The following is a 461373-nucleotide window of genomic DNA, read 5'->3' as shown; positions in this document are numbered from 1 at the left end:
CAAAGCCCATGAAGTGGCCAGCGCGCAGGAGACAGGGTTGAGAATGGCCGGAATGCGGGTGAACACGGGCAGCCTGCCCGGCAGCACGGCGGCCAGGGATATCCTGGGGAAGGTGGTCATGGACGGAGTGGCGATCAAGCCCGTGCCGGAGGTGACGGCTTCCGCGCTGGAGGTGGGAGCGGAAGGCGGTGAAGTAACGCTGACGGTATCCTCCACGCTGGCGGAGGCTGTGTACGCCATTAACGACACGATGTGCGGGCATGACCCCGCCGCCGTATGGTGCAGCCAATCCGCGGAGCAGATACCAGCCGGCGGCGGCCAAATCACCCTGACGCTTGCCCCCAACACGACCGGGCAACCCCGGCAAGTGTGGGTTTTTGTCGGCCACCACTATGCCCAGACCGCTGTCGTGGAAATCAACCAGTTACCCTGAATATATGAATAAAAAAGAGTTGCACTTATTTTTCCTGCCAAGGAAGTAAAAAATCCTTATAATGCCCCATAGGGAACGCTTACTTTTTCCTCTTCCAGAGCAGCCGCGTCCCCGCTATTGCCAGTCCACGATGTACCATGCCACGCATGCCTTTCGTACAGCAATACATTAAAAGAATCGTTATGACGCCATAGGAAACAACCATCAGGAAGGCGCAGGCAAACCAGTTCAGGAAAGACCCGGAGGGTTGCAAGGGGGAATATTTCCAAATCCAGTTCATCAGCACCATAGGTATCAGAATCAGCGCCAGCTGGTAACCGAATTGGAGCCAGTAATTCATCACGTTCTTTCTGAATCCCCAAGTGTACAGCATGAAGGGTTTCCAAATGCCAACAATAAGCACCAGGCTGGAAATACCCCCCAGAAGAATGCCGGGCAATCCCCATAGGTAACCTCCGATAATTGCTACGGAAATGTTGATCACGCTTTCTACAATGGGCGCCCAGACATCCCAGAACAGGCCGTAGCCGTATAAAAATTGATCCACTGCACCCCGCGTGACAGTGATGAACAGGTTGATGATGATCAGGATCATGATTTCCCGGGGGAGGATGTAGCCCGCTCCCAGCCAAAGCGTGATGAATGGCTCCAGAAGCTGGTAAAGGGTAAAGCAGATTGTCCCGGCTATCAGCATGCGCAGGGAAAATAATTCATTGAACACCTTGCGGATTTTTTCCGCATTCCCCTCCGCGATCAGATTTCCCACGCTGGCTTCCGTGCTGCCCAGCAGGTTGTTGACCAGGAGGAACAGTTTATCCATGATGGTGGAATAGTTGCCATAGTAGGCGACCATCTGCAGGGAAACAAATGCATAAACCAGAAACGGCGTGACCTGGAACTGGAAAAAATAACCCAGCCGATGTACAAAGAGCTGCCTGGTATATTTAATAACCTCAGGGTATTTCCTGAACAGTTCCTTTCCCAGAGCCACATTGCTTTTCAACCAGGGATATACCTGATTAATTTTCCAGTTAAGGATGAAGGAATAAATAATGCCGAACAGCAGTTCTATCATTATCCATAGATAATAGCTGCCCGTATACCACGCAGATAATATCTGGCATAAAATTTTGATTATGGAGGCCGTCTGGAAATAGAAGGCCACCACGTAATTCCTCTGGTCCGCCCCCAGGAGAGTCTGCCTGTAGTTGGCGAAGTACCCAATCAGGGAAGAGGCGAGAAAAGAATAATAAGCAAAATAGATGATTCCATAGGAAAATCCCGTTGAAGGGAAGATCAGCGGCAGAAAACAGGAAAGCAGCAATCCGGCGGCAATAATGATGCGCCCTATCCACCGGTACATGTAACCCAGAACAGAAATAATTTCATTAATTCTGGCCTCATCATGTTCAAAAATAGGTTTATAAAGCACATATCCGATAGCCGTGCTTATGCCAAGCTCCGCCAAATTAAGAAAATTCAGCAGATTCATTAAAGTTCCCGTCAAACCGACGAAATCAGCGCCCAGGCAATTCAGGAAAACTTTTCTTGAAAAAAATGAAATGATGAGAATCAGAACATAAAAAATGAGGTTCACCCGGGCATTCAACAGGCTTTTTTTTACGCGAGACTCCTTCATACCATTTATTCCATGGACTTATCCTCTCTTCACGAGAAAACAAAAAATACAGAAATCATTCATACCCGGTTTCATTTATCCGGCTGGTAAAATACAAACAGGATATTCTGCCAGTCATACGGCCATGAAAAGCGGCATTAATCTAGCACAACATTCCACTGCATCAACATCTTTTTATCCATAAGCCACAACCTGCTCCATACCAGTTATCCAACATTGTTCCATAAAGCATTCTTGTTTTATTTCCCTCTTCCATCTATATTACCGCCCGTGAGCAAAGGAAGGATTCTGATTGCCGCCTATGCCTTCCCTCCCGGGGAAGGAGGCGTGAGTATGGCGGCCTATGAAATGGCGCACAGCCTGGGCTCCAGAGGCTGGGACATTCACGTTCTCACCCGCCAGCAGGATTTGCCGGAGGATCCTTCCCGCACAAGATGCTGCCCCATCACGGCCCTGCCGGATTCCCTGACGGACGACACCAACCGCTTGAAGGAGTACCTGGACGCTTTTTTAAAAGATATCCAGCCGGATTTTATCGTTTACCATTCCTGGTCGGGCTGGTGCCGGAAGGAATTGCTGGCATGCGCACGGGAAAAGCGCCTTCCCTTTTTTCTGCGTTCCCACGGCATGCCCACCAACCTCCGTTCCTATTTCCGCGTGGACTACCCTCCTTTTTTCGGCATGAAAAAATGGCTCTGCTCCTTTTTCCAAATACGCAGGGGCATTCTGAACGTACACCGGGAATCCCCGTTAAACCGCCTTGTTTTCCTTGACTCCTATGGAACGCCCTTCAAAGGGTTCGATTATTACTACTGCTCCAAACTGAATCTTTCCCGTTACGTCTGCATTCCCAACACGTTTCCGGCGCTGAAACAAGCCGTTCCTTTCTTCCGGGAAAAATACGGATTGTCCCACGCTCCCGTTTTCACGTGCCCCGCCAGCGCCTGCAACACGAAGCGGCAGCTTCTGTTTATTCGCCATGTAAAGCAAACCAAGCTGGACAACATCGTTTTCCTTTTCCTTGTTCCGCAACGCAATTCCTACGCTGAGCAAATGGAGCAGGCTATTGGGGACGATCCCAGATTCAGGATTCTTTACAATCTTCCCCGTCCGGAGGTGGAAGCCGCCATTATGGAGAGCGCCGCCGTTTTCCTTTACTCCTATCAGGAGCAGCAGCCGCTTTGCATTCTGGAGGCCATGTCGTGCGGCATCCCATGGTTTGCTCCCGATGTGGGAGCCGTTTCCACCCTGAAGGGAGGCATCATCCTGAAAAAAACATCCTCCGCCACATTGGAAAAAACCGTGGGGGCTCTGACGGACGAAAAATTCCGGGAGCGCCGGGGGCAGGAGGGGCTGCGGCAATGGCAGGAACAGTATGACCCATCAGTCGTATATCAACAATGGGAAGACCTGCTCAGCTCCATTGCCTCCTCCCGTACCCCAAAGCAGAAGGATTGAATTGATTCCATGGGATGAATTCGGCCCCGGCTATTTTCCTCACGAACGTTATCCCACGGTAAAACGCCTTCTCACCATTTTCATCATTGCATTTTCCGGACCAGCCAAGTTTCTCAGTTATGAGAATTTTCGCGTTAAAATTTTTCAATAGGAGATTGCGGAGACCAAGTCTCCCGTTTTAAAGAAAGACCATTATTGTATCAGTTTAAAAAAGGGATTCCAGATAGAAAACAGACACAATCTTTTTTTCATCTTGCTCGCAGCCAAGGCGCTCATCATCATACTTGCGCATTTTCTGGACTTTTCAATTCGTCCGCGTTATTAATAGTCCTTGCTGTTTTTATATGGAAAATCGGTCATCTCTTCCTGTTATCGCCATTTTGGCAAACATGCCTTTGGGACGCTTGCTTCCTGAAGAGTTTCAAGATCAAGACCACACCTTGATTCCATGGATTTATGCTTTTTTCTGCGATCTGGCTCATCAAAAACGCTATGAAATTCATTGGATTACTCTCAAAAAATATGTAAAGGCCCATACCGTCCGGCAACTGAAAGGCCAGACCATTCACATTCTGCCTGATCCAAGTTTGGCTCTGGGACTTTTAAGCGGGCATTTTCTTGCCTCTAAAAGAATACGCCTTCTTCTCCATTCCCTGAAACCAGCCCTGGTCCATGCATGGGGCATTGAATTTCCATATGCCAAGGCATGCATGAACCAGCCGTATTCCCGATTATTATCATACCAGGGGGCCCTGCATGCCTATTGCCGGGAAAGTAAAATGCCCTTTCTGGCGCACCTTCAAGCATTCTGGGAAAAACGAACAACTCCGGCATACCAGCATATTACATGTGAATCACCATGGGCTGCGGAATGTGTCCGGAAACTCAACCCGGCAGCCTCCATCCATCTTATCGACTACGGCATTGAGTCCGAGTTCCAGGAAAAGAAACGCGCTCCCAGTACACGGCCATCCTGCCTGTTCGCAGGATCACTGAACGAACGTAAAGGTCTTCCCTTTCTGATTGAAGCCTTTAAAGATCCCTCCCTGGCGCATGTAGACCTTTATATTGCAGGAAACGGGAAACTACGCACCAAGCTAAATTCCGAATGCCCTCCCAATATCCATTGGCTTGGGGAACTATCCAGGATGCAACTCAGGCAGCAGATGGAAACGGCCTGGTGCCTGTTACTTCCAACTCTGGCCGATACAGGACCCACCATTGTCAAGGAAGCCCGCTGTATGGAATTACCGGTTATCACTACGGTCAATGCCGGGAGCAAACAATACGTCGAAGACGGCAAATCCGGATACATCCTCCCAGTCAAAGACAGCGAAGCCATTCGCCAAGCCGTCCTTGCCGTGACGGAATCCCTGGATAAATCCATTGCCATGGGAAAATACGGAATAGAGGAAATAAAAAGGAAGCTCAGTATTCAAACTACTTCCCAAGACTTTATGGACGTCTATGGCTCGCTGCTGGACATGAAAGAGGAAAATAACACGGATTCCTGACAGGCAGGTTTTTCTTCTACCTCCGGAGCTTCCAAAGAAAACTTGTTTTCGCCTTTCTTCCCATGATAAAAAAGCTCATTATTCGGTTCCTTTCAAAGATAGGCTGCCTGCTGCTCAAGCTCCGGGGAGTGCGTACCGGAACGGGCGTCATCCTGTCCGGCCTGCCCCGGATTAAAAAATTCCCGGGAGCTTGCATCACCATCGGCAACGGCGTCACCATCCACTCCATGGCGCGGATGAATCCGGTGCTTTCCCACCATGCCTGCCTGGCGGCCCTTTCCAATGAAGCCCGCATCACCGTGGAGGACGGCTGCGGCATCAGCGGAGCCACCCTGGTTTGCGTCAACGGCATCCACATCGGGCGCCATACGCTGATAGGCGCAGACACGCTGATTCTGGACAACGACATGCACTATCCCCGGAGCGGCGCCAGCTGGGGCAGCACGTGGGGAAATCCCGGGCACGGCAAGCCCATTCACATCGGAGAAGGCTGCTTCATCGGAACCAGGGCCATCATTTTGAAAGGCGTCACCATCGGTTCCGGAGCCGTGGTAGCCGCCGGAGCCGTCGTCACCAGGGATGTGCCTTCCGGCTGTCTCGCGATCGGCAATCCCGCAGAAAACAAGCCGCTGCCCGAACGCCTCAGGCATCCGGAAAAATCCTGACTGCGCCATGCCCGGCATTTCTACTACAGGCCTTCCCGCTACGCTGTTCCTTGCCGGACCCACCGGGTCGGGAAAATCCGCCGTGGCCGTGGAACTGGCGGAAATGCTGGGTGCGGAAATCGTCGGTTCGGACGCCTACCAGGTGTACCGTGAGCTTCCCATTCTAACGGCGGCTCCCTCCCCGGAAGACCGGGCACGCGTTCCCCACCACATGGTATCCATCATTCCGGCCCGGATGCCCTGGGACGCCACGGAACACTACCACCGCGCCATGCGGTGCGTGGAGGATATCCATGCCCGCGGAAAAACGGCCATCGTCACGGGCGGCTCCGGACTGTACTTCAAATTCCTCTCCCACGGCATGTCGGAAGCGCCGCCGGGGGACGCTGCCCTCCGCGCCGCTTTTGCGGACTGTTCCACGGAAGAATTGCACGCCAGGCTGGCTTCCCTGGACCCGGAAGGCGCAGCCCTGACCAATTCTTCCAACCGGCGGTATGTGGAACGCAACCTGGAAATCGTCCTTGCCGGAGGAAAACCCCTTTCCTTCTGGAAGCGGAACTGGCTGAAGCCGCCCCTGGGGCCCGGCTGGGTCATCACCAGGGAAGTTCCGGAACTGGACGGGAGAATCGCCCTCCGCGCCGCACGCATGATGCAGGAGGGGGCCGTGGAGGAAGCAGCTGCCCTGGGCCCCTGCTCCGCCACGGCGGAACGCACGCTTGGCCTAGCGCTGATACGCAGCCTGCTGCGCGGGGAAATCACCCGTGAAACCTGTCAGGCGAAACTGGCGCTCGCCACCCGGCAATACGCCAAACGCCAGCGTACCTGGTTGAAACGGGAGCAATGGCTCCGGGAACTTCCGGCTGCCCCCTCCGCCTCCCCCCGGGAGCTGGCGAAATGCATCATACGGGAGCTGGAGCATTAGCCCCCTCCTAGGACGGTAAACATCCGGAAAACCGCCCGTTTCTTCCCCCGGCAAACTGTATCTAACATATTTTTGGATGCATTGACATTAAAAGGGGCGGAAGACTATCATGAGCATAACTCTCCTCAGCTCGCACCCTGGCATGAACTTTCCCTCTTTCCGCCTTTCCTCTACCGGCATTTTTCTGCATGCCCTGGCAACCTTTGTTCATGCAGAAGACATTCCCACCACGGATGACCGCTCCCTGTACATCGAATCGGAAACCAAGGTTGTCTCTCCCCAATGCCTCCTCGACCAAGGAGACCAGGACGAGGACAGGAAACGCACCAAAGTCGGTATTGGAGAAGTGGTCACCTTGGCCCTGAACGGCAAGAGAGTTAGGGACGTAGACCCGGATTCCCTTGAATGGTCCCTGGAGCCGGAGAAGGCGGCCAGCATTGAGAAATCAAATGACGATATTAATCAAGCTACGCTGACCATCAGCAGAAACCTTACCGAGGATACTAACCTGAAGGTTCGAGTTAAAACCAGCCTTGATGAAGAACTGCCGAAAAGAGAACCCTCCGTTTTCAGCATTCTCGTTCCCTCTGACATTAAAGCGGAACATTCCGGGAAACGGGTGGAAAAACATCCCCGGGACAAGGAGAAAGACAGACCGGGAGCTTCCTCCAAGCTTGTCGTGACTTTTCTTCCCTTGGCGGTCAGTTTCAGCAATGTTCCCATCATGGAACGGGCAGAAGACCCGGAAGGATTCAAACCGGTGCATACCCCGGGAAAACAGCTGATGTGGCCCAATGCCCTGAATGCCCACCATCATGACAACATCGGCTGGAGATGGGACAAGGAGAAGGATATTCGCTTGCAGCACTTGCAGGACATGAAACTTCCCGATTCCTTTTCATGGACCTGCGGGTGGTACGTACACGCCGACGGCAAGGACTGCTGCAAGGTTGGCAATGACACGTATTCCCAGGATTTCAGTTTTGAGTACGAAGATGAAAGGGAAACCAATAAAGACTCCCCCACCAGGGGCTTGAAAAATATCAAGGTAAGCATCACCAAATTCGGATGCACCGTCACGCGCAGCACAGCAGACGACGCCCTGCATGCCGACTCTACCGCCAATCCATAACCTCCTGTTTTTAGCATCATGAATAAATCTTATCCCTTCCTTCTGTTATTCGTCCTTTACTCGCTGTCTTTTCCCTGTTCAGCCTCTCCGGAGCAGGACCAGCTCCCCCTTCCTTCCGCCATCAGGAATCTGAACAAGCAAAACCCGGAACTCCTGCGGCTTAAGAAACTGCTGGACAGTGGCCAGATCATTCCGTTCTACCAGGGGGCGGATAAAATATTGAAAGAAGCCAACCGCTACCGGAAAAAGGACGTCACCCCTCAGGAGCTGACGGAGGGGCTTTTCCTGTGCTATCTGATTGCCAAGGCCCCGTTCATTGACCTCAACGATTACGAAAATGTCGAATGGCTTGCTACCTACACTAGCGTAGATCACCACGCAAAAGAGTTTTTCACGAACAGCATCCCTTTCCTTGCGCTAACGGACAAGAATAGCAGCCTCCCAGGCAGGGAAGAGGCCCTTCGATTTTATTTATCCGCAAAAGCTCTGATCATCAAACAATTCCACAGCCAGGTAGATTATGCTTTTGAAGCTACGGAAATCTTCGCCCACATGCTCATCGACCATGCCTCCGGAATGCCAGAAGGAAACGATACCAAGCTGTTCAACAAGACAAGCGCGCTGAGTTCGAGAAGCAACAACGCTCAATTCGCCATCAAAAGCAAAGAACGCGGATTTATCAGGGAACTGATGACCTGCTTCCCGACCAAGGCCCAGGAGGTTAAAAAATACCTGCGTCTGGCCGGATACAGGGACAAGGACATTCCGGCCCTGCTGGACAGAACCGTCGGCCGGGTGCCGAAAGCGGCCTACCTTTACAAAGGATTGCCCAAACAGAAAAATTAAAGAGGCATCCAAATCCGGACAACAAAAGCGTCACTAGTGCAAACCCTTTCCTGCATAAAAAGACTGTAAGGCATCTTCTTGTTTTCCCAGGTTACGCCCCGGATATTCGTCTTCCACGCTTTTTGTCTTGGCTTGCGGGGGCATCTTTGGTTTACAGAGGCAGGCGGGAAAGGCTTTCCAAAAGCAGGCCGCTTCATTATATTCATCTCTTTTTCAGCATCGTGGCACGCATTCTTGTAGGCTTATCAGGCGGGGTGGACAGCTCCGTGGCAGCAGCCCTGCTCGTGGAGCAGGGCCATGACGTGGTGGGGGCCTACATGAAAAACTGGGTGAATGACGAGGGCATTCCCGGCGAATGCCCGTGGGAGCAGGATATTCAGGACGCGCTGTCCGTCGCCAAAAAAATCGGCATTGAATTCCGGGTCATCGACCTGGTGGACGAATACCGCGCCCGCATCGTGAATTACCTGATTGAAGGCTACCGCGCCGGATACACGCCCAATCCGGACGTGCTGTGCAACCGGGAAATGAAGTTCGGCGTCTTTCTGGATTACGCCCTGGAGCAGGGGTTTGACTCCGTAGCCACCGGCCACTACGCCCGCAGGCTGGATACGCCGCAGGGCTCCTTCATCCTGCGCGGGCGGGACCCGAACAAGGACCAGTCCTACTTCCTGTCCCTGATGCGCCCGGACCAGACAGCCCGCGCCGTGTTCCCCCTGGGGGACCTGCTGAAGCCGGAGGTCCGCGTGCTGGCGGACAAATACGGCCTTCCCACGGCGCGCAAGAAGGACAGCCAGGGCATCTGCTTTATCGGCCAGGTGAAGATGAGCGACTTCCTGCGCCACTACCTGCCGGATAAACCCGGCAAAATCGTGGATACGGAGGGGAAGACGCTCGGCTCCCACAACGGCCTGCACCTGTTCACCATGGGCCAGAGGAAAGGCCACGGCGTCGCCTCACCGCGGGAGGGAATCGCCTACGTGGTGGTGGGGAAGGACGTCAAACGCAACCGCCTGATCCTGGGGTATGAAGACGCATCCACGCAGGGACTGTATGCGGCCCATGCGGTGGTCGGCGGCATTTCCAATACGCTGGCGCCCCTGCCCTCCCGCGTGATGGCGCAGCCCCGCTACCGCGCCAAGGCGGAATGGGCCTCCTGCGAATATCTGGAAGAAGGAAAGGTGCGCCTGAGCTTTGACACGCCCCTCCGGGCGCTGGCCGTGGGACAGGTCTGCGCTTTTTACGACGGAGGCAAGTTGCTCGGGGGCGGTTTTTTTGAATCCATAGAACCATGATTGACCCGGAACGCACCATAGCCGCGCAGGCCACCGCCGCAGGACAGGGAGCCATTGCCGTCATCCGCATGAGCGGTCCCAGCTGCATGGCCATCCTGAAACAATGCACCCCCGCGGCCTTCACGGAACGCCTCCAGCCGCGCCGGGCAACGCTGGCCCGCATTCTGGACGCGGAGGGAACCGCCATTGACCAGGCGCTCATCACCTGGTTCCCGGCCCCGGCCAGTTATACGGGGGAAGATACCGTGGAAATCTCCTGCCACGGCGGCATGCTGGTGACAGACCGCCTGCTGAAACGCCTGTACCGGTGCGGAGCTTCCCCGGCGGAACCGGGCGAGTTCACGAAGAGGGCCTTCCTGAACGGACGCATGGACCTGACCCAGGCTGAGGCCGTGATGGACGTGATTTCCGCCGGGAGCGACCTAGCCCTGAAAGCCGCGCAAACCCAGCTGGACGGGGGCATCGGCTCCCAGGTGGACGAACTGAAGGACAGCCTGGTTCACGTCCTGGCCCATATTGAGGCCTACATTGATTTTCCGGATGAAGATATTTCCCCGGACACCGCTTCCGGTTTGCTGGCGCGGCTCCGGAGCATGGAGGAAAAGCTTTCCGGGCTGCTGCGGACCGCCGAGGGCGGCCGTCTTCTGCGTGAAGGCATCCGCACGGCGATCGCCGGACCGCCCAACGTCGGAAAATCCAGCCTGCTGAATACCCTGCTGGGGTATGACCGGGCCATTGTCAGCAATATCGCCGGAACCACGCGGGACACGGTGGAGGAATCCATCCAGCTCGCCGGGCTGGCTCTGCGGCTGATTGACACGGCAGGCGTCCGGGAATCTTCCGATGTGATTGAACAGGCCGGCATCACTCGTACCAACAGGGCGCTGGAAACCGCCGACCTGGTTCTGGAAGTGGCGGACGCCTCCGCGCCCCGGACAGAGGCTTTCCCCACGGCCGCCCGTACCGCGCCCCGGCTGCTGATTCTGAACAAGTGCGACCTGGGAATCCACCCGGACTGGGAGGCCGTTCCCGGCATCCGTTTTTCCTGCGCCACCGGAGCAGGCAGAAAGGAATTGGAAGAAGCCATCGTCCGGGCCTTCGCTTCCTCCCTGCCCGGTGAAACGGGCAGCTCCCTGGTAGCCATCAACGCCCGGCACCAGCATGAACTGGGCCTGTGCCTGGAGCATGTCCGGCTGGCTTCTGAATCCATCTCCCGGCAGGAGAGCCCGGAATTCACGGCTCTGGAACTGAGGGAAGCCCTGACGCATCTGGGGGAAATCACCGGAGCCGTGGATACGGAGGACGTGCTGGGCGCCATTTTTTCCTCCTTCTGCCTGGGCAAGTAAAGCTCCGGAAAATCCGGACAGCATCATTCAACAAGCAGCTTTTATATCCTCATCATGCCTCCTCCCGCCGTCAAATCCGTCCGCCAAATCATTTATTACCAATATGCCAAAATCATTGCCTCTTCTTCCGGCTTCGGAAAGGCCAATTACGGCATGATTATGAGCAAGTGGAAGGAGCTTTGCGCAGGGACCATACATTGGTCTTCCTCCGTTCGCGAATGGGTCAGGGAAATGGAACATCCCGGAGAATGCATTTATTGCGGCGAAAAAAAGAATTTGACCACGGAGCATATCCTGCCCCGCGACTGCGGGGGAGAAGATATCATGGATAACGTTGTCAGGGTATGCAAGTCCTGCAATTCCTCCAAGGGCGGGAAACGCCTGTACGAATGGAAGGGGCTGAAGGAAAAGGACAGCCACCACCGCATCGCGGAGGGGAAATACCTGAAGTACCTTTATTCCCTTCACGAAAAACGGGGAACCCTGGACGTAGCAAATGTGCGGGAACTGTGCCCGCACTGCAACATGCGCTCCTGCTGCGAGCGGGACGGTACGGTGGAGAAGCTTTCCGTCTATTGCATGGAAGGGTGCTTCCACAAGTAGCGCGGATTACCGTCCGCCGGGTTTCCCGGAAAGAATCTCCTTTTCCTCTTCCTCCATGGCTTCCGGTTCCGCCTCCGGGGAGAACAGGGGAATGTAGGAAGGCAGGTTCCAGTTCCAGCGGATGGCCGCCAGGCGCACGGAGAGCGTGACCACGAAGCCCGTCACGAAGCAGGTGGAGGAGTCGATCCCGAAGTAGTAAAGCACCGCGTACGCCACGCCTCCCAGGAGGGCCGCGGTGGCGTACAGTTCCCCGGGGCGGAACACGTAGGGAACGTTTCCGGTGAGCACGTCGCGCAGCAGGCCGCCCGCCACGCCGGTGCAGATGCCCATCATCACGGAAACGGTGGGCGTATAGCCGTGGAGGTAGGATTTTTCCGTGCCGATCATGCCGAAGAGGGCCAGAACGATGGCGTCCGCCACGCGGATGGTGCCCATGGGCGGCGGGTATTTCTGGGCCACGTAAAAGGTTCCCAGGCTGGTGACGACGGCGGCCAGGACAAAGATTTCCCCGGAGGGCAGCGTCCAGTACACCGGAATGTCCAGCAGAAGGTCGCGCACGGTCCCTCCGCCCAGGGCCGCCAGGGTGCCGCAGACAATCACGCCGAACAGGTCCATTTTCACGCGCGAAGAAGCAATGGATCCCGCCAGGGCTCCAATGATCGTGCTCATGATTTCACAGATGGAGAGGAACATGGCGGCAGGAGGAAGGAAAGAGGCGGATTCAGCAGACCCGTATCCACGGCAGGCAGGAGTCCTGGCTGGCGCAGAACAGGGAGGTGGAAGCCAGTCCCATGTCATGCAGGGTAGCACGCATCAGGCTTTCTGCCAATTCCGGAGAATTGCTTTCTGCGCTCAGGTGGGCCAGCACTACGTTTTTCAGGGCGTCATGGGCGATGCGCCTCAGCAGGTCGCAGGCCTGTTCATTGGAAAGGTGCCCGTGCGTGGAGGCGATGCGCTGCTTCAACGGCCAGGGCCGCTTGGGGGTGGCCGCCAGCATGTCCGGATCATAGTTTGATTCCACCACCAGGCTGTCCACCATGGAGAGGTGTTCCGCCACGCAGCCGGGGGCCTGCCCCGTATCGGAAATGAAGCCCAGGCTGGACCGTTCCGTTTCAAACTTGAATCCCACCGGGTCCACGGCGTCATGGTAGGTGGCAAAGGGGGTGATGACGATATCCCCTATTTTAAAGGACTGCCCTTTTTCAAAGTAGGCCCAGGGGGCTTCCGGCGCCTTTTCCTGAACGCACATGGCCGTATGGCGGGTGGCATAGACGCGCACGGTGTATTTCCTGGTGAACTGATGCACGCCCTTCATGTGGTCCGTGTGTTCATGGGTGAGCAGAATGGCGTCCAGCTCCTCCGGTTCCACGCCGGCGGATTTCATTTTATCCCGCAGCCTGGCGGCGCTGAACCCGGCATCCACCAGCAGGACGGTTTCCCCCGCCTTGACGATGGTGGCATTTCCTCCGCTGCCGCTGCCCAACACGCAAAACTGCATCATGCGCGGAATATAATACCGGTCCCGGAGCGGCGCAAGAGCGGATCAATGCTTTTTTTCACGACATGAACACAAGAAAAAATACTTTTTTCCAGTACGGGGTTGACATTTCAGGTGCATTAAAGTGTATTGAAGTCACTACGTAGTGTACTTGCATGCGATGAGCAGTGTATCAGACAACCTTTTTGGTGCATACACGCACAAGCTGGACCCCAAAAACCGGATTGCGATTCCGGCTGAATGGAGGCCTACCGAAGGCTGCGCCCTGCTCCTGCTATCCGGCCGGCGCCTTGAATTGCCGACCGTTAAAGCCTATACGCGGGAAAAATTCCAGCAACTCATTGACAAGATAGAAGCCACGCCCGGCTACACGGAAGCGCAGATCGACCTGTTCATCGGCAGATTATATGCCAACTGCGTGGAGGCCATCATCAACGCCCAGGGCAAACTACTGATACCCAAACAAATGTGCGAACACGCACAGCTCAGTTCCTCCGTCCGGCTCGCCGCGCGGAGAGGATATTTCGAATTATGGGAACCTTCTCTCTATGAAGAAGTCTCCCGGCGTGAAAACGCCAATATTTCCGATATCAACCAATCCTACGGCATTCTCTGATCTCCCTTCATGCCCCCAGACCCTACCATTCCGCCCACGCATCAGGCCCATCCCTACGCAACGCTTGCGCTGCGCCCGGGCTGGCTTGTTTCCGGCCTGGGCGTCGGCGCCAGAACCGGGCTGAATGCGGAGGTTACGGCTTATTCCATTGTTTTCTGGGGGCACGACGCCCTTCCGGCGCAGGACATGATCGCCTGGCAGCAGGAGAAGGCACGCATCACCGCGGAAATGTCCCTGGCGGGACAGAAGGGCGCTTATGGCAAATTGGGCGCATTGTCCTCCAGCCTGAACCGGGCTTTTGATGGCCATGTTGAGCTTTCTTTACGCGCGGGCGCGGGTACGCATGTCCGCACGGAGGAGGCGCAGGCCCTGGCAAATGCCCTTGCGGCGGAAACGTCCTGCCGCGTGCTGGCATGGAGCATCTGCCGCAACCATGTGCACGTGATTGCGGAGTTGACGGAGGAGAAGGGGGTGGACGAGCTGGTCTGTTCCTGGAAGGCGCTTGCCCCCTCCATGAACTGGGAAGGCGTGTACCACACGGAAGCCCTGAAAGCTCCGGAAGCCGAAGCCAAAGTGGACGCCCTGGTTTCCGAACTGGGGGATGACGCCGTTTCCGCCTCCGCTGACGCGGAAACGGACGGAGCCGTTTCCGGCAACGGTTTTAACCATGTTACGGTTCTGCTGCATGAGACGGTGGACATGCTGGCGGCAGGCCCCGGCAAACTGATCGTGGACTGTACGCTCGGCGGCGGCGGCCATACGGAATTTCTTCTGGAACAGGGCGCTACCGTCTGGGGCATTGACCGCGACCCGGACGCCCGCCGCGCCGCCGCGCTGAAGCTGGCCCGCTTCGGCTCCCGTTTCAAGGTGCTCGCCGGCAATTTCCAGGATGTGGAAAGCATCCTCGCCCAGCAGGGCGTTTCCCAGGTGGACGGCCTGCTGGCGGACCTCGGCGTTTCCTCCCACCAGCTTGATACCGCCTCCCGCGGCTTTTCCTTCCGGGAAGACGGCCCGCTGGACATGCGCATGGACACCCGCGCCGCCTTTTCCGCCCGCAACCTGGTGAACGAGGCCCCGGAAGAAGAGATCGCGGACATCCTCTGGCAGTTCGGAGAGGAACGGGCTTCCCGCGCCATTGCCCGCGCCATCGTAAAGGCGCGTTCCCTGGCTCCCATCACCACCACCGCCCAGCTCGCCCGCGTGGTGGAATCCGTCCTTCCGCGCAAGGGGCGGCAGCATCCCGGCACCCGTACGTTCCAGGCTTTGAGAATCGCCGTCAACGGGGAGCTGGACGCGCTGGACGCGCTGCTGGATTCCTCCGTGCGCCTGCTGGGCAAGGGGGGCCGCATGGCCGTTATTACCTTCCACAGCCTGGAAGACCGCAGGGTCAAGCAGTTCTTCGACCTCCGGAGCCGTCCGGAAATCGACCGTCCGGAATGGCCGGCTCCGCGCCCCAACCCGGATTACTGCTTCCGCCTGCTTTCCCGCAAGCCCGTCACTGCGGGAGAAGAAGAACTTTCAACCAACCCCCGTTCCCGCAGCGCCAAGTTGCGCGGCGTGGAAAAAATCATCTGACCCATCTCTCCTTCGCCACCGCCATGAAAAGATTCAAACAGCGTTTCACCGGCCACCAGATCAGCGTGAGCATGATCATGTGGCTCATTGCCTTCGCCTCCCTCACCTGCGGGGCGGGCATCACTTATGCCGTGCTGAAAAACGACCAGATCCAGGTCGCGCGCGACATCAAGCAAATGAACGAGGAGATCGCTTCCTGCGAACTCACGAAGGAATATTACCGTTCCAAGACTTCCTCCCTGACCAGCCGCTGGGCCATCCGCGACAGGCTGGCCCAGGACAAGTCCAACCTTCAGCCTATCGAGCCCTCAGCCGTAGAATACATTTCTTCCGAAAACGCCTCCCGCATTGCCGCGGCAGGCAATTAAATGCGCCGAGCCGTTCATGACCACGATCACGAAGTCCAGATTTGCCAGAAGAAGCCTCGTCCTGTGCGGCGTGGCGGGCGCTGCGGTCATCTGGCTGATGCTGACGCTGGTCAACCTCCAACTGGTTTCCCCCCGGAAAACGGGCGGAGTCCCCAGCGGCGGCATTATTGAACGGGAGGTTCTCCTGCCCCAGCGCGGTCGCATCATGGACGCCAATGAGGAGATCCTCACCAACAACATGCAGAGTTCCGAGCTGATTGCGGACGGCTACCACCTGAACGATCCCAAGACCATCAGCTGGGCTCTTGCCTATTCCAAGGCCGTCCACTCCGCCTTCTGGGGAGAAGCCGCCACGGACAAGGAGAAAGAGAAGCTCGTTTCCGGTTTCCGCAGCAAAATCCTGGGACAGGCGGCCAGCAAGAAGGACGGCAGCAAGGAGCACAATCTGGCGAAAATCCTGCTGGAAGAGCCTGAGGACGGCCCGGAAGGGGTAGACATGGCCAGGAAGAAGCTGGAAGAGCTTTATGAGCCGGAGATGGTGAGAAAATACGTGCAGGCCCATCTGGAATACGCCGCCAGCGTGATCGCCCCCTTCCTGCCGGACATGAGCGTGCAGGACATCATCAACACGGTGGAAAAGGACGGGGAGATTCCCAAGAAGCGCATCGTCATCGCCAAGAACCTGTCCGAGGAAAAAGCGGAACTGCTGCGCCAGGCCATCCAGAACGCCCGCGTCCAAGGGTTCCGGTTTGAGACTTCTTCCAAGCGCGTTTATTCCGTGCCGGAATGCATGGTGCACATTCTGGGCTACATCGCCCAGACGAAGGACAGCGGTCCGCGGCCCGTGGCCCTTTCCGGCCTTGAAAAACAGCTGGACGACCAGCTTCTGGGCCACAACGGCATCAGGGAGTACCGGAAGGACAGCCGGGGCCGCATCATCCCCTCCGCGGATTCCCGTTTCAAGGACGCCGTGGACGGCCTGAACGTTCGCCTGACCGTGAACATGGAGTACCAGACGATCGTGGAGGAGGAATTGGACGCCGCCATTTCCTTTTACACGGACCAGACCCACAAGCCCCGCGGCTGCATTATCGTCGTGGAGCCCAAGACCGGCAGCATTCTGGCGATGGCCAGCCGTCCCCACTATAATTTAAATACGCGCGAGGGCCTGCAGGAAGGCGCCTACCACTTCGCCGTGCAGTCCCTGTACGAACCGGGTTCCACCTTCAAGATCGTTTCCGTCACGTCCGCCGTGGACAGCGGAAAGGCCACATTCGATACCATGATCAACTGCACGCCCTACATGGTGCCCGGCTCCCGCCCCGTCACGGACGCCCCCCGTTTCTACAGCGGCCTGACCGTGGCGGGCGTGCTGAAAAAGTCCAGCAACCCGGGCGCCTTCCGCATTGCGCTGAAATCGGGCTGGCCCACGTATAAAAAGTATTTTGACCTATACGGTTTTTCCTCCAAGACGGGCATCGACCTGCCGGGGGAAACCAACAGCCAGTGCCAGGACGGCAGCAACTTCGTCAACTTCTCCCGCATCAGCTTCGGCTATTCCCTGATGGTCTCCCCCTTGCAGGTCGCCATGGCCTACGCCGCCATCGCGAATGACGGCGTGCGCATGCGCCCCCGGCTGGTGGACGGCATTTACGTGGACGACAAGAATTTCCAGCCCTCCCCCCCCGTGGAAGTATGCCGGGTCATGAGCGTTAAAACAGCCCGGAACCTCCGGAACGCCCTGTTCCACGTCACGGACCTGGACGGAACCGCCAAAAGGGCGCGGATTGAAGGCTACAACGTGGGGGGCAAGACCGGCACCGCCCACAAGGTGAAGCCCACGGGCGGCTATTTTGACAACCGCTATACCGTCTCCTTTGTAGGGATGCTTCCGGTGGAGGACCCGGCCTTCGTCTGCCTCATCGTCATTGACGATCCCACCTCCAAGCACTGCCACCCCGGCGGCGGCACCGTATGCGCTCCGGTCTTCCAGAAACTGGCCACCCGCCTGGCGGCGGCCATGAACATTCCCAAGAATACCCCTTCCGCGGAGGCAGACAAAAAAGCCTCCCGTGCCCAAGCCTCTTCCTCCCCGTCCAAACTGCCGCGCAGATAATCCTATCATGAAGCTACTTACCTTGCTCAAAGACCTTCCCGCCCATACGCTCACCGGCTCCCCCCAGGTGAAAATCTCCCATCTGGAATGCGACAGCCGCCGCGTTCTGCCCGGCTCCTGCTATATTGCCCTGAAGGGAACCCAGGCGGACGGCCACGAGTTCATTCCGGAAGCCATCCGCCGCGGAGCCTGCGCCGTCGTCGCGGAAATGCCCTGCACGAAGGAAGCCAGGGACGCCGGAGTCAGCTGGGTGGAGGTGAACGATTCCCGCCTGGCCGTCAGCCTGATGGGCGCGGCCTGGAACGGCCATCCCTCCCGCCACATGACCATGATAGGCGTGACGGGGACGAACGGAAAAACTACGACGGCCTACATCGCCCATTCCCTGCTGAAGCAGTCCTGGCTGCGCGCCGGGCTGATCGGCACCATCGCCTATGACAACGGGGAGGAAATCACCCCCTCCACCCACACCACGCCCGGCCCGCTGGAGCTGGAACACCTGCTGAAGGAGATGTTTGAAAACGGCTGCCGCGGCGTTTCCATGGAGGTATCCTCCCATGCGCTGGACCAGGAACGCGTGGCCGGCATTAATTTTAACGTGGGCATTTTCACCAACCTGACCCAGGACCACCTGGATTACCACCACACCATGGAGAATTATTTCCAGGCCAAGGCGAAGTTGTTCGAGCAGATGGCGCAGGACACCAGGGCCCGCCGCAAGCCCGTGGCCGTCATCAACATTGACGACGCCTACGGCCGCCGCCTGGCAGAAATGTTCTCCGGCCGCATGGCCGTCAAGACCTACGGTTCCGCCCTGGGCGCGGATTTCCGCATGCTGGTGCACCACGCCACGGCCAAGGGCAGCGAATACGAACTGGAATACAAGGGAAAAAGCTACCTGGTGCGCGTGCCCCTGATCGGCAAATTCAATATGTACAACAGCCTGGCCGCGCTGGCGGCCGTCATCTGCGCCGGCATCCCGGTACGGGACGCCATCGCGAACCTCCAGAACATTCCGCAGGTTCCCGGCAGACTGCAATTGTTCACCCACCCCGGAGGCGCCCAGATCTTCATTGATTACGCCCACACGCCGGACGCCCTGGAAAACGTCTGCAGGACGCTCAAGGAAATCTGCTCCCGCCGCCTGATTACCGTGTTCGGCTGCGGCGGTGACCGGGACAAGGGCAAGCGCCCGCTGATGGGCGCCGTGGCCGCGCGCCTGTCTGACGCCTGCATCGTCACTTCCGACAACCCCAGGAGCGAGGAGCCCCTCTCCATCATCAGCCAGATTACGGCGGGCATGCCGGAAGGCAGGTACGCCATCATTCCGGACCGCGCCCGGGCCATCGCCACGGCCATCGAACAGGCCCGGCTGGGGGACGTCGTCCTGATTGCGGGCAAGGGCCATGAAAACTACCAGGAGCTTTCCACCGGACGCATCGATTTCAGCGACGCCAAGGAAGTGCGGCGCAACATGTTCATCAAGGAGAGGGAAGAGTTCCCGCAGGCATAACACATCATTTCATCTTTCATGACCTCCCTCACGGCACACGGCATCTGCAACGCCATCGGCGGAAAACTGGTCAGCGGCCCCTTTGACAGGGTCGCTTCCGGAGGCGTGTGCACAGACAGCCGCGCCCTGCCGCCCCATGCCGTTTTCTTCGCGCTGGGAGGAGAAAAGTTTGACGGCAACCTGTTTGCCCCGGAGGCTTCCCGCACCGCGGCGGCAGTCGTCGTCAGCCGCGTGGAGGAAGGGATGGACCCCTCCTGCGCCGTCATCCTGGTGGAGGATACGCTGAAAGCCCTCCAGCAGCTGGCCTCCTGGTGGCGTGCCGGGCTGACCCTCACCGCCATCGGCCTGACCGGCTCCAACGGGAAGACCTCCACCAAGGACCTGACCGCCTCCGTTCTTTCCCAGGGACTCCGGACCATCGCCACGCAGGGAAACCTGAACAACCACATCGGCGTTCCCCTCAGCATCCTCCGGGCTTCCCCGGCGGACGAGGCCGCCGTGTGGGAAATGGGCATGAACCATCCGGGAGAACTGGCCCCCCTGTGTGAAATGACACGCCCGAAGATCGGCATCATCACCAGCATCGGCACTTCCCATATTGAATACCTGGGCTCCCGGGAAAACATTGCCCGGGAAAAATGCACGGTAGCCCGCTGCCTGCCGGAAGACGGCTTCATGATTTTCCCGGCGGACTGCGATTATGCGGACATGATCCGCCGGTCCACCCGCGCCGCGTGCATTGAGTGCGGCATTGACTCCGGAACCGTCCGCGCGGAAAACCCGGTCTCCACGGAGAATGGGACGCGTTTCACCCTTTCCATTCCTGATTTCTGCCGGGAGGTGGTGGAACTGCCCGTCCACGGCCGCCACATGGTGGCCAATGCGCTTCTGGCCGCCGCCGCCGGCTGGGTGGCAGGTCTTGCGAAGGAGCAGATCGTCTCCGGCCTCAACCGGGCGCAGCTCACGGGCGGCAGGCTCCACTGCACCCGGTCCAACGGCATTCTGGTAGTGGACGATACGTATAACGCCAATCCGGATTCCATGCAGGCCGCCCTGCACACCGCAGCGGAGCTTTCCTGCACCGGCAGGCGCTTTGCGGTGCTGGGCAGAATGGGGGAACTGGGAACGTTTTCCGAAGAAGGGCACGCGCTGGTGGGACGCACGGCGGAAAAGCTCCGCTTTGACTGCGTGGTCAGCGTGGGAACGGATGCCGCCCGGATTACGGACGCCATTTCTCCGAACTCATCCACCAAAGGACTGAACTTCGGCTCCGCAGAGGAAGCCGCCGAATGGCTCCGCAGCCACACGGCGCCGGGAGACATCGTCCTTTTCAAGGGCAGCCGCCTTGCCCGGATGGAGCAAGTCATGAACCTCACCTTTCCGCCCCAGTAAATTTTATGCATTCCTTCATTGAACAGCTCAGCCCCGCGGGGGCGCTTGCAGAACCGGCAGGGAGAGCCCTGCTGGCCTGCCTCATCTCTTTTGTCCTGACGATGATGTTCGCCCCGCGGGTAATCCGCGCGCTGATTTCCCTGAAAATCGGCCAGCCCATCAGGACCGCGGAGGAAGTGCACAAGCTGGCGGAACTCCACGGAGCCAAGGCGGGAACTCCCACCATGGGCGGCGTGCTGATCGTAGGCTCCATGACGGCGGCTACCCTGCTGTGCGCCAGAATGAACAATCCCTTCATCATCTCCTGCCTGTTCGTCACCCTGGCGCTGGGACTGCTGGGCTTCCGGGACGACTACCTGAAGGTGGCCAAGAAAACCTCGGACGGCATTTCCGCGCGTAAAAAACTCTTCATCCAGTTCCTGGCCGGGCTGGCGGGCGTCACGTTCCTGTACCTGTACCCGGAAGGCAGCCCCCGCGTGGAACTGCATGACTACGTCTCCTCCCTGTTCATTCCGTTCTACGGCCAGGTGAACCTGCCGTGGTACGTTTACATTCCCTTCGGCGTCGTGGTGGTCATGTCCGCCTCCAATGCGGTGAACCTGACGGACGGACTGGACGGCCTCGCCTCCGGCTGCTCCGTCACCACGGGCATCTCCTACGCCATCATTGCCGCCATTTGCGGGAACTGGCTGATGGCGGATTCCCTGGACATCCCCTTCCACCCCGGCGCAGGGGAAATCAGCGTTTTCATGATGGCCCTGGTGGGCGCCTGCCTGGGTTTCCTGTGGCACAACTGCTACCCGGCCAGGGTCTTCATGGGGGATACCGGCTCCCTGGCCCTGGGCGGAGCATTCGGCATGGCCGCCGTCTGCACGGCGCAGGAGCTTCTTTTCATCGTCATCGGTGGCGTTTTCGTCATGGAGGCCACATCCGTCGTTCTCCAGGTAGGCAGCTTCAAGCTGCGCCACGGTAAACGCATCTTCGCCATGGCTCCCATCCACCACCATTTTGAACTCAAGGGATGGAAGGAAACCCAGGTGATTGCCCGCTTCTGGATGATCAGCCTCCTGCTGGCGTTCCTGGGCCTTTTCCTGATCACCACCGCCTGACAACCACGAACATGCAGCTCAACAATCTCAACATCGCCGTCCTGGGAGCGGGAAGAAGCGGACGCGCCGCGGCGCGCCTCGCCATGAAGCATGGCGCCCGGGTGCGCGTGTTTGACGCCTCCCCCTCCATCGGCAACTGGCCGGAAGACATTCCGCTGCACGCCGCCGCCACGGAGGAAGACGGGAGGGCCTTCCGCGCGGACCTGGTGGTCATCTCCCCCGGCATTGAGACGGACAGCCCCTTTGTCAGGGCCTTCGGGCGGGAAGGCGTGGAAACCATCGGTGAAATGGAGCTGGCCTGCCGCTTCTACCATGGCCGCATCATCGCCATCACCGGCACCAACGGAAAAACCACCACCACGTCCCTGGTGGAAAAAATCCTGCTTCGCGCCGGAAAGGCGGCCATCGCCTGCGGCAATTACGGCGTCCCGATGGCGGAAATCCTGCTCCGGGATTCCGTGCCGGACGTGCTGGCGCTGGAGGTCAGCTCCTTCCAATTGGAAACTATCCGCGATTTCCACCCGGACGTGGCCGTATGGCTCAATTTTGCGCCGGACCACATGGACCGCTACAAGTCCGTGGAGGATTACTACCACGCCAAGCTGCACATCTTCGACAACCAGACGGAAGAAGACCTGGCCGTCGTGCGCGCCGGGGAAAGGCTCCCGCACCTGAAAGCCCCCGTCCGCACCTTCAGTTCGGAAGATCCGGCGGCGGACCTTTATTACCGGGAACCGCAGGTCATGGAGGGAGACAAGCCCCTGCTGAACCTGGCGGATACCACCCTGAACCAGCGCCACAACGCGGAAAACGCCATGGCCGCCGTGCTGGCCTGCCGCCACCTGGGCATTCCCGCGGAAACGGCTGCGGAAGTATTGAAGGAGTTCACTCCCCCCGGCCACCGCTGCGAGACCGTCCGCACGCTGGACGGCGTGCTGTGGCTGAACGATTCCAAGGCCACGAACCTGCACGCGCTGGAAGCAGCGCTGAAATCCCAGAATTCCCCGGTCATCCTGATTGCCGGAGGCAAGGACAAGGGACTGGATTACCTGCCCCTGCGGCCCATGCTGAAGGAAAAGGTGCGCGCGTGCGTCGTCTTCGGCCAGATTGCGGACCAGCTCCAGGACGCCTTTTCCCCCGTGGTTCCCACGGAAAAAGCAGCGGACGTGGCGGACTGCGTGGCCAAGGCCCGCGCCTGCGCCAGGACGGGAGACACCGTCCTGTTCTCCCCCGGCACCTCCTCCTTTGACATGTTCACCGGCTACGTCCAGCGCGGCCAGGCCTTCCGGGACGCGGTGAACGCCCTCTCCCCCCTTTCCTGACAACCCACCAGAAACCCACCATCATGAAAACGACCAAGACCCCCGATCACAATCCGACCGGACGCACCCGTCCGAAACGCAAAATGGGCACCGTGCTCCGTGCCAAGCTCAGCAGATACCGCGCACGCGTCTCCGAATTTGAAGATGACGCTCCCAGCAGCACCGTCGTGCGCTGGCTCGTCGTCCTCCTTCTTCTCCATCTTCTTGTTATCGGCGGCGTCTATGTCCGCAGCACCTGGTTCAGGAATACGACGGAGACCGTGGAAATGGCAACCGCCCTTCCCGCGCCGCCCACCGTTTCCCAGACGCCCGTTCCTGCGGCTCCCCCGGCGGTTCTGCCCCAGGCTCCCCAGGCCGCTCCCGCGGCTCCGGTCACCATCACGCAGCCGGAACAGGTGGTGGACGCGCGCCCGAACAGGCAGCCGGTTCCCGCCGTGCAGGAACACATTCCGGATGCCGCTCCGGTGGCAGGTCCTGCGCGCCACATCGTGCGCACGGGGGATACGTGGGAACGGATCGCCCGTGACAACCAGGTGGCCGTCAATGACCTGAAAGCCGTCAATCCCAGGGTGCAGCGCCTTGTCAGCGGAAGCACGCTCGTCATTCCGGCACGCCCCGGCGACAAGATGGCGCCGGAAAAAACCGCCGCCGCGGAAACGGAACCGGACGGCGTGGCGCATATCGTGAAGAAGGGTGAGACCCTCTCCGTAATCGCCCGCAAGTACAAGATGAACTGGCGCTCCCTCCAGAAATTCAACAAGATGAACGACCGGGACGTAGCACGCCTCAAGATCGGTCAAAAGATCATGATTCCCAAGAAGTAAGTTCTTTCTCTTCCCGCCCCTGCCGCCATGTCTTCCAAAGTCTGCATGATTCTGGTCTGGTTTTTCGTCATCTGCCTTCTGGTCGTGGGCCTGGTGATGGTATCCAGCACGGCGGCCTGGGCGGAAGAAACCAAGCACCCGTACGAGCCCCTGTTCAAGCAGACCGCCTTTGCCTGCGCGGGGCTGGTGGGGGCCATGATCCTCTCCCGGATAGATTACCGGATATGGAGGAAGTATATCTGGTGGATTCTGGGGTTCGCCTGCTTCCTGCTGGTGCTGTGCTACGTGCCGGGCATCGGGAAGGAGATCAACGGGGAACGCCGCTGGATCACCATCGGCATGCAGTTCCAGCCCAGTGAATGCGCCAAGCTCTGCATGATGATGGCGCTGGCCAACTGGCTGGCCCTGTACCGGGACCGCACTACCTCCTTCTGGTGGGGGTTCGTGATGCCCGGCGTCATCTTCGGCATTCCGCTGGCGCTGATTCTTTTTGAAAAGGACATGGGCACCTCCGTAGCGCTGGCCCTGGCCGCGTTCTGCGTGATGTTCGTGGCCGGCACGCGCAAGATTTACCTGGGCGGCGCCCTAGCGCTCGCCGGAGCGGCCCTGTACGTTCTGGTGCAGAGCAACGCCAACCGCCTGGAACGCTTCCTGGCCTGGAAGGACCTGGACGCCCACCGCCTGGGCGCGGGGCTCCAGCAGTACCGCGCCTCCATCGCCCTGTCCCGCGGCGGCCTGGACGGGGTGGGCCTGGGCAACAGCGCGGAAAAGCACGGCACGCTTCCCTTCGCCCATACGGACTTCATCTTCGCCCCGCTTGGGGAGGAGTTCGGCTTTTACGGAACCATGTTCGTCCTGCTCTGCTATTTCCTGATGACCTATGCGGGCATCGGCGTAGCCATGCAGTGCCGGGACGCCTACGGCCGGTTCCTGGCCGTGGGGATCGTCGCCATCATCTTCTGCCCCGCCATCCTGAACATTGCCGTGGTGACCAACGCCGTGCCCAACTCCGGGCTGCCGCTGCCCTTCATCAGCTTCGGGGGCACCAACCTGGTCTTCACGCTGGCCGCCCTGGGCATGCTCACCAGCATTCAGAGATTTTCCACCGGTGCACAGCCCAACTGTGAAATCACCCGCAAAGACGAACGCTCCATTGACGTAAGATTATGACTGAACCCTCTCCCTCGCGTCCCACCCTGAACATCGTGATTGCCTGCGGCGGCACGGGGGGGCACCTTTTCCCCGGCATAGCCGTAGCCCAGGAACTTAAAAAGCGCGGCCACAACGTCACCCTCCTCATTTCCCAGAAGAAGGTGGATGCGCAGGCCAGCAAGAATTACGGCGATCTCAATTTCCGCACCATTGAGGCCATCGCTATGCCCAAAATCCCGTCCATGTCCCTGCTGGGCTTCGGGCTCAGGCTGTACAAGGCCATCCGTTTCAGCCGCAGCCTTCTGGACGAGGTGAATGCGGACGTCGTCATCGGCATGGGCGGCTTTACTTCCTTCCCCCCCGTTTACGCCGCCCACCGCAAGGGCATCCGCACCTACGTGCACGATTCCAACGCCCTGCCCGGCAAGGCCAACCGCATGACCGCCAAATGCTGCACGAACGTGTTGCTGGGCATTGAGGAGGCCAGGCACTATTTCAACCCCGCCAAGTGCATCGTCACCGGCACCCCGGTGCGCCAGGAGATGGAGGAACGCAGGGATAAGGATGAATCCCGGGCGGAGCTCAACCTGCCGAAGGACCGCCGCGTGGCCCTGGTGATGGGCGGCTCCCAGGGGGCCAGGAACCTGAATTCCCTGGTCATTGAAGCGGCCCGGCAGTGCGCGGACCTGTGCGACTTCCTCATCATCACCGGCTCCGCGGATTTTGCGCGCGTGAGCCAGCTGACGGCGGACATGCCCCATGTGCACGTCATTGAGTTCTGTTCCGCCATGGCGACCGCGTACGCCGCGGCGGACGTGGTCATTTCCCGTTCCGGGGCGTCCAGCCTGACGGAGCTGGCCCACATGGGGAAGGCGGCCCTGCTGGTTCCCTACCCCTTTGCCGCGGATGACCACCAGGCGCACAACGCGCGCGTCTTCGCGGCCCACGGGGCGGCGCGCATGATGCGTGAAAACACCCTCACGCCGGACGATATTGCGGCTTTTCTGAACGAAGTCTTCAAGGATTCCTCCCTGCTGGCCTCCATGAATGAATGTGCTTTACGTCTGGATACGCCTGATGCAGTATCCCGCATCGCCAATGTCATTGAAAACACGGACCATGCAGCCATCCATGATTGAGACTTTACGCAAACGCCTGATGGACAGGGAACATCCGGCACGTCTCCACCTCATCGGGGTGGCCGGGTCCGGCATGTCCGGCCTGGCGCTCATGCTGATGGAAATGGGGCACCGGGTGAGCGGCTGCGACCGGGTGACCAGCACGGAAACCGAACGGCTCCAGAGCCTGGGACTTTCTTTTTCCTGCCCGCATTCAGCGGACGCCGTCTCCGACGCGGAAATCGTCATTTATTCCAGCGCCATCCGGGAGGATAATCCGGCCCTTTCCGCCGCGCGCAAACTGAACATTCCCTGCATGCGCCGCGCGGAATGCCTGGCGGCCATCCTGAACGGGAAGAAGGGCGTCGTGGTCTCCGGCACGCACGGCAAAACCACCACCTCGGCCCTCTGCGCTCACCTGATGCGGGAAGGCCGCATGCGCCCGTGCCACTATGTAGGGGCGGAAATCCCCGTGCTGGGCACCAACGCCCACTGGAACGAGGACAGCGAATACCTGGTGGCGGAAGGGGACGAGAGCGACGGCACGCTGGTGAACTACATCCCGGAGCACAGCATCGTCCTCAACATTGAGCCGGAACACCTGGACCATTACAAGGACCTGGATGAAATCAAGGCCGTGTTTGACCAGCTGTGCTCCCAGACGCGGGGCAAGATCATTTACTGCCGCGCCCATCCCGGCGCAGCGGACGTATGCGCCGGCTATCCCAATTCCGTTTCCTACGGCTGGTCTGGTGCGGATTACACCGCCACGGACATCCTGGAACGCCGCGGCCGCACCCTGTTCACCGTCCTGAAAGGGGAAGAGGAACTGGGCCGCGTGGAGCTGGGCATTCCCGGACGCCACAACGTGCTGAATTCCCTGGCTGCCATTGCGCTGGCAACGGAACTGGGCGTGGACTTCCCGGCGATAACGCGCGGCCTGGCTTCCTTCGCCGGGGCCAAGCGCCGCTTTGAGACCAAATACCTTTCCCCCACCATCCGGATTGTGGACGATTACGGCCACCATCCCACGGAGATAGCCGCCACGCTCCAGACCGCCCGCTCCCTCCAGCCGAACCGCCTGGTGGTTTACTTCCAGCCGCACCGCTACACGCGCACCCAGATGCTGGCGGACGACTTCGGCAAGGTGCTCCAGGCGGCGGACCTCGTCTTTGTGGCGGACGTTTACCCCGCCAGCGAACTGCCCATTGAAGGAGTGAGCGGCCAGACCATCATCGACGCCATGCACAGGCACGGCCCGGTGGAAACCCATTATCTTCCCGACCTGGGCACGGCCCACCACGCCATCGGCAACGCGCTGAAACCCGGAGACCTGTTCCTGACGCTGGGGGCCGGAAACGTCCACGAATGCGGCATGCGCATCGCGCGCGACCTGGCTCTGCTGGAGGATCTGGAACGCACCGCGGGCGAATCCCTGGAAGGCAAGCTGTACGAACCCATGTCACGCCACACCACCATGAGGGTGGGAGGCTGCGCCCAGTACTGGCTGGAGCCCTCCACCTTCTCCGGCATGCAGACAGCCGTCAATTATTGCCGGGACAGGAACATTCCCGTGCACGTCATTGGCCGCGGCTCCAACATCATCGTCAGGGACGGCGGCCTGCGCGGCGCCGTCATCCACCCCTCCGGAGGCGAATTCGACGTCCTGGAAATTCAGGGGAACCGCCTTTCCGCCGGCGCGGGAGTGCGGCTGAAAAAGCTGGTTTCCACCGCCGTCCAGAACGGCCTGGGCGGCCTGGAATGGATGGACGGCATTCCAGGCAATGTGGGAGGAAGCCTCCGCATGAACGCCGGGGCCATGGGCATGGACATGATTAAAAACCTCGTCTCCGTCGTCTGCCTGGATGAAGACGGGGAAATCCGCAGTCACACAAAGGAGGAACTGAACGCCCAGTACCGCTCCATCCCGGACCTGGCCCATAATTTTGTGCTTCAGGCCGTGTTTGAAGCGCAGCCCGCCCCGGCGGAGGAAATGGAACGGCTCCTGGCGGCGGCCAGGGCCAAGCGCAAGCTTTCCCAGCCCGTAGGAGCCAGCGCAGGCTGCATCTTCAAGAACCCGGAGGAAATCCCGGCGGGCAGGCTCATTGACGAGCTGGGCCTGAAAAACGCCTGCGTGGGGGATGCCTGCGTGTCAGACGTGCACGCCAATTTCATCATCAACCGCGGCCATGCCAGGGCGCGGGACATCACCATCCTGATTGACATGATCCGGAAGGAAGCCATGGAAAACCGCGGCATTGACCTGAAATCGGAAGCCCAGGTCATCGGAGACCGGGAACCCCAGTTTTAACCCATTCATTATTTTATTTCAACATGAGCACTCTCAAGCGCGACCTCAAGATTGCCCTTCTCCTTGGCGGCCCCGGAGCGGAACGGGAAGTATCCCTCGTCTCCGGAAAGTCCGTTTACGGCGCCCTGCGCCAGGCCGGGTTTACCGACGTAACGGAGGTGGACGTACATGGTCCGGACTTCCGGCTGCCGGAAGGCACGGAACTGGCCTACAACATCATTCACGGCACCTTCGGCGAGGACGGGGCCCTTCAAGCCATTCTGGAGGAACGCGGCGTTCCGTATACGGGAGCCGGTTCCCGTTCCAGCGCCTTGTGCTTTGACAAGTCCGAATCCAAGAAGGTATTTCTGGAAGCCGGGGTTCCCACCCCCCGCGCGGAAATCCTGGACTGCTCCGGCGGCATCGTGATGCCGTCCCTTCCCCTTCCCTTCGTCATCAAGCCTCCCTGCGAGGGCTCCAGCGTGGGCGTCCACATCATCCACAAGCAGGAAGACGTGCTCCCCGCCATGGAGGAAGCCGTTACCCACGGCACCACCGTGCTGGTGGAGGAATTCATTCAAGGCCGTGAACTTACGGTGGGCGTTCTGGACGGGGAAGCCCTCCCGGTCATCCACATCTGCCCCCGCTCCGGCTTCTATGACCTGAGCAACAAGTACCCGTGGATGAACATGGGCGGAGGCACGGATTACATCTGCCCGGCGGACCTTCCGGAAGAAATCGCCGCCAAGGTGCAGGAGGCCGCCCTGAAGGCCTACCGCGCCGCCGGCGTGGAGGTGTACGGCCGCGTGGACGTGCTGCTGCGCGAGGTAGACGACTCCCCCTTCGTGCTGGAAATTAACACCATTCCCGGCATGACCCCCTCCAGCCTGCTCCCCAAGGCGGCTGCTGCCGCCGGCTGGTCCTACGAGGCCCTTTGCGAAAAAATAGCGGAATTATCGCTAGCCACCCCCCGGAAATAGCGTAATATTTGACAGAGGGCGGGGAGTCGCCCATCCCACACCCCCCGATGTCGCACAAAGCCACAACGCCAGTCCCCCGTTCCGCCAAAAGGCCGGAAATGCTCCTGCTGGAACGGGAGGCCAGAAAAGAAACCATTGAGCGCAAGGGCAGGAACTACCGTTTCTGGCTCTTCCGGCGCAAGCTGTACCACATCGTCACCGTTTACACGCTCATCTTCGGCCTTATCGGGGCCATCGTCTTCCTCTGGACGGATTACATCCTCAAGTACGACTGGCTCTCCATCGACACCGTCACGTTGAAAAGCAACGGCATTTTCAACTCCGAGCAGGCTTTCGCCGTCATGGGGATAGGCCCGAAGGACAACATCTTTTCCATGGATGCCCCGGAACTGGAACAGCGGCTGGAAAAATGCCCGGCCATCCGCCGGGCGGCCGTCAAGCGCCAGATATCCTCCAATCCCACGCTGCTGGTGGACATTGACGCGCGCATCCCCGTGGCATGGATTGACTGCCCGGAACTGGGCGTCCACCCGGGAGACGCCAAATACGGCGTTCTGGCGGACAAGGAGGGCGTCATTTTCCCCTGTATGGAGCAGGTCCACATGCCCTACATCCAGGGCAGGCACATGCCCTCCGTCACGCTCAGGCCGCCCAGCTCCGGCCAGCTCAGCTACGGAGTCGGCATCCGGGAGCTGGAAGCGCCCATGAAGCTGATTGAGCTGCTCTCCGGCACGGTGACGGAATACCTGCCCAGCATCGTCTCCATCACCACGCCCAACGACTGGTCCTTCTGCGTGCGCTTCTCCAACGACTGCCAGGCCACCTTCAGCCATTACGGCCTGGAGCACCAGGTGGAAAAACTGTCCCGCGCTCTCCGGCACGCACGCCAGACGCACCGGAAAATCAGCGCCATCAACCTGATTCCGGAGCACAATATCCCCGTCATTTTCGACGATTCCTACGAGGACATCCCCCTTGCGGAACCGATTGAGGAATGACGCCGTGCCGGCGTCCCCTCCCGGAAGCGGTTTTTCCCCGTTCCCGGCCTTCTCCCGGGAACGTTCTCCCATATTTTCCTCAATTCCTCCCGAGCGAAACACCTGGTTTTCACAGGTTTTCCCCCATGTCAGAATTCTATTCTTTCTCAACGGGAAATGAGATCGTGAAGACCTATTGAACACTTGCCAATAACGCCGCGCAAGCTATACTTTCCACGATATTATGAGCAACGAAACACCTTTATCACCCGAAGCGGAAAAACTGGCAGCGGCCCGCAAGCGCAACCTTGACCTGGCCCTCTCCCAAATCCAGAAAGACTTCGGAGAAAACGCCATCATGCGCCTTGGAGACAACGTCAAGATGGAAGTGGACGTCATCCCCACCGGCAATCTTCTCATTGACCGCGCGCTGGGCGTGGGCGGCTTCGCCCGCGGCCGCATCGTGGAAATCTACGGACCGGAATCCTCCGGTAAAACCACCCTGACCCTGACGGCCATCGCCCAGGCCCAGAAAGCCGGCGGCCTGGCCGCGTTCATTGACGTGGAACACGCCCTGGACCCGCAGTACGCCGCCCGCCTGGGCGTCAACCTGGACGACCTGCTGGTCTCCCAGCCGAGCTCCGGGGAAGAAGCCCTGCAAATCTGCGAAGCCCTGGTGCGTTCCAATTCCATTGACGTCATCGTGGTGGACTCCGTGGCCGCGCTGGTCACCAAGCAGGAGCTGGAAGGCGAAATAGGAGACTCCACGGTGGGCGCCCAGGCGCGCCTGATGTCCGCCGCCCTCCGCAAGCTCACCAGCTTCATCTCCAAGGCCCGCACCGTCTGCGTCTTCACCAACCAGATCCGTGAAAAAATCGGCGTCATGTTCGGCAACCCGGAAACCACTCCCGGCGGACGCGCCCTGAAATTCTACGCTTCCGTGCGCGTGGACATCCGCCGCATCGGCCAGATCAAGGCCAGCGACGGCTCCGTAGCCGGAAACCGCACCAAGATCAAGGTGGTCAAGAACAAGGTGGCGCCCCCCTTCACGGAATGCGAGTTCGACATCATGTACAATGAAGGCATCTCCTCCGTGGGAAGCCTGCTGGACCTGGCGATGGAGTATGACATCATCCAGAAGCGCGGCTCCTGGATCAGCTATAACGGCAGCCAGATCGCCCAGGGCAGGGACGCCGCGAAGGAAGCCCTCAAGTCCAACCCTGACCTGTACAAGGAAATCGAAGAACTGGTCAAGGCCAAGATGGACGAGAAGGCGGCCAAATAATCCGGCTCCTTCCCTGTTCCCACTCATTCAAGGCGGCTCCCCCTTCCGGGAGCCGCCTTTTCCCTTTCCGGAGGCAGGCGCAAAAGAATCTTTCACGGAAACTTTTCTCTTGTGCGTCATGAAAAATCCGTTAGTCTGGACGCGATATCGTCCTATGTATCCGACCTCTCGCACATCATTTGCAGCCGTGCTCGGCGTTTTGGGCATGTTTCTGCTGACGCTGTCCACGGCCTTCGGATGGAACCCGGAAACCATCAACGGCGTGCAGTACATTCCGATGTCCGAGGTGCGCACCCATTACAAACTGACACGGGAACGCACGGAAGGACGGCAGAAAGTTTACGAAGTGCCGGAAAAGATCCAGATACGCATGCAGGCGCACAGCCAGGACATGTTCATGAACAACATGAAGTTCGTGCTTTCCTATCCCGTGGCGGACCATCCGTCCAAGGGGCTGATGGTCTCCAACATGGACCTGCACAAAATCATTGACCCGGTCCTGCGCCCCACTTACATCGCCAACCGCCGCAGCTTCAATACGGTAGTCATTGACCCCGGCCACGGCGGCCATGACAGCGGCACGCGCAACCGCATCAGCAGGGAGGCGGACATCAACCTCTCCGTCGCCAAAAAACTGCGGGACCGTCTCAAGGGCATGGGCTACCAGGTGGTGATGACCCGTGACACGGACAACTTCATTACCCTCCAGGACCGCGTCCGCATCGCCAACAGGCACAGCAACGCCATCTTCATCAGCATCCACTTCAATGACGGCGGCCCCTCCGCCCGCGGGGTGGAAACCTTCACGCTGGCCCCTGCGGGCACTTCCTCCTCCATGTCCCGCAACATCCGCCAGGACGCCCTCCAGGGCAACTCCCAGGACAGCATGAACATCGCCCTGGCTACAGCCGTGCAGGGGCACATGCTGAAAGGGCCGCTCGCCATCAAGGAAGGCATCTCCATGGTTGACCGGGGCATCAAGCGCGCCCGCTATTCCGTGCTGTGCACCATCAAGCACCCAGCCATTCTGGTGGAAGGCGGATTCATGTCCAACCCGCAGGAAGCTCTGCTCATCTCCACGGAGCGCTACCAGAACTTCATGGCCTCCTCCCTGGCCGCCGCCGTGCGCCAGTACCGCACCGCTCTGGGCCAGCAGGTGCGCAGAACGCGTTAAGCCCCGCACTTACCGGGGGTTGCCCCTCCGCAGCATGAACATCATCCGCATTCCCGGCCTGGCAGACTATCAGGAAACCCTGGAACTTCAGGAACAACTGGTCCGGGCCCATCAGGAAGACCCGGAACGGGAAGATGACCTGCTTCTGCTGGAACATGCCGGGGTTTATACCATCGGGCGCACGCGCGACCACGCCAGCCTGCACCCCGGTTCCGCGCTCCCCTTCCCCGTTCATGAAATCAACCGTGGCGGGCAGGCCACCTACCACGGCCCCGGCCAGCTCGTAGGGTACCCCATCACGGATTTGAACCGCTGCGGCAGGGACCTGCACAACTACGTCACCGCCCTGGAAAACGCCTTGATTGAAGCTTGCGCCAAATTCGGCGTACAGGCCCGCATCCGGGAAGGTTTGGTGGGCGTATGGGTGGAGGACCGCAAAATAGCCTCCATCGGCGTAGGGGTGAAAAAATGGATCGCCATGCACGGCTTCGCCTTCAACGTGACCCGCGAATCCCTGCCCCCCTTCCAGGCAATCACTCCGTGCGGCATCCAGGGCGTGCAGATGACCTGCCTGGAACAGGAAATGCCGGAATCCGGGCAGAAGGACGACCTGCTGGACCGGTTCGGAAACGCTTTTGCAACACTGTGGAAGGAAAAATTCCACCGGAATTCAAAAGGTGCAGAGTGTGCCGGGGAGCATGAAAAATCCTTCTTCCCTTGAAGACGGAAATGCGCCAAAGGCTGGGAAGCGGCCATTTCAGACCATGAATGCAGGGGAAATGTTCAAAAAAACACTTCCTGTAAGACACAGACCGTGTCAGCAATACGTCCTTGCATCTTGACGCGGTTCCCGAACGGACGGATGCTTATACCAGTTATGGGGAAAACACTTTTCCAAAAAATCTGGGACGCTCATTCCGTCGGCATCCTGCCGGACGGAAGAACGCAAATGTTCATCGCTACACATCTGCTGCATGAAGTCACCTCTCCGCAGGCTTTCGGAATGGTCCGGGACCTGGGCCTAACCGTGCGTCACCCGGAACGCACCTTTGCCACCGTGGACCACATCATCCCCACGGACAACCAGGCGGAACCGTTCGCGGACGCTACGGCTGACGCCATGATCAAGGAACTGCGCCGGAACTGCGCGGAAAACGGCATCCGCTTTTTCGACCTCCCCACCGGCCTCCAGGGCATCGTGCACATGGTAGGCCCGGAACTCGGCATCACCCAGCCGGGCATGACCATCGTGTGCGGGGACTCCCACACGGCTACGCACGGCGCGTTCGGCTCCATTGCCATGGGCATCGGCACCACGCAGGTGCGCGACGTGCTGGCTACGCAGACCATGGCCCTCAGCCCGCTCAAGGTGCGCCGCATCAACGTGAACGGGAAACTGGCCCCCGGCGTGCGCGCCAAGGATGTGGCCCTGCACATCATCGGCCTTCTGGGCGCCAAGGGCGGCCTGGGCTTCGCCTATGAATACGGCGGCAACGTAATAGACGCCATGAGCATGGACGAACGCATGACCCTCTGCAACATGTCCATTGAAGGCGCGGCCCGCTGCGGCTACGTGAACCCCGACCAGACCACGGTGGAATACATCAAGGGCCGTCTGTTCGCCCCCACCGACGCGGACTGGGACAAGGCCGTGGAACGCTGGTTGAGCTTCGCTTCCGATGCGGACGCAGAGTACGACGAGATCGTGGAGATTGACGGAGCCGCCATTGAACCGACGCTGACATGGGGCATTTCCCCGGACCAGAACACGGGCATCAGCGGCAGCACGCCCAACCCCTCCTCCGCCAGGAACGACGACGAACGGAAGATGATCAATGAGGCGCTGGAATACATGAAATTCCCCGCGGACATGCCCCTCAAGGGACTGCCGGTGCAGGTGTGCTTCGTAGGCTCCTGCACCAATGGCCGCATCTCGGATTTCCGGGAAGTAGCCGCCCTTATCAAGGGGCGCCATGTGGCTCCCGGCATCCGGGCCCTGGCCGTTCCCGGCTCCCAGATGACTGCCAGGCAGTGTGAAGAGGAAGGCATCGCGGACATTTTCCGTGAAGCCGGCTTTGAATGGCGCCTGGCGGGCTGCTCCATGTGCCTGGCCATGAATCCGGACAAGCTCCAGGGGGACCAGCTCTGCGCCAGTTCCTCCAACCGGAACTTCAAGGGCCGCCAGGGAAGCCCCACCGGGCGCACCCTGCTGATGAGCCCCGCCATGGTGGCCGCCGCCGCCCTGACCGGGAAGGTCTCCGACGCGCGCGACGTGTTTTCCCTGAATTAACTTTCCAACTTTTTCCTTTATGTCTCTGACCAAATTCACCTCCATCACCGGCACCTGCGTTCCCGTTCCCGGACCGGACATGGACACGGACCGCATCATCCCCTCCCGCTTCCTCAAATGCATCACGTTTGACGAGCTGGCGGGAGTCATGTTCTGGGACGAACGCTTTGACGAAAACGGACAGTCCAAATCCCATCCGGTGGACGATCCCCGCTTCAAGGGGGCTTCCATCATCCTGGGCGGCTCCAACTTCGGCTGCGGTTCCTCCCGCGAACACGCTCCGCAAACCATCAAACGCTCCGGCATCAAAGCCGTCATCGCGGAATCCTTTGCGGAAATCTTCTTCGGCAACAGCACCGGCATCGGCCTCCCTTGCGTGTGCGCGTCCGCGGATGACATTGCCGCACTGACCCGGTACATTTCCGATCATCCGGAAACGGAAGTGACGATCGACCTCCTGAACATGACAGCCTCCTGGAAGGAAGGTTCCTTCCCCATCCGGATGCCGGCGGAAGCCCGTGAAGCCCTGAGCCGGGGCCGCTGGGATTCCATTGCAGAACTGCTTGTCAACATGGATGCCGTGGAAAAGAAAAATGCGGAACTGCCCCAGGTAACAGCCTCCTGCTGATTCAACATTGACCTCTCCCTACCCCCCTCTATCCCCCACCTCCCCATATGATTTTCAGAATTACAGACTACGTCCACTACGGCACGCTGGACAACCGTGAACGCGGAACCGTCAAGCTTGCGCTGCAGCTTATGGGGATGCCCCATCCGGTGAATATCACCCTGCAGGGGGACTGCCTCCAGGATCTGGCCGGATGCCTGGTCGATTTCAGGAACCCCTCCCCCCGGATGCTCCCTGCGGAACTTACCCAGCTCCCGGAAAACATCCGGGGCGTGGCGGGGGACATGACGGCCAGCCGCCGCATGCCCGTCAAGGGGAAGAAAACCATGGAAAACTCCCTGTACCTGGAATGGTTCACCAGCCACCACGACATGGTGCTGCTGGAAAGCACGGCCTTTTCCATCAAGGTCTCCCTCCCCGAATGGATCATGGATTCCTGCGAGGAACAGGTTCAGATCATGGCGAACCAGCAGATGCTGCGCACCCAGGTGAAGGAATGGTCCAAAACCTATGCCAATACCCAGGAAGACGGCAACCTGCCCGACCACCACTGGGACAAGCGCCTGCGGGAGGCGGAAGCCATCGCCATCGCCTACCAGGAAGTGTTCCAGAAATACAGGCTGAACCCCACCGGAGACATCCGCCTGGCCTTTGTGATGGGCTGGGACGACGTGCTTGACAACATCGCCCAGTCGGAGGAAACGGGCACTCCGTGTTCCTGCAAAAGCACCGGCATGCTCAGCCTCTTTGACATCCTCAACGAACAGGAGGCCCAGGAGGTGCAGTCCTGCATGTTCCACCCCCTCTTCCAGCAGGTCATGGAGCTGACGGACCTGTGCCAGCGCCAGTTCAGCCGGGAGATCAACAAATCCCAGAGGAACCGGACGGAACCGCCGGAACCCCTGAACCAGATTTTTTACTGCATCCGCTACATCACCCCGCGCATTCTCTCCTGCCTGCTCCAGGAGAAGGAAAACGATGCGGACTACTGCACCATGGCCGCCCGCATGGCCCTGTGCGTGGAACAGACGCGCCAGACGGTAGCCGCGCTGGACATCCGCCGCAGCCAGGTAGACGACGAGGTGACGGAACGTTTTTCTTCCTTGCTGGAGGAAGTCAACTCCTTCCAGGAAAGCCTGGCAACCCAAAGCCGGAAAAGCAATCTATAACCAACTTACTTTCACAACATTACCTCTTCACTACAGACCACCATGCACTTCCATACCTGCCTCCAAGGACTGTGTGCAGTCCTGGCCGCCGCCGCTTTTTCCTACGCGGATGAACCGGCCGTTTCCATTTCAGACTTCGGGGTGGACAAGGTCATGTCCGGCCCCGTCGTTTCCATCAATGACCAATACAAGGGAGTCGTGAAGATCGAAGTGGATTCCCTGACGCCGGACTACGCCACTCCATGGGATACGGGCCGCTACCAGGGCGGCATCGGCACCGGCTTCCTGATCGGGGAAAACGCCTTCATGACGAACGCCCATGTGGTCAGCAACGCGGAACGCATTTACATCTCCATGTACGGGGATTCCCGCAAAATTCCCGCCAGGGTCAAATTCATCGCCCATGATGCGGACCTGGCCCTGCTGGAAGCGGACGACCCCAAGCCCTTCAAGGGCATCCGGCCTTTTGAATTCAGCAAGAACCTGCCCCACCTGGAAGACGAGGTGAGGGTGATCGGCTACCCCATCGGCGGCAACAGGCTTTCCGTCACGCGCGGCGTAGTCTCCCGCATCGACTTCACCACATATGCCCACCCCCGCAACACGGAACACCTGACCATCCAGGTGGACGCCGCCATCAATCCGGGCAACAGCGGGGGCCCCGCCCTGATGGGGGACAAAGTCATCGGCGTAGCCTTCCAGGGCCTGAACAACGCCAACAACACGGGCTACGTGATTCCCACGCCCGTCATCCGCCACTTTCTGGAGGACATCAAGGACGGCGTCTATGACGGCTACGTGGACATGGGCATCCAGGCCGCGCCCATCCTGAATCCCGCCATGCGCAAGGCGTTCGGCCTGCCGGACGACGAGAAGGGCGTCCTGATCGGCAAAGTGCTCAAGGGCTCCTCCGCCGATGGAGTGCTCCGCAACGGGGACCTGCTGATGAAGGTGGACGGCTACGACGTGGACAGCTCCGCCATGATTGAGCTGGACGGCCAGAAAATCAGCATGAAAGAGCTCATTGAACGCTGCTTCAAGGATGACCGGCTCCCGCTGGATATCATCCGCGACGGCAAGCCCATGAAGGTGGAGATGGTGATGAAGCCCTCTCTCTCCAAGGATCTGCTGATGGCGGAATACGACAAGATGCCCCGCTATATCGTCTTCGGCGGCCTGGTGTTCCAGCCCATCCAGCGCAATGTGCTTGCGGCGGCGGACATCTCCATGCTGGACGTCGCCCTGGATATCCGGGATTACCAGGAAGACGGCGGCTGCGTGGACCATGAAGACATGGTAATCATCACCAAGGTGCTGGACGATGAAGTGAACGCGCGCCTGTCCGGCTCCATCTCCAACGCCATCGTGGAAAAAATCAACGGCGTGAAGGTCAAGGGCCTCACCCACGCCTACGAACTCCTTTATCCGAAGAATATGCCGGAATACGTGATTATTGAACTGAAAAACGGGGAACGCCCCCTGATCTTTGAAGGCAAGGCCATGGAGGCGGCCAACAAGCGCATCTCCAAAACCTACAACATCCCGAAAAACGCCCGTCTGGACAGCGCCATTCCCGGCCGCCAGCCTGACCGGAACACCAACCCCGCCCGTTAACCGCCATGAAAATTCTTTCCCTTTTCGCCCTCGGTTCCCTGATTCTGCTCGGCGGCTGCCAGCCGCGCGAAGCCGGACGAACCGCTCCCGAACCCCAGCCCGGGCAGCAGCCGGAAACACCGCCTGAACAGGTGGAGGAAACGGCCGCTCCGGCGCAGCTCCCTTCTCCCACCAACTCCATGGTAGGCATTAACGCCACCAACCAGGGCTATGCCATGGTCCAGCCGTGGAGCAAGGAAAACCCGGCGTACAGCCAGGGCTTCGGCATTTACCTGGGGGACGGCAATATTCTGACGGCGGCCAACATCGTTTATTCCGCCAGCTTCGTGGAAGTGACCTCCGCGGACGGCTCCCAAACGGTTCCCGTGACCGTGACCGCCTTTGACCCGGAAGCCAATCTTGCCCTGCTGCGCCTGAAAAACGAGGCAGACGCCGCCTTCCTGGACAAGCTGGTGCCCGTCACGCTGGGGAACGCCCCGCGCCTGGGCGACAAGGTGACCTTCTGGCAGTTCAATGACGACGGCCTCCCCATCACTACGTCCGGAACCCTTCTGGCAACGGAAAGCTCCAGCCCTTTCACCAACAGCGAACCTTTTGTCCTGTACAATGTCAAATCCTCCGTCACGCCTCTGAAAGGCGGCGCAGGCAACCCCATCATGAGGGATAATAAACTGGTGGCTCTCAGCGCCAGCTGCGATCCTTCCGCCCAGAAGGCGCTGGCCGTGACCCATACCATGATTTCCCGGTTCCTCCAACAGGCCCGGTCCGGCAATTACACCGGCTTCCCGGCGGACGGCACCCAGGTCACGGAGCTGACGGACCCCGTTTTCCGCAAGTTCCTGGGCCTTCCGGAAACCGGCGGCGGCTTTTACGTGGTGAAACTGCCTGTCTACGGTTCCTTTTACAAGGCAGGCGTGCGTCCCGGAGACGTGGTGGAAAGCGTCAACGGCATTCCGCTGGACAGCAAAGGCCTGATCAGGGACCCCGCGCTGGGCCCCGTTTCCGCCAACGTCCTGTTCCGTGACTCCGCCATGCCGGGGGACACCATCACGCTGGGCATCCGCCGCAAGGATAAGGACGGCGTCAGCCAGCCCATGACGCTGGATGTCAAGCTTGACCGGAGCGCGCTGGAGGGGGATCTGATCAATCCGGCCCCCTTTATTTCCAATCCCCCCTACCGCATTTACGGAGGTCTGGTGTTCGTCCCCCTGACGGGAGCCCTGATGAGGGAAATCAATAAGCTCAGCAAGAACCGCCCCCCTCTCAACCTGCTGGAAGCTATTCAGAAAAAGGAAGACATCCGGAAAAAAGGCGTGGATGAAATCGTGGTCTTCCTGATGGCGCTGCCCACCCAGGCCACGCTGGGCTATGCCCAGATGAACTCCTCCATTGTGGAAAAAGTGAACGGCGTCCAGGTAAAGAGCCTCAAGCACCTCAACCAGCTTCTGGACCTGCCCGCTCCCGGCGGCACGCACCGCATTGAGGTGGCCCAGCAGCCGTACACCATGTACATGTCCCAGAAAGAGGCCGCCAAGGCGGACCGCTTCATCCAGATGAGGGCTGTTCCCGTGCTCCGCAGGGATTAGGAAAGCCGCGAGCCATTCCATTGCATTCCTTCTGAAATGTCCCTTCATACGCTGAATATCCGGCTGGATTTTCCCTATAGAACGGGCTTTACCCACGGAGCCTTCCGTCCGGAAAACGATGCGCTGGCCAGCCTGATGGAGCAGAGGCCCGGAGGCCGCGTCCTCGTCCTCATGGAGGAAGGGCTGGAACGGTTTTATCCGCAGCTCCCGGCGGACATCGACCGTTATTTTGAAAAGAACGCCGGAGAACTGGCCTATGCCGGCTGCCGTTCCGTTCCGGGCGGGGAAGCGGCCAAAACCGGCTTTGCCGCGTGGGAAAAGGCCCTCCGCCACATTGTGGAAGCGGGCATCGACCGCCATTCCTACATCATTGCCGTGGGAGGCGGGGCGTTTCTGGACGTAGCGGGCTTTGCCGCCGCCACCGCCCACCGCGGCATCCGGCTGCTGCGCGTGCCCACCACCACCCTTTCCCAGGCGGATTCCGGCGTAGGCGTCAAAAACGGAATTAACTTCATGGGGCAGAAGAACTACCTGGGCACCTTCGCCGTAGCCTGGGCCACGCTTAACGACTTCCTGTTCCTTCATTCCCAGCCCCTCTCCCTTAAAAGGGCCGGCCTGGCGGAAGTGGTGAAGGTGGCCGTGGTAAAAGACGCCTCCTTCTTTGACTGGCTGGAAACGAACGCCGACGCGCTGGCCGCCTGCGAGCGGGACGCGCTGGAATATGCCGTGGAGCGTTCCGCGCTGCTGCACGCCGCTCACATCGCCGGAGGTGGAGACGCCTTTGAATTGGGTTCCAGCCGCCCCCTGGACTTCGGACACTGGGCCGCCCATTACATGGAAACCATGTCCGGCTACACGCTGGGCCATGCGGAAGCCGTTTCCGTGGGCATGTGCCTGGATATCCTTTATTCCGTCAGGAAGGGATGGCTGCCTGCTGCGGAGGCGGAAAGAATCGTCTCCGTACTGAAAGCCCTGGGACTGCCCGTGTTCCACCCTCTGCTCTCCCGCAGGACGGAGGATGGCGCATGCGAAGTGCTGAAGGGCCTGGAAGCCTTCCGTGAGCACCTTGGCGGCCATTTGACGGTATTGATGCTTACCGGGATAGGCCGGGGAAAGGACGTCCATGAAATAGACGCCGCGCTAATGGAGGAATGCATCCGGGAAATGCAGGAGGCCGCCCGCTGCTCCGGCCAGGAATAGGGGCCTTTCCCTTGTTGCCTTCCTCCTTTTATTTGGAGTTCAGGTAATCCAGGATCATCCGGACCTCCGCCTTGATTCCGTTGAGAATCGCTCCGTCGTCCGCCTTGAATCCGGGATTGTGATTCGCAGGGCCGTCCCCGGAACCGATGGTCATGAAATAAGTGGGCGCTACCTGCGCATAATAGGAGAAATCCTCACTGGCCGGTATTCTGGGAGAATCAAAAACGTTCTTCTCACCCACGGCTTCAACGGCCGCCTTCTTCGCCAGTTCCCGCAGGGCAGCATTATTCTGGATGGACGGATAGCCCAGAACGTAATCCAGCTTGTACTGCGCTCCATTGGCCTTGCATACATGGTCGATGACGGACCGGGTGCGTTCTTCCAGCAGTTTGCGGGTTTCCGGCGTTACGGAACGGATGGAGGCTCCCAGCTCCGCTTTGTCCGGAATGACGTTGGGAGCGTTGCCGGACTGGAATTTTCCCACGGTGATCACGGCCATGTCCCCGGGCGTCGCATTGCGGGAGACGACCGTTTGCAGTGCCATCACGATTTCAGAGCCCGTGACGATGGGGTCCACGCCCAGCTGCGGCATGGAGCCATGGGAACCCTTCCCCTGAATGGTAAGGAAAAAACCGTCCGACGAGGAAGAGGCGGCCCCCGCCGGCAGAATGCCGATGGACCCGGCAGGTTCATTGGGCATCACATGCGCACCGAAGATGGCGTCTACGCCTTTGAGAACTCCGCTCTTGATGATCGGAAGGGCGCCCCCGGGCGATTTTTCCTCCCCGGGCTGGAAAATGAAATACACCGTGCCGGGCAATTCCTTCTGCATGGAGGCAAGAACCTTGGCTGTTCCCAGCAGCATGGCCGTGTGCATGTCATGCCCGCAGGCATGGCTTACGCCCGGTGTTTTGCTGGCAAAGGAAAATCCTGTCTCCTCCTGCACGGGAAGCGCGTCCATGTCCGCCCGGAAGCCGACGGTTTTCCCGGGCTTTCCGCCGCGCAGAATGCCGACCACGGAGGTCTTCGTAGGCCGCAGAATTTCAATGTGGCCGAACGAGGCAAGCAGGTCCGCCACATAATTGCTCGTCTTGTATTCTTCAAAAGACAATTCCGGATTCTCATGGATATGGTGCCGCCACTCCACGGCGTCCCTGGCGGCGCTCTGCACCTCCGGTTGCTGCGCCATGGCCGAAAAAGTCTGGAGAAGAAGGACCAGCAAGGTCAACAATGATATTTGCATGTTTTTAAAACGGGAAGGACTGTTTTTAGTCAGACAACGCGCAACGACTTTCATTCCATAAAACTGTGCCATCATTTCAGAATTTTCAAAGATTAAACATAAACCCTGCCAATAACCTCCGTAAAATCGAACCAATCACTCCTTGCAGGTTCTCCACCTTTGAGCTTTCATGAAATTAAATATAAATTATTGAATTTATTTATATGATGATTTCAAAAGAGATAAGAAAAAGTATGGGAGAGTTGAAAATAAAAAACTTTGTCTTCCTGACCTCAGTAACAAGAAATAACTACAAATCCATATTATTCGAATTCTAGAGTGTACTTTTAACAACAAAAAATCGGCAAAAGAAACCATCACCGTTTTCGTCCAATCTAACAATACCTCAAAAGTTGAAATCATGTTCACTCTAAACACGGATTCCATCTATACCCTATTCAAGATTTCTGGAAATTAATCAGAAGCAGTGTGACCAACCATAAATAGACGAAAGGGTGGAACCTTAAATATCCGGAAGGGTCAGGAGGTGGGAAAGGAAAGGGTAAAGTGTCCCAAATGGGACACTATTTTTTTTCAGGCTCGCGGGTGATGAAACGCATGAGTTCCGCGTCAAAGTGAAGCGGAACGTCCCCGGTGGGGCCGTTGCGGTTTTTGGCGAGGTGAAGGCTGGCCTGTCCGGCGAGTTGTTGCCGCTGGTCCTCGTCCTCGGCGTAGTAGTCGGAACGGTAAAGCAAGCCTATCATGTCCGCGTCCTGCTCAATGGAACCGGACTCGCGCAGGTCGGACATACGGGGGACGCCCACGCTATTTCCCGCGCGCGTCTCCGGTCCACGGTTAAGCTGGGCCAGGACGATGACCGGAACCTTTAATTCCTTTGCCAGGGCTTTCAGGCCCGCGGATATTTCCGCGACTTCGCGTTCCCGGCTGTTGGCGGCCTGCCTGGACGTGGGTCCCATGACGACGACGGAAAGCACGGAGTATGACAATTTGGGAAGAACGATTGCCACGACGGATGTTCTTGGACGCGTGACTCGGACTGAATACAGCGAAGACGGCCTTACCACCACGGTTACCACTCCAGCAGGGGCCACTCTGGTTACCAAAACCTATTACGACGGCACTGTCATTCTGGAGGGAGGAACCGGCCAGCGCGAAATGGAGACCAGGCTGGAATTGACTTCGGAAGGCATCCTGACCACGACCTTGTCCAAGGGAATTGTGCTGTTGCGGTCTCTGGAAAACGGCTTCGGTCAAACCGTCCGGCAGGAACAGCCCAATACGAAGGGAGGGTTCATCGTCACCAGTAATACATACAATGCCAAGGGGCAACCGGTTCGTTCCCAGACGGAAGACATGGCCTCTACAGTCACCGTCTACAATGAACTGGGACACGCCGTGAGGCGGACCGTCCAGCTGGACGACCTCCATCCGGATGATCCCTCTAGAAACAGAGTCTCGGAAAACTCCTCCTGTTACCGGCTCCGGGAAGACGGCGTCTACCAGGTGCAGACTTCCACCACCTGCAACGCCGACGGATTCCCCCTCACCCAGACCACGGAAAACATGGTTTCCAGACTCAGCGCTGTACTGGAAAACAAATCCATCACCACGGACGTCTACGGACAGCAGAGCGTACAATGGACGGAGTACACTGTTCCAACCAAGCGCACCCGGTTCAGCCGCATTCCCACTTCAAACATGGTAGCCGAGTCTCTTGTCGTAGACGGGTTTGGGACCAATCAGACCGACCACTCCGGAATCTGTTCCATCCAGCGGCGTTCCTGCACCTCTACAGGGGTGATTCTGGAAAAAACCGATGGCCGCGGCAACACCACTATGGAGGAAACGGATCTTGCAGGACGCCCGGTTAAGACTACTGGTCCTGCGGGCCATGTCACCACCACCAGCTACTCGTCCTGCTGTGACCATCCTGCCTGCATCACCGACGCTTTGGGAGGAACAACCTGTTATTCCTACGACATACGCGGCAGAAAGACGGCCGAATATGGCACCGCCATTCAGCCGGCCTGCTTCGCCTACGACGAAGCCGACCGCATGGTGGCCCTGACTACCTTCCGTGCAAACGAAGGCGACATCACTTCCGATCCTTCCGGCCGAACCGACGGAGACACCACCACCTGGCTCTATGACGAGGCCACGGGGCTGGAATTGAAAAAGACTTATGCCGACGGTTCCTGTGTTTCCAGAACCTATGACGAGCTCAACCGTCAGGAGACACTTGTCAAAGCCAGGGGGCTTGTCATAACGTATAAGTATGCTCCCTTTACAGGAGAACTCATCTCGGTTTCCTACAGCGATGGAACTTCTCCCTGGATCTTTTCATCCAACCATCTGGGGCAGATAATCTCCGTCTATGACGCTTCGGGTCTCAGGGAATTTTCCTATGACAGCTACGGAAGGATGATTCAGGACACTTCCTTTGGACAGGTGGAAAGTTCTCTTCAAGAAGAATACGATGCCCAGGGGCGTTCCAACGGATACCGCTTGATGCTCGGCACACGCACCGTGCAGCACTCCCATCTTGACTACGATTCCAAAGGCGGCATGATTGGGATGAATCTGGAAGGACTGAAGTCTTCTTTTACCTGGCGGTACGATCAAACCACCGGCTTCCTCCACCATCTCACCTACCCCAACGGCATGGTCCGCTGCAATACCTACCATCCCACACTCAACCTCGTAACCGCTATCGGTTACAGGAAGGGAGCGGATGGCGAATTGGCGGCCGGCCACGAATACGACTACGACGCGCTGATGCGTCCTACTCAACGACGGGACTTATGGGATGCTGCCACTCCCGCGACGATAAGAGATTTTACCTACAACAGCCGCAGTGAACTGCTGGAAGACCGCATCAGCCGGGGAGGAAGCTTTGCGTACTGCTATGACAACATCGGCAACCGCAAGACCGCCCGTGAACTGGAGAAGGAAGTAGCCTACGAATCCAACCCGCTCAACCAGTACACGGAGATTGCCGGGGAAGGAGAAGATTTTACCCCCGTCTACGATGCCGACGGCAACCAGACCCGCATCAGGACCTCAACGGGCATCTGGGAAATCTCCTACGACGCCAATGACCGCCCCGTCGTCTTCACCAGCCAGGATGGCAGAACGTCCATTACCTGCGGCTACGACTACCGGGGAAGGCGCTTCGAGAAGAAGGTCACCGTCAATGGGGCAGTATCCAGCCACTCCCGGTTCCTGTACCGGGATTATCTGCAGGTAGCCGAACTGGATTTGATGCAGCCTGAGCCTATGCTTATAAAGAGCTACCTGTTGGATCCAACGGAACCGACGGCAACGCGCATCCTGATGATGACATGCTGGCAGGAAAACGGAATGAAAGTAAAAGAGCATCTCTACTTCATGCACGATGCCTTGAAGAACGTTACTTCCATTTTTGACGGACAACAGACGAGAAGAGCTCGTTACGAGTATGCTCCTTTTGGTAGCCTTCTCACCGCTAAGGAAGACATGGCTCAAGAGAACAAGTTCAGGTTTTCCTGCGAGTATGCAGATGACGAATTGGGGCTTGTCTACTACAATTACCGCCACCTCAATCCCGCAGACGGCAGGTGGATCAACCGCGATCCCATTCAGGAACAAGGAGGTTGGAATTTGTACTCATTTATTAATAATAGTATTAATATAGAGGCGGATTTATTAGGATTGAGCTCCATTGAATTGGAATTAGGAGATGTTAAAGAAATTGTGACAAAGAAATATAATCTTTCTTTTAGTGATCCTGGTCATGACGAAATCATAGATAATTTTATTATTAATGGACTCGGTCCTAATGGAAGAGCTGTATTTGCAGCAGTTATGGGATTTGTTAGTTTAAGATATTGGAATATTGATATAATGAAAATTTATACTCATTTTTTGGCAGGAAGAGGAACTGATTATACATATGATCCTAATAAAATACCCAAAAAACCAGAGATGTATGCTGTTAGAAAAGCCATTGCTTTTGTGAAGGAAGATCCTAAAAATAGATGCAATAAGAATATTAGAATGAAAAATTGGTCTCTGGCCCATTCCAAAGAAAATGATATGCTATATATTTTAGGAGATTATAGTTATATTGTTGGAGGTATTGTTGATAATAAATTTAATTTTAAATATTCATTGTACATATATGATATATATGATATATATGATTTTGATTTTCGATCTTTAGAAGGAACATGGAAAGAAAAAATGGCTAAGTGTTTTAGAAATGTAGCTTGTTTTGTTTCCGGTAAAATACCTGAATTTCAATTCAATTCTAAGAATTTTATTATCAAAGGTGTAAAACAAGATGAATATAATCTATCATCAAATAAATGAATACAAAAAATGTTATAACCTGGTTCGTTCCTATTATTTTATTTATAATTAATATATGTGTCACATATATTCTGCCACAATTTTATAATAAAAATAATGATAGGCAATTAGGTTATTTGATTTTCTATTTAATTTTAGTTATTTTAATTTTTCTATTTTGCTGGATATATTCTCTCTTCTCAAATAGAAAAAATCTACTGATATTTTTTGTTGTTTCTATTTTTTACTTCTTTTTTATATGTATAATGTTTTTATTAATTTTTCCGTTTCTTTAAAATTATATTGATATTTTAATAATATTATCAATTCGAGATTTAATGTCTTTAAAACGTTCGAAAAGATACAACTTTCCGAAGGTTTTTTGTAAATTTGTATTAGAAGAATACTGGTCAGACATACTGGTTACAGACAAAAATATCAACGAAATCAACAAACGACTTTCAGACATGAGTCAAATATGCGGATATGAAATTAAAATAACTTTAGAATTCCATGTCGAATTTACGGACCGCATCATCTATCCTGAACAATTTTACGGCGACCATTATTACAGGCCTAAATACAATAAAATCCTCCATTCCATTCTAAAAATAATTGGCATCAGCATACCTTTGGAACCCATGCAACATTCCCGTTTTTTCCAAAACAATAACGCTGGACCGGACATATCATTATAGTAGTGGAAATATGACCCAATCCCCACTTAACCATTTTAACCTTTAATTGTCATGATATTCTGGTTAAAAAAGAATATGCCTTATTACCTAATGACGAATGGAAATGAGAGTAATGTAAAATTCTCAAATTACTGACCAGGATTTTATGACTACACCGAACTTTCTTTATCTGCCATTTGGTGATGCAGGACAGTCTGAGCACTTCCCTTTTGCTGATCGTTGGAAAGGAGATAGATGGAACGAGCATATTCATTGACAGGAATCCCTCCCCCCCTTCTTTTTTCTTCCATTCACCTACAGCCGCGGCACTGCGGCAAGCAACGCCTGGGTGTACTCGTGGGAGGGGGAGGAAAAAACTTCGTCCGCCTCCCCGTATTCCACGATGCGGCCCTTGCGCATCACGGCAATACGGTCCGCAATGTAATGAACCACGGACAAATCATGGGAAATGAAGATCATGGTCAGGTTCAAGTCGCGGGCCAGAGCGATGAGAAGGTTCAAAATCTGGGACTGGATGGAGACGTCCAGCGCAGAAACGGGTTCATCCGCAATGACCAGCCGGGGTTCCGGAGCCAAGGCACGCGCGATGGCTACGCGCTGGCGCTGGCCTCCGGAAAATTCATGGGGATACTTGCGCATCAGGGAGGGATTCAGGCCCACCCTTTCCATCAGTTCCGCCACCTCGTCCCTCATCTGTGAGAAAGATCTTTTGCGGCTGCGGCATTCCAACGCCTCCTTCAACGTCGCATACACCGTGAAACGGGGATTCAGGGAAGCGTAGGGGTCCTGGAAAATCATTTGAAAATCCGGACGGCGCTTCCTGACCTCGGAGGCGGAAAGAGCCGTCAGTTCCTCTCCTTCCAGAAAAATGCGTCCCTCCGTAGGCTTCTGGAGCAGCATCACCGTGCGGGACAGAGTGGACTTGCCACAGCCGGACTCCCCTACCAGCCCAAGGATTTCTCCTTTCTCCACGGACAGGGACACCCCGTCCACCGCCACCACAGACGCCGGTTTGCGGGAGGAGAGCAGCCCCTGCACCGCAGGAAAGACAACGCTCACATGATCCAGTTCCAGAAAAGCCATACCATCACTCTAACAAGCCTCCTGAGGCAAAACAAGACCCCAACCGTGCCAGCTCCGCCAATATCAAGACATCCACGCGCATCTCCCATTCATGCCTTCCCCAAAAAACACTGGGGCCGGCCTGAAAAATACGCAGGAAAAATCTAGTCTGTTTTTACTACCGCCGCGTCCTGTACCAATAGATGCCCTTCTACCGAAAACAACTTTACTTCTCCTTCTCATCTTTGCCGCAGGATGAACGGACAAGGAAGGAAAGAAGAGCTGCCCCGGCATCTCCAAGGAGAGCCGCTATTCCGGAAAAAACCGGACCAAAAATGAAAATCAGCCCCGACTGGGCATCGCGCATATCTTCCGGAGTCACCCGGGACCAAAAGAGTTCATAGTAACACACGAGGCCGATAACAACAAAAGAAGTTGTTTCCCATTTCCACCGTCTATTGGTCTTTTTGAAGAACCACAACACCGCAAGGAAATACCAAGGCCCCCACACAAGGCCAAAGACATTCCTCAACACAAGAGCGCTCCAGAAACCAGCTACCACGGTGGAGGCAATAATCAGCAGCAGGACCGGATCTTTTCTTCCCCGCACATTTTGATGACCCATATCCGGACTCCCGGTTTCTCCATGCATATGGTTTATGAATAAATCTTTAATGGATCCATCTCAAGCAAAAAAGAGCCGTTCCCCGCGAAGGGAACGGCTCCTGAGATTGATGCTGCCGCGGAGCTTACGCGCCGAGCTGGTAGCGGACGAAGGAGACGACGGAGACGTCATCGCCGAGTTCCTTGCCGACCTGCTTGAGCAGGGCGTCCACCGTGACGTTGGGATCCTTAACAAATCCCTGGTTCAGCAGGCAGGACTGGGCGTACAGGGCCTTCAGCTTGCCGGGAAGAATCTTTTCCAGCAGGTGTTCGGGCTTGCCTTCCTGGATGAGCTGCTGCTTGGCGATTTCCTGTTCCTCAGCCACGAAGGCGGGGTCCAGGCTGTCGGAGCTGACGCTCTTGGGAGCGGCGGCGGCAATGTGCAGGGTCAGGTCCTTGGCAAGAGCCTTGAACGCGTCAGACTTGACGGTTTCTTCCTTGCCGGCCTTGATAGACAGCAGAACGCCAACCTTGCCGCCCATGTGGATGTAGGAGACCACAGCGCCGGAGCCGTCCACCGTGAGGCGGGCGAACTTGCGCAGAGCCATGTTTTCACCGATGGAGCTGCACATGGCCTTGATGTATTCTTCCGTAGTGCCTTCGGGCATGGCAACCTGGAGGGCTTCCTCCAGCGTGGAGGCCTTGGAATCCATGAGAGCCTTGGCAACATCGTTCACCAGGCCCTGGAACTTGTCGCCCTTGGCGCAGAAGTCCGTTTCACAGTTGAGTTCAAGGATGATGCCGGAGCAGCCGCAGGGAGCCACGGCGGCGCGGATCACGCCTTCCTTGGCATCGCGGTCAGCCTTGGCGGCAGCCTTGGCAATGCCCTTTTCGCGAAGATACTTCACAGCGGCTTCCATGTCGCCGTTGCATTCGTTGAGGGCTTTCTTGCAATCCATCATGCCGGCGTCCGTTTTGTCGCGGAGGGCCTTGACGAGAGCTGCAGTAATTTCTGCCATAGTGTTTCTGTTCTTTCTAAATGGGTTGGTTTAGGCTTCGGCGGGAGCGCCCTTGCCTTCGTTGATGGCCTTGACAATGCAGTCAAGGACCAGACGGATGGAACGGACGGCGTCGTCGTTGCCGGGAATCGGGAAATCGATTTCCTTCGGGTCGGCGTTGGTGTCAACCAGAACGCAGACGGGAATGTTCAGACGGTGGGCTTCGCGGATGGCGATGTCTTCATGATCGGCGCCGATGGCTACCATGGCGTCCGGAGCGCCGCCCATGTTGCGGATGCCCTGAAGGTTGCGTTCCAGCTTCTGGCGTTCGCGGTCCAGAGCGGCCAGTTCCTTCTTGGACATGCTCTTGAATTCCGGGGTCTTTTCAATCCCTTCAAGGTAGGAAAGGCGTTCGATGCTCTTGCGGATCGTGCTCATGTTGGTGAGCATGCCGCCCAGCCAGCGATGGTTGACGTAGTACTGACCAGTGGCTTCCGCGGCTTCGCGGACGGCTTCCTGGGCCTGGCGCTTGCAGCCGACGAAGAGGATCTTCTTGTTGCGGCGTGCCAGATCGGCCAGGAAGGAGCAAGCCTTGTCCAGGCATTTTTCCGTTTCTTCAAGGTTGATGATATGGATACCGGCCTTGTCCTTGAGAAGGTACTTCTTCATGCTGGGGTGCCATTTGCGGGTCTGGTGGCCCAAATGAACACCGGCTTCAACCATCTGGTTAATCAGATCATTAATCATATATGTATGTAGGTGGCTTTCCTTGCGGCAGGAAAAGCGGTTTTTAGGGACTTCGACGCTTTCTACCCCTCCGATCCCCATTGTTCAGGTTGCGCCGAATCACGCGAGGGACAAATAATATACTTCACGATGCCCTTCTTGTCAAAGCATAAATCATTGATTTACGCAACCATTCCGCCATCCGCGGCATCCCGCCGGAGGAGCGCCTCCGCAGCGGCTTTCATCCCCTGCCTGATACTTATCGTATAAAAAACAGGAACATGCCGCAAAACAGTCTTGGAAAAAACATGGAAGAGGCGTTCCATGCGGGCGTTCCGGATGACCAAGACCCTGACAAGCGGCAATCCCGCCAAATTGATTTTCCTGTTTACCATTCCCCTGCTGATCGGCAACCTGTTCCAGCAGTTTTACAACATGGCGGACACCCTGATCGTGGGCCGCACGCTGGGCGTGGAAGCCCTGGCCGCCGTGGGCTGCACAGGCGGCCTGATGTTTTTCATCCTCGGCTTCGTCATCGGATTCACGGCGGGGCTGGCTATCATCACGGCCCAGCGCTTTGGAGCGGGCCGCAGGCGGGCGGTGCGGCGCAGCTTTGCCGTCTGCATCGTCCTGAGTTCCATCATGACCGTCCTGCTGACCGCCGTCAGCGTCGCCTTCGCTCGTCCCGTTCTGGAACTGCTGCAAACTCCTCCGGAAATCCTGGAGGCGGCCCACGCCTACATCATCGTCATTTCCTGGGGCATCGGCGCAGCCATGCTGTTCAACCTCCTCTCCAACGTTCTCCGCGCCCTCGGGGACAGCCGGACGCCCCTCTATTTCCTGGTTCTGGCCTGCGTACTGAACATTGCGCTGGACCTGGCGCTGATCCTGCGGTTCGGCATGGGACCCGCGGGGGCTGCCGTCGCCACCGTAGCCTCCCAACTGGTTGCGGGCCTCTGCTGCACCGCCTACGTTTTTAAAAGGTTTCCCATTCTCCGGCTGACCAGGGCGGACTGGAACATGAGCCGCCGCTACCTCTGGGCGCATATCCGCGTGGCCCTTCCCATGGGGTTCCAGGCATCCATCATCGCCATTGGCGCCATTCTGGTGCAGTTTGCCCTCAACCGGCTGGGAGCGCAGTCAGTAGCGGCTTTCAGCGCGGCCCAGAAAATCGACATGGTGGCGACGCTGCCCATGATGTCCTTCGGCATCACGATGGCTACGTACGTGGCCCAGAATTACGGAGCCAGGAATCTGGAGCGCATCCGCCGGGGCGTTCTCCAGTGCAACCTGATGTCCGTGGGGTTCAGCATCGCCGTAGCCGCCGCCAATATTGCCTGGGGACCGGAACTGATCCGGCTGTTCGTGGGAGACGGGGAGAAGGAAGTCGTCAGCCTGGCCCAGACCTACCTGAACATCAATGCCTCCATGTACTGGGTGCTGGCGCTCCTCTTTGTCTTCCGCTACACGCTGCAAGGGCTGGGCCAGAGCATCGTGCCCACCTTCGCGGGCGTCATGGAGCTGTGCATGCGCGCCCTGGCCGCCATCGTGCTGGCCCGCTGCCTGGGCTTCACCGGAGCCAGCATGGCGAGCCCCGCCGCCTGGATCGGCTCCTGCGTGCCTCTCGCCATCGCCTATTACTTCACCAGCAGAAAGCTGGCGCGGTCCATGAAGCAGGGCTTCCCTCCCTGCCGTGAGGAAGAGCCGGGAGCCGTCCGGCAGGCCGCGTGATTGCGGCTGGCATTCGCCCCGCACCGGAACCGGTATCTCACCCCGGAGGAAAGGGAAACCGTCATGGAGCGCCCCAGGGGTCAATCACGGGTCTTCGCGGAAATCCCGGAACGTTCCCTTCCCCAGTATTCCCGCGCCTTCTGCAAATAAAACGCGCCCAGGGGAGGCAATATTTCCAGTTCCTTGCCCCACTTCTCCGCCAATTCCGGAGAAGGCATGTCCTCCCTCATGTGCTTTCCCTCCCCGATCAGGAACGGAAGCACTACCACCCTGTTTCCCTTCAAACGTGGAAATACTTCCTCCACGGAGGGGGAAGCGCCGAAATAGGCCAGGGCCATATCCGTTTCCTGCGGCCATAAAAAGGTCCGCAGTTTCTGTAAAAAGGCGAACGGCTCCGGAGGAAGGTCCTTTCCCACTACTCCATGGGCCACCACCAGCAGGGACGTTCCCGGCCCCAGCTCTTTCCCGAGGGCGTCGCGGACGGTCAGGAAGGGCATCACGTCTTCCCCAGCTCCCCACACCGGCTTGAATTCGAATTCCGGAGACACGCCGCGTTCCGCATACATGGCGCTCAATTGTTCCGGCAGCGCTTCCGTCACCGTCCAGCCGCTCTGCATGAAGACTGGATAAATCTGAACCACCCCGTCGCCCGGAGGCAGGTCGTCCGCCTGCATGTCCCGGAAGGAAGCCTGCCAGACGGGAGCGCCGTCCATGCCCAGCAGCTTGATGCGATCCGCCAGATGCTGCCGGAGTTCGGCCCCCGCCTCATCATAGGAGACGCATAGCTTGTAAATTTTTTTGGGCATGTGAAGTGAGACCCCAGAGGGAAGGCGGCGTTCAGCATCTTCCCCACTTGCAGACGCAGGGACGGTGCATGCCTGCCGTTTGTAACAGAAACGCCGGATTCCGGCAATACCATAACCGCCTTTTCCCTCCATGGCCTCCCATTCTCCGCAATACGGCAGGAAAAATTCTTTTATTCCGCTGATTTTCATTTTCTTATGAACTTTCTAAAGAAAGGGTCCGGAGAAAATGGTCCCCTCTTGCCGAATCTCCCGGCGGAGGCAGGATAGCGGCTTGACCGGAGGGCTTGAAACCGTCATGATATAAGGACATACAGGTTTTGTTTTATGTCGTTTTACATTCAATCCGTTGAAATCGGCGGCCCGCGGCCGTTCTACCTCCTGGGCCCCTGCTCTCTGGAATGCGAATCCTTCGTCTGGGAGATGGCCCGCTCCATCAAGTCCATTGCGGAAAACCTGGACATCCCGCTGATTTTCAAGGCCTCCTACGACAAGGCGAACAGAACTTCCATCACGTCCTTCCGCGGACCCGGCGTACGGGAAGGCTGCCGCATCCTGTCGGAAATCGGCAAAGAGCTGGAACTGCCCGTCGTTACGGACGTGCATACGGCCCGGGAAGCGGAGATTGCCGCTGAATACGTGGACCTGCTCCAGATTCCCGCCTTCCTGTGCCGCCAGACAGATCTTCTGGAAGCCTGCGCCAAGAGCGGCCGTCCCGTGAACATCAAGAAGGGCCAGTTCCTGGCTCCGTGGGATACTGTGAACATCGGGGAAAAGATGCGCGCCTTCGGCTGTGACGAGTTCATGATGTGCGAGCGCGGCACCTCCTTCGGCTACAATAACCTGGTGGTGGACATGCGCTCCCTGTACTGGATGAAACAGGAAGGCTTCCCCGTCGTGTTTGACGCCACCCACGCAGTCCAGAGGCCCGGAGGCCTGGGCGGAACCACGGGCGGAGACAGCGAACTGGCTCCCGTGCTGGCGTCCGCCGCCATGGCGACCGGCAGCATTGACGGCGTGTTCATGGAGGTGCACAAGGATCCGTCCAAGGCTCTTTCCGACGGGCCCAACCAAATCCCCCTCCACCTGCTTGAAGGCGTGCTGAAACGCCTTCAGTCCATCCATCAGGCGGTTCAGTCATGATGAAGTTACCGTTCACATGCTTTCTGGTAATTGCCATGCATGGCATGGCGGCGCAGGCGGATACCACCCTGCCCGCAGCCACGCCCTTCGCCGGCGTAGACAAGAAATTGCCCATGCTGGAGCTTCTGCCCGTAGGCCAGGTGCTCCCCAAAGTCAGCCTGTCACGGTATGAAGGGCCGCGCCTTTCCATGCTGCTGACCGCTTCAAGCGTGACCGTAGCCGCCCCGCAGGAAATTGCCGCCAGCATCCTGAACGTGTACCTGTACGGGAAGAACAACCAGACCTCCCATCTTTTCACGAAGGCTGCCTCCTACTTTCTGGACAAAAAACTGGTCGTCTCCCATACGGAGACCACCCTCAAGGAAGAGAACTTTTCCGCCAGGGGCACCGGCCTTTACATGGATACCAATATCAAGAGGGGCATCATCCTTGGCCCCGTTCAAACCACCATCCGCATGGATCAACGCAACAAGTAACCATTCCTTTTATGAAAAAACTTTCCTCCCTGCTGCTGCTCGCCCTGACCGGAGGTCTTGCCTGCGGCGCCACTGACGGCGTTCCCGCCCATATCGTACAGCCTTTGCCCAAGGAACTGGATCCACGCCTGGAGCCGCCCCTGGCTCCCCCCTCCGGCATCGTGCGTCCCCTGACGGCGGAGGAAACCGCCCGGAGGGAACGGGAACTGGCCCCCGTTCCGACCGCGGGCCTGAAGGAAGACGGTGAGAAGGCGATTGAAGCGTACAACGTGAAGGAAAAGACCGTTGACGGGCAGATTCAGGAATTCCGCCAGCAGCACCAGGTCACCGGCAATGCCGCCGCCCCGGCTGCGGACACCGCTCCCGCTGCGCCCAATCCGGAAGAGAACTTCATGCGCGCCAATTCCTCAAACAACCTGTACTCCGTAGATTGTGACGGGGACCTGTACTTCGACATGGAAGAAGGCGTGCTGGTGTTCATGAAAAACGTCCGGGTGCGCAACCCCAATCTTTCCATGGACTGTGCGGACCACCTGAAAATTTATGCGGAGTTCGTGCCGAAGAAGCCGGGCGACAAGAAGCCCTCCGAACGCAAGCAGGAAAAAGAGAAGGAAAAGGAAAAAGAAGGGGAGAAGCCCCAGGTGGCCCTCCCCAACGGCGGCAATTTTGACTATAACTCCATTAAAACGGTCGCAGCCTCCGGCAACGTGAAAGCCAGCTATACCAACAAGGAGGGGGAAACCAGCAACGCCCAGGCGGACAAGATCACCTATAACGCCAAAACCGGGGAAATCATCCTGACAGGCTCCCCGGTGATTATTACGCCGGACGCCATCATCAAGAATCCGAACAAGGACGCCTTCATCCGCGTGTACTCGAACGGGAATATGTACAGCAGCCGCGGCACCAAGACCACGTTCCGCCACGTAGACAAGAAGCTTTCCGACCGGGACAAACAGAAAACCAACCGCAAGCCGTGAGCTCCCCCCTATCCACCCATCTGCTGAGAGCCGAAGGCATCTGCAAAACCTATAAAACGCGGACCGTCGTGGACCAGGTCAGCCTGACGGTGGGCCATGGCGAGATCGTAGGCCTGCTGGGGCCGAACGGCGCGGGAAAAACCACCTCCTTCTACATGGTGGCGGGGCTCGTGCGCCCGGACGAAGGCCGCGTGATTTTTGCGGGCGAGAATATCACGGAACTGCCGATGAACCTGCGCGCCAGGCGCGGCATGGGCTACCTGCCGCAGGAGGAGTCCATCTTCCGCAAGCTTTCCGTGGAGGACAACCTCCTGGCCATTCTCCAGACCCGCAAGGACATGACCTCCCGCCAGCAGAAGGACCGCGCCGTGGAGCTGATGGACCGCTTCGGCATCACCAAGCTGCGCCGCTCCATGGCCATCCAGCTTTCCGGCGGGGAAAAGAGGCGGCTGACCATCGCCCGCGCCCTCGCCACCAGCCCCAAACTGCTGATGCTGGACGAACCGTTCAGCGGCGTGGACCCCATCGCCGTTTCAGACATCCAGAAGATCGTCATGGAGCTGCGCGATACGGACGGCCTTTCCATCCTGATTACGGACCACAACGTGCGGGAAACCCTGCACATCGTGGACCGCGCCTACATCCTGTTTGAAGGGAAGGTCATCAAGCACGGCACTTCCGAGGAAATCGCCAACGACCCCATCGCCCGCAAGCAGTATCTGGGCGACCAGTTCCGCATGTAACGCCACTTTCCGCCCCTCCCATGTCCTCTCCGCAGAATACGATCGCCCTGGTGTTCGACTATGACCAGACCCTGAGCCCCTTCTACATGCAGGATCAGGCCATTTTTCCGGAATTCGGCATCTCCCCGCAGGAGTTCTGGACCAGGTGCAACGCCACCGGGGAACGGGAAGGCTGGGACGGGGAACTGATTTACATGAAAAGCTTGCTGGACGCCCTCTCCCTGGACCGCGTCAGCAATGCCCGGCTCACCCAGCTTGGGGAACGCCTCACCTTTTACCCCGGCCTGCCGGATTTCTTTGACGCCTTCCCGTCCATGACCCTGTCCTCCCTTCATACGGACCTGGGCATCAACATTGAATACTACATCATTTCCTCCGGCCTGAAAGCCCTGATTGACGGCTCTGCCCTGCGCCCCTATTTCAAGGCCGTGTTCGGGTGCGAGTTCAGCGAGGAGAACGGCTACATCAACTTTCCCAAGAGGGTCATTTCCCACACCACGAAGACCCAGTACCTCTTCCGCATCAACAAGGGCATGCTGGATTACGACCAGGACGTGAACGACCACATGCCGGAGGACATGCGCCCGATTCCCTTCGCCAACATGATCTACATCGGCGACGGCCCCACGGACGTGCCCTGCTTCACCGTCATGCGCAGGAACGGCGGCCACGCCGTGGCCGTGTACAATCCGGAGGACGAAACGGGCCGCAGCTTCCGCAAGTGCTATAACCTGGCCTCCAATTCCGACCGCGTGAACTTCATCGCCCCGGCGGATTACACGCCCGGCAGCCACCTTACCCGCCTGCTGTCCGGCATGGTGACGGACATCGCCAACGGCATCGTGCGCCGCCGTGACCGCGCCCTGGCGGATTCCTGCATTGCGGCCCCCACCTTTTCCAAATAAAAACCTGCTCCATTCCTCTCCCCCCGTCATGAACAGCCATTTTCATTTCCTCGGCATCTGCGGAACCGCCATGGGCGCGGTAGCCGCCGCCATGGCCCGCCGCGGCTTTACCGTCACCGGCTCAGACGCCAACGTTTACCCCCCCATGTCCACCTTCCTGGAGGAGGAGGGCATCACCCTGTTTGAAGGCTACAAGGCCTCCAACATCCCCGCGGACGCGGACGTCATCGTCATCGGCAACGCCATGAGCCGCGGCAATGAGGAGGTGGAAGCCGTGCTCCAGCGGCGCCTGCGCTACCTCTCCCTGCCGGAGACGATGAAGGAATACTTCCTGCGCGGCAAGCGCAACTACGTGGTGACCGGCACCCACGGCAAAACCACCACCACGTCCATGCTGGCGTGGCTGATGGAGGACTCCGGGCTGAACCCCAGCTTCATGATCGGCGGCATCGCCCGCAATCTGGGCCGCGGCGGCCGTTTTACGGATTCCGATTTCTCCGTGCTGGAGGGGGACGAATACGACACGGCGTTTTTCGACAAACGCTCCAAATTCCTGCATTACCTGCCGGAACTGGTGGTCATCAACAACATTGAGTTCGACCACGCGGACATTTACAATTCCCTGGAGGAAATCAAGCTGAGCTTCCGCCGCCTGACCCAGATCATTCCCCGCAACGGCCTGGCGCTGGTGAACGCGGACGATCCCAACTGCCTGGACGTGGTGAAGGGGGCCCCCTGCCCCGTCAAGACGCTGGGCTTTTCCGACTCTTCCAACATTCGCATCCTGGACGTGGAAACCTCCACGGACGGCAGCCATTTCACGCTGGAAGGCACCCGCTACTATGTGCCGATGATCGGGGAATTCAACATCCGCAACGCCGCCATGGCGATTGCCGCCGCACAATTTGCGGGGCTGAACGTCAAGCAGCTGGCGGACTCCATGGGCCGCTTTGAAGGCGTGGCCCGCCGCCAGGAAGTAAAGGGCGTGGTCAACGGCATTTCCGTGGTGGACGACTTCGCCCACCACCCCACGGCCATCAAGCAGGCCATCCTGGGCCTGCGCCAGCGCTACCCGGGATCACGCATCTGGGCCATTTTTGAGCCGCGCTCCAACACCACGCGCAGAAACATCTTCCAGAATGAACTGGCGTTATCCCTCGCTACGGCGGATTTCCCCGTGGTGGCCGCCGTGGACCATCCGGACAAGGTGGCCCTGGAGGAACGCCTGGACCTCACCAAACTCTCCAATGATCTCTCCGCGCTGGGCAAGGACGCCCTGATCGGCGGACAGGCGCAGGAAATCGTCTCCGCCGTCTGCAAGAAAGCCCAGCCGGGAGACGTTATTCTGGTAATGAGCAACGGCGGTTTTGACGGCATTCACGCCAAATTGCTGGAAGCCTTGAACGCCTGACCCTTTTTCATACATTCACCTCCAATGAAAAACGCATCCACCATCACCGCCTTCATCATCAGCTTCCTGGTCGTGGGCAGCCTGGCTCTGGTCTTCCTGTTCCTGGGAAACCGGGAGGAGGAGCCCGCCCCCGCTGAACCCGCGGCGCAAACGGAAGTTCCTCCGCGCCAGACGGTGACGCCCCAGCCCACCGTGGACCCGCTCACCAAGGAAGACATCAGCCGGCAGACGGCCACGCCGTCCTCCCTGGTCAACCTCAGCTCCCCCCAGACGCTGGCGCAGGCGATTGCCAAGGTTATTCAGGACCGGGACGCGGACACCCTGAAATCCCTGCAAATCCAGCAGGCCGTCACGGAGGCCCAGGGCCGCATCATCCGGGAACTCATGGAAGCGCGCCATGTGCGCCTTTCCACCCCCGGCATCACCAGCATCGGCGCAAATAACCAGGGGGCCAACCCCACGGCCAGATACACGCTCAACTTCAGCAGCGGCGCGCGCGGCTACCTGGACATGAAGCGCAATGACAAGCAGCAGTGGACACTGGACACCCTTACGCTGCCCAGCAAGCAGGACCTGGCCAAGGACAAGGCCGCCCCCATGGCCATGAACGATCCCATGGGCATCGTCAGCTCCTTCATGGACGCCGTTGCCAAGGCGGACTTCCGCACGGCACGGAAATTCGTGGACGGAACCAAGGTGCAGGACGCCACCGTGGCCGGGCTGTGCATCCTGTTTGAAGAAGGCGCCTTCCGCCTCCGGGAGGACGCTCCCATCAAAACCGCCTATGAAGCGCCCACCAATGCGGGCTTTTTCGTCCACCTGCAGGACGCCCAGGGCAGGAAAGCCGGCAACGTGGGCCTGACCGTAGCCAAGAAGGATGAACAATGGCTGATTGCGGAAGCCTCCCTGGACAACATGCTGGAAGCCTACACGAAACGGCAGGGGGCCGGAGACGACATTTTCATCCCCATCGTGAAGAATCCGCAGGGGGGCGATTCCCTGGCCCTGTTCTTCGGTTTCAATGAAGATTCTCTGTCCAAGCGTTCCGAACGCCAGCTCCAGATTGTGGCGGAGGCCATCAAGACGGATAGCGGCAAGAAGCTGGAAATCAGCGGCCACACGGACGATGTGGGGAGTGAACGCTACAACCAGGGCCTCTCCGAACGCCGGGCGGCGGCCGTGAAGGCCCAGCTCGTCCAGTTCGGCGTTCCTGCGGAAAGAATCGTCACGAAGGGATTCGGCAAATCACAACCGCGCCGCACCTACTCCCCCACGGCGGACGAAGGAACGCGTGATGAAGCCCGCAAGGAAAACCGCCGCGCGGAAATGTACCTGGACTTTTAAAGAGTGATTAGAGTGGAGAGTGGAGAGAAAAGTTTTTCAACCAATCCCATTAACTATTCTCTATTAACTATTAACTGAAACGCATGGCCCGCCGTTACGTCATCAAGCAGGATGCCGCGCCAGCCGCGCCCATCTCCGGAATCGACTACCGCACGGCCCTTAATGAAGAACAGTATGCAGCCGTTTCTTCGGAACCGGGGCCGGCGCTCGTCATTGCAGGGGCCGGTTCGGGAAAAACGCGCACGCTGACCTACCGCGTGGCGTGGCTCCTGGACCACGGCACGGACCCGTGGAACATCCTGCTGCTGACCTTCACCAACAAGGCGGCGCGTGAAATGACGGAACGGGTTCGCTCCCTGATTCCCCTGGACCTGTCCCGCCTGTGGAGCGGCACGTTTCATTCCATTGCCAACCGCATCCTGCGCCAGCACGCGGAATACCTGGGCTATACTCCGGCTTTCACGATCATGGATTCCGACGACCGCAAATCCATGATTAAAAGCGTGGTCAAGTCCCTCAAACTGGATGAGAAATCCACCCGCTTCCCCAAACCGGAAGTCCTTTCCTCCCTGTTCAGCCTGGCGGACAATGAGGGCGCCAATATCCAGGAAACGCTGGAAAACGCCTATCCGTACCTCTCCAACCACCTGGACGCCATCCTGGACGTGCATGAACAATACGTGGCCCGCAAGCAGGAAACCAATAGCATGGACTTTGACGACCTGCTGCTCAACGTCGTGAGGCTTTTCCAGGAACAGGAGCATCTGCGCGCCCTGTACGGCTCCCGCTTCCAGCACATCCTAGTGGACGAATACCAGGACACCAACTACCTCCAGAGCCGCTTCATCGACCTGCTGTCCCGGGAACACGGCCAGCTCATGGTAGTGGGGGACGACGCCCAGAGCATTTATTCCTGGCGGGGGGCGGACATGGAGAACATCCTCAGCTTCACTACCCGCTACCCGGCGGCAAAGACCTTCAAGATAGAGACCAACTACCGCAGCGTGCCGGAAATTCTGGAGCTCTCCAACGCGGCCATCGCCGCCAACGAGGTGCAGATTGAAAAAAGGCTCCGCTCCGTGCGGCCTACCGGGGAAATGCCCCCGGCCCTCGTTCCGCTCAACGACGACAGGATGCAGGCCAAATTTGTCGCCCAGCGCATCCGGGACCTCATTGAAGAAGGCACGGACCCCAATGAAATAGCCGTGCTCTACCGCGCACACTTCCACAGCATGGAATTGCAGATGGAACTGACCCGCGGGGAAATCCCCTTCCGCATCACCAGCGGCATCAGGTTTTTTGAACAGGCCCATATCAAGGACGTGGTGGCGTTCATGCGCTTTGTGGTCAATCCCAGGGATGAACTCTCCTTCCGCCGCATGGTGATGCTGCTGCCCGGCATCGGTCCCGGCATGGCCCAGAAGCTCTGGATACGCTGGGCCGCCTGCCCGGAAAGCCGGCTGGAAACGCCGCCGGAATCCTTCTCCGCCCTGATGCTGGATTTTCCGGTCCCGGCCAAGTCCAAAACGGCCTGGACGCAGCTCTGCTACACGCTGGATGAACTGGCCCCAGCCGGAAAAATCGCCGGGCCGGCCTCCATGCTCATTTCCATCAATGAAGCCGTGTATGACGAGTACATGCAGGCCGCCTTTGAGAATTACGACCAGCGCAGGCAGGACCTCCTGCACCTGGCCGGATTCTCCGAACGCTTTGAATCCACGGAGGATTTCCTCTCCCAGCTTTCCCTGCTGGGCAATACGGATGATGAAAGCGCGGCGGCAGACCTCTCCGGAGGCGCCGTCACCCTGTCCACCATCCACCAGGCCAAGGGGCTGGAATGGTCCGTCGTCTTCCTGATCGGCCTGTGCGACGGCATGTTCCCGCACCAGCGGGTGATTGACGACGGAGACCTGGCGGGTCTTGAGGAGGAACGCCGCCTCTTCTACGTGGGCATCACCCGCGCCAAAGACCAGCTTTACCTGACCTACCCCCGCTGGAACTGCCGCGCGCAGGGAGGAACCTTCATGCAGATGCCCTCCCGCTTTCTGGATGAATTCCCGGCCAGCCTGGTGGAGGAGTGGGCGGTAGAATAAGAAGCCTGTCCCCCTTCCTGCGGTAAATGCGGGGCGCACTGGGTCTTTAATCCTTTTCCGCCGGGGAGGGAAGACGCTGCGCGGAGGTCTGGGGTGACACCTCCTCCATCCATTTGAGGACTTCCACCAAATTCTCGTCCGGCGGCATTTCATGCTTTCCCGGAAAGGGAAATTCCTTGATGGCGCACTGCCTTCTTTTGAGAACCTTGACGTCATGGCTGACGGCACTGTTGGCTCCTCCGTCCTTGTCTCCATTGATAATAGCCACCGCCATGCGCGTGGGGCACGTGAGGCGGTCCTTCCCTCCCAGCCAGCCGCCCATGGATACAATCCCCTTCCACGGGCGGACGGGCGGAATCCTGCGCTCACTATATGTAAAGGCACGGGACGCTCCGCCTGAAATGCCGCCCATGTACATGCGGTCCGCATCAAAAAAGGCCATTCTCTCCAAACTCCCGTTCGTGGAAGTCCACAGCTTGCCCAGTCCGGCTTCATGTTCCTTGGACTCCGAATTTTTAAACGTCGTCAATCCCAGGGCCACCCATCCGTTGGCCTCGCAGGCCTTCCGGAATTTCTGGACCATGTGCTGTCCATTGCCTACGGAATTAAACAGAATGATGACGGGAGGCGGAGTTTCCGCCTTCAGCGTGGATGGATAATAGACAAAGGCTTCCGGATAGGAATCCGTAGCGGGGATTTTAGTGATCTTCCCCAGCCTTCCTTCCGTATGCCGCTGCATGCGCTCCTGGTTGCTCATGGCTTCCGGAACATGCTCCTTGATCCAGTCCACGTCGTTCCCGGACAAGCTTGCCAGAGGCAGTTCCACCTGTCGGCCTTTCTCCAATTTAAGGGAAACTTTCCTGCCGGCGGCGTTGAAGCGGACAAAAGCCGCCGTGATGGTTTTGCCGGCGGTATTGGTCCACACGCGCGGCTGGTGCGGCACATCGGCCTCCTGCGCCGGGGCAAGCGGCAGCAACACGGCCGCGAGGACCGTAAACAATCGGGTAGTCATTCCCCGGTAATAGGCTGCCGACCGTTGGCAGTCAATAAAATTCGCCTGATTGCACAGCTTTGGGCACATCCCTGTTCGGAAAGCTCCATTCTTGCAGAGGCGGAACGGAGCATCCAAACTGCCACCACAGCCGGAAACAAATTTTCTTATTTATATTTGAACCATTTTCACGGCCATTATTCCGGGAAGGAAACAGCAAAATAAAAGAGGACCCAGAAAACATCATACATCCCTCACCATCAATGAGATATTTTTTCTTCTCAGGAAAATGAATTTACTGGAAGCTTTCTGGAATTCCTTTCCGGCTCCAGGTTTAAAAACCCTGTCATGACAAAGACCGCCAGACAATAGCCGCAACCATCTTATCCTGAATCATTTTCATTCCCATCTCCATCAAACCTTCCCATGTCATCCCACTGAACAGCCCGGAACGAGAATCATCTAAAACCTCGGGCGCCGTGATTGTCACGAACGCATAACCACCTAATCATTAAACAAATAAAAAAGCATGAAATTAAGACTCCCACATATGCTGCTGGCAGCAGTTATCGCTTGCCTTGGCAGTTTCTCCGTTGCTACGGCAGCTAACTATGCGGCCAACAGCGCCGATTCATTCGTGACGGCCTGGAACCAGGCTGCCGCCTCGAATGAAGCGTCAACCATCACTATCACCGTGCCGGCAGGCTCCGATAACATCACACTGACCCAGGAACAACGGGCCCAGTTGAACGCCATCTCCGGAACGGGCAACGTTACCGTCCAAATGGCGGACCCCAGCGGCAAACTGGTTAATTTCAATTATGATCTGGTTAATGGACAGGTCAGCTTCAACGACATCACACTGAGCGAACCCCTGGGAAGCGACAATGACATCGTAGTCACGAACGCCACGGACACCACCACCATTGACGGCAGGAACATTGCCATCGAAGGAACGAATGACGCCGCCAATCCCAAGACGGTAGGCGCCACCGTCACTTCCACGAACGGACAGGTAGGCATCGGCGACAACGTTTCCATGGAAAAAGCCGTCACCGTTACCGGCCAGGCGGCTCACACGGTGGACCCCTCCACGCCCCCGGCAGGTGAGGCCTATACCAGGACGACCTACGACACCTACAGCAATTCCAACGAGCAGGCCGTGGTCCTGGGCAACAACGTCACCATGCAGGATACCGTGACGGCTACCGGCCAGATCGTCAGTGATCCGGCGGCCAAAGTTACGCTGAACGGAGACGTGACCTCCACGGCCGGGATCGGCACCGTGACCACGGAACAGTTTGACGCGGCCAACAACCAGAACAGCAAAACCGTCATCGATTCCATGGATGACAGCATTTCCGGCGGCATCGTCCTTGGTGAAACCACGGCCGGATCCATCACCATCAAGACTGTAGGCGGCAATGTTTCCCTGGGAGACAACACCGTTCTGAACGGCACCACCGTTTCCGCGGAATCCGTCGACCTGAACAAGACGGTTTACAGCAATGACGACGGCAACTGGAATACGGTTGTGGGCACGGAAAAGCTGGACACCATCGAAGGCAGCGTCACCCTGGGCAACAACACCACCGTCAAGGGGAATTCCACCCTGACGGCGGATGACAATATTGCCATCGGCACCAACAGCGTGATCACCGGCAATACCGCCGCTGACGGCATCATCACTGCGGGAGGCCAGATCTCCATCGGAGACGGCACCCAGGTCGTGGGCAACACCGCCACCAACGCCGGCAAGGCCGCCATCAACCTGGCCGACGGCCAGACCCTGTACATCGGTTCCGGCGCAGTTCTTTCCGGCAACACGTCCAACGGCGTCCTCGGTTCCGTGCATGCGGGCCAGAACACCCAGATCAACGTTTATACGGACGGCACCGCCTACACCTTCATCAATGACGGCATTGACACCGCGGCTCCCGCGGCCCCCACGGCTGACGCCGCCCCTCTGGCCGCTGACCAGACCGTCATGACGAAGACCGGCACGGGCACCCTCGTCTACGGCGGCGGCGGAGCCACCGACACGTTCGGAGGCACCTACCAGCAGCTTGAAGGCAACCTGATCATTGGCCACGCCACCTTTGGAACCGTGGACGCCGCTACCGGAAAAGTCGGCCCCCTCCAGTCCATCGGCGCCGCCGTAATGGGCACGGACGATACGGTTTACGACATCCGGACGGGCCAGGTGACCCTGGCGCAGAATTCCACCATGAAGGGGGCTTCCGCCTCCTTCGGAGGCGATTCCACCCTGCTCCTGAGCGACGGCTCCGTGCTTGACTTCGGCACCCCGGCCACCTTCACGGATAATTCCCGCGTGGGCATCCAGGTATCCGACGCCACCGGCAATCCCGTCCCAATCGCCCAGCTGAAGAAGGGCACGGAAAGCGTGAACGTCACGCTGAACGGCACGGACATTTCCGGACGCCTGCTGAACAACCTGTTCCTGACCACCACCATGGCTCCGGGAACGACGGAAGGCACCACCACCATCACCCAGAACATGAGGGGCATTGACGGTCCCATGTCCGGCTACAACGGCAACGTTTACACCGTAGCGGCCGCTCTGGAAAGCAACCGCCTGAACGTGGCCGCCGGTTCTCCCGCCGCCCAGTTCTATGAAACCCTGCTGCGCGTGACGGACCCGAACGAAGCTGCCAACATGATTCAGTCCGTCAGCGGTGAAAACGTGATGAACTTCGCGTGGGCCGCCAGCCGGACGCTGAGGAGCTTTGCCGACCTGGGACGCATCCAGTCCGCCGCCTCCATGGCCCGCCAGACGGAAGACACCATTGAAGTGGTGGACGCCAAGGGCTCCCCGATCGCCCGCAAGACGATCGCCAAGGGCAACGGCAACATCTGGGTAGGCGGCATGGGCAACTGGGATGACCAGGACGCCCGCGGAGGCATCTCCGGCTACAAGTACAATGCAGGCGGCTATGCCGTGGGTATTGACTACAAGGCTGCCCAGGGTTCCCTGATCGGCATTGCAGTGGGCCAGAGCTTCGGCGACATCAAGGACAAGAGCGGATTCGGCTCCGACTACGACGTGGATTCCTTCATGGCCATGATCTACGGCCGCATGCATCCCTTCAGGGAAAGCAAGTTCACGCTGGACGGCTACGGCGCCTACGGACGCTCCAAGTTCAAGGGCAATTCCTACATCATGGGAACCGCCGCCAACGGCAATGAAAATGCGGACTCCTTCAGCGGCGGCCTGTACGCCACCTGGACGGAACACTTCGCACTCGGCAAGGCCTTCGTAACGCCTTACACGGGTATCGAATTCATGACCACCGAACTCAAGGGCTTCTCGGAAAGCGGACCTTACGGCCGCTCCTTTGACCACGCCCGCGCCCAGAACTGGACCATTCCGTTGGGCGTGACCATCGCCCGCGCCTACCAGACGGACGGCGGCACCACCATCACCCCGGCCTTGACGGTGGCCGCGGCGCAGGATGTGAGCCGCATGAATCCCAAGTCCAACGTCAGCGGACCCCTGGGAGCCTGGAACGTGCGCGGCGTCAACGTCGGTCGCACCGCATTCCGCCTGAATGCCGGCATTGACGTGCTCTTCTCCAGCAATTGGGGAGCACGGGTCTGCTATCAGTTCGAGACCCGCAACAAGCTGACCTCCCATGGAATCAACGGAGCCATCAGCTATACGTTCTAAGTAGGACGGCGCTTCAGCGCATGCTTTTACTTGGTTATGGTAGGCCCTTTCCCGCCCTGTGCGGGAAAGGGTTTTCCGTATGTTTCAGCCACTGTCTCCTGCCGCACATTAAATCTTTTCTTTTAAAAACGGCATCTCCGAATAAAGGAATGACGTCTGCACGGATTTCCAATCCGATTCCCGGTTTATTAAAAAATAAATATTTTACAATAAATGAATTATGAATTAATTAAATGCTCGTGCCCTCTTTTCCGTTTAAGTTGTAGTAAAGATATGTTTGCCTGATGTGTTCCTCCTTCAAACATTTGCATTGACGCCGGATTGGAAATCCGTTATCCGTGTCTCTGTTAAAGTATCTGTTGAGCATGAGATTATCTACATTCTGCATTTTATGCTGCCTATCCGCCGGGATTTCCCAGGCTGCCACCTATGTCTGGAGCGGAGCGGCAGGAAACGGGATCTATGGAGATTCCAACAACTGGACGGTGGACGGCGCGCCGAACGGCTACTTCCCGCAGCACAGCACCAATGACAACGCCATCATCGGGGAAAACGCCGGAACTGTTACCTGGTCCACCGCGCAATCCTTCTTCGGCGCCACCAATACGGTCCAGGTAGGGTCCGGAAGCACCCTGGTCTGCACGACTACGATAGGGGATCTCAACGTCAATTCCTTTACCCTGGAAGGCAATTCCCATCTGGTATTTGAATCCAGCAACGCCTTTGGACTGGGCCGTGACTTTACGCTGGATTTCGGCACCTTTACGGCGGCGGAACACGGTTCCTGGACCGCTACGGACCTCACCAACTTCTGGACCAACGGAAAAACCGTCACCTTCACCGGCACGCTGGATATGAACAGCCTTTCCGGAAGCGGAACGATTGAACTGGCTTCCATCAAATCCGCCCAGCAGGGAGGCAACCTCAATCTGGACCTGAGCGGCCTGAACATCGCCAGCAACTCCCAGGTACAGGCGACCGTGACGCAGGTCACGGAAAACGGCGTCACCAAGGTACTGATCAACTATGAAACCGTTCCGGAACCCGCAACGGCCACGCTGAGCCTGCTGGGACTGGGCTCCCTGCTGTTAAGAAGAAAGAGACAGTAGTCTCCGCCCCAGCACCGATTTTACCCCGGCTTGCTCCCCAAAGGGAAAGCCGGGGTTTTCTTTTGCCGGCGGGGTCAATTTTCACAAGCATTTCCCCATTCGCCAACGCGGCCGCTCCGGGGCCGCGCAACGCCGCCCCGAACGGAAAAACGGAAGCTTCCCCGCGCAGGTCAGAACTCGCAGTTGCGCGGCGTGCGGGCAAAGGGCAGTACGTCGCGTATGTTCGTCACTCCGGTCACGAACATCAGCAGGCGTTCAAACCCGGCTCCGAATCCGGCGTGCGGAACCGTGCCGTAGCGGCGCAGATCCGCATACCAGCGGTAGGCTTCCTCATTCATGCCCATGCGGCGCATGTTTTCCTCCAGAATGTCCAGCCGTTCCTCACGCTGGCTTCCCCCTACGATTTCCCCGATGCCGGGCACCAGCACGTCCATGGCGGTAACGGTCCTGCCGTCTTCGTTCAGACGCATGTAGAAAGGCTTGATCTCCTTCGGGTAATTGTAAACGATGACCGGGCATTTGAAATGCTCTTCCGTCAGGAAGCGTTCGTGCTCGCTCTGGAGGTTGATGCCCCAGGAAACGGGGTAATCAAACGTTTTCCCGCTCTTGAGCAGAATATCCACGGCTTCCGTATAGGAACAGCGCACAAACGGCGTTTCCTTCACATGCTCCAGGCGTTCCCGCAGTCCCTTGTCCACAAAGCGGGTCAGGAATTCCACCTCTTCCGCGCTGTTCTCCAGGGCGTCGCCGACCAGGAAGCGGACGAACGCTTCCGCCATGTCCATGTCTCCGTACAGGTCGCAGAAGGCCATTTCAGGCTCCACCATCCAGAATTCCGCCGCATGGCGCGTGGTATTGGAGTTCTCCGCCCGGAAAGTGGGGCCGAAGGTATAAATATTGCTCAGTGCGCATGCGAACGCCTCCCCTTCAAGCTGTCCGCTCACGGTGAGGTAGGCCGCCTTGCCGAAGAAATCCAGGGCTGCGTCACGGGAGGCGGCGTCGCCCACGTCCAGCGTCGTCACACGGAACATTTCACCGGCGCCCTCGCAGTCGCTGGCGGTAATAATGGGCGTGCTGACCCAGGAAAAGTCCCTCTCCTGGAAAAACCGGTGGATGGCATAGGCCAGCCTGCTACGCATGCGGAACACGGCGCCAAACAGGTTGGTGCGGGGGCGCAGATGGGCGATGGAACGCAGGAATTCCGGCGTATGCCCCTTTTTCTGCAAAGGGTAGGAATCCGGAGCGGTCCCCACCAGCTCCAGGGAGGCAGCGCGCAGTTCCCATCGCTGCCTGCCCTGTCCGGCAACCAGAGCCCCGCGAACGCTCACGGCGGAGCCCGTGGTCATTTCCCCAATCCGTTCATAACCGGGAATGCCTGCATCCGCCACCACCTGGAGGGAAGCCACGGAAGAACCGTCATTTACTTCCAGAAAGGAAAAAGCCTTGGAATCACGGCGCGTACGCACCCAGCCCTGAATCAGTACGTCCGGCATTTCCGCCTCACTGTTCAAAGCATATTTCACCAATGTTCTGCTGATCATGGCGCAAGTATAATACAGCGCCTTTCCCATGCCAGCAGAATTACTTTTCTCCGGAGAGAATATTCAGGCGCTTCCGGCAGCGGAAGGAGGGCGTGCAGCACGGCTCTATTTGGAGGGCTGCATAACCTGCCGCCCCGTCGTAATGGCGATGGCGTCCGCCAGCGGCATTTCCTTTTCCGTGTGGGCCGCACCCCAGGAATCCGAGAAGATGAGCGTCTTCTTTTCCTCGTCAAAGCCGATGATGAGCCTCAAATGGCCACCGCGCGTCTGGGACAGGCGCAGCGGCTCAGGAACGATGCCCAGTTGAACGGACCACAGCACGGGAATGCCCGCCGTGATGTAGGGCCTGATGGCGTTGAGCCATTTGTCCATCTGGGACGGAGATCCGGCGCGCGCCAGCTTCAGCACCTCCCCGTCCGCATTGTCCCAGAAGCCGGACCAGTCATATTCATTCTCCACCTTCTCCTTTTTTAATTTGGAGGCGGCGCGGTTGTAGGCTTTCAGCAGATTCCGGAAATCACGGGTGTCCGTCAGGGAATCCAGCACCTTGATCCGGATCTGGAAGCGCGCCCCTATCTTTTTCAGGTTCTCCGCCATTGCCGCCGTGCTGGTTCCTCCTTCCGCGGAGGAATTGGCCAGGGAAGCAAGTTCGTGCTGGTCCACGTAATCCATTCCGTAATAGGCAAAAATCCGGGCGGCGGTCGCCACCACGCAATAACCCTTCTGCCCCTGGTCTACCATGGGAATGTCCTGGATGACCACCCGTTTTCCTTCTTTCCTGACGTGCTGCTTGATGTCCGCCTTTCTGGCGCGGGAAGAAGCGTCGCCCCTCGCGATGGAAGCCTCCGTGGGGCCGGCCTTCAACCGGATGAATTCCGCTTCAAATTCCCTGCCCTCCCGCGACGTATTGGTTTCCAGGGTAATCGCCCCCTTGTCCCAAATCCAGGACCAGCCATTGACCTTGACCACCGCCTCCTTCCGGGTGGCCCGGTACTCCCTGGGCTGCACTCCGGTGAGAGCGGTCAGCCCTTCCCTGACGCGGTCCAGGCGTTTTTCAAACTCATCCTTGTCAATGGCCCCGTTGTCCCCCTTGTTGTACATCATGACGGTCATGGACTGGGGAACGCCTTCCTTCCAGTGCACCAGCATTTCCCCCAGGGACATTTCCCCTATTTTGATTGCAGGCTTCGCAATCCGGAGCTGGGTCTTGTCCCTGTCCACCCAGCCTCCGGATTCCCCGTTGAAATATTTCCCAAACAAATCCGGTTGCGGGAGGGTCCAGAACGCGCCGGATTTTAAATCCGGCGCCATGTCGCCAGCCCCCCATGCGGCGGGAAGAAGGCAGCAGGCGGAAAAGACAGAGAGGAATGAAGAGATAAATCGCATAACGGCAAAGGAGTAGAGGAACGGTCCCGCTGCTCGGGGCCCATGCTGACAATGTATTCTTCCATGGCGGTCCTGCCAAGAAAAAATGAATCTTACCCCGGCGGACGGTCCGTTATTAGCCTTCCCTTCACCGGATTCATTCAGACAGGCCCCAGGAACAAAAAAACCGGCCTGCCGCGGTACATTCCGCAGCAGGCCGGCTTGAATGAATAAACCAGTCCGGTTACATGAACGGACGCAAACGCTGCATGATGGCGTCCTTGGAAGAGGCTCCCACCATCGTATCCATGATTTCCCCGTCCTTGATAACCAGAAGGGTGGGAATGGTACGCACGCCATAGGTAGCGGCAAGGCCGTTGTTGGCGTCCACATCCACTTTGCCCACCTTGATCTTGCCGGCCAGTTCCGTGGAAAGCTGGTCAATGATCGGGGCGATCATGCGGCAGGGGCCGCACCATGTAGCCCAGAAGTCGACAAGCACAGGAATGTCGGACTTCAGGACTTCATCCTCAAAATTTGCTTCAGAAAATACGTTTGCCATAGTACCGCTTAGAGTATTTCAACAGTCATTATGTTCACTTATTCTTCTGCATCGGCGCCATCATCGGAAGACTCTTCTGCAGGGGCATCGGAGGAGGCGTCATCGGAAGAAGATTCGGCGGCCGCGTCATCGGTCGCTTCTTCACCGGCGGAGGTGGGAGCCGCGGCAGCGGGCTTGGAGTCGCTCCCCAGCCAGCCCGTCATGCTACGGGCTTCCAGGGTATCCGTGGCGTATTGATAACCAACGAAAATAAGCGCAAAGGCAAGAGCCACGAAGGAAAGAATATTGAGCAGCGTATTGGGAGACGCTTCCGTATCTTCTTCAAACTTCTTGGCCGTAAAGGAGGCGGAAGAAACCGGAGCGGCCGCAGGAGCGGTATTCAGCCCGATGGTGGCCTGCGGAAGCTGGGCGGTCGCCATGCCTGCCCCGGGAGGGGTCAGGGGAACGGTGGGCGCAGCGGCTGCGGGTGCCGCACCGGCGGGAGGAGCCACGGGCGTCGTGGCGGAGCCGAGAGCAACCGTCTTCAACCCGCCGCCAAGCTTGATGCCTCCGCCGAGCCCGGCGGGACGAAGGGGAATGGTGGGCGCAGCAGCAGCGGGCGGCGCGGCGGGTGCGGCGGGAGCCGCAGGAGCGCCGGAGGCGGGAGGGACAGAGGGAGCCGCCGGTGCCTTGGGCACGGAGGGAGCGGCCGGCGGAGTCGGAATGCTGGGCGGAGGCGGAGTACCGCCCGGAATGGAGGGGGGAGGTGGATTACTCATATCGGAAAAAATAGCTGTGCTGAACGATAGCTCTCGCTTATTTCCGACCGTAAATCAAGAAAAAGAATGCGCAAAGCCCAAATTCCGTGCAATTTTTTTTAATTTGGAGCGTATTCCATCCTAAACACGCTGTCCGGACTTGCCCTGAAAAGCGTTCTTTCCTACGCTGTGTATCCGGCATTATTTCATATGAAACCCATTACCAAATTAGCTTCCACCACCTTGCCCGACGGTTCCATTCTCGACCTCTGGGAACGGGACGGCTTCCATTTTCTTCTTCGTGACGGCGTGCAGCTCGCGTCCAGTTTTTCCCATGGGAGCAATGAAGCGGCAGCGGCCATGGCGGCAGCCCCGGTTAAAAGGGCCAACCAGCCCGCTTTTCTCCTGGACGGCCTAAGCCTGGGGTTCACCCTGTTTGCCCTGATGGACCTGGTCCAGAGGGAAAAGGCCCGCTTCATCGTAGCGGAGCCCTGCAAGCCGCTCGTTGACTGGCACCAGGAGCTGATGGACGGGGAACGCCCCGGCTTCCTGCACGATCCCCGCGTCAGCGTGGAATTCACTCCGGCGCTCCAGATCGCCCGCAAAAACCCGAAAAGCTTCCACGCCATCCTGTGCCGTTCCACGCATGAACGCATGAACCTGAGCGTGGCGGAGGCTTCCGACTATTTTGCCGCGCTCAAGCAGGGCGGCCTGCTGGTCATCACCGTGGCCCGGCCGGACGTCCGGCTTGCCCGCACACTCCAAAAAGCGGGTTTTGAAGTGAGCACGGAGGCCGTGCCTGCCTCACATAAAGGAAAGAAAACCACTTTTCACACCGTTATTCTTGGAAAGAAGGGGCGCTTCGTCCCCTTTTCCGCGCATCAATCCTGATTCCATCCTGCCACCATGAACCGCACAACTCTTACAACGGCCGGACTTCTGGCCGCCCTGCTCATCGGAATTCCCGCCCTGGCGGATTCCATTGCCCCGGGCATCCTGCTTCCCAAGAAAAACACCAAGTCCATTTCCTTCTCCCCCAAGGGGAGCTCGGACATTTTCCTGCTCGGCATCATGCCGCAGGGCAGCTCCGTCAAGAAGGGGGAATCCGTGGCGCAGGCGGACTTCCGCATCCTGGACAAGAGCATTGAAGACTACGAACGCACCATCAAGAGCAAAAACCTGGAAGTGCTGAAACTCCGGTACGCCCTGGACCAGCAGAAGGAACGCTCCGCGCTGGCTCTGCAAAAATACCAGACGGCCCTGACCCGGACGGAGGAGGACCAGAAAGACTTCCTGGAAAAGCGGAAGGCCCGCATGCTGGCGGAAGAAGAGGAACGCGTCAACAAGGCCCTGCGCCACATGTCCTACAAGCAGGAGGAGCTGAACCAGCTTACCAAGATGTACAAGGATGACCAGGTGGCGGAGGAAACGGAAGAAATCATCCTCAAGCGCCTGAAAAACGAACTGGGGGAAAGCGAATTTGCCGTCCAGGGAGCCAAGCTAGTCGCGGAGCTGGCCAAGCTGCGCAACATCCACCGCCTGGGGGAAGACTACGCCACGGCGGTCAAGGAAAAGCAGATGGATTTGGAACAGGCCCGGAAGCAGGCTGATTTTGACCTGGAACAGAAAAAGATAGCCCTGACGGAGGCGGAGGTGTCCCTGCGCCGCCTTCAGGACAAATACAACGAACTGAAAGCGGACCGGGAAATGGCCGCCTTCAAGGCCCCTGAAAACGGCATCCTGCTGTACGGCGGCTATGTGGCGGACAAATGGGTAGCCATTCCGGTGGCGGAAAAGCTCAAGCCCGGCGGCAAGCTGGAAGCCTTTGACAAAATCGCCACCATCGTCCCGCCGAACTCGGAACTGATCGTGCAGGCCACGCTGCCGGACTCCACCGCCACGCCCAAGGTGGGGGAAGCCGTCGTCATCAAGGTAACGAACATGCAGATTCCCGGCGTCATTACGGAAGCCAGCCCCATTCCGGGGGCGGACGGCAAGCGCCGCATCATCATCACGCCCAAGGTTCCCGCCAGCCAGATCTTCGCTCCCGGCCTCCCCGTCCAGGTCACCATCAAGGACCAGCAGGCCTGATCCCCCTACGGACCTCCATGAATAAAGCCGTCTTTTTTCTCGCCGCCCTGGGGGCCAGCACGGCGCTCTGCGCCTCCATTCCGGCGGAAAACGCGGAAAAAAGGGATACCATTCCCATTGCCAGGGTGCCGGACGTTCCGCCGCCCTCCCGGGAAACCCTGGACGCCTCCATCCGGAAGGCGGCGGACTTCCTGCTGAAGGAACAGAACAGGGACGGCTCCTGGGGAAGCCATACGCGCACCAAGGGGCTGAACGTCATCTGCCCCTACCCGGAAGGGCCCAGGTCGTTCAGAACGGCCTCCACCTCCCTGTGCGTAATCGGCCTGCTCACCAGCCCCCTGAAGGAGGACCCCGCCGTCAAGGCCGCGCTGGACAAGGCCGTGCAATACCTGCTAACCACGCTGCCCACCCTGAAACGGGGAGACACGCGCACCGTGCTCGGCGTCTGGGGCCATGCCTACGGCCTCTCCGCCCTGAGCCGGGCGGCCCGCAATCTTCCTGCGGATTCCCCCCTGTATGCGGAACTAAAAAAAGTGGCCGGCCTTCAGGTCAAGGCGCTGGACCAGATGGCGGACGTCCAGGGCGGCTGGGGCTATTATACGTTTGAAACCTTTTCCAAACGTCCCATCGGAGAGCCCACCTCCTTCCTGACGGCTACGGTCCTGCTCGCCTACAAGGACTCGGAACAGGCCTTCGGCCTCAAGCCGGATGCCCGAGTCGTCAAACGCGCCGTCGCCTGCCTGGAAAAACTGCGGACCCCTGCCGGCAGCTACGTCTATTCCCTTTCCCACTCTTTCTATCCCGGCCGGCCCATCAACCGCCACACCGGCAGTCTGGCCCGCACCCCCGCCGGAGACCTGGCCCTGATGCGGTATGACCCGGCTTTCATCTCCAGGCGGCAGTTGGAAGACGGCCTGGAACGCATCTGGAGCCGCGGCGGCTGGCTTTCCCTGGCCGTGAAAAAGCCCATTCCCCATGAAAGCTTTGCCCAGAACGCGGGCTACTTCTTCTACTACGGGTATTATTACGCCGCCCGCTGCCTGGAGGAAGTGGCCCCGGAACATCTGGCGCGCCATGCCTCCCATCTGGCAAGCGACCTCCTGCCCATGCAGGAAAAAGACGGCTCCTGGTGGGACTATCCCCTGTACAACTACCATAAATTCTACGGTACCGGCTATGCCCTGTACGCCGTCTCCCGCGTCAGGGAATCCCTGTACCCTTCCAATGCCGCAACGGCCTCCTGACCCATGTTCCGCCTGCTGACGACCAGCCTTCTCGCGATTCTGTGCCTGCATCTTCCCGCAGCGCACGGGAAACCCGCGCAGGCGGAAAAGGCGGATGCCATCCAGATCGCCAAAATTCCGGACATCCCGCCCGCGAAATCCGAACAATTTGACCAGGCGTTCCGCCGCGGCGTAGACTTCCTGCTGAAAACGCAGAACAGGGACGGCTCCTGGGGCGACCACCGGGTGATCGGCACCTGGAACATCCTCTGCCCCTATCCGGACGGCCCGCTCACCTTCAAGACGGCAAGCACCGCCCTGTGCATTGCGGGGCTTAACGCCAGCCCCCTGCACAACGAACCCGCCGTGCAGCAGGCCATGACCCGCGCGGAAAACTACCTGATCCGTACGATGCCCCATTTGAAGCGCGGCGACTCCCTTTGCGTGTACAACACCTGGGCGCATACCTACGTGCTGGACGCCATGAGCATGCGGGCCGCAAGACTGGACCGGAACAGCCCGCGCTACCGGGAGCTGAAAAGCTGCGCCGGCTCCCAGGTGAAAAAGCTCAATGAGCTGGCTTCCGCCATGGGGGGCTGGGGCTACCTCACCTATTCCGGCTTCAGCAAACGGCCCGCGGCGCAGCCTACCTCCTTCCTGACGGGAACCGTCCTCATCTCCGCCTGGATGGCCGGAAAATCATTCGGCCTGTCGCTGGACAACAAAATATTCAGCCGCGCGTTGAAATTCCTCAAATCCCAGAGGACGCCGGCGGGAACCTACGTCTATTCTCTGGGGCATGCCTTCTATCCCGGCCGGCCCATCAACCGCCACACCGGCAGCCTGGCACGCACCCCCGCCTGTGACTACGCCATCAGGCTCTGGGAGCCGGAGGACATCTCCCTGCGCCAGCTCGTGGACGGACTGGACCGCCTGTGGAGCCGCCGGGGATGGCTGACGATGGCCCTGCACAAGCCCACTCCCCATGAAAGTTTCGCTCAGAATTCCGGCTACTTTTTCTACTACGGATACTATTATTCAGGAATGTGTCTGGACATGCTGGCCCCAAATCAGGTAAAACGCCATGCGTCTCTATTGGCGGACGACATCCTCACCCGTCAGGGAACAGACGGTTCCTGGTGGGATTACCCCCTGTACAATTATCACAAATTCTACGGCACCGGCTACGCCCTTTACGCCCTTTCCCGCGCGTGGGACAAGCTGTACGGACAGCCGGAACCGCCTTCATCCCTTACTTCCACACCATTCCGGCCATGACAAACACCATGAAATCCCTTCTGGCGCTCTGCCTGTTCTGCGGCGCGGGCGCCGTCTCCACCGCGGAAACGCCGGTCCGGCACACGTCCTTCAAGCCCGGTGAAATCTGGACGGACAACAACGGCGTGCACATCAACGCCCACGGCGGCGGCATCCTGTACGACAAGGGCACCTACTACTGGTACGGAGAACACAAGGTGGAGGGGGACGCCGGAAACCGCGCCCAGGTGGGCGTGCACTGCTATTCCTCCAGGGACCTGTACAACTGGAAGGACGAGGGAATCGCCCTGAAAGTGGTGGAAGGGGACAACTCCCACCCCATCGCCAAAGGCTGCATCCTGGAACGCCCCAAGGTGGTCTACAACAAGAAGACCAAAAAGTACGTGATGTGGTTCCATCTGGAGCTCAAGGGAAAAGGCTATGGCGCGGCCTATGCGGGCGTGGCTACGGCCACAAAGCCCACCGGCCCGTTCACGTTCCTGAAAGCCGGGCGCGTCAATCCGGGCAAATGGCCCATGAACATGGACAAGAAGGACCAGACCATGAAAACGTTCAAGGGAGTGCCCGGCCTGACCTCCAGCGCCCTGCCGGAAGGCGTGCGTTCCGAGGACATGTTCAAGAAGGACTTTGAAAAAGGACAGATGAGCCGGGACATGACCATCTTTGTGGATGATGACGGCAAGGCCTACCACATCTATTCCTCCGAGGAAAACAGCACTACCCACATCGCGGAACTGACGCCGGACTACACGGAGCACACCGGAAAATTCGTCCGCGTCTTCCCCGGCCGCTTCATGGAAGCTCCCGCCATCTTCAAGCACAAGGGCAAATACTACTTCATCGCCTCCGGATGCACAGGCTGGGCGCCGAACGCCGCCCGCAGCGCCGTGGCTCCCCGCATTGCCGGACCGTGGACGGAGCTCAAAAACCCCTGCGTGGGTCCCAAGGCCGGGAGCACCTTCGGCGGACAGAGCACCTACATCCTGCCCGTACAGGGCAAACCCGGCAAATTCATCTTCATGGCGGACATCTGGCGGCCCCAGAACGCCATTGACGGCCGCTATATGTGGCTTCCCATCCAGTTTGACGGAGACCAGATCAAACTGGAATGGAAAGACGAATGGAAACTGGAAGACATGTAACCCGATTCACCGCCAACACGCATGAAAACACTGCTGCTCACCTTTTTTGCCGGACTGGCCTGCTGCCTCTCCTCCGTTGCCACGGCTGACGCCCCCGTCAAACACACGTCCTTCAAGCCCGGTGAAATCTGGACGGACAACAACGGCGTGCACATCAATGCCCACGGCGGCGGCATCCTGTACGACAAGGGCACCTACTACTGGTACGGGGAGCACAAGGTGGAGGGGGACGCCGGAAACCGCGCCCAGGTGGGCGTGCACTGCTATTCCTCCAGGGACCTTTACAACTGGAAGGACGAAGGAATCGCCCTGAAAGTGGTGGAAGGGGACAACTCCCACCCCATCGCCAAGGGCTGCATCCTGGAACGCCCCAAGGTAGTCTACAACAAGAAGACCAAAAAGTACGTGATGTGGTTCCACCTGGAACTCAGGGGGAAGGGCTACGGTTCCGCGTACGCGGGCGTGGCTACGGCCACAAAGCCCACCGGACCGTTCACGTTCCTGAAAGCCGGGCGCGTCAATCCGGGCAAATGGCCCCTGAATCTGGACAAAAAGGACCAGACGACCGAGTTCACCAAGGAGATGCCTGACTATGTCCGCATCATCCGCAGGGACTTCCCCGGCGGCCAGATGAGCCGTGACATGACCATCTTTGTGGACGACAACGGCAAGGCCTACCATATTTACTCCTCCGAAGGGAACATCACCCTGCACATCGCGGAACTGACGCCGGACTACACCGGGCATAACGGAAAATACGTCCGCGTCTTCGTCAACCGCTACATGGAAGCTCCCGCCATCTGCAAGCACAACGGGAAATACTACATGATCGCCTCCGGCTGCTCCGGCTGGGCACCCAACGCGGCTCGCAGCGCCGTGGCCCCCCGCATGGCCGGACCGTGGACGGAGCTCAAAAATCCCTGCGTGGGGCCCAAGGCCAATATCACCTTCGGCGGACAAAGCACCTACATCCTGCCCGTACAGGGCAAGCCCGGCAAATTCATCTTCATGGCGGACATCTGGCGGCCTAAAAACGCCATTGACGGCCGCCACATGTGGCTTCCCATGAAATGGGACGGCGACCAGATCATTCTGGAATGGAAGGATGAATGGACCCTGAAGGATCTGTAACCGTTTCCTTCCCCCCTTTCATGCAGGATACGATCTACTGCTTCCACCTCCTGGCCACGAGGCAGAAGCGCACCCTGCTATATGCCCTGTGCTCCATTCCCGTCGTCACGGCAATCTGGCTGCTGAATCCGGAATGGCCTTTCTGGGCCGGTTACATTGCCTGGGCGCTCGTCTGCACGGCAGTTCTGATGATTCAATATGCCGCCCCTCTCCCCATCCGCTGCCCACACTGCGGGCATGCCGGGCTTCGCCCCGCCTCGCAGACGCCGGAGGAACAGGGAAGGCCGGACACAGGCATCATGCTGGAATGCCGGGGCTGCGGCTCCTCCTTTTATACGGACGCCTATCTCCCATGGCCGGGGAAAAGCGTTCGCCGCCGTCCCGTTTCCGCGGATGAATGGGAAGAAAAACCTGCCTGTAAACAAGCCGGGCCTGCTTCCTCCGGAGAGGAAAGCAGGCCGGACAGGTTTTCGTGAATTTAACGGAGGAAAAGATTAACGGGCTTTCTTGGAAGCCATCACATAATTCCTCATGCGCTGGTCAGCGGGAGTGGTGGGGCGCACGCTGGTGACCCAGTTGCCATCCTTGTCCTTCTTCTTGATTTCCGTTCTGTCCCGGTACAGCTTCGCGGAGAAATCGTTGGAATCAAGGATCACCGGGCCGGGGCCCTTGGTGACGATGGGAGTGGGCGGTACTTCCGCCACCACCGTCATGGGGGTAGTAAGGGAATCATACCAGTACACCAGTTCCTGCTGGCCGATGGGGTTGTCCGGATAAGGCGCATAGGCTCCGTTATTGGTGGAAACCTTCACATAGGCCGGTTCCGGGAACGTGGTCTGATAGGAAGAAGGGGAACAGGCCCCCAACAGCAAAAGGCCGGCTCCGCCGACAATGATCATGGAATGCAGTTTCATATAGGCATTTGATTCCCTCCCGTCTCGTTCCGTTCAGACGATGCACGGTTCCGGGAACTTCCACTATGCCGTGAAAACTTTCCAAATTCACTTATTTTCAAACAGAAACGTTTATGAATGACAGAACTTCCGCCCGTTTGTCTTATCTCCGTCTTGAACGCGTTGCTGCACGCCGGAAACCATCGGGACCTCTTCCAGCCCTTGCACCCTCCGGAATATTCCGGACAACCATGCTCCGGGCAGGTAAGGCGGCATTAACAAAAACCATTCCCCTTCCAACAAAAAAACCTGCCGGGAATGACCTCCCGCACCAGCTCTGAAAAACGTTCCCGGCTCCGGCTCAGTCATACGCAGGCGGAGAGGAAGGGGAGGAATGTTCTCTCTCCTTTTTCCGTTCTTCTCCGGTGATGCCTCCGTGACGCCGCAGCAACGCGGCCATCTCCCCATCCCCGCGCTCCAGCGCCATGTCCAACGCCGTACGGCCCCTGGCATCCACCGCATTGAGCAGCTCCCGGCACGAAACCAGAATATCCGCCAGGGGAGCGGATCGGGAGGCAACGGCCTTCATCAGGGGAGTCGTCGTACCGCCCGGAAGCATATCCTCCCCGGACAGGCGAAGCCGGGACATCAGAAAACGAAGCATGCTCTCATCCCCCGTTTCCACGGCCAAAAAAACGGCTGGCCAGGGAGAAACCGAACTGAATAAATCCGTGCGCAGCCTTTCCAGGTTTTCAGACAATTTTCGGTAAGCCGCAGCGGACGATCCTCCGGCCGCTGCCATGCGCTCCACGATCAGACGCGCTTCCCCAAAGCCGGCAAAATTCCGGGCCGGGCTGGTGAAGCCCTCTGATCTTCTCTCCGGTACCAGCCCCGCGACGGCCAGCAAATCCCGGCACCTCTGGCGGTACAGCCACGACTCATGCGCCGTCATGTAAATGCCTATCCCGGAACTCCAGAAATAAATGCCGGGCTGAATTTCATACTCCACGGAAAAAACCACATCACGCCGCCACGCCCGGTCCGCCTCCCGGAGCCTGTCCTCCCATCCGGTACGCATGAAACTGCAGCCATTCTACGGCAAGAAAGCCGTCCGGATACCGGACAACCGGGCCTTCCAGTAATTCCGGTAGGAGCCCAGCAGGAACTTGACGAAGGGATATTCAGAAGAACAAACGGCCTGTTCCACCTTTTGCAGCACGGGGTCATTCTCCTGCCAGCCGGGATCAACGGGCGCAATGTCCACCAGAGGGTAGGCATTCGTCGCGCAGGCCGTATCCGCAATAGCCATCATCCGTTCCATCTTCTTGAAGGCCCGGCGCACATGGACTTCCGCCTCCTCCAGCTCTCCCAATGACCCGGCATCGGGTACGCCCTCCCCCTTCATGGCAGAGCGCCGGTTTTGGTCGGCCAGCATCCACGCCCTGTAAAACCTCTCATCCGCTCTTAAAAATGCCTCCCAAGCCACCTGCGCCTGCACCCAGGATTCCATCACTATTTCATCCTGCAATTCCTGAAGAGGCATTTCCTTAAACCACTTTGATTGATGTTCAATCAATTCCGACTTTACAAACCACCGTGAAGCCAACCAGGCGGCTACGGGAGCATAAAGAGCATCCAGCCGGGACTGCCAATAGGCGTCCAGTGCGGCGGCTTCCTTCAGCGCACGAGCATCCTTCGCCGCCCGGGTGGCGTCTATCGCTTGTTCCAGACGGACAGGCTCCGTCCCCTCCGGACCAGGAACCGCACCTTTTCCATAGGCTGGTATATATTCGGCGAACGCCTTCAACGTTCCGGAAGGCAGTAAAAACTCCCTGGAAGGATCGGACGGCACATCCCCGGAAGCCCACCCGGCCACGCAAAATGCCGCCGCGGCCATAATCCGCCATCTCATGCCCATGCTGCTCCTGTTCTCTTCCTTCCGGCTTCCCCGCACGAGCCGCCATCATGTCATCATCCGGATTTCACGGCCTTTTCTTTTCAACGGGCAACCGCATGAAGGAAAGGAGCTTGCCGGGAACGCGGAGGCGTGGTTGAATGCATGCCTTCTCCATGATTACGGATTTCCGGCTGAAAGTGTTTGAGACCGTCGCGCGGCGCCTGAACTTCACGCGCGCGGCGGAGGAGCTGTTCATCACGCAGCCGGCCGTCACCCGGCATATCAAGGAGCTGGAACGCCTGCTGGACGCCCGCCTGTTCAAAAGGGAAGGCCGCGGCATCGCCCTGACGGCGGAAGGCGTGCGCCTGCTGGTCCATTCCCGCCGCATCCTCAAGGAATATGAAACGCTGGCGGAAGACATGTCTTCCGGCCGGAATACGCCCGTTTCCGGTGAATTGAGCCTGGGAGCCAGCTCCACCATGTCCCAGTACGTCCTGCCTCCGCTGCTGGCCCTGTTCAACCGCCATTATCCGGAAATACGCATACGGCTGAAAAGCGGCAATACGGAGGAAATCGAACAGGCCGTGCAGGATGAAGCCGTGCAGCTCGGCATCGTGGAAGGCACCGCAAGGCGTACGGACCTGCATTACCTGCCCTTCATGGAGGATGAAATCATTCTGGCGGGCGGTTCTCATGCCGCCGCCCCGCGGGAAGGCCTCTCCCTCCCGCAGCTCTCCCATGTTCCCCTGATCATGCGGGAACCGGGGTCCGGCACGCGCCGGGTGGTAGAGGAAGTCCTGAAGAAACACGGAATCGCCGCTTCCGGCCTCCACGTCCTGATGACGCTGGGCAATACGGAAAGCATCAAGATGTATCTGGCGCATTCTCCGGCATGCTCTTTTCTCTCCTCCCTCGCCGTGCGGGAAGAGCTCAAACGCGGGGATTTGAAAAAAATCCATCTCCGCCATCTGGAAATCCGCCGTTCCTTCCACTTTGCCAACGGGCACGGAGACTACAGCAGAATCAATGAATTATTCATCAAATTCTGCCGGAATTATTATAACAAAATCTAATCGCCTATAACAATTTCTGATTAGATTTTATGATGATTGTGGAGTATATCTCCCACGCAGCCGTTCCGGCACGTTCCCCCTCCGGACAAGACGGGCGGCCGCAGCCATCATTCTACAGCCCATGTCCCCCAAACATCTCGCCAATCCGCTCCACGGCATCCTGCTCATCGTCCTGTTCTCCTTTTCCGCCTTCTACATTGCGGACTTTGAATGGGTGAAACACCTCTCCTTCAGTCCGCTGATCGTCGGCATCGTGCTGGGGATGCTTTACGCCAACAGCCTGCGCAACCACCTTCCGGAAGCGTGGGTGCCCGGCATCCAGTTCTGCACCAAGCAGGTGCTGAGAACAGGCATCGTCCTGTACGGGTTCAAGCTGACTTTCCAGAGCGTGATCGACATCGGGGGCGCGGCTCTTCTGATCGACCTCATTGTGGTCTCCCTCACCATTCTGCTGGGCGCGGGACTGGGGCGGCTGCTGAAAATGGACCGGGACACGGCCCTTCTGACCTCCATCGGCAGTTCCATCTGCGGGGCGGCGGCCGTCCTGGGCGCGGAACCCGTCGTGAAAAGCAAGCCTTACAAGGCGGCCGTGGCCGTTTCCACCGTCGTCATCTTCGGCACGCTATCCATGTTCCTGTATCCGGCCCTGTACCGGGCCGGAATGCTGAACCTGACGACGGAACAGATGGGCCTCTTTACCGGAGCCACCCTTCATGAAGTGGCCCACGTGGTGGGCGCCGGCAACGCCATGGGGCAGGCCATCTCCGACCCGGCCATCATCGTCAAGATGATCCGCGTGATGATGCTGGCCCCGGTGCTGGTCATCCTGAGCATCATCCTGGCGCGGCGGGACTCCGCCGCCGGAGGAAACAGCGAAAAACGTAAAATCACCATCCCCTGGTTCGCGTTCCTGTTCCTCGCCGTCATCGGCTTCAATTCCCTGCACCTGCTGCCTGCCGAACTGGTGGACGCCATCAACACCCTGGACACGTTCCTGCTGACCATGGCGATGACGGCTCTGGGCGCAGAATCCAGCTTTGAGAAGTTCAAGAAAGCCGGAGCGCGCCCCTTCCTGCTTGCGGGCCTCCTGTACGTCTGGCTCTTCTTCGGCGGCTACTGGCTGGTCAAGCTCATCAGCTTCTAAACTTTAAAGACCTTTCGCCTGCGGGGGGGAGCATGCATCCGCGTCTCCTCCCCGTACGGAAGCAAAAAGGCCGTTTCATCCGCAACGGAACGGTTTCCAACAGAGAAACGGCTACTCAACATGAGTTCCTTGAGATAAAAAGCAGCCCCTGATTCCGGATTTATCATTCGTTTCCCGGCGGATCCGGGCAGTAAACCGCTCCTATTCCCGCTGCTGCGGCAGGTTTTCCCAGCCTGCCCCAACAAAAATTCATAGCCAAACCGTTTGGAGACGCTATAGTACACGTACCCAGTTTTTAAAACAAATGGCAACCAAATTATTCATTCCCGGACCCACTGAAGTAGCACCTGAAGTACTTGCCGCCATGAGCGGCCCGATGATGGGGCACCGATCCAAGGCGGCTTCCGCCCTGCAGCGCCGCATTTCCAACAATCTGCGCCGCATTCTGCTGACGGAACAGGAAATCCTGCTCTCCACTTCCTCCGGTACGGGCTTGATGGAAGGCGCCGTGCGTTCCTGCACCGCCAAGCGAGCCGCCATTTTTTCCGTGGGCGCCTTCGGCGACAAATGGTACAAGATTGCCACGGGCAACGGCGTTCCCTCCGACATTTTCAAGAGCGAACTCGGCCAGCCCACCACCCCGGAAATGGTGGACGCCGCCCTCTCCACCGGCAAGTACGACACTATCTGCATCACCCATAATGAAACGTCCACCGGCGTCCAGAACCCGGTGGAGGAAATTGCGGAAGTACTCAAAAAATACCCGGACGTCGTATGGTGCATGGACGCGGTAAGTTCCGCCGCCGGCTCCCGGATTGAAACGGACAGGCTGGGCGTGGACGTGCTGGTGACCTCCACCCAGAAGGCGCTGGCGCTCCCCCCCGGCATGGCTGTCTGCACGCTGTCCCAAAAGGCTTATGAACGCACCGCCTCCGTCCCCAACCGCGGTTGCTACTTTGACCTGCGCTCCATTTACGACACTATCCAGAAAAAGGACTACCAGTACACGAACACCCCCTGCGTCTCCATCATGTACGCCATGGACCTCCAGCTCCAGCGCATCATGCAGGAAGGCGTGGAAAACCGCTTTGCGCGCCATGAAGCCATGGCGGAATTCGTGCGCTCCTGGGCGGATGAATATTTCAGCGTCTTCGCCAACCGGGACCATCTTTCCCGCACCCTGACGGTCATCAGCAACACGAGGGACATTGACATCGCCGCCCTGAACAACGTGCTGATCGAACGCGGCATGCAGCTCGGCAACGGTTACGGGGATTTGAAGAACAAGACCTTCCGCATCGCCCACATGGGTGAGCTGACGATGGACGACATGCGCTCCATCACGTCCAACATCGTGGACATCCTGAAACTCAAGTAAGCGTTTTCCCTTCCCTCTTTTCCGGCCCCGCCCGGGAAAGAGGGAAGAACGCCTCCTCCGGAGAATGAACGGAACAGCCGCCATGAACAAGGTTCTTCACACGGCGCTCCAGGCTCTGTTCATCATCGCCTCCGCCTGCGTCCTGACGGCCCTCATCATCGCCGGAGCCTTGAATGAAGCCATGCGCCCCTGGTCCGGAGCCTTCTTTCTAATGCTTGTTCCGTACTACCTGATCCTGGTGAAAAAACGCCTGGACCGGGAACAGGCGGGGGAAATGGCGCGCTCCTGCACATGGAGCATGGCCGCCGCGGCAAGCCTGTTCCTGCTGCTCATCGGGATGCTCCTGCTGTTGAACAGCATTCCGGGAGGCGGAGAGTTTGTCCGGCTTCTCCTGTTCAAGCCCCTGGATTTTCTCAAAGCGGCAGGAGCGCCCATGCGGTACCTGCTGCTGTTCATTGCGGCATGTATTTTGGCGGGGCTTGTCTCCGGCATCCGTGCGCTATATCATTGCTCCCTCCGTCATTAACCTTCTGTACTCTCTCATTTTTCCATGTCCACACTCCATCCCTTCCCCGCCCTCCGTCCGCCCCGGGAACTGGCCGCGCGGGTTTCCTCCCTCCCCTATGACGTCATGAACCACCGGGAGGCCAGGGAAATGGCCGCCGGAAACGACGCCTCCTTCCTCCACATCTGCCGCTCCGACATCGACACGAGCGAAACCGCCATCCACGCCCCGGAAACCTATGCCAAGGCGCGGGAAAACCTGGAAGCATTCGTCCGCAAGGGCTACCTCGTCCGGGATGAAAAACCTTCCTTCTACATTTACCGCCAGATCATGTGGGGCCGCGTGCAGACGGGCATCGTCGGCTGCGCCTCCGTGGATGAATACGCCAGCGACGTCATCAAAAAGCATGAACTGACCCGCAGGGAAAAGGAGCTGGACCGCATTGAGCACTTTGACGCCTGTTCCGCCCAGACGGAACCGGTATTCCTGGCCTACCGCAAGCACGAGGGCCTTTCCGGCATCATCCGGGAATGGATCAAATTCCACAAACCGGAGTACGATTTCACCACGGACGACGGCGTTACCCACATCCTGTGGCCCGTCTCCGATCCCGGCACGGTGGAAGCCATCCGCAAAGGCTTTGAAGAAGTGGATGCTCTTTACATAGCGGACGGCCATCACCGTACGGCGTCCAGCGCCGCCGTTTCCGCCAGGCGGCGCAAGGAGCACCCGGACTACACGGGACAGGAGGAATTCAATTACCTGATGGCCGTCGTCTTCTGTGATGAAGACCTCTTCATCATGGACTACAACCGCGTCGTGCGCGACCTGAACGGCCTGTCCAGGGAAGAATTCCTAGAAAAGCTCCGCGCCTCCTTTGACGTGGCGCCTGCGGACGCCGTTCCCGGAGAAGGCTACGCCCCCCGCGCCAAGCACGAATTCGGCATGTATCTGGACGGCCGGTGGTATTCCCTCACCGCCAAACCGGGAACCTTCCCGGCGGACCATCCCATCGAAAGCCTGGACTGCGCCATTCTCCAGGCGAATGTGCTGGCCCCCATCCTGGGCATTGACGATCCGCGCACAAGCGACCGCATCGACTTCGTAGGCGGCATCCGCGGCCTGGGAGAACTGGAACGCCGCTGCTCCGGAGAAATGGCGCTGGCCTTCTCCCTGTACCCCGTCACCATGGACGACCTCTTCCGCGTGGCGGATGCCGGGGAAATCATGCCCCCCAAGTCCACGTGGTTTGAGCCCAAGCTGCGCAGCGGACTTTTTGTCCATACCATTGAACAATGACATTTTCCACCATACCAACATGAACAAGGTTCTTATTCCCACCAAACTCTCCGACGTAGCGGCCAATACGCTTAAAACGGCCGGCTATGAAGTCGTCCAGGACGCCGACACGCCTCTGGAAGAACAGGCCGCCGCCCATCCGGACACCGTGGCCCTGATCGTCCGCAGTGAAAAAGTCACTCCGGCAATCATGGACGCCCTCCCCTCCCTGAAGCTGGTCATCCGCGCCGGAGCCGGCTACGACAACATTGACATCGTGTACGCCCGCAAGAAGAATGTGGACGTCATGAACACCCCCGGCGCCAACTCCAACGCCGTGGCGGAGGAAGTCATGGCCATGATTCTGGCGTATTACCGCCACATCGTCCAGGCGGACGCCACCACCCGGGAAGGCCTGTGGGAAAAGAAAAAATACATGGGCAGCGAGCTGACCAAAAAAACCGTGGGCATCATCGGCCTGGGCAACATCGGCCGCAACCTCGTCAAGCGCCTCCAGGGATTTGAACCCACCCTGCTGGGCTACGACCACTTTCTGGCCCGCCAGCGCGCCCTGAACATCGGCGTCACCCCCACCAGCATTGAAGACATCTTCTCCCAGTGCGACATCATCACCCTGCACGTTCCGGGCGGTCCCTCCACCCACCACATGGTGAACGCGGAACTTATCGACAGCATGAAGGACGGCGCGGTGCTCATCAATTGCTCCCGCTACGGCGTGGTGGATGAAGAAGCGCTGGCCGCCGCCAAGGCCGCGGGCAAAAACATCGGCTACCTGACGGACGTCCACCCCAAGGACGCGCCAGGAGAAAAACCTTCCGCCGCCATGGCGGACCTCATCCTTCCCCACCTGGGCGCCAACACCCGGGAGGCCAACACGAAGGCGGCCAAGCGCGCCGCGGAACAGATGGTGGCCTATTTTTCTGACGGAGACACCTCCTGCGTGGTGAACGGGGAATCCCCCAACGGTCTCAATCCGGCCCATCTCCAACTGGCTTTCCTGCTCGCTGCCCTGGCCCGCAAAGCCGGAGGCAACAAGCCTATCCGCCGGGTGGAATGCACCTTCTACGGCAACTTGCGCGTCTTCCGCAAATGGTTCACTGCCCCCATTCTGGAAGGGCTGCTGCCGCACGCGGAAAAGGGCCTCATGCCCGCCGCCGCGGAAGAATCCCTGCGGGAGCACGGCATCGTCTTCAAGGCGCGGGAGCCCAAGGACGACAAGCCCTATGAAGATTCCATCACGCTGGACGTGGTGATGGAAGATGAGGGGGAATATTTCAACACCAGCGTGCGCGGCGTGGTGACGGAAGGCATTCCCATGGTCTCCCGCCTGAACAACTTCAACGGGCTGTATGCGGACCTGCGCGGCACAACGCTGTTCCTGCATTACAAGGACCGTCCCGGCATCATCGCCACCATCGGTTCCGCCCTGTACTCCAACGGCATCAACATTGACAACATCGCCGCTCCGGCCGATCACGCCACGCGGGAAGCCCTGGCCGTCCTCAAGACCAACAAACCCGTTTCCGATGAACTGCTGAACAAGATTGCGGAAGAGATAGACGCCATCTCCGCCTTCTCCCTGAATCTTTAACAGGAATTAGACTCATTTCCGGACTCTGCCGGAACCCGCCTTCCAGGCAGCCCGCTTCCTCTCCATTCCCGGAGGGAGGCGGGTTGCCTTTATTTCTGCCATGTTGACAAGGCACACTCCTTTTTGTACTTTTACCCGAATCGTTGGAACACTCTCATGCGCTATGTACTGCTTCTCCTGACCATTTTAACCGCCGGATTCTCCGTCTGGTACTATCAACACCATATCTCCCCGGAAGGAAAGGAACTGGCCGCCCGGAAAACAGCCATGGAACAGGAGGCCGTAGTATTGGAGAAAACCGTCAGCCAGACCCGGAAGAAACTGGATGAAGCCCAGGACGCCACCCGGACGGCGGAAGAGGCCATGGAAAAATTCCAGGAAACCTATCTTGAGCAGAAAAGACAGCAGCAGCAGGAAGCCCAGGTTGCCGCCTACCAAAAAAGCATGGCGGACCAGCAGGAGGAAGTGAAGGAACACGACCAGAGGATTGACCAGTTGCGCCGCCGCATGAGCAGGCAGAGGGAAAACTCCAAGTCCGCCAGGGAAGAACTGCTTCAAAAGAGGGAGGGAATGAAAACCCTGCTTGCGAAGTTGGCCGACAAGCAGAGAAGTATTCAGGCGGAACTGGGGCAGGCCGAACGGGAACTGGCCAAGAACCGGGAGGATGCCAAAGCCAAAAAGAAATTTTCAGGAGCCGCTCCCCAGAAGGAGAACATCTCGGAACTTCAATCGCAAATAGCCTTCATTCGCCTGAAAACCTCCGCCACAAAGAAAAAAATGCAGGCTCTGGACGCCGCCCTGGAAGCCCTGGAAGAAAAAACCGGCAAGCAGCAGCTACTGATGCAGAAAGCGGAGGAAAAACTCACCGAACAAAAAAACAAGGCCTTAACCGACGATGACCGGGAAGAAACCGCCGCCCCGGACCCGGGAGATGACGATTTGCTGGCTACAGCCGGATACAGGGAGCAGTCCAAAGCCGTCCGGAACGCTCTGGAACAAGCCCGGAAAGAAGAGGAACAGGCGTCCCGGACCTATGACGAGGCCCGAGCTGAAATGCGCAAGTCTTCCAGAGAAGAAGTGAAAAAGCTGGAGAAGGAGGAAAAAGACCATGCCTCCTTCCAGAAGCTGTTCACGGGCGCTGCCTCCGTTGTGGGATTCATCCTCCTCCTGTTCACGGTGGGGGCCTTCCGCCGCAGCAACGGCTGAGCGTGTTCCTGAAAACTTGAGGGCACGGAATGAAGAAAAGCTCCTGCGTCCCGTTTGCCGCTCTTCCGGCGCCCTCCGCAGGGAGGCGTTGACGGGCGGCAGGGATATGGTAGTCTCAGGCCTGCCTGATCATGCTCACACTGGCCCAGCTTCACGGACAACCGGAAATTTTCCATTCCATCCAGGGGGAAGGCGTCTCCCAGGGGACTCCCTGCGTCTTTCTGCGCCTGGCAGGCTGCAACCTGGCCTGTTCCTGGTGTGACACGGCGTACTCCTGGAACGGGACAGTTCCCGGAGTGCGGCTCACGCCTGAAAAGGCGGCGGAACTGGCGCTCCGTTATCCATGCCGCCGCCTGGTACTGACCGGGGGAGAACCGCTCATTCAGCAAAAAGCCCTTCCCGCCCTGCTGCGCCTGCTGCCGGACCATGCCGTGGAGCTGGAAACCAACGGCACCATTATGCCGGATGCGGAACTGCTGGAACGCATCACGCAATTCAACGTGTCTCCCAAACTCCCCCACTCCGGCAATGAAACCGCCAGAACATGGAAACCGGACATCCTGCGCCGTCTGGCTTTCACGGAAAAAGCGTGGTTCAAATTCGTAGTGGCGTGCGAGGAAGATGTAAAAACCGCCCTGCGGCAGGCTTCCGGGGCAGACATTCCCGCAGAACGCATCCTGCTCATGCCACTGGCCTCCACACGGGCAGAGCTGGACGCCATGCGCGCGCAGACGGTGGAATGGTGCCTCCGTTATGGCCTCCGCTTTTCAGACCGTCTGCACATCGCCATTTGGGACAGCAAAAAGGGCGTTTGAAAACGCCCTTGTATAGTCAAAGGAAAATATTCCCTGGCAGGCATCCTGCGTGGAGCTCTTCGCCCCATCATTCCGGCAGCTTATGCCTTCTGCTTCAGGTCCAGCAGCATCTGGGCGTTGCTTGGGTACTTGTTCAGGAAAAACAGGAAGCGTTCCATGGCCTCTACAGGCTTGTGCCCCGCCAGCGCGCGGCGGATCAGGTTCATCTTGTACAGCCACGCTTCCGGCATGATGAGTTCTTCCCGGCGCGTTCCCGATTTCAGGATATCCACGGCCGGGAAGATATACTGCTCCGCAATGCGGCGGTTCAGGACAAGCTCCATGTTGCCCGTACCCTTGAACTCCTGGAAAATCAGGTCATCCATACGGCTGTTGGTTTCCACGAGTGCAGTGGCGATGATGGTCAGGGAACCGGCCTGGCGCGTATTGCGGGCGGCGGCAAAAAGACGGCGGGGCATTTCCAGTGCACGGGCATCAATGCCGCCGGACATGGTGCGGCCGCTTCCCTTGTCCGCGTTATTATAGGCACGGGCAAGGCGCGTGATGGAATCCATCAGCAGGAAGACATGCTGGCCGGCTTCCACAAGCCGCTTGGCGCGCTCAATGCAAAGCTCCGCCATGCGGCAGTGGTCACGCACCCTGCCGTCATTGGAAGAAGCGTATACCTCGGCTCCGGGAAGGGAACGCTTGAACTCCGTCACTTCTTCCGGGCGCTCGTCCACCAGCAGCACCATCAGGTGGATGGAATCCTTGTAATTCTCCAGAATGGCTTCCGCCATGTGCTGCAGCAGCGTCGTCTTCCCCGCGCGGGGCGGAGAAACGATCAGGCCACGCTGGCCGCGCCCGATAGGCGCAATCAGGTCCAGCGTGCGCGTGGTATAGCGCTCCGGACGGGTTTCAAAGGAAATGCGCTTATTCGGATTGACCGCCTTGAGCTCTTCAAAATGCGGGCTCTTGCGGGCCTTCTCCGGAGCATCTCCGTTGACGGCGGATATCTCCGTCAGAAGAATGCCGCGGTCATGGCGGCAGGCTTGTCCATGCACCCAAACGGCGGGACGCAGGCCGAACTTGCGGATCATGTCCTGCGGAACGTACACGGCTTCCGCAAAAGCGTCAAAATCATTATCCGGCTTCCTTAAAAAGCCGAATCCCTTATTCGTGATTTCCAGCAGGCCGTCCACCGGTTCCGGAGGCGCCAGCTCACGGGGAGCATTATTCTGGGGAGCATTCCCCTCCTGGTGATTATTGTTCCAGCGGTTTTTAACCCGGTCATTGCCGTTCCTGCCATTGCGGCCGTCCTGCCGGTTGTTCCGGTTCTTATTGAAACGGTCGTTGTTATTGCGGCGGTTCTGTCTCTCAAAACGCTGCCTTTGCGGTTCATTCGTCCGATGGGATTCCCGCGCGGCATCTCCGGAGAAATCCGTAGCGCCTTCCTGTACCACCTTGATGGACGGAGCGGCAGAATCCGCATCCGGCCCTGTCTCCTGTACCCGCGGTTTTCTCACAAACCTCTGGCGGATCACCTTCGGCCTGCCTCCTTCGGACTGTTCCGGAGCAGAATCCGCAGGACTGGCGGCCGGTTCGGCAGGCGCCATGGAAACGGCAGCGTCCGTTTTGGCGCCCTCTGCGGCATCGTCTTCAGGCGCAATGGTCTTGGCGGAACGCCTGCGCACCGGCTTGACGGGAGCTTCCGTTACGGGAACATCAGGGGAACCGGCAGTTTCCGGAACTTCCTCCACGGGCTTCTTGCGGGGACGTCCGCGCCGGGGCTTGGCAGGAGCTTCCTCCGTCCCTTCCGCCGCCGGAATTTCAGCGCTGCTTTTGCGGGCGCTCTTCTTCTGCGGCGCATCCGTGCTCTCCATCCCTTCACCCGCCAATTCCGGAACCTTCTTCCTTGCCGTCCGCTTGCGGGGGGCCGGGGAAGAACCCTGTTCCGTCCCGGAAACTTCCGCAGCGGCGTGGGACTCTGCCGGAGCTTCCGCCGCAGACTTGGCTCTGCGGACAATACGTTTTTTGGGCGATGGCTCCGGAGAAACCTGTTCCGGAGTCAAATCTGGGGGGGTATCAGACATGGAAAAGAAAATTGGACTGCAACAACAGGCGTCTCCTGAAAGACAACGGCGTTAGTCAAGCTGTTCGAGGATTTCTTCCGCCACGTCGAAATTGGAGAAGACGTTCAGCGCGTCATCGTAATCGTCCAGCGCTTCATACAAGCGCAGGGCGGCCTTCGCCGTCTCCAGATCGTTAATCACGGAAACGTTCTGCGCCACGGAAATCAGCTTCATGGAAATCACCGTATGCCCGGCCTCGCGCAGGGCGGCGCACACATTGTTCAATTCCGTCGGGTCCGTAACAAACACCCATTCATTGTCGGAATCACCCTGCTCCACATCGTCCGCGCCGCATTCCAGCGCCAGGTCCATCGCGGAATCCTCCGTAAGGCCTTCCGCCATGATGCGGGCTTCTCCCTTGCGTTCAAACTGGTAGGCCACGGAACCGGGAGTGCCGATGCTGCCCCCGTTCTTGGTAAACAGAGTGCGCAGCTCGGAAGCGGAACGGTTCGTGTTGTCCGTCGCCACTTCAATCAGGAAAGCCGTGCCCGCCGGGCCGTAGCCTTCATAAGTAATCTCCTGGATGGTGGCGCCGCCCAGTTCCCCGGTGCCTTTCTTGATGGCGCGTTCAATATTCTCCTTGGGGGTGGACACGGCCTTGGCCCCGTCAATGGCGGCCCTCAGGCGAGGGTTCAGATCAGGATCTCCGCCGCCGCTCTTGGCGGCCAGCATGATTTCATGGGCAAAGCGGGCAAACACCTTGCCCTTCTTGGCATCTTCCTTAGCCTTAACGTACTTGATCTTAGACCATTTATTATGTCCTGACATAGAATTGGGAATAATAGTAAGTGTATGTGAAAAGAGACAAACTAACAAGTGGAACTGTTCTTCAACCCGGGCGAACACATTGTCTTTCGCAAATACCACGCAGGAAGGGAATCAGGGTGCGGCCATCCGTAAATAGGTTACAGGGACCGGATACTCTGCCGGGGAACACGCCGCACTCCCTTAAGGGGCTCCGGCTACCGCTTGGCAGTCACTCTCAACACACGCAAAATAACGTATTCCCCAGCATTGGCAATACTTTTTTAGGTCACGGAAGCATGGAAGCAAACCCCAGGGAACCGGATAAACAATTCCTCCCACAGTCTGGAGTAATCATTCTACGGAAAGACTGCCCGTCTTATTTAATTTGATGAAAGCGCGAGCATCTCCAGGAAAAGATGGACGGCCGCTTTATCCTCTCTCCGCTAGTCCGCCTCACGCTCTATTATTTCCCCTTCATCCCGGTTGTCGGGCTCATAGCAGGTAACATCTTCGTTTAACATGGAATAGTAACTATATGGCTCTTCCTTTTCCAAAGGCCCTTCCCTTGCTTTTTGAAAATGCTTCAATTCCCTGCCATGCTCATCAAAATAGCTGATTTGCTGGAATCCATGTTCCGGATAGGAAAAACGGATAATAGCACACTTCATTAAATGATCGGAACTTAACTCTCCGTTTTCGTCGTAATAGCGGATTTCCTTCACGGCGCGGCCTCCTCCCAAATCACTCCCAGGTTCATAATGGTCTGCACAACGCCGGGCCCACCCCTGGAGGCCACGAGTCAACCGGCCAAACTTGTCCGTATATTCCGCTTCAGCTACATCATAAGGGTCCAGATAATACTTTGCTTGAAGCAAATCTTCAGGAAGAAGTAACCGCAATTGATCGATATCGTTCCAATCACCAAATCTTTCTTTTAAATAAAAGGTTTTTCTTGTGGAAGCCGTCAATTCCGCTTCCCATCCTTGATGAACTTCCAGGCAGGCAACGCCCGCCTCCACGGCAGGCGTTGCCTTGTACTGATGGTAACGGATCATTCGTCCTTTCGGAAAAATAGCCGGACGTTCCACATCCACAGGCTCCTGGCTTACGACATTTCTTGAATCATCTCCTTTTCCAAAAAAGGATTCCCTGAAAATGAAAGGACCATTGAGAATCCCTGCCCCTTCCTGGCAAATAACCTCTCCCCGGTGATAACCATTTGCACAAAGGGCATCTTCTCCCCGTACACCATAAAAAGTGACGCACCTGCGTCCCCTATTCTCTTCCACCACACGCATGTGATAGCCCTGATCGTCAAGGTCACAGATTTTCCCATCCGCGGTGAAATAGGTGTAAATGCACAACGCATATTCCTGAATGTCCGTCCATTCCCGGTCGTTCGTTTCATCATAATCCTTTTTGGGGTAGAATCCGGACAGGAGATTCAAAACCCCTCCCTGCTTCCGGTTTGTTCCGCGGGGCGCGTCGATCCATTCTTCACAATTAAGAATCAGTTTCCATTGCAGATATTGATGATCATTGAATTCGATCAACTTTTGTTCAATCCATCTTCCATTGACGGGAGGATACTTCCGGTCGGAATAGCCGGGGTTGAGGGGCTCCCATAAATCCATCACAGGATGCCCAACCGGGTCAATCATTCGCCTCGCCCCTTCCGAAAAAGTTATCCCGCCTGAAACTGCTATTAAAAAAATGTATAAAGAACACCTCATAACATGATCCATATCATTACCCTGAATGATGTATCCTAATATGATGTGAAGGATATATCAATTATTTCAATAAACCGAACCCTCTTTATTTGATCTTTTAGAACCATTTTCGGAAAATGTCACGACCATCCGGACGTGGAGCATAACCACTTTTGCCGGCCCCTTCTCCGCCTTTTCCTGACACAGTCCATCAGAGGGAGGACAGGATGGCATTTCCACTTGTTGAAAGAACCCCCGTAATCATTTTTACACGGGAAAAAAGGATTCCGCCACACGCCCGGCATGTTCCGGCTTGATTAGAAATCCATTCAAAAAATATTCAAGATAATAATAAACATTAAAAGTATCCGCGATATTCTGTCCCGCATTTTCCCGGGAAAACCTCTATTCCGTCATGGAACGGGACCGAAGTTCAACGCCGTCTGTGTTATCATTGACTAAGAAAGGGAGGCGGGCTTAGATATGCTCCTCTTCCTTTTCTCTGTCTTATGGAACAAGCAGCGCACCAAGAAAAATCACATGCGGCCTTTTCCTCCGTCCTGTGGTCCGCCTTTTTGACGGGCATCAAGCTCTGGGCCGGTATCGTGACGGGCAGCTTGGGCATCATTTCCGAGGCCCTGCACAGCGGCCTGGACCTGATGGCTGCGGCCATGACTTTTTACGCCGTGAAGGTGGCCGCCCGTCCTGCCGACGAGAGCCACCCCTACGGGCATGAGAAGGTGGAGAATCTTTCCGCGCTTGCGGAAACTGCCCTGCTCCTGATTACCTGCGCATGGATTGTATGGGAGGCTGTGGACCGGCTGTTTTACAATGAGGCGGAGATCACCCTCACCTGGTGGGCCTTCGCCGTGGTGGCCGTTTCCCTGCTGGTGGACGTGAACCGCTCCGCCATGCTCCGCCGGGTGGCCAAGAAGCACAAGAGCCAGGCGCTGGAAGCGGACGCCCTTCATTTTACCACGGATATCTGGTCTTCCGCCGTCGTGCTGCTGGGCCTTTTCTGCGTATGGCTGGCGCACCTGGTTCCCGCAGATTCCGTCTGGCACGGCTTGCTGGAGAAGGCGGACGCCATCGCAGCCCTGTTTGTGGCGGCCCTGGTTTGTTCCGTGGCCTTCGGCCTTGCCAAACGTTCCATTCACGCCCTGATGGACGGCGGTTCTTCCGCCCTGACGCAGCAGGTTCTAACCGCCATGAAGAAGAACGCCCCGGATTACCCGGTCAAGCGCATCCGTCTGCGCGACGGCGGCGCCCGCATTTTTGTGGAGCTGGACGTGGAAGCGCCCGCGGAGTTGCACGTGGACGACGCCCATGATGTGGCGGAGTCCATCGAAGGCATTGTCAAGTACGAGCTGCCGGAAGCGGACGTGATCGTCCATATCGAACCGGCCCGTGAGAATTTTTCCAACATGGAGCCGGACACGGTCGTCCACCGGCTGGCCCTGCGCCACCATGTCCGCATCCACGGGTTCTATGCAGGCAGCGGCAAACATGCTCCCTGTTATTTCATGGATGTGGAGATTCCCGCGGACTGGCCTCTGGAGCGCGGCTACCATGTGGTGAAGGCGTTCCGGGATTCCGTCCAGCATGCGCTCAAGCCGGAGAAGGTGATCTGCCGCATTGAGCCGGACTGCCGCGATATGAAGGCGAACGCCATTCCGGAGCACGTTCCGCCGGAGGAAGTCCGCCTGAAGGTGAACCTTATCCTCCAGCAGCACAGGAATATCTGCAAGGTTCTCAAGCTGGACCTGGCACGGGAGGACAATTTCCCCACCCTGACTTGCGTATGCTCCGCGGATGCATCCCTGACCATCCGGGAATGCCACCAGATCGCCTCCCAACTGGAAGACCAGATAGAAAATGCCCTGCACCACCTGGGCCGCGTTACCGTCATTCTGAAACCGGCCAAATAAAACAGCATTTTATTTCCACGCAACGTTCATTTCCTCCCCATCATGAAACAAAACAAGTACGACGATAACGTCTTTTTTCAGAAATACAGTCAAATGGACCGTTCCGTAAAGGGGCTGGAAGGGGCCGGAGAATGGAAAACACTGGAACGGCTGCTGCCGGATTTCCATGACAAGCACGTTCTGGACCTGGGATGCGGATTCGGCTGGCACTGCCGGTATGCGGCAGAGCACGGGGCGGCCTCCGTGCTGGGCGTGGACATTTCCGCAAAGATGATCGCCAAAGCCAGGTCCATGGGAAACGAAGGCATTATCGAGTACCGCTGCATGCCCATGGAGGATATCCTGCTTCCCGAGGCTTCCTTCGACATTGTCCTCAGCTCCCTGGCCTTCCATTACACGCCGGATTTCCAGGCAGTCTGCCGGAATGTCTCCCGCTGGCTCAAGCCGGAAGGCGCCTTTATTTTCTCCGTGGAGCATCCCGTTTTCACCGCCCAGGGAACGCAGGACTGGCATTACGATGAATCCGGCCAGATCATGCACTGGCCCGTGGACGGCTATTTCATGGAAGGACCGCGGCAGGCCGTTTTCCTGGGGGAGGAAGTGACCAAGTATCACAGGACGCTTACTTCCTATCTCGGCGCTCTGGCCGCCGGCGGATTTGAGGTTACCGCCATGGAGGAACCGAAGCCGTCCCGTGAACTTCTGGATTCCGTCCCCGGCATGCAGGAAGAGCTGCGCCGCCCCATGATGCTGATTATCTCCGCCCGCAAGAAGTAGCGCCCCCGGTCATCAGTGCCCCGCGGCGGAAGCTCCGGGCACTTCCCTGTCCAGTTCCGCACGGATGCGCTGGCGTTCGGAAACGATCTGTTCGTCGTCCGCGCCGCCTTCCCGCAGGAAGTATTCCGCCATGGACAGAGCCACTTCCGATTCCGAGGAGAAGACCTGGGAGGCGCCGGCTTCCTTAAGCACGTCCACGTCCCTCATGTACTTGGTGTGGATCATCACGTCAATGTGGGGGTTGAGCTCCAGAGCCACCCCCACGATTTCCTTGGCATCCGGAATGGAGGCGGAGAGAATCAGGCTTTCCGCATATTCAATGCCCGCATGGCGCAGGATTTCACGCTGGCTGGCATCCCCGTAAACGATGTCTCCGCCCTGTTCACGTATGGCGGTGACCGTGTCTATGTTCATCTCCACGATGATGACTTCCACCCCGTTGTCATTCAATATTCTTTTAAGAATGCGCCCCGTAGGGCCAAACCCCACCAGCACCACGCGCCGCGCGTCCGGCGACGGGAGCGCCAGGCTGTTCACTCCGCCCAGATCCGTAAGGCCGATGCCGCGCTTTTGCAGCCACTTGACCACAGGGCCAATCTGGCGGTACAGGATGGGATTCAGGGAAATGGAGACGACGGCCGCCAGAATGATGGCCTGGTTGGCGTCCGGCGGCAGAATGTTGTACATGAGCCCCATCCCGGCTAGGATGAAGGAGAATTCACCCACCTGCGCCAGGGCTACGGATACGCTCAGCGCCAGCGGCAGCGGACGCCGCAGGCACCGCACCACCGCATAGGCCGCCAGCGGCTTGCCGATCATTACCACCCCCAGCGTCGCCAGGGCCAGCGGCCAGCAATCCCCCACGGACATCGGGTCAAACATCATCCCCACGGAAACAAAGAAGAGCACGGCAAAGGCATCCCGCATCAGCATGGCCTCCGCCGCCGCGCGAGCGCAAAAGTCCGACTGCCCCACAACCATCCCCGCCAGGAACGCTCCCAGCACCATGGAAGCGCCGAAGAATTTCGCGGAGCACACCGCTACGCCCAGAGCAATGACCAGCACCGCCAGCGTAAACAGGTCCCGCGCTCCCGTCCGCGCCACGTAGCGCAGCACCAGCGGAATGATTTTTTTTCCGGCAAACAGCGTCAGGGCCACCAGCAGGGACAGCTTGACGAACATCCAGCCCAGTTCGTAGAGAATGCCGCTCCAGTCCCCGGCACCGCTCTGGCGCGCCTCCATCACGGCGGGGATGAGCACCAGCAGCAGAATGGTGAACAGGTCCTCCACCACCAGCCACCCCAGGGCCACATGGCCGCTCGGCGTATGGAGGTTCTGGTTGTCTTCCAGGACTCGTGTAAGCACTACGGTGCTCGCCACGGAGATCGCCATGCCGAACACCAGCCCGGAAATCGTGGACCATCCGAACATCCAGCCCACCAGTACCCCCAGCACCGTAGCCACGGATATCTGCACCACGGCTCCCGGCACCGCGACCCTCTGCACGGCAATCAAATCCTTCAAATGAAAATGGAGCCCCACGCCGAACATCAGCAGAATAACGCCCAGCTCCGCGAACTGCTCCACCGTGTGGGAATCCGCCACAAATCCCGGCGAATACGGCCCTACCACTACCCCGGCCAGCAGGTACCCGACCAGCGGAGACAAATGCAGTTTTCTGGCAATAAGGCCGAAAAGGAGAGCGGCGGTCAATCCGCCGACAAAAGTGAAGATGAGGCTGAAATCGTGATCCATACGCGCGTGACAAGTCTAAGAGGGTATCTTTGACCACCAGGTCGTTCCTACGCTATCGCGTTTGATTTCCCCTCACAAGAACGCATTGCGCCGCACTGGAATGCAGTCGCATTTTTCTTGCCGGGGGGAATCTGCGGCAGGAAAAACGGGGCCTGGCAGGATTCTATCATATTTTTATTTTTATTAAAAACTCCGTTTTTATTGTATTTTCAATCGTTTCTAATTGACTTTACGCATACGGGATTCCTATAAAGCGTGTTGATGAAACTCACCCTATCTATCCTATCCTGTCTGACGGGCCTCTCTACCCTGGCCCCCATGGGCTGGGCAGCCACCCATGAAATCACTACCAAGAACTTCCACATCACGCTCCTCGGCAACGGGGACGGTCCGGCGGACTGGATGGGGACCCGTGACTGGAGTGACGACCAGATAGCCGCCGTCACCACCACCCTCAATATCTGGGACGATACCTTCCGCAACACCGCTTCCCGGAAGATTGAAGCGACCATTTCCTGGGGGGCCCTTGAAGAAGGCGTCCTGGCAGGTTCTTTCTCCAATTACGTCGAATACGACGGGGAAAACTACAATGCGGCCACTTCCACGGAAGTCATCTGGAAAGAAGGGGAAGACGTCGTGATGGAGGAAGGGGAAATGGATTTCAGGCTCCAATTCAATCCCGTCTACGGTTTCAGCACAGGCAATACCACGCCCCAGAACGCCACAGACTTCATCAGCGTCCTTCTGCATGAAATCGGGCATAACGTCGGCTTCAACTCGCTGAATGATACAGGAACATACGGAGAATACTACACGATCTGGGATTCCCTGATCACGGATGCCCAGGGCAACCATCCGGGAGATGCGGGCTTCAATTACCAGACCGGCGTTTCCTACACGATTGGTTCCGGAGGCCTCACTGTTTACAATCCCTTTGTTTTCGCTCCCGGTTCCAGCATGTCCCACGTGGACGCTGCAAGCGACCCGAACGCCCTGATGCAATATTCCATCGGGGAGGGCATCCAGAGGAGAAACCCCAGCGACCAGGAAAAAGCCCTCCTTGCGGAGATGGGCTGGGTGCTCAAGGATGACCCCACCTATTATGCGTCCGTGGACGGCGCTTCCATCACGGACCAGATTGACCTGAATTTCTTCACTTCCGTTCTCGTCAACCGGAACATGACCATTGATCCGGGTGAAGGCGCTACTATCGTCCTGCCCTCCCTCAGAGGAGACAAGGCGGAATACAACGTCACCATCACTGCGGGGAAAGCGCTGACCGTCAATCTCTCCAACACCGCCATGGACTCCATCTGCGCCGGAGAGGTCATCGGCAATGACGCCAATTTCATCAAGACGGGGGCTAAAAACCTGGTGCTGGGCGGCGGCTTTTCCACCAGCGGAGCTCTGGACGTACAGCAGGGGGACTGGTGCTTTCCGGCGCTTCCAACACCATCGGGGAGCTGAAGATGAACGGAGGAACCTTCGGCGTGTCCCAGCTTGCCAGGGAGGAAGCCACAGCCAAGGTCGGAAAGCTGACCGGCACCCGGGGCTCCATCAATCTTCTCCATTCCACCCTTACTCTGACCGGAACGGACAATACCATTTCCAGCGGCCTCAAACTGGTAGGCTCCGGCACCGTCGCCCTGGCGGAAGGAAAGTCGCTTGCCTTTGACGGCAGCAACACCATTGGAGACGCCATCTACATTGACGGTACCCGGAACGGTACCCTGCACATCACCCAGGGAACGCTGGCCTTCACCAACCAGGCCCGGATGGAAATAGCTACGCTGGCCCTGGATTCCGCCGCTTCCACCCTGAACGCGGGAGCCACCCGGAACATTGTCATTCATTCCATCACGGGAGACGGTGTTCTGGCCGCCCAGGGCGGCCAAATCACCCTGGATACGGCCAATCCCCTCACGTGGAACGGAACTCTCCAGGGCACGGGCACGCTCAGCAAGAAAGGAGCCGGCGCCCTGACGCTGGGAAGCGCCGGAAACGCGGGGTTCCATCTGGATTCCACCAGCGGAGCCATCATCCTCGCTTCCGAATCCTCCGCCTACGGAGCCATGATGCTGAACGGAGGCGGCATTTCCATCTTCCATGCGTCCTCCACCACCCGTTTCTCCGGGCAGGAAGGCGCTCTAACACTGAATGACGCCACCCTGGAGATGAGCGGAACGGCCAATGTCCTGACGGAAAACGCCTCCATCACCGGCACCGGCATCCTGCGGCTGAACGCGGATTCCATGCTGGCCATCCGCAACGGCAACAAGCTGGACACGGACATCACTATTGCCGGCTCCGGCCTGCTGGCCGTCCAGGAAGGAACCTTCACCCTGTCCGGAAATGCCAGGTTTGACGGAGCGGCGGTCGCCGTGGGTCCGGAATCCGCTGCCGCCGCGCTGGACCTGGGCTCCACACGCAATTCCATGGTGGGCGGCCTGCTGGGGAAAGGCTCCGTGATCTTCAACAACGGGGAACTCGCCCTCCATGCGGAAAAATCCTCCGTTTTTTCCGGCTCCTTCCAGGGGAACGGCACAATCAACAAGGCGGGGAAAGCGGCATGGACCTACACCGGCGCGGGGTCAGACACCCTGAACCTCAACATTACGGAAGGGGAAGTGGCCCTGATCCGTGATTCAGCCAATCCCATTCTGCTCCATTCCCTGACGGTTGATGCCACCGGGACGCTTACGCTCGCCATGGCCTCCGCCGGAGCCGCCCATAATACCACGCTTCTCCTTAACGGAACAAGCCAGTTCATGAACGGTTCCACCATCACGCTCGTGATTAATCCCCTGCTGGCGCAGACCAATACTCCCTTCATTTCCACGGAAGACGGAGCCACGCTGACCATTCAGGGAGACCGCAACGGGACCACCCTCAATATTGAATCCAACGTCGCCGCGCCGGAAAGGATGCTGGAACTGGTTCTCTTTGAAGGGAACATGGTGGGCAGCTACCTCAATATCAACGCTTACGGCGCGCTGGGCACCTATTATTCCGAGCTGCATGCGGAAAACCGGGACGGCCAAATCGTGCTGACAGGAACCCGCAAGGCGGACAACGCCCTGCTCGCCACGGCTGATACCTCCAATTCCGCCGCCGGGGCCGTCCTGCTCTGGAACTGCGGGGAGATCAAGGACGGAACGGAGCTGAGCTCCCTGAACCGCGCCGTTTCCAACGCCTGGAACGACGGAGATTACGCGAGGGCCAACCGCCTTCTGAGCGCCTCCGCCGGAACGGCCATTCCCGGCATCCTGGCCGCGCAAAGGTCCGGCCTGCGGAGGGAAATGACCTTCATCCGCAACCGCGCGGAAACCATGGGCCTCAATCCCGACTACATTCAGGGAGACCTTCCCCAGGTGAACGGCTGGATTGAAGCCAACGGGGGCAGGGATTCCCTGGACGGTTCCAATGAAGGCAACGGTTTCACCCTTAACTCCTGGGGAGGCACCGCCGGGCTGGACGTCAACTGCTCGGAGAATTTCACTTTGGGCGCGGCCTTCTCCGCCAACTATGGGGATTACTCCTCTGACGGGGCTGATTCCGCCTCCGGCGACCTGGACACCTACTACGTGAGCCTCTTCGGCCACTACCGCCACAGGAAATGGGGCCACTCCCTCATTCTCTCCGGAGGCTGGTCAGATGCGGATATTACCCGCAGCGTACGCCATGAACTGGGAAGCTACCAGGCCAGCTTCAGCACCACCGGCATGAGTTTCGGAGCCATGTATGAGCTCACTTATGACCTGGTTCTCAACAAACGCCGGACGGCCATCCTTCAGCCGGTCGCCAATGTCAGCGTCATGCACTCCTCCGTGGACGGCTTCAATGAAGCCGGCGCAGGCGGAGCGGGACTCCGCGTGGATGACATGGATATTACCACCGGAAGCGTGGCCGCCGGTCTGCGCCTGAAAGGCGTTCTGGGTTCCAACCTGACCGGGCGTGATATCACGGGAGAATTCCGCGTTCTGGTTTCTCAGGACTTCGGGGAGGACAAGGCACAGGCCAACGTGGCCTACCTGGCCAATCCGGGCCTTGTCCAGACCATCAGGGGAGCCAAGCTCGGCCGCACCGGCGTCCAGCTGGGCGCAGGCCTCAGCATTCCCTGCTCCGACTACGGCGCCGTTTATGTGGACGGCAATGCGGATCTCCGCTCCGGAGACACCTCCATCGGCGGAGCCCTCGGCTACCGTTACAACTTCTGATCCGGCTCAGGCCTGATTTGACAAGCGCCATGCCTGCATGTCCGGGCATGGCGTTTTCATTATCCGCGGCATCCACATCTCAAGCCGTCGTGCACGGGCTTACCACCTCCCAGGCTGTTTTTCCGGACGCAGGTGTTTCTCGTACGCCTTTGCGCCAGGCGGTTACCGTGTTACCGCCCCATCCGCAGGAATTCCTCTCTTTTTCCCCGGATTATTTTGATAAACATTGATAATGATTGTTATTTTATTTGAATTTCATGGTAACATAATTTATATTTATTAAAAATAACCTCTTCCCAAATTCATGGCTGAAAATTCAACATTCGAGGAACAGTGGACCCTTCTCAGGAAGGAAACGGGAATGGAAGACGCTCCCCTCCGGCAAAAGCTGGAACACTTCATTTTCCGGCAATATGGCCGGGTGGTTTTGGTGCATTACGTAAAAGCCTTGTCGGCCCTGGAACTCAGCCATCATTTCTACCTGCGGTTCCGCAGGCGGAGCCGTTCCGTGGCGGAACCTATTCTTTACTGGACCGTCCTTGCGGAAACAACCATCAACATGACGCTTGAAGGAGTAAAGGATGTCCAGCCGTCCATCACTCCTCCTGCACGTGCCGGTGTTGTCTCCCAGCTCGACATGTTAAAAGACTGCTACCTCCTTTATTTGAGGGACCGGCAGCATCCCTGCTGGCCTCCGGCATCCCGCAGAAGCCGCATCATTCGGGACAAATGGAATGCGCCGGAGCTGGAAGCCTCCTATTTTCCCCGGCTGTGCCTGAAAAACACGGACTGCCACTATGCCAACGTCATGAACATACTGCTGGGGGAAACGCTGCACTTCCTGACTGCCCTCCAGCAAATCAGGGACCACGGAAAAACCCTGCTGGAGCTTAAAAAAGAGCAGCACCCGGACGCTTCCCCGGACGGCGCTCCGTCTTCATCCCCTCGCAGCCCGGAACAACTTCCGTGCGGCAAGCGTTGAAGGCAGCCTGCGCTTCTTCCGCCAGAGGGAAGGAAAGGCCGCCGGAACCCTACAGAATCAGCATGCAATCCCCGTAGGAAAAAAACCTGTACCGTTCCCGGATGGCTTCCAGGTAGGCTTTCATGACCAGCTCCTTGCCGGCAAAGGCGCTGACAAGCATGAGCAGCGTGCTCTGGGGCAGGTGGAAATTCGTGATCAGGGCATCCACCACCTTGTACTTGTAGGGTGGATAAATAAAAATGTTCGTTGACCCGGAGCACTCCCTTAACGGCAGTCCTTCCGCGGTAGCCACATGCTCCAGCACGCGAACGCTGGTGGTGCCCACGGCAATCACCCTCCCGGCCTCATTAATCGCCCTCGCGGTGGCTTCAGGCAGGAAAAAATGTTCCGTGTGCATCTGGTGGTCTTCAATCCTGTCCGCCTTCACGGGACGAAACGTTCCCACGCCCACGTGCAGCGTCAGAAAATCATGGGGAACGGCCGCCAGCAGCTCCGGCGTAAAATGCAGCCCGGCCGTGGGAGCGGCAATCGCCCCTTCATGCCTGGCGTAAACAGTCTGGTAGCGCTCCTTGTCGGACGGGTCGCTCTCCCGGTTCATGTAATGGGGAAGCGCCAGGCGGCCGTACTTTTCCTCATCCACCTCCCGGTCAAACCGGATGAGGCGGTAGCCTTCCCCGTCAATGCCTTCCACGGTGCCCACCGCATCACCGATGGAGACCGTACGCCCCAGCTTCATCTTGCGCCCGGGGCGCACCATGCACTTCCACAGCAGGGGGTTGAGCACCTCTGCACGCACCACTTCAATGGCGCCGTCATTGGAAAAATACCTTGCGGGAACCACCCTGGTATCATTCAGGATGAAATGGTCCCCTTCCCGCACATATTCCGGCAGGTCGCAAAAATGCCTGTGCTCAATCAGGCCGGTATCCCGGTGGATGACCATCATCCGGGAGGCGGCGCGGTCCGGGAGGGGGCGGTCCGCTATCAACTCTTCCGGCAGCGGATAATCAAAATCAATGGTGCGCACGGCCAAGTGCATTGCCACGAATCCGCCGAAAGGTCAATACCTTTAAACCATAGGTAACACAATTATATCTTTACCCTGCTTCGGTTAATATGGTATGGAAGGATACATGAACAATTTGCTGTTAGCAAACATCTCCAACGCCACCGCCTGGGGGACCATCCTGGTGATCGTCCTCGTCATCTTCCTGGTCATCTTCTTCGCCATCATCGCCAAATTCTTCAAGACATGGTTGCGCGCGCGCCTCGCGAAAGCCCCTGTCTCCATGAGCAACATGCTGGGAATGTGGCTCCGCAAAGTGCCCTACCCCCTGGTAGTGGACACCCGCATCACGGCGGCCAAGGCCGGACTGGACATCAGCACGGATGAACTGGAAGCCCACTTCCTGGCCGGCGGCGACATCGTGGACTGCGTCCTCGCCCTGATTGCTGCGGAAAAAGCCGGCATCCCGCTGAGCTATGACCGTGCCTGCGCCATTGACCTGGCCGTGAAAGGCACGTCCAAGACCGTGCTGGAAGCCGTGCGAACCTCCATCAACCCCCGCGTCATCGACTGCCCGAACCCCAGCTCCGGCCAGACGCGCCTGACGGCGGTGGCCCGTGACGGCATTGCCGTGGCAGTGCGTGCCCGCGTGACGGTGCGCACCAACCTGGACCTTTTCGTAGGCGGCGCCACGGAAGAAACGGTGGTCGCCCGCGTCGGGGAAGGCATCGTCTCCGCCGTAGGCTCCGCGCCCTCCTACAAGGATGTTCTGGAAAAACCGGAGGTAATCTCCCGCACCGTGAGCGACAAGGGCGTGGACGCCGCCACGGCGTTTGAAGTGCTTTCCATTGACATTGCAGACGTGGACGTGGCCGGCAACGTGGGCGCGCGCCTCCAGGCCGAACAGGCGGAAGCGGACAAGCAGATTGCCCAGGCCAAGGCGGAAGTCCGCCGCGCCGCCGCCGTAGCCACGGAACAGGAAATGGCCGCCAAAACGCAGGAAATGCGCGCCAAGGTGGTGGAAGCGGAAGCCCAGATTCCCATGGCCATGGCGGAAGCCTTCCGCAACGGCAACCTGGGAGTGCTGGATTATGCCCGCTACCAGAACGTAGTGGCCGATACCAAGATGAGGGATTCCATTGCCAAGCCGGATGCTTCCCCCTCTTCCATTAAATAAATTCTCAGGCCACCGGAGAGACCGGATTTTCTCTCCGGTGGCCCTTCCTCCTTTATGGATTCACTGGCATACATGCTCGCCTCCGGCGGCGATGACGACAGCCTGAAGCTCTGGTTCTGGCTGATCGTGGGGGCGATCTTTCTCATCAAGAAAGTAATTGAGTTTTTGAAACCAAAAGAAAAAGATGAGGAAACGCCCGTCCTGGACACGGAAGACCATCATGAAAAACGCGTGAAGGAAGTCATTGCGGAAATGCGCCGGACCAATCCGCAGCCGCGGCAGCCACAGCCGGCACGGCCACAGGCTCCGGCGCGCGCTCCGCGCCCCTCCGCCCCACCCGTGGAGCTTCCCACTCCCGCCGTGGCCCGCAAGCGCCGTCCTGAACCGGAACCCAAGCCGGAGTGGACGGCGGAAACCGCCCAGCAAACCGCCCAGAACGTGCTGGAACGCTACGTAAAGGCCACGGAAGAAGCCCGGCAGTCCATGCGTTCCCTGTCTGACGCGGAACAGGCCGCCCTGCATCGTTTGCAGGAAAGGGAAATGAAGGAAAGCCGGCCTGAACCGCTTCCCACGGTCGCCGCGTCCGAACCTCTTTCCCTGAAAAACTCCCTGCGCCGTTCCCAATCCTTGAAAACGGCCATTCTTTATCAGGAAATCCTGGGCAAGCCCAGAGCGCTCCGGGGCATTTCCTTCAGCGGGGAATAATAGAGGGGAGGAGGGGGTTTCTCCCTCCGTCCATTCAAAAACCGGTTTTTCCTGGATTTGAAGGAAAGTTTTCAGAATATTTTTTATCGGGAAGGTTGTATGAAGGCCGGGAAACCGGACAAGTCCGGCTGGATGGAAAGCTCATCTTGAAGCCCGCAGGGCGGGTAAATCTGGAAGATGGATGAATCAACCTTTCATTCCCAGTCGGAGGCGCTCGTCCATGCCGCGGCAACTCCTGCCTTTTTCTTCATTCCCCCTTGCCTGGAAAGGAAAGGGGAGGTACCCTTCACCCGCAATGACAGATTCACCTTTGCAGATAGCCGGACGCCAATTCACCTCCCGCCTGATGGTGGGAACGGGAAAGTTTTCTTCCAATGAGAGCATGAAAGAAGCTCTGGAAGCTTCCGGCTCCCAAATTGTGACGGTGGCTCTGCGCCGGGCGGACCTGACGGGCTCCCATGACCCCGCCGCCAATATTCTGGATTTCATCAACCCTGAAAAATACCTTATTCTCCCGAACACCAGCGGAGCGACAACGGCGGAAGAAGCCGTGCGACTGGCGCGACTGGCGGCGGCAGCCGGACTCCCCAACTGGATCAAGCTGGAAATCCATCCGGACGCCCAGTATTTGATGCCGGACCCCATTGAAACGCTGAAAGCGGCGGAAATCCTGGTCAGGGAAGGCTTCACGGTGCTTCCCTACATCAATGCGGACCCCGTGCTGGCCAAACGCCTCCAGGAAGCCGGAGCGGCAGCCGTCATGCCTCTGGGCGCTCCCATAGGCACCAACAAGGGCGTGCTGACCAGGGAGCTGATCAACATCATCATTGAACAGGCCGTCGTGCCCGTAGTGGTGGACGCCGGGCTGGGAGCCCCCAGCCATGCGGCGGAAGCCCTGGAGATGGGGGCGGACGCCGTGCTCGTCAATACGGCCATCGCCGCCGCCGGAGACCCCGCCTCCATGGCGGAAGCGTTCGCGCTGGCCTGCCGCGCCGGGCGCATGGCCCATCTGGCCGGCCTTCCCGCCGTTTCCGTCCGGGCTGCCGCCACCAGCCCCCTCACTTCCTTCCTGCATTAAAAGTGCAACGGGAGGGAAAGCGTTTCTTTCCTAACCCCCACAGCCTAGGAAGCCTTGGAAGCCCCCTTCGCCAGCTTTTTGCGAATGAAAAATTCCAGAATGAAACAGGCGGCCACAAACAGGAGGATCAGCGGAATCAGATAAGGCTGGCTGAAGAACATCTGGTAGAAAAAGGCTCCCAGAATAAACAGCATCAGCAGGAACCCGAGGATGATCAGCAGCGCGTTCCCCTGCGTCTCTTTCCGGAGCCGCCAATGGGCAACGAACACCGCCAGGTAGCTGATCAGGAAACAGGCCCCCGCCAGATTGGCGATGGCTACCAGGTTAAAGGCATTCGTCATCACCAGAATGCCCAGCAGAAGATAGAAAAAGCCTTCCGTGCCGCTGCCCCAGAAAGGCTGCTTGAAGATGGCTCCCAGCTGGCCGTTGCGCGCCAGTGCCCGGGAAATGTCCAGCATGCTGAACATGGTGGCGTTAATGGCTGACGCCGTGGCAATGAGCGCCGCCACGGATACGGCCATGAAGCCCCACACGCCCAGCACGGGATAGGCGGCCTGCGCCACGGCGGTTTCCGTGTGGCTTTCCAGGGAAGTGGCGGGAACGTTGGTCAGCACTACGTAGGAAAGCACCAGGTACAGAACCAGCACGATGCCGATAGCCAGGAAAATGGCCTTGGGCAATGTTTTGGAAGGATTTTTCAGATTGCCCGCCGTATTGGCCATCATGCCGTAGCCGGCAAACGCGAAAAACGTCAGTCCCACGCTCCCCAGCAGCCCGTCCAGTCCTTTCACCGGAATGGGGTCCGCGCCCACTGGCACGGAAGAACCGAAGCTGGCAAGCATCAGAACCGTCAGAATAAGCAGCTTGAACGCCACCATCACCACCTCCGACTTCCCTACGGCCTTGGCTCCTCCCATGTTCAATGCTCCCAGCAGCAGAATGGCCACGCTGGCGAAAAGGGCGGTGGAATAGATGTTGGTTAATTCGTCCGGCAAAAACAGGCGGGACGCATAGGCCCCGAAGGACTTGGCGACCAGGGCCACGGTAATGACCAGCGTTCCCAGGTAAATCAGCGTCAGCGCGCCGGAGAGGGTCTTATGGGAAAAAGCCTCGTTGAAATAATCCATGATTCCTCCGGAACCGGGATAACGGGAACCCAGCTTGGCGTAGGTATAACCGGAAAGCAGGGCCGCGACGCCTCCCAGCAGGAAGGACCAGTACACGTTTTTGCCCGCCATCAGGGTCGCCTGACCCATGAGGGCGAAAATTCCCGCTCCTACCATGGAACCTATTCCCAATGCAATCACGCTCCACAGGGATAAATATTCTTTTGGAGCCTTCCCGTGCATAAGGGAATTAGAGAGCTTACAGGGACGGAACGTTGACCTTTCCATACGAGATGACACGTCCTGCCGGTCCGGAACGCCCCGCAGCGTCATCATGACTATTCAGGCACGGCTTTCCCCTTGAACCGTCCGCAGGCGGCATGTAGGGTACGGCTGATGATCAAAACCGCCATTTTTGATTTTGACGGAACGCTTGCGGATACCATACCCCTGTGCCGGGAAGCCTTCCGCCGCGCCGTCCGGGAACTGGACGGCAGAACGTTGACGGATGAGGAAATCGAACGCCAGTTCGGGCCGGACGACCTGGGCGTCATCCAAAGACTGCTTCCCGGAAAGCCGGAACTGCACGAAAAAGGCAGGGAACTGTTCCTCCGCTATTACCATGAGCTGCATCCGGAACTGGCGCCCACTCCCTTCCCCGGGGCGGCCGGACTGCTGCACGCCCTGCGCAGCCGCGGCATCCGTCTGGCCATGGTCACCGGCAAACGCCTGGAAAGCGCGGAGATTTCCCTTCAATTTTTCCATCTGGCCGAGTTCTTCCCCATTCTGGAAACAGGCTCCCCTGAGGGCGGCGTGAAGCCGGACCGCATCAGGCGGGCGCTGGACCGCCTGGACTCTTCCGCCGGGGAAGCCATCTACATCGGGGATTCCCCCACGGACGTGGACGCATGCCGCGCCGTTCCCATCCGCATTCTTGCCGCAGGATGGGCCGCGGAGGCGGATGTAAAGGGGCTCGAAGAACGGAAGCCTGACTACCTCCTGACCCGCTTTGAAGACCTGGACCGCTTTTTCCGGGAACATGATGGGAATGAGGGCCTTTAATATTGCAATCCCGCAGGAAATCGGACACCATTACTCACCCCGTTAACACCAATCCTTCCATGACTCCCCAGAAAGAATCCGGAAAAGAGGGCCTGAAAATCCTGCTCATGCTCGCCAGCGTCATCGTCATCACGGCCGGGCTGCAGGCGGGGAAGCCGGTGCTGCTCCCCATCGTCCTGTCCGGCTTTCTGGCGATCGTCAGTTACCCGCTGACCACTTTTTTCAAGGGCCGTCTTCGTTTTCCGCACTGGCTGGCGGTAACCTTCACGGTGATCATGGACTTCGGCATTCTTGTGGGCCTGGCCTATCTGGCCCAGTACCTGGGGCAGGACCTGGCCCGGACGGTCACGGTCAAATACCAGCCCCTGATGATGGAGAAAATCCACGAACTCCGCGCCTTCCTCATTGAACGTGACTGGAACAATCTGGCGGACCAGATGCTTCAGGAACTCCCGGACCTGCTCAACGGGCAGCGCATCGTGGCGTTCTCCACGGGGGTGATGGGGCAGCTCGCCTCCATGCTGACCTTCACCACCCTGATTCTGATCCTGATGACCTTCTTCCTGGGGGAAGCCCCCCGCTTCCGGATGAACATCAACAAACTGGGCAACAACAGCGACACGGGAATCCGCAAATTTTCCAAAGCTCTGGCCGGAGTACAGAAATACCTGATTATCAAGACCTTCATTAGCGCAGCCACCGGACTGCTGGCCTTCCTGCTTTGCTACTACATGAAGGTGGACTTCCCGCTGCTGTGGGGCATCGTGGCCTTCGCGCTCAACTTCATCCCCACCTTCGGCTCCATCATCGCGGCCATTCCCCCCACCTTGCTCGCCATGCTCCTGATCAGCCCCACCGCGGGCATCATCGTAGCCGGCGGCTACCTGGTGATCAACACGGTCCTGGGGAGTTGCCTGGAACCCATGCTGCTGGGCCGCCAATTCGGCATCGTGACAAGCATGGTCCTGCTTTCCGTCATCTTCTGGGGCTGGGTATGGGGCCCCATCGGCATGCTGCTGGCCGTCCCCATCACCATGCTGATCAAGCTCGGGCTGGAAAGCTCCAAGGATCTCGCCTGGATCGCCCAGCTCATCGACAACCCCCCTACGCCCAGATTCCCGCTCCCTCCTCTCCATTCCGGGAAAACCAACGAAAGCACAACCAAGGAATAATCCATGCATTCATTCGCATATAAAAACGGCACGCTCTACTGTGAAAACGTCAACCTCCAGGAACTGGCGGACAAGGAAGGCACCCCCCTGTACGTCTACAGCAAGCAGACCATTCTGAACCATTTCCACCGCCTCAGGGAAGCCCTGGCGCCCCTTAACGCGGAAGTGGCCTACGCCGTCAAGGCCAGCTCCAACATCGCCATCCTGAACCTCATGGCCCGCAATGGCGCGGGGTTCGACATCGTTTCCGGCGGAGAACTCTTTCGCGTCCTCAAGGCCGGGGGGGACCCTTCCAAATGCACCTATGCCGGCGTGGGAAAAACAGAGGCGGAAATCCGCTACGCCCTGGAACAGGGCATTTACTGCTTCAATGTGGAATCGGAGACGGAACTGCGCGCCATTGACGCCATCGCCGCGTCCATGGGAGTAAAGGCTCCGGTAGCCGTGCGCGTCAATCCCAATGTGGAGGCGGGAACGCACAAATACATCACCACCGGGAAGGCTGAAAACAAATTCGGCGTGGACTTTGAACTCATTGAACCTCTTTACGAGATGGCGGCCCGCGAACTTCCGAACCTCCAACTCAAGGGCCTGCAGATGCACATCGGCTCCCAGCTCACCCAGGCGAAACCCTTCCTGGAAGCCGTCAGGAAAGTGGCTCCGCTGGCCGCCGCGCTGAAAGAAAAGCACGGCATCGAATTCTTCTCCATCGGCGGCGGCATCGGCATCGTTTACCAGGATACGCTGGATTCCGGCGTCAAGGAATGGTGGAATGAAGACTGCGCCCAGCTCACGCTGAGCACTTACGCCCAGGCCGTCGTTCCCACCCTCCAGCCTCTGGGCCTGCATATCATCGTGGAACCGGGACGCCTCATCGTGGGAAATGCGGGCGCGCTCATCACTCGCTGCCTGTATGAAAAGACTGGAAAGGCCAAAACCTTTAAAATCGTGGATGCGGGCATGAACGACCTCATCCGCCCCGCCCTCTACCAGGGGTATCATGAAATCATCCCGGTCAGGGAACACCTCTCCGAATCCTGCATTACCACGGACGTCGTCGGCCCCATCTGCGAATCCGGGGACTTCCTGGCCCAGAACAGGGACATGACGGACGTGCGCCAGGGAGAACTCCTGGCCGTGCTGTCCGCCGGCGCCTACGGTTTTTCCATGTCCTCCAACTACAATTCCCGCCCCATGGCGGAAGAAGTGCTGGTGGACGGAAACCAGTGGAACGTCATCCGCAGCCGCCAGACCTGGGAAGACCTCATCCGGGGGGAATCCATTCCGGAATAACCTCCCGCGCTTCATCTTTCCCCACTTTCAAAGGGGCGTCTCACGAAGATAAAAACCGGAGGAGGGACGTCCCTTTTCCTATTATTCCATGTTGACGGAAAAAATCATTTTCCCTTTCCTCCACGCTGTCGCTTCACTTTCATCCTTCCGGCGGCAGCGCCGCCTTCAGTAATACTAATTCGGTTCCATGCCATCATTGGCCTGCCAGGGGAACATGACGGCATGGAAAATCCTTCCACCCGGTACGGGACGAGAAAAAAGATATTTTCTCGCCTCCCTGGCCGTATACTGGAAATGAAATACTACCTGCGGACAGCATGCGGCATCATCCTGGGAACAATGGCCTGTGTGCAAGGCCTGGGAGCGACGGCCCATCATGACAGCTGCATTCAGGAAGGCTGGAAAGAAGAAATTCCCCAGCCGGTTTACCCTGACAAAGACCTCGTGGATCTTTACCATAAAACATGGGAAATCACGGCCGGACGGGTAAGAAAAGGCCCTGAGGGCCTCCCCGGGTCGCCCTACATGGATGAAAACTGTTACGAAGACCAAATCTGGATTTGGGATACCTGTTTCATGGTGCTCTTTGCCAAGTATGCGCCGAACTCATTCCCCGGAGAGGGAAGCATGGACAATCTGTACAAACCCATTTGGGATAAGGAAAAAACTCCGCTTCGCATTCACCTCGTGGACAATCCTCCGTTGTTCGCATGGGTTGAAAAGGAATACTACGACTTTACCGGAAACAAAAACCGCATCCATGAAATCCTGAATCGGAAACAGTACCTTCAAAAACATTTTGACTGGTTTGCCAATGCCAAAGCGGGAGAACGTTTCGAATGCTCTCCCCAAAACATCCACCTGAACGCCATTGGTGAAGATGGTTTTACATGGACGGGGGGCGCCAGCGGAATGGACAACACGCCCAGAGGCCGGGACGCAGGCGGCTACAATAAGATTCTATGGATTGACGCCATTTCCCAGCAAGCCCTGAGCGCACGCTGCATGGCCCAATTGGAACAATCACTGGGCAATGCAGGCGCAGCCGGGAAATGGGAGGCCGTCTACCGCAAGCTGAAAGACAAAATAAACGAACTGTACTGGGATGAGCAGGACGGGTTCTACTATGATGTGGCGATAGAAAGCAGGCAGCCCTGCCGCATCAGGACAATGGCCTCCTACTGGCCGCTTTTAGCCGGAGTTGCTTCGCCGGCCCAGGCGGAAAAAATGGTAAAATACCTTCGGGACCCGCAGGAATTCGGTGGAAACTACCCGACGCCCACCCTTTCCCGCAGGGATAGGGATTACCATGACCAAACCGGGGATTACTGGCGCGGCGGCATCTGGCTGCCCACCACGTACATGACTGTCAAGGCGCTTGAAGAATACGGCTACCATGAGGAAGCCGACATGATCGCTGAAAAAATCATCCGCCAGCAGCTTGCCGCTTACCACGGCATCAAACCGCACACGATATGGGAATGTTACAGCCCCAGTGCCAACGAGCCGTCTACCGAACATGGCCGCAGGGCCCGTCCGGAATTTTGCGGCTGGTCGGCGCTGGGCCCCATTTCCCTCTTTATTGAAAACGTTCTGGGATTCCATAAGGTTTCTGCACTCCGGAATGAAATCCAGTGGAGATTGAAAAGGGAGAAAGGCAGGCACGGATTAAAAAATCTTCATTTCGGGACGACTACCACCGACATCGTTTTTGACGGCAAAAACACCGTTGACGTCACAAGCAACAACCCTTATTCCCTGGTGATTAACGGTAAAAAATACGCCATCAAGCCCGGAACCGCCTCCATCACCCTGAAATAACACACCCGGCCGGACATTCCCGGATCTCCAAAAAAATCCGTGCCACGGCCTCAGCCCTGCAGCTTTCCGGTCCACCCCGGCACCGGAGACAGGACTTCTTTATTCCCTCCAGGGCAAATCCCGTAAAGCCGCCTTGTAAACACCCGCGGAATATACTATTTACGTTAAAAATTTTCCCTCCCTTTTTTCCTCATGTTTTCCAAAAGCCTCTTTCTAGCCGCAGGCCTCCTGTCCGCGTCCGCCGCCTTCTCCCTGCCCTCCAAACCCGTACCGGGCGACCCGGCCATCATCCCCCTCCCATCCGCGCTGGACGTGGAAAAAAACAAGCCGGGATTTCTGGTCAGCAACACGCTGCCTGTTTCCAAAACGGGAGACAAAAGCTGCATTGCCTCCTTCGTGACGGGGTTCTCCAACAACCTCCGGCAAATCAAGGTAAGCCCGGCTCCTTCCGCGGCCAATGCCGTACAGATCATCCTGAAAAAAGACGCTTCCCTGTCTCCGGAATGGTACTCCATCAAGGTCTCCACGCAGGGCATCACCGTCTCATGCACGTCTCCCGCCGGAGCTTTCTATGCGGCGCAAACCCTCAAGCAGTCTCTGGAAAAGGATGCCGCCGGCCACTGGGCCCTTCCCTGCATGACCATCACGGACAGTCCGCGCTTCACGTGGCGCGGCATCATGATTGACAGCGGCCGCAATCCCCGTTCCATCGCGGAGCTGAAAACCATCATCGACCTGCTCGCCTGCTACAAGGTAAACACCATCCACTGGCACCTGACGGAAGACCAGGGCTGGCGGCTGGAAATCAAAAAATATCCCAGGCTCACCTCCATCGGCGCCACCCGCCCGGAAAGCCCCATTCCCGGCAACCGCAACAAGGGAGACGGCAAACCCTTCACCTTCTTCTACACCCAGAAGGAAGTAAAGGAGCTGGTGGACTACGCCAAACGCAGGCACGTCACCATCGTGCCGGAAATAGAAACGCCCGGCCACGCCGCGGCCGCCATCACGGCTTATCCCGAATTCGGCAACAAGGACATCCCCGGCTACAAGCCCCGGGTGGCGACGCGCTGGGGGATCCTCCCTTTCACGTTCAGCCCCACGGAACCCACCTTCAAATTCATTGACGGCATCCTAGAAGAAGTCTGCCAGCTCTTCCCGGATTCCCCCTACATCCACATAGGCGGAGACGAAGCCCCCAAACAGCAGTGGAAAAACTCCCCCCAGGCCCAGGAAGTGATGAAGAAAAACGGCCTGAAAAACGAACAAGAGCTCCAGAGCTACTTCATCCACCGCGTGGAAAAGCTGGTCAACGCGCGCGGCAAGCAAATCATCGGCTGGGATGAAATCCGGGAAGGCGGCCTTTCCAAGACGGCCACCCTGATGGTCTGGCATGATCCCGGCATTGCCCGGGAAGCCATCAAGCACGGAAACAAGGTGATCATGACTCCCTTTGAAAGCACGTACCTGATCCGGCAGGAAGGGCCGCATCCGGAAGGCCCCGAATATGAAATGGCGACTTTCTCCACCATTCCCCTGCAAAAAGTCTATAACATGAATCCCGTTCCGAAGGGGCTCACCCCGGAACAGGAAAAAAACATCCTGGGCGTGCAGGGAAGCTGCTGGAGCGAATACATGACCACACTGGCCAAATGGCAGTACATGGTATTTCCGCGCATGTTCGCCATCGCGGAGCTGGGCTGGACGCAGCCTGGCCGCAAGGACTTCACAGACTTCAAGGAACGCCTGGACAGGCACAAGCCCTTCCTGGACGCGCAGCGCGTCAACTACCGGACGGACTCCGGAGAACCGGCGCAGCCGGAGGCGAAAATGATCCGCGAATGACCATGTCCCGCAAGAGCTCTGCAACCCCTGCGCGCGCCTGAGTTCAGCCTTGCCCTCCCGAAAAAAAACACCTATCATGTCCCCGTTATGCCAATAGCCACACCAGAACAATACATTACCATGCTTGAAACGGCCAAGAAGGAAGGCTATGCCTATCCGGCCGTCAACGTGACCACGATCGAAGTGATCAACGGCGCCCTCCGCGCCTTCTCCGAAGCCAAGAGCGACGGCATCATCCAGGTTTCCATCGGCGGCGGCAAATTCGCCTCCGGCACCTCCATCGGCAGTTCCGCCCTTGGCGCCATTGTTCTGGCGGAAGCCACGCGCCGCCTGGCTGAAAAGCACAACGTGCTTGTAGCCCTGCACACGGACCACTGCCAGCCCGAACACGTGGACACCTTCCTGCGTCCCCTGATCGCCGAATCCCGCCGCCGCGTGGAACGCGGTGAAGCCCCCCTCTTCAACTCCCACATGCTGGACGCCTCCACGCTGCCCATGGCTGAAAACCTCAAGCTTTCCCGTGAACTGCTGAAGGAATGCGCCGAACTGGGCATCGTCCTTGAAATTGAAATCGGCGTCGTGGGCGGCGAAGAAGACGGCGTGGACAACTCCGGCCACCCCGCTGACAAGCTCTACACCTCTCCGGAAGACATGCTGATGACGTATGAAGCCCTGGCCCCCCTCGGCAAATTCATGCTGGCCGCCACCTTCGGCAACGTGCACGGCGTGTACAAGCCCGGCCACGTCAAGCTGAAGCCCAGCATCCTGCGCGACGGCCAGGAAGCCGTGGTCGCCAAGCACGGCGAAGCGGCCCGCATGCCCCTCGTTTTCCACGGCGGTTCCGGTTCCGAACTCTCCGACATCCGCGAAGCCGTTTCCTACGGCGTAGTCAAGATGAACATCGACACCGATACGCAATACGCCTTCACCCGCCCGATCGTCTCCCACATGTGCGAACACATCAACGGAGTGCTCAAGATTGACGGTGAAGTGGGCAACAAGAAGGACTACGATCCCCGTTCCTACCTCGCCAAGGGTGAAAAGGGAGTCGCCGCCCGTCTCCAGGAAGCCGCAGACAACCTCATGTCCGCCGGCAAGACCCTCTTCGGCAAGATATAAACAGCCCTTCAACGGCTTTGATGCAATGCCCGGTTTCCCCAAAGGAACCGGGCATTTTTTTCGCTCTTCGGACTGCGGATAAGAAATCCGCCAACTGGACGACAGCGGAACATTTTCTTTGAACCATCCATTTAATGGGAGGTTTGGAAGAAAAAAAAGCAGGGGCGTTCTTTTCCCATCGCTCTGCAATCCTCCTTTCTCCTGCTGCTACCCTTTCTGCCTCAAAAAAACATGTTGTCTGCGGATTTCTTATTCGTTAATGTTCGTTCGACTTTAAGACTGACTCCTTTTCGACATGAGCAACGAACTCCGCATTTTTCCCCCCGAGGTCCACTCTCCACACAAAACAACGCTGAAAGCGGTCCTCTCCACAGCTGCAGGCCGGGAATTCCATCAATACATGGATATTGAATCCACCGGAAACGTGGACATTGACAAAGACGACTTGGCGGACGCCTGGTGCATCTTCTTCATCCATAAAATGATGGAAACGGGCGGCGAATTCTCCGTTACAGGGCCGGGGCGCCTGTCCCGTTCCCTGCTGGTCAATCTGGACCGCTACGCGGAAGCCTGGAACCGCTGGATGCCCAACGTCTTTCACCGCGTCACCATCCATGCCGCCGAGCGAGACGACTCCGCTGTTCCCCAACGGGACGAAGCCATTTCCTGCTTTTCCGGCGGTCTGGACGCCTGCTTCACCGCCTACCGCCACCGGAAAGGCTTGGCAGGCCCCCAGACCCTTAATCTGACGGCCTGCGTGATGTTCCAGGGAGCGGACATTGCGGAAAACAACCAGGAACACTTTGACAAGGCTTTCTCCAAGGCCAGAGAATTGCTGGAAGACATCGGCATCTGCCAATTCTACCGCATCCGGACCAATTTCCGGAACATGGGGATGGATTACGAAATGACCTACCATACCATGCTGATGGGAGGAATGCGCGTTTTCACCTCCCGCTTCGGTTACTTCATGGCGGGCAGCGAAGGGTCCTATGACTCCTTCTCCTACCCCTGGGCCTCCAATCCCATCACGGACCACTATCTAGGCTCCCACAGCAAGGAAGCCGTCACGGACGGCATGGGGCATGATCGTACGGAAAAAGCCGGACTCATCGCGCAGTGGGATAAGGCCATGGCCCTGCTGAGATGTTGCTGGGAAGGTAAAGACGCGTCCGGCAACTGCGGCGTATGCACCAAATGCCGCCTGACCATCATGAACTTCATGGCCATGGGAGTGCCCAGGGACAAAATAACGTGCATGCCGCGCAACGCCATGAATGAAGATATCTCCCAAATTCAGTTTAACCGCCCTTTCCGCGTCCTCTATGCCCAGGAAATACTCAAGCATGCCAAGGCCAACGGACTGGGGCAGGAGCCCTGGGCGGTCACCTTGGAACGGCGGCTGGCGGAAAGGGATCTTCCGCCAACCGGCATGAGACATAAAATCCGCCAACTCTTCCAACACTCATGATCACGATTAACCATCCATCCGTACAGACAGAGGGAAATGCGGTTACCATCTCCTATCCCATTCTTCAGGACGGCCACGCGCCGCGCACGCTTTCGTTTACGGTAGACTCCCGTTTCCGTGACTTTTTGAATCCCGGCAGGGCGGATGGAGCCCTTGTGGCCCTGCTTCCATGGATTTCCCAGCAGGGCGGTCAGGTTCGCGTTCTTCCCGCCATCTCCGCGCACCTGTACCACTTCGGCATACGGCTCCTCTCCCATATCCTGACAGGAATAGGGCCTTTCCTGAAACCCGTTGAACTGGCGGGAGAAGTTCACGCGGAAGTTCTTTCCCCCATTCCCGGCTGCCGCATTGGTACGGGCGGGTCCCTGGGGGTGGATTCCCTGTGCACTATCGCGGAGCTGGAAAAGGCGGGGACGCCTGTCACCCACCTGTTCCACAATAACTGCGGCTCCCATTGGGGAAACCGGGAACTGCTTGAAGGCAGACGAAAGCTCAGCCGGAATTTTGCTGAAAAAAACGGTATGGAATTCGTCTGGATGGATTCATCCCTGTACGATTTTTATGGCAACGAGGGATATTTGAACTGGTTTCCCTTTTTGGATTCCGGCAGTGTGCTTGTCCTGAATGGATTAATGAATTCATACTGGACTTCCGCCACCTATCATATCAATCATCCGGATTTCACCACCAGGGACCGGAGGGATTACTGTGAATTCCATCTTCAATCCCACATTCTATCCGCGGCGGAAACGGAACAGGTACGTTTCCACCTGCATGGCCTGGATTTGGCAAGGTATGAAAAAACAGCCATCCTTGCCAATTATCCTCCTGCCTGCGACTTCCTCAATGTTTGCCTGGAACGCGCTTTCAACTGCGGCACATGCTTGAAATGCCGCCGTACGATTTCCCAGCTTTATCTGCTTGGTCATTTGCAGGAATTTTCCAAGGTTTTCAACTTGAGGGCTTTTCAAGACAAGCCGCTGCGCTTCCTCGCAAAAACGATTGTTCATTCAGGCCACTTCCAGCAGGAAATGCTTTATCTCTTGAAGCATTCCACAGTCCTTTCCCCATCTGAAAAACGGCAGGTATAGTTCCACTGCATCAGAAAGCAGCCTTCCCTGTTGTCCCGAAGTTCCCAGTAACCCAACCTCCTTCCGATTCCGGTTTCCCATGGCTACTTCCCAGCTCATTCCACAACAACAGGTCGATATTCAACCCAATGGGACTTCCCGCCTGTATTGCGATTTTATTTCTCCCGGTTATAACTGCCGGGTATGGGTAGACCTCGCACCCTTCGACCAGGCCCCCACAGTGGAAAACAATTTTGCAGACGCATGGATCAGGATGCTCATTTTTGAAATGATGCATGTCGGAGGCCGTTTTGAAGTGAAAGGGGCCGTCAGTCTTACTCTGCTTCGGAATTTGGAGCATTTCATGGAAGCCTGGTCGCAAATGCATCCTGAGTATCTTAACGTGGTAGATATCAAGCCGGACCGGATTATAGACGACAGAAACGCGCCGGTGGACGATTCTGCGGTTGCCCTCTTTTCCCAGGGGCTGGATGCGACCTTCGCCTTGTACAGGCATGCATCCCCACATCGGAAACCGCGGTATGATTCCCTGGATGTGAAAGCCTGCCTGCTGGTACAGGGCGGAGACCGGGGACTTTACGAAGAACCCCTGTTCCTGCGCTGTTATGAAAAAGCTCTCTCTACGATTGAGGAACTGGGCATCACGCGCCTTCTGCGCTGCGGAAGCAATTATCCTGAAATTTTCCCTCTGGATACATTCTGGAACAACCAGCTTAACTGGGGATTTCACTGGCAACTGGTTCATCTGGCGGCTTTGACAGGCATGGCATCCTTTTGGCAAAGGGATTATGGCAATGTACTGGTGGGGAGCACCTATCCCTATTCATCCGGCGTAGTGGATTTTGGCTCCAACTTTGTGACGGCCCCCCTCCTTTCTTCCCGGCGATTCCGTGTGTATGAAGAAGGCTGGGGATTCACCCGGAGCCAGAAGGCAAAATTGGTCAGCCAATGGGAAAGAGGACTGCGCAACCTGAGAGTATGCTGGCACTCCAATCCGGATCAGGACAATTGCGGAGTATGCGAAAAATGCTTCCGGACCATCCTGAATTTCAAGGCCTCCGGAGCTTTTTATTTACGCGATATATCTTTGGATGAAATTCGCGACAAGGAGATATGGAATGAACACATCTTTTACGAATACCAGACCATTCTGGAAGATGCCGAAAAATGGGGAACTTCTCAGGAACCGTGGGCTCAGGCATTAAAGGAAAGGCTGTCCCTGGGTGTGTACCCGGCGCCCAAGCCATTGACTTTCCCTCAACGGATGGGAAAGAGAATCAAACACTTCCTGTACTATAAAAAAGAAGATGCGGCCAGCGTCCGCATCAAGATTCTTGGCCTTCGGATCTATAAACGTAAAAAAGAGGGTCCCCTGCATCAAAGCCGCGAATGATAAAGCCTGTCGCCATGCAAGCGCGCGGCGGCCATAAATATCCTCAAACCACCCGCTTCTTGCAAATCCGCAAGCCGCAGACCTTGACACGGAGCACTCCGTTCTCCTCCTTGCGGTAATAAAGGTACTTGGACAAAGCGGCGGCTTTCCCTATCTGCCGCGCATGCTTCGCCTTCCTTTCCCGGCAGCGGTCGAGGTCCGGTACAGTCAAAACCTTCTCCAGCCAGGGAAATTCACTCAACTCATTCAACAGATGTACGCGGGGAAAACGCTCCCGCAGGGACAACTCATAAATTCCGGAAATTTTGCCGTAAACATTGTCCATCAGAAAAACCTCCTTGCCCAGAAGAGCTCCGGAAATGCCCAGATGGAGCCTGTCCGTCAAGATGGCGTCAGGCTGGTCCAGCGCCTTCAAAAGCCAGCGGGTATAGGCAAAAGCGTGTTCCACCTCATCAATCACGCGTACGGAATACACGGAAAGGTCCGTATTCAAAGGGAGTTCCTTCAACGCTTGAGCGTGGCCGGTACTTTCCGGATCATCTCGCAGGCAAACGGCAAGCTTTCCGGCGCCGGGCAACGCTACCAAGGAAGTCTTGACATCCCTTTTCATGCGCTTGCCCCACGCCCGTTCCTCCATCTCCAGAAAAGGCAGCCTGACGGGCCGCTTCTTCAGCATCTCGGGCTCCGCGGCCACGGCCATGTCATCCGCCAGCAGGAATCGCGCCTTCCCATTCCTTGACAGGCAGTAGTCATAACTAGCCCGTTCCCGGCAAAACACGGTAAAACGTTCATCCAGCACATCCACCAGTTCATCACAATCCCTGAAGCTCTGGGGCAGGATCACGCACTTCCGGAGGCGCGGATCCGAAAAAAGGCGTACATAATGAGGCAGCATGCCAAAATAGGGGACAAAACCTCCCCCGCCGCCGTAAACCAGCGTTATTTCCTCCTTTCCTGCAGGGAGTTCCGGGCCGCATGAACTGAAATTCAGCTCTTCCCTTTCAAACAGGGCGACCGTGGAAGCGGCAATCAGGGCATCCCCCACATTCCCCTGGTTCATCATGTAATGGAACGGCCCCAGCTCACGCAGAAGCTCCATCATCGCGTGAACAGGGACAGGGGAACAGGAAATCCGGCTACAATCCATCGCCCTGATTCTACCTTACCGGCCATCAGGACGCAACTACATAGGACGGGGTCGCCTCTCCGGCGTTCCGGCACCTCTAGTTGCCAGCTTTGCGGGACTCCCTCACGCGGTCATTGGCGTTCAGGATGCGCTTGCGCAGGCGGATGAAATGGGGGGTGGCTTCCACCAGTTCATCAGGCTCAATGTACTCAATGGCGCGTTCCAGGGAAAAGGCGACGGGAGGGGAAAGCTGGATGCCGTCCCCCTTCGTGGCGGACCGGATGTTGTTCAGGTGCTTTTCCTTGCACGGATTGACCGGCATATCCATCTGGCGCGGGTTTTCACCAACGATCTGGCCTTCGTAAATATCTTCCTGCGGCCCTACGAACAGACGTCCGCGTTCTTCCAGCGCCACCAGCGCGAACGGCGTGGAAACGCCCGTTTCCATGGAAACCAGGGTGCCGGTGGTACGCGTGGTGATATCCCCGGCGTAGGGGCCGTAATCCCGGAACAGGTGGGAGAAAATGCCGTGGCCGGACGTCAGGTTGACCAGCTCAAACTCAAATCCGATGATGCCGCGGGTGGGAATATAGGCCTGGATGAAGGTGTGGCCCGTGCCCTCCTTGGAAATCATGTCTTCCATCTGTCCCTTGCGGGCGTGCAGAAGCTTCATGACGCCGTTGGCGTGCTCATCCGGAACTTCCACGTAAATCGTTTCATACGGCTCCGTAAGACGGTCACCTTCATCCCTCTTCATGATCACGGTGGGACGGGAAACGCACAGTTCGTAATTCTCGCGGCGCATGGTTTCCACCAGCACGGCAATCTGCATGGCCCCGCGGGCGGAAACGGAGAAAACGCCGGCCTTGTCCGTATCCTCCACCTGGATGGAAATATTCGTCCGCATCTCTCTCATCAGGCGATCGCGAATCACGCGGGAAGTTACATTCTTGCCGTCGCGTCCGCCGAAAGGCCCGTTGTTGATGGAAAACTCCATGGAAATGGTGGGCGGGTCAATCGCCACAAACGGGAGGGGCTCCGTATCCGCGGAACCGCCCAGGGTCTCACCGATGTTCACGTTTTCAAACCCCGCCACGCCTACGATGTTGCCCGCCACGCCGATGGCCGAATCCGTGGTGCCCAGGCCGGAATATTCAAACATGCGGGTCACCTTGCCGGAAATGCAGGTGCCGTCGCTCTGGTGAAGCCATACGGTATCCCCCTTCTTCACGGTGCCGGAGGTGATGCGGCCAATGGCCACGCGGCCCACGTAGTCGTCCCAGTCAATATTGGAAACGAGCATCTTGAACTCCCCTTCCGGATCGGCATCCTTAGGAGCGGGGATGTGCTCCACAATCTTGAACAGAAGAGGCGTGCAGTCCACAGGAGGTTCCCCCTCCATGGAATTCATGAAATAGCCGTCGCGGGCGGACCCGTACACAAAGGGAGCTTCAAATTGTTCGTCCGTGGCGCCCAGTTCCAGGAAAAGCTCCAGCACCTGGTCATGCACGGCGGCAGGGTCGGCATGGGGGCGGTCGATCTTGTTAATGACCACAATGGGCATCAGCCCTTCCTGAAGGGCCTTGCGGAGCACGAAACGCGTCTGGGCCTGCGGACCTTCAAAAGCGTCCACCACCAGCAGCACGCCGTCCACCATCTTCATCACGCGCTCCACTTCCCCGCCGAAGTCCGCGTGGCCGGGGGTATCCACAATGTTGATCGTGTAGCCGTTCCAGAGGATGGAAGTATTCTTGGCCTTGATTGTGATGCCCTTTTCACGTTCCAGGTCCATGGAATCCATGGCGCGTTCCTGCACGGCCTGGTTGGCCCGGTAGGCTCCCCCCGCCTGCAAAAGTTGGTCGACCAGGGTCGTTTTCCCATGGTCAACGTGAGCGATAATGGCGAGGTTGCGGAACTTGGAAGGGTCTGACATTGCGCGCGAGAGCTAAAAGCACTGGAAAATAAATGTCAAGCCTGCTCCATGAATACCTCCATATATTTTTAACGCGCGCGTGCCTCTCCCGTTGCAGGTGACGGAACTTTTGTTCTCTCCGGTGAATTTATAGCTTCCCCCCCTCTTCAAATGGGGCTATCCTGCTCTGGCATAAATAATTTCTAAATTCTAGACAACGATGAAGATTTGGTTAGATGGAAAGCTGGTGGAACAGGAGGAGGCCAAGACCTCCGTTTTTGACCATGGTACGCTCTATGGAGACGGCATTTTTGAAGGTATCCGGTTTTACAACAAGCGCGTCTTCCGCCTGGAAGACCACATGGACCGCCTGTACAACTGCGCCCATTATCTGCTGCTGGACATTCCCTATACCCGGGAGGAACTCTCCAACGCGGTATGCGAAACGGCGGCGGCTTCCGGCCTGAGCGACGGCTACATCCGCCTGGTAGTTACCCGCGGCATTGGCAACCTGGGGCTCAATCCCTTCAACTGCAAACGCCCCAGCGTCTTCATCATTGCGGATAAAATCTCCCTGTACGATCCCGCCGTGTATGAAAACGGGCTGCCCCTGATCACCAGCTCCGTGCGCCGCAACCGTCCGGACGCCCTCTGCCCCCAGGTCAAATCCCTCAACTATCTCAACAACATCCTGGCCAAGATGGAAGCTGTGCGCCAGGGCGTAGCGGAAGCCCTGATGCTGAACGATCTGGGCAACGTGGCCGAATGCACGGGAGACAACATCTTCATCGTAAAAGACGGAGCCGTCTTCACGCCGCCCGTCACGGACGGCTGCCTGGACGGCATCACGCGCCGCGTGGTGCTGGAAATCTGCCGGGAACTGCAAATCCTGGCAGAAGAAAAAACCATGAACCGCTTTACCATCACCTGCGCGGATGAATGCTTCCTGACCGGCACGGCAGCGGAATGCGTCCCCGTCACCAAACTGGACGCCTACCAGCTGGGTTCCGGCAAAATCGGTCCGGTGACCGCCCGCATCCTGGCCCGCTTCCAGGAACTGACCCAGACCACGGGAACAGCCTTCTAAAGCCTGGCATTTCCTTTTTGATAGCAAAAACGGCCCCTCCTGTCCGACGGGGCCGTTTTTTTGCGCCACTGCATCAAAACCCGAAAGCGGCGCAACGCCATTCCATGAAATGTTCAGCTTGAAATCCACAGGAGGAGTGAAGCCGGAACATGAACGGATCAAACGCCTGTTTTTACAGTACGGACCATCAGGAAACACGGTAAAAGAACACATCACCCCGGCATAAACGGAATGCGCTCACCCGGGAATGAATGCCTCCCGGCCTTTAGGGCATACTCCACTCCAGAGCGAAGCGAAAGGATTCTTTAAAAAGCCGTCTCCGCCTTATCTCCCACGCACAAGGACAAAACCGGACACGTTCCGCTTCTGCCCCCATACCGGAACCGTTCCAGCCAGGAAAAAGGCGGGATTACTTCTTCTTCGGCAATCCGGTTTCCGGATCAAACTGCTTGGCCTGCTGGGCGTGCTCCTTCGTCTGGTAGAAACGGACGTAATCAATCAGGAACTTCACGGGATAACCCTGGCCATCCTTCGGAGCCTTTTCACACCAGTTGCCGCCCACGGCGGAATTGAGAATGAGGTAAAACGGCGTACGGAACGGATTGCCCGCCTCATTGGCATAATTAGTGGTATTCAGATCAATGGATTTCACCAGCTTGCCATCCACCATCAGCTTGATGGAATCCTTGTCCCACTCCATGACATACGTATGAAAATCATCGGAGAGGTTATCAATCTTCACCGTGCCTCCGCGGGAAGCATCCTTCTTGGACACGCCGTCCGGGCTCAAATGGAAGGTGGAATAAACCACATCCGGCTGCTGGGAAATATTCTCCAGCATATCAATCTCTCCATTGACGGGCCAGCCCCACTTGTTCTTGCCAAGCAGCCAGATGGCAGGCCAGATGCCCTTGGTTCTGGGAACCTTGGCCCGAACTTCCAGTCTGCCGAACATGAAATTCTTCGTCTTGATCGTCGTCACGGAACCGGACGTGTAGGGCATGAATTTGGTATTCTTAATCCAGTCCGACGGACTCTTCTTGTAATTGATATTGGCGAACTTCTCAAAGTGGGTCTCCAGGACCAGGCAGCCGTCTTCCAGCCTCATGTTCTTGGGCCGTGCTGTATAGGTCTGCTGGGACCCCTGATTGCGTATCACGCCCAGCTCCGGCTTCCACTTCTTGGCGTCTATCTTGGACCCGTTGAACTCGTCACCCCAAACATAAACCCATCCGCCGGGAAGGGTCTTCGGAGGCTTGGCGTCTTCTCCCTTTACGGACATGCACAGGCATGCGGCCAACAACACGGCAAACAGGCTCTTCTTCATACGGACCAATACTGTACTTGGAACCGCAGCCTTTCAAACAAAATACGTCCGGACGGGCGCCTTTTCCCTCCCTTCCCTTGCAGGATGGCGGAAATACCCTGTAAAATGGATAGAAACTCTCTTCCGCCGCATGCTATGATTACGGTATGAAGACCACTCCTTCACCCCGTGGCCGGGCCCTTCTTCATCAAACCCCCGTGGGGGCCATCGTCATCGTGGAAAACGGAACGGCCGTCACGCACGTTTTCTTTAGCCGCTTGGTGCAACCGGAGCATGTGGAATGGGAGGAAACGCCCCTGCTGCGCCAAACAGCCAGCCAACTGGACGAATACTTTCAAGGTGCCCGCCGCATGTTTGACGTGCCCCTTTCTCCGCAGGGAACGGAATTTGAGCAAACGGTCTGGAAGGCCCTTCAAACCATCCCCCATGGGGAAACCAGAAGCTACGGCGATATCGCCCGGCAAATTGGACAGCCATCAGCCGGCCGGGCCGTGGGGCATGCCAACAACCAGAACCCCATCAGCATCATCATTCCCTGCCACCGGGTCATTGGAGCCAATGGAAAACTGACCGGTTATGCGGGCGGCCTGACTATCAAGCAATATCTGCTGGAACTGGAACAGGGTGCCGTGGCTCCCTTCATGCTGTTCCCGGATGCGGAACGCGCCCGATGGAATACCCCTGCCAGCTCGTGAAAACGGCGGAAAAGCTTGAATTGGCCTACTGCTGCGCGGCGTCCGCCGCCTGCGGAGGCGTCATGGACTTCAAGGCAGCCTTGGGAGACTCAATGCCGAGCCACTGAAGGGGCAGCAATTCTCCCGTCACCTTGTAATGCTTGTAAGTCAACCCGGCAAAAACGGCCAGGAAAAACATCAGGACGGCATACAGGGCCATCCACAAATAATTCTTCCGCGCCGTACGGGTGGCCTCGTCCGCCAATTGCTGCAAATTCCGCATGGCGGCGGAAGGAGCTGCCTCTTCCTCCCCCGCTTCGGTCGGCTCGGGAATGAGTCCCGGAGAAGGCTCTTCGGCAAACCGGAGCCTGGCATCTCCCAGGGCAATTTCGTCGCCATCGTAAAGAGAGGCGGCGCCCATGGGCGTGAGCCCGTTGATCTTGATTCCATTAGTTGAACCCAGGTCTTCCAGAACATACGCGCCCTCCTTGAACTGAAGCAGGGCGTGTTCTCCGGACACGGACTGAAAAGGCAGCACTATTTCACAATGTTCGTCGCGTCCGATGCGGGCGAAATATTCGCCGTTCTTCGGAAGAACGATGGTTTTCTCGGAACCGTCGGGCAATTGGATGGAAAGGCGGGGCATGATTCACGGGCATCATGCCATGCCGACGCTGATTTTCAATCCAAAAGACCGTTTGCCCGGCATGCCCGGGAAAAAAGCGGTTGCATGCGCCTCTCCTTCAGAAGGCGGATTCCATGAAGTTCCATCATGCGGCTCCATTTTTCCAGACTTCTGACCAGCAGGAGTTTCCCAAAAGATATTCTTAATAGATAATTCACACACTTTAAATCCCCTATATAAAACGTCCCTCCGGATAGGGAATTGACATCCCGGACCCGCGGCGGCTAACATCAGGCATGAACGCCACGCAAGCATCAGCTTTCAAGGGATACAATCTGCTGACGGCCGCCAAATCGGTAATTTCCAAATACGCTGTATTTTCCGGGAGGGCTACCCGTTCGGAATATTGGTACTGGGTATTGGGGCAGACTGCCGTCCTGCTCCTGTTGGACATGGCCTTCACCATCTTCATGATCATCCTGTTTGCCTGCCATCATCCGCAGCAAATGTCATCAACTGAAACTTTTACCTATGGCATGGCAGGTGCCGTTCCCCTTCTGCTATGGAGTCTATTTACCGTGATTCCTTCGCTGGCCGTCACATGCAGGCGCCTGCATGACACCAACAAAGGCGGAATTATGCTGCTGCTTTATCTGGTTCCGCTGATAGGGAGCATTATTCTTCTCATTTACTGCTGTGAAGACAGCCAGCGGGGAACGAACCAATACGGACCGTCGGAAAAATACCCGGGGTTGCCGTAATTTTCCGGAATTTCCTTTTGCCAAACAGCTTTCCGGTTCACTGGAAAAGTTAGCGGCACATGCCATGGAAAAGCCGTACAGTCCTGCACTTGTCTTGCGTTTTGGGGGGAAATGCTTCATATTCAGAACATGTTTGTTGACAACATCCGCATATTTGCCAGGGCAGGAAAGGGAGGAAACGGGCTGGTCAGCTTCCGCAGGGCCAAATTCGTGCCCAAGGGCGGTCCGGACGGAGGAGATGGCGGCGATGGCGGAAGCGTCATTCTGGAAGTGGACCCGCACACGAATGATCTGCGCTCCTTTTTCTACGACCCCAAATTGATCGCCACGGATGGAGTAGGCGGACAAAGCGCCAAAAAGCATGGCAAAAACGGCAAATCCGTCATCGGGAAAGTTCCTCCCGGCACCATCATCTACCGCAGCAATGCCTCCTCCATGGCGGAGGCGACCTGGCTGGAACGGGAAGGCGAAGGCATCGAGCTGGAAAAAATTGCGGACCTGACGGAAATCGGCACCCGGTTCACGCTGTGCCAGGGCGGCATCGGCGGCAAGGGCAACTGGCATTTCCGCTCTGCAACCAACCAGGCGCCTACGGAAGCCGAGATGGGAACGGAAGGGGAGGAAGGCGTCTTCTTCATGGAACTGCGCCGCATTGCGGATGCCGGACTGGTGGGCTACCCCAACGCGGGCAAAAGCACCCTGCTGGGAGACATCTCGGAAGCCAAGCCCAAAGTCGCCAACTATCCCTTCACCACGCTCCAGCCCATCATCGGCGTAGTGGAATTCGACAGCTTCCGCCGCTGCGTTGTGGCGGACATTCCCGGCATCATTGAAGGCGCGCACAACAACCGCGGCCTGGGGCATGAATTCCTGCGCCACATCACGCGCTGCAAGGTGCTCGTCTTCGTTCTGGACATGGCCGGCAGCGAAGGCCGCGACCCCATTGAAGACCTTCAAAACCTCCGCACGGAAATCAAGCTGTACAGTGAAGACCTGGCCAAACAGCCCTGGTTCGTCGTCGCCAACAAAATGGACCTGGAAGGGGCGGAAGAAAACCTGGCCAACTTCCGCATGCGTTTTCCTAAGGTGGACGTCATCCCCCTTTCCGCGCTCAACGGAGAAGGCATTTCCCGGCTCAAGAGCAAGCTTGACGAACTTGTAGGCTATAAATTCGTTCGTTAAAACCATCCGTTCAACCCTCTCTCCCTTCCACATGACCGCTCCGCTTGCCGCAACGACAGACCCCGACCAGCTCTTGTGCCGTATCGCCGGAATTGGAGACCTCTTCGCCATTGAAGGGGAATTCGTCACCGGCAAGGAAATCCCCAGCGGCCACATCAACACCACTTACAAGGCCACCTACCGCAAAAGCGACGGGACGGAAGACTCCTACATCCTCCAGCGCATCAACGACTATGTCTTCAAGGACCCCAGAGCCGTCATGCGCAATGTGGAGAAAGTCACGCGGCACATCAACTGGAAAGTCCTGCGCCGCCTGAAGGACTCCGCCGGGCAGACCCTCAACCTCTATCCGGCACGCGGCGGCCGCAACTACATCGACATTCCCGGCGACGGCATCTGGCGCTGCTACAATTACCTGGCAGGCACGCATACCTACGACGTGGTGGAAAACACCCGCCAGGCGTACCAGGCCGGATTTGCATTCGGATCCTTCCAGGACTTGATCAGCGACATGAATCCGGACGACATCGTGGAAACCATTCCCGGATTCCACCACACCCGGAACCGCTTCAACCGCCTGATGGAAGTGGCGGCGCAGGATCCGCAGGAACGCCTTTCCACCTGCCTTCCGGAACTGGACTTCATCAAGGCGCGCGAGCAGGACGTGGACCGTCTGCTGGACCTCCAGGCCGGCGGCGTGCTTCCCACCCGCATCACCCATAACGACACCAAAATCAACAACGTCATGCTGGACGAAGATACGGACCACGCCGTCTGCGTCATTGACCTGGATACGGTCATGCCCGGCCTTGTGCTGTACGACTTCGGCGACATGGTGCGCACCGTTACCCCGCCTACGGAAGAAGATGAAGAAGACCTGGACAAGGTGCGCATGCGCATGCCGATGTTCCAATCCATTGTGGAAGGGTATCTGGCCGCCGCCCACGGCTTCCTGACCCAGGCGGAAATAGACCAGCTTGCTTTCTCCGGAAAACTCATCACGCTGGAAATCGGCATCCGGTTCCTGACGGACTACCTGGAAGGAGACCAATACTTCAAGGTTTCCCGCCCGGACCACAACCTCATCCGCTGCCGCACACAGCTCAAGCTGGTGGAATGCATTGAACAGGAACTTCCGTCCATGGAGCAATATGTCAAGCGCGTGGCCAAGGGGATGTCCAGAAAATAGAGTGGGAGCTCTCCCTCCTTCTTTTCCATTCTCTCCGGGACGGCTATGCCGTCCCTTATTATTTATATTATTTGAACACTGCGGCGATTTCCATAATCCAAGAAACATTCCACGCAATCGCCACAGACCATGTTTGAAATACCGGATATTCAACTCAATCAATATGGCAAGCCGGCAAGGATCATGTATCTGGCCCCGTATGCCCCCGACGCTCCCGATTTCTCCAAAAAACCCTACACGGGCAACGGAGGCTATCCCCAGTACCACTACAACATTTACAAGGCCATTCAGGACATCGGCTATGACGTCGTCTCCTCCTCCAAGCCCTATTCCGTGCAATTCGCCAAAGGAAACGTGGACTATGTATTCTCCCTGATGAACAGGTTCGGCATGTCCAAGCCTGAAATATTCATCTCCTCGTACTGCGAATTCATCCAGATCCCCTATTTGGGCGCCCCGCCCAACATCCGCGCCATTGCGGAAGACAAGCTCCTGACCAAGCTGGTATTCCGCTCCCTGGGCCTGAACATGCCGGAGGGCATCGGGCTTTCCGGGGAAAAAGGCATTCCGGACAAAGCGCCCTTTCCCGGCCCCTACTTCGTCAAAAAACGGTTTGGAGCCGCTTCCGGCGGTATCCGGGAAGACAGCATCTGCGGCTCCTGGGAGGCGGTAGCCGCGTGCGCCCGGCGCCTGATGGAGGAAGGGCATGAAGTGCTCGTGGAACAATACTGCGAAGGCATTGACGTCACGGTTCCCGTGCTGGGGGGTGAAAAACCCGTCATCCTGGGATACGTGCAGCCGAAATCCGACAAACCGGGCAGCATCATCACGGAAGACCTGAAACTGCATGACCACCTGGGCTACCAGATAGTCTCCGTGCACGACCTGGAACAGGACATCGCCAACGACGTGCAGAAAGTCTGGGACGCCCTGGGGCCGATGGACTATTTCCGCATCGACTACCGGATTGACTTTGAAAAAGGCGAACGGCGCATCCTGGAAATGAACATCTGCTGCCACCTGGGCAAAAGCGGCTCCATCTGCCTGGCGGCCGCAGAACACGGCTACTCCCAGGCGGACCTCCTCAAATACATCATCGGCTACAGCATGAACAGGCAGAAAAACCTCTGCCAATACGGCACGTGGCTCATCTGACCCGTATGGAGGCAGCAAGCCACGCTCCAATCATGGCAGAAATGGAAGGGATTCATCCGGTATCCGGCTGATTGCTTCAAACACTCCCTGCCAGCTTTCCCTGGACGCTTCCAGCCCTCCCAGAGCCATGCCGCGTTCCCGGGCAGCGGAGGCCATATCCTCCCGGTAATGCGGTTCCCACGCCATCTTGGTGGCGTATGTGATGAAATCCCCCGGGCTTTCGCACAGCCATCCGGTCTTCCCGTGTTCCACCATCTGTTCCCAGCCTCCGCGCTTGTCCACAATAAGCACGCTTCCGCTCGCCATGGCCTCAAAGCCCACGCGCGGCCAATTCTCCGTCGTATCCGTGGGTTGCAGAACGATGTGGCATCTTTGGTAAAACTCCTGCTGGGATAGAGACCTCTGGTCATGGAACGTCTCCACCCAGTCGGGCGGCCTTCCGGTCTTCGCCTCACTCCGCTGATCAAAGCCAAGAAAAGTTCCTCTCTTCCGGACGGGTGAAGCAAAATGCTCGTAAATGTGCCACGTGTCCTTGCTGAATTTGTCCTCATCCTGGCGGGAAATGTGCCCCGCGCCAAACCAGTCCGTGGATCGCTGGACAATGAAGGGAAAATCAGTCGTGTCAAAATACGGCTTGAACGTCATGAACCGGATGGACGGATCGGCATTCAAGGCTCTCAGGCGCGGCATCACGCTCTCCCTCACCTGGTCATTCTGATAAAGAAACAGGGAAATATCACCCCTCTTCATGGCTTCCTTTTCCCGTCCGAAAAGCCAGGTCATGCAATTGACAAACACTGTCTTTCTTGTCCGTTTCCGTATCTCCGGCAGCGCAGCCAGGAACTCTTCATTGCAAAAACTGATAACGGGCGCGCCTTCCGGAATAGCTGACCAGTCGTACCCCTCATGTACCGTGACGCCCTGCCCAACCATTTCCGGATAGAGCTCGGCACGGTGCACGTTTTTTTGGGTGGGAATGAGATGAATATCCACACACATGTGCCTCCAAACCTTAATCTGGTGGTAAAGCTCGGCTCCCGCCCCTCCATAGAGGGACGGAAACCCGATGATGTAGAGAGAGTCCATAGTTAGTTATTCCATTGTAGAGGACATATCCCTAAGAATTAACATATGAATTGTTACTTATTGCCATGTCTAATATTTTTAAGGCATTATCACATCCATCAGTAAAATAATTATCCTTATTTTGAAATAATATCCATTTCCTAACGATGCTGAGTTGATCTTTTGTATAGGAATGATATATATAATCTACTTCTTTTTGTACGTAGTCCCGTATTCTTTCTGAAAAACAAATTATAATAAGTTTATTCATCATCCATTCCTCAGTGTCTATCATATAATTATTTGCTCCTGATATTTCCTCCATTAGGAATTCCTGATAATAGAAGGGAAAAAATATGAAAGGGCACAGGTCGATGAAAAATTGATAAACTCTGCATTGTGATACCATTGAATGGCAGGAACATCAATCCAACGTTTATTTAAAAATGGTTTGACACATTCTGTTGCTTCATCATCAGGATAATCCGGATTTCCAATGAGCTCCCGAATGTTGGTTGTCGGAAAAAAAGAATTTCCAAGAGGAAACTCTTTTTCCACTTCCTGAATCATATTATTCAGACTCTCATGGGAATAATAAGCCATATTTATATTAATTTTTTTGCTGCCCTATCTACCAAGTCAAGAGCATGAGTACAACCGGATTCATCGTTGTGCTTTCTATTTTCGAATAAAATCCAATTTCTGACTAAGTCAAGTTGTTTTTTTGTATACGAATGATAGATATCATTTGTAGTTTTTATCCGCCAATGCACTTCTTCTCCCCAAAAATTAATTCCAGTTAGTACATTCATCATCCATTCCCTCGTGTCACTCATGTACCTTTTTTCATTTGCTATTTCCTCAAGATAAGAAAGCCTTATGATTGACGGGAGAAAATAGGCAAGAGCACTACTTGCAGCAAAACTCACAAACTCGGCGTTATAGTACCATTGTATAGCAGGAACATCAATCCAGCGTTGGTTCAAAAACGGTTCGCCGCATTCTCGCCCTTCATCATCCGGATGGTCGGGGTTTTCAATGAGATCGCGAATACTACTTGTTGGAAAAACAGGAGTTTCCAACGGAAATGCTTTTTCCACTTCGTGGATCATATTATTGAGAATCTCGGAAGGATAAATCATAGCCATGTTAATTTACGCTTTTTCTTTATTCTCATGCAATAATAACTCTCCGATTCATGCTAGGGCCAGTTTCCTGCCCACAGTGCAGACTTCCTGCCTAACTATTGGATCCATATTTTGCAGGCAAATGTACTTAATATCATCATATCTCTGCCTAGGGGAAAATAAAAGAACAGGTCTAGCATTGATTGAATTAAACTTTAATCAAACATGTAACAAGCTTATGAACTGTATTCTATAAAGGCTGCTTCCATTCTACTTTAAAGGATAGAAGATAGAAATTATATTTATGTTTAGTACTTAAAACATAATACTTGTTACAGACCTCGAACCAAATCCTGCTTTTTCCGATCCACTTTTTCAAAATGCCATCGATATTCATCAAACCGAAAGCACTGTTCTTCATCAAACGATGTGACTGGTGGGCGATACGGTTGGAAAAACAAATACCATATCCATTCATATTTTCCGTCTTCCCTTTCCTCTGGCCACAGAACAGGATAATACAGATAATCTTTATTATTCCATATGTTCAAACCGATCTGCTTTCCCAGCAAATGAAATAAAAATTTCACGCATAATAATTCTGGTCGAGAGAGTTTTCCTACGCCTTCTTCTTCAAAAGATTCTTTCGATTCAAATCCAAGGATACCTAAATCCGATTCACCGATAGAACGCGACCAGAAAAATCCGGCCCCATCTGTCACGCCATCTGCAACAAACACCTGTTTAGCCTCTTCTTCCGTGACAATACTTATCACTTTGCGTACATTCACACCCTCATTATTCCACACTATATCGCCTGTTCTAACTGGCAAGCCTTCGGGATAATAAATAGTTTTTTGCATAGAATTATTTTTGTTCTATATTATAAAGGGCCTCCGCCACCAGCGGGATTAGGAGGGGGAGGGCCATCCGGGGCACTTCCTTCTGGTGGAGTTTGTGTGTTTTCCAAAGTAACAGGACCATTCCAATTGCATATGCATGATGGAAATGGAGCCTGATTCATCGTCCATACTTTAACGTGACCTACAGTATCACACTTGTGAGCTCCTCTTTCTCTGGATCCTGGTTTGGCAATGTCATGCCGTTTCGATCCAGCCGGGGGCTTACAGGGTTTACAGCCTTTCCGGGTAGCGATGACAACAGCCGCAGCCGCAGCCGCAACTCTTGCAGCTCTTCGAGATATATTAGATGATGATGTAATGCCTCGAGTCGCTCTTGCTATATCCGCGAGATAAGAAGGAGAGTTGGTCATCGCAGCATCCGGTGTTTTCACTGGGATACTCCCAGTATAATCGATAAACGTGAAAAGATTATTATAAACCATTCTATATAAATTGAAATTACCATCCTCTCCAATGGGCTCCCTATTCAACCATCTACCGTTTAAAATATTATAATATCTGTAATTATAATATACCAGACCTAATTCATCATCCGCATATTCACTGGAGAAACGGAAGGGATTATCCTTCGCCATATTGCCTTCCATCCTGAGAACATTGCCGTATGGACCATATTCATACAGGGCGCGGCATTCTCCCTGGGTATCGAATAGGCCTGTAGTATTTTTCAGCAGGTCATGCGTATAAAAAAGGTTTTCTACATAGGTTCCCGTTTCGTCGAATGTGGTCATTGCCAGGATTCGTGTTGCCGTGGACTCCATAGGATCCCATAGATAGGTTTTCCGAAGAACGGGTTGCACCGTTTCCGTTGCATTGGCTGCATCCAGTTCCGCAAGTTGGAGAAAACCACAGTAAATAAACCGTTTCCGGGACACCAGCATTTCTCCTTCATAGACTGTTTTTTCCACTCTCCTGTTCAGGTAGTCGTAACGGCATTCCACCCGCTTGGTATCCTGCGTGAATCTGACCGCCTGGTTCAGGGCGTTATACTTTACCTCCCACTCGCCTGTAGAGGTTTTTACCTTAATCTGGTTGCCGTCTTCGTCGTACTCCCGTATCAAAGGCCTTTCTTCTCCATCCGTAATGGAAGTGTACTGGTTGAGGCTATTCGTCTCATAGACGATTGTAATTTCTCCCGTTTCTTCCTGTGAGGGTTCCCGATCACCGGAAATGTACTGGTTGAGATTATTTGACAAATAAACGGTGGGAGCCGCTTCCGCTCCTTCCTGTGAGGTCAACCGGTTACCGATATTGTCATAGGAGTAGCTGTACGTTCCGCCCCGGTTCATCACGTCGGCAACCAGTTCGTCCCGGTCATTATACGTGTAAACATGAGTAAGATCGGGATTGGGAGTATTAAAGTAATCCTTCTTTTCCAGGGGGCGCCCCAGTGCATCATAAGTATAGTCGACTTTAGCTAAATAGTCGGCGCTCCCGGGACGCTGGTAGGCTATTTTAGTCAGCAAGTCACGCTTTTCCTCCCGGGTATACCATCTCTTGAGGGCGTTGGGATAGGTGAGCGTTTCCAACAGTCCATGAACTGCATGATAGCCGTAGGTAAACCGGTCGCCTGCATGCCTGAGGGAAACAGTGCCAAGGCGTTTGTACATATCATAATTCCAAATGGTTTGAAAAACAACATCACCTTTGTATTGCAAACTATAGCCAGGAAATCGACCCAGACTGTCCCTTTGATAGTCAAGCCGACTGGCCACCAAACCTGCCGTATTTTCCTGTACCGCTTCATTGTATTGGTTATAGGAAAACGTGCGCGTACCGGAATCATCCGTTACCTGCGTAAGGAGATTGAGATGGTTATACGTGTAACCTATGGCCGGCGTGGCATCATTGTGGGTGACAGAGAGCAAATTCCCCGTCAACTCATCATAGCCGTAAGTCGTCATAAGATGAGTTCCCTGCTCATCAACCGTCCGGGCTTGTGATTTGGTCACCAGCCTGTTCCACCCGTCATAGGAATAGGTTTCCCCATGCCCGTCAGCATAGGTTTTTGCCGTCATGAGGCCGGAGACTTCATCATAGCTCCACACGGTGGTATCGCCATCCGTCCGTTCACGCGGATCACCTGCAATGGTTTCTTCCGGAGCCCGGAAAGTTTTGAGTTCTATCAGCCTGTCTGCATCGTCGTAAGCAAAAACAGAGGGCTGCGCTGCCGTACCATATTCAGCAGTCTTGCGTCCGCGCAAATCGTAAGCATAGCAAGCCGTTTTCCCCAGTGCGTCCGTGATGCAGGAGGGCAATGCCGTCGCCGGATCATAGGCAGTCGTAACCGTATTGCCGGCAGCGTCTGTTCTCCCGGTTTCGCGTCCGGCAAGATCAAACATGATCGTGGTTTCATTGCCGCGTGTGTCCGTCAGGATTTCCTTTTTCCCCGTGGCCGTGTAGGAACGCGCCGCGGTCGTAGTCATGTTTGCGAAATCCTTTTTGGAGACTTCATACCCGTCAATGACAAGTGCTTCTGCAATGACTATGGAATCAGGAACCTGTTTCCTGATTGTACGTTTGCCGGGAGCCGTATATTCCATCCATTCCGGAATCTCATTGCCTCTCGTATCCGAAGAGATGATCTTTTCAGCAACGACTGGGGACAGGAAAGAGACCAGCGTAGACGTGCTTTTCGAGTAAGGCAGCCCGTAACTATTGTAGTTAATTACGGTCTTCACACGGTATATGCCGTCTTCCCTCCGTTCACAGGCATAGGAGTATTCTGTTATACGGGAGTTAGCCGGGGCAGGTTCTTCCGCCAACTTCCATGTCTCTTTCACTACGTTGCCGAAGGAGTCATAGTCGTAAAGCATCGGGGCCATGCCGTCCGTCCCTTTCCGCAACAGCCTGTTCTTTGTATCAAAACTGTACCGTTCATGGATGAGGCCGCCGCTGGCACTGGCCCGGGAAAGACGGACCACGTTGCCCCAGCCATCCGTTACAGATTGTTCCATGAGGACCGGTTCCCCGCCTTCCTGCGGTATAAGGGTGGAATGGAGAATCCCTTCTTCCATGCATTCCGTTTGATAAAGCAAATGCCTCTGTCCCGTTCCGCTTTGTTCCAAAATGGTTCCATCCGCATGGCGGCGGGTGACAAGCGTAGCTCCTGCCGGCGTGGTAGCGGTTTTCGTCAATCCATTCTCACTATAGGCATAAGTATGGTCTCTCCCAAGCACGTCCGTTTCACGAACAAGCTGCCCCAGCAGGTTGTATTCCCGCCCTTCACTGGCGGCCATGGGACCAACGTCCCGCCGTATCGCCAGGGTTCTGCCAAAAGCGTCCCGCGTGTAGCTGACAATGGTTTCCGGAGTAGTTTCCGTAGCCGAACGAATGGTTTCCACAAGCTGGCGGGCCGTGTTATAGGCATACGTAGTCATCACTCCGTCTTCATCCTTTTCCCACAAGGGGCCGCAACACATCATTTCACGTTCCGTCACGCGTCCGTTGCCGCGCGTGCGCTTGATCCATCGCCTCTCCTTGTCATATTCGTAGTCCGCCGTATCTGTCAATGCCCAGGTTCCATCCATCAGAAAAGCGTATTTTTCTATCCGGGTGTTGGTGCCCTGTGCGGACACGTAAGTCAATTTGCGCTTGCTCTGCCCCGGCACAGCTTCTCCCCCAACCCGGGTTTCCGCCGTAATCCTGTACAGGGCGCCGTATTGACTGTCTGCTTCATACTCGTAAGAGGTCTGTACCCCATTGACGGCCTGCCGCATCTTCAACCGGCCCCTTGCATGGACATTGGAAGCTGAGGGCATCCATGTTTCCGTTATTTCCACTTGCTCTCCTTCCGCACCCAGGGCAGCCGTCCGCTTGGTCACACGGCGCACATCATTGGCTTCCTCATAGGTGTAGTGCGTGTCCCTTAACCGTACAGCTTTGATGGTAAGAACGACATATTGGTGGATGATATCCGGATCCGGACGGTCCGAGTACCGGTAATAGGTGTAGGTGCCTTTTCTTTCCCCTCCGGACCAGGGTTCCATGCGAACTGTTTCACGACCAAAAGCGTCGTAGGCCCACGTCTTGACACTCCCGTCGGGAGCAGTTTCCCGTGACAGTTTTCCTATGCTGTTATAATCGTAAGTGGTTTCCCGGGCATAATCAGTGCCGTAGGCTTCAATTCGGCTGGTGCAAAGGTTCCCCTTGGAGGTCTGTTCATAAGTTTCACACACGCGAGAAATGGGTGTTCCTGTTTCTCCGCGCTGAACGGTAGTGATCAATTTCCATGTGGTGGAAGTGACAGTCTGTTTTTCCCGCAGGGTGTAAATGGCGTCTTCTTCTTCACCCTGGGACATGCACCAGGCGCCTCCCGTTCCCTGCCAATAACGGGTGACATAGGGGGAACGGCCTTCAGCCTGTTCCGTGACCGTGAGTTTGCTGGTTGCCGTATCTCCGGAAATGGAGAAAGTCTTAAACGGAATACCCGTGACGGGATAAACGCCATTCGCTTTTTCCCCCGCCTGCTCCGGCAGATAAAAGGCAATCACATAGCCGTCAGCCGTCACATTTTCTATACTGGCAAGGCCATCCCACAGGTTCCATATCTGGCGGATGTTTCCGTCACTCCCCCGCACGATGTCCAGATATTGGGAAAAATCCTGCGCCGTATAGGAAGAACCAAGCTTGGAAACATACCCGGTAGCGTTCTTTAGGGAAGAGAGTGAAGCCCCTCCGTACAGAACGGAATTTCCCCTGTTATTGCTCACGCGCATTTCCGTAGAAAAAAGAGAAGCTGCATTGGCAGTACGGCTGCTCTCTTGGGCGTAAGTCATGGAAACGGAGCCACCCCGTTTCTTGGACCCGCCACTGGCCGCGCCAGCATAGCAGTAATAATTGACATTGGTACCCCCATTCCTGATCTGAAAAGCCGTGTCCGCTCTCAAGCTGCCTCCGGGAGGCGGCTGGATACTGCTTGCCATCGGGTGCAGGTATTGAAGAGCGGCGGGCGTCCATAATTTGGAAGAAAAGTTGTAAGCTACAATTTCCAGCATGCCATAAGGCATTCCTTCCATCCCCCGGAAAGCTCCGAAATTGGTGCGCCACACCATGCTGGTTTTCCTGGTCTGAGTGGTTACGCGCTTACCGGCGGAAGAAATGCTGCCGTACAGGGAGGCGGAAGAAAACCTGTTGCGAGCTGTGGGAGGGGGTTCCGCTCCTCCCGTGTTATCCATGCATCCGTCTGAAGAGGAAGGATTGCCCACCGGCTCATCACCGTCTTCATCTCCCCCATTGTTGCCGTCCGGACATGGATTGCTGGAGCTGCTGTTGGGAGAACTGCTGCTCCCTCCGCTGCTGGAACCGCATGGATCGTCTTCGCCTTCGTCGTCATTGTCCACCGGTTCCGTTTGCGTATCCGGAGGGACATAGGAAGAGGAAGAACCAGTCTGATGGTCAGTGACGACCACGTTCATATCAAAGGTAAGCTTGGCAACATTCTTCTTATGGTCTTTGAGGGTAATGTTTTGATATTCCAAATGAGCCTCATGCTTCCCTCCCTCGATGTCAAATGAGGTTTCCTTCGGATCATAGGTACCGCCTCCTTCCGGCCCGCGCGGACCGAGGTTCATGATCTCCTTTTGATCCACCGTCAGCGTCGCCAAATCATCGGCGCCCATGGTGACAAAGCATTTGGCCGTTTCAGAAGGCCCCAGCGGGCGCACCTCAAATTCCCAATTCCAATTCCGGTCAAAAGCATCCGGAGCGCTTTCATCGATGGGCGTCGGTTTTCCTCCGCTGTCGGAACTGCGCGCCCCTGTAGGGAATTGATATCGTCGTTAAATTGTTCTTTCATGGTTGAAATAGATTAATCATTGATTATCAATCATTGATTGATTCCAACACGGGAATGCCAGCAATAACTTTATCAATTCATTACCTATGCCAACTAATTTTTACTCTTCAACACGCCCAAAACGGAATAGACGCTATCCAGGGGCCATAAGAATATCTGCCATTTCATTCACTCTGGCAGCCAAACTACTTCTTTCCCATGAGAAAGAGGGGATTTTCCCCACTACTGAGGAAGCTTCATTGAATACCGGCTGACTTCCCATCGCCCGGAATAATGACCAATCCTCATTCCGGGCATAAACCGGTCCTTTCCCAGCAGAACACAGCACGGGAATCGCTTGAGACGAAAGGGAAGAATAACCTTCCCTCGATACATTTTTATCATTCAGGAGAGCTGCTCCTTCAAGTTCTCTAAAAGGTTGGCGCAGCCGTCCTGGAGTAATTCCACCACATGGTCAAAGCCTTCCTGCCCTCCATAGTAGGGATCCGGCACTTCCTCATCCAGAAAACGGGTGGTGAAAAAGCACATGGGAACAATCTTTCCTTCCCATTGCCCTCTTTTGTCCAGCCGTTTCAAATCCCGCAGATTCTCCCGGTCCATTCCCACAACCAGGTCGAACTGTTCCAGATCATCCTTCCGCACGGGGCGTGATTTGACTCCCGGATTCTGATAACCGTATTTTTCCAGGGCCTGGACCATCCTGGCATCCGGAGGACAGCCGCGATGATAGCCGATCATGCCGGCGGAATCGCTTTCAATCAGGCTTTCCAAACCTTGTTCCTTCACCATCTTCTTAAAAATGATTTCCGCCGCAGGAGAACGGCAGATGTTGCCCAGGCAGACAAACAGGACTCGGTAGGGTTCGGAAGCATTCATGAGGGACAATTCTTTTTTTCAGGATAGGCAAGACGTTTCCCCGGATCAAGAGGGAAGAGTTTCCTGTACGGAAAACAGACACACGCCGGGACAACGCAGGGAGCAAAGCGCAGAACGCCGCCGTGCCGTCCCAAAATAAGATTCCCCTGTGTTTCGGCTTGCGTCAGAGGGTGTCTGGCTGTAGATTATCGCATGGCAGATCTCCCTCTTGGATTAAGTTTTGATGACGTGCTCCTGCTGCCCCGCCTGAGCGCGATTCTTCCCGGTGATGCGGACATCAGTTCCCAGCTTGTTCCCGGTTTTGACATGAAAATTCCCGTGCTGTCCGCAGCCATGGATACCGTTTCCGAATCAGAACTGGCGATTGCCCTGGCACGGGAAGGCGGCCTGGCCGTCATTCACCGCAATAATCCCATCGACATCCAGGCGGCCATGGTTTCCCGCGTGAAGCGTTTTGAAAACGCGGTCATCCCGAACCCCGTCACGGTGAACAAGGACATGACGCTGGAAGAAGTCCATCAGATCATGATGGACCAGGGTTACTCCGGCTTCCCCGTGGTGGACGCCAGCCGCAGGCTGGAAGGCATCGTCACCGGACGCGACATGCGCGGCGTGGACGATTACCAGAACATCCGGGTCAAGGACGTGATGACCCCCCTTTCCCGCCTGATTACGGCGGCTCCCACCACCACCATTGAGGAAGCGCGCCACATTCTTTACACCCACCGCATTGAAAAGCTTCCCCTGGTGGATGAAAACGGCGTGCTGGCCGGCCTCATCACGGAAACGGACATCCAGAAGCGCGCCATGTTTGCAGACGCTTCCAAGGACGAGCACGGCCACCTGCGCTGCGGCGCCGCCGTGGGCGTGGGCCCTGATTACCTGGACCGCGCCAAGGCGCTGGTTTCCGCCGGAGCGGACGCCCTGTTCATTGACGCCGCCACCGGCCACACCACCCGCGTCATGGACGTGGTTTCCAACCTCCGCAAGCTGACGGACCGCCCCATCGTGGCCGGCAACGTGGTGACGGCGGAAGGAGCCTCCGACCTCATCAAGGCGGGCGTGCAGGCCATCAAGGTGGGCGTGGGCCCCGGCTCCATCTGCACCACCCGCGTTATTTCCGGCGTGGGGATGCCCCAGTTCACCGCCATTCAGGAGGTAGCCTCCGTAGCGCGTCCCGCGGGCGTCACCGTCATTGCAGACGGCGGCATCCGCTATTCCGGGGACATCGTGAAAGCCCTGGCCGCCGGCGCTGACCTGGTGATGCTGGGCGGCCTGCTGGCCGGCACGGAAGAAAGCCCCGGCAAGGTGGTCCACTATCAGGGCCGCCACTTCAAGCAATACCGCGGCATGGGCTCCCTGGGCGCCATGCGCCGCGGCTCCGGCGACCGCTACGGGCAGAACAGTTCCGGCAAGCTCGTTGCGGAAGGCGTGGAAGCGCGCGTTCCATACAAGGGCATGCTGGCGGACGTGGTTTTCCAGCTCATGGGCGGCCTGCGTTCCGGCATGGGCTACCTGGGCGCACACAGCCTGACGGAACTCCGGGACAAGGCCCGGTTCGTCCAAATCACCTCCGGCGGCCTGAAGGAAAGCCATCCCCACGACATCACCATCACGGAAGAACCCATCAACTATTCCTGTTAAACCCTCTCTCCCATGGACGACAAGCACCTCGTAGCCGTCATTGACTTCGGCTCCCAATACACCCAGCTCATTGTGCGCCGCGTGCGCGAACTGGGCTACATGGCCAAACTGTACGCGCTGGAAGACCTGGACCAGATTCACGAACCCGGCGCCGTCATCCTTTCCGGAGGCCCCAAAAGCACCACGGACGCAGACGCTCCGGACATTGACTTTGAATGGCTCAAGAGCCTGAACGTCCCCGTCCTGGGCGTGTGCTACGGCATGCAGCTGCTGAACATCAAGCACGGCGGTTCCGTGAAGGCCAGCAACAAGCGGGAATACGGCCCCGCCGCCCTGCTTCCGGAAGCCTGCACAGGCCTGTACCGGGACATGTCCCCCTCCTCCCAGGTATGGATGAGCCATTCGGATACGGTGGACCACCTGGCGGAAGGCTGCCAGGTGATCGCCCGCAACGCGGAAGGCGTCCCCGTCTCCCTCCAGTGGGGAGAAGCAACTTTCGGCATCCAGTTCCATCCGGAAGTGACCCATTCCCATGAAGGGCGCACCATCCTGCGCAACTTCCTCTCCTGCGCCGCCAACCTCAAGAAATTCGATATCGGCGACTTCAAGAGGCAGCTCATCCGGGAAATCCGGGAACGCGTGGGCAGCAAGCAGGTGGTCTGCGGCGTCTCCGGCGGCGTGGACAGCACCGTGCTGGCCGTCCTGCTGCATGAGGCAGGCGTGAACATGCGCGCCATTTTCGTGGACAACGGTCTGCTTCGCAAGAATGAGGCCGATGAGGTACGCGCCAATTTCGCCCGCATGAACGTGGAAATTGAAACGGTGGACGCTTCCGAACGCTTCCTGACGGCCCTGGCCGGGGAAGGCGACCCGGAAAAGAAGCGCCGCATCATCGGCGGCCTGTTCATCGACGTATTCTGGGACGCTGTGGGAGACGCGGAAATGCTCGCCCAGGGCACCCTTTATCCGGACGTGATTGAAAGCGCCTCCAACGCCAAGTCCAAGGCCTCCGTCATCAAGACACACCACAACCGCGTGGAGCGCGTGCTGGAACTCCAGGCGCAGGGGAAGGTGCTGGAACCCCTGGCGGAATTGTTCAAGGACGAGGTGCGCGAACTGGGCGCCTCCATGGGCATCCCTCACGACATCCTGTGGCGCCACCCCTTCCCCGGCCCCGGCCTGGCCGTGCGCTGCCCCGGCGTAGTCACCAGGGACCGCCTGGACATCATCCGGGAGTGTGACGCCATCTTCATCGGCAACCTGAAGAAATACGGCTGGTATGAAAAGGTCTGGCAGGCCTACGCCGGCCTCATCCCGGTGAAAACGGTGGGCGTGAAGGGAGATGAACGTTCCTATGAATGGGCCACCAACCTGCGCGCCATCGTGTCGGAAGACGCCATGACGGCGGACTGGGTAGAACTGCCTCCGGCCCTGCTGCGTGAAACCAGCAACCGCATCCTCAATGAAGTGAAGGGCATCAACCGCGTCCTTTACGATATTTCCACCAAGCCCCCGGCCTCCATTGAGTGGGAGTAATACTATACCGCCCCTAAAAGGGAGGCTGTAAAGTCCCATGAATACAGGTCTTTCGATCTCTATTGCATGGCGAGAGGATAAACCCAGCGAGGTTAAAGTTTAGTTTATCCTTAACCTTTTGTTTGCCACAAAGCGCAGGCACCGTTCCTTGCCAATGGCAAGGGGCGGTGCACCGCTGCTCCCTGCTGGTAATTTGCAGAATAGCATCGTATATCACTTCCTGCGATGGAGGAGTAAAAAAGGTATTTATAATAACAAGAAGGCAATATTGCATGATTGAAATTGAATCTAACAAGCAGGCTTGGGGTAAAATATCAGAAGAGCATTATCATCACTTTAAAGCTTTACTAAGTGATGATAATCTTCACTTGAACTATTATATACAGGAAGAACTGGGTGACATATCAGGCAAGGAAATAATCCATTTACAGTGTAATACCGGTGCAGATACATTGATACTTGCCAAAACAGCTAAAAGCGTGGTCGGGGTAGATTTAGTTCCTGACAACATATTTTTTGCAAATAAACTTGCCGGCGATCTTAATTTTAAAAACGTAAAATTCATTGAAGCCGACATCATGACTTTATCAAAAGTTCATGGTGAAAAATACGATATTGTCTTTACCTCGGAGGGAGTATTGGGATGGCTTCCCGATTTGAATGTATGGGCGAATACCATTCGCAGTCTTTTAAAGGATAACGGCTATTTGTATGTATTTGATTCACACCCATTTTTTCTTTCCTTTGATGAGAGCAAACTGGACAAGGAAGTTTTCGAGATTAAATATCCCTATTTCAGTAAAATTCCCTCTGTGGATAGTTCCATCGGCGGATACGCCTGTGAACCGAAAGATGGCGTAAAATCCTATTTCTGGATGCATACGGTTTCGGATATTATTAATTCATTGACGAGGGCCGGTCTGCACATTGAATATTTTAATGAACATGCTGAAAACTTTTATGATTCTGGAAATATGCAGGCTTCTTCTTCAAAGAAAGGGCTATATGCGTATAGCTGCAACAGGGACAAGTATCCCATGTCATTTAGCTTGAAAGCATCTGCATACCCTGCAAAATGAGCATTCATTCACGATCGCTCGGCAGAATGGCTGCCACAGTCCATAATCAACAACAAAGGGAAAAAGACAATGACTGAACTGGAAAAATGCATGGCGGGCGAATGGTATGACTGCCATGACCCGGTATTTCTGGAATTCAAGAGCAAGACCCACCGGCTCCTGATGAAGTACAATTCCCTGCCTTACGACCATAAGGAGGAAAAGCGCCAGGTGTTGAAGGAAATGCTGGGCAGCATCGGCGCCAAAGTATCCATCGGTCATTCCTTCACCTGCGACTACGGGCGCAACATCCACATCGGGAACAACGTCACCGTCAATACGGGCTGCACGTTCGTGGACTGCAACAGGATCACCATCGGCAGCAATGTGCTCATCGCTCCCAATGTGCAGATTTACACCGCTACGCACCCCATTGAGCTGAATGAGCGCCTCACTCCCGTGGAAACGGCGGAGGGCATGGAATACATTCGCCATACCTTCGCCCTTCCGGTGACGATAGAAGACGGCTGCTGGATTGGCGGCGGCGTCATCATCCTGCCGGGAATCACGATCGGAAAAGGCAGCGTCATCGGCGCCGGAAGCGTGGTCACCAAAAACATTCCCCCCGACAGCCTGGCGGCGGGAAACCCCTGCAGGGTTATCCGTAAAATCAACGGGAATCGCGAACAATGATTAAACTGATCGCTTTTGACCTGGACGGGACGATAGGGGAGACGGTCCCCATGTGCATCCGGGCGTTTGAAAAAGCAGTTTCCCCCTACGCGGGCCGTACACTGAGCGAACGGGAAATTACGCAGACCTTCGGCCTGAATGAAGTAGGAATGATTAAAATGGTCGCCGGGGAAAAATGGCAGGAAGCCCTTCATGATTTTTACCCGGTTTATGAAAAGATGCATGAGGAATGCCCGGAACCGTATGAAGGCATTCGCGAATTGATCAACACCTTGAAAAAGGAGGGAATATTGATTGCCCTGATTACCGGAAAAGGAGAAAAGAGCTGCCGCATTACGCTTGAACAATTCGGCATGCAGGATCTGTTCTGCTCTGTCAAGACCGGCGCGGAAGACAGGCCGAACAAGGCGGAAGCCATTGGGGAACTGCTGCATGACTGCCACCTGGCAAAGGATGAATTTTATTACGTCGGGGATGCGGTATCGGATGTAACCGCCTGCAGGAAAGCGGGCGTGACCTGCCTGTCCGCCGCCTGGGGAACTACCGCGGACATCCGCGGCCTGGAAGAAGCCAACCCTTCAAAAGTATTTTTCAGCATCAGGGACCTGTCGCATTTCCTGCTCCGGACGCGGGAAAACACATAACCTGTTCCGTTTTTTTATTTGCCTTAATCAATCGCGCCCTGCAATCCTGCCGCCATGGACACCGGTTCCATCATCCTCACTTCCTTCCTCTCCACCATTCCCGTTTATCTTTTCTTCGCCACGGGTTTCTATCTGCGCCACAAGCAGGTCATCCAGGCGGACCATGACGCGCCCATCATGCGCATCGCGATGGATGTGGCCTATCCCTGCCTCGTCTTCCACAGCATCATGAAGTACATGGTGCTCTCCGGGAATGAAACGCTCAGCAGCGTTTCCTTTTCCCTCCAGGCTATTGCAGCCGGAGCGCTGGAACTTCTGCTGGGCATCGCGTCCGCATGGCTGGTCGCCAAAATGCTGCGCATGCGCATCGGCACGGGCCTGCGCACCTTCACCCTGACGGCGGGGGTGCAGAACTACGCCTTTTTCGTCATTCCCATTATCCAGATGCTGTTCACGGCCAGCAATGACCCCACGCTGGGCGTCCTTTTCGTCCACAACGTGGGGTGTGAACTGGTCGTATGGAGCATCGGCGTCATCATCATCGCAGGCGGTCCGGGCAACCTGAACATGGGCGTCTTCTTCCGCGGCCCCCTGCTGGCGGTCATCGTGGGCCTGGCACTCGCCTGGTCCGGCCTGGGAACCTATGTAGCCCAGCCGCCTCTCATGAAAACCTTTGAAATGATCGGCAACTGCGCCACGCCCCTGTGCCTGATCCTGTTCGGCTGTTCCATGAGAGACCTGTGGCACAACATGAAGTGGGAGCCCAAACCCATCATCTGCGGTCTGCTGACGCGCCTGGGACTGGCTCCGGCGCTGCTGCTCCTGATGGCCTATTTCCTGCCGGTGGACGACTATATCAAGCGCGTCATCATCATCCAGGCGGCGATTCCCTCCGCCGTCATCCCGGTCATTCTGGCCAAACGCTTCGGCGGCCATCCCGACCTGGGCACCCAAATCCTGCTGACCACTACCGTGGCTTCCTTCCTTACGCTGCCCTGCTGGCTGGCTCTGGGTTCCTCACTGGTCGTACCGTTGTATTAAAGGCGGCGCGGCAGCGTCATCGCCCGGCTGGGACACGGGCCAGCTCCGTGCTTCCGGAACCTTTCCCGTTCATGGATGCGGTTCCCTTGTTGGATACTCCATCAGCAGAACCATTCCAGTCCTGGAACGCCTTTATTCTTTCTGGGCCCCACCACATTTCCATGCTGAAGCTTTCCCACCTTTGTGTTGACTCCCCCGGCGGATGTGTATTGAATGGGCTCCATGAAGTTTCCTGCTCCCCTTTGCACTGCCGCCGTACTGCCGGTCCTGTTTTCCTGTGCGGAGCAAGTTTCCCGGATTGAACATGTGCGGGAGGTTCCCTTGAAAACCACGGTGGTTCCTGCAGAAGATGTAGGCATGCACCGCTCCCAGGCTACTTACCTGCTGCACGGCGCCGTCTCCCAGCAACAACGCCTCCAGCGTCTGGGCCAATACTACTTCGTCACCTGGAATGATGCGAACCCGGAACAGGCGGCCACCCTGGTCATGATGTACCGACAGGGAAAAACAGGTTCAGCCGTCCTGACAAAATCCATTTCCTACCCTGCCGGGAGAAAGGGAGGCACGCAAAATTCCGTTTTTGAATTCATCGGGGATGAAGCCAAAACAAAAGGGGAGATTCTCGCATGGAAGCTCGTCCTGAAGGACAACCACGGCAAAACAATCTCCGAACGCCATTCCTACCTGTGGGGAGACGACCATTGACCCTCCGGCAAAAACGCCGAAGGGCCAATGAAAAGTAACCGGATATAAAGGATTGGAACTACGGCTTCCGGGTACAATCACCCAAGGCGTACCCCCTGGTCCTTAATCCCTAGGAATGTCTTCCGCCAACACCGGAAGACTTACGCTTCCTGCCGTTTGGCACGGCGCTTGCGGACGGCGGCGGCAAGGTTTTCCAGCACTTCCACCGTACTGTCCCAGCCGATGCACTGGTCCGTGATGCTCTTGCCGTACACCAGGTCGGAGCTCAGCGGCTGGGCCCCTTCCACGATGTTGCTCTCAATCATCACAGCCACCACCTGGTCGGAACCGTCGGAAATCTGTTCCGCGATGCTGGCGGCCACCGCCGGCTGTTTGCGGTAATCCTTGCAGCTGTTGCCGTGGGAGCAGTCCACCATAATGCGGTTGTTGATGCCGGCCTTCTGCAAGGCTTCCGCTGCTTCCTTCACATGTTCGTCATCGAAATTCGGGCCCAGGGAGGAACCGCGCAGAATCAGGTGGCAGGATTTGTTGCCCGTGGTGGAAACGATGGCGGAAACGCCCTGCTTGGTCACGGAAAGGAAGCAGTGCGGGCAGGAGGAGGAAATGATGGCGTCCACGGCAATCTGGAGACTGCCGCTGGTGCCGTTCTTGAATCCCACGGGCATGGAAAGCCCGGAGGCCAGTTCACGGTGCACCTGGCTTTCCGTGGTGCGCGCGCCAATGGCTCCCCACGTAATCAGGTCCGCGATATATTGCGGGGTGATGGTGTCCAGGAACTCCGTGGCGGCGGGAATCCCCATGTCACCCAGGCGCAGCAACAGCCCGCGGGCCATGTGGAGGCCGCGGTTGATGTCAAAGGTATGGTTCATGAACGGGTCATTGATGAGGCCCTTCCAGCCCACCGTGGTGCGGGGTTTTTCAAAATACACGCGCATGATGATCACCAGATCCTTTTCAAAGCGCGCCATCTGCTCCTTCAGGCGGGAGGCATAGTCCACTGCGGCCTGGGGATCATGGATGGAGCACGGCCCCACCACCACCAGCAGGCGGTCGTCGTGGCCGGAAATGATGTTCTCCGCATTCTTGCGGGTCGTAGCCACCATTTTGGCGATTTCCGTGGTCGCCGGATAATCCTTGATCAGGATGGCGGGGGAAATCAGGGGCTCGATGTCTTGAATGCGTACGTCGTCTGTTTTGAACCAGTTCATGTCTGGGACTTATTGAGGGGTTTTTGAGAGTGGTTGAAAAGAAAAAAATACGGTTTGGAGGCAATATGCCTGAATATATCGCGGGGCCTCGCGGCCATAAGCCGGAAGCCCCGCAAAATAAATCGGTCCCGCCTCTCAACAGGCGGTTCCGGAATGCGTTACCAGGAAGTCACGTTGTCTTCCGTCATTTCCGGATTGTTGATGTGGCCATCCTCCGTGCTGCCCTGCTTGTCCTTGCCGACGCTGTAAACGGCCACGTTCTTGGTCACCATGCGGGAACCGACCTGGACGCGGGGGGTGCGGTCGTCGGGATTGGCATTCAAAATGATGTGGTAGGGGGATTCCCACGGGTCCATCAGGCCCACGCGGCCACGGCTTTCAAAGAACAGGCCGGGAGAACCTTCCACATCCGTGGTCGTGGTGTTGAAATAGGCCGTTTTCTTGGGATTCAGCTTCCTGTCTTCATCCCCGCGGTCCATGTAGTTGGTCAGGATGCTCATGATGCGGCTGTCGTCGTCCACGGCGGTCGTCATGTAATACTGTCCGTCCTTGCGGGCCTGCTTGGCCATTTCCCGTCCGCTCCAGGCTACGGGAACGCGGCCGTTGTCCAGCATGTAGTTCTCAACGGCTGTCTGCAAACCGTTGCAATCGCTCCGCGCCGTGGTAACCCGTGATTTTTCCATCACGCCGTTCACCACCGTCATGGCAATGCCGGCCAGCGTCAGGATAATGGCGATCACCACAAGCAATTCAATCAACGTGAATCCCTTGGATTTACGGTTCAAAAAAGGTGCCTTCATACTTTGCCAAGAGTAGCGCAATTACGGTTCAGGGCAAGCGGAAAACAACCGGAACCGCCAATTTCAAAGCGCGTTTCCGGAGCGGCAAACATGCGGCGCATGGCCCCGGCATGCAAACGCCCCGGCTGTCGGAGGACGGCCGGGGCGTTTAAAAAGAACATTCTTTTAATTAGCGGGAGCGGGAGCTTCCGGAGAGACAGGAGCGGGAGCTTCCGGCACAGCGGGAGCCGGAGCCTGTGAAGAAGCGGCTTCCGCCTCAGCGGCGCGCCTGCGCAGCTCCTCCTGCTGGAGTTCTTCCGGCGTCTTGGCGGGAACGGAGGCTTCCTGCTTGGCGGCGGCCTTCATCATTTCCGGGCTCAGCAGGCTTTCCGAGCTCTTGACGTGCTGGCGGTTGATCAGCATGCCCAGCACCAGGCAAAGAATCATGAAGGCGGAGCCGAAGTACACCGTAGCTTTTTTCAGCACATCCGTAGTCCGCGCGCCGAAGGCCTGGTCCGTGATGGCGGCGCCGAAAGCGGCTCCCAGCCCTTCCTGCTTGGGTCTCTGCATAAGCACCACGCCCAGGAGGAGAAGTGACACAATCACCAGAACGGCAAAGAGTAACTGAATGCTGATATTAAGTGAATTTGCTAAAAAAAGGTTCATGAACGCGGGGAGTATGTGTGAATTCAGATGGTTTGTAAAGTCTAGGAAATGATTTCGTTATGCTCGTTGCAAACGATTTTCTTGGGAACGATGGGCTTGTCCGACAGGGCAAAGCTCATGATAACCACCCGTTCGCCCGTCTTGATCAAATGGGCCGCGCCGCCGTTCATGATGATGTTCCCCGTACCGGCAGGCCCCTGCAGGGCATACGTTTCCAGACGGTTTCCGGACGTGACGGACGCCACGAGGACCTTTTCTCCGGGCCACAGGTCCACAGCGGCCATCAAATCGGCAGGAATTTCAATACTGCCTTCATATTGAACATCGCCACGGGTAATCATGGCGCGATGGATTTTTGATTTTAACTGCTCAACCAACATGACGTCCGAACAACAAACCCCCGATCGCTCTTTCGGTCAAGCCGTCATCCTCCATTTTACGGTTTTCTGTGTCTTACTTATCCCGTCTCAACACCTCAGCGGCCTGGGCGGCGTCCAGCGCAAGCTGGCTTTTCAGTTCTTCCAGGGAGGGGAATTTGGTTTCCGCCCTCAGGAACCGGACCGGCACCACTTCCATTTCCTGCCCGTAAATGTCCCCCGGCTGGCCGAACAAATGCGTTTCCAGCAACAGTTCCCCCCCCTCCCCTTCCACCGTGGGACGCACCCCCAGGTTGGCGACGCCCCCATATTCCGCGCCGTTCACCCGGGCGCGTACGGCGTAAACGCCATGAGGAGGCTGCAACCCGCAGCCGGGCTTCATATTGGCCGTGGGGTAGTCCAGCAGGCGTCCCAATTGGCGTCCATGAATCACCGGGCCCCTCCAGCGGTAGGGACGGCCCAGCATGCCGGCCGCCTGTAAAAAATCCGCCGCACGCACGGCTTCGCGAATCCGGGTGCTGCTCACGCGCTCCCCGTCCCGCAGGATGGGCGGAACGGCCGTCACCCGGAACCCGTAGCGGCCGGACAAAAGGCGCAGGGTTTCCACATCGCCCGCGCGGCCTCGGCCAAAGTGCCAGTCTTCCCCCACGGCAATCTCCGCCACGCGGCAGGAGGCGCAGAGCTCCCTGATGAATTCCTCCGGGCTCATGGAAGCCAGCCGGGAGGAAAATTCCAGCGTCAGCACCATCTTCACCCCCAGCTCTTCCATCAGGGCGAACTTTTCCGCATCCACCGCCATAATGGCAGGCGGCACGCTTTCCGGGCGGACACGGGCCAGCGGATGAGTGCGGAACGTCAGCACGGCGGCAATGCCTCCGTCACGGGCCGCGCCTTCCACCGCTGCGGCAATCACTCCGGCATGCCCCAGGTGCAGCCCGTCAAACATCCCCATGGCCCAGTGCACGGGGGAAGAAACACCCTTCAGTTCCTTAAACTCCCGGTAAATGACCATGCTGCTACCTGGCAATCAGAATGTCCGCCAGCTCCTCCAGGGAAAGCATGGCCCGGAACAGCTCTTCCCTGGGGGCGGTTTTCAGGGTATCCACCGTAACGGCGCGCTCCAGCGTAAAAGAACCGGACCTGATGCGCCGGAGGGCGCTCAAATGCGCTCCGCAGCCCAGCGCCTTCCCGATGTCATACGCATAGGAACGCACGTAAAAACCCTTGGAGCATTGAACGGTAAAGTCCACTTCCGGAACGGCCACGCGGGAAATTTGATGGCCGAACACCTCCACGGGCCGCGGCTCCCGCACAACTTCCTGCCCCTTGCGGGCCAGCTTGTACAGCGGGACGCCGTCCTTTTTAATGGCGGAAACCATCGGGGGAATCTGCTCAAAAGCGCCGTCAAACCGGTCAAACGCCTCGCGCACGGCCTGTTCCGTCACGCCGTCCACGGAATACTCCGCCACCACTTCCCCCATGGCGTCCTGGGAAGAGGTCTCCACTCCCAGCGTCAGGGTTCCGGCGTATTCCTTGTGTTCGCACATCAGCTTGTCCTGAAGCTTGGTCGCCTTTCCCACCACCAGCATCAGCAGCCCCGTAGCCATGGGGTCCAGCGTGCCGCAGTGGCCGATCTTCTTAATCCCCAGGGAGCGGCGCGCAATCGCCACCACGTCGTGGGAGGTCATGTCCTGCGCCTTGTCAATCAACAGGACGCCCGAGGGAGCTTGCATGGAATCTGAAGCGTTCATGAAATCTGCTGTTGGAGCACGCGTTCCACTTCCTCCTGCATGGCCTTCAGGATGGTGAGGCGCACTTCTTCAATGGGTCCCCTGATGCGCACTCCGGCGGCCATGGCATGTCCGCCGCCTCCAAAACGGGAGGCAAGCTCCGCCACGGATATTTCAGGGGTCTTGGACCTCAGGGAAATGCGGATACGGGGATCGTCCTCCGCCTCCTCCAGATAAGCGGCCAGCCAGACTCCCTGCACGGAACGCAAAAGGTCGATCAGGCCTTCCGTGTCCTCCGGACGGCTGCCGATCCGTGCCTTCGCCTCATTCGTCAGGCAGAACGTGCAAATCCTGCCGTCCGGCGTCAGCCTCATGCCGTTCAGAGCCTCGCGCATCAGCTGCATCTTCACCCAGGGCTTTTCCTGGTAAAGCTGGCGGTTGATGTCCTGGACGTCAACGCCCATCCGGATCAAATCCGCGGCCAGCTCCATCACGGCCGCCGTCGTCATCTGGTACTGGAAGGAACCCGTATCCGTGCTGACGGCCACGTATAGGGCGTCACGCATTATCGGGGTAACGGGAACGCCCAGATACTTGAAAAAATAATACAGCACCGCACCCGTGGCGCACTCGTCCGGCAGAACGCATTGCACGTCCCCGAACAATTCATTAGTCTGGTGGTGGTCGATGTTCGCCCACACCTTCACTCCCGCCAGGGCCTTCAGACTGCGTTCGCCCAGCCTCTTGAACGCGCCGTTGTCCACGGAAACGGCCACTTCCACGTCCACCGGCTCATCGGGCGTGGGGATGATATTTTCCACGCCCGGCATAAAGGCCAGATTGGAAGGCACGCCGTCCTCGTTCATCATCACCACCTTCTTGCCCATCTGCTTCAGGGCTTCCCCCAGCGCCAGCGTGGAACCGATGGCGTCACCGTCCGGATGCACGTGCGCAATTACCGCAAAGCTGTCATGTCTGCGGAACAGGTCCGCCAAAGGCGCAAATTCGGGACAATGTTTCCAATCTTCCATATGTTCTGCCGCATTTTTATAGAAAAAGCCGCACTTGGACAATCACCAAGTGCGGCTTGAAAAGTCGTACCTAATCCCGGAAGAGGATTACTTCTTGGACTTCATGACCACCGGAGCCACATCCACGGCGGGCTGGTTCAGGTCATTGAACTTGGGAAGGGGGGTCAGGGGGGGAGCACCCTGATCCTGACAGCAGCAGGAAGCCATGATGCTCGCCGCAAAAGCGGCAAGAGCCATAACGGTAATCTTCTTCATATGCGTGGTTAAATGATGGGTGATAAAGGATATGGAAATATCTTGGAGCATAAAAGCATACCATGCGGGCGCCCGTCAATCAAATTTGCTAAAATCTCCCAAGGGGGCGCCTTTCCGCCTGCTTCTCCCCGCAATCGGGCCTTTCTCAAATGGCAAGACGCATAAATCGCTCGCCTGCGGTCCTCAGGAATTATAGTCTCTGCCAAGCCGCTTCCCTTCCATGCCCTTCTCCGTCAGAATACTCCGGCTTTTCGGCACCCTGCTGCTGGGCGTCTGCGCGCTCGGCGTAGCCGGCATTACCTGGGCGTACCTGATAGAACCCAATCTTCTGTTCGTCCGGAAGGTGGACTACCGCGTCCCCCAGTGGAACGGCCGCGGAAAACCCGTTAAAGTCGTCATTGCCGGAGACCTTCACCTGATGCCCACGGCCTTTGATGAAGTGAGGGCGCTGCGCTACGTCCGGAGAATCATGCAGCTTCAGCCGGACTTGATCCTGCTGGTAGGGGATTATGCCCGCGGCGCCAGCAGAAACGCCAGCATGAGCCCCGCCGCGGCCGCCCGGCTGCTGCGGGGGCTGGCAGCGCCCTGCGGCGTCTTCGCCATCCAGGGGAACCATGACTTCACCTTCGGCTGGGACAACTGGCGCAAGGAACTGACCCGGGCCGGCATCACGGTGCTGGAAGACCAAAGCGCGCTTGTCACGTTCAAGGACGGCAGGCAGCTCCAGCTATCCGGAATGCTGGACACCTCGCGCAATTCCAAAAAACGGCTCCCCAAGCGCCAGTCCCCGGATATACCCCATTTCCTGCTTTCCCACCGTCCGGAAGCGGATCACATGCTTTCCCATGGGGACGCGGACATCGTCATCAGCGGCCATACCCACGGCGGCCAGATACGCCTTCCCTTCAATCTCCTGTGGTTTGAAGCCAGCCCGGAACACGCCCAGCCCTACACCTACCCCTGGCATATTTCCGGCGGCAACACCTATCTGATTACCAAGGGGCTGGGAACCAGCACGCTCCCCCTCCGCTTCAACTGCCCTCCGGAGATCTATCTGCTGGAACTGCACTGACGCCGGCAGCCCTTTTCATGCCGGACTAGACGGCGGCGGGAAAAGGATTTTTCTTTGTTTCTTGATTTTTCGCGGCCATGGACCAGCATGGAGAATGGTTCCGCTGTTTTCCATGATGACTACTTCCACCAATACCAAATCCACCCTCAGAAAGAACGCCGTCCTGTTTGGCAACGGTTTGATCCGCACACTGGGAAGCCCAAGCAGCATTGACCTGCTCAAGGAAACCGTCTGCCCTCCCTGCAACGGCGGTGAAGGCTGCAAGCAAGACATCTATTGCCCGTTCAGAGACCAGGGGGACTATCTGCCTTTTCCCCTGATTTACGAGTATTTGATCCTGAAAAAACAAAAACGGCATCCGGAAGCCGACATGGGCAAAGTATCCTCCGATGTGCGTGACCGGCTCAAGAAGAAACTGGAAGAGTTCACCCCGCAGAAATATCCCGGCTCCGTTTTACACCAGCTTGCCGCCCTTCCAATAGACGACTATCTGACCACCAATTACGACACGTTCCTGGTGCAGATCCTGGAATCACAGCATTACAAGACAAGCCAGCGCCGGAATTCGGAAACCAAATACAGCATCCGCCGCCATGTCTGCATGGAGAAGGAACGCCGCTCCCTCCGCATCTGGAACATTCACGGCACCTATAATGAAAAACCCTCCTCCTTCACGATTCAATACGGGTATGAGCACTATTGCGGCTGCATCGGTAAAATTGACAGCTATTTAAAGGGAACCTACACTTACTGGGTCCAAAAACAGAAAAAAGAAATAGCGGGCATCCCGGAAAAGCTGCGCAAGCCGCAGCTTCAACTGGAGGAATCATGGATTGACCTGTTTTTCTTTTCCAACGTTTACATCATGGGGCTGAATCTTTCTTCGGAAGAAATAGACCTGCTGTACATCCTGAACCTCCGGTCACGATGGCTGCGCGATTCAAAAAAGGCGCGCTGCATCCAAAACCGCATCGTTTTCTACGGCCAGCCCGCCAAAGCCATGAAAGCCCTTCTGGAAGAATTTGATGTGGAGGTTTGCTCTTCTTCGCCCACGCCTCCCGGAAAAAACGCGAAAGGTACGGATTACGAGAAGTATTACCGGGCGGTTTTACGTGATATCCAGTACAGAATAAAACAGGCACATTAACCCGCATCCGGCTTCAGGAGCATGTGCCATCCTCCTTCTCAAACTGCTTTTGCAGCCTGAGAATTTTATTCCTGGTCATCCGGTAAACAGGCCGGTAAAGGTGCTTTTTCAGGATGGCCGGGAGGGTTCTTCCGGGCAGCGGGCCATGCAGCAGCCCGGCTTCACGCATGGCGCGTTCGTAACGTTCCCCTTCATAGCGCCAATTATACCGCCAGGGCTTGTGCACCCCCTGGTAATGCAGAATGCCCGGTTCCAGCGCCGCTTCCACCGCCTGGCGCGGCGTCACTCCTCGCCAGAACCGTTCCCTGGGGTCGTTCTTCAGGATGCGGCGCGTCAGGCCGTCATGCCAGTTCCAGCGCGGATGCAGCGGCACGGTCAGCTCGCACAGGGCGCCGTTCAGCGCGTCCTGGTCCGGACAGGTCAGCCTGTCCCGGTGACTGACGGCATAATCCAGCACGGCCCTGACCAGGTTCTTTTCCCGGAAAACGTCCACATTCATCAGCAGCACGCCGGAATTGAAATACCCCGTGCAGGTCAGCGGCATCTCCAGGCGCTCGTTGAAATGGGAGCCGGGCCTGGAAAAATTCTCAAACACCACTCCCACCGCGTTGCCGGACATATCCGTCCGGAACAGCTCCGTCAAATCCCGGCAAACCAGAACGTCAATGTCCAGATACAGGATGTTGCCCCGCTCCTCCTTCAATAACTCCGGGATGAACACGCGGCCCCAGGCGGGCACGGGCCACTGTTCCGTATGGGGAAAGTCGTGCTTTTCCAGAATGCCGGAAACGTCTATGAACTCCAACCGGCACTCAAACGGGGCCGCCAGGCGCTCAACGCTGTTCCGGTTCTCCCCGTCAATGCCGTCGGAAAGGATGTAAATCTTGTAAAAGGTTTCCGGAGCAGCGGTGCTCAGCAGGGAAAAGACGGTAACGCTCAAAGGCAGGATGCCCCGGTTGTCACTGGCCAGGACGACGGCAAATTCATTCTTCTTCATCGGTCGATCGTTCGGGTGGTGTCAGCGGCGCAGCAGCCGGGCGCCCGCTTTGCGCATTCTCTTCCAGTAATAGGAAAAGTCCAAGCCGGATTTTCCGGCCAGCCAGGTTTTCAGCAGTTTTTCTTCCCGGCGGGACAGGCGGGAATCCTCCTCTCCGGGACGGTACAGGTTTTCTTCACGGAGCATTCGGGACACTTTCCGGGTGACCTCTTTCTGGACGGCATGGGGGGCGTACTTGCGGATATTCCGCACGCCCATCACCAGCATTTTCAGAAAAGCCGCCCTGTATTCCTCCAGGATTCCGGCTCGTTTCCACTCTTCCAGCACCAGTTGCGCCACCGTCAGGTAATCCAGCGACTGAAGGGAACTGCCGGACGCAAAGCCGCTGGTGATGGACCCGGCGCGCTTGCGGTAAACGTACGCCGCCCTGCTGACCACACAGGCCCTTCTGCACCGCGGAAAGGCGGCATAGTGGAAATACAGGTCCTCGCAGGCAACGCCCTCGGGGAACCGGATGCCGTGCTCCTCCACAACGGAACGCCGTATCATCATGCCGCCCGCTCCATGGTGTATTTTACCGATGGTTTCCGGCGTACAGGGAATCCATCCCTTTCCGGGGGGCGCGATGTCCTCCGGCAGGAACCGGTCCTCCCTTCCGGGGTCGGACTCATAATAATACCGGAACCCGCACACCAGCTTGTCGGCGTCCAGCGCCTTCGCACGGCTGTACATCTCCTCCAGCAAATCCGTTTCCAGCCAGTCGTCTGAATCCACCAGCACCAGGTATTCTCCCTGCGCATGGCTCATCGCCAGGTTCCGGGTGCGGGAAAGGCCGCCGTTTTCCGGGGCCTGCACCACTTTCACCCGCTGGTCCCGCTCCGCAAACTCCCGCAGGATGGACAGGGACCCGTCCGTGGAAGCGTCGTCCACGCAAACCACTTCCAGCTCCCGGAGCGTCTGTGCGCAGATGCTTTCCAGGCACTGGGCCAGATACGGTTCCACATTGTAAACCGGAACCAGCACGGAAATGTTCACGGGAGCCATCATGACGCCTGCGGAGTGGCCGCCATTTTTGCAGGTTCAAGCTCTTCCTGCGGGGGCAGGAAGGGCTCCAGCGTGGACCACGCCTGGTCCACCGTAATTTCCTCAATGGAGCCGGGGGAAATCAGGTTGGAAATGCACCGGGCCGTAATGGCGGACTTGCGCGTCCGGTGGCAGAAAATAGCGGTCACCGGGACCCCGGCATAGGCGCACATGTGCGTAGGCCCAGTATCATTGCCCACACAGGCCAGAGAACGGAGCGCCATCTGGGGAATATCCATCAGGGTGGACTTGCCCAGAAAACTGACGGCCAGGGGGGAGCTGGCGGCAATGGCCTCCACCTCCGCGGCCTCCGCCCGGGTGCCGATCACGACGGAGGAAATGCCCCTTTCCGCCAAGCGCCGGGCCAGGGCGCAGAAATTCTCCACGGGCCAGCGCTTGTAGGGATGGCTGGGGGAACAGCCCGGAATCATCATCACGTAGCGTTCCGGAAGCTCGTCAAAATGCAGCCCTTCCCCGTGCATGAAAGAGAGGTCCGTCAGGACGCGTTCCAGGTGGAACGGTTCCTTCACCACCCTGCCAAACCGGAAGCCGCCTTTTTTCAGCAGCCTGCGCCGTTCCCCGGAATTGCAGGCCACCCAGTCCATGTCATGGTCCAGCAGGAAGCGCACGGCGGGATAATAACGCTTCCTGGTGCGGGAAGATTCCTGGAGGTCGTACACCACGTCAAAATTCCCTTTCACGATGGAACGGATGGCCCCCCACGTGGCGCCCAGCTTCCGGTAGGGCAGGCGGTTGTCCACAATGAAATCGTCAAACACCCCGAGCTGTTCCGCCATGGGAACAAACATCCCCATGGTCATCAGGGTGATATGCGCCTCCGGATGGAGCTCCCGGAGCCGCTTCATCGTCCCCATGGCAAGCACCACGTCGCCAAGGGCGCCGTGCTTGATCATCAGAATGCGCTGTGCGGGCATGGGCGGAAAAAGGAATGCGGGTTAAACGTAGCTGTCCTCCCTGTCCAGATACTTCTGCACGTACTGGCGCACGCCGTCCTCCAGGGAAGTCATGGGAGCTGCATAGCCGGCGGCGCGCAGCCTGGAAAGGTCCGCCTGCGTATAATACTGGTACTTGCCCTTGAGTTCTTCAGGCATCTCCCGGTAGGCGATCTTTTCCTGGAGCCCCAGCGCATTGAACGCCGCCTTCGCCAGATCGTAGAAGGAGCGCGCCTCCCCGGACCCCACATTGAACAATCCGCTCACCTCCGGATGGTCCAGCAGCCAGAGCACCACGTTCACGCAGTCACCCACCCACACGAAGTCCCGGAGCTGCCAGCCGTCCCGGTAGTCGGGATGGTAGGACTTGAACAGCTTCACCGTTTCATTCACCTTCACCTGGGGGAAAATGTGGGCCACCACGCTCTTCTGCCCCCCCTTGTGGTATTCATTGGGGCCGTACACGTTGAAAAACTTGAGCCCGGCGTACTGGGGAGGAACCGGCCGCCCTTCCTTCACCTCCCGGGCCACCTTGCGGTCAAACAGGGCCTTGCTCCAGCCATACGCGTTCAGGGGGCGCAGGGCATTGACGTGCTCCAGGGAGGAGTCATCGTCAAACCCCATGGAGCCGTCCCCGTACGTGGCCGCAGAAGAGGCGTAAATAAACTGCTTGCCGTACAGGGCGCAGAACTCCCACAGGCGCCAGCTCAGCGTGAAATTCGTCCGGATGATCAGATCAGCGTCCGTCTCCGTGGTGGCGGAAATGGCCCCCATGTGAATGACGGCCTCAATCTCCTCCGCATGCGCCTCCATGTAGTCAAGCATGTCCTCCGGAGGAATCACGGCGCACAGCTCTCTCTTGGCGATGTTTTTCCACTTGTCGGAAGAGCCCAGCTCATCCACCACCACAAGATCCTTTTTACCGGCCTTTTCCAGAGCGGCGACAATGTTTGAGCCGATGAAGCCGGCCCCACCCGTGACAATAATCATAAGAGAAGAATAAATGAAGAAGTTGTACGGCCTTTTGTACCACATCCACCCGGCCCTAGGCAACTGCCATTTGAGGCGTTCCCGAACTCCAAATTCTCAACGAATTTACAATCCGGATACTCCAACCCCTGGCCGGTCCACGCGGAAAACCGTTGGAACGCAATCCCTGCGCATCCCGCGGAATCCCCGGCCTTCATCCCCTCTTTTCATGCTGACAACGTTAAAAACCTTCGGTAATATTTATCTTGCAAAAATTATCATTGACCACGGATTGTAAATCCGTTACATACATTATAAGCTTATGCGTCCCGACGTTTCCATCATCGTTCCCTGCTACAATGTAGCCGCTTATGTGGACGACTGTCTGGACAGCCTGGTTCGGCAGACCCTCCGGAACATTGAAATCATCTGCATCAATGACGGCTCCATGGACGATACCTGGGCGCACCTGCTCCGCTGGAAGGAAAAGGACGGCAGAATCATCCTCCTGAACCAGCAGAACGCGGGCGTTTCCGCCGCAAGGAACGCGGGGCTGGATGCGGCGCGGGGCCTTTACGTCGGCTTTGCGGACCCGGACGACTACGTGGACCCGGAAATGTACTCCCGCCTTTTTTCCGCGGCCCTGGAACATGATGCGGACATCGTGGAGTGCGGCAACCATGTCTTCGAGGACTCGTCGGACCGGCTCATTGAGGCCAGAAGGAGGTCGCCCTCCTGGCATTTTGAAAAGGACGCCTCCCCGGCCAGCTTCTTCCGGGACTCCATCTGGGGTAAAATGGACATCTGCGTATGGAGCAAGCTGTTCCGGAAAAGCATGCTGGACGCCCACCGCCTCCGCTTCAATGTGAACCTGAAATCCGGCGCGGAGGATGAAACCTTCCGGCTGATGGCCGTCCCCCACGCCTCCCGCCTCCTGTTCATTCCGGACTGCCTGTATTACTACCGCCTCATGCGGAGCGGTTCCCTTTCCCGCCGCTGCAATGACCCCACCTACTTCAAATGCGTGCAGGAATTCCAGCGTCTGCTGTACATCGTGGACTACTGGAAGGAACACGGATGGCAGAATGAAGGCCTGTTCGCCTATGGCGTGCGGAAAATCAGGCCTTTCTTCGTTTCCAAGCATCCTCTTTTCCACCAGATGACCGCCGTTCAGCAACAGTCCCTGCTGGACTGGTGGCACCTGTTCTACCGGAACGCGGAAGGGGCTCGGTTCCTCTCCGTCCTGCCGGGCCGGGACAGGCAATTGGTGGACCTGCTGAACTCGGCGCAGCCGCCATCCAACGGCTGGGGCCGCATCCTGCTGGCGGCCTGTTCCCTGCTTCCCGGACAGAAGGGACGCTATTACTCCTGCAAAAGAATGCTCGCGGAACATTTTTCCCAAGCGCATTCCAACGGTTTCCAAGGGAAAAACGCCTCGCCGGAAGAGCCGTTTGACACATCGCCGCCTTCCCTGTAAATTGCCTTATCCCTACCTTCCGGACAATGAACCGCTTTCTCTCATTCGCAGACTCCCGCATGGCGGCCGCCCTGGAACGGCTGGGCAGGCAGGCGGAAGCGCTGGAATTTTTCGATGAGATCACGCTGTTCACGGAACATGACCTTTCCGCGGAATTCACCGGCCGCATGGGCAAATACCTGACGCCGTCCTGCCGGGGATTCGGGTACTGGTCCTGGAAACCCTGGGCCATCCACCACGTCCTGCAGGACATGCAGGAAGGCGACCGCCTCCTGTACCTGGATGCAGGCTGCCATATCAACATTAACGGAGCGAAGCGTTTCCGGGAATATGTGGACATGCTGGACCGGGACAGCCGCGGCATGCTGGTTTTCACCAACGGGCAGCCGGAATACAAATGGACCAAGGGGGACATCCTGCGCCACTTCGGCGTTTCCGGGGAAGATGTCCATGTCACGCACACCCAGCAAATTGCAGGGGGCCACGTCTTTCTGAAAAAGAACCCGGTCACGGAAAGCCTGATCCGGGACTGGCTCCATGTCTTTTACGACCATCTGCACCTGGCGGACAATTCTCCCTCCGCCTCTCCCAACCTGCCGGGCTTTGTGGAAAACCGGTATGACCAGAGCATCTTCTCCATCCTGTGCAAGCTGCAGGGCATCACCGCCCTGGACGGTACGGAAACCTATGCGGAGGACTGGGAACAGCTTTCCTCCTTTCCATTCCAGGACAGGCGCGACATGGGAATCCCGCGGACCGCAAAAAAAGGCTGGCTGCAAAAATGCAGGCAGCTTCTTCTTCCCGCCAAAAAGGGCGGATTAGGAATCCGGTAAGGATGCCACAGCTCGGAAAAGCTCTCCTTTTCCCCCCTCCGGGATGGTCCAATTGCCGCTCCATCAACATTCTCCCCATCTCCCTTTCATGGTCGCGTACCTCCCGGGAGCCACGGCCTCCCGGCCCTGATACCTATCGCCTCCGGAACGCAGCAACGGCTATTTAATATTATTTATACTATTATATACAATGAGTTATATCTATTATAGCCAGAAATCTTCCGCTCCCAGGCGCCGAAGCCGCAAAACACCGTCAATCAAAATATCCTTTCACAGCCGCGGCCCCTCCGTGAGCCAGCTTCCCCTGCTTCTTGTTGAAAGAAGAAGCCTCCCTGACATCAGGGCCAGCGTCTGCCGGTTCACGGAATAACGGCAAGCGAAATCTTCCCAAAACGTTTTTCTTTCAGATTTGCAGGCTTGACGCCGGATTCCTAATCCTCATACTCCCCTATGTGACTTCTCCTCAACGCAGGACAGTATTCCAAGTCTCCCACAGCGTATCGGCCAGCTCCGCTCCCTACCGGTTGAATGATGCCCTGAACCGGAATATTTCCGATATGGAATCCGTCCTTCTGCTCAGGAGGCGCAAGGGAATAGACGGCCTGGAAATCAGCAGATCCGCCGCCAGAAGAGCTACGGACGCGCTGCGCCGCCATCTGGCGCATGGATTTGACGCCCTGCTGCCGGAAAAAAGGAGGGACCTGCCCTTCTCCCTGAACGTGCTGGGCATGGGGTTCGACACCGCCCAGATGGAGAAAGCCGACCTGGTGCACCTGCACTGGATAGGCGGCCGAACGGTGGATTTCACGCGGCTGAGCCACATCCGCCGCCCGCTGGTCTATACGCTGCACGACATGTTTGCCTGCACCGCGGGGTGCCACTGCACCATGGACTGCGACCGATTCCGGGACGAATGCCGCGGCAGTTGCCCCCAGCTCGGCACTCCCCGCCTCTTCCGCGGCCTTCCGGCGTGGCTGTTCTCCCGCAAGCGCCGCTCCTTCGCCCGCATACCGTCCCTGACGCTGGTGACGCCCTCCCTCTGGCTGAAAAGGGAAGTGGAAAAAGGCTGCATGTTCCCCGGAAGAAGGATTGTCCAGATTTACAACCCCGTGGATACGGACCTCTTCCGCCCGGCGGAAGACCGGGAGGCCATCCGTGCGGCCCTGGGCATCCCGTCCGGAGCCTTTGTCATTGCCTGCGGCGCAACCGGCCTGTTCAATCCGGTCAAGGGAGGCCATTTCATCCCCCTGGTGCTGGAGGAACTGTACCGGCGCGGGCACAGGAACCTTCATCTGCTGCTCTTCGGCAACCAGGAAAAGAACGTGGAATTCCCCTTCCCCAGCACAAATGCCGGCTTCATTACGGACATGAACAAGCTGGCCGGGCTTTACAGCGCAGCGGACATCTTCCTGAATCCCACGCTTCAGGACGTCCTTTCCAACGTAGCTCTGGAATCCATGGCCTGCAAGACCCCCTCCGTCACCTTCCGGACGGGCGGAGTTCCGGAAGTGGTCCTGGACGGCAGGACGGGGCTGGTGGCTCCCCAGGGAGACCTGAATCAAATGGCAGGCCACTGCGAACGGCTCATCCGGGACGGAAAGCTCCTGCTGGCCCTGGCGGAGGAAGGCCGCCAACACGCCGAACAAACGTTTTCCTACCCCGTCATTGCCGCGCGGCACGCCGCCCTGTATGAAGAAACGCTCCGGGAATACCGTCGCGAAGGGTGAAAAAGGCTGATGTTTAACCGCCGGGCAACCTTCCCCCAACACGCCCGGCCGGCCCCTGCCTTTGTCATTGACAAGAAAGAGCCGCCCCATACACTCTCAACCACTCCGACCCGCCTTCTCCCATGAAAACGCTTAAAATCTCCTTTTTACAGTCCACTCCGGATTTCGGCAGGGAAGGCATTTACCAGCTCCTGAAAGACCGTTACCGCGTGGTGGAAGACGATTCCGACTTCGACTACCTGATCGCCACCCCCTGGTTTTACGTCAACCGGGAAGCGTTTTACGATTTTCTGGAACGGGCCCCCGGCCATATCACCGTCATGTACGGCTGCCATGAAGCCATCGCCCCGGACTTCATGCTGTTTGACTACTACATCGGGCTGGATGCGGTGCCCGGAAGCGACCGCACCGTCAAACTCCCCTTCCTGCGCCACCATTTGCAGGAAGTGCACGGCGGCAAGGCAGGCCTGGACGTCCGCGCCCTCCTGGCCTCCAAAACGGGCTTCTGCAACTTCATTTACGCCAACCGCAAATCCCATCCCAACCGGGACGCCATTTTTCACAAGCTCTCCTCCGTCCGGTTCGTCAACTCCCTGGGGCCCCACCTCAACAACACGCCGGGCGACGGCCACCGGTCGGAAGACTGGTACGCCTCCTCCATCCGGATGAAAAAGCCGTACAAATTCTCCATTGCCTTTGAAAACGCTTGGTACCCCGGCTACACCAGCGAGAAAATCGTCACCAGCATGCTTGCGGGCACCATCCCCATTTACTGGGGCAATCCGGACATCGGAAGGGAATTCAACTCCGCCGCGTTCATCAACTGCCACGACTTCCCCACCTTGGACGACGCCGCGGCCTACGTGAAGAAAGTGGACGAAGACGACGGCCTGTGGTGTGAAATCATGTCCCGCCCCTGGAAAACCCCGGAACAGGAAGCCCTCTTCCTGGAAGAAACGGAACGTGAAACAGCCAAACTCTACCGGATATTCGACCAGTCTCCGGAAGAAGCGCGCCGCAAGGGGGACGGCACATGGATTGCCTACTACCAGCGCTTTTTAAAACGCGGCCACAGGCTGCGCCTGGCATGGCGGCGGCTGAAGAACCGCCTGCGCCACTGATCCAGGCTCCCGGACAGTTCAACTCCATCCCGGCTTCTCTCGCTTCCTCTTCACTTTCTCCCCCATCCCTGTATTTTCCTCCTTTCCGCCTCATGAACAAATGCCTTTCTGAAAACTTTTGTTCACCTTCCCTCCATCAGGCCGGAAATGCCGCCCACGGAACCTACTTTCCGCACATCGACGGCCTGCGCACCTTTGCCGTGCTGGCCGTCGTCCTGTACCATTTGCAGGAATGGATCTGCCCGGGAGGGTACACGGGCGTGGACATCTTCTTCGTCATCTCCGGCTACCTGATCGGCAGCGGCCTTGTCCGCAGCCTGAAGGAAGGGAACTTCTCCCTGTCCTCCTTTTACTACCGGAGAATCAGGCGCATCATGCCCGCCTATTTCTGCCTGATTGCGGTCGTGCTGGCCTTCGGGTGCGTGGTGCTGGCCTGCGACGACCTGCGGACCCTGGGGCGCACCGTGAGGTCAAGCGCCCTCTTCATCACCAACATTTATTTCAGCAGGACCGCAGGAAACTATTTCAGCCCGGCCGCAGAAGAAAACCCGCTGCTGAACCTGTGGTCCCTGAGCGTGGAGGAGCAATTCTACCTGACGATTCCGCTCGCCCTGTGGCTGCTCTGGAAATTCAGGAAAAACGCCGTCAAGCCCGTTCTCTGCGGAGCCCTGGCGCTCTCCCTGTTCGCCGCCGTCTACCACATGGGGAATCTGGAGCATAACAAGGCCTTTTACCTGCTTCACTGCCGCGCCTGGGAACTCCTGGCAGGCTGTCTCCTGGCCCTGGCTCCCGTCGCTGCGGAACAGGGCCGGGGAATACGCTGGCTGCGGCTGGCGGGGTGGGCCGGCATTCTGCTCCCCTTTGCCTGTTATTCCTCCTCCACGCCCTTTCCGGGTTATACGGCCATTCCTTCCGTCGCGGGGGCGGCCCTTCTGATCCGCTACGGAAGCCACGGCTGGTCCGGGCGCATCCTCAGGCATCCGCTCAGCACGGGCATCGGCAAAATCTCCTACTCCCTGTACCTGTGGCACTGGCCCGTCATCGTGTACTGGACCTACTTCTGCTTCAATGAATGCGGTCCGCGGGACTATGCGGGCATGTTCCTTCTCTCCCTTCTTCTCGGTTTCCTTTCCTGGAAATTCGTGGAAACCCCCTTCAGGACAGCCGCCGCATGGCGGAAGCCCGCAAAAGCGTTCCTGCTCACGGCGGCAGGGTGCCTCACGCTGGATTTTGCCGGAGAATGGCTCAAATGGACGGACGGCGCACGGGACTACTGGCACGTGGCCGCCAACAACATATCATTCCCGGAATACTGGAAGGGGCCGGCCTTCCCGCCCTCCTTCGGCATCACGCCCCCTGACCGTGCGGTGGTGGAAAAGGGAAACGCCATCCAGCCCCATCATCCGGAGCTGGGAGACGTGACGGACTACCCCTTTGTACTGCTGGGTAAAACCGGGCAGCCCCCTTCCTTCCTGCTTATGGGAGACAGCCATGCCATGGCCAGCTCTCCGGGCTTTGACGACGCCGCCCGGCTCCTCAACCGGTCAGGCCTGTTCTACCGGGCGCGGCTATGCCCCCTGAGCGGCATTTCCGAGTCCGGAGACGCGGATTCCCTCACGCTGCTGCGCATGATGTACCCGCACTGGGAGCACAACATGGACCTGATTCTGGACTGGCTGGAAAACACTCCCCAGATACACACCGTATTCATCCACAACCGCTGGATTGAACTGGTCAACAGCCACCGGGACATGCGCCTGAAACAACTGGTTGCGGACGGCCTGCTCCACACCTGCGCACGCCTTCGCAAGGCCGGCAAGCAAATCGTGCTGCTGGGTCCCGTGCCTGAATGGACCTTCGGCCCGCGCAAACTCATGCGGCGCAATGCGCTGCTGAACGCCAACCGCGCGGACCGCCTGCTGGGCGGAGACTTCATCACGCGGCAACGCCCCGTATTCGCCCTGCTGGAGCACATGGAATCCACGGGCCTGTGCCGCTTTATCCCGCTGCACGGCGCCTTCCATAAAAACGGGCGGTGGCTGGAAGAAGACGAGGGGCACCTGATGTACTGTGACGACAACCACCTTTCCCCCTACGGTTCCAGGAAAATGGTTTCCGGCATCCTCGACCAGCTTTTTCCGGGGATGGAAAGCACGGTGTCCAACTGACGGAAGCTCCGCACGGAAAAACGCCCAATCCTTTGACATTGACAAGGAAGGAAGGCCCCCTACACTGACGTCATGCAGCGCCGCCGCCGCGATGCTTCCGGACGGGTTGCCCGACGTACGGCGGAAAGCCCGCGCGCCGCTTCAACGCCTCCATTCCCATGACGGATTCCTCCCGCCCCATACGCATCAAGGTCATCAGAAAATCCACCAAGGCCTCCCCGGATAAAACGGAATCCCTGCTGTGGGGCGACTGCCTGTTCTGCACGGACGCCGCCATGACGGACTATGACTGGGTACTAGTATACGATGAATTCCCCAGGAACTCCATAGGCACCATCAAGGATGAAACGGAACCCCTGCTCTGTCCCCCGGACCAGACCATCCTGATCACGGTGGAACCCCCTTCCATTAAAATCTACAGCCGGGCATACACCGGCCAGTTCGGCACCGTGCTGACTACCCACTCCGTCCGGGACCTCCCGCACCCCAACCATACCCTGGGCCGCGGATGCCTGGAATGGCTGTACATCAAGCCCATGCAGGAGATTCTGGACCAGACGGAATTTCCGAAAACCAAGATGCTTTCCACCATCTGTTCCGCCAAGCAGCACACGCATACCATGCATAAAATGCGTTATGACCTCACGCGCTACCTGGCGGACCGCCTGCCGGAGCTGGACTGGTTCGGGCATGGCATTCAGGAAATAGAAAACAAAACCGTCGCCATGGACGGCTACAAGTACCATCTGTGCGTGGAAAACCATCTGGAACCCCATCACTGGACGGAAAAACTGTCCGACGCCTTCGTCGCCATGACCCTTCCCTTTTACGCCGGGGACCCGCTGGCGACGGAATGCTTCCCGCAGGAAAGCTTCATCCCCATCCCCCTGGACGATCCGCAAAAAGCCTTTGAAATTATCCGCAAGGCCATGGACGGCGGGGAATACGAAAAGCGGCTTCCCGCCATTCGCGAGGCTAGACGCCTGGTGCTGGAAAAGTACAACATGTTCGCCCAGACAGCCGCCGTCATCCACAACCACCGGGGAACGGGAACCGTCCGGCCCGGCGCCACGCTGAAAGGGCGCCACGTCCTGCGGAAAAACCCGCTCAACGCCCTCCGGGAGCTGGCGGATACGCTGGCCTATAAAATCAGGTCACGCGGCAGGCGCGGGACCGGAGCCGGAGTGTAGCCCGGCTGCCGTCCCCAGGATAAGGGCCAAAACTCCCCCCCTACCAGTAAATGGAAGTGCTGGACGGCATTTTGCCGATGGCCTTGCGGCAGGCGGACCGGGCCGCCTCCATGCGGTGGAAGGATTCGGAAGGAACGCTTTCCCCCTGGTATTCAGCCAGCTTCCTGCCCGCCAGATTATGCACGGTCACGGTAACCTTCGTCCTGTAGCCGGGCCGCGTATTGGGACCGGGCAGCGTGGTGAAATAATTCCCGTTGCGAATCAGCACATGCTCCTGCGCCGTCTTGCTGACGGTCGCCACGGCTCCGTAGCCGTCTTCTCCGGGGTACATGACCCGGAAACCCTTGGACGAGAGGGAGGCGGCAGCCGTATCCGCCATCTCCCAGTCGGAGCACTGGACCCTGATCTTGCGGTATTTGACCCGGCGTTCGGCGGCGGCCCGCTGATTCTGCTCCATCTCCTTGTTAAACTGCGCCCATTCTTCCGCCGTACATGCAGCCAGGGAGGCAAACACGGCCGCAGCGGCCCATCTGGTCCAAATTCCGTATCTCATCGCTTTAACAGGCATACGTTCTCCCTTCAGCCTGAACCCGGTTCAAGCCGTCTGAAAAACAGATTGTCAACGAAGCCGTAAAACCTTAATCGGATTTGCGGGAGGCGTGCTTCCTGGCCCGTTCCTCCTCCTTCTGCTTCTTCAGGTCCTCCTTCATCTTGGTCTTCTCCTCGGAATCCAGCTTGCCGTCCTTATTGGTATCATACTTTTCAAGGAGGGCGGCCTTCTTTTCCGCGGAAGTCATTCTCTTGGGAGCGTCTTCCTCCGCCATGGAGGGCATGGCGAACGCGGCGGCCATAATAATAAGCAAGTACTTCATCATTAAATGGGGGTTCTTAAACAATCCTCTTCTACTCCCACGCGCTTCCCTTGTCTCTCTTTTTTTAGTAATGCATGTAAATTACACTGCCATGCGCCCTTTCCTCCTCGTGAACGGCTCTCCGGCCTAGGCTTTCACGAACGGGAAAAACAGAGGGATCACCACCACCATGACCAGCCCCATGATCACCTGGAGGGGAACCCCTACCTTCACGTAATCCATGAACGTGTACTTGCCCGCCGGCATGACCAGGGCATTGGGCGGCGTGGAAAAGGGAGAGGCAAAACACATGCTGGTGCCCACGGAAACCGCCAGCAGCAGCGGATAGGGGCTGATGCCCATGCTCACCGCGGATTGCAGGGCGATGGGAGCCAGCAGCACCGCCGTGGCCGTATTGCTGATGAACATGGTCAGCAGGGAGGCCGTGAAATAAACGCCCGCCATCAGGGCGAACGGCCCGAATCCCCCCAGGCCGGCCACCAGGCCGTGGGAGATGGCCTCCGAGGTGCCGGTCTTCTCCAGCGCCACGGACATCGGCAGCATGGCGGCAATCAGCACGATGCTCTCCCAGTTGATCGTCCGGTACGCCTCCTCCACGTTGCGCAGGCATCCGCACAGCACCATCAGGACGGCGGCGATCAGCACCGCGGCCACCGCGGGCACCCAGTTGAACACCATGGCCGCAATCATCAGCAGCATGATGCCAGCGGCCAGCGGAGCCTTGTGCGTCAGGGTCACCTTGGACGCCTCCGCCAGCGGCTGGCCCACCACGACCCATTCAAAGGTTTTCTCACTCAGGCGCGCAATATCCGCCCAGGTTCCCTGAATCAGCAGCGTATCCCCGTACTGGAGCTTCACATCCTTCAAATTGTGGAAAATGTAATGGTTGTCCCGCTGGATGGCCAGAATGTTGACCCCGTACTTGGCGCGGAGCCCGGAAGACTTCACGGGCATGTTGATGAGGTCCGAGTTGCGCATGAGCAGCATCTCCGCAATGCCTATCTCGTCAAACTTCAATTTGCTCTTCAGCAGGGAATCCGTATCTTCCGACGTCTTCCGGTTAATCATCACCGCCCCGTATTCCCGGGCGAAACGGTCCACGTCCTCAAACTCCCCCATCACGTAAATGACGTCTCCCCGCGCCACGCGGGTGTCCGAGCCCGCCATGGTCTGGCTGACCGTTTGCAGGAAGGAATGCCGGCTGGAATGCCTGCGGCGCACTTCCACGATGTTCACGTGGTAGCGGTCCGGTATCTGGAGGTCGTGCAGGGGGTTCTCCGTCAGGGCGGAATCCTCCAGCACCCGGAGACGGTAAAGATTGCTGATGATCTGGTACTCGTCTATCAACTGGCTGAGGGACTTGCCCTTGGCCTCGTGTTCCGTCTTGTCGTCATGACGGCCCAGGAACTTCCTGCTCAGGGGAATCAGCAGCAGGACGCCCGTCACGATGCAGATGAGGCCGATGGGGGTGAACGAGAAAAAGCCCAGCCCCTCCATTCCCGCCTCCTGAAGCTGGTTGTTGATGACCAGGTTGGGGGGCGTGCCGATCAGCGTCAGCATGCCGCCCATGCTGCTGGCAAACGCCATGGGCATAAGCAGGCGGCTCGTCTGGATGCCGCCGTCCGCGGCCAGGCTCACCAGAATGGGCAGCATCAGCGCCACCGTTCCCGTATTGCTGACAAACGCTCCGATTCCGGCCGTAACGAGCATGGTCAGCACCAGCAGGCGCAGCTCGCTCTTGCCGGCCAGCTTCATGATCCTGCCGCCCAGCATCTTGGCCAGTCCCGTCCGGAAAATGGCTCCCCCCACCACGAAAAGCCCCACCATCATGACTACGATGGAGTTGGAAAAGCCGGAAAGCGCCTGCTCCGGGCTTAAAATCCCGAACACGATCAGGCACAGCAGGGAACACAGCGCGACAATATCTGAACGGATTCTCCCCTGGACGAACAAAACGGCGGATACTCCCAGAATGAGCAGCGTGGTCAACATGTCAATAAACGGCAGAGATGAAAAATCGGCAAGAGAGAATATCTAACATGTCCTGCGCGCCTTGTCGATAGGCTGAACAAGTCATCCGCCTCCCCATCCTCCGCGCGCATGCTCGTTTCCTGCTTCTCCTACAGGGCGGCGATTCCCTTTTCCCGTTGAACATCACGAACCCGCAACCGCGGAAACAATAAAAAACGCGTTCTTCCGGAGAACGCGTTATGAAAGTAAAAGTGGTGGTAGAGAACCATTCCAAATATTGGTATTCAATAACTTTAGTTCTATATGTACACTTTTATGTACACTTGAGCGTCATTTTTCCATAATCTCGCTATCTGTGATGGCCTGTGATAGCCCATGAAACATATATTCTTATCTTTCCGATGTCCAGAAGATGAAAAACGCCCCCGCCTATTTGGTCGGGGGCGACACTCCATGAGGTTGAAGTTCCTTCAGAATATTAGTGCATTGCTACTCTTCGGATGCCCTGAATATTATATTCTACTTGTCTATTTATTCTTTTTTGAGTGCGTTCTAATTCATCAATTCTCTTGTTGGTCATGTCTTGCGCTCTTTGAATGTTTGCATTTATCGTTGTAGCTAAGTTGCTAAAGTTATTTACCACAGCAGCCATGAAGCGATCTGTTGATTCCCCTTGCCTGCGGAGGGTCTGCAACGCTTCATTGATGGCGGCGTTGATCTCGGAAGCATCAAGCGTGTTGTCGTCTCCGCCTATACCTTCCAGAAGCCGCTTTTTGCCGGCCTCCCATGCTTCTTGAACAGCTTCCACCCTTTTCTGCTGTTGGGGCGTTGGATGCTGGGGAATCCCTTCAAAGGGGGCGTTCTTGATCAGCTTCTCTTGCTGTTTGACTGCATCACGAGTTGCTTCTTTCATGGCGGCATCCCTGACTTTCTGTCGGGCCTCTTCTTTTTTCCGGGCATCCTGTATAGCTTTTTCTTCTTCCTGTCGTTGAGCGTTTTTCTGCTTTGCTTCTGTATTCCTTTGTTGTGCTGTATCTCTGGCACTTTGGGCTGCATTAAGCGCACGGCGTTCGGCCAATTCTTTTGTGGCCTGTTCAAGAGTATCTTCCGCTTTGTATTGTGCTTCTAAAGCTTTTGTCTGTTCTTCCCTGGCTTTCCTTAAAGCTTCATCATTGGCTTTATAGGCATTTTCCCTGGCCGTTTCTGTAGTAATATCATAACCAGCTTCTTTTAAAGCTTGATCGGAATTATCTCTTTGTTTTCTTGCCGCATACAATTTTTCCCAATCAGGGAATGTAATTTTTCCGCTTTCTATTTTAGAAATTTCTCCCTCAATTTGTTTCAATTCATCCAAAGAGAGAATAGGCGTATTTTCTAAGACTGCCAGACGGTCTTTTATTTGATTTAATGATTCAACGGCCTTGCTCAATTCCTTTCCCGCATTTGTAACGCTACCTTGCGCCGCTTCCTCTGCTTCCGTTCGATGTCTGGCATTTGCATCCATTCTTATTCCTTCTTGAACGCGGTCCAGCTTCCGTCTTGCTTCCGGGCTGTTAGGGTCTCCGTATTTTCCATTATAAAAATCAGTTTCAACATCTAGCAGGCGGGCGCGGTCTTGTTCATCAAGAATTTTTGATTGCAAGTCAATCAAACGCCTTTGTTCCCGTACGGCTTCCCGTAAAGCTTCAACTTCAATTTTCCTATTATCGGCAATTCTGGCCGTAAGATCATTTTCTTTTTGTAAAATAGATTCATTATTCAGTTTCGCCTTTAGCTCATTTGCTTCTTTAATGAGCTTATCCATATTTTTCTTTTTTTCCTCCGCTTGCCTTTCAAGTTCATCACTTTTCGACTTAAAATGATTCACCAAGGCAGTAATGCCGGCGGTAAGCCCCTGAAACAGCAGCAAGGCCCAGCCAAGCGGCCCCATAGCCGCCTTGATGGACGTTCCGAACAGACGAATGAACGGAATTGCCCCACGGAGGGAAGAGGACATTCCCAGGATGCGGGCGGCCGCTTCCGTCACTTGCGCGGATAAGCCCCGGACCTGGCGCCGGGTAAGTTCTCCGGCCTTTCCGGCAGCGGTGATACGTTTTTCCAAGTCCTGGATATTCTTCAGGGCGTCCGCCTGGGCTACGTTGTCGCCGGCCTTCCGGGCTTCTTCAAGCTTGGCAATATAGATTTCCAGTTCCGCCCGCAATTCCTCATAGGACGCGGCGGCGCGGCGGTTCCCGGCTTCCAGCCGTTCCACGGTTGCCGCTGCCTGCTGTTGCTTCCGGGCCTCCGCAGCAGCCGCTTTTTCCGCGGCCTTGTCGGCGGCGTCCATTTCCTTATTGTAGCCGTCGAGGATCTTTTGAAGGTTTTCATCAAGGTTTTCGCCCCACTTCGCCCCCAGGTCCAAATCTGACATTTTGTTATTGAGGACTTCCGCGACGTCATCAATCTGTTCAAATTTCTTCTTGAGTTCTTCCGCCGTCAATACGGCTCCGGTCGCGTCATCGATAAACGCTTCCAGTCCGGGGTTGTCCTGGAACGCCGCCCGCATGCGAGAGCCGGCATCTGTCATCTTATCGGCGAATTCCCCCAGCTTCTCATTGGCGTTTTCAAGGGCCTTGTCATAGGCGGAAAGGTCGCCTCCGGCCTCTATCCTGCCGAGTTCTTCAATCTGCTGCTTTGCCTCTTCGATGCCCTTGGCGTCAACGGAGTACTTAAGCCCTACTTCGATTTCTTTCTTGATTGTCCTGGTGCTTGATGGTCTTTAGGTGTTTCTTCTTTTCCCCTCCCCCCGTCCAGTTCCGGGCAGGGAGAGGGGGGCTTGGTTCTTTCAACGGTTAGAGGGAAGCTTCCTGTTTTTCGAGTTTCTGGCACTCCTGTACTTGCTGAAAAATATGGTCAGGAATTTCCCCTCTGGAGAGGGCGAGCTTGTTAAATTCGAGCCTCTCTTTTAACATCCGGTTTTTCCTCTTATGAAGCTTGTATGCTTTCTTTGAAAGTTGAGTCATTTTCTGATTATAGTAATATTGATTAATATCCGAGATGAAGCCAGCGAGAACAACAGGTTGACAAATCCCCGCCTGTTCTGATGTTTTCAGAATGTCGGGCAAAAGCTGATGGATCTCTTTCAACGCAAGTGGGCATTCATACCAGAACTCGCGCATGGATTCAAGGTAACGTACTTGAAGTTCCGCCAAGACGGATTCTGTATTCTCACTATTTATTTTATTTTCTTTATTATCGGGTTTGTTCTCAATCATATTATTGATATTGGGTTATTGTGTTATTTCTGCCGCCCCGAAAGGAGCAGGCAAAATCTTGAAGGGCCTCCATGCTTCCCGGTAGAAGTACCAGGCCCATTTTTCTATCAGGGCTGCCGCCCGCGCTTCTGATGGCTCCCACACGATAGGCAAGCGGTATCTTACCTCGAAAGTTCCCAGGCTCCCCAGAATGGCCTTGCTGGTCGTCTTCCTTCTGGACAGGTGAAAGGGCAGTTCGTCAGGATGCCCCACAATCAGCAGCCGGGCAAAGTCATATCCCCGGAGGCGGTGGCATTCCCGCTCGAACCTGTCACGCCCCGCCGTCAGGCTTCCGATCAGGTCAACAATGCTCTTCCTCTCCACCGTGAACCGGGTTTCAAATCTGTCCAGGGAATAATCCCCGCTTTGCAGCGTTCCGCGCCGGGAGGAGAAATGCTGAAAGGTGAGGGGCGTTTGCTCTCTGTTGTCGATGATGATAAGGGGCGTTTCCGGGGTCATTGTTGTCTCTCTCTCGCGCGTGTGTATAGGTGTGTTTTTTCGCAAAAATTGTAAACGGCGTAGTAACTTATTGATTTATCAATCTGAATTTGTGTACAAACGTTTGTAAACCAATCCAGAAGGATTTTCATTAAATCTTAATTATCAATACATTATTTGTGTAACAATTTGTAAACCGCAATTTGTAAACCTTTTCCCATTTGATAGTCAATGCGTTATAAAATCCAGCGGTATTTTTACGCCTCTCGCCGTGGTGTTTACCCTGCTGTTCGGCCGGAAAAGCTGCTCTTCCATTCCCTTCACGTTCAGGAGAACCTTTTTCACGTTCACCCCCTCCCATTCCGAACCCTTGAATATTTCCCCTATCTTCCGGTTCTTCCTGGTGGCGGCAAGGTAGACGTATTTCTTCCCGTCCGCCGCTTTTCGGACGTACAGGCCGTAGCGTTCAAGGACGGTGGAATCTTCCGATACTTCCGCGCTGGCCGCTTCCTTGATGAACTCCCGGAGGGTGCGGTTCCCCATCATGGGCGGGGAATACCCCAGGAGCCATTCCAGGCAGCGTTCCCCGTCGTCGTCCAGCACGCGGGCGTAATCACTCCCGGAGGCCATGGCGGCGCATTCCTGCATGTCCCGGGGCGTCAGGTCTTCCCCGCTGGTGACAAAGTGCGCGGCGGCGTACACGGTGGAGAACATTTCCGCGCGGCGCCCTTCTTCTCCCTGGTCGGAAAGGTATTGCCTCAGGGTTTCAATGTTGCGGCGGATGGCTGGCGCATGGTGCATGATTCGGGTCACGTATTTGCGCCCCAAGTCCCCGGACCGGATGACGGCGGCCAGTTCATCATGCCTTCGGAAAACGGGTGCGGCTTCGGAAGGTTCCTTCTTTTCCAGTTCCAGTTCAAAAATGCGTGATTGCTCGCTGGCTTTTTCAATCATGGAGCGCACGGAGAACAGAAGGAAGGCGTTTCTCATGAGGTAGGTGACGCTTTTGCCGTCCGCGCCTCCCTTGGTGATTCCAACATCCCCGTCCGTGGCGGTTCTCAATAGGGCAAGGATTCTGACCATGTTGGCCGTCTTGGCGGGGTTGTCGGAGTCCGCTTCATCAAAGATGACCGGGCAGGAATCGCTTTCAAGCTTTTGCCTTAATCCGGCGTCCGTAGTTTCCAGCCCTTTGAAGTACCGAGCAACGCCCCCAATGAGAAGTTCAATGCTTTTCCTCAAGGTGGTTTTGCCGGTTCCCGCCGGGGCGTTGATCCAGCCATGGGCGCGGAAGTGGAGATACCCGGAAAGAATGGCCTGCGTGACGAGGCCCAGGCAAAGGAAGGCGTCTTCCTCGCGTTTCCATGAGTGCGCCTCGATGAACTCGGCAACGACTTTTCCTTCTTCGTCCGTCAGAATGTCATCTGACGGGGCCAGAAGAGGCTTGCCGGGCAGGTAGAGGGGCTTTCCCGTCCGGGCATGGTCCACGGGCAGGAAGGGGAGTTTCTGTTCGTTTTCCGGGGAGAATAGATAGACGGCATTTCCCGCATGGTACACGGCGGCCCCGTCTTCGTCCCATACGCCGCATTTCCGGATGGAGTCAGGGTCAAATTTGCGGTTGCTGGTTGTTTCGATGCAGTAGTCGATGGCCCTGTCCATGACCTGGCGGGGCGTTAGCTTACCGTCCGGATCAAGCGTCTTCTGCCACCATTCCACAGGGGCCAGAAAGCGCATGTTCACCGGCGTATGTTCCTTGGTGTTCCAATGGAAGAGAATTTCCGAGCGGCGCGCGTAGTAAACGAATTGCGCCCCCTGTGTTCCCAGGGCCAGAAAGGGGGGCTTCATGGCCTCTTCCCGCTCTTTCTGCAGGGCGGCGGCTTCTTCGTCCATGGAGCGCGCGCCGGGGGTCAGGGGCGTCGGGGCTAAGGGCGTGTTCATCCTTGTGCGAGAGTGGGCACGTTAGAAGTTTTCATGGAACGCATGGATGAAAACAAGCTTTCATAAAGCGCATGTTCACCGGCGCATAGAAGCATGTTCCGCGCGTCTTTGTAGGGGGGAGTCCAGTCGCGGATGACGCAGCCGGCGGCGGTCAGCCGTTCCCGAAGTTTGGCGGCGGCCTCGCGTCCTGCCTTGTCCGGGTCCAGGGCAAGAATGATGTTTTTACCGGCAAGCGGGGTTTCCCATCCGGTTTTGAAGCCTGACGCCCCGGGAATGGCTATTACGGCGGGAATGGTGGCTTCCAGGCTTCCGCGCCCGTCTTCGTAGGGGCGGCCCGTGTAGGGGTCAACGTCCTGCTGGTAGGCTTCCCGGAAGCATTCAAGAGCCTGACCTACGGCTAAACAGTCGCTTTCACCTTCCGTGACGATGACGAACCGCTTGCCGTGAGTGGAATCAAGTCCCCAGGGGGCCGCTGCGTTCCCTATGGGCCACAAAAAGCGCAATCCGCGCGAGTTGCCTTTCGTGGGGTTCATGGTTCCACGGGGTTTCCATTGCCCGTTTTCAAGCTTCAAGCAGGGGTTGGCATGGTGGTCCCTCCGGCGCAATTTGGCTCCGGTGTAGCGGGTATTCCCTTCTTCATCTTCCGCCGTGTACAGGTATAAAAGCCGGTTGTCCGGCGTCACCCCCAAAAGGCCCCGGCCCAGTTCCCGCGCCGTATGGATCAGCATCATCAGGGGATGAATGCCCAGTTCGCAAGCCAGTTCTCCAGCAAGGCGTTCATCTTTTTGCAACCTTTCCCGGCAGGCGTCGAGTTCGGCTTCATCCGGTGCGGAGACGAAGCGGGAGGGCTCCGCCGGAGGGGCGGCGGCTATGGATAGAGACGGGCGCGGCCTCACGGGGCTTTTGCGAAACGGAAGGGGCGTTCCGTCATCGTTGGGCGGCCTCACTCCTAAAACGTCACAGACGCCCCGCAGGACGCCGGGAAAGTCTCTTTTCGTGTCCAAGCCGTTCATGCCGGCGTGAAGGTCGAAGATGTCGCCGCCCCGGTCACAGGACCAGCACTTGAAGCGGCCATCTCCCTGGTATTCCGTGACGTGCAGCTTGAAACGCGCATGCGTTCCAAACGGGCACGGATAGATCATGAGGCTTCCGCGCTGCTGGGGCTGGCCCAAGGTGCGCCGGCAGTATTCATTCAGGGCGTCCGGGGTTTTCAGGTCCGCGAGTTCAAACTTCATGTTTTCCCTCCTTTCCCTTCCCCGTCATAAAGGCGTCCATGTCCTCAACGTTGTATCTCGCATTCCCCGATTTCCCGCCCCGTTCTGGTTGTAAGATACGAACACAATGCGATTCTCTTGCCTCGGATAAATACCGCCCCATACTGGATATGCTCATATCATACCGGGCGGCAAGCGTCTTCTGGCTGGCCCATACGGCTTCTATGCTTGTGGGGGCGTCTGTTTCCCTCATGTCCGTTTTCAGGCGTTCAAGAAGCCATTCAGACCAAGCCAGAGCGGCGGTTACGGATATGGGCATCATTCCCATTCCATCCGCTTCCAGCTTCTTCAACGGATTTTCCGAGAGGGCATTCATTTTCGCCCTCCTTTCTTCAAAAATTCTTGAGACCTTTTCTCAAGCCACGCTGTTACGTCGTCAAGTTTGTAACGCGGGTGTGTTCCTTTTCCTCCCAGCCCGCCGGAAAAATAAACACGGGGACAACCTTCCTTATTAAGTCGAACTAGAGAACCCTTGCTAATGTTCAGGGTCTTGCGTAGTTCCTCGCTGGTGATGTATGGTGTATTCCTGGAGCAGTCCTCCTGGTTGAATTTTATATTTTTTCTTACTGCACTCTGCTTTTGAGTGCTACCGTTTTTAGAAATACATCCGTTTTTCATGAAATGTCAAATTATTTTTTAGTCTTTTTTGTAATCGCCTAACCGTCATCCATTAAGGTTCCATCATTTTTTTATACCTTCTGTTGATACTCTTGAGACAGTCCTTGAGCAATCGGGAAGCAAGCTCGGAGGGCACGGGTGCGGCTTCCGGTGTCGTCCTGTTGGTTGGAATCCGTTCGATGTCCGCAAGAAACAACATAGGGAACAATGAGGGGTTTACTTGGCAAATCACGCACAAGTCATCAGGCCCCGGCAATTCCCGTAAGCCGTCTTTCATCAGGGCCGCCGCTTCCTTGAGTTTGCGGACGGCCTCGGTGACAAGGGCGGCGGCCTCTTTCGCTTTTTTCTGCGTTTCGCTCACAGATGAACCCATGGCGGAAATGTGGATGTCTTTTTCAAGGCATTCGGCTATGGCCGCCATGCTCATTCCCTGCTTCATCCATTTTTCCAAAGTGTCCTGACTGGCAAACCCCATGCGCTGAAAAGGCCGCTGATAAGGAGTTTTTACTTTTTTGCCGGAGGGAAAAGTGATCAGCTTCCCTTTCTCCGCATATCCCTGAACGGCCTTGCTCCATTCGCCGGCGTCAGGTGTTCCCGATTCCGATTTTACTGTGTTCATGTCGAAGTTCGTTTGCGATTTGTTCGTAGTCTTCCGCCTCCAATTCAACATTGAATATTGCCTTATCTACCAATATATCAATAAGTTGAGGCACGTTTACATGGCATCTTTCCGCCAGCCTCCGCAGTTTGAAACTCCGTTCATGGGAAAGGAGGAGTGAATAGGTTTCCCGAATGCTCTCTTTCCGGGTCTCCGTATTGTTCCCCAGCGCAGCGGCATAGAGCCATATTTTCAAGGATGGTTCTTTCATTGGCGGTCCGCGTGTTTTTTGGCATCCAGGAACAGGAGAAATTTCTTCTTCTCCAATTCGTCTTTCATGATGCCGATAACAATCTTTTTAAGATACTCTTCACAGGATAAACCGAACTTCTTCGCCTCTTCCGTGAGCGCATGAAGAACAGGGGCGGGAAGAGGGATTTCCATTTGATCTGCGTTCATCGAACAATGCCCCCTTTCCATTTCGTCAGGGCCGCGCGATCTTGCACGTCCTGATTGTCCATTTCTACGGCCCGCCAGAACAGGCAGACGGCAAGCCATGCCATTCCGGCAAGGATGATGCCGCGGGCCAGGCTGCACAGAACCGCCCCTGCCAAGGGCAGAACCGTATCAAACAGCGTTTCAAGTCTCATGCCGCTTCTCCTTTCCCGGTTGGAGATTCCTTCAATGACGGGCACGCCCGCCTGTTAATAATGCCGAGTATGTAAGCATCCAGCGAGAGGCCCTTCTTAGCGGCCTCCTGTCTCAACGCCTCCATGGCCCCGGGGTCAAGCTCTACCATGATTTGATGTTGCTTCGTCTTCATGACAAGACAAATATACAACACACGTTGATTTATTACAAGCAACATGTGTTGTATGTTGTCATATTTCTTGCAACCTAAGTTGTAAGAATGTATTAAAAAGCCATGCAGAAAAAAGAGGTGAAAATATGGCTCAAAGCTATAGGGAAGAATCGTGATTGGTTAGCAGAACAATGCAAAACAGGAAAAAGAATCGTAGATTCTTGGCTTTCTACTTCAAGAGCTATCCCTTCACACGCTCAAGCAATGATTTCGCTTCTCATGGAGCAGTACCCCGCCGCGGGAAACGCCCCTGCAACGTATCCAAGCGCGGCAGAAAATGCAATCACCCTCACAGTAAATGATGCCACCTTTGACGCCTGGAACAAGGCCGCCACGGCGGAAGGCAAGCTTCTCCGTCAATGGTGCGTGGACGTGATCAATGAAAGCCTTGAATAAACCGGCCCCCATCCCACGCCCAAAAGAAAACGCCCCGTAACGTCTTGTACGTCCGGGGCGTTCCTGTGTCCAGGGGGGGAAGCGGTTATTGCTTATCGGAAAAAGAATCAAACTTCCTGGCCAGGGCGGAAAGCAAGTTGACCGCACGAGAAAGCAAGGTGATGACTTTAGCACACCAGAAGCAGCCAAGGCAGGAAAAGGCCCCAGAAAATAGTTCAAGAACGGCAAGGGACGGACTGCTTTGAAAAGTAAACAAGGCCAGTACTACACCCGCAATCAGGGCAATTATTCCGATACCCCGGAACATATCTTCAACCGTTATTTCCGTTAAAGGCTTTTGAGCAACATTGATCTCTTGGGCTTCGTCTTCAGAAGAACCCCAAGCGGGATCATATAATTTTTCCCTGACTTCTTCTATCTTTTTACGACTCGGAACCGTTTCTCCCTTCTGCGCCAAAACCGTTTTGAACTCCACCCATTCTTGGCCTCCTACTACACACACTAAAGTTTCTGGTGTTATCATTCCACAATTACATTGAACTTTAACTGATTCCAAGTAATACGGCCCCTTTGTCTTTCCTTCCGCCGTGGCAATGTAGTACTGTTCCATGCTCCCTATCATTCAAGCTAGGGGTGTTCGTTCAAGTCCAAAATGGAAAAGGGGTGCAATTCATCTCCCCTCCCACTCCTATTTTGTAAACGAGACGGCTATTTTGTAAACGAATGTAAACGGGTTTGTAAACCAACTAGCATTGATAAATGAATGTCTTATAAATACGGTTTACAAGTTACAAAAAAATATACCTATATATGCGCGCGTAGAGGGAAGACATGCTTTCAGAAAACGCTCTTATCTGCTCCAGAAGACGTTCTCCGCTTCCTGGATTTGCTCAAGCTGTTCCGGAGCAAGGGAGATTTTACTTTCGAGAGGCACCCCAGGGACGCCCGCTACATCCTGCCGAACTCGGTCGCCGAATTTCTCGGGGGCGAAGCGGGCGGCCACTTTCAGCCGCGTTTCAATGGCGAGCTTCTTGGCGGCGACGGAGGCGGATCCGCATTGCGGATCGAGGGCAAGCCGGGATGCTTCATCCGCCAGTTCAATACATTCTTCAATCATTATTGCCGCCCCTGCTACGCGCGCGCATAGAAAGATGTCTCTAAACTTTGGATATTCATTTATCCAACGATATATGGAGGCGCGCGCCGGCATAGCCGGATCTTCACAAATATTCCGCAGTGTTTCACCGCTGGCCAGACGGAGACATATTTTTTCAGCCAGGGCGGGCGAGTATAGGGACGGCCGGCCCGTTTTTTTCTTTCCTGTCAGCGTATTCCTCTGTTTCCTGCTGGATAAAATCTAAAGCGGATGGCGTAAAAGGGGAAGCTTCTTCTCTGAAATGCGCCTGATTTGGTCCGGCGTGCCCCGTGGCTGGGCGTTCCACCATGGAGACAGTACACAAAGGCGCGGAAAAGGAGGAAGCGGCCTAAAAACGGGCTTTCATTGTCTTAAAGCGAGAGGTGTTTCATTGCTTCCGCTATGGCTGCGGAATCAGGACGGAAATATACCCGTTCAATCTCTTCGGAATCGTGTCCGACAATGACCCGGCAAAGGTCGGAAGGAACGCCAGCCAACCTCAACGCAGTAACGGCAGTTGCCCTCAAGCTGTGAAAGCTCAAATCAGCCTGTCTTCTTCTGTCCCCGTGACGAGGGGCGTTATTCATGTTTTCAATGAAGCCATGTTCCTTCAATAGTTCATGGAACTCCAAAGATAGCTTGCCTGATGTATTGTCTGCCTGTGCATGTTTCATAGCTGCCAACGGGAAAACATAATCACTCACCCGCCCCTCATAACGACGCTTCAAAACGTCCTTCAAGGAAGAAATGATAGGTTTATTCATTCTTCTCTTTGTTTTCTCCGTTGTCATGGCAATTAGCCCTCCCTCAAGATTGATCTGTTCCCATTTCAATTTGGCAATGTCTCCCAATCGCTGGCCCCCCGTATAGAGACACACACGCACCATGTCCGGCCATTCACCCGGTAAAATTTCTGTCAGGCGTTTTGCCTCCTCCATGGTAAAAGCTCTTCGTTCATGCTTGTCCGTCTTATCCAGCTTTCCGGGTGTTACCCTGTGAAAGGGATTGCTCCCAATCAGTTTGCCGTCTATGGCCCTGTTAAAGGCCGCCCGTAAGCAATCAGTTAGATTCTTTACTGTTCCGGAAGAAACCCGTTCCAGCTCCTTTTCCATGAAACGGCGGGCATGTTCAGACGTTACCATGTCTAACGGCATGTTTTGTGAATCTCCAAGCAATGCGAGAAACCGCTTTACAGCTACCCGATCATTCTTCAGTGTCCCATTCTGGCGGCTCTTCATCCATTCTTCCAGGTATTCCTTAACACCCTGCATGTACTGCTTGCCTCGCAAAAGTTTTCTTCCCGCCCTTTCCCCGGCAATGGCTTTCACCTTCTCGGCATCCACCCGTTCCCCGTTGGCGGCTTTTTCCAGTTCTTCGGCTATCAAACGGGCTTTGGCTTCGTTCTCCCTCATCACAGCCATTTTGCTTTTTCCTGGAGGAATAACGGAAGGGGTAACGGCTATTTTCGTTGTTTTCCGGATCTGCTTTCCCGCAACGCTGAAAAGGGCAACCCATGAATTCTTTCTTTTGATCAATCCGGCCATGTCTAACAGTGTTTTTTAATGATGTACACTTGGAGAAGATGAAAACGTACACTTGAGTGTACACCTATTTCATGCGTACTCATGATAACTCATGCAAGCAAGAAATGAAAAAACCCTTGAAGAATCAAGGGCTGTGAACAAATATGAAAGTAATAAAGTGGTGGGTAGAGAAGGATTCGAACCTTCGAAAGCGAATGCTAACAGATTTACAGTCTGCCCCCTTTGACCGCTCGGGAATCTACCCACTTGAAGTGATGTGCGGCGAATGTATAGGGATTCCGGCGCCTTAGCAAGTTTTTTTTGTAAAAAGTAGGTATGCCCAAGGACCGGAAAATCTTATGCCGCAATCATGCCTCCGGGCGGCAAACCGGGAGACGGTTCCTCAAGCCGCCGCCGCGCCGGATGGCGTGCCCGGGAGGCGGGAAAAGGTCCGGCAGCCGGAAGCGCCGTTCCTACGGCTCTCCCACATACACCGGCGCGCGGCTGTCCGGGGAATCCGCGTCCAGCTGTTCCAGCTGGGGCAGGATGTTCTCCATGCTTTCCCAGACGGCGGGAACAATCTTGATTCCGGTCCCGAACTGGGCCGCAATCATCAGGGCGTCCGACGGGCGGGCGTCCAGCTCCACCAGCTTGTCCATGACCTCGTTGGCGGCCTCCACCGCCACGCGGGCGTAAAAAACTTCATCCTTGCGGCCATTGATGAGCACCAGCCTCACCCGGCACTCCATGGCGGATAAAAAATGGGACAGCAGGGAGGACGTGTCCGGCCGCACCGGGCGTTCCCCGTTCAGGCTGCGCTCCAGCGCCATGCCGTCCGCCAGCTCCATGAAGATAACGCCCGCCTTGCCGGTCAGCGGATCACGCAGGCACACCCCTGCCCCGGCCCGGGTATAGAGCAGGGCGTACGGTTCCAGGGTGATCAGCTTTTCATCCGGCATGGCGTGCGGAAATCAAATGTTAAAAACCGGGATTGATGACTCGCTCCGTATACCGGGTAGCGACCTTGACGTATTTCTCCGCCCACTTGCGGTTATTATCCGCGGATTCCGGGCCCAGGTCCTTCACCACCTTGGCGGGGGACCCCAGCACCAGGGAATTGGGCGGAATGACGGTGCCCTTGGTGATCAGCGCGCCCGCGCCCACCACGGATCCCTGGCCGATGACCGCGCCGTCCAGAATGATGGACCCCATGCCGATCAGGCAGTTGTCCTCCACCGTGCAGGCGTGCAGAATCACGCCGTGGCCCACGGTCACGTACTTGCCTACATGGCAGCCGAAGTCGTCCGCCAGATGGATGCAGCTATTATCCTGGATATTGGAGTAATCTCCAATGACGATCTTGTTGATGTCCGCGCGCAGCGTGGTGTGGTACCAGATGCTGGCGTGCTCTCCAATGGTGACATCTCCGATCAGGTCGGCGCTTTCCGCCACAAAAGCGGTATCCGCCACTTTGGGCCAGAAGTTCGCGTAAGGTTCTCTTGCCATATAGGTCATGTATTAGTTGAAGATAAGACAGCATTCCAGCCTAAAAACGTTCATTCCACGGGTATGCCGCAGCCGGAGGCGGCCAGGGCCGCGCGCCTGGGGAAATGATGGATGGGGCCGCAGGCGGCCTGCCGGGCTATCCCTCCTCCCGGATGCCCTTCTTGCTGTTCTTCTCCCGCTTCTCCGCGTCCTTGCGCAGGGAAGCGGCCTTCTTTTCATTGCCGCCCTTTTCATAGTACCCGGCTATCTTCCTCTGGATGGCAACCTCCTTCTTCACCTTGAAGTAGTCGTCCGACTTGGTCCGGATATAGCGGTTGTAGGAGGATTCCGCCTCCTTGGCGAGCTGAAGAACGGCCTCCGGCTCCTGGGAGACATACTGGTAATACTGCCCCATCAGCGCCTCGAACACTTCCGCGCGGCGCGCGTAATCCTTCATGGACTTGCGGTACAGGGAAGCCACGCCGGCCTTGTCCCCGTTCTCCATCAGGATGTCCGCCTGCCGCTTGATGGCGGCGGAAGTCAGGTCGCTGCGGCCCTCGTCCGTCTCCTTTTCCAGCTTTTTCAGGTCCCGGGCCACATTGCGCTTGTTGGTGGAGGCGTCCCGCATGGGGAAAATGTATTCATCCTCCACGCGGGCGGCCATGGCCAGGTAATCCGGCCGGGAGCGGAACTTGCGCTTGATCATGGTCACCAGCGCATCCCATTCCTCCAGCTTCGTGCCGCTTTCCGGACGGCTCATCAGCGCGATCAGGCGTTCCCAGCCCAGAGGGCTTCCGGGGGTGGCCTGCGTGGCGGCTTCCAGCATCACCCGGACGCAATCCGGCTTCTGCATCTCTTCAAACAGGTCCGCTAGGGAAAGGTAATCCAGGGAGGTGTCCAGCCGGGAGCCGTTCACCTTCTTGTCCATGCCCTGTAGAAGAGTGGATTCATGCTTTGACTTGCGGTTGTGCGGATGGGAAAAATGCCCCGTATTGTACCCATACCCGCCATAGGACTGCCAGGTTTCGTCCGTCGTCAGCAGATTGATCCAGGCGTGCGGGCCGCGGTTGCCGTCCCCGGTGACGTAGGCGGAGGGAATGCCGTTGCACTTGGCGGTATTCACGGCAAAATAGGCCTGGTCCATGCAGATGCCGCCTTCATCCAGAATCTCCTGGAAGGTGTAATTCGTGTAAGGGTCCTTGCCGAGGGCGGCGCGGTCCATCCGGTAGCGGATCATGGAATAGGCGCCGCCCCAGCCTTTCCGGGTAAGGCGCACCTTCTTGCGCGCCCAGTCCATCTCCGACCTCGGCAGGCGCACGTCCACCACGAACAGCAGCTCGGAAGGGCTTAATTTGGTAATATCCGTAAGAAGCTCGTGGGCTTCATCCATCTCCACGAAGTACTCGAACACCTGTTCCAGCGTCAGGGGAGTGGTGGAAATGTTGGTGGAAGAAGAGGCCCGCAGCCTGGACGGACTGGAGGCGATGCGGGGGTCCAGCATGGCGCAGGCCAGCGCCAGGGAGGAATACTTGCTCCGGGGCATGGCGGAGGTTTTCATCCAGAACTCCGCCCACTTCCGCAGGATGCCTCCCCATTCCTCCCTGGGAGTCTGTTCCCGCGCCATCGTGCGCAGGAAGAGCCGCAGGGGGTCGGAGGGGTCTGAAAAAAGCCATGGATAGAAATACCTGGGGGAACTCTCCTGGATCTGTTCCTGAATGGTTTCCGCCCCCACCTTGCTGATGAGCTGGTACAGCTCATTGGCGCGCATGAGATAGGGGCTTTGATCGTACATGGACACGTCGAATTTGCCGAATTTGATGACCTTAACGGCGTCACGTTCCAGATTGGACCGCAGGAAACCGGCGTACAAGTCATAGCGGCCCGTCTCCAGGGCCAGATTGAAGGCGTCCGTAAACAGCTTTCTATTGGCGGCGTTATTGGCCTTCAGGCTGACCAGCAAAACGGGCTTCTTAAAAATCTCCAGCCGCGGATCTTCCTCCTGGACCACGGGCTCTTCCTTCAGTTCCGCGGGAGCAGGCTTCACCGCTTCCGGTTCCTTCTTCTGCCGTTTTCTGGCGGCTTCCTCCGCGGCCAGGCGTTCCGCTTCCAGCCGTGCTTTTTCCGCCGCCTCCGCACGCGCCCGTTCCTCCGCAGCCTTGCGCGCCGCCTCCAGCTCCGCAGCCTTCCGTGCGCGCGCCGCTTTCGCTTCCGCCTCCCTTCTGGCCGCCAGCTCTGCGGCCCCCGCCTCCCGTTGAACGGAAATGCGGTGGTAAACCACTCCGCCGCCGGCAAGAGCCAGCACCAGGATAATGGTCATGACAATTCCCCCGGAGGAGGATTTTTTACGCTTGGGAGAACCGGGACGCAAGGGATTGACAGGATTCATGGGATAAGGCTTGAACGGGTTGGAGCAAATTGGGCAGGGAAGGAAAAAAGATTTCCATCCCTGTTCCGTTTGACATAAAAGCGCAATACCCTCCCAAGGTCAACTTGAAACAACGGTCTTTTCCGGAGAGTCCATCTTCCGGAACCCGTTAAGAATCAAACCAAGGGATTTTTCCTTGTGTTTTCATAGCCATTTTATAGGATGAGGTTCTCACGTGTTCCCAAAAACATGAGAAAAATACAAGTATCCTGCTGATTATTCCATCATCTTTATCCGTCTTTCGCCACCTATGAATATTTCTCATGCTCTCAGCCCGCTTCTGGCCGTCATTTCGGGAGGCCTCCTCTCCGGAACGGCCCTCAGTGACAACATCGTGCTGCCTCCGCCGGACAAAAAGGGCGGCAGGCCGCTCATGCAGGTTCTGAATGAACGGCATTCCACCAGATCCTTCGCAGACAAGCCCATTCCGATGGAAATCCTGTCTTCCCTGCTCTGGGCGGCTCAAGGCGTCAACCGGGACGATCCTGATTACCGTACGGCGCCGTCCTCCCAGAATTCCAACGAAATAGAAATCTATGCCGTCCTGCCGCAGGGCGCCTATCTTTACAAGCCGGAAACCCACCAGTTGGAGCGAGTGGTTCAGGGCGATATGCGTGCCGCCACGGGAACGCAGGAATTCGCGGCTACCGCGCCGCTGAACCTGGTCTATGTGGTGGACCAGTCCAAACAGCCCGGAGACTTTGACGCCAAAAGAAAACTGGTCACGGCCTGCACGGGCGTGGGGTTCATCGGAGAAAACGTCTATCTTTTCTGTACTTCCGCGGGCCTCGGCACCGTCTTCCGCGCCATGATTGACGCCGACTATATCCAGCGGCGCTTGAAACTCCCCGTCTTTAAAAAAGTCCTGTACGCCCAGAGCGTCGGTTACCCGTCCGATTCCTGAAAGAAACCATGAACCGGAACGCTGTGATACTCGCCGTTCTGGCGGCGCCTCTTCCCCTTGCCTGCGCAGAAATCTTGATGGACCCCCCCGCTCCCATCAAGGTAAAAGACGCCAGAAACTGCTACCGCCTCAGCCCGGAGCTGTACCGTTCCGGACAACCCGGCGGCGACGGGTTCAAGGCCCTGGAAAAGCTGGGGCTCAAATCCGTCCTGAACCTGCGGGAATACCACAGCGACGCCGATGAGGCGGAACATACCGGACTGCGCCTGTACCGCATTAAACTGGCGGCAGGGAAAGTGACCCGGGAAGAACTCATGGACTGCCTGCTGGTCATCAGCAGAGCGCCCAAGCCCGTTCTGGTGCACTGCTGGCACGGGTCCGACCGCACCGGCATTGTCTGCGCCGCCTACCGCATCGTCATGCAGGGCTGGAAGCCGGAAAAGGCGCTTGAAGAGCTGATGGACGAACGCTTCGGGCACCACCGGTCCTACTACTCCAACCTCGCGGAACTGGTCAGAGACACGGACTGGAAGGCGTTCAAAGAGGAATTCCGGAGAAAAAGGCAGGCTCAGGGCGTCTGACACGCAGGCTACGGCTCCCCCCATGGCGCGGGTTCATGGAAAAAAGCTTTTTCCGGTGACGCGGGCAGAAGGCCCGGCGGTTTTACCACTGGTTGTCCAGGTTTTTGGTATCTATCTTTCCAGGCTCCTTGTTGCGCTCCTTCATGCCGCGGATGGGCTTGGGCTCCTTCTCGTGAAGGTCCAGGACATCAATCACATTCTCCCCTTTTTTCAGGAAGGGGGCCGGAACATACAGCCTTAATTGAGGCCCCACATTCCAATACCGCCCCACATTCACGCCGTTCACCCACACGTATCCCTTGGCATAGCGGGACATGTCCAGGAACGTGTCCTGCGGCTCTTCAATGTTCACGACGGCCCGGAAATGCGCTCCTTCCCGTTTCCGGGAAGGGCCCTTTCCCTTGGGCGCCTGGACAATGGAGTCAGCCTTCAGGGGAAGGGCCCTCACCGTCCAGTTCTTCAACTCGCGCGTTCCCAGCTTCACAGGGCCGTGCAGCCCCTTGCGGTCGCTCTCCATGCTGATGTGGAAATTGATATGTCCCATGGCCTCCACCAGGATTTCCAGCGTTCCCGGCTTCTTGCGCTCCGGCAGCTCCACGCTCTTCTGTCCCAGGCGTCGGTCCAGCGTGCCGACCGGCTCCCCGTTCAGGTACACCTGGGCATAGTCATTGACGTTGGCGAATTCCAGCGTTTCAGACGGTCCGGCCGGAACGGTGGCGCTGTAAACGGCGATGCCCTGGTTCTGGTTCCACTGTTCGAAATAGGGCGGCTGCGGGAACTTGGACCGGAAGGGCTTGGGCAGGTTCTCCCAAAGGCCGGCATGGACCACGGGCGTGAACTCCGGAATCTCCATGGCCGGGATGTCCGCGGGAGGTTCCGGCACGGCGGCTTCCGGAGGCAGTTTTTCCAGGATGATTTCCCTCATCTGGGCGTAATATTCATTCATCCGGCCCTGTTCGTCCACGGGAGAGCCGTAATCGTAACTCGTCAGGTCCGGCTGGTATTTTCCCGGCCCCCCGTTGTTGGCGCCCGCCGTAAACCCGAAGTTGGTGCCACCGTGGAAAACGAACAGGCTGAAGGAGCGCCCCTTGTCCATAAACCAGCGGACGTGGTTGACAATGCCTGGGGTGGGGGCCCAGTTCCCCTCCCCCCAGTGCCGCAGCCAGCCCGGATACGTTTCCGAGGAAAAAACGGGAACGCCCGGATTGCACTTATTAGCCACCTCCCAGTGGCCGTCGTTCAGCCCCGGGTCCAGTCCCACGGCCACGCCGGGAAGCACCACCCCTTTCAGGAAATGTTCCCCCGCGCCGTCGGACGTGTAAAAGGGGCCGAAGCCCTTCCTGGTCCAGAACGCTTTCAGCCACTCCATGTACTTGCGGTCCTTCCTCTGGTAGCTCCCGTATTCGTTCTCAAGCTGGGTCATCAGGATAGGGCCTCCGTTTTTGACCAAAAACGGCTCCGCCACACGGGCCACGGCTTCCAGATACCGCGTCTGCGCCTTCATGAATTTGGCGTCTTCCGTAGTCCTCAATTTGGCCTTGGGATCCTTCAGCAGATAATGGGGCAACCCTCCCAGGTCCCATTCCCCGCACACATAGGGACCGGGGCGGAACAGAACCCACATGCCTTCCTCCTGGCATATCTTGAGAAACTCTCCCAGATCGCGGTTGCCCGTCTTGAAGTCAAAGCTGCCGTCCGGCTGTTCATGGTCGTTCCAGAACACGTAAAACGCAATGGTGTTCAAGCCCATGGCCCGGGCAGTCCTGATGCGGTGCCTCCAGTACTCCCTGGGGATGCGCTGGGGATGCATCTCCGCTCCGCGTATCTGGAACGGTTTTCCATTCAGCATGAACTCCTGGTTCCCTTCCCCGCCGAACTTGAACACGGCGGGGGCTCCACCGGAAGGAGCGGGCTTCTGCACATTCCGGACAGCCCCGGGACCGGCCCATGCCAATGCTCCCACTCCGGCGGCCATCAGGGCGGCAGCCCAACTGAAACCATATTGCTTCATCATGCTGAACTGTTAATCCATTTGAAGACGGTTGCCAATCACAATTTTACCCGCCGCCGCCGCACCTGTGAGGCGTCCTTCCCTTCCCCCGGCGGACTACCGGGGCCGGACGGCAGGAATTTCTCCTGCGGCGAGGAATATTATCACGTCATACGCCTCCATTCCTTTGCGCGAAAGCCGGAGGGCGCCTGTCTAAATTCAGCGATATGAAAACAATTGTTCTTCTGCGCCATGGAGAAAGCACGTGGAACCGTGAAAACAGGTTCACCGGATGGACGGATGTGGACCTGACGGAACTGGGGATAGAGGAAGCGAATCATGCGGGCGACCTGCTGAAAGACAAGGGCATGGCTTTTGACCAGGCTTACACCTCCTACCTCAAGCGCGCCGTGAAGACGCTTAACTGCGTGCTGGACCGTCTGGACCAGGACTGGCTGCCCGTCGCCAAAAGCTGGCGGCTGAATGAAAAGCACTACGGCATGCTCCAGGGGTTGAACAAAAGTGAAACGGCCCAAAAATACGGAGACGAGCAGGTGCTGATCTGGCGGCGCAGCTATGACGTGGCGCCCCCTCCCCTGGCGGAGGATGATCCCGCCAACCCCAAGTGGGACCCCCGCTACAAGGGGGTGCCGGATAACGAACTTCCGCGGACGGAATCCCTGAAGGAGGCCATTGACCGCATGATGCCCTACTGGGAGGGAACCATCCTCCCCTCCCTCCGGACGCTGGACAATATCCTGATCGTGGCCCACGGCAACACGCTGCGCGGCATGATCAAGTACCTGAAAAACATCCCCAACGACCAGCTTCTTTCCCTGAACCTTCCCACCGCCATTCCCTATGTGTTTGAATTTGACGATTCCCTGAACCTGGAGAAAGACTACTTTCTGGGAGATCCGGAAGAAATCCGCAAACGCATGGAAGCCGTCGCCAGCCAGGGAAGCGCGAAAAAAAAACCGCCGACCGCCTAACCCCCCTCCCTTCCACATGACCGACCATTCCTGCCGCATTGCGTTTTTTGACGCCAAGCCCTACGACCGGGACTCCTTCAATCCGATCAACGAGCGCGAATTCCATTACGACATCCGCTACTTCAAGGGGCACCTCACCCCGGACAGCGTGCCGCTGACCCGCGGCACGGACGTGGCGTGCATCTTCGTCAACGACACGGCAAACCGGGAAGTGATCCGGAGCCTGAAGGAAAACGGCGTCAAACTGCTGGCCCTGCGCTGCGCCGGATTCAACAACGTGGACCTGAAAGCGGCGGAAGAAGCGGACCTGCCCGTCGTCAGGGTCCCCCAATACTCCCCCTATGCGGTGGCGGAACACGCCGTAGCCCTGATGCTCTCCCTGAACCGCAAGATACACCGCGCGTACTGGCGCACCAGGGACGGCAACTTTTCCCTGCACGGGCTGATGGGCTTTGACATGAACGGGAAAACGGCCGGCATCATCGGAACGGGGAAAATCGCCAGAATCCTCATCCGCATCCTCAAGGGTTTCGGCATGAACATCCTGGCCTACGATCCGTACCCCGACCAGCGCTTTGCGGAAGAAGCCGGCATTACGTACACCACGCTGGACGACCTGTACGCCCGGTCCGACATCATTTCCCTGCACTGCCCCCTCACCCCGGAAACGGAATACCTGATTAATGCGGACTCCATCGGCAAAATGAAGGACGGCGTGATGATCATCAACACGGGACGCGGCAAGCTGATTAATACGGAAATGCTGATTGACGGCCTGAAATCAAAAAAAGTGGGGTCCGCCGGCCTGGACGTGTATGAAGAGGAAGGTGAATATTTTTACGAAGACAAGTCCGACCGAATCATTGACGACGACACCCTGGCGCGCCTGCTCTCCTTCAACAACGTCATCCTGACCTCCCACCAGGGCTTTTTCACGAAGGAAGCCCTGCACAACATTGCGGAAGTCACCCTGCACAACATCCGGGACTTCCTGGAAGGCAAGCCGCTGGCCAACCGCGTATCGCTCCAGTCACACTGAACGCACCCGGCACCTGCTTCCGTGAGAGGAATGCGCGCGGCTCCCATCCGTGTTTTCCCCGCAGGGCCGCCGTCCGGCATCCGTATGCCGGACGGCGCATGAAGTTCATGCGCCAGGGAATGCGCCCCGGCGGAGTGAGCGGAAAAGACGCCGCCGCTTTTCCGCGCCAGAGGACAGGCACGTCATAGGAAACAGTTTCACCCCCCTCTTTCTCCACTACCGGCCGCCTGACCGCGCGCATCACATTCCCTTCATAATCCCAGCTCTCCAGCGACCACTGCACGTTGTAAATGGGCGGAGCCCGGTACACGCATTCCACGGAAAGCTCCGGTATCCGGTACGGCGGGAAGGGAGCCGGAAAACAACAGCCTTGAACCAACTGGGAGAACGGGTTGCCGGGCATCCAGGAACAACTGCCTCCCCAGGGTAATGGAACAGCCGTTCAACTGGAAAAACAATTCGGCGGCAATCCAGTCCGTTCCCGCCTTTCCATTCAGGCCCGGCCATCTGTTTGCGGCCACCTCCACCACTTGCAGCAAGCACGGCACGGACGGCTTTTCCCGTTCCGCCGGCGGAAGGCTCTCCCATATAGGCCGCCACAGGCGACAGGCGCGTTTTTTCAGGCAGGATTACGGGCTGTTCAAAAGGTTCCTCGTCAAAGCCGTCCAGGACCTTTTCAGCCTTCAGCGCTCCCGTGTCCATTCCGGACAGGAGGAAAATCAGCAAATAACGTTTCATCATCAATCATCAGGGCAGCCAGGGGGTATTCCGGCCATCGTTGATTAAATGCTCTTGACGCATGGAGAACAAGCAGCTTTTCCTCTTTCTTCCTTCTCAACATACTACTGGAAATTTCCGGAAAATTATCCGGCCCAGCGTCAAGCTTCCCAGCTGTAAAAACTCCCTTGTTAAGTCCCTCCGGAGGCCGGAGAATCGCCGGCCCTCTCGCCATTCCGGAACCATATCCGGAGGGAAGGCACGAAAAATCCTGCCCACTTTTTTATTGACGGCAACAGCGTCTTGAAGGACAAGATGAAATAGATTAACATCTGTCTTTCAACTCCAACCATCCATATCCAACATGAAACTGCTCTTAATGCTGAATGCCTCCCTCCTGCTCTGCGCAGCCGTCCAGGCCAAATTCCCGGCGGACGGACTGATTAAAACGGCAGCCTCCGGCGCCATTCAGGGGAAGACCGTCCTGATGAAGGCTGAAAATGCGGAACTTTCCAAAAGCAAGCTGGCAAAAATACGGTCCGTCAAATTCATCGCCGGCATGGCGGAAAAAGACTCCGGCGCAAGCTGGGAAATCAACGTCGCCCAAGACGGGGAATACATCCTTGAAGCCTGGTACACGTTCCCCTGGACGGCTACCGCTTCCGCCCGCTATGAACTGAAATGCGGCGACAGCGCCCCCTTCCTGTGGAATGTGCCCACTTCCGGCGGCGGTGAGGCCGATGGGGGAATCTACCATCTGGGCCGCATGAACCTGGTTAAGGGAAAACAAACCTTTACGCTCAAGAAAAAAGGGAGGGACGGCATTTACATCCGCTATATCCGGCTCATTCCCGCCTCTATCTTCCCGGTAGTCCAGCCGGCGGCCAGCGGCAAAATCACGCTCTCGCCTGAAAACTGCCTCATCACGCATGCCCTGGCAAAAGATGCGGGAAAATTCAACATCCTGTCCCACTTCAGCTCCGTCAGCTGGGAAATCTTCACCAAAAACGGAGGAACCTATACGGTAACGACGGATTATGCCATTGCCGATCCCGCCTCCACCCTGTTCAAGCTGGGTTATTCCATCAATGACAAGCTGACGGAATTCACTTTTCCGGGAACCGGCGGATGGTCCCGGTTCGTAAAGCACTCCCCCGGCGTCCTTACCCTGCCGCCGGGAAAATGCACCCTGACCGTCAAGGGAATCACCAGCGGCGCGGAAACAAAGTCCATTGTACTTGCCCCCGCGCCGTAGGCGCCGGGCCTCTTTTCCTCCGGAATCCGGCTCTTTAAAGGAAAAAGGGAGAAGGAACAGCCTTCATCATTTTTCTTTACGTCTCACGCCGTCTGTGGAAGATAGGAAACGGCTTGCCTGTCCGCCGGGCAAGCCGTCTCAGTACCAGCCTGTACCGGGACTTTCCCTGCGGAAAAACCCGTTCCGGGGTTCCGCGGCCGCGCACGTAAAATACGCATCGCCCCTTTTTCTGTAAGCACAATCACTTTTCGCCGTACTTATACCATGAGCACTCCGGCCCCTCTCTCTCCCTCCGTTCTGGCTCCCAAACCGCATTATGCCGCCCTGGACGGCCTGCGCGGCGTAGCCGCCGTCATGGTGGTCCTGTTCCACATGTTTGAAGGAAGCGCCAGGGACTTCCAATTCCACACGGACCAGATCATCAACCACGGCTATCTGTCCGTGGACTTCTTCTTCATGCTGTCCGGCTTCGTCATCGGGTATGCCTATGACGACCGCTGGGGAAAGATGAGCCTGTGGAATTTCTGCAAGCGGCGGCTGGTGCGCCTTCAACCCATGGTGGTCATGGGGATGCTGCTGGGTGGAGCCCTCTTTTACTTCCAGGGGTCTGAAATCTTCCCGAACATCGCACAGACCCCTGTATGGAAAATGCTGCTGGTCATGACCGTGGGGTTCACGCTGCTGCCCGTCCCCGTTTCCCTGGATATTCGCGGATGGACGGAAATGCACCCGCTGAACGGTCCGGCCTGGTCCCTCTTCTTCGAATACATCGCCAACATCCTTTACGCCGTGCTCATCAGGAAATTCACCAGCCGGTGGCTGGCGGTCCTGGTCTTCCTGGCGGCCTGCGCCCTCATCCACCAGTGCTACACGCAGGGCAACAACATCGGCGGCTGGACGCTGGACGTGGAACAGTGCCGCGTGGGATTGACGCGGCTCATGTTCCCCTTCTTCGGCGGCCTGCTCCTGTTCCGCCTGTGCAAGCCCGGCCGGGTCAGGCACGGCTTCTGGTGGTGCAGCCTGCTTCTGGTGGGAGCGCTGGCCATGCCGCACGTGGGCGGGGCGGAAAACTTCCGCCTGAACGGCCTGTATGACGCCTTCTGCATCATCGTCATCTTCCCCGCGGTGGTCTTTCTGGGAGCCAGCGACATCCCAGGCGACATCTCCTCCCGGGCCAGCCGGTTCCTGGGAAACATCTCCTACCCCCTTTACATCACCCACTATCCCATCGTTTACCTGTACCTGGCCTGGGTGCACGATGCGGAAGTGCCCTTTTCCCGCGCTCTCCCCGTGGCGGTGGGCGTCCTGTTCATCTGCATTGCCGTGGCCTACGGGTGCCTGAAGCTTTATGACGAACCTGTGCGCGCATGGCTTTCCAAACGCGTGCTGGCGCGGCGCGCACCGGAACAGCCCAGGCCGTAAAACGGAGCCCAGGGCATAACAGCGGTTCGGGGCGCCAGGAAAACAACGGGAGCGCCGGGACAAACATCTGCCTTGCCCCCGGCGCGGCCCAGCCGGATACTGGCGGCGGTCTTCCATGGAAAAACTGCCGACATCCTCCAAAGCGCTGCGCTACCTGCCCTTTCTTGTGGCATCGGCATTCTTCATGCAGATGCTGGATGCCACCATCCTGAACACGGCCATCCCCACCATCGCCCGCAGCTTCAACAGCCACCCGCTGCAGCTTCACTCCCTGGTGACGGCCTACATGCTTACCGTCTGCGTCCTGATACCGGCCTCCGGATGGATATCCGACAAGCTGGGCTCGCGCCGCACTTTTCTCTTCGCCATCTCCGTTTTCTCCGCGGGGTCCCTGCTGTGCGCCCTCTCCACCTCCGTCGCCATGATGACGGCGTGCCGCGTCATCCAGGGAATCGGGGGGGCCTTCCTGATGCCCGTAGGGCGTCTGGTCGTCCTGCGCTCCTATCCGCGCTCCATGTTCGTCAACGTTCTGAACATCGTGACGATTCCGGCGCTGCTGGGGCCTCTCCTGGGGCCGGTGCTGGGCGGCATCATCGTCCAGTACGCCTCCTGGCACTGGATCTTCCTGATCAACATTCCGGTGGGCATCGCAGGCCTGTGGGCCACCTGGAAACTGATGCCGGACCTTAAAGCGGTCCGGGAACAGAAATTCGACTGGGCGGGCTTCTTCCTCTTCTCCTCCTCCGCCGTGCTGGTCACCATGGGCCTCTCCACCGCAGGAGGCGCAGCCGACAAGACGCGCATGGCCCTGCTCCTGTCCTCCGGAGGCGTGTTCCAGCTCCTGTACTGGGTGCTGGCGTTCCGTTCAAAGGCGCCCATCTTCAGCCCCTCCCTGTTCCGCATCAGGAACTTCGCCATCGGCATCGCCGGCAACATCGTCTGCCGCCTGGGGGGAAGCTGCCTGCCGTACCTGATTCCGCTCTTCTTCCAGGTGGTGCTGGGTTACTCCGCCCTCCAGTCCGGCATGTCCCTGATTCCCCTGGCGCTGAGCAACCTGCTGGCAAAAACGGTCGCGCCGCGCCTGCTCGGCAAATTCGGCTACCGGAACATCATGGTCGTCAATACCTTTACCATCGGGACGCTGCTGGCCGCCTTCTACTTCATCAGCCCCGGCACCCACGAACTCACCCTGCTGGGCATGCTCGCCCTGCTGGGCGCGGCCAACTCCATTCAATTCACCTGCATGAACACCCTGACGCTGATTGACCTCCCCAACGCGGACGCCAGCAGCGGCAACTCCCTGCTCTCCACCATCATGCAGCTCTCCATCGCCGTCAGCATTGCCGCGGCCTCCCTGCTGCTGGACAGCTTCGGCGGCCATTCAGCCACCTCCGGAAAGGCCGTGGAAGCCGCCTTCCACGCCACCTTCGTCACCATCGGCGCCATTGCCGCGGCCAGCTCCTTCATCTTTGCCCTGGTGGATAAAAACAAGGGCATCACCCGCAGACGGAAAAAAGCGGCCTGACGCGCGGGAACGCGGCCCCCGCCTCTGTTCAGGAACAGGAAACGCTGTCCCCCGTTTCAAGGGAGCAGCACTGCGCGAACTGGGCGCGGGACTCTTCCAGGGTAATCGGCTTCTTGTCCGCCCCCAGGGCCACGTAAACCAGCTCCGCCTCCGTAATCTTGGCAATATTATTGCAGAGCTTCGTCAGGCGTTCCGCGTACACCTCCACCTTTACGGTGACGGAGGTGCGCCCCACCTTGATAATCTCCGTATAAAAGGAAACCACATCGCCCACCAGCACGGGAGCTTCAAACGTCAGGCTGCTGACTGCACGCGTCACGATGTAGCGGCTCAACGCATAACGCATGGCCGTATTGGCTCCCGCCAGGTCCACCTGGCTCATCACCCAGCCGCCGAACACTTCCCCGCTCTGATTGGTGTCCGCAGGCATCGGTTCCACGCGCAGGGCGGGAATGCGTCCCTCCGGAAGCTGGGTATGGTGGTATGTATTTTCCATAAATAAGAACAATTATAAATTAACGGGCTCATGCTCATCTATCCCGGCCCTCTTGTAAAGAGCAAAACGCGGAAACGGAAGGCGGACAGCCCCGGAGGATTCCTCCAAGAAAGGGGAATACGTTTTCGCAGGACAATAAAGTATTGACGATAGATGTGTTATCAGTTTAAAAGGAACCATGCGGATTCCTCCTTCCCCGCCCATTGCCCTCGTCTCCCTTTCCCTGCTGGCCGTGCCGGTTTCCATGGCTGATACAACAGACTCCGGAACCTCCCCTTCCATTCAAAATGAGGGAAAAGAAAAAAAGGCGCCTCAATTCAAACTCACGCTGAGGGAATATACCCATCCCGGCGGAGAAGCTACCTGCGTGTTACGGGACAGTTCCTTCCCTTATCCCAAAGATTACATGCTGCAGGATTACCTGGCGGCCCTGGAGCAATTCCTGGAAGAACAGCAGGCCAGGGGAATGCCGCTGGAAAAAATCACTTGCTTTTCCACGCCTTCCCTGGGACGGGCAAAGGACGTCCAGGAAAAATTCAAGCAGCTGGCGAGGGAGGGGAAAAGCCGTGTCTCCAAAAAGGACGGCCATTACATGAGCGTCTGCGTGAGGCTGGTACGGGAGGAAAAACTGCTCGCCCCCTACAGGGAAACCTTCAAGCGCTTCGGATTGGAGGTGGACGACACCCTTTTTGGAGAATCCAAAATGGCAAGGGCTCCCTTGGACGTGCCGGGAAGAAAAACCCCCGTCTATTATTTTACGGGAGGGATGGTGAACCTGAAGCTGGCTCCCCTGAAACCGCTGGAACAAAAGGCTCCATAAAAAATAAAAATGCGCCGGGACAAGCCGCTTTTACACCGGACGGTTGAATTTGTGCGTCTTATCCCGGCCTTTTTTACAATGGCCCGCAAGGACGGTTGTCCATTCCTTATGGACCGCGACCATGAACCCAAAATGAAAAAAGTGGACGGGGAGGAACATCCCGCTTCCGACTTCGCCTATGTTCCCGACCCGGAAAAGCCCTCCACCTGGAAACTGCCGATTTTCAACATGCATCATGTAGGGGGCGCCCTGGCCGCCATGACCAGTGACTACCGCGGCAATCCCGTGGAAATCCCGGAAGGAGACCGCCACGCCGTCATGAAAAAAATCCTGGCCCGGAAAGCGGAGCTGGAACAGGAAAAAAGCTGACTCCGGCTTCTTGCATTCCTTTTTTCTTGCGCCTGGAAACAAGCCGGGAAAGATGGCTTTCTCCCCCGGCTCCCTTGATTCTTTGCCATCCGGCAGGGTAAAACCTGCCGGACTTTTTTTGTTCCGCCGCCTGCTGCGCGCCGCGGGAAGCTCCGCAATTGTCCCCCCCACTTATAAAAGAGGCAGACCTTCACCTCTTTTCTCCCCTTTATCCATGTAATGGCATGGCCTTCCACCGCCGCCTGTGATAGAATCCCTCCACCCCTTATTCCGGGAAAACGGGAACGGCGCGGCGTTCAGCCGCCTTTTCCCGGACAACGGCTGCCGAATTTCCCGCAAAGGCGGAATACCCGGAACGCCATTCCTTCCTCTTTAAACGCCATGACCGGAGAAAAAGTGAAAAAATGCCTTTGGCTCTTCTGGATCAACCTCTTTATCGGGGCATTCACGTTCGGGGGCGGCTACATTGTCGTGCCGATGATCAATAAATACTTTGTCTGGAAAAAACGGCTGTTTTCCAAAGAGGAGCTTCTCTCCATGGCCGCCATCGCGCAATCCACGCCCGGAGCCATTGCCGTCAACCTCTCCGCGCTGGCGGGGCACCGCACCGCAGGCATGGCCGGAGTCATTTGCAGCTGCCTGGGCGCCATCATCCCGCCGCTGGTCATTCTTTCCATCATCACCGTCTGGTATGACGCCTTCAGTTCCAATCCCGCCGTGGAAGCGGTCCTCCGGGGAATGCAGGCAGGCGTGGCGGCCCTCATTGTGGACATAGTCGTGGACATGTGGCAGATGATCCTGCGCAGAAAATCCGCCCTGCTGAACGCGCTGGTTCCGGGCGCGTTCCTCGCCAGCTTCGCCTTTCACGCCAACATCGCCGCCATTCTGGCCGTGTGCTGCCTCCTGAGCCTGTGGCACGTCCGGAAAACGCTGGGAAGGAGGGCCGGATGACTCAGGCATTATGGCAGCTTTTCAGCGTCTTTCTCCAGATCGGAGCGTTCAGCATCGGAGGCGGCTACGCCGTCATCCCGATGATCCGGGACCAGGTGGTCATTCACCAGGGCTGGATTACCCAGAAGGTTTTTACCGATATCATCACGATTTCCCAGATGACGCCAGGCCCTCTGGCCATCAACACCTCTACCTTCGTCGGGCTGCAAATCGCCGGCATTCCCGGCGCCGTGGCGGCCACCCTGGGCTGCATCATTCCCGGCGTGGCGGCGGCGCTGCTGCTGCACCTTTTCTTCCAAAGGCATAAAAAATCCGCTTATGTTTCCGGGGTGCTGGAAGGGCTGAAAGCGGCTTCCGTGGGCCTGATCATGTCCGCGGGCGGCACCATCCTGCTGCTGACCTTCTGCGGCACCTTTGACTGGCACGCCATCGCGGAAGTGGACTTCCCGAGCATTCTCCTGTTCGGCGCGGCCCTGTTCGTCCTGCGGAAATGGAAAATGAACCCCATCCTGCTGATGACCCTGACGGGAGTGGCCGGATACTTCATTTACGGACTGTCCTGAAATCCGGCGCGGACGCGCTGAAAAACGGAGGAAGGTTCCCGCCCTCCCTCGGCGCAAATAGGATGAAAGGATCAAATCATTTGATCATCAAGCGGGTTAATCAGCACAATATAGCGGCTTTTCCCGAAAACGGATTGGAGAAATTCAACAGGATTCAAGGAAGACCAGTGAATGAACGGCTCTATCAGGATCAATGGAAATAACATTCAGAATAATCCTATATAAGTGAATATCAATGACATGCTGAAATAAAAGCATGTCTTCCCTTGAACAGGCCATCCAAATCCCGGTCATCACGGATAGGAAATGCGGAACACCGGAGAAAGGGACGCAGCCAGCTATCTTACGCATGGCGGGCGGCGCCTTCCTTCTCCCGGCAGTTTCACGCCAAAACATGACTGATGAAAAAATGAGTACTAAAGACATTCACGAAATGCAGGACCCGCGCGACGAATTCCGCCAGGAAGGGTATGAAAAACAGCAGCAGAAAGCTCCCGGGCTCCAGTCCGAAATGGAACCCGTGCCGGACGCCGGAGAACAAAGCTATCATGGCTGCGGCAAGCTCCGTGGACGGAAGGCCCTGGTCACGGGGGGAGATTCAGGCATAGGCCGTGCGGCCGCCATTGCGTATGCACGCGAAGGAGCCGACGTAGCCCTGAACTACCTTCCCGAAGAACAGAGCGATGCCGAGGAAGTGGCGGAGCTCATCAGGAAGGAAGGGCGGAACGCCGTTCTGCTGCCGGGCGACCTCAGCGATGAAGCCTTCTGTCAAAAACTCGTCAGGGACGCTCTGGAAAAACTTGGCGGCCTGGACATTCTGGCCCTGGTGGCCGGCAAGCAGGTAGCGGTGGAGGACATTCAGGACATTACCACGGAGCAATTGACTAAGACATTTGAAGTGAATGTTTTCTCCCTGTTCTGGATTGCCAAGGAAGCCCTTCCGCACCTCAAGCCGGGAGCGAGCATCATCACGTGTTCTTCCATCCAGGCCTACCAGCCCGGCAAGAACCTGGTGGACTATGCCTCCACGAAAGCGGCCATCATCGCCTTCAGCCGCGCCCTGGCCAAGCAGGTAGCCTCCAAGGGCATCCGGGTGAACGTGGTAGCTCCCGGCCCCATCTGGACGGCTCTGCAAGTGACCGGAGGCCAGTTGCAGAAGGACCTGCCGGAATTCGGGCAGAAAACGCCCCTCAAGCGGGCCGGACAGCCCGTGGAGCTCTCCGGCCTGTACGTCTTCCTCGCCTCCCAGGAATCCAGCTTCATCACTGCGGAAGTCTTCGGCGTCACCGGCGGCATGCATCTGGCCTGATACGGAAATCCGCGGCCCGGGAAAAGGCTTCATGCTGCCTGCCCGGCAAACCCGGAACCATGGCCCGTTCCCTTTCCGGACTCCCGGAAAGGGAAACTTTTGCCGCCTTCATCCCTCCGCGGAAGCATGAACTCCATTCATCCGTCAGGCAAACCCCAGCAGGCGCGCCGTTCCCGCCACCAGAAGGCACATCACGACGCCGCAGGCCGTCGGAATGGCGAAGGCAAGAACAGCCCACTTCCATTTGCCCGTCTCCTTGCGGACGGTGAGAAGAGCCGTTGAACACGGCCAGTGCATCAGGGAAAACAGCATGGTGCACAACGCCGTCACCCAGGTCCAACCGTTATTGGTCAGGAGGGACTTCAGCTCGTTCATATCGTCCATGTCCATCATGTTGTCGGAAGCCAGGTAACCCATGATGATGAGGGGGAAAACGATTTCATTGGCCGGAATGCCGAGGATGAACGCCATCAGGATCACGCCGTCCAGACCCATCAGCCGCCCGGCGGGGTCCAGCCACTGCGTGCCGTGGACAAGCAGGCTGGAGTCTCCAACGCGGATATTCGCCATCAGCCAGATGACGATTCCCGCCGGAGCCGCCACCATTACCGCGCGCCACAGGACCGCCAGGGTTCTGTCCAGAAAGGAGCGGACGATCACGCGGCCGATCTGGGGCTTGCGGTAGGGGGGCAGTTCCAGGGTAAAGGAAGACGGAGTTCCCTTGAGAATCGTATGGGACAGGAGGGCCGTTATCGCAAACGTCATTCCCACGCCCAACCCGATCAGCAGCACCAGGCCCGCCACGGAAGCCAGCGGCTGCAACCCGGACGCCACCGTCCCCGCAAAAAACATGGTCATGAGGGCAATCAGCGTCGGGAACCTGCCGTTGCAGGGGACGAAATTATTCGTCAAAATGGCTACGAGCCGTTCCCGGGGGGAATCGATAATCCGGCATCCGGTGATGCCCGCGGCATTGCAGCCGAACCCCATGCACATGGTCAGCGCCTGCTTGCCGCAGCCGCAGCACTTCTGGAACACCTTGTCCATGTTGAACGCCACGCGGGGCAGATAACCGGAATCCTCCAGCAGCGTGAAGAGGGGGAAAAAGATGGCCATGGGCGGCAGCATGACGGACACGACCCACGCCACCACGCGGTAAACGCCCAGCACCAGCACGCCGTGCAGCCATTCCGGAGCATGCGCCAGGCGGAACAGGTCCGTCAGCGCCTCCTGGCCTTTTCCAAGCAGGTCGGCCAGCCATTGGGAAGGATAATTCGCCCCCACGATGGTGATCCAGAAAATCAGCACCATCAGGGCGAACATCAGGGGATAAGCCGTCCACCGCCCCATCAGCACCTTGTCGATGCGCCTGTCGCGCCCCAGCCCCCCTCCGTCCGGCAAAGCGACCACTCCCCTGCACAGGCGTTCCGCCTGTTCCACGAATACCGCCGCCACGCGGTCGCCAAAAGAACTGCCTGAAGAACCGGCCTCCGCGGCGGCGGCCTCACGGAGAATCTCCTGCACCTCCTTCTCCTCTCTCAAACCGGTTCCCGCGTACTGCTCCAGAAGCCGCAACGTTCCCTCGTCCCCTTCCAGCAGCTTGACGGCTGCCCAGCGGGGCGACAAACCGCGCCACGGAAGACGCCCGGCCAACATTTCCAAACGCGCCAGCCACGGTTCCACGTGCTCCCCATAGGGCAGCCGGAGGGGGGGCCGCCTCTCTCCGGACCACGCCATCCGCTGCACCGTATCAGCCAGAACGTCCAGGCCTTCACCTTTCGCCGCCGATGCCGGAACCACGGGAACTCCCAGGCGTTTTTCCAAAAGCGGGCAGTCGATGCGGATGCCCTTCCGCCGGGCCTCATCCATTAAATTGACGCAGACCACTACATTTCCCGTCGTTTCCATCACCTGGAGGGCCAGGTTCAAATCCCGTTCCAGATTGGTGGCGGAACAGACGACAATGACGGCATCCGCGTCACCGAAACAAATGAAATCCCGTGCCGCCTCTTCATCCGAAGAACAGGCCAGCAGGGAATACGTGCCCGGCGTATCCACCAAAAGGTACTCCCGGGGACCGCGCCCCACAATGCCTTCCGCGCGGACGACCGTCTTGCCGGGCCAGTTCCCGGTATGCTGCCTCAGCCCCGTCAGCGCATTGAACACCGTGCTCTTTCCCACGTTGGGAGCGCCCGCCAGGGCCACGATGGGCATGCGTTCTTCCGCCGCGCCGGAAGATCCGCCCTTCTCCGTTCCGCTGTCCAGCCTCACCCGTTCTCCTTCCATGGCTGATTTCACGCGGACTTAACGGTAATCATTTCCAGATCGGAAGACCTGAACGCCATGACCGTTCCGCGCACAAGAAAAGCGACGGGGTCTCCGAACGGCCCCCGTTCCAGGCATTCCACCCGGGTGCCGGGAATCATGCCTATATCCATCAACCGCCGTCTCAAACGGCCTTCCATCCCGAGAGACTCAATCCTGGCGGTCTCCCCTTCAGGCAACTGGTTCAATGTCATTGTTAGTTTTCTCCTTTCCATTAATTGTTCATGCAGAAACTTCCACGAGGATGGCGTCAGCGGCGGCGGCAGGCAATTCCAGCCGCTGTCCTTCTTCCGCCTTCACCAGAAACGCTCCGCTGTGCGCTTCCGCCTCCATCAGGGCTACCGTTTCATGAAGATGAATGCCCAGGGAGGTGAGAAGCTCCAGCAGCTCTTTCGATTCGGGAACGCGCCTGATTACGGCCGGAATCCCTGCCGGGATGTCGGACAGGCGGGAAAGCGGCCCTTCCGGCAGCGGCCCGTCCTCCCTCCCCGGAATCCTCCTTCCGTGGGGGCACATCTCCGGATAACCGAGAAAACGGTCCAGTTTTTCCATCAAGCGGGGGGAAGCCGCATGTTCCAGCTTCTCCGCCTCTTCATGAACGTCCCCCCACGAATACCCGAGATGTTCCACCAGGAAAACCTCCCACAGCCGGTGAATGCGCACCAGCTGCATGGCGGCTTCCTCTCCCTTCCGCGTCAGGCGGATGGAGCGTCTTTCCATGCTCTCCACCAGGCCTTCCTTCTCCATCTTCCGGATAATCTCGCTGACGGAAGCGGCAGAAACGCCCAGATAATCAGCAATATGCCTGTTGCCGACCCTCTCCCTGCTCCGCTGGAGCTCGGCGATCGCTTTCAAATAATCTTCACGGCTGCTGGTCATGGCTCTGATGATCTCCTTCGTTATAAGGTATACCTAACAAAATGATATTTCGCTCAAACAAAAAAGCCTCTCCCGTGTCAGCAGAGCCATTTTTTTCCATTACGCAAACGGCAGGGAACGGCTTTGAAAAGGAATTAGGCGCATTCCTTCATTTCCCGGTTGTCCCCGCAGAAAGTTCCTGCTTGAATAAGGCATGTCCTTCGGCGGCACTGCTCTGTCTTTTCTTCTTTTAACGGCCCTGCTCCTTCCCACGGCGCATGGCGGCCCGCTGGATGCTCCCGTCATCACCCTTGGAGAGAAAAAAAGCCTGTTCGGAGAAAAGGCGCAGGCTAATGAATACGTCAGCTATGCCCTCTACTACTGGCCTGACCCCGCCAATCCGGAAGGCCCCTACAAGCCCATTGACGGCAAAAAGAACCAACGGCTCCGCAGCATGGACGACAGCGGCAAGATGGCCGCTTTTATCGGTACGGTTTGCAGCCTGGGACGCCAGTACGAACTCAACAGGGACCCGCGAGCCGCTTCTCGTGCCGGGGAATGGCTGAGAGCCTGGTTCATTGCTCCGGCAACCCGCATGCAGCCCCACCTGAAATACGCCCAGATCCGCCCCGGACACCGGACGGAAGGCGACGGAGGCGGCATCATAGACCTTTACCGCATGCCCGATTTTCTGGATGCCCTGGCGGCGTTGAAACGCTCCGGGGCCTTGACAAAAGAGGAATGGAAGCGGGTGGACGCGTGGCTGAACCAGTACTACGCATGGCTGGCCACCAGCAGGCAGGGCAGGCATGCGCATACGCGCAGCAACAACCATTACCTGTTCTATGTGGCGCAATGCGCCCATCTGGCTCACTTTCTGGGCCGCGACAACGAAGCGCGCCAATGGCTGGCGGAAGCCTTCGCCAACATGGACCGCCACATTGCCCCCGACGGTTCCCAGCCGGAAGAACTCAAGCGGGCGGAACCATGGCAATACAGTGTTTACACCCTTCAGGCCTGGGGCTACCTCGTGCAAATTGCGGAACGCATGGGAGATAAAAACTACCGTTACCGGAAAACGGCCGCCGGGGCTTCCATCCAGAAAGCTGCGGACTATCTCCTGCCGTTCCGTACCCATCCGGAAGCGTGGCCCTGGAAAGGCTCCAGGGCAGGAACCCCGCTTCCCGCCATCTTTGAACCGTCCCGGCCGGATAAGGAAAAACAGGACCGCCCTTGAACAACGGCAGCTATTAAAATTGCCTTTGATTCATTGGAAAACCCCTTGTTCGGCAGCATCACGGCACCCGGAAAGAGACGTTTTCCCGGGAAACCTGTTCAGTAAGGAACATTCCGGCGGCATCTTCCCTTCTCTTCGCGGCTTTCCATTCCCACGGCGGGATGGGATTCGGCTCCGCCCAAAGGCCTTTTTTGGACTTCCTGGCCTCCGCTTCAAGGGAAGCGAGTTTCCGGCTGGCGGAAAAATTTTTATAGATCCACGCCCATCCATCCTTCACCAACTCCTCATTGACGAACACCTTTCCATACCAGACTTCCCCCAAAATACGGCCGTACCTGTCATGCTGGCTGTACTTGACTGTAACCGTCTCTCCCCAAATCAGCTTTTCCAGATACTCCTTGGCTCCTTCATACCCGTTTTGCCCCCTTTCCGGCGTATCAATTCCTTCAAGCCGTATCCGGTAGGTCCGCTTCTGTTCGGGCGTTTTTTCCAGGAGAGTAATGGTATCGCCGTCAATCACGTTAATCACAACTCCCCTGATACTTTCACCAAAAGCCATGCAAGAGCTCATCAGGAAAACCAGTAGCCATCTCATAAAAAAATGATATAATTCAAAAAATTGCAACAAGCAATCATTCTTTGGAGAAAGTCTTTCCCGCACCGGCCGGTCGGCCGCAAATGAAAACAAACATCCATGGCAGCACCGTTGGAACATGAGGTTCCAGAACGTTCATTGCGCTTCCCGGCACACCACACCGCAATCCCTGAACCTATTCCGAACCTGGCCGGAGCATTGATAGGCCAGACTGCATCACTGCTCCGCGCGGAAAAGCCTGCATTCCGCTGCCGGCTTAAGGATAACAGGAAGTTTCATGCAGTTACCCATGAAACCGCTTGCGAAAACCGCGCGTCCAGCATGGAACCGGATGCCCAGCGGCATTCAGCAGGATGAAACACGGAACCCTGTTCACTTCTTCAATTCCTCGGCAATTCTGCCGAGGTTCTTTTCCGTTGCCTTCCTCAACTTTTCCTGCTGTTTCCAGTTCCAGGCTGTTCTTTCGGATACTCCGGCCTGTTCCGCCAGCCAGCGCACGGCGCCGCTCGTGTCACAGCCCGTTTTCTTCTGGATGACTTCCAGCAGTTGAGTGACATATTTGTTCATGGTTTCCCGGGTTGACGTTATTTCGATTCCCACGCCCGGCTGAATTCGCCGTCCCGGAACAGGGCCGCAATGCCGCTGAGCTGCTTGAGGCGCAACAATTCCTCCGCATCCATGCCGAGGTTTTTGAGTATCCACGCATCCGACATGCCCGCTTCCGTCAGTTCCTGGATAATGCTGGTCATCAGTCCGATATTGTGAGACCCGCGGGCACGGTTGTGCCTGATGGTGGAGGCCATGCGGTTTCCAAGAGGCTTGTCGATAACGGCCACCGGCATCATGCCATCCTCCCGTTCGTAGATGTCGCGGTAAGTTTTCATGATCTGGCAGCGGTGGAAGCCGTCAACGATTTCATAGGTGCCGTCCTCCAGTTGATAGCAGACAATCGGCATCGTGTAGCCGTCCTCCTTGATGCTCTGGTAGAGCAGCTTCATTTCAGGCGGCGCCACACTGTTCGGGTTATAGGCATTGGAGCGGATTTGGTCCAGCGGAACACGCCGGATTTGATAAACGGGGGATTGATAGGGGGGGTTCATGAAATGTTGCGGTATTTGTTGACGGCGGCACGGCGCCGGGCAATCGCTCCCTTGGTTGGACTGAATCCGGCATATCTGCAGAAATAGTCATTTTTCATGATGCAGATGCACATGCGCTTGTAAGAGGGCACCTGCCGGAAATTGCTGACGGGCATGTCGTCGGGATAACCCATGAATTGAACGATATCGCGTCCATCGTAGCGACCCGATTTTCCCGTCACGGCAGCCAGCGGGTAGGCCGCCAGCACTTCATCGGCGGTTCCGGGATCGACGGTTCCCCCCTGCATCCAGTACCTTTTGGATTTTTCCAGGATGTTGTTGTAGTGGGCCGCCGTCCTCGCATCCATCGTGGAAAGCAGGAATTCATAATACGATTTCCAGGTATGGCCGGGCGGCAGCTTGATGGTTTTCCAGCCCATGGCCGTCGTGCCTCCGTACAGGCCCGTAAAATTGACGCCGTTGACCCGGCCGATCATGCGCGCCCAGTTGGAGGGATCGATCACTTTGTAGAGCTTCAGGCTTTCCTGGGCACAGTCGTTGAACGGGCTTGCCACCCGCATCTGCCCGGCAGTAAGGCCCGCCTGGTACAAGAGGTCATAGAGACGGTTGTAGTCAAAACCAAAGCGGGCGGTGGCCGTCCAAATATCGCTGACGCGCCAGTCATAGAGAGGGTAAACGTTGGCCGTCACGGCACTGGTCTGCGTAATCCACTTCCTGCCCTCGTAGGATCTCCTTTTTTTGCCGCGTGCCACGGCCGCGTACCTGTTGAGGCTTTCATCCGCCCGCAGCCCCACCATGACAGCGGTGGTGCCGCGCTTTTTGGCAAAATGGCGCGAGAGCTTGTCCTGGAATTCGTAGTCCACCATGCCGTGCCGGAACGGAACGTCCAGATTCCCTTCGTGAACCACATAGGGATTTTCCGGCATGGCCCGCACCCACAGTTTTTTTTTGGCGGCGTCCCACGGCGTCCAGTAAGGTTCCCCCAGGGCGCATGCCGACTGGGCCTTAATCGGCACGCAGTACCACATTTTACGGATGCCCGGGAACTGTTCCAGGAACGTCCGGGTCACATACTCGGTCGTCATCTGGTACTGGGCCTCATAATCAAGGTGGTACATGGTCAGCTTGTCCAGCAGACCGTGTTCGTCGGCGTAATTGTAGCACAGATTGAGCAGGACGCCGCTGTCCTTGCCGCCCGAGAAGGCCACCAGAACATTGTCAAACTCCTGGAAGCAATAGGCTATGCGCTCCAGGGCCGCTTCATAGACGTTTTTGTCCAGGTAGGTTTTCACAATTCTTCCAGAGCCTTTCTTCCGTCACCCATCGTCAATTCCCTGCCGGGCGGAAATACGCCGGCACGGATACTATTGACGGAGGCCATGTATTTTTCCTGAAGTTCTTTTAGTGGCTTGCAGTCGATAGGGATATCCCATGCTTTTCCAAACAGGGCTGCAACGCCTTTATGCCCGCATAAGTAAATAACATCATGTTTTTCCATGTTTTAAAATACGCAGTAGGTGATTGTTCGCTGTTTTCCTGCAACAACGCCAACCTACTCAATTATTATAGCAGGTCAATGCTTTTACTGCAATTATTTCAGTAATTTTATTTCAATTCGCCTTCTTCTCAAAATACCTATGCTTTTTAGCGAGTAACGCCATTCCCGACGTTCCGCGCCCATGACGGCATGGCCGCCTTCTCTTTTCCGGAGCGTCCGCATCATTTTCAGCATCAATGTTCCGCTATGGGAATCACGGCCCTGAGCCTGGGGATGCAGGAGCAATTACATCCTTGGGCGTCACGTTGAATGGACAAATTCTGCGATGACGGCGTTATGCCCGGTCTCTCGTCACGAACGTTTTTCCCAAGCGCCATCCTGCGTCCGCATTTTTCAGATTGGCGAGGCAGCCTGCTGTTCCCTATTGAAGGAAAGATATCTGGCCTTTCTTTTTCAAAAGCCAGGAAGCCTGGCGGAATACGGCTCTGCCAGTCACGCTTTGAGCAAGTTGCCAGGTTCGCCTTCAGCGTTTCATGATGCCCTCCGGCACACCAATTTCATGCCAAGACGGAATCAAAATCATGCTTCACTATGATTCACGGCCGATTTCGCATGAATTCCGCCTTTTTCACCCTGAACCGGGCAAAAAACAACCCTCACAAGCAGTTGCACTTGTGAGGGTTAGAAAATTAATGGCTCCCCCGGTTGGGCTCGAACCAACGACCTAGTGATTAACAGTCACCCGCTCTACCGCTGAGCTACAGGGGAGTTTGCGTTCCATGGAGCGCGGAGGGATTTTTACTGGAGGCACAGGCGTTTGGCAAGTACTTTTTTGTTTCTGTAGGCTTTTTGACGCAAAAAGGCTTCCGCGGCGTGGGCATGCCAACGGTGTTTCTTGACCTTTGAGGGGAGAATGCCCAGACTTTCAGCGACATGAGTGAACATCACCATCATATTGCTGTTCTGGCCGGCGACGGCATCGGGCCCGAGGTCATGGCGGAGGCCCTGAAGGTTCTGGACGCCGTAAGTTCCAAGTTTGGATTTACCGTGAGCCGCAAGGAGGCTTTTGTGGGCGGCGCGGGCATCGACCATTGCGGCAAGGCCCTTCCGGAAGAGACCATCCGAGCCTGTGAAGAGGCGGACGCCGTCCTGTTCGGCTCCGTAGGCGGCCCCAAGTGGGAGCACCTTCCCGCCAATGAACAGCCGGAGCGCGGCGCCCTGCTGCCGCTGAGAAAGCATTTCGGCCTGTACGCCAATCTGCGCCCGGGCGTATGCCTGCCTGCCCTGACCCACGCCTCTCCCATCAAGAATGAATTGATCGAAGGCGGTTTTGACATTTTATGCGTCCGGGAACTGACCGGCGGCCTGTACTTCGGCCAGCCCCGTTTCCGCGAACAGGAGGGGGACGACGAAGTCGTCGTGGATACCATGCGCTACCACAAGAGCGAGATGGTGCGCATCGCCAAAGTGGCGTTCGAGGCCGCGCGAGGGCGCCGCAAGCGCGTCACCAGCGTGGACAAGGCCAACGTGCTGACCAATTCCCTGCTGTGGCGCGAGACGATGATTGAGGTTTCCAGGGATTATCCGGACGTGGAACTGCTCCACATGTACGTGGACAATGCCGCCATGCAGCTGGTGCGCAATCCCCGCCAGTTTGACGTGCTGGTGACGGAGAACCTGTTCGGGGACATTCTTTCCGACGAGATGGCCATGATCTGCGGCTCCCTGGGCATGCTGCCCAGCGCCAGCCTGTGCCAGGGCAATGAGGACAACGGCCTGTTTTTCGGCCTCTACGAGCCTTCCGGCGGCTCCGCCCCGGACATCGCCGGCAAGGGCATTGCCAATCCGATCGCCCAGATTCTTTCCCTCTCCATGCTGCTGCGCTATTCCCTCGGGGAAAAGGACGCGGCAGACGCCATTGACGCCGCCGTGCGCCGCGTGATTGAACAGGGCTACCGCACGCGAGACCTGGCTACGGGCGCCTCCGGAGAAATCCGCGTGAATACCGCGGAAATGGGGGATACCATTATTGCGGCCCTTTAAGGGGGCGTTTTCCCGCTCCGCAGGCGCATTCCACCGTCTGCGGGGCTGTCACCTCCGGAAGCGGGGGGAGGCACTTCCTCTGTTCTTCCATTTATTCCCGGGCTTTTCCGGTTCTTCATTCAACGATCATGAACGTTCTTATCATCGGCCAGGGAATCGCCGGAAGCTGCCTGGCATGGGAATTGAAACGCCGCGGCACGGATTTCACCATCACAGACCGCCCTATTGCGGAAACAGCTTCCCGTGTGGCCGCCGGGCTGGTGAATCCCCTGACGGGCCGGGCCTTCCGCCCCGGCTGGCGGCAGGAGGAATGCCTGTCCGCAGCGGAGGCCTTTTATCCGGAGACGGAACGGGAACTGGGCGGCTCCTGGTGGCAGAAGACCCCTATTTTCCGGGAACTGGAAACGGAGGACCAACTGGAAGTCTGGCAGGAACGCCAGACGGCCCCGGAGTCCTGCGCCTATGCGGGCCCCCTTTTCCCATGGCCTGAACACTGGGAAGGCCGCGGAAAAGCCGCCTATACGCGCGGCTCCGCCGTGCTGCACGTGGAGGACATGGTCAACGCCATGCGGAAGTTTTTCACGAAACAGGGCCGTTTTGTGGAAGCGGACGTGTCCCCCGCGGATATCCGTCCGGATGAAAACGGCCTTTTCCATTGGAACGGGCAGAAGTTTTCCCATATAGCCTGGTGCACCGGCTGGGAGGCCGGATGCCACCCGGACATGGCTCCCTTGAAGGGACGCCCTTCCAAGGGCACTATTCTGGACCTGGACCTGAAGGAGCTGGACTGGCACGCCGGCATCCTGCATTTCGGCCACTGGCTGGTTCACAACGGTTCTTTCTGGCGCTTCGGCGCCACTTACGCGTGGGCGTGGGACGCTCCCGGCATTCCGGAAGCCCCCGCCGTCCAGGAATTGATGCTGGACCTCGTCAAACGCTATTCCGGGGAGACGGGCTTCCTCCGCGCCCGCGCCGCCGTGCGCCCCATCATCCGGCGCAGCCAGCCCGTCGCCGGGCCCATTCCCGGCCTGAACGGCCAGTTCGTCTTCTCCGGACTGGGCAGCAAGGGAGTGACCACTTCCCCGTGGGCCGCGGCCCAGCTGGCGGAACATCTTGTGCACGGGGCGGAACTGCCGCCGGACCTGCTTCCCGCCGCACTGTGGAAATAATGCGGCGCGGTTCCCGTACTTCCTTGAACGGGACAGCTATTTTCCTTGTCAAAACGCCCTGAACACGATTACATGCGGCCTTATATGCGAGCGGAGAACGAGAACTGGGGAGATACGGTACGGGAGCATTTGTTTGACCAGCGCGGCGCCGTGATGGTGCACTGGCTGATCCTGCTCAATGTGGTCGTCTTTATCCTCGGGTTTTTCTTCCAGGTGGATATTCCACGGGATATTTACCCGCCGGGCCGTCTGGACCTGATCCAGCTTTACGGGGCCTACAGTGAATACACGTGCTTTCATGAAGGGGAATTGTGGCGATTGTTCACCTACCAGTTCCTGCACGCCAATCTGGGGCACATCATGTTCAACATGATCGCCCTGTGGTTTTTCGGGCCGGTCGTGGAGGAACGCTTCGGCCATCTGCGCTTCCTGCTGTATTATCTCTTCTGCGGCGTGGCGGCGGCCCTGTTTTCCTCCCTGCTGGGGTACATGGGGTTCTTTGATCCGGAATGGCGCTTCATTCCCATGGTGGGGGCCTCCGGCTCCATTTATGGCATCATGGCCGCGTGTGCGGTGCTTTTTCCGCGCGCCCGGGTGCAGCTTCTGTTCCCTCCGGTCAATTTGAGCGTGCGCCAGTTCGCCCTGGCCGTCCTCGGCATCGCCTGCGCCGTCATTATTTTCCAGTGGAACAACGCGGGCGGGGAAGCCGGACACCTGGGCGGCATGTTCGCCGGGTTCATCCTGACATTGCTGATCCTGTGGAAGGAAAAACTGTCCTCTCCCAGGCGGCGGGTCGTTTCTTCCTCCCACCATTCCACCTCGCACTCCGCACGCCGCCCCGCCGGTAACCATCCCTCCGAAGAGGAGGTGGATGAAATCATGGAAAAAATATCCCGCTCCGGCCTGTCCAGCCTGACGGAAGAGGAACGGGAAGTTCTCCGGCGCGCCTCCCGCCGTTGAATTATTTGTTAGATATTCCCCGAATTTTTGTTATTTTTCTTTCTTTTTCATTATTTCCTCCTAGCATGGAGGAATGATGACGCGGCTGTATTCCTCCACCGTTCTGGGCGTGGATGGCGTAGAAGTGGAGGTGGAAGTGGATTTCCGCCCCATGGCGGAAAAACGCACCTTTATCGTGGGGCTGCCTGATGCGGCCGTGAAGGAGAGCGGGCAGCGCGTGGATACGGCCATCCAGAACAGCGGACTGCCCTTCCAGCAGGGCGTTTTCGTCGTCAATCTGGCTCCGGCGGATTTAAGGAAGCAGGGACCGGGGTTTGACCTCCCCATCGCCCTGGGAATGGTTGCCGGAGCGGCGGAAAGGGACATGGACGCTTCTTCCTGGTGCATCGTGGGGGAATTGGCCCTGGATGGCGCCGTACGCCCCGTGCAGGGCATTCTGCCGCAGATTATGGAGGCGCGGCGCATGGGCAGGAAGCGCATCATGCTGCCACGTGCTAACGCGCACGAAGGAACGCCCGTGCAGGGCGTGGAGATTTACCCCGTGGCTTCTTTGAAGGAGGCGTGGGCACTCCTTACCTCCTCCGTTCTGCCCCCTCCCTTCACGGCTTCCGGAAGAGAGGACCGGGAGGCCGAAGACAAGGAGGCTGCCGTTGACTTCGACGAGATCAAGGGGCAGCCCTATGCGCGCCGCGCCATGGAGATCGCGGCGGCAGGCGGCCATAACATCCTTCTCTGCGGTTCTCCGGGTTCGGGCAAGTCCATGCTGGCGCAGAGGCTCCCGACCATTCTCCCTCCGCTGAATCCGGAGGAAGCTCTGGAAACCAGTAAAATCCATTCCGTATGCGGACTGCTGAAACGGGGGAACGGCCTGGTGGCCCGGCGTCCGTTCCGGGCTCCGCACCATACCATTTCCGATGCCGGGCTGATGGGCGGAGGAGCGAATATCACGCCGGGGGAAGTGTCCCTGGCCCACAACGGCGTGCTCTTTCTGGACGAATTGCCGGAGTTCCGCCGCGCCGCGCTGGAAACTCTGCGGCAACCGCTGGAATCCGGCCAGGTGGTCATTTCCCGCGCTTCCGGCACCATGACGTTTCCGTGCCGCTTCATGCTGGCAGCCGCCATGAATCCGTGCCCCTGCGGCTATCTGGGCGACAGGAGAAGAACCTGCACCTGTCCCCCGGCGCAGGTCGCACGCTACCGCCGCAAGATTTCAGGACCGCTTCTGGACCGGTTCGACTTGCTGATGGAAGTTCCCGCCGTGGACCCCTCTATTCTGGCCTCCGCACCCGCCGGGGAATGTTCCGCCGGCATCAGGGAACGCGTGATGGCCGCCCGGCAGCTCCAGTGCAGCAGATATGCGGGCACTCCCTTCCGCAGCAATGCGGCACTTTCCGGAAAAGCGCTCCAGAGGCATTGCCGCCTGCTGCCGGAAAGCCGCGCCATCCTGCTCCGCGCCGTGGAAGAACTGGCCCTTTCCGCCAGAGCCTACGACCGCATTCTGAAGGTGGCCCGCACCATAGCGGATCTGGAGGGCAGCCCTGATATTCAGGATTCCCATTTGTATGAGGCCGTGCAGTACCGGGCCTTTGAACATTCTCTCCGGGAATGAACCATTCCGGAATGCCGCGTTACGCCATGCCAAAGCGTGCCTTTTCCGAACGGAAAAAGGAAAAGAGGCGTTTTTCAGGTCGCCTCCTTCCCGATTGAAAAGTGTACCGCTCACCGGTTCCGGGAACGCCGGAAGACGAGGGCTCCCAGGCCAAGCATTCCCAGAGATGCGGTAGCCGGTTCCGGAACGGTTTCATAGGATACTTGGATGTTGGCAAGCGTATAGGGGGAGGTGGCGCCGCCCGCGCCGCCGCGCACTCCGGCAACCAGCTTGTATCCTTCCCCCCACGCCAGGGGAGAATCCGCCATGTCCAGGGAAACGGTCGTCGTTCTTGAAGTGGAATCAAAGGTAAAGCTTTCCACGGTGGAAAGGTTCCGGACCAACGTTCCGGCGGAGTCGTAAACCGCCAGCACCATGGTGTAGCTCGTGATGACGGAGGTGGGCGTGTCACAGGAAAAGATGATGGAGGAAACAAGCTCTCCCTGCCGGGGGCCGCCCAGCACCATGGCAAAGGAGTCTCCGGCCACGCCGCTTCTGCCGCACAGGATGATGGAACCGACGTCATCATGGTTGACCCAGGTTCCCTCCCCATTCTGGGGCCAGTTGGCCAGGCTGTTGTTATTGCCTCCCGCATAGACGCCAAATTCACGGCCTTTTACTTTATCCAGCAGCTGGTTTCCCGTTTGCGGCGCCATGGTCGCGGTTTGCGACAGATTGGCTGATTCGGGCAGTTCGGCAATGATGGTAGCAGCATTTGCAGCCAGCACACTGGCGCAACTTATTAATACAGCACAATATCTATTTTTCATAAGTTACACACCATAATAAATTTATTATGGTGTGTCAATTTACATTTAAGAAGAAAAGTCTTTGAATTTTCAGATTTTTCTGAAATCCGGCGCATCTTCTTGAGGTTGAATGGCCGAGCCGTTCCCCGTAATTCGCCGTTGCTGGATTTTTCTTTATAACCCTATTAAAATACCTATTTTACGTGGAATTAAACTTTGGAATAAGGAGAACATGAAATGAAGTTATTTTTCTGCGGAGTTTCCGCAGGTTTTTACAGGAGCCGGGAGGCCCCTGCTGCCGGAAACGGTCTTTCCCCAGCGGGAGCATATGCCTCGCCCTCCCGTTTGCCGGCGCTCTTTTCCGGAAACATTCAATACGCCGGGCCATCCCGGCTTTTTCACCCGTCACCCACGCAGAACAGCCGCTCCGCGGACATGCGCGGAACGGCTGTTCGCACGAGAAAGGAAAGACCGGTTTAACGGATGGCTTCCAGAGCCTGCTTGAGGTCCGCAATGATGTCTTCCGCGGCTTCCGTTCCCACGGAGAACCGGATGAGGTCCGGCCGGACGCCCGCCTCCATGAGCTGCTCATCCGTCAACTGGCGGTGCGTATGGCTGGCGGGATGGAGGACGCAGGTGCGGGAATCCGCCACATGGGTTACGATGGCGGCCAGTTTCAGGCTGTCCATGAACTTGATGGCGCGTTCACGGCCACCCTTGATGCCGAAGGTCACCACGCCGCAGGATTGCCCGTTGCGGAATTGCTTCCGCGCCAGGTCATGGTATTTGTTGGACGGCAGGCCCGGATAGTTGATCCAGGCCACATCCTCCTGCCCTTGCAGGAATTCCGCCACCTTTTGCGCGTTTTCACAGTGCCGCGGCACGCGCAGGTGGAGGGTTTCCAGGCCCAGGTTGAGCAGGAAGGCATTCTGCGGGGATTGAATGGAACCCAGGTCGCGCATGAGCTGGACGGTCGCCTTGGTGATGTAGGCGCCCTTGCCGAAGCTCTTGCTGTAGGAAAGCCCGTGATAGGAAGGGTCCGGCTCCGTCAGGCCCGGGAATTTGTCCCTGTGGGCTTCCCAGTCAAAGTTGCCGCTGTCCACGATCACGCCGCCCACCGCCGCGGCATGGCCGTCCATGTACTTGGTGGTGGAGTGGGTGACGATATCCGCCCCCCATTCAAAGGGGCGGCAGTTGATGGGGGTGGCGAAGGTGTTGTCCACGATCAGGGGGACGCCGTGCGCATGGGCGATGTCCGCCATTTTGCGGATGTCCAGCACGCAGAGCGTGGGGTTGGAAACGGTTTCCGCAAAGAGGGCCTTCGTATTGGGACGGAAGGCTTTGGCGATTTCCTCCGCCGGGGCGTCCTGGTCCACAAAGGTGACCTCAATGCCCATTTTCCGGAACGTGACGGCAAAAAGGTTGTACGTGCCTCCGTAAATGGACGCGGTGCTGACGATGTGGTCCCCCGCCTCGCAGATGTTGAAGACGGCAAAGAAAGAGGCCGCCTGTCCGGAAGAGGTCAGAATGGCGGCCACGCCGCCTTCCAGTTCGGCGATTTTTCTGGCAACCGCCTCATTGGTAGGGTTCTGGAGGCGCGTATAGAAGAATCCGGCTTCCTCCAGATCGAACAGTTTGGCCATTTGTTCGCTGGTTTCATACTTGAACGTGGTGCTCTGGTAAATGGGCAATACGCGGGGTTCACCCTTTCTGGGGGTCCAGCCCGCCTGCACGCACAGGGTTTCCGGTCTCAATTCCTGACTCATGATGCAGGGATGCTATGCCATGCCGCCTCCCTTGTAAAGCAGGGAAAGGAGGCATTTCCAGCCGCTCCCTGCCTCCCCGCCTTCGCGGTTACAATCAGCCGCGTTCAAGTGCCGGGAGGCTCTTGTTCCCAAAGACGGCCTGAGGAATATGCCACCGTATTTGGAGCTTCTTCCGGAGAAGGGAACAGCCTGCGGATTTTACCTGATTTCCGGCAGAGGGGTGGAAATTTCCTCTTCCGTCAGGTAGCAGCCGGGATCGGACCCGTACCAGTGCCCGTTGGCAAATGCGGCGCGCGTGCGGAAGCCACCGCCGCACAAGGCAAAGTGCACACAGCGGCCGCAGCGGCCTTCAATTTTTTTCTGCCGTTCCAGGGGATTGTCGGACCCGCGCAACTCAGGCAGCATCTCCGCCGCGGCCCCCGCCTTGGCGTCCCACAGATCGGAAAACAGGTTGTTCTTCACATTGCCCAGCGTGACGGATTGCCAGAATTGGTCCGGGTGCACCACGCCCTGCGTGTCAATGTTGGCGATGCCGCGGCCGGAGCTGTTCGCCCCGCCGCCGTTCCATTGAAGAAGGTTCAGGGTTTCCTTCGCCAGCGGGGAGCCTTCCCGGAGCTGGCGCAGCAGCAGGTAAATGCCGTCCGCTGGCTGGGTGACGGTCAGCACTTCACGGTTTTTGCCTTCCGCCTTCCATTCCTCCACGCGGGCAATCAGCGTATCCATGGCGTTCCGCGCTTCCTCCTGCGTCAACGTCTGCACTTCCACGCCGCGGCCCGTGGGCACCAGATGGTAGAAGCAGACGCGCTGGATGTCATTGGCGTCAATGAAGTCCAGAATCTGGTCCATGCACTGCACGTTGTTGCGGGTCAGCGTCAGGCGCAGGCCCGTCTTCTGCCCCACTTCACTGCAGAGCTTGAACCCGCGCACCGCCTGTTCAAAGGAGCCTTTCACGCCGCGGAACTTGTCATGAACGGCGCCGATGCCGTCCAGGGAAATGCCCACGTACGCCACGCCCAGTTCCTTGAACCGCGCGGCGGCCTCCGGCGTGATGCGGGTGCCGTTCGTGGAAATGGTCACTTTCAGCCCTTTTCCAGTGGCCCGTTCCAGCAGCTCCATGAAGCGCGGGTGCACCAGCGGCTCCCCGCCGGAGAACAGCAGGGCGTTCACCTTGTAGTCCGCCAGATCGTCAATGACCGCGCAGCACTGGTCCCAATCCAGCTCCCCTTCAAATTTCCGGGCGGAGGCGTCCGCATAGCAATGCACGCACTTGAGGTTGCAGGTGCGCGTGATGTTCCAGACCACAATGGGCTTGCGGACGCGGGACGAAGCCGGAGCGCAGGATTCCACGGCGCCTCCCGCGGAGCGGCCGTGCCCGTGGCCCTGCCCGTATCTCAAATGGTCCGCGGGCTGTTCCGCCCCTGTCCAAAGTCTGGTAATGTTAATCATGGTGTTGTGAAAGCCTGGGCTGGTAGGGGCAGAGGTTGTCTTCCGCCATCATGTCTCCGTAAACGGCATAGGCGCGGGAACGGGAGCCGCCGCAGACGGTGCGGTACTCGCACCGGCCGCATTTGCCTTCCAGTGCATTGTCATCCCGGAGTTTGAGGAAAAGGGGGTGCGTGCGGTAGATTTCCCCCGGATCATCCGTCCGCACGTTTCCCGCCGTAACGGGCAGGAATCCGGAAGGCTGGATTTCCCCGGTATGGGAGATGAACATGATGCCCTTGCCGTCCCGGGTGGGAACGGCGCGGCGCGCGGGCTTGCTCCCCTGCGCGCGGGCTTCCTGAAGCGCCACGCGGCGGTAATGGTGCCCTTCCGTGGTCTTGACGCCGAAGGGGACTTCACGGCTTACCTTGCTGAGTTTTTCCCAAACGGCCTCCACTTCTTCCGCCGTGGGCATTTCATCCATGGCGGCCCGGCCCGTAGGCACCAGCAGGAACACGCTCCACATGCCCGGCTGCATCTTCTTCATCAGCTCCACAAAGTCGTCAAACTCGCCCAGGGTGCTCTTGGTGATGGTGGTGTTGATTTGCAGGTGCATCCCCGCTTCCTTCGCCATTTCCGCCGCGCGCAGGGTCCGTTCATACGTGTGGGGAACGCCGCGGAAGGCGTCATGGGTGGCCTCATGCGCCCCGTCCAGGCTCAGGGACATGCTTTGAACCCCCGCCTCCTTCAAGGCATGGAAGTCCGCATGCAGCAGCCGGGCGGTAGCGGCGGGGCTCAATGCCACATGCAGCCCCTTGCCGGCCGCCGCGCGGATCAATTCCAGAATGTCCGGCCTCATGACGGGGTCCCCGCCCGTCAGCACCAGCATGGGAGGGCGCAGCTCCGCCAATTGGTCAATCAGGCGCAGGGCTTCCTCATGGGTCAGTTCATCAGGATGGGGCCGCGGCTGGGCTACGGCGCGGCAATGCTTGCACGCCAGCGCGCAGGCGCGCGTCACTTCCCAGAAAACCAGGAAGGGGCGTTCATTGAGATCTGTTTCACTAAAAATCGGTCGCATTCCTCAGGACAGCCACTTTAGAACAATTATAATTTTTGACCAGTCCAAAAGAGGGGCATTCCCCCAAAAAGTTCACTTGGCCGCCTCTTCACGGATTTTCTGAACTTCCTTGGGCAGTTCGGAAAGGGAATTGAGGGCCTCCTTCAAATTCCTGGAGGCATCCGGAGAGAGCATGATGGCCGTCACATGCTTGACGATGGGCTGCATCATTTCCACAAGCTGCTGCTGCACTCCCGTCAGCTTGGCCTGCTGGTTGCGGGTGAGGGGCGGCAGGGCGGCCTGTTTCTTGGCGATGTCCAGCAGGGCGGCCCGGTAATGCCCTATCTGGTCCACAGCGGCCTTGCTGGTTTCCTCATCCTTCACCCTGGACAGGGATTCATCCAGGTTTTTGACTTCATCCACGGTTTTTGCCAGCAGGGTTTCATGCGTGTTGCCCTCCGCATCCTTCGGGAACGGCTCCGCCTGCGCGGCCTTGTCCCGGGAAGCCTGCGCCAGTTCCGTCTGCACGGACTGCAAATCCATCAGGGCCTTCTGCAAATCGGGCGTGAGCAGACCTTCCTTTTTCAAGCGCGCAAGGGATTTCACCAATTCACCGGAAATTTTCTGCACTTCCGTCATCTGGGCGGAAATCTGCGCCTGCTCCTGCGGCGTGGCGCCGGGAAGTTCAAGCTGCCTTTTTCCGAGGTCCACCAGCTTTTCACGCACCTTTTTGACCGTTTTCACGGCGTCCGCCGCTCCGGGCTCGTCCGTCACCTTGTCCAGCGCCGCCGTAATTTCATGCATGCTGGCAACGCTCTCCTTGGTCAGGGAAAGATGGGTGTCCTGGGCAAATGCGGGGGCCGTCATGCAGACGGCAGCGCCCAGGCCGATGAAAGCAACTGTTTTATTCATGATATGGAAGCCGTTTCGTCACGGAAAGATACTTCTTCCTTCATCTCCCGTCAATCGTGACGGTCGTCACGAAGGACAACCCCTTCTTTTCTACATACGGTCAGTGGCAGGCAAGCACTCTTTCATGCCTTTGTAAAAGCCATTTCCCCGCTTGGGCAGGGCTCTCTTTTCACCTGCAAACGCTACAGAGATGATAGGGACTCAACCACTAATTAATACGATATGGCTCAATTAACAATACAACAATTTCTAGGATACAACCCCGACGATAGAGGTCGCTTCATCGATCATATGGCCCGGTTCGGACAACACGTTGATACCGTTCTCGGCAGTGTCGCCAGGACTGATTACCCCTGGGATATTCCCGGCGGCTGGGAGGGCTGGTTCCAGGTTGAATTTGCCACGTACCTCACCATGAACAATATTGATCATGAACGGGAAAACGGTATCCAGGGATACGGAACGCCTGATTTCCTTTTTTCAAATGGCCCTTATCTTGCCCCCATTGAAATCAAATGCCATCATCCGGGCAGCAATATTACGCAAGATGCATTAGCGGATGTGGCTAAACTACAACAATCCGGGATGAATTCCGGACTCGTCATCGCTGTTACTCCCAGTGGACCACCCAATGGGAGTTTCCACCATGCCCATACCCTTACCGGAACCGTGGGTGGAGTCAATCCTCCCAATATGGAAATTTACTACTGCGGGCAATAAGGCTTTACCACATTAAAAAGGGCTGTCTGCTCCATTGCAGACAGCCCTTTTGAAATTTTTAACAGCCGGATTTTAGTCGCGCTGCTGGCGGGAGTACTTGTAGTAGCTCTGGAAGCTGAGTTCCGCAGGGAATTCGCTCAGGCCGCCGTTGGGATTGTATTCCTTAAGGCCGCTCATGCCGCAACGTCCCTGATAGGGGGGCTTGTACGTGCACTTGTAGGTGGGAGCCCAGAACGTGACAAGTTCATAGATGCCGTAGCCCATGCGTTCAAGCATGGTGGCGGTGCCATCAACAATGCCCACGGAAAAACCGGCATAGTCACCTTCGCGGCTCGTCCAGTTGATGATTCCCAGGGGAATTTCTTCAACGGAGTAAATGATGTTGGCGATGGCGCGGCCCAGCTTGCGGGTGGGGGTGTATTCGGAAGCGGGTGGAGCCTGAATGTCCGCACTGGCGACACCGATGGCGCCGGCGGCAAAAAGAGCTGAGATGATGGCACGTTTCATACTGATTGTTTATATAGTATAATTTGTCGAGGGAAAGCAACTCAAAAAAACAAAAAATCAATCTAATTCCGGGCGGGGGTCCCGCGTCATGAGCTCCACAAGCGCTTCCATGGGCGGCTTGGATTCATAAAGAACGGAATAGACGGCGTCAATCAGCGGCGTCCTCACTCCCAGCTTCCGCGCAATTTCATAGACGGAGAGCGTGTTGGGCACCCCTTCCGCCACCATGCCCAGGGCGTCCAGAATTTCCTGGAGGCTTTTTCCTTCCGCCAGCCTCCGCCCCACCGTCTGGTTGCGGGAGTGGCGGGAATAGCAGGTGACGATGAGATCGCCCACGCCGGAAAGGCCCATGAAGGTTTCCCTGCGGCCTCCGCTGGCTACGCCGATGCGCGTCATTTCCGCCAGGCCGCGGGTCAGCAGGGCGGCCTGGGCGTTATCTCCCAGGTTCAGCCCCTCGCACAGTCCGGCCCCGATGGCAAAGACGTTCTTGATGGTTCCCCCCAGCTGCATGCCGATGATGTCCGTAGCGGAATAAACGCGGAAGGTCTTGGAGGCGAATATCTGCTGCACCCAGTCCGCATATTTCGGATCCTCAAACCCGATCAGGGAGGCGGACGGGAGGCCCAGGCAGATGTCTTCCGCATGGTTGGGGCCGGAGAGCACGCCTATGGGATTGGAGGGCAGATATTCCTGAAGGATTTCCGTCATTCTTTTATGGGAGCCCTGTTCAATGCCCTTGGTGCAGGAGACGATGACGGCGTCCGGCCTCACCGGCAGGTCACGCAGCCGCTGCGCTACGGAACGCATGGCTACGGAAGGCACCACCACCACGATGAGCTCCGCGTCCTTCACCTGGTCCAGGTCGCAAGTGGGATGGATGTTGGGGGCCAGGGGCGCGGCGGTTTCCGACAGGACCGGGCTGCGCCTGGTTTCAGCAAGCTGCCGGGCCTGCGCTTCTTCCGGCGTCCACAGGACGACTTCACATTCCCGGGTCGCCAGGACCATGGAGAGGGCCGTACCCCAGGAACCGGCGCCGATGACTGCTATTTTATGTAACCGATTCATCATCTTACTTGGACTTTTTGGAATAGAAGGAGTGTTCCGTTCCGTTGAGGAGCCTCACGATGTTGGAACGGTGCTTGAGAATGACCAGAGCCCCCACCACCGTGAAAAAGGCAATGTAAAGTATCTGGGGAGAAACGGCCCCGCCCTGGCAAAGCGGGTAGAACCACCATCCGGCGGCGATCATCGCCACGGCAGCCACCAGGCTGGCCAGCGACACGATGCCGGAGATTCCCATGAATACCAGCCACGCGCCCAGGGCCACGCAGGCCACCACCGGATTGAGGGCAAACAAGACGCCCGCAGTCGTCGCCACGCCCTTTCCGCCCCTGAACCCAAGGAAACAGGTATAGGTATGGCCGAGCACCACGGCGAAACAGACGAGGACGACTACGGCGTTGAAGTCCCAGCCGCCCGCATCCCCCGTCAGGAACGGCAGCCAGTTCAGGGCGCCGAACACGGGCACGAACCCCTTTAAAAAATCCAGCGCAAAAACGGAGAGGCCCCACTTCCAGCCCAGCACGCGCCATGCATTGGTAGCGCCTATGTTGCAGGAACCCTCCCGCCTCAGGTCAAGGCCCCTGATCCTGCCGGCAAGGTAGCCGAACGGAACCGCTCCAACCAGGTAGGAGGCTGCAATATAGAGAACTATCCAGGCAATCATGTCGTGCGGAGGGTATTCTACCCCCCCGCCCGTCAAATGACAATGGGGAAATCGTCTCCGGGACGCTTCTTTCCGGCGGCCTGCTCCCGCGGAACAGCGGAACGTTCAACGGCCTTCCCCGGCACCGGATTTCCAGAAGGCTTCCTGCACCGCCCCCGTCCGGAGGAAAGGCCCTCTTTTAAAAAGCGACGCAGTAAAAACGGCACAGGCTCGCCCCGCGCTCGTGGGGAAGATGCCCCCGGTCTTATTTTTCCTTTTCCGGAACGGGTTTATTTACCGTCCGTGCAGGGTTTCCGCATCACGGCGGCCCAGACGGAGGCATTGTCCTGCTGCGGTTCCAGCATGTCCTTCACCTGCTCCATGATGGTTCCCACCAGCTCCCGGCTGGAACAGTCCCTGGCCTTTTGGAGAGCCAGGAAAGAAGGCTCCCTCAGCAGTTCGCTCCAGACCTGCAAGCCGTCCGAGCAGGCCAGCACCGCATCCCCCGGATGCAGAAGCAGGGGCATGGCGCTGATGTCCACCAGTTCCATGGGCCCCCCCATGACGGCGGACCGCAGAACGCAGCGCTGGCGCAGAGCGCCCTGGAGGGACATTTCCCCCTTCCGGTAGAGGCAATCCGCAATGGGCCTCATGGAGTGGTCTTCATTCAGGCGGTCCATGCGGAAGCTGTCCGCTCCGCTCCATAAGTAAAGGGGGGAATCCCCCACGCTGATCCACCACAGGGAACGGTCACGGATGAAGACGGCCAGCAGCGTGGTTCCGGATTCCTCCGGCTCCTTCTGGATGGCGGCCAGCGCCCGGTTGGCGGCATGCAGGGCTTCCGTCAGACGCTCCGGAATATCCTCCACGCCGCTTTCCGCAAATACTGCGGCAAATTCCTGCGCCACCACGCAGGAGGCGCAGTCTCCGCGGAGATGGCCCCCCATGCCGTCGCACACGATGCCCAGCATCCCGCCGGCGGCGGGAAGGCTTTTAACCACGTCTTCCTGCTCACGGCGTTTGCCGATCCATTGGGCGGAAGCGCAGTCCAGGGTATCCGGGGTGGGGGGGGCCATGCGGCTGGGGGGCTGAATTAACTGTCCTTCCGTTTCAGTTGCGGGAAGAGCAGGACGTCGCGGATGGAAGAGGCGCCCGTCAGCATCATGATGACGCGGTCAATGCCGATGCCGATGCCGCCTGCGGAGGGCATGCCGTATTCCAGCGTTTCAATGAAGTCGTAGTCCACGCGCTGGGTTTCCCCGGCGGCCTGGTGTTCCAGGCGCTCTTTCTGCACGTCCGGATCGTTCAGCTCCGAGTAACCGGGGGAAATTTCCTGCCCGTTGATTACCAGTTCATACACGTCCACCACGTCCGGGTTTTCTTTGTTCAGCTTGGCGAGGGGAACCAGGTCCTTGGCCACATGGGTGACGAAGCAGGGATTCATGGTTTTTTCCTCCACCAGCTTTTCATAAACCTGCTGGGAAACGTCCACATCCTTCATGTCCGGGCTGATTTCCACATCCAGCTCCTCACAGCGGGCGCGGCGCGCCTCGGGAGAAATGTCAAACCAGTCCTGCCCGGCCACGGCGCGGATCAGGTCCTGGTAGTCGGCGCGCTTCCAGGGGCGGCTGAGGTCGATCGTGTAAAGCACGTTGCCTTCTGCATCCTTGTGGTCTATCTGGAGGCCTCCGCAGAATTTTTCCGCCAGGTGGCAGATGAGTTCTTCCACCATGTTCGCCATGGTTTCAAAATCCCCGCAGGCGCAGTAGGCTTCCAGCATCGTGAATTCCGGATTGTGGCGGCGGTCGATGCCTTCATTACGGAAGCTGCGGTTGAGTTCAAAAATCTTGGTGAAGCCGCCTACCATCAGTCGCTTGAGGAAGAGTTCCGGAGCAATGCGCAGCGTCAGCGGCATGTCCAGCGCGTTATGGTACGTTTCAAACGGCTTGGCGGCGGCGCCCCCGGCCACGTCCTGAAGCATGGGGGTTTCCACTTCCAGATAGCCGCGTTCCTGGAGAAAGCGGCGGATTTCCGCAATCATGAGGGAGCGCGTGACGAACAGGGACGCGCTTTCCTCATTGGAAATGAGGTCCAGATGGCGCTTGCGGTAGGTGACCTCCTTGTCCGCCAGGCCATGCCATTTGTCCGGCAGGGGACGGAGGCTCTTGGAAAGAATGGTCAGGCCGGAGACCTTCACGGTGGGTTCTCCGGTACGGGTCAGGAAGGTGGTTCCTTCAATGCCGATCCAGTCTCCGCGGTCCAGGAGCTTCCACAGCTTCCAGGTGGTTTCATCCACTTCATTCCTGTGCAGGAACCCCTGGATTTTGCCACGTACGTCTCCAATGACGAAAAACTGGGATTTGCCCATGTCGCGAATAGCCAGCAGGCGGCCGGCCACGGCTACCTGTTTGTCTTCCTGGAAATCGGCTTTCAATCCGGCGGGGGTGGTGGTCACGTCAAATCTTGCGCCGTAGGGATCAATCCCCAGCTCGCGGATTTTGGCGAGCTTGTCGCGGCGCACGGCAATAAGTTCGGATTCCGTCGTATTCGGATGTGCCTGCTGTTGTTCGGACATAGTGCGGGGATTTTAAAGGCTTGCCTCCGTTTTGGCTAGTGCATTGTCAGGCAGGGGGCATTTTTGGCGGCCTGTCCGGAACCGGGGACCTTTTTGCCCTCCTTTCCGGAGTCCAAGCGCCGGGGGACGCACCCGCGGGGGTGGATGCCCGTCCGCAGCCTCTGTAAAAAGGAGCGGGAGAACCACGCAAGGCACGATATTCAAAGGAATTGAAAAGAAACTGGTCTTATTATTAAAAAATAGCCGCCAAAACCCCACATACGCATAATTGCTTTTACCTTCGGCGTCAGACATGTTATAAATAACTCCGTTAAGGCGCACCTTATTTATCAATTATATACTATCCGTGCAGACTTATGAGTGATCAGACAACCGTAACTTACAGCACGATTGACGCTAACGAAGCCGTAGCCTCCGTAGCCTATCGTTTTTCTGAAGTCATTGCCATTTACCCCATTACACCGTCCTCTCCGATGGGTGAATCAGCCGAAAGCTGGGCCGCTGTCAACCGGAAGAACCTGTGGGGCACCGTTCCCTCCGTGGTGGAAATGCAGAGTGAAGGCGGCGCGGCAGGCACCGTTCACGGCGCCCTCCAGACCGGAGCCATGGCAACTACCTTCACCGCATCCCAGGGCCTCCTGCTGATGATCCCGAACATGTTCAAGATCGCAGGGGAACTGACTCCGGCCGTGTTCCATGTGGCCGCCCGTTCCCTGGCCTACCAGGGCCTCTCCATTTTCGGCGACCACAGCGACGTGATGAGCGCCCGCTCCTGCGGCTGGGCCATGCTGTGCGGCTCCTCCACGCAGGAAGCCGCGGATTTTGCCGCCATTTCCCACGCCGCCACGCTGGAATCCCGCGTTCCGTTCATGAACTTCTTTGACGGCTTCCGCACGTCCCATGAAATCGGCAAGATTGCAGATATCACGGACGATACGCTGAACGGCATGATCAAGCAGGAATGGGCGGACTCCTTCCGCGAACGCGCCCTGACGCCTGACGCTCCCGTGCTGCGCGGCACCGCCCAGAACCCGGACGTTTACTTCCAGGGCCGTGAAACGGTCAACCAATTCTATGAAGCCACCCCCGCCATCGTGCAGAAGGCCATGGACAGGTTTGCGGACCTCACGGGCCGTTCCTACCATCTGGTGGACTACTCCGGCGCCCCGGACGCAGAACGCGTGATCATCCTGATGGGTTCCGGCGCGGAAGCCGTGGAAGAAACGGTGGAAGCCATGATCGCCCGTGAAAACGCCAAGGTGGGCGTGCTCAAGGTGCGCCTGTTCCGCCCCTTCCCCGCCGCGGAACTGATCAAGGCGCTCCCCGCCACGGTCAGGAAGATCGCCGTGCTGGACCGCACCAAGGAACCCGGCTCCCAGGGCGAACCGCTCCACCAGGACGTCATCCAGGCCCTCTTTGACGCCCAAGGCTCCGGCACGCTCCCCTTCACCAACGGCATGCCCAAGGTGGTAGGCGGCCGCTACGGCCTCTCCTCCAAGGAATTCACTCCTGCCATGGTCAAGGGCGTCTATGACAGCCTGGAACAGGACGCTCCCAAGAACCACTTCACCATCGGCATCAACGACGACGTGCTGGGCACCAGCCTTCCGTATGATGAAGATTACTCCACGGAAGCGGACGACGTGACGCGCGCCATGTTCTTCGGCCTCGGTTCCGACGGTACCGTGGGCGCCAACAAGGACGCCATCAAGATCATCGGCCAGCACACGGACCTGTACGTTCAGGGCTACTTCGTGTACGACTCCAAGAAGGCCGGTTCCTCCACCATCTCCCACCTGCGCTTCGGCCCGCGCCCGATCAAGTCCACGTACCTGATCACCAAGGCGAACTTCCTGGCGCTGCACCAGCCCACGCTGCTGAACCTGTTTGACTTCCTGAAGAACGCCGCCAACGGCGCCACCTTCCTGATGAACAGCCCGCACCCCGCGGACAAGCTGTGGGACACGCTGCCCGCCCGCATGCAGCAGCAGATTCTGGACAAGAACCTCAAGCTTTACACGATTGACGCCTTCTCCGTGGCCCGGAAAACGGGCATGGGCGGCCGCATCAACATGATCATGCAGACCTGCTTCTTCAAGCTGGCCGGCGTGATTCCCGCTGATGAAGCCATCGGCTACATCAAGAAAGCCATCGCCAAGACCTACGCCAAGAAGGGCCAGGAAGTGGTGGACAAGAACATCGCCGCCGTGGACGCCACGCTGGAAAACCTCCACCAGGTGGACACCACCGGCAAGACCATCACCGGCCATGCCATTCCGCCCGTCATGTCCGCTGACGCTCCGGACTACGTCCAGAACGTCCTCGGCAAGATGATGTGCGGCGAAGGGGACAGCATCCCCGTCAGCCAGATGCCCGTGGACGGCACGTTCCCGAACGGCACTTCCCAGTACGAAAAGCGCAACCTGGCCCTGGACCTCCCGGAATGGGATCCCGCCCTCTGCATCCAGTGCGGCAAGTGCACGGCCGTTTGCCCGCACGCCGCCATCCGCAGCAAGTTCTTCTCTCCGGACGCCCTCTCCGGCGCGCCGGAAGGCTTTGAATGCCTGGATGCCAAGCATCCGGACTGGAAGGGTGAAAAATTCGTCATCCAGGTCTCCCCGAACGACTGCACGGGCTGCACGCTCTGCTCCGACGTCTGCCCGGCCAAGAGCAAGACGGACCCCACCCACAAGGCCCTGACCATGGTGCCCACCCTGAAGATTCACGACAAGGAGGAAGCCAACTGGGACTTCTTCATGAGCCTTCCGGACGTGGACCGCACCAAGGTAAGGACGGACAACATCCGCTCCATGCAGGTGCTGCGCCCGCTGTTTGAATTCTCCGGCGCCTGCGCCGGCTGCGGTGAAACCCCGTACGTGAAAATGCTCTCCCAGCTCTTCGGCAACCGGCTGGTGGTCGCCAACGCTACGGGCTGCTCCTCCATCTACGGCGGCAACCTGCCCACCACCCCGTGGTCCCATGACTCCGAAGGGCGCGGACCGGCCTGGTCCAACTCCCTGTTTGAAGACAACGCCGAATTCGGCCTTGGCTTCCGCGTCTCCCTGGACAAGCAGATGGAACACGCCATTGAGCTCCTCCATGAAGCCGCCGGCATCGTGGGCCAGGAACTGGTGGACCAGATCCTGACCAACCCGCAGAAGGATGAGGCGGACATCGCGCAGCAGCGTGAAAACGTCGCCGAACTCAAGAAGAGAATCACTGGCAAGCCGGAATGTGCACGCCTCCTGACCATGGCGGACAAACTCGTCCGCAAGAGCGTCTGGATCCTCGGCGGCGACGGCTGGGCCTACGACATCGGCTACGGCGGCCTGGACCACATCCTGGCCAGCGGCAGGAACGTGAAGGTGCTGGTCATGGATACGGAAGTGTACTCCAACACCGGCGGCCAGTGCTCCAAGTCCACCCCGCGCGCTGCCGTGGCCAAGTTCGCCACGACCGGCAAGCCCGGCGTGAAAAAGGACCTGGGCCTCATGGCCATGACCTACGGGAACGTGTACGTGGCTTCCGTCGCCCTCGGCGCGAAGGACGAACATACGCTGAAAGCCTTTGTGGAAGCGGAAGCCTATGACGGCCCCGCCATCATCATCGCCTACTCCCACTGCATCTCTCACGGCATCAACATGGCCAAGGGCCTGCAGCAGCAGAAGGCATGGGTGGATTCCGGCCGCATCCTGCTCTACCGCTACAATCCGGACCTGGCCCTCCAGGGCAAGAATCCGCTGATCGTGGAAGGCAAGGGACCGAAGGGCGACCTTCGCGACGTGCTTCTCAGCGAAAACCGCTTCAAGCTTCTGGCGAAGACCAACAAGGAAGGATTTGAAAAACTCCTTGAAGAAGCCCAGAAGGACGTCTGGCACCGCTGGAACCTGTACCAGAGCATTGCCAACATGGGCGCCGACAAGTCCGCGGAATAAAGCGTACAGCCGCTGAATTTCAACGCCCCTGCACGGTTCGTCCGGCAGGGGCGTTTTTATTCATTCAACAGGAGAGAGCTCTTTTCTGCGCGCCGGATACGGGCGCCTTCCGCGCAGGTTCACAGAACCCTTTTCTTCCACAGCTTCAGTCCCACGGCATGTCCGGCCACAAGACCCGCGCAGGCCGCCAGGCATCCGAGCGCGTCCGTCCACAGCCACCCGTTCTTCCAGTCCCGGAACAGCAGCAGGTGCACCGCCTGCCCCGCGGTGACAGCCGCGAGAAACCACGCCAGAAAGTAGCCGCAGCTCCATGCGCCACGGAACAGCAGAAACCTTTTCAGGGAAGGTCTTTCACATCTGCGGCCTTTCCACGGATTTCCGCACTGGATGAAAATCATCACCAGCTGGAAACAGAAGCACCCCGCAAACAGCAGGGAATCCATGATCAAATACCCCTTCGCGGAAAAGCAATGAGCAGCGTCCGGCTCCACCCCCGGAACGATGGATGACAGCAGAAACAACGCAAGCAAAACAATATTTCCGTACATGGGACTTGTCTGAATGCATCAAGCATAGGTGCAGCCTTTCCTCCCCGCAAGAAATAAACCAATCCCGGCATGCTATCCGCCGGGAAGAAAAACGGTCCCAGGCATCTCCTTCCCCAGGCGCGGCCCGCGTGAAGGAAGAACGCTCCCGGAGCAGGAATACTGCTCAGGACTCCTGGAAATGGTGCATGCCGGAGGAAGAACATACCATTCCGGAAGCCGTATCCGGGAAGTGCACCACATCGGGCATGAAGCGGGTACCGACATCCGGAGAGAGCGCATCCCCTTCTTCAGATTCTTTTCACCCTCCGGAGTACGCACGGCGGCATGGTCCCTGATGATGTAAAATACTTCTTCACTTACTTCATGATAACGGTGGCCGCAGGCAAACTGCACCGGTTGCACTGCCACGAACCCGGGCGCGCATTTGCGCTTCATGGAAGAAAATGGCCTGCTTACGTGGAAAGTACATGCGGAAGTACCTCTTAACTCTGTGCGCGGAATGTACCCATTCTGGCCCCATGTCCCCGCTGGGGAAAGCCTATCAGCAAATGAACACGCCAAGCCCGCAGATCAAGGACATTTCTGTTTTACGGTTCTTCCCCGCCCATGGGACTGCCCGGCGGCGTTTTATCATCTTTCAATGCGGTTTCAGCCGGAGATTGGAATAAGGGACAATTTTTTACCCCTTGGGGATTCTTCACGTTAAGAAACGCATCCATAGCCTGCACGGCTTCTTTCTGATTCCATTTCCGGGATTGCTCAAGGGCAGGACCGGAAATTTTCCTCCATTCTTTTTCCGCCTCTTTTAAAGAAACCGCCTTAAAACATTTCCACTGGGGAGCATCCTGTGTAAGAAGTTCAAAGAGGGACACAACCCAAACCGTTTCAGAGGGCATGTCCTCTGCCAATTTTTCCTGTTCAGGTGATGCAGGCGATTTTGTCTTTTCTTTTACTATTGTTTCAAACGGATCTTCACCCTCGGTTTCCTGGGAAAGAGGCACCCGGCGGCTGCCTGGGGAAAGGGAGCATGTTTCCTTAATGACGCCCGTATTTACATAAACGCTTTCCGTCTGCTCCATGCCGCTTTTCCAGCGGGTTCCATCTTTGGGATTGGTCTCTTCACAGCCGCTCCATTCCAATACCCTGCCATACTGTTCCGTCAGTTCCCATTGCTTCCATCCATAGATAAAGCGATACCTGTTAACATACCTGTCAGGACAAAAATAATAAGCTTCTTCACCACGAAAAACACTGCCGATTTTCTTCCCGTGCAGGCAGAAGGAAGGAACCGTATAAAGATAAGAGTTATCCGCATTGCAGATAAACCTTACATGTTCATCCTGCGGGGGAGGAGTTCCAGCTATTTCAGGGTTCCGGTACAGGAAAATTCTTTCTTTTCCATGGTCTCCCACAAGATCAATTTCCTGCATAAAAACAAGGCCGCCGTTGGGGCCGTCTGAATTCTTTAATGCAGGATTCCAGCCCGTCCATGATTCAATAAGATCGCCCTGTCCGGAAACCTGTTTGCGAATATTCCACTGGAGAAAAGAAGGAAGCTGGGAAAAATGAAGGGAAAAAACAGGCGGCTGCTCTGCCGCCTTTAACAAGGCGGCAGAGCAGCATAAAAAGCATAATCCTGTGATTAAAGCATTCATTCTAAATTTGATTTACCCTGGACAGAACCCTGTCCACATAATCAAAATTATTGCTATTATATCTGGAAATGCACCATTGTCTAGAAGTATTCATCCAGGCGCAGTAGTGGCCGCTTTTTCCGGGATCATAAAGAAAACCGGGGGAGCGCACCTTGGTGCCGGGTTCGTTAATCTGCCGGGAACATTTGGAAGCTCCGTTATATGCCTTAAGCGTGCAAAGCTGGGCGATGGTACAGGCCGTTCCTTCCGCAAATGAATAATCATACGGAACCCCCTGGCCTGGATTGGTATCGGCCGCACGATAAACCGGGAGAGCACTTTCAGGCGCTTCCGCCTGCTGCTGCTGGAGTTGACGGAGCATCCACCTGTGCGCCTCATTGTATTTGACAAGGATGATTTGAAGGGCTGCCTGGATGTTTTTCTGCCAGTTCCATATTTGCTCCCTTGGGATGGCGGTATATATGCCGTCTCCCCCTGCCGTTCCCGTCACTTGAAAAATGCCGTAACCGCCGGCGCCGGCGGTATCCTGGCTATGAAGCGGAATTCCTTCCGCCCCGGGCTCCCTCCGGTACTTGCCGCCTCCGGCCAAAAATTGATTGTACAAGGATGACGGGGCATTACTCCAGGAGAAGGGGTAATAAACCGCCTCGCCGCCATATCCAAATGATTCGCTTTTGCCTACGGCGGGAAGACACCATTCCATGGAGGCCAAAGTATCCGGATACATTTGAAGCACGTAGGACTGAATATACCGGGTGCACATTTGATCGTCCGGATTCTGCCCTCCGATGCGGAAACGATAGATATCCGCTCCTGTATAGGAGGAGTGGCCGTTTTTGGATTTAATTTCAAATTCCAGACTGGCATTTCCTCCAAAAAAGCCTTCATTCACCTCTTCAAGCCAATCCGTATCCTCCGCAATATTCCATAAGGACACTGGCTGTTCTTTCCAATTTTCCTGAATGGAAGGGATATGTACTGTATCTTTATCCAAAACGGCCCGGTTGCGATCCCGGGTTCCGGCAGGGGCATCTGCATATTGGATCGCCGGGCGGCTGTAGCTTACCGTCAGCCTGGTTTTCCAGGAAAAACGCCCGGCATCCAACCCTTTTATTTCAAAATGCAAACTGGGCATTCTAGGACTGCTTTCCTGGCCGGAACCTGTCTCTGCATAATCAATCCATGCAATCGTGTCAGTATTCCTGCCGTCCACATATCCCAGCGCATCGGAATGATCATCTTCCTGCGGTACGACCAATCTTTCCGATACTCCAAACAGCGGAGCCGGAAAAGCCTTCAAGGTGACGGGATGAATATCCACTTCCGTAATCAGAGTTCCAAAAGTTCCGCCTTCCTCACATTCCATGGAGAGCCATATGTCCTCCCTTCCCGTATTGAATTCCTGGGAACGCTTGAGGCGCATCAGCAAGCATCTGTCTCTCCATTCCCCCGGGATAATTTCACCCTCCTTGACATTCAACGAGGCGATTACTTCTCCGGTATTCTGCGACGGGTCTCCCAGCGTGACTTTAACATGGTAACTATTGTTAACCTTGTTGCCATCATCACCGCGCCTGCCCCGGTCCTTCCACGAAATTACATAAAATCCCGCGGCATAATCCGGAGTGTCAAACGAGTCCCTGTCTTCAAAGAACATGATCCTTTGTTTGATGCCTCCGGAAGTTTTGTCAGAATCCAGCTCTGCACATGTAACATGATCACTTTCTACGGACCAGTATTCTATTTTTGTTCCGCGGAGGGCATACCATTTCCGGATTCTGGAAGCACGGTCGGAAGTTCCTTCCGTGGAAGAAATGAATCCATATTTAAATTCGACGCCTTCCGCATATCCCTGATCGTGTTTCTGATTTAATGCTCCCGTTGAACCCATCTTCCCGTTTTCAATCTTTATTTCATGCCGGGAATCACCGTTATTTATTGAAATTGCGTTATTCATTGCATTTAGTATTTTTATGGAATGCCATCGTAAATATCGGTTTTTTGGGATTCAACCATTACTTGACGAATTAAACACGGACGATACGTGCCTCTACTCCCTCCTGTTGAAAATAAGCAAATTCCATAAATGCTGCCACTACGGGCGGAAAGTCCAAAGGACTACCCAAACTGCTCGCTCCCAGAGGCGGAAGAACAATAAATAAAGCTTGCCCGTTGTCCCCCAGCAACCTGAAAGACAAGGACAAGCTTTTTATAAAAATAAAGAATCGAAAACGCGGAAGCTATAAAATCATCTAGCGGCTTCCGCCGTTTTACGGATGATTTCACGGGCCTTGCGCACGTCGTCCTCATGGGAATCGCCGCGGCTTCTTTCCACGGTGAAGAGCTTGGAAAGCTCCTCATCCATGCGGGCCACGGCGGCTTTCGCCTTCGGGTTCTTCGCGGCGCGGGCGCGCAGGATATTGACCTTTTCAAATTCTTCCAGCCCGTCTCGGAGTTTTTCAAACCGCAGGGAACTGAGGTTGCCGGGATAAACCAGGTAGCAGTCTCCCGCGGGCCAGTTGCCGAAGTCCGTCTTTTCAAACGGATTGCGGTTCCAGGAGTTGTAGGCCCACCTCAAAAAGCCGTCCAGATGGTTGGCGGCGGCAAAGAGGGGCAGCCATTCCGCCTCCGCCAGCGGGGAGATGGTAAAGGTGTTGGGCTTTTTGGGATGGACGCAAACATAGAACGTCGTCTTCTTCCCCTCTTTCTTGCGCTGCGCCAGGAGATCGCCCGTGACCGTGTCCGCATGGTCGAGCACGGGAGAGACGTCATACACGTCCCGGGTCATGGCGGTAGGCCGGTTGACGGCGGAGACGATCTTGAATTCCGGAGCATACTTGTCCAGCACGTTCTTGGCCGCCTTTACCATGGAGTCCGGCCGTTCATCCAGCCCGATGCAGGTCTTGTCCAGCCATCCCTTGCTCTTGACATGCTTGCGGAAATCCGTCAGGAAAGGCCCCCAGATGGCTTCGTAGGAAGGGTCGTTCGGCTTGAGGTCCAGGAACTTGTATTTTCCGGTAGCTTCATCCAGATAACGGACTTTCATGTTCCACGGAATCATGGTGTAGCAGGATATCTGGCCCTTGACGCCCACCTCGTTGATCATGAAGGAAACCCATTTGTCAAAGTTGGCGTAGTTCCAGCGCATGGTTCCGTTCTTGCCCTTGATCCATTCGATCATGGGGGGGAACCAGTCGTAGGTCTGGGCGTTCCAGGCTTCATCAATCAGGGAGCAGGTAATGGCCTTCTGCCCGGCATCCGCCAGCCTCTTCATCACCGGCTTCATCAGCGCGAAATGTTCCGGAGACCACGGTTCCACATCATGCCAGCGCGCCACAGCCTGCGGATGCTGCCAAAGGTCCAGGTGAACCTGCCAATTGGCGGGCGCAGGCAGAGATTCCGGAGCCACTTCCAGAACTACGGGAACGCTCACGGGAGAGCCGCTTTCCGCGGAAACCACTATTTTTCCCTTGTACACGCCGGGTTTGGCGGACGGGGGAATGTTAACTTCCACCCAGACGGGACGCACGCCCCCGGCCTGCAGGTCACAGCTGTTTTCACTGCCGATGATATCTGAAATGAGCCTGTTGCCTCCCTTGGTGTAGCGTATCATGGAGGTCCGGACGGGAATGACCTGTCCGGCAGCATTTTTTACCCCGGCGCAGGTAGCGGATAACTGGGGCTGCGCCTGGGAAGACCAGACGGCAATCTGTCCGGCGGCGCGTTCGCCCCTCCAGCCGGACAGGCGCACGGAATCCTGAAGCATTTCCTGCCTGGGAGCGCCGCTGTAAGGGATGCGGTCATAATCCTTCACCGCCGCGGCTTGCAGGTTCAGGGCGGCATCAGGGCCGTAGCCCTTGATTTCCACCAGGTGCCCTCCCTTGTCATTGCCGGCGTTGTTGCCCAGGAAGGTGATTTTGACGTACCGGACCGTCTGGGGATTGAATTTGAAGGGGACGCCTTCCGAGGTGGCCGCAATGCTGTTGGAAGACTGGTCCGCCAGCATTTTCCAATTTTTGCCGTCTTCCGAGCCTTCTATTTTATACTTGTAAATGCGGCCCCCCTCCCAATATGGCCAGACATGCAGGGCGGAAAGCGCGCGGGGCTTCCCCATGTCTATCTGAAGCCAGACGGGAATGCCCTCACATCCCCAGTATTTGCCTGCGTTGTTCGCCTGGCCGTCCACGGCCAGTTCCGGACGGTCGTTGCCGTAATGCCCGGAAGCGGTGACTTTGGCCCCGGCAAACAGGTTGCCCGCATCACCCGTCGCTCCGGCGGAAACCAGGGCGGGTTCATATAGCGGGTGCCTGTCCGGCGACTGGGCCTGAACAAAAGACGTTAAGGCAATAACGGAACACAGAGGAAAAAGAAAACGGCGCATGCGTATATTACGTGCAGGAATTCCGTTTTCTCTCAAGAAAAAAGAGTGTTTCCGCTATTCCGCCAAAGGACGCACCGGAATGCCCCTGGAGGCAAAGTAGGTTTTGGCTTCCGGCACCGTGTATTCGCCGAAGTGGAAGATGGAAGCCGCCAGCACGGCGTCCGCCTTGCCCTCCACCAGCACGTCCACCATGTGGTCCAGGCTGCCCGCTCCTCCGCTGGCGATCACGGGAATGCGCACCGCCTCGCTGACGGCGCGGGTCAGTTCAATATCGTACCCGGTTTTGGCCCCGTCCGCATCCATGCTGGTCAGCAGGATTTCCCCGGCACCGCGGCGTTCCGCCTCCACGGCCCATTCCACGGCATCCAGCCCCACGAATTTACGGCCGCCATGAGTGGAAACGCCCCATTTGCCGGGCGCCTGCCTCTTGGCGTCAATGGCTACGACGATGCACTGGCTGCCGAAGGCCGCCGCGCCTTCATTGATCAGTTCCGGACGGTTGATGGCCGCCGTATTCAGGGACACCTTGTCCGCGCCCGCCAGAAGCATTTCACGCATGTCCATTACGGAACGGATGCCTCCTCCCACGGTCAGCGGCATGAAGCAGCAGGCCGCCGTGCGGCGCACCACGTCCACCATGGTGGCGCGGCCGTCGGAAGAAGCGGTGATGTCCAGAAAAACAAGCTCGTCCGCCTGCTGGGCATCATATGCCCTGGCGCATTCCACCGGGTCACCGGCATCCCTCAGGTTGACGAAATTGGTCCCCTTGACGACTCTGCCGTCCGTTACGTCCAGACATGGAATGATTCTTTTTGCCAGCACGGCCTTATCAAGCCATCACCGCCAGCAAAGGGAAAGCCTAAAATACGGCTTGCCGCAGGATGCCTATGATGGGAAAAAACGTCTCTTTCCTATAAATATCCCGTTGCAAGCTTTCTTTGTCATCTCCATCAAATTTGAAGACAATTCCTTGAATTTCAATAAATGGATAAATGTATAGAAAGCATTTTACACACGCTTTCCTCCTCCTGTTCAATAAATGTCTGCGGATTAAGAATCCGCAAACAATAAAAAATGTTAACAATTAATTTACTGTACATTTTAATACATTGAAAATACTATCATTATAGTATTCCTGGTCTTTTTTGAATTCATCCTTTCCATACTTGCTCCGCAAGTTATACAAAATTTGTATTTCACATAAAAAAACCGGATTCTTAATCCGGTAAACGGGTGGAAATACTTCCTTCCAGTATTTTTGACTCAAAAGTTTAATAAAATGAAGAAAACACTTTCTCTTCTGGCCGTCACGCTCCTCGGCATTTCCGGCGGCCACGCCGCCGTCACCCTGGTTTCCGGATTTTCCCGGTTTGACCAGACTTCACCGGACAGCGGCACCGCTGTTTCTGACCTGGGAACGAAGTCCCTCAGCTGGACGCTTAACGACGCTATCTGGAATAACGACGGAACATGGACGTCCAATGCGACCAATTCAAAGAAAAACGGGCTTAATGTTTCTTCCCTTCAGCTTTCCGGAGCTGCCGGCTATACGGTGAACATTAACTTCTCCAGCGCCGCCAGCCTGGACAACACGGATTCCCTCTTCTGCGCTTCCATTGGCGGAACCGGTCTTAATTCCATTGTAGGACGCTATGAAAGCGGCAAGATAGGCATCGCCAACAATGGCGGCAGCTCGGGACGTCCCGCAAGCGGCTTAAGCAGCACCGCCATTGACTTCAACAGCCCGTTTTCACTGACTCTCTCCGTTCAGGCAGGGGGAGCCTACAGCGTGTTCATTACGCAGAACGGCACCACTCAAACCGTATCCTGGCCCAACATGGCCCAAGCCGGAAATCTGGACCAGCTCTATATCGGCTGCTGGGCAACCTTGAACGGGAACCAGAGTTCCCCGACGGTATCCGGCCTCAGCTTCTGGGAAGGCGCGGCAACGCAGGATGACCTGGCAGCCATCATCAACGTTCCGGAACCGGCCACTGCCTCCCTGAGCCTTCTGGGGCTGGGCGCACTGCTCCTGCGCCGCCGGAGAAAGTAAAATTTCCTCCTGTCGGGCCGCTGGCGGTTTCATGCAGCCAGCGGCTTTTGTTTTTTATCCCTTTGAATCCAACTGCCATGAAATTTTCATCACTTTACCGCAGTCTGCTGTTCATCCCCATAACGGCGGCTTTCATCGGCGCGGCAGAAGCCAAGACGCTTCAATTATACATCCTGACAGGACAATCCAATTCCCTGGGAGCCGTCAAGGGGTCTCCGGCGTCCGCGGAGCTGCTGGAACAGTACAGGTCCGATGGAAGCACCAAATTCTGGCACAATAATTTCAACAAGATCACCGGCAGTTCCGTAGACTGCAATCCGCCAGCTTCCTCTTCCTGGGGTTCTGTCGTACCCCAGGTGTGCGGAACGGAGTCAAGCAATTACAACTGCATGGGGCCGGAGTACGGCTTTGCCGCCATGATGGAGCGCAAGGGATGGTCCCTGGGCGGCCCTGGCTCCGGACATGCGGACATGGGAATCGTCAAGGCTACTCTGGACGGAGGAGGCAATTCCTATTGGAACAAAGGCACGAACGCCTATAATGCCATAGTGGAGACCGTCAGGAAGGCTTGTGAAAACGCCCTGGCCAACGGTTACGACAAGGTGGAGATCATGGGCGTAATGTACCTTCAGGGAGAGTCCAATACAGTCACTGACAGCAGTAATGCCGCCAATTCATTTTTAACGTTTCTGGACAACTTGCAGGGGGACCTTGCCCGGGATGGAGTGGACACCGGCCCTCTGGCGGCACATCAGGCCATTCTGGGAGAACAGGCCAAGTGGGGCACAACCAACGTCACGAATGCTGAAACGGGGGACGTCACCGGAGGATTCAACGGCAATGAAGGTTCTTCCGGAACAACCCGCGACCAGCAGGAAGCCCTGGCCCGGGCAAACGACAACATGGGCTGGGTTCCGACACGGGACCTCGCCAAAATCACCTCCGGCGACAACATGGGCGTCCATTACGACGGAAAGTCCCAGATCACCATCGGAGCGCGGTATCCCTATGAGGCGGCCAGGCTGGCCGGGTACGATACGGGTACGGTCCGCAGCGGAAATTACGACGCCGCTCTCTCTTCCACGGAAGCCTGGATGAACGGCAAGCTCCCCGTGGACAGCACGGCCGTCTGGGACGCAGCCTCCTCCGCCAAGGATAACATGGTGAGTTCCGCCGCCGGAACCAACGCCGTGCTTTACGGCATCAGGATTGAAGATACATACCTGAACACCATCACCATCCGGGGCGTGGCCGTTGACGGCAGTTCCGCTCCCTCCATGCAGGACGGCCATTTGATCCTGGGGAGCGGCGGCATCGACATCGCAACCGGAAAAAACCTGAACATCGCTTCCGTGCTGGAGCTTCAGGGCGACCAGCAATGGAACCTTGCGGGAAGAAGCACCCTGTCCATCCGGGGGAGCAGTTCTTCCGGCAACCATCAGCTCACGTTCATCACGGGAACGGGAGACGTCGCCATCCGCAATTCCACCCTTGCGGCTGATCCCTCCGGAATCGCCAGAGTGGAGGTCAGCGCCTACGTCAATACGGATGCCGCCGCTTTTACGGGAAACTGGACCGTCGGTCCGGGAGTGGAAGTAACAATGAACGGCACGGATACCAAGACCGCCGGCTCCGGCTGGGGAACGGGCTCCGTCACGCTCCAGGGGGCAACCGTCCTTGCCGGCTGGGAACACGTGACGTCCAATACGTGGAGCAACCGTTTCATTCTGGAGGAAGGCACCGTTTCCTCCTTCGGGAGCTCCACCAACGCCACCGGAAAAGTCCTGACCCTGTCCGGCGGGATTTCCGGAAATGGGGCCTTGTCCAAGACCACCGGCAATACGCTGGTTCTGGCCCATGCCAATACCTATGCGGGAGGCACCCAAATCCGGGGAGGCACTTTGCGGCTCGGAGACAAAAGCGCCCTGGGCACGGGAACGGCGGCCGTTCACACGGGAGGAACGCTGGATTTGAACCGTTATGACGTTTCCAACACCATCCGCCTGTCCGGAGGGGAGGTGCTGAACTGGGGCACCGTTGCGCGCGTGGAAATCGGCCACCAGGTGGTCTGGGCGGACCAGCACCTGGAAGGAACACTCGCCTTGTCCAACGGCTCCCGCATCCTGGCCGGCAATTCCATGACGCTGGGAACGGGCGACAGCCTGGCGGCGGGGAATTTTACCGTGGAGCTTTCATCCATGAACCTGGTGGAAGGAGGCGAAGGGCTGGCCTCCATCATCATGACGGGAGGCGTCTTGAACCTGCTGGACGGCCTGACTCTGGACGTCAGCGGCATCCTTGCTCGCTCCGGCACCATGTCCTTCAGGATTACGGATATTTCAGGGGGTACTCTGGAAGGGCTTTCCTCCGCGGAAGATTTTTCCCTGGCAGAGGCCGCCCATGGCTGGAATGTGCTGGATTACGACGCTTCCACGGGAATCGTGACGCTTTCCGTGCCCGAACCGTCCTGTGCCCTGCTGGGGCTCCTGGGCATGGCGGCTCTGCTGGCAATGCGCCGCAGGGCCTGACTTTTCCCCCTGCTCCCGAAGCCAGCAGGAGCGCCGCCAGCCTTTGCGGCGCTCCGTGACCGGACCTGAACAGCCCGGGGATTTAACTGGAAGTTATGCCTTCCTCCTCCCAGCCGCCTTTCCTCTGCGCGCGTTGGAAATAACCGGAGTAAACAGGGCGAAATGGGGCAAACGGCTTAATAGCTTTTCTTTCCATGTCCAGGTGCTAGACTCCGCGCAAGGCATCTCCACCCATGACAACCACACGCTCGGGATTTACCAAACTTGCAGCTATCTGCATTGCCATCCTTCTGGGGGCCGTCATCTGGGAGCTGGGGTGGCCCCTGACGCATGCGGAGCATGAATGGTCGCGCCTGATTGCGGCCGTCGCCACGCTGGGCCATTTGACGGGCGTGCTGGGCTCCTTCTTCCGGAAGGAGATCAACCGCCCTTCCCTGAGGCTGCTGATTTTCCAGATTATCTGCTGCCTGCTGATCTTCCTGCTGATCGCCAGGGAGCAGCAGGAGGACAGTTACATGAGGTTTACGGAGCTTTCCCGCCTGGTGATTACGGCAGGGCTGATCGCCATCCCCACGCTGATGTCCCTGACCAGGATTTTTGAATGGCTGCTGGGCAAGCAGAAAAAAGGGCGCCCGCTGATGGCTCCCGCCATGCAGTTCGTAACCTCCCTGGGAGTGGTCATCCTGGCGGGCACCGGGCTGCTTCTGCTCCCCAATTCCACGTATCCGGGCATCACGCTGAGCTTTACGGACGCCCTGTTCACCAGCACCAGCGCCGTGTGCGTCACCGGTCTGAACGCCGTGGACTTCGCCAACACCTTCACCCCGCTGGGGGAAATGTTCACGCTTGCCCTCATCCAGATCGGCGGGTTCGGCATCATGACGTTCGCCTACTTCGTGGCCATGGTGGCGGGCCAGGGCTTTTCCCTGCGGGACCGCGTGCTTCTGACGGACCTGCTGGACGAAGGGAACCTGGGGTCCGTGGTCTCCTTCATCACCACCATCGTAGTCAGCACGCTGTTCATTGAACTGTGCGGGGCCGTCCTCCTGTACTTTTCCTGGGAAGGAAAGGATATCAACCTGATGGGGGAACCCCTGTGGTGGCACTCCCTCTTCCACTCCGTTTCCGCCTTCTGCAACGCGGGTTTTTCCACGTTCCCGATGAATCTGATGGAGCCGGGCATCCGCCTGTGCTACAGCGGGCAGGCCGTCATCATGGCGCTGATCGTATGCGGCGGCCTGGGATTCGGCATTTACAAGGAAATCAACTCCCGCCTGGTCAACCGCTTTCTGGCCAAGCACCGCCGCCTGCGCATGCAGTGGACCCCGTATTTCAAACTGGTGATGATCGCCACGGGCATTCTGCTGGCTGGGGGCGCCCTGTCCATTTTTGCCGTTTCCGCCCCCCACACTTCCGAACCGCTGGGGCAGCACCTCTGGAGCTGCCTTTTTGACAGCGTCACGGCCCGCACGGCGGGATTCAATATCAGCGACTACAGCCGCTACCTGCCCGCGGCCAGCCTCATCATGTGCGGCCTGATGGTGGTGGGCGGCAGCCCCGGCGGCACGGCGGGCGGCATGAGAACCACCACCTGCGCCATTGCGGGCGCGGAAATCCTGCGCATCCTCCGCGGCCGGGACCACGTGGAATTCTTCCACCGCCGCATTGACCAGCGCACCGTGGCGCGGTGCGTGATCACGGTGGTGGTCTCCTGCGCCTGGATCGGCTGTTTCACCATTCTTATTTGCAGCCTGGAGCCCGCCATGAGCTCACTGGATATCTTCTTTGAAAACTGCAGCGCTTTTGCTACGGTAGGCGTGTCGCGGGGAATCACGCCCAATCTGAGCGACCCTTCCAAGTATCTTCTCATCATCAACATGCTCGCCGGCCGCGTGGGGCTTTTCGCCTTCCTCATCGCGCTGGCCGGCACCCCTACCCCGCGGCATTACCGCTATCCATCCGTCAAAATTCCGTTAACCTGAACATACCATCATGAGATATACCGTTATCGGCCTGGGCCAGTTTGGACAGGAGCTCTGCACGGAGCTTTCCGCCCGCAACATTGAAGTAGTGGCCGTCGCCTCCACGGATGAAGAACTGGAGCAGATCAAGGACCTGGTGACTTACGCCGTGGTGACGGATTATACCAATCCGGCCGCCCTGCGGGAACTGGAGCTGGACGACCAGTCCGCCGTGATCGTCGCCATCGGGGACAGCTTTGAAGAAAACCTCCTCGTCGTCACGCACCTCCAGAAAATGGGCGTGCGCTACATCTACGCCCGCGTGATGAGCCCGGTGCACGAGCACATTTTAAGCCAAATGAACGTGTACGCGCTCATCAACCTGTCGCGCGTGGCCTCCAAGCAGCTCGCCAGCCAGCTGGAATCCCCGGAATTCCTGCGCGTCTCCCCCATGGATGAGAACCACAGCATCGTGGAAATAGCCGTGCCGCGCATCTGGGTGGGCAAACGCCTCCGGGACGTGGGCCTGCGCACGGAGCACCATCTCAACCTGCTCACCATCCGCCGCGGAGAAGCCCAGACCCCGCAGGGGCGCCGGGAAATTCTTTCCATCCCGCGCATTCCCGTCATTGGCACCCCTTCCCCGGATCTCGTCTTTGAAGACCACGACATCCTGATCCTGTTCGGCAAGGAGACGAACCTGATTGAATTCGCCCAGTTGTCCAAGGGCCTGTAAACCCGGACCAGTCCCATTCCGGAAACCGGTCTTTCAGGACAGCTCTTCAAAAGCGGTCATCAAGCGCTTTTCAGAGATACGGCCCTTGACGGAGATAGCGGGGGCGAAGACGGCCAGGCGGTATTCTTCCAGCAGATAGCCGTACTGCGTCCAGCGCGGGTCGCCGTCATGTTCCGGCAGGGCCTGATGCCAGGGGAGGTACACGCGTTCAAAGAGGTCCAGGCGTTCCAGCTCCCTGGCCAGGGGCTGCTGGCCGATGCGCCTGATGCGTTCCGCGATGCCCTGCATGTACCGTTTCAGGTCCGGCAGGCGTTCCGCTCCATGCGCCCACAGGAAGCGGGAGCGGAGCAGCCAGTCAAGCTGGCGCCGGAGGTCAGCCGTGATGCGCTCCGTATGGCGCACGCCCTGCTGCGCGGCCATAAAGTCCCTGGCGGCATGCTCCGTGGCCGCTATCAACTCCCAGACGTCCGCCACGCTGTGGGCGGCGTCAAAGAGGTTCTGGCGCAGGCTCATTTCCGCAGCGGCGAATTGTTCCGCCGTGCGCGGGAGGGGGCGGCCCATGGCGATCTCCGCGGAGACGTCCACCAGGTCGTCCGCATTGGTGGACGGGTCCCTGCCCAGCATGTGCAGGGAAAGCTTCCCTTCCAGTTTCAGCGGGAATTTCTTGCGGAGGTGGTTGAGCTGGTCCGTCTGGCGCAGGCGCATGAAGCGCAGGCAGCCTCTCCGGTGGGCTTCTTCCGCGCGCAGTTCATCCTCAAAAACGCGGACGCCTACAGACGGGCCTTCATCCACCAGGGCTACGTAACCCGGCCTTCCCGCCACGTCCACCGTGCGCTCCAAATCTCCGCAGGTCCATTCCTTCATTCCGGTTACGGATACGATGTCCGCCGCTGTTTCCCGGAACCGGCGGGAGAGCTTTTTGCCCAGCCGCGCATTCAGCTCCGCAACGTCCGTACCCATGGCAAGCTCTTCTCCTTCGTCGTCGCAGACCCAGATTTTCGTGACCAGCTCCGCCGGAATGCGGTTCATGTCAAAGAAGGAGGGAGCGCAGAAACGCCCGGTTTCCGCTTCCACGAATTCCGCCAGCTTCTGCGCCAGCGGCCCGTCCGGCTCCAGGCCATGCCGGAGTTCCGCAAAGTAGGCGGCCTTCTGGCTGATGGGCTGGAGAAAGACGCGCAGGTCCTTGGGAAGGGTGCGCAGCAGGCATTCCGCCCGCTGGGCCAGATGGCCCGGGACGCCCCATTCCGGCAGCCATTCCGGCACGTCCGGCAACTGGTCAATATGGACGCCCAGCGTCACGCCGTCATCTTCCGCGCCGGGGTCATTCTGGTAATACACGGCGTATTCCGCGCCGCCGCAGGAAATTTCATCCGGAAAGCCGTCCAGAAGGTCCCTGCCCCAGAAATCATACATGGCCTCCTGCGGCGGAACGTGCAGGGCTTCCGGGTTGTCTTTTTCCATGCTTCCGGCCCAGCGCAGAAAGGCCCTGGCCGTGCAGCAGTCCTGCGGAATGAGCCTGTCAAAGAATTCAAAAACGCCTTCCTCGCACCAGACCTGGTCCGGGCGGCGCAGCTTCAGTTCTATCTGCCGCACTTCCTCCCGGAGCGTTTCCAGATGCCTGATGCATCCGGGTTTCGTACGGAAGCCGCCGCCCAGCAGTCCTTCACGGATCATGATTTCCCGCGCATGGGCGGGATTGATGCGGCCATAGTGGACGCGCCTGTTGTCAATGATGCGCAGACCGCCGCACACCACGCGCTCCACGGCGTAAACCGCGCCCTGCTCTTTGTCCCACCGGGCTCCGGAATAATGGGATTCACAGAGATGGGGAGCCACCTGTTCCACCCATTCCGGCTCCAGCCGGGCGGCGCGGCGCATCCACAGGCGCGTGGTGTCCACCAGCTCCACGCCCATCACCCATTCGCTCCGCTTCTTGCGGCGGAACAGGCCGGAACCGGGAAAGATGCCGAAGGAGCGTCCCCCGGCGCCGCGGTATTCCCGGTTGTCCGCATCCCAGAGGCCGAACTGGCGCGGAACGCCCGCCAGGATGCTCCGGTGAATCATGGCGAAGGAAGCCTGCCGTTCCACTTCCGCCTCCAGGGGGGGGATCCTGCATTTCAAGGTTTCCTTCAGCAGCCGGGAAAGGTCTTCCCACAGGTTGAACCATTCCATCATGCGGTTGAAATTGAGGAAGTTTTTCCCGCACCATTTCCGGAGCTGGTTTTTGTGCCAGCGCCGGCCTTCCCGGAACTGCCACGCAGCCTTCCACAGTTTGAGCAGGGACAGGAAATCGCTGTCTTCATCCTTCCACTGCGCGTGGGCCTGGTCCGCCTTCTGCGCGGCATCCGCCGGACGTTCCCGGGGATCCATGATCCCCAGGCCGGCCACAATCACCAGCATCTCCGGCAGGGCCTGTTCATGCTGCGCTTCCAGCAGCATGCGGCCCAGCCGCGGGTCAATGGGCAGCCGCGCCAGCTTCCTGCCCACGGGCGTGAGCTGCCGGGCCTTGTCCAGGGCGCCGATTTCCCGCAGGGTGCGGTAGCCCTCCGTGACCAGCTTGGAGGAAGGAGGGTCCGGAAGGGGGAATTCCGGCATTTCCGGAAGACCCAGGTCCTTCATCCGGAGAAGAGCCCCGGCCAGCGCGCTGCGCCTGATTTCCGGGTCCGTGAAGTCCGGCCTGTCCTCCCAGTCCTCCTCACTGTACAGGCGGATGCAGACGCCCTCGCACACGCGGCCGCAGCGGCCAGCACGCTGGCGCGCGCTGGCCTTGGAGACGGGTTCTATCTGAAGCCGCTGCACCTGGCGCGCTGGGCTGTAGCGGCTGACTCGCGCCAGGCCGGAGTCAATGACGTAAATGATGCCGGGAATGGTCAGGGACGTTTCCGCCACGTTGGTCGCCAGCACGATGCGGCGGCAGCTGCGTTCCGGATGAAAAATCCTTTGCTGGTCTCCAAGGCCCAGCCTGGCAAAGAGGGGGAGGATGCGCGTATTCCTCAAATTCCGGCCTTCCAGCTTTTCCGCCACTTCACGTATTTCACGCTCTCCGGGGAGGAAGACGAGCACGTCCCCGCGGTCGTCCAGGGTGTCTAGCCAGTCCACGGCGCGCGCCACATGGGCGGGGAGCTCTTCATCATCACGCAGAGGCGGCAGGTAATGAAGGTCCACCGGATAGGTACGGCCTTCCACCTGGACGATGGGGGCGCCCCCGAAGAACTCGGAAAAGCCACCCGCATCCAGCGTAGCGGAGCTGATGACCAGCCGCAGATCCTTCCGCCTGTCCAGCAGAAGCTTCAGGTAGCCCAGCAGAAAGTCGATGTTGAGGCTGCGTTCATGGGCTTCATCCAGAATCAGGGTATGATACTGGCGCAGGTCCGGATCATGCTGCGTTTCCGCCAGCAGAATGCCGTCCGTCATGAACTTCAGGCGCGTGTCCGGCCCGGCTTTTTCCTCAAAGCGCACCTGGTAGCCCACCAGGCCGCCCAGTTCGCAATTCAGTTCCTCCGCCACACGGCGGGAAACGGAAGCCGCGGCCAGCCTTCTGGGCTGGGTGCACCCTACCCTGCCCCGCGCCTCCCCGGCAAGCTCCATGGCCATTTTGGGAAGCTGGGTGGTCTTGCCGGACCCGGTTTCACCCACCACCACAATGACCTGATGCTCCCGCATCGCCGCCAGAATGTCGTCCCGGCGGCGGGAAATGGGGAGGTCCGGATAAGTGATGTTCATGATGGAGGGGAGAAAAAAACCCTGCAAGAACGTCCTGCAGGGTTGATGGAAAAGCCGGAAAGGATTTCTTTACTGCCGGGGTTTGGGAAGGGCGATGCGGCCGCTCCGGGTCAGCATCTGCACGTCGTAATCCTCAATGAGAGACAGGAAGCGGTCAATCTTGTGCTCACCGCCCGTCACTTCAATGGTCAGGGCGTCCCGCGTGACGTCCACGATGCTGGCGCCCAGGATCTGGCAGAATTCAATGACTTCATGCCGCGAAGCGGAATCCACGCCGATGCGGGTCAATACCGTTTCCCGGTACACGTTGTCCGTGTTGCGGAAATCCACTACTTCCACCGTGTTGACGAGTTTTTCCAGATGCTTGATGATCTGGTCCAGAACATCCTCCTTTTCGCGTACGACGATGGTCATCCGTGAAAAGCGCGGGTCCTGGCTAGGGGCAACGTTCAACGAATGAATATTGTAGCCCCGTCCACTGAACAAACCGGCAATGCGGGCAAGCACGCCAAATTTGTTTTCAACAAGTACGGAGATAGTATGACGAGTCATAAGTTTAATTTCTTAAAGGTGATGCATTATAGGCGCTTTTGACTGCCAGTCAAGCCCGCGGCATAAGGATGCCGGAAAACGCTTCTCCGGATGCGGTCTTCCGCAGACGCCGCACAGGCGGAATTCAAAGCTCCCGCGGCATGATGGCGTTGCTCTTCGTCGCCGTGGGAATGCGGGGCAGCAGCGTCTTTTCGGAAACCGGGCGGGCATCCACTTTCACGTTGAACTGCTGCCCGTCACGGGAAACGGTCAGCAGGGCCGGCCCCTCCCTCAAAGCCCTGACCAGTGCATCCATAGTGCTGACGCTCTGATGATTCACGGCAAAGACCATGTCCCCGGCCTGGAGGATCTGCCCCACGGATTTCTTCGGATTCACCTGGATGACCAGCAATCCCCGCGCGCCGATGGACTGTTCCTCAGCGGTGAGTTCACGCAGGTGCATGCCCACTCCTTCCATAAAGTCCTCCCACGGAGAAGGAACGTTCTTTAAAATGCTGTCCCCCACTTTCAGGGTGACGTTCATTTTTTGTCCCTTGCGCCAGATTTTCAGCCGGAATTTGTCGCCGATGGAAAGATTTTCAATGTGGTCCTTCACATCCTTGTCGGTCTGGATGGGAACTTCATTGAAGCTCAGCATCACGTCTCCCGTCTGAAGGCCCGCCTGCTCCGCCGGGGAACCGGGCTTCACGATGTTGACTACTGCGCCGCCTGCTTCATGGTAGTCCAGGAAACTGCGGAGCGGGGGAGTATTGCGCACAATGTCCAGCCCCAGGTATCCTCTCATGGGGCGTCCATGCCTGCAAATCTGCTCAAAGCTGTGCACCACCAGATTGGAGGGAATGGCAAAGCCGATGCCAGCGTAGTTTTTCTCCACATTGGGAAGCACCGATTTGTTGATGCCGATGATTTCACCGCGGATGTTGATGAGAGGCCCTCCGGAATTGCCGGGAAAGATGCTGGCATCCGTCTGGATCAGGTCCAGGCCGGAATCCACCAGCTTGCGTTCACGGGCGCTGATGATGCCGCGGGAAACCGTCGTCCCCAGTCCATAGGGGTTGCCGCAGGCCAGGACGATCATGCCGGGTGCAATCTCGTCACTGTTGCCGAACGGAAGAGGCGTGAAGGCCATCGGGTTTTCCACCTGCAGCACGGCGATGTCCAGCTCCGGATCCACCCCTACCAGGCGCACGGAAACGCTTTTCCCGTTGCTCAGCGTGACGCGCAGCGCATGCTTGTTCTGAATGACATGGTAGGCGGTAATGATATGCCCCTCTTCCGTGACGATGACGCCGGAACCCAGGCCATGGACCGCCAGCCTTTTTTCAATCATGGATTCGCCGTCTTCGGAAGGCTGCGGCACGCTGGTCACGCCCGTGGTGTCTATGCTGACCAGCACCCGTTCCACCAGCCGGGCGACGCGTGAATATTCTTCATTGAGCTGGTGCAGGATGGGAACGTCCTCCTCCTTGAGTTCGGACTGCTGCGCCATCGTAAACACCTCAGACCGGAAGGAAACGTTCTTCTCCGTAACGCGGCTGTTCCACCTCCAATAGGCAACGGAGACGACGGTCATCATAACCGTCATCATGATGACAAGTAAAGCCCGTGTCCATATAGTCGATCTCATGGAAATGCCCTGCCGTAGTAACGATCAAACGGTTTGCGGCTTGATCACGAGGAGATGCCTGAAAAATGGACCTGGAAGACTCCAGCCGCTTTTTGACATTCCGGTTCTATTGATACTATTTAAGCCTATTCTCTTCAAATGAAAAAACTTTCAAATGACAAATACGTCTTTTAACGAGGCATATTTTATGATACCGTATGGGTACGGTTTTATGGGTACCAGCACTTTACAACAACAAGCCATTCACCTCGTTTTCGGTACGGACGAAGGAATGGTGCGTGAAAAGGCTTCCGGCATCTTTGCCGCCCTGACGGAAGGCACGAATGAATTTTCCCATGAAATCCTGGAAGCGGCCTGCGGCGATTCCGATGAAGCGGACCAGGTGACGCGCCAGGTCATGGAAGCCCTGCGCACGCTGCCGTTTTTTCCGGGCCGCAAGGTGGTCTGGATGAAGAACTGCAATTTTCTGGGGGATTCCGTCACGGGGCGTTCCTCCACCACGGAAGCGGCTCTGGACTCTCTCAGGCATCTGCTGGAAGGGGGGCTGGGACCGGACGTCCTGCTGCTCATCTCCGCCTCCGAATTTGACAAGCGCCGTTCCTTTAACAAATTCCTGCTCCAATCCGCCGCCGCGGAGGAACTGAACAAGCCGGACATCACCAAGGCCGGCTGGGAAGGCAGCCTGATGCCCCTTATCAACAAGGAGGCAGGCGCGCGGGGCATGAACTTCGATTCCGCCGCTCTGGAGTTATTCATTCACCGCGTCAGCGAATCCTCCCGCCAGATTATTTCCGAAATTGAAAAACTGGACCTTTATCTGGGCGCGGACAGGCGCACCGTGATGCCGGAGGATGTGGAGCGCATGGTTCCGCTGACGCGCACAGGCGTTATTTTTGAAATTTCACGTGCTCTGGAAAACAAGAAGAGCGACGCGGCCATCTCCCTGATTGACTTTCAACTGGAACGCGGTGAAAACGCCGTCACGATCATGCGCGCAGCGTTTATCCCCACGCTGAGAAATCTGCTGGCCGCCAGGCTTTTATGTGACGCGTTCAATCTGAAGCCCACCAACTTCAAGGAATTTACGGCCCGCATCTCCTCCCTGCCCTCCTATGCCGCGGCGCTGATTCCCCTGAAAAAAGACGGCACTCCCAATGCGTACCCGCTTTTCCTGGCGGCGCAGAACGCTTCCAAATTCAAGACGGAACGGTTGAAGCAGACTTTAAAGGAATGCATGAAGGCGGACAAGGCCCTGGTATCTTCTTCGCTTGATCCGCGGCTGATTCTGCACCGTCTTGCCATTTGCTCCGCATCCTGATGAATTCCTCTCCTTCCCCCGCCTCCTCCCTGTTCGACGTCCTCGTCGTCGGCGCCGGGCACGCAGGCATTGAAGCGGCGTTGGCCGCCTCCCGCCTGGGGTGCTCCGTCGCCGTTCTGACCCACAACCTGGATACCATCGGGCAAATGTCCTGCAACCCGGCCATCGGGGGGCTTGCCAAAGGCCACATTGTCCGGGAAATAGACGCCCTGGGAGGGGCCATGGGACTGAATACGGATGCCACCGCCATCCAGTTCCGGATGCTGAACGCCTCCAAGGGGCCCAGCGTGCGCGCACCCCGCGCCCAATGCGACAAAACGGCCTACCGAGCACGAATGAAAATGGTTCTGGAAACCGCCCCGGGCATACGCCTGTTCCAGGGTGACGTGGTCAAACTGCTCGTCAACGGGGAGCAGCAGGTGACGGGAGCCGTCACTTCCCTGGACTACACCATCTGCGCGCGCAGCGTGGTCATCTGCTCCGGTACATTCATGCAGGGGCTGCTGCACGTGGGTCTTCAGCACATAACGGGCGGCCGCATGGGCTGCGCTCCTTCCAGCCTTTCCACCGACCTCGCCGCGCTTGGCTTTCAAGTGGAACGGCTTAAAACGGGCACCTCCCCGCGCGTCAATGGAAGATCCATTGACTTTTCCGTTTGTGAAATGCAGCCCGGAGACGCGCCGGAGGCTCTGTTCAGTTACCGTTCCCGCGACGTACTGAAACGCGCTTCCGAACCTTTCTGCACCCTGAACACATGGGGAGACGAAGACTTCCGCATGAAGCAAATGCCGTGCTGGATTACCTACACCAATCAGACCACCCACGACATTATCCGGGACAATTTAAAATTCAGCCCTCTCTATAGCGGCATCATTGAGGGCATAGGCCCCCGGTACTGTCCTTCCATTGAAGACAAAATCGTGCGCTTTGCGGAAAAAACCAGCCACCAGGTCTTCCTGGAGCCGGAAGGCCGCAGTACGGAGGAATTCTACCTCAATGGCGTTTCCACCTCCCTGCCCTACTCCGCGCAATGCGATTTCATCCACACCATTCCCGGCCTGGAAAACGCCCAACTGATTCGTCCGGGGTATGCGGTGGAATATGATTTCTGCCCTCCCACGCAGCTGCACCCTACTCTGGAAACCAAGCTGGTGGAAAACCTGTACTTTGCAGGACAAATCAACGGTACCTCCGGCTATGAAGAAGCCGCCGCGCAAGGTCTGATGGCGGGAACAAACGCCGCTCTGAAAACTCTGGGCAAGCCCTCCCTGGTGCTGCGCCGCGACCAGGCCTACATCGGCGTCATGATAGACGACCTTGTCACCAAGGGAACGGACGAACCGTACCGCATGTTCACCAGCCGGGCGGAATTCCGGCTGCTGCTGCGCCAGGACAACGCGGACCTGCGCCTGGCCCCCCTGGCTTTTGAAACGGGCCTCATCACCCGCGAAACGTTCAGGAAAACGGAAGACAGGCAAAACGCCATTGAGGAAGGAATAGCAAAAGCAGCTCTGCTTAAACATGAAGGCGTTTCCCTTTCCACCTGGCTCAAGAGGCCAGGCAATGACTGGACCCTGCTGCCTGAAGAACTGAAAAAAATGTTCCACGTGGAACATTTGGATGCCATTGCCACGGATATCCAGTATGAAGGCCACATTGAAAGACAGAAAAAACAGGCGGAAAAAATCACCCGGATGGAAAGTAAAATCATTCCTGCCGACATTGATTACGAACGCGTTCACGCCCTGAAAAAAGAAGCGGTCATCAAGCTGGGCAGCATACGTCCTGCCACTATCGGGCAGGCTTCCCGCATTCCGGGCATTACTCCGGCGGACATTGCCCTGCTGCTTGTTCATTTGCAAAAGCGCGGCAGGCAGCAGGCATGAAAGCCTGCGCCGTTTTCATGCCGGGGCTTTAAATTTGAATACGGCCCAACTCCTGAATGCTGAAAACTTGCATGCATGCAAGGTAAAAGCCTCATGCTCTCCCTATGACCCGTTTTCCACTCCCTGCAGGCTCCGGTTTATAAACGAGGGGAGGGGGGGCTTTTTCCTGAATATTTTCCCCTGTATGACCGATACGCTTCCGGCTCGGTTCATGCCATCCGGCTTGTCTTAAAAAAGGGACACGAACAGAGAGGATGCACAATGATGAGAAAAACCGCCGAATGGCAGGCTCACCGGTAATTAAAGATGCTTTCCCGGTTTAAAAACAATCCGGAAGGCGAATGAATAATTGACTGTGCCCGTTACCGGTAGCTTACGTCGCCCCGGATGCACACATCGCTTCCAAAGATGCTCACAACCGGCTGCTCAAGAAAGGCTTCACGTTCCAGGAATGAACCGCCCGTTACGCCGTCTGCGCCGCCGCCCGTTATGATGGGCGCGTAAAATCCCACCCATTCATCCACCAGGCCGGCTTTCAGGAATTCCCGGACCAGGCAGCCTCCCGCTTCCAGCAGGACAGTCCCTGTTTTTCTTTCATTATACAGATTTTTTAATAATTCCAAATAACTTGAAACGTTCTCTACAATCAGGGTCCGGTCACGGAATTCATCCGTCAGGCAAACGGAATCCGCAGGAATGGATGCGGCGTTGTGAGTCAGGATAATGCGCCAGGGCTGTTCCTTAAGGGAAGAAACGGGACGGTCCGGTTTTCTGATGGTCAGGGACGGATTGTCCAGGCGCATGGTATTTCCTCCGGTAAGAATCGCATCGCACTCAGCCCGCAGGGTATGTACGAAAGACCTGGATTTTTCATTCGTCAGCCACTGGGACCGTTCCGGACTGCGTGAAATGCGGCCGTCCAGGGACATGGCGCTCTTTGCGATCACCCATGGGCGCCCCTCCAGCATGTTCAGCCTGAATCCCCGGATTAAATGATCGCATTCCTTTTCCAGAATTCCGCGGGTGACTTGGATGCCTGCTCTCCCAAGAATATCAGCCGCGGCGCCGCGGTGTCTGGGATTGGGGTCTTGAGAGCCATAAACCACCCGTTTGAAATGGTGTTCCAGAATGGCTTCCGTACAGGGTGGCGTTTTTCCGGTGGTGCTGCACGGCTCCAGAGTAACGTACAGAGTGGAATCCGCAAACAGGGCCGCGTTGCCTCTGGCCGTTCCATCGGCAATAGCCTTCCTTTCCGCATGGGGCAGGCCGGCTTTTTCATGAAAACCGGAGCCGATCACCTGGTTTTCATGCACGATGACCGCTCCCACGCAGGGATTAGGACTTGTCAGCCCGACCCCTTTTTCGGCCAGTTTTACGGCCATGTTCATCCAGCGCGTATCTTGGTCCTCCGTGTTCATGCCGACCTTGTAGCACGAATGCGCGAGAAAGGACAATCACGTTGTGTGATTGAAGAATATTAGATTTAACAATATTAAATTCCTTCTTCTTCTACCCTGTGCCCAGTGTGAACAACGTTTTTACCGCCTGGGAATGAATGGATTGAAACCATCCGACAGTGTGAATAAATTCGGTTCATAAAAATGTGGATAACATCTGAATAACTTATTCACACCATACTCACAGTTAATTGACTTATCCTTTCACAGGGTTATTGGCAAGTGGAACCGTGAAACGGAGCCGCACGTTCCGTCTTGCGGAAGCGCCGTAAGAAAGCATACCATTCCTCCATGAGGGTTGCCAGATTGATTTACATTCCGGAAAGGGACCATACCTTTCCCGCAACGAGCCCTGAGAGGCTCTTCCGCGGCTTTTCCGTGGCCGGGGTGAGCGTAGCCGCCTATTGTGCCTCCCGGCTCCGGGAAGCGGGCTTTGAGGCGGTTTTTAATCCGGAAGCCGCCGTTACGGAAAGTGCGGCGGAAGTGGTAGAGGTGTCCATGCATGATTTTTCCCCGGAAGCTGCCGCATGGCTTGCTTCCTGCGGGACAGGGGAAGTACGGAATGAAGAAGGGCGGCTGCTGGCCCGGAAAGGGCCGGGGAACGGACTGTCACGTGTTTTTTCCGGGCAGGAGGCGGCTGTGGAGCGCCTCGTCTATCCCTGGGACCTGCTGGACTGGCAGGAGAGAGTGATGGAGGGAATGGAGGGAGACGATTTTTCCGGGCGGCCGGGCGTTTACGTCCTGGGCAGTCTCCGTGTGGGAAAGGGCACCGTGGTGATGCCTGGCGTGGTGGTTGAGGGCTCCGCATGGGTGGGGGACGGCTGCCGTCTTGGGCCCAACTGCCATTTGAGAGGATATGTGTCCATGGGAAACGGCTGTGTAGCGGGGCAGGGGGTGGAACTGAAGAACTGCATCATCGGAGACGGGACGTTTATTCCCCATCTGAGCTATGCGGGTGATTCCATCATTGGCAGCGACGTCAATTTCGGGGCTGGAACGGTGTGTTCCAATTTCCGCCATGACGGCGGGGAGCACAGGATGATGGCGGCCGGGAGGCTGGAAATTACCGGAAGGAACAAGCTGGGAGCCGTCATTGGGGATCATGTGCGCCTGGGCGCCAATACCGTTGTTTTGCCGGGCAGGGTGGTTCCGCCCGGCGCCTGGACCATGCCGGGGGAAACATTCACGGGAACATGAATTCCGGGACGGAAGTGCCGGAATACGGAAAAGGCCGCATGCGGGGGAACCCTTCCCGGCATGCGGCCTCTTGCTGGATAACGGCAAATGCTTAGCAGCTCCGGCGGCGGCGCATCAGCAGGGCGGCCAGGCCCAGCAGCCCCAGGGAAGCAGTGGCCGCTTCCGGAACAGGAAGCACAACGCCGTCGTAAAATTTGATGTTGTTGACATCTATGGTTCCGTTCATGGGACGGGTGTTTCCAAAGGAAGCTCCAAATTGGGAGCCTGTCAGGGCAGGGGAGGACGGATTCCAGCCGGTGATCGTACCTGCCAGGGTGCCGTTGACGTACACGGAGAGAGTCTGGGAGGAAAGATCGGAAACGATGCTCAGATTGTTCCAGTTGTCCTGCTGGAGGTCCGTCCAGGTCAGGCCTGTATTGATGTTTCCGCCGGATTGGCCTCCAAATCCCTTGTTGTAAAAATAAAGTTCCCCGGAAGCATTGAATTCCAGTACCATGCTGTTGGATTCTCCGGAAACCGTTCCATTGGAATACAAGCTGAAAACGTCTTTCCAGGCGTTGTTGGTGGAACTCAGGTTTTTCAGGTCGAAGCTGACGGTGAAACTGCCTGAAATTCCCGCTATGCCAGAGTTGTAGGGCGTGCCTCCGCCGGAGCCGCTGCCGAAAGTGGCATAATCGTTGCCGGTTGTATAATTGAATGAACCGTTCCAGCCGGGAGCAGTTATTTGCGTTCCTTCAGTGGTCCACTCCCAGGAATAAATGGGAGAAGCCGCATGGGCCATGCCTCCCGCAACCAGTAAAGACAAAATAATGAATGAACGTTTCACAGAAATTCTGAAAGTCTTTGTTGTTTAAAATCGCCGAAGCTTGGCTGAAAAGTAGCGGATTTCGAATCCGGATGCCGTTCTTTTTCCTCTGGAAAGCGGCAAATTCATTGAACATATACACGATCCGGAAGAAGCGCTGTTTATGTTTCCTTTCATGCTTTTATTTTTCCGTGATCTTTCTTTTTGTTAACCGGCTTGTTCTTAAAAAAATAATTTGACCCCGGATTCGAAATCCGCGTGCGCGTCAACCGGGAATTGTTCGCCGGAGAACGGACTTTTAAGAATACTTAAATAATTTGAAAAACCGTTTCATGCAAGATATGCCCGGAGAAATAGCATATTACTACATATGGTATGCTTTTAAAAAAATACTGCCAAATATTAGGGTTTGACGGAGAAATGGCTTGAATCACAGGAGGCACTTGTGAGAGGATGCGAGGCAGATAAAAGCACAGACACATGAAGTTTACCATTTCCAAGCAAGTATTTCTCGACGGTCTGAGACAGGTTGCCAGCGTGGTGTCTTCCAAGACGACGCTGCCCATTCTTTCCAACGTCAAGATTGAAGCTGAAAACGGCCAGGTACGTTTTACGGCTACGGATCTTGACGTATGCATCACCGGCGTAGTTCCCGCGAACGTGCTGCGCGAGGGCACCGTGACTCTTCCCGCCAAAAAGCTGGTGAGCATCATCAGCGAGCTTCCTGAAGCCGAAGTCCAGGTGGACGTCAACCAGCGCAACCAGGCGACTGTGGAATGCGGCCGCTCCCAGTTCAAGCTGAATGGCCTTCCGGCGGACGAATTCCCCGAACTGCCGTCCTTTGAACAGGCGACCGTGTACCAGGTGGACCAGAATTTGCTGCGCGACTGCATCCGCCGCACGGAATACGCCATCTCTACGGATACGACCCGCTACGTGCTGAACGGCATTTCCCTTTCCTTCCGCAACGGCAAGATGACTCTGGTGGCTACGGACGGCCGCCGCCTGGCCCTGGCGGAAACCGCCCTGGAATTCCCGGAAGAACAGCAACTGGACGCCATTCTGCCCACCAAGGCCGTTGGTGAACTCCGCCGCCTTCTGGATGAAGTGGGGACCGTCACCGTACGGTTCACCCGCAACCAGGCCGCTTTTGAAATCAATGACACGCTGCTGATCAGCAAGCTGATTGACGGCAATTACCCGAACTACCGCCAGGTAATCCCGACGGACTGCAAGGAAAGCATTGAACTGCCCTGCGGGGAACTGCTGGAAACGGTGCGCCGCGTGTCCCTCCTTTCCGTGGACAAAAGCACGAACATCAAGCTGAACTTCCGTGAAAACGAACTCGAAGTGGCTTCCAGCGCGGAAGGCGTGGGTGAAGCTCATGAATCCATGACGATCACTTATGCCGGAAGGCCGCTTTCCATCTCCTTCAACCCGGATTTCTTCATGGCTCCCCTGAAGACGATGGCCGGGGATACGATCATTACGTTAAACCTCATTGATGAAATGAGCCCGGGCGTATTGAAGATAGGTGATGAGTTCCTGTACGTGCTCATGCCAATGAGATCTCCCAACTGATTTTGATGGTACAAAATCATTCATACGAGAACAGGCGCCGTGCTGTCACGGCGCCTGTTTTTTATTGATTGAAAATGAAAGTGATGACTGGGTTATTCACATGAATGTTCTACGTGGAACATTTTTCATTTTCCACCGTCGGCAATAAACCGGACGGTGATTTCCGGGGGAGGGATAAAAAAACAGGCGTGCCGGCATGGCACCGGAAAAAACGCGTATAAACACCTTCCGGCGCCGGGAACGTGCGGTTCAGGCGCAAGGGAAGGCACGGAGTGCCGCAGCGGGTCTAAGGAGGCTCCGCCGCGTCATTCGCTCAACAACCCCGGATCGGCGAACAAATCCGGAGCAAGATGGAAAGGATAGGAACCGGAGGCTTGCAGAATGGCTTCCCGTACGGGAGGCAGGGAACCGAAGCAGGAGGATTCCACATCCAGAATACGGCCGTCTTTCAGTTCAATCATCAGTCCGGGTTCAGATTCATGATCGGGCGTACATCCTATGCGCTCAATCAGTTCCCATGGAATTTCCTTGCGTGAAATGCTGTTGCCCCAGGAGATGGAGGAGGAAGTGATTGTGAGAAAATAAGGTCTCCCCAGAATGACGGGAAGCCACAGGAACAAGAGAAGAGCGCCGAGGAGAAAGCTCCACCATCCGGACCCGAAGAATGCCCAGGCCAGGCCGCACCCCAGGGTGCCGAGGAGTCTCCCTCCCAGCCGGTAGCTGCGGTAGGAATAATAAGTGTTCATGAATTGCGAAGTCAATGAAACGTCAGGCCGGCCAGGGAACGCGAAGCCCCCAGCCGTACTCTGTACGATACTCCTTCATTCCTGCAAAGACAAGATGATAAGTCAGGAAATCCAGTCCAGCATGTCCGGCGGCAGGGAACCGCGGGAGCGGATCAGGGAAAGGAAAGCTTCCTCCATTTCCGGAGGCGGCGGAAAAATGCCCGGCATGGCGCGGCCTGCGGCAAGCTCCACGGCGCCCAGGTTATGGAGCGCCAGGGGAGGGTCTATGTAGCACATTTGCGTAGGGTCCGGCAGAATGAAATTAAGGGGGCGGCCTCCGTTCAGCAGGCGGTTCTTCGGGATCTCCGGCCCCCATTCGTCCTCCACGCCCATATTGGCCAGCAGAACGCCGGAGGAGCGGGTCACAGCGGGGTCAATCACTCCTGACAGGGCATGCCGCCGCCCTGTGGCCGTGACGGCGCAAAAGGCATGACTGACTGCATTGGTAAGAGCTTCTCCATCCGTTGCGCGCACGAATGAGGCGGAGGACAGAGGGAGAGGTTTTTCCTCCACATCCGCCACGATAACGTTCAAGCCCCGCCTGAGCGCGTGCAGAACGATTCCGCGGCCCACTTTTCCGTACCCGATGACTACCAGGGTCCGTCCCGGGCCACTCTCAATTCCCAGCGCTTCCAGCGCGCGGAAAAAGCTTTCCCCGGTTCCCAGGCAGGTTTCTATCTGCTTGATTTTTCCGGCGTCCACCATCCACACGGGCTGCGTGCAGCGCGTATAATGCTGCGCTCCGGACCGGGTCAGTTCCACATACCCGCAGCGGCTGGGAACATGGCTGAGCGCCCCGGCGCAGTCCATCACCACATCATAGGGTCCGTCCGCCCGTTCCGCCTCCACCACGGGTATTCCATACCTGCCCAGCAGCGCGACCGTTTCCGGATCGTGGGGCATCACCGGAGAGACCGCTGCCGTCAACTCCGCTCCCGCCGCCAGCAGGGCGGCGTATTTGGCGCAGGTATTCCGGAATACGGGGGAGGCGTCAATCACCCGGCATCCCTCCAACGGACGGCTTTCCGCCCACGTTTCACACTGGTGCAGAAGCACGGGAAATTCTTCCTGCCGGTAGAAGGGGGACAAATCTTCTAGAATGCGCGCCGGAGATACAGGCATGGCAAAAATTGTAAGGGTTCTACGGATGGAGGGCAATCTTTCTCCTCCCGTTTTCATAGAAAAACTTCGGAAAAGATGTATTTTTTGTTTAAGGGTTTTCAGAAGTTGCGGCAAATTCGAAAAGACAAACTACTGAATCATCAACCATTCTTTCTCCATGAGAGAGACATTTTTTACAGGAATTTGACTGGCGCCAAGCAGGAATGACATCCTATTGTGGATTTTTTCTAACAAATAGATAATATTAATGTCTGTAAAAGGAAGGTACTGAGCGTAATAATTATTATATTATTTTTTGATGGAAAAAATCGTTATGTTTCATAGGCAAACAAAAATTTGCAAATAAACTTTATTGACACTGGCTCTGGATCATGCTACTGGGAAAATGATCATGGAGGATTGCTCTCCTCTAATTTCATCATCAATCCCAGTTCTTTAATGCCTTATGAATACTCCAACTACTTCTTCTGCCGGCACCCCTTCTTCCATCCCCGCTTACCGCAAATGGTACTTTGGCTCTACGGCCAAACCCATGCCGCGTGGCATGCGCGCCTCTCCGGAGCCCGATCCGCTACCGTTCGAGGAAATCCACGAACACGATGAAATTACCGTGGGACCGCCCAGTACGTCGGCGGATGGACACAGTGCTCACGGTTACTTTACCATTCCGGAAGGAGCGGACGGTAAAAAGCTCTACGGCACCTGTTCGCTCTTCCTGGGAGTAGACGACTGGGGGAGCCTGGAAGTGAAGGACTCCAGCGGCAGCGTGGTGGCGCAGGTGGACCTGAAGAAAGACTCGCAGACGGCAGGCAAGCAGGGCGGCCATAAATACCACACGGGGACCGGCGGGGCGCAGCTGCCCTCCGGCTCCTACATTTGGGAAGTCAACCAGACCAACATCGACTACAAGCCTGAAAAAGACAACGTCTCCATCTGCAACTATAGCATCGACGTGGTGCCGACGGAGCCGGGAGGCAAGGAGGAGCCCGAGAAGTGCCCGTGCGAGGGAGACACGTGTGATAACAGCGGCGGAACGCCGCCTTCCCCGTCGCTGGCCCGGTCGGGCTCCGCGGTGGGGAATAGCACGCTGGGAAACTACTCCTCCGCAGGGTGCAGTGTGAGTGCGGAAAGCACGGCCACCCTGATGTACTGGTCCTGCAACTTCGGAATGTTCCGGGGACTGGGAGGGATTCCTGCGGGCCTTGTGGAACTGAGGGCTGAGGAAACTGTCTCCGGCCTGGAAAGCCCCTCCTCACTGGCCTACAACCATCCGTTGAACAGCCGCCTGGACGTGCCCGAAGGGGGAATTGTACCCGGAGTGCGTTTTGATCTGGTGCAGGGAGACCGGGTGATTGCCATGCGCTGCTATATGAACGGGTCCGTGCTGCCCGTTGGCGTGGACACGTCGGGCGGAGGACGGGCAACGCTGGACACGGTGGAAGGACAATCCTGCCTCCGCTGGATCGTGGAAGACGGCAGCCAATACCTCTTCTCGGCGGAAACAGGAATGCTCCTCTCCTACACCACCACCGACAAGCAGGTCATCTCCAACGCGTCATCCTACCTGGACGTCAAGCATGCCGAAGACGGCTCGCTGAGGCAAATCTGGAACCTGTGGGACGGCCTGCTCAACGTGGAAAACGTCACCTCCACGGGCTACATCATCGCGCTCTACACGCCTGGGCAAATCACCGGAACGGACGAACAGGGATTTTATACGGTCACCGGGACACCCTTTAAAACATTCAACCTTTCCCTTTCCGCGGACGGCCACTTCACCGTCACGGAACAGGCGCCGGCTAGGCAGCCCTACGCCGTCACCTGGTGGAACGACGGCCTGGCGTGGAACATGCGGCAGGGCACGGGGGAAGACGCCGTCACGACCATCCGCACGCGCACGGAGCTGGAACCGGAAGACTCGGTCTGGCAGCTGGTGACGGAAATCTCCAAAGGAGGTATCGTGGCAGAGCGCACCTGCTCCATATATCAAACGACGGACGTAGGCGATCTGCTGCTCACTCAAGTGGAAGGCTATCAAAGCCAGGAAGCCCAGACCACGCAATACGCCTACGACCAGTGCGGACGGCTCAAGACGGAAACTGCCCCGGACGGCAGCCAAATTCATTACGCGTATGACCTCTACGGACGCCTGCTCTCCCGCGACGAACCGTGGGCGGAAAGCGGCAGGCGCATCACGCGCTACACCTATGCCTATTCGGGAGAAGCCGACTTCAACGACGAACCCGCCACGGAAACGGTAGACCTGCTTCCGCTGGAAGGACACGTCAAGACGCTGACCACCATTGCCTACAAGTACACGACGGCCAATCACGTCAAAAGGACGGAAAAGCGGGTCACCGGACTGGGAGTAACGGGCACGCGCCTGACGGCCACGGAACAATGGCTGGCCGGCGCGCCCGACGTCTATGCCCGCGGACGCACCCGGATGACCCGGGACCTCACCGGCGTGCAAACCTGGCACGACTACGCGGCAACGACGGAGCACGGCGCCCTCTACACGGAAACGTTGGAAACGCGCGTCAACGGGGAAACCGTGCCGGGACAGAGCACGCGCACCACGACCTGGATCACGGCGGAAGGGCAGCGCGTCAGGGAAGAAAGCTACGCCCTGCTCACCGGCGGGGAATGGGCGCTCACGGACAGCGCCTCCTATGAATTTGACACGCAGAACAGGTGGGTGAAGCGGACGGCGGGCAATGGCCGAATAACGGAGCGCGAGCTGATGTGCGACGGGCGCCTGTTGTGGGACATTGATGAAAATGGTGTAAGAATGGACTATGCCTACGACACGGCGCGCCAACTGGTGGAAACCACGCGTTCCGCCGTAATGGACGGGGAAACCGTCATCACGCCGGAAACCATCACCACCTACACCCTGGATGCGGCGGGGCGCATCCTCTCTACGCGCCGGGATACGGGGGCCATGACGACCAGCGAAAGCTCGGAGTACGACTTGCTGGGGAGGATAACTTCCTCTACGGACGTCCTGGGACGAGTCACCACCTACGCCTACAGCGAAGACGGTCTGACGACGACGCAAACCACTCCCTCCGGAGCCACGTTCGTCACGCGCAACGCGCCGGACGGAACGGTCCTGGAAGAATCCGGCACGGGACAGCGGCATATCATCTATTCCCTCGACTTGGTTGCCGACGGCGTTCGGACCTTCACGAAAGCCGTCTCCGGGGAAACGGAAACCGAACTGCAGCGCAGCGTCGCCAACGGTGCCGGGGAAATTCTGCGCACGGGCCGGCCCAACACCATCGGGGGAGTCATTTACACGAGGAACACCTATAACGCCAAGGGACAGCTGACCAAGGAACAGACAGATGCGGAAACCGCAGCTACGACGATGGCGCCGACCCTGTGGGAATACGACGACTTCGGCAATAAGGTCAAGGAAACCTGGAAGCTTGCCGATCCGGCCACCGTGTCCAACTCGCGCATCACCACGTGGAGCTATGGCGTGGAACAGGCGCAGGACGGCGTCTACCGCGTCGTCACGGCGACTAGGAACAACGGCCAAGGGACTACCTATGGCGAAACGCAGAAGACGCTGGTTTCCTCCCTCTCGTCCACGCTGGAAAGCAAAACCGTCTTCATCGGTCCCAGAGGAAATATATCCACACAGTGGAGCGAATACGGAACAGGCGCCCTGCGGACGCAAAAAAGCAGCATCCCCACTTCCAATGTCACGGCCACCGCGACGGTCATCGACGACTTTACTACCACGCAGACGGACCACGCGGGCATTACTTCCACGCAGACCCGAGCCTATGCGGAAACCGGCATCATCTACACTAACACGGACGGACGGGGCAACACCATTACGACACGTACCGACATCGCCGGGCGCACTGTTTCCGTTACCGACGCGGCGGGCAACACGGCTTCTACCGCCTACGATCCCTGGTTTGACCAGCCTTCCGCCGTCACCAACGCCCTCGGGAAAACGACATGCTACAACTACGATCTCCGGGGCCGCAATACGGCGCAATGGGGAACGGGCGCCCAGCCCCTGCTCTTCGGCTACGACGAAGCCGACAGAATGGTCAGCCTTACCACCTTCCGGGAGGACGCGGGCGACATCACCACCGACCCCACGGGACGCACGGACGGAGACGTCACCACCTGGAGCTATGATGAAGCCACGGGGCTGTTGGCGCGTAAAACCTACGCGGACGGAACGCATGAGGACACCGCCTACAATGCCCTGAACCTCAGATCCACGCTCACAGACGCGCGCGGGGTGGTCACCACCTGGGGCTACAATCTGAAGAAAGGGGTCAACACCTCCGTCTCCTACAGCGACTCCACGCCCGGCATCCAGTACGCCTACAACTGCCTCAACCAGCTGACCCAGGTGACGGACGCCTCAGGCTCTCGCACCATCACTTACACTCCCTACAACGAACCGGACACCGATAGCATCACCATAGGAGGCGCCTCCTGCCAGCTCCAGGAAAACTACGATGCCTACGGCCGGTCCTCCGGCTATACCCTGAAACAGGGAACCGACGTCCTCCAGGAAGCAAGCCAGGGCTATGAAGCCAACGGGAGGCTTGCCGGCGCCGGAATCGTGCACGGAGGAGAAGAACAAACCTTCGCCTACGGCTACCTGGCGGGAAGCAGCCTGCCCTCCAGCCTCGCGATGCCCAACGGCATCGTCCGGGAACTTGCCTATGAAGAACACCGTGACCTGGCAGTGGCCATAAGCTGCCGTCTGGGGGGAACCGCGCTGGTCTCCCGCAGCCAGAGCTACGACGCATTGGGACGCCCGGTCACCCGCACCCAGCAGCGGGGAACCGAAGCAACTCGTACTGACAGCTTCAGCTACAACGGCAGAAACGAACTCACCGGGGCTACTCTGGGAACAGCCCCCTACGGTTACAGCTACGACAACATCGGCAACCGCAAGACGGCGCGGGAACTGGCCGAGGAACTTTCCTACGCGGCCAACAACCTCAACCAGTACACAAGCATCGAAGAAAAAGCGGAGGCGCCTTTTGTGCCGACGTACGACGCCTCGGGCAACCAGACCCTCATCAAAACCTCGACGGGCATTTGGACAGTAGTCTACAACGCGGCCAACCGCGCGGTGAGCTTCACCAGCCAGGGCGGCAGTACGGTGGTGGAATGCGGCTACGACTACCAGGGACGCCGCTACATGAAGAAGGTCACCGTCAACGGAACGGTCGTCAGCCATGAACGCTACCTGTACCGTGGCTACCTGCAACTAGCGGCGTTGGACATGCTGGACAACCGGAACGTGCTTCGGACACTGCTGTGGGATCCACTGGAACCGGTGGCAACGCGTCCCCTGGCCCTGGTGCAGGAAAATGCCCTTTACTGCTATGGAGTTGACTTTAACAAGAACGTCACGGAGGTGTTCGCTGGAGAGGGAGCTATTGCGGCAACTTATGACTACTCGCCATACGGACAGGTTGTTTCCACGGGGGACCTCGTCCAGCCGGTGCAGTGGTCCAGCGAGATGAACGATGTAGAATTGGCCCTGGTCTATTACAACTACCGTTATTACAATCCCGCCGATGGAAGGTGGATCAATCGTGATCCCATCACTGAAGAAGGGGGATGGAATTTGTATGAATTTATGGGTAATATATGCGTATATAAATGTGATTATCTTGGATTAAAAGACTGGACATGTGATAAAAAACATTTGGGGTGGTACGATAAATTATCCTTTACATTAACAAATACCATTGGAGGAGAGGAATACGCAGTATCTGATCCCCAAAGTGTTATTATTGGTACTTTTAAAGAAAAGCTTCAAGATGCAGCAAAAAGTATATTAGAGCAGGAAATAGACGGCAGACAAATTATTGAAGCAGCTAGAAAAGCTGTCAATGATAATTGGTTTATGCGAAGTCTTTCTGGAATAGTACAAAATACTCGAACGAATGCATATATATTGGAAGAAACAAAACTAAGTGTTAAGTTGGAATATTGTTGTTGTGAAATTGACAATAAAGGTAAAATAAAATATTTTATGAATCCTGTATCGGGCGTAGATAGCTTTAATCTAATATTCAGTCTAAAAGAAGCTAGTATGAGAAGAATGAACACCTATACTAATCAATTAAAAGTCATGCTAAAAAGAACTGCATCGAACCTTAAGAAGAAAGCATGTAAAAAGCAAAAAAAATGAATAATCTTAAATTTATATTTTACTTATCAGGAATATACTTGATTGCAGTTCCTGATAACATAGTCTTGGCAGAATCTTCATCATGCATCCCAAGCCATGCAACCAAAATAAATAAAATAAGATCAGGATTGCCGATGGTGCAATTTTATGAGAAAACTTTGGCATTGTATATAGAAGCAAAATTAGCATATTCTACTTCTGAATTGCCATCCTCTTTATTTAAGCTTCTTACAGGTTGCTCTCAAAAAGATATAAGTAAGTCTTCTGTAAATTTTTTAACCGATATAATATACGATTATCTTATAGCCGTTAAAACTCATCAGATACCTAGATCTGCCGAAATTGAAGCCATATTAATTAACCATCTTCTAATGAAGGATGAAGGGGATGACAAGGTCATTAACTCAATCAACAGACGAATCGGACCAGAAACCGGTATAAAAATAAGAATTTATTCAGATTCTGAGATAAACGATATTTCAGATAATTTATCTCATACTATTTTTCCTTTAGGTAGTTTTGAAGACTTATCTTCTTATCCGATATGCTCTATTGATTCTTATTCTCCTGAACTAATATTATACGTTTATGAAAATGGTGTTTATAATTTAAAAAAATGTGTAGAATTTTTAAATAAAATGAAACCTTCTGATATGTTTTTTAATGTGCATGATTATTATTCAAATAAACTGAATTTACTTTTATTTAAAACATGGAACATGTTAAAAAAAGAAAAATACACAGAAAGTCAATGGGAGCTATTTTATAGCATTCCCCTATCATCTATAGAAATAAAGAAATAAAAATCCTTTTGAATGTTTAGATTTTTATAAAAAATAAAGTCTACGATTTTCAATTTTTAATTTGAATCCTAATTACCGCAATCGTGCGATGAGCTTCACCAGCCGGGACGGCAGTACGGTGGTGGAATGCGACTACGACTACTAGGGACGCCGGTACATGAAGAAGGTCACCGTCAACGGAACGGTCGCCAGCCATGAACGCTACCTGTACCGCGGCTACCTGCAACTAGCGGCGTTGGACATGCTGGACAACCGGAACGTGCGTCGGACACTGTTGTGGGATCCACTGGAACCGGTGGCCGCGCGCCCCCTGGCCCTGGTGCAGGGTGCCTCTCTTTACTGCTATGGATGGGACTTCAACAAGAATGTGACGGAAGTTTTTGATGGGCAGGGAACGATCGCGGCGGCTTACGACTACTCGCCCTATGGGATAGTTGGCAGCACAGGCAACCTCGTCCAACCCGTACAGTGGTCCAGCGAAATGAACGATGGCAAATTGGCTCTGGTCTATTACAACTATCGTTATTATAATCCTGCAGACGGCAGGTGGATTAACAGGGATCCTATCGCTGAAGAAGGGGGATGGAATTTGTATGGGTTTGTTGATAATGAAGTGGTATTCTCTATTGATTATCTCGGAAAAGAAACTAACGAATTTGGCTACACAATGACTATCCCTGCGGGTTACATACCCATTCTTCTTATTATTGAGGGAAGTATATCAATAGAAAAAAAGAAAAATTGTGTATGCATTGAAGCAAAATTACGAACAGATGTTGGTATAGGTGTAGCATAAGACTTAAAATTAAACAAAAATGGTTGCCTATTCTGCCTGATATTGAATATTCTTTACGAACTATGGTTGCTGGATTAAGTAATGAAAAAATACTTAAAATTGACAATTGTAATGGTAAAACTTCAACATCCTATCGGGAAGAATTATTAGGATTGTCTCATAGAATTGATGCGGATATTACATTATCATCTTATATACAAGCATCTTATTCTATTGATTTTAAGATAAGTGCTGGGTTAACTTTGAATGCAAAACCAATATCTTTAACTTTAGATGCAACGGGGTATGTTAAGATTGCCGCTACTTTGAAAATTCCATTTTTTATAGATCAAACTGAAGAAATCGCTAACAAATCTTTTAATGAAAATAAAAAAATATGGTCTAAATAATGAACACGATATAATTAGTCATCTTTATTATGATTTACCCTGAATCTCCTTTAACTGGATATGAATATTTCGAATTAGTTTGTGGATGTATTTTTGTAATCCTATTTTTAAGAATCCTTGTTTGGATCAAAAAAAATACTCTTAATTTTTCATTTAATAACTTCCCTTTTTCAATTATCAAACTTACAATTTATTTATTTCTGATCTCTGGAATAATTGGAGTTTTGTCAACAATGTATCATGGTATAAATCTATTATGGGAAAACTTTTCGAATGAACTTTTAATATCATATACAGCATTAATTTTTTCTTATCTTATTATAGTCATTGAGTGTTTCAGAATAATAGATGTTTTGAAGAAAATCAAAAATAAATCTGATTCCAATTGAAATAATCATGAAAAAATGTTTTCAGACTTGTTTTATAAGAAGCTAGCGTATTACAAAGAACACAGGAAGAGAATTGAATCGGAACATTTTCCATATGATATCAGAGCGTTTATCTACCCGTACGATTCCCCCCCACTTCACCACTTTTGCCATCTAGGCCATGGCCTGCCTTGAACTAAAAATGTAGATTTATGTCTTCTATACTGTGGGTTCTTATTTCGTCCTTTTTGATGTGTTTATTAACATCAAAGACAAAGCAAGAAGAAAAGTTTTATAAAAGGAGAGAAATTCAGAATATAGTTAGAAAATACAAAATCAGTGCTGAAATTATAGGTTCTTTATTTCTCATTGTTTTATGTGCACTCATTCTGTTAGCTCTGTACCAATCTGGCGGATGTGTTGTGATCGCTATATTCCTAAGTTCTGTGTACACGTTATTATTGATGTCCTGTGTGGCTATAGTTGTATACGTTCTTTGTAAGATAAACGCACATTGGAATCCAGATGAACTTTATCTTGTAATTGCTATCCGAGGAAATATGTCTTACAGACGATTAAAACAAGTACATTTTTTTCTTTTAGGAATGGCTTTTTCAGGTTTTGTGTATTCGAATATTTATTTAATATTAAATATGTAATTTATATTTAAAAACGGAATGATGAATAATAGTCTTGCTGTAAGATTTCCAAAAGATTTTAGCTTTTGATATTCAGAAAATTGCTCAGATGAAAAACAGAGAAGATCCATGAAACAAGACTAGAGTAAACAGTTCCGTATTTTTAATTGCGATAGCTTATTATTACTCTTTATAGGATCGTGTCCGGCTCAGGCAGCCTCGTCCCGTCCGTGCAGTGGTCCAGCGAGATGAAAGACGAAGAACTCGCCCTGGTCTATTACAATTAACGTTATTACACCCTCCGCTGATGGAAGGTGGATTAACAGGGATCAGCTAAAAGAAGAAAATTTTTTAGAAATATATTTGAAAAATGAGTTAAAAAGCAGAATATTTCTTTTGAATTACCCAATCTGTATATTTTTTGTCGTAACTCACCTATTACAGGGGCGGATGTATTAGGACTTTGGGAAGTAGGTTCGAGGCCACCTAAAATAAATACCGTAGTTACTGATGGTAAAGGCGATTTAGAAGTCTATCTGGGACAAGCTCCGGAAGGAAGTGTAGATAGGAAATGTTGTCTGAATTGCTTAATGAAACATGAACAAAGCCATTTGAGCGACATCCTTGCTGCCAATCCAAGAATAGCATTTGATGACAAAGGGAAACCTTATCCGGCAGGAAGAGGAATTGTCAGTCCAGCTCATGGGCGAGAATTGATAGAATCTGAGATAAAAGCGCATGGAATAGAAATAAAGTGTTTACGAGAATCTCTCACAAAACCGAAAATAAGTAAGACATGCAGAAAGAGAATTGCTACAAGAATTAATTTTTTATCTCAACGTTTAAAAGCATACGAGAACAAGTTAAAATGACTATGATTGCAAGAATTATTTTATTATCCATAATACTTATTGTTCCTAATATAAAAGCCTCTCCTATATTGGTTGACACAACGAAATCATTGGTTCTTTCTAAAAAGAGTCCATACGTGGAATTAGAAATAATCGAAAGAGAAAATTTATTTGAATTTTATACAGTTGTAAAACCAATGAACAAGGGAGATAAAATTAATTTTCTTGTCTATCGGTACGATGATAAATCTCAAAAAATTACAACCATCATAAATGTTACAAGCAAACATGAGATCCAAATATCTTTCCCTATAAAAAAAGATGATCTTGGAAAATTGAGCTATTGTGCAACCAATACTCCAAAAGGTACATTCGGCGGCATAGGATATTTTGAAAGGAAAAACAAAAAAGAACTTGTTTTTCCTGATAGTGATACAGTATACATCATCGAAAATATACGAGATTTTCTTAAAAGAGAATAAGCGTTAAATAAATATTTAGTTTAAACTAAACCGTTTTTTAATAATGGATGGAATATTTTGTTTTAATACTATGGTATTGGCAAATAACGGCATCGAACACGCTGGACAACCGGAACATGCTCCACTCGTTGCTGTGGAATCCTTTGGAACCAGAAGTCACGCGTTCCCTGGCTTTGGTGCAGGACAATGTCCTTTACAACTTCAACAAGAACGTCACAGATGTTTTCGATGGGCGGTAGCTATTGCGGCAGTTTAGGACTATTCGCCGTGTGGAATAGTCAGCAGTACAGGAAGTCTTCTCTATCTGGTGTAGTGGTCTAGAGAAATGAACGATGGCAAATTGGCTCTGGTCTATTACAACTACCGTTATTACAATCCCGCAGACGGCAGATGGATCAATCGCGATCCCATCGCCGAAGAAGGGGGATGGAATTTATATGGGTTTATTAGTAATAACGCAATAAATAAGGGGGACAAGAATGGCTTAAGATTTGACCTGCCTATTCCTCATCCGGAATTTCCTACCCTAACAAGTCCCTTACTCCAGATGAGTTGGCATCAGTATTTTGTAACTATTCTATACCTGCACCAAAATGCACATGCCAAAATTCATCAAAGATTTTTGATCCTTATCCGGCCAAGGCAAAGTCCATATGTATTAATTTTTTGAAGAGATACCAATTTTCAATTGCAGTCATTTCGATAGCCCTTTGCTTGGTAAATGCTGAAAAGCAGTGTCAAGACGTCTCGTATTGTTCAGAAAGAAACAACTGTAGGCTAAAAGCCATGTGACTTGTTATGCCAGCCGAGGCTTTATTCCTTTTTTGGGACTTCCGGAAGGAGGTTCTGATATTGGTTGGAATATGTTACTTAATGATTCTCAATGCAACTAATATACAACATAATTCATATCATATTAATTTGCGGGGTTGCTCCTTGGCTTATTGGCGCCGGGCATTCCATGTGTTTATCTAATTTTCACCATGCCGTCATGGCTGGATTTTCAATGATTGTATTTTCATTTCCAGTAACATTTATATTGGCTGTAATTGGCTGGGTAATCTTGCGTATTTTCTCTAGTGAAATAAATCAACTGGTAGCTTGTTTTTTAGGACTGATTATCGGACTCGTTATGGGCGCTATGCTGGACCGTATCTTATGCGATGAACATCATTATTTTTTTATATTGTCAGGAGCGGTTGGATTAATGGCAGGATATATTGAATTTTATCTATTTAAATTATATAATGATGAAATAGAGGAATAGTTCTATTACATTCGCCATCCAAATTAAGAGGTGTTGTGTGGATAAACAGAATATCCTTTCCATTAAATTAAGAAGCCGAAAGAAGAAACTACTGCCATCGAGGAATGTAGTTATTAACTACGTGGAACAGAAACGTCCGCGCCGACAGCTTCACTTATAATGCCAGAAGTGAACTCACTAGAGCCGCCTTGGGAACAGTCGCGTCAACATCGGCAATCGCAAGACGGCGCGGGAAATAGCGGAAGAACTCACTTACGTGGTCAACGAACTCAACCAGTACACCCGCATGGAAGAAAGTGGGGAAACGCCCTTTGTGCTGCAATATGACGCTTCAGGCAACCAAAAAACATTGATCAAGACTGCAACGGGCGTGTGGACAGCTGTGTACAACGCAGCCAACCGTGCGGTAAGCTTCACCAGCGAGGGCGACGCATAGTAGTGGAATGCGGGTACAACTCCATGGGACGCCGCTACATGAAGAAAGTCACCGTCAACGGGACGGTCGCCAGCCATGAACTCTACCTGTACCGTGGCTACCTGCAACTAGCGGTGTTGGACATGCTGGACAACTGGAACGTGCTTCGGACACTGTTGTGGGATCCCCTGGAACCGGTGGCTACGCGTCCCCTGGCCCTGGTGCAGGCCGCCTCTCTTTACTGCTATAACGGACTTCAACAAGAATGTGACGGAAGTTTTTGATGGGCAGGGAACGATCGCGGCAACTTACGACTACTCCCCCTATGGGATAGTTGGCAGCACAGGAAACCTCGTCCAGCCGGTGCAATGGTCCAGCGAAATGAACGATGGCAAATTGGCTCTGGGTCTATTACAACTACTGTTATTACAATCCTGCAGACGGCAGGTGAATTAACAGGCATCCGCTAAAGGAAGAGAATTTTTTAGAAATATATTTGAAAAAGACTGTCCGGTAAAAGTCGTTTTTGCTGTAGCAGGATTCTATCTGTTTGTTACTGTACGGCAGGGGCTTTCTGAGCTTCCGGTACGGGCAGGGGCGTTCTCTGGATGGTGACGGGCGTTCCTACGCTGGTTTGCTTGTAGAGAATTTCCGCAACGTTCCGCGGCAGGCGCACGCAGCCATGGGAGATGGGGTGGCGCCGTACCTTCCCCACATGCAGCCCCAGGCCCGCATTGGTAAGCCGCTGCCAGTAGGGCATGGGGGAACCGTCAAAGCGGCCTCCCTCCGGAACGGGGTCCGTGGATTCGGCGTTATAGTTGATGCATTTGCCTTCCGCATCATACATCTTGCCGTAAAGGTTGGAGGCGTGGTCTTCCTTTTTGGAGATGACGGTGTAGTCTCCCGTTTTGGTCGGGTAGGCCTTGACGCCGGAGGAGAGGGGAAAGTCCATGGCGATCAGGCCGTCCACCAGGTACTGGCCCCGCTGCTCGTCCAGGCAGACGAAGATTTTACGGGATTTCTTCGGCTTGCGGTTCAGCAGGGTATCATCCTTGTAGACGTCATACGTTTTCCGGTAGTCCTTGCGGGCTACAAAGTGGGCATACGTGGAGGGATGGAACGGGTTTTTATACTCCGGGACGGATTTGTCCACAGCGCGCGGATCCGGCAGGGCCGTATGGCCCTTGCCGGAGTGGGTGCAGGACGTCCACCCCATGAGAACCACGGGGAGGACGGCCAGAAGAAAGAGATGCTTCATAAGCGGTGAAACCGGGAAGGGCCCCCCGGATTACTTGGAACGCGGAATCGTGAGCTTCTGGTTGATGTGAATCATGTCGGACTTGAGGCCGTTGGCTCTCTTCAGCGCCTTGACGGAGGTGCCGTTCCTGCGGGCGATGGCTCCCAGCGTATCGCCCTTTTTCACGGTGTAGGTGCGTGCCTTGGGAGCGGGCTTGCGCGTGGTGCTCTTTCTGGCGCTCGTGCTGCGGGAGGATTTGCTGCTGGCCGTGGTTTTCCGCGTGGGGGATTTCTTGCTGACGGAAGGCTTGGCGGGCGGATTATAGGCGTAACTGGAAGAGCTGGAGGAGCTCTTCACCGGGCTGTAATGGCCGGATTCATAAGCGGGATCAGAGCTTTCCGCAATCCACGGCGGGATTTCGCCGCTGGCCGGTTCCGCAGTGTCATAGCCGGCCGTGGAGGAATTCTGGGTGGAGCAGGAAGAGAAGGGGAGCACCAGCGCGGCAGCGCAGGCGCAGGTAAAAATGAATGGCGCTTTCATGTGTGCCCTGTTCATACTAATTTATGATTTCGGTTTCAAGGCGCTAGCGCGGATTGCCGGGATTTTTTTTCAGCCCTTGTCCAGATTATAAAAGGTTTCCGCATTTTGCGTCGTTGCGCGGGCCAGCTCATCCAGTTCCATGCCTCTGGAAGCGGCGATGAAACGGGCCGTATGGATGAGGTGGGCGGGTTCGTTCATGCGGCCCCGGAGGGGTTCCGGGCTGAGGTAGGGGGAGTCCGTTTCCAGCATGATGCGGTCTTCCGGGCACCAGCGCGCGGTTTCCGCCACCACGGGGGCGTTTTTAAAGGTGGCCACCCCGGTGAAGGAGACCATGCCGTCCAGTTCGTCAAAAATTCGAGCGGCCTGGGCCGTGTCTCCGATGAAGCAGTGGAACACGGGGCGCACGCGGCCCGCGTGATTCCGGGCAATCGCCAGGGCGTCTTCAAAGCTTCTGGACCCTTTCCGGTCCCGCGTGTGCAGGACAATGTTGAGGCCCAGGCGCGCCGCCAGGTCAAAGTGCTGTTCCAGCAGGTTCTGCTGAAGGCGTCGGAAGCTGTCAGGCTCCCAGCCCCGGGGGGCTCCGTGGAAGTAGTCCAGCCCCGTTTCCCCGATGGCGGCCAGGGGGATATCCTGCGCCATGCGGGAAAGACGGTCCGCCCAGCCCTCCGGCGCTTCATGGGCGTCGTCCGGATGGATGCCCAGCGCGCAAAAGACCACGCCCGGGAACTGGCGCGCCCACGCCGTGTTCGCCTCCCAGTCATCCGGGCGGGCTCCCAGCGTAATCATGCGGTCGATGTCTTCCCGGAGGGCATGCTCCACATAGGCTTCCCGGCGGGACTGGTCGAATTGCGCGGAAGCCAGATGGCAGTGCGTGTCAATAATCATGGCGTAAAAACCCTGGCAGGGCAGGGGAAGTCTGTGGATATTTCCCGGTTTTGAAAAGTGCAAACACAGGGCATGCCTGATTTTTCCTTGCCACGCGGAAGTGAAACGCACAAACTGCCGCGCATGAAATGTACGGCTTTGTGCATGTGCGCCGGCCTGTTGTCGGCGGTTTCCCTTCAGGCAGGAACCCAGCAGATAGAAGCGCCGCAGGAGGGCCCTGTCATCAGTTTCCATCTGGAAAACGACATGTTCGTGGGAGATGACGATAATTATACCAACGGCGTCCGCTTTGCCTGGATGTCCGGCACCACATCCCGGAGCCACTCCTTTTCCGGCATGCTGGGAACAGTGCTGGGGGGCACGAACGCTTCCGCTTCCTGGCGGCGGTTCATGGGCATGAACGGTTCCCCCAACCTCCGCCAGCAGTGGGGGCTGGACCTGACCCAGCTCATGTACACTCCGGAGCAGAAGGCTACCTACCCCATTTATAACCAGCATCCCTACGTGGGCAACCTGACGCTGGGCCTGACCTCCCTGGTCAAGAATGAAGACAGGGCCAATTCCCTGGAGCTGCAATTGGGCACCACGGGCACGAATTCCCTGGCGAAAGGCTCCCAGCATTTCATTCATAAGCTGTGGGGCATGGAACAATGGCCCGGCTGGTCCAACCAGCTCCCCGGGGAAATGACGGCCAATCTGTTTTTCAAGCGCTACTACCGCCTGCGCGGCCTGGAAAAGCGCTACAGTTCCGGCTTTGAAACGGACGCCCTGGCGTACTGGCACGCGGATGCCGGCACGGTGAAGGTGCAGGCGGGCGGCGGCATGTCCTTCCGCTTTGGCTATAATCTGGGCAATACTTCCCCTGAAAACAGCATCCGCGGGGCCACCAGCGCCGCGCCGCCCTTCGTTTACAACAGGACGAACGTCGCCAACTGGGGGTATTACGGCTATCTTCACGCCGCCGTGCGCGCCGTGGCCCATGACCTGTACCTGGACGGCACGGTGTTCCGCTCCTCTCCGGAGTACGTGAACAAGTATCCCGTGGTGGGGGAATGGGGTTACGGCTTCGGCCTCCGGTACAAGCGCACGGAACTGCTGTTCGGCCTGCACTACATCACCAAGGAGTACACGCAGCAGGAATCCATGCAGTGCGTGGGCGTCCTCCAGTTAAAGCATACTTTTTAACGGCTGCGTTCTTCGCAGGCGGTTCATAAACGCAACGGCAGCTTGCAAAGGTGAAGTTTGCTGTTAGAATTAGAATTGCGGATTCGTATGTAACAGGACAATCCGTTTTTGCATACCAACGTTGACACATACTTACTTCATGAGAACGACCAGATCCTGGCTTTTATCCTGTACCGCGCTGGCGGTAGGCTCCGCCATGTGCGGCCTGGGAGCCCCGGGCGATTCCTCCCCCGCGCCCGCCCCCACAGGGCTGGAATGGGAACAGGAACAGAACCTGCATTTGAACAAGGAGGCCCCCACGGCCTTTTTTGCGTCTTTCAGCGATTTGCAGTCCGCCCTGAAAGTGCTGCCTGAAAACAGCAAGTGGCGCAAGTCCCTGAACGGCCAGTGGAAGTTCCACTGGGCCAAGGATCCCCAGAGCCGCCCGGCCGATTTTTACAAGCCGGATTACGACGTGAAGGACTGGAAGGAAATCAAGGTGCCCGCCTCCTGGCAGACGCAGGGCTACGGCACCCCCATTTATTCCAACCAGCCGTACCCCTTTGAACGCTCCTGGCCCTATGTGATGAAGGAGCCCTCCAACAAGAATTACACGTCCTACAAGGAACGGAATCCCGTAGGCTCCTACCGCCGCACGTTTGAAGTGCCCGCGGACTGGGACGGCAGGGAGGTGTACATGCAGTTTGACGGCGTGGATTCCTTCTTCTACCTCTGGATCAACGGGCAGTACGTGGGCTTTTCCAAGGATTCCCGCAATCCGGCCCGCTTTGACATCAGCCCCTACCTCAAGAAGGGGGAGAACGTGGTGGCCGCGGAGGTGTACCGCCATTCCGACGGCGCGTACCTGGAATGCCAGGACATGTTCCGCCTGTCCGGCATTTTCCGCAACGTCTCCATTTTTGCGGTGCCCAAGGTCCACATCCGCGACTTTTTCGCGCAGACCAACCCGGTGGACCAGCGGGACTGGGCCCTGAACATTGATCATGCCAAGCCCGGCACCATGAACGGGGACTGGCGCCTCCAGGTGGACGTGGACGTGCGCAACCTGTTCCCGGCGACCGAGAAGCTGGAAGGGTGTACCGTATCCATGGCCCTGTATGACGCTTCCGGCAAGCTGGTGGAGCCCGTCAAGCCCAAGGACGCCCCGTATGACGGCGTGCTGGAAAAGCCCCTGCGCATCACCGGCATGAAGGATTTCAAAACTTCCCTGCTGGGCATTTACGCCAAGCCCAAACTGTGGTCCGCGGAGGACCCCAACCTGTACACGCTGGTGCTGACGCTGAAGCGTGACGGCAAGACGGAGGAGATGGTTTCCTCCCGCGTGGGCTTCCGCAACGTGGTGATTAAGGACAGCGTGTTCCTGGTGAACGGCCAGCCGGTCAAGGTGAAGGGCGTGAACCGCCATGAAAGCCACCCGGAAACCGGGCACTACGTGACTCCGGAACAGATGGAGGAGGAAGTGCAGATGATGAAACGCGCCAATATCAACCATGTGCGCTGCTCCCATTATCCCGCGGACCCCTATTTCTACTACCTCTGCGACAAGTACGGCATTTACGTGCAGGATGAGGCCAACATCGAGTCCCACGGCTACTATTACGGCAAGGAGTCCCTTTCCCACCCCATCGAATGGATGCCGGCCCACGTGGACCGCATCATGGCGATGGTGGAGCGCAACAAGAACCACCCCAGCGTGATCATGTGGTCCCTGGGGAATGAGGCAGGGCCCGGCCAGAATTTCCGCAGCGCGGAAAAGATCGTGAAGGCCAGGGACATGTCCCGCCCCACCCACTATGAGCGCAACAACGACATCGTGGACCTGGGTTCCAACCAGTACCCCTCCGTGGACTGGACGCGCTCCATGGCGGCCAACAAGAACTTCCCGAAGCCCTACTACATTTCAGAGTACGCGCACAACATGATGAACGCCATGGGCAACCTGGCGGACTACTGGGAGGCTATTGAATCTTCCGACCGCATCATGGGCGGCGCCATCTGGGACTGGGTGGACCAGGGCCTGTACAAGACCCTGCCGAACGGGGAGAGGATGCTCGCCTACGGCGGCGACTTCAACGACCATCCCAACAGCGGCCAGTTCGTATTCAACGGCACCATCCTGGCGGACCGCACGCCGGAACCGGGCTACTTTGAAGTGAAGCACGTTTATCAGAATATCTCCACGTCCCTGACGGACGACGGCAGGATTTCCATCTTCAACAAGAACTTCTTTACGGACCTGTCTCCGTACGACATCACCTGGACTCTGACGGAGAACGGGAATGTGGTGGCGGAAGGCAAGCTGGATACGCCGCCGGCCGGACCCCGGGAAAAGATCGTGGTGCCCGTACCGGACATTCCGCAGCTGAAAAACCGTAAGCCGGGAGCGGAATACGCCCTGCGCATAGGCTACAAGCTGAAGAAGGACAAGGACTGGGCCAAGAAGGGCTATGAACTGGCCTTTGACCAGCTCCAACTTCCCGTGCAGGGAGACCTGCCCATGTTCAAGGCTCCTGCCGGCAAGGTAACCCTCAGCGCGGACAAGCACACCGTGTCCGGCAAGGATTTCTCCGTTCAGTTTGACGCGGCCACCGGGGAACTGGCCCAGTTCACCGTGAACGGCAAGCCCCTGTTCAAGACGCCCATGGCGGTGAACGCCCTGCGCGCCGCTTCCAGCAATGAGCCGGGCGTCATGGCCAAGAGCATGGCCAACGGCCTCCGTGAGCTGAAGCATGAACTGCTCAGTTATGAAGCCGTGGACAACGGCAGCAGCGTCACCGTCAAGCAGTCCGTCAAGGTAAACGGCAAGCAGACTGAAAACATCAGCGGCTATGGAGACACCAAGACCTCCATCACGCCCAAAAAGCAGCCCCTGAATGACACGAACACCCATTTCATCAACAATCTGGAATGGACTATCTACCCGGATGGAACCGTCGTCTGCCAGTCCGTGCTGCTGCCGCGCGGCAATCCCCTGGAGCTGCTGCGCCTGGGGTATGAACTCCAGTTGCCGGCGAACATGGGCAACGTGACCTACTACGGCCGTGGGCCGGAGGAAAACTATGCGGACCGCAAGAGCGGCATGCCTCTGGGCGTGTACAAGACGACGGCCCGGGATTCCTTCTTCCCGTACGGCAGGCCGCAGGACTGCGGCAACCATGAAGACACCCGCTGGGTGGCCGTCACAGATGACAAGGGGCAGGGCCTGCTCTTCGGTTCCGTGGGCGCTCCGTTTGCCTTCTCAGCCATTCCCTACACCACGACGGACCTGATTCTGGCCAACCACCCCGTGGAGCTGCCCAAGACGACGGACAAAACCGTGCTGGTCCTCTCCTCCGCCACGCGCGGCCTGGGGGGCGCCTCCTGCGGCCCCGGCCCCATGAGCAGGGACATCATCAAGGCCAACAAGCCCTACCCGCTGTCCTTCTTCATGCGTCCCGTCACCTCCAAGTCCTACAAGGGTGAAATCCGCGTGCCCGCGGCCCAGCTGGACATGACCATGCTGACCCGTACGGACAAGTACACGGTCAAGAGCGTGACCAGCCAGGAGCAGGGCGAGGCGGATGCCGAGTTCGCCATTGACGGGGACCCCGGCACCTTCTGGCACTCCGAGTACAACAAGACCGTGACCAAGCACCCGCACGTGCTGGCCGTGGACCTGGGCAAGGAGCGGGAGTTCTCCGGCATTACCTACCTGCCCCGCCAGGACGGAAGCGGTAACGGCCGCGTGAAGGATTATTCCGTGGAAGTGAGCACGGACGGTGAAAAATGGCAGCCTGCCGCCAAGGGCGCCTTCCCGGACAGCGCGGATCTTCAGGAAGTGAAGTTCCAGGCGCCCGTCAAGGCGCGCTATTTCCGCTTCTCCGCCCTCAGTGAGACGCAGGGACGGGATTACGCCGCCGTAGCGGAGCTGGATATCATTCCCGTTAAAAAGTAACTCCTGCGGTTTCCACCGCTTGAACAGACGCCCCGCCGCTCTTCGGAGTGCGCGGGGCGTTTTATTTGCCGCAATGCCGTTTGGAGCCTGGTTGGAGCGCCGCAAGCCCTTGCGCCAACTAAAGATGAACCTGGGCGCCAGCGGGCGCGTTTTCTGAAAACCAGTGCGGCTGCCAGCCGCATGATGAATCGGTTGCCGCAGAGGCTCGCGGTGCTCCTCCGGCGGAGGGATGTGATGAAGGAGGGCCTGGAGTGCGGCTGCCGTCTGCCTGCAAAAAAGCCTCCGCACAGGCATTCCCGTGCGGAGGCTTTAACAGTGGGAAAAGCTCTTTTAGCGCCGTCTGCGCATCATCAGCGCCGCCAGGCCGAGGAGGCTCAGCGTAGCGGTGGCGGGTTCGGGAACCAGATTGAAGTTGTCGTTAAAGAGAGGGATGGCATACCACTCATAACCCTCGGTAATGGCATCCGCCTGCGACCCGAAGAAAAACGTCATGTCGTTTCCCACCACTCCCGGGTACTTGGCCAGTTCGCCCGTATCCACGTTCCGGAACGTAAACATGGAGAATTCGCCGGGAGAATCGTCGTTGTTGACCAGGAGGACAATGGGCTTTCCTTCCAGACCGGAGGCCAGCGTGCCGGAAAGTGAAAACTGGCCGCCATTGGTGATGGCGCCGGGATATTCCGGAGAAACGGCGGAAAGGCTGGTGGTGAAGCTTTGCCTGATTTCCGCCATTTGGCTGTAGCTCAACTGGCCTGCGGGCGTGCTGTTTTTGGACCATTCAATCTTGCCGTCAACCAGGTCGAAAGACCAGGTACTGTCTTGAAGGTATCCGAGCATGGCGGAGCCGTTTTGCAGGGAATGGCCGGAAGCGTCAAGAATGGACGTAATAGGGGCAGTCCCATATTCGTCTTCATTGTAAACGGTGAGCGTCGTGGCAGAGGCTGCTCCCGCGATCATCAGTCCGGCGGCTGCGTACAGCAGGAAGGAATGTTTCATCATGGTATCACTACTTGTTAAGTTGTTATTGAGGAGTAGGTAATGTATTGGTCTGGACAGTTGTGTAAGCGGGAAGCCTGGTGACGGAAAGGATGTTCAGGATGCCTTCCACCGCCGTGGAGGATACGTTTTCACCCGTGTCCCTGTTTTTCCACTGTCCGGAGGAAGAATCATAATAACAGGGCTCCAGAGGGCCGCCGGGTGTGAGAGGCACGTAAACCACGTCACTGGAAGGATCGGGCAGGGCGGTGTGGAGGGAGGTGCTGAGAAGCGTCTGGGGAACAGGCAGCCCCGTATGAAGGAGCGTGCTTTCCTGGGAGAGCTGGAGCCTCTGGTGCTTCTGCGCCACTTCCCCGATAACGAAGGCCTGCACGCCATTGCCGGCTTTCCGGACGATTTTAAGGGGTTCATGATTGAAGACGGGGAGAAGGCCCATGTCGTCCCGGGAACCGCGGCGCATCCATTTGTTTTCCGTAGCGGAGTGGTAAACCGGAATCTGGATGGAGGGGGAGGTGGAGATATAAACGGCATCCGCCGTGCCGGAAGTGCCGCTTTTCAGGCTGAACGTATTGTCGCCTCCCAGAACATCGTTCAGGGTGCGCGCCTTGCGCAGCACGTAGGAAACCGGCTTGCTGTTTTTAATCAGGTCCGCTGCGCTTTTGTCATCCACCGTTATTTTATTCGCCGTCCAGGAAGGGGCGGGCTTTTTCCACGCGTCCCTGTTGAGGGGAAGGGCCATCGCCTCGTCTCCGAAAATGAGTTCCAGAACATAGGCGGAATCCGTCTCCATCAGGTCGGTAAAATTGACGTCCGGATCCGTGATGGTGATTTTGCTGCCGGAAACGGTGATGTTGTTTTCCTCAAGCGTATGCTGCATCAGGGCTTCCGGATGCACTCCCAGGCCCAGATAGCCCGTTGTTTTGGCATTCAGATCCGTCTGGATGTAGCCGCAGGGCGTGCTGTACGCTGTTTCCGCATGCAGGGAGGCGGCTGTTGCCGACAACAACACGCATGTGAAGAGGGCCGCTGGCAGACAATATACCGGATTCATAAACATTAAATCATTAAGAGGAAAGGGCATGGTTTGTCAATTAAGAAAGGAAAAAACGTTCCGATTTTTTAATTTTATTTGTTAGACGGTCTTTTGCGAACGCAGAAAAACAAGGGGATTCCTGCGGTTGGCCGCGGACACGGCAAGAGCGGAATTTACCGGGTTCAAGTGCGTTTCCGGCATTTTCCGCTTTTAGTGCGGAGTGCAGTCCATCCGGAAAAAATGGCGGCATGGCATCCGGTTCCTTCTCCAATATCGGAAAAGGATGGGCTGAGGGAAAAAGGCTTTTTTCCCCTTGCCGGAAGATTCCCGGTGCCGCGTGCTTGTTTTGCCCTTAAAGCGGGCTTTCCCCTTCACGGGAAATTTTCAGGCGCAGGAATCTCCGCCGGGGACTTTCCGCGTTCATGGGCACGGCATCCCGGAAAGTGGCGGAGCTTTTGCCTTCCGTTTTCACTTCCGCCGTCTCCGTCCAGGTCTGGAGGTCTTCCGAGGCTTCCACTGCGTGCCTGATTCCGGTGGCTTCCGGGTTGACGGGCCAGCCCAGTACCAGGCAGGCGTCTCCGCCCGCTTCCTCCGCGGTGACCTGCACGACGCTACCGCAGGGTTTGAGGGGATCCAATCCTGTGGCGTATTTCAACAGGTTGGGGATGCCGTCCCCGGCCGGGGAATCATTGGGGCCTGTCTGGTCCGTGTCCGGGTCCCGGGAGGTGATTTCATCCTCCTTCCATTCATTCCACGTGCGTTTCTGCCCCCGCTGAGTCACGGTGGCGGAGCGGACGGTTCCAAAGGAGGAAAAGGAAAGCTGCGCCGTACGGGAGCCTTCCGTGGCATTGGCCTCTGCGGCAATGGATACGGTACCATTGCCTGTATCCGCTCCCTGCATGCCGGTGATGTTTATCCAGTCCCCCGTTTTGGAGACATTCCAGGCGGCGTCGCAGGTGACGGAGAAGACCGCCGTTCCCCCGTTTTTGGGAAGCACCAGCGCAGCGGGGGAAACCGCCAGCGCAGGGGCCCTGCCGGACTGGATGACAGTGACGGAGACCGGCTGGACGCCAGGAACGGCAACCGTGATGGTTCCGGTGCGTTCGCCCGCGCCTTCCCAGCGGTCCACGCTGTAGGTGACGGAGCCGTTTCCGGAGCCGGAAGAGGGAGAGACGGTGATCCAGCCAGCGGAAGAGGACGCCGTCCAGGAATCGTCGCTGGAGACGGTGAACGTGGCTGCCGTCATGCCTTCCGGTCCCACGCGGACGGGCGCCCCGGCGGCGGGAACGTCCAGGGAAGGAAGGAATTCATCATACGGAATGCGCAGGAAGAAGATGTTTTCGTCCCCGTTGAGCCCTTCATACAGCACGCCGATGTGGCCGTCTCCCGTTTCACAGATGTCGGAATAGCCGCAGCAGGGGCGGGAATCGTAAAGAACCTGGCGGCTGGAGGGCCATGTGGCGCCTTCGTCAAAGGAGGCTTTGAGGGTCATTCGGGCGCGGGGGGCGGAAGTTTTATCAGGGTTGGAGAAAAGGAGGGCCCTGCTGATGTTCGCGGAGTTTTCCACGGCGAGCTGGCTGGCCTGGCAGGCGGCGGGCTCCGGCAGGGCTTTCAGGTTGGTGGCATGAGCCGTCCACGTCTTCCCCATGTCGTCCGTCGTGAAGACCTTACGGTACCCGCTCCTGCTTTCATTGCGGGCGTTGAGCATCAGGCGCCCGTCGCTGAGCTCCGTGACTGCGCATTCGCTGGAGCCGGCTCCGATGCCGGGCGTGCCGGATTTGCCGGTGTCCTCGCTGATCCAGGTCTGGCCGCGGTCCAGAGAATAAATGATGCAGGACTGGGGTGTTCCCGCGCCGCTGGCGCCCGTCCATATCTGGGAAGGAAAGACAATGGGGCGCACGCCGTTGACCGTCTTCTTCATCGTAATGCCGTGGCCCGGACCCTGGAAAAAGGATTTCCAGGCCCTGTTCTTGATGTCCTTGTTGATGCTCCGGGGTTTCATTTTTACGAACTCCCCCGTGCCGGGGTCCGCGGAACCCCATGTCCGGCCGTTGTCCGTGCTGTACGCTACCACATACTGGGCGGTTTCCAGGCTTTCCACGTCCACGTTGGCCTTGGAGGAGGCCAGCCCGTGCCTGGCGATGCCTGCCACCCACAGGGTACCGTTGACTTCATCCAGAAGGATGCAGGGGTCGCTGACGCCGTAGCCGGAATGGTAGTCGTTGGCGGAATCGCCCGTGGGGTTGAAGTTGACGGCCACGTTGACGGGCGTCCAGGTGCGTCCGTTGTCCGTGGAACGGCTGCATCCCGTATCGATGTTGGCCTGCATGTCGTTCCGGCCGTCGTAGCGGATGTCGAAAACGGAGACCAGATCCCCGTTTCTGGCGCGCACGATGCCCGGAATGCGGAATTTCCTGGAGGCCTTTCCTTCCAAGGGGCCTCCGTAAACCGGATCGTTCGCCTTGGCGACGGCATAGCCTATCCGCTGCCTGGCCGTCACTCCATCGGCAACATCAGTCGTTTGCCCGTCCACGGTGACGGAGGTGATTCTGGCGCCCACCTTGTGGTCCATGCTGGCGGAGTTCTTGAGCTTGACGCTGACCCAGAAGTAGTATTGCCGTCCGTTCGTGAGAACCCCCGGAGTGACGGGGAACGTCATGACGGGAGCCGGCGGCTGGGCCGGGCTGGCAAGGACGCCCGTGGTGCTCATGGCGCCGTGGCCGCTGCTGCCGTAGGCGGGCGCGGAATAGATGCCGTCCGCGTCACCGGTGTAAAGGGAAACGCTTTCAATGTCACCCAGGTCGTCGGACGGGCTCATGTCCACCGTGACGGCCATGCCGTCATACGCAGCGGGGAGTTCCGTCAGGGAAAAGCGGAGGATGCCGTTGGCCTCCATGCGGATCATGGCCGGCCATGCTTCCGCGGTGCTGGAGAGGGGGTTGAATTCGGAAAAGACCAGATCGTCGAAAAGAACGCCCTTATTGGCGGGGGCCTCGCAGCGGAAGATGAGGCGCGCGGTGCCGGAAGGGATGGCGCCCCTCACCTGCTGGGTCATGGGATTGCTGCCCGTTTTCAGGGAGGAGCCGTCCGCGACCAGTGTTTCATTCCCTTCCCCGTCTGCGGCGTGGATGGTGAAGGAAAAGGGGCTGTCGGACGTCCAGCGTTCCCCGGTCAGGGCAAGCGTCTTTTTGACGGCGAGGGGAGCGGGCAGCGTCAGCGTGGCCGTGCTTTTCGTCCCGGTGCCCAGGCCGATGAGCCGCATGCAGTTGGGCTGGGAGGAACAGCGGTTGCTGGCGATGGCGGCATGCCCGCTTTCCGCCGTCATGGTCCCCAGAGCGGTTTCCAGGGAGGTGAAGCTGCCCGTCGGAAAGGAGTCGAAGTTTTCAGAAGCGGCTTCCTCCGCTCCCCGCGCCAGGGCGGTTCCCAGGAGCAGGAGAAACAGGACTGCGGAAGAGGCGACGGTGCGGAGAATAGTCTGGAAGGCGTTCATTGTGAAAAGGAAAGAGGAAAATTTAAAAATGCTTGATAACGAAAAGAGGGAAGAATGGAAACAAAAATGGGGAAGGGGGGTGGAATTTAATAAAATTTTAACGTTTTTTCTGGTCTGTTTTATTTGCACCTTGAACGGTCTTCTATTAGGTTAATTCTAACATTCAAGCCGGATACCATTACGGTTCCCTTTTTTCATGTTTTCAGAAACGCATTCGGACAGCCAGCGGGCAGACAGGATTCTGGCCTCCATCCGGAGGGAGGAATCCCGCCCCGGCCGCGGCCTGCTGAAAATCTTCTTCGGCATGGCGCCGGGAGTGGGCAAGACGTACGCCATGCTGGAGGCCGCCATCCAGGCGGCGGGCAAGGGCGTGCAGGTCATGATCGGCGTGGCGGAATCCCATGGCCGGGAGGATACGATGCGCCTTATCGGCAGGCTGCCGCGCCTTCCCATGAAGAAAATGGCTTACCGGGGCGTGCAGATGGAGGAGTTCGACCTGGAGGAGGCGCTGCGCGTGAAGCCCCAGCTCATTCTGGTGGACGAGCTGGCGCATACGAACGTTCCCGGAATGCGTCACAGGAAGCGCTACCAGGATGTGGAGGATTTGCTGGCCGCAGGGATAGACGTTTACACCACGCTGAACGTGCAGCATCTGGAAAGCCGTTCCGATACCGTTCATGACATTACCGCCGCTCCCGTACAGGAAACCGTGCCGGATTCCGTGCTGGCGGAGGCGGACTGCATCCAGTTGGTGGACATCACGCCGGAGCAGTTGCGGACGCGTCTTCAGGAAGGGAAGGTATACAGCGCTCCCCAGGCTTCCGCCGCGCTGAACCATTTTTTCAAGGAGTCCAACCTTACGGCCCTCCGGGAACTGGCCCTGCGCATCATGGCGGAGAAGGTGGACCATGAGCTGACGGAGGTGCGCACCATCTCCGGGGACCGCTCCATCTGGCGCAGCGGGGAACGGCTGATGGTAGCCGTGGGGCCCAGCCCGTTTTCCGCCCGGCTGGTGCGCTGGACGCGGCGCATGGCTTACGCCCTGAACGCTCCGTGGATTGCCCTTTCCGTGGATACGGGCGTGCCGCTGTCCCCCGAACAGCAGCAGCGGCTGGACGCCAACCTGGAGCTGGCGCGGCGGCTGGGTGCGGAAGTGATCGTGATGCCCGGTTCCGACCTGGCGGAGACGCTGCTCCGCATGGCCTTTTTGAGAAATGTCAGCCAGATTGTGGTGGGCAAGCCGCAGGAGGCTTACCTGTGGGGGCTGGTGCGGCCCATGTCCCTGGTGGACAAACTGGTAAAGGGGAGCGACCAGATTGACATTTACGTAGTTCCCGCCGCTCCCGGTCCGGTCCGGAACCGGTGGAAGAGCTGGCACCGGGAAACGGAAAAATATGGCCGGGACTACTGGCTGGCCGCAGGCGTGACGGCGGCCGTTACGGGAATCGGCCTGTTGATTTCCGCGTTTACCGGTTATTTCGCTCCCGGCTTCCTGTATCTGGCGGGAGTAGTGGGCCTGGGCTTTTTCATCCGTTCCCGCTGGGCCATGCTGATGGCCGCTGCGCTGAGCGCCCTGCTGTGGAACCTGCTGTTCATTCCCCCGGTGATGACGTTCAAGATAGAACGGCTGGAGGATGCCCTGATGTGCCTTTTCTTCTTTCTGGTGGCTCTCTCCACGGGGCGGCTCACTTCCCGCCTGAGGGTCCGCGAGCAGGAGGAGCGGGAACGGGAAAAAAAGACGAATGCCCTGTTCCTGTATTCGCGGGCCATTGGGTCCGCCTCGGACGTGCCTTCCCTGATTTCCGTCGCCGCAGGGCAGATCAGCCAGATCATGGGGGTGCGCCTGGCGGTCATGACGCCGGAAGGCAGCGGCCGCAGGCTGAAGCTTTGGGAATCCGGGGGGGCTTTTTCCATGGATGACAAGGAATGGAGCGTGGCTGCCTGGTGCCTGGAGCACCGCCGGCCCGCAGGCAGGTTTACGGATACGCTCCCGGTGGCGGAAGGGTTTTACCTCCCCATGATGTCCGGGGAACGCTGCATGGGCGTGCTGGGCGTGAGGCCGGAGGAAGGGGAGCGCCTTACGGCAGGGCAGAAGGATTTGCTGGAAAGCATGGGCGCGCAGCTGGCCATGGCGCTGGAACGTGAAGAACTGCGGGCGGAACGGGCGCGTACGCGGCTCATGGAGGAATCCGGAAAACTGCACCGCTCCCTGCTGGACAGCGTTTCCCATGAGTTCAAGACGCCTCTGGCCGTGATTGAGGGCGGCTGTGAGAAGCTGGCCGGGCGCGCCGCGTCCGCGCCGGAGGAACGGGAGGAGTATGGGGAAATCCTGCTGGCCGCACGCCGCCTGCGCCGCCTGGTGAAAAATTTGCTGGACGTGAGCCGCCTGGAATCCGGCGCTCTGAAGCCCAAACTGGACTGGTGCGACCTGGGGGATGTGATTGAAGGGGCTCTGGCCGCCACCAGGGAGGCGCGCCGGGACCATCCCGTGTCTGTCGCCCTGCCGCCGGATTATCCGCTGGTGAAGGCGGATTTCTCCCTGATGGAGCAGGTGCTGGTCAATCTGCTGCTGAATGCCTGCGTGCATACTCCTGCGGGAACCCCCATTACGCTGAAGGGCGGCGCCGATCCCGTGCGCGGCCAGGTCTGGCTGGATGTCCATGACCTGGGGCCGGGCATTCCCCCCGAACGGGCGGAAACCATTTTTGAGCGTTTCCGGACGACGCGGCCCGGCGGCCTGGGCCTGGGGCTTTCCATCGTGCGCGGTTTCATGGAGGCGCAGCGGGGAGCCGTTACCCTGGTTGCCGTTCCCGCCGGAACCTGTTTCCGTCTTGTCCTTCCCCTGGTGGAGCATGATCATGTTCCTGAAGAATAAACCTTCCTTCCCCGTGTTATGAGCGACCTTCCCGCAGATATCCTGGTTATTGATGACGAACGGCAGATACGCCGTCTCCTGAACCTGACGCTGACCGGCGCAGGCTACCATGTCCGCGAGTGTGAAAACGGGCAGCTCGGCCTGAGCGAGACCGCTCTGAAACGGCCGGACGCCATTATTCTGGACCTGGGCCTTCCGGACATCAACGGACTGGAAGTGCTCAAACAGCTCCGGGAATGGACGCAGGTTCCCATTCTGATCCTGACGGCCTGGGACAGGGAGGATGAGAAGGTGGACGCCCTGGACGCCGGGGCGGACGATTACCTGACCAAGCCGTTCAGCGGCCGGGAACTGCTGGCGCGCCTGCGCGTGATGCTGCGGCGCAACCGGCCGGACAGGGAGCCCTCCGTATTCCGGCTGGGATCCATCATTGTGGACCTGAGCTCCCGGCGCGTGGAGAAGGGGAAGGAGGAAATCCATCTGACCTCCAAGGAATACGGCATTCTGCGCCTTCTGCTGCTCCATCAGGGCAAGGTGATGACCCACCGCCAGCTTCTCCGTGAAATCTGGGGCCCCCAGCATGAGGAAGATACGCACTACCTGCGGGTGCACATCGCCCACCTGCGCCAGAAGCTGGGGGATTCCGATCCGGAAAACCGCATCATCCGCGCGGAATCCGGCCTGGGGTACAGAATTGTGGCGGACGGAGCTGAATAAATCTTTTTCCCATTTCCGCGGGCCGGGAAAGGCTGTGGCCTTCCACCCGTGGAAGCCGGGAAATATATTTTTTCATAACGGTTGCAGGGCATGGCTTAACTTCACGAAGGTCAATATGCTGTGTAGGATTCAGGACGTATTCGATACGTCTTTATGAAGATTACACACACCGCAAAAAACATAGGGGCCGCAGTTCTGGGCTGCGCCATGATGGCAGGAACCGCCTGCATGGGCGGGGAAACGGCCTCTCCCTCCTCTCCCTCCCTGGCCAACGCGCAGGAGGCCGCCATCCCTTCTACGGACACGGACTGGGCTTTCTCCCTTTCCGCGGGCTGGTCCAGCAAATACGTGACGGAAGGGCTGGACTGCCTGCCGGGCAGCGGCATCTGGGAAGTGGCTCCGAGCATCTCCTGGAAAGACCTTACGCTCAGCGCCTGGTACGCCGGGGGGGATTCCTCCAATTATGACGAGCTGGACCTGGTTCTGGGTTACGCCTGGAAGCTGGGGAAGTGGACCGTCAATCCCTGGTATGAGCACCAGTTCTACTTCACGCAGGACTACAACGTAGCCAATCCGGCCCTGACCGTCTCCTATGCCGTGACGGACTGGCTGACCGTGGGGGCGGAAACCCAGGTGAAGGTGGAACACCAGGATTTTGAAGCCTATTACAGCGCCTTTGTGCAACTGGAATGGTCCCCCGTGGAGAACGTGACGGTAACGCCCATGGCCAGGTACGGGTACAACGGCGGTTATAACGTGGACTATGACGACGGCTCCAACTGCATTGACTGGAGCCTGGGCGTGACGTGGCGGTTTGCGGAACATTATTCCCTTTCCGGCTCCGTCAATTATTCCCAGGCGGCTACGGTGCTGCGCCGCAGGGACGCCGGGGACGAGTTCTGGGTGGGCTTCCGCCTGGGCGTGGAATTCTAACGGCGTACTGGCGTCATGAAAAACGGGCTTCCGGAGGGAAATTAACAATTTCTTAATGTCCGGCAGCCCCTTGTTAACTACCCGGAATTTCCGGAACATGTATAAAGTTGCGTTATGTCCTCACACGACTTGTTAATCATTGTCCTATTCATAGGCATACTGGTCGCCTTCACTCCGTTGCTCGGGAAGTGGCTGGCGAATGTTTTACAGGGAAAGCGGAGCTGGCTTTCCCCGGTTCTTGGTCCCGTGGAGCGCTGCACCTACCGTGTGGCCGGCGTGGACCCCTCCCGCGAAATGGACTGGAAAAAGTATCTGACGGCCGTTCTTCTGTTCAACGCCGCCGGATTCCTCATCCTGTTCCTTTCCCTGCTGTGCCAGAAATGGCTGCCGCTGAATCCCGCCGGCACGGAAAACATGCGGTGGGACATTGCCCTGAATACGGCCATCAGCTTCATGACCAACACGAACTGGCAGTTCTACTCCGGCGAAGGGCCGGAAGGCATCAGCTACTTTGTCCAGATGACCGGGCTGGGCGTGCAGAACTTCGTCAGCGCCGCCACGGGGATTGCCGTCATGGCCGCCCTGATCCGCGGTCTGAAAAGGAAATGCGCCTCCACTCTGGGCAACTTCTGGGCGGACCTGACGCGCAGTACCTTGTACTTTCTGATTCCGATTTCCGTGGTCGTCGCGCTTCTGCTGGTCTCCCAGGGGGTGGTGCAGTCCTTTGACGGACCCGCCACCGTACCGGGCATGGACGGCGTGGAGCAGGTGATTCCCAACGGTCCGGCGGCCTCCCAGGTGGCCATCAAGCAGCTTGGGACGAACGGCGGCGGCTTCTTCGGGAACAACAGCACGCACCCCTTTGAAAACCCCACGCCGTTCAGCAACATGATTGAAATGCTCTCCCTGCTCCTGATCGGCTGCGCCTGCCCGTACGCCTACGGCGTGATGATCGGGAAAAAAAGGCAGGGCTGGATCATCTTCGGCGCCATGATGCTTCTGCTTGTGACGACCATCGGGCTTTCCCAGTGGGCGGAACACACGGGGAACCCGCTGTTCCCCGGCATGGAAATGCTGGAAGGCAAGGAAGTGCGCCTGGGCGTGACGAACAGCTCCCTCTGGTCCGTGGCTACGACGGCCTCCTCCAACGGCTCCGTGAACTGCATGCACTGCAGCATGTCCCCACTGGGCGGCGGCATTGCCCTGTTCAACATGCTGCTGGGTGAAGTGATCTTCGGCGGCCTGGGCTGCGGCCTGTACGGCATGCTGATGTTCGCCATGATCACTGTCTTCCTGTGCGGGCTGATGGTGGGGCGTACTCCCGAATTCCTGGGCAAAAAAATTGAAGCGCGGGAAGTGCGCTGGTCCATGGTGGGCGTTCTGCTGCCCGGCATAACCGTCCTGCTTATGAGCGGACTGGCCGCCGCTACGGAAGTGGGGCGTGAATCCATCTGCAATGCCGGACCCCACGGGCTGACGGAAATCCTGTACTGCTTCGGTTCCCAGGCCGGGAACAACGGGAGCGCCTTTGCCGGCCTGGCTGTGGGGGATACGCCTTTCTATTCCGTGCTGGGCGGCCTGGCGATGCTGCTGGCCCGCTTCGGAGCCATCATTCCGGTGATGATCATTGCGGGCAGCATGGTATCCAAGAAAACCGCGCCTCCGGCCCAGGGCACCATGGCGACGGACAACCTGATGTTCATGGTTCTGCTGGTGGCCGTGGTGCTGATTGTAGGCGCCCTCACCTTCTTCCCGGCCCTGGCCCTGGGGCCCATTCTGGAGCATCTGCTCCTGTATTCGGGAACCATGCTGTAAGGAGCATTCACCAACAAACCAGATTTTATGATGATGAAAGAAGAAAAAAAGAATCAATCCTGGTGTAACGGGGCCATGCTGAAAACGGCCTTCCGGGACGCGCTGCGCAAATTTGACCCGCGTGCTTTATCCAAAAACTTCGTGATATTCGTCACGGCCATCGGTGCCCTGGTTGCTACGGTCGTCCTTATCCGGGATGCCGCCGCCGGGCAGCCTTTCGGCTTTACCCTGCAAGTCACACTCTGGCTCTGGTTCACCGTCCTGTTCGCCAACTTTGCGGAAGCATTGGCGGAAGGCCGTGGAAAGGCCCAGGCGGACGCTCTGAAAAAAATGCGCGTCTATGTGAACGCCCGTCTGCTGACGGACAAGGGGACGGAGGAAATAGTCTCCGTTTCCGAGCTGCGCAAGGGGCAAAAAGTGCTGTGCGAGGCCGGGGACATCATTCCTCTTGACGGCGAGGTGATTGAAGGCATCGCCAGCGTGGACGAATCCGCCATTACCGGGGAATCCGCCCCGGTCATCCGTGAAAGCGGGGGAGACCGCAGCGCCGTAACGGGGGGCACCCGCGTGATCAGCGACGGCATCGTCATCCGCATCACGGCGGAACCGGGCAATACCTTCCTGGACCGCATGATCGCCATGGTGGAGGGCGCCAGCCGGCAGAAGACGCCCAATGAAATCGCGCTGGGCATCCTGCTCGTGGCGCTGACCATCGTCTTCATTGCCGTAGTGCTTTCCCTCCCAGCCATGGCCGGATACATTGAAGATTCCGCCCGGGCGCTGGGCTTCAGGGCGGACGGCCATATCTCCCTGCCCGTTCTGGTCTCCCTGCTGGTGTGCCTGATTCCGACGACGATCGGCGGCCTGCTGAGCGCCATCGGCATCAGCGGCATTGACCGGCTGGTGCGCCGGAACGTGCTGGCTACGTCCGGCCGTGCCGTGGAAGCGGCCGGGGACATTGATGTGCTGATGCTGGACAAGACCGGAACCATCACCTTCGGCAACCGCATGGCGAATGAATTCCTGCCTGCGCCCGGCGTGGAGGACCAGCAGCTGGCGGAAGCCGCCCAGCTCGCCTCCCTGTCCGATGAAACGCCGGAAGGGCGTAGCATCGTAGTGCTGGCCAAAAAGCAATTTGGAATCCGGGGCCGCCACATGGACGCGGACCACATCACCTTTGTTCCGTTCTCCGCTTCCACCCGCATGAGCGGCGTGGACATTGCGGCGCACGGCGGCCAGCCGGCCGTTTCCATCCGGAAAGGCGCTGCGGAAAGCGTGGCGCAGTGGGTGAAGGACCAGGGCGGAGCCTTCCCGCAGGAGGTGGAAATGACCGTGCAGAACGTCGCGCGTGCCGGCGGCACGCCGCTGGTGGTGGCACGGGGAAGGGACGTGCTGGGCGTCATTTACCTGAAAGACATCGTCAAGGGCGGCATTAAGGAACGCTTCGCCCGGCTCCGGGCCATGGGCATCCGCACCGTCATGGTGACAGGGGACAATGCCCTGACTGCCGCATCCATTGCGGCGGAGGCCGGAGTGGATGACTTCATTGCGGAAGCCACGCCGGAAATGAAGCTGGCGCGCATCCGTGAAGAACAGGCGGAAGGCCATCTGGTGGCCATGACCGGGGACGGCACCAACGACGCTCCCGCCCTGGCCCAGGCCGATGTGGGCGTGGCGATGAACACCGGCACGCAGGCCGCCCGGGAGGCGGGCAACATGGTAGACCTGGACAGCAACCCGACCAAGCTGATTGAAATCGTGGAAATCGGCAAGCAAATGCTGATCACCCGCGGCGCGCTGACCACCTTCTCCTTCGCCAATGACGTGGCCAAGTACTTCGCCATCATCCCCGCCATGTTTGCGGGCCTCTTTGTGGCTGACGGCATGGCCCGGGGGCCGCTTTCCGCCCTGAACGTGATGGGACTGCACTCCCCGCAGAGCGCCATCCTCAGCGCGGTGATCTTCAACGCCCTCATTATCGTGGCGCTTATTCCACTGGCCTTGAAGGGGGTTTCCTACCGACCGGCGGGAGCAGCCTCCCTGCTGAAGCGCAACATCCTCATTTACGGGGTAGGCGGCCTGATTGCGCCGTTCATCGGCATCAAGCTCATTGACATGGCCGTCACCGCCCTGCACCTCGTCTGAACAATTAAAAATCAACCTGCTGAATCATTATGAAATGGACATTTCCCAATCTGCGCCTGTTTCTGGCGCTGGCCGTCGTCACCGGCGGCATTTATCCCCTGGCTGTCACGCTTGTCAGCCTGATTCTGTTCCCCCATCAGGCGCACGGCTCCCTGATCCGGAATGAACGGGGGGAAGTCATCGCCTCGGAGCTCATCGCCCAGCCCTTCACTTCCGCCAGGTACTTCTGGCCCAGGCCCTCCGCCGGGGACTACGCCACCATGCCTTCCGGTGCCAGCAACCTCTCCTGGACCTCCGGAGAACTGGTCAGGACGGTGGCGGAGCGCAAGGCGGCCCTGCTGAAAGCCCACAACCTGCCGCAGGAAACGCCTGTTCCGGCAGATCTCCTGTTCGCTTCTGGAAGCGGTCTGGAATCCTGCATTTCCCCGGAAGCGGCGGAATTCCAGGCGGCCCGCGTGGCGGCGGCCCGCAAGCTGCCACTGGAAAAAGTAAGGCGATTGGTGGCGGAACACCTCATTCCGGGCGGCATCCTGGGGGAAAACGTAATCAACGTGATGACGCTGAACGCCGCCCTGGATACATTGCCCCCCAGTTAGTGGTATATAGTTGACCGTCCCGGTCCGGGGAATACCCTGGCGGAAAAATCGTCCGGCAGTTGTCCGGTGCCTTGGTTCCGCATCTTTCTCCGGTCGCCGGGGCGGATTTTATGAATGAAAGGGAGGAACTCTCCTCCAGAACCATGGGGCTATCTTTTGCCTTCCAGAAGAAACAGGGCCGCTCCGTGGGGATTGAGCCGCACCTTCATTTCCCGGCTTGCCGTGCCGGCGTTTTCCTGCTTCCACAGGTCGCGCGCGTTTTGCGGAGACTTCAGCTTGAGGCGGGAAAGGGGGACATGAATGGTCTGGCCTTTATTGCTTTTATTGAAAAAGCCGACGGCGGTACGGCCTTCCCCCAGCGGTTTGATCCATACTTCTCCATCATCTTGGGACAGGACTTTTTCCGAAGGGCCGTGAAACGTCTGGTTGACGGCGATCACTTCCCGGTTGCACAGGATGCCCCGCGTGAAATCGTCCAGATGCTCCAGATCGCATGAAATAATCAGGGGGGCGGATATTATGGCCCAGAAGGACATCTGGAAATACTGCTCGTCCGGAGTCAGCCGGGTGGGGGAGAATGTGGTATTCGCCTTTCCGACCTTGCCCAGGCGGCCGATTTGAAGCATGTCCGGATCATTCCAGTGCCCCGGTCCGGCATAGGGCTGCCATTTCTCCTGGGAGGAAGCGATCTTCTTCAAACTGCCCCAGTGGTCTTCGATATCTCCCGTCGTGCGCCAGACGTTGGCCGTTTTGCTGATGGGGCCGGCAATCTCGAACGGGGTGGAATTGGAAACGCTCAGCACAATATCCCTGCCGCTTTTTTTCAAATCCGCCGCGATTCTTTCCGTGCTGGGCACGTCGATCAGGTACCAGTCCATCTTGACGTAGTCAAACCCCCATTCCGCCCACTGCCTGGCATCCTGGGTAATCATCCATACGGGGCCTGTTTTGGCGGCTCCCAGCCGCTGGGAACCCGGACAGCTCCCGAACAATTGATCGGGCTGCGGGCGTTTGCTTTCAGGAAGGGCCAGGGAGGAATAATCTCCCTGCGGATTGGGGGAAGTGCCTCCCATGTAGCCGGCGTAAGTTCCCATCCACGGGGTTGAGTAAATCCCCGCTTTCAGTCCCAGGCTGTGGATTTCACGGCACATGGACTTCATATCCGGAAAACGCTTGTTGGGCTGGATGGCGCGGTACTTGCCGCCTCTGGCGCCTTGCCAGCAATCGTCAATGTTGACATAGCGGTAGCCGTATTGGGCCAGCCCGGAACTGATGAGCAGCCGGGCGGTTTTCAGGATATTTTCCTGGCTCACGCCGCCGCTGTAGGAATACCAGCTGCTCCAGCCCATGGGGGGAGTCAGGCACATCTCCTTCCCGATGCGGACAGTGATGGTCCCGTTCGCTTTGCCGTGGCTGTTGCTTATCTGCACGGGAAAGGCATAAGTTCCCGGACGGCTGATTTTACCGGTGATGACGCCGGTTTCCCTGTCCAGCTTCACGCCGGGGGGCAATTTGGCGGCGGCAAAGCTCATGGGGCGTTCTCCGCTGGCGCAGATGGCGAACTGGATGGGGGAGCCGGGACGTGCGCCGAAAAGCCGCGGTTCGTTCAGCACGGGAGCCGGTGATTCCGGCGGTGTCAGGCGGACGCCGGGTTCCGGAGCGGGATAGGGGGAAGGCATCTCCTTGCCGGAGGCTCCCGTTTGAACCAGGAGCAGGGCGGAGCATAGGAACGGAAGAAAAGAAAGACGGATCATTTTGGTAAAAAACTGGAGACAGGAAAAAAGAAAAGGCCGGTAAAATGCGGGTTCTGTAAAATACGCCGGATGCACTACAATATTACAAGGAATTCGGAGGGTCAAAAAAATTTGGATAACGGCAAAAATCCTGCTTTCCCATTCAACGGTTGGAGATATTCTTATGTCTAAATTACCAACATACCATGCTTAACAATCTAACAACAAAATTTCAGGAAGCGCTGATGCAGGCGCAGCAGACGGCAGGGCGGCTCGGAAAGCCGGAAATTTCCTCCCTGGACGTTCTGGTGGCGTTGCTGGAGCAGGACGGCGGAATTCTTTCCCCTATTCTCCGGAAGGCCTCTTGTGATCCGGGCCTGCTGTTGCAGGCCGCCCAGAGGGAAGTATCCCATGAACCCACCCAGAGCGGTGCTACCACGCAGCCCCAGATGGGCCGTGACCTGGCTACGGTGATGCACGCTGCCGAGGATGAACGCAAAAAGCTCAAGGATGACTACCTCAGCGTGGAGCACTTCATGCTGGGGGCTCTGGACACGCAGAACAAGGTGCACCAGTTGACGGACACCTTTGGACTGACCAAGGACAACTATCTGGCCGCCATGAAGGAAGTGCGCGGCAACCAGCGCGTGACGGACGACAACCCGGAAGGCAAATACCAGACGCTGGAAAAATACGGCACGGACCTGACGGCCCGCGCCCGCGCCGGCAAGATTGACCCCGTTATCGGCCGTGATACGGAAATCCGCCGCGTCCTCCAGATCCTTTCCCGCCGGACCAAGAACAACCCCGTGCTCATCGGGGAGCCCGGCGTGGGCAAGACCGCCATTGCAGAAGGCCTGGCGCGGCGCATTGTCAACGGTGACGTGCCGGAAAGCATGCGCAACAAGCGCATTGTGTCCCTCAACATCGGGTCCATGCTCGCGGGGGCCAAATACCGCGGCGAATTTGAAGAACGCTTGAAATCCTTCCTCAAGGAAGTGACGGACTCCAACGGCGAAATCATCCTGTTCATTGACGAACTGCACACCATCGTGGGCGCGGGCGCCAGTGAAGGGGCGGTGGACGCCTCCAACCTGCTTAAGCCCGCTCTGGCCCGTGGCGAACTGCGGACCATCGGCGCGACGACGCTGGACGAATACCGCAAATACATTGAAAAGGATGCGGCCCTGGAACGACGGTTTCAGCCTGTCATGGTGTCTGAACCCAGCGTGGAGGACACCATCGCCATTCTGCGCGGCCTGAAGGAACGTTATGAAGTTCACCACGGCGTGCGCATTACGGACGCCGCCATCGTGGCTGCCGCCACTCTTTCCGACCGTTATATCTCAGACCGTTTCCTGCCTGACAAGGCGGTGGACCTGGTGGACGAAGCAGCGGCCCGGCTCAAGATTGAGCTGGATTCCATGCCCACGGAAATCGACCAGATCGAACGTGAAGCCATGCAGCTTGAAATGGAACGGCAGGCCCTGGTGAAGGAAGAGGATGCCGACAGCAAGGCGCGTCTGGAAAAAATCACCAAGGATCTGGCGGACCTGAAGGAAAAATCCGGCTCCATGATTGCCAAGTGGAAAAGTGAAAAAGACGTTCTGGACGCCGTCCGCAGGGAACAGGAAAAAATAGAGGCCCTCAAGCTGGAAAGCGAAAGGGCCAAGAGAATGGGGGATCTGACCCGCGCTTCCGAAATCACGTACGGTGAACTTCCGGAAGCGGAACGCGCCCTGACGGAAGGCAAGGAAAAGCTCAACAAAATGCAGAAGGAGGACGGAGGCCTGCTCAAGGAGGAAGTCACGGAAGGGGACATCGCCAAGGTGGTGGCCACCTGGACCGGCATTCCCGCCGCGCGCCTGCAGGAAGGGGAGCGCGCCAAGCTGGTGCACATGGAAGAACGCCTGGGCGCCCGCGTGATCGGGCAGAAGCAGGCCGTCAAGGCCGTGTCCGACGCCGTGCGGCGCGCCCGCGCGGGATTGCAGGATGAAAACAGACCCATCGGCTCCTTCCTGTTCCTGGGCCCCACGGGCGTGGGCAAGACGGAGCTCAGCAAGGCGCTGGCGGAATTCCTCTTTGACAATGAAAACGCCATCGTGCGCATTGACATGTCCGAATACATGGAAAAGCACTCCGTGGCGCGCCTCATCGGGGCGCCTCCCGGATATGTGGGTTATGAAGAAGGCGGCCAGCTCTCTGAAGCCGTGCGCCGCCGTCCGTACTGCGTGGTCCTCTTTGATGAAATTGAAAAAGCCCATCCAGACGTCTTCAACGTGCTGCTCCAGGTATTGGATGACGGCCGCATCACGGACGGCCAGGGGCGTACGGTGGACTTCCGGAATACTGTCATCATCATGACCTCCAACATCGGCAGCCAGTACATCCTCAATGAATCCAACGCGGAACAGCGGGAAGCCAAGGCGATGGAAGCCCTGCGCGGCCACTTCCGCCCGGAATTCCTGAACCGCATTGATGAAATCATCATCTTTGACCGTCTGACGGCGGAGGAACTCAAAGGCATTGTGGACATCCAGCTCCAGCGCGTCCGCAAGCGCCTGGAAGCCAAGGGCCTGTTCCTGCGCATGACTCCGGAGGCTACGGCCCTGGTGGCGGACCATGGCTTTGACCCCGTCTATGGAGCGCGTCCCCTCAAGCGGGCCATTCAGCATGACCTGCTGGACCCCCTCAGCCTCAAGCTCCTGGAGGGCGACTTCCCGGAAGGGACGGAAATCGTGGTGCGGGAAAAGGGCGGCAAGCTGGACTTTACCAAGGAAAAGAAATAACTGAAAAGGCTGCTTTTCCGGTGTGCCGCCGGGAAAAACCATGAAGGGCGTTCCCTGGCAGGAACGCCCTTCTGCTACCAATCCACTCCCTGGCGGCTAAAGGAAACTGCCGTCTGGCCGGCGTGAAAGGAAAATCCGGGAGAGGAAACCGTCAGCAGCGGCGTCTTCGTAAAGCGAGCACGGCCAGCCCCAGCAGGGAAAGCGTGGAGGTGCCGGGCTCCGGAACCATCTTCCAGCCCATGGAACGCATCAATTCCATTTCTCCATCCGTCAGGGTACGGTGGTAGGTATCCGGCGAAATGGAATACTGCATGAGGGCGTCCGGATCGCTCGCGCTGTCGATGTGGGCCATGCTGGACCCTTGCTGCCAGGTGGCGGGGTTATAGGCGGTGAGCCCCGTATCGCCCAGGGACAGGGTTTCTCCAAGTGTAAATGCCGTATTCCCGTTTCCGGCCTTATTCACGATGGATTGGCCTTCCTGGTTGGTTAACAGGGAATCATACCTGGTGTACAGCATGGTGCTGTAAGCTGCTGAAGCATTCCCGGACTGGACCTGGAAGGTACCGGTTTGTGTCGCCAGGGAAAGAAACCCTGCGGCATGCCCTATCTCATGGGTCAGGATGCTTTGAAAATCATATTTTCCCGTATGCTCCGCCGGTAAGGCGGTCTCGTAATAAAGAGAATTCAAATGAGAGGTATTGCACTGGATGTAAATATCGTAGCCCGTTGCAGTCCTCGTGCTCCCATCGCGCCAGACGGACTCCACCAGGGTGGAAACCTGTTGCGGTCCATTTGACTGGTAGTAGAAGTAAGGGGAATAGGCGGAGGCCAGAGTGGAGGAATTGGCTCCGTCGTACCAGGTGAGGCCAACAGTAAGTGTTCTGCCCGGGGTGGAATTGATCAAGCTATCCCATGTGGTCAACGCCCGCATGGCAGCGTCTATCTGGCCTTGGTCCCATGTATGGGTGCTTGATGAATCAAAAAATCCCTGGTCCCCGGAATCCAGGAAGGTGCAGGAAAAAGTGGAGCCTATACTGGCTGTTTGTACAGCGGATGAGGAAGGAATGTTTCCCAGGCAGCAGGCAGCGCAGATAATTCCAATCCAGAATGATCTTTTCATAGATGGCAAAATAATAAAAACTTCCTATAGATAGCAGAAAAAATCCTTTCCGTCCATGGGAAAACAAAATGGTTCAGCCTCCTTTTCAAGGGAAGGAATGCAATGGAGGTGGGCGGAGGAAGCACCTGCGTTCAATAGCCCTTTTTTTCGTCCTGGCAGGGGGCAAAAAAGAGGAACTGTAGTTATTGCGGAAACATCACGGGAGAAAATGTTCAAAAAAATGGCACGAAGAAGGGGGAGTATGACAAAAGCCTAACTATTTTATAAATTGGAAGTTATGAATGGACGTGATAAAATGGGTGAAAGACTCTCACAAAAAACGACTCGAAAAAAATTGACAAGGGAGGTGAAAATGGTAGACTTCTCGGCACGCCAACACGGCGACGGGATGAAAAGCCCGGCGGCAGGAGGGACTCGAAAGAGGGCCTGAATGAAGCCGGGGCCGGCCACCCGGAAGAGCCTCATTAAAGGGGCCGATAAGAAGATTTCAAGGGAATGACTACCGAACCCGCCGAGGGTTTTCCCGAATGCGTCGAGAGACGTGTGAGGGAGAAAAAACCCAAAGGAGCGACCTAGCTCCGAGAGGGGCGGATTGGTAGAAGCAAGGGGAAAGAAAAAAGGTCGTGACGCGCGCCGTGCTTGGCAGAGCGAAGAGGACTTCAAGAGACACAACTTGAGGGAAGAGCTGACTGAAGCATGGCGCAGATGAAATCGAAAGATTCCATTTGGTCCAGCAATTTCAAAAATTATATTTGATGGAGAGTTTGATTCTGGCTCAGAACGAACGCTGGCGGCGTGGATAAGACATGCAAGTCGAACGAGAGAATTGCTAGCTTGCTAATAATTCTCTAGTGGCGCACGGGTGAGTAACACGTGAGTAACCTGCCCCCAAGAGTGGGATAGCCCCGGGAAACTGGGATTAATACCGCATAAAATCGCAAGATTAAAGCAGCAATGCGCTTGGGGATGGGCTCGCGTCCTATTAGTTAGTTGGTGAGGTAACGGCTCACCAAGGCGATGACGGGGAGCCGGTCTGAGAGGATGTCCGGCCACACTGGAACTGAGACACGGTCCAGACACCTACGGGTGGCAGCAGTCGAGAAACATTCACAATGGGGGAAACCCTGATGGTGCGACGCCGCGTGGGGGAATGAAGGTCTTCGGATTGTAAACCCCTGTCATGTGGGAGCAAATTAAAAAGATAGTACCACAAGAGGAAGAGACGGCTAACTCTGTGCCAGCAGCCGCGGTAATACAGAGGTCTCAAGCGTTGTTCGGAATCACTGGGCGTAAAGCGTGCGTAGGCGGTTTCGTAAGTCGTGTGTGAAAGGCGGGGGCTCAACCCCCGGACTGCACATGATACTGCGAGACTAGAGTAATGGAGGGGGAACCGGAATTCTCGGTGTAGCAGTGAAATGCGTAGATATCGAGAGGAACACTCGTGGCGAAGGCGGGTTCCTGGACATTAACTGACGCTGAGGCACGAAGGCCAGGGGAGCGAAAGGGATTAGATACCCCTGTAGTCCTGGCAGTAAACGGTGCACGCTTGGTGTGCGGGGAATCGACCCCCTGCGTGCCGGAGCTAACGCGTTAAGCGTGCCGCCTGGGGAGTACGGTCGCAAGATTAAAACTCAAAGAAATTGACGGGGACCCGCACAAGCGGTGGAGTATGTGGCTTAATTCGATGCAACGCGAAGAACCTTACCTGGGCTTGACATGTAATGAACAACATGTGAAAGCATGCGACTCTTCGGAGGCGTTACACAGGTGCTGCATGGCCGTCGTCAGCTCGTGTCGTGAGATGTTTGGTTAAGTCCAGCAACGAGCGCAACCCCTGTTGCCAGTTACCAGCACGTAAAGGTGGGGACTCTGGCGAGACTGCCCAGATCAACTGGGAGGAAGGTGGGGACGACGTCAGGTCAGTATGGCCCTTATGCCCAGGGCTGCACACGTACTACAATGCCCAGTACAGAGGGGGCCGAAGCCGCGAGGCGGAGGAAATCCTAAAAACTGGGCCCAGTTCGGACTGTAGGCTGCAACCCGCCTACACGAAGCCGGAATCGCTAGTAATGGCGCATCAGCTACGGCGCCGTGAATACGTTCCCGGGTCTTGTACACACCGCCCGTCACATCATGGAAGCCGGTCGCACCCGAAGTATCTGAAGCCAACCGCAAGGAGGCAGGGTCCTAAGGTGAGACTGGTAACTGGGATGAAGTCGTAACAAGGTAGCCGTAGGGGAACCTGCGGCTGGATCACCTCCTTTCTATGGAGAAAGTGCATGAAAAATGCACAGGTCGGATCTCTTCCCGAGGGAAGAGAGAGCGGAACCCGCGAGGGCCCGCAACGAACCAAAGATGTGTAAACAGCCAGTTCGCTTGGAGCGAAACTAGGCACGACGTGCGTGACGACCTTTTTTCAAAAAGAACCGCAACTGGGGGTATAGCTCAGTTGGTAGAGCGCCAGCTTTGCAAGCTGGATGTCCGGGGTTCGAGTCCCCGTGCCTCCACCAGTTTCGGTAAGAAGGCGGGAGCCGGAAAACTTTAGTAACTAAACTTTAGTATTTGGTAACTGTCTCTCAGAGACCCAAAGCCGGGCCTGTAGCTCAGTTGGTTAGAGCACGCGCTTGATAAGCGCGGGGTCACAGGTTCAAGTCCTGTCAGGCCCACCAAAAAAATCGATTATTGAGGGAAAGCGAAAATTGACATCTGCGTGGCAAAGAAAACAATTGCTGAGAAGCAATTGCTTTCCAACAAAGTGGGTAGTTGAAAAACAACTACAATACACAATTTAAAACATGCATACCAAGAAATAAGACAATACAGTAAGTCACGAAAGGGCTTTGTGGTATTGTGGAAGTGGTAAAAAACTTTTGCAATATGATGAAGTAAGTAAGGGCGTACGGTGAATGCCTTGGTGCCAACAGGCGAAGAAGGACGCGGCAAGCTGCGAAAATCCTCGGGAAGCTGCAAGCAAGCGATGATCCGGGGGTATCCGAATGGGGTAACCTGATCGAGGCAATACTCGATCGTTCATACCTGAATACATAGGGTATGAAACGCGAAACCCGCTGAAGTGAAACATCTCAGTAAGCGGAGGAAAAGAAAGAGAAATCGATTCCGTAAGTAGTGGCGAGCGAAAGCGGATGGAGCCCAAACCGAAGGTACTCCTTCGGGGTTGTAGGACCACGAGATATTCGACCATACTGGATAGTAGAACAGCCTGGAAAGGCTGGCCGTAGAAGGTGAAAGCCCTGTAGACGAAATCCAGCGTGGGAATTAGTGGAATCCTGAGTAATACATCACACGTGGAACGATGTATGAATCAGCGCGGACCACCGCGCAAGGCTAAATACTAGTTGGCGACCGATAGTGAACAAGTACCGCGAGGGAAAGGTGAAAAGAACCGCTGTGAGCGGAGTGAAATAGAACCTGAAACCGTATGTCTACAAAGTGTCAGAGCAGAGCAATCTGCGATGGCGTGCCTTTTGTTTAATGAGTCTGCGAGTCAGTGTTTGTGGCAAGACTAAGGGCTTCCGGCCCGGAGTCGCAGCGAAAGCAAGTCCGAATAGGGCGAATTAAGTCGCAGGTACTGGACCCGAAGCGGAGGTGACCTACCCTTGGCCAGGTTGAAGCATGGGTAAAACCATGTGGAGGACCGAACAGGTGAACGTTGAAAAGTTCTCTGATGAGCTGAGGGTAGGAGTGAAAGGCTAATCAAACCCCGTGATAGCTGGTTCTCTTCGAAATGCATTTAGGTGCAGCGTCACGTGCTGATGCGCGGGGGTAGAGCACTGACAAGGCTAGGGGGCACACCCGCTTACCAAACCTTATCAAACTCCGAATACCGTGCAATGGAACGTGGCAGTGAGACAGTGGGGGATAAGCTTCATTGTCGAGAGGGAAACAACCCAGACCAGCAGCTAAGGTGCCTAAATAACGCTCAGTGGAAAGGATGTGGGATTACACAGACAGTGAGGATGTTGGCTTAGAAGCAGCCACCATTTAAAAAATGCGTAATAGCTTACTCATCGAGTGATCCTGCGCCGAAAATGATTGGCGATCAAGCGTTATACCGAAGCTCTGGACTTTACCTTACGGTAGAGTGGTAGAAGAGCGTTGCATGCGCGTTGAAGGGTGATGGCGACTGACCCTGGAGCACATGCAAGTGAGTATGCAGACATGAGTAACGTAAAGCCGGGTGAAATCCCCGGCCGCCGTAAACCCGAGGTTTCCAGGGCAACGTGTTTCGTCCCTGGGTTAGCCGGGACCTAAGCCGAGGCCGAGAGGCGTAGGCGATGGATATCAGGTTAATAATCCTGAGCTCGCGACCCTTAAACTGGGGGGACGCATGAGAAAAGATGACTAGGTTATTGAATTCCGAGTTGAGTCCACGGACTCAGCGCATCATTGGATCGAGTGCCAAGAAAAGCCCCAGCGTATGCTAAGCGACCCGTACCGCAAACCGACACAGGTGGGTGGGTAGAATATACCAAGGCGTAAGAGTGAAACCTGGTTAAGGAACTCGGCAAATTAGCCCCGTAACTTCGGAAGAAGGGGTGCCTGCAGCGATGCAGGCCGCAGAGAAATGGCCCAACCGACTGTTTATCAAAAACACAGCACTCTGCAAAGACGCAAGTCGAAGTATAGGGTGTGACACGTGACCAATGCCGAAAGATTAAGGCAAGGGGTTAGCCGCAAGGCGAAGCTCTGAACCCAAGTCCCGGTGAATGTCGGCCGTAACTATAACGGTCCTAAGGTAGCGAAATTCCTTGTCGGGTAAGTTCCGACCTGCACGAATCGTGAAACGAGTTGGGCACTGTCTCAACCAGGCGCTCAGTGAAATTGTAGTGGCGGTGAAGATGCCGCCTACCCGCAGAAGGACGGAAAGACCCTATAGACCTTAACTGTAAGCTGTCATTGTTTCTTCGGTTTTAATGCTCAGAGTAAGTGGGAGACGCTGAAGACGCCCTTTAGGGGGCGTCGGAGTCATCAATGAGACACCACCCTTTGAAACTGGAGGATCTAACCCTGAGCCGTGAATCCGGCCAGAGGACCGTGTCAGCCGGTCAGTTTTACTGGGGCGGTATCCTCCCAAAGAGTAACGGAGGAGCGCGAAGGTGGGCTCAGCCCGGTTGGCAACCGGGTGTCGAGTGCATGGGCATAAGCCCGCCTAACTGTGAGACCAACAAGTCGAGCAGATGCGAAAGCAGGCCCAAGTGATCCGGCGGTAGAAAGTGGAATTGCCGTCGCTCAACGGATAAAAGGTACCTTAGGGATAACAGGCTGATCACGCCCAAGAGTTCATATCGACGGCGTGGTTTGGCACCTCGATGTCGGCTCGTCGCATCCTGGGGCTGGAGAAGGTCCCAAGGGTCCGGCTGTTCGCCGGTTAAAGCGGCACGCGAGCTGGGTTCAGAACGTCGCGAGACAGTTCGGTCCTCTATCCTCTGTGGGCGTTGGAAAATTGAGGGGTTCAGACCTTAGTACGAGAGGACCGGGTCTGACGCACCACTGGTGCATCGGTTGTACTGTCAAGTGCATGGCCGAGTAGCTAAGTGCGGACGGGATAAGCGCTGAAAGCATCTAAGCGCCAAGCCCATCCCAAGATGAGTTTTCCCTATAGGTTCGTGGAAGACCACCACGTTGATAGGTCGCAGGTGTAAGTGCAGCAATGTATTGAGCCAAGCGATACTAATCACCAATAGACTTCATCATATTACATCACTCCCGTTCGTGAATAACAACTTGCTGTTGTCTTGTTCATTGGATGTATGTTTAAAAGTAACACCACCAGCCACGCAGATGTCAGTTTACGCTGATTCCTTCCCCTCGTAACGAGAGGAAATCTTCTTAGCCACACACACAACAACCCTTAAAAAATCCCCCTCAAAGCCCCCCCAAGGGCTCCCGGGCAGGCAGGATGAAGAAAATGAAAAACTCTTCCCCCTGAAGCCCGGTGGCCAGAGCGCAGTGGTCCCACCCGGTCCCGTTCCGAACCCGGAAGTGAAACGCTGCCGCGCCAATGGTAGTCGGACGATAGGTCCCGCAAGAGTAGGTCGCCGCCGGGATTTTTTTTCATCAGGCCCCGCCAGTTCCTCAACTGGCGGGGCTTGTTCGTTTTCTTGATGGCGCGATCTTGAATCTCCTTCTCTTCCTATACTTTGCTAAAAGGAATATTTGGTACATGCCGCCTGTCCGAGCCGTCGCGCCTTTGCTTCCTCCAAGCTCTTCGGTAAAAAATCAATAAAGCGGCTATGCTGTCCATCGGGAGCATAGAAGAAGAACTGGTCTTTTCCTTTTCCTCCTCCTTCCGGCTCCCATATCCGGCAGTTGACGATTGAAAAGGAAAATTCCGGCAGTTATAGTTGTGTTCCTGCAATTGTAACTCAAATGACCTATCTGCTGTCCTTCCTGTTCCTGTGCCTTGTTTCGGTATGCTCCGCAAAAGAATTGAAGATTTTTTTGCTGACGGGCCAATCCAATTCCCTGGGAGCCGTGAAGGGCAGTCCCGCTTCTCCGGAGTTGTTGAAGAAGTATGAGCCGAAGAATACGCTCTACTGGCATGAGAACTTCGGCCAGAGGGAAGGGGTGTTTCCCGGGGCCTCCACGTCCTGGGAGCAGGTACGGCCCGCCATGCCGCGGTATAACGGCAGTTTGTGCATGGGGCCGGAGTACGGGTTTGCCTTTGCGCTGGAGAAGAACGGATGGTTCAGGGATGCGGACGTGGCGGTCGTGAAGGCTTCCAGGGACGGCGGCGACAATTCCCACTGGCAAAAGAACGGCCAGGCTTACAAGGCGCTGGTGCAGGCCGTCAAAAACGCCTGTGCCGCGGTAGACAAGTCCAAGCACTCCAAAGTGGAGTTTGCCGGGCTGCTGTATTTGCAGGGGGAAAGCAATATCGGCGCTTCCGTGCCGGAGAGCGCTTCCCGTTTTCTGGAGCTTCTGGGCAATCTGGCGGCGGACTTGAAACCGTACGGGGATACGTCCGCCCTGGCCGCACAGAGAGCCGTCATTGGCGAGAATGCCAACTGGGCCGGAAAGAATGAAAGCGATCCGGAGACGGGCAATGTTACCGGCGGCCTGGAAGGGCGCGATACCGAAGTTCAGGGAAAAACGACCCACCAGGTGATGAAGGAGCTGGCCGCCTCCCGTCCGTCCCTGGGCTATGCCCCTACCAGGGACCTTCCCAAGCTGACTGCCGGCGACCAGATGGGGGTGCATTACAACGGCCAGTCCCAGATCAGCATCGGCGCGCGCTTTGCCTATGAAGCCGCCCGTCTGGCCGGGAAGGATGCCGGCTCCGTCCGCAGCGGCCGTTATGAGGCTCCTCTCGGTTCTCCGGATGCCTGGATGAATCGGAAAATGCCGGGGAAAAACGTAGGCGTGTGGAACTTGGCTTCTTCCGTAAAACCCAGCATTGTATCGGGCGTGGTGAAGCTGTTCGGCATCCGTGTGGAGGACCCCGCCGTTAATACCGTGATTATTCAGAGCAAAGGAGGGGGCTCCGGCGACCGTTTGGCGCTTGGGCCGGGAGGCATCCGTCTGGCGGAGGGGAAAAATTTGCAGTTGGAGACAAATGTACAGCTTGCGGGTCGTCAGGCCTGGAATATTCCGGGAGGCTCCACCGTGGAACTCAAGCCCTCGCCGGTCCAGGACAAAGCCCACCCCGTCCGCTTGTCCGGACAGGCGGAAGTGCAGGTGGTTCGTGCGGAAGGCGGAGGGGGAGCGGAGGGAATGGCCCGCGTCGTGTTGGAACGGGTGCTGCCCGCTTCCTTGAAATGTTCCTGGATCTTGTCCGGAAAGGTGGAAATGTCCCTGGAAGGAATGGAGGGGCAGGCCCTGAATCTGGGCAGAGTCCTCGTCAAAGACGGCGCTGTGTTGAATCTGAATGGCGCTAGGCTGGCTGCGGGCAGTATCGTCAATCAAGGCGGAACGGTGAACCCGTAACGGACGGCCATGAACGACCCTGGCGCGGACCGGAATCCGTTCAGGGCTTTTCCAGTTTTTATTCCGGTGGGAGGAGAGCATAAAAAATGTGTCTTCACACCCGGAGTACATGGAAGCCTGCCTGCCTCTTATTCACAATTCCGGCATTTCCGTCAACCCGTGCGGAAACGCGGACGGGAGTATTTTTGTCCCCGGCTTATTCACAGGAAGTCTTGGTTGGGAGATGCTGGCCATTAAGGCCTCTGTACTATATTTGGCGTACTTTTTCCTTTATGGATGCGTTATGTAGTAGTATGGTCGTGCCATGAGATGCGTTCAGTGCGGTCATTTGGAGGATAAGGTCATTGACTCCCGTATGTCCAAGGACGGGACGACCATCCGCCGCCGCCGCGTGTGCCTGAGGTGCGATTACCGTTACACGACCTATGAGCAGATTGAACGTACGGAGCTGCGCGTTGTAAAAAGAGACAACCTGCGGGAGGCCCTGAACCGCGAGAAGATTTTGCGCGGCTTGGTGAAGGCCTGTGAAAAGAGGCCCGTGAGCATGGACCGCTTGGACCGCGCCGTGGAAGAAATTATTTCCGAATTGCACCGCGACCATTTGCGCGAAGTTCCCTCCAGCGAGATCGGCAAGAAAGTGATTGAAAAACTTTACGCCATCGATCCCGTCGCCTACATCCGCTACGTGTCCGTGTACCGCCAGTTTTCCAATGTGGAGGAGTTCATCCAGGAGATCACGCAGATGCGCCACCAGACGCTGATTGATCCTCTCCAGCGCAAGCTTCCCATCCTTTAAATTTTCCCCTTTTCCCTGTTCCATGATCGGCTTCCGAAACAACAGACCGCTGCTCAAGCTTGGTGATTGCCTGATCACCGAGTACGGGGAACAGTGGCTGGCGGATGCCCTGGAACATGCCGCCCGGCGCGCCGGAACCACCCTGCCGTTCAAGGATGACCTGCTGGCCTCTGTGCGCTATTATCTGGAGCATGAGTGCGACCTGTCCGTCATGCAGGTGTCCGAGCTGTATGAACGCCTGCGCCGCATGCTTACGGAGGTAGGCCTGGCGCACCTGGCAAGGGAGCTGAAGGAGGAAACGCCCCCCATGACGGTCAGCGTGGCGGAGATTGCCCGCAGCGTGCCGTTCTGGCTGTTTTTTGCCTGTGAGCTGAAAAAGCAGGTGGAAGAATTGCAGGTGCACGGCATTACCAAATACTGTTTTACCGGGAGAAAGGAATGCGTGATGGCGCTCCAGGGCAGGAAGCGGTGGGACCGTTCCTGCCAGACCCTGCTGGAAGACCTGGATTTCCTCCTTTCCCGCTATGAGGAGCAGGAAGCGGACCGTTGACGGGGAAGCTTACCGGAACCTGATTTTACGGCGCTTCCGTTCCGGCATGCGTTTGAGCTGTACGGTGGGCGTCCCCAGCACAAGGGCCTGATGGACCGCGTGGCCTTTCGGCAAATCCAGGGCGCGGAGAAGCGGCTTGTACTTGAAAACCCTGCATCCCAGGACCAGGCCGCCCATGTAGCAGCTCCCCAGCCCCAGCGCGGTCAGGGCCATCATGATATTATGGGAGAGGACCGTAGCGTCTTCCCGCGCGGTTTGTGACGCCGGGCCGGTCAGCAGGAGCAGGGCCGGGGCGCCGTACAGTACGGGGTCTTCCCCCCGTTCCTCCGCCTGCCTGCGCAGGGGTTGCGTAGCGGTTTCAGAGATGACGGCGTGGTAATCCTGCGGGGAGAGGGCTAGCCGGGCGGCCAGGCGGGTGACGGGGAAGGCGGCCAGCCTTTCCAGCTTGTCGTACATGCGGAGCAGGGCCTTTCTGATGCCGGAGAGGGTATCCGGGTCTTCCACCGCCGTCAGGCGGATGCTCTGGGCGTTCAGGCCGGACTGGGAGTATTCCGCCGCGCGGCGCAGGACGTTCCACGTTTCCCGGCTGACGGGGTCCGGTTTGAAGTGCCGCACGCTCCTGGTTTTCATCAGCAGGTTCAGCACTTCCGCTTCGCCCGGAACGGGGCCTATGGGTTCCGTGCTTTTTACTCCGGAGTGGGTAATGGCCTGCCGCGGGCAGACGGCTACGCAATGGCCGCAGCCGATGCAGTATTGTTCCGCAGCTCCTTCCAGGGAATCGAAGCCGCAGAAGCGGGTCAGGAAGCAGGCTTTTTCACATAAATGGCAGTGGATGCACTTGTCTTGGTCGATGGTCAGTTTCATGGCTGTGTGGATTGGAATTCCCGCCAGCATAGGGAGACAGGGAGTTTTTGACAAGTAGGCACTATTTTGTAATATAGTGTCAAAAAAGATACTGTAACGATGAAAAAGCCTTCATCCTCCTACCGTTGCCCCTGCGGCGTCACGCTTTCCCTGATCGGCGGGAAGTACAAGATTGTCATCCTCTGGCATCTTTACCAGAAGGCTCCCGTGAGGTTTAACGAGCTGCACCGCCTGATCCCGGAGGCCACCACCAAGATGTTCACCCAGCAGCTCCGGGAACTGGAGGCGGACGGATTAGTGGAACGCAAGGCGTACCCCGTCATTCCGCCCAGGGTGGAGTATTCCCTGACGGCCTTCGGCAGGAGCGTGCTGCCCGTACTGGAAGCCATGAATGAATGGGGCGCGGCCTACCTGGCCGCACGGGGGGAGTAGCCGCCGTTACAGGTGTTTTGGCGCGGGACCGTTGATGATCTTGCGGGCGCGGTTCAGGGCGGCGTCAATATTCTCGCAGATGTTGTAGCGTTTCAGCTCCCGGTAAAAGGGCGCGTGGCGGATGACGTCCAGAGGTTGCGGCTGCACGCCGCAGACCAGCAGGGTGGAGCCGTGCTCCCGGCACTGATGGCAGAAGTCGGAAAGAACATTCAGTCCGGTGGCGTCCAGCGCGGGAACCAGGCGCATGCGCAGAATGACTACCTTGGTATCGTGCTCCAGCGTTTCCAGCACCTGGTCCTTGAACTGTTCCACGGCGCCGAAAAAGAAGGGGCCCTTCACGTCAAAAACTTCCACGCCTTCCGGAATGCTGAGTTTGGCCGTAGAACGGTCTTCGTCGTCTTCCTCGTCGTTGTCCAGCAGCTCGTTTTTAATGGCGGAAACGTCGCTGATCTGGGCCATGCGGCCCATGAAGAGCAGGGCGGCGAGCACCACACCCACCTCCACGGCCACGACCAGGTCCACAAAGACGGTCAGCAGGAAGGTGATTACCAGCACCGCCGCATCCTGCCGCGGCCCTTTCAGCAGGCGGCTGAACGTGTGCATTTCGCTCATGTTGTAGCACACCACCGTCAGGATGCCCGCCAGCACGGCCAGGGGAATCTGCTGCGCGTACTGGGCAAAGGCCATCAGGATGGCAAGAAGGGTCACCGCGTGAATCATGCCGGAAACCGGGCTTTTGGCCCCCGCCTTGATGTTGGTAGCGGTGCGGGCGATGGCCCCGGTGGCCGGAATGCCGCCGAACAGGGCGGACCCGATGTTGCCGATTCCCTGGGCAATGAGTTCCATATTGGGTTTGTGGCGTCCTCCCGTCATGCCGTCCGCCACGGAGGCGCTCAGCAGGGATTCAATCGCCGCCAGCAGGGCGATGGTGAAGGCCGGAGCCGTCAGCGCTCCCAGGTTGTGCCATTCAATGTGGGGCAGTGAAGGGAGGGGAAGCGTGTTCGGAAGGCTGCCGAAGGCCTGCCCGATGGTGGTTACGGGCAGGGAGAAGGCTACGGAAACGGCGGTCATGCCCAGCATGCCCACCAGCATGGCCGGCACCCTGGGCCAGAAGCGGCGGCTCAGCAGGGTGATGGCGACGGTGCCGACGGCCAGCGCCAGCGCCGCCCAGTTGATGGTGTGGAAGTAGTTGAAGTAGCACGCCCATTTTTCAATGAAGTCGCCGGGGATTTTTTCCGTGATGGTGAGGCCGAAGATGTCCTTGATCTGCGTGGAGAAAATCACCACGGCAATGCCGGAGGTAAATCCCGTGGTGACGGGGAATGGAATGAAGCGGATAAGCGCCCCCATGCGGCAGAAGCCCAGGATAATGAGAAAGAGGCCCGCCATCAGCGTGCAGACCAGCAGTCCGGACGCGTGGTACTGTTCCAGCACGCCCATGATGATGATGACGAAGGCGCCGGTGGGGCCGCCTATCTGGTACTTGCTTCCGCTGAACAGGGAAATGAGGAAGCCGGCCACGATGGCGGTGATGAGGCCCTGGGTGGGAGAGAGCCCGCATGCAATCGCAAAGGCCATCGCCAGCGGAATGGCCACTACGCCGACGGTGAGCCCCGCGAAGAGGTCCGCCAGAAAGGTTTGCTTGGTATAGGTCTTGAGAGAGGAAAGGAGAGCAGGTCTGAACATGGCTGCCGGGATGTTGGCCGGCTGCGGTGGAATGCCGCCGCCGGAGGGGTGTAAAACGTCCCCTTCCTGCACCCGGAGGCGCGCCGCGGAGACGGACGGCAGGTTCCCCGTTCCGTCCGCTCCCCGCAGGCAGTGTTATTTGGAAAGAATGTCTTCCCAGTAGGCGATGCGGCGGCGGGTGTTCCCGGAATTGGGAGCCCCCGGGTTGGTACGCTGGGCGAAGGCTTTTGTCAATTCAAATACGTCGCGCGCGTCCGTTCCGTACGCGTCTGAAATGGAGGCGAACTGTTCGTCGCTCAACTGGTTGAGGGGCGTACCCGTGGAAATGCTCATGGCGACGGCTTTTCCAACCAGTTCGTGAGCCTTCCGGAAGGGAACGCCGCGGCGAACCAGGTAGTCCGCCAGGTCCGTAGCCAGCAGCATGGGATCGGAAGCCGCTTCCAGGGCTCGGGCCGTGTTGACCGTCATGGCGGCCATCATCTCCGCGTTGACGTCCAGGGCCAGCTTGATCGTGTCAATGGAATCGAAGAGGGGTTCCTTGTCTTCCTGGAGATCGCGGTTGTAGGTCAGGGGCAGCCCCTTGACGGCCACCATCACGGCGGTAAGGTTGCCGTACAGGCGTCCCGTCTTGCCGCGGGTCAGTTCCGCCACGTCCGGATTCTTTTTCTGGGGCATCAGGGAGGAGCCCGTCGTATGGGCGTCAGAAAGGGTGGCAAAGCCGAATTCCGCCGTGCACCACAGGATGACGTCCTCGCTCATGCGGGAAAGGTGCGCGCCGATCACGGCCAGGTCAAAGAGGGTTTCCATGATGTAATCCCGGTCCGCAATCGCATCCATGGAATTCTCCGTTACGGCGTCAAAGCCCAGTTCCGCGGCAATTCCGTGGCGGTCCAGGCAGATGGTGGAACCGGCGATGGCTCCGGAACCCAGCGGGGAAACGTTCAGGCGCCTGCGGCAGTCCGTGAGGCGGTCTGCGTCCCGGTTCAGCATTTCCACGTAAGCCAGCAAATGGTGGCCCATCGTGACGGGCTGGGCGCGCTGCAGGTGGGTGTACCCCGGCATCATGGCGTCCGCGTATTCCTTCGCCTTCATAACCAGGGCCCGTTGGAGGTGGCGCACTTTTTCCAGGATTTCATCAATCTCCGCGCGGCAGTAAAGCCGCGTATCCGTGGCCACCTGGTCGTTGCGGGAGCGTGCCGTATGCAGCTTGGCTCCCGGCGCGCCGATGCGGCGGGTCAGCTCGCTTTCAATGTTCATGTGCACGTCTTCCAGCTCACGGCTCCAGGTGAAGCTGCCTGCCTCTATGTCCTTCAGGATATCCTTCAGGCCGGATTCAATGGCGCTGAATTCCTCCTGCGAAAGCAGCCCTGCCTTGAGCTGTGCCCGCGCATGGGCGATGGATCCGGCAATGTCCTGGCGGAAGAGCCTCCAGTCATAGGAGACGGATTCGCCGTAGCGTTGTACCAGATCAGCGGTGGGTTTAGAAAATCTGCCTTTCCACATGACCCACATGTTGTGCCCCAGGAGCTTCCGTTTTAAAAGCCTGAAATGGGTAATGGAGGCAGATTCCGCGGAACGGGAGAAAATCCGTGTGCCTGGAAAACCGGAATGAGGCCGGAAGAAAAAGGGAAACGGCGCATGGCTGCCTTTTGCCTGTGGCAAGAGGGCCGCATATGTTACTATGGCTCCGTGTGCATGGATGATGAAAAGCCCCTGAAACGGGCGGATTTGCGGAAACGCGCGGAGGAGAAGGCGGCGGAACTGGCCGCGGAGGGGATGGAGCTGCATCCCGTGACGGCTTCCGGGCGAAATCTGGCGAAAAAGTTCTGGGGAAAGGAATGGATGAAGAGCCTGGCCGCGTGCGAGGTGTACGGCATGCGGCTGGCCCCCGGGCGTACTTATTTGCGCTATGGCTGCGTTCTGGACGTGAAAGCGGCTCCCGGCCGCATTGACGCGCTGGTGATGGGGGAGCATTTGTATGAGGTCCGCGTGCATGCCGCCCCTCCGGATGAAGAGGCGCTTGCCCGGTTGCGTGCGCGGTGCGCCGGGCATATCGGTTCCTGGATTGACTTGCTGAAGGGGAACCTTTCCCCGGAGCTGCTGGAAATCCTGTGCGATCCGGAGGGCGGCCTGTTCCCTGCGCCGGAAGAGTGGCGTTTTTCCTGTTCCTGCCCGGACTGGGCGGATTTGTGCAAGCATGCGTCCGCGGTCCTGTACGCCTTCGGCGTGATGCTGGACGAACAGCCGGAACTGCTGTTCACCCTGCGCGGAATGGACGCCTCCGTCCTGATTCCGAAGGCTCCGGAAGCCGTTCCCGGAGGAGAAGACGCGCTGGACAAGGATGCCGGGTCCCTGTCGGACATGTTCGGCATCAGGCTGGATTGATTCCCGCCGCCGTGACGTTATGGCCTTGTTCCGGTCTTGAACAGCCAGGCGGGGAGGGGATGGTCGTCCTTTTTGACGAATTGGCGGCAGACGGGGTCTTTCCGGCGGTCAAGCATGCCGCCGTGCGCCGTCAGCTGATGCTCCTGCATAGTGCTCGCCCGGGTGGAGAACGTACCCGCTTTTTCCATCATGCATTGCAGGGACGGAAGGGCCGTGCAGGCCAGGTAAAGAATCAGGAGTGTCCGGTATTTCGTGCCCCCCTGGCGGAAGGCATGGAGAAAGAGCAGGGAGAGGAAGGGATAGAGGACCGCCGGGGCTTTAAAGAGAAGTTCATTATTCATGATGCCCGTGCGGAAAAAGAGGCTGCCTGCCATTATCCCCAGCGTGATGTAGTACAGCGGATTCCTCCGGCATGCTTGGAAGAGCAGCGCACCCGGCAGCAGAACGCCCAGGGCCAGAGCCAGCAGGAAACTGGCGTATTTGACGGAGCCGGGATAGAGCAGCAGCCGCTGCTGGCCGTAGTGGTAGATTTCCGCATACTTCCCGGCAAAAAGGCAGGAAAATTGCCCCCCACCGTCCAGATGGGCATAAAAGACGGCCATGACCGCCGCGCACAGGGCGGCAACCCAGAAAGCCGGCTGGAGCAGGAGGGACCGGAGCCGGGAAGGAGGAGCCTGCTCCGTTGGGCGGCAGAACAGGGTTTCATACACTATGTACGGAAGGAGCAGAAGAGCGCCCAGCGGGGAGGACGGCAGCAGCAATGCCCCCATGAAATAATATCCCGCGGCAGGCAGGGAGCGGGTCAGAATAAGCACGGCGCACAACAGCGCCGGAACGGCATGGTTGAACGTGTTGAAGAGTTGGGCGGGCATGCCGATGAACAGCACCATCTGGGCATTGTATTCCGCGAACAGGGAGGGGAGGGGCATTCCCAGGCAGTCCAGCGCCGCTGCCGGAGATCCCAGGCAGAAGAGAACCAGCGCCCACCAGGCCGTTTGCCGGACGCCCCAGCGGGAGGCAGCCGCCAGCAGCGCCAGTTCCAGCCCCAGGAAGGTCCACAGGGCCAGCAGCCAGGGAGCCCATGCATCCGGACAGCAGGAGGCGGCCAGCGCAGGAGGCAGCCAATGGCCCAGATAGTAGATGAAGTGGCGCCCGTCCGACATGACGAGGGGCCAGGAGCCTGCCGCAAGCTGTTCGTAAACGGCGTTGCGGACTGCAAAGTCCGCGTGCTGCTGGCAGTGGCCCGTGAAGCCGCACAGCAGCACCAGCAGCAGGCAGAAGGCGGACAGAAAGCCCAGCACGGCCAGTCCGCGGGCTTTCAGAGGAAGCCGTTGTTCCGGAAGATTCCGGGTGCAGGCGTACAATCCATACGCCAGTGCGGCGCAAAGCGGAACGGAGAAGGCGGGATGCAGCCATCCCCACAGGAAGAGGCCCAGAGGAAGCGCCAGGTACGCCAGTGCCGCGCACAGCAGGGGGCGTGTGGGCAGGGAAAGGCTGGGAGACATGGCGCGGAACGGAGATGGGGCTTTTTGGCAATGCGGAATCCGAAAGCCCAGCATTGCATATTTTGTCCCAAAGAAAAGGATGCAATTACCCCGGAGAATGAAAAATCCCCGCGCCGCCTCACGACGACCGGGGATTTGGGTTGCTTTATACCAGTTCCGGCAAAAGAGGTCAGAACAGGCCGAATCCGTTGCCGTAGCGGGCGGATTCCCCCAGTTCCTCCTCAATCCGGAGAAGGCGGTTGTATTTGGCCATGCGGTCGGAACGGCTCAGGGAGCCGGTCTTGATCTGGCCGGCGTTGGTCCCCACGGCGATGTCCGCGATGGTGGCGTCTTCCGTTTCCCCGGAGCGGTGGGAAATAACGGCGGTGTAGCGGTTGCCCATGGCCAGCTCCACGGCATCCAGCGTCTCCGTCAGGGAGCCGATCTGGTTTACCTTCACCAGAATGGAGTTGCCCACGCCCAGATGAATGCCTTTTCTGAGGAATTCAACGTTGGTGACGAAGAGGTCGTCCCCGACGAGCTGGGTGCTTTTGCCCAGTTTTTCCGTCAGGATTTTCCAGCCGTCCCAGTCGTTTTCCGCACAGCCGTCCTCAATGGAGACGATGGGGTATTTCTTCTTCAGTTCCACGTAGTAATCCGTCAGTTCCGCGGCGGTTCTGCGGCTGCCGTCGGACTTCTTGAAAACGTACAGTCCGGATTCCGGATCGTAGAATTCGGAGGAAGCCACGTCCAGGGCAATGGAAATATCCTCCCCGAACCGGTAGCCGGCCTTGTCCACGGCCTGGGCGATGCAGTCCAGCGCGTCTTCCGCGGAGTTCAGCCTGGGGGCGAAGCCGCCTTCATCACCCACGGCGGTGGAAAGGCCGCGGCTGTGCAGGACGGATTTCAGGGCATGGAAGACTTCCGCGCCATAGCGCAGGGCTTCCCGGAAAGTAGGCGCGCCGGACGGAACGATCATGAATTCCTGGAAGTCGATGGGCGCGTCGGAGTGGGCGCCCCCATTGATGATGTTCATCATGGGGACGGGCAGAACCTTGGCGTTCGGACCGCCCAGGTAGCGGTACAGGGGCTGTTGCAGCTGGGCCGCCGCCGCCTTGGCAAGCGCCAGGGAAACGCCCAGAATGGCGTTGGCTCCCAGTTTGGCCTTGTTGAAGGTGCCGTCCAGGGAGCTCATGAGGGCGTCCGCCGTGGTTTGTTCCGTCGCTTCCAGGCCGATCAGGGCCGGGGCGATGACGTTGCGGATATTGTCCACAGCTTTGGTGACGCCTTTGCCCTGGTAGCGGGCCGTGTCGCCGTCCCTGAGTTCCCAGGCTTCATGTTCCCCGGTGGAAGCTCCGCTGGGGACGCCCGCCGTGCCTGTGGCTCCGCCTTCCAGATAAACGTCCGCCTCAATGGTGGGGTTGCCGCGTGAATCCAGAATTTCACGCCCTGTTATTTTTGCGATGCGCATTTCTTTCATAAAAGCCGGATGGGTTCTGCCTTGAAAAGCAGATATTGGAATTAGTTTAAACTAATTTACAGGCCTTATGTATCCCGTATCCGGCGCGCATGCAAGCTTTTTCTCCATCACAGGCAACCCGGTTGATCCGGGAATCACGCTCAGCCGCGGTAATGTTCTTTCAGCCAGGCTATTTCCTCGCCGTGCCCGGCGTCGTCCCGGGGCGTTTCCAGGAAAAAGGGCACTTCCCGGAGGGAAGGATGGTTGATGATGTTGATGAAGGCCTGTTCTCCCAGGCTCCCCTTGCCGATGGTTTCATGGTGGTCCTTGAAGGAGGAGAAAGGCGTCATGCTGTCGTTCAGGTGGATGGCGTGCAGGCGTTCCAGGCCCAGCACGGAGTCGAACTGTTCCAGCACGGCGTCCAGGCTGTTGACAATGTCGTACCCGGCGGAATAAACGTGGCAGGTGTCCAGGCAGACGCCCAGCTTTTCTTTCAGGTCCACGCGCTCAATGATGGCGGCCAGTTCTTCAAAGGTCTTGCCGAGCTCGCTTCCCTTGCCGGACATGGTTTCCAGCAGAACGGTGGTTTTTTGGTCCGGAGCAAGCACGCCGTTCAGTTGGTCCGCCACCAGTTCAATGCCTTTTTCCACTCCCTGTCCCACGTGGCTGCCGGGATGGAAGTTGTAAAGGTTGCCCGGCAGATGCTCCATGAGCTCCAGGTCTTCCCTCAGCACCTGGGCCGCAAAGCGGGTGACTTTGGGGTCAGCGGAGCAGGGGTTCAGCGTATAAGGGGCGTGCGCCAGCAGCGTGCTGAAGCCGTTGTCTTCCGCCAGCTTCAGAAAACGGGCAATGTCCGGTTCGTCAATGGCCTTGGCCTTGCTTCCGCGCGGGTTGCGGGAAAAGAACTGGAAGGTGTTGGCGCCGATGGAAAGGGCAACCCTGCCCATGGCTTCGTAACCTTTTGCGGAGGAGAGGTGGCATCCGATGTACAGCATGGCGGTAAAGGTGTGTAAACGAGCATATCGGAAGGGAATTGCCGTGTCCAGCATGGGGGGTGGTTTCAAGCGGCTGCCGCATGGCTCCGTGCCTGCGCGGTGTGCCATGGCCGTGGCGGGAAAACAGATTGACATTTTTACGATTTTAAAAATAATAAATCCATTGCTTATGTCCGATTGCTCCTGCACCTCTTCATCCCGTCCGGTTCACTCCGTCAAGGAGCTGGAACCTCTTGCCGGTGTTTTCAAGGCGCTGGGGCATCCCGTGCGCCTCATGATTGTGGAGATGCTTCTGGATGGAGAACGCTGCGTCTGCGAACTGCAGAAGGATTCCGGACGTGACATGTCTACCGTTTCCAGCCATTTGAACGTGTTGAAGAACAGCCGGATAGTGTCCTGTGAGCAGCGGGGGAAAAATGTGTATTATTCCCTGTGCTGCCCCTGCCTCAGCAGCGTGCTGTCGTGTTTGCAGGAAAGCCCGGCGTTAAAGGGGTAACGGTATTGGTATTCAGTTTGTTCAGTATTTTTTATTCATACATTTTGATATTCTTAAAAATATAAATCAATAATTACATGAAGAGGATAGTAATTTACGGACCGGGGTGCGCCAAATGTACGGCATTGGCGCAGGTGACGGAGCAGGTCATGCGGGAACTCTGTCTGGAACCGCTTCCGGAAAAGGTGACGGATGCCGCGCAACTTGCCGCCGCCGGAGTGCTGGAAACCCCGGCTCTTGAGGTGGACGGCAGGATTCTTGTTTCCGGCACGGTACCCTCCCGGGATGAAATCAGGAGGATGCTCCAAAAAGCGCTTCAAGCGGATTCTCCGGAGAAGGGTTGCTGTAGCGGAAGGCCGGAGGATTCAAGGGCAGTAAAGGGGAATCTTCCCCATCCGGAGGCAGGTTCCTGCGGGTGCGGAGGAGGGGGCTGCTGCGGCAGCGCTTCCTTCAAGCGAAAGGGCGGATGGAAAAGGGCTGCCGTCTGGGCTGCGGCGCTGCTCATTCTGCTGGCGGTGGTTAAGATGATGAATCACCGGGAACGTTCCGGGGGCGGGGAACCTCCCCGCCCGTCTGTTTCCGCAGAGCGGTAGGAGAATTCTTCCCGGTTATGATTCAGGATTTTGCTGACTGGCTGGTTTACGGGGTGTTGGAGTTCACACCCCATACCCGTCTGGGGGAGGCGGTCAACTTCTTCGTGTACGACACGGTGAAGATCCTCTTCCTGCTGTACGCGATCAGTCTTTTCATGGGCGTGGTGAACGCCTATTTCCCGGTGGAACGCATCCGCGTGTTTTTGACGACAAAGAAGCTCTACGGGTTTCAGTATTTTTTCGCCGCCCTGTTCGGGGCGGTCACGCCGTTCTGTTCATGTTCCTCCATTCCCCTGTTTATCGGCTTTGTGAAAGGAGGGATTCCGCTGGGCGTGACGTTTGCCTTCCTGATCACATCGCCTCTGGTGAATGAGGTTGCCATCGCCCTGTTCCTGGGGGCGTTCGGGGTCAAGATCACGGTGATTTATGCGGTCTCCGGCATTTTGCTGGGGATGATGGGAGGGGCTGTGCTGGAGAGGTTCAGGCTGGAACGCTATCTGTCCCCCTGGATACGGGGGCTGCTTGTCCAGTCCGGGGAGGAAAGCGGCGCGTGGGAGCGGAAGGGGACGCCGTTCCGGAAGAGATGGGCCGTCATCATGCATGATGCGTGGGAAATCGTAAAGGGAGTGGCGCTGTATGTGGTGATCGGCATCGCTATGGGAGCGGCGGTGCACGGCTATGTGCCGGAGGGATTTTTTGAAGCGTCCATGAGCCGGGAGCATTGGTGGGCGGTGCCGGTTGCGGTAATTTGCGCGGTTCCGATGTATGCGAATGCGGCGGCGATAGTTCCGGTGATCCAGGTGTTTGTGGCGAAAGGCGTTCCGATCGGCACGGCGATAGCGTTCATGATGGCGACGGTAGGGCTTTCCGTGCCGGAGGCGGCCCTTCTGAAGAAGGTGATGACCTGGAAGCTGATCTGGATTTTCTTCGGAACAGTGACGGCGTTTATCATTCTGTCCGGATACGTGTTCAATATATTGATTGCTCCATAATCCCTGATGGGCGGAAAAGGAAAAAAGCGCAGGCGCCCCGTTTCTCCCGCGATTGCGGGAAACAGGCCATCTTCAGCGGGCGGTACGGCTTTAACTCGTAGAGTTGTCTGAAAGAACGGGATGCCCGGAGCGTACATAGTTCCGAACGTTAGTTATGCATTTGATGAGAAGATTGAATCAATTGGCCCCGGCCCTTCTGGGAACCTGCATGCTGGCCGCCGGGTTGGCGGAAGCGGAAGTGAAGAATGGGGTTCCCCCGTTGAAGCCTGTTCCTTCTCCGGCTCAACTGGCATGGCACGATATGGAGATGTATGCCTTCATCCATTTCACCATCAATACCTTTACCGGGAAGGAATGGGGTTATGGCGACGAGAAGCCGGAGCTGTTCAACCCTTCCGATTTTGATGCGGACGACCTCGTCAAAACGCTGGCGGATGCCGGGTTCAAGGGAGTGGTGCTGACCTGCAAGCACCATGACGGTTTCTGCCTGTGGCCCACGAAGACTACCCAGCACAGCGTGGCGGCCTCCCCGTGGAAGCAGGGGAAGGGCGATGTGGTGAAGGAGATTTCCCGCGCGTGCAAAAAATACGGCGTCAGGTTCGGCATTTACCTGTCGCCCTGGGACCGCAACGCTTCCTCCTACGGCACCCCGGAATATATCAAAATGTACCGCCAGCAGTTGAAGGAGCTGGCGACGGGATACGGTCCCGTTTTCCTGGCGTGGTTTGACGGAGCGAACGGAGGGGACGGCTATTACGGTGGAACGCGGGAGAAGCGCTCCATTGACCGGAGCACGTATTACGACTGGAAGACGACGTGGGGGGAACTGAAGAAACGGCAGCCCGGAGCGGTGATTTTTTCCGACGTGGGGCCGGGCGCCCGCTGGGTGGGGAACGAAAGCGGTTATGCGGGCTATCCCTGCTGGGCCACGTACACCCCCGTTCCGCTGCAAGCCGGGACGGAACCCGCGCCCGGCACCGTGCGCTACCAGTTGGGCACGGAAGGCACCGTGGACGGCAAGTACTGGATTCCCGCGGAAGTGGATGTTTCCATCCGTCCCGGCTGGTTCTGGCATGAGCATGAGAATTCCCGCGTCCGGACGCCGGAGAATCTGCTGAAACTGTACTTTGACAGCGTAGGCAGAGGGGCCAACCTGAATCTGAACGTGCCGCCGGACCGCCGCGGCCGCATTCATGAAGAGGATAAAAAGTCCCTGGCGGGCTTCCGTGCGCTGCTGGATGAACTGTATTCCCGCAACTTCGCTTCCGGAGCGCGCGCGGAGTCTTCCTCCTCATGGAAGGGGCACGGTCCGGAACAGGTTCTGGACCGGAAGCGGGCGACGTACTGGGCGGCCGCTCCGGAAGATAAAGATCCCTCCCTGGTGTTGAAGTTGCCGGAACCTGCGGCGTTTGACGTCATCCGGCTGGCGGAACCCGTCCAGCTGGGGCAGAGGGTGCGCAAGTTCCGCGTGGAGGTGCGTGAAAACGGCCGATGGAGCAAATGGACAGAAGGTTCCAGCATAGGAGCCAGGGTTCTTTTGAAGGGCAGGCCCGTGACGGCGGATGGAGTGCGCGTGGTGCTGGAAGAGTCCCGGGCCGTTCCGGCCTTGTGCGAGGTTTCCCTGTGGAAGCACCCTGTCATCTTGAATGCGCCGGCGGTGAATTACGACCGCGACGGCCGGGTGACCCTGGCATCCGCAGAGGGCGTGGTGACCAGGTACACCACGGACGGAACGGATCCCGGCCCGCAGTCCGCCGTGTACAGGGAGCCTTTCCTTCTCCCTGCCGGGGGGACGGTGAAGGCGGTGGGCGAATACCGCGGCAGAAGGTCTTCCGTAACCGCGCAGATCATCCCCGTCCCCACGAGGGACTGGAAGGTGGCGGCCGGGGAAAGAAGCGCCGCCGCCCCGGAGCTGGCCATTGACGGCAACCCCTCCACCCTCTGGCATACGCATGCCGCCCAGGGGGAAATAGCTCCTCCGCAGGCGCTGGAAATCGACATGGGGCGTCCGGTCAACGTTGCCGCCGTCATCTACACGCCCCGCAAGGATTCCGCAAAGGGGACGGTTGACCGCTACGCCGTCTACCTGAGTGCGGACGGAAACGATTGGGGAGCTCCCGCCGCGGAGGGAGAGTTTTCCAATATCCGCGCCAATCCCGTTCCGCAGCGGATTGACCTGGAGACGCCCGTGAAAGCCCGTTACCTGCGTTTTGTAGGCAAGCGGGTAGTGGAAGGCAGCCATGTTGCCGTTGCTGAGTTGGGAGTATTGGAAAAATAAGCGGTTTCCTTTTTTTATCATCGTAGTCCTCCGGCGTTTTCTTGACGGATGGAGGGAAGCGGGGCAAGATGGCCCGCATGGAACAAGTCAGTCTCATGGAGTTGGGCAAGCTGGCCGCGGAGGGCCAGGTGGAAGCGGAAGTTTTTGCCCAGATCGCCCAGTGCGCGCAGAAGATGACCAAGAGCAACAAGCCGTATCTGGACGTATCTTTTGCCGATGCGGAAGGGACGATGGGACTGAAGGTGTGGGAGGACAAGCCCTGGTTCCGCACGCTGGCCTCCCTGCCTCTCCGCAGTTTCGTGAGCCTGCGCGGCCAGTGGACCAAGGGGGGCTTCGGCATGGAAGCGGCCGATCTGGAAGTGCGCCCCCTGGACGAACAGGAGAAGGAAAGCTTCCTGGCCGGGTCCGGAACCTTGAAGAAGAAGCAGGAAGCGGACCTGAAGGAGATTTGCGTGCTCATCAAGGGCATGAATGATCCGCGCATTCGCGCCCTGTGCATTGAATTCATCGAACAGTTCGGGGAACGCCTCCAGCGCGCCGCCGCCGCCCGCACTTACCATCACGCCCGCCGCGGCGGACTGGTGGAGCATGTGGCGGGAATGATGCGCACGGCCTCTGCCGTCTGCCAGGCGAATCCGGAGCTGAACCGCGACCTCCTGCTGGCCGGATGCCTGTTTCACGACTGCGGGAAGCTGTGGGAAAACTGCTACCCGAAGGAGGATTTCACGATGCCCTATTCGGAAGCCGGGGAATTGCTGGGCCACATTCCGCTGGGCATTGAACTGGTCAACAATCTGTGGAAGCGCATCATGGCCCTTCCGGAAGCGGAATCCTGGAAGACGCTGGACCCCGCCTCCCCGGACGTGCGCATGCACCTGCTGCACCTGATCGCCTCCCACCACGGGGAACTGGCCTTCGGCTCCCCCGTGTTCCCCAAGACCCCGGAGGCGGTGGCCCTGCATTACATTGACAATCTGGACGCCAAGCTGGAGATGTTCCGCGGCGCCTATGAGACGAGCGAGGCGCTGGCTCCCAAGGTGCTCCAGCGCAAGGCCCCCCTGCCTGCCAACGTCGTTCTTCCGCTACCTTCCGTTCTTCCCCTGGAACGGGACGGCGCGGACGCCATGCAGTAAGTTTTTCCCCGGATGGAACAGGAGCGCCACCTGCGGCGGCCGTGGCTGGAACGGACCATGGCCGCGGCTCCCCTGCTGGCTCCCGCTCTCGCCATGCTGTGCGCATGCGCGGCGGTGGACGTTTCCCCCTGGTTCTGGGGCCTCTGCCTCTGCTGGGCGCTATTGCCCTGCCTGTTCCGGGCCCCTTCCATGAGCCTGCTGGCCATTGCCCTGGCGGTGTGGGCGGCCATGCATCTGCTGGCGTATGACCGGGAATACGGGAATGTTCCCGTAGAGGCGGGAAGGACTGTCGCCATGGAGGGTTCCGTTAACGCCGTTTCCGGAAAGTCCGTTCTGTTCCGCCCGGATGGCTCCCGGTGGCTGTACGCAGTTTCCTCCCGTGGCGGGGAATGCCCCCTGGCAGTAGGGGAACGGTACCGGATTGAGGGAGAGACATATCCGCTCCAGGCCCCGTGCGGCCCCGGCATCTTTGACCGGGAGCGGTGGGGATACCTGCACGGCATTATTGCCGGGATTCGGCTGGATGGCGCCTGCCGGGTGGGGCCGGGCGACTGGCGCAGCCGCCTCCGGGCGTTTTCCCTGCGGCTCCGGGAGGGGGCCGCAGGCCTGCTGAGGGAAGGCGCGCCGGCGGATGACGAGGCCCGGCAGGTGATGGTTTCCGCCGTGCTGGGGGACAAGACGGACGCGAGGCCGGAAACGATGGCGAAGTTTCTGGAAAGCGGCTGCATGCACGTGTTCGCCGTCAGCGGCATGCATGTGGGGGTGGCGGCCATGCTGGTTCTGGGAATGCTGAGGCTGTTGTACGTGCGCCCCCGTGCGGCGCGGCTGGCCTGCATTCCGTTGCTGGCGGTGTACGTGTTTGTGACCGGGATGTCCGCCTCCGCCCTGCGGGCCTTCATCATGGCGGCGGTCTGGCTGCTGGCGTCCGTGCTGCGCCGGAAGGGGCATCCGGCCAATATTCTGGCGCTGGCTTTCATCCTCCTTTGCCTGATGGACCCGCTCCAGGTTTTCCAGCCGGGGTTCCAGCTCTCCTTCTGCGTCTTCGCCGTGATTGTCTGCCTGGCAGGATGGAGCAGCCGGGAAAGGCCCCTGTGGGCTCCGGACCCGTTCATTCCTTCCCGGATTTACAATGCGCGGGAAAAAGGCCTGGTGCGCCTGGAAAAAGCGTGCCGCGGCGCGCTGCTCATCTCCGTGGGGGCGTGGCTGATGTCCATTCCCCTGACGGCATGGCACTTCGACACCTGGAACCTGTACGCTCCCCTGACCAATTTGTGCTTGAGCGTGCTCGTTTTTCCGCTCATGGGCGTCTCCCTGTTCGGGCTGGTGTTCGCATGGTGCCCGTGGATGTCATGCGCTTGCAATACGGCGGCTTCCTGGCTGGCCTCCGCCATGCTGGCGGTGGCGGGGGGAGTGGCTTCCCTGCCGTGCAGCTATCTTTCTTCCGCGCCGCCTGCCGGGGAAAATGAAGCCGTCCTCGTTCCGTTGCAGAAGGACGCCTGGTCCGCGGTCATCTCCAATCCCGCGCTGGTCGTGGCCGCAGGAACGGAAAACGCGGTCCGGTACACCCTCCTTCCCGTGTTGAAGGCGCGCAGTATCCGGCCTTGCGGCGTACTGGCTTCCGGAAACGGCAGGGCGGAGCGCGCCGGAGTGGAAGCGCTGGCGAAGGAATATCCCGGAATCCGGAACTGGGGCGCAGCGGATGCGGAATGTCCCGTTCGGCAATGGAGGTTCCGCCCTGGAAATGAACTTGTTTTGGAAGATTTTCCCGTACCGTTGTCCACGGGAATCCATCAGGACCGGAACCGGGTGCTGGCGTGGAAATGCCGCGGGCGGTTCGTCCTGATGATAGGGAATGCCGGGTTTTCCTCCCTGGCGCGGGCGGCAATAGCGCCGCGGGCGGATGTGCTGGTCATCGGGCACCATCCGCGCGATCCGGTGGACAGCGCCGAATGGATCAGGGCCACGGGCGCCCGCGCGGTCATTTTCACCACGGAGCATGAATGCCCCGTGCCGGAGGGAACGGCCGTGTACCGTCTCCCGGAAACCGGAGCCATCTATTTGCGGGTGGAAGAGGAAGGCGTGCAAATCATCCCCTGGAAGGGCATGGGACGCCGTACAGGGTGAACCCCGTGCTTTCCTCAATGCGGATGGGCAGAAGCTCTCCCGTCAGGTCAGGGGCGGCATCCACCATCACGGGCTTGTTCTGGGAGGTGCGTCCGGAGAGGCGCGCTTCATTTGTTTTGGACGGTCCTTCCAGCAGGACTTCCTGAACGGTGCCGACCAGTTCCCGGTTTTTCCGGATGGCGATTTCATTGACCACGGCCAGCAGGTCCTGGTTGCGCGCTTCCTTCACTTCCTCCGGAATCTGTTCCTCCATGGCGGCGGCGGGCGTGCCGCGGCGCGGGGAGTAGCGGAAAATGAAAGCGTTGTCAAACTGGACCCGTTCCACGGCCTGCCGGGTCAGCAGGTAGTCTTCCTCCGTTTCTCCGGGGAAGCCCACGATGATGTCCGTAGTGATGGACAAATCCGGGCGCGCCTGCTTCATCCGGGCGCAAAGGTCCAGATAGGTTTCATTCCTGTACGGCCTGCGCATCATTTTCAGGATGCGGTCGCTGCCGCTCTGCATGGGGAAATGGATGTGGCTGCACAGCTTGGGCAGGTAGGTGAATGCCTGCACCAGATCCTGCCGGAAGCCGATGGGATGGGGGGAAACGAAGCGGATGCGCCGGAGGCCTTCCACCTCATGCACGGCTTCCAGCAATTGGACGAAGCCGCCCTTGCCGTCCGCCGTTTCCATCTGCCTGCCGTACCGGTTGACGATCTGGCCCAGCAGGGTGACTTCCTTCACGCCGGCGTCCACCAGCATCTTCACCTCGTCCACCACGTCCCGGACGGGGCGGCTGCGTTCCTTGCCGCGGGTGTAGGGGACGATGCAGTAGGCGCACTTCATTTCACACCCCTGCATGATGGAGACATACGCCGTGGAGCGCGCGCCGGGATTCAGGTGGTCCCGGATGCGGTTCTGGGAATCCTCCTCATCCGCCACGTCGCACACGTGAGTGCCTGAAAAAGCGGTCTGCAATTCATCCATGCGGCGTTCCTGGCGCGCGCGCAGAATGCCGTCCACATGCTCAAACACGCGGTGGTACTTCTGGGTGCCTATCACCAGGTCCAGGCGCGGCAGTTCCTTGAACAACTCATCCTTCCTGCTCTGGGCCATGCAGCCCATCATGCCGTACACCACGTGCGGCCGGTGCCGCTGCTGCTTGGCCAGCAGGCCCATCTTCCCCAGCGCCTTCTGTTCCGCCTGCTCCCGGATGGAACAGGAATTGAACAGGATGACGTCCGCCTCATCCTCGCGGTCCGTCATGGTATAGCCCTTCTGCACGAACATGCGGGCCACCTGCTCGGAGTCCCGCTCGTTCATCTGGCAGCCGTAGGTTTTGATGTAAAGCTTGGGCATGGGGAAAATCAGATGTTCTTTTTCAGGGTGACCACGCATTCCAGATGTTTGGTCTGGGGGAACAGGTCAAAGGGCTGGACGGCGGTAACGGCGTACCCGGCCTTGTCAAATTCCGCCAGGTCCCGTATCTGGGTGGCGGGATTGCAGGAAACGTACACCACTTTTCCGGGGCCGAAGGCGAATAACTGGGTCAGGAACTCCATGCTGCATCCCTTGCGGGGCGGGTCGATCACCACGGCGGTTTTTTCCGCGGGGAAATCCACCTGGGCGAAAATGGCTCCGGCGTCCGCCGCCAGGAATTCCGCGTGTTTAATCCCGTTGCTCCGGGCATTGCTGCGCGCCCAGTCCGCGGAAGTCTCGCTGACTTCCACGCCCAGCACTTTTTTAAATTTCTTCGCTAGGCTCAGGGCGAACAGGCCGGAACCGCAATAGGCGTCCACCAGGAACTCCTCCCCGTCCATGCTCGCCTGTTGGGCCACGTAGTCCGTAAAAAGCGGAAGAATGAAAGGATTGTTCTGGAAAAAATCTCCCGCCAAAAAATGAAATTCCAGACCGCCCACGCGCTCGCAGGCCACGGCGTTGTTATTGGTAATGACGGTCCCTTCCGAGGCGCGGAGCAGAATGGTAGCTCCCCGCTTGAACCGGGCCGCGGCCTGGTAAACGCTCTTGCGGGCCAGCGGCAGGGCCTCGTTGATGCACTCCATGGCAATCGGGCATTGCGGCACATCCACCACTTCCCTTCTGGAACCCGCCTTCAGGAAGCCGATGGCCGGCCGGCTGGCTTCCTTGGGCTTGTCAAAATGGGGCGTAATCTTGGAGCGGTAATGGTATTGGCGGGGGGAGGCAATGGCCGGATTGACGGGCAGTTCCAGCCCTGCCTGCAACCGGAGCAGGTCCGCCACCTGCCGGGTTTTCCAGAGAAGCTGGCGGTCGTAGGAAAAATGCTGGTACTGGCATCCGCCGCAGGTGCCGAACAGGCGGCAGCCGGGCTCCACGCGGTCCGGGCTGGGGTGAAGCACTTCCACCAGGTCCGCGGAGGAATAATTCTTGTCGTTGCGCCAGACGCGGGCCTTCACGCGGTCTCCCGGCAGGGCGAAGGGGACGAAAACCACCCAGCCGTCCACACGGCCGATGCCGTCGCCCGCATTGGAAAGGGCGTCAATGTCCAGTTCAAGCTCCTGATGGTAGGAAAAAGGTTCCGGGTGGAAGCCCTTGGGAATGGTCGCAGTCATGGTGAAGGAAAAGAAAAGGGTTACGGGGCGGAGGGGGTGATCAGCTTGCCGTCCAGATCATACAGCAGGGTTTCCGGCAGCCGGGGGGTGCGCAGCCCGGGGCGGAAGTCGCCAGGCAATACGGCTGGTCCCGGCACGGACTCTGCGTTCTCCTCCTCCGGAAAAATGGCCGGTTTCACCGGGGCCGGAGCCCAGGGGGCGGGGCGGTCCGCCGCGGCGGTTTGTTCCGGTTGAACGGCTGGGGCGGGAGCGGGTTCCTGAGGCGCCGTTTCCTTGTTGGAGGAACAGGAAGCGGTCCAGGCCAGCCCGGCAATCAGACAGGAGCGGATCAGGAGCTTTTTCATGGCGCGGATTCTTACAGCTTCATCCGCGCTTGGCAATCGAATTTCCGCTTTATTCCCCTTCTTCCCGTGTACGGGGAACGGAATAAGGGAAAAAGGCTTCCGTACCATGCGGCTCAAATGCGCTCGCTCGTTTTTGTCCGCGGATGGCGGAAGTAGGGGATGCGGTGCGCCTGCCTCCGCTTCCTGCGCATGTGGCGGAGCATGCGGAAGAAGATGAACCCTCCGGCGGAAAGAAGCAGCGTGACGCTCCACCAGTCCCAGCCCACAGGAGCGTCCGGCAGCCCTATGCGCCCGATCATCGGAAGTTTAAGGGCGGGGCGCAACAGGTCAAAGCCTGCGTTCAGGCCCAGCAGGCTGACTTCCGCTCCTTCCGCCAGCCCCAGGCTGAACCCGGCGAGACCCCATAAATTGATGCGGATGCCCGTGCCGCTTTCCGTCCGTCCGGCAATGCCGCCGGGCAGATAATCCTTCCCCACCGCATGAGGCGGAAGCTCCACCGTCAGATCCGGCACTTCCCTCATCAGCGCGGCGGTGAACGTGTTGCTGTTGGGGCCGGGAATGATCCAGTAGGTATCGGCATAGGGGTAATCCTGCGCCGTGCGGCTGATGACGGGAATGGCCTTTTCCGCCGCTGCTCCGCGCAATTCCTGAATCAATTCCGGTTCCGCGCCGAACCATTTGCGGTCCGGAATGTCCCGCGCGATGGAAACGCTGGTTCCCCGGGAGGGAAGCTGGTAGCCCATGACCTGGTACACGGTGTAAAAGCCGGCATTCTTCTCCTTCACGGCTATCCAGGTGTGCACGGCGAAATACCTGCGCCAGCCGAAGGCGCGTGCCGAATAAACCTGGACGACGGCTTCCGGTTCTTCAGCGGGTAGAGGGGCCAGGCTGCTGCTGCTGCGGTCCGCAGTTTTCCAGTCTTCCGCAGGGTGGAAATAAACCAGGGCTGCGCCCAGGAGCAGGAACGCCATGAACAGCCAGAAAACAAAGCGCCATTTATTCCGTGAGGGGTGCCTGCGGTTATAGGGGTTGGAATGGCGCATGGCGAATGTATATACCTTGAACGGCAAATGATGGCAATGGCGGAATCTTGAAGTTTGACTTCTGCGCAGGGAGACTTATGGTTACTGTAATATGATCAAGTTTGCCGTTTCCGTGCTTTGCGCCGCCGCCGTGGCAGGCATGCTGGCTCCCGCTTCCGCCCTGGCGCAGCAGGCTCCCGTTCCAGCCGTGAATGAATCGGGCAGTCCCGCCTTTGACAAGCTGCGCAATGAGGCCATCGCCAAGAAGGTTCCCCTGGTCATCTACCTGACGGGGTCTTCCTGGTGCGTGTATTGCAATATTTTTACGGACAAGCATATCAAGGAGCGGACTTTCAAGAGGGCCTCCGGCAAAAAATTCATCTTCTGGATGGTGGATACCAGGCAGGCCCCGGGAAGGACACCGGGTTCCTTTACCTTCCAGTTCGTTCCGGAGGAAGCGGGCAAAGTAGTGGGATGCATAGGCTCCAAGGCCCCCTATGTCGTTTTCGGGCCTCCCGCCGTCATCATCCTGGACCCCGTTTCCGGAAAAATGATTAAGAAAATGGTAAGCCAGGGGGATATGGACAAGGAAGGCAAGTCCCTGCCCGCGGTTATCGAGGAATGCTGGAAAAACTTCCAGAAGGAAGGTCAAAAGACCGCCTGAGCATTCGGACCCCTCCCATGAAGAAAGGAGTGAATCCGGAATGTTCATTTCCCGGGCGTTTTTCCCGCAACTGTTTTCTTTACGTCAAAAACGGTAAATGAAGCGCAACCATGGGCGCGGCGTGCCGGAATAATAGGGATGCCACCGGTGTCCGGGGTGGTGCATGGTGCGGCCCCATTCATCCTGGTGGCGTGCCTGCGGCGCATAGGTGAGCTGCCGCCATTCCCGGCAGGGAAAGGAGGAAGGCTCCGTGCATGAGGCGCAAGGCGTCAGAAATGCCTGGAGGGCGCTGGAAGAACAGCAGTAATAGGGAACATTGAACCGGGGCGCCAATCCGAGCGCCAGCAGAAGCCATATCCATATCCGGAGACGGGGATGCCGCGCCCAGGTGAAGGCCAGAAAGGCGAGCAGGCAGGCCATCGCCGGAACGCTCCCCTTGCAGAGCAGGTCGTTGACGTCTCCGTTGACGTAAAAGAAGGGCAGCAGCAGTCCGGTTGCCAGCGTACAGATAAAGAGGGAATTCCGCCGGAAATCCCGCCAGCAGAACAGGGCGTACAGCAGGAAGGAGGTCCCTGCCAGCAGAAAATCCCCCGGCCGCGTATAAAAAGGCCGCCAGCCCATATGGGAGGACGGCGCGTTTACCGCCGCATAATAAAGAAGGAAGCACGCCCCCAGCATGACGGCTGCCGGAAAGGAGGGATGAAGCAGGCTGCGCCGGGGGGAGCGGCTGCCTTTCCATTGCCGGAGCCACTGGCAGACCGCCAGGGGCAGCCCCCCTAGAGCCGCGAGGGGAGAATAAAAGGCCGTGGCCGCGAACAAAAGGGGCATCCAGTGCGGGGGCATGCGTCCCGAAGCCAGGAAGATGAAAAAAAGCATGACAGGGATGGAGGCGTTTGCGCTGCACATGACCTGTTCCGCCGTGCCGAAGTAATGCAGGCGGAACAGATCCAGCCCCAGCCAGCATTGGAAATTCAGAAGGGAGCCGAACATTACCATCAGCAGGGCGAGCAGCAGGGAACGGCGGCCGGAGAAAACGCAGAGCCACAGCCAGGCAAGAAACAGGCCCCATGCACCCCACAGCACGACAAATGCCCGGGCAACTTCCAGCCCAGCCACTTTGCCTGCCAGGGCCGGAACCAGCCAGAACCCTGTGTTGTAGATCAAGACGTCTCCGTCCGGAAAAACGACGGGCCACGGGCTGGCGACCAATTCACGAAGGCAGGCGTTCCTGACGATGTGGTCCGGGTGCTGATTGACCCATTCCCCCCATCCGGACAGGACCATCAGGGCGATGAATGCGCCCAGGACAAGAAACGAGGATCGGTTGAACAGGGGAAAAGAGGGGAGGGATTCCCTTTCCGGTAGTTCCTTGCGCCTTCCGGGAGCCAGTCCCGCGGCCATCAGGGCCGCGAGGGGGATAGAGACATACCAGTGCATCCACCAGGCCATGAACACCAGGACGGGCAGCAGAAGCCAGGCGCAGGTATTCCATTTCAACGCGGTCACGTTGAAAGCTCGTTCCGGGAATGGAGCATCGGCGGCGGGGGAAGGCATCTTCCCTGAACCTTAATGGGTCCGCCGGAGGGGGGCAAGGATGAAACTTGCAGCCCGGAACGGAAGGGCATCCCCGTATGGGGCTGGTGGCAGGAATGCCTGCGCCCCTTCTCCGCTTTACCGGGAGAACGGGGCATATCATGCTGGGCGGCCTATGAATAAAACACAATTCGTCAGGGAACTTCAGCGGGAGCTGGGGGACGGCGTTACCCCCAGGCAGGCGGAACGTGCGCTGGACGCGGTGCTGGACACGATTGCCCGGTCGGTCCTGAGGCGCTCACTGGTCAAATTCCGCGGCTTTGGTTCGTTCAGCATCAAGCGGCGGCGTGCCCGCGTGGTACGCCATCCGGAAAACGGCAGCAAACTGTTTGTGCATGAATCAAGCACCATGAAATTCCGGCCTTCCTCCCGTTTGTGGAAAAAGTAGGAGAAACGCCCGGGCTCTCCTGCCATTTTGCCATTGACTTCCCTGTCCGGGGCAGGGATTAATGGACAAGGCAGGGGCGGCCGTGCGCCTGCCCGGAAAAAATGACCTACCCTTTCCCCATTTGCCGACCATGACTCCGGATTCCGTTCATTTGCTGACCCGTTCCTCCCAGATGATCCTGTTCAGGGATGAACAGGGCCGCGTGCGCCGCGCCTATTACGGACCGCGGCTGCGTGAACCGGAGGATGCCCTGGAAAGCGCCGCGGATGCGCCTCTTCTGTATTCCGCCCTGGCGGACTCCGTGACGGGGCTTCCCAATGCGTCGGATGAATACTGCATTTGCGCGACCCAGGCGGACGGAACTCTTTCTCTGCGCCTGGAATGCCAGGGATGGGAAGTGCTGGAACTGGATGACGACCGGGAAGAAGCCGTCTTCTATGGGAAAGACCCTTCCTACCCCGTGCGGGTGGAAATTCATGTTCGCTCCCACCGGGAATCGGACGCCTTCCTTCAATGGGCGGTGATACGGAACGAGGGGAGGGAAGGCATCCGCCTGCACCGCGCGGCGTCCGCGCAACTGAATTTGCGAGCGGAACGTTACTTTGTCACCAGCTTCCGCGGCACATGGGGCGGGGAATCCCTGATGAGCGAGGAGGAAGTGGCGCGGGGGCATGAACTTGCCCTGGTTTCCGGCACCGGAACCCGCGCCGCCCAGGAGGGAAGCCCCGGCTTCGTCATCTCCCTGGATGGTCCGGCGCGGGAGGACTCCGGGGAAGTGGTGCTGGGAGCGCTGGCGTGGCCCGGCAACTACCGGATATGGTTCCGCCACAGCCCGTATCACTACCTCTTTGCGGGAGCGGGGCTGGACGTGGCCCCCGCTCCCTATCTGCTGGACGGCGGCGGAGTGTTTGAAACGCCTCCCCTCATTCTGGCGCACAGTGGAAACGGCAAGGGGGAAGCCTCCCGGCGCATCCACCGCTGGGCGCGACGCTACGGCCTGCGCAGCGGCGGCACGGAGCGGCTGACCTTGCTGAACTCATGGGAGGGAGTGTACTTTACCTTCACGGAAAAAGTGCTGCACGGCATGATGAAACGTGCGGCGGACTTGGGAATAGAGCTTTTCGTGCTGGATGACGGCTGGTTTGGCGGACAATTCCCGCGCAATGACGCCCGGGCCGGTCTGGGGGACTGGCAGGTAAACCGTGCTAAACTGCCCCATGGGCTGGAAGGCCTGATCCGCCAGGCGGAAAAGCTGGGGATACGCTTCGGCATCTGGGTGGAGCCGGAAATGGTGAACCCCTGCTCGGAACTTTATCAGAAGCATCCGGAATGGGTCATCGGCCTTCCGCACCGGGAAAACAGGCTGGAACGCAGCCAGTACCTGCTGGATTTGAGCAATCCGGACGTGCGCGCATACATTCTTGAAGCCATGCGGAAACTGTTGGGAGGACATCCGGGCATTTCCTACGTGAAATGGGACTGCAACCGCAAGATTTCCGATCCCGGCTCCCCCTGGCTGGACGCCAGCCATCAGGGGAACCTGTCCATTGACTACGTGCGCGGCTATGAAGCCATTCTTGATGCGCTGGCGGCGGAATTTCCGGACGTGACGTTTCAGGCCTGCTCCTCCGGCGGAGGCCGCGCCGACTACGGGACCATGCGGAGGCATCATGAATTCTGGACGTCCGACAATACGGACGCCTGTGAACGCGTGTTCATGCAGTGGGGCATAGGCCATTTGTTCCCGGCCATTACCATGGCCGCCCATGTGACGGCCTCCCCCAACCATCAGACGAAGCGCGTCACGCCGCTCAAATTCCGTTTTGACGTCGCCATGTCGGGCCGTCTGGGATTCGAGCTTCAGCCCTGTGACATGACGAAGGAGGAAGTGGAATTTTCCAAACGGGCGCTGGCGGAATATAAGCGCATCCGCCCCGTGGTCCAGTTCGGGGACCTGTACCGACTATCTTCCCCGTATGAAAGCCGGGTGGCCTCCCTGATGTACGTGCATGAAAAAAGGGCCGTCGTCTTCGCCTGGCTAATGGACAAATGGCTGGCGGATTCCCCGCCGCCCCTGCGCCTGAAAGGCTTGAATCCTGCCGCCAGATACCTGGTCAGGGAGATCAACCTGGATGAAAACGGCCCCCTGGCCAACGTCCATGAACGGGTGCTTGGTGGTGATTTTCTGATGGACTTCGGAATCCGCATCAACTGGAAAAATGCCTTCCAGTCCGTCTGCATGGAAGTGACGGAAACGGGGTCTTAAACTTCCGGCTGGTGGCAAGGAGGTAAACGGCGCTGATCCGCAATCGATATTCCTTTTTCCGTGAAGCATGGCGCCCGGAGAGAACCGCCGGAGACGCGGTCTTTCCGGGTGGTGAAGTTTGCGCCTTGGGCTAAACGCCCACCACGCCGCCGATGGTCTGGATGATGACTTTCGCGATGATAGTCATCAGGATGAGGGCCACGGGGTAGGCGGTGGCGTAGCTGACCACGGGAGCCTGGGAGTCCGTCTTGCTGGCGATGGCGCCCAGGGCCGGGGTGGAGGTCATGCCACCGCAGATGCCGCCCAGGCATTCCAGGATGTTCATCTTGAAGACCTTCATGCCCACGAAGTAACCGGCGAACATGCCGGAGCAGGTGACGATGACGCCCATGATGAACACGGCCGCGCCGTGCGTGGCTACGGTGGTGACCAGGTCCGCGCCGCCCTTGATGCCGGCGTCAGCCAGGAAGAAGACCAGGCCCAGGTCCTGCAAAAGAAGTCGGGTGGGGCGCGGGATGTAACCCACGATGGGGCCCAGGCGCCCGAAGTGGCCGAGCAGCAGGGCCACAATCAGCGGGCCGCCGGCAATCCCTAGGGAGATGCCCAGGCCGTTACCCAGACTGAAGTTGACCAGCCCCAGAATGATACCGAGCGAGAGGCCGAACCCGAGGGAAAGAAGGTCCGTCTGGTTCATGTCCTGGCTGCGGTGGCCGATTTTGTCCCCGTACTTGGTGAGGTTTTCCGGAGAACCCACCACGGTCAGCACGTCATTGCGCTCCAGCGTGGTGTCCCCCGTGGGGACGAAGGTGAAGCCCAGGCGGGAGATGCGGGAGATGATCACGCCGTCCGTTCGCAGGGTTTTCAGATCGCGGAGTTTGCGCCCGGCGTAGTTCTTGTTGGTCAGGATCAGCTTGCGGCGCTCCTTCTGGGAGTCCATGGGGTAGGGGTTGTCGCATACTTCCCCCAGGAAAGCGACGTCATGCGGCATGGTGTCGCTGTTGCCCACGATGAGGACTTCCGTTCCCTCCCGGAACGTGTCTTCCGGCGTCAGCGGCATCAGCCTGTCGTTGCGCACCACGCGGGTGACCATGCAGTGCAGGCCGTCCAGCAGCTTGCAGTCCGCAATGTTCTGGCCGATCAGGTTGGGCTGCGTGACGCGGACCAAGCGTGAGATGATGCTGGCCTCCTGCTTGGAGTGCATGGCCTTGGCCTCCTTGTTCAGGTCAAAGTGCAGCAGGCGCGGGAGAAGCTGGACGAAGAGGACCACGCCCACCACGCCGAACGGGTAGGCAATGCCGTAGCCGATGCTGACGCCGCTTCCGGAGGCTCCCGGCAGGCTTTCCGTGGCTGCCGCCAGGGCCGGGGTGCTGGTGCACGCGCCGGCGAAGATGCCGGAGGAAATCCCCGCGGGAACATTGAACCAGATGCCGAAGAGGCAGGTGAAGAGGGCTGAAACGCCTACAATCACGGCGGACATGACCGCGAGCTTGCTTCCCTGCTTGGCGATGGCGGAGAAGAAGCGGTTGCCCGCGCTCAGGCCCACGCAGTACACAAAGAGCGCCAGGCCCAGCTGGCCCACGCCGTTGGGGATGGCCAGGCGGTAGTGGCCGGCGGCCAGCGCTACGAAGAGAACGCCGGAGAGGCCGAGGTTCAGGCCGTATATTTTAATGCTGCCGAGGGCGATGCCAAAGAAGATGATTCCGAAGAGAACCAGGGTGTTGTGGTTGAGCAGGATGTCGAACATGGTCGGCTGGGTCAGACTTTGCCCGGAGCGAACTCGAAGTTGCGGAAGTGGACGGGGATGGAGGCCGGCTCCAGCCTGGTCCGGTCAAACAACCGGCTCGGCGCGGGGAGAGAGTTGAGTGTTTGTTTGGTCAGGTAGAAATTTTGCACGAAGTAGTTGCCCCCATACCCGCGCTTTGTCAAGTCGCGTATGATGTTGTTGACGTGATCTTCCGTCAATAAATCGGGATGGACGGTGGTTCTGACTTCAAAGGCGGTTTGGGAGGCGATCAGGTAGTCCAGAGTTGCGGAAAAGGAGGGGAAAAGGTCGGGCCTGCCGGTGACGGCGCCGTATTGTTCGGGGGGCGCCTTGTAGTCCAGGGCGATGTAGTCGCAAAGCCCCTCTTCCACCAGCGCTTTCACCACGCCGGGCCTCGTGCCGTTGGTGTCTATTTTAATCGCGAAGCCTAGCTGCCGTATCTCGCGGCAGATGGGGATAAGGTCGGGACACAGCGTGCACTCGCCGCCGGACAGGACTACCCCGTCCAGAAATCCCACCCGATCTCTGAGGAAATCAAGGTAGTCCGTCCGGTCTCCGGCAGGAGAGCCCGTTCCTCTGACCAGGGAGACGTTGTAACAGTACTGACAAAACAAGTTACAGCCTCTCAGCCAGAAGATGCAGGCCACCTTGTTTGGAAAATCCAGCAAGGTGAGCGGCGTGATGTCCGCTATGCCCCGGCCCGTTCCCATTGACTTCGCATATGTTATTGGGAAAATTACCGCGGCTGTTCCGTTTGGGCGGAGCAGGAGCAGGGACGGTCCGGTTCCACGAAGTGGACGCGGTCGTGGAATTCGCCCTGTTTGCCGGCGTTAAAGGTTTCCACAGGGCGGTGATAGCCCATGACGCGCGTGTAAACGGTGCAGCGGGTACGGTCCTGTGCGTATTTGCTTAATATTTCCTGTTTGGTCATTGTCGTATTGATGGCTGGGTTTTGAAACGAGGCGGCTGGTTGAAAAGGGTTATTCATGCCTGTGGATGTGGAGCAGCTCTTCATCACAGAAGGGGCAGTACTGGTGCTCCCCGCGCAGGTAGCCGTGCTTGTCGCAGACGGAGAAGAGCGGGGTGACGGTCAGGTACGGCATGCGGAAGCGGGTCAGCACCTTGCGGACGATGTCCCGGCAGGCTTCCGGGGAGCTGATGGCTTCATTCATGTACATGTGGAAGACGGTTCCCCCCGTGTAGCAGCACTGGAGTTCGTCCTGGAGCTGGAGCGCACGGAACAGGTCGCTCGTGTGGTCCACGGGGAGCTGGGAGCTGTTCGTGTAGTAACGCTGCCCCACGGGCCCGGCCTGGAGGATGTCCGGATAGCGCTTCTGGTCCTCCCGGGCAAAGCGGTGGGTGGTGCCTTCCGCAGGGGTGGCTTCCAGGTTGTACAGGTTGCCGGTTTCCTCCTGGTACTCCTGCATGCGCAGGCGGATGAATTCCAGGATTTCCTCCGCAAAGGTCCTGCCTTCCTCGGAGGTGATGTCCATCGAGTCGTTGGAGAAGTTGCGCAGCAGTTCGTTCATGCCGTTGACCCCGATGGTGGAGAAGTGGTTGCGGAAGGTGGGCAGGTAGCGCCTGGTGTAGGGGTACAGGCCGCGGTCGTACATTTCCTGGACGAAGGTTCTTTTCTTTTCCAGGCAGGATTTGGCCAGGTCCAGCAGTTCCCCCAGCCGGGCGAACAGTGCTTCCCGGTTCTGCTTGAACAGGTAGCCCAGCCGGGCCAGGTTGATGGTCACCACGCCGATGGAGCCGGTCATTTCCGCGGAGCCGAAGAGGCCGCCGCCGCGCTTGAGCAGCTCCCGCAGGTCCAGCTGGAGGCGGCAGCACATGGAGCGCACGGCGTCCGGCTTGTAGGCCCGTTCGTCCGGCACGCGTTCCCCGTTTTCATTCACGGTGTACTGGCTGCCGATGAAGTTCTGGAAGTAGGAGGAGCCGATCTTGGCGGCGTTTTCAAACAGGAGCGGCACGTTTTCCCCTTCCCAGTCAAAGTCTTCCGTGATGTTGACGGTGGGGATGGGGAAGGTGAAGGGCTGCCCGGTGCTGTCCCCTTCCGTGAGCACCTCGTAAAAGGCCTTGTTGATCAGGTTCATTTCCTTCTGGAAATGCTTGTAGGTCAGCTCTGTCAGCTTGTTCACGCCGCGTTCCCGCGCCAGGGAGAGCAGGCCCGGGTCCTCCACCCCTTCAAAGAGGTGCTCCCCGCCGCTGAAGGGGGCCTGGTCCCGCAGGTCCCGCGGCACGGTCCAGTCGATCGTGACGTTGGTGAAGGGGGACTGCCCCCAGCGGGAGGGCACGTTCAGGTTGTAGACGAAGCTGCGGATGTCCTTCTTGATGCGCGTGAAATCCGCCTGGTCCTTGAAGGCGTAAGGCGCCAGGAAGGTGTCAAAGGAGCTGAAGGCCTGGGCTCCGGCCCATTCGCTTTGCAGAATGCCCAGAAAGTTGGCCATCTGGCCCAGTGCTTCCCGGAAGTGGCGCGGCGGCCTGCTGTTCACGCGGCTGCGCACGCCGTTGAATCCTTCGTTGAGCAGGTTGCGGAGGCTCCACCCGGCGCAGTACCCGGTCAGGCAGTCCAGGTCATGAATGTGGTAGTCCCCTTCCCGGTGGGCGGCCCCCTCCCGTGCGGAATAAACCTGGTCCAGCCAGTAGTTGGCAATCACCTTTCCCGCCGTGTTATTGATGAGGCCGGCGTTGGAATACGTGGTGTTGGAGTTGGCGGCGATGCGCCAGTCGCTCTGGCCGATGTATTCCTCCACCGTCTGCTTGCAGTCCACGTACGTGTTGCCGGAATAGAGGCCCCCGAGCTGTTCGCGCTGCATTTTGTGCAGGAAGCGGTAGGTGATGAAGGTCTTGGCCGTGTCAAAGTATCCGCAGCGGAACAGGGCGCGTTCTATCATGTCCTGGATTTCTTCCACATGCGCGCAGTCCTGATGGCTCAGCTTGGCTTCCACTTCTTCGTAAATGGAACGGTTGTAGGCGGTGCCGGAGCTGTGGAACGCGTTCTTGACGGCTTCCTCAATTTTGTAGCCCTGGTATTGTTCCTTTTTTCCGGAACGCTTGATGATGCTTGTTGCCATGGTGGGTGTCTCGCTTGGAAGGGATGATGACCGCTCATCCGCGAGCCTGGGCAAAAGCCTGGAAAAATCATAGGCAGGGGCCGCCGCATGCGTGCATTTTTAACAAGGGGCACGATGAGGACCTGTGCGTATGTTCATCCTGTCCGCGGGATGGGATACGGGGGCATCAGGTCGTCTTCTGGCTTCCGGTGCGACATGTGATGGGGACTTCCCGACTGCTGGCAGTCAGTGTCCGGTCCATCGTCTACCGGTTACAGCGGCGCGTCCGCGACGGATTTTCACCGTCTTCCGTTACCTGCGCTGAAACGCAATGAACCACAGAAAGAGAGCCCCCGCAAGGAAAATGTATAAATAATGTATTAAATATTTATAATGATACAATATGTTGTATATATGCTGCAGGGAATGGTTGATAACGCGGCATTCCCTTCCGTCATGGCACCATATGTGCCCTTGCCTCCCCTTTCCGGGGACCGGGGGAAAACGGGACAGGCCGAAAAGGGAAGATTCATTCCTCACGGAGAAATTTCAGCGCGGCTTTTTCCGTACCAGTCAAATGAATTTCTTTTCCTTTTCAAAAAACGGATGGCGTAAATCCTTCCTGCTGCTGGTTCTTCCCGCGCTTTCTGCGGGGAGCCCCGCTTCCGGCGCTCCCGCGGACTGGAATGAAAAGACCATCCGGGATAATCTCCGCCTGGTGGCGAAATGGCAGGCGGAGCATCCCAGAAAACGCTCGCCGCTGCACTGGACCTACGGCGCCTTTTATTCCGGCCTGGTGCAGTATGGCCTGGCCGTCCCGGAAGGGCCGGGATTGCCGCTGCTGAGGAAAACAGGAGGGGAACAGGAATGGAGAACCCTGAAACGGCATTACCATGCGGACGATCACGCCGTGGGCCACGCCTGGATGGAGATGGCGATGGAAGACGGAAATACCGCTGCGGCGGAGAAAATACGCGCCGTGCTGGACGGGGTGATGAACCGGCCCTCCTCCGCTTCCCTCCAGTTCGGGACTCCCGGCTGCCAGGACCGCTGGAGCTGGTCGGACGCCCTGTTCATGTCCCCTCCCGTGTTCGTGAAGCTGGCGGCCTATACCGGAGACCGCCGGTATCTGGAATTCATGGACAGGGAATACAAGCTCACCTGCGACTATCTTTTTGACCGGAAGGAAGGGCTGTTTTTCCGTGATTCCCGTTACTTCACCATTCCGGCGGCTAATGGGAAAAAGATGTTCTGGAGCCGGGGCAACGGCTGGGTGATTGCCGGACTGCCGCTTATTCTTCAGGACATGCCCGCGGACTGGCCTTCCCGCCCCTTTTATGAGGATCTGCTCAAGCGTATGGCGGCATCCCTGAAAAAATGCCAGTCGCCCGACGGTTCCTGGCACGCCAGCCTGCTGGACCCGGAAGAGCCCCCCTTGAAGGAGATGAGCGGCACCCTCTTTATCATGTACGGGATGCTGTGGGGGGTGAACCAGGGGTATCTGGATGCGGATGAATATCTTCCCGTCATCCGCAGGGCGTGGAAGGCCGCCTGTGATTCCGTCAACGCGGAAGGCGCGCTGGGCTGGGTGCAGCCCATTGCCGACAAGCCGGGCCATTATTCCGGGGAGGATACGGAAGCATACGGCGCGGGCGCCTACCTGATGGCCGGCACCGAACTGCGCAAATACGTCATTGGCCGGGACCATCCGCAGAGAAAGACTGTAACCGTCACGAACCCACTGGCCAAGTTCCGTCCTGCTGAAACCGTGTCGGTGCCCTGGACGTCCGGAACTTCCGGGAATGCCGCCGCCCTTCGCGTGTTTGACGTCCGCCACGGGCGCGTCATCCCGCACCAACTGGCGGATACGGATGGAGACGGAAGGACGGATACTCTTTTGTTCCAGAGCAATTTCCGGCCCGGAACGGCCCGTGATTTCTGGATTCTGAACGATTCCTCCCTGAAGGCGGCTCCTTCCGCGGACGTCTGTTTCAGCCGCCTGGTCCCGGAACGCCTGGATGATTTCGCGTGGGAGAACGATCTTACGGCGCACCGGATTTACGGTCCGGCCGTTGCCAGGCCGGCCCCTGAGGGGGAGGGCCTGGTTTCCAGCGGAACGGATGTATGGAGCAAGCGCGCGGGTGCTCCCGTCATCAATGAATTCTACAAGCGGGGGGATTACCACCGGGATCATGGCAGGGGACTGGACATGTACAACGTAGGGCCGGGACGGGGCTGCGGCGGCATTGCCGTGTTCAGGGATGGGAAACCGCATGCATCCGGAAACTGGGCCAGCGCGCGGGCATTGTACAACGGTCCGGTCCAGACCGCTTTTGAGGTGGTTTATGCGCCGTGGGACATTGGCGGCGGCGTACGCGTGGCGGAGACGCGGAGGGTGGCTCTGGACGCAGGAAGCCGTTTTTCCAAAGTCCGCAGCACCTTGACCATCCGGGGGGCGGAAACGGTGAAGGCCGGCGTGGGAATGGATACCGGAAAGGGCAGGAATGATTATGAAACGGTCACGAAGGACCGGGAGGACGGCGGCTTGATGACGGCATGGAGCAGGCCCCGGAAGAATGACGGATGCCTGGGAACCGCCGTGATAGTTCCCTGGGGTCCGGAAGGCGGGGCAGTGGACTCGGAAGGCTGTACCTACTGGATCAGGGAGGCGGCGAACGGAAAGCCCTTTGAGTGGTACATGGGGGCGGTTTGGGACAAGGCTTCTCCGTTCAAATCCTCTGCCGCCTGGGAGGCGGAGGCACGCCGCGTCCGGGAGTGCGTCAGGCATCCCCTGCGAGTCCGGGTACGGTAGAGTTCGTCCTATCCTGCCGTTCCCCGCAGAGGATGACGGCAGCTTCCATCTTTTTTACGGAAGCGGCTGCGGCGGTGCGGGAGCGGCCAGCCATTCCGCCAGCACTTCCGGCTGGAGGGGGGCCGGGGTTTCCCGGGCGTCCGGAGAGGCCAGATTCAGGCCGTTCCGGACGACTTCCGACCGGATGGAGGCCAGGGAAAGGAGGGTGTGGAAAATGTGGTCGTGGGAGACGGCTTTCAGGCGGTTGGCCTTCAGCGCGCGCACCATGTCCGGGTAGCGTGAGGCGAAGGCGTCCGAATACCACACGAACATGGCGGGACGGTAAACAGGCGGCAGAACATGCCCCTGGAACATTTTTCCTTCCTCGCCCAGCGCCACGCCATGGTCGGAGCAGTAAAAATAAATGGCCGGCCTGTCCTTCAACAGTGCAATCATGCGGTGGACGGAGGCGTCCAGGTCCACGATGGAATTGTCATACGCATTGACGGTTTCTTCCAGACGGGCCTTGGGGTCGTCCATGTTGCAGGACGCCGGGGTAAAGCGTTCCGCCTGTGCGGGGTAGCTGAACGCCATGTGGCTGCCGTTGTTGTAAATGACGTAAAGCTGTTTTTCCCGGCCGTGCCGTTTCAGGGATTCCTCCATGACCAGGGAGGTGCGTTCCTGCATCATTCCGGGCGTTTCGTGCATGGGCGGCGTCTGCTTCCGTTCCCGGCAGTTCCGGGTCAGGATGCCCAGGGAATAGTCATGGATGGAGTCTCCGCACAGGTCCATGATCCGGACGGTGCGGAAACCGTGCTTGTTGAACAGGTCAATGAAGGAGGAATGGGCGGGGCGGCGGCGGGACAGTTCCGCATCCGTAAACATGCCGATGGCGGAAATCCTGGTCACGATGCCGAAGGAGGTGGCGTGGGGGAAGGAAACGACGTTGGGTTCCCGGGAAAGCAGGGGCATCGTGTTCTGGTGGTAGCCGTTGAGGGAAAGGTGGTCCGCGCGCACGCTCTCGCCCATGTGGAAGACCACGGCCAGGTCGTCCGGAGCGTCGCATCCGGAGAGGGGTTCCGCGCAGGACGGCAGGTTCCGGAGTTCATTGAAACGGCTTGCGTCCTGGGTGACGTATTCGTCCGCCAGCTTGTACGCCATCACGAAGTCCACGAGGGGCCAGCCCTTGGCCTTGTCAGAGGTGTAGTAAAGGTAAAGGGGTTCCGAGCTGTAGGAGGTGGCCGGAATGCCCAGCAGCAGAAAGATTCCGTACAGGCTCCAGATGCACGCCAGCGCGCCCCACGTGGCCTTCTGGCGCAGGGAACGGCGGCTCCAGTAAATGGCCAGGTAAATGAAGGCCGCCAGCAGCAGGGCCCCGGTGGCGGAGGCGGCGGTGCAGAAGGCGCAGGCTTCCCGGAAGTTGGTCTCCGCCATGCTGGAAAGGACGGAGAGGTTCAGCGTCAGCCCGTACCGCATCTGCATCATGTACAGGCCCGCGTTGAACAGGATGATGGCCGGAAGGACGACGTAGGCGGTAAAGCGGTATTTCAGGCAGAGAAGGATGGTGCCGCAGAGCAGGGAGGCGGAACAGGCGATGCCCATGCAGCTCATCAGCACGCTCTGGCCGTCATTGAGCACATAAGGATTGACCACCAGAGCCGCCGCGAGTCCGGCTGCCCACAGGCAGCGCATGCGGCGCGGAAAGAACGCGGCGCGAAGAGCCTGGAAGACGGCGGAAAGAGCGCCTGGCCGGCCTGCGTACCGTTCTGCGGAACGGGTGGATGCATGGGGAGGGGTCATCGCAAAGAAAGGATAAAGTATTCTTCCTGCTTGAAGGGGTGAGCCATTGTAAGGGTTTCACGGTGATGCTCAAGCAGAATGTGGCGGAACGCCTTTTCATGGAAGGGCCCAGGCAGGAAAAGGGAACCGCCGTTGAAACGGCGGTGCCGATAGCATCCGCCATTTTTTGCGCTTGGGGCTTGGTGCGGATGGCGGCGCAGGCAATTGGTCGTGGGGGCAATTGGTTGTGGGGGCAGCCCGTCCGGCATGCGGGGTTGACGGAAAGAGGGGACTTTCCGGTTGTAGTTGACAGGCCCGGTTTTGGGAGGGTATAGGGAAGCTTATGGAAAATCAGCCCGTTGTGCTGCAATGTCCTCAAGCTGTGAAAGGAGCCGCCTGTATTTGTGTCGTGGGGGCCGTGTCATTGCCCTGGGTCGCAGCGGCTTCCGGCCTGGGGCTTGTTCCCGGAACCGTGCTGGGCGCAGCCGGGATTTTGCTGGGGGTGGCTTCCGTTGCCTGCGCCGTTGTCGCCTTGTGCAGAAAATCCGTCGCATTCGGCATCATCATGATTTTAATCGGGATGCTCGCCTGCGCCGTAGCCGGAACGGAATGCATGTATTTAATGTTTTAAATGAACAAGTCCATCAATCCGGGCATTCAAAAAAGGTCCGGGGCCGGATGCACGTGGGAGGAGAGGACCAGGGCCACCCGGACAGTCGGAAGTGGAGAAAAGTCTTGAAGTCCGGAAAAGGGCCGGAACACGGTTCTGGAACGGCGCTTGCGGAATGACCGGAAGGGAAAAGCCGGCGATGCTTCTTCTCTGGCCGCTTCCCCAGATGGCAGCGGTTTCCGGCCTGTAAAAACCCGCCCGGAATGTTCCGGGCGGGTTTTGTGTGCCATGGATGGCCTCCGGTGCTCAGACGGAGTTTACCCGATGACGAGGAATTTTTCAGCCTTGGTGCCGCAGAGGGGGCAGGCGTCCACGCCTTCCAGAGATTTGAAGGTGTCCCCGCACACCAGGCATACCCAGTATTGCCTGGGCAGGGCGCTGGTGTCTCCGTTTTCCAGGGCCTTGAGGGCGGCGGCATAAAAATCGGCGTGTTCCTTTTCCGCTTCCGTGGCCCACGTGAAGGAGCGGACGGCGGCCTTCTGGCCTTCCTCTTCCGCCACGGCGATGAATTCCGGATACATGCTTTCGAATTCGTGGGTTTCCCCGGCGATGGCGGCTTTCAGGTTTTCCGCGGTGGTTCCTACATGAATCTGGATATCGATGGGGTCCATCGTTGCGCCCAGCTTTTCCAGAACCTTGTTGTGGTTGGCGGCGTGGACGGATTCCGCCTTGGAGGCGGCTTCAAACAATTTCTGAATGAGGGGCTGCCCTTCCTGGGCGGCTTTGGCGGCATAGGCTGCGTAAGTGGCGGAGGCGGTGCTTTCGCCCGTAATGGCGGCTTTCAGGTTTTCTATGGTTTTAGTCATCGGGAATGAATTTATAATAATTCTAAAAAGATGCAACTGAAAAAATCCTCCAAGGGAAGAAAAAACGCAAATTCCCCTTTCTGCGGCATCACGGGGAGCCGTTACACAATGATTCATTGACGCATGCATGGCGAGCCTGTACAACGGAAACGTTATGAAGAGCATTGTAACAATTAGTTCGGCATGTGCCCTGGCATTTGCAGGTATGGCTTCCGCCCAGGATGCCCCGGCTCCGGCACCCGCCCCGGCCGCTGAAACCCCTGCCGCGCCCACCGCGCCGGCCGCTGAAGTTTCCAAGGAAGCGAAGGAAGCCGCTGACCAGATGCTGGCTTTGATGAAGGAAATGTCCGCCACGCTCAGCACGGTGAAGGACAAGGCCACCGCAGACGCGGCTGCTGAAAAGATGGCGAAGATCAATGAAAAGGGCGAAGCCCTTTCCAAGAGCGCCCAGAAGGTCCAGGCTGAAATGGATGCCGCCATGCAGGCGCGCCAAGCCGAACTCCTGCCCATTTTCATGGGCATGATGACCGACATGCAGCGCTTGCAGCAGGCCGACTTCTTCGGAAGCCAGGCCCTGAAGGACGCCATGAAGCAGACCGGAGCTTCCGGTCCCGAAGAAGGCGTTGAAGTGGAGGAAGAAGTGGAAGTGGAAGCCGTTCCGGCCCCCGCTCCCGCTCCAAAGGAAGCTCCCGCTCCCGCCGCCAAGTAACTTTCTTTTTCAGGATTGATCCTCCTCCGGCATCTCTGGGTGCCGGAGGATTTTTTATGGGGAGGCCGTCCTGAAAAGCCTCCGTGGCGTGCCTCAGGCCTCTGCGGCAGCTGAAACGCATGCGTCCGACAGGATGCCCTGCTTCAGGGAACAGAGTTCACTGCCGCTCAATTTCAGGTTTGACTGGCGCAAGGGGCTGCGGCGCTTCTTGACTGGACGGGGCAACGCCGCGGGCGTATTGCGCGGAACGCTTGAAGACATCCGGAAACAGGCAGGCCGCCTCCGTTTCCGGGGCGGCCTGCGGGTGAGTGATCGGTTGGCGCCGGGGCTTTTATTTGGCCTTTTTCTTCCTGGCGGCGGCTTTGGCCGGCTTGGCTGCCGTTTTGGATGCCTTGGCGGGTTTTTCTGCCGGGCATTCGTTGACGGAGTTCCAGGACCAGTCCCATTTGTCCACGTTCATGGCGCAGGCGGTCAGGAGCGCTACGGAAGCGTCCAGGTCATCCTTGTGCGCCATTTCAATGACCTGGTGAACGTTGCGGGTGGGAACGGAGATGGCCCCGGCAATGGAGCCGCCCGGAACAAACTTCTGCATGGCTCCGGCGTCCGTGCCGCCTGCCGGCAGCATTTCCACCTGCCATTTGATCTTGTTGGCGTCCGCCATGGCCTTCATGAACTTCACCATGCGGCGGTCCGCAATCACGGAGCCGTCATACAGCTTGATGGCGGCACCTGCGCCCAGGTGGGAGACTTGGTCGTGCGCCGGGGTGCCGGGAATGTCGCAGGCGATGGTGACGTCCAGGGCGATGGAGAAGTCCGGCTGGATGTCCAGCGTGCCGGCCTGCGCGCCCCTCAGCCCCACTTCCTCCTGAACGGTGAAGGCGGCCACGAAGTTGCAGGAGGGCTTCTTTTTGGAAGCCTTGATGGCGCGGAGGGCTTCAATCAGCACGTAGCATCCGGCGCGGTTGTCCAGGGACTTCACGTTCACGCAGTCCCCCATTTCCACCAGGTCGCGTTCACGGGTGACGGAGTCGCCCACGGAGACGTATTTTTCCACTTCCTCCTTGCTCATGCCCAGGTCGATGAAGAAATCGGTCACTTCCGGCAGCTTGGTGCGTTCCGCCGGGGACATCACGTGGATTGGCTTCACGCCCATGACGCCGATGAGGTCTTTTTTGCCGTGGACGATGACGCGCTGGGCCGTCAGCGTCTTGGCGTCAAAGCCGCCCAGGGGGAGGAATTTGATGAACCCTTTGTCGTCAATGTGACGGACCATGAAGCCGATTTCGTCCATGTGGGCGGCGGCCATCATGGTTTTTTCCGTATCCTTGCCTTCCACGATGGCAATCACGCTGCCCAGGTTGTCCACCCGCACGGCGTCCACCAGAGGGGCCACTTCCTGAATGATGAAATCACGGATTTTGTCTTCAAACCCCGGAGCGCCCGGAGTCACGCAAACCTGACGAAGCAGTTCCAAATTCATAATGCCGCCAATGTAATGGTTTTCGTGAAGGTTGGCTAGCCCATAATGCGGCCTCCGGAAGGAGGCTGCGCGGGGGCCTTCCCTCCGTATTTACCGGCGTTCCCGGGTAATGACGGCGTCCGGCTGCGCGGGGGCCCCGTTGTCCGGCCTCTTGTAGTTGACGCCATGGGCGTCCAGGAAGGGAAGCTGGCGGTCGAGGCGTTTGCGGAAGTCTTTCTCGTTTTTCAGCTCCTTGGGGGTCCAGGCTACTTCCGCCAGCGCCAGGGCGCGGGGAAAGGCATGGTATTCCCATTTCGGCAGGTTGGGGATGTACTCCGTCCAGATGTTCGCCTGGCAGCCCAGCACCTGTTTTTCCCGTTCCCGGGGCGTTCCCTGCGGGACGGGCTCCAGCCCATAGACGCGCTGCCAGGTCAGGTTGTCGTCGTTGATGGTTTCATACTCCGGGGCGGAGGGTTTGCCGGGGCCCTGGTCATAGTCGAAGTACAGGTGGCTGTTGGGCGTCATCACCACGTCGTTGCCCTGTTCCAGGGCATGCCGCGCGCTGTTCGGCATCCAGCTCCGCCAGACCATCATGGTGGCGGTGGGGGAGAGGCCTCCTTCCTGGATTTCATCCCAGCCGATGAGCCTCTTGCCGTGGCTGTTGATCATTTTTTCCACGCGCCGGATAAAGTAGCTCTGGAGTTCGTTCTCGTTGGCGAGGCCGTTGTCCTTCATGACCTGTTGCGCCGCGGCGGACTGCTTCCACTGGTCCTTGGGAGCCTCATCCCCGCCGATGTGGATATAGGGGCTGTCCGGGAACAGGGCGCACACTTCATCAATAACGTCTTCCAGAAAACGGAAGGTTTTTTCCGTGGGGGCGAAGGTGTAGGGAAGCACGCCCCAGGTTTCCTGCACCTTGGGCGCGAAGCCCGGAATGTCCGTGTTGCCCAGTTCCGGATACGCGGCGATGGCGGCGGAGGCGTGGCCCGGCAGTTCCACCTCCGGAATGACGGTGATGCCGCGGTCTTTGGCGTACTGGACCACTTCCCGGATTTCATCCGCAGTGTAATGGCCGGAGTACGGGGTGCCGTCCGCCTTGTTGCGGCTGCCGATGACGGGGGACTGCGCCCGGGTACCTCCCACAGCCGTCAGCCTGGGGTACTTGGCGATGGGGAGCCTCCACCCCTGGTCGTCCGTCAGGTGCCAGTGCAGGGTGTTGAATTTGTACCTCTCCATCAGGTCCAGGATCTTTTTGACGTCCCGCACGGGCATCATGTGGCGGCAACTGTCCATCATCAGGCCGCGCCATGAAAAACGGGGCTGGTCCTTCACGTCCAGCCGGGGCAGGGCCGGAGCTCCGTTCACGTCGGAAGCGACGCTTTGCACAAGGGATTGAAGGGCGTACAAAGCGCCGTTCACGGAACCGGAGGCAATGGAAATGGAATCCGGCGTTACGGCAAGGCGGTAGCCTTCCCTGCCCAGGGACGCGTCTTCCGTAAAGATGAGGTCCGCTCCGGTTTCAACCAGCGCCGTTTTGATCCCGTTGTCGCGGAAAATCCGTTCCGCCTGTTTGGAAAGGGGATTTCCTTCCGGGAGCCGGACGCCGTCTTTCAGGGAAAATCCGGCTTCTCCGGTTTTAACGCGCATGGCGGCGGGCTGGGGAATGATGTGGGGCGTCCCGGGAACCGGAGCGGACGGGGCGCCCCAGCAGAGGGAGGATAAGCTGAAAGCCATGGCAGGGAAAAGGTGTCTGGAAATCATAGCGTAACTACGTGGTATTTCCCGAAAAAATTCTGTTCCGGCGATTGTTTTTTTCAAATGCCGGGAAAGGCCGGCGGATAAAAATAGCGGTTGCTCCGCCTGTGCACCTGTGAGAGTATCCCCGCCCTATGAGTGAAGCCGCTTCCCCCCGCATCAGGAAGACGATGGTTTTTGTGCTGCTGGCTCTCTTTCTGGGCCAGTTCGGAAGCGGCGTGTATGATCTCATTTTCAGCAACTTCCTGCGTGACGCCCAGCATCTGGACGTGGAGATGCGCGGGTTCATTGAACTCCCCAGGGAACTGCCCGGCATCCTGTCCCTTTTTGTGGTCAGCCTGCTTTTCATGTTCAATGAGGTGCGCATGGCCGGGGTGGCGTGCTTGCTGATGTTCGGCGGCATGTACGCGCTGGCCTTCTGCGGCGCCGGAACCAGCCTGTGGGCGCTGTCTGCGTGGATTCTGACGGTGAGCCTGGGGCAGCACATTCTGATGGGCATGATTGATACCATCGTCATCCATACGGCGAGGCCGGAGAACCGTAGCCTGAGGCTCGGCCAGATGAAGGCGCTGGGGACGGCGGCCGCGCTGCTGGGCGCGCTGTGCGTATGGATCAAGTGGAAATTCAACCAGTCTTTTGCCGTGGACTTTTTCGTTACGGGCGGCGTGTGCCTGCTGGCGTTCCTGTTCCTGAGCCGGGTGAAAACGCCCGTCTTTCCGCAGCAGCGCGGCTGGCGGCAGTGCTTCGTCTTCAAGCGCAGGTATGCCGTTTATTACGGGCTGGAAATCCTGCACGGCATCCGCAAGCAGCTTTATCTGACCTTCGGCTTCTGGCTGATGGTCAGCACGCTGGGCCAGCCGCCCGGATACATCGGAAAAACCCTGCTCATTGCCGGCGTCATCGGGCTGGTCACGCAGCCCCTCATCGGCTGGAGCATCAAGCGGTATGGGGAACGGAAGGTAACGATTTTCGACAGCATTGCGCTGTCCCTCCTGTGCCTGGCGTATGCCTTCGCCCCGGAGCTGCTCCCCCTGCACTGGGCCGTGGGCGTGGTGACCGCCTGCTTCGTGCTGGACAACCTGCTGTTCGCCCTGGGCATGGCCCGCAGCACTTATGTGGCCCGCATCTGCGAGAAGCCGGAGGACATCACGCCGAGCATTTACACCGGGCTGGCCATCAACCATGTGGCTTCCATCACTTACGGCGTGCTGGGCGGCGTGATCTGGATGAATACGGGCGGTCCGCAGGCGGTGTTCCTGATAGGCGGCCTGGCTACCGCCGGGGCCGGGCTGGTGGCGCGGCACATGGATGAGCAGGGGCGGAACGGAGCCTGACAGAAGTTCTAACGCCCGGGTGCGGGTTTGACCGTCCCTTTTTTGAAGGCCTTCATGATCTTGTGGAAGATGTCCGTATTTTCGTAAATGCCGGTGAACGCGCCGCTTCCCGCGCCGAAGGCGTACACCGGAACGGCCATGCCGTCGTGATTGCCGGAGCCGAACTGGGCGTTTATTTCCCCTTTCTCCCGGTTGCCGCCTGTGAGTGCGAACGCGCCCGTGTTATGGTCCGCCGTGATGACGACCAGGGTGCCGGGGTGTTTTGAAGCCCAGTCCAGCACGGCTCCCGCGGCCCGGTCGAAGTCGAGAAGCTCCTCCATCATTTCTTCCAGGTTGTTGCGGTGGGCGGCCTTGTCGATGTTGGAGCCTTCCACCATCAGGAAAAATCCCTCGGGATTACGGGATAGGGTATCCAGCGCCTTCAGCGTGGCCCGGCGCAGAACGTCTCCCCGCCTGGAGGGCGGGGGAAGATTCCCCGGAGCGGTGACGGCCAGCGTTTTTCCGGGCGGCAGTGCGGCGGCTTCCTCCCAGCTGCGGGCGATCCGGTAGCCCTGCGCCTGCATCTCCTTGAAAATGTCCCTCCCGTCCGGCCTTTGCGTGAAATACTTGCCGCCGCCGCCGAAAATGAAGTCGGCGCGGGAACGGGGGTAATCCCCGATGATGCCGTAGGAATCCGACCTTTTTTCATTATTGGCGCAGAAAGCGGCCGGGGTGGCGTCGTTCAGCTCGCAGGTGGCGATCACGCCGGTGGATTTGCCCATGTCCGCCGCCTTGTCCACCAGGGAGTCCAGCTTGTTGCCCCTGGGGCACACGGCCACCCTCTTGTAGAGCGTCTTGGTACCCGTCGCCATGGCGGTGCCTGCGGCGGCGGAGTCCGTTACCAGCTTGTCCGCGCACCATGTTTTGGAGATGCCCGTCACCGGGCAGTTTTCAATGAACAGGCGCCCGCGGTTGGCCGCCCAGGCCGCGGAAAGGTGATGGATGCCCATGCCGTCCCCAATCATCAGGATGACGTTGGTGGCAGGGAGGTTCCGGTCAGGCTCCGGAATTTCCGCCACCTGGTAGGGGCGTTCCAGAACGAAGCGCTGGGTCTCCGCCGCCGGAAGCAGGGACGGCGCAAGCAGCAGGGCACAGGCAAGGGAGCGCAGGAGGGAATACATGCTGCCACTTTCCCGCCCGCGGCGGAACAAGTAAAGAGGAAAAATGTGCCGGTTCCGCGGGAAACCGGCACAAATGCTGTTGGCGGCCTTATTTGACGTCCGCCTGTTTTTGCAGGATGTCCCGGATCTGTTCCAGCAGAACGACGTCATCCGGCTTGGGCGCGGGGGCTGCCGGCGTTTCTTCGCTCTTGCGCCTCAGTGAGCCGATGAGCTTGATGGCCACGAAGATGGAGAAGGCGATGATGATGAAGTCGATGGTCGCCTGAAGCAATTCCCCGTATTTCAATTCCACGTCCCCCAGTTTCAAGGTCAGGTACGCCAGGTTCACGCCGGAGGTGAGGTAGCCGATGATGGGGGTGATGATGCTGGAGACGAAGACGGAAACGATTTTGTTGAACGCGCCGCCGATGACGACCGCCACCGCTAGGTCAATGACGTTTCCTTTAAGGGCGAATGCCTTGAATTCCTCCAGAAAACCTTTGGGATTGAAAAAATGTGCCATGATGGATTGCTGCTGGTTGTAGATTTATTCTGGCGGCAAAAGGATAAAAGAAAAGAAAAATGAAATGCCGCCGAACAGAGATATGACTACCCGCCGGGATAAAATGTGAGAATCATGACGTGGCTCCCAAAAAAATCATTTACAGACGGGGCCAGAAGCGCAAACTACACGCGTATTACCTTAGCTTATGAACACAGAAGAAAAACTCAACCGGTACGTACTCCATTCCTATGGCCGTTATCCCATGGCTGCCGTCCGCGGGGAAGGCTCCCGACTGTGGGACAGCACGGGGAAGTGCTATCTGGACTTCTGTGCCGGCATTGCCACCTGCGCGCTGGGGCATTGCCATCCCGTGGTAACGCAGGCCCTGCAAAAGCAGGCGGCCACGCTGGTGCACTGCTCCAACCTGTACCAGATTCCCCAGCAGGCGGATCTGGCGGAATTCATCGTGACCAAATGCGTGGAGCGTCCGGGGAAGGTCTTTTTCTCCAACAGCGGCGCGGAATCCAATGACGGCTTGATCAAGGTGGCGCGCCGCTACGGCCACCGGAAGCCCCAGGCGGACGGCAAACCCCGTTATGAAGTGCTTACGTTCAACAAATCCTTCCACGGAAGAACGCTGGGCAGCATGTCCGCCACGGGGCAGGATAAAATCAAGATAGGCTTTGACCCCATGCTGCCGGGATTCCGCCATCTGCCTTTCAATGACCTGGAAACGGCCCGCGAAGCCATCAGGCCGGAAACAGTAGCCTTCATGCTGGAAACCATCCAGGGGGAAGGCGGCGTCAACTGCGTGACTCCGGAATTCCTGCGCGGCCTGGCACAATTGTGCCAGGAGCACGATCTTCTCCTGCTGATGGATGAAGTGCAGTGCGGCTTTGGCCGTTGCGGCGACATCATGGGATGGCGCGCCGTGGCTCCGGACGTGGAGCCGGACGGCGTTTCCTGGGCCAAGGCTCTTGGCGGCGGTTTTCCCATCGGCGGCTTCTGGATTTCCGACCGCGCCATTGACGACCAGGGCACGGAGCTTGCCTCCATCATGGATCCCGGCTCCCATGGTTCCACGTATGGCGGCAATCCGCTCGGCACCACGGTCGGCTTGGCCGTGCTGCGGGAAATCGTCTCCCAGGGGCTCCCGGAACGGGCGCGGCGCCTGGGCGCGGAAATCCGCGCGGAAATAGAATCCTGGAACCTGCCCGTGATCCAGGGCGTGCGCGGCCTGGGCCTGTTGCTGGGCATCGGCCTCAATCCGGAGATGGTGGACGCGCCGGAAGGCAAGACGGTTGCCGCCGTGGTGGTGGAGGCTCTGCGGCAGGAGGGCCTGCTTTCCGTTCCCGCCGGGCCGGAAACCGTCCGCCTGCTGCCTCCGCTGAACGTGAGTGAAGAGGAAGTCCAGCAGGCGCTTGCCATCATCAGGCGCGTGCTTAAGACATACGTTAAATAGAACTCAACCCCGTTTGCTTTATTGTCATGAAGGAAGAAGCCATCAAAGCCCCCGGCAGTACGATAAGGCAATATTCCATCATGCTCCAGAACCGGGTGGGGGCGCTGTCCGCCCTCCTCGGCCTGCTGGACATGCACGGCATCTTCTGCCTGGGGTTCAGCATGCACGACTGCCATGAGGCGACCATTGCGCGCCTGATTGTCAGCGATCCGGAACGAACGTCGGAAATCTTTCTGGAAAAGGGCATCTGCTACACGGAGTCCGAGGTTCTGGTGGCGGTTCTCCGCCATGGCCCCGCGGACCTCAAGAAGTGCCTGGATGTGCTGTATGCCGCGGAAATGAACGTCAACTTCCTGTACCCCCTGATGCCCTGCATGGCGCGGGGCTCCCTGGTCGCCCTCCATGTGGATGACCTCAACTTCGGGCGCACCGTGCTGAATTCCAGCGGCATCAAGGTCCTGTTCCAGCAGGATCTCAGCCGGTAGGAACGATGGTTTTTCCGGCCTTTCCGGTCACCCGGCCAAAGGCGTTTTCTCCAAGCGCATCAAGGGTTTGGCGCGTTTTTTCGGCTTGACGGGAGGGGAAAACATGGTATGGTACGGGCCGCATGGCAAAAGTACCCGTAATCAATCTTCGCAAGGGACACGCGGTTAATCATAACAATGACGTTTGCGTCGTGGTCAGCATGGAGCACAAGTGCCCCCCCCGCATGGCCTCCTACGTGCAAATGAGCATCCGCAGCATTTCCACCAAGAAGGTATATAACCTTCGCCTGACTTCCAATGAATCCCTGGAAGGCGTGAACCTCGCCCGTGAGGAATATGAGTTCAGCTACATTGACGGCATGGGCTACCACTTCATGAACCCCGATACGTACGAAGACATTACCGTGTCTCCGGACATCGTGGAACCCGTCAAGGATTACCTGATGGAAGGCAACATCTACATTCTGCTTTTCACGGATGAGACGGTTGTTTCCGTGGAACTCCCCGCCGCCATCACCATGGAAGTGGCGGAAGCTCCGGAAGGCGTCAAGGGCGACAGCGCGAACAACGTTTACAAGTCCGCCACGATGACCACCGGCTTGGTGGTGCAGGTGCCCCTTTTCATCAAGCCCGGCGAAAAGATTTCCGTAAAGACGGAAGACGGCTCCTACCTGGGCCGCGTGAATTAAACGTTCCCTTTTCCTGTTATTTGAAGAGTCCCGTCCGGGTTTTATCCGGCCGGGGCTTTTTCATGAGGGGACGGCACGGAAAAAGACCAGAAGACGGGCCGGAGTACGGGCTTTACATTTGAAGCCGCGTCCAGTAAGCCATTCTCATTGTAATATTTTACTCCATGAAAAAGTTTATTGTCTTGTTGTGGATAGGGCTGCTGGCCGCTTTTCTGCCGGCGGATTGTGCCGCCGCAGTGAAGCTGGCCTGTCTGGGGGACAGCATCACCGCCGGGATGGGGGTTAAAAAGGAAGACTGCTGGGTATCCCGGATTGCGAAGACCCTGGACAGGAAGGCGGAAGTAGGAAACTTCGGCGTATCGGCGCGCTGCCTGCTGTTCAAGGGGGACCGCCCCATCACGCGGGAGAAGGCTTATCAGGACGCGCTGGCGTTCAAGCCTGACATGCTGTTGATAGGCCTGGGCACCAATGACAGCAAAAAAGTGAATTGGAGCCACAAGGATGATTTTGTAAACAATTACAAGGAGATCATTACGGAATTCCGCAAGCAGAATCCCAAATTGAAGGTATACTGCCTGCTGCCCATTCCCTCCCAGGAGGCCAGGGAAGGGGGGATCAGCAGGGAATGCATTGAAAAGGAAATCATTCCGCTCATCCGGCAGGTGGCCAAGAGCACCAAATCCAGGGTGATCGACCTCAACAAGGTGATGAAGGACAAGGGCTCCCTGCTGGTGGACGGCGTGCACCCCAATGCGGAAGGGCACGCCCTCATGGCGGAGCACATTCTCCTGGTGCTCAAGGGGAAGGCTGCCGAGTAACAGGCCGCCCCCGTTCCCGAAGGCAGGGACTTTTATATGAATTGGAAGGGGTTAAAGAAACTGGATGGACCTTACGGATACGGCGAAGCCGGAATTCCCTTTTTGCTCTATCCGTTCCATGCGCCCCTGGCCGTTCACGTTCCCTATTCGTCTAGCGCTTTCTGAAGGCGGGACAGTTCCACGGGAGCATCCTTTTTCTTCTCTGTCCGGTAGGGAATGGTGCCCTTGTGGGGGGAATCCTTCTTCTGGTATATGCGGACGTAATCTATTTCATACTTCTGGGGCAGGGGCAGTTTATTCAGATCGCCTCCTGTGGCGCCCATGGCCAGGTTCAGGATGATGAAATGGGGCTGACGGAAGGGATTGGCGACTTCCTTGTAAACGGCGTTGACGGTGTTGTCCAGGGGCGTCCTGTTCAGCAGGATGTCGTCCGCATACAGGCGCACTTCCTTTTCATCCCAGTCCATGCGGAAGACATGGAAGCTGTCCGCCCAGTCCGCATGCCTTTCCTGGAGCCATTTGAGCGGCGTGTAGGTAGTGCTCCATTTGCCCACGTGTTTTTTGGGGGAGGCCCAGCAGAGGTTGGCCAGGTAGGTGGACTGGTAGTACTCCATGATGTCTATTTCCCCGCACATGGGCCATCCTTCCTTGACGCCCATGGTCCAGAAGGCGGGCCACATGCCCTCCCGCGGGCTGAATCTGGCCCGGATTTCAAACCGCCCGTACAGCCAGGAAAACTTGCCGCGCGTGGTCAGGGAGGCGGAGGTGTAATCCGCTTCCTTGCGCGTCGTCTGCCAATTCTTTCCCGCCGGGTCATAATGGGGATTGGCGTGTTTTTCCTTTTTGCCTTCAATAATCAGCATGCCGTCCTCGCACCGGGCGTTTTCCGGCTGGTACCACTGTTCCTCCTTGTTGCGGACGAATCCGTGTTCGTAATTCCACTTGGCGGGGTCCGGGCGGCCGTCCTTGTCGAACTCGTCGTGCCAGACGAGTTCGTAATCGGAATAATCCGCTTTTTCCACCACCCTCTCGGTTTTTTTGACGCCGTCCCCGTGCAGGGTGTAAAGCTGGGCATGGAGGGGGGCGGACAACAGGGCCGTGCAGGCCAGGACTCGGAACAGGGTGGGAGCGGTCATTATGAAGGGATGAAGGTGTTTGTTACTGTTACGGGGCCGCGGGCGTTTTTTTGTCATTTTTTATTGGAAAAGGGTGAAGCCGCGAAAGCGGCTTGAGAAACGGGATTGATGGGATTAGTTTCACCTAACAACATGGGAGCCTTCTTTGGTCCCGGAAAATCAAACACTCCGTTTTAACGACAATGGAAGAAAAGAACTATCTTGTTTCCGGCATGCATTGCGCCGGTTGTGCTGCCAAGGTGGAGCGCGCCGTGGAGGGATTGGAGGGGGTGGAGCGCGTAGAGCTGAATTTGCTGACGGGGCGGATGACCGTTCTGTTTGAAAAGCCAGATTCGCCCGCCAGGGGGCGCATTGCGTCCGTAGTGGAGAAAGCCGGCTTCCACCTGGCGGACTGGCGGGAGGAACCGTTTTCCGGTGCGGATGGGGAGGAAAGCCAGGGGCAGGAGGAAACGGGAGGCTCCCGCCTCGTTTGGTCCGTTCTGCTGCTGGCGCCTCTGATGTATCTGTCCATGGGGCCCATGTGGCACTGGCCCGTTCCGGGAGGGGGCTGGGGGCTCTGGATGAATTTGTGGGCGCAGTGCATTCTGGCGGCCGCGATTCTGTGGCTGAACCGGCATTATTTAATCAACGGCGTGCGCCAGCTTGCCGCGCTGTCTCCCAATATGGATTCCCTGATCGCCATCGGCTCCGGTTCCGCCTTCCTGTACGGGCTGTATCTGTTGATTGCGGCGCTGTGGCAGGGCGCCAACGTGGACGGAATGGAACTGTATTTTGAATCCGCGGCCATGATCGTCACCCTGATTTCCCTGGGGAAATATCTTGAACGCCGTTCCTACCGCAAGACGAACGCCGCCGTGAAAGGGCTGGTGAAGCTGGTTCCCCAGGAGGCCCTGGTTTGGCATGACGGCGCGGAGCGCGCCGTCCCGCTGGATGAACTTCATTCCGGGGACCTGGTGGTGGTGAAAACCGGGCAGAGGATTCCGGTGGACGGCGTCATTGAAGAAGGGCAGGCCGCGCTGGATGAATCGGACCTGACGGGGGAAAGCATGCCGGTGGACAAGACGGCGGGAGACCGGGTGATCAGCGGCACGTTCAACCGGGCCGGGTATCTCAAGGTACGTGCGGAACGCGTGGGCAGGGACTCCACGCTGGCCCGCATGATCCGCCTGGTGGAGGAGGCCAGCCAGTCCAAGGCTCCGATTGCACGGCTGGCGGACCGGGTGTGTTATTTCTTTGTCCCTGCGGTGATTGCGATTGCCCTGGTGTCGTTGGTTGCGTGGCTGGCTGCCGGGGAGGGATTTTCCTTCGCCCTTGCCAGGGCGATTGCGGTGCTGGTGATTTCCTGCCCCTGCGTTCTGGGGCTTGCCACGCCCATCGCCATCATGGTAGGGACGGGCAGGGGCGCGCGGCTGGGCATCCTGTGCAAGTCCGCCGGAGCTTTGGAGGCTTTGAGCCGCGTGGATACCGTCGTTTTTGACAAGACGGGCACCCTGACTGAAGGGGAGCCCCGTGTGGTGGCCGTTCTGCCGGAGCCGGGCATGAATGCGGATGAACTGGTGGAAATGGCGGCGGCTTTGGAGCAGGGATCGGAACATCCGGTAGGGAAAGCCGTTTATGAACACGCCAGGCTGCTGGAACTCCCCATCCGCGCCGTGGCGGATTTGTCCGTTGTGCCGGGCCGCGGCATTTCCGGCGTAGTGGACGGCGTGCCCTATGCGGTGGGCAATCCCGGCTTCATGCAGGACAAGGGCATCTCCTGGAAGGAGGAGGAAGGCCGCCTCCGGGAGTTCATGCGGCAGGGCGCGTCCCCGCTGTATGTAGGGAGGGGAGACCGTCCTGCGGGAGTGATCATGGTGGCGGATTCCCTGAAACCGGACAGCCGGGCGGCGGTGGATTATCTGAAGCGGATGAACCTGCGCGTGGTCATGCTGACGGGGGACAATGCCGCCACGGCGCGGCACATGGCCGGGGAACTGCATATTGATGAAGTGATTTCCGACGTGCTTCCGGATGAGAAGGCCTCCCATGTGATGAAGATGGAGGAACGCGGGGACAAGGTGGCGATGGTGGGGGACGGCGTGAACGACGCCCCGGCGCTGGCCTGCGCCCGGGTGGGCATCTCCATGAAGTCCGGAACGGAGCTGGCGATGGAGTCCTCCGACATCGTGCTGATGAAGAGCAATCCCGTGGGCGTGGCGGAAGCCCTTCAACTGGGCCGCACCACCCTGCACATCATCAGGCAGAACCTCTTCTGGGCCTTCTTTTACAATATCATCGGCATTCCGCTGGCCGCCGGGTGCCTGTATCCGGCCTTCGGCCTTACGCTGAATCCCATGATTGCCGCCGGGGCCATGAGTTTAAGCTCCCTGTGCGTGGTGTTCAATTCCCTGCGGCTGCGCGGCTTCAAGCCCCGTCTGGAAAAATAAGGCGGCCTCTTCCTTTTTGGCGCCCTCCGTTCAGGAGGGCTGCAGCAGGGCCTGGGCCAGCGTGCGGGCGTGGTCCCCGCCGCCGCCCAGCATGCGGACCAGCTCGTCTATCCGGTCTTCATGGCTCACCTCCCGCAGGCAGGAGATGGTGCGGTTGCCCGCGGAAGCCTTCTGGACCAGGTAGTGATGGGAGGCCAGGGCCGCCACCTGCGGAAAGTGCGTGATGGAGATGACCTGGTGCCTGTTCCCGAGCTGCTGCATCTTGAAGCCGACGGCCCGCGCCACTTCCCCGCCCACATTGGCGTCTATTTCGTCAAATACCAGCAGGGGGGTGGAGTCCTTGTGCGCCAGGGCGCTTTTAATCGCCAGCATGATGCGCGCCAGCTCCCCGCTGGAGGCAATCAGCCGGAGAGGCTTGGAGGGTTCGCCCGGATTGGGGCCGAACAGGAATTCCACCGTTTCCATTCCCTGGGAGCCGGGTTCCTGGAGGGGGGAGAGCCCTACTTCAAAGACGGCCTGGCGGAAGCCCAGTTCCCGGGAGTGCCTGACGATGGAGGAAGCCAGTTTGGGCGCGGATGCCTGCCGCGCTTTGGTCAGGGCCTGTCCGGCGGCGTCCACCTGCTTGCGCAGGACGGCCATGGAGGCCCGCAGTTCTTCCAGGCGTTCCGTGCGGTGCTCGATGCGGTCCAGGCGGTGGGCCGCCTCCTCCCTCCGGGCGCAGACGTCTTCAAAGGAAGGGCCGTATTTCATTTTCAGGGATTCCAGCAGGTTGATGCGCTCCTCCAGTTGGAAGAGCTCCCGGGGATCACAATCCAGCTCGGAGGAATAATCCGCCAGGCGTCCTTCAATTTCCTTAAGCTCCAGATTCACTTCCGCCAGCGGGGCCAGCCACGCGGCTGTGGAGGCGTCCATGCGTTCCAGTTCGTGCGCCGCCCGGGTCAGTTCCCTCAACTGGGAACCCAGGCCGGGCACGTCCGTTTCCTCCAGCATGGCAAGCATTCTGGAAACCTGTTCCTGAAGCCTGGTGCCGTTGCGGGCGCGCTGCCAGCGTTCTTCCAGCGTGAGCACTTCCTCCGGCGTAAAGGCGGCGGCGTCTATCTCGTCCACCTGGTGGCGCAGCAGCTCTATTTCCCGCGCGGTGGCCGCTTCCGCATGCTCCAGGTCGTCATAGGCCCGGCGCGCGTCCTGCCATTGCCGCCACGCGTCCGCGTAGGCGTGCAGCAGGGGGGCGTGCTCCCCAAAGGCGTCCAGCAGGGAAAGCTGCCTCTCCTGGGAGATCAGGGAGCGGTGGTCGCTGGGGCCGTGCATGTCCACCAGGCAGGCGCCCGCCTCCCGCAGCAGGTTCAGGGTGCACGGGCTGTCATTCAGGAACTGGCGGTTGGCCGTGGAGGAAATGATGCGCTTGATGATCAGGTTGCCGTCTTCGCAGGGCGGCACGCCGTGTTCGTTCAGAATGGCGTGCACCGGGGAGGAGTCCGGCAGGTGGAACACGGCCTCCACGCTGCATTGCTGTTCTCCGGACCGGATGAGCGTTTTGTCCGCGCGTTCTCCCAGCGCCAGGCGTATGGCGCCGATGATGACGGATTTGCCCGCCCCCGTTTCCCCCGTGATGCAGATGAAACCGGAGCTGGGTTCCCAGAGCAGCTGGTCCACGAGGGCCAGGTTTCTAATTTTCAGCAATGTAAGCATTCGGGCTTTGGATTTTGAATGCATTATGGCATCATTTGCTCTAAACGCAATCATGACCTCTGTGATGAACATTCTCTTTCTGGGCACCGGAACGTCCACCGGAGTTCCGCAGATAGGTTGCTCCTGTGCGGTCTGCACGTCCCCGGACCCCAGAAACAAGCGGTTGCGTTCTTCAGTTTACGTGGAGGCCGCGGGCACCCGCATTCTGCTGGATTCCTCCCCGGATCTGCGTCAGCAGGCCCTGCGGGAAAACATCACGGACGTGGACGCCGTGCTGTACACGCACGCCCATGTGGACCACGTGGGCGGCTTTGACGATCTGCGCGCCTTCTGCTGGCGCAGGTCCGGCGGCCTGCCCCTGTACGCCTCACCGCAGACGATGGAAGCCCTGCGGACCATGTACGGCTGGGCGTTTGAACCGAAACCGGGCCGGAGCGGCTACGTCAGGCCGGAACCTCACGAAGTGAGGGAGCCGTTCCGCGTAGGGAGCGTGCTGGTGACGCCTCTTCCCGTAATGCATGCCGGGGTGGAGACTTATGCCTACGTGCTGGAGGCGGAAGGGCAGCGGCTGGCATACATGCCGGATGTGAAAAGCATTCCGGAGGCCTCCCTGGAGGCCATGAAAGGGGTTGACCTGCTGATTATTGACGGCTTGCGCTATCATCTGCACCCCACGCACCTGTGCCTGGAGGAATCCCTGGCCGCCATTGCCGCCATCCGGCCCGGGCGCGCCGTGCTGACCCACATGTCCCACGACATGGATTACGGGATTCTTTCCGGCAAGCTGCCGGAGAACGTCATGCCTGCCTACGACGGGCTGAGGCTGTCCCTGCCGTGATTTTCACCCTTCATTTCCATCAGGCCATGACTGCTGCAAACAACCCTGACCAGCCCGGCGCGCGGATGCCGTGCGAGACCAGAAAGGTGTTCGGCTTTTCCGTGGCCGTCAGCTCCGTGGAGGAAATGAGCTCTGCCCTGGCGGAACGTGCCCTGGAAGCGCAGGCCCCGTGCCTGGTGGCCGCCGCGGACGTGCACGTGATAACCCTCGGCGTTCATGACCGGGGTTATGGGGCCGTGCTGGAACGGATGGACGTGGTTTGCCCGGACGGAATGCCTGTGGTGTGGAAGCTGAACAGGGGCCTTCCCGCAGGGGAAAGGAGCGCCGAACGCGTGAGCGGGCCGGACCTGATGGAAGCCCTGGTGCGGGCGAATGCGGAGTATCCGGGTCTGCGCCATTTTTTGCTGGGCGGAGATGAAGGGACGCTGGAGACCCTGGCGTCCGCATTGAAGGAGAAGTACCCGGCTTTTCATCTGGCCGGCGTGCATTCCCCGCCATTCCGTTCCTGGACGGAGGAAGACCGGAGGGAGATGCGGGAGGCGGTTGCCTCAAGCGGGGCCAATGTGGTGTGGGTGGGCCTGGGCTGCCCGAAGCAGGAGCGGTGGATGGCGGAGCAGAAGGAGCTGCTGCCTCCCGCGGTTTATGTGGGCGTGGGAGCGGCCTTCGCCTTCCATGCCGGAACGGTGAAGCGCGCGCCCCGGTGGATGCAGAAAAACGGCCTGGAATGGCTGTACCGCATTTACCGGGAGCCGGCGAGGCTGCTCAAGCGGTACGTGAAGCATAACAGCCTGTTCGTGTGGTATGTGCTGACGGGGAGGTAAAAACTCTTTTCCCGATGCGGGCGCCCCGGACATGGGGAGCAGGTTATTTTGGCCTTGTACCGTTCCCGTGCGGATTTATCATGGCTTGGCCGGGTTCTGCACGCCTGCAGGGGTGCAGCTGGCGTTTTCCATCCTTCCATCTCCTTTAACTTCTTTTCCTCATGTTCTTTCGCCGCATTCCCCGGAAAAGCTGGTATGAAAAAGCCGTGGAACGCGTTTTCAGGGACAGGAGGTTGTGTGAGGAAAAATTGCCTCCCTTCGGCTGCGTTCGCGGGGAAAATGGTTTTCTGTACCGGACAAAGCTGCTGAACGGGCAGCTCTGTATGGAATTTGAAATACATGCGGAGGGCTCCGTCAGCGTAACGGTGCGTGATGCGGACGGGAAGAGTATCCCTCATCTTGCTCAGGGAGAGGCAGACAGGTTGCGGGAGAGGGCGCTCCGCAGGGAATATGAGGAAGAGCTGTGGCATGTGGCGGAGTGCTGCTTTGAACCTGATTTCTTCAAGGGCGATCCTGCCCGGAGCCTCGTCGCGCACGTCCGGGAGGCTTACGGGGATGAATTGGAATTCCTGTGGAGGAAGTCGCCGGGAAGCGCTGTCGTGCGGCGGAAGGACACGGAAAAATGGTATGCCGTTTTTCTGGCTGTGCCGCGGTTGAAACTGGGCGGCAGTTCCAGGGAAAGGGTGGAGGTGCTGAATCTGCGGGTCCGCCCTGGGGAGCTCGAGGGCCTTGTGGACCATCACAGCCGTTTTCCGGCCTACCACATGAATAAGAAAAGCTGGGTGAGCCTTTGCCTGGACGGGACCGTCTCCTTTGAGGAGCTGGCCGCGCGCCTGGAGACCAGCCGCCGGCTTGCCGGGAAGTAAACGCCGCTGCCGGCGGTTTTCCGGAGGGCTTATGGTTTCCTCACCCGGAATGCGGCGGCGGAGTTTGCAGGTGGTAAGGCGGGACGGGGCTCTTGACCCGGAAGGGAGCCGGGCCTACAGTGGGGGCATGAACGTTGAAGAAAAGGCGCTGTCCACCTTCCGCACGGAACCCTGGCGCCACAATTGCGCCCAGGCCGTTTGCGCGGCCCTGGGAAGGGAGGATTTGCTGGAAGCCGTCTCCGCGTGCGGCACGGGAAGAGCGCCTGACGGGGTATGCGGCGCCTTGTATGGAGCGCTCCTGTGCACGCCCGTGCAGTCAAGGGAGGAGCTGAAGCGGCGGTTTGTGGAGAAGCTGGGTTATTCCCATTGCAGGGAGCTGAAAAAAGAAGGCTGTGTTCCGTGCCGGGACTGCGTTGCCTCCGCGGCGTTTATGGCTTTTGATTTGCAGGAGTGAACGCAGAATGACACGACTGTATTCATAGATTTTCATGAAGAAAGAGTCTATTGGAATGAATCCAAATAGAACAACGTCATGAAAAAATTGATATATGCTATAGCAGCGGTAGCCGTTGCAGTTCCGGTAGTGGCCCTGGCGCAGAGCGCCTGCAACAGCGGTTCCTGCACCAAGGGTGACAAGGACATGGCTGAAGCCAAGGAACACATGAAAAAGGGCGCCAAAGCCGCCAAGGACGCCGCTTCCGAAAAAATGAAGGAAGGCAAGCAAGCGGCGAAGGACGCCTACGAAAAGAGCAAGGAAGCCGTCAAGGATACTTACCAGGACAGCAAGGAAGCCGTGGACCATGCGGCGGACAGGGCTGCCGATAAGGCCGAAGCCATTGGCGACGCTGCGAAAAACGGTTAACTCAAACGATTAAAATACAAACCATTTATTTATTATGTGTGACTCCAAAGATCATATGAACCATATGCATGAAGGCTGTGGATGCTCGAAAGATGCCGCTTCCGGCAAGATGGAAGAAGGCAAGAAGGCAATGAAAGACGCCTACGAAAAGAGCAAGGAAGGCGTCAAGGATATGGCTTCCGGCGTAAGTGACAAGGCCAAGTCCATGATGGACAAGGACAAAAACGCTTAATTCCGGCGGTTGAATAAGCCGTTTTCTATTCTGCATCCCGTATGCGGCATGATTTCCCCTTGTCCGGGTTTCCGGACGAGGGGATTTTTATTGGGCGGGATTTTCCGGTTGAGGGCAGCCCTCCCCGGAAGCGTCCATGGCATGCAGGCTGATTTTGTGCCTTTTGCACAGTTCCGCCACCCGGTCACGCTCCAGCAGAATGGTTTTGCCCGCTTCCAGGGCGATTTGCCTGACGCCGCATTCCGCGCACGTCTCAATGGTGACGGGGCCGATCGTAGGAATGTCGAAGCGCATGTCATGCCCCAGGCGCGCCACTTTTGCCAGTGTGGCGGGTTTGCCGTTGCCCAGCTCGCCGCTGCGGCGTATGCAGTTGTTGGTGCCTTCAATGGCTTCCACGGCAACTACGGTGCCTCCGTGCACGACGACGGACTGCCCGATGTGAAGGCGGCTGATTTCCTTGGCCATCTGCATGCCGAAAACGGCGTCCTCCCATTGTTCGGTCGTGGGACGCGGTCCGGCGATGTGGCCCGGCTGCGGCATGTGCTCTTCCATGTAGGTGAAGGCGGGGAGGATGGTGAAGCCTTCTTTTTCCGCCTCCGTGATGACGGCCCCCAGCAGGGAGTCCGCGTTTTTCTCCGGCATGCGCATCAGCACGGAAAGGGCGCGGAGGTCCGGACGGAGGGAGAGAATGTTCTTCGGGTTGATGCCTCCCGCCATGATGACGTTCCGCACGCCGTGCTTTTTCAGGAAGGAGAACGGCTTGCTGATCTGGCCCACGCTGAATTCCTGGTAAGCGTCGCACAGGGGAATGACGGCGGGATTGGTCTCCCCCTTGAAGCCCACGGCCACGATGCGCAGCTCCGGCGTCCGGCGGCGCGCCCCCCGGACGATGTATTCCGGGTAGACGCCGTCTCCGGCTACCAGGCCTAGTACGGGTGGGTCTGTCGTCATGCGGCGTAAAGCGTGCGGGAACGGAGCGGGTTACAGGTATTCCGGGCGCTGGAGCAGTTCCGCCACGCGCTTGAGCAGGCGGCCGATGTCCGCGCCGTCCACCACGCGGTGGTCCCCCGTAGCCACGATGTTGGCCTTGGAGATGGGAATGAACGCCTCCACCTCGTCGCTCCAGACCGGGGTCTTGGTGACGGCTCCCACCCCCAGGATGATGGATTCGCTGGGCATGGGCATGGGGGCGGCAAAGGTGAGCCCGAAGCCGCCGAAGTTGGTGACTGTGGCGATGCCGCCCGTGCTGTCTTCCGGGGCCAGCCTGCGGCGGCGCGCCTGGGCGATCAGCCTGTTGTAGTCTTCCAGCAGTTCTTCCATCGTCCGTTCGTTCACGCGGCGCAGCACGGGAACCATCACTCCGTCCGCCACCTGGGCGGCGATGCCGATGTCAATGGTCTTGGGGGAAAGGATGTTTTCCCCCACCAGGTAGCCGGCGCATTCCGGGCTTTCCGCCAGGGCCAGGGCCAGGGCGCGGGCAAAGTACAGGGTGATGCCGGGCCGCAGCGGGGAATGCTGCCTGTGCTTGATGAGGGGGTCCATGAACACGGGGCGCCCGGCGGAGGCCAGGGGGCGCGTCCAGCTCCGGCGCATGGCGTCCGCCACGGCCAGCCGCATGGAGGAGGCCTTGCGGTGCGGCCACTGGCTCACGTATTCCAGGAATTCCTCCAGGTCGTCAATGGTGACCCGTCCTCCGGCTCCGGAGCCGGAGATGAAAGCGATGTCCGAGGCGCTCATGCCCAGTTCATCCATGCGCGCCTTCATCCGGGGGGACATGTAGTGCGCGCCTTTCATGCCGGCGGGCACCGGCAGGCCGCGCACGCTGGGCTGGACTTTCAGGTCCGTGCCGTTTTCCTGGTAGGATTCCCCCGTCAGGCCAAAGTGGACCCCGGCGGGCTTTTCCTCCCGGGCGGAAGCGTCCGGGACGCGCTGGGGCACGGATTCCGGGCTGGCCGGAAGGGAAGGCTGGGTGGAGTCACCGGCCGGGGTGGCCCCGGAACGCTCAATTTCCTCTTCCGTGGCGTCAATCATGGCCATGCAGGCGCCGACCACGATGGATTCCCCTTCCTTGATAAACACGTCGCTCAGGACGCCGCCGCACATGGTGGTGACGCCCATGGTGGCCTTGTTGGTCTCTACCTCAAAGATTTCTTGGTCGGCTTCTACGGTGTCGCCCGGGGCCGCCAGCAGGCGCAGCACGGTGGCTTCCGCAATGGAATCCCCGAGCTGGGGCATCAGAATGGGTACTTTAGGCATGGTGGAAACTGGGTTGAATCAGATGGATAAAAGATGGCGGATGGAGGCGGCGATGGATTCCAGCGTAGGGCGGTGCGCCTTCCACAGGTTGGGATGCTGGGGGATGGGGGTGTCCCTGGCGTTGAGCCGCTGGGGCGGAGCGTCCAGCAGATGGAAGCCTTCCGCCACGATGCGGGAAACGACTTCCGACGTGACGCCCCCCCACGGGAAGTCTTCCCCGACGACCAGGACGCGGCCAGTGCGCGCTACGGAGGCGATGACGGTGTCCATGTCCAGCGGGCGCACCGTGCGGAGGTCCACTACTTCCACTTCATAACCGCTCTCCTTCGCCAGCAGGTCCGCCGCGCGCACGGCTTCCGGCACCATGGCGCTGTACGCCACTACGGTGGCGTGCTTTCCGGTGCGGGCGATCCGGGCCATGCCGAAGGGAATCACCGGGGCTTCCCGGTAGTTGTCCTCCGCCTTCAGCCAGCGGTACAGGAACTTGTGTTCCAGGAAGATGACGGGATCGGGCACTTCCACGGCCTGGCGCAGCATCCAGTAGGCGTCCGCCACGGTGGCCGGGGTCATGACGTGCAGGCCCGGATAGTGGGCGAACAGGGCTTCCAGGCTCTGGCTGTGGAAGGGACCCGTGCCGGGCGTTCCCCCGCAGGGCAGCCGCACCGTGATGTTGGCGGGAATGCCCGTGCGGTAGTAATGGGTGGCCGCCATGTTGACGATCTGGTTGAAAGCGATGGTGCTGAAGTCGGCAAACTGGACTTCCATGATGGGCTTCTTGCCCATGACGGCGGCTCCGGTGACCATGCCGGCCATGGCGTCCTCACTGATGGGGGCGTCAATCACGCGGTCCGGGAACAGCTCCTTGAGGCCCTTGGTCGCTTTGAAAGCGCCGCCGAAAACGCCTATGTCCTGTCCGTACAGGAAGACGTCCTTGTCTTCCGCAAGCAGGTCTTTCTGGGCGTCGTGAATGGCATCAATGTATGTTACGCTCATGGGAATATTCCGTTTGCAGGCTTAATAAGGTCTCCACACCGTGGCGTTCCAGTCCTCCCGGAAGGGGTCCGGCTCCGGTTCCCTCTGCGCAGTAGCCACGGCCAGCTGGACTTCATCGGCATACTGCTTTTTCAGGTCCGCCACTTCTTCCGGCGTCAGCCAGCCGGCTTCCAGCAGTTGCCGTTCCGCGACGGTGACGGGGTCTTTTTTGTCGTACTCATCCTTCAATTCCCTGGGGATGTAGGAGGCGTCGTCATGTTCCCCGTGGCCGCACATGCGCAGGGTCTTGGCCAGCACCCACTGGGGGCCCCTGCCTTCCCTCGCGTTGTTGACGGCGGTGCGGAAGGCTTCCAGCGTAGCCATGAAGTCCGTGCCGTCCGTTTCATGCACGGTGAAGCCGTAGCCGCGGCCCCTGTCCGCCAGGGAGGCTTCCCCGAATTCACGGACATTGGGAGTGGAATAGGCGAATTGATTGTTGGTCACCACGAGCACCAGCGGCAGTTGTTCCACGTTCGCCATGTTGGCGGCTTCGTGAAAGGCGCCTGTGGACGTGGTGCCGTCTCCGCAGAAGGCCACGCCTACGGGGCCGGGAAGCTTGCCGTCCAGCCGCTTGGCAAAAAGGCAGCCGATGACGAAGGCCACCGTGCTGCCCAGATGGCTGATGGGCGCCATGTAGCCTTCCGCCGGCAGTCCGCGGTGGACGTTCCCGTCCCGTCCCTTCATATAGCCCAGGGCAGAGCCCAGGTAGGAGCGGGCCGCTTCAATGATCGGTTCCCCCCAGGTGATGCGCGCCGCCTGTTCCCGGATGAACGGGGCGATCACGTCATACCCGGCGGTCAGGAAAACGCCGCCGCAGGCGGCAATCGCTTCATGCCCGCGGCCCAGGTAAACGCCGCCCGTGATTTTGCCCGCTTTATACAGGCTGGAAATTTTGGTGTCAAAGGCCCGCGCCAGCAACATGGCCTTGTAAGCCTTGACGGCGCTTTCCTTCAAGTCCGGTTGTGTAGTGTCGCAATGTGCCACCCCATTATTTTATATGCTGCATGGGGAAATGCAATGCCATTTCATGAAACTTCCGGAGACTTCATGCCTGCGGGCCTGAACGGACGTTCCGGCTGCACCGCAGGGCGGCAGGGGCGCGGACGGGGAACTCCGGTTCCCGAAAGGCGTTTTTTACATCCTCTTCACCCATTGCCTGTTCCGGAAAAAATCCCCCGGTTCACTTCCCTTCCGGCGGAAGGGAGCATCTCAGTTCGAATTTGGGATGCACCACATCGTAGTCTCCGGAAAACAATTCCGTTTCCATGATGATTTTATCATACTCCTGCGCAAAAAGTTCGGGAAAGACCAGGGGGGCCTTCCCGATATCGCTTTCCTTCCTGATGGAGCAGAGGAAGGAGGCGGCAGGCAGGCGCACGACTTCCTTTAACTGCCGGGCGTCCCTTTTGGTCGCTTCCACCTCCACATACAGGAACCTTTCCGTTCCGGAGCTCCGGTGGAAGGAAAGGAGTCCGGCTTCCGCGCCCAGCCTCAGCTCATTGCGGTTAATGTCATCAAACATGTTGGTGATGAGTACATTGTAATCCGTGCTGTGCTGTTTTCCGGCATAGGGGGCCGTCCAGCAATATTTTTCCGGCAGGGCGTGGACGGTCTGCCCCTCATGGCGCCGGAGGCCTTCCATCCGGTCCATCTGCTTCTGGAATTTTTCCAGCAGGTGCAGTTTCTCCTGAATGTCCCTGATTTTCTGGTGCGCCAGCATGGTGCCGTGGGAAATCAGCTTCTTGTAATGGATTCTCTGCTGGTCCTCGGTCAGAAAGGAGGTGAACTCCTTCAGGGGAATGTCCAGGAAGGTGCAGGCGCGGATGGCGTCCACCACGGGAATCTGGGAGAGGGTGTAATAACGGTAGCCTGTATCCGGGTCCGTATGGGCCGGGCGCAGAATCCCCAGTTGCTCGTAATACCGGAGTGATTTAATATGTACGCCGGTCTGTTTGGACAGATTGCCTATGGTTAGTAAATTCTGCTTGTCCATCCTGTATTGCGGTTGGCGTGGAAACTGATTTTTTCCCGCCGGAGGCGCGCCCGGCGGAAACGGCTGCTGCATGCAAGAGAAATCTTCCTGAAGACGAAATCGTCGCGTCATTCATTTGATTCTTGTTGCCAGCAGCTTACAACAAATGATAAAAAGCCGCTCCACTTAATCTTTTCATTGCCTCTTGACTCTCCCATTATGGGATACTTTACATCTTATGGCAATTGAAAAATCCCCGGTCTTGTCGGAAGCGTGGTTCCGGGGTTTCTTGAGGTCTTATAAAGCATGATTACTGATGAAAACAACTAGTCTCCTTCTTCTCTGCACCACCCTTTTGGCAGCTCTCTCCTCCTGCCGGCAGGGGGATGAAAATCCGGCCGCCGGTTCTCCCGGAGAAATAGTGCCGGAAGTGGCCGTTCTCACGGTGCACGGCACCCAGGTTCCCGTAACCGCCAACCTTCCCGGCCGCATGGAGGCGTACCTCCAGGCGGAAGTGCGCGCCCGCGTGACGGGAATTATTCAGGAACGCTGCTACCAGGAAGGGCAGACGGTTCGCCCGGGCGACCTTCTCTTCAAGATAGATCCGGCTCCGCTCCAGGCCGTGCTGGACGAATGCAAGGCTACGGTAGCGCGCGCCAAGGCCGTGCTGGCGGATGCGGAGGACAAGGCCGCCCGCTATTCCTCCCTGGTGGCCAAGGGCGCCGTCAGCGTGCGGGAGCACAAGCAGGCCATGGCGGAGGAAGACCGGGCCAGGGCGGAATATGCCGCCGCCGCCGCGTCTCTGGAGCAGGCCCGCCTGAATCTGGAATACACCAGGGTGGAAGCGCCCATCTCCGGCCGCGTGCGCCGCGCGCTGGTGACGGAAGGGGCATTTGCCAACCAGAACGAATTCACGCACCTGACCACCATTGAGCAGATAGACCCCATCTATGTCCGCTTCTGCCAGCCGGCCTCCCAGTACAGCAGCCTGCGCCGCGCCGTGGTGTCCGGCCTGTGGAAGGGAGTGCCGCTGGGTGAAATCAAGGTGCGCCTGCTGCTCTCCAATGGGGAGGAATACCCCCATTCCGGCAAGATCATCTTTTCCGACATGGCGGTGGATCCGAATACGGACACCATTGAAATGCGGGCCCAGTTCCCCAATCCGGATTATGAGCTTTTGCCCGGCGCCTATGTGCGCGTGGTATTTGAGAAGGCGGTGCGGGACAACGTGTTCGCCATTCCCCGGGACGCCGTCATCCGCACCGCGCAGGGGGCTTCCGTCTTTGTCGTGGGCCCGGAAGGCGTGCTGGAAATGCGCCCCGTGAAGGCGGATACGCTGAACGGCCGGGAATGGCTGGTTTCGGAAGGCCTCAAGGACGGGGACAAGGTGGCCGTCAGCCACATCATGTCCCTCCGGCCCGGCATGAAGGTCCGCAGCGCCGCGCCCCAGCCGCAATCCAACGCCCAGCAATAACCCGTTATGCCTGATTTCTTTATACGCCGCCCCATTTTTGCCTGGGTAGTCGCCCTGCTGATTTCCCTGATCGGGCTGCTGGCCATTCCCAGCCTGCCTATTGCCCAGTACCCGGACATCGCTCCGCCGGTCATTACCCTGCGCACTACGTATCCGGGCGCCTCCGCCCAGGATACGGAGGAAGCCGTCACCGCCGTGATTGAAAAGGAAATCAACGGAGCTCCCGGCCTGATGTACATGTCCGCCACCAGCAGTTCCGACGGCGCGGTGGAAATCGCCGCCACGTTCACGCAGGGCACGGACCCGGACATTGCCGCCGTGGAAGTGCAGAACAGGCTGAAAATCGTGGAATCCCGCCTGCCGGAATCTGTCCGGAAGGAAGGAGTGTTCGTGGAAAAATCCTCCAACAACATTCAGGCGATGATCTCCCTTTCCTCCACGGGGAACCTGAATGATACGGAACTGGGGGAATGGGCTTCCGCGCGCATCATCCCTGAATTGAAGCGCGTGAAAGGCGTCGGGCGCGTGGAGCTCTTCGGCGCGGAAACGTCCATGCGCATCTGGCCCGATCCGGAAAAGCTGGAAGCGCTGGGGCTGACGCCCACGGACATCGTGAATGCCGTGGCCGCCCAGAGCGAGCGCATCATCATCGGTGACATCGGGGGGGCGGCCGTTTCCAAATCCGCCCCCATCAACGCCAGCGTGGTGGCGGAGGAAGCCTTCCGCACGCCGGAGGAATTCGCCTCCATTGCGCTGAGAACGCTTTCAGACGGTTCCTCCGTCAAGCTGGGGGACGTGGCGCGGGTGGAGCTGGGCTCCAACAGCTACGCGTTCTTCTCCCGCTGCAACGGGCAGACCGCCACCGGCATGGCTATCAAGATGGCTCCCGGCTCCAACGCCGTGGAAACCATGGGCCTGCTCAAGGCCAAGATGGATGAGCTGGCCAGGGACTTCCCGCCCGGCGTCACCTACCAGATTCCGTATGAAACCACCCATTTCGTGGAAATCTCCATCCAGAAGGTCATCTCCACCCTGCTGGAAGCCATTCTGCTGGTATTCCTGGTCATGTTCCTGTTCCTGCAGAACTTCCGGGCCACCCTGATTCCCACGCTCGTCGTCCCCGTGGCCCTGCTGGGCACCTTTGCGGTGATGTGGCTCTCCGGGTTCTCCATCAACATGCTCACCATGTTCGCCATGGTGCTCAGCATCGGCATTCTGGTGGACGACGCCATTGTGGTGGTGGAAAATGTGGAACGCATCATGATGGAGGAGGGGCTGGACGCCCGGCGCGCTACGGTAAAAGCCATGAAGCAGATCGGAGGCGCCATCGTGGGCATCACCGCCGTGCTCGTGGCCGTGTTCGTGCCCATGGCCTTTTTCAGCGGAGCGGTGGGGAACATCTACCGGCAATTTGCCGTGACCCTCATTGTATCCATCTCCTTCTCCGCGTTTCTGGCCCTTTCCCTGACTCCGGCTCTGTGCGCCGCCATGCTTAAAGCCTCCTCCGTGGAGCATCAGGAAAAGAAAGGATTCTTCGGATGGTTCAACAGGACCATCCACCGGTCCACGGACCGGTACGGCAATGCCGTATCCGGAATCATCCGCCGCCCCGTACGCTCCCTGTTCCTGTATGTGCTCATCATTGCGGGGGCCGGCTACCTGTACCTCACGCTTCCCACCTCCTTCCTTCCGGAAGAAGACCAGGGCAACTTCATGGCGATGGTTGCCCTGCCTGCCGGGACCTTGCAGGAGGAAACCAGCACCCGGCTGCGGGAGGTGGAGGATTACCTGATGCAGCATGAACCGGTGGAATACGCCTACTCCGTGGGCGGCTTCAGCTTCATGGGCACCGGCACCAACATGGCGATGCTGTTTGTCGGCCTGAAAAACTGGGACGAGCGTTCCGGAGAGGACAACTCCGCCCAGGCGATCATTGACCGGGTCAACGCCCGTTTTGGCGGGGACCGCCAGATGATGGTCATGGCCCTGAACATGCCGTCCCTGCCGGAACTGGGCAGCACGTCCGGCTTCGACTTCCGGCTCCAGGACAAGGGCGGCCTGGGGTATGCCCGCATGGTGGAAGCCCGGGACGAACTCCTGGCCCGCGCCAATGCGGACCCCAACCTGACGGGCGTCTACTTCTCCGGACAGGCGGACACGCCGCGGCTGCACGTCTCCATTGACCGGGAAAAAGCCTTCTCCATGGGAGTGCCCATTACGGAAATCAGCAATTCGCTGGCGGTCATGTTCGGGTCCAGCTATGTGGGGGACTTCATGCATGACAGCCAGGTGCGCCGCATCATTGTGCAGGCGGACGGAAAAAGCCGCCTGAACGGCAATGACATTGAAGACCTGCATGTCCGTAATGACCAGGGGAAGCTTCTGCCCCTCTCCTCCTTCGTCCGGCTGGACTGGACGGCCGGCCCCCCGCAGCTCACGCGCTACAACAACTACCCCTCCTTCACCATCAACGGCTCCTCCGCGCCCGGCAAGAGCAGCGGGGACGCCATGAACGCCCTGGAGCAGATTACCGCCACCCTGCCGCAGGGCGTGGGATTTGAATGGACGGGACAGTCCTATGAAGAAAAGCTTGCCGGGTCCCAGGCCACGCTGCTCTTCGGCCTGTCCATCCTGATCGTCTTCCTGGTGCTGGCGGCCCTGTATGAAAGCTGGTCCATTCCGCTGGCGGTCATCCTGGTGGTGCCCCTGGGCCTGCTCGGAGCCCTGCTGGCCGTCTTCCTGCGCGACATGCCCAACGACATCTACTTCAAGGTGGGCCTGATTACGACCATCGGCCTTTCCGCCAAGAATGCCATCCTGATTGTGGAAGTGGCCAAGGAATTCTACCGGGAAGGCATGGATGTGATGGAAGCTGCCGTTGCCGCCGCCAAACTGCGCCTGAGGCCCATCCTGATGACCTCCCTGGCGTTCGGCGCCGGGGTGGTTCCGCTGGCCTTCGCCCACGGGGCGGCGGCGGGCGCGCAGCGCGCCGTAGGCACGGGGGTGCTGGGCGGCATCATTACGGCCACCCTGCTGGCGATCTTCCTGGTTCCCCTCTTCTTCCGCCTGACAGCCGGAAAGAGGAAACAGGAACACCCGGAAGAAGCATAGGGCACGAGGCTGGAACGGAAACGCCTGGAATAGCCCCTGCCGCGGAAGGCGCGGGAAGACAGAACCCTGCATGGGACCGCTGCCCGCGCCTGATGCGTTAAAAAAGGGGAGCACGTTTCCGTGCTCCCCGTCTTTCGGGAAAAAGGCTGAAAGAGGTTTTCCTGCGGAGGGAGGGCCTGAAAAGCCTCGTTATCCGCATGGGCTGGAACCCCGTATGCCGCTGCGCCCGTGCTTGGGATTATTCCCTGCCGCGCGCGTTCAGGAAAATGAACACGTAATACAGCAGCATGGCCAGGGAGGAAAGCGCGCCCACCACATAGGTCATGGCCGCCCAGAACAGGGCACTCTTGGCCTTTCCGTGGTCGAAGTAATTCATCAGGTGGGAACGGTCCAGCCATTTCAGGGCTCTGGAGGAAGCGTCAAACTCCACCGGAAGCGTGATGAAGGCGAAGATGGTGGTCATGGCAAACAGGCCGATGCCCAGCCCCAGCACCCACGGGGAACCGCCCATGGCCAGCAGGATAATGCCGATGATCAGCACGATGCTCACCAGATTGGAGGAGAACTGGACGATGGGAACCAGCGCGGACCGCAGGCCCAGCCAGTGATAGGCCTGGGCGTGCTGTACGGCATGCCCCACTTCATGGGCCGCCACGGCCGCGGCGGCAATGCTGTTGGAATTGTAAACGGACTCGCTCAGGTTGACGGTCTTGTCCGCCGGATTGTAATGGTCCGTCAGGTGGCCGGGGGTGGAAATCACCTTCACGTCCGTGATGTGGTTGTCCTTCAGCATCTGTTCCGCCACTTCCCGCCCGGTCACCGGAATGGGAATCTGGGAATATTCGCTGAAACGGCTCTTCATGCGCGCGCTGACCAGCCAGCTCAGAAGCATGGAGCCCAGCAGAATCATCCAGTAAATGGTATAGGAATGCTGCGGGGCGGTTTCCGCCGCCTGGGCCGTGTAGGAAAGGAAGTCGATATTGAATAATTCAATCATTGCAAGTTTGACCTTATATCATAAGGCTTTGTTGAATCCAGAGGGCGCCGTGTCAGCCGCCGGGAGAGGTTCCCCCGGCTTCTGTCATACGGAAACATGCGGAAGAACGGTGCATTCAATCGTCCGCCTTCTGGGAAAGAAGTTTGCCGTCCGGGGCATAGTAAAGCTCCAGTTTGCGGACGGCGGCGGTTTCTGACCGGCAGTCCACCCGGTACTTCAGGGCTCCCCTGGCGGTGATCTGCTTGGCGCGGCGGGGAGCGTACCCCGGGAAATCGCGGGCGATGGCCGCCGTAACGGGGGCGGGCAGATCCTGAAGGCGCATGTCCGCCTTAATCAGGCAGACGGTGCCGTCCGGATAAAGCTTGACGTCGTATTCCAGGCCGTTGAGGTGGAATTCCGCCTCGTAAACGTCTTCGTCGTTGTCGAAATCCCATTCGATGGCGCCGGCGTTCGGATACTGCTTCTGCACCTGTTCCTTCACGGGGGCAGGAACTCGGGAGGCCGGAATATCCGCCAAAGCCGGAAGGGTGAATGCGGCAGCGAGAGTGGTCGTAAGTATACGTGAAATATTCATAAATACGTGATAATTGTATTTATTCAAAAAACAAGAATCTTTTGTGAATGTCTTGTGACAATTCTGCCATCAATGGAATGAATCCGGGCATGGCGGGGTTTATTGTCGCCAAAAAGCGGGTGATGGAGTTGAATGACAGCATGCAACAGGGTATTGTTTATTTGCTTGGAGCGGGTCCGGGGGATCCCGGCCTGATGACCGTCCGCGGGCGGGAACTGGTGGAAGCGGCGGAAGTGCTGGTATATGATGCGCTGAGCTCGGCGGAACTGCTGAACTGGGCTCCTGCCGCATGTGAAAGGATTTTTGTGGGCAAGCGGGCTTCCCGCCACGCCCTGCCGCAGGAGGAAATCAATGCCCTGCTGGTCAAACTGGGACGCGCCGGGAAAAAAGTGGTGCGCCTGAAAGGCGGCGATCCCTACGTCTTCGGGCGCGGGGGGGAGGAAGCGGACGCCCTGCATGAAGCGGGCGTGCCGTTTGAAGTCATTCCGGGCATTACCTCCGCCATTGCGGGGCCGGCCTATGCGGGCATTCCGGTGACGCACCGCAAGTACTGCACGCAATTTACCGTCTTCACGGGCCATGAAGACGTGAACAAGAAGGAATCTTCCCTGGACCTGAAAGGAATCGCCGGAGCGCAGGGCACGAAAATCATGCTGATGGGCATGCAGAAGCTCGCGGACGTCTGCGAAGCCCTGACCGGATACGGGCAGGAGCCGTCCACGCCGGCCGCCGCCATCCAGTGGGCCACCACGGGCATTCAGCGCACGGTTACGGGCACTGTCCGGACGCTGCCCGCCAAGGTTCAAAAGGCCGGGCTGGGCGCCCCTGCGGTAGTCGTGATCGGGGATGTGGTGAAGGAACGCGACAGCCTGGCCTGGTTTGAAAAACTGCCCCTGTTCGGCAAGCGCATCGTGGTGACGCGCACCCGCGCCCAGGCCGGGGAACTGAGCGTGCGCCTGCGCCGTCTGGGTGCGGAAGTGCTGGAAATGCCCACTATCCGCATGGCCCCCCCCTCCAACAAGCGGGAATTTGCGGAAGGCGTGGTGCACGCCCATACCTATGACTGGCTGGTGTTCTCCAGCCCCAACGGGGTGGAACGCTTCTTCCAGGCGTTTTTTGCCGTGTACCAGGACATCCGGAGCATCGGAGGCGCCAGGATTGCGGCCATCGGGCCCGGAACGGAGGCGAAGCTCCGGGAATACGGGCTGGCCGTGGATATCATGCCTAAAAAATTCGTGGCGGAAGGACTCGTCAAGGCCTTCAAGGACGCCCGCGAGGAAATCGGAACCATTGAGCACAGCACGTTCCTGTGGGTGCGCGGGGAGGAAGCGCGGCGCGTGATTTACGACGGCCTGACCGCTCTGGGAGCTATTGTGGACGAATGCATCGCCTACAGGACGGAAGCGGAAACGGAGGACGTGGCGGGAGCCCAGGCGGCTTTCCGGGAGCGGGGGGCGGATATCGTGACGTTCACCAGCTCCTCCACGGCGGAAAACTTTTTCAAGCTGGGGCTTCCGTGGCCGGACGGCTGCAAGGCCGCCAGCATCGGGCCCGTGACCACGGCAACCCTCAAGGAGCTGGGGCGCGCACCCTCGATTACCGCGAAAACGCACGACATCAACGGCCTGGTGGAGGCCATCGTCAAGGCCGCCGGCAAATAGGAAAAACGGTGCGCCCCGCGGGAGATGCCGGGGCGGAACGGATGGAAAAGCGTTATCCGGGGAAATGCCGTTTAAAAGCCATTGACGGCTTCCCAGCCGATGACCTTTCCATTTTCAAACAGGACATTATAGGAAACGGGCGGACGGCTGCCCAGGGGCATCGTGACGCCTATCCCGGTGCCTACCCCGGAATCCCTGCTGCGGAATCCGCCTCCGCCCAGGCCCACGGACCAGCCCGTGCCGCTCCGCGTGTAAATCCACCGTTCCGTATTCTTCCCGTTCATCCGGCCTGCCATCTTCTGTTCAGGTTCCCCCCATGCCAGCAGGACCGCCATGGGGGACATGCCCTTTTCCAGCTCTCCGCGCGCCACTTTGGCCTGCTGCTCCTTCGGAAGCTGTTCATAGGCCTGCATATTCTTCGCGATGCGGTCGGACGGCGTGGGGGAACAGGCCCCCAGCAGCGCGAGGCAGGCGGGAAGCAGGACGAAAGGAAGGCTCGTTTTCATCATCCCACAAATAGCATGGCGTAAGATGGCTGGCAAGGTGCCAGCGCGGCTTTTCCGGAAAATGGAGGCGGGAAAATCCGTTATTCTGACATAAAAGCTCGCTTTTCCCGTAAATACATAATTGGTTATTGACAAGCATGGGGGGTAGGGGAGTAGGAATTCACCTCCAAATGCAACGCGCCGCAGATGCGGGAAAGGTTGCCGCCACTGTTTACCACTTCTATTTTTCCGAGCCGCCGATATGTCCAAAACGTTAATTATAGCAGAAAAGCCGAGCGTCGCCACTGATCTGGCGAGAGTCCTCGGCAAGGAGCTTGGGAAATTCACCCGGGACAAATCCGGCGCGTTTTACCAGAATGACCGGGCCATCATCACGTCCGCCGTGGGCCACCTGCTGGAACAGAAGAAGCCCATGACGGAGGGCGGCAAGTCCCTGCCATGGAAGTTCGACTATCTGCCCGTCATCCCCAGGACGTTTGAACTGGAACCCATCAAACAGTCGGAAGACCGCCTGAAAAAGGTTCTCCAGCTCGCCAAAAGCAAGGACGTGACGGAAATCGTCAACGCATGCGATGCCGGGCGCGAAGGGGAGCTCATTTTCCACAACCTGGTGCGTTACGGAAAATGGACCAAGCCTGCGCGCCGCCTGTGGATGCAGTCCATGACGGATGAAGCCATCCTGAATGCGTGGCACAGCATGCGGAGCGAGGCCGACATGCAGCCCCTGACGAACGCCGCCGTGTGCCGTTCCGAATCAGACTGGCTGGTGGGCCTGAACAGCACCCGCGCCCTTACCATCCTGCAATCCCGCGGAGGCTTCAACGTCACCCCCGCCGGACGCGTGCAGACCCCCACGCTGGCCATTCTGACGCAGAGGGAACTGGAAATCCAGGCGTTTGAACCGGTGCCCTATTCGGAAGTGTGGGCGGAATTCGGCGTGCAGTCCGGCTCCTACTCCGGCCGCTGGATTGACCGGGACTGGAAAAAGGACGACAACCCGCAGTCCCGCGCGGAACGCATCTGGGACCCGGAACAGGCGACCGTCATCCGCGACCGCTGCCGCGGCAAATCCGGCACGGTGACGGAGGAAAAGAAACCCGTCACAACCATCGCCCCGCTGTTGTATGACCTGACCTCCCTCCAGAGGGAAGCCGCCAACCGCTACGGCTTTTCCGCCAAGCGCACGCTGCAGCTGGCCCAGGAGTGCTATGAAAAGCACAAGGTGCTCACCTATCCCCGTACGGACTCCCGCTACCTGCCGGAGGACTATCTGGGCAAGGTCTACGGCATCGTGGGCACGGTGGCGGAGCAGGACCCGGAATTCGCCACTTTTGCGAAGGACATCCTGGACAACAAGCGCATCAAGCCCAACCGGCGCGTGTTTGACACGAAAAAGGTAAGCGACCACTTCGCCATCATCCCGACCGGCAAGATGGAAAAGCTTACCGGAGACGCGCAGAAACTCTTTGAAATGGTCATGGCCCGCTTCCTGGCCGTCTTTTTCCCCCCCGCCGTGTTTGAGGACACGCGCAGAACCACGCTCATTGCCCACCAGGGCGGCGTGACGGACGCCTTCCTAACCACGGGGCGCGTGCTGGTGGAACCGGGCTGGCAGGCCGTCTACGGACGCAAGGCGGGCAGTTCTTCCAAGGAAGAGCTGGTGCCCGTCCATGACGGGGAACAGGCTGCCGTGCGTGAAATTGAAATCCGCAACGCCATGACCAAGCCGCCCGCACGGTACAATGAAGCCACGCTGCTGGCCGCCATGGAAGGCGCCGGAAAGCTGGTGCATGACGAAGAACTGGCCGCCGCCATGAGCGAACGCGGCCTGGGCACTCCCGCCACCCGCGCCTCCATCATTGAAGGCCTGATTTCCCAGGAATACATTGTCCGGGACGGCCGCGAGCTTCTGGCGACGCGCCGCGGGATTGAACTGATCGCCCTGCTGGAACGCATCGGGCTGAAAACGCTTACCTCCCCCAGCCTCACCGGGGAATGGGAATACAAGCTCAAGCAGATGGAGCAGGCCGCCCTGCCGAGGGACTCCTTCATGGAAGGCATCAAGACTCTGACCGGGGAAATCGTAAAGAGAGTGAAAGACTTCCGGGAAGCCCAGCAGCAGGTGGAACTGCCGGAAATGGAACTGGACTGCCCGTCCTGCCATGCCCACGGCCTGAAAAACACGCTGGACGCCGTTTCCTGCCGTTCCTGCAAGTTCAGCATCCGCAAGGTCATCTCCGGCCGCGACATGACGGATGAAGAGCTGAAAACCCTCATTGTGGACGGCAAGACGGGAATCCTCCACGGATTCACCTCCCGGTTCGGCAAACCCTTTGAAGCGGGGCTGGAGCTCAACGACAAGTTCCGCGCCACGCTCTACTTCCCGGCACGGGAGGAGGACGAAGCCGCCGGGACGGAGGAAGCCGTGAAAGTGGCCTCCGTCACCATCCCGGACATGGGGGAACACGATGTGATGGAAACGGCCAAGGCCTGGAAAGTCCCTTCCCTGGCCATTGGAAAGGAAAATGCCGCCGTCTCCGTTTCCCGGACCATCCTGGGCCGTGAAATTCCGCTGGACCAGGTGTTGAAGATTCTGGCGGAAGGAAAGTCCGACCTGATGAAGGGCTTCATCTCCCAGCGCACCAAGCGCCCGTTTGACGCTTATCTGGTCTTCAATGCGAAGACGGGCAAGATCGGCTTTGAATTCCCGCCCCGGGAAAAGAAATATCCGGCTAAAAAAGCTGCGGCCAAGTCGGAAGACAAGGAAAAAGCTTCGGCTTCCAAAACGGCCAGGACGCCCAAAACTGCCGGGAAAGGCGCGGGAAGAAGCGCTAAAACGGCAGAGGCGGCTCCTAAAAAAGGGAAGAAGCAATAACTGCGGTCCGAGGATTTTCTCCGGATGCGCGGTCAGGGTGGCATGAGGCCGCTGATTGGAGGGAATGATGAGGGGCGGGAGCTCCTCACTCCCGGGCAAGCCAAATTCAGTTTCCCTTGCTTCTTCCAATTCCCCCCGGTTTGTCACGGTCTCCCGCCCGGGAAAAAGGGCCTTCCGGCCCTTATCGGCCCTGCATGGCCTCCGGATGACATGTGATGAGGCCGTTTTCCCCTTTCTTGTTCCGGGTTCCCGATGCAGCGGCGGTCAATTAAAAGCTTTTATCCGGCCGGCCCTGTTGTTAGGGTTGCAGTTGCAACCCTGTGTTCCTGACGATGAAACTCCTTCTGCTTGCTGTGCTGGTATGGTGCGGCGCGGTTTGTGCGCCGGCTGATGAATATGCCTTTCCGGGCGAACGGGAATGGATATCCAAGCTCGGAGATGTGGTAAAAGGCAGTTTTCAATCCTGCACGGGTTCCAGATTGGCGCTTAAAACGGGGCGGAAACGTGTGGAAATTCCGCTGAACCGCCTGGATGAGGAAGACGCGGCGCTGGCGGCTTCCCTAACGGGCACGGCGGCGCGCCGGGACCTGAAGCTGGCCGCGATGCTCTGGCCGTTCCTGATGAAGGAACTGGAAAAAGCAACGTGGACGCCGGTGGAAAAAGACATCACTCCCCGCTATAATGAAGCGGCCCGGAAAAACCCCACCAGAACCTTGACGGGAACCAGGAAGGTGGACGGGCTGGTCTGTACCACCTCCCTTTCCGCCATCAAGGGCCCTCCGTTCCGAATCCAGGAATACTGCCGCCCGCAGGCGCGCCCGGAAAGCGGGAGGGGGCAGAAAAACTTTGACATGGTTCTGGACCAGGGAAGCCTTTACGCCTATTACGATACCGGAAAAGGCCTGCTCATTCCCTCCAAATACATGCCTGAGGAACGGACGGAAATGCGCGCTCCCGTTTCCTCCCTGCTCCCTCCGGGCGAACGACTCGCCGCAAGGGAGACAAAATCCTACAGCAATGCGGACTACTCCCTGTCCATGGAAAGCCGCCCCGTCAAGGGAGCCTATGAAACGTGCAAGCCCAATTCCCTGGGAAAAAAGAAGCTGGTGATGTACTGGAATACGGAGGGCAAAATGGTCTGCGGCATCATGAAGCTGGACTACGACAACATGCGCGTTGCCGCCCTGTTTGACGACCAGCGGAAGCTGATGAACGCTCCGGGACTGGGGTATGCCGTGATTCTTTCCCGCCTGGACAAAAAAGGCCGGGACTCCAGGGAGGACGGCCGTTACTACCATGTGGCGCTGGCCGCGGACGGGCTGCCCGTGTACCACCATGAAGGCCCGGAGGACGAGGCCGCCATGAACCCGCTGCTTTACGGGAAACTCCGTGATTCCGAAAAGAAAGCGGCGCTGGCGGAGGAAAGAAAACGCGAACAGGCATTCCGTGCCAGGCAGGAAGCTCGCCAACGCCTGGTGGAATCCGCCAGGAAGCGAAGAGAATAGTCCGTCCTTGAATCTTTTCTGGAAAGATTACTCCTCGGAAAGATGGTCCGGGTGAATGGAGTAGTGCCCGGGGGCGTCCAGCGTGTCAATAAGGGCCATGTCTTCTCCGTCCAGGGAGAAGCCGAAAACGTCCAGGTTGGCTTTGATTCTGTCCGCATGCACGGATTTGGGGAGGGGCACGATGCCGCGCTGGAGTTCCCAGCGGAGGCATATCTGGGCTACGGATTTTTTATGCTTGTCCGCGATGCGGCGCAGGACGGGTTCCTCCAGTACGCCTCCGCGGGCCAGGGGGCCCCATGATTCCACCAGAATGCCGTGTTCCCGGCAGAAGGCGACCGCTTCCGTCTGGTGGTACCTGGGATTGATTTCCAGCTGGTTCACCATGGGGATGGTATCGGCTTGTTCCATCAGGGCTTCCAAATGGCGGGGAAGGAAGTTGCTGACGCCGATGGCCCTTGCCTGGCCCTCCTTGTAAAGGCGCTCCATGGCTTTCCAGGTTTCCCTGTTCAGATCTCTGTAGTCCTTCTCATATCCGGCGGGGATGGGCCAGTGGATCAGGTACAGGTCCAGATAATCCGTTTCGAGGCGGTTCAGGGAGGCGTCAAAAGCGCTCAGGGTGCTTTCATAACCCTGGTCCGTGTTCCAGACTTTGCTGGTGATGAAGATTTCCTCCCGCGGAATGGAGCTTTCCCTGACGGCGCGCCCCACCGTTTTTTCATTGCCGTATACGCTGGCTGTGTCAATGAGGCGGTAGCCTGCTTCCAGCGCGTCAAGAATGCTCCGGGTTCCCGACGTGTCGTCCGGGGCCAGGTAGGTTCCGTAACCGATGCCGGGAATGGGGAGGCCGTTGCTCAGCCGCTGCGTATCTCCGGGGGAAGTGATGATTTTCATACTCTTCATGAAGCACCCTCCGCCGGAAACGGTAAAGAGAACGCCTTGTCATGAGTGCGGCATGCGCGGCAGAAAGGGGGAGGGATTATTTCCCGGCCTGGAGGCAGCGGTAGTAATAGTCCACGCGGGAGATGAACCAGCTCCATTTATAGCCGGGGCGGCCGTTGGTCATCAGCGGGGCGGGGCAGTTCTTGCCGGACCAGTAGTTGTGGGGCACCACGTTGCGCAGGGGGACGTTGTAGCGCATCATCAGCAGGGCCGCCAGCTTGGCTGTCTTGTTGTAGATGACGACGGGGTTGTGCGTGGTGCATTCGCACATTTCAATGGCTACGGAGTATTGGTCGCCCGGGCCGGAGTGGTCCGCGTGGTGGCCCGTTTCCGTCGTGGGAATGTGCTGGTACGCGCCGAACTGGTCCACCGTGAAGTGCCAGTTCAGGCTGCGGGATTTGCCGCTGTTCAGGTAGCGGGAATGGGCGTTGGCGTCTCCCTTGGGGTTGGCGGTGCTGTGGATGGTGATGAAGCGGGGGCGCATGGAGGCCGCATGCCTGCGGGCATACGTGCTTTTGGGCATGTAGGAGACGCGGATGCCCACCTCACGGCCCATCTGGTTGGACGTGCGGGGGACTACCGGGGCTTTTTGAATTTTGAAGGAGACGGCCGGCGGTCTCATTTTATCGTTCTGCGAGCAGCTGCAGAACGCCAGGGCGGCGAATACGGCAAGAAAGCCCGTCCAGACAGATCTATATTCCATGTGTTTGTTCTAGAAACAGCCCGGAAGGATTGCAAGCAGAATTTGGAATTAGTTCAAGTGAACTAATCAAGCCGTGTCATGGAGCTGCGGGTGCTCCCGGAGAGGAAGGCGCCAGACGGGCCGCGCCTTCGGGGGGAAGGGCGGCCCGTCTGGAAAGGATGCGGCGCCGGAAAAGCCCGGCCAAGCCGCGTTATTTGAGGATTTGAGTGAGGACGTATTGCAGGATGCCGCCCGCCAGGTAGTATTCCTTTTCAATGGGCGTATCAATGCGGACGATGACGGGCACGTCAAACGCCTCCGCGTCTGCGGGCTGCACGCGTAGCGTGACCTGCTGGCGCGGGGCGATGCCGTTGTCCAGCCCCAGGATGGAGAAGGTGGCGTCCTTCAACGGGGCGATGCGGTCGTAGTCCGCCTTGTCGGCGAAGTTGAGGGGCAGCACGCCCATGCCGATGAGGTTGGAACGGTGGATGCGTTCAAAGCTCTTGGTGATGACGGCCTTGACGCCCAGCAGGTTCGTGCCCTTGGCCGCCCAGTCGCGGGAGGAGCCCATGCCGTAGTCTTCTCCGCCGATGACGATGAGCGGAACACCGTCCTGCGCGTAGGCCATGGCTGCATCATAGATGAAGGCGGGGGTTCCGGCGGCAGGGGTTATTTTCTTGTCCGGGGCGGGAATGGAGCGGTTGCCGAAGTACAGCGTATAGCCGCCTTCCGTGCCGTCCACCATCAGGTTTTTGATGCGGACGTTGGCGAAGGTGCCGCGGGTCATCACGCGGTCGTTGCCGCGGCGGGAGCCGAAGGAGTTGAAGTCTTTTCTGTCCACCCCCATGCCTTGCAGGTACAGCCCGGCGGGGCCCGTTTCCCGGATGGCTCCGGCGGGGGAGATGTGGTCCGTAGTCACGGAGTCGCCAAAGATGCCCAGGGGGCGGGCGTCCCGGATGTCCGCCAGCGTGCGGGGCTGGCCGTTGAAGCCGCAGAAGAAGGGCGGGTCCTGGATGTAGGTGGAGTTTTCATTCCACTGGAAGACGGAGCCCTCCGGCGCATACACGGCGGCCCAGCGTGGATTTTTGTCCGGCGTGATGGTGTATAGTTCCCGGTACGCTTCCGGATTGCGGGATTTGGCGACGGCTTCCGCGATTTCCCCGGAGCTGGGCCAGAGGTCTTTCAGGAAGACGGGCTTCCCGCTGCGGTCCGTGCCCAGCGGTTCCGTCTGGAAGTCGATGTCCACGCGTCCGGCCAGCGCGAAGGCGACGACCAGCGGAGGGGACATCAGGAAGTTGGTTTTGATGGAAGGATGGATGCGCGCTTCAAAGTTGCGGTTGCCGGAGAGGACGGAGGCGGCCACGATGTCATTGTTCCTGACCGCCTGTTCCAGTTCCGGATTCAGCGGTCCGGAGTTGCCGATGCAGGTGGTGCAGCCGTAGCCGACGGTTTCAAAGCCCAGGGCGTCCAGGGATTCCTGGAGCTGGTTGGCCGCAAAGTAGTCTGAAGCGATGCGGGAGCCCGGCGCAATGGACGTTTTTACGTGCGGCGGCACTTGCAGGCCCAGCGCGACCGCTTTTTTGGCGAGCAGCCCGGCGGCGAGCATCAGGCCCGGATTGGAGGTGTTGGTGCAGGAGGTGATGGCGGCGATGAGGATGCTGCCGTCTTTCAATTCCGCCTCCTGGCTGAAGCCTTCCACCGGAACGGGAACGCCAGCCGGAGAGTGCATGGTGACCTTGACCGCCGGGGATTCCTTTTTGCCGTAACCGCCTTCCGCCGCGGGCATGCCGGCGAGCTTGCGGAAGCTGTCCTTGATGGAGGCCAGGCGGATGTGGTCCTGCGGGCGCCTGGGTCCGGAAACGGCGGGTTCCACGGTGGACAAGTCCAGTTCCAGCTGAACCGTGTAGTCCAGTTCTCCATTGCGGGGCATTCCCCACAGGTCCTGGGCCTTGAAGTAGTTTTCGTACGTGGCGATGGCTTCCTCGCTCCTGCCTGTCTGGCGCAGGTAGTCGGAGCAGCGTTCGTCCATGGGGAAGAAGCCCATGGTGGCGCCGTATTCCGGGGCCATGTTCGCTACGGTGGCGCGGTCCGCCAGCGGGAGGGCCGCCGCTCCTTCCCCGAAGAATTCCACAAATTTGCCTACCACGCCGTGGCTGCGCAGCATCTGGGTGACATGGAGCGCCAGGTCCGTGGCGGTCACTCCTTCACGGAGTTCCCCCGTCATGTGGACGCCCACTACTTCCGGCACCAGGAAGGTGACCGGCTGGCCGAGCATGCCGGCTTCCGCTTCAATGCCGCCCACGCCCCAGCCCACGACGCCGATGCCGTTGATCATCGTGGTGTGGGAATCCGTCCCTACCAGGGTGTCCGGGAAATAAACGCCGTCCTTTTCCATGACGCCCTGCGCCAGGTATTCCAGATTCACCTGGTGGACAATGCCCACGGAAGGGGGCACTACGGAAAAGGTCTGGAAAGCCTGCTGGCCCCATTTGAGGAATTCGTAGCGTTCCGCATTGCGCTGGAACTCGATGTCCAGGTTCTTTTCCAGGGCGTCCGTGCGGCCTGCCCAGTCTACCTGGACGGAGTGGTCCACCACCAGGTCCACGGGAACCAGCGGTTCAATGACGGAAGCGTCTTTTCCCAGTCCGGCCACGGCGGAGCGCATGGCGGCCAGGTCCACCAGCAGCGGAACGCCCGTCAGGTCCTGGAGGACGATGCGGGCCACCGTAAACGGGATTTCATAGGAACCGGGATTTTTGGCGTTCCAGGAGGCCAGGTTGTCCACATCCTTTTCCGTTACCTTCAGGCCGTCGCAATTGCGGAGCAGGGATTCCAGAACGATCCGGATGGAAACGGGAAGACGGTTCAGGCGGGGATAGCCGTTTTCCGACAGGGCTGGCAGTGAATAAAACTGTCCCGGGGTTCCGGTTCCCGTGGTGAACGTGCTCTTGGCAATCTTGGTCATGATGCGGAATAGAGGGTTAACTGTAAACAGGCGGCTGCCCTCCTGGCAGTCGCGGGTACTATACAGGCCAAATATGATAAGGCAAGGACTCTGTGTGACGGGGGGAGGATTTTTCCCCCTCTCCCGCAAGCGTGGAAATTCCTTTTTGCACGCGTGCTGCCGGTTTTTTCCGGCGTTTTTGCCTGTAAGACGCGCAGGAACTGACAACAGAACCAGGAAAAACTTGTAGAAGCACGGCATTTTGTTTAGATGGCAAGGATTTGCGTCTGGCATCCTGCTGTGCGCACCCCAATAAAAATCAAACTGGATTAAAGAATATGTCTGAGTTAGAAAGACCAAACAATACGCTTGCCATTTGTGCCCTCGTCTTTGCCGTTTTATGCAGCCTCGTAGGCCTCATTCTGGGCATCATAGGCCTCAACAAATATCCCGACAAGAGCAACGGCAAGACGATGAGCCTTATTGCCGTGATTCTCAGCATCGTCCTGATGCTGGTCGGCGGCTGGACTGCCTGGCGCAACTGATAAAAGGCTTCACCAGGCTCGTGAATCCAAGGCTTGCGGAGAACCGAAGATCCGCAGGCCTTTTTCATGGAATGAAACTGTTTTTCCTGTATCTGGCGCTGCTGGCTGCGGCATGCGCGGTGCTCCTGCTGGTGGATGACCCTTCCCGGTCCGGCTGGCTGCCGGAGTGCCTTTTCTATAAAACCACGGGTTATCTTTGCTACGGCTGCGGTTCCACCAGGGCCCTGCATGCCCTGCTTCATGGCCATTGGCTTGATTCCCTGCGGTACAACGTGCTGCTGGTTCCCACGCTCATCTGGCTGGGAACGCTGTTTTTCATCAGGGACAAGACCGTATTCCTGAGGGTGCTGACCGCCGGCGTGGCCGTACTTGCCCTGTTTACCGTGGCGCGCAATATTCCGCTGTCGTGACGGCCGCTTTTTTCCGGTTTCCGCCTTTTGCGTGCATGCCGGAATTTTGATAGAGTGCGTCATGAAACATTGAAAATAAGTTCGCGGCATTGTCCAACCCTCTGAAAGGGTTAAAGATGATGAACGCGAAAAAAACCTTATCAATTATTGCAGGAGCGGCAGCGGGAGCGCTGGTGCTGGCAGCCTGTTCAGGGCCGCAGGAAGAGAATTTGCGCATGGTGCCCCTGACGGTGCCTACGACCATGCCCATGACTTCTTACGGGCCGAATACGAGAGTGGTGGTGGCCGGGGTGGATTATACGGAGGTGCATGACGAGTGGATGAACCAGGACATTATGAAAAAAGCCACTCCCGGCAATACGCGGGTGGTGATCAGCCGCGGAAGCCAGAGGGGCCAGCTGATGGTGGGGGATGAAGTAGCCATGGATTTTCCCGTCTGTCTGGGGACCGCTTCCCACCGCACGCCCGTGGGCCATTTCCGCATTACGGAAAAGGCGGTGCACCACGTCTCCAATTTATATGATGCCTCCATGCCCTATTTCATGCGGCTGACGGACAGCGGCATCGGCATGCACGTGGGACCCGTTTTCCAGACGCCCCAGTCACATGGATGCATCCGCATGACCCGCTCCTCCTGTGTGCCGCTTTTCAAGACCGTTAAAGTAGGTACTCCCGTCACGATCGTGCAGTGACGCGGAGGAGAAGGCGGATACCGTTGGCGGAGAAGAGCTCCTTGCCTCCCTCTTGTGGCAGGTGAGGGGAATCCGGCGCTGGCAGAAAATGGTTTTTATTTTTATGATATGTTCATGGTCAAAGAATCGGGACGATTTCAATAGATGGATGAAAGCGTTGAAAATAAAAAACTCATTTTTTTAACACAAAACGCGCCTGGCCGTCGCTATTTCAATGAACGGCATGAAGATAAACGGCATTTGCTGCAAGTCGTATTGCCCCAACAACCCAAATCCTCCATGGCCTGCTGCCGATTGCCCACTCTCCATTCATCGGCAGCGGCATGGATGGAGGGCGTTTTTTTCAAACGCAGGCGTACCGGAATTGGTTGACTGCCTGCGGCCCGGGAAGCAGCCTTCATGAATCTTCTTCCGGAGTACTACTTTTATCCCTTTCCGGAACCTCTTATGCATGGGACGCCGCATTCAGCATCTTTGTTTCCTGTCTCCCGTCTTACAGCATAAGTGCGCATGGAATCTTGCATGGAACCGAGAGCCGGTTCTTTATCCGGCCACACTTCGTCCTCCGGATTTTTAACGGATTGATGGATAGGTGAGGTTCACCTTCCGTTTTTTCCATAAGCTACTTTTCCCCGGATTTTCTGTCCGCTGCCTCCCGGCGAAGCTGGGGCAGGTATTTTCCATACCCCTGCGCTTCCATATCCTGTTCAGGAATGAATTTCAGGGAAGCGCTGTTGATGCAGTAGCGCAGGCCGCCGCGGTCCTTCGGGCCGTCCGTGAAGACGTGCCCCAGATGGGCGTCCCCCGTTTTGCTGCGGACTTCCGTACGGCGCATGCCGTGGGAAAGATCCTGTTTTTCCTGAATCAGTTCTTCCTTGATGGGCCGGGAGAAGCTGGGCCAGCCGCAGCCGGAATCAAACTTGTCCGTGGAAAGAAACAGGGGTTCCCCCGTCGTAACGTCCACATAAATGCCGGGCTTGTCGTTATTGAAATATTCGTTGCGGAAGGGAGGTTCCGTCGCATTGTTCCGCGTAACTGCAAATTGCTCGGGCGTCAGGCTGCGGCGCAGCTCGTCATCCGGTTTTTTCCGGTAGACGGGAGCGGCTTCCCTGGCCTGGGCCGCCTCCTGGAACTTGCCGGGCGGAATATGGCAGTAGCCGCCGGGGTTGTTGTCCAGATAGCGCTGGTGGTATTTTTCCGCCCGTGAAAATTGACGCAGGGGTTGAACTTCAATCGCCACGGGCTGCTTGAAGTGCTGCTGGAGCCGTTTCAGGGAGGCTTCTATAATCGGCTTGTCCTTCTCATCCGTATAATAAATGCCCGTGCGGTATTGAACTCCCCTGTCGTTTCCCTGCTTGTTGACGGAAACGGGATCAATGATGGAATAGTATTGTTCCAGCAGGAACGGGAGGCTGAGTTCTTCCGGATCAAATACCACTTTTACCGTTTCCGCGTGGCCCGTGCGTCCGCTGCAGACTTCCTCATACGTGGGGGAGGCAGTGGAACCGTTGGCATACCCCACTTCCGTTTCCTTGACTCCGTGAATCAGGGAGAAGTACTTTTCCACTCCCCAGAAACAGCCTCCTGCCAGATAAATCGTTTTTAAATCCTTGTTGTCCATATGATGTCTGTTTTTGTTGCCTGCCTGTCCGTTTTCTCCGCAGGAGAACAGGGAAAGCATGGCTACTGCGGCCAGAATGGCGCATGCCAGTCCGGCCAGGGTCCATGGTCCGTGGTAAATACGTTTCATAAACGCTGTATGGGGTCGTCTTCCGGTGCGGGTGCAGTTGCTCCCTTGGCTGAAGAACCTGCCGTTCCACAGCTTTTCCGGGAAGATGAAGGATTAGACAACGCCGAGCCTGTTCCGTTCGATGCCTGTGTCAACGTCCCCCCGATTCCTCCGGCTCTTCCGGTTGCATCATGTTTTTCAGCCACTGGTAAACCGCCCGGTCGGCAGCGTCCGGTTTTCTGCTCGTCTGCATGCTGAACCCGTACCTGGTGTGGAAATTGAAAACCGCCAGGGAAGGGCTCAGGCCGATGGAGAGCCCGTCCATCCGTATTTCCACTTCCTGCGGGTCATGGGTGGTGAAGTCAAGGCGCCCGGCATTGCTGACGGACCCCGCATAATGTTCCAGGAAGGGCTGGATGCCGGCCAGGAAGGAGGAGTCCAGGGCCATGGGATGATTTTCCGGGGAAGAAGCTTTCCTGATAAGAATTGCGGGAGGCGCTGTGGCGGAATGAGCGGCTCTCAGCGTATTCAGCGGAACGTTCCACAAAAAGGAGAACAGTCCCGTGCCCAGGAGAAAGAGGGGAACGGCCAGGACGGCAATCCATTTGCCCGGCTTGTTTCCTGATTGATGACGGGACCGTCTTCCGTTCATGAAGGATAACATGGCATAATGTTCCGTGGGGGTCCATGAAAGAATTGGACCGTGGAGCAGAGGAAAAATCCCGTCCTTGCATCAGGGGATTTTGCGCCATCACAGGGATAACATGAAAAACGCACGCTGGAAATCATGTATAGTATCATCAGGGCCCAGTACTATTTATGAAAAGAGAGCTGATTTTATCTCCGTTTTTTTTATTTTTCATTTTTTTAATGTTTGCCGCGAATTTGTCCCTTGCGGAAAAATATCCTTCACTGGACGTTCCGGAGGACATCCCGCTTCAAGTAAGGGAGGCTTCTTCCCTTCAGTCCCCCTACTCAGGAGGCCATTCCGTAAAGCAGGCTGTGGACGGTTCTCTGGAATCCGCCAACTGGCATGTTCCCGGAGCGCGGCATGTGGAGGGGGAATTTGTATTTGAAGTGCCGGACACCATTCATTACATCACCTTTTCCGGAGCCAATTTCAGTGAAGTTTCCGTGTCCGCCATGTCCGGCTCGTCGTGGAAGAACCTTGGAAAGTTTGATATAGGCGGCTCCAAAATGATCAGGTTTAAAAACCCTCTTCAGAAAGTTCAGAAAATCAAAGTGGAGGTTGATTACCCTGAAGGAGCTTCCCCGGCGTTTACCGTACGGGAGATCAGTTTTTACAAAAAGGCGGAATCCACGCTCAACCGGCAATTGCTGAAAGTGTTCAGAGACACGAGCTGTTCCTCCATCAATCCCAGGTGCACTCTGGCAGACCTCAAGGCGCTGCCGGAGTTTTTGCAGCTCATTGCGCGGAAAGTGAAATCCGGCGCCTATGAAGACAAGGAATTCCGCATTGCGTCCTACAAGGCTTACAGCCATCCGGAGTTTGCCGCCAAGGTGAGAAATATCAACGCCCTGAACAAATTTGACAATCCCACCGGAATTGCTGCGGAGAAAGGAGATGAAATCCTTGTATTCGTGGGTCCCACCCATGGAGAGGATATTGCGCTGGCTTCCGTTTCCCCGGCGGGAATCGAATCTTCCACCTATCCCCTGAATGAAGGAGTAAACAAAATCAAAATCAACCGTTCGGGATTGCTTTATGTGATGTACCACACCGATATCAGCACGCCCAAGAAGCCTGTGAAGGTGCACATCCCCGTGGGCAGCGGGACGGTGAACGGATATTTTGACGTGACGAGGCACACGGACAAGGACTGGAAGCGGATGATCGGCAAGGCCCCCCACAGCATGTTCGACATCGTGGGGCGGTATTCCATGATGATCCTTCACACGGAATATCTGAAGGCTTACAGCCCGGATTCCATCACGAAATCCGTCAGGGTGTGGGATGAGAGCGTCAGGGCCATGTGGAAAATCATGGGCTTTGACAAATATCCCCAGCCGCATAACAACCGGCAGCTTGGAGTTTCCGTAGAAGGCGGAGCCCATATGTTCGCCACCTGGTATTACTGCGGCTACAGCGTCGGGGATCAGGGAAATACGCTGAAAAATGAAGTGCTCGCCCCCGGCGTTCTTCAGGGGAACCGCCTCTGGGGATTCGGGCATGAAGTCGGCCACTGCTACCAGCATCCGTTCAACTGGCGCAGCATGTCTGAAAGCTCCAATAACTTCTTCGCCCAGTTGATCCTGGACCAGGTGACCAACCCCATTAACGGCAATGAACTGGCCTCCGACATGGAAAACCCGTGCAAGTACCTGCTGTCAGAGGCGGTAAAGGGCCTGCCGTTCCATGATCTGAACGGCTGGGCCAAGTGGGGTTTTGCCCAATATTCCTTCTACCTGTATTTCCATAAGCTGGGCATCAACCCGGAATTTTATCCTGCGCTGTTTGAATCATTGCGCCGCAAGCCGCTTTCCAGGCAGGCGTATGAGGTTTCCGAGGCTCATCTGGCCCTGTATGAACGCATCTGCAATGTCAGCAGGACGGACTTTACTGATGACTTTGAAATTTTCAATTGGTTCGTCCCGATTGACCACAAAGGGAACCAGTATGGGGATTACAGCTTCAAGATGACGGAGGAAATGGCCCGCGCCTCCAAGGCCCGGATCGCCGCCAGGCGGTACCCCAAGCCGAAATTCCGCATCGCTTTCCTGCACCAGCATGGGAAAACGGTCGATTTGTGGGGACAGAACCTGCATGGTTCCCAGCTCAACGGGTATTGGACCAAATACAAGCAGAACGCGAAGCTCAGCCCGTCCGTGAGCGCCTCCAAAAAGGACAGCATGATTATTGTGCGGAATGGGGAGAATGCGGCCGCTTTCTGCGTAGTGACCAACGGAAAGGTGGTGGGTTATTATGACCGCCAGAAGTTTGATGTTTCCGGCGTGGAATGGAATGATACCTCCAAGGTGTACGCCATTCCGATTCAGACTGCGGAACCCTATAAGCTGATTTATTCCGCCACGCGCTCCTGACCTGGTTCCGGAGATTAGCGAAAGTCCCTTCCGGAAAATCTTTTCCGGAAGGGGCCGGGCGTTGGGGCGTCCTGTTATTCGGGCGCCTTGAAGTTGTACACGGGCCTGATGCGTTCCACGATTTCCGCCGTTTCATGGATGTTGCCCAGCACGCTTTCTCCATCCTTGTAGGCCATCGGCGCTTCATCCAGCGTAGCGCGGGAGACGCAGGTGGAGAAAATGCCCTGCATGGAAGCTTCGAATTCCTCCAGGGAAAGGTTGGCTTTGGCCTTTTTGCGGGACATGCTGCGGCCTGCGCCGTGCGGGGAGGAGGAATTGAATTCCTCGTTCCCCCTGCCAATGCAGATGACGGAGCCGTCCCGCATGTTCAGGGGAACGATGAGCTTTTCTCCAAGTCCGGCCCGGACGGCCCCCTTGCGGATGACGTTGTCTTCCGCAATGTAGTTGTGCACGGTGTCGAAGATTTCCAGGTCCGCGGCATCGTCCAGTAGCTCATGCAGCATCACGCGGCGGTTCAGGGCGGCGAAGCGCTGGGCCACCTTCATGTCCCGCATGTAGTTCAGCGTATCTTCTCCCTGCAGGTAGCAAAGGCCTTTCTTGCGTTCCTTGAGATAGGCGTCCGGGCAAGTGGCCACGGCGATCTTCTGGTAGCGCTCCGCAATCTTCAAGCCGAAGTTGCGGGAACCGGAGTGGATGCACAGAAAGGCGTCTTCCGTTCCCTGTGCTATTTCAATGAAGTGGTTGCCGCCGCCCAGGGACCCCACGGAACGGCGGTGCCTGTCTTTCTCCGTTCTCAGCACATCCACGCAGATGCGGGAGATTTCATCATCCAGTTCCGGATCATCCAGCAGGGCCTGGTGGACGGCGGAACGGGTGTTCCAGCCGAACGGGACGCGTTCGCGCAGGCGTTCGTCAAACCGGGAGAAATCCGGCAGACCGGCCAGCCTGGCCGTAAGCACTCCGCAGCCGATGTCCACGCCGATCAGGTTGGGAATCACCTTGTCCGTTTTCAGTTCAGCGGTGAAGCCGATGACGCAGCCGGCTCCGGCATGCACGTCCGGCATGATGCGCACCCGGCTTCCTTCAAAGGCGGGGTGGTTGCAGACGTCCCTGATCTGGGTGCGGGCCAGGTCTTCCAGTTCATCCGTGAACACGCGGGCTTCCGTGTATTTTCCGTCGATGGTGATCATGGTTTTATTTTCTTTTGGTTGAAGGGCGGGGGCCGCGGAAAGCGGCGCTGCGCCCTGTGACTCCGTTACCATAGCGCATTTACTGACTCTTGCATTATGCAAGTATTCATATAATATGACTTTAAAGTTATGTTTGAGCACCTTTTCGCAGAACGGGGGCTGTCCCTGGACCGCCTGAAAACCCTGATAGAAGTGGCCAAGGCGGGGAGCATTGCCGCCGCCGCGCGCGGGGACAGCGCACGGCAAAGCCTGTATTCCCGCCAGATCAAGGAACTGGAGGAATTCTTCGGCGTGGAGCTGGCGGCCCGCCGCGGGAAAGTGCTGGCGCTTACCAGGTCCGGATGGGAACTGGTGCGCCTGGCCAGCGAAAGCCTGTGCCTGCTGGACGATTTCAAAAGCCGGAGCCGGAACCTGCCCTACCGGTTCACCATCGGCGCCGGAGACAGCCTCCACGCGTGGGTGGTTGCTCCCGTGCTTGCGGACATCCAGCAGCGCGGCCTGCCGTGGCTCTTTGCACTGGAGAACATCCGCAACAGTGAAATTCCCCTCAAGCTTCAGAACATGGATGTGGACTTCGGCATCGTGCGCACCAGCGCGCTGGCGGCGGAAGGGCTGGAAAGCCGGGCCATCTGCTCCATGGATTATGCGCTGTACGTGCCCGCGGCCCTGGCCGGAAAAAAGGTGCGGGGAAGGGAGGAGGATTTTTCACGCCTGCTGGGCATGTTCCCCCTGGCTACGCTGGGGAGCGGTTCCGGCTTCCATGCCTCGCTGAAACGGAATTGCGCGGAATTCGGCATCAGGCTGCGGGTGCAGTGTGAAACGCAGTCCTTTCCCTTTGCGGCGCGCATGCTGAAAAGCGGGGCGTTCATGGCGGTTCTCCCCTGCATGGCGGAGGCGGAGCTGGGCGGGGGATTCGTCAAGGTCACCCATCCTGCGCTGGACAGGCTGTCCCGCAGTATTTCCCTGGCCTGGAATCCCCGCCTGCTGCGCGTGAGGCCTTCCGCCCGGCGCGTGATTGACGTTTTTTCCGCTCCGGAACGGGAATAGCAGAAGAGAAATCAATCCGAATCCACGCCAAGCTTGTTCTTCCGGTAGTGGTCCAGGGAAATGCGGTAGAAGTACACGATCGCCAGCAGATTCAGTAGCGCGCCTGCGCCGAAGGCCCAGTTCAGGTTCAGGTAAGCGTAAATCTTGCCCCCGAAAAACATGCCCGTGCCCACCCCGATGTCAAAAGCCGTGAAAAACGTGGAATTGACGGCGCCCCGGTGGCCGCGGTCCGCCATGTTCAGCTTCATGGTCTGGAAGGTGGGGATGAAGATGCCGAAGCCGAAGCCGATGAGGATGGCGGAGGTATAATAGACCCATTCCAGCGGCGCAAACGCCAGCGCGCCGAAGCTGACAGTCAGGATGCCCAGCGAGATGACGGAAAGTTCCGCCACGCGCCCGCGGTCGATCTGCCGGCCCACCATGAACCGGGAGACCAGCATGCCCAGCCCCATCAGCGCATAAAACAGCCCGGCATACTTGAAACCGTACATTTTCCCGTACAGGGCGGAATACACGGCCACAACGCCGTAGGAGAAAGAGGCGATCATCACATTCACCGCCAGTGGAATGCCCACGCGCAGCACCAGGCGGTCCAGCACCTTTTTGGGCGTTTCATGCACGGACTCCTGAACGGGGCGCCTGGGGGCGCGGATGAGGGAGGCGATGCCCGCCCCAGCCAGGCACAGGACCAGGGAGCTCCACGTAATCACGTAAAAACCGTACTGCTGGTATACCTGGAGGCCGATGACGGGTCCCAGGCACATGCCCAGCGTCATCGTCATGCCGAAAAAGCCCAGGCCCTCCCCGCGGCGGGAAGGGGGGATGATATCCACGGCCATCGTCGGACCGGAGGTGGTCATGCCGCCCCAGATCAAGCCCTGCACGAAGCGCGTCAGGAAAAACGCCAGGGCGGTGGCGGCCACGGCATACCCTGAAAAGGACAGGGCCAGCAGGATATAAACCGTGATGTAAATCTTCTTGCGGTCCCCGGTATCCACCCGGTGCGCGAACCAGGGGCGGGAAATGATGGCGGCCAGCACGTAAATGGACATGATCCAGCCCAGCCAGCCGGAGGAAACCTGCAACTGCCCCGTCAGGTACAGCGGGAGAACGGGCACCAGTTCGAAGAAGGCCAGCCCCATCATCAGGTTGGCGCAGCAGGCCAGGACGTAGCCCCGCGTCCAGAGAGGCACTTTGACGGGCGGTGCGGTTTCCGCTGCCAATTCATCTCTGGTCCGGGTCATGCAGGGGTTGTACAGCCATCGGAAAAAGTTTCAAACGGTTGACGTGTCATGGCGCAGTTCCTGCCCTGGAAAGGAATGGCACAAGATATTTTAACCACAATGGACAAAATCCCCGGGTGATTGGGTACTGGGAACAGGGCCAGCGGATGGACGGCTGTCCGGAACATCGAATTTGCGCCGTTGGCGAGGTGGGATGCCTTCTTTTTTGCGTGCAGGGCCGCGCAGGCATGGTAGGGTACAGGGTATGAGCGTGATCACCAAGCGTGGAGACAGCGGAGAAACGGACCTGATGTTCGGCAAACGGAGCCCCAAGACGGCCCCGCGCATTGAAGCTTACGGAACGGTGGATGAATTGAATTCCCTGATTGGCGTAGTGCGCCATTCCGGAGTAAGCCCCCGGACGGTGGAAATGCTGGACGGCGTTCAGGCGCGCCTGGTGGGGGCCATGGGGGAACTGGCTACGCTGGAGGAGGATTTGCCCAAGTATGACGCCAAGGGTTATGCCCGCATTACGGCGGAGGACGTAGCATGGCTGGAGGAACAGGCCCATCTGCTGGAGAAGGAATGCGACATCCGCTTCAAGGGGTGGGCGCGCCCCGGCAAGGAGGGGTCACTGGGTTCCGCCTATCTGGACCTGGCCCGGTCCGTCTGCCGCCGCGCGGAACGCCGGGTAGTGGCACTGAGGCTGGACAATGCCTTGAGCAACGTGAACACGGCCCTCTTCCTGAACCGCCTTTCCGATCTTTGCTGGGTTCTGGCCCGCTTTGAGGCTCTGGACGTAAAAGAAAAAGAGAGAAATCAGGAATAATACACCTCTCACAGCTTGTGGCCTGGGAGACTTGAAGTCTCATTCCGTTTCTAATGTCTCTGTACTGGGAGAATTCTCTCATTCTGGTAATGGAAAAGTCAACAGGTTTTTATGTGGAACAATTGAATCATATAAATCATCATTGATGTATTCCCTTTGCCATTGATGCAGGCATAGATTAGAGAAAGAGAACAATCTATTTTTTAAATCAATGATTCAAAGATTTAAATTTCAGGGAGCTTTATTCAAAATATGTCTCTAGAAATAATTTATGCTTAATATAATATTCTTCTATATTAGGATATTTCTTCTGGAATTATCGAAATTGGCGTATATTATATGTTAATTGATCAATTAAAAATTATAGAAAACAATTAAATTAAAATCCACTTTCGGTGCTATATATTACATTATTATTTAAAAGGCAAAATGATAGTTAGGAAATCCGAATAACGTAAGGCACACTTTTGCTCTTCTCTTTTCTATTTATAAGGGCAAATGACTTTTCGATATCATACGAACTAATCTTGACGTGCGAAACTTGGAACAAATTTTTTCATAATTTTCTCCACCATTTTCGCATGATCTTTAAATGTGGTACCATTTTTAAACAAAAACAGAAGTGTTTGGTAATTTGCATTCCAGCCTTTAATTCGATTCAGGTAAAGTGCGAATACTTCCTTGTCTGTTTCACTGTAGAACAAATCGTAATACTGTGTTCTGATAATTTTGGTAGTCAATGCATTCCTGAAAAAGTCAGTCAGTATGACTTCCCTTGGAGACTCAAAACCACGCGGGACATAAAACTCCTTAGTTAAAAACCCGTAGGTTGAAGCCCTGACTTCTAATGATTTTTTTTCATTGTGTAATATAAGGGTATGCAAGTTTTCTTCCGGAATAGGAGCATCTCTCCCTATAGTGGGACTAAACGAAATTCCACTGGCAGGATCAATGATAAAGCTGTCTGGGTAACTAATGACAAAGCAGTTAGAAAAACGTTCCCGTTCTTCGCCTTCACCAAAGGTTGTCCACTTATCAGGTAGTGCGGTATCTTCGGCCACAATGAAACATCCCAGCCATAAAAACAAGGCCACGGGAATAAGGAGGAATTTGATCGGATTCATGGCAAGGGGGGCATGGGGTAATTATCACTGTCGATAATTTTAGGTTCCCAATGGTTTTTCTTAGCATCAAGTAGCTTAAGCTAGTTCCCTTAATAAATATGAAAATTCATTGTTTTAATTTAATTTAAGAAATCCCTCTCGGGACAATGTGTTTTCTATATATGAACTAATGTCCGTGGATGGATGACATTTTTTCTCTTCATATGCTGCATCAATATTTATTTGAAACCATTCGGGGAATTTGGACAAACGCCCCCCATACCATATTTGGACCTTATCACCTTTTCTTTTGATGAGGATAATATCTTGCGGAATAAATGTTGGAATGAGGCTTTCCTTTTCATAAATATAAAAATTATCATCAATTCCATTGCTTGGTTTATATGAAATGATTTCCAGATTTTTAATATATGTTTCGCTTTCTAAATTATTCAATCCATGCTTTATATGAAAAAAAATATAGATAAAATTAATGATATATATTGTAAAAATAGATAAGATAATGAGGGATACGTATTTTATTATTTTTTTCATAAAAATTAAAATGGAAAAAATGCATTAACTTTTCCTGTGTAAAGAAGAACTTTACATTTTGTATTAGCTTCTAAACGTGCTTTTAGAATAGGAGATTCTCCCAGATGGCAACTTCTCAATTCGAGAGTACATTCTGAGCAAAATTTAATATTTTTAAACATATTAGATATTAAAGTTGATTTTTTACTTTCTTGGAGTCTTCTATCACCCCAATAAGCAAAAACTCTAGGATAAGAACCACTAGAACTCCCATGCATAATAACAGTCAATTTTTTAATACATTGACATGACAGACATTCAGAGTTAGGATTAAAATCAGATGGCGATTTTGTTGTTTTGTTTGCTAATAGATCGTTAATTCTTCTATCCCACCAAGTAGCATTTTGACATAAGGCATGGTAGGTTATACTAATCTCATATTCTACTGTTTCATAAGCACTTGGGTGTAATTGTAATCCATTTAATGCCCATCCTTGATAAGGGCTATTACCTAAAAGGTCTATGAAATATGAGGGCACGTTTTTTACAAACCCATACAAATTCCACTCACTCTGTTCCTGAATGGGATCTCTGTTAATCCACCTGCCGTCTGCTGGATTGAGGTGCCGATAATTATAGTAGACAAGTCCCAGTTCGTCATCCGAGAACTCGCAGGAAAACCTGAACTTGTTCTCCCGGGCCATATCCCCTTCTTCCGTGATAGGACTTCCGAAGGGAGCATACTCGTAGCGGGCTTGTTGTTTCTGCTGACCGTCGAAGATGGAAGTGACATTCTTCAAGGCATCGTACATGAAGTAGAGATGCTCTTTTACTTTCATTCCGTTCTCCTGCCAGCATGTCATCATCAGGATGCGCGTTGCCATGGGTTCCGTCGGGTCCCACAGGTAGCTCTTTACCAGCAAAGGTTCGGGATGCGTCAAATCCAGCTCGGCTACCTGCAAATAGTCCCGGTACAGGAACCAGCAATGGCTGGATACTGCCCCATTGACGGTGGCCTTCTTCTCGAAGCGCCTTCCTCGGTAGTCGTAGCCGCAGGTGATGGTTGTTCTGCCATCCTGGCTGGTGAAGACGATGGGGCGGTCGTTGGCGTCGTAACTGATTTCCCAGATACCTGTCGAGGTCCTGATGCGGGTCTGGTTGCCGTCGGCGTCGTAGACGGGGGTAAAATGTTCTTCTCTCCCGGCAATCTCCGCGTACTGGTTAAGACAGTTGGCATCGTAGGATACTTCCTCTTCCAGTTCCCGGACTGTTTTGCGGTTGCCGATGTTGTCGTAGGAATAGATAAAGCTTCTTCCCCGGCTGATCCGGTCTTCGACCAGCTCGCTGCGGCTGTTGTGGGTGAAGTTTCTGGTGGTTGCAGGTGTGGCGACATCCCAGGAGTCCCGGCGCTGGATGGGACGCCCCAGGGCGTCATAATCGTACTCATGGCGGCCCGCTGATTCACCATTTGCTCCCTTCCTGTAACCGATGGCGGTTACGAGGTTGAGCCTGGGATGGTAGGTATTGCAGCGGACCATGCCGTTGGGGTAGGTGAGATGGTTGAGGAAGCCGCTGGTTGGATCGTATTCCCAGGTAAAGGAAGATGCCAAACCTTCCAGATTCATCCCGATGATGTCACCTTTGGAGTCGTAGTCAAGATAGGAGTGCTGCACGGTACGGGTTCCAAGCATCAGGCGGCAGCCGGCCGAACGGCCAAAGGGATCGTATTCTTCCTGAAGAGAGCTTTCCACGGTTCCAAAGGAAGTGTCCTGAATCATGTTGCCGTAAACATCGTAGGAGCATTCCCTGATGCCGGAGGCGTCCCGGACGTAGGTCATTTGTCCGATGTGGTTGTAGGTGAACTTCCATCCTGGCGTATCGTCACTGTGGGAGACGGAGACAAGTTCTCCGGTGAGAGGAGCATAGGCGTAGGTAGTGACGATTCCTCTGGCTTTGGTCAGCGTCTCCAGACGGTTAAATTTATCGTAAGTCTTGATTGTGGAGGAGCCGTCGGCATAGGTCTTTTTCACTTTCAATCCCGTGGCTTCGTCATAGAGCCCCGTGGTGGTATCTCCGTCGGTTGGGTTGGAAGGATCAGAGGTAATGTCTCCCTCATCTGCCCTGAAGGTAGTCAAGGTAACCATATGGTCGGCTTCATCGTAGGCGAAGCATGCGGGCTGAATGGCGGTGCCGTACTCGGCTATCTTTCTGCCGCTCCCTGACGCGCTAGTGCCCGGAACTGGAGCAAATGTACCTGATCGACTACAAGGTGCGCGTGCTCTCTCCCACCCGGACGAACATTCCGGACGCGGCGGAAGAAAACGGCACCGGCTCCAATGTCCGCGTTCTCATTGAATCTTCGGACGGCGTCGCTTCTTGGACCACGGTGGGCGTTTCCTACAGCATCATTGAGGCCAGTCTAGAAGTTCTGGCGGACGCCGTCACGTGCAAGCTCTACAAGACGGAGCAGGCCAGATGGCGCGCGGAATGCTGATAAACGGCGCCCCTGAAGAACTGACCTCTTGACGATCGTTATATTCTCTCTGAAGCGCAAGGCGGCTTCCGCCAGGAAGAGAAGGCGTGCTCCAGGTAAAATTCATTTAAATTTTACTTCATCCGGTGTTGGCATGTTTTCCGGAAGATCAAAGGGAGGGATTGTGGGACAATGGTAATGAAGTATATGGGGAGCCTGTTTCGTGGTCAGGGGATGGCTTTTAGGTTTAAAGTGAAATACTTGAACGGTACCTGGAGATTCATTGGCATAACAATGGTTTTCAACGTCGTACATCAATGTCCAGTTGACGGTTGAAAAAATGCCGTACCGTTTGTCCCTTCCATGTTGGTCCCTTTTGGTGTATTCGCCCAACTGGGCGATTCCCTGGACAACCACGCATAAATAAGGGCGGCTTCCCAGGCTTACAGGCTGTTGCCGGCCATTGTGGAAAATGAGTTCCTGGTTGAATGGAATGATTAAAACCGGAAGCCATCCGCGGGAGCAGGGCCATTCCGGGAACATAGATAGGTATTTCCATTCCTTTTGTACGACCGGCAGTTGATTTCTCGTGACCATCCATAAATAATCACGGCAAAGAGGCTGTCTCAACATCATCCATAATAGAGGGGGAGGCATCGTATTGCGGTTGTAGGCCTGTATACATTCCTCCCCGCAGCCAAGTATAAAACTCAATCCCCAAAGCTGGGAGTCCAAGTCAAAGCTCCGTTCCTCTTCACACCATCCCACTAACTGCCGGTAGCTGCAGATGCAACTGACTGCCTCCGGATTGATTTTCACCAATACCGTCTTGTTATTCGGAGACGGCATATGGAATAAATCGACACTGGCATGGAGCGACTGAAGTGGTAGTAATCCCATAAGTATGCAATAAATGAAAATACGGAAACAGTTAGCAAATATCTTTTTCATTTTTTTCTTTCTTTTTCCACTCTTCGAGAATCTCTTCTCTTGATTTATTCATTTTGATCATATTCGGATTTAATGTTTTGAGTTCATGGTGTCCCGTTGATGTTCTAAGAATTGTAATATCAGAAGTAAAAAAATGAATAAAATTACATTCTTTATTCCCTGTCTTTACTCTGAATATTCTCCTAAGTGGAGACAAAATATAAACGGATTTTATATGTCCTGTTTCATGAAAACAAGCAATCGTTTTAATATTTTTATTCGCTAGAATTTTTTCCATTAAGGGATGTATTGTTACTCCATTTTGTCCCGCAAAAATTGGAGCTCTTGTTTCTCCCTTTCCGTGTGAAATCATTACGGCAAATTGTAATGCATCAGGTTTATTCTGTTGAGAAGCTTCTGTTGCTGCTTTAAAAGCCTCCTCCGGAGATATTTGATTATTCAAAGAAGTTTTTGAATCGTCATTAAAATAATTTATTAAAGCGTTAACATCTCCTTCATAAATATCCCCATTAAAATAAATTCTTTTCTTTTTTATTTGTGTGGTTAGATGAGTTTTATAGAATTGTAAATTTTTTTCTATTTTACTTGATTCTTTTACTATATTTTCTCTATCTTTAGTAAATGTTATTAATTGTGTTTCATCATTATGAAAAGATGTTACAATAAATAATTTTTTCCCAATATATCTATACAGTTTATTACTCTATTATCAAGGAATCCATACAAATTCCATCCACCCTGTTCGACGATAGGATCGCGATTGGTCCACCTGCCGTCTGCGGGATTGAGGTGGCGGTAGTTGTAGTAAACCAGCCCTAGTTCGTCGTCCGAGAACTCGCAGGAGAAGCGGAACTTGTTTTCCTGCGCCATGTCTCCTTCTGTGGTGAGAAGGCTACCAAAAGGCGCGTACTCGTAGCGAGCTCTTCTCGTGTGTTGTCCATCAAAGATGGAAGTAACATTCTTCATGACATCGTGCATGAAGTAGAGATGCCCTTTTACTTTCATTCCGTTCTCTTGCCAGCATGTCATCATCAGGATGCGTGTGGCCATGGATTCCGTCGGATCCCACAAATAACTCTTTACAAGCACAGGTTCAGGATGCCTCAAATCCAGTTGGGCTACCTGCAGATAGTCCCGGTACAGGAACCAGGAATGACTGGCGATTGCTCCATTGACAAAAACTTTCTTCTCAAAGCGCCGTCCCCGGTAGTCGTAGCCGCAGTTGATGGCAGTCCGGCCATCCTGGCTGGTGAAGACGATGGGGCGGTCATTGGCGTCGTAGGATACTTCCCAGATGCCCGTTGAGGTCCTGATCGTGGCCTGGTTGCCGTCGGCGTCGTAGACGGGTTTAAAATGTTCTTCTCCCCCGGCAATATCCACGTACTGGTTAAGGTCGTTGGCATCGTAGGAAACTTCCTCTTCCAGTTCACGAGCGGTCTTGCGGTTGCCGATGTTGTCGTATTGGTAGCTGAAGCTTCCTCCCTGGCTGATCCGGTCTTCGACCAGCTCGCTGCGGCTGTTGCAGGTGAAGTTTCTGGTGGTTGCAGGAGTGGTTCCATCCCAGGAGTCCCGGCGTTGAACGGGACGCATCAGAGCGTCGTAACCGTATTCATGGCTGGCCGCCGATTCTCCATCCGCTCCCTTCCTGTAACCGATGGCGGTTACGAGGTTGAGCCTGGGATGATAGATATTGCTATGGCCCAGCCCAAAGGAAGCGTCCTGGGTCATGTTGCCGCAAGCGTCATAGGAGAATTCCCTGATATCAAAGCGTCCCTGACGGAGGTCATCTGCCCCAGATGGTTGTAGGTAAACTCCCATCCGTCGTATCGTCATTGTGAGAGACAAAGACGAGTTCTCCGATAAGGGATGCATAGGCATATATTGTCGCAATGCCGCGTGCTCATTGAATCCTCGGGCCCTGTCACATACAAGCTTTACAAGAGGGAGCAGGTCAGATAGCACGCTAAATGCTGATAAATTATATCAGTTTCTGTTTTTATAAACTCAAAAGTAAAAATTTTATCAAATAATTTTAATGCCCGTATTCTTTAAATCCTGCCAGTTTAAGGCTGGAGGAGAATACTTCACCAACGGAAGAAACATTTTCTCCTTCTTTAAATCCGTCTTCCTGGTAGAGTTTTAATTTTTCCTTCATGGTGCCACGTGAAGTAGATTTAAGTCTAGAGCCGGTATATATTTTTATGCCGGAGATGCTGCTTTTCATGACAATTAGATCATGATAGAAAATATTGGGTAGTAATTGTTTTTGTTGGTAGATGAGCAACTGTTCTGCAGGTGGTCCTTCAACTTGGTAATAGTATTTTGCATATTCATTTTTTAATTGCTCAAAGCTTGATTGTTCTAGTACATTTTTCCAATGATGGATACTCCATGCTGTGTATCCATAATTAATACAAGTAAGGATAATTAACCCAGCGATGACAAAAATAAAAATTCTTATTAATTTTTTCATTTTTAAATTTAAATTAAAGAAATGGAAAAAATGCTTTAACTTGATCTTCGTATAAAGTAACTTCACATCCTGTATTTTGTTCAAGCCGTTTTTTTAAATACGGAGATGAGCCCAAATAACATGCTCGTATTTCAAGTTTGCAAGATGAACAAAAATTAATTTTTTTAAACATGTCGGATATTTCTGTCTTATTTGCATTTTCAGTTAAGAACCTTTCTCCCCAATGCGCCCTTACATTTGTATCATTTTTTCTAATCCAGGGTTCTTCCCCATGCATAATAATAATTAAACTACGGATGCATTGGCAGGATTCTTCACATTCTGAATTCGGTTTAAAATCTGAAGGAACATGTGTAACTTTTCCTGCTAAAAGTGCCTTAATAGCTTTATCTCCTAATTTATCTAACTTTCTTTTACAAGCAAAATACGAAAGTTTAATGCCTCTGCTCTGGCCAACTCTATCTGGTATGGGAGGAGGAGTAAAAGCTGGATCTAAAGGAGAGGAGCTCACCATTCCTAAAAAATCAACATTTTTCTGAATATGATTTTTTATAAACCCATACAAATTCCATCCACCCTGTTCGACGATAGGATCGCGATTGGTCCACCTGCCGTCTGCGGGATTGAGGTGGCGGTAGTTGTAGTAAACCAGCCCTAGTTCGTCGTCCGAGAACTCGCAGGAGAAGCGGAACTTGTTTTCCTGCGCCATGTCTCCTTCTGTGGTGAGCAGGCTACCAAAAGGCGCGTACTCGTAGCGAGCTCTTCTCGTGTGTTGTCCATCAAAGATGGAAGTAACATTCTTCATGACATCGTGCATGAAGTAGAGATGCCCTTTTACTTTCATTCCGTTCTCTTGCCAGCATGTCATCATCAGGATGCGCGTGGCCATGGATTCCGTCGGATCCCACAAATAACTCTTTACAAGCACAGGTTCAGGATGCCTCAAATCCAGTTGGGCTACCTGCAGATAGTCCCGGTACAGGAACCAGAAATGACTGGCGATTGCTCCATTGACAAAAACTTTCTTCTCAAAGCGCCGTCCCCGGTAGTCGTAGCCGCAGGTAATGGACGTTCTGCCATCCTGGCTGGTGAAGACGATGGGGCGGTCATTGGCATCGTAGGATACTTCCCAGATGCCCGTTGAGGTCCTGATCGTGGCCTGGTTGCCGTCGGCGTCGTAGACGGGGTTAAAATGTTCTTCTCCCCCGGCAATATCCACGTACTGGTTAAGGCCGTTGGCATCGTAGGAAACTTCCTCTTCCAGTTCACGAGCGGTCTTGCGGTTGCCGATGTTGTCGTATTGGTAGCTGAAGCTTCCTCCCTGGCTGATCCGGTCTTCGACCAGCTCGCTGCGGCTGTTGCAGGTGAAGTTTCTGGTGGTTGCAGGAGTGGTTCCATCCCAGGAGTCCCGGCGTTGGACAGGGCGTATCAGAGCGTCGTAGTCGTATTCATGGCGGCCCGCTGATTCACCATTTACTCCTTTCTTGTAACCGATGGCGGTTACAAGGTTCAGTGTGGGATGGTAGGTATTGCAGCGGACCATGCCGTTGGGGTAGTTGAGGTAATTGAGGAAGCCGCTGGTTGGATCGTACTCCCAGGTAAAGGGAGAAGCGATGCCTTCCAGATTTATCCCAATCATGCCGCCTTTGGAGTCATAGTCAAGATGGGAGTGCTGCACGGTACGGGTTCCAAGCATCAGGCGGTAACCTTCAGAACGTCCCAAGGCATCGTATTCTTCCTGAAGAGAGCTTTCCACGGTTCCAAAGGAAGTGTCCTGTTGCGTTCTTCCATAGGCATCATAAGAAAATTCCCTTAATCCAGAGGCGTCCCGGACGTAGGTCATTTGTCCGATGTGGTTGTAGGAGAACTCCCATCCCGGAGTATCGTCATTGTGGGAGACGGAGACAAGTTCTCCTGTCAATGGAGCATAGGCGTACGTCGTGACAATGCCTCTGGCCTTGGTGACGGTTTCCGGACGGTTGAACTGGTCGTAGGTTCTGAGAACGCAGGAGCCGTCGGCATAGGTTTTTTTCAGTTCCAGATCGGTGGCTGGATCGTAGAGCCAGGTGGTGGTGTCTCCGTCGGTTCGGCCGGAAGGATCGGTGGTGATGTCGCCTTCGTTTGCACGGAAGGTAGTCAGGGCCACCATGCGGTCGGCTTCGTCATAGGAAAAACAGGCCGGCTGGACGGCGGTGCCGTACTCGGTCGTCTTTCTGCCGCGGATATCATAGGAGTAGTAGGTCGTGCCTCCCAAAGCATCGGTGATGCAAGCCACGGCGTCACAGCAGGACAAGTAGCTGGTGGTGGTCACGTTGCCTGCAGGATCGGTGACTTTGACAGTACGTCCGGCAAGGTCAGTTTCTGTAGTAGCGACATTGCCGCGACCATCGGTTTTTTCCAGAATCATCCGTGTAGAGGTACAGCAGAACTGTTGTGAGGAACGGATTCCGGCGTGATCAGTCTGGTTTGTTGTAAATCCATCTACGATGACTGATTCAGCTGTGATCTCCGAAGTTGGAATCCGGCTGAACTGGGTGCGCTTGGTTGGAGCAGTATACTCCGTCCATTTTACGCTCTGCTGACTGTAGACGTCCGTCGAAATGGTCTTGCTTTCCAATACAGGACTGAGTTCGGAAACCATATTCTCCGTGGTTTGAATGAGGGGGAGGCCGTCGGCATTATAGGTCGTGGAAGTCTGCACCTGGTAGACGCCGTCTTCTCGAACCCGGAAGCAGGATGAGGTTTCCGATATCCTGTTTTTTGAAGTATCCTCCGGATGCAGAGTGTCCAATAGAACAATTCGTCTTACGGCTTGTCCCAGCTCATTGTAGACTGTGACCATGGGAGCAAGATCCTCTGTCTGGGAACGCACAAGCAGTCCTTTGTCATTGTAATTATTTCTAGTAACGATGATCCCTCCCTTGGTATTGGGCTGTTCCTGCCGGATGATTTGGCCAAAACCGTTTTCCAGCCTCCGCGACAGCACGACTCCCCTGGACAAGGTCGTGGTCAGGATGCCTTCTTCGGTCAGTTCCAGCCGGGTCTCCATCTCACGCTGCCCCGTGCCACCCTGAAACAGGACAACGCCATCATAGTACTTTTGGGTGACCAGCGTAGCGCCTGCTGGGTTGGTGACGGTTGTCGTAAGCTGATCGTGGCTGTACTCGGTTCGTGTGATGCGTCCCAGCAAGTCCGTGGAGGAAACGACCCGTCCCAGATCATCGTACTCTGTACTTTGCATCGTCGTCATGGCCCCTATGTCGCGGCGCGTGGCAATCGTCCTTCCCGCCGCATCATAGCTGTAGGAATTAATCGTTTCTGGCGTAGTCTCGGTAGCCGAGCGGATGGTTTCCACCAGCTGCTTGGCCGAGTTGTACCCATAGCTGGTGGTGATGCCGTCTTCATCGGTTTCCCTCAACGGCCCACAGCACATCCATTCCGTCGTACTGGTTCTGCCGTTGCCCCTCGTCGTCTTGACGAGCCTCTGCTCGTCATCATATTCATAGTCCTCCGAGGCAATCAGCGACCAGCCTTCTCCGGTGTGAACGTATTGTTCTTTCCTGGTGGTGGCGCCGTTTTCAGCAATGTATTCTATGTTCCGGGTACTTTGTCCGGGAACGATACTTCCATTAGCCTGCACAGTCTCCGTCACCTTGTGGAGAGCCCCGTATTCCGCGGCGGCTTCGTAAGTATAAACGGTTTGCACCCCGTCAATACTCTGGCTCATCTTTTGCCTGCCCCGGGCGTAGGGATATTCGGCTCCTTCCCCATAAGTCTCTTCTACACTCGTATGAACCTGGTCGGAACCCAGGGCGGTTTCCGTGACCGTGGTGCGGTTCACCTGCGGGCTGTCTTCATAGGTGTAAGTGCGTTTGAGAAGCGCCGTTTCCGTCCCATCCTCGGCAATGATTACTTCAGTTTCCGTAGCGGGTCTGAAGTCATTGAAGCGCAGGTCGGCGTAAGTGGTTCGGGTCCCTCTCTCCCCGCCTCCGGCCCAGGGAGCAGCGGAGAGCACGGTTTTGCCCTGGTCATCGTACTCGTAGCGCGTATAGCCGCCATTGGGTTTGAGTTCCAGGGACACCCGGAACTGGTCGTTGTAGGTATAGAGGGTGGTCTGGGCCAGAGAGGTCTTGTATCCCTCCGTCCGGCTGATGGTCAGCCAGCCGCCGTCGGTATACTTCTTCACTGTCCGGGTACAGGAGGAGGGTGTTTCCTCGTTGATGCCCTGAATAGTTTCAAGGCGCTCCCACTTGGAATCGGGCAGGGCGTTGCGTTCAATGGTGCGAACGATGCGCTCCTCTCCCTCCCCCTTGACGATGGTCACCTTGTTGCCTTCTTCGCGGCGTTCGATGAAATGCGGCTCCTGACCGGCGCGCCGGTTGGTGATATGGGTGACCTTGACTCCGTTTTCAAGCGAGGTTTCATAGACGGCCGTTTTGTAGGGCTCTCCGGTAACGGTGAATCCGCCTTCCCCGTCTGGGATGGTCTTGCCGGGAGCATACCACTCCAGGGTGAGCCTGTCGCCTTCGGGAATGCTTCTCATCAACCCCTGGGCGCGGGAATAAACGCTGGCAAGGGAGCCGTTTTGATGGTAAGTGACCTGGACCTTGCTGAAGTACTCCTCGGCAGAGATCACATGGCCCGAAGAGCTGGTGACCGACACGACCTCTCCGGTGGCTGCCGAGAAGCGCAGGACCATGCCGCCGGGAAGAACCATGTCCATGAAGGCGGGAGTACCCTGGAGGTTGGGAGTAAGATCTTCGTTGAGAAGCCTCACACGGTAGTTGACCTTCCTGGAAGAGCCGATGGGAGAAGCATCGCTGCTTCCCTCGTTAGCTTTGAAATAGAGATGGCTTCCGGAGGGGCGCTTGACGGTGACGCGGCGCTCGTCAGCCGAGAAGGAAGCGCTCCAGGCCATGGGGTGGTTGTAGCGCATGGAAAAGCCGCTGGAAGCCGGGGCATTAGTGGTGGCAGAGCGTGCCGTCCTGATGAACTTGGCGGGAGCCGGAGGCGTGGGTCCTGCCGGGGAGGAAGGGTTGATGCAGGCGTTGCCCTGGCAATCCTGCTCTCCCTCGGGATCCCCCGGAGTGGGCTGTGTCTGGACACAGTGTTCGTCCCCTTCCTCATTGCACTCACATTCACAGGGGCAGGGTTCCTCTTCCTGGTCCGGCTCGCTGGAAGAAGAGGAAAGGGAACTTGAACTGCTGCTGGAAGATGAGCTTGAGCTCGAAGAACTTGATGACGAAGAGCTGCTGCTGGAAGACGAGCTGGAAGAAGACGATGAACTCGAACTGCTCGAGGAGGAGCTGGAAGACGGAGCGCTGCTGGAAGAATCCGGCTCCTGGGGCGGCAAGGAACTGCTGTGGAAACTGGAAGACGACCAGCTGCTGGAAGAAGATGACGAGGAAGAACTCGACCTGCTGGAAGACGGCGACCTGGAAGAAGAAGGCGGCGCGCCGCTCGACGAATCCGCCGGCTCCGGAGCCGACGAACTCTGCAGCGAGCTGGCAGACGCACTGTCGGAGGGGGAAGAGCTCGAACTGCGGGCAGAAGAACTCGAGCTGCTGCTGGGCTTGGGATCAAACTCAAACGAATCTCCTCCCCCTGCCGAACTGCTCGACGAATCTCCTTCTTCCACCTCCTGGTACAGGTTGACCAGAGTCAGGACGGTTTCTCCTTCCTTGCCGGCAGGCGTGTTTTCCGCCAGCAGGTAATAGTCCAGGTCGGGCTCTCCTTCCTTGTCGCTTACCAGGGCAATGCAGAACTCCTGTTGGTCCTCCGCGGCAGGCTGGTGTTGGTGGACGATATGGCACCAGTAGTATCCCTGTTCAAACTGGATCTGGCGGCGGAGAGGCGTGGAAGAGCCCGGCTCCGTGGAGAGTTCCATATCCTTGGCGGGAATGGAAAGGGAGATGGAAGAGTGGGCGTGGAGGTGGAGAAAACAGGTGGCGGGAGCCATGACCTTGAGGTACCCGAACCATTCGTGACGGGTGGGGGAGGAAGCAGTTCGTTTGGGGATAAGGACAGGAGCGGAGAGGCCGTTGACCAGGAAGTCGCCCTGGGGCTGCCCGTTGGGGTACATGGGAATGAAGGGATAGACGGTGTCCATGGCGCCGATGTTGAAAGTGTTGTTCATGGTATTAAATTAAGAATTATGAAATAGTTGCGACTACCATGAATCAAAAACCAGCAAAGTAAACACGCCGGGAACGTTATGATATTTGGTGAGTTTTTGAGGCGGATGGCAACGTGGAAAAAGGGAGGGGATTCTTCTCCGGTGGCACGTATTTCTTTGCCATATTTCCAAAATTTACCCATTGCCAGGGTAAAAGACAGCGTGCAGGAAGAGAAATACTAGCAAAAGGTAAAGGAGATTTTTCTCTGATGAACCAAGTTTCCCGCGTTCCACTGGAGTTATTGCATTTAAAAATTACCGGTTGGATTCATGACCGCACTACCATCCTAGTGAGCATAAGAAAGGAGTTTTTATAGAACATTATTCAAGGTACAAAAAAAACTTCATCAAGTGGTAACGACTTTTATCTCTATTTTTTGCCGCTTGCGGATTTTCTGCTTGTGTTGAAGACTCAAAAAGAGGAGAAGATGGGTACATAGAATTACCCTCCTCCCATGAAAACCTGTTCTTTTGCTATTGGCTGCTTCTTAGGAATTTGCGGTATTTTTCCATCCATTGCCGACACTACGGTGCGCTATCCGTCTTCCTCTCCGTCCCATCTGGAAAAAGGGAAGCCGTTTCAACTGGTGTTTGACAAGGCCGTGGTGCCCGCTTCCGAGGTGGGAAAACCGGCGGACCCGGAACTGATGTCCTTTTCCCCGGAGAAGAAACCGGTGGAACTGGCGCTGGGCAACGGCGCCGGGACGGCCATGCCGGAAGGCGCGAAGCTGATGTTCGTTCCTCCTTCCTTGAAGTTTTCTTCCAAATGGATTACTCCCAACGTGCTGGAGTGCGTTCCGCTGGAGGAGGTTCCCTTCCGGTCCACCTATCTATGGAAACCGGCGGAGAATGTCCGTTTTCTGGACGGTTCCCTGGTGCCGTCCGTTCCGCTGCGTCTGACGGGGCGCACGACCTGGAATTTCTTCCTGTCTTCCATGGACAGGGGCTGGCAGGGCAGTGAAGTTTACCCGTGGGAGAGTTTTTTCCTGGTGATTCCCGACGCAGTTCTGGACAGGGGCAATCCTGCGAATGGCTTGTATCGCGACGGCAAGGGGTTCCTGATGCTTCCCGGTTATTGCTCATGGAAGGAGGCATTGGAAAAGAACCTCCGTTTTGCCGGCGTTTCAGATGAAGAGCAGTTGAGGTCCGCAGATTTTATGAAGCAGCTCAAGGCGGGAGCCGCGGGGTACGATGCGGGGTTCCGGCTAAGGCCTGCGACGTTGAAGGAGGTGAGAGACGCCAAATCCTACCGTGTGAGAAATATTGCAGGGGAGGGAAGGTTCAGAGGCCGTCCGGACGGCATGGTTGTTCCCGGCGTGTATGTCATTCAGCCGGAAGGAATGTTCCGGTATGGCAGGAATTATTGCCTGGTCAGTTTGGACGCTTCCTTCCTGTCCTCCCGGGGAGGAGGGCAGAAAACCGGATGGGAAGAAATCAAACTGGGGGCCGTGCCCCGTTTTTCCGCCTCCGGTTATTACCATGCGTTTTCCGGGAACGGAGGCCGGTTTACTCTGGAATGGACTCTCCCTGTCCTGATTGAGGATTTGGAACGGTTCTGCCGGGACCATGTGGAGTTTTTCGTGGAGGGCGGCGGGAAGCCGATGGCTTACGGTGATCAGGAGGGAGGCTTTACCACATCCCTTGACGGAGAGGATGCGGAGACGGCCGGGAAAATAGCAATCCGCCTGGACAGGGAACGGCTGGCGGAGATGAAGCATGCCCGGCCCCAGTGGTATACGTCCCTGCCTTTTCTGGTGAGCGCAGACGAGGCCGTTTTTAAACTGCAATGGAGGCTGAAGGGCGTCCGGTCCGTGGATGATCAGGAATTGGCGCGAAAGAATGCGGAAGGTTCCGTGGAAGTGGAGCCGGAGGATCCGTGCCTGTATCTGGATGCGGGCAACAACGGCGTCATGTACGCCGGATCCCGCAAGTTGAAAGCTTCCGTGAGCAATTTGAAGGATTTGACGGTGCGCGGCTACCGGATCAGGGACGGCCACCGGCACCAGACGCTGGCGGCCTACCGGAAGATTTATGAACGGGACCAGTCCGCGCCCCTTTCCCGTACCGTGACGGACCGCGACCAAAGGCATTTTCTGCCTGCGGAGCTTCTTGCGGCGGATAAGACGGGCGCGCTGATACTGGACGTGCGCGGCAAAACGGAAGCGGCCATCAGCCTGGACGGCCTGTTTGGCGGAGCCGTGGAGCCAGGCATGTATTTCATTGAGGTGGAAGGCCGTGTCAGTGATCCGGTGCTGGAGGCGTACAGGCTGTTTGGCGTGCCGTCGGAAAACGGAGGCAGAAGGAAGTTCGACGGAAAGGAGGCATCCTACGCCGCGCAGGCCGTCGTGCAGGTGACGGATTTGGGCGTTCTGCATAAAAAGACGGCGGATACCATGTTTGCTTACGTGTATTCCCTTTCCACCGGAAAAGCGGTGGAAAAAGCGCAGGTCCAATTGCTGGATGCGAACGGCTCCGTTCTGGCTTCCGTTCCCGTGGAGCACGGTTCCGTGATTTTGCCCATGGCCGGGATGAACGGAAAGGCCGCCTATGTTCGCGTCCTGTCCGGGGTGGACAGTTACCTGAGCCCCCTGGAGGATTGGCCGGGGCAGGTGAGGATGTGGTCCTTTGGCGTGAAGACGCTGCCCTACGAATGGGAAGCCCTGGGGCTGAATCCCGCCACTACCGCGGAAACGAGGGTGTTCATGTTTTCGGACAGGAACCTGTACCGCCCGGCGGAGACCATGCATTTGAAGGGAATCGTGCGCTCCCTGCTGGACAACAGGCTGGGCCTCGCTCCCGTGGAGGAGGTCAAGCTGACGGTCAGGGACGGACGGGACCGGGAAGTAGCCGTCAAGCAGGTGAAGTTGTCCGATGCGGGAACCTTTGACCTGGATTTCACGTTTCCCGGGGAAGAGACGGGAACTTACAGCGTCCTTGCCAGCCTGCGGCTGAAAGGGGATTCCGCGGAAGAGGAAAAAGAAGGGGCAGAGGATGATTCCTCCGACGAATACGATTACAAGAAGTATTACCGGAAGGAGTTTGACAAGAATAACCGGGAGTTCCGGTATGAGGTGGAAGTAGCCGAGTTCAAGCGGAACGAGTTTGAAGTGGAGGAGAAGATTCATGAATTGAAGCCCGGCGCTCATCTCCTGAAGGCGGATGTGAAGGCCACGAATTTTACCGGCACGCCTGTTTCAGGCGGCAAGGTGAACTGGTCCCTGCGCAGTACTTCCTCCAACTTTTATCCTGCCGGATACAAGGATTACCGTTTCGGGGATTACCGTGATGACGATGGGGGCTACTGGGAGGCCTATTACGGTTATTCCAGCAGCCGTTCCTCCTCCCACATGAAGCAGCAGTCCTCCGTGCTGGACGGGGAAGGCAGGAATACCGTGGAGTTCTCCCTGGACGGGCAGTCCTTCCCGCGGGTCAGGAGGCTGTCCCTCCAGGCTTCCGTGGTAAACGGGAATGAGCAGTTGGTCAAGGTTTCCCGAGGCGCCGTCTGGAATCCGGCTTCCGTGTTTGTGGGCGTGAAGAACAGTTCTTCCATCTGCCGCCAGGGAACGCCCCTGGATTTGCGCCTGATTGCCCTGGGGCTGGACGGCAAGCCCTATGCGGGCAGCGGCCTTGATCTCAACATGACCGTGACGCGCACCGCTTTCCGTCCCGCGCGCTACGAGAGCGGAGATGCCACCACCGTGCGCAATGACGAGGTAAGGAGCACGGTGCTGGAAAAGGCCCTGACGCTTGCCCCGGCGGATTCCGCGGATGTCCGTACGGGAGGAAAAGCCGTCTCCGTTCCCACCCCGCAGGACGGTATTTACGAGGTGGCTTTTTCCGGCAGGGACGCGGAAGGACGGGAATTCCGCACTGCCGTAAAGTACTGGGTTTACGGCAGCGACGTTTCCCCGTGGGAGTACCATGACGGCCTGAAGGTGAAGATCATCCCTGACAAGCAGTTGTACAAGCCGGGAGAGACGGCCCGTCTCTTGATCCAGACGCCCATTGAGGGGGAGGTGATGGTGACAGTGGAGCGGGAAAAGGTGCTTCGGAGTTTTGCCAGAAAGCTGACGCTGGACAATCCCGTGATTGAGGTGCCTCTGGAAGAGGCGGACGCGCCGAATGTCTATGTTTCCGTTTTCCTGGTGAAGGGGGCGGACCTGAGCAGCCGCAAGGTCCGCAATCCCCAGTTGAAGCTGGGATATGCCGCGCTGAAGGTTCAGCCTGTCCAGCATACCCTGAATGTAAAGGTGTTTCCCCCCGCCGGGATGTCCCGGCCCGGTTCCCCCGCCGTGGTCAGCGGCGTGGTGACGGATTATTCCGGCAGGCCGGTGCGGAATGCGGAGGTATGCCTGTTTGCGGAGGATGAAGGCACCTTACAGGTCATCGGGTACCAGACTCCCCGTCCCATCCGGTACTTCTATGCGGACCGCCCCCTGTCCGTGGGCACGTGGACGACGCTGGAACAAATTCTGGATGAAGACTGGGGTGGCCGCTCCACGGACAACAAAGGAGTTTTCATCGGCGGCGGAGATTCCTCGGACGGCTCCCGCAAAGCGCCGGAGAACCTGGATTTAAGGAAGAATTTCAACCCGTGCGCCGTGTGGCTGGCCTCCCTCCGTACGGACGGGGAGGGCCGTTTCAAGGCCGAGTACAGGAATCCGGATACGCTGACCCGCTACCGGGTGATGGCGGTCGCCCTGGCGGGAGCTGCCGATTTCGGAACCGGGGAAAGCGCCTATGTGGTAAACAAGCCCGTGATGCTGGAACCCGCTCCCCCCTTTACCGCAACGGAGGGTGATTCCCTGGACATTCCGGTGACGGTCAGCCAGACGGGTGACAGGAAGGGCCCGTGGGTGGTCACGCTGAAATCCGGGACCGCTGCGGCTTCCGTGCCCCAGCCCGTCCAGACGCTGACTTTGAACGGGAACCAGCCGAAAACGCTGGTGTTCAACGTAAAATTCACGCAGCCGGGGGAAGCCCGGCTGACCTGGGAAATCCGCGCCGCAGACGGCAGCGGCACGCCTTATTCCTCCGGCGTTTATTCCTTGCTGAAGGATTCCGTGGAGCACACGTTTGAGGTGGTGCCTCCCTTCCCGGAGCTGAGGGAGCTGCGCTGCTTCTCGCTTTCCTCCGGCCGGACGCTGGATCTGCCGGGGTTGCTGGCGACTCCCTTCCTGAAAGGCACCCCCATCCGGGTGACGCTGGGCACGTCCCCCCTGCTGTATGCGGACGGCAGCGTGAATTACCTGCTGCGTTATCCGTACGGATGCCTGGAACAGCTTTCCTCCTCCACGCTGCCCTGGATTTATGAACCGCTCCTGGCCAAATATCTCCCCGGTTTCAAGGGAAAATCGCCGGAGGACCGTTCCAGGGCCCTCCGGAGCGGCGTTTACAAAATCATGAAAAACCAGCTTTCTTCCGGCGGCCTGTCCTACTGGCAGGGTGGCACGGAGGTGAGCGAGTACTGCGCGTATGCCGCTCTGGTGCTGACCCTGGCGCGGGAGCAGGGGGTTTACATTCCGGAACAGGGCCTCAACAAGCTGTACACCTATCTGGGGCGTTCCCTGTCCGCCCGCCCGCGGGAGGGGCTCCTGGGGGCATGGGTGCTGGCCAGAGCGGGGCTCATGCCCGCGTCCCTGCTCAACCGCCTGCTGGACCATGCCGCTGAATTGAGGGCGGAAGACCGCCTGTACCTGGCCCTGGCGGCGGCCCTCTCTTCCCGTGCGGAGGCAAAGGAGCAGGCCCGGAGCCTGATGAATGTTTCCGGGGAGGAAATGAAACAGCCCCGCTGCCGTCTTCTGCTGGCGCTGGCGGAGATGGCGCAGGCCCCCGGTGACCGGGCTGTCCGGGAAAGGCTGGAACGCCTGATCGTGGACAGGATGTCCGGCTCTTTCGGAGGAAGGGCCCCCTATTCCACCTGGACTTCCGGCTGGGATGTGATTCTGCTGGGGGAATACCTGGAAGGATTGCAGGAGGCGCCCCTTTCCGCCGCCTTCCGCGTGGACCGCGGCGGCCGGACGTTTGACGGGATATGCTCCGTGTCTTCCCCGTCCCGGTTCCTGACCGCGGTTGGGGAGAAGGCCGTGCTCAGCCTTCCGGAAGCGGGAACCCGGGTATACGGCATGGCGGAGGCCCGCGGACGCAGCAAAACGCAGCAGGACGGAGCCGCCGTCAACAGGGGCTTTGCCGTTTCCCGCGTTTATGAAAGGCTTTCTCCGGAAGGAACCTGGACGCCTGCGGCGGAGTTTGCCGTGGGGGACCTGGTGAGGATTACGCTGCACGTGGACAAGTCCGCTGACCCGCTGACGTATGTGGTGATGGAGGATTACCTGCCCTCCGCTTTTGAGGCCGTCAATCCGGCGCTGCTTTCCCAGATACCGGGAGGCCGGGAGAGCGAGACGGCGGACGCAGGAAACCGCTGGTTCTACTGGAGCGGGTGGGTCTCCCACCGTGAATTCCTGAAGGACCGGGTGCGCTTTTTCGCCGATTCCTGGTCGGGAGGCCGCTTTACGGCGCGCTACCTGGCGCGGGTGACCAAGTCCGGCTCCGTTATCGCCCCGTCCGCCAAGGCGGAGCTGATGTACAAGCCGGAAACCTACGGATTGAGCATTCCCCAGAAACTGACCGTCTCCGCGGGGAAGTAAGTGCAGTGTTTTCATGATGCGGCGCAGATCTATGAACAGGGCGGTTTTCAAAAAGCTCCTTCAACGGAAAACCCTTCTTTGGATTGCCGGAGGGCTGGCCGCCGCGTGGCTGCTTGCATGGTATGCCGTGCCCTGGCTGGTTCCCCTGCCGGAAGGGCTGCTCCATCCGGAAGAGCGGGGCGCCATGGTCCTGGACAGGGACGGCGGCAGAATCGCCACATTGCCGGGACCGGATTATTACCACACGGAGCCTGTCCGGCTCCGGGAGGTTCCGGACATGCTTCTTAAGGCTACGCTGGCGGCGGAAGACAAACGCTTTTTCAGCCACGGAGGGGCGGATTTCCTGGCTCTGGCCCGCGCCGCGGCGGCGAATGCCGCAGGCGGGGAGGTTGTGTCCGGAGCGTCCACCATCACCCAGCAGCTCGCCAAGAATGCCAATCCTCCCGCACGCAGGAACCTGTGGACCAAGGCCCGGGAGTTTTTCCAGGCCCGGCGCATGGAGATGAGCATGAGCAAGGAGGAAATTCTGGAGTCCTATTTCAACCGCCTGGATTACGGCAATCTGCGCCGGGGGCCCGCCGCGGCGGCGCGTTTCTACTTTGGCCGGGAGATGGCCCGCCTGTCCCTGGCGGAATGCGCCCTGCTGGCGGGGTTGCCGCAGGGGCCGTCCTTCTTGAACCCCCTCCGGCATCCGGAACGTGCGCTGGAACGGCGGAACCGCGTTCTGCGGCGTCTGGAGGAGGAAGGCATGTTCCCGGCGGACATGGTGAACAGGGCCTTGCAGGAACCCCTGTTCAGCGCCGGAATGGAAGAAGGGCGGCAGCCGGCGGCTCCCCATGTAACAGCCGCCCTGATGCACGCAGGACGGACGGGGGAGGTGCGCACGACGCTGGACGCCTCCCTGCAGCGCGGCGCGCTGGAAATCGTGAGGAGGGAGCTGGAACGCTTGAAAGGCCATCATGTGACACAGGCCGCCGTAGTTGTGGCGGAAAACGCCACGGGGAATATTCTTTGCCTGGTCGGTTCCGCGAACCGGAAGCATCCGGCGGGGGGGCTGATGGACGGGACTTCCCTGCCGCGCTCCCCCGGTTCCGCCCTGAAGCCTTTCGTGTACGCCCAGGCATTTGTCCTGGGGGCCTATCCGGGAACCGTTCTTCCGGACGTTCCCACCACGTACCGGAGCGCGCACGGGCTGGAAGCGCCGCAGAATTACAACAGGGCCTACATGGGTCCCGTTTCCGTCAGGCAGGCCCTGGCCTGTTCCCAGAATATCCCGGCCATGAGGGCTCTGGATACCTTCGGCGGCCCGTCACGGCTACTGAAACTGCTGGAAAACCTGGGTATCCGGGGCATCCAGGGAGACGCCGCGCATTACGGCCTGGGCCTCGCCATCGGCAATGCGGAGGTGACCTTGCGGGATTTGACCGGGGCTTATGCGTGCCTGGCGCGCGGAGGCTCCTTCCTCCCCCTGAAGCTGGAGCAGGGCGCTTCCGTTCCGGAACGGCCCGTACTGCCTGCGGAAGCCTGCTTCATGGCGGCGGACATTCTGGCGGACCGGGAAGCCCGGATGGCGGCGTTCCATGACCGGGAGCTGATGAACCTTCCCTTCCGGTATGCGTGCAAGACGGGCACTTCCTCCGATTTCCGCGACAACTGGTGCGTGGGCTTCACCCGTGAAATCACGGTTGGCGTCTGGGTGGGCAATTTTGACGCCTCCCCCATGAAGCAGGTGGGGGGCATGGATGGAGCGGCCCCCATTTTTGCCGGGGTCATGAGGCTGGCTCACCGCAATCTTGCCCCTTCCTTCCCCGGTCCCCCTCCCGGCATGGTGCGCATCCGCATTGATTCCCGCACCGGAAAGAGGGCGGAGGGGCTGGATCTGCCGCAAGCCCATGTCCGGGAGGAATGGGCTTCCCCGGAAACGATGCCGCAGCCGGCCTCCCCGGCGGATTACGATGCCGTGGGACGGGCATATCTGGACAGCCGTTATACGGAGTGGTTTACCAGTCCTTCCTGCACGGTGGGGAATACCTTCTGCCTGCTTCCGCGGGCGTGGTCCGGGGAGGCTCCCCGCATCCTGGTTCCGGCAGACGGCTCGCGCCTGGCGCTGGATCCGGAACTGCCCGGCGGGGGACGCAGGCTCAAACTGCGCTCCAACCTGCCGGCGGGGGCGGTGTGGTCATCCCCCACCCTGACCGTCGTGCAGTATGGAGAAGAGGCTTCCGTGCTGCTGGAACCGGGAGCGCACGTCATTACCGTGCGCCATCCGGAGCTGAACCTGGAGCAGCGTTCGTCAATTACCGTCAGGGAACTGTAACAAGAAGCCGGGAGTTTTCCTCCCGTGCGCACGTGGAAAAAGCGTTCCGCTCAGTCCAGCGGCAGGATGGAGGTGACCAGCATCTTGAACCGTTCCTGCGCAATGACGGAATGAGGCACTCCGGCGGGAATCAGGAGAGTCTTGCCCTGCGGAAGGTTGACCTCTTCATTGCCCACGGTAAAATACGCCGTCCCGTCCAGAATCTGCACCAGGGCGGGGCCGGGCGTCTGGTGGGTGGGGAGGAGCTGCTCGTCGTCAAAAGCCAGGATGGTCATGTTGACGCCTTTGGAACGCACAAGGGCCAGGCTGGTGATTTGCCCTTCGCGGTATTCAATCAGGTCAGCGTAATTGAAAGGCGCCCGTTCGGGGATATGCTGAATTGCTGTCATGCAGGTTGGACACACTCATTTCCCCTTCCCGTTTCCGCCATGACAGGCTTCCGGGAAAAAGGTCCGCTCCAGACCCGGGAGCGGACCTTGGCATTCAGCATTCATATGGTGCTTACTTACGGGTTCAACGTCCTGAGTTCATAGGCGTGGGGTCGGGTTCACAAGTAAACAGCAACCATTTTATACATGAAAAGTACAATTTGCTTCAAGAAAATTTTGGTGAAAAAATACAGATTTAATTCTGCTGCAAGGAGAACCGGATTTAACGCCCGCATGTGGCCGTTTCCGCCTGCGGGCGTGTGCCGTCAGCGGTTCCGCCGCCTGCGGCCGGGCGTGCGCTTCTCCTTTCTGCCTGGGGAGGCTGTCTTTTCCGGCTGCCGCCGTTCCTCCCGTGAGGCGATGGTAAAATCCGCCCACTGCTGTTCCCGGTCCACTTTCACGGGAATGACGGGAATGCGCAGCCCTGCGCACAGCACGGAGCCGTGGTCGCTCTTCCAGCGGTTGGCGAATGCCTCGTACACCCAGCGGCCGCCGGGAAGCTTGTCCGGCTTGATCAGCCCCTTGATCTGGAGGCGCGGGATTTCCAGCAGCACGCCGAAGTGGCGCGTTTCCGTAATCAGGGCCTCGTGCACTTCCGGATGGTCCGCATAGCACTGGCCTTCCAGCCATTCGAAAAGCTTCATCCGGTTGGCGTCCTTTTCCGCACTGGCGGAAGTGCGCTCCGTCTCTGAAATGTGTTCCGCGTCCTCCTCCAGCCTGCCTACGCTGCCGGCGCCTTTGGCCCCCTTGGGGGGATTGGCCAGCAGGGGATTCAGGGAGCGGTGAACCACCAGGTCCGCGTAACGGCGGATGGGGCTGGTGAAGTGGCAGTAATTGGCGGTGGCCAGGCCGTAATGGCCCAGGGGCTCCGTATCGTACCTGGCCCGCATCAGGCTTTTCAGGAGCGCCAGCTTGAGCAATTGCTCGTCCGGGGAACCCTTGATGGACTTCATCAGCTCATTAAGGTACTGGCGCTGGCCGATGTCGTGGACGGGGTGCCCGTACAGTTTGCACAACTGGCCGAATTCAAAGAGCTTGGCGGAATCCGGTTCTTCATGGACACGGTAGATGGTGGGGCGGTTCCTGTTTTTCAGCGTCAGGGCCACGGCCTCGTTGGCGGCCAGCATGCACTCCTCAATGAGCTGGTGGCTCTCATCGTACTCTTCCGTGATGATGTCCGTCACGCGGCCGTCCTTGTCCATGACGGCGCGCACTTCCGGGAAGTCCAGGTCCAGGGCTCCCTTGGCGTAGCGGTTGCGGCGCAGGATGGAGGCCAGCTTCCAGGCTTCACGGACCATGGAGGGAACTTCCCCCTTGTCATGCCCTTTCAGCATGGTGAAGGCCTCCTGGTAGGTCAGGCGCGCCTTGCTGCGGATGAAGGCGTCCGCGAAGCGGGCGTGGAGCATCTTCCCCTTTTTATCAAACTTCATTTCGCATACCTTCGTCAGGCGCACGACGTCCGGCCGCAGGCTGCACAAATCATCGGAAAGGCGGGGAGGCAGCATCGGAAGGACGCGGTCCGGCAGGTAGGTGGAGTTGCCGCGGCGCAGGGCTTCCTCATCCAGCGCGCCGCCGGGCTTCACAAAATGGGAGACATCCGCGATGTGGACGGCCAGCGTCCAGCCGGACGGAGTGGCCGTGATGGAGATGGCGTCGTCAAAATCCCTGGCGCTTGCCGGGTCAATGGTGATGACGGTGCGGTCCGTCCAGTCCTCCCGGCGGCCCAGTTCCGCGGAAGAAGGGTTTTTCCGGAAAGATTCCACCTCCTGAAGCACGGAGGCGGGGAATTCCACGGGCAGGTCATACTTTCTGATGACGGCTTCCATGTCCACGTGGGGATCGTCCGGGTAGCCGAGCACCTCCACGATTTTCCCGCGCGGGGCCTTCTTTTCTTCCCCGCGGGACACGGGTTCCACGGAAACCAGTTGGCCGGGAAGCACCTCCATGGCGGGTTTTTCCACCAGTTCAATGTATTCCGGAGAGCCTACGCCGTCCCCGAGCACGCGGCCCAGCTTGTTCTTTCCGGCGCGGAAAACGCCCAGCCAGCGGGAGCGCGCGCGTTCCGTCACTTCCTCCACGCGGGCTTTCATGCCGGTATCCGGAGAAGAAAAGCGGTCCCTGCGGACGTTTCTCCGGCCCTTGGCCGCCTTGCGTTCCACGCGCACGGCCACGCGGTCCCCGTCCAGGGCGGTTCCCAGGTGGTTGGGCTTGAGCTCCAGCTCCGGAATGGCCTCCAGATCCCACCCCAGGTCCGCCGCGGCGGGATCCCCCTTTTTGGGGAGAAAAAGAATCTTGCCGGAGCGCAGGATGCGGATCATGCCGTGCACCAGGTTCCGGCGTTCCCGTTTCAGGGCGTATCTCCCCTTTTGCAGCCGCACGAGCCTGCCTTCCTCCTCCAGCTGGTCCACAATGGCGCGGAAGTCCTGCTTCTGCCGGGAATCCACGTTCAGGGCGCGGGCCAGTTCTGATTTGCTCTGGGGTTCGTAATGTCCGTCTTCCATGTGACGGACCAGGCGGTCTTTAAGGGAATTATTCATCTTGCGGAAGTTCCGGGAAAGGAGTCTTCCATTCCCATTGATGCCATCATAAGGCGGTTTTTGCGCCGCTTCAAGGCGCGGGCGGTGCATTCTTTGTCCGCCTTTCTCCTTGCCAGGCCCGGGCTTGCGTTATCTGGGCCGGAGCGTGCCTTCCGTGGTGCCGAGCTGTTCCGCGACGTCCAGTTCCCGGATGAGCCGGGCCGCAGTGCAGGAGCCGTCCAGCAATTCCCGGTAGCGGGATACCAGAAGGCGTGCTTTTTCCGGAGAATCGTCCAGCAGTTCCACGCGGAAGCGGGAAAGGCCCTGATGGCGGAAACCCCGGAAAAAGCCGGCTCCCGTCTGCGCGCGGCCGTTGAACAGGGTGTTCCGGCACCCGGCGTCCGCCAGCAGGGGATGGAGCTGCCCCACGCGGTCCCGCAGCTGCACGTGGTACCGTTCACAGGGGCGGCCGCAGTTCTTATAGCTGGAGCCGTCCGACAGGAAGGTGCAGAACACGCAGTGCTCCATGTGGAACATGGGCATGTGCTGGTGCAGAGTCAGTTCAAACCATTCCGGCGGCGCGGCGCGGAGCAGGTCCTCCACCTGTCCGGCGTTCAGGTCATAGGAAATGGTGAGATAATCCAGGTTCCCCTGTTCCTTCAGGATGGCCGCGCTGTACGGATTGGCGACATTCAGGGAAAAATCCCCGATGCGGTGCAGGGGGGAATGGCGGAAGTACTGCGCCGCGCCCAGGTTGCGGATGAGGACGCCGTCCGGCTCCGCCCGTTCCATGAGCTTGAAGTAACCGGTTTCCGACGGCTTCTGGATGCGGGGCGTCGCCAGAAAGACGGGGATGCTTTTCGTGTGCCGCCGGACCGCTTCCACTCCCGCCGCATAGTCCCGGAGGTCTTCAAAATCCAGATAGACGGCGTCCGCCCCGGCATCCAGAACGGAAGGTATCTGTTCCGGCCTGCGGCACAGCACGGACAGGTGCGGCGGCGCGTCCGGAGTTGCCGCACCCGCCGGAAGCGCGGGAAGGACGAAAGGTTCCGGAAGACGGGTGGGAACGGAGGCTTCCCTCTCCTGCCGGACCGTTTGAATTTGTTCCACGAGGGCGCGCCTTGTCTGGTTGAGGATGCTGAGCGGGAGCATCAGGCCCTCCGGCAGGCGGCATTCGCAGGAAGCCAGGCGGAACCCCGTTCCTCCCAGCCTGCCGAGCTGCTGTTCCAGAACTTCAGGAGTCAGCGGGCGTTTTTCCGCCGTTTGCAGGGGCTGTGTGGACTGCACGGAACACCCGTATTCCGGGCAGGAAACCGTCAGAGGCTCCCCGGCGGATCCGGTGCATGCCAAATGGAGGGGAAGGACGGCCTCCGGCAGGTGCTCCCGCATTTTTTTCAGCTCGGCGTTCAGGGCCGGATCATCCGTTTTCCAGAGCTTCTGCCCCGGCCTGACCTTGCTCCAGTCAATGCCGGAGGCTTTTCCGTGGAAGAAAAGGCGGTTTCTCTGCACTTTCCAGATGCGGCCGCCCTGTTCTTCATTGCGGTCCTCCCCGGCGTCAATGACGAAGCCGTCGCCGGGAGCGAGCGGAACGTTCCCTTCCGGCCTGATGTCCAGCCAGCCCTGGCTGCTGTCCACAATGGTGCCTGCATAGGCGCCGCGCTTCTTGCCGTGGCGGCCGTGGGTCAGGCGCGGGTGGTCCGTGCCGTCCAGCCAGCCGGTGGAAAAGCCGCGTGAAAATACCATTTGCAGTGCATAACGGTCGCGTGCGGTCACCAATTCATCCACGGGTATTCCGGCGCAGGCGGCGTCCAGGGCCTTTCTGTAGGCCGCCGTTACCGCCGCAACGTATTCCGGGCTTTTCAGCCGCCCCTCTATCTTGTAGCTCTTCACGCCCATGCGGACCAGGTCCGGAATGCGGTCAAGGGCGCACAGATCCTGCGGGCTGAGCAGATAGCGCCTTTCTCCCAGCGGAACGGCCTTGCCGTCCACGACCAGGGTATAGGGCAGGCGGCAGGCCTGCGCGCATTCTCCGCGGTTGGCGCTGCGCTGGCCCAGGCTTTCCGACGTGAGGCACTGGCCGGAGTAAGCCACGCAGAGCGCCCCGTGCACAAACACCTCCAGGGGAATATCCGTATGGCGTATGCATTGCCCGATTTCCTCCAGGCTCAATTCCCGCGCCAGCACGGCCTGCTTCAGGTCCAGGAAACCGGCGGCGAATTCCAGGCCGTCCGGGGAGGAAAGCGTCATCTGGGTGGAGGCGTGCAGCTCCAGCTTCATGGCGGGATCCTGCCTTCCCCACTCTGTCAGGCAGCGGGCAAGCCCGATATCCTGCACGATCACGCCGTCCACGCCGGCGGCATTCAAATGGCCCAGGTAGGTGAGGGCGTCCGCCAGCTCGGAGGTGAAAAGGAGCGTGTTCATCGTCACGTACCCCCTCACGCCGTGCGCGTGGAGGAAGCGCATCAGTTCCGGCAGGGAATCCAGCGTAAAATTATTCGCGCGCAAGCGGGCGTTGAAACGGTCCAGGCCAAAATAAATGGCGTCTGCGCCATTGGTTACGGCGGCGCGGGCGCAGTCCATGTCCCCGGCGGGAGCCAGCAATTCGGGGCGCAGGTCTCCGGGCCGGAGAGAGGAAAGGGTCATGTCGTCGGAAATCACGGGGAAAAACAAAAAGGATGGAGGGGTTACTGGGCGGTGCTGCGTTTTTCCGCATGGCGGAGCAACGCTTTCAAATCCCCCAGAAGGAACAGGGAGCCTGCCGCCAGAGCCGGAAGCGGGGAGGCCAGGGCCGCATGCAGCCCGTCCGGAAGGGTGGAATGGATAAAGACGGGGCCGGTTTCCAGTCCGGCCAGCAGGACGGCCAATTCTTCCGCCGGCATGATGCGGGGGGAAGTGCAGGGAACCAGGTGCCATTCTCCGGTGATTTCCCGCAAAACGGGGATCATCTCCCGGATGTGCTTGTCTGCGGATGCGGCAAAAACCAGAGCCGCCTTCCGCCCGGGGAATTCCTCCTTCCATGTGGCCGCGAGCACGCGCGCCGCATGTTCGTTATGGGCGCCGTCCAGCACCAGCGGTGGCGTTTCAAGGCGTTCAAACCTTCCGGGCCACTGCACCTTTGCCAGGGCAGCGGCGGCTGCGGAAGGGGAGGGGAGGGCGTGGAGCTGCCTCATGGTTTCCAGCGCCAGGGCGGCATTTTCCCGCTGATGGGCTCCGGACAGGGATGGCCGGGGCGTTTCCCCGTCCGCCCGGGCGACCGTAAGGGGGGAACGGCGGTCCCGTGCCGTCCGTTCAATGACGGCCATGGCTTCCGGGCTCTGCACGGCGGTCACGGCCGGTTTGCCGGGGGAGATGATGGCCGCCTTTTCCGCGGCGATCTCTTCCAGGGTGTCTCCCAGGTACTGCTGGTGGTCCAGGCCGATGGGGGCCAGCACGGCGATGTCCTTGGGCACGGCGTTGGTGGCGTCCAGCCTGCCGCCCAGGCCCGTTTCCAGAATGATGAAGTTCACGCCGCTTTTGCGGAAGTGGCGCAGGGCGACGGCAAGCGCCAGCTCAAAAAAGGTGGGCGGCTGTTCCCAGCCTTCCGCCAGTTGTTTCAGGAAGAAGATTTCTTCCGCCAGCGCCTCCGGGGGAATCATATTCCCGTTCACGCGGATGCGTTCGGAAAACTCCACCAGATGGGGGGAGGTGAACAGGCCGGTCACATACCCCTGTGCCCTGGCCAGGGCCTCAATCATGGCGCAGGTGGAGCCTTTCCCGTTGGTGCCAGCCACGTGGACCACTGTGGCATCCGTCCGGTCCGCATCGGCTGCCGCCAGCAGCTTCCCGGTATTGTCAAGCCCCAGCTTGATCCCGAAGAATTGGGTGGAAAAAAGCCAGTCAAGGGCGGCGGACACGTTCATGGGCGGTATTCTACCACGGGAAGGCTCCCGTTCAATCCCGGTATGGGAGGGGGCGTCAATAAAATACCGCCGGGAACGGACGCGGCAAACACGAACAAGCTACCGTTGCTACCTCTCGGTCCTGGCGGGGTTTGCCAGTCGTGCCTCCACGGGGTTCCCGGCGGCCCAGACAGTAAACTAGGTTTGCGGTGCAGTGTCAACCTTCAAAGGCATCATCTCCTTCTGGTAAAGGAGAGCAAAATGGAGATCAGCAGAACCACGCCGATGACGGCGGCGGCCGTGAAGAAAATCTCTTCCTCCTGCCTGAGCTGGCTGCGCTCCCCTTCAATTTTCCCGTCCCTGATGCGCTGCAGCCCGTGCAGGACCTTGGCCTGCTCCTCCACGTCCGCCTCCGTCCGCATGACAAGCGTTTCCTCATGGCTGACGGCCTGGTCGTAAGGGGAGATCATGGTGCGGAACTCGGGGTCTTCCGAAAGGATTTCCGTCTCATCATACTCTTCCGCCAGGGGGGAGTTCATGGAATCCCGGAGACTGGCGATCTGTCTGTCCACCTTGTTCTGGAACAGGGCCAGCTCCCTTTTGGCCTTTTCGTAGGCCGCCGTCTGGTCACTCAGCATGGCTTCTCCCTTGCGGGTGATGCGGTCCAGCTCCTGCGGCAGGCTGGCCTGGAGCTTGAGCAGGTCCGCCCGGCTCTCCGTCACCTTGAAATCCTTGCTCTTCGTATTGGACGCCTCCGCGCGCTGGATGCGGTTGATGTCCAGCCGGGTTTCCACCTGGCGTATTTGTTCCTGGAGCCGGTTCCGGGCGTTGTCCAACTGCTGCCTGGTGGTGTCCCGCTTGCCTTTGAGCTCCTCCACGTCCGCGACGCGGCGGTCATATTGTTCCAGGAGATTGGCTATCCGGGCTTCCGCGCTCCGGGCATTGGGCCTTCCCTTCACGGCGGGCACGGACTTTTTCCCGGCGTTTGCCTGGTCGATCTTCTCCATCTGGGCATCCCAATACTTGCGGATGGCCTCTTCCTTCCTCTGGATGGCCGCCTGGAGGCGTGCCGCCTGCTGTTCGTGAAGTTCCGCCGCCTCGTCAAAACGGGCCTGGGCCGCATCCAGCTCCGGATAAGGCTCCTGCTCCATGGCTTTGATGGCTTCATGCCTGGGCACGAGGCCGGTTTGGTAATAATCCCAGCCGTAATAGCCGCCGGCGAGCAACAGGATAAGAAGAAGGTAACGCATAAATTGAAGGTGGTTAGAGGCAGAAGTTTATCTCATAGTGGAAGTTCCGCCGGATTTTGCAAACCTTAAAATCAGCCATCCGGAGCTTTTTTCCTCCGGGACGGGAATGATGATAAATCCGCGGCACGGGAGGCGTAATCTTCCTTGAAGCCATACTTTCAAATCATGTCTATTTTTTCATCACGCAGACAATTTCTCAAATCCCTGGGGCTCGCGGCCGGAGCGGCTGCCGCCGGAAACGTTCTCCCCGGGCAGGCCCTGGAAATCCCTGCCGGGGACAGCCTCTGGAAATCCGGCGCCCAGGCGTCTCCGCGGCCTTCCGGCTCCATGTACATGGGGGGCTTCAAGGCTCCCGGGCTGGCCCGCATCAGGCTTGCCTTCATCGGCGTGGGCGGCCGCGGCTTTTCCCATCTGGCTCAAATGTGCGTGATGGACGGGGTGGAAATCGTGGGCGTATGTGATTTGAAGGAAGACCTGGCCAAGCGCGGCGTGGACCGCGTGCTTTCCAAGATGGGGAAAAGCCCGCTGAGTTATTCCGGCGGGGACACGGAATACCTGACCATGCTGAAGGAGCTGAAACCGGACGCTGTCATCATCAGCACGGACTGGAGTACCCATGCCGGAATCGCCTGCGACAGCATGAAGCACGGCGCGCACGCCTTTGTGGAAGTTCCGCTGGCCGTCTCCCTGGAAGAACTCTGGAATCTGGTGGACACCAGCGAGGCCACCCGGAAGCACTGCATGATGATGGAAAACGTCAACTACGGCCGGGACGAGCTTATGTTCCTGAACATGGTCCGGCAGGGGGTCATCGGCGATCTGCTCCACGGGGAGGCCGCATATATCCACTGCCTGGTGACGCAGTTGGGGGACACGCGCGGGGAAGGGGCCTGGCGGCCTGAATACCATACCCGGATCAACGGAAACCTGTACCCCACCCATGGACTGGGCCCCGTGGCACAGTACATGAACCTGGCGCGCGGAGAAGACCATTTCAGCCGGGTGGCTGCGTTCGCCTCCCCTGCGCTCGGGCGCAATGCCTACGCCAAAAAACACCTTCCCGCGGACCACCGCTGGAACAATACCCCCTTCATCTGCGGGGACATGAACACGGCCATCGTCAAGACGCAACTGGGGCGCACTATTGTCGTCCAACTGGATGAAACGTCCCCCCGGCCCTATTCCCGCGCCAACCTGATCCAGGGAACCGAAGGAACCCTGGCCGGCTTTCCGACCCGGGTGGCGGGTGAAAAGCTGGGCAACGGCAACTATCACGAATGGATTGAAGGCCGGGAGAAGCTGGCCGCCATTTACGAGAAATACGACCATCCGCTCTGGAAACGCATCGGGAATCTGGCTACGAAAATGGGCGGCCACGGCGGCATGGACTTCGTGATGCTTTCCCGCATCGTGGAATGCCTCCGGAACGGAGAGCCGATGGACCAGAATGTTTACGAAGGAGCCGCCTGGTCTTCCCTGCTGCCGTTGACGGCTCATTCCATCGCGCAGGGCGGCATGCCCGTGGAGTTCCCGGACTTTACCCGCGGAGACTGGAAAACCACCGCGCCGCTGGCCGTGGTTTCCTGAGAAGGAAAATAGCAGAAGATGCTGGAAAAGCAGATGTACAGTGTTTGACTCGCAGCCATCATGGAAATGAAGCCTGCGAGTCGCATTCCTGAAAAAAACTACGGCTTATCAGAAAATACAGGCTCTATATTTAACAGGCCAGCGCGCGGAGTCATTCCAGTAAAAAATCCCTCACTATGGAAATAGCGAGGGATTAAAATGAAAACCGGGGCCAGACGGCATTTATCTTATTTTCCGGTTTTTTCCGTCGTCCCCCGTTCCAGTTTTTCCATGAGTTCCTTTTCACTCATGGGTTGGTGATTATTCTTCAATTCCTTTATTTTCTCGCGCGTCTGCCTGTCTTTTGATTTGCCTAATTTCTTATACGCATCAGTCATGTCGAAATAGACCAGCTTAAGATTGTTTACCTTGTTTTCGTCTTCATCATTCGTCAAGCTGACGGTAAGGATGTAGCGGCCTCCAATCATGGTGAATCCTTCACCCAGAACACGGTAACCGTCGTAATGTTTTCTGAGGTATTCATCTCGCGCCGATTCCAGCATGCTGTAATCCTTGACCCCTTTAAGATCAAGCACGGCGGGATTTTTATAGGAACCGGCAGGAAACTGGACGGCCCCGGCGGCCTGTTTTTGTGCTTCGTCCGCTCCAAATGATGGGTTGATGGCCAGCATGGCGCTGCATCCTATGGTCAAAATGGTTATTTTTAATAATATTTTCATCTTCATTGCCCTATGTTATTGTTAATATGTATGGTTATTGTGTTGCCGCCATTATTTGCTGCATCCGTTGTCTCTGCATAATTCCATTCTTCTGGAAAGGGCTTTTTGGTGTAAAAGAAGAATCGCCTTTTCTTTTGCTCTCTCATTCCAGGGCAGGTCTTCCGAGACATCCACGACAACAGTGGCACCCTGATCCAGATTCACGATCTCTGAAACAGTGGAGCCGTCCTTGTGAGTGTAAGTTGCCATGGCAGTCGCATGAACCTTGAATTTCATTGATTTTCCCTTAACCGGTTCAACCAGCTCTGCTGTCGGCTCTGAAATATTTATGAGCTCATAGCCGCATTTTGCTTGTTTGGCATGTGCCGCTCCAACGAGGATGCCCAAAACAAGCGAAAAACAGCACAATATTTTTGGAACCATCATCATATTATCACCTATGAAATTGAAATGATAAATTGTCAATGAAAATTGATAATCCCGGTAGATGTTTTGCCGTTATTCCATCGTAAAGGAATTGGGTGGTAAAAATATTTTTCTAATTCATAATAAATAAATTATAAGCTTTACTGTTAGATAAGGCATTCCTGGAAGCTCGCGAATCAGTTTCCCCGGTGCAACTTTGCATGGCTAATATGGGTGAGACACAATGGACGCGGAATGCACGGTGAAAGATTTCGTCATGGGATTGTTCCAAGGCTGCCGCAAACAGGTGGAATGCCGTGATGGTGTACGCCCCTGTTTTTATGATTTCCGGCAAATTCTCCGGCATGGGCGGCCGGATGCCAAAAACAGGGCTCATCAAGAAAACCGGATTTTCTGACTTTCCCTCGTCAGAGAGGAAAAAATGCGTATTAATGCATTTTTCTGTTCCCTTTCTCATCTCCCCGTTGAATTGATTTTCATCAACCGCTCCTTCAGGAGATGAAATTGGTTCAGCTCTTGCAAAGAACGTCCTTAAGTTCTTCTGCGCTCATGTTCATGAGCCACTGTTCCGGACCGCCGGAGAACAGGTCGTCCGCCATGCGGCGCTTTTCCGTCAGCATGGCGTCAATGCGGTCCTCAATGGTGCCGCGGCAGATCAGGCGGTGCACCAGCACGTTCCGGTGCTGGCCGATGCGGTAGGCCCGGTCCGTCGCCTGGTTTTCCACGGCGGGGTTCCACCAGCGGTCCACATGGATGACGTGGGAGGCCTGGGTCAGAGTCAGTCCGGTCCCGGCGGCCTTCAGGGACAGGATGCAGAAGGGAGGCCCGGATTCCTTCTGGAAGGCGGTGACGATGCCCTGGCGTTCCGGAATGGGCGTGCCTCCGTGCAGGGTAAGCCCGGAACGGCCGAAGACCCCGGAAAGCAAGTCGTGCAGATGGGGAATGATGGAACGGAACTGCGTGAAGAGGATGGCTTTTTCCTGCCGGGCGGCGATGGAGGCGCACAATTCCTGAAGACGCAGGAACTTTCCGGAGCGTTCCGGGGCGTAGTCGTCCGTGCCCTGGAACTGCGCCGGATGGTTGCAGATTTGCTTGAGGCGCGCCAGGACGGGCAGGATCAGCATGAGGCGGGCGGCCGGGTCCGGTTCGTCCAGCATGGCGTGCAGCGTATCTATCTGCGTCTGGTACAGGGCGGCCTGTTCCGGCGTGAGGGGGCAGTAGGCGGGTATTTCCGTCTTGTCCGGCAGGTCGGGGACCAGGGCTGGATCCGTCTTCATCCTGCGCAGGATGAAAGGGCGCACCAGGCGGCGCAGCGGGGCATAGCCTCGTTCCAGGGAGCGGGTGAAGGCTTCAAAGCTTTTTCTGCCGCCAAGCAGGCCCGGATTCAGGAATTCCATCAGGCTCCATAATTCATTCAGGTTGTTTTCCACCGGCGTGCCGGACAGGGCGGCGCGCCTCTCCCCGTGCAGGGAGCGGATGGCGCGGGAACGTGCGGAACCTGCGTTTTTAATGGCCTGGGCTTCATCCAGAATGATGGCCGGGAAATGCAGCCCGGCCAGCGCAGGCGCGCGCGCGGCCATGCCGTAGGTAGTAATGACGGCGTGGCAGCCTTCCCGGCGCGGTATTTCCTCCGGCTGCCATGAATCCGGGGCGGAGGGGTGCATGATGCGCAGGGCGAGCTCCGGCGCGAAGCGTTCCGCTTCCTCCTTCCAGTTGGACAGGAGGGACGCCGGGGCCACGATCAGGGCCGGGAGGCCTTCCAGCCGGCCTTCCCTCCGCAGCGCATCCAGCCATGCGATGACCTGAAGGGTTTTCCCCAGCCCCATGTCGTCCGCCAGGCAGGCGCCGAAGCCCCGTTCCGTAACCCGGTACAGGAAGGAAAAGCCCTCTTTCTGGTAAGGGCGCATCAGTGCGTTCAACCGGGGCGCAAGCTCCGGCACGGAGACGGAAACCTCCCCCGCCAGGATATCCAGGGCCTGCCGGAGATCCCGGCCCGGTTCCACCACGCAGTCTTCATCCGGTTCCGGGAGTTGCGCAAGCTGGTCGGAAGGGCCGTTGACCAGCAGCCTCAGCCCCTGAACCAGGGGAATGCCCAGGGAACTCATCATGCGCGCCGCCTTGGTCCACCGGTCCATCAGGTCCCGGACTTTTTGAGCGTCCACGCGCACCCATTCCCCCTTGAAGCGTATCAGGCCGTCTCCGTTGCTGAGCAGTTCCTCCAGTTCCTCCGGGGCCAGGTCCCTGCCTCCCAGCGTGGCGGCTACGGAAAACCGCAGCAGGCTGTGGACGGAAAGCCCGGAGGAATGAGCCGTTTTTTCACTGCCGGGAGCGTCCGCCGTGACTTTTACCTGTAATTTGGGAGGGGATTTTCTCCACAGGTTCACCATGCGCACGATGATGCCTGCATGTTCATAGGCTGGCGTGTCCTGTAAAAAGTCCCGGGCTTCCGCAGCGCTCCAGGCCAGCGGGGCGTAAATCTTTCCATTGTCCAGCAGTCGCTGCAGCAGGGAGCTTTCCCGTGCCGCTTCCTTCAAGGGCTGGAGCACGGCCAGCAGGGCAGTGTAGTTCCCTTCATGAAGTTTCAGGGCGGTGGAAAGGGGAAGGTGGCGCACCTGGTTGTCCGCCGCGCTTTGATGCGCAAAGGTAGCCATGAAGGCAAAGGGCCGGGAGCCCGTGGCGTCATCCCGGTTTTCCGCAAGGTGGAAGAATACCTTCCCAATCTGGTTCCAGGGGGCGCCCAGCCCGTTCAGCCACGCGGCGGGAGTGATGCCGCGGGCGCCGACTTCCTTTTTCACCAGCCTCCGGAAATCCTCAAGCCATCCGGCGATGACGCCTGGAGTGACGTATTCCGCCCCCGGCACGGGAGGGAACTGTTCCGCCAGGGCCGCTCTTTCCGCCGTGGAGGCCAGCAGGTGGTCCAGGACGGTGTCCACCTCATCCGGCCTTTCCGCGGCGGCGTGCGCCATGCGGGTGAGCGCCTGGCGCGCCATGTTCTTGATAAAAAAGGCGCCCGGGTCAGGCGCGGTTTCCCAGTTGGAGACCGCGAGGGCATATAATCCGTTTCCGGCCCCCTCTTCAAACAGGCGGTCGAAGGGGGGCGTGTCCGTCACCGGCGCTCCGGATGGAAGGATGCGGAAACCGCTGAAGTTCCGTTCCTCTTCCGGCGCTGCGTGATGGGATTCCGGCTGCATGGCTGGAAGGAATGTAGCATGGCCGCCCAGCTTGTTCAATCCATCCCGCCGCCCTGCGGCATGCGGTTCCCGTGCCGCTTACAGGGCGAACGTCGTATCTTTGATGATGGGCAGTTTGGGCGGCGGCGGATTGAAAAGCTCCTTGATTTGTTTCAGATATTCGATCAGGGCTGAACGGACGCTTATTCCCGTCGGTTTGCCGTTTCCCTTTTGAGGGAATTTGAAATTGTTGCACAGGTAGTCGCCCATCGCGACAGTGTAAATGACGCCGTTTTTCAAGGTGCTGGTGATGCTTGGCGTAACGCCGTCCATAATCTGGTAGGAAAAGCCGGAGCAGTAAACTTCCAGAATGCCTCCTTCGTCATCGGACGGGGACATGAATTTGGACAGAATCAGTTGTTCAATGTCCGCCTTGCTCATGGAGCAGGTGACGACCTTTTCCCGGAAGGGCTCCATTTCATAAATATCCTTGATCTTGATGGGGCCCTTGCAGAGATGGCTTCTGGCCCGTACGCCGCCGCAGTTGTAAATGGCAATGTCCGAATGGGAGGCCTGCTGGATGGCTTTGCAGAAAAAGGTGCCTACGGTGACGTGCGTGATATCCTCCCCGGCGACGCCCACCTGCTGGTTGAAGAACGGGTTTCCGGTGAACTGCTGGACAATCTTCTCTACTTCCGGGTCGCTGGGAATCCTTTCGTCCAGGGAAACGGCCTTCGTGGACTTGGAAAGGATGGAGGCGGGTTTTTCCGTGGAGAAGGTGATTTCCGTAACGCCTGCATGGCTCAGTCTGTGGCCCGTGTGGCTGAGCAGCGTTCCGGTTCTGAGATGGCCGTGCGGAAGCATCACATGAGTATGGCCACCCAGAATGACGTCGATATTCGGAGAATACTTCATCATTTTCAGATCGTGGTCGTATCCCAGGTGGCTGAGGATGACATTGATGGTGTTATGGTGCAGGCGGAACCTGTCCGTGATGCCCTTGTAATCCTCTTCATCCGGCAGTTTCCATGAAATGCCGCTCATCCTGCGGACGTCCGTGGTCTGTAGGTCCACCAGGCCGATGAACCCTATGGAAATCGGCGTGCCCTTGATGGGGATGCTGGCATACGGGGAAAAACAATTTTCCAGCGTGGGGGAGGGATTGACGTTGGTAACGACAAACTTGGTGCCGGGCATCCCCTTAATGTGGTCCCGCAGGGCTTCCTGCCCGTAATCCAGGTCATGGTTCCCGATGGTCACGATGTCGTACTTAAGCTTGTTCATCAGGACAGTCAGGGGTTCGCCCCGTTTTTCCCAGTCGTCCACATAGGGGTTGCCCATGAAATAATCTCCGGAATCCACCAGCAGCACGTGCGGGTATTTGGCGCGGTACTGTTTTACCAGCGTGGCCAGTTTGGGGAATTTTTCCAGATTGCCGTGCATATCGCTGGTGGAAATGATGATCAGCGTTTTGTGGGGATCCGATTTGAGCTTCTGAGCCAGGGTGAACGGGCACAGGCATGCCAGGCCGGCAAGGAGAATGCGGGGCGGAATCATGGATGGAGAAAGTAGAGATACGGGAAATGATAAAAGGGATTAACGGGCGAAAACCTCGTACGGGCCGTCACCCACTGAAATGACTTCCAGACGGACCTTGGATACGCCGCGGCTGTGCAGGCCGATGCGGCTTGCGGCGGACGCGGTCAGGTCTATCAGGCGGTTGCTGTGAAAGGGGCCTCGGTTGTTGATCCTGACGACGGCTGATTTGCCCGTGGCCAGGCAGGTGACTTTCACCTTGCACGGCATCGGCAGGGTTTTGTGGGCCGCCGTCATGGACCGCTGGGGATTGATGTACTCTCCGGAGGATGTCTTCATGCTGCGTCCTTTCCCGCCATACCAGGAGGCATAGCCGGTTTCACTGTATTGCAGGGCGTCTGCGACGCTCATGGGAGTATATCTTTTCCCCCTCACCCGGTAGGGCGCATTTTTTACATGCGCCTCTGTCGCCTGTACGGCCGGGGCCGTTTTCTGGCCGCACTTCTCCGTAGTGGAACAGCCCGGCATCAGAAAAAGCAGCAGGACGGGGAGGGACCAATTCACGCTTTTTATCTTTAACACATGTTTATAATCTTGTATAACAAAAAAGAAACAGGAATTGAAATTTAATGGATAGGGATGCCCGGAAGGAATCTTTCCCCCTGCCGTGGTTTACCAGTTGAGCGGCGCGGGAAAATGCAGTATGCTTGCCCGCATGAATCCTTCCAAGGTAATCGGCCTGGTCGCGTTGGCGGAAAAACCGGGACTGGGGGAAGCGCTGCGCATCATGCGCCGCGAGCTTTCCCGCCACGGGCTGGGGTCCTGCGTCATTGAGACGCCGGATGCCCTGGAACAGGCCATTGTCCGGTGTAGCATGCTGGTAACCTTCGGCGGGGACGGCACCATGCTGACCGTCTCCTCTCTGGCGGCTGCGCACCACGTGCCCCTGGCGGGCGTGAACCTGGGACGCCTGGGATTCATGACCACCTGTTCCGTACAGGAGCTGCCGCTGCTGGCGTACGCCCTCCAGGAGGGTTCCTTCCTGACGGACGAGCGCTCCATGCTGGAGGTGGTCCGGATGGGCGTGGACGGTGTCGCAGTCCCTCCCCGCAAGCTGGCGCTGAATGAAGTCTCCCTCATCCGCGCCCAGTCCGGCAAGATGGTGGACCTGGATGCCGAGATAGACGGAGAACTGCTGAACCGCTACCATGCGGACGGCGTTCTGGTCTCCACCCCCACCGGCTCCACGGCGTACTCCCTTTCCGCCGGAGGGCCGCTGGTATGGCCCATGTCCCGCGTGGTGTGCGTCACCCCCATCTGCCCGCACAGCCTGACCAACCGTTCCGTGGTGCTTCCGGACACCATGACCATACGCCTGCGGCCCCGCGAGCGCCGCGGCCGCTTTGATTCCATGGTTTATTCCCTGGACGGCCGTTCCGCCTATCCCATTGAAGTGGGAGAAAGCCTCGTGATCCGGAAAGCTCCGGAAACCCTCTCCCTGGTTCATCTCCGCAAACAGAACTTCGGCGCTCTCTTGAGGGCCAAGCTGCGCTGGCAGGGAGCGGAGATTCCTACGGATGATGAATAAAACCGTTCCGGCGGTTCGGAAACCGGGCCCGGTGTCTTTTGCAGGCCGGGGCGCTTCTCCATTGATCGTTCCACATTGGCGCAGGGGCGGTAAAACGATTTTTTTAGGATGCGGGCTTGACGAAAAGGCCTATCCTATAATACTCTTCCTGCCCTACCACCAAGGGGGTGGTAGATCTTAATCGCATAAACGCGTAAGAAATAGTCATATATGAAGACCCACGTGAAAAAAGGTGATGAAGTAGAAATCATCGCCGGACGTAACCACAAGGGCAAGCGCGGCACCGTTCTCGCCGTGAATGCTTCCAAAGGTACTGTCATCGTAGAAGGCGTCCGCACCCTGAAAAAGGCTGTGCGCCCGACGGAACAGAACCCGGAAGGCGGCATTCAGGAGATTAACGGCCCGATTCACATCTCCAACGTGAAAAAAGTAGGCTAGGCCTCCGGCCTGACCCTGCGCTTAAGCCACATAAATCATTAATAAAGAGCTGACCCGCTAAAACAATGAGTACACCAACACTGCAAACATACTACCGTGAAAAGGTCGTTCCCGGCCTTCAAGCGAAGCATGCATACAAGAACGTGCATCAGATTCCCCGCCTGGAGAAGATCGTTGTCACCTCCTGCATGGGCAAGCACCCGGACCGCAAACAGGCCGTGGAAGATGCCGTCAATGAAATCGCTAAAATTACCGGACAAAAGCCGTCCGTCACCTTCGCCCGCAAGAGCGTGGCCAACTTCAAGGTGCGTGAAGGCGAACCTCTGGGAGCCCGCGTAACGCTGCGCGGCACCCGCATGTGGGAATTCCTGGACCGCTTCATCAACGTGACGGCTCCGAACATCCGCGACTTCCGCGGCCTTCCCTACAAGTCCTTTGACGGCAACGGGAACTATGCCATCGGTATCTCCGACCAGTCCATCTTCCCCGAAATCGAACTTGACCAGATCAAGCGTCAGATCGGCTTCGACATCATTTTCGTGACTTCCGCTCCTACGGACGATGAAGGCCGCGACCTGCTTCGCGGTCTGGGCGTTCCCATGCGTGAACCGAAGAAGGCCGAAGAAACTCAAACCGCTAACGCCTAACTATTTCTTACCATGGCCGTATTAAGTGACCCCATTTCCGACTTCCTCACCCGCCTGAAAAACGCCAGCCTGGCCGGCAACGAGGAATTTACCGCTCCCTGCTCCAACATCAAGGTGGAAATCGCCCGGATTCTGCAGGAAGAAGGCTACATCTGGAACTATGAAGTGACCGGTGAAGGAACCAAGAAGCAAATCAAGGTGAAGACCAAATTTACCCCCCAGGGCAAGCCGGTCGTCACCGACGTGAAGCGCAGCTCCAAGCCGGGCCGCCGCCAGTACGTTTCTTCCGAGGACATTCCCCGCGTTCTCAGTGGGCTTGGCATTGCCATCGTCTCCACCTCCCGTGGTGTGATGACCGGTGCGCAGGCGCGCAAGCAGAGCATCGGCGGCGAACTTCTCGCCCTTGTATGGTAACCATTAACATTTCCTAAACATATGTCCCGAGTTGGTAAAAAATCCATCACATTGCCGGACAAGGTAACGGTAAAGGTTAACGGCTCTTCCGTTCAGGTGGAAGGCCCCAAAGGCAAGCTTTCCTGGACGCTTCCGGAAGGCATCACCGCCTCCGTTGAAGGCAATCAGCTTTCCGTTGACCGCGCTGGCGAAAGCCGCCAGCTTCGCGCCCTGCACGGCACGAACCGTTCCCTGTTGAACAACATGGTCATCGGCGTTTCCGAAGGCTTCGTCAAAAACCTTGAAATCGTCGGCGTCGGTTTCCGCGCCGCCGTGAAGGGCAACATCCTGGACCTGAACCTGGGCAAGTCCCATCCGATCAACCAGGTAATTCCCGAAGGCCTCAAGGTGACCGTGACCGAAAACACGAAAGTGACGGTCGAAGGCATCGACAAGCAGGTCGTAGGCCAGTTTGCCGCTGAAGTCCGTGCGTACTATCCCCCGGAACCCTACAAGGGCAAGGGCGTGCGCTTCGCCGGTGAAGTTATCCGCCGCAAGGAAGGCAAGAGCGTCGGTAAGTAATTCAGGTAATAACTATTACAACATATTTATACACGATGAGTACTATCAATCGCAAAGCCATCCGCGCCAAGGTTCGCCGCCGCATCCGCAGAAAGCTCTCCGGAACGGCTTCCCGCCCCCGCCTGGCTGTCTATTTCTCCAACCGTCACGTCTATGCCCAGATCATCGACGACACGGTGGGCAAGACCATCTGCTCCGCTTCCACGGCCGATGCCTCCATCGCCGATCCTTCCAAGCTCGCCAACCGCGCCTCTGCCACCAAGGTAGGCAACCTGATTGGTGAACGTGCGAAGGCCGCCAATGTCACTGAAGTCGTCTTCGACCGCGGTGGCTTCAAGTTCTGCGGCAAGGTGAAGGCCCTGGCCGATGCCGCCCGCGAAACTGGTTTGAAATTCTAATTGAAAGATTCCCTAAATGAATAACGAAACGGAAAACACTGCTCCTGCTACGGAAGCCGCCGCTCCCGCTCAAGCGCAGCAACCCGCACAGGGCGGCCGCGACTTCCGCGGTCCCCGCGGACCCCGCCGTGACGGCCAGAATGGCCGCGGACCCCGTGGTCCCCGCCGTGACGGACGCCGTGGCCCCCAGGCTGAAGCTCCCGTGGAAGAAGGCCCCCAGCTCGCTGAAAAGGTTGTGTTCATCAACCGTTGCGCCAAGGTCGTCAAGGGCGGCCGCCGCTTCTCCTTCTCCGCCCTCGTCGTGAGCGGCGACATGGAAGGCCGCGTAGGCTTCGGCTTCGGCAAGGCCAATGAAGTGGCAGACGCCATCCGCAAGGCTACGGAAGCCGCCAAGCGCCAGCTTCGCCCGGTCTCCATCGCCAACGGCACGATTCCGCATGAAGTCTACTCCGAATTCGGCGGCGGCAAGGTGCTCCTGAAGCCCGCCTCCCCCGGTACCGGCCTCATTGCCGGCAACACCATCCGTGCCGTGCTGGAAGCAGCCGGCGTGCGTGACATCGTTGCCAAATCCCTCGGTTCCTCCAACCATGCCAACGTGGTGAAGGCTACCCTGCAGGCTCTCGCTTCCCTGCGCACGAGCGACCAGGTTCTTGCCGACCGCGGCAAGAAGAAGGAAAAGGCCATCTAATCTGACCAGGAGGCGGTCGCCCCGTGCCGCCGCCTCCACGAAATCCAACCATTGTAAATAACATGTTACAGCTTCATACGATTAAGCCCAATCCGGGAGCCAAGCACCGCAGGAAGCGCCTCGGCAACGGGGAAAGCTCCGGTCTCGGCAAGACCTGCGGCAAAGGCAACAAGGGCCAGAAGGCCCGTTCCGGCGGCTCCATCCGCCCGGGATTTGAAGGCGGCCAGATGCCCCTTCACCGCCGTCTGCCCAAGAAGGGGTTCAACAACACCCGCTTCCAGGACAAAATCCTCATCGTCAACCTCTCCCAGCTCGAACGCGTGTTTGAAGCCGGCGCTACGGTTGATGAAAACACCCTGCGTGCAGCCAAGCTCGTTCAAGGTCCCTGTGACGCCGTGAAACTTCTCGGCAACGGCACCCTGACCAAAAGCCTGAACGTAGTCGTGGACTTCGTGAGCGCCAGCGCCCGCGAAAAGGTGACTCAGGCCGGTGGCACCGTCACCGTGCTCAGCGAAGCCTAATCACATTTGGCGAACCGGGTCATGCAGCTTGACCCGGTTCGCATCATTGTGTTTACTGTTGCGGTCCCCATGGATGCCCCGGGTACAAGCCGCCGTGACATGCAAGCCAAGCTGCGCGACAACTTCTATATTACAGGACCATGATATCCGCATTTGCAAACTCCATGAAAGTACCGGAGCTCAGGCACCGGATTTTGTTCACACTGGCGATGATCGTCGTCGTCCGCCTGGGGGTACAGATACCCCTGCCGGGCATTGACGTCATGGAGCTGCAGAAAGTGATTGAAGCCTCCGCGAATGCCAGCGGCCCCGGCGCGGGCCTGGCTACCGTGCTGACCATCTTTTCCGGCGGCGGCCTGCAGCAGTGCGGCATTTTTGCGCTGGGCATCATGCCCTACATCTCCGCTTCCATCATGACCCAGCTCCTTTCCGCGGTGGTTCCCCAGTGGGCCAAGATGGTGCGGGAAGAGGGAGGCCGCCAGAAGATGACCAAATGGACGCGCGCCATTGCCATCGTCATCGCCATTGTGCAGGGCTGGTTCCTGGTCGGTACATTGGAACATCCGGACCGTTTGAAAGCCGTGGGCCTCAACATCCCTCCGGACTGCCAGCTCGTCATTGACCCAGGCATGCAGTTTGCCCTGATGACGGTGCTCATCATGGTGGCGGGCACCATGTTCCTGATGTGGATAGGCGACCAGATTACGGAGCGCGGCGTCGGCAACGGCGTCTCCCTCATTATTTCCGTCAACATTATCCATGCCCTTCCGGGCGCGGTGACCCTGGCCTGGAAAACGCTGGTGTACAAGGACGGCGCGGTTGTCCCGATGGGCGCCATGCTGCTCGTGGCCCTGATCGCCTTCCTGATTATCGTGGTGGCGCTCGTCGTCACGGTAACGCAGGCCCAGCGGCGCATACCCGTGCAATACGCCAAACGGGTCATGGGCAATAAAATGTTCAACGGCGCCACTCAGTACCTGCCGCTCAAGCTCAACTACTCCGGCGTGATGCCCGTCATCTTCGCCACGGCCATCCTGTCCCTTCCGCAGGTGCTCTTCTCCCAGATCGCCCACTACAACACCACGCTGCAGTGGATCGCCACCAAGATGAATGACTGGATGAACCCCGCTTCCTCCGGCTACTACATCATTTCCGGCCTCATGATCTTCTTCTTCTCCTACTTCTGGGTGGCTACCATGTTCCAGCCCTCCCAGATCGCGGAAGACCTGAAGCGCAACGGCGGCTACATCCCCGGCATCCGCCCCGGACCTCCCACCGCCCTTTTCCTGGACCAGACCATGCAGAGGCTGACCTTTGCCGGTTCCGCATTCCTGACCCTCATCTACTTCCTGCCTTCCCTGCTGAACATCGGGGGCAGCATCCCCTACCTGGTCACCCAATTCTTCGGGGGCACCAGCCTTCTGATTCTGGTCGGCGTGCTGCTTGACATGATGCGCCAGGTGGAAACCACTCTTCTCTCCCGCAACTACGATGGCTTCCTGAAAAAAGGCAAGCTCAAGGGCAAATACGGTCACATCCAGGGTACCGGAGCCGCCGCAGGCAGCCGCACGGTCACCGTCATGTGGGTCGTCATCGCCCTGCTGGTGCTGGCTGGTGCCATCGCCTACAATGCCATGCAGTAAGGAACGCCATTCCCTCTTCCGAAAGTAAAGACATGAAGGATCTCAAGCATTTCATCCTGGTTGGGCCTCCCGCATCCGGCAAAGGAACCCAGGGCCGGTTTCTGGCTGATACTTTCAACCTGAACTCCCTGAGCACCGGCTCCCTGCTGCGGCGGGAAGTGGAATCCTGCACGGAGCTGGGACGGAAAGCCCTGGGCTATATGGACAAGGCCATGCTGGTTCCGGACGAGATCGTCAACGACATGGTGCGCGGCTGGCTTTCGGAAATGGACAATGACGCATGGCTGCTGGACGGCTATCCCCGCACGGTTGCGCAGGCGGAAGCCCTGGACCATTTCCTGACCCAGCGCGGAACCTCCGTGGACGTGGTCGTCTGGATGGACGTAGCCCGGGAACTCATTGAACAGCGCATCATGCACCGCCGGGAATGCTCCACGTGCGGCCATGTGGTGCAGACATCGGAAGAGGAATGCTCCAAATGCGGAGGCAAAATGGTCTCCCGCAAGGATGACAACATGGAGGCCTTCGCCCGCCGCTGGAAAGACTTTGAAGCCATGACGCTGCCCGTAGCCAGGTACTACGAAGCCCGCGGCCTGGTGGTTAAAATGACGGTAACCGAGGAACGGGAACCTGCCGAGGTTTCCCGCGACCTGGCCCGCAAGCTGGAAGAATACCGGCAATAGAAAGACGAATTCCATGGCAGAACGAATCCACATCAAGTCTCCCGGCGAGGTTGCCAAAATGCAAAAGGCCGGAGCTGTAACGGCGGAAATCTTGATGGAGATCGGAGCCGAGGTCCAGGCGGGCCGCACCACGCGGGAAATAGACGACATCGCGCGTGAAATCTTCAAGAAGCACAAGGTAGGCAACTCCTTCTACCAGTACCGCGGGTTCCCCGGCCAGCTCTGCATTTCCATCAATGAGGAAGTGGTGCACGGCAGCGGCGGTCCGCGCCGCATCCAGAACGGGGACATCGTGAGCCTGGACGTGGGTGCCATTGTGGACGGCTGGCATGGAGACAACGCCATGACCGTGCCCGTGGGCATGGTGGACCCGGAAAAGCTGCGCCTGCTGGCCGTGACGGAGGAATCCCTGTTCCGTGCCATTGAACTGGTGAGGCCCGGCGCGCTGCTGGCGGACGTCTGCGCGGCTGTGGAGGGCTTTGTGCGTCCCCGCGGGTACACCGTGGTCAGGGACTTTGTAGGCCATGGCATAGGCCGCCATCTGCATGAAGAGCCCCAGGTTCCCAACTACCGCCCCCATTACAAGCTTCCGCGCCTGAAAAAGGGCATGGCGCTGGCTATCGAACCGATGGTGAACGCCGGCAGGCCTTCCGTCAAGATTCTGGATGACGGCTGGACGGTCGTCACGGCGGACGGCAAGCCATCCGCCCACTTTGAACACACGGTCATCGTGACGGACGGGGCTCCCCTGATTGTGACGGAGCGCCCCCGCATCGCGTTGCCGGAGCAGCTCGGCATCGCCCCTTTGTAACTCCAGCCCCGCAAGGGAATGACGCCGCCGGACGCCCAGATTCCCGCTCCCGTAATTCTGGAGAGGACGGCCACGCACCGGATGGTGTGGGTGGATGTGGCCCGTGTGATTGCCTGCATCCTGATTATTGCAAACCACATGGCCTTCTATTCGGCGGAGCTCTACCGGTGGATATGGGCGGAATTTCTGGCGGCGCGCACTCCCTTTTTCCTGCTGGCGGCGGGTTACTTTGTGGGGCGCGGTTCGTTCGGTCCGCTGGACGGGGGGAGCTTTTTCCTGTGGAAGCGGAGCTGGTTTCTTCTCCGCCCGTACCTGGTGTGGGGGCTGGCGGCGGCCGTTCTGATCGGCTGGTCCCCCCTTCATGAATACTACGCCTCCTACCAGCCCATGTATGCATGGCTGAAGGGGGAGGCGGGCAGCGGCTTCTGGTCCGCCCTCGCGGCGTTCGGCCGCTGCCTGGGCATTGCCGGGCACCCGGTGGACGCCCCCATGTGGTTTCTGCGCGACATCATCATTTATACCGCTGTAGCGCCCCTCCTGTACCGCATGGGGAACTACATGCTCTGGGTGGGAATCATCATGCTCTCCCTGAACTACTTTGCGCTGGACCTGGCGGATCATGACTATCCTATCGCCAACAGCCTGGGCTTTTTCCTGGTGGGGATGTACGTATCCCGTTACTCCCTTCCGTTCCTGACGGAATCCGTGCGACGGTATGCGGTGCCGTTCCTGCTTGCCACGCTCGCGCTCACTTGGTGGCTGGTGGGCCACCGGGACCAGCACAACTCCATGCTTATTGCGCTGGGAATGCTGGGGCTGATGTCCCTGGCCATTCTGTTCACGGAATGGTTTCCGCGCGCGGCCAGATGGGTGGCGGGGCTGGCCCCGGCGTGCTTCTTCATCTTCGGCACGCACTACATCGTCATCATCCTGCTGCGTGAAAGCGGCTGGATTACGTGGAAGGGGGAGGCCTGGGACGTCCTGTGGCTCTGCCTGGTTCCGGTCATCTTCGCCGTGCTGGCGGGGCTCTTCTTCTGCATGAAAAGGTTTGCCCCGCGCCTGGTTCCCCTGCTGGGAGCCTACGGGAAATAGCCGCCCTGCAGGGCCGTTCCTCCGGACCGGAAAAGGAGCCGCGCTTATCTCTTGCCGTCAAAAGGCAAATTCCTTATTCTGCCCCTTGCTGGAACGGGCGGGGATGGCGCTTTTGTCACGCCGCCATTCTTGCTCCACGGCTGGGAAACAATACATGGTATGGCAATGATTCAAGGCGAGCAGGTTCAGGATTCGGAATTATCAACGCAGGCGGTGATCTACCTGGGGCCGAGCTCCATGAGCCTGATGGTGGCTGAGGTGGTTCAGGACAGGATTCGCCTGCTGGACTTCCTCCAGCAGCCCGTGCCCATGGCGCGGGACATCTTCCGTTTCCACCGCATTTCCCGGCATACCATGGACCGTTGCGTGCAAATCATCGGAGACTATCTGGAAATTCTCAAGGAATACGGAACCGGCAGCAGGCTTTCCGTCCGGCTCATGATCTCCAACATCATTTCCGAGGCGGACAATGTGGACGTGTTCGTCAACCGCATGCACGTGGCCCACGGCCTGCGGGGACGCCGGATTGACGACGGCAAGATGACGCGCCTCATTTACGTGAAGGTGCAGGAAACGCTGGCGCAATACCCGGGATTCAGCAAGAAAAAGGTGCTCGTGGTCCATACGGGGCCGGGCAATACCCGCGTGCTCCTGTTCCAAAAGGGGCGCATCGTGCGCTATTCCTGCTACCGGCTGGGGACGCACCGCACGGGCGAGGCCGTCGGAGAAATAGAATACGGGGACGATGTGGCGGAACTTTCCCTGCTACGGGAGCACATGCGCGGGCAGGTGGACCAGATTTGCCTGGATTACGGCGGCGTCAAGGGCCTCGCTGGGCTCATCGTCATCGGCCAGGAGATGCAGCAGCTCCGTGACCGCCTGGACCCCACGCCGGAAGGCAAGGTGGCGTGTTCCGCCTTGGTGGCGGAAGCGGAACGGATGTCCCGCACCACCCTGGAGCAGCGCATGAACGTTTACGGGGCGGACTTTGCCGGGGTGGATTCCCTTCTGCCCGCCGTGCTGATGACGGAGATGATTGCCCGCAGCCTGAACCTGAATGACGTGATCATCCCCGGAAGCGGCTATGACGAGGAATTCTCAAGCAGCCTGATCCGGGCGGAACAGCATCCGGGGGACCTGGAGGCGGAGGTGCTCCACTTCGCCGGGATTCTGGCGGACAGGTACAAGGCGGACAAGGGGCACCGCGAGCATGTGGCGCGCCTGTGCATGGAAATGTTTGACCAGCTCCAGGACCTGCACCGCCTTTCCGAGCACGACCGGCTGCTGCTGGAGGTGGCCTCCATCCTGCATGAGGTGGGGTCTTTCATCAGCCAGCAGGACCACCAGCTCCATTCCCAGTACATCATCCTGAACAGTGAAATCTTCGGCCTTTCCCGGGACGACGTGGAAACGATCGCCCTGTTGGCCCGCTACCATCGGCATGAGGTGCCCGCCAATTCCGACCCCATGTACGGGGAGCTGGAGCTGACGGACCGCATGCGCGTAGCCAAGATGGCTGCCATCCTGCGCGTGGCGGACGCCCTGGAACGCGGCCATGCCCAGCGCGTGAACGGCGTCCGGGCGCGCATCCGGGGCCGGATGCTGGAGCTGGAGCTCCAGGGCGTGCGTGAAACCGCCGTGGAAGACCTGGCGCTGCGGCTGAAGGGCGACCTGTTTGCGGACATCTTCGGTTATGACGTCGTGCTGGTGCCCCAGCGGTAGGCTGATTCAAGAAACTTCCATCCCTTATTTTCTCCATGTCTAACGAATACATCAACAGAGAGCTCTCCTGGCTGGAATTCAACCAGCGCGTGCTGGACCAGGCCGTGAGAACGGACCTTCCCCTGCTGGAACGCCTGAAGTTCCTGGCTATTACCGCCTCCAACCTGGACGAGTTCTTCATGGTGCGCGTGGGCGGCCTCCAGATGCTGCGGCATTCCGGCTCCCGCGTGAAGGACATTTCCGGGCTGACCCCAACCCGCCAGCTCAAGGACATCCGCACCCGCGTGGGCCGCATGATTGAGGACCAGTACCGCCTGTTTCATGAAGAAATCCTGCCGTGGATGGAAATCAACGGCATCAATCCGCTGGCCATGGAGGACCTCAGCACTTCCCAGAAGCTGACGCTGGAGCAATACTTCAACAACCAGATATTCCCGCTGCTGACGCCGCTGGACATGGATGCGCCGGAGGCTCCCGCGCTGCCGTCCCTCAAGCTGCTGATGGGCGTGGAACTGCGGGACAATGAAACCGGGGAGGTCCGCGCCAGCGTGGTGGCCCTGCCGGACGGCCTGCCGCGGCGCGTGCCCGTCCCTTCCGCGGAAACGGAACGCTACGTGATGCTGGAGGACCTGGTCCGGGAATGCATCGGCACCGTTTTCCCCGGTGAAACCGTTCTCTCCGCCGCGGTATTCCGCGTCACGCGCAATGGGGACATTGCCGTGCAGGAGGAGGACGCCCTGGACCTGGCGGATGAAATGGAGGAAGTGCTGGTGGCCCGCAAATTCTCCGAATGCGTGAGGCTGGAAATAGAATCCTCCGCTCCCGTCCCCCTGCATGACAGGATCATGCAGATCGTCGGCGCGGGGAAGGAGGAAACGTATGACCTCAAGGGCCCCCTGATGCTTTCCGACTTCATGGAAATGGCCTTTGCCCCCGGCAATGACCAATTGAAAGTGGAGCAATGGTCCCCGCAGCCGTCACCCTCCGTGGACCCTGCCGTCAGCATCTTTGAAAACATCGCCAACGGAGACATCCTGCTCAACCATCCCTATGAAAGCTTTGAACCCGTCCTGCGCCTGGTGGAGGAAGCCGCGGAAGACCCGGACGTCATCGCCATCAAGCAGGTCCTGTACCGGACCGCCAAAAACTCCCGCATCGTAGCCGCCTTGAAAAAGGCGGCGGAAAGCGGCAAGCAAGTGACGGCGCTGGTGGAACTGAAAGCCCGGTTTGACGAAGCCCGCAACCTGGAAAAGGCGGAGGAACTGCAGCGTTCCGGCGTGCAGGTGGTCTACGGCGTCAAGGGCCTGAAAACCCATGCCAAGATATGCCTGGTGGTGCGCCGGGAGCAGGGCATGCTGCGGCGTTACTGCCACTTCGGCACGGGGAACTACAATGAAACAACCGCCAAGATTTACACGGACATCTCCTACCTCACCTGTGACGACCAATTGGGGGCGGATGCCTCCCAGTTCTTCAACTCCGTAACGGGACGCACCAAGCTCATGCGCTTCCGCAAGCTGTACCCCTCGCCGGTGCTGATGAAGGCTCGCCTCATTGAACTCATTGAAGGGGAGGCGGAGCGCGCACGGCAGGGGGAACCGGCCCGCATCTCCGCCAAGATGAACAGCCTTCAGGATGTGGAAATCATTGACGCCCTGTACAGGGCCGCGGACGCCGGGGTGGACATTGAACTGAACGTGCGCGGCATCTGCTGCCTGAAAACGGGCCCCCGGCCCAACGGCAAGGTGATCCGCGTGGTCAGCATTGTGGACCGCTATCTGGAGCACGCGCGCATCTTCTTCTTCCACCACGGCGGCAACCACCAGCTCTTCATTGCCAGCGCGGACTGGATGACCCGCAATCTGGACAAGAGGGTGGAGCTCATGGTGCCCGTCACCAACGGGAAGCTGGCGCGCCGCCTCAAATCCATCCTGGACGCCTGTTTCAGGGACAACGTGCAGGCCTGCAATATTTTGCCTGACGGCACTTCCGAGCACGTCGTTCGGAAAAAGGGCCAGAAAGCCTTCCGTTTGCAGCAGTACCTGACCAAGGAGGCCCGCCGCTTGGCCAAGGACAAGGAACGGGAACGCCAGCAGATGCTGGAGCCCCACACGCCGCATTAACCCGGTCCGGAGCATTGGGCCGCATGCGTGGCATCCTCCGGCATACCTTCAACACGTAGCGGTCCGGAACATGTCTTTTCATGAGACATGTTTGCCCGCGTATGCTGTTTTTTCCTGATCGCGCTGGCTGGGGGGTACGGCTCTGTATGGGCGGAAGGTTCGGCATGGCAGGCGTCCGGGCCTGCGGGCCCCGGAGCCTCCGTAAGGGCTCCTTCCCATCCGGCGGAGGATGGCTTGTACTCCCGTCTGAAGAAGATGCCCTATCTCTATGACAACAAGGACGCGGAGTTCCTGAACCAGTTCAAGCTGCTGCTGACGGGGCAGTACCAGGGGGCTCAGGTCTCCCCTTCCGGAGCCAACCGGTTCCGCAAGGGCTCTCATGGCAGGGAAAACGAATGGCGGAGGCTCCAGATAGGGTTTGAAGCCGTTTTCTTCAAAAACCGCCTGACGCTGCACAGTTTGACCAACATGGGGGAGCTGGACGGCATGTACAAGGTGGAGGATGGCCGCTGGAGAAGAACGAAGACGGACTGGAGCATCTTTGAACTCTACCTGAAATACAAGGTCAATCCCTCCTTCTTTGCGCGCGTCGGGAAAATCACCTCCAAGATGACGGCGGAATTCCGGGAGACGGCCAGTGAACTCAAGACCCTGGAACGGTCCGACCTGGTCAACCAGCTCGGGACCATCTCCAGTTGGGGCGTTGTGCTGGAAAACCCGCGGCAGGACGTGCCCGTGGGGTGGGAGGCTTCCGTCTTCCTGAACGACACCAGCGACAGCCTGGCGCATGAAATCAGGTTTAATACGGCGGACAATGCCTTTGCCAAGGCCTCCGTCCATCTGGACGCCCGCGGCTTTCTGCCGGGGGAGAAAAGCCGCGTCTGGCTGACGTATGCCCACAACTTCACCCATTACGCGGGGCGCTCCCTGCCGGAGGATTCCTATTACTCCGGGCTTGGCGCCCGGGATGTGGCGGCGGTGGACTGGGTCATGTCCCGGGGGAAATTTTCCATGGTGACGGAACTCATGTCCGGCTTCCGCGTGGTGGGGACCTCTCTGGGAGAGAATGTTTACGGCCTGGCGGTATTGCCTTCCTACAGGTTTTCCCCGCATCTGGAAGGCGTGTTCCGCTACCAGCTCTCCCATGGGCGGGACGCCGTGAAAATGTACGCCCGCTATGTTCCCGCGGTGACCACCTATCCCAAATGGGTCAGCACGATGAACTCCTTTTACTTCGGCCTGAATTATTATTTTTTCCCGGAAGACCCGGACATGCTGAAATTGATGGCAGGGGGGGAATATACGACGACCAGCGGAGCGCCGGAAGGCGCCAGGTGCTTCAGCGGATGGACCTGGTTTGCCGCCGTCAGGTTCCACTTTTGAACGGGGAAGGGCAGATTCCTTTCCTCCCGGGGGATTGGCCCTTTTGCGGGCAATCATGCGGGAGCCGTTTACAACAAATAGTTTGCCCTGGACTGTGCCTTGTGGTAGGAAGGGAGGGAGATGGGAAAGCCCGCCTTTTTCCATCTCTCCCCACCCCCCCTAGAATGATGAAATTTACATATTCTCTCTGCCTGTGCATTCTTGCCTGCTGCGTTTCTCTGGCCCAGACGGCTTCCTTGCGTTCCGTTGTTCTCCCTCCTCCTTCCATGAAAGTGGAATGCCGCGCGGATGAGAGCCCCGTTTCCATTTCCCGGGCGGAAATCAAGTCTCGCGTGATGGATTTCCTGGCGGAAACGGAAGTGACGCTGGTTTTTCACAACCCCAACACGCGTGTGATGGAAGGGGAATTGGTGTACCCTCTCCCGGCTGGAGCCATCGTACAGGGGTATGCGCTGGACATCAACGGCCGCATGGTGGATGGCGTGCCGGTACCCAGGCAAAAGGCGCGCGTGGCGTTTGAAGAAGAGGTGCGCAAACAGGTTGATCCCGGACTGGTGGAATGGTCCGGCGGCAACATGTTCAAGACGCGCGTATATCCCATTCCTGCGGGAGGAACCCGCACTGTGCGGCTGCGCTATTCCACGGTTCTTCCCGTGGATGCCGCAGGAGCGCCGTCCCTGCAGCTTCCGATGAATTTCAAGGAGAAACTGGATTCCCTCAAGCTGAGGGTGGAAGTGTTCGCCGGCCGGAAGCCCGTTGTCGTTTCCTCCCCGCTGGACAACGTGGAATTCAAGGATTGGTGCAGCGCCTTCCTGGCGGAAAAGGAATGGAAGGGTCTGTCCCTGACGGAAGACCTGTTCATCTCCCTGCCGCGTGCGCAGGGAAAAGATGCGGGGAGAGCGAAGGTATTTGTGGAGTCCTTTGACGGCAGGGACTATGCCGCCGTGATTATTCCCCGGCCTGAGCGGACGGACGGAAAGAGCGGCGTGGAAGCCGCGCCCACGATAGAGCTGCTTTGGGACGCTTCCGGTTCCATGAAAGGAGCGGATGTCCGGAAATTCCTGGATTTTCTGAAACGATATCTTGCTTGCGGCAGAACGCAGGGGCGGCAAACCCGCATCAACCTGACTGTTTTCCGGGACCGGATCATGCCTTCAAAAACGTTCGAGGTCGCTCCGGACAATCTGGACGAGCTGGCCCGCGAACTGCTGGCTCTGGACTATGACGGGGCCACGTGTGACTGGAGCGCTGTTCGGGAAAAGCTGAGCGCTTGTTCCGGGGCGTCGGACTGCCTGGTTGTCAGTGATGGATTTATCAATTTCAGCCCCGTGCCGGAAAAGCGGGGGACTAGCTCCGCTAAAACCTTCGCCCTGATGGTGACACCGCGCAAGGATGCGAATACGTTCATCCGGATGGGCATTCCTGTGATCGACCTGGCCAGTCAAACGGCGGAGCAGGCGATGGAGCGCCTCGTCAGGGGGGAAATTTCCATCCGTTACATTATTGACAGGGGGAATATGCCCTGGAGGACGTTTTCAAGGTATGAAATTCCTGGAATGCCATCGGATTCCGTCCTTTTGCTGGCGGAACTGGAGCCGGGTTCCTACCGCGGGACGGTGGAGGTTGCCGGAGTGGAAATTCCCGTGGCGGCTGATGCCTCCGGGGGGACGCCCGGAACCATGCTGAGGGCCTTGTATGCCCAGGCAAGGCTCCAGGAACTTCTCTGCCGTCCACCCTCTGCCGTTAGGGATGAAGCTGTGGGGAACCTGGGAATGGAATATGGAATCGTGACGCCCGGTACCTCTCTGCTGGTGCTGGACTCCCTGGAGCAATACCTGAAATATGGTGTGCGTCCTCCCGCTTCCGCTTCAGAATTGCGGGCGGAATATGACAAGAGGATGCTGAAACGCGAACGGAAGGAGGACATGGCTGAAGAGACCGCAAGATTAAACCGCTTGAAAGCGTGCCTTGCTTCCTGGAAAGAAATGCAGAAATGGTACGCAAAGGAATTTTTCAATCCGGAAGAGATGGAAAGCGTCTTGAAAGATGACCGGTTGAAACAGGCCTTGATTCATACGTGCCGGGGCAATGACCGGGAGGCGCTGGAAATCTACCGGAAAGTATTGAAGGATGAGCGTAATAACCGGACGGCCTTGAAGGGCGTCACGGTCATGGAAAGGCGCCTCCGGGAAAAAGAAGCACAGGCTGAAAAAGCCTCTGGGGAAAACGCTGCCCGTGACAGGGAGCTGGCTGAGGCAAGAGCAAACTTGAACAGAGAACTGGACAGGGAGCCTGCGGACATAGCGGGAAGCCTCCGCCTGGCCTACGGCTTTTATGACCTTGGGGATTACGATAAGGCCCTTTCCCTGTTTAACAGGATATTGGAAAAGGCTCCGGAAAATGTTTCGGCAAGAAGGGGTGCGGAGACTGTGGCCCGCAGAAAAACTGCCTATTACTCCGCCGCTTATGATGAAAGAAGGAGCGCCATGCTGGCGGAAGTGGATTCTCTCTGGGAGCGTCCGGCCGGATCCTCTCCGGAGGATGAAAATTCGGGGGAATCCGCTCCGGCGCCTGTTATAGTTCAAGGTAACAATATATCCGGAGATTCCGGTGCTGTCATCAGGGCGTCCGGAAGTTTTAGTGCAGAAGCCGGGAGTTCTCCGGACTCCGCCTCCCCGGATCTGCTGGAGAACGAGAATTCCGCTCCGGAAAATCAAGAGGTGGTAGGGTCCCTGTTCCTGGGAGGGGGAGAAACATTAAATGGACTAAAGGCGCGGGAACAGGATGCCGGTTCTTCCCCCGTCATGAACGTGAAGGCGTGGGACTCCAAGGCTCCGTATCTGGCGGCTCTGGATGCGGCTGACCGCCCTTTTGCGGTCTATATGAAACTCAAGGAAAAGTATGGGGACAGCCCCGGTTTTTACATGGACTGCTCTGACTGGTTTGCCGGGAAGGGGGACAAGGCGCTGGCTGTCCAGATTCTGTCCAACCTGGCGGAGCTGGAACTGGAAAACCGTTCCCTGCTGCGCATGCTGGGCTACAAGCTGCGTTACATGGGAGAACTCCGGCAAGCCAGGTTCATTTTTGAAACCGTAAAAACGCTGTTTCCGGAAGAACCCCAGTCCTACCGGGATCTGGCGCTGGTGCTGGATGAACTGGGGGAATCCCAAAAGGCGTTCGACATGTACCGGGAGGTGCTGGAACGCCCGATGCCCCGCCGCTTCACCGGCGTGGAGCAGATTGTGCTGGTGGAACTGAACCGGCTTGTTTCCCGGAGCAGGGCGGCGGGAGTGAAGCTGGATACCGGGGGGCTGAACCCTGCCTTTCTCCAGCCGGTGGAGGCTGATTTGCGCGTGGTCATCAACTGGGACACAGATGCGTCTGACATGGACCTTTGGGTCACGGACATCACCGGAGAAAAATGCTATTACTCCCATCGGCTGACCACTCATGGCGGCCATTTGTCCCGTGACGTGACGCAGGGCTACGGGCCGGAAGAATACCTGGTGCGCAAGGCTCTTCCCGGTCCCTATCTGGTCCAGACGCATTATTACGGCACCCGGTCGCAGAAAATGCTGGCTCCCGTTACCCTGTACGCGGAAGTGTACACGGATTACGGCCGTCCGCAGGAAAAGCGGAAAACGCTGGTATTCCGCCTGAATGGCCGGGACCAGGTGGTGGATGTGGGAAAAGTGGCGTACGTACAGGCGTGCCCGGCAGAAGGAGCTCGGGATTACCAGGTGAAGGCCGGGGAAACCCGGGCGTCCATCGCTGAAAGCCGGTTGAAGGACGGAAAGCGCGCCGGGGAAATTATCCGCCTGAATCCGGTTCTGAAAGACCGGGAACCTAAAACGGGGGAAATCATCAAACTGCCGGAGTGATTGGAGACTGCGGCTCTTCTCGAACGCCTGTTGCCGCCGGCGGGGCTATACGCCTTCAAAGACGCGCAGCAGGCGTTTCAGCAGGTTGATTCTGGCCTTGCGTTTCCGGAAGCCGTTCCCGAAGGAGAACGGCAGGTGCCATTGATTGTGGCGCAATTGCCGTCGCGTCCATTGCGTGAATTCCTCCAGCAATTGGGACAGATGGGGCCGAAGGGAGGCCGTTTCCATGGCCGGCTTCCACCAGACGGCCGCAGACACGATGTATTCCTCTGATTTTTCCGGGAACAGCCAGGGCTTTTTGGAGCCGATCATGTGGAAAAGCTTCCAGGAGCAGGTGGCGTGGATGTTGGAAACCCCGGCGAATTCCGTGCCTGCGCAGGACTCTTCCAGTCCGTTTTTCCCCAGTTCAAATTGGAAATGGTAGTTCCATTCAACAGGCAGCGGAAAAATCTGCCGGTGGAAGACGATATTCAGCGCGTCCTGGTCCGGATGTTCCAGGAGCTCATTGTGTTCTTCAATGACGTGGAGCAGGCGGACTTCCGCATCCTCCTCCCTCATTCGGTCCAGGTCCAGGACCAGCACGCCGGAGTTGAAATAGTGGAAGGGATCGTGCAGGCCCAAAGGTTGAAGTTTCCGGAGCTGGCGCCGCGGATACCCCGCTACCAGGCTGCTCAGCACCGCCCCGTATCCCGTACGGCGCCCACGGCCGCCCCGCAGAGGTCCGTATCGTAAAGCTCCGCTACGTCCGCATACAGGACCGTATCCGCATCCAGATAGACAATCCGGGAATGCCGGGGGAACAGGCTGGGTGCCAGCAGGCGCGCGTAGGCCAGGGCGGAAAAGCGTTTCACGTCCCTCCGGCGCAGCATCTGTTCCAGCTTGCCGGGAATGGTCATGAACTGAAGGGCTGCGTTCGGATAACCGGAAACGGCCTTGTCCAGTTCCTGCATGTTTTCTTCTTCCAGCCCGTCATGGACCACCCACAGCCTGTAGTTCCGTTCCGGGTTGGAATGGCGTGCCAGGGAATGCAGGGTGACGGCCAGGCACACGGTCCAGGCGGAGGTGACGGCAAACATGACGTCTATGGCAGGAGGCGCAGCGGCAGCATGGAAGGCTGTGGGCGGTGCGGCGGAAAGGGAGGAGGGCATGATGTTAAAGGATGGGATGGAATCAGGGCCATGAGCCGTCAAACACGGCCAGTTGGCGTTGAAGGGTTTTGATTTTCTCCCGGCGTTTCCGGAAATTCCGGCCCGGAGAGACGGGGAGGCTCCATTGGTGGTGGCGCAGCCGGGAACGGAAGGCGCGCGTGAATTGCCGGTACAGGGCGCGCAGCTCCCTGCGGAAAGCCGGAGTTTGCCGGGCAAGGGGCCACCAGAGGGCGAGATACAGGCGGTGGTAGATTTTTTCCATATCCGGCGGC

General features: G+C 57.7%; 373 protein-coding genes, 4 tRNA genes, 3 rRNA genes, 1 other RNA gene and 1 riboswitch (2 of these 382 running past the window's edge). Of the genes, 211 read left to right on the top strand and 170 right to left on the bottom strand.

Annotated features, from left to right (window positions below; genetic code table 11):
• Nucleotides 1–433, top strand: the final stretch of a protein-coding gene (locus M8N44_RS11310) for a BACON domain-containing protein (RefSeq protein WP_146021183.1). The gene continues 872 nt to the left of window position 1, outside the view; the window shows 433 of its 1305 coding nt (coding positions 873–1305); its start codon lies off the left edge, out of view; its stop codon occupies nt 431–433.
• 79 nt (nt 434–512) lie between these two features.
• On the opposite strand, the gene M8N44_RS11305 is transcribed toward M8N44_RS11310, so the two are convergent.
• On the bottom strand, nt 513–2072 hold the full coding sequence (locus M8N44_RS11305) for a lipopolysaccharide biosynthesis protein (protein WP_022397692.1): 1560 nt from the start codon (nt 2070–2072) through the stop codon (nt 513–515).
• A 270-nt stretch (nt 2073–2342) separates the two neighbouring features.
• Between M8N44_RS11305 and M8N44_RS11300 the strand changes: the two genes are divergently transcribed.
• The 9 genes from M8N44_RS11300 (at nt 2343) to M8N44_RS11260 (ending at nt 11853) form a co-directional block, all read left to right on the top strand.
• Entirely contained in the window at nt 2343–3530 is a 1188-nt protein-coding gene (locus M8N44_RS11300) for a glycosyltransferase family 4 protein (protein WP_102728966.1), read from the top strand.
• A gap of 344 nt (nt 3531–3874) precedes the next feature.
• The gene (locus tag M8N44_RS11295) at nt 3875–5044 is read left to right on the top strand and encodes a glycosyltransferase family 4 protein (RefSeq protein WP_102728965.1); all 1170 of its coding nucleotides are present in this window, start codon (nt 3875–3877) and stop codon (nt 5042–5044) included.
• A 62-nt stretch (nt 5045–5106) separates the two neighbouring features.
• On the top strand, nt 5107–5709 hold the full coding sequence (locus M8N44_RS13965; protein ID WP_102728964.1) for an acyltransferase: 603 nt from the start codon (nt 5107–5109) through the stop codon (nt 5707–5709).
• A gap of 7 nt (nt 5710–5716) precedes the next feature.
• The gene (gene miaA, locus M8N44_RS11285; RefSeq protein ID WP_180975255.1) at nt 5717–6631 is read left to right on the top strand and encodes a tRNA (adenosine(37)-N6)-dimethylallyltransferase MiaA; all 915 of its coding nucleotides are present in this window, start codon (nt 5717–5719) and stop codon (nt 6629–6631) included.
• A 142-nt stretch (nt 6632–6773) separates the two neighbouring features.
• Nucleotides 6774–7763, top strand: a complete 990-nt coding sequence (locus M8N44_RS11280) for a hypothetical protein (RefSeq protein WP_102728962.1) — start codon at nt 6774–6776, stop codon at nt 7761–7763.
• 18 nt (nt 7764–7781) lie between these two features.
• A complete protein-coding gene (locus M8N44_RS11275) occupies nt 7782–8609 on the top strand; it encodes a hypothetical protein (protein WP_102728961.1) in 828 nt (275 codons plus the stop codon).
• A gap of 221 nt (nt 8610–8830) precedes the next feature.
• Nucleotides 8831–9904 carry a tRNA 2-thiouridine(34) synthase MnmA gene (mnmA, locus tag M8N44_RS11270; protein WP_102729052.1) on the top strand — a complete coding sequence of 358 codons (1074 nt, stop codon included), beginning with the start codon at nt 8831–8833 and terminating at the stop codon, nt 9902–9904.
• The gene (mnmE, locus tag M8N44_RS11265; RefSeq protein WP_102728960.1) at nt 9901–11250 is read left to right on the top strand and encodes a tRNA uridine-5-carboxymethylaminomethyl(34) synthesis GTPase MnmE; all 1350 of its coding nucleotides are present in this window, start codon (nt 9901–9903) and stop codon (nt 11248–11250) included. The genes mnmA and mnmE overlap by 4 nt, the downstream gene beginning before the upstream one ends.
• Nucleotides 11251–11304: 54 nt before the next feature.
• Nucleotides 11305–11853 carry an HNH endonuclease gene (locus M8N44_RS11260; protein ID WP_022397701.1) on the top strand — a complete coding sequence of 183 codons (549 nt, stop codon included), beginning with the start codon at nt 11305–11307 and terminating at the stop codon, nt 11851–11853.
• Nucleotides 11854–11859: 6 nt separating this feature from the next.
• On the opposite strand, the gene M8N44_RS11255 is transcribed toward M8N44_RS11260, so the two are convergent.
• Both M8N44_RS11255 and M8N44_RS11250 read right to left on the bottom strand, forming a co-directional pair.
• Entirely contained in the window at nt 11860–12522 is a 663-nt protein-coding gene (locus M8N44_RS11255) for a trimeric intracellular cation channel family protein (protein WP_180971570.1), read from the bottom strand.
• Between the two features lie 52 nt (nt 12523–12574).
• Nucleotides 12575–13354, bottom strand: a complete 780-nt coding sequence (locus M8N44_RS11250; protein WP_022397703.1) for an MBL fold metallo-hydrolase — start codon at nt 13352–13354, stop codon at nt 12575–12577.
• A 157-nt stretch (nt 13355–13511) separates the two neighbouring features.
• On the opposite strand from M8N44_RS11250, the gene M8N44_RS11245 reads away from it, so the two are divergent.
• The 23 genes from M8N44_RS11245 (at nt 13512) to M8N44_RS11135 (ending at nt 41649) form a co-directional block, all read left to right on the top strand.
• Entirely contained in the window at nt 13512–13967 is a 456-nt protein-coding gene (locus M8N44_RS11245) for a division/cell wall cluster transcriptional repressor MraZ (protein ID WP_022397704.1), read from the top strand.
• Nucleotides 13968–13976: 9 nt separating this feature from the next.
• Nucleotides 13977–15542 carry a 16S rRNA (cytosine(1402)-N(4))-methyltransferase RsmH gene (gene rsmH, locus M8N44_RS11240; protein ID WP_249853110.1) on the top strand — a complete coding sequence of 522 codons (1566 nt, stop codon included), beginning with the start codon at nt 13977–13979 and terminating at the stop codon, nt 15540–15542.
• A gap of 23 nt (nt 15543–15565) precedes the next feature.
• Nucleotides 15566–15910 carry a hypothetical protein gene (locus M8N44_RS11235; protein WP_022397706.1) on the top strand — a complete coding sequence of 115 codons (345 nt, stop codon included), beginning with the start codon at nt 15566–15568 and terminating at the stop codon, nt 15908–15910.
• A 16-nt stretch (nt 15911–15926) separates the two neighbouring features.
• The gene (locus M8N44_RS11230; RefSeq protein ID WP_102728959.1) at nt 15927–18026 is read left to right on the top strand and encodes a peptidoglycan D,D-transpeptidase FtsI family protein; all 2100 of its coding nucleotides are present in this window, start codon (nt 15927–15929) and stop codon (nt 18024–18026) included.
• A 7-nt stretch (nt 18027–18033) separates the two neighbouring features.
• Nucleotides 18034–19539, top strand: a complete 1506-nt coding sequence (locus M8N44_RS11225) for a UDP-N-acetylmuramoyl-L-alanyl-D-glutamate--2,6-diaminopimelate ligase (RefSeq protein ID WP_022397708.1) — start codon at nt 18034–18036, stop codon at nt 19537–19539.
• 18 nt (nt 19540–19557) lie between these two features.
• Nucleotides 19558–20931, top strand: a complete 1374-nt coding sequence (locus M8N44_RS11220; RefSeq protein ID WP_102727615.1) for a UDP-N-acetylmuramoyl-tripeptide--D-alanyl-D-alanine ligase — start codon at nt 19558–19560, stop codon at nt 20929–20931.
• Between the two features lie 5 nt (nt 20932–20936).
• Nucleotides 20937–22040, top strand: a complete 1104-nt coding sequence (gene mraY, locus M8N44_RS11215) for a phospho-N-acetylmuramoyl-pentapeptide-transferase (RefSeq protein ID WP_022397710.1) — start codon at nt 20937–20939, stop codon at nt 22038–22040.
• A gap of 11 nt (nt 22041–22051) precedes the next feature.
• The gene (gene murD, locus M8N44_RS11210; RefSeq protein ID WP_180975254.1) at nt 22052–23362 is read left to right on the top strand and encodes a UDP-N-acetylmuramoyl-L-alanine--D-glutamate ligase; all 1311 of its coding nucleotides are present in this window, start codon (nt 22052–22054) and stop codon (nt 23360–23362) included.
• A gap of 23 nt (nt 23363–23385) precedes the next feature.
• The gene (locus M8N44_RS11205; RefSeq protein ID WP_102728957.1) at nt 23386–24186 is read left to right on the top strand and encodes a LysM peptidoglycan-binding domain-containing protein; all 801 of its coding nucleotides are present in this window, start codon (nt 23386–23388) and stop codon (nt 24184–24186) included.
• 27 nt (nt 24187–24213) lie between these two features.
• Nucleotides 24214–25356 (top strand): FtsW/RodA/SpoVE family cell cycle protein, encoded by a 1143-nt coding sequence (locus tag M8N44_RS11200; protein WP_022397713.1) that lies wholly within the window; start codon nt 24214–24216, stop codon nt 25354–25356.
• A complete protein-coding gene (murG, locus tag M8N44_RS11195) occupies nt 25353–26477 on the top strand; it encodes an undecaprenyldiphospho-muramoylpentapeptide beta-N-acetylglucosaminyltransferase (RefSeq protein WP_102728956.1) in 1125 nt (374 codons plus the stop codon). The genes M8N44_RS11200 and murG overlap by 4 nt, the downstream gene beginning before the upstream one ends.
• Nucleotides 26470–28767 (top strand): UDP-N-acetylmuramate--L-alanine ligase, encoded by a 2298-nt coding sequence (gene murC / locus M8N44_RS11190; RefSeq protein ID WP_102728955.1) that lies wholly within the window; start codon nt 26470–26472, stop codon nt 28765–28767. Before murG ends, murC begins: the two co-directional genes overlap by 8 nt.
• A gap of 23 nt (nt 28768–28790) precedes the next feature.
• A complete protein-coding gene (locus M8N44_RS11185) occupies nt 28791–29726 on the top strand; it encodes a D-alanine--D-alanine ligase (protein WP_102728954.1) in 936 nt (311 codons plus the stop codon).
• A 47-nt stretch (nt 29727–29773) separates the two neighbouring features.
• Nucleotides 29774–30724, top strand: coding sequence for a cell division protein FtsQ/DivIB (locus M8N44_RS11180; protein WP_102728953.1), 951 nt, complete (start codon nt 29774–29776; stop codon nt 30722–30724).
• A 223-nt stretch (nt 30725–30947) separates the two neighbouring features.
• Nucleotides 30948–31988 carry a recombinase RecA gene (gene recA, locus M8N44_RS11175; RefSeq protein WP_022397718.1) on the top strand — a complete coding sequence of 347 codons (1041 nt, stop codon included), beginning with the start codon at nt 30948–30950 and terminating at the stop codon, nt 31986–31988.
• A gap of 154 nt (nt 31989–32142) precedes the next feature.
• Nucleotides 32143–33162 carry an N-acetylmuramoyl-L-alanine amidase family protein gene (locus tag M8N44_RS11170; RefSeq protein WP_022397719.1) on the top strand — a complete coding sequence of 340 codons (1020 nt, stop codon included), beginning with the start codon at nt 32143–32145 and terminating at the stop codon, nt 33160–33162.
• Nucleotides 33163–33196: 34 nt separating this feature from the next.
• Nucleotides 33197–33883 (top strand): lipoyl(octanoyl) transferase LipB, encoded by a 687-nt coding sequence (lipB, locus tag M8N44_RS11165; RefSeq protein ID WP_102729050.1) that lies wholly within the window; start codon nt 33197–33199, stop codon nt 33881–33883.
• Nucleotides 33884–34039: 156 nt separating this feature from the next.
• Nucleotides 34040–35452 carry a 3-isopropylmalate dehydratase large subunit gene (leuC, locus tag M8N44_RS11160; RefSeq protein WP_102728951.1) on the top strand — a complete coding sequence of 471 codons (1413 nt, stop codon included), beginning with the start codon at nt 34040–34042 and terminating at the stop codon, nt 35450–35452.
• Nucleotides 35453–35471: 19 nt separating this feature from the next.
• Nucleotides 35472–36080 carry a 3-isopropylmalate dehydratase small subunit gene (gene leuD / locus M8N44_RS11155; protein ID WP_022397722.1) on the top strand — a complete coding sequence of 203 codons (609 nt, stop codon included), beginning with the start codon at nt 35472–35474 and terminating at the stop codon, nt 36078–36080.
• A gap of 47 nt (nt 36081–36127) precedes the next feature.
• Nucleotides 36128–37249 carry a hypothetical protein gene (locus M8N44_RS11150; protein ID WP_022397723.1) on the top strand — a complete coding sequence of 374 codons (1122 nt, stop codon included), beginning with the start codon at nt 36128–36130 and terminating at the stop codon, nt 37247–37249.
• A 42-nt stretch (nt 37250–37291) separates the two neighbouring features.
• Complete coding sequence (locus tag M8N44_RS11145) at nt 37292–38863, top strand: S1C family serine protease (RefSeq protein WP_022397724.1); 1572 nt, start codon at nt 37292–37294, stop codon at nt 38861–38863.
• Between the two features lie 5 nt (nt 38864–38868).
• On the top strand, nt 38869–40449 hold the full coding sequence (locus M8N44_RS11140) for a S1C family serine protease (RefSeq protein WP_102728950.1): 1581 nt from the start codon (nt 38869–38871) through the stop codon (nt 40447–40449).
• Nucleotides 40450–40485: 36 nt separating this feature from the next.
• A complete protein-coding gene (locus M8N44_RS11135; RefSeq protein ID WP_102728949.1) occupies nt 40486–41649 on the top strand; it encodes a 3-dehydroquinate synthase in 1164 nt (387 codons plus the stop codon).
• Between the two features lie 28 nt (nt 41650–41677).
• Here the strand turns inward: M8N44_RS11135 and M8N44_RS11130 are convergent, their stop codons facing one another.
• Nucleotides 41678–42892 (bottom strand): M20 metallopeptidase family protein, encoded by a 1215-nt coding sequence (locus tag M8N44_RS11130; RefSeq protein WP_215451180.1) that lies wholly within the window; start codon nt 42890–42892, stop codon nt 41678–41680.
• 563 nt (nt 42893–43455) lie between these two features.
• On the bottom strand, nt 43456–43848 hold the full coding sequence (locus M8N44_RS11125; RefSeq protein WP_102729048.1) for a DnaB-like helicase C-terminal domain-containing protein: 393 nt from the start codon (nt 43846–43848) through the stop codon (nt 43456–43458).
• Here M8N44_RS11125 and M8N44_RS11120 point away from each other — a divergent pair.
• On the top strand, nt 43847–47242 hold the full coding sequence (locus M8N44_RS11120; protein ID WP_180976197.1) for an RHS repeat domain-containing protein: 3396 nt from the start codon (nt 43847–43849) through the stop codon (nt 47240–47242). The genes M8N44_RS11125 and M8N44_RS11120 overlap by 2 nt on opposite strands.
• A gap of 971 nt (nt 47243–48213) precedes the next feature.
• Here M8N44_RS11120 and M8N44_RS11115 read toward each other — a convergent pair.
• The 4 genes from M8N44_RS11115 to rpsB form a co-directional block, all read right to left on the bottom strand.
• The gene (locus M8N44_RS11115) at nt 48214–49002 is read right to left on the bottom strand and encodes an ATP-binding cassette domain-containing protein (RefSeq protein WP_022396309.1); all 789 of its coding nucleotides are present in this window, start codon (nt 49000–49002) and stop codon (nt 48214–48216) included.
• Nucleotides 49003–49207: 205 nt separating this feature from the next.
• The gene (locus M8N44_RS11110) at nt 49208–49633 is read right to left on the bottom strand and encodes a hypothetical protein (protein ID WP_102749379.1); all 426 of its coding nucleotides are present in this window, start codon (nt 49631–49633) and stop codon (nt 49208–49210) included.
• Between the two features lie 97 nt (nt 49634–49730).
• Entirely contained in the window at nt 49731–50603 is an 873-nt protein-coding gene (gene tsf / locus M8N44_RS11105; RefSeq protein WP_102727625.1) for a translation elongation factor Ts, read from the bottom strand.
• Nucleotides 50604–50633: 30 nt separating this feature from the next.
• Nucleotides 50634–51329 carry a 30S ribosomal protein S2 gene (gene rpsB / locus M8N44_RS11100; protein ID WP_102721700.1) on the bottom strand — a complete coding sequence of 232 codons (696 nt, stop codon included), beginning with the start codon at nt 51327–51329 and terminating at the stop codon, nt 50634–50636.
• Nucleotides 51330–51647: 318 nt separating this feature from the next.
• On the opposite strand from rpsB, the gene M8N44_RS11095 reads away from it, so the two are divergent.
• Entirely contained in the window at nt 51648–53039 is a 1392-nt protein-coding gene (locus M8N44_RS11095; protein ID WP_102727637.1) for an MATE family efflux transporter, read from the top strand.
• 80 nt (nt 53040–53119) lie between these two features.
• Here M8N44_RS11095 and M8N44_RS11090 read toward each other — a convergent pair whose 3' ends face one another.
• Nucleotides 53120–53845: a sirohydrochlorin chelatase gene (locus M8N44_RS11090; protein ID WP_102727963.1), complete on the bottom strand. Its 726-nt coding sequence runs from the start codon at nt 53843–53845 to the stop codon at nt 53120–53122.
• A 324-nt stretch (nt 53846–54169) separates the two neighbouring features.
• On the opposite strand from M8N44_RS11090, the gene kdsA reads away from it, so the two are divergent.
• From kdsA to M8N44_RS11050, 8 genes are all read left to right on the top strand, one after another.
• Nucleotides 54170–54985, top strand: a complete 816-nt coding sequence (gene kdsA, locus M8N44_RS11085) for a 3-deoxy-8-phosphooctulonate synthase (protein ID WP_022396315.1) — start codon at nt 54170–54172, stop codon at nt 54983–54985.
• Entirely contained in the window at nt 54982–55461 is a 480-nt protein-coding gene (lptC, locus tag M8N44_RS11080; protein WP_022396316.1) for an LPS export ABC transporter periplasmic protein LptC, read from the top strand. Before kdsA ends, lptC begins: the two co-directional genes overlap by 4 nt.
• Before the next feature lie 11 nt (nt 55462–55472).
• Nucleotides 55473–56441 carry an LptA/OstA family protein gene (locus tag M8N44_RS11075; RefSeq protein WP_022396317.1) on the top strand — a complete coding sequence of 323 codons (969 nt, stop codon included), beginning with the start codon at nt 55473–55475 and terminating at the stop codon, nt 56439–56441.
• The gene (gene lptB, locus M8N44_RS11070) at nt 56438–57184 is read left to right on the top strand and encodes an LPS export ABC transporter ATP-binding protein (protein WP_102721539.1); all 747 of its coding nucleotides are present in this window, start codon (nt 56438–56440) and stop codon (nt 57182–57184) included. The genes M8N44_RS11075 and lptB overlap by 4 nt, the downstream gene beginning before the upstream one ends.
• Nucleotides 57185–57204: 20 nt before the next feature.
• The gene (locus tag M8N44_RS11065; RefSeq protein WP_102721540.1) at nt 57205–58089 is read left to right on the top strand and encodes an HAD family hydrolase; all 885 of its coding nucleotides are present in this window, start codon (nt 57205–57207) and stop codon (nt 58087–58089) included.
• A 28-nt stretch (nt 58090–58117) separates the two neighbouring features.
• The gene (gene mpl, locus M8N44_RS11060; RefSeq protein WP_022396320.1) at nt 58118–59500 is read left to right on the top strand and encodes a UDP-N-acetylmuramate:L-alanyl-gamma-D-glutamyl-meso-diaminopimelate ligase; all 1383 of its coding nucleotides are present in this window, start codon (nt 58118–58120) and stop codon (nt 59498–59500) included.
• A 24-nt stretch (nt 59501–59524) separates the two neighbouring features.
• Complete coding sequence (locus tag M8N44_RS11055; RefSeq protein WP_249853109.1) at nt 59525–60844, top strand: OmpA family protein; 1320 nt, start codon at nt 59525–59527, stop codon at nt 60842–60844.
• A gap of 83 nt (nt 60845–60927) precedes the next feature.
• On the top strand, nt 60928–62937 hold the full coding sequence (locus tag M8N44_RS11050; RefSeq protein WP_022396322.1) for an ATP-dependent helicase: 2010 nt from the start codon (nt 60928–60930) through the stop codon (nt 62935–62937).
• Between the two features lie 46 nt (nt 62938–62983).
• Here M8N44_RS11050 and M8N44_RS11045 read toward each other — a convergent pair whose 3' ends face one another.
• Nucleotides 62984–63949, bottom strand: a complete 966-nt coding sequence (locus tag M8N44_RS11045; protein ID WP_022396323.1) for an alpha/beta hydrolase — start codon at nt 63947–63949, stop codon at nt 62984–62986.
• 508 nt (nt 63950–64457) lie between these two features.
• On the opposite strand from M8N44_RS11045, the gene M8N44_RS11040 reads away from it, so the two are divergent.
• Together M8N44_RS11040 and M8N44_RS11035 are read left to right on the top strand one after the other, a co-directional pair.
• Nucleotides 64458–67616, top strand: a complete 3159-nt coding sequence (locus tag M8N44_RS11040; protein WP_102721543.1) for an autotransporter family protein — start codon at nt 64458–64460, stop codon at nt 67614–67616.
• 365 nt (nt 67617–67981) lie between these two features.
• Complete coding sequence (locus M8N44_RS11035; RefSeq protein WP_022396325.1) at nt 67982–68725, top strand: PEP-CTERM sorting domain-containing protein; 744 nt, start codon at nt 67982–67984, stop codon at nt 68723–68725.
• 170 nt (nt 68726–68895) lie between these two features.
• On the opposite strand, the gene asnS is transcribed toward M8N44_RS11035, so the two are convergent.
• The 4 genes from asnS to M8N44_RS11015 all read right to left on the bottom strand — a co-directional run bounded on the left by asnS (nt 68896) and on the right by M8N44_RS11015 (nt 72951).
• Nucleotides 68896–70263, bottom strand: coding sequence for an asparagine--tRNA ligase (gene asnS, locus M8N44_RS11030; protein WP_180971069.1), 1368 nt, complete (start codon nt 70261–70263; stop codon nt 68896–68898).
• 108 nt (nt 70264–70371) lie between these two features.
• Entirely contained in the window at nt 70372–71652 is a 1281-nt protein-coding gene (locus M8N44_RS11025; protein ID WP_180971795.1) for a C39 family peptidase, read from the bottom strand.
• Between the two features lie 223 nt (nt 71653–71875).
• Entirely contained in the window at nt 71876–72193 is a 318-nt protein-coding gene (gene trxA, locus M8N44_RS11020) for a thioredoxin (protein WP_022396328.1), read from the bottom strand.
• A gap of 38 nt (nt 72194–72231) precedes the next feature.
• Nucleotides 72232–72951, bottom strand: a complete 720-nt coding sequence (locus tag M8N44_RS11015; protein ID WP_102727961.1) for a hypothetical protein — start codon at nt 72949–72951, stop codon at nt 72232–72234.
• Between the two features lie 189 nt (nt 72952–73140).
• On the opposite strand from M8N44_RS11015, the gene M8N44_RS11010 reads away from it, so the two are divergent.
• The 7 genes from M8N44_RS11010 to M8N44_RS10980 are packed head-to-tail and all read left to right on the top strand — an operon-like array spanning nt 73141 to nt 80271.
• A complete protein-coding gene (locus tag M8N44_RS11010) occupies nt 73141–73821 on the top strand; it encodes a hypothetical protein (protein ID WP_102731255.1) in 681 nt (226 codons plus the stop codon).
• Between the two features lie 15 nt (nt 73822–73836).
• Nucleotides 73837–75021 (top strand): HlyD family secretion protein, encoded by a 1185-nt coding sequence (locus tag M8N44_RS11005; RefSeq protein ID WP_022396331.1) that lies wholly within the window; start codon nt 73837–73839, stop codon nt 75019–75021.
• 17 nt (nt 75022–75038) lie between these two features.
• The gene (locus M8N44_RS11000; protein WP_022396332.1) at nt 75039–76265 is read left to right on the top strand and encodes a prenyltransferase/squalene oxidase repeat-containing protein; all 1227 of its coding nucleotides are present in this window, start codon (nt 75039–75041) and stop codon (nt 76263–76265) included.
• A 3-nt stretch (nt 76266–76268) separates the two neighbouring features.
• Entirely contained in the window at nt 76269–77522 is a 1254-nt protein-coding gene (locus tag M8N44_RS10995; protein WP_022396333.1) for a prenyltransferase/squalene oxidase repeat-containing protein, read from the top strand.
• The gene (locus tag M8N44_RS10990; RefSeq protein ID WP_102727960.1) at nt 77519–78664 is read left to right on the top strand and encodes a glycoside hydrolase family 43 protein; all 1146 of its coding nucleotides are present in this window, start codon (nt 77519–77521) and stop codon (nt 78662–78664) included. Before M8N44_RS10995 ends, M8N44_RS10990 begins: the two co-directional genes overlap by 4 nt.
• A 21-nt stretch (nt 78665–78685) precedes the next feature.
• Nucleotides 78686–79795 carry a glycoside hydrolase family 43 protein gene (locus M8N44_RS10985; protein ID WP_102721550.1) on the top strand — a complete coding sequence of 370 codons (1110 nt, stop codon included), beginning with the start codon at nt 78686–78688 and terminating at the stop codon, nt 79793–79795.
• A gap of 20 nt (nt 79796–79815) precedes the next feature.
• A complete protein-coding gene (locus M8N44_RS10980; protein ID WP_102727959.1) occupies nt 79816–80271 on the top strand; it encodes a hypothetical protein in 456 nt (151 codons plus the stop codon).
• A gap of 18 nt (nt 80272–80289) precedes the next feature.
• Here the strand turns inward: M8N44_RS10980 and M8N44_RS10975 are convergent, their stop codons facing one another.
• The 3 genes from M8N44_RS10975 to M8N44_RS10965 all read right to left on the bottom strand — a co-directional run bounded on the left by M8N44_RS10975 (nt 80290) and on the right by M8N44_RS10965 (nt 82600).
• On the bottom strand, nt 80290–80709 hold the full coding sequence (locus M8N44_RS10975) for a hypothetical protein (RefSeq protein WP_102721552.1): 420 nt from the start codon (nt 80707–80709) through the stop codon (nt 80290–80292).
• Nucleotides 80710–81049: 340 nt separating this feature from the next.
• Nucleotides 81050–81766, bottom strand: a complete 717-nt coding sequence (locus tag M8N44_RS10970; protein ID WP_102727958.1) for an ankyrin repeat domain-containing protein — start codon at nt 81764–81766, stop codon at nt 81050–81052.
• Nucleotides 81767–81781: 15 nt separating this feature from the next.
• A complete protein-coding gene (locus tag M8N44_RS10965; RefSeq protein WP_146021063.1) occupies nt 81782–82600 on the bottom strand; it encodes a hypothetical protein in 819 nt (272 codons plus the stop codon).
• 158 nt (nt 82601–82758) lie between these two features.
• Here M8N44_RS10965 and M8N44_RS10960 point away from each other — a divergent pair, with 158 nt between their 5' ends.
• The 8 genes from M8N44_RS10960 (at nt 82759) to M8N44_RS10925 (ending at nt 91596) form a co-directional block, all read left to right on the top strand.
• Nucleotides 82759–83658 carry a LysR family transcriptional regulator gene (locus tag M8N44_RS10960; RefSeq protein WP_102721556.1) on the top strand — a complete coding sequence of 300 codons (900 nt, stop codon included), beginning with the start codon at nt 82759–82761 and terminating at the stop codon, nt 83656–83658.
• A 121-nt stretch (nt 83659–83779) separates the two neighbouring features.
• Nucleotides 83780–84802 carry a YeiH family protein gene (locus M8N44_RS10955; RefSeq protein WP_102727956.1) on the top strand — a complete coding sequence of 341 codons (1023 nt, stop codon included), beginning with the start codon at nt 83780–83782 and terminating at the stop codon, nt 84800–84802.
• A 304-nt stretch (nt 84803–85106) separates the two neighbouring features.
• Nucleotides 85107–86180: a pyridoxal-phosphate-dependent aminotransferase family protein gene (locus tag M8N44_RS10950; protein WP_102721558.1), complete on the top strand. Its 1074-nt coding sequence runs from the start codon at nt 85107–85109 to the stop codon at nt 86178–86180.
• An 82-nt stretch (nt 86181–86262) separates the two neighbouring features.
• Complete coding sequence (locus M8N44_RS10945; RefSeq protein ID WP_146020055.1) at nt 86263–86706, top strand: hypothetical protein; 444 nt, start codon at nt 86263–86265, stop codon at nt 86704–86706.
• 24 nt (nt 86707–86730) lie between these two features.
• The gene (locus tag M8N44_RS10940; RefSeq protein WP_102727954.1) at nt 86731–87984 is read left to right on the top strand and encodes a DUF1015 domain-containing protein; all 1254 of its coding nucleotides are present in this window, start codon (nt 86731–86733) and stop codon (nt 87982–87984) included.
• Between the two features lie 19 nt (nt 87985–88003).
• Complete coding sequence (locus tag M8N44_RS10935) at nt 88004–89575, top strand: 3-phosphoglycerate dehydrogenase family protein (protein WP_180975129.1); 1572 nt, start codon at nt 88004–88006, stop codon at nt 89573–89575.
• Between the two features lie 156 nt (nt 89576–89731).
• Nucleotides 89732–90781, top strand: a complete 1050-nt coding sequence (locus M8N44_RS10930) for a coiled-coil domain-containing protein (RefSeq protein WP_102727952.1) — start codon at nt 89732–89734, stop codon at nt 90779–90781.
• 131 nt (nt 90782–90912) lie between these two features.
• Nucleotides 90913–91596: a 7-carboxy-7-deazaguanine synthase QueE gene (locus tag M8N44_RS10925; RefSeq protein ID WP_102721563.1), complete on the top strand. Its 684-nt coding sequence runs from the start codon at nt 90913–90915 to the stop codon at nt 91594–91596.
• Nucleotides 91597–91676: 80 nt separating this feature from the next.
• Here the strand turns inward: M8N44_RS10925 and rho are convergent, their stop codons facing one another.
• The 3 genes from rho to M8N44_RS10910 all read right to left on the bottom strand — a co-directional run bounded on the left by rho (nt 91677) and on the right by M8N44_RS10910 (nt 96115).
• Nucleotides 91677–93668, bottom strand: a complete 1992-nt coding sequence (rho, locus tag M8N44_RS10920; protein ID WP_249853108.1) for a transcription termination factor Rho — start codon at nt 93666–93668, stop codon at nt 91677–91679.
• Between the two features lie 51 nt (nt 93669–93719).
• Nucleotides 93720–94475 (bottom strand): YebC/PmpR family DNA-binding transcriptional regulator, encoded by a 756-nt coding sequence (locus M8N44_RS10915; RefSeq protein WP_022396347.1) that lies wholly within the window; start codon nt 94473–94475, stop codon nt 93720–93722.
• 422 nt (nt 94476–94897) lie between these two features.
• Nucleotides 94898–96115 carry a hypothetical protein gene (locus M8N44_RS10910; RefSeq protein ID WP_102727951.1) on the bottom strand — a complete coding sequence of 406 codons (1218 nt, stop codon included), beginning with the start codon at nt 96113–96115 and terminating at the stop codon, nt 94898–94900.
• Nucleotides 96116–96675: 560 nt separating this feature from the next.
• On the opposite strand from M8N44_RS10910, the gene M8N44_RS10905 reads away from it, so the two are divergent.
• Together M8N44_RS10905 and M8N44_RS10900 are read left to right on the top strand one after the other, a co-directional pair.
• A complete protein-coding gene (locus M8N44_RS10905) occupies nt 96676–98094 on the top strand; it encodes a cation diffusion facilitator family transporter (protein ID WP_022396349.1) in 1419 nt (472 codons plus the stop codon).
• Between the two features lie 42 nt (nt 98095–98136).
• A complete protein-coding gene (locus M8N44_RS10900; RefSeq protein WP_022396350.1) occupies nt 98137–98871 on the top strand; it encodes a class I SAM-dependent methyltransferase in 735 nt (244 codons plus the stop codon).
• 12 nt (nt 98872–98883) lie between these two features.
• Here the strand turns inward: M8N44_RS10900 and M8N44_RS10895 are convergent, their stop codons facing one another.
• On the bottom strand, nt 98884–100626 hold the full coding sequence (locus tag M8N44_RS10895; protein WP_022396351.1) for a cation:proton antiporter: 1743 nt from the start codon (nt 100624–100626) through the stop codon (nt 98884–98886).
• Between the two features lie 261 nt (nt 100627–100887).
• Between M8N44_RS10895 and M8N44_RS10890 the strand changes: the two genes are divergently transcribed.
• The 3 genes from M8N44_RS10890 (at nt 100888) to M8N44_RS10880 (ending at nt 105825) form a co-directional block, all read left to right on the top strand.
• Nucleotides 100888–102093 (top strand): hypothetical protein, encoded by a 1206-nt coding sequence (locus tag M8N44_RS10890; protein ID WP_146021062.1) that lies wholly within the window; start codon nt 100888–100890, stop codon nt 102091–102093.
• Nucleotides 102057–104843, top strand: a complete 2787-nt coding sequence (locus M8N44_RS14070; RefSeq protein ID WP_102727949.1) for an autotransporter family protein — start codon at nt 102057–102059, stop codon at nt 104841–104843. Before M8N44_RS10890 ends, M8N44_RS14070 begins: the two co-directional genes overlap by 37 nt.
• A gap of 304 nt (nt 104844–105147) precedes the next feature.
• A complete protein-coding gene (locus M8N44_RS10880) occupies nt 105148–105825 on the top strand; it encodes a hypothetical protein (protein ID WP_102727948.1) in 678 nt (225 codons plus the stop codon).
• A gap of 49 nt (nt 105826–105874) precedes the next feature.
• Here the strand turns inward: M8N44_RS10880 and queA are convergent, their stop codons facing one another.
• Nucleotides 105875–106864, bottom strand: coding sequence for a tRNA preQ1(34) S-adenosylmethionine ribosyltransferase-isomerase QueA (queA, locus tag M8N44_RS10875; protein ID WP_102727321.1), 990 nt, complete (start codon nt 106862–106864; stop codon nt 105875–105877).
• 94 nt (nt 106865–106958) lie between these two features.
• Here queA and floA point away from each other — a divergent pair, with 94 nt between their 5' ends.
• From floA to M8N44_RS10860, 3 genes are all read left to right on the top strand, one after another.
• Nucleotides 106959–108008, top strand: a complete 1050-nt coding sequence (gene floA / locus M8N44_RS10870) for a flotillin-like protein FloA (protein ID WP_102721569.1) — start codon at nt 106959–106961, stop codon at nt 108006–108008.
• Between the two features lie 54 nt (nt 108009–108062).
• Complete coding sequence (locus M8N44_RS10865) at nt 108063–108713, top strand: hypothetical protein (RefSeq protein ID WP_102721570.1); 651 nt, start codon at nt 108063–108065, stop codon at nt 108711–108713.
• Between the two features lie 295 nt (nt 108714–109008).
• The gene (locus M8N44_RS10860; protein WP_102727947.1) at nt 109009–109791 is read left to right on the top strand and encodes a thiazole synthase; all 783 of its coding nucleotides are present in this window, start codon (nt 109009–109011) and stop codon (nt 109789–109791) included.
• A 44-nt stretch (nt 109792–109835) separates the two neighbouring features.
• Here the strand turns inward: M8N44_RS10860 and M8N44_RS10855 are convergent, their stop codons facing one another.
• Entirely contained in the window at nt 109836–111140 is a 1305-nt protein-coding gene (locus M8N44_RS10855; protein ID WP_257228327.1) for an APC family permease, read from the bottom strand.
• Nucleotides 111141–111293: 153 nt separating this feature from the next.
• Here M8N44_RS10855 and M8N44_RS10850 point away from each other — a divergent pair, with 153 nt between their 5' ends.
• From M8N44_RS10850 to M8N44_RS10810, 9 genes are all read left to right on the top strand, one after another.
• On the top strand, nt 111294–111959 hold the full coding sequence (locus M8N44_RS10850; protein ID WP_102727945.1) for an HAD family hydrolase: 666 nt from the start codon (nt 111294–111296) through the stop codon (nt 111957–111959).
• A 59-nt stretch (nt 111960–112018) separates the two neighbouring features.
• Entirely contained in the window at nt 112019–113131 is a 1113-nt protein-coding gene (locus tag M8N44_RS10845; protein ID WP_102727344.1) for an AI-2E family transporter, read from the top strand.
• A 3-nt stretch (nt 113132–113134) separates the two neighbouring features.
• Complete coding sequence (gene lysA / locus M8N44_RS10840; protein WP_102721573.1) at nt 113135–114424, top strand: diaminopimelate decarboxylase; 1290 nt, start codon at nt 113135–113137, stop codon at nt 114422–114424.
• A gap of 294 nt (nt 114425–114718) precedes the next feature.
• A complete protein-coding gene (locus M8N44_RS10835; RefSeq protein ID WP_180973724.1) occupies nt 114719–116245 on the top strand; it encodes an amylo-alpha-1,6-glucosidase in 1527 nt (508 codons plus the stop codon).
• A gap of 192 nt (nt 116246–116437) precedes the next feature.
• Nucleotides 116438–118090 carry a beta-N-acetylhexosaminidase gene (locus M8N44_RS10830; protein WP_102721575.1) on the top strand — a complete coding sequence of 551 codons (1653 nt, stop codon included), beginning with the start codon at nt 116438–116440 and terminating at the stop codon, nt 118088–118090.
• A gap of 87 nt (nt 118091–118177) precedes the next feature.
• Nucleotides 118178–119209: a class II fructose-bisphosphate aldolase gene (fbaA, locus tag M8N44_RS10825; RefSeq protein ID WP_102721576.1), complete on the top strand. Its 1032-nt coding sequence runs from the start codon at nt 118178–118180 to the stop codon at nt 119207–119209.
• A 400-nt stretch (nt 119210–119609) separates the two neighbouring features.
• Nucleotides 119610–120680, top strand: coding sequence for a hypothetical protein (locus M8N44_RS10820; protein ID WP_102721577.1), 1071 nt, complete (start codon nt 119610–119612; stop codon nt 120678–120680).
• Nucleotides 120677–121771 carry a hypothetical protein gene (locus tag M8N44_RS10815; RefSeq protein ID WP_249853107.1) on the top strand — a complete coding sequence of 365 codons (1095 nt, stop codon included), beginning with the start codon at nt 120677–120679 and terminating at the stop codon, nt 121769–121771. Before M8N44_RS10820 ends, M8N44_RS10815 begins: the two co-directional genes overlap by 4 nt.
• Before the next feature lie 79 nt (nt 121772–121850).
• Nucleotides 121851–123164 carry a hypothetical protein gene (locus tag M8N44_RS10810; protein WP_146021061.1) on the top strand — a complete coding sequence of 438 codons (1314 nt, stop codon included), beginning with the start codon at nt 121851–121853 and terminating at the stop codon, nt 123162–123164.
• A gap of 43 nt (nt 123165–123207) precedes the next feature.
• Here M8N44_RS10810 and M8N44_RS10805 read toward each other — a convergent pair whose 3' ends face one another.
• Together M8N44_RS10805 and typA are read right to left on the bottom strand one after the other, a co-directional pair.
• Nucleotides 123208–124266, bottom strand: coding sequence for a polysaccharide pyruvyl transferase family protein (locus M8N44_RS10805; protein WP_180972958.1), 1059 nt, complete (start codon nt 124264–124266; stop codon nt 123208–123210).
• A 121-nt stretch (nt 124267–124387) separates the two neighbouring features.
• A complete protein-coding gene (gene typA / locus M8N44_RS10800) occupies nt 124388–126223 on the bottom strand; it encodes a translational GTPase TypA (protein WP_022396370.1) in 1836 nt (611 codons plus the stop codon).
• Nucleotides 126224–126422: 199 nt separating this feature from the next.
• Between typA and ilvE the strand changes: the two genes are divergently transcribed.
• Complete coding sequence (ilvE, locus tag M8N44_RS10795; protein WP_102721580.1) at nt 126423–127289, top strand: branched-chain-amino-acid transaminase; 867 nt, start codon at nt 126423–126425, stop codon at nt 127287–127289.
• Nucleotides 127290–127698: 409 nt separating this feature from the next.
• Here the strand turns inward: ilvE and M8N44_RS10790 are convergent, their stop codons facing one another.
• Complete coding sequence (locus M8N44_RS10790; RefSeq protein WP_102727942.1) at nt 127699–128616, bottom strand: glycoside hydrolase family 16 protein; 918 nt, start codon at nt 128614–128616, stop codon at nt 127699–127701.
• 146 nt (nt 128617–128762) lie between these two features.
• On the opposite strand from M8N44_RS10790, the gene M8N44_RS10785 reads away from it, so the two are divergent.
• On the top strand, nt 128763–129311 hold the full coding sequence (locus tag M8N44_RS10785; protein ID WP_102727941.1) for a methylated-DNA--[protein]-cysteine S-methyltransferase: 549 nt from the start codon (nt 128763–128765) through the stop codon (nt 129309–129311).
• Nucleotides 129312–129336: 25 nt separating this feature from the next.
• Here M8N44_RS10785 and M8N44_RS10780 read toward each other — a convergent pair whose 3' ends face one another.
• The gene (locus M8N44_RS10780; RefSeq protein WP_022396374.1) at nt 129337–129936 is read right to left on the bottom strand and encodes an FHA domain-containing protein; all 600 of its coding nucleotides are present in this window, start codon (nt 129934–129936) and stop codon (nt 129337–129339) included.
• A gap of 19 nt (nt 129937–129955) precedes the next feature.
• On the opposite strand from M8N44_RS10780, the gene M8N44_RS13955 reads away from it, so the two are divergent.
• The 5 genes from M8N44_RS13955 to M8N44_RS10760 all read left to right on the top strand — a co-directional run bounded on the left by M8N44_RS13955 (nt 129956) and on the right by M8N44_RS10760 (nt 134202).
• Nucleotides 129956–130090, top strand: coding sequence for a hypothetical protein (locus M8N44_RS13955; RefSeq protein WP_257228122.1), 135 nt, complete (start codon nt 129956–129958; stop codon nt 130088–130090).
• A gap of 121 nt (nt 130091–130211) precedes the next feature.
• Nucleotides 130212–130676, top strand: a complete 465-nt coding sequence (locus M8N44_RS10775; protein ID WP_022396375.1) for a DUF805 domain-containing protein — start codon at nt 130212–130214, stop codon at nt 130674–130676.
• Nucleotides 130677–130805: 129 nt separating this feature from the next.
• Nucleotides 130806–131858 (top strand): GTPase ObgE, encoded by a 1053-nt coding sequence (gene obgE, locus M8N44_RS10770; protein WP_102727343.1) that lies wholly within the window; start codon nt 130806–130808, stop codon nt 131856–131858.
• Nucleotides 131859–131889: 31 nt separating this feature from the next.
• Nucleotides 131890–133047: a phosphotransferase enzyme family protein gene (locus M8N44_RS10765; RefSeq protein WP_102727310.1), complete on the top strand. Its 1158-nt coding sequence runs from the start codon at nt 131890–131892 to the stop codon at nt 133045–133047.
• Between the two features lie 129 nt (nt 133048–133176).
• The gene (locus M8N44_RS10760) at nt 133177–134202 is read left to right on the top strand and encodes a D-alanine--D-alanine ligase family protein (RefSeq protein ID WP_102727940.1); all 1026 of its coding nucleotides are present in this window, start codon (nt 133177–133179) and stop codon (nt 134200–134202) included.
• 30 nt (nt 134203–134232) lie between these two features.
• Here the strand turns inward: M8N44_RS10760 and M8N44_RS10755 are convergent, their stop codons facing one another.
• The 6 genes from M8N44_RS10755 to M8N44_RS10730 form a co-directional block, all read right to left on the bottom strand.
• Entirely contained in the window at nt 134233–135288 is a 1056-nt protein-coding gene (locus M8N44_RS10755; RefSeq protein ID WP_102727939.1) for a glycosyltransferase, read from the bottom strand.
• 303 nt (nt 135289–135591) lie between these two features.
• Nucleotides 135592–135870, bottom strand: a complete 279-nt coding sequence (locus tag M8N44_RS10750; protein WP_215451233.1) for a hypothetical protein — start codon at nt 135868–135870, stop codon at nt 135592–135594.
• Nucleotides 135871–135872: 2 nt separating this feature from the next.
• Nucleotides 135873–136415, bottom strand: coding sequence for a hypothetical protein (locus M8N44_RS10745; RefSeq protein ID WP_022396381.1), 543 nt, complete (start codon nt 136413–136415; stop codon nt 135873–135875).
• Between the two features lie 311 nt (nt 136416–136726).
• Complete coding sequence (locus tag M8N44_RS10740; RefSeq protein ID WP_146021059.1) at nt 136727–137257, bottom strand: hypothetical protein; 531 nt, start codon at nt 137255–137257, stop codon at nt 136727–136729.
• 20 nt (nt 137258–137277) lie between these two features.
• Nucleotides 137278–142938, bottom strand: a complete 5661-nt coding sequence (locus tag M8N44_RS10735) for an RHS repeat domain-containing protein (protein WP_102727936.1) — start codon at nt 142936–142938, stop codon at nt 137278–137280.
• A gap of 560 nt (nt 142939–143498) precedes the next feature.
• Complete coding sequence (locus M8N44_RS10730) at nt 143499–143990, bottom strand: low molecular weight protein-tyrosine-phosphatase (protein ID WP_102727935.1); 492 nt, start codon at nt 143988–143990, stop codon at nt 143499–143501.
• A 192-nt stretch (nt 143991–144182) separates the two neighbouring features.
• On the opposite strand from M8N44_RS10730, the gene guaB reads away from it, so the two are divergent.
• From guaB to M8N44_RS10695, 7 genes are all read left to right on the top strand, one after another.
• Nucleotides 144183–145634 (top strand): IMP dehydrogenase, encoded by a 1452-nt coding sequence (gene guaB / locus M8N44_RS10725; RefSeq protein ID WP_102727934.1) that lies wholly within the window; start codon nt 144183–144185, stop codon nt 145632–145634.
• A gap of 12 nt (nt 145635–145646) precedes the next feature.
• Entirely contained in the window at nt 145647–147170 is a 1524-nt protein-coding gene (gene guaA / locus M8N44_RS10720) for a glutamine-hydrolyzing GMP synthase (RefSeq protein ID WP_102727933.1), read from the top strand.
• Between the two features lie 272 nt (nt 147171–147442).
• Nucleotides 147443–148249 (top strand): class I SAM-dependent methyltransferase, encoded by an 807-nt coding sequence (locus M8N44_RS10715; RefSeq protein ID WP_022396387.1) that lies wholly within the window; start codon nt 147443–147445, stop codon nt 148247–148249.
• A gap of 69 nt (nt 148250–148318) precedes the next feature.
• A complete protein-coding gene (locus tag M8N44_RS10710) occupies nt 148319–148921 on the top strand; it encodes a sugar O-acetyltransferase (RefSeq protein ID WP_022396388.1) in 603 nt (200 codons plus the stop codon).
• The gene (locus tag M8N44_RS10705; RefSeq protein ID WP_102727932.1) at nt 148918–149565 is read left to right on the top strand and encodes an HAD family hydrolase; all 648 of its coding nucleotides are present in this window, start codon (nt 148918–148920) and stop codon (nt 149563–149565) included. The genes M8N44_RS10710 and M8N44_RS10705 overlap by 4 nt, the downstream gene beginning before the upstream one ends.
• Nucleotides 149566–149619: 54 nt before the next feature.
• On the top strand, nt 149620–150606 hold the full coding sequence (locus M8N44_RS10700; RefSeq protein ID WP_022396390.1) for an AEC family transporter: 987 nt from the start codon (nt 149620–149622) through the stop codon (nt 150604–150606).
• A gap of 222 nt (nt 150607–150828) precedes the next feature.
• Nucleotides 150829–151311, top strand: coding sequence for a hypothetical protein (locus M8N44_RS10695; protein ID WP_102727931.1), 483 nt, complete (start codon nt 150829–150831; stop codon nt 151309–151311).
• Nucleotides 151312–151451: 140 nt separating this feature from the next.
• Here the strand turns inward: M8N44_RS10695 and M8N44_RS10690 are convergent, their stop codons facing one another.
• From M8N44_RS10690 to M8N44_RS10655, 8 genes are all read right to left on the bottom strand, one after another.
• Nucleotides 151452–152519 (bottom strand): 3-deoxy-7-phosphoheptulonate synthase, encoded by a 1068-nt coding sequence (locus M8N44_RS10690; protein ID WP_102727930.1) that lies wholly within the window; start codon nt 152517–152519, stop codon nt 151452–151454.
• Nucleotides 152520–152677: 158 nt separating this feature from the next.
• Complete coding sequence (locus M8N44_RS10685) at nt 152678–153319, bottom strand: type II secretion system protein (RefSeq protein ID WP_022396393.1); 642 nt, start codon at nt 153317–153319, stop codon at nt 152678–152680.
• Between the two features lie 165 nt (nt 153320–153484).
• On the bottom strand, nt 153485–153964 hold the full coding sequence (secG, locus tag M8N44_RS10680; RefSeq protein ID WP_022396394.1) for a preprotein translocase subunit SecG: 480 nt from the start codon (nt 153962–153964) through the stop codon (nt 153485–153487).
• 41 nt (nt 153965–154005) lie between these two features.
• Nucleotides 154006–154344 carry an aspartate 1-decarboxylase gene (locus tag M8N44_RS10675; RefSeq protein ID WP_067569353.1) on the bottom strand — a complete coding sequence of 113 codons (339 nt, stop codon included), beginning with the start codon at nt 154342–154344 and terminating at the stop codon, nt 154006–154008.
• A 73-nt stretch (nt 154345–154417) separates the two neighbouring features.
• A complete protein-coding gene (gene ribF / locus M8N44_RS10670; RefSeq protein WP_102727929.1) occupies nt 154418–155353 on the bottom strand; it encodes a riboflavin biosynthesis protein RibF in 936 nt (311 codons plus the stop codon).
• Between the two features lie 4 nt (nt 155354–155357).
• Nucleotides 155358–156074: a tRNA pseudouridine(55) synthase TruB gene (gene truB, locus M8N44_RS10665; RefSeq protein ID WP_022396397.1), complete on the bottom strand. Its 717-nt coding sequence runs from the start codon at nt 156072–156074 to the stop codon at nt 155358–155360.
• A gap of 14 nt (nt 156075–156088) precedes the next feature.
• On the bottom strand, nt 156089–157102 hold the full coding sequence (locus M8N44_RS10660) for a DHH family phosphoesterase (RefSeq protein ID WP_146019302.1): 1014 nt from the start codon (nt 157100–157102) through the stop codon (nt 156089–156091).
• An 87-nt stretch (nt 157103–157189) separates the two neighbouring features.
• Complete coding sequence (locus tag M8N44_RS10655) at nt 157190–157357, bottom strand: hypothetical protein (protein WP_022396399.1); 168 nt, start codon at nt 157355–157357, stop codon at nt 157190–157192.
• A 220-nt stretch (nt 157358–157577) separates the two neighbouring features.
• On the opposite strand from M8N44_RS10655, the gene M8N44_RS10650 reads away from it, so the two are divergent.
• Nucleotides 157578–158429 carry a metallophosphoesterase gene (locus tag M8N44_RS10650; RefSeq protein ID WP_102727927.1) on the top strand — a complete coding sequence of 284 codons (852 nt, stop codon included), beginning with the start codon at nt 157578–157580 and terminating at the stop codon, nt 158427–158429.
• A gap of 112 nt (nt 158430–158541) precedes the next feature.
• The gene (locus M8N44_RS10645; protein ID WP_180972956.1) at nt 158542–159576 is read left to right on the top strand and encodes an SIR2 family protein; all 1035 of its coding nucleotides are present in this window, start codon (nt 158542–158544) and stop codon (nt 159574–159576) included.
• A 13-nt stretch (nt 159577–159589) separates the two neighbouring features.
• Here the strand turns inward: M8N44_RS10645 and M8N44_RS10640 are convergent, their stop codons facing one another.
• The 4 genes from M8N44_RS10640 to rfaD are packed head-to-tail and all read right to left on the bottom strand — an operon-like array spanning nt 159590 to nt 163599.
• Nucleotides 159590–160573, bottom strand: coding sequence for a glycosyltransferase family 8 protein (locus tag M8N44_RS10640; protein WP_102727297.1), 984 nt, complete (start codon nt 160571–160573; stop codon nt 159590–159592).
• 21 nt (nt 160574–160594) lie between these two features.
• Nucleotides 160595–161620: a glycosyltransferase family 2 protein gene (locus tag M8N44_RS10635; protein ID WP_102727926.1), complete on the bottom strand. Its 1026-nt coding sequence runs from the start codon at nt 161618–161620 to the stop codon at nt 160595–160597.
• The gene (locus M8N44_RS10630) at nt 161617–162591 is read right to left on the bottom strand and encodes a glycosyltransferase family 9 protein (protein ID WP_022396404.1); all 975 of its coding nucleotides are present in this window, start codon (nt 162589–162591) and stop codon (nt 161617–161619) included. The genes M8N44_RS10635 and M8N44_RS10630 overlap by 4 nt, the downstream gene beginning before the upstream one ends.
• Before the next feature lie 21 nt (nt 162592–162612).
• Nucleotides 162613–163599 (bottom strand): ADP-glyceromanno-heptose 6-epimerase, encoded by a 987-nt coding sequence (gene rfaD, locus M8N44_RS10625; RefSeq protein ID WP_102721708.1) that lies wholly within the window; start codon nt 163597–163599, stop codon nt 162613–162615.
• Nucleotides 163600–163900: 301 nt separating this feature from the next.
• Here rfaD and M8N44_RS10620 point away from each other — a divergent pair, with 301 nt between their 5' ends.
• The 6 genes from M8N44_RS10620 (at nt 163901) to M8N44_RS10595 (ending at nt 172094) form a co-directional block, all read left to right on the top strand.
• Nucleotides 163901–165055 (top strand): glycosyltransferase family 2 protein, encoded by a 1155-nt coding sequence (locus M8N44_RS10620; protein ID WP_102727925.1) that lies wholly within the window; start codon nt 163901–163903, stop codon nt 165053–165055.
• 26 nt (nt 165056–165081) lie between these two features.
• Complete coding sequence (locus tag M8N44_RS10615; protein WP_102749373.1) at nt 165082–165888, top strand: hypothetical protein; 807 nt, start codon at nt 165082–165084, stop codon at nt 165886–165888.
• A gap of 452 nt (nt 165889–166340) precedes the next feature.
• Entirely contained in the window at nt 166341–167615 is a 1275-nt protein-coding gene (locus tag M8N44_RS10610) for a glycosyltransferase (RefSeq protein WP_146021058.1), read from the top strand.
• Nucleotides 167616–167737: 122 nt separating this feature from the next.
• Nucleotides 167738–168736 carry a glycosyltransferase family 10 domain-containing protein gene (locus M8N44_RS10605; RefSeq protein ID WP_102727922.1) on the top strand — a complete coding sequence of 333 codons (999 nt, stop codon included), beginning with the start codon at nt 167738–167740 and terminating at the stop codon, nt 168734–168736.
• A gap of 92 nt (nt 168737–168828) precedes the next feature.
• On the top strand, nt 168829–170904 hold the full coding sequence (locus M8N44_RS10600) for an acyltransferase family protein (protein WP_180975127.1): 2076 nt from the start codon (nt 168829–168831) through the stop codon (nt 170902–170904).
• Between the two features lie 158 nt (nt 170905–171062).
• Nucleotides 171063–172094: a glycosyltransferase family 10 domain-containing protein gene (locus M8N44_RS10595; RefSeq protein ID WP_022396411.1), complete on the top strand. Its 1032-nt coding sequence runs from the start codon at nt 171063–171065 to the stop codon at nt 172092–172094.
• Between the two features lie 40 nt (nt 172095–172134).
• On the opposite strand, the gene M8N44_RS10590 is transcribed toward M8N44_RS10595, so the two are convergent.
• The 13 genes from M8N44_RS10590 to M8N44_RS10530 all read right to left on the bottom strand — a co-directional run bounded on the left by M8N44_RS10590 (nt 172135) and on the right by M8N44_RS10530 (nt 183916).
• Nucleotides 172135–172647 carry a hypothetical protein gene (locus M8N44_RS10590; protein ID WP_102721605.1) on the bottom strand — a complete coding sequence of 171 codons (513 nt, stop codon included), beginning with the start codon at nt 172645–172647 and terminating at the stop codon, nt 172135–172137.
• A gap of 85 nt (nt 172648–172732) precedes the next feature.
• A complete protein-coding gene (locus M8N44_RS10585; RefSeq protein ID WP_022396413.1) occupies nt 172733–172969 on the bottom strand; it encodes a hypothetical protein in 237 nt (78 codons plus the stop codon).
• Nucleotides 172970–173092: 123 nt separating this feature from the next.
• Nucleotides 173093–174958: an SLC13 family permease gene (locus M8N44_RS10580; protein WP_102727920.1), complete on the bottom strand. Its 1866-nt coding sequence runs from the start codon at nt 174956–174958 to the stop codon at nt 173093–173095.
• A 457-nt stretch (nt 174959–175415) separates the two neighbouring features.
• Nucleotides 175416–177503: a hypothetical protein gene (locus M8N44_RS10575; protein WP_102727919.1), complete on the bottom strand. Its 2088-nt coding sequence runs from the start codon at nt 177501–177503 to the stop codon at nt 175416–175418.
• A 265-nt stretch (nt 177504–177768) separates the two neighbouring features.
• Nucleotides 177769–178191 (bottom strand): hypothetical protein, encoded by a 423-nt coding sequence (locus tag M8N44_RS10570; protein ID WP_102727918.1) that lies wholly within the window; start codon nt 178189–178191, stop codon nt 177769–177771.
• A gap of 15 nt (nt 178192–178206) precedes the next feature.
• Nucleotides 178207–178689 carry an ERCC4 domain-containing protein gene (locus M8N44_RS10565; RefSeq protein WP_102727917.1) on the bottom strand — a complete coding sequence of 161 codons (483 nt, stop codon included), beginning with the start codon at nt 178687–178689 and terminating at the stop codon, nt 178207–178209.
• A 207-nt stretch (nt 178690–178896) separates the two neighbouring features.
• A complete protein-coding gene (locus M8N44_RS10560; RefSeq protein ID WP_102727916.1) occupies nt 178897–180603 on the bottom strand; it encodes a hypothetical protein in 1707 nt (568 codons plus the stop codon).
• Complete coding sequence (locus M8N44_RS10555; RefSeq protein ID WP_102727915.1) at nt 180600–181838, bottom strand: toprim domain-containing protein; 1239 nt, start codon at nt 181836–181838, stop codon at nt 180600–180602. Before M8N44_RS10555 ends, M8N44_RS10560 begins: the two co-directional genes overlap by 4 nt.
• The gene (locus M8N44_RS10550) at nt 181828–182193 is read right to left on the bottom strand and encodes a hypothetical protein (RefSeq protein WP_102727914.1); all 366 of its coding nucleotides are present in this window, start codon (nt 182191–182193) and stop codon (nt 181828–181830) included. Before M8N44_RS10550 ends, M8N44_RS10555 begins: the two co-directional genes overlap by 11 nt.
• A 354-nt stretch (nt 182194–182547) precedes the next feature.
• The gene (locus M8N44_RS10545; RefSeq protein ID WP_102727913.1) at nt 182548–183114 is read right to left on the bottom strand and encodes a hypothetical protein; all 567 of its coding nucleotides are present in this window, start codon (nt 183112–183114) and stop codon (nt 182548–182550) included.
• A 246-nt stretch (nt 183115–183360) separates the two neighbouring features.
• Nucleotides 183361–183552, bottom strand: a complete 192-nt coding sequence (locus M8N44_RS10540; RefSeq protein ID WP_102727912.1) for a hypothetical protein — start codon at nt 183550–183552, stop codon at nt 183361–183363.
• Nucleotides 183549–183743: a hypothetical protein gene (locus M8N44_RS10535; protein ID WP_102727911.1), complete on the bottom strand. Its 195-nt coding sequence runs from the start codon at nt 183741–183743 to the stop codon at nt 183549–183551. Before M8N44_RS10535 ends, M8N44_RS10540 begins: the two co-directional genes overlap by 4 nt.
• On the bottom strand, nt 183740–183916 hold the full coding sequence (locus M8N44_RS10530; RefSeq protein ID WP_180975126.1) for a hypothetical protein: 177 nt from the start codon (nt 183914–183916) through the stop codon (nt 183740–183742). Before M8N44_RS10530 ends, M8N44_RS10535 begins: the two co-directional genes overlap by 4 nt.
• Before the next feature lie 102 nt (nt 183917–184018).
• Between M8N44_RS10530 and M8N44_RS10525 the strand changes: the two genes are divergently transcribed.
• Nucleotides 184019–184351: a hypothetical protein gene (locus M8N44_RS10525; protein ID WP_146021057.1), complete on the top strand. Its 333-nt coding sequence runs from the start codon at nt 184019–184021 to the stop codon at nt 184349–184351.
• Between the two features lie 85 nt (nt 184352–184436).
• Here M8N44_RS10525 and M8N44_RS10520 read toward each other — a convergent pair whose 3' ends face one another.
• The 7 genes from M8N44_RS10520 to M8N44_RS10490 all read right to left on the bottom strand — a co-directional run bounded on the left by M8N44_RS10520 (nt 184437) and on the right by M8N44_RS10490 (nt 190880).
• On the bottom strand, nt 184437–184961 hold the full coding sequence (locus M8N44_RS10520) for a hypothetical protein (RefSeq protein WP_146021056.1): 525 nt from the start codon (nt 184959–184961) through the stop codon (nt 184437–184439).
• Between the two features lie 240 nt (nt 184962–185201).
• Nucleotides 185202–185630, bottom strand: coding sequence for a terminase small subunit-like protein (locus M8N44_RS14065; RefSeq protein WP_343207018.1), 429 nt, complete (start codon nt 185628–185630; stop codon nt 185202–185204).
• A gap of 227 nt (nt 185631–185857) precedes the next feature.
• Nucleotides 185858–187030 carry a tyrosine-type recombinase/integrase gene (locus M8N44_RS10510; protein ID WP_102727906.1) on the bottom strand — a complete coding sequence of 391 codons (1173 nt, stop codon included), beginning with the start codon at nt 187028–187030 and terminating at the stop codon, nt 185858–185860.
• A gap of 158 nt (nt 187031–187188) precedes the next feature.
• Nucleotides 187189–187274 (bottom strand) — tRNA-Tyr (locus M8N44_RS10505).
• 208 nt (nt 187275–187482) lie between these two features.
• Nucleotides 187483–187968 (bottom strand): bifunctional nuclease family protein, encoded by a 486-nt coding sequence (locus tag M8N44_RS10500; protein ID WP_022396415.1) that lies wholly within the window; start codon nt 187966–187968, stop codon nt 187483–187485.
• A gap of 19 nt (nt 187969–187987) precedes the next feature.
• Nucleotides 187988–188515, bottom strand: a complete 528-nt coding sequence (locus M8N44_RS10495; RefSeq protein ID WP_249853106.1) for a gamma carbonic anhydrase family protein — start codon at nt 188513–188515, stop codon at nt 187988–187990.
• 136 nt (nt 188516–188651) lie between these two features.
• Nucleotides 188652–190880 carry a transglutaminase-like domain-containing protein gene (locus M8N44_RS10490; RefSeq protein ID WP_102749367.1) on the bottom strand — a complete coding sequence of 743 codons (2229 nt, stop codon included), beginning with the start codon at nt 190878–190880 and terminating at the stop codon, nt 188652–188654.
• 289 nt (nt 190881–191169) lie between these two features.
• Here M8N44_RS10490 and M8N44_RS10485 point away from each other — a divergent pair, with 289 nt between their 5' ends.
• Together M8N44_RS10485 and M8N44_RS10480 are read left to right on the top strand one after the other, a co-directional pair.
• Nucleotides 191170–191823: a nitroreductase family protein gene (locus M8N44_RS10485; RefSeq protein WP_102727903.1), complete on the top strand. Its 654-nt coding sequence runs from the start codon at nt 191170–191172 to the stop codon at nt 191821–191823.
• A gap of 8 nt (nt 191824–191831) precedes the next feature.
• The gene (locus M8N44_RS10480; RefSeq protein ID WP_102727902.1) at nt 191832–192404 is read left to right on the top strand and encodes a tyrosine-protein phosphatase; all 573 of its coding nucleotides are present in this window, start codon (nt 191832–191834) and stop codon (nt 192402–192404) included.
• 82 nt (nt 192405–192486) lie between these two features.
• On the opposite strand, the gene M8N44_RS10475 is transcribed toward M8N44_RS10480, so the two are convergent.
• The gene (locus tag M8N44_RS10475) at nt 192487–194418 is read right to left on the bottom strand and encodes a beta-galactosidase (RefSeq protein ID WP_205597360.1); all 1932 of its coding nucleotides are present in this window, start codon (nt 194416–194418) and stop codon (nt 192487–192489) included.
• Between the two features lie 203 nt (nt 194419–194621).
• On the opposite strand from M8N44_RS10475, the gene gpmA reads away from it, so the two are divergent.
• Together gpmA and M8N44_RS10465 are read left to right on the top strand one after the other, a co-directional pair.
• Nucleotides 194622–195386 carry a 2,3-diphosphoglycerate-dependent phosphoglycerate mutase gene (gene gpmA / locus M8N44_RS10470; protein ID WP_102721613.1) on the top strand — a complete coding sequence of 255 codons (765 nt, stop codon included), beginning with the start codon at nt 194622–194624 and terminating at the stop codon, nt 195384–195386.
• Between the two features lie 16 nt (nt 195387–195402).
• Nucleotides 195403–196425 (top strand): 2-hydroxyacid dehydrogenase, encoded by a 1023-nt coding sequence (locus tag M8N44_RS10465; RefSeq protein ID WP_022396422.1) that lies wholly within the window; start codon nt 195403–195405, stop codon nt 196423–196425.
• 240 nt (nt 196426–196665) lie between these two features.
• Here M8N44_RS10465 and M8N44_RS10460 read toward each other — a convergent pair whose 3' ends face one another.
• A complete protein-coding gene (locus M8N44_RS10460) occupies nt 196666–197166 on the bottom strand; it encodes a hypothetical protein (RefSeq protein WP_146021055.1) in 501 nt (166 codons plus the stop codon).
• Nucleotides 197167–197506: 340 nt separating this feature from the next.
• Between M8N44_RS10460 and M8N44_RS10455 the strand changes: the two genes are divergently transcribed.
• The 3 genes from M8N44_RS10455 (at nt 197507) to M8N44_RS10445 (ending at nt 201344) form a co-directional block, all read left to right on the top strand.
• Nucleotides 197507–198397 carry a carbohydrate-binding protein gene (locus M8N44_RS10455; protein WP_102733210.1) on the top strand — a complete coding sequence of 297 codons (891 nt, stop codon included), beginning with the start codon at nt 197507–197509 and terminating at the stop codon, nt 198395–198397.
• A gap of 264 nt (nt 198398–198661) precedes the next feature.
• Nucleotides 198662–199819, top strand: a complete 1158-nt coding sequence (locus M8N44_RS10450; protein ID WP_102721617.1) for an acyltransferase family protein — start codon at nt 198662–198664, stop codon at nt 199817–199819.
• A 115-nt stretch (nt 199820–199934) separates the two neighbouring features.
• Entirely contained in the window at nt 199935–201344 is a 1410-nt protein-coding gene (locus M8N44_RS10445) for a DHA2 family efflux MFS transporter permease subunit (protein ID WP_102727277.1), read from the top strand.
• A gap of 28 nt (nt 201345–201372) precedes the next feature.
• Here the strand turns inward: M8N44_RS10445 and M8N44_RS10440 are convergent, their stop codons facing one another.
• Nucleotides 201373–201840: an acyl-CoA thioesterase gene (locus tag M8N44_RS10440; RefSeq protein WP_022396427.1), complete on the bottom strand. Its 468-nt coding sequence runs from the start codon at nt 201838–201840 to the stop codon at nt 201373–201375.
• Between the two features lie 178 nt (nt 201841–202018).
• On the opposite strand from M8N44_RS10440, the gene M8N44_RS10435 reads away from it, so the two are divergent.
• From M8N44_RS10435 to M8N44_RS10415, 5 genes are all read left to right on the top strand, one after another.
• Nucleotides 202019–202660, top strand: coding sequence for a hypothetical protein (locus M8N44_RS10435; protein ID WP_102727901.1), 642 nt, complete (start codon nt 202019–202021; stop codon nt 202658–202660).
• A 108-nt stretch (nt 202661–202768) separates the two neighbouring features.
• On the top strand, nt 202769–203029 hold the full coding sequence (locus M8N44_RS10430; RefSeq protein ID WP_102749366.1) for a hypothetical protein: 261 nt from the start codon (nt 202769–202771) through the stop codon (nt 203027–203029).
• Nucleotides 203030–203410: 381 nt separating this feature from the next.
• Nucleotides 203411–203980 (top strand): chromate transporter, encoded by a 570-nt coding sequence (locus tag M8N44_RS10425; RefSeq protein ID WP_102727899.1) that lies wholly within the window; start codon nt 203411–203413, stop codon nt 203978–203980.
• Nucleotides 203977–204543: a chromate transporter gene (locus M8N44_RS10420; protein WP_102721622.1), complete on the top strand. Its 567-nt coding sequence runs from the start codon at nt 203977–203979 to the stop codon at nt 204541–204543. The genes M8N44_RS10425 and M8N44_RS10420 overlap by 4 nt, the downstream gene beginning before the upstream one ends.
• 409 nt (nt 204544–204952) lie before the next feature.
• Nucleotides 204953–205852, top strand: coding sequence for an SDR family oxidoreductase (locus M8N44_RS10415; RefSeq protein ID WP_218957693.1), 900 nt, complete (start codon nt 204953–204955; stop codon nt 205850–205852).
• Nucleotides 205853–205996: 144 nt separating this feature from the next.
• Here M8N44_RS10415 and feoB read toward each other — a convergent pair whose 3' ends face one another.
• From feoB to M8N44_RS10400, 3 genes are read right to left on the bottom strand one after another with little or no spacing between them, the layout of a single operon-like run.
• Complete coding sequence (feoB, locus tag M8N44_RS10410) at nt 205997–208138, bottom strand: ferrous iron transport protein B (protein ID WP_102727898.1); 2142 nt, start codon at nt 208136–208138, stop codon at nt 205997–205999.
• 8 nt (nt 208139–208146) lie between these two features.
• Nucleotides 208147–208371, bottom strand: coding sequence for a FeoA family protein (locus M8N44_RS10405; RefSeq protein ID WP_102721624.1), 225 nt, complete (start codon nt 208369–208371; stop codon nt 208147–208149).
• A gap of 28 nt (nt 208372–208399) precedes the next feature.
• The gene (locus tag M8N44_RS10400) at nt 208400–209056 is read right to left on the bottom strand and encodes a metal-dependent transcriptional regulator (RefSeq protein WP_022396434.1); all 657 of its coding nucleotides are present in this window, start codon (nt 209054–209056) and stop codon (nt 208400–208402) included.
• A gap of 193 nt (nt 209057–209249) precedes the next feature.
• On the opposite strand from M8N44_RS10400, the gene M8N44_RS10395 reads away from it, so the two are divergent.
• Nucleotides 209250–210272 carry an alginate lyase family protein gene (locus M8N44_RS10395; protein ID WP_102721625.1) on the top strand — a complete coding sequence of 341 codons (1023 nt, stop codon included), beginning with the start codon at nt 209250–209252 and terminating at the stop codon, nt 210270–210272.
• Nucleotides 210273–210330: 58 nt separating this feature from the next.
• On the opposite strand, the gene M8N44_RS10390 is transcribed toward M8N44_RS10395, so the two are convergent.
• The 6 genes from M8N44_RS10390 to M8N44_RS10365 all read right to left on the bottom strand — a co-directional run bounded on the left by M8N44_RS10390 (nt 210331) and on the right by M8N44_RS10365 (nt 214233).
• On the bottom strand, nt 210331–210987 hold the full coding sequence (locus M8N44_RS10390) for a thermonuclease family protein (protein ID WP_102727897.1): 657 nt from the start codon (nt 210985–210987) through the stop codon (nt 210331–210333).
• Nucleotides 210988–211239: 252 nt separating this feature from the next.
• The gene (locus M8N44_RS10385) at nt 211240–211434 is read right to left on the bottom strand and encodes a hypothetical protein (RefSeq protein WP_022396437.1); all 195 of its coding nucleotides are present in this window, start codon (nt 211432–211434) and stop codon (nt 211240–211242) included.
• 17 nt (nt 211435–211451) lie between these two features.
• On the bottom strand, nt 211452–211967 hold the full coding sequence (locus M8N44_RS10380) for an IbrB-like domain-containing protein (RefSeq protein WP_022396438.1): 516 nt from the start codon (nt 211965–211967) through the stop codon (nt 211452–211454).
• A complete protein-coding gene (locus M8N44_RS10375) occupies nt 211964–213259 on the bottom strand; it encodes a phosphoadenosine phosphosulfate reductase (protein ID WP_102721628.1) in 1296 nt (431 codons plus the stop codon). The genes M8N44_RS10380 and M8N44_RS10375 overlap by 4 nt, the downstream gene beginning before the upstream one ends.
• Nucleotides 213256–213465: a hypothetical protein gene (locus M8N44_RS10370; RefSeq protein WP_102721629.1), complete on the bottom strand. Its 210-nt coding sequence runs from the start codon at nt 213463–213465 to the stop codon at nt 213256–213258. Before M8N44_RS10370 ends, M8N44_RS10375 begins: the two co-directional genes overlap by 4 nt.
• A gap of 693 nt (nt 213466–214158) precedes the next feature.
• Nucleotides 214159–214233: transfer RNA gene (locus M8N44_RS10365), tRNA-Asn, on the bottom strand.
• 165 nt (nt 214234–214398) lie between these two features.
• On the opposite strand from M8N44_RS10365, the gene leuB reads away from it, so the two are divergent.
• The 4 genes from leuB (at nt 214399) to M8N44_RS10345 (ending at nt 219246) form a co-directional block, all read left to right on the top strand.
• Nucleotides 214399–215508, top strand: coding sequence for a 3-isopropylmalate dehydrogenase (gene leuB / locus M8N44_RS10360; RefSeq protein WP_102727896.1), 1110 nt, complete (start codon nt 214399–214401; stop codon nt 215506–215508).
• Between the two features lie 128 nt (nt 215509–215636).
• The gene (locus M8N44_RS10355; RefSeq protein WP_102727895.1) at nt 215637–216677 is read left to right on the top strand and encodes an NAD(P)/FAD-dependent oxidoreductase; all 1041 of its coding nucleotides are present in this window, start codon (nt 215637–215639) and stop codon (nt 216675–216677) included.
• Between the two features lie 84 nt (nt 216678–216761).
• Entirely contained in the window at nt 216762–217637 is an 876-nt protein-coding gene (locus M8N44_RS10350) for a rhomboid family intramembrane serine protease (RefSeq protein ID WP_022396097.1), read from the top strand.
• A 73-nt stretch (nt 217638–217710) separates the two neighbouring features.
• Entirely contained in the window at nt 217711–219246 is a 1536-nt protein-coding gene (locus M8N44_RS10345) for a YifB family Mg chelatase-like AAA ATPase (protein WP_102727894.1), read from the top strand.
• 110 nt (nt 219247–219356) lie between these two features.
• Here the strand turns inward: M8N44_RS10345 and M8N44_RS10340 are convergent, their stop codons facing one another.
• From M8N44_RS10340 to M8N44_RS10320, 5 genes are all read right to left on the bottom strand, one after another.
• Complete coding sequence (locus tag M8N44_RS10340; protein WP_180975124.1) at nt 219357–220013, bottom strand: PEP-CTERM sorting domain-containing protein; 657 nt, start codon at nt 220011–220013, stop codon at nt 219357–219359.
• 497 nt (nt 220014–220510) lie between these two features.
• Nucleotides 220511–221800, bottom strand: a complete 1290-nt coding sequence (locus M8N44_RS10335) for an O-acetylhomoserine aminocarboxypropyltransferase/cysteine synthase family protein (RefSeq protein ID WP_102727892.1) — start codon at nt 221798–221800, stop codon at nt 220511–220513.
• Between the two features lie 198 nt (nt 221801–221998).
• Nucleotides 221999–223246 (bottom strand): radical SAM protein, encoded by a 1248-nt coding sequence (locus M8N44_RS10330; protein ID WP_102727891.1) that lies wholly within the window; start codon nt 223244–223246, stop codon nt 221999–222001.
• Nucleotides 223239–224300 (bottom strand): radical SAM protein, encoded by a 1062-nt coding sequence (locus M8N44_RS10325; RefSeq protein WP_102727890.1) that lies wholly within the window; start codon nt 224298–224300, stop codon nt 223239–223241. Before M8N44_RS10325 ends, M8N44_RS10330 begins: the two co-directional genes overlap by 8 nt.
• Nucleotides 224301–224372: 72 nt before the next feature.
• Nucleotides 224373–225191, bottom strand: coding sequence for a hypothetical protein (locus M8N44_RS10320; RefSeq protein ID WP_102727889.1), 819 nt, complete (start codon nt 225189–225191; stop codon nt 224373–224375).
• A gap of 222 nt (nt 225192–225413) precedes the next feature.
• Between M8N44_RS10320 and M8N44_RS10315 the strand changes: the two genes are divergently transcribed.
• A complete protein-coding gene (locus M8N44_RS10315) occupies nt 225414–225911 on the top strand; it encodes a hypothetical protein (RefSeq protein WP_102727888.1) in 498 nt (165 codons plus the stop codon).
• Nucleotides 225912–225983: 72 nt separating this feature from the next.
• Here the strand turns inward: M8N44_RS10315 and M8N44_RS10310 are convergent, their stop codons facing one another.
• The 5 genes from M8N44_RS10310 to lysS form a co-directional block, all read right to left on the bottom strand.
• Entirely contained in the window at nt 225984–226418 is a 435-nt protein-coding gene (locus M8N44_RS10310; protein WP_102727887.1) for an exosortase system-associated protein, TIGR04073 family, read from the bottom strand.
• Between the two features lie 57 nt (nt 226419–226475).
• A complete protein-coding gene (locus M8N44_RS10305; RefSeq protein WP_102727252.1) occupies nt 226476–227486 on the bottom strand; it encodes an NAD(P)H-dependent glycerol-3-phosphate dehydrogenase in 1011 nt (336 codons plus the stop codon).
• A gap of 1 nt (nt 227487) precedes the next feature.
• A complete protein-coding gene (gene plsY / locus M8N44_RS10300) occupies nt 227488–228144 on the bottom strand; it encodes a glycerol-3-phosphate 1-O-acyltransferase PlsY (protein ID WP_102749476.1) in 657 nt (218 codons plus the stop codon).
• Between the two features lie 269 nt (nt 228145–228413).
• On the bottom strand, nt 228414–229199 hold the full coding sequence (locus M8N44_RS10295; protein ID WP_102727885.1) for a PP2C family protein-serine/threonine phosphatase: 786 nt from the start codon (nt 229197–229199) through the stop codon (nt 228414–228416).
• A 17-nt stretch (nt 229200–229216) separates the two neighbouring features.
• Nucleotides 229217–230698 carry a lysine--tRNA ligase gene (gene lysS / locus M8N44_RS10290; RefSeq protein WP_102721685.1) on the bottom strand — a complete coding sequence of 494 codons (1482 nt, stop codon included), beginning with the start codon at nt 230696–230698 and terminating at the stop codon, nt 229217–229219.
• Nucleotides 230699–231054: 356 nt separating this feature from the next.
• On the opposite strand from lysS, the gene nifJ reads away from it, so the two are divergent.
• Nucleotides 231055–234633, top strand: coding sequence for a pyruvate:ferredoxin (flavodoxin) oxidoreductase (gene nifJ / locus M8N44_RS10285; RefSeq protein ID WP_022396109.1), 3579 nt, complete (start codon nt 231055–231057; stop codon nt 234631–234633).
• A 119-nt stretch (nt 234634–234752) separates the two neighbouring features.
• On the opposite strand, the gene M8N44_RS10280 is transcribed toward nifJ, so the two are convergent.
• The 5 genes from M8N44_RS10280 to hisF form a co-directional block, all read right to left on the bottom strand.
• The gene (locus M8N44_RS10280) at nt 234753–235163 is read right to left on the bottom strand and encodes a hypothetical protein (RefSeq protein ID WP_146024326.1); all 411 of its coding nucleotides are present in this window, start codon (nt 235161–235163) and stop codon (nt 234753–234755) included.
• A 605-nt stretch (nt 235164–235768) separates the two neighbouring features.
• The gene (locus tag M8N44_RS10275; protein WP_146021053.1) at nt 235769–236836 is read right to left on the bottom strand and encodes a hypothetical protein; all 1068 of its coding nucleotides are present in this window, start codon (nt 236834–236836) and stop codon (nt 235769–235771) included.
• A gap of 1 nt (nt 236837) precedes the next feature.
• Nucleotides 236838–238493, bottom strand: a complete 1656-nt coding sequence (locus M8N44_RS10270) for a hypothetical protein (RefSeq protein ID WP_146018277.1) — start codon at nt 238491–238493, stop codon at nt 236838–236840.
• A gap of 591 nt (nt 238494–239084) precedes the next feature.
• Nucleotides 239085–241217: a glycoside hydrolase domain-containing protein gene (locus M8N44_RS10265; RefSeq protein WP_102727880.1), complete on the bottom strand. Its 2133-nt coding sequence runs from the start codon at nt 241215–241217 to the stop codon at nt 239085–239087.
• A 54-nt stretch (nt 241218–241271) separates the two neighbouring features.
• Entirely contained in the window at nt 241272–242039 is a 768-nt protein-coding gene (gene hisF / locus M8N44_RS10260) for an imidazole glycerol phosphate synthase subunit HisF (RefSeq protein WP_022396114.1), read from the bottom strand.
• Between the two features lie 457 nt (nt 242040–242496).
• Here hisF and M8N44_RS10255 point away from each other — a divergent pair, with 457 nt between their 5' ends.
• From M8N44_RS10255 to M8N44_RS10240, 4 genes are all read left to right on the top strand, one after another.
• On the top strand, nt 242497–243270 hold the full coding sequence (locus M8N44_RS10255) for a PEP-CTERM sorting domain-containing protein (protein ID WP_102727879.1): 774 nt from the start codon (nt 242497–242499) through the stop codon (nt 243268–243270).
• A 77-nt stretch (nt 243271–243347) separates the two neighbouring features.
• Entirely contained in the window at nt 243348–245798 is a 2451-nt protein-coding gene (locus M8N44_RS10250) for a sialate O-acetylesterase (RefSeq protein WP_102727878.1), read from the top strand.
• Between the two features lie 233 nt (nt 245799–246031).
• The gene (locus M8N44_RS10245; RefSeq protein ID WP_102727877.1) at nt 246032–247780 is read left to right on the top strand and encodes a TrkH family potassium uptake protein; all 1749 of its coding nucleotides are present in this window, start codon (nt 246032–246034) and stop codon (nt 247778–247780) included.
• A gap of 10 nt (nt 247781–247790) precedes the next feature.
• Nucleotides 247791–248495 carry a potassium channel family protein gene (locus M8N44_RS10240; protein ID WP_022396118.1) on the top strand — a complete coding sequence of 235 codons (705 nt, stop codon included), beginning with the start codon at nt 247791–247793 and terminating at the stop codon, nt 248493–248495.
• Nucleotides 248496–248528: 33 nt separating this feature from the next.
• Here M8N44_RS10240 and hrpA read toward each other — a convergent pair whose 3' ends face one another.
• From hrpA to M8N44_RS10225, 3 genes are all read right to left on the bottom strand, one after another.
• Nucleotides 248529–252218 carry an ATP-dependent RNA helicase HrpA gene (gene hrpA, locus M8N44_RS10235; RefSeq protein ID WP_146021052.1) on the bottom strand — a complete coding sequence of 1230 codons (3690 nt, stop codon included), beginning with the start codon at nt 252216–252218 and terminating at the stop codon, nt 248529–248531.
• Between the two features lie 69 nt (nt 252219–252287).
• Nucleotides 252288–252770, bottom strand: coding sequence for an acetolactate synthase small subunit (gene ilvN / locus M8N44_RS10230; protein ID WP_022396120.1), 483 nt, complete (start codon nt 252768–252770; stop codon nt 252288–252290).
• A gap of 124 nt (nt 252771–252894) precedes the next feature.
• Entirely contained in the window at nt 252895–254358 is a 1464-nt protein-coding gene (locus tag M8N44_RS10225; RefSeq protein WP_022396121.1) for a trypsin-like peptidase domain-containing protein, read from the bottom strand.
• Nucleotides 254359–254608: 250 nt separating this feature from the next.
• On the opposite strand from M8N44_RS10225, the gene holA reads away from it, so the two are divergent.
• The gene (holA, locus tag M8N44_RS10220; protein WP_180973197.1) at nt 254609–255715 is read left to right on the top strand and encodes a DNA polymerase III subunit delta; all 1107 of its coding nucleotides are present in this window, start codon (nt 254609–254611) and stop codon (nt 255713–255715) included.
• Entirely contained in the window at nt 255715–257601 is a 1887-nt protein-coding gene (gene mnmG / locus M8N44_RS10215; RefSeq protein ID WP_102728232.1) for a tRNA uridine-5-carboxymethylaminomethyl(34) synthesis enzyme MnmG, read from the top strand. The genes holA and mnmG overlap by 1 nt, the downstream gene beginning before the upstream one ends.
• 362 nt (nt 257602–257963) lie before the next feature.
• Here the strand turns inward: mnmG and ribD are convergent, their stop codons facing one another.
• Complete coding sequence (ribD, locus tag M8N44_RS10210) at nt 257964–259019, bottom strand: bifunctional diaminohydroxyphosphoribosylaminopyrimidine deaminase/5-amino-6-(5-phosphoribosylamino)uracil reductase RibD (protein WP_102727874.1); 1056 nt, start codon at nt 259017–259019, stop codon at nt 257964–257966.
• Between the two features lie 330 nt (nt 259020–259349).
• Here ribD and M8N44_RS10205 point away from each other — a divergent pair, with 330 nt between their 5' ends.
• Nucleotides 259350–260255, top strand: coding sequence for a hypothetical protein (locus tag M8N44_RS10205; RefSeq protein ID WP_102749478.1), 906 nt, complete (start codon nt 259350–259352; stop codon nt 260253–260255).
• 91 nt (nt 260256–260346) lie between these two features.
• Here M8N44_RS10205 and M8N44_RS10200 read toward each other — a convergent pair whose 3' ends face one another.
• Nucleotides 260347–261060, bottom strand: coding sequence for a LamG-like jellyroll fold domain-containing protein (locus M8N44_RS10200; RefSeq protein ID WP_102727872.1), 714 nt, complete (start codon nt 261058–261060; stop codon nt 260347–260349).
• Between the two features lie 480 nt (nt 261061–261540).
• Here M8N44_RS10200 and dnaN point away from each other — a divergent pair, with 480 nt between their 5' ends.
• A complete protein-coding gene (dnaN, locus tag M8N44_RS10195) occupies nt 261541–262641 on the top strand; it encodes a DNA polymerase III subunit beta (RefSeq protein ID WP_022396127.1) in 1101 nt (366 codons plus the stop codon).
• A gap of 305 nt (nt 262642–262946) precedes the next feature.
• Here dnaN and M8N44_RS10190 read toward each other — a convergent pair whose 3' ends face one another.
• Together M8N44_RS10190 and M8N44_RS10185 are read right to left on the bottom strand one after the other, a co-directional pair.
• On the bottom strand, nt 262947–263387 hold the full coding sequence (locus M8N44_RS10190) for a hypothetical protein (protein WP_022396128.1): 441 nt from the start codon (nt 263385–263387) through the stop codon (nt 262947–262949).
• A 102-nt stretch (nt 263388–263489) separates the two neighbouring features.
• Nucleotides 263490–264548: a Rossmann-fold NAD(P)-binding domain-containing protein gene (locus M8N44_RS10185; RefSeq protein WP_146019380.1), complete on the bottom strand. Its 1059-nt coding sequence runs from the start codon at nt 264546–264548 to the stop codon at nt 263490–263492.
• 445 nt (nt 264549–264993) lie between these two features.
• Here M8N44_RS10185 and M8N44_RS10180 point away from each other — a divergent pair, with 445 nt between their 5' ends.
• From M8N44_RS10180 to M8N44_RS10140, 10 genes are all read left to right on the top strand, one after another.
• Nucleotides 264994–270738 (top strand): RHS repeat domain-containing protein, encoded by a 5745-nt coding sequence (locus tag M8N44_RS10180; RefSeq protein WP_249853105.1) that lies wholly within the window; start codon nt 264994–264996, stop codon nt 270736–270738.
• On the top strand, nt 270735–271541 hold the full coding sequence (locus tag M8N44_RS10175) for a hypothetical protein (RefSeq protein ID WP_146021131.1): 807 nt from the start codon (nt 270735–270737) through the stop codon (nt 271539–271541). The genes M8N44_RS10180 and M8N44_RS10175 overlap by 4 nt, the downstream gene beginning before the upstream one ends.
• 157 nt (nt 271542–271698) lie before the next feature.
• Nucleotides 271699–272337, top strand: a complete 639-nt coding sequence (locus M8N44_RS10170) for an RHS repeat domain-containing protein (protein ID WP_249853104.1) — start codon at nt 271699–271701, stop codon at nt 272335–272337.
• Between the two features lie 23 nt (nt 272338–272360).
• A complete protein-coding gene (locus M8N44_RS10165) occupies nt 272361–272726 on the top strand; it encodes a hypothetical protein (RefSeq protein WP_215458542.1) in 366 nt (121 codons plus the stop codon).
• 1617 nt (nt 272727–274343) lie between these two features.
• Nucleotides 274344–274604, top strand: a complete 261-nt coding sequence (locus tag M8N44_RS10160) for a hypothetical protein (RefSeq protein ID WP_146021133.1) — start codon at nt 274344–274346, stop codon at nt 274602–274604.
• The gene (locus M8N44_RS10155) at nt 274601–275065 is read left to right on the top strand and encodes a hypothetical protein (protein WP_146021134.1); all 465 of its coding nucleotides are present in this window, start codon (nt 274601–274603) and stop codon (nt 275063–275065) included. Before M8N44_RS10160 ends, M8N44_RS10155 begins: the two co-directional genes overlap by 4 nt.
• 325 nt (nt 275066–275390) lie before the next feature.
• Nucleotides 275391–275735, top strand: a complete 345-nt coding sequence (locus tag M8N44_RS14125; RefSeq protein ID WP_102749403.1) for an RHS repeat domain-containing protein — start codon at nt 275391–275393, stop codon at nt 275733–275735.
• A gap of 321 nt (nt 275736–276056) precedes the next feature.
• Nucleotides 276057–276332, top strand: a complete 276-nt coding sequence (locus M8N44_RS10150) for a hypothetical protein (protein WP_146021135.1) — start codon at nt 276057–276059, stop codon at nt 276330–276332.
• Nucleotides 276333–276588: 256 nt separating this feature from the next.
• A complete protein-coding gene (locus M8N44_RS10145) occupies nt 276589–276768 on the top strand; it encodes a hypothetical protein (RefSeq protein WP_249853103.1) in 180 nt (59 codons plus the stop codon).
• 23 nt (nt 276769–276791) lie between these two features.
• A complete protein-coding gene (locus M8N44_RS10140; protein WP_249853102.1) occupies nt 276792–277031 on the top strand; it encodes a hypothetical protein in 240 nt (79 codons plus the stop codon).
• Nucleotides 277032–277300: 269 nt separating this feature from the next.
• Here M8N44_RS10140 and M8N44_RS10135 read toward each other — a convergent pair whose 3' ends face one another.
• The 3 genes from M8N44_RS10135 to M8N44_RS10125 all read right to left on the bottom strand — a co-directional run bounded on the left by M8N44_RS10135 (nt 277301) and on the right by M8N44_RS10125 (nt 279409).
• A complete protein-coding gene (locus tag M8N44_RS10135) occupies nt 277301–278005 on the bottom strand; it encodes a L,D-transpeptidase family protein (protein WP_146017812.1) in 705 nt (234 codons plus the stop codon).
• A gap of 30 nt (nt 278006–278035) precedes the next feature.
• Complete coding sequence (locus M8N44_RS10130) at nt 278036–278524, bottom strand: LysM peptidoglycan-binding domain-containing protein (RefSeq protein WP_022397927.1); 489 nt, start codon at nt 278522–278524, stop codon at nt 278036–278038.
• Nucleotides 278525–278593: 69 nt separating this feature from the next.
• Nucleotides 278594–279409, bottom strand: coding sequence for a TatD family hydrolase (locus M8N44_RS10125; protein WP_180975202.1), 816 nt, complete (start codon nt 279407–279409; stop codon nt 278594–278596).
• A 123-nt stretch (nt 279410–279532) separates the two neighbouring features.
• Here M8N44_RS10125 and M8N44_RS10120 point away from each other — a divergent pair, with 123 nt between their 5' ends.
• Both M8N44_RS10120 and M8N44_RS10115 read left to right on the top strand, forming a co-directional pair.
• Complete coding sequence (locus tag M8N44_RS10120; RefSeq protein ID WP_180972864.1) at nt 279533–280594, top strand: lipid A deacylase LpxR family protein; 1062 nt, start codon at nt 279533–279535, stop codon at nt 280592–280594.
• A 139-nt stretch (nt 280595–280733) separates the two neighbouring features.
• Nucleotides 280734–284528, top strand: coding sequence for a glycoside hydrolase family 2 TIM barrel-domain containing protein (locus tag M8N44_RS10115; protein WP_215451279.1), 3795 nt, complete (start codon nt 280734–280736; stop codon nt 284526–284528).
• Nucleotides 284529–284858: 330 nt separating this feature from the next.
• Here the strand turns inward: M8N44_RS10115 and M8N44_RS10110 are convergent, their stop codons facing one another.
• The 3 genes from M8N44_RS10110 to M8N44_RS10100 form a co-directional block, all read right to left on the bottom strand.
• Nucleotides 284859–285527 (bottom strand): PEP-CTERM sorting domain-containing protein, encoded by a 669-nt coding sequence (locus tag M8N44_RS10110; RefSeq protein WP_102721298.1) that lies wholly within the window; start codon nt 285525–285527, stop codon nt 284859–284861.
• A gap of 22 nt (nt 285528–285549) precedes the next feature.
• Complete coding sequence (locus tag M8N44_RS10105) at nt 285550–286575, bottom strand: hypothetical protein (RefSeq protein WP_215709441.1); 1026 nt, start codon at nt 286573–286575, stop codon at nt 285550–285552.
• Between the two features lie 334 nt (nt 286576–286909).
• Nucleotides 286910–290047 carry an exo-alpha-sialidase gene (locus M8N44_RS10100; protein ID WP_102728520.1) on the bottom strand — a complete coding sequence of 1046 codons (3138 nt, stop codon included), beginning with the start codon at nt 290045–290047 and terminating at the stop codon, nt 286910–286912.
• Nucleotides 290048–290243: 196 nt separating this feature from the next.
• On the opposite strand from M8N44_RS10100, the gene M8N44_RS10095 reads away from it, so the two are divergent.
• From M8N44_RS10095 to kdpC, 6 genes are all read left to right on the top strand, one after another.
• Nucleotides 290244–292922 (top strand): sensor histidine kinase, encoded by a 2679-nt coding sequence (locus tag M8N44_RS10095; RefSeq protein WP_102721301.1) that lies wholly within the window; start codon nt 290244–290246, stop codon nt 292920–292922.
• An 18-nt stretch (nt 292923–292940) separates the two neighbouring features.
• Nucleotides 292941–293639, top strand: a complete 699-nt coding sequence (locus M8N44_RS10090; protein ID WP_022397916.1) for a response regulator — start codon at nt 292941–292943, stop codon at nt 293637–293639.
• A 153-nt stretch (nt 293640–293792) separates the two neighbouring features.
• Complete coding sequence (locus M8N44_RS10085) at nt 293793–294572, top strand: TonB-dependent receptor (protein ID WP_102749400.1); 780 nt, start codon at nt 293793–293795, stop codon at nt 294570–294572.
• 114 nt (nt 294573–294686) lie between these two features.
• Nucleotides 294687–296387 (top strand): potassium-transporting ATPase subunit KdpA, encoded by a 1701-nt coding sequence (gene kdpA / locus M8N44_RS10080; RefSeq protein ID WP_102728522.1) that lies wholly within the window; start codon nt 294687–294689, stop codon nt 296385–296387.
• 33 nt (nt 296388–296420) lie between these two features.
• Nucleotides 296421–298532 carry a potassium-transporting ATPase subunit KdpB gene (gene kdpB, locus M8N44_RS10075; protein ID WP_102728571.1) on the top strand — a complete coding sequence of 704 codons (2112 nt, stop codon included), beginning with the start codon at nt 296421–296423 and terminating at the stop codon, nt 298530–298532.
• A gap of 29 nt (nt 298533–298561) precedes the next feature.
• The gene (gene kdpC / locus M8N44_RS10070) at nt 298562–299128 is read left to right on the top strand and encodes a potassium-transporting ATPase subunit KdpC (protein WP_102721304.1); all 567 of its coding nucleotides are present in this window, start codon (nt 298562–298564) and stop codon (nt 299126–299128) included.
• Between the two features lie 149 nt (nt 299129–299277).
• Here kdpC and M8N44_RS10065 read toward each other — a convergent pair whose 3' ends face one another.
• Complete coding sequence (locus M8N44_RS10065; RefSeq protein ID WP_146021136.1) at nt 299278–300882, bottom strand: putative Ig domain-containing protein; 1605 nt, start codon at nt 300880–300882, stop codon at nt 299278–299280.
• A gap of 185 nt (nt 300883–301067) precedes the next feature.
• On the opposite strand from M8N44_RS10065, the gene clpB reads away from it, so the two are divergent.
• On the top strand, nt 301068–303650 hold the full coding sequence (clpB, locus tag M8N44_RS10060) for an ATP-dependent chaperone ClpB (protein WP_102726475.1): 2583 nt from the start codon (nt 301068–301070) through the stop codon (nt 303648–303650).
• Between the two features lie 151 nt (nt 303651–303801).
• Here the strand turns inward: clpB and M8N44_RS10055 are convergent, their stop codons facing one another.
• Nucleotides 303802–304554 (bottom strand): PEP-CTERM sorting domain-containing protein, encoded by a 753-nt coding sequence (locus M8N44_RS10055; protein ID WP_102728524.1) that lies wholly within the window; start codon nt 304552–304554, stop codon nt 303802–303804.
• 968 nt (nt 304555–305522) lie between these two features.
• On the opposite strand from M8N44_RS10055, the gene M8N44_RS10050 reads away from it, so the two are divergent.
• The 8 genes from M8N44_RS10050 to M8N44_RS10015 all read left to right on the top strand — a co-directional run bounded on the left by M8N44_RS10050 (nt 305523) and on the right by M8N44_RS10015 (nt 314063).
• Nucleotides 305523–307034: ribosomal RNA gene (locus M8N44_RS10050) — 16S ribosomal RNA — on the top strand.
• Nucleotides 307035–307204: 170 nt separating this feature from the next.
• A tRNA-Ala gene (locus tag M8N44_RS10045) sits at nt 307205–307280 on the top strand.
• Nucleotides 307281–307362: 82 nt separating this feature from the next.
• Nucleotides 307363–307439, top strand: a tRNA-Ile gene (locus M8N44_RS10040).
• 210 nt (nt 307440–307649) lie between these two features.
• Nucleotides 307650–310485 (top strand): 23S ribosomal RNA (locus M8N44_RS10035).
• Between the two features lie 237 nt (nt 310486–310722).
• Nucleotides 310723–310838: ribosomal RNA gene (gene rrf / locus M8N44_RS10030) — 5S ribosomal RNA — on the top strand.
• The 16S, 23S and 5S rRNA genes sit together here with 2 tRNA genes alongside, the layout of an rRNA operon.
• A gap of 322 nt (nt 310839–311160) precedes the next feature.
• A complete protein-coding gene (locus M8N44_RS10025; protein WP_102728525.1) occupies nt 311161–312717 on the top strand; it encodes a sialate O-acetylesterase in 1557 nt (518 codons plus the stop codon).
• 304 nt (nt 312718–313021) lie between these two features.
• The gene (nrdR, locus tag M8N44_RS10020; RefSeq protein ID WP_012419886.1) at nt 313022–313513 is read left to right on the top strand and encodes a transcriptional regulator NrdR; all 492 of its coding nucleotides are present in this window, start codon (nt 313022–313024) and stop codon (nt 313511–313513) included.
• 22 nt (nt 313514–313535) lie between these two features.
• Nucleotides 313536–314063, top strand: a complete 528-nt coding sequence (locus M8N44_RS10015) for a hypothetical protein (protein ID WP_022395913.1) — start codon at nt 313536–313538, stop codon at nt 314061–314063.
• Between the two features lie 9 nt (nt 314064–314072).
• Here the strand turns inward: M8N44_RS10015 and M8N44_RS10010 are convergent, their stop codons facing one another.
• Complete coding sequence (locus M8N44_RS10010; protein WP_180973663.1) at nt 314073–314927, bottom strand: nitroreductase family protein; 855 nt, start codon at nt 314925–314927, stop codon at nt 314073–314075.
• Between the two features lie 99 nt (nt 314928–315026).
• Here M8N44_RS10010 and M8N44_RS10005 point away from each other — a divergent pair, with 99 nt between their 5' ends.
• Complete coding sequence (locus M8N44_RS10005) at nt 315027–315359, top strand: winged helix-turn-helix transcriptional regulator (protein ID WP_022395915.1); 333 nt, start codon at nt 315027–315029, stop codon at nt 315357–315359.
• 6 nt (nt 315360–315365) lie between these two features.
• Here the strand turns inward: M8N44_RS10005 and M8N44_RS10000 are convergent, their stop codons facing one another.
• Both M8N44_RS10000 and argH read right to left on the bottom strand, forming a co-directional pair.
• Entirely contained in the window at nt 315366–317045 is a 1680-nt protein-coding gene (locus M8N44_RS10000) for a SulP family inorganic anion transporter (protein WP_102728572.1), read from the bottom strand.
• Between the two features lie 135 nt (nt 317046–317180).
• The gene (gene argH, locus M8N44_RS09995; RefSeq protein ID WP_180975203.1) at nt 317181–318548 is read right to left on the bottom strand and encodes an argininosuccinate lyase; all 1368 of its coding nucleotides are present in this window, start codon (nt 318546–318548) and stop codon (nt 317181–317183) included.
• 192 nt (nt 318549–318740) lie between these two features.
• Between argH and M8N44_RS09990 the strand changes: the two genes are divergently transcribed.
• The gene (locus tag M8N44_RS09990; protein WP_180971641.1) at nt 318741–319430 is read left to right on the top strand and encodes an SWIM zinc finger family protein; all 690 of its coding nucleotides are present in this window, start codon (nt 318741–318743) and stop codon (nt 319428–319430) included.
• Between the two features lie 17 nt (nt 319431–319447).
• Here the strand turns inward: M8N44_RS09990 and M8N44_RS09985 are convergent, their stop codons facing one another.
• From M8N44_RS09985 to M8N44_RS09975, 3 genes are all read right to left on the bottom strand, one after another.
• Nucleotides 319448–320935 (bottom strand): hypothetical protein, encoded by a 1488-nt coding sequence (locus M8N44_RS09985; RefSeq protein ID WP_102728528.1) that lies wholly within the window; start codon nt 320933–320935, stop codon nt 319448–319450.
• Nucleotides 320936–321104: 169 nt separating this feature from the next.
• Nucleotides 321105–322394 (bottom strand): phosphopyruvate hydratase, encoded by a 1290-nt coding sequence (gene eno / locus M8N44_RS09980; protein WP_180971640.1) that lies wholly within the window; start codon nt 322392–322394, stop codon nt 321105–321107.
• A gap of 140 nt (nt 322395–322534) precedes the next feature.
• Nucleotides 322535–323368: a deoxyribonuclease IV gene (locus M8N44_RS09975; RefSeq protein WP_102728573.1), complete on the bottom strand. Its 834-nt coding sequence runs from the start codon at nt 323366–323368 to the stop codon at nt 322535–322537.
• A 169-nt stretch (nt 323369–323537) separates the two neighbouring features.
• Between M8N44_RS09975 and M8N44_RS09970 the strand changes: the two genes are divergently transcribed.
• From M8N44_RS09970 to M8N44_RS09945, 6 genes are all read left to right on the top strand, one after another.
• A complete protein-coding gene (locus M8N44_RS09970) occupies nt 323538–323864 on the top strand; it encodes an ArsR/SmtB family transcription factor (protein ID WP_022395984.1) in 327 nt (108 codons plus the stop codon).
• 77 nt (nt 323865–323941) lie between these two features.
• On the top strand, nt 323942–324457 hold the full coding sequence (locus M8N44_RS09965; protein ID WP_215451340.1) for an MTH895/ArsE family thioredoxin-like protein: 516 nt from the start codon (nt 323942–323944) through the stop codon (nt 324455–324457).
• Nucleotides 324458–324474: 17 nt separating this feature from the next.
• A complete protein-coding gene (locus M8N44_RS09960; protein ID WP_102722194.1) occupies nt 324475–325449 on the top strand; it encodes a permease in 975 nt (324 codons plus the stop codon).
• 163 nt (nt 325450–325612) lie between these two features.
• Entirely contained in the window at nt 325613–327727 is a 2115-nt protein-coding gene (locus M8N44_RS09955; protein ID WP_180975204.1) for an alpha-L-fucosidase, read from the top strand.
• A gap of 77 nt (nt 327728–327804) precedes the next feature.
• A complete protein-coding gene (locus M8N44_RS09950) occupies nt 327805–328860 on the top strand; it encodes a 3'-5' exoribonuclease YhaM family protein (protein ID WP_180971001.1) in 1056 nt (351 codons plus the stop codon).
• Nucleotides 328861–328872: 12 nt separating this feature from the next.
• Entirely contained in the window at nt 328873–330984 is a 2112-nt protein-coding gene (locus tag M8N44_RS09945) for a ComEC/Rec2 family competence protein (protein WP_102728531.1), read from the top strand.
• Here the strand turns inward: M8N44_RS09945 and miaB are convergent.
• From miaB to M8N44_RS09925, 4 genes are all read right to left on the bottom strand, one after another.
• Nucleotides 330947–332323 carry a tRNA (N6-isopentenyl adenosine(37)-C2)-methylthiotransferase MiaB gene (gene miaB, locus M8N44_RS09940; protein ID WP_102726455.1) on the bottom strand — a complete coding sequence of 459 codons (1377 nt, stop codon included), beginning with the start codon at nt 332321–332323 and terminating at the stop codon, nt 330947–330949. The genes M8N44_RS09945 and miaB overlap by 38 nt on opposite strands.
• A gap of 8 nt (nt 332324–332331) precedes the next feature.
• Nucleotides 332332–333555, bottom strand: coding sequence for a class I SAM-dependent RNA methyltransferase (locus tag M8N44_RS09935; protein WP_102726454.1), 1224 nt, complete (start codon nt 333553–333555; stop codon nt 332332–332334).
• A gap of 20 nt (nt 333556–333575) precedes the next feature.
• On the bottom strand, nt 333576–333899 hold the full coding sequence (locus tag M8N44_RS09930) for a hypothetical protein (RefSeq protein WP_102728532.1): 324 nt from the start codon (nt 333897–333899) through the stop codon (nt 333576–333578).
• A 113-nt stretch (nt 333900–334012) separates the two neighbouring features.
• Entirely contained in the window at nt 334013–334942 is a 930-nt protein-coding gene (locus M8N44_RS09925; protein WP_102728574.1) for a DUF3750 domain-containing protein, read from the bottom strand.
• Between the two features lie 91 nt (nt 334943–335033).
• Here M8N44_RS09925 and M8N44_RS09920 point away from each other — a divergent pair, with 91 nt between their 5' ends.
• Nucleotides 335034–335585: a thioredoxin family protein gene (locus M8N44_RS09920; protein ID WP_022396851.1), complete on the top strand. Its 552-nt coding sequence runs from the start codon at nt 335034–335036 to the stop codon at nt 335583–335585.
• 84 nt (nt 335586–335669) lie between these two features.
• Here the strand turns inward: M8N44_RS09920 and M8N44_RS09915 are convergent, their stop codons facing one another.
• Nucleotides 335670–337139, bottom strand: coding sequence for a hypothetical protein (locus M8N44_RS09915; RefSeq protein WP_102749450.1), 1470 nt, complete (start codon nt 337137–337139; stop codon nt 335670–335672).
• Between the two features lie 154 nt (nt 337140–337293).
• Here M8N44_RS09915 and M8N44_RS09910 point away from each other — a divergent pair, with 154 nt between their 5' ends.
• Together M8N44_RS09910 and M8N44_RS09905 are read left to right on the top strand one after the other, a co-directional pair.
• Nucleotides 337294–337566 (top strand): HU family DNA-binding protein, encoded by a 273-nt coding sequence (locus tag M8N44_RS09910; RefSeq protein WP_022396849.1) that lies wholly within the window; start codon nt 337294–337296, stop codon nt 337564–337566.
• Nucleotides 337567–337696: 130 nt separating this feature from the next.
• Entirely contained in the window at nt 337697–339832 is a 2136-nt protein-coding gene (locus M8N44_RS09905; protein ID WP_180975205.1) for an alpha-galactosidase, read from the top strand.
• 130 nt (nt 339833–339962) lie between these two features.
• Here M8N44_RS09905 and M8N44_RS09900 read toward each other — a convergent pair whose 3' ends face one another.
• Genes M8N44_RS09900 through M8N44_RS09885 form a run of 4 tightly spaced genes read right to left on the bottom strand, consistent with a single transcriptional unit; the run spans nt 339963 to nt 344671 of the window.
• A complete protein-coding gene (locus M8N44_RS09900) occupies nt 339963–341576 on the bottom strand; it encodes an aspartate:alanine exchanger family transporter (protein WP_102728536.1) in 1614 nt (537 codons plus the stop codon).
• An 11-nt stretch (nt 341577–341587) separates the two neighbouring features.
• Nucleotides 341588–342304: an anaerobic ribonucleoside-triphosphate reductase activating protein gene (locus M8N44_RS09895; protein ID WP_102722205.1), complete on the bottom strand. Its 717-nt coding sequence runs from the start codon at nt 342302–342304 to the stop codon at nt 341588–341590.
• A gap of 26 nt (nt 342305–342330) precedes the next feature.
• Nucleotides 342331–342525, bottom strand: coding sequence for an anaerobic ribonucleoside-triphosphate reductase (gene nrdD, locus M8N44_RS09890; protein WP_102722206.1), 195 nt, complete (start codon nt 342523–342525; stop codon nt 342331–342333).
• Between the two features lie 49 nt (nt 342526–342574).
• Nucleotides 342575–344671, bottom strand: coding sequence for a ribonucleoside triphosphate reductase (locus tag M8N44_RS09885; protein WP_102726446.1), 2097 nt, complete (start codon nt 344669–344671; stop codon nt 342575–342577).
• 152 nt (nt 344672–344823) lie between these two features.
• Nucleotides 344824–344997, bottom strand: a riboswitch (cobalamin riboswitch).
• A gap of 230 nt (nt 344998–345227) precedes the next feature.
• Here M8N44_RS09885 and M8N44_RS09880 point away from each other — a divergent pair.
• Nucleotides 345228–347462: a glycoside hydrolase family 88 protein gene (locus tag M8N44_RS09880; RefSeq protein ID WP_180975206.1), complete on the top strand. Its 2235-nt coding sequence runs from the start codon at nt 345228–345230 to the stop codon at nt 347460–347462.
• 54 nt (nt 347463–347516) lie between these two features.
• Here M8N44_RS09880 and M8N44_RS09875 read toward each other — a convergent pair whose 3' ends face one another.
• The 3 genes from M8N44_RS09875 to M8N44_RS09865 all read right to left on the bottom strand — a co-directional run bounded on the left by M8N44_RS09875 (nt 347517) and on the right by M8N44_RS09865 (nt 350696).
• A complete protein-coding gene (locus M8N44_RS09875; protein WP_102728538.1) occupies nt 347517–349241 on the bottom strand; it encodes a phosphoethanolamine transferase in 1725 nt (574 codons plus the stop codon).
• A gap of 354 nt (nt 349242–349595) precedes the next feature.
• Nucleotides 349596–349835: a hypothetical protein gene (locus M8N44_RS09870; RefSeq protein WP_146021138.1), complete on the bottom strand. Its 240-nt coding sequence runs from the start codon at nt 349833–349835 to the stop codon at nt 349596–349598.
• A 312-nt stretch (nt 349836–350147) separates the two neighbouring features.
• Nucleotides 350148–350696, bottom strand: coding sequence for a rubrerythrin family protein (locus M8N44_RS09865; RefSeq protein WP_102722212.1), 549 nt, complete (start codon nt 350694–350696; stop codon nt 350148–350150).
• Nucleotides 350697–350901: 205 nt separating this feature from the next.
• Between M8N44_RS09865 and M8N44_RS09860 the strand changes: the two genes are divergently transcribed.
• On the top strand, nt 350902–351405 hold the full coding sequence (locus tag M8N44_RS09860; RefSeq protein WP_102726441.1) for a hypothetical protein: 504 nt from the start codon (nt 350902–350904) through the stop codon (nt 351403–351405).
• Between the two features lie 331 nt (nt 351406–351736).
• On the opposite strand, the gene M8N44_RS09855 is transcribed toward M8N44_RS09860, so the two are convergent.
• Both M8N44_RS09855 and M8N44_RS09850 read right to left on the bottom strand, forming a co-directional pair.
• Nucleotides 351737–352885, bottom strand: coding sequence for a M42 family metallopeptidase (locus tag M8N44_RS09855; RefSeq protein ID WP_102728540.1), 1149 nt, complete (start codon nt 352883–352885; stop codon nt 351737–351739).
• Nucleotides 352886–352975: 90 nt separating this feature from the next.
• Nucleotides 352976–354598 (bottom strand): beta-N-acetylhexosaminidase, encoded by a 1623-nt coding sequence (locus M8N44_RS09850; RefSeq protein WP_249853099.1) that lies wholly within the window; start codon nt 354596–354598, stop codon nt 352976–352978.
• 155 nt (nt 354599–354753) lie between these two features.
• Between M8N44_RS09850 and M8N44_RS09845 the strand changes: the two genes are divergently transcribed.
• On the top strand, nt 354754–355953 hold the full coding sequence (locus M8N44_RS09845; protein WP_102728542.1) for an MFS transporter: 1200 nt from the start codon (nt 354754–354756) through the stop codon (nt 355951–355953).
• Nucleotides 355954–355961: 8 nt separating this feature from the next.
• Here M8N44_RS09845 and M8N44_RS09840 read toward each other — a convergent pair whose 3' ends face one another.
• Together M8N44_RS09840 and mscL are read right to left on the bottom strand one after the other, a co-directional pair.
• Nucleotides 355962–357113 carry an alkaline phosphatase gene (locus M8N44_RS09840; RefSeq protein WP_102728543.1) on the bottom strand — a complete coding sequence of 384 codons (1152 nt, stop codon included), beginning with the start codon at nt 357111–357113 and terminating at the stop codon, nt 355962–355964.
• Nucleotides 357114–357201: 88 nt separating this feature from the next.
• On the bottom strand, nt 357202–357615 hold the full coding sequence (gene mscL, locus M8N44_RS09835; protein ID WP_022396833.1) for a large-conductance mechanosensitive channel protein MscL: 414 nt from the start codon (nt 357613–357615) through the stop codon (nt 357202–357204).
• A gap of 187 nt (nt 357616–357802) precedes the next feature.
• Between mscL and M8N44_RS09830 the strand changes: the two genes are divergently transcribed.
• The 4 genes from M8N44_RS09830 to M8N44_RS09815 all read left to right on the top strand — a co-directional run bounded on the left by M8N44_RS09830 (nt 357803) and on the right by M8N44_RS09815 (nt 361051).
• On the top strand, nt 357803–359059 hold the full coding sequence (locus M8N44_RS09830; RefSeq protein ID WP_102728544.1) for an aspartate aminotransferase family protein: 1257 nt from the start codon (nt 357803–357805) through the stop codon (nt 359057–359059).
• A gap of 26 nt (nt 359060–359085) precedes the next feature.
• On the top strand, nt 359086–359544 hold the full coding sequence (locus M8N44_RS09825) for an amino acid-binding ACT (protein ID WP_022396831.1): 459 nt from the start codon (nt 359086–359088) through the stop codon (nt 359542–359544).
• A gap of 122 nt (nt 359545–359666) precedes the next feature.
• Nucleotides 359667–360233, top strand: a complete 567-nt coding sequence (gene efp / locus M8N44_RS09820; RefSeq protein ID WP_022396830.1) for an elongation factor P — start codon at nt 359667–359669, stop codon at nt 360231–360233.
• Between the two features lie 164 nt (nt 360234–360397).
• Complete coding sequence (locus M8N44_RS09815) at nt 360398–361051, top strand: GDSL-type esterase/lipase family protein (RefSeq protein WP_102728545.1); 654 nt, start codon at nt 360398–360400, stop codon at nt 361049–361051.
• A 143-nt stretch (nt 361052–361194) separates the two neighbouring features.
• Here M8N44_RS09815 and M8N44_RS09810 read toward each other — a convergent pair whose 3' ends face one another.
• Entirely contained in the window at nt 361195–362187 is a 993-nt protein-coding gene (locus tag M8N44_RS09810) for a glycoside hydrolase family 16 protein (RefSeq protein ID WP_102722218.1), read from the bottom strand.
• A 182-nt stretch (nt 362188–362369) separates the two neighbouring features.
• Between M8N44_RS09810 and M8N44_RS09805 the strand changes: the two genes are divergently transcribed.
• Entirely contained in the window at nt 362370–364613 is a 2244-nt protein-coding gene (locus tag M8N44_RS09805) for a heavy metal translocating P-type ATPase (protein WP_102726435.1), read from the top strand.
• Between the two features lie 30 nt (nt 364614–364643).
• Here the strand turns inward: M8N44_RS09805 and recN are convergent, their stop codons facing one another.
• On the bottom strand, nt 364644–366302 hold the full coding sequence (gene recN, locus M8N44_RS09800) for a DNA repair protein RecN (protein WP_102728546.1): 1659 nt from the start codon (nt 366300–366302) through the stop codon (nt 364644–364646).
• Between the two features lie 64 nt (nt 366303–366366).
• Here recN and M8N44_RS09795 point away from each other — a divergent pair, with 64 nt between their 5' ends.
• The 6 genes from M8N44_RS09795 (at nt 366367) to M8N44_RS09770 (ending at nt 369921) form a co-directional block, all read left to right on the top strand.
• The gene (locus tag M8N44_RS09795) at nt 366367–367140 is read left to right on the top strand and encodes an MBL fold metallo-hydrolase (protein ID WP_180975207.1); all 774 of its coding nucleotides are present in this window, start codon (nt 366367–366369) and stop codon (nt 367138–367140) included.
• A 26-nt stretch (nt 367141–367166) separates the two neighbouring features.
• Complete coding sequence (locus tag M8N44_RS09790) at nt 367167–367961, top strand: WecB/TagA/CpsF family glycosyltransferase (RefSeq protein WP_146021140.1); 795 nt, start codon at nt 367167–367169, stop codon at nt 367959–367961.
• Between the two features lie 161 nt (nt 367962–368122).
• Nucleotides 368123–368827: an MmcQ/YjbR family DNA-binding protein gene (locus tag M8N44_RS09785; RefSeq protein WP_102728549.1), complete on the top strand. Its 705-nt coding sequence runs from the start codon at nt 368123–368125 to the stop codon at nt 368825–368827.
• Between the two features lie 127 nt (nt 368828–368954).
• Nucleotides 368955–369281 (top strand): hypothetical protein, encoded by a 327-nt coding sequence (locus tag M8N44_RS09780; RefSeq protein WP_102722223.1) that lies wholly within the window; start codon nt 368955–368957, stop codon nt 369279–369281.
• 78 nt (nt 369282–369359) lie between these two features.
• A complete protein-coding gene (locus M8N44_RS09775; protein ID WP_022396819.1) occupies nt 369360–369689 on the top strand; it encodes a hypothetical protein in 330 nt (109 codons plus the stop codon).
• Between the two features lie 55 nt (nt 369690–369744).
• Nucleotides 369745–369921 carry a hypothetical protein gene (locus M8N44_RS09770; protein WP_156340827.1) on the top strand — a complete coding sequence of 59 codons (177 nt, stop codon included), beginning with the start codon at nt 369745–369747 and terminating at the stop codon, nt 369919–369921.
• Nucleotides 369922–370008: 87 nt separating this feature from the next.
• On the opposite strand, the gene M8N44_RS09765 is transcribed toward M8N44_RS09770, so the two are convergent.
• The 5 genes from M8N44_RS09765 to M8N44_RS09745 all read right to left on the bottom strand — a co-directional run bounded on the left by M8N44_RS09765 (nt 370009) and on the right by M8N44_RS09745 (nt 375202).
• A complete protein-coding gene (locus tag M8N44_RS09765) occupies nt 370009–370872 on the bottom strand; it encodes an LpxI family protein (protein ID WP_102722224.1) in 864 nt (287 codons plus the stop codon).
• A 30-nt stretch (nt 370873–370902) separates the two neighbouring features.
• Nucleotides 370903–372177: a 2-oxo acid dehydrogenase subunit E2 gene (locus tag M8N44_RS09760; RefSeq protein ID WP_022396815.1), complete on the bottom strand. Its 1275-nt coding sequence runs from the start codon at nt 372175–372177 to the stop codon at nt 370903–370905.
• Nucleotides 372178–372195: 18 nt separating this feature from the next.
• Nucleotides 372196–373170 carry an alpha-ketoacid dehydrogenase subunit beta gene (locus M8N44_RS09755; protein ID WP_022396814.1) on the bottom strand — a complete coding sequence of 325 codons (975 nt, stop codon included), beginning with the start codon at nt 373168–373170 and terminating at the stop codon, nt 372196–372198.
• A 21-nt stretch (nt 373171–373191) separates the two neighbouring features.
• Nucleotides 373192–374193: a thiamine pyrophosphate-dependent dehydrogenase E1 component subunit alpha gene (locus M8N44_RS09750; RefSeq protein ID WP_022396813.1), complete on the bottom strand. Its 1002-nt coding sequence runs from the start codon at nt 374191–374193 to the stop codon at nt 373192–373194.
• Between the two features lie 196 nt (nt 374194–374389).
• Nucleotides 374390–375202, bottom strand: coding sequence for a MerR family transcriptional regulator (locus M8N44_RS09745; protein WP_022396812.1), 813 nt, complete (start codon nt 375200–375202; stop codon nt 374390–374392).
• A 295-nt stretch (nt 375203–375497) separates the two neighbouring features.
• Between M8N44_RS09745 and M8N44_RS09740 the strand changes: the two genes are divergently transcribed.
• Both M8N44_RS09740 and M8N44_RS09735 read left to right on the top strand, forming a co-directional pair.
• A complete protein-coding gene (locus tag M8N44_RS09740) occupies nt 375498–376655 on the top strand; it encodes an efflux RND transporter periplasmic adaptor subunit (RefSeq protein WP_022396811.1) in 1158 nt (385 codons plus the stop codon).
• A gap of 6 nt (nt 376656–376661) precedes the next feature.
• Complete coding sequence (locus M8N44_RS09735) at nt 376662–379766, top strand: efflux RND transporter permease subunit (protein ID WP_022396810.1); 3105 nt, start codon at nt 376662–376664, stop codon at nt 379764–379766.
• Nucleotides 379767–380004: 238 nt separating this feature from the next.
• On the opposite strand, the gene M8N44_RS09730 is transcribed toward M8N44_RS09735, so the two are convergent.
• Both M8N44_RS09730 and M8N44_RS09725 read right to left on the bottom strand, forming a co-directional pair.
• Complete coding sequence (locus M8N44_RS09730) at nt 380005–380676, bottom strand: zinc metallopeptidase (protein WP_102728575.1); 672 nt, start codon at nt 380674–380676, stop codon at nt 380005–380007.
• A gap of 202 nt (nt 380677–380878) precedes the next feature.
• Nucleotides 380879–381337 carry a PepSY-like domain-containing protein gene (locus M8N44_RS09725; RefSeq protein WP_102726427.1) on the bottom strand — a complete coding sequence of 153 codons (459 nt, stop codon included), beginning with the start codon at nt 381335–381337 and terminating at the stop codon, nt 380879–380881.
• Nucleotides 381338–381384: 47 nt separating this feature from the next.
• Between M8N44_RS09725 and cobA the strand changes: the two genes are divergently transcribed.
• Complete coding sequence (cobA, locus tag M8N44_RS09720; protein WP_249853098.1) at nt 381385–382998, top strand: uroporphyrinogen-III C-methyltransferase; 1614 nt, start codon at nt 381385–381387, stop codon at nt 382996–382998.
• Nucleotides 382999–383069: 71 nt separating this feature from the next.
• Here the strand turns inward: cobA and M8N44_RS09715 are convergent, their stop codons facing one another.
• A complete protein-coding gene (locus M8N44_RS09715; RefSeq protein WP_102722226.1) occupies nt 383070–383507 on the bottom strand; it encodes a hypothetical protein in 438 nt (145 codons plus the stop codon).
• Between the two features lie 238 nt (nt 383508–383745).
• Here M8N44_RS09715 and topB point away from each other — a divergent pair, with 238 nt between their 5' ends.
• Both topB and M8N44_RS09705 read left to right on the top strand, forming a co-directional pair.
• Complete coding sequence (gene topB / locus M8N44_RS09710) at nt 383746–386379, top strand: DNA topoisomerase III (RefSeq protein WP_102728551.1); 2634 nt, start codon at nt 383746–383748, stop codon at nt 386377–386379.
• Nucleotides 386380–386711: 332 nt separating this feature from the next.
• On the top strand, nt 386712–387884 hold the full coding sequence (locus tag M8N44_RS09705) for a hypothetical protein (RefSeq protein WP_102728552.1): 1173 nt from the start codon (nt 386712–386714) through the stop codon (nt 387882–387884).
• Nucleotides 387885–387911: 27 nt separating this feature from the next.
• On the opposite strand, the gene M8N44_RS09700 is transcribed toward M8N44_RS09705, so the two are convergent.
• The 3 genes from M8N44_RS09700 to acnA form a co-directional block, all read right to left on the bottom strand.
• Nucleotides 387912–388775, bottom strand: a complete 864-nt coding sequence (locus M8N44_RS09700) for an aldo/keto reductase (protein WP_218957692.1) — start codon at nt 388773–388775, stop codon at nt 387912–387914.
• A gap of 85 nt (nt 388776–388860) precedes the next feature.
• On the bottom strand, nt 388861–389526 hold the full coding sequence (locus M8N44_RS09695) for a peptidoglycan recognition protein family protein (RefSeq protein ID WP_022396802.1): 666 nt from the start codon (nt 389524–389526) through the stop codon (nt 388861–388863).
• A gap of 190 nt (nt 389527–389716) precedes the next feature.
• Entirely contained in the window at nt 389717–392470 is a 2754-nt protein-coding gene (gene acnA, locus M8N44_RS09690; RefSeq protein ID WP_102728554.1) for an aconitate hydratase AcnA, read from the bottom strand.
• A 317-nt stretch (nt 392471–392787) separates the two neighbouring features.
• On the opposite strand from acnA, the gene M8N44_RS09685 reads away from it, so the two are divergent.
• From M8N44_RS09685 to M8N44_RS09670, 4 genes are all read left to right on the top strand, one after another.
• A complete protein-coding gene (locus M8N44_RS09685) occupies nt 392788–392994 on the top strand; it encodes a hypothetical protein (RefSeq protein WP_022396800.1) in 207 nt (68 codons plus the stop codon).
• 71 nt (nt 392995–393065) lie between these two features.
• Nucleotides 393066–393404, top strand: coding sequence for a DUF2752 domain-containing protein (locus tag M8N44_RS09680; protein WP_022396799.1), 339 nt, complete (start codon nt 393066–393068; stop codon nt 393402–393404).
• 116 nt (nt 393405–393520) lie between these two features.
• On the top strand, nt 393521–394096 hold the full coding sequence (locus M8N44_RS09675; protein WP_215451306.1) for a L,D-transpeptidase: 576 nt from the start codon (nt 393521–393523) through the stop codon (nt 394094–394096).
• 144 nt (nt 394097–394240) lie between these two features.
• Entirely contained in the window at nt 394241–394468 is a 228-nt protein-coding gene (locus tag M8N44_RS09670) for a hypothetical protein (protein WP_146019166.1), read from the top strand.
• A gap of 250 nt (nt 394469–394718) precedes the next feature.
• Here the strand turns inward: M8N44_RS09670 and msrB are convergent, their stop codons facing one another.
• Both msrB and M8N44_RS09660 read right to left on the bottom strand, forming a co-directional pair.
• Entirely contained in the window at nt 394719–395846 is a 1128-nt protein-coding gene (msrB, locus tag M8N44_RS09665; RefSeq protein WP_102728555.1) for a peptide-methionine (R)-S-oxide reductase MsrB, read from the bottom strand.
• Between the two features lie 130 nt (nt 395847–395976).
• Entirely contained in the window at nt 395977–396477 is a 501-nt protein-coding gene (locus tag M8N44_RS09660; protein WP_146019165.1) for a hypothetical protein, read from the bottom strand.
• A 218-nt stretch (nt 396478–396695) separates the two neighbouring features.
• On the opposite strand from M8N44_RS09660, the gene M8N44_RS09655 reads away from it, so the two are divergent.
• Nucleotides 396696–398888, top strand: coding sequence for a M60 family metallopeptidase (locus M8N44_RS09655; RefSeq protein WP_180975208.1), 2193 nt, complete (start codon nt 396696–396698; stop codon nt 398886–398888).
• A 74-nt stretch (nt 398889–398962) separates the two neighbouring features.
• Here M8N44_RS09655 and M8N44_RS09650 read toward each other — a convergent pair whose 3' ends face one another.
• A complete protein-coding gene (locus M8N44_RS09650) occupies nt 398963–400078 on the bottom strand; it encodes an RtcB family protein (protein ID WP_102722273.1) in 1116 nt (371 codons plus the stop codon).
• A gap of 129 nt (nt 400079–400207) precedes the next feature.
• Here M8N44_RS09650 and M8N44_RS09645 point away from each other — a divergent pair, with 129 nt between their 5' ends.
• Nucleotides 400208–401125, top strand: coding sequence for a LysR family transcriptional regulator (locus M8N44_RS09645; protein WP_102722236.1), 918 nt, complete (start codon nt 400208–400210; stop codon nt 401123–401125).
• Nucleotides 401126–401136: 11 nt separating this feature from the next.
• Here M8N44_RS09645 and M8N44_RS09640 read toward each other — a convergent pair whose 3' ends face one another.
• On the bottom strand, nt 401137–402369 hold the full coding sequence (locus M8N44_RS09640; RefSeq protein ID WP_102722237.1) for an MFS transporter: 1233 nt from the start codon (nt 402367–402369) through the stop codon (nt 401137–401139).
• A 244-nt stretch (nt 402370–402613) separates the two neighbouring features.
• Here M8N44_RS09640 and M8N44_RS09635 point away from each other — a divergent pair, with 244 nt between their 5' ends.
• Nucleotides 402614–403177, top strand: coding sequence for a cob(I)yrinic acid a,c-diamide adenosyltransferase (locus M8N44_RS09635; RefSeq protein WP_180971007.1), 564 nt, complete (start codon nt 402614–402616; stop codon nt 403175–403177).
• Nucleotides 403178–403698: 521 nt separating this feature from the next.
• Here M8N44_RS09635 and M8N44_RS09630 read toward each other — a convergent pair.
• The 3 genes from M8N44_RS09630 to M8N44_RS09620 form a co-directional block, all read right to left on the bottom strand.
• Complete coding sequence (locus tag M8N44_RS09630; protein WP_102728557.1) at nt 403699–404301, bottom strand: hypothetical protein; 603 nt, start codon at nt 404299–404301, stop codon at nt 403699–403701.
• 114 nt (nt 404302–404415) lie between these two features.
• On the bottom strand, nt 404416–404736 hold the full coding sequence (locus tag M8N44_RS09625; RefSeq protein WP_146019650.1) for a hypothetical protein: 321 nt from the start codon (nt 404734–404736) through the stop codon (nt 404416–404418).
• Nucleotides 404737–404840: 104 nt separating this feature from the next.
• A complete protein-coding gene (locus tag M8N44_RS09620) occupies nt 404841–406958 on the bottom strand; it encodes an RHS repeat domain-containing protein (RefSeq protein ID WP_102728558.1) in 2118 nt (705 codons plus the stop codon).
• A 104-nt stretch (nt 406959–407062) separates the two neighbouring features.
• Between M8N44_RS09620 and M8N44_RS09615 the strand changes: the two genes are divergently transcribed.
• A complete protein-coding gene (locus M8N44_RS09615) occupies nt 407063–407308 on the top strand; it encodes an alpha-isopropylmalate synthase regulatory domain-containing protein (RefSeq protein ID WP_102722262.1) in 246 nt (81 codons plus the stop codon).
• A gap of 102 nt (nt 407309–407410) precedes the next feature.
• Here the strand turns inward: M8N44_RS09615 and M8N44_RS09610 are convergent, their stop codons facing one another.
• The 5 genes from M8N44_RS09610 to M8N44_RS09590 form a co-directional block, all read right to left on the bottom strand.
• Nucleotides 407411–408187, bottom strand: coding sequence for a hypothetical protein (locus M8N44_RS09610; RefSeq protein WP_146019651.1), 777 nt, complete (start codon nt 408185–408187; stop codon nt 407411–407413).
• 31 nt (nt 408188–408218) lie between these two features.
• A complete protein-coding gene (locus M8N44_RS09605; protein WP_146021141.1) occupies nt 408219–408680 on the bottom strand; it encodes a hypothetical protein in 462 nt (153 codons plus the stop codon).
• A 215-nt stretch (nt 408681–408895) separates the two neighbouring features.
• Nucleotides 408896–409966: an RHS repeat domain-containing protein gene (locus tag M8N44_RS09600; RefSeq protein ID WP_205575925.1), complete on the bottom strand. Its 1071-nt coding sequence runs from the start codon at nt 409964–409966 to the stop codon at nt 408896–408898.
• Between the two features lie 304 nt (nt 409967–410270).
• A complete protein-coding gene (locus tag M8N44_RS09595) occupies nt 410271–410711 on the bottom strand; it encodes a hypothetical protein (protein WP_146019163.1) in 441 nt (146 codons plus the stop codon).
• Between the two features lie 13 nt (nt 410712–410724).
• Nucleotides 410725–416847, bottom strand: coding sequence for an RHS repeat domain-containing protein (locus tag M8N44_RS09590; RefSeq protein ID WP_249853097.1), 6123 nt, complete (start codon nt 416845–416847; stop codon nt 410725–410727).
• A 494-nt stretch (nt 416848–417341) separates the two neighbouring features.
• Between M8N44_RS09590 and M8N44_RS09585 the strand changes: the two genes are divergently transcribed.
• Both M8N44_RS09585 and M8N44_RS09580 read left to right on the top strand, forming a co-directional pair.
• Nucleotides 417342–423533 carry an alpha-2-macroglobulin family protein gene (locus tag M8N44_RS09585; RefSeq protein WP_102728576.1) on the top strand — a complete coding sequence of 2064 codons (6192 nt, stop codon included), beginning with the start codon at nt 417342–417344 and terminating at the stop codon, nt 423531–423533.
• Between the two features lie 31 nt (nt 423534–423564).
• On the top strand, nt 423565–425850 hold the full coding sequence (locus M8N44_RS09580; RefSeq protein ID WP_180975212.1) for a transglycosylase domain-containing protein: 2286 nt from the start codon (nt 423565–423567) through the stop codon (nt 425848–425850).
• A gap of 50 nt (nt 425851–425900) precedes the next feature.
• On the opposite strand, the gene M8N44_RS09575 is transcribed toward M8N44_RS09580, so the two are convergent.
• The 6 genes from M8N44_RS09575 to M8N44_RS09550 form a co-directional block, all read right to left on the bottom strand.
• Nucleotides 425901–426239 (bottom strand): cupin domain-containing protein, encoded by a 339-nt coding sequence (locus M8N44_RS09575; protein WP_022396859.1) that lies wholly within the window; start codon nt 426237–426239, stop codon nt 425901–425903.
• Nucleotides 426240–426544: 305 nt separating this feature from the next.
• Nucleotides 426545–428815: a ribonuclease R family protein gene (locus M8N44_RS09570; RefSeq protein ID WP_180971111.1), complete on the bottom strand. Its 2271-nt coding sequence runs from the start codon at nt 428813–428815 to the stop codon at nt 426545–426547.
• 129 nt (nt 428816–428944) lie between these two features.
• Complete coding sequence (locus M8N44_RS09565; protein WP_102728705.1) at nt 428945–431452, bottom strand: U32 family peptidase; 2508 nt, start codon at nt 431450–431452, stop codon at nt 428945–428947.
• A 26-nt stretch (nt 431453–431478) separates the two neighbouring features.
• On the bottom strand, nt 431479–432693 hold the full coding sequence (locus M8N44_RS09560; RefSeq protein ID WP_102728578.1) for a bifunctional folylpolyglutamate synthase/dihydrofolate synthase: 1215 nt from the start codon (nt 432691–432693) through the stop codon (nt 431479–431481).
• A gap of 66 nt (nt 432694–432759) precedes the next feature.
• An RNA gene (ffs, locus tag M8N44_RS09555) (signal recognition particle sRNA small type) lies at nt 432760–432854 on the bottom strand.
• A 51-nt stretch (nt 432855–432905) separates the two neighbouring features.
• Entirely contained in the window at nt 432906–433922 is a 1017-nt protein-coding gene (locus M8N44_RS09550; RefSeq protein WP_102728579.1) for a hypothetical protein, read from the bottom strand.
• A gap of 165 nt (nt 433923–434087) precedes the next feature.
• Between M8N44_RS09550 and M8N44_RS09545 the strand changes: the two genes are divergently transcribed.
• Nucleotides 434088–435509 (top strand): Gfo/Idh/MocA family protein, encoded by a 1422-nt coding sequence (locus tag M8N44_RS09545; protein ID WP_102728580.1) that lies wholly within the window; start codon nt 434088–434090, stop codon nt 435507–435509.
• 227 nt (nt 435510–435736) lie between these two features.
• Here the strand turns inward: M8N44_RS09545 and M8N44_RS09540 are convergent, their stop codons facing one another.
• The 6 genes from M8N44_RS09540 to M8N44_RS09515 all read right to left on the bottom strand — a co-directional run bounded on the left by M8N44_RS09540 (nt 435737) and on the right by M8N44_RS09515 (nt 441924).
• A complete protein-coding gene (locus M8N44_RS09540) occupies nt 435737–436180 on the bottom strand; it encodes a hypothetical protein (RefSeq protein ID WP_102727746.1) in 444 nt (147 codons plus the stop codon).
• A gap of 99 nt (nt 436181–436279) precedes the next feature.
• On the bottom strand, nt 436280–436657 hold the full coding sequence (locus tag M8N44_RS09535; protein ID WP_102733225.1) for a hypothetical protein: 378 nt from the start codon (nt 436655–436657) through the stop codon (nt 436280–436282).
• A 109-nt stretch (nt 436658–436766) separates the two neighbouring features.
• A complete protein-coding gene (locus M8N44_RS09530) occupies nt 436767–437111 on the bottom strand; it encodes a hypothetical protein (RefSeq protein WP_215709439.1) in 345 nt (114 codons plus the stop codon).
• A 52-nt stretch (nt 437112–437163) separates the two neighbouring features.
• Nucleotides 437164–439845, bottom strand: coding sequence for a DEAD/DEAH box helicase (locus tag M8N44_RS09525; protein WP_102749278.1), 2682 nt, complete (start codon nt 439843–439845; stop codon nt 437164–437166).
• 78 nt (nt 439846–439923) lie between these two features.
• Nucleotides 439924–441381, bottom strand: coding sequence for a bifunctional metallophosphatase/5'-nucleotidase (locus M8N44_RS09520; protein WP_102721101.1), 1458 nt, complete (start codon nt 441379–441381; stop codon nt 439924–439926).
• Nucleotides 441382–441420: 39 nt separating this feature from the next.
• Entirely contained in the window at nt 441421–441924 is a 504-nt protein-coding gene (locus M8N44_RS09515) for a septal ring lytic transglycosylase RlpA family protein (RefSeq protein WP_102721102.1), read from the bottom strand.
• A 151-nt stretch (nt 441925–442075) separates the two neighbouring features.
• Between M8N44_RS09515 and M8N44_RS09510 the strand changes: the two genes are divergently transcribed.
• From M8N44_RS09510 to M8N44_RS09435, 16 genes are all read left to right on the top strand, one after another.
• The gene (locus M8N44_RS09510; protein ID WP_180971546.1) at nt 442076–442948 is read left to right on the top strand and encodes an NAD(+)/NADH kinase; all 873 of its coding nucleotides are present in this window, start codon (nt 442076–442078) and stop codon (nt 442946–442948) included.
• Nucleotides 442949–443158: 210 nt separating this feature from the next.
• Complete coding sequence (gene rplX, locus M8N44_RS09505) at nt 443159–443386, top strand: 50S ribosomal protein L24 (protein WP_022396872.1); 228 nt, start codon at nt 443159–443161, stop codon at nt 443384–443386.
• Nucleotides 443387–443451: 65 nt separating this feature from the next.
• Entirely contained in the window at nt 443452–444033 is a 582-nt protein-coding gene (gene rplE / locus M8N44_RS09500) for a 50S ribosomal protein L5 (protein ID WP_102728584.1), read from the top strand.
• A 12-nt stretch (nt 444034–444045) separates the two neighbouring features.
• On the top strand, nt 444046–444447 hold the full coding sequence (rpsH, locus tag M8N44_RS09495; RefSeq protein WP_022396874.1) for a 30S ribosomal protein S8: 402 nt from the start codon (nt 444046–444048) through the stop codon (nt 444445–444447).
• Between the two features lie 21 nt (nt 444448–444468).
• Nucleotides 444469–445008: a 50S ribosomal protein L6 gene (gene rplF / locus M8N44_RS09490; RefSeq protein WP_102721103.1), complete on the top strand. Its 540-nt coding sequence runs from the start codon at nt 444469–444471 to the stop codon at nt 445006–445008.
• A gap of 35 nt (nt 445009–445043) precedes the next feature.
• Nucleotides 445044–445406 carry a 50S ribosomal protein L18 gene (rplR, locus tag M8N44_RS09485; RefSeq protein WP_102728585.1) on the top strand — a complete coding sequence of 121 codons (363 nt, stop codon included), beginning with the start codon at nt 445044–445046 and terminating at the stop codon, nt 445404–445406.
• A 16-nt stretch (nt 445407–445422) separates the two neighbouring features.
• A complete protein-coding gene (gene rpsE / locus M8N44_RS09480) occupies nt 445423–446094 on the top strand; it encodes a 30S ribosomal protein S5 (RefSeq protein WP_102721104.1) in 672 nt (223 codons plus the stop codon).
• Nucleotides 446095–446156: 62 nt separating this feature from the next.
• On the top strand, nt 446157–446615 hold the full coding sequence (gene rplO, locus M8N44_RS09475) for a 50S ribosomal protein L15 (RefSeq protein WP_022396878.1): 459 nt from the start codon (nt 446157–446159) through the stop codon (nt 446613–446615).
• A 164-nt stretch (nt 446616–446779) separates the two neighbouring features.
• Nucleotides 446780–448258 carry a preprotein translocase subunit SecY gene (gene secY, locus M8N44_RS09470; protein WP_022396880.1) on the top strand — a complete coding sequence of 493 codons (1479 nt, stop codon included), beginning with the start codon at nt 446780–446782 and terminating at the stop codon, nt 448256–448258.
• Between the two features lie 32 nt (nt 448259–448290).
• Nucleotides 448291–448941, top strand: coding sequence for an adenylate kinase family protein (locus M8N44_RS09465; RefSeq protein ID WP_022396881.1), 651 nt, complete (start codon nt 448291–448293; stop codon nt 448939–448941).
• A gap of 13 nt (nt 448942–448954) precedes the next feature.
• The gene (gene map, locus M8N44_RS09460; RefSeq protein WP_022396882.1) at nt 448955–449752 is read left to right on the top strand and encodes a type I methionyl aminopeptidase; all 798 of its coding nucleotides are present in this window, start codon (nt 448955–448957) and stop codon (nt 449750–449752) included.
• Between the two features lie 18 nt (nt 449753–449770).
• On the top strand, nt 449771–450844 hold the full coding sequence (locus M8N44_RS09455; RefSeq protein WP_102728586.1) for an acyltransferase family protein: 1074 nt from the start codon (nt 449771–449773) through the stop codon (nt 450842–450844).
• A 159-nt stretch (nt 450845–451003) separates the two neighbouring features.
• Nucleotides 451004–452566, top strand: a complete 1563-nt coding sequence (locus M8N44_RS09450; protein ID WP_102721107.1) for an HD domain-containing protein — start codon at nt 451004–451006, stop codon at nt 452564–452566.
• A 35-nt stretch (nt 452567–452601) separates the two neighbouring features.
• Complete coding sequence (gene ppk1, locus M8N44_RS09445; RefSeq protein ID WP_046434442.1) at nt 452602–454689, top strand: polyphosphate kinase 1; 2088 nt, start codon at nt 452602–452604, stop codon at nt 454687–454689.
• A gap of 87 nt (nt 454690–454776) precedes the next feature.
• The gene (locus tag M8N44_RS09440) at nt 454777–456072 is read left to right on the top strand and encodes a hypothetical protein (RefSeq protein ID WP_022396886.1); all 1296 of its coding nucleotides are present in this window, start codon (nt 454777–454779) and stop codon (nt 456070–456072) included.
• A gap of 164 nt (nt 456073–456236) precedes the next feature.
• Nucleotides 456237–459953 carry a VIT domain-containing protein gene (locus M8N44_RS09435; RefSeq protein ID WP_164917405.1) on the top strand — a complete coding sequence of 1239 codons (3717 nt, stop codon included), beginning with the start codon at nt 456237–456239 and terminating at the stop codon, nt 459951–459953.
• A gap of 45 nt (nt 459954–459998) precedes the next feature.
• On the opposite strand, the gene M8N44_RS13950 is transcribed toward M8N44_RS09435, so the two are convergent.
• The 3 genes in view from M8N44_RS13950 to M8N44_RS09425 are tightly spaced (at most 22 nt apart) and all read right to left on the bottom strand, a layout consistent with a single transcriptional unit that may run on beyond the window.
• Nucleotides 459999–460631 (bottom strand): glycosyltransferase family 8 protein, encoded by a 633-nt coding sequence (locus M8N44_RS13950; RefSeq protein ID WP_343207016.1) that lies wholly within the window; start codon nt 460629–460631, stop codon nt 459999–460001.
• On the bottom strand, nt 460625–461101 hold the full coding sequence (locus M8N44_RS13945) for a glycosyltransferase (protein WP_283938720.1): 477 nt from the start codon (nt 461099–461101) through the stop codon (nt 460625–460627). The genes M8N44_RS13950 and M8N44_RS13945 overlap by 7 nt, the downstream gene beginning before the upstream one ends.
• 22 nt (nt 461102–461123) lie before the next feature.
• A protein-coding gene (locus M8N44_RS09425) for a glycosyltransferase family 8 protein (protein ID WP_102728589.1) crosses the window boundary here: on the bottom strand, nt 461124–461373 show its 3' portion. It continues 839 nt past the right edge of the window; only the last 250 of its 1089 coding nucleotides appear in the window; its start codon lies beyond the right edge, outside the window — the gene reads right to left on this strand; it ends in the stop codon at nt 461124–461126.

The organism is Akkermansia massiliensis, assembly GCF_023516715.1.
Taxonomy (GTDB): domain Bacteria; phylum Verrucomicrobiota; class Verrucomicrobiia; order Verrucomicrobiales; family Akkermansiaceae; genus Akkermansia; species Akkermansia massiliensis.
The sequence above is the reverse complement of the archived record's forward strand: the minus strand, read 5'-3'. Positions and strand labels throughout refer to the sequence as shown.

Bases quoted from the DNA above. Each gene is read 5' to 3' on its own strand.
- M8N44_RS09965 (WP_215451340.1), top strand. From the start codon at position 323,942: ATGAAGAGGATAGTAATTTACGGACCGGGGTGCGCCAAATGTACGGCA.
- M8N44_RS09855 (WP_102728540.1), bottom strand. From the start codon at position 352,885: ATGAATTTGGAACTGCTTCGTCAGGTTTGCGTGACTCCGGGCGCTCCG.
- M8N44_RS11250 (WP_022397703.1), bottom strand. From the start codon at position 13,354: ATGATGCAGTTTTGCGTGTTGGGCAGCGGCAGCGGAGGAAATGCCACC.
- M8N44_RS10495 (WP_249853106.1), bottom strand. From the start codon at position 188,515: ATGGCAAGAGAACCTTACGCGAACTTCTGGCCCAAAGTGGCGGATACC.
- M8N44_RS09735 (WP_022396810.1), top strand. From the start codon at position 376,662: ATGCCTGATTTCTTTATACGCCGCCCCATTTTTGCCTGGGTAGTCGCC.
- holA (WP_180973197.1), top strand. From the start codon at position 254,609: ATGGGTACCAGCACTTTACAACAACAAGCCATTCACCTCGTTTTCGGT.
- M8N44_RS09670 (WP_146019166.1), top strand. From the start codon at position 394,241: ATGGATGAAAGCGTTGAAAATAAAAAACTCATTTTTTTAACACAAAAC.
- M8N44_RS09755 (WP_022396814.1), bottom strand. From the start codon at position 373,170: ATGAGCGTAACATACATTGATGCCATTCACGACGCCCAGAAAGACCTG.
- M8N44_RS09680 (WP_022396799.1), top strand. From the start codon at position 393,066: ATGAAACTGTTTTTCCTGTATCTGGCGCTGCTGGCTGCGGCATGCGCG.
- M8N44_RS09935 (WP_102726454.1), bottom strand. From the start codon at position 333,555: ATGACTGCGACCATTCCCAAGGGCTTCCACCCGGAACCTTTTTCCTAC.
- M8N44_RS11065 (WP_102721540.1), top strand. From the start codon at position 57,205: ATGTCCTCTCCGCAGAATACGATCGCCCTGGTGTTCGACTATGACCAG.
- M8N44_RS11000 (WP_022396332.1), top strand. From the start codon at position 75,039: ATGAATAAAGCCGTCTTTTTTCTCGCCGCCCTGGGGGCCAGCACGGCG.
- M8N44_RS10025 (WP_102728525.1), top strand. From the start codon at position 311,161: ATGACCTATCTGCTGTCCTTCCTGTTCCTGTGCCTTGTTTCGGTATGC.
- M8N44_RS10645 (WP_180972956.1), top strand. From the start codon at position 158,542: ATGATGACTACTTCCACCAATACCAAATCCACCCTCAGAAAGAACGCC.
- M8N44_RS10435 (WP_102727901.1), top strand. From the start codon at position 202,019: ATGCGGATTCCTCCTTCCCCGCCCATTGCCCTCGTCTCCCTTTCCCTG.
- M8N44_RS10860 (WP_102727947.1), top strand. From the start codon at position 109,009: ATGACAGATTCACCTTTGCAGATAGCCGGACGCCAATTCACCTCCCGC.
- M8N44_RS10115 (WP_215451279.1), top strand. From the start codon at position 280,734: ATGAGAACGACCAGATCCTGGCTTTTATCCTGTACCGCGCTGGCGGTA.
- M8N44_RS09595 (WP_146019163.1), bottom strand. From the start codon at position 410,711: ATGAAAAAATTAATAAGAATTTTTATTTTTGTCATCGCTGGGTTAATT.
- M8N44_RS10560 (WP_102727916.1), bottom strand. From the start codon at position 180,603: ATGAACACGCCCTTAGCCCCGACGCCCCTGACCCCCGGCGCGCGCTCC.
- M8N44_RS11170 (WP_022397719.1), top strand. From the start codon at position 32,143: ATGTATCCGACCTCTCGCACATCATTTGCAGCCGTGCTCGGCGTTTTG.
- M8N44_RS10510 (WP_102727906.1), bottom strand. From the start codon at position 187,030: ATGGCCGGATTGATCAAAAGAAAGAATTCATGGGTTGCCCTTTTCAGC.
- M8N44_RS09945 (WP_102728531.1), top strand. From the start codon at position 328,873: ATGGAACAGGAGCGCCACCTGCGGCGGCCGTGGCTGGAACGGACCATG.
- M8N44_RS11125 (WP_102729048.1), bottom strand. From the start codon at position 43,848: ATGGGACCCACGTCCAGGCAGGCCGCCAACAGCCGGGAACGCGAAGTC.
- M8N44_RS11280 (WP_102728962.1), top strand. From the start codon at position 6,774: ATGAACTTTCCCTCTTTCCGCCTTTCCTCTACCGGCATTTTTCTGCAT.
- eno (WP_180971640.1), bottom strand. From the start codon at position 322,394: ATGAAAGAAATGCGCATCGCAAAAATAACAGGGCGTGAAATTCTGGAT.
- M8N44_RS10530 (WP_180975126.1), bottom strand. From the start codon at position 183,916: ATGAAGACGAAGCAACATCAAATCATGGTAGAGCTTGACCCCGGGGCC.
- M8N44_RS10790 (WP_102727942.1), bottom strand. From the start codon at position 128,616: ATGAAGAAGAGCCTGTTTGCCGTGTTGTTGGCCGCATGCCTGTGCATG.
- M8N44_RS11075 (WP_022396317.1), top strand. From the start codon at position 55,473: ATGAAAAAACTTTCCTCCCTGCTGCTGCTCGCCCTGACCGGAGGTCTT.
- M8N44_RS10540 (WP_102727912.1), bottom strand. From the start codon at position 183,552: ATGAACGCAGATCAAATGGAAATCCCTCTTCCCGCCCCTGTTCTTCAT.
- M8N44_RS10915 (WP_022396347.1), bottom strand. From the start codon at position 94,475: ATGTCAGGACATAATAAATGGTCTAAGATCAAGTACGTTAAGGCTAAG.
- lysS (WP_102721685.1), bottom strand. From the start codon at position 230,698: ATGTCCGAACAACAGCAGGCACATCCGAATACGACGGAATCCGAACTT.
- M8N44_RS11110 (WP_102749379.1), bottom strand. From the start codon at position 49,633: ATGCATGGAGAAACCGGGAGTCCGGATATGGGTCATCAAAATGTGCGG.
- M8N44_RS10855 (WP_257228327.1), bottom strand. From the start codon at position 111,140: ATGCACGGGAAGGCTCCAAAAGAATATTTATCCCTGTGGAGCGTGATT.
- M8N44_RS10475 (WP_205597360.1), bottom strand. From the start codon at position 194,418: ATGATGAAGCAATATGGTTTCAGTTGGGCTGCCGCCCTGATGGCCGCC.
- M8N44_RS10595 (WP_022396411.1), top strand. From the start codon at position 171,063: ATGACGGATTCCTCCCGCCCCATACGCATCAAGGTCATCAGAAAATCC.
- M8N44_RS09810 (WP_102722218.1), bottom strand. From the start codon at position 362,187: ATGACCGCTCCCACCCTGTTCCGAGTCCTGGCCTGCACGGCCCTGTTG.
- nrdD (WP_102722206.1), bottom strand. From the start codon at position 342,525: ATGACCAAACAGGAAATATTAAGCAAATACGCACAGGACCGTACCCGC.
- M8N44_RS10675 (WP_067569353.1), bottom strand. From the start codon at position 154,344: ATGTTGGTTGAGCAGTTAAAATCAAAAATCCATCGCGCCATGATTACC.
- M8N44_RS10450 (WP_102721617.1), top strand. From the start codon at position 198,662: ATGAGCACTCCGGCCCCTCTCTCTCCCTCCGTTCTGGCTCCCAAACCG.
- M8N44_RS10275 (WP_146021053.1), bottom strand. From the start codon at position 236,836: ATGAATGCTTTAATCACAGGATTATGCTTTTTATGCTGCTCTGCCGCC.
- M8N44_RS10345 (WP_102727894.1), top strand. From the start codon at position 217,711: ATGATGACGCGGCTGTATTCCTCCACCGTTCTGGGCGTGGATGGCGTA.
- murD (WP_180975254.1), top strand. From the start codon at position 22,052: ATGCAGCTCAACAATCTCAACATCGCCGTCCTGGGAGCGGGAAGAAGC.
- M8N44_RS10980 (WP_102727959.1), top strand. From the start codon at position 79,816: ATGCAGGATACGATCTACTGCTTCCACCTCCTGGCCACGAGGCAGAAG.
- M8N44_RS10205 (WP_102749478.1), top strand. From the start codon at position 259,350: ATGAGGGTTGCCAGATTGATTTACATTCCGGAAAGGGACCATACCTTT.
- M8N44_RS09700 (WP_218957692.1), bottom strand. From the start codon at position 388,775: ATGAAAATCATCACTTCCCCCGGAGATACGCAGCGGCTGAGCAACGGC.
- M8N44_RS10905 (WP_022396349.1), top strand. From the start codon at position 96,676: ATGGAACAAGCAGCGCACCAAGAAAAATCACATGCGGCCTTTTCCTCC.
- M8N44_RS10970 (WP_102727958.1), bottom strand. From the start codon at position 81,766: ATGCGTACCGGATGGGAGGACAGGCTCCGGGAGGCGGACCGGGCGTGG.
- typA (WP_022396370.1), bottom strand. From the start codon at position 126,223: ATGTCAGACCCTTCCAAGTTCCGCAACCTCGCCATTATCGCTCACGTT.
- leuB (WP_102727896.1), top strand. From the start codon at position 214,399: ATGAGTGAACATCACCATCATATTGCTGTTCTGGCCGGCGACGGCATC.
- M8N44_RS09535 (WP_102733225.1), bottom strand. From the start codon at position 436,657: ATGATGATGGTTCCAAAAATATTGTGCTGTTTTTCGCTTGTTTTGGGC.
- M8N44_RS10265 (WP_102727880.1), bottom strand. From the start codon at position 241,217: ATGCGCCGTTTTCTTTTTCCTCTGTGTTCCGTTATTGCCTTAACGTCT.
- M8N44_RS10395 (WP_102721625.1), top strand. From the start codon at position 209,250: ATGTCCTTCGGCGGCACTGCTCTGTCTTTTCTTCTTTTAACGGCCCTG.
- M8N44_RS10415 (WP_218957693.1), top strand. From the start codon at position 204,953: ATGAGTACTAAAGACATTCACGAAATGCAGGACCCGCGCGACGAATTC.
- ilvN (WP_022396120.1), bottom strand. From the start codon at position 252,770: ATGACTCGTCATACTATCTCCGTACTTGTTGAAAACAAATTTGGCGTG.
- M8N44_RS09725 (WP_102726427.1), bottom strand. From the start codon at position 381,337: ATGAATATTTCACGTATACTTACGACCACTCTCGCTGCCGCATTCACC.
- mscL (WP_022396833.1), bottom strand. From the start codon at position 357,615: ATGGCACATTTTTTCAATCCCAAAGGTTTTCTGGAGGAATTCAAGGCA.
- M8N44_RS09845 (WP_102728542.1), top strand. From the start codon at position 354,754: ATGAGTGAAGCCGCTTCCCCCCGCATCAGGAAGACGATGGTTTTTGTG.
- M8N44_RS11010 (WP_102731255.1), top strand. From the start codon at position 73,141: ATGAAACCCATTACCAAATTAGCTTCCACCACCTTGCCCGACGGTTCC.
- M8N44_RS09900 (WP_102728536.1), bottom strand. From the start codon at position 341,576: ATGTTCGACATCCTGCTCAACCACAACACCCTGGTTCTCTTCGGAATC.
- M8N44_RS09635 (WP_180971007.1), top strand. From the start codon at position 402,614: ATGAGCGTGATCACCAAGCGTGGAGACAGCGGAGAAACGGACCTGATG.
- M8N44_RS10630 (WP_022396404.1), bottom strand. From the start codon at position 162,591: ATGCCCGCACAGCGCATTCTGATGATCAAGCACGGCGCCCTTGGCGAC.
- secG (WP_022396394.1), bottom strand. From the start codon at position 153,964: ATGAACCTTTTTTTAGCAAATTCACTTAATATCAGCATTCAGTTACTC.
- M8N44_RS10295 (WP_102727885.1), bottom strand. From the start codon at position 229,199: ATGGCCCCCCCCACCCCGGATACCCTGGACTGCGCTTCCGCCCAATGG.
- rho (WP_249853108.1), bottom strand. From the start codon at position 93,668: ATGTCTGATACCCCCCCAGATTTGACTCCGGAACAGGTTTCTCCGGAG.
- M8N44_RS09870 (WP_146021138.1), bottom strand. From the start codon at position 349,835: ATGCATTCCGTTCCGGCTACGGCGCAGGCGAGCATCCCGATTAAAATC.
- M8N44_RS09920 (WP_022396851.1), top strand. From the start codon at position 335,034: ATGATCAAGTTTGCCGTTTCCGTGCTTTGCGCCGCCGCCGTGGCAGGC.
- M8N44_RS10490 (WP_102749367.1), bottom strand. From the start codon at position 190,880: ATGAATCCTGTCAATCCCTTGCGTCCCGGTTCTCCCAAGCGTAAAAAA.
- M8N44_RS09620 (WP_102728558.1), bottom strand. From the start codon at position 406,958: ATGGTTACCTTGACTACCTTCAGGGCAGATGAGGGAGACATTACCTCT.
- clpB (WP_102726475.1), top strand. From the start codon at position 301,068: ATGCTTAACAATCTAACAACAAAATTTCAGGAAGCGCTGATGCAGGCG.
- M8N44_RS10865 (WP_102721570.1), top strand. From the start codon at position 108,063: ATGGATTCACTGGCATACATGCTCGCCTCCGGCGGCGATGACGACAGC.
- M8N44_RS09715 (WP_102722226.1), bottom strand. From the start codon at position 383,507: ATGATGAAAACGAGCCTTCCTTTCGTCCTGCTTCCCGCCTGCCTCGCG.
- trxA (WP_022396328.1), bottom strand. From the start codon at position 72,193: ATGGCAAACGTATTTTCTGAAGCAAATTTTGAGGATGAAGTCCTGAAG.
- M8N44_RS10330 (WP_102727891.1), bottom strand. From the start codon at position 223,246: ATGATTAACATTACCAGACTTTGGACAGGGGCGGAACAGCCCGCGGAC.
- M8N44_RS10655 (WP_022396399.1), bottom strand. From the start codon at position 157,357: ATGAAGAAGATTACCGTTATGGCTCTTGCCGCTTTTGCGGCGAGCATC.
- plsY (WP_102749476.1), bottom strand. From the start codon at position 228,144: ATGATTGCCTGGATAGTTCTCTATATTGCAGCCTCCTACCTGGTTGGA.
- M8N44_RS10740 (WP_146021059.1), bottom strand. From the start codon at position 137,257: ATGCAAAAAACTATTTATTATCCCGAAGGCTTGCCAGTTAGAACAGGC.
- rplF (WP_102721103.1), top strand. From the start codon at position 444,469: ATGTCCCGAGTTGGTAAAAAATCCATCACATTGCCGGACAAGGTAACG.
- M8N44_RS09650 (WP_102722273.1), bottom strand. From the start codon at position 400,078: ATGATCACCATCGACGGAAAATACACGGAAGCCCGCGTGTTCACGGAT.
- M8N44_RS09550 (WP_102728579.1), bottom strand. From the start codon at position 433,922: ATGCGTTACCTTCTTCTTATCCTGTTGCTCGCCGGCGGCTATTACGGC.
- M8N44_RS11050 (WP_022396322.1), top strand. From the start codon at position 60,928: ATGGCCCGCCGTTACGTCATCAAGCAGGATGCCGCGCCAGCCGCGCCC.
- M8N44_RS10600 (WP_180975127.1), top strand. From the start codon at position 168,829: ATGAACAAATGCCTTTCTGAAAACTTTTGTTCACCTTCCCTCCATCAG.
- M8N44_RS10755 (WP_102727939.1), bottom strand. From the start codon at position 135,288: ATGGACTCTCTCTACATCATCGGGTTTCCGTCCCTCTATGGAGGGGCG.
- M8N44_RS10880 (WP_102727948.1), top strand. From the start codon at position 105,148: ATGGCTGAAAATTCAACATTCGAGGAACAGTGGACCCTTCTCAGGAAG.
- secY (WP_022396880.1), top strand. From the start codon at position 446,780: ATGAAAGTACCGGAGCTCAGGCACCGGATTTTGTTCACACTGGCGATG.
- lptC (WP_022396316.1), top strand. From the start codon at position 54,982: ATGATGAAGTTACCGTTCACATGCTTTCTGGTAATTGCCATGCATGGC.
- M8N44_RS11095 (WP_102727637.1), top strand. From the start codon at position 51,648: ATGACCAAGACCCTGACAAGCGGCAATCCCGCCAAATTGATTTTCCTG.
- M8N44_RS11005 (WP_022396331.1), top strand. From the start codon at position 73,837: ATGAACCGCACAACTCTTACAACGGCCGGACTTCTGGCCGCCCTGCTC.
- rpsB (WP_102721700.1), bottom strand. From the start codon at position 51,329: ATGATTAATGATCTGATTAACCAGATGGTTGAAGCCGGTGTTCATTTG.
- M8N44_RS10400 (WP_022396434.1), bottom strand. From the start codon at position 209,056: ATGACCAGCAGCCGTGAAGATTATTTGAAAGCGATCGCCGAGCTCCAG.
- M8N44_RS10975 (WP_102721552.1), bottom strand. From the start codon at position 80,709: ATGAAACTGCATTCCATGATCATTGTCGGCGGAGCCGGCCTTTTGCTG.
- nifJ (WP_022396109.1), top strand. From the start codon at position 231,055: ATGAGTGATCAGACAACCGTAACTTACAGCACGATTGACGCTAACGAA.
- murG (WP_102728956.1), top strand. From the start codon at position 25,353: ATGACTGAACCCTCTCCCTCGCGTCCCACCCTGAACATCGTGATTGCC.
- M8N44_RS10100 (WP_102728520.1), bottom strand. From the start codon at position 290,047: ATGAACGCCTTCCAGACTATTCTCCGCACCGTCGCCTCTTCCGCAGTC.
- M8N44_RS10150 (WP_146021135.1), top strand. From the start codon at position 276,057: ATGGCTGGATTTTCAATGATTGTATTTTCATTTCCAGTAACATTTATA.
- mraY (WP_022397710.1), top strand. From the start codon at position 20,937: ATGCATTCCTTCATTGAACAGCTCAGCCCCGCGGGGGCGCTTGCAGAA.
- fbaA (WP_102721576.1), top strand. From the start codon at position 118,178: ATGCCAATAGCCACACCAGAACAATACATTACCATGCTTGAAACGGCC.
- M8N44_RS09815 (WP_102728545.1), top strand. From the start codon at position 360,398: ATGAAAAAGTTTATTGTCTTGTTGTGGATAGGGCTGCTGGCCGCTTTT.
- M8N44_RS09560 (WP_102728578.1), bottom strand. From the start codon at position 432,693: ATGAACGTGTCCGCCGCCCTTGACTGGCTTTTTTCCACCCAATTCTTC.
- M8N44_RS10130 (WP_022397927.1), bottom strand. From the start codon at position 278,524: ATGAAAGCGCCATTCATTTTTACCTGCGCCTGCGCTGCCGCGCTGGTG.
- M8N44_RS11180 (WP_102728953.1), top strand. From the start codon at position 29,774: ATGTCGCACAAAGCCACAACGCCAGTCCCCCGTTCCGCCAAAAGGCCG.
- M8N44_RS10715 (WP_022396387.1), top strand. From the start codon at position 147,443: ATGATTGAAATTGAATCTAACAAGCAGGCTTGGGGTAAAATATCAGAA.
- M8N44_RS09760 (WP_022396815.1), bottom strand. From the start codon at position 372,177: ATGCCTAAAGTACCCATTCTGATGCCCCAGCTCGGGGATTCCATTGCG.
- M8N44_RS10895 (WP_022396351.1), bottom strand. From the start codon at position 100,626: ATGGATCACGATTTCAGCCTCATCTTCACTTTTGTCGGCGGATTGACC.
- M8N44_RS11275 (WP_102728961.1), top strand. From the start codon at position 7,782: ATGAATAAATCTTATCCCTTCCTTCTGTTATTCGTCCTTTACTCGCTG.
- M8N44_RS09455 (WP_102728586.1), top strand. From the start codon at position 449,771: ATGACGCCGCCGGACGCCCAGATTCCCGCTCCCGTAATTCTGGAGAGG.
- M8N44_RS09580 (WP_180975212.1), top strand. From the start codon at position 423,565: ATGAACAGGGCGGTTTTCAAAAAGCTCCTTCAACGGAAAACCCTTCTT.
- M8N44_RS10580 (WP_102727920.1), bottom strand. From the start codon at position 174,958: ATGTTGACCACGCTGCTCATTCTGGGAGTATCCGCCGTTTTGTTCGTC.
- truB (WP_022396397.1), bottom strand. From the start codon at position 156,074: ATGCAAGCTCCCTCGGGCGTCCTGTTGATTGACAAGGCGCAGGACATG.
- M8N44_RS09730 (WP_102728575.1), bottom strand. From the start codon at position 380,676: ATGATTCTGCTGGGCTCCATGCTTCTGAGCTGGCTGGTCAGCGCGCGC.
- M8N44_RS09740 (WP_022396811.1), top strand. From the start codon at position 375,498: ATGAAAACAACTAGTCTCCTTCTTCTCTGCACCACCCTTTTGGCAGCT.
- M8N44_RS10590 (WP_102721605.1), bottom strand. From the start codon at position 172,647: ATGAGATACGGAATTTGGACCAGATGGGCCGCTGCGGCCGTGTTTGCC.
- M8N44_RS09905 (WP_180975205.1), top strand. From the start codon at position 337,697: ATGACTCCGGATTCCGTTCATTTGCTGACCCGTTCCTCCCAGATGATC.
- M8N44_RS09510 (WP_180971546.1), top strand. From the start codon at position 442,076: ATGAATCCTTCCAAGGTAATCGGCCTGGTCGCGTTGGCGGAAAAACCG.
- M8N44_RS09450 (WP_102721107.1), top strand. From the start codon at position 451,004: ATGGCAATGATTCAAGGCGAGCAGGTTCAGGATTCGGAATTATCAACG.
- ribF (WP_102727929.1), bottom strand. From the start codon at position 155,353: ATGGTCATTTACCGGGAGTTTAAGGAACTGAAGGGTGTTTCTTCCCCC.
- M8N44_RS10455 (WP_102733210.1), top strand. From the start codon at position 197,507: ATGAAACTGCTCTTAATGCTGAATGCCTCCCTCCTGCTCTGCGCAGCC.
- M8N44_RS10015 (WP_022395913.1), top strand. From the start codon at position 313,536: ATGATCGGCTTCCGAAACAACAGACCGCTGCTCAAGCTTGGTGATTGC.
- M8N44_RS10170 (WP_249853104.1), top strand. From the start codon at position 271,699: ATGAAGAAGGTCACCGTCAACGGAACGGTCGCCAGCCATGAACGCTAC.
- M8N44_RS10750 (WP_215451233.1), bottom strand. From the start codon at position 135,870: ATGGCTTATTATTCCCATGAGAGTCTGAATAATATGATTCAGGAAGTG.
- M8N44_RS09575 (WP_022396859.1), bottom strand. From the start codon at position 426,239: ATGACAGCAATTCAGCATATCCCCGAACGGGCGCCTTTCAATTACGCT.
- M8N44_RS11260 (WP_022397701.1), top strand. From the start codon at position 11,305: ATGCCTCCTCCCGCCGTCAAATCCGTCCGCCAAATCATTTATTACCAA.
- lipB (WP_102729050.1), top strand. From the start codon at position 33,197: ATGAACATCATCCGCATTCCCGGCCTGGCAGACTATCAGGAAACCCTG.
- M8N44_RS11055 (WP_249853109.1), top strand. From the start codon at position 59,525: ATGAAAAACGCATCCACCATCACCGCCTTCATCATCAGCTTCCTGGTC.
- M8N44_RS09520 (WP_102721101.1), bottom strand. From the start codon at position 441,381: ATGATTCCGCCCCGCATTCTCCTTGCCGGCCTGGCATGCCTGTGCCCG.
- ribD (WP_102727874.1), bottom strand. From the start codon at position 259,019: ATGAACACGGAGGACCAAGATACGCGCTGGATGAACATGGCCGTAAAA.
- rplO (WP_022396878.1), top strand. From the start codon at position 446,157: ATGTTACAGCTTCATACGATTAAGCCCAATCCGGGAGCCAAGCACCGC.
- M8N44_RS10355 (WP_102727895.1), top strand. From the start codon at position 215,637: ATGAACGTTCTTATCATCGGCCAGGGAATCGCCGGAAGCTGCCTGGCA.
- rplE (WP_102728584.1), top strand. From the start codon at position 443,452: ATGAGTACACCAACACTGCAAACATACTACCGTGAAAAGGTCGTTCCC.
- M8N44_RS10890 (WP_146021062.1), top strand. From the start codon at position 100,888: ATGAAACTCACCCTATCTATCCTATCCTGTCTGACGGGCCTCTCTACC.
- M8N44_RS10705 (WP_102727932.1), top strand. From the start codon at position 148,918: ATGATTAAACTGATCGCTTTTGACCTGGACGGGACGATAGGGGAGACG.
- M8N44_RS10615 (WP_102749373.1), top strand. From the start codon at position 165,082: ATGAACCGCTTTCTCTCATTCGCAGACTCCCGCATGGCGGCCGCCCTG.
- M8N44_RS11035 (WP_022396325.1), top strand. From the start codon at position 67,982: ATGAGATTATCTACATTCTGCATTTTATGCTGCCTATCCGCCGGGATT.
- M8N44_RS09840 (WP_102728543.1), bottom strand. From the start codon at position 357,113: ATGTATTCCCTCCTGCGCTCCCTTGCCTGTGCCCTGCTGCTTGCGCCG.
- M8N44_RS09830 (WP_102728544.1), top strand. From the start codon at position 357,803: ATGAACACAGAAGAAAAACTCAACCGGTACGTACTCCATTCCTATGGC.
- M8N44_RS10910 (WP_102727951.1), bottom strand. From the start codon at position 96,115: ATGATTGACCCGGTTGGGCATCCTGTGATGGATTTATGGGAGCCCCTC.
- M8N44_RS10370 (WP_102721629.1), bottom strand. From the start codon at position 213,465: ATGGAAAAACATGATGTTATTTACTTATGCGGGCATAAAGGCGTTGCA.
- M8N44_RS14125 (WP_102749403.1), top strand. From the start codon at position 275,391: ATGAACGATGGCAAATTGGCTCTGGTCTATTACAACTACCGTTATTAC.
- tsf (WP_102727625.1), bottom strand. From the start codon at position 50,603: ATGGCAGAAATTACTGCAGCTCTCGTCAAGGCCCTCCGCGACAAAACG.
- M8N44_RS11025 (WP_180971795.1), bottom strand. From the start codon at position 71,652: ATGCGATTTATCTCTTCATTCCTCTCTGTCTTTTCCGCCTGCTGCCTT.
- M8N44_RS09930 (WP_102728532.1), bottom strand. From the start codon at position 333,899: ATGAAAAAGCTCCTGATCCGCTCCTGTCTGATTGCCGGGCTGGCCTGG.
- M8N44_RS10960 (WP_102721556.1), top strand. From the start codon at position 82,759: ATGATTACGGATTTCCGGCTGAAAGTGTTTGAGACCGTCGCGCGGCGC.
- M8N44_RS11305 (WP_022397692.1), bottom strand. From the start codon at position 2,072: ATGAAGGAGTCTCGCGTAAAAAAAAGCCTGTTGAATGCCCGGGTGAAC.
- M8N44_RS10985 (WP_102721550.1), top strand. From the start codon at position 78,686: ATGAAAACACTGCTGCTCACCTTTTTTGCCGGACTGGCCTGCTGCCTC.
- M8N44_RS09865 (WP_102722212.1), bottom strand. From the start codon at position 350,696: ATGACTAAAACCATAGAAAACCTGAAAGCCGCCATTACGGGCGAAAGC.
- M8N44_RS10405 (WP_102721624.1), bottom strand. From the start codon at position 208,371: ATGACATTGAACCAGTTGCCTGAAGGGGAGACCGCCAGGATTGAGTCT.
- dnaN (WP_022396127.1), top strand. From the start codon at position 261,541: ATGAAGTTTACCATTTCCAAGCAAGTATTTCTCGACGGTCTGAGACAG.
- M8N44_RS10950 (WP_102721558.1), top strand. From the start codon at position 85,107: ATGGCAACCAAATTATTCATTCCCGGACCCACTGAAGTAGCACCTGAA.
- M8N44_RS10240 (WP_022396118.1), top strand. From the start codon at position 247,791: ATGAGATATACCGTTATCGGCCTGGGCCAGTTTGGACAGGAGCTCTGC.
- M8N44_RS09465 (WP_022396881.1), top strand. From the start codon at position 448,291: ATGAAGGATCTCAAGCATTTCATCCTGGTTGGGCCTCCCGCATCCGGC.
- M8N44_RS10310 (WP_102727887.1), bottom strand. From the start codon at position 226,418: ATGAAACGTGCCATCATCTCAGCTCTTTTTGCCGCCGGCGCCATCGGT.
- M8N44_RS11145 (WP_022397724.1), top strand. From the start codon at position 37,292: ATGCACTTCCATACCTGCCTCCAAGGACTGTGTGCAGTCCTGGCCGCC.
- M8N44_RS10900 (WP_022396350.1), top strand. From the start codon at position 98,137: ATGAAACAAAACAAGTACGACGATAACGTCTTTTTTCAGAAATACAGT.
- M8N44_RS10315 (WP_102727888.1), top strand. From the start codon at position 225,414: ATGGCTCAATTAACAATACAACAATTTCTAGGATACAACCCCGACGAT.
- M8N44_RS10930 (WP_102727952.1), top strand. From the start codon at position 89,732: ATGCGCTATGTACTGCTTCTCCTGACCATTTTAACCGCCGGATTCTCC.
- M8N44_RS09875 (WP_102728538.1), bottom strand. From the start codon at position 349,241: ATGACCCCTCCCCATGCATCCACCCGTTCCGCAGAACGGTACGCAGGC.
- M8N44_RS09570 (WP_180971111.1), bottom strand. From the start codon at position 428,815: ATGAATAATTCCCTTAAAGACCGCCTGGTCCGTCACATGGAAGACGGA.
- M8N44_RS10325 (WP_102727890.1), bottom strand. From the start codon at position 224,300: ATGCGACCGATTTTTAGTGAAACAGATCTCAATGAACGCCCCTTCCTG.
- M8N44_RS10805 (WP_180972958.1), bottom strand. From the start codon at position 124,266: ATGATGGAGCTTCTGCGTGAGCTGGGGCCGTTCCATTACATGATGAAC.
- M8N44_RS09540 (WP_102727746.1), bottom strand. From the start codon at position 436,180: ATGCTGGCCATCAACCCATCATTTGGAGCGGACGAAGCACAAAAACAG.
- M8N44_RS10660 (WP_146019302.1), bottom strand. From the start codon at position 157,102: ATGGAAGATTGGAAACATTGTCCCGAATTTGCGCCTTTGGCGGACCTG.
- M8N44_RS10305 (WP_102727252.1), bottom strand. From the start codon at position 227,486: ATGATGAATCGGTTACATAAAATAGCAGTCATCGGCGCCGGTTCCTGG.
- M8N44_RS11115 (WP_022396309.1), bottom strand. From the start codon at position 49,002: ATGGCTTTTCTGGAACTGGATCATGTGAGCGTTGTCTTTCCTGCGGTG.
- murC (WP_102728955.1), top strand. From the start codon at position 26,470: ATGATTGAGACTTTACGCAAACGCCTGATGGACAGGGAACATCCGGCA.
- M8N44_RS09675 (WP_215451306.1), top strand. From the start codon at position 393,521: ATGATGAACGCGAAAAAAACCTTATCAATTATTGCAGGAGCGGCAGCG.
- M8N44_RS10990 (WP_102727960.1), top strand. From the start codon at position 77,519: ATGACAAACACCATGAAATCCCTTCTGGCGCTCTGCCTGTTCTGCGGC.
- M8N44_RS10570 (WP_102727918.1), bottom strand. From the start codon at position 178,191: ATGATTGAGAACAAACCCGATAATAAAGAAAATAAAATAAATAGTGAG.
- argH (WP_180975203.1), bottom strand. From the start codon at position 318,548: ATGTGGAAAGGCAGATTTTCTAAACCCACCGCTGATCTGGTACAACGC.
- M8N44_RS10935 (WP_180975129.1), top strand. From the start codon at position 88,004: ATGAACAAGGTTCTTATTCCCACCAAACTCTCCGACGTAGCGGCCAAT.
- M8N44_RS10430 (WP_102749366.1), top strand. From the start codon at position 202,769: ATGGACCGCGACCATGAACCCAAAATGAAAAAAGTGGACGGGGAGGAA.
- rsmH (WP_249853110.1), top strand. From the start codon at position 13,977: ATGCCCCCAGACCCTACCATTCCGCCCACGCATCAGGCCCATCCCTAC.
- M8N44_RS11185 (WP_102728954.1), top strand. From the start codon at position 28,791: ATGAGCACTCTCAAGCGCGACCTCAAGATTGCCCTTCTCCTTGGCGGC.
- M8N44_RS09925 (WP_102728574.1), bottom strand. From the start codon at position 334,942: ATGCGCCATTCCAACCCCTATAACCGCAGGCACCCCTCACGGAATAAA.
- M8N44_RS11255 (WP_180971570.1), bottom strand. From the start codon at position 12,522: ATGAGCACGATCATTGGAGCCCTGGCGGGATCCATTGCTTCTTCGCGC.
- M8N44_RS10085 (WP_102749400.1), top strand. From the start codon at position 293,793: ATGAAGATTACACACACCGCAAAAAACATAGGGGCCGCAGTTCTGGGC.
- M8N44_RS10620 (WP_102727925.1), top strand. From the start codon at position 163,901: ATGCGTCCCGACGTTTCCATCATCGTTCCCTGCTACAATGTAGCCGCT.
- M8N44_RS10005 (WP_022395915.1), top strand. From the start codon at position 315,027: ATGAAAAAGCCTTCATCCTCCTACCGTTGCCCCTGCGGCGTCACGCTT.
- M8N44_RS10650 (WP_102727927.1), top strand. From the start codon at position 157,578: ATGCCCTTCTCCGTCAGAATACTCCGGCTTTTCGGCACCCTGCTGCTG.
- M8N44_RS09780 (WP_102722223.1), top strand. From the start codon at position 368,955: ATGAACGTTGAAGAAAAGGCGCTGTCCACCTTCCGCACGGAACCCTGG.
- M8N44_RS10695 (WP_102727931.1), top strand. From the start codon at position 150,829: ATGAAGTTTCCTGCTCCCCTTTGCACTGCCGCCGTACTGCCGGTCCTG.
- M8N44_RS09895 (WP_102722205.1), bottom strand. From the start codon at position 342,304: ATGGGAACGGGCCGGGGCATAGCGGACATCACGCCGCTCACCTTGCTG.
- M8N44_RS09795 (WP_180975207.1), top strand. From the start codon at position 366,367: ATGAACATTCTCTTTCTGGGCACCGGAACGTCCACCGGAGTTCCGCAG.
- ppk1 (WP_046434442.1), top strand. From the start codon at position 452,602: ATGTCTAACGAATACATCAACAGAGAGCTCTCCTGGCTGGAATTCAAC.
- M8N44_RS10640 (WP_102727297.1), bottom strand. From the start codon at position 160,573: ATGAAGAAGAATGAATTTGCCGTCGTCCTGGCCAGTGACAACCGGGGC.
- leuC (WP_102728951.1), top strand. From the start codon at position 34,040: ATGGGGAAAACACTTTTCCAAAAAATCTGGGACGCTCATTCCGTCGGC.
- M8N44_RS10225 (WP_022396121.1), bottom strand. From the start codon at position 254,358: ATGATGACGGTTATGATGACCGTCGTCTCCGTTGCCTATTGGAGGTGG.
- M8N44_RS11295 (WP_102728965.1), top strand. From the start codon at position 3,875: ATGGAAAATCGGTCATCTCTTCCTGTTATCGCCATTTTGGCAAACATG.
- M8N44_RS09525 (WP_102749278.1), bottom strand. From the start codon at position 439,845: ATGCAGCCGGAATCCCATCACGCAGCGCCGGAAGAGGAACGGAACTTC.
- M8N44_RS09615 (WP_102722262.1), top strand. From the start codon at position 407,063: ATGTACCTGATCGACTACAAGGTGCGCGTGCTCTCTCCCACCCGGACG.
- M8N44_RS11235 (WP_022397706.1), top strand. From the start codon at position 15,566: ATGAAAAGATTCAAACAGCGTTTCACCGGCCACCAGATCAGCGTGAGC.
- M8N44_RS11220 (WP_102727615.1), top strand. From the start codon at position 19,558: ATGACCTCCCTCACGGCACACGGCATCTGCAACGCCATCGGCGGAAAA.
- M8N44_RS09860 (WP_102726441.1), top strand. From the start codon at position 350,902: ATGGCTTCCGCCCAGGATGCCCCGGCTCCGGCACCCGCCCCGGCCGCT.
- M8N44_RS10700 (WP_022396390.1), top strand. From the start codon at position 149,620: ATGGACACCGGTTCCATCATCCTCACTTCCTTCCTCTCCACCATTCCC.
- M8N44_RS09880 (WP_180975206.1), top strand. From the start codon at position 345,228: ATGAATTTCTTTTCCTTTTCAAAAAACGGATGGCGTAAATCCTTCCTG.
- M8N44_RS10830 (WP_102721575.1), top strand. From the start codon at position 116,438: ATGTTTTCCAAAAGCCTCTTTCTAGCCGCAGGCCTCCTGTCCGCGTCC.
- kdpA (WP_102728522.1), top strand. From the start codon at position 294,687: ATGTCCTCACACGACTTGTTAATCATTGTCCTATTCATAGGCATACTG.
- M8N44_RS10810 (WP_146021061.1), top strand. From the start codon at position 121,851: ATGGCTACTTCCCAGCTCATTCCACAACAACAGGTCGATATTCAACCC.
- M8N44_RS09785 (WP_102728549.1), top strand. From the start codon at position 368,123: ATGTTCTTTCGCCGCATTCCCCGGAAAAGCTGGTATGAAAAAGCCGTG.
- M8N44_RS10850 (WP_102727945.1), top strand. From the start codon at position 111,294: ATGATCAAAACCGCCATTTTTGATTTTGACGGAACGCTTGCGGATACC.
- M8N44_RS10780 (WP_022396374.1), bottom strand. From the start codon at position 129,936: ATGCCCCGCCTTTCCATCCAATTGCCCGACGGTTCCGAGAAAACCATC.
- M8N44_RS10270 (WP_146018277.1), bottom strand. From the start codon at position 238,493: ATGTTCTTTGAAGACAGGGACTCGTTTGACACTCCGGATTATGCCGCG.
- feoB (WP_102727898.1), bottom strand. From the start codon at position 208,138: ATGGAAGGAGAACGGGTGAGGCTGGACAGCGGAACGGAGAAGGGCGGA.
- recA (WP_022397718.1), top strand. From the start codon at position 30,948: ATGAGCAACGAAACACCTTTATCACCCGAAGCGGAAAAACTGGCAGCG.
- M8N44_RS10995 (WP_022396333.1), top strand. From the start codon at position 76,269: ATGTTCCGCCTGCTGACGACCAGCCTTCTCGCGATTCTGTGCCTGCAT.
- M8N44_RS09590 (WP_249853097.1), bottom strand. From the start codon at position 416,847: ATGAACAACACTTTCAACATCGGCGCCATGGACACCGTCTATCCCTTC.
- M8N44_RS09985 (WP_102728528.1), bottom strand. From the start codon at position 320,935: ATGTCTCCCAGCCTTTCCCTGCCCACACGCCCCCTGCTGTGCGCGGCA.
- M8N44_RS10925 (WP_102721563.1), top strand. From the start codon at position 90,913: ATGCTCACACTGGCCCAGCTTCACGGACAACCGGAAATTTTCCATTCC.
- M8N44_RS10730 (WP_102727935.1), bottom strand. From the start codon at position 143,990: ATGAATGCTTCCGAACCCTACCGAGTCCTGTTTGTCTGCCTGGGCAAC.
- M8N44_RS10535 (WP_102727911.1), bottom strand. From the start codon at position 183,743: ATGAGACTTGAAACGCTGTTTGATACGGTTCTGCCCTTGGCAGGGGCG.
- recN (WP_102728546.1), bottom strand. From the start codon at position 366,302: ATGCTTACATTGCTGAAAATTAGAAACCTGGCCCTCGTGGACCAGCTG.
- M8N44_RS09910 (WP_022396849.1), top strand. From the start codon at position 337,294: ATGAATAAAACACAATTCGTCAGGGAACTTCAGCGGGAGCTGGGGGAC.
- M8N44_RS13945 (WP_283938720.1), bottom strand. From the start codon at position 461,101: ATGCCCTCCTCCCTTTCCGCCGCACCGCCCACAGCCTTCCATGCTGCC.
- M8N44_RS09825 (WP_022396831.1), top strand. From the start codon at position 359,086: ATGAAGGAAGAAGCCATCAAAGCCCCCGGCAGTACGATAAGGCAATAT.
- M8N44_RS10845 (WP_102727344.1), top strand. From the start codon at position 112,019: ATGACTCCCCAGAAAGAATCCGGAAAAGAGGGCCTGAAAATCCTGCTC.
- M8N44_RS11135 (WP_102728949.1), top strand. From the start codon at position 40,486: ATGTCCCTTCATACGCTGAATATCCGGCTGGATTTTCCCTATAGAACG.
- M8N44_RS10835 (WP_180973724.1), top strand. From the start codon at position 114,719: ATGAAATACTACCTGCGGACAGCATGCGGCATCATCCTGGGAACAATG.
- M8N44_RS10095 (WP_102721301.1), top strand. From the start codon at position 290,244: ATGTTTTCAGAAACGCATTCGGACAGCCAGCGGGCAGACAGGATTCTG.
- mpl (WP_022396320.1), top strand. From the start codon at position 58,118: ATGAACAGCCATTTTCATTTCCTCGGCATCTGCGGAACCGCCATGGGC.
- M8N44_RS10155 (WP_146021134.1), top strand. From the start codon at position 274,601: ATGACTATGATTGCAAGAATTATTTTATTATCCATAATACTTATTGTT.
- M8N44_RS10965 (WP_146021063.1), bottom strand. From the start codon at position 82,600: ATGAGATGGCGGATTATGGCCGCGGCGGCATTTTGCGTGGCCGGGTGG.
- M8N44_RS11015 (WP_102727961.1), bottom strand. From the start codon at position 72,951: ATGAGTAATCCACCTCCCCCCTCCATTCCGGGCGGTACTCCGCCTCCG.
- M8N44_RS10545 (WP_102727913.1), bottom strand. From the start codon at position 183,114: ATGAACACAGTAAAATCGGAATCGGGAACACCTGACGCCGGCGAATGG.
- M8N44_RS09630 (WP_102728557.1), bottom strand. From the start codon at position 404,301: ATGAATCCGATCAAATTCCTCCTTATTCCCGTGGCCTTGTTTTTATGG.
- M8N44_RS11225 (WP_022397708.1), top strand. From the start codon at position 18,034: ATGAAGCTACTTACCTTGCTCAAAGACCTTCCCGCCCATACGCTCACC.
- M8N44_RS10820 (WP_102721577.1), top strand. From the start codon at position 119,610: ATGGATATTGAATCCACCGGAAACGTGGACATTGACAAAGACGACTTG.
- M8N44_RS09695 (WP_022396802.1), bottom strand. From the start codon at position 389,526: ATGGAATATAGATCTGTCTGGACGGGCTTTCTTGCCGTATTCGCCGCC.
- M8N44_RS09440 (WP_022396886.1), top strand. From the start codon at position 454,777: ATGTTTGCCCGCGTATGCTGTTTTTTCCTGATCGCGCTGGCTGGGGGG.
- M8N44_RS09790 (WP_146021140.1), top strand. From the start codon at position 367,167: ATGACTGCTGCAAACAACCCTGACCAGCCCGGCGCGCGGATGCCGTGC.
- M8N44_RS10120 (WP_180972864.1), top strand. From the start codon at position 279,533: ATGAAATGTACGGCTTTGTGCATGTGCGCCGGCCTGTTGTCGGCGGTT.
- nrdR (WP_012419886.1), top strand. From the start codon at position 313,022: ATGAGATGCGTTCAGTGCGGTCATTTGGAGGATAAGGTCATTGACTCC.
- M8N44_RS10350 (WP_022396097.1), top strand. From the start codon at position 216,762: ATGCGAGCGGAGAACGAGAACTGGGGAGATACGGTACGGGAGCATTTG.
- M8N44_RS10765 (WP_102727310.1), top strand. From the start codon at position 131,890: ATGACCGCTCCGCTTGCCGCAACGACAGACCCCGACCAGCTCTTGTGC.
- M8N44_RS10550 (WP_102727914.1), bottom strand. From the start codon at position 182,193: ATGAATGCCCTCTCGGAAAATCCGTTGAAGAAGCTGGAAGCGGATGGA.
- M8N44_RS10110 (WP_102721298.1), bottom strand. From the start codon at position 285,527: ATGATGAAACATTCCTTCCTGCTGTACGCAGCCGCCGGACTGATGATC.
- M8N44_RS09530 (WP_215709439.1), bottom strand. From the start codon at position 437,111: ATGAGAAAGGGAACAGAAAAATGCATTAATACGCATTTTTTCCTCTCT.
- M8N44_RS10180 (WP_249853105.1), top strand. From the start codon at position 264,994: ATGAATACTCCAACTACTTCTTCTGCCGGCACCCCTTCTTCCATCCCC.
- rpsE (WP_102721104.1), top strand. From the start codon at position 445,423: ATGAATAACGAAACGGAAAACACTGCTCCTGCTACGGAAGCCGCCGCT.
- M8N44_RS10000 (WP_102728572.1), bottom strand. From the start codon at position 317,045: ATGTTCAGACCTGCTCTCCTTTCCTCTCTCAAGACCTATACCAAGCAA.
- kdsA (WP_022396315.1), top strand. From the start codon at position 54,170: ATGTCGTTTTACATTCAATCCGTTGAAATCGGCGGCCCGCGGCCGTTC.
- M8N44_RS11045 (WP_022396323.1), bottom strand. From the start codon at position 63,949: ATGACTACCCGATTGTTTACGGTCCTCGCGGCCGTGTTGCTGCCGCTT.
- M8N44_RS09885 (WP_102726446.1), bottom strand. From the start codon at position 344,671: ATGGCAACAAGCATCATCAAGCGTTCCGGAAAAAAGGAACAATACCAG.
- M8N44_RS09545 (WP_102728580.1), top strand. From the start codon at position 434,088: ATGTCTATTTTTTCATCACGCAGACAATTTCTCAAATCCCTGGGGCTC.
- M8N44_RS10460 (WP_146021055.1), bottom strand. From the start codon at position 197,166: ATGATGAAACGTTATTTGCTGATTTTCCTCCTGTCCGGAATGGACACG.
- M8N44_RS10135 (WP_146017812.1), bottom strand. From the start codon at position 278,005: ATGAAGCATCTCTTTCTTCTGGCCGTCCTCCCCGTGGTTCTCATGGGG.
- M8N44_RS10575 (WP_102727919.1), bottom strand. From the start codon at position 177,503: ATGACAGATGCCGGCTCTCGCATGCGGGCGGCGTTCCAGGACAACCCC.
- M8N44_RS10605 (WP_102727922.1), top strand. From the start codon at position 167,738: ATGAAAACGCTTAAAATCTCCTTTTTACAGTCCACTCCGGATTTCGGC.
- M8N44_RS09950 (WP_180971001.1), top strand. From the start codon at position 327,805: ATGGAACAAGTCAGTCTCATGGAGTTGGGCAAGCTGGCCGCGGAGGGC.
- M8N44_RS09765 (WP_102722224.1), bottom strand. From the start codon at position 370,872: ATGACGACAGACCCACCCGTACTAGGCCTGGTAGCCGGAGACGGCGTC.
- M8N44_RS11040 (WP_102721543.1), top strand. From the start codon at position 64,458: ATGAAATTAAGACTCCCACATATGCTGCTGGCAGCAGTTATCGCTTGC.
- M8N44_RS09915 (WP_102749450.1), bottom strand. From the start codon at position 337,139: ATGCCTTCCCCCGCCGCCGATGCTCCATTCCCGGAACGAGCTTTCAAC.
- cobA (WP_249853098.1), top strand. From the start codon at position 381,385: ATGTCTTGTGACAATTCTGCCATCAATGGAATGAATCCGGGCATGGCG.
- M8N44_RS11205 (WP_102728957.1), top strand. From the start codon at position 23,386: ATGAAAACGACCAAGACCCCCGATCACAATCCGACCGGACGCACCCGT.
- rfaD (WP_102721708.1), bottom strand. From the start codon at position 163,599: ATGATTATTGTCACGGGTGGGGCCGGCTTCATCGGCTCAAACATTGTC.
- M8N44_RS09660 (WP_146019165.1), bottom strand. From the start codon at position 396,477: ATGAACGGAAGACGGTCCCGTCATCAATCAGGAAACAAGCCGGGCAAA.
- M8N44_RS10520 (WP_146021056.1), bottom strand. From the start codon at position 184,961: ATGGAACAGTACTACATTGCCACGGCGGAAGGAAAGACAAAGGGGCCG.
- M8N44_RS10945 (WP_146020055.1), top strand. From the start codon at position 86,263: ATGAACAAGGTTCTTCACACGGCGCTCCAGGCTCTGTTCATCATCGCC.
- M8N44_RS10710 (WP_022396388.1), top strand. From the start codon at position 148,319: ATGACTGAACTGGAAAAATGCATGGCGGGCGAATGGTATGACTGCCAT.
- msrB (WP_102728555.1), bottom strand. From the start codon at position 395,846: ATGAAACGTATTTACCACGGACCATGGACCCTGGCCGGACTGGCATGC.
- M8N44_RS10635 (WP_102727926.1), bottom strand. From the start codon at position 161,620: ATGATGGCTCCCGTGAACATTTCCGTGCTGGTTCCGGTTTACAATGTG.
- M8N44_RS11230 (WP_102728959.1), top strand. From the start codon at position 15,927: ATGACCACGATCACGAAGTCCAGATTTGCCAGAAGAAGCCTCGTCCTG.
- M8N44_RS09640 (WP_102722237.1), bottom strand. From the start codon at position 402,369: ATGACCCGGACCAGAGATGAATTGGCAGCGGAAACCGCACCGCCCGTC.
- M8N44_RS10690 (WP_102727930.1), bottom strand. From the start codon at position 152,519: ATGAACTGGTTCAAAACAGACGACGTACGCATTCAAGACATCGAGCCC.
- M8N44_RS09770 (WP_156340827.1), top strand. From the start codon at position 369,745: ATGAACCATATGCATGAAGGCTGTGGATGCTCGAAAGATGCCGCTTCC.
- obgE (WP_102727343.1), top strand. From the start codon at position 130,806: ATGTTTGTTGACAACATCCGCATATTTGCCAGGGCAGGAAAGGGAGGA.
- M8N44_RS09435 (WP_164917405.1), top strand. From the start codon at position 456,237: ATGATGAAATTTACATATTCTCTCTGCCTGTGCATTCTTGCCTGCTGC.
- M8N44_RS10140 (WP_249853102.1), top strand. From the start codon at position 276,792: ATGGGACGCCGCTACATGAAGAAAGTCACCGTCAACGGGACGGTCGCC.
- miaB (WP_102726455.1), bottom strand. From the start codon at position 332,323: ATGCCCAAGCTTTACATCAAAACCTACGGCTGCCAGATGAACGAGCGG.
- gpmA (WP_102721613.1), top strand. From the start codon at position 194,622: ATGAAAACAATTGTTCTTCTGCGCCATGGAGAAAGCACGTGGAACCGT.
- M8N44_RS10760 (WP_102727940.1), top strand. From the start codon at position 133,177: ATGTTTGAAATACCGGATATTCAACTCAATCAATATGGCAAGCCGGCA.
- M8N44_RS10420 (WP_102721622.1), top strand. From the start codon at position 203,977: ATGACTCAGGCATTATGGCAGCTTTTCAGCGTCTTTCTCCAGATCGGA.
- M8N44_RS10480 (WP_102727902.1), top strand. From the start codon at position 191,832: ATGAACCGGAACGCTGTGATACTCGCCGTTCTGGCGGCGCCTCTTCCC.
- M8N44_RS10385 (WP_022396437.1), bottom strand. From the start codon at position 211,434: ATGAACAAATATGTCACTCAACTGCTGGAAGTCATCCAGAAGAAAACG.
- M8N44_RS09585 (WP_102728576.1), top strand. From the start codon at position 417,342: ATGAAAACCTGTTCTTTTGCTATTGGCTGCTTCTTAGGAATTTGCGGT.
- M8N44_RS10190 (WP_022396128.1), bottom strand. From the start codon at position 263,387: ATGAACACTTATTATTCCTACCGCAGCTACCGGCTGGGAGGGAGACTC.
- M8N44_RS10555 (WP_102727915.1), bottom strand. From the start codon at position 181,838: ATGAAGTTTGAACTCGCGGACCTGAAAACCCCGGACGCCCTGAATGAA.
- M8N44_RS10105 (WP_215709441.1), bottom strand. From the start codon at position 286,575: ATGAATCCGGTATATTGTCTGCCAGCGGCCCTCTTCACATGCGTGTTG.
- kdpB (WP_102728571.1), top strand. From the start codon at position 296,421: ATGAAAGAAGAAAAAAAGAATCAATCCTGGTGTAACGGGGCCATGCTG.
- M8N44_RS10245 (WP_102727877.1), top strand. From the start codon at position 246,032: ATGACAACCACACGCTCGGGATTTACCAAACTTGCAGCTATCTGCATT.
- M8N44_RS11090 (WP_102727963.1), bottom strand. From the start codon at position 53,845: ATGCCCAAAAAAATTTACAAGCTATGCGTCTCCTATGATGAGGCGGGG.
- M8N44_RS09775 (WP_022396819.1), top strand. From the start codon at position 369,360: ATGAAAAAATTGATATATGCTATAGCAGCGGTAGCCGTTGCAGTTCCG.
- queA (WP_102727321.1), bottom strand. From the start codon at position 106,864: ATGCACTTGGCCGTGCGCACCATTGATTTTGATTATCCGCTGCCGGAA.
- M8N44_RS09975 (WP_102728573.1), bottom strand. From the start codon at position 323,368: ATGCTGTACATCGGATGCCACCTCTCCTCCGCAAAAGGTTACGAAGCC.
- M8N44_RS10440 (WP_022396427.1), bottom strand. From the start codon at position 201,840: ATGGAAAATACATACCACCATACCCAGCTTCCGGAGGGACGCATTCCC.
- M8N44_RS10585 (WP_022396413.1), bottom strand. From the start codon at position 172,969: ATGATGAAGTACTTGCTTATTATTATGGCCGCCGCGTTCGCCATGCCC.
- rplX (WP_022396872.1), top strand. From the start codon at position 443,159: ATGAAGACCCACGTGAAAAAAGGTGATGAAGTAGAAATCATCGCCGGA.
- acnA (WP_102728554.1), bottom strand. From the start codon at position 392,470: ATGACCAAGATTGCCAAGAGCACGTTCACCACGGGAACCGGAACCCCG.
- M8N44_RS10525 (WP_146021057.1), top strand. From the start codon at position 184,019: ATGCAGAAAAAAGAGGTGAAAATATGGCTCAAAGCTATAGGGAAGAAT.
- M8N44_RS09970 (WP_022395984.1), top strand. From the start codon at position 323,538: ATGTCCGATTGCTCCTGCACCTCTTCATCCCGTCCGGTTCACTCCGTC.
- M8N44_RS10745 (WP_022396381.1), bottom strand. From the start codon at position 136,415: ATGGCTATGATTTATCCTTCCGAGATTCTCAATAATATGATCCACGAA.
- M8N44_RS09685 (WP_022396800.1), top strand. From the start codon at position 392,788: ATGTCTGAGTTAGAAAGACCAAACAATACGCTTGCCATTTGTGCCCTC.
- M8N44_RS11200 (WP_022397713.1), top strand. From the start codon at position 24,214: ATGTCTTCCAAAGTCTGCATGATTCTGGTCTGGTTTTTCGTCATCTGC.
- mnmE (WP_102728960.1), top strand. From the start codon at position 9,901: ATGATTGACCCGGAACGCACCATAGCCGCGCAGGCCACCGCCGCAGGA.
- M8N44_RS09645 (WP_102722236.1), top strand. From the start codon at position 400,208: ATGTTTGAGCACCTTTTCGCAGAACGGGGGCTGTCCCTGGACCGCCTG.
- rpsH (WP_022396874.1), top strand. From the start codon at position 444,046: ATGGCCGTATTAAGTGACCCCATTTCCGACTTCCTCACCCGCCTGAAA.
- M8N44_RS10445 (WP_102727277.1), top strand. From the start codon at position 199,935: ATGGAAAAACTGCCGACATCCTCCAAAGCGCTGCGCTACCTGCCCTTT.
- lysA (WP_102721573.1), top strand. From the start codon at position 113,135: ATGCATTCATTCGCATATAAAAACGGCACGCTCTACTGTGAAAACGTC.
- mnmG (WP_102728232.1), top strand. From the start codon at position 255,715: ATGAATTCCTCTCCTTCCCCCGCCTCCTCCCTGTTCGACGTCCTCGTC.
- M8N44_RS10425 (WP_102727899.1), top strand. From the start codon at position 203,411: ATGACCGGAGAAAAAGTGAAAAAATGCCTTTGGCTCTTCTGGATCAAC.
- M8N44_RS10390 (WP_102727897.1), bottom strand. From the start codon at position 210,987: ATGTTCCAACGGTGCTGCCATGGATGTTTGTTTTCATTTGCGGCCGAC.
- topB (WP_102728551.1), top strand. From the start codon at position 383,746: ATGTCCAAAACGTTAATTATAGCAGAAAAGCCGAGCGTCGCCACTGAT.
- M8N44_RS09990 (WP_180971641.1), top strand. From the start codon at position 318,741: ATGGATGATGAAAAGCCCCTGAAACGGGCGGATTTGCGGAAACGCGCG.
- rplR (WP_102728585.1), top strand. From the start codon at position 445,044: ATGAGTACTATCAATCGCAAAGCCATCCGCGCCAAGGTTCGCCGCCGC.
- M8N44_RS10815 (WP_249853107.1), top strand. From the start codon at position 120,677: ATGATCACGATTAACCATCCATCCGTACAGACAGAGGGAAATGCGGTT.
- M8N44_RS10320 (WP_102727889.1), bottom strand. From the start codon at position 225,191: ATGAATAAAACAGTTGCTTTCATCGGCCTGGGCGCTGCCGTCTGCATG.
- M8N44_RS10465 (WP_022396422.1), top strand. From the start codon at position 195,403: ATGACCGACCATTCCTGCCGCATTGCGTTTTTTGACGCCAAGCCCTAC.
- M8N44_RS10380 (WP_022396438.1), bottom strand. From the start codon at position 211,967: ATGAACCCCCCCTATCAATCCCCCGTTTATCAAATCCGGCGTGTTCCG.
- M8N44_RS11140 (WP_102728950.1), top strand. From the start codon at position 38,869: ATGAAAATTCTTTCCCTTTTCGCCCTCGGTTCCCTGATTCTGCTCGGC.
- M8N44_RS09600 (WP_205575925.1), bottom strand. From the start codon at position 409,966: ATGACCCAGGACGCTTCCTTTGGGCTGGGCCATAGCAATATCTATCAT.
- M8N44_RS10335 (WP_102727892.1), bottom strand. From the start codon at position 221,800: ATGAGTCAGGAATTGAGACCGGAAACCCTGTGCGTGCAGGCGGGCTGG.
- M8N44_RS11120 (WP_180976197.1), top strand. From the start codon at position 43,847: ATGACGACGACGGAAAGCACGGAGTATGACAATTTGGGAAGAACGATT.
- M8N44_RS10940 (WP_102727954.1), top strand. From the start codon at position 86,731: ATGTCCACACTCCATCCCTTCCCCGCCCTCCGTCCGCCCCGGGAACTG.
- M8N44_RS10250 (WP_102727878.1), top strand. From the start codon at position 243,348: ATGAAATTTTCATCACTTTACCGCAGTCTGCTGTTCATCCCCATAACG.
- leuD (WP_022397722.1), top strand. From the start codon at position 35,472: ATGTCTCTGACCAAATTCACCTCCATCACCGGCACCTGCGTTCCCGTT.
- M8N44_RS13955 (WP_257228122.1), top strand. From the start codon at position 129,956: ATGCCGACGCTGATTTTCAATCCAAAAGACCGTTTGCCCGGCATGCCC.
- M8N44_RS10775 (WP_022396375.1), top strand. From the start codon at position 130,212: ATGAACGCCACGCAAGCATCAGCTTTCAAGGGATACAATCTGCTGACG.
- M8N44_RS10175 (WP_146021131.1), top strand. From the start codon at position 270,735: ATGAATAATCTTAAATTTATATTTTACTTATCAGGAATATACTTGATT.
- guaB (WP_102727934.1), top strand. From the start codon at position 144,183: ATGGCAGATCTCCCTCTTGGATTAAGTTTTGATGACGTGCTCCTGCTG.
- M8N44_RS09610 (WP_146019651.1), bottom strand. From the start codon at position 408,187: ATGGGATTACTACCACTTCAGTCGCTCCATGCCAGTGTCGATTTATTC.
- ilvE (WP_102721580.1), top strand. From the start codon at position 126,423: ATGAAGATTTGGTTAGATGGAAAGCTGGTGGAACAGGAGGAGGCCAAG.
- M8N44_RS10185 (WP_146019380.1), bottom strand. From the start codon at position 264,548: ATGCCTGTATCTCCGGCGCGCATTCTAGAAGATTTGTCCCCCTTCTAC.
- M8N44_RS10010 (WP_180973663.1), bottom strand. From the start codon at position 314,927: ATGAAACTGACCATCGACCAAGACAAGTGCATCCACTGCCATTTATGT.
- M8N44_RS11245 (WP_022397704.1), top strand. From the start codon at position 13,512: ATGAGCAGTGTATCAGACAACCTTTTTGGTGCATACACGCACAAGCTG.
- M8N44_RS10255 (WP_102727879.1), top strand. From the start codon at position 242,497: ATGAAGAAAACACTTTCTCTTCTGGCCGTCACGCTCCTCGGCATTTCC.
- miaA (WP_180975255.1), top strand. From the start codon at position 5,717: ATGCCCGGCATTTCTACTACAGGCCTTCCCGCTACGCTGTTCCTTGCC.
- hrpA (WP_146021052.1), bottom strand. From the start codon at position 252,218: ATGAACATCACTTATCCGGACCTCCCCATTTCCCGCCGCCGGGACGAC.
- M8N44_RS09745 (WP_022396812.1), bottom strand. From the start codon at position 375,202: ATGGACAAGCAGAATTTACTAACCATAGGCAATCTGTCCAAACAGACC.
- M8N44_RS09960 (WP_102722194.1), top strand. From the start codon at position 324,475: ATGATTCAGGATTTTGCTGACTGGCTGGTTTACGGGGTGTTGGAGTTC.
- M8N44_RS10065 (WP_146021136.1), bottom strand. From the start codon at position 300,882: ATGATCCGTCTTTCTTTTCTTCCGTTCCTATGCTCCGCCCTGCTCCTG.
- M8N44_RS10565 (WP_102727917.1), bottom strand. From the start codon at position 178,689: ATGACCCCGGAAACGCCCCTTATCATCATCGACAACAGAGAGCAAACG.
- M8N44_RS10090 (WP_022397916.1), top strand. From the start codon at position 292,941: ATGAGCGACCTTCCCGCAGATATCCTGGTTATTGATGACGAACGGCAG.
- map (WP_022396882.1), top strand. From the start codon at position 448,955: ATGGCAGAACGAATCCACATCAAGTCTCCCGGCGAGGTTGCCAAAATG.
- M8N44_RS09805 (WP_102726435.1), top strand. From the start codon at position 362,370: ATGGAAGAAAAGAACTATCTTGTTTCCGGCATGCATTGCGCCGGTTGT.
- M8N44_RS10685 (WP_022396393.1), bottom strand. From the start codon at position 153,319: ATGAAGGCACCTTTTTTGAACCGTAAATCCAAGGGATTCACGTTGATT.
- M8N44_RS11130 (WP_215451180.1), bottom strand. From the start codon at position 42,892: ATGCAAATATCATTGTTGACCTTGCTGGTCCTTCTTCTCCAGACTTTT.
- M8N44_RS10735 (WP_102727936.1), bottom strand. From the start codon at position 142,938: ATGGGCGCCGATGATTTGGCGACGCTGACGGTGGATCAAAAGGAGATC.
- efp (WP_022396830.1), top strand. From the start codon at position 359,667: ATGGCAAAAGTACCCGTAATCAATCTTCGCAAGGGACACGCGGTTAAT.
- M8N44_RS13965 (WP_102728964.1), top strand. From the start codon at position 5,107: ATGATAAAAAAGCTCATTATTCGGTTCCTTTCAAAGATAGGCTGCCTG.
- M8N44_RS10785 (WP_102727941.1), top strand. From the start codon at position 128,763: ATGAAGACCACTCCTTCACCCCGTGGCCGGGCCCTTCTTCATCAAACC.
- M8N44_RS09955 (WP_180975204.1), top strand. From the start codon at position 325,613: ATGAGAAGATTGAATCAATTGGCCCCGGCCCTTCTGGGAACCTGCATG.
- guaA (WP_102727933.1), top strand. From the start codon at position 145,647: ATGGACGACAAGCACCTCGTAGCCGTCATTGACTTCGGCTCCCAATAC.
- kdpC (WP_102721304.1), top strand. From the start codon at position 298,562: ATGAAATGGACATTTCCCAATCTGCGCCTGTTTCTGGCGCTGGCCGTC.
- M8N44_RS09850 (WP_249853099.1), bottom strand. From the start codon at position 354,598: ATGGCTTTCAGCTTATCCTCCCTCTGCTGGGGCGCCCCGTCCGCTCCG.
- M8N44_RS10955 (WP_102727956.1), top strand. From the start codon at position 83,780: ATGTCCCCCAAACATCTCGCCAATCCGCTCCACGGCATCCTGCTCATC.
- M8N44_RS10500 (WP_022396415.1), bottom strand. From the start codon at position 187,968: ATGCCGGATGAAAAGCTGATCACCCTGGAACCGTACGCCCTGCTCTAT.
- M8N44_RS10125 (WP_180975202.1), bottom strand. From the start codon at position 279,409: ATGATTATTGACACGCACTGCCATCTGGCTTCCGCGCAATTCGACCAG.
- M8N44_RS09705 (WP_102728552.1), top strand. From the start codon at position 386,712: ATGAAACTCCTTCTGCTTGCTGTGCTGGTATGGTGCGGCGCGGTTTGT.
- M8N44_RS11150 (WP_022397723.1), top strand. From the start codon at position 36,128: ATGATTTTCAGAATTACAGACTACGTCCACTACGGCACGCTGGACAAC.
- M8N44_RS10485 (WP_102727903.1), top strand. From the start codon at position 191,170: ATGAATATTTCTCATGCTCTCAGCCCGCTTCTGGCCGTCATTTCGGGA.
- M8N44_RS09655 (WP_180975208.1), top strand. From the start codon at position 396,696: ATGTTTGCCGCGAATTTGTCCCTTGCGGAAAAATATCCTTCACTGGAC.
- floA (WP_102721569.1), top strand. From the start codon at position 106,959: ATGAACAATTTGCTGTTAGCAAACATCTCCAACGCCACCGCCTGGGGG.